This window comes from Rhodovulum euryhalinum, assembly GCF_004342445.1.
GTDB classification, from domain to species: domain Bacteria; phylum Pseudomonadota; class Alphaproteobacteria; order Rhodobacterales; family Rhodobacteraceae; genus Rhodovulum; species Rhodovulum euryhalinum.
Map to the genome: position 1 here is coordinate 1 of NZ_SLWW01000003.1, position 333,986 is coordinate 333,986.

328 protein-coding genes, 1 tRNA gene, 1 pseudogene and 1 riboswitch are annotated in these 333,986 nt (G+C 68.1%); of the genes and pseudogenes, 189 read left to right on the top strand and 141 right to left on the bottom strand.

The window, feature by feature from the left end; translation table 11 throughout:
• Positions 1–284: 284 nt before the first annotated feature.
• Positions 285–490, top strand: a pseudogene (locus EV655_RS04130) (IS481 family transposase); the annotation flags it as partial.
• Here the strand turns inward: EV655_RS04130 and EV655_RS04135 are convergent.
• Both EV655_RS04135 and glpK read right to left on the bottom strand, forming a co-directional pair.
• Complete coding sequence (locus tag EV655_RS04135; RefSeq protein WP_132542146.1) at positions 487–1,629, bottom strand: iron-containing alcohol dehydrogenase; 1,143 nt, start codon at positions 1,627–1,629, stop codon at positions 487–489. The pseudogene EV655_RS04130 and the gene EV655_RS04135 overlap by 4 nt on opposite strands.
• 4 nt (positions 1,630–1,633) lie before the next feature.
• Positions 1,634–3,118, bottom strand: a complete 1,485-nt coding sequence (gene glpK / locus EV655_RS04140) for a glycerol kinase GlpK (protein WP_132542148.1) — start codon at positions 3,116–3,118, stop codon at positions 1,634–1,636.
• 229 nt (positions 3,119–3,347) lie between these two features.
• On the opposite strand from glpK, the gene EV655_RS04145 reads away from it, so the two are divergent.
• Positions 3,348–4,328, top strand: coding sequence for a threonine dehydratase (locus tag EV655_RS04145; RefSeq protein ID WP_132542150.1), 981 nt, complete (start codon positions 3,348–3,350; stop codon positions 4,326–4,328).
• Between the two features lie 4 nt (positions 4,329–4,332).
• Here EV655_RS04145 and EV655_RS04150 read toward each other — a convergent pair whose 3' ends face one another.
• Both EV655_RS04150 and thpR read right to left on the bottom strand, forming a co-directional pair.
• Entirely contained in the window at positions 4,333–4,815 is a 483-nt protein-coding gene (locus tag EV655_RS04150) for a hypothetical protein (RefSeq protein ID WP_132542152.1), read from the bottom strand.
• Positions 4,816–4,843: 28 nt separating this feature from the next.
• Positions 4,844–5,410 (bottom strand): RNA 2',3'-cyclic phosphodiesterase, encoded by a 567-nt coding sequence (gene thpR / locus EV655_RS04155; RefSeq protein ID WP_132542154.1) that lies wholly within the window; start codon positions 5,408–5,410, stop codon positions 4,844–4,846.
• 535 nt (positions 5,411–5,945) lie between these two features.
• Here thpR and EV655_RS04160 point away from each other — a divergent pair.
• From EV655_RS04160 to nifA, 12 genes are all read left to right on the top strand, one after another.
• Positions 5,946–6,977, top strand: coding sequence for a substrate-binding domain-containing protein (locus tag EV655_RS04160; protein WP_132542156.1), 1,032 nt, complete (start codon positions 5,946–5,948; stop codon positions 6,975–6,977).
• A 64-nt stretch (positions 6,978–7,041) separates the two neighbouring features.
• Positions 7,042–8,502, top strand: coding sequence for a phosphate ABC transporter permease subunit PstC (gene pstC / locus EV655_RS04165; protein WP_132542158.1), 1,461 nt, complete (start codon positions 7,042–7,044; stop codon positions 8,500–8,502).
• Positions 8,499–9,860, top strand: coding sequence for a phosphate ABC transporter permease PstA (gene pstA, locus EV655_RS04170; protein ID WP_132542160.1), 1,362 nt, complete (start codon positions 8,499–8,501; stop codon positions 9,858–9,860). Before pstC ends, pstA begins: the two co-directional genes overlap by 4 nt.
• Before the next feature lie 39 nt (positions 9,861–9,899).
• Positions 9,900–10,679: a phosphate ABC transporter ATP-binding protein PstB gene (gene pstB, locus EV655_RS04175; protein WP_243644980.1), complete on the top strand. Its 780-nt coding sequence runs from the start codon at positions 9,900–9,902 to the stop codon at positions 10,677–10,679.
• 13 nt (positions 10,680–10,692) lie between these two features.
• A complete protein-coding gene (phoU, locus tag EV655_RS04180; protein WP_132542164.1) occupies positions 10,693–11,403 on the top strand; it encodes a phosphate signaling complex protein PhoU in 711 nt (236 codons plus the stop codon).
• Positions 11,404–11,406: 3 nt separating this feature from the next.
• On the top strand, positions 11,407–12,099 hold the full coding sequence (gene phoB, locus EV655_RS04185; RefSeq protein WP_132542166.1) for a phosphate regulon transcriptional regulator PhoB: 693 nt from the start codon (positions 11,407–11,409) through the stop codon (positions 12,097–12,099).
• 350 nt (positions 12,100–12,449) lie between these two features.
• Entirely contained in the window at positions 12,450–13,709 is a 1,260-nt protein-coding gene (locus EV655_RS04190) for a DEAD/DEAH box helicase (RefSeq protein ID WP_132542168.1), read from the top strand.
• 309 nt (positions 13,710–14,018) lie between these two features.
• Positions 14,019–14,255: a hypothetical protein gene (locus tag EV655_RS04195; RefSeq protein ID WP_132542170.1), complete on the top strand. Its 237-nt coding sequence runs from the start codon at positions 14,019–14,021 to the stop codon at positions 14,253–14,255.
• Between the two features lie 107 nt (positions 14,256–14,362).
• Entirely contained in the window at positions 14,363–15,253 is an 891-nt protein-coding gene (locus EV655_RS04200; protein ID WP_243644981.1) for a substrate-binding periplasmic protein, read from the top strand.
• A gap of 6 nt (positions 15,254–15,259) precedes the next feature.
• Positions 15,260–18,082 (top strand): putative bifunctional diguanylate cyclase/phosphodiesterase, encoded by a 2,823-nt coding sequence (locus tag EV655_RS04205; protein WP_132542172.1) that lies wholly within the window; start codon positions 15,260–15,262, stop codon positions 18,080–18,082.
• A gap of 179 nt (positions 18,083–18,261) precedes the next feature.
• The gene (locus EV655_RS04210; RefSeq protein WP_243644982.1) at positions 18,262–18,840 is read left to right on the top strand and encodes an exopolysaccharide biosynthesis protein; all 579 of its coding nucleotides are present in this window, start codon (positions 18,262–18,264) and stop codon (positions 18,838–18,840) included.
• Between the two features lie 273 nt (positions 18,841–19,113).
• Positions 19,114–20,883 carry a nif-specific transcriptional activator NifA gene (nifA, locus tag EV655_RS04215; RefSeq protein ID WP_243644983.1) on the top strand — a complete coding sequence of 590 codons (1,770 nt, stop codon included), beginning with the start codon at positions 19,114–19,116 and terminating at the stop codon, positions 20,881–20,883.
• A gap of 14 nt (positions 20,884–20,897) precedes the next feature.
• Here the strand turns inward: nifA and EV655_RS04220 are convergent, their stop codons facing one another.
• Complete coding sequence (locus EV655_RS04220; RefSeq protein ID WP_132542176.1) at positions 20,898–21,119, bottom strand: hypothetical protein; 222 nt, start codon at positions 21,117–21,119, stop codon at positions 20,898–20,900.
• Between the two features lie 262 nt (positions 21,120–21,381).
• Here EV655_RS04220 and nifB point away from each other — a divergent pair, with 262 nt between their 5' ends.
• From nifB to nifK, 9 genes are all read left to right on the top strand, one after another.
• Positions 21,382–22,848 (top strand): nitrogenase cofactor biosynthesis protein NifB, encoded by a 1,467-nt coding sequence (gene nifB / locus EV655_RS04225; RefSeq protein WP_132542178.1) that lies wholly within the window; start codon positions 21,382–21,384, stop codon positions 22,846–22,848.
• Between the two features lie 27 nt (positions 22,849–22,875).
• Positions 22,876–23,070 (top strand): 4Fe-4S binding protein, encoded by a 195-nt coding sequence (locus EV655_RS04230; RefSeq protein ID WP_132542180.1) that lies wholly within the window; start codon positions 22,876–22,878, stop codon positions 23,068–23,070.
• A gap of 4 nt (positions 23,071–23,074) precedes the next feature.
• The gene (locus EV655_RS04235) at positions 23,075–23,848 is read left to right on the top strand and encodes a 4Fe4S-binding leucine-rich repeat protein (protein WP_132542182.1); all 774 of its coding nucleotides are present in this window, start codon (positions 23,075–23,077) and stop codon (positions 23,846–23,848) included.
• Entirely contained in the window at positions 23,835–24,113 is a 279-nt protein-coding gene (locus EV655_RS04240) for a nitrogen fixation protein NifZ (RefSeq protein ID WP_132542184.1), read from the top strand. Before EV655_RS04235 ends, EV655_RS04240 begins: the two co-directional genes overlap by 14 nt.
• Complete coding sequence (gene nifT / locus EV655_RS04245) at positions 24,110–24,319, top strand: putative nitrogen fixation protein NifT (RefSeq protein ID WP_132542185.1); 210 nt, start codon at positions 24,110–24,112, stop codon at positions 24,317–24,319. The genes EV655_RS04240 and nifT overlap by 4 nt, the downstream gene beginning before the upstream one ends.
• Positions 24,320–24,324: 5 nt before the next feature.
• On the top strand, positions 24,325–25,158 hold the full coding sequence (locus EV655_RS04250) for an SIR2 family NAD-dependent protein deacylase (RefSeq protein WP_132542187.1): 834 nt from the start codon (positions 24,325–24,327) through the stop codon (positions 25,156–25,158).
• A gap of 312 nt (positions 25,159–25,470) precedes the next feature.
• Positions 25,471–26,346, top strand: a complete 876-nt coding sequence (gene nifH / locus EV655_RS04255; RefSeq protein WP_132542189.1) for a nitrogenase iron protein — start codon at positions 25,471–25,473, stop codon at positions 26,344–26,346.
• A 58-nt stretch (positions 26,347–26,404) separates the two neighbouring features.
• Positions 26,405–27,877 carry a nitrogenase molybdenum-iron protein alpha chain gene (gene nifD, locus EV655_RS04260; protein ID WP_132542190.1) on the top strand — a complete coding sequence of 491 codons (1,473 nt, stop codon included), beginning with the start codon at positions 26,405–26,407 and terminating at the stop codon, positions 27,875–27,877.
• Positions 27,878–27,970: 93 nt separating this feature from the next.
• Positions 27,971–29,509, top strand: a complete 1,539-nt coding sequence (gene nifK, locus EV655_RS04265) for a nitrogenase molybdenum-iron protein subunit beta (protein ID WP_132542192.1) — start codon at positions 27,971–27,973, stop codon at positions 29,507–29,509.
• Between the two features lie 374 nt (positions 29,510–29,883).
• On the opposite strand, the gene EV655_RS04270 is transcribed toward nifK, so the two are convergent.
• The 10 genes from EV655_RS04270 to EV655_RS04315 all read right to left on the bottom strand — a co-directional run bounded on the left by EV655_RS04270 (position 29,884) and on the right by EV655_RS04315 (position 39,384).
• Entirely contained in the window at positions 29,884–30,657 is a 774-nt protein-coding gene (locus EV655_RS04270; RefSeq protein WP_132542194.1) for a hypothetical protein, read from the bottom strand.
• A gap of 228 nt (positions 30,658–30,885) precedes the next feature.
• Positions 30,886–32,007: a Zn-dependent alcohol dehydrogenase gene (locus EV655_RS04275; protein WP_132542196.1), complete on the bottom strand. Its 1,122-nt coding sequence runs from the start codon at positions 32,005–32,007 to the stop codon at positions 30,886–30,888.
• Positions 32,008–32,024: 17 nt separating this feature from the next.
• Positions 32,025–33,245 (bottom strand): TCR/Tet family MFS transporter, encoded by a 1,221-nt coding sequence (locus tag EV655_RS04280; protein WP_132542198.1) that lies wholly within the window; start codon positions 33,243–33,245, stop codon positions 32,025–32,027.
• 74 nt (positions 33,246–33,319) lie between these two features.
• A complete protein-coding gene (locus EV655_RS04285) occupies positions 33,320–34,150 on the bottom strand; it encodes a 3-oxoadipate:acetyl-CoA acetyltransferase (protein ID WP_132542200.1) in 831 nt (276 codons plus the stop codon).
• Positions 34,147–34,854 (bottom strand): alpha/beta fold hydrolase, encoded by a 708-nt coding sequence (locus tag EV655_RS04290; RefSeq protein WP_132542201.1) that lies wholly within the window; start codon positions 34,852–34,854, stop codon positions 34,147–34,149. The genes EV655_RS04285 and EV655_RS04290 overlap by 4 nt, the downstream gene beginning before the upstream one ends.
• A 66-nt stretch (positions 34,855–34,920) precedes the next feature.
• Positions 34,921–35,709, bottom strand: coding sequence for a 3-oxoadipate enol-lactonase (pcaD, locus tag EV655_RS04295; protein WP_132542203.1), 789 nt, complete (start codon positions 35,707–35,709; stop codon positions 34,921–34,923).
• Between the two features lie 60 nt (positions 35,710–35,769).
• Complete coding sequence (locus tag EV655_RS04300; protein ID WP_132542205.1) at positions 35,770–36,888, bottom strand: endonuclease/exonuclease/phosphatase family protein; 1,119 nt, start codon at positions 36,886–36,888, stop codon at positions 35,770–35,772.
• Positions 36,885–37,871 carry a threonine ammonia-lyase gene (locus EV655_RS04305; RefSeq protein WP_132542207.1) on the bottom strand — a complete coding sequence of 329 codons (987 nt, stop codon included), beginning with the start codon at positions 37,869–37,871 and terminating at the stop codon, positions 36,885–36,887. The genes EV655_RS04300 and EV655_RS04305 overlap by 4 nt, the downstream gene beginning before the upstream one ends.
• Positions 37,862–38,695 (bottom strand): alpha/beta fold hydrolase, encoded by an 834-nt coding sequence (locus EV655_RS04310; protein WP_132542209.1) that lies wholly within the window; start codon positions 38,693–38,695, stop codon positions 37,862–37,864. Before EV655_RS04310 ends, EV655_RS04305 begins: the two co-directional genes overlap by 10 nt.
• Entirely contained in the window at positions 38,695–39,384 is a 690-nt protein-coding gene (locus EV655_RS04315) for a haloacid dehalogenase type II (RefSeq protein WP_132542211.1), read from the bottom strand. The genes EV655_RS04310 and EV655_RS04315 overlap by 1 nt, the downstream gene beginning before the upstream one ends.
• Before the next feature lie 123 nt (positions 39,385–39,507).
• On the opposite strand from EV655_RS04315, the gene EV655_RS04320 reads away from it, so the two are divergent.
• Together EV655_RS04320 and EV655_RS04325 are read left to right on the top strand one after the other, a co-directional pair.
• Positions 39,508–39,894: a VOC family protein gene (locus tag EV655_RS04320; RefSeq protein ID WP_132542213.1), complete on the top strand. Its 387-nt coding sequence runs from the start codon at positions 39,508–39,510 to the stop codon at positions 39,892–39,894.
• A gap of 140 nt (positions 39,895–40,034) precedes the next feature.
• The gene (locus EV655_RS04325; RefSeq protein WP_132542215.1) at positions 40,035–40,463 is read left to right on the top strand and encodes an FKBP-type peptidyl-prolyl cis-trans isomerase; all 429 of its coding nucleotides are present in this window, start codon (positions 40,035–40,037) and stop codon (positions 40,461–40,463) included.
• Between the two features lie 193 nt (positions 40,464–40,656).
• Here EV655_RS04325 and EV655_RS04330 read toward each other — a convergent pair whose 3' ends face one another.
• On the bottom strand, positions 40,657–40,959 hold the full coding sequence (locus tag EV655_RS04330; RefSeq protein WP_132542217.1) for a DUF6476 family protein: 303 nt from the start codon (positions 40,957–40,959) through the stop codon (positions 40,657–40,659).
• Between EV655_RS04330 and EV655_RS04335 the strand changes: the two genes are divergently transcribed.
• From EV655_RS04335 to EV655_RS04345, 3 genes are all read left to right on the top strand, one after another.
• Entirely contained in the window at positions 40,958–41,998 is a 1,041-nt protein-coding gene (locus EV655_RS04335; protein ID WP_243644984.1) for an RluA family pseudouridine synthase, read from the top strand. The genes EV655_RS04330 and EV655_RS04335 overlap by 2 nt on opposite strands.
• Positions 41,999–42,166: 168 nt before the next feature.
• On the top strand, positions 42,167–43,063 hold the full coding sequence (gene rpoH / locus EV655_RS04340; RefSeq protein WP_132542219.1) for an RNA polymerase sigma factor RpoH: 897 nt from the start codon (positions 42,167–42,169) through the stop codon (positions 43,061–43,063).
• A 152-nt stretch (positions 43,064–43,215) separates the two neighbouring features.
• Positions 43,216–44,250 carry an ankyrin repeat domain-containing protein gene (locus EV655_RS04345; protein ID WP_132542221.1) on the top strand — a complete coding sequence of 345 codons (1,035 nt, stop codon included), beginning with the start codon at positions 43,216–43,218 and terminating at the stop codon, positions 44,248–44,250.
• Positions 44,251–44,257: 7 nt separating this feature from the next.
• Here the strand turns inward: EV655_RS04345 and EV655_RS04350 are convergent, their stop codons facing one another.
• Genes EV655_RS04350 through EV655_RS04380 form a run of 7 tightly spaced genes read right to left on the bottom strand, consistent with a single transcriptional unit; the run spans position 44,258 to position 50,715 of the window.
• Complete coding sequence (locus tag EV655_RS04350; RefSeq protein WP_132542223.1) at positions 44,258–45,187, bottom strand: AEC family transporter; 930 nt, start codon at positions 45,185–45,187, stop codon at positions 44,258–44,260.
• Positions 45,187–45,987, bottom strand: coding sequence for an MBL fold metallo-hydrolase (locus EV655_RS04355; protein ID WP_132542225.1), 801 nt, complete (start codon positions 45,985–45,987; stop codon positions 45,187–45,189). Before EV655_RS04355 ends, EV655_RS04350 begins: the two co-directional genes overlap by 1 nt.
• Positions 45,984–46,793 (bottom strand): TatD family hydrolase, encoded by an 810-nt coding sequence (locus EV655_RS04360; protein ID WP_132542227.1) that lies wholly within the window; start codon positions 46,791–46,793, stop codon positions 45,984–45,986. Before EV655_RS04360 ends, EV655_RS04355 begins: the two co-directional genes overlap by 4 nt.
• A gap of 6 nt (positions 46,794–46,799) precedes the next feature.
• Entirely contained in the window at positions 46,800–47,930 is a 1,131-nt protein-coding gene (locus tag EV655_RS04365; protein WP_132542229.1) for a DNA polymerase III subunit delta', read from the bottom strand.
• Positions 47,927–48,553: a dTMP kinase gene (tmk, locus tag EV655_RS04370; RefSeq protein ID WP_132542231.1), complete on the bottom strand. Its 627-nt coding sequence runs from the start codon at positions 48,551–48,553 to the stop codon at positions 47,927–47,929. Before tmk ends, EV655_RS04365 begins: the two co-directional genes overlap by 4 nt.
• Before the next feature lies 1 nt (position 48,554).
• The gene (locus tag EV655_RS04375; RefSeq protein ID WP_132542233.1) at positions 48,555–49,724 is read right to left on the bottom strand and encodes a D-alanyl-D-alanine carboxypeptidase family protein; all 1,170 of its coding nucleotides are present in this window, start codon (positions 49,722–49,724) and stop codon (positions 48,555–48,557) included.
• 13 nt (positions 49,725–49,737) lie between these two features.
• Entirely contained in the window at positions 49,738–50,715 is a 978-nt protein-coding gene (locus EV655_RS04380; RefSeq protein WP_207901931.1) for an SPOR domain-containing protein, read from the bottom strand.
• 286 nt (positions 50,716–51,001) lie between these two features.
• Here EV655_RS04380 and EV655_RS04385 point away from each other — a divergent pair.
• The 3 genes from EV655_RS04385 to EV655_RS04395 all read left to right on the top strand — a co-directional run bounded on the left by EV655_RS04385 (position 51,002) and on the right by EV655_RS04395 (position 54,645).
• Positions 51,002–51,089: transfer RNA gene (locus tag EV655_RS04385), tRNA-Ser, on the top strand.
• A 1,011-nt stretch (positions 51,090–52,100) separates the two neighbouring features.
• Complete coding sequence (locus EV655_RS04390) at positions 52,101–53,276, top strand: BaiN/RdsA family NAD(P)/FAD-dependent oxidoreductase (protein WP_132542237.1); 1,176 nt, start codon at positions 52,101–52,103, stop codon at positions 53,274–53,276.
• A 115-nt stretch (positions 53,277–53,391) separates the two neighbouring features.
• Positions 53,392–54,645 (top strand): Hsp70 family protein, encoded by a 1,254-nt coding sequence (locus tag EV655_RS04395; protein ID WP_132542239.1) that lies wholly within the window; start codon positions 53,392–53,394, stop codon positions 54,643–54,645.
• Between the two features lie 45 nt (positions 54,646–54,690).
• Here EV655_RS04395 and EV655_RS04400 read toward each other — a convergent pair whose 3' ends face one another.
• The 8 genes from EV655_RS04400 to EV655_RS04435 form a co-directional block, all read right to left on the bottom strand.
• A complete protein-coding gene (locus EV655_RS04400) occupies positions 54,691–55,791 on the bottom strand; it encodes a CaiB/BaiF CoA transferase family protein (protein ID WP_132542241.1) in 1,101 nt (366 codons plus the stop codon).
• Positions 55,788–56,921, bottom strand: a complete 1,134-nt coding sequence (locus EV655_RS04405; protein ID WP_132542243.1) for an acyl-CoA dehydrogenase family protein — start codon at positions 56,919–56,921, stop codon at positions 55,788–55,790. The genes EV655_RS04400 and EV655_RS04405 overlap by 4 nt, the downstream gene beginning before the upstream one ends.
• A gap of 145 nt (positions 56,922–57,066) precedes the next feature.
• A complete protein-coding gene (locus EV655_RS04410) occupies positions 57,067–58,611 on the bottom strand; it encodes an alanine/glycine:cation symporter family protein (protein ID WP_132542245.1) in 1,545 nt (514 codons plus the stop codon).
• Between the two features lie 22 nt (positions 58,612–58,633).
• Complete coding sequence (locus EV655_RS04415; RefSeq protein WP_132542247.1) at positions 58,634–59,068, bottom strand: universal stress protein; 435 nt, start codon at positions 59,066–59,068, stop codon at positions 58,634–58,636.
• A 225-nt stretch (positions 59,069–59,293) separates the two neighbouring features.
• Entirely contained in the window at positions 59,294–60,751 is a 1,458-nt protein-coding gene (gene xylB / locus EV655_RS04420; RefSeq protein ID WP_132542249.1) for a xylulokinase, read from the bottom strand.
• Positions 60,752–60,761: 10 nt separating this feature from the next.
• Positions 60,762–61,661: an HAD-IIA family hydrolase gene (locus EV655_RS04425; RefSeq protein WP_132542251.1), complete on the bottom strand. Its 900-nt coding sequence runs from the start codon at positions 61,659–61,661 to the stop codon at positions 60,762–60,764.
• Entirely contained in the window at positions 61,661–62,914 is a 1,254-nt protein-coding gene (locus EV655_RS04430; protein ID WP_132542253.1) for an aminotransferase class V-fold PLP-dependent enzyme, read from the bottom strand. Before EV655_RS04430 ends, EV655_RS04425 begins: the two co-directional genes overlap by 1 nt.
• A 123-nt stretch (positions 62,915–63,037) precedes the next feature.
• Positions 63,038–63,724 (bottom strand): fumarylacetoacetate hydrolase family protein, encoded by a 687-nt coding sequence (locus tag EV655_RS04435; RefSeq protein WP_132542255.1) that lies wholly within the window; start codon positions 63,722–63,724, stop codon positions 63,038–63,040.
• Between the two features lie 286 nt (positions 63,725–64,010).
• On the opposite strand from EV655_RS04435, the gene EV655_RS04440 reads away from it, so the two are divergent.
• Together EV655_RS04440 and EV655_RS04445 are read left to right on the top strand one after the other, a co-directional pair.
• A complete protein-coding gene (locus EV655_RS04440) occupies positions 64,011–64,334 on the top strand; it encodes a 2Fe-2S iron-sulfur cluster-binding protein (RefSeq protein WP_132542257.1) in 324 nt (107 codons plus the stop codon).
• Positions 64,334–65,029: an FG-GAP repeat domain-containing protein gene (locus tag EV655_RS04445; RefSeq protein WP_132542259.1), complete on the top strand. Its 696-nt coding sequence runs from the start codon at positions 64,334–64,336 to the stop codon at positions 65,027–65,029. Before EV655_RS04440 ends, EV655_RS04445 begins: the two co-directional genes overlap by 1 nt.
• A gap of 107 nt (positions 65,030–65,136) precedes the next feature.
• On the opposite strand, the gene purD is transcribed toward EV655_RS04445, so the two are convergent.
• Positions 65,137–66,399, bottom strand: coding sequence for a phosphoribosylamine--glycine ligase (gene purD, locus EV655_RS04450; RefSeq protein WP_132542261.1), 1,263 nt, complete (start codon positions 66,397–66,399; stop codon positions 65,137–65,139).
• Between the two features lie 95 nt (positions 66,400–66,494).
• On the opposite strand from purD, the gene EV655_RS04455 reads away from it, so the two are divergent.
• Both EV655_RS04455 and xseA read left to right on the top strand, forming a co-directional pair.
• Entirely contained in the window at positions 66,495–66,980 is a 486-nt protein-coding gene (locus tag EV655_RS04455) for a hypothetical protein (protein ID WP_132542263.1), read from the top strand.
• Positions 66,980–68,554 carry an exodeoxyribonuclease VII large subunit gene (gene xseA / locus EV655_RS04460; protein WP_132542265.1) on the top strand — a complete coding sequence of 525 codons (1,575 nt, stop codon included), beginning with the start codon at positions 66,980–66,982 and terminating at the stop codon, positions 68,552–68,554. The genes EV655_RS04455 and xseA overlap by 1 nt, the downstream gene beginning before the upstream one ends.
• 16 nt (positions 68,555–68,570) lie before the next feature.
• Here xseA and EV655_RS04465 read toward each other — a convergent pair whose 3' ends face one another.
• The gene (locus EV655_RS04465) at positions 68,571–68,981 is read right to left on the bottom strand and encodes a hypothetical protein (RefSeq protein ID WP_132542267.1); all 411 of its coding nucleotides are present in this window, start codon (positions 68,979–68,981) and stop codon (positions 68,571–68,573) included.
• Positions 68,982–69,893: 912 nt separating this feature from the next.
• Here EV655_RS04465 and ftsY point away from each other — a divergent pair.
• Genes ftsY through EV655_RS04480 form a run of 3 tightly spaced genes read left to right on the top strand, consistent with a single transcriptional unit; the run spans position 69,894 to position 72,945 of the window.
• On the top strand, positions 69,894–71,387 hold the full coding sequence (gene ftsY / locus EV655_RS04470) for a signal recognition particle-docking protein FtsY (RefSeq protein WP_132542750.1): 1,494 nt from the start codon (positions 69,894–69,896) through the stop codon (positions 71,385–71,387).
• Between the two features lie 27 nt (positions 71,388–71,414).
• Entirely contained in the window at positions 71,415–72,320 is a 906-nt protein-coding gene (locus EV655_RS04475) for an EamA family transporter (RefSeq protein WP_132542269.1), read from the top strand.
• A 10-nt stretch (positions 72,321–72,330) separates the two neighbouring features.
• Positions 72,331–72,945: an inner membrane-spanning protein YciB gene (locus EV655_RS04480; RefSeq protein ID WP_132542271.1), complete on the top strand. Its 615-nt coding sequence runs from the start codon at positions 72,331–72,333 to the stop codon at positions 72,943–72,945.
• A 69-nt stretch (positions 72,946–73,014) separates the two neighbouring features.
• Here EV655_RS04480 and EV655_RS04485 read toward each other — a convergent pair whose 3' ends face one another.
• Positions 73,015–73,719, bottom strand: coding sequence for a glutathione S-transferase N-terminal domain-containing protein (locus EV655_RS04485; protein ID WP_132542273.1), 705 nt, complete (start codon positions 73,717–73,719; stop codon positions 73,015–73,017).
• A 28-nt stretch (positions 73,720–73,747) separates the two neighbouring features.
• Positions 73,748–74,695, bottom strand: coding sequence for an alpha/beta hydrolase (locus EV655_RS04490; RefSeq protein ID WP_165905263.1), 948 nt, complete (start codon positions 74,693–74,695; stop codon positions 73,748–73,750).
• 117 nt (positions 74,696–74,812) lie between these two features.
• Positions 74,813–74,891: riboswitch (SAM riboswitch) on the top strand.
• A 47-nt stretch (positions 74,892–74,938) separates the two neighbouring features.
• Between EV655_RS04490 and metZ the strand changes: the two genes are divergently transcribed.
• From metZ to EV655_RS04505, 3 genes are all read left to right on the top strand, one after another.
• Positions 74,939–76,108, top strand: a complete 1,170-nt coding sequence (metZ, locus tag EV655_RS04495; protein WP_132542277.1) for an O-succinylhomoserine sulfhydrylase — start codon at positions 74,939–74,941, stop codon at positions 76,106–76,108.
• Positions 76,109–76,210: 102 nt separating this feature from the next.
• Positions 76,211–77,314, top strand: a complete 1,104-nt coding sequence (gene folE2, locus EV655_RS04500) for a GTP cyclohydrolase FolE2 (RefSeq protein ID WP_132542279.1) — start codon at positions 76,211–76,213, stop codon at positions 77,312–77,314.
• Positions 77,315–77,359: 45 nt separating this feature from the next.
• Positions 77,360–78,808 (top strand): TrkH family potassium uptake protein, encoded by a 1,449-nt coding sequence (locus EV655_RS04505; protein ID WP_132542281.1) that lies wholly within the window; start codon positions 77,360–77,362, stop codon positions 78,806–78,808.
• A 38-nt stretch (positions 78,809–78,846) separates the two neighbouring features.
• Here the strand turns inward: EV655_RS04505 and EV655_RS04510 are convergent, their stop codons facing one another.
• A complete protein-coding gene (locus EV655_RS04510; protein WP_132542282.1) occupies positions 78,847–80,580 on the bottom strand; it encodes a serine protease in 1,734 nt (577 codons plus the stop codon).
• Positions 80,581–80,762: 182 nt separating this feature from the next.
• Between EV655_RS04510 and EV655_RS04515 the strand changes: the two genes are divergently transcribed.
• From EV655_RS04515 to EV655_RS18555, 8 genes are all read left to right on the top strand, one after another.
• The gene (locus tag EV655_RS04515) at positions 80,763–81,710 is read left to right on the top strand and encodes a glycine--tRNA ligase subunit alpha (protein WP_132542284.1); all 948 of its coding nucleotides are present in this window, start codon (positions 80,763–80,765) and stop codon (positions 81,708–81,710) included.
• Between the two features lie 3 nt (positions 81,711–81,713).
• Complete coding sequence (glyS, locus tag EV655_RS04520; protein ID WP_132542286.1) at positions 81,714–83,987, top strand: glycine--tRNA ligase subunit beta; 2,274 nt, start codon at positions 81,714–81,716, stop codon at positions 83,985–83,987.
• A gap of 72 nt (positions 83,988–84,059) precedes the next feature.
• On the top strand, positions 84,060–86,609 hold the full coding sequence (locus tag EV655_RS04525; protein WP_132542288.1) for a putative PEP-binding protein: 2,550 nt from the start codon (positions 84,060–84,062) through the stop codon (positions 86,607–86,609).
• A gap of 185 nt (positions 86,610–86,794) precedes the next feature.
• Positions 86,795–87,481 (top strand): cell wall hydrolase, encoded by a 687-nt coding sequence (locus tag EV655_RS04530; RefSeq protein ID WP_243644985.1) that lies wholly within the window; start codon positions 86,795–86,797, stop codon positions 87,479–87,481.
• A 98-nt stretch (positions 87,482–87,579) separates the two neighbouring features.
• The gene (locus EV655_RS04535) at positions 87,580–88,530 is read left to right on the top strand and encodes a dihydroneopterin aldolase (RefSeq protein WP_132542290.1); all 951 of its coding nucleotides are present in this window, start codon (positions 87,580–87,582) and stop codon (positions 88,528–88,530) included.
• Positions 88,531–88,569: 39 nt separating this feature from the next.
• The gene (gene folP, locus EV655_RS04540) at positions 88,570–89,586 is read left to right on the top strand and encodes a dihydropteroate synthase (protein ID WP_132542292.1); all 1,017 of its coding nucleotides are present in this window, start codon (positions 88,570–88,572) and stop codon (positions 89,584–89,586) included.
• Positions 89,583–90,956: a phosphoglucosamine mutase gene (gene glmM / locus EV655_RS04545; RefSeq protein ID WP_132542294.1), complete on the top strand. Its 1,374-nt coding sequence runs from the start codon at positions 89,583–89,585 to the stop codon at positions 90,954–90,956. The genes folP and glmM overlap by 4 nt, the downstream gene beginning before the upstream one ends.
• Before the next feature lie 115 nt (positions 90,957–91,071).
• Positions 91,072–91,248, top strand: a complete 177-nt coding sequence (locus EV655_RS18555) for a hypothetical protein (protein ID WP_165905264.1) — start codon at positions 91,072–91,074, stop codon at positions 91,246–91,248.
• Positions 91,249–91,312: 64 nt separating this feature from the next.
• Here the strand turns inward: EV655_RS18555 and ilvC are convergent, their stop codons facing one another.
• The 4 genes from ilvC to EV655_RS04565 all read right to left on the bottom strand — a co-directional run bounded on the left by ilvC (position 91,313) and on the right by EV655_RS04565 (position 94,665).
• The gene (gene ilvC / locus EV655_RS04550) at positions 91,313–92,335 is read right to left on the bottom strand and encodes a ketol-acid reductoisomerase (protein ID WP_132542296.1); all 1,023 of its coding nucleotides are present in this window, start codon (positions 92,333–92,335) and stop codon (positions 91,313–91,315) included.
• Positions 92,336–92,439: 104 nt separating this feature from the next.
• Complete coding sequence (locus EV655_RS04555; RefSeq protein ID WP_132542298.1) at positions 92,440–93,645, bottom strand: UbiH/UbiF family hydroxylase; 1,206 nt, start codon at positions 93,643–93,645, stop codon at positions 92,440–92,442.
• A gap of 61 nt (positions 93,646–93,706) precedes the next feature.
• Entirely contained in the window at positions 93,707–93,892 is a 186-nt protein-coding gene (locus tag EV655_RS04560; RefSeq protein ID WP_132542300.1) for a hypothetical protein, read from the bottom strand.
• Between the two features lie 122 nt (positions 93,893–94,014).
• Complete coding sequence (locus EV655_RS04565) at positions 94,015–94,665, bottom strand: pyrimidine 5'-nucleotidase (protein WP_132542302.1); 651 nt, start codon at positions 94,663–94,665, stop codon at positions 94,015–94,017.
• 105 nt (positions 94,666–94,770) lie between these two features.
• On the opposite strand from EV655_RS04565, the gene EV655_RS04570 reads away from it, so the two are divergent.
• Positions 94,771–95,424 (top strand): GntR family transcriptional regulator, encoded by a 654-nt coding sequence (locus EV655_RS04570; RefSeq protein WP_132542304.1) that lies wholly within the window; start codon positions 94,771–94,773, stop codon positions 95,422–95,424.
• On the opposite strand, the gene EV655_RS04575 is transcribed toward EV655_RS04570, so the two are convergent.
• The 3 genes from EV655_RS04575 to EV655_RS04585 all read right to left on the bottom strand — a co-directional run bounded on the left by EV655_RS04575 (position 95,358) and on the right by EV655_RS04585 (position 99,129).
• The gene (locus EV655_RS04575; RefSeq protein WP_132542306.1) at positions 95,358–97,397 is read right to left on the bottom strand and encodes a glycosyltransferase family 2 protein; all 2,040 of its coding nucleotides are present in this window, start codon (positions 97,395–97,397) and stop codon (positions 95,358–95,360) included. The genes EV655_RS04570 and EV655_RS04575 overlap by 67 nt on opposite strands.
• Before the next feature lie 104 nt (positions 97,398–97,501).
• Entirely contained in the window at positions 97,502–98,788 is a 1,287-nt protein-coding gene (locus tag EV655_RS04580; protein WP_132542308.1) for a homoserine dehydrogenase, read from the bottom strand.
• An 83-nt stretch (positions 98,789–98,871) separates the two neighbouring features.
• Complete coding sequence (locus EV655_RS04585; RefSeq protein WP_132542310.1) at positions 98,872–99,129, bottom strand: hypothetical protein; 258 nt, start codon at positions 99,127–99,129, stop codon at positions 98,872–98,874.
• A 129-nt stretch (positions 99,130–99,258) separates the two neighbouring features.
• On the opposite strand from EV655_RS04585, the gene EV655_RS04590 reads away from it, so the two are divergent.
• Positions 99,259–99,846 carry a TetR/AcrR family transcriptional regulator gene (locus EV655_RS04590; protein ID WP_132542312.1) on the top strand — a complete coding sequence of 196 codons (588 nt, stop codon included), beginning with the start codon at positions 99,259–99,261 and terminating at the stop codon, positions 99,844–99,846.
• An 81-nt stretch (positions 99,847–99,927) separates the two neighbouring features.
• On the opposite strand, the gene EV655_RS04595 is transcribed toward EV655_RS04590, so the two are convergent.
• Complete coding sequence (locus EV655_RS04595) at positions 99,928–100,302, bottom strand: hypothetical protein (protein ID WP_132542314.1); 375 nt, start codon at positions 100,300–100,302, stop codon at positions 99,928–99,930.
• A gap of 286 nt (positions 100,303–100,588) precedes the next feature.
• Here EV655_RS04595 and EV655_RS04600 point away from each other — a divergent pair, with 286 nt between their 5' ends.
• Positions 100,589–101,050, top strand: coding sequence for a hypothetical protein (locus EV655_RS04600; RefSeq protein ID WP_243644986.1), 462 nt, complete (start codon positions 100,589–100,591; stop codon positions 101,048–101,050).
• A 20-nt stretch (positions 101,051–101,070) separates the two neighbouring features.
• Here EV655_RS04600 and EV655_RS04605 read toward each other — a convergent pair whose 3' ends face one another.
• Genes EV655_RS04605 through EV655_RS04615 form a run of 3 tightly spaced genes read right to left on the bottom strand, consistent with a single transcriptional unit; the run spans position 101,071 to position 103,985 of the window.
• Entirely contained in the window at positions 101,071–101,682 is a 612-nt protein-coding gene (locus tag EV655_RS04605) for a TadE/TadG family type IV pilus assembly protein (RefSeq protein ID WP_132542318.1), read from the bottom strand.
• 3 nt (positions 101,683–101,685) lie between these two features.
• The gene (locus EV655_RS04610; protein WP_132542320.1) at positions 101,686–102,237 is read right to left on the bottom strand and encodes a TadE/TadG family type IV pilus assembly protein; all 552 of its coding nucleotides are present in this window, start codon (positions 102,235–102,237) and stop codon (positions 101,686–101,688) included.
• Positions 102,234–103,985, bottom strand: coding sequence for a TadE/TadG family type IV pilus assembly protein (locus EV655_RS04615; RefSeq protein ID WP_165905265.1), 1,752 nt, complete (start codon positions 103,983–103,985; stop codon positions 102,234–102,236). The genes EV655_RS04610 and EV655_RS04615 overlap by 4 nt, the downstream gene beginning before the upstream one ends.
• Positions 103,986–104,276: 291 nt before the next feature.
• On the opposite strand from EV655_RS04615, the gene dnaG reads away from it, so the two are divergent.
• The 6 genes from dnaG to ubiV all read left to right on the top strand — a co-directional run bounded on the left by dnaG (position 104,277) and on the right by ubiV (position 111,964).
• Positions 104,277–106,310 (top strand): DNA primase, encoded by a 2,034-nt coding sequence (dnaG, locus tag EV655_RS04620; protein ID WP_132542322.1) that lies wholly within the window; start codon positions 104,277–104,279, stop codon positions 106,308–106,310.
• A 49-nt stretch (positions 106,311–106,359) separates the two neighbouring features.
• The gene (gene rpoD / locus EV655_RS04625; RefSeq protein WP_132542323.1) at positions 106,360–108,345 is read left to right on the top strand and encodes an RNA polymerase sigma factor RpoD; all 1,986 of its coding nucleotides are present in this window, start codon (positions 106,360–106,362) and stop codon (positions 108,343–108,345) included.
• Between the two features lie 547 nt (positions 108,346–108,892).
• A complete protein-coding gene (locus EV655_RS04635; RefSeq protein WP_132542325.1) occupies positions 108,893–109,336 on the top strand; it encodes a hypothetical protein in 444 nt (147 codons plus the stop codon).
• 161 nt (positions 109,337–109,497) lie between these two features.
• Positions 109,498–110,034 (top strand): ubiquinone anaerobic biosynthesis accessory factor UbiT, encoded by a 537-nt coding sequence (gene ubiT, locus EV655_RS04640; RefSeq protein ID WP_243644987.1) that lies wholly within the window; start codon positions 109,498–109,500, stop codon positions 110,032–110,034.
• Positions 110,031–111,038 (top strand): ubiquinone anaerobic biosynthesis protein UbiU, encoded by a 1,008-nt coding sequence (ubiU, locus tag EV655_RS04645; protein WP_132542326.1) that lies wholly within the window; start codon positions 110,031–110,033, stop codon positions 111,036–111,038. Before ubiT ends, ubiU begins: the two co-directional genes overlap by 4 nt.
• A 5-nt stretch (positions 111,039–111,043) precedes the next feature.
• Positions 111,044–111,964 carry a ubiquinone anaerobic biosynthesis protein UbiV gene (gene ubiV, locus EV655_RS04650; protein WP_243644988.1) on the top strand — a complete coding sequence of 307 codons (921 nt, stop codon included), beginning with the start codon at positions 111,044–111,046 and terminating at the stop codon, positions 111,962–111,964.
• Positions 111,965–112,036: 72 nt separating this feature from the next.
• Here the strand turns inward: ubiV and yghX are convergent, their stop codons facing one another.
• Positions 112,037–112,924: a YghX family hydrolase gene (yghX, locus tag EV655_RS04655; RefSeq protein ID WP_132542330.1), complete on the bottom strand. Its 888-nt coding sequence runs from the start codon at positions 112,922–112,924 to the stop codon at positions 112,037–112,039.
• A gap of 414 nt (positions 112,925–113,338) precedes the next feature.
• On the opposite strand from yghX, the gene lepA reads away from it, so the two are divergent.
• From lepA to EV655_RS04670, 3 genes are all read left to right on the top strand, one after another.
• Entirely contained in the window at positions 113,339–115,141 is a 1,803-nt protein-coding gene (lepA, locus tag EV655_RS04660) for a translation elongation factor 4 (RefSeq protein WP_132542332.1), read from the top strand.
• Between the two features lie 2 nt (positions 115,142–115,143).
• Positions 115,144–116,574 carry a hypothetical protein gene (locus EV655_RS04665; RefSeq protein ID WP_132542334.1) on the top strand — a complete coding sequence of 477 codons (1,431 nt, stop codon included), beginning with the start codon at positions 115,144–115,146 and terminating at the stop codon, positions 116,572–116,574.
• A 169-nt stretch (positions 116,575–116,743) separates the two neighbouring features.
• Positions 116,744–116,998 carry a hypothetical protein gene (locus EV655_RS04670; protein ID WP_132542336.1) on the top strand — a complete coding sequence of 85 codons (255 nt, stop codon included), beginning with the start codon at positions 116,744–116,746 and terminating at the stop codon, positions 116,996–116,998.
• 3 nt (positions 116,999–117,001) lie between these two features.
• Here the strand turns inward: EV655_RS04670 and EV655_RS04675 are convergent, their stop codons facing one another.
• Entirely contained in the window at positions 117,002–117,280 is a 279-nt protein-coding gene (locus tag EV655_RS04675; RefSeq protein WP_132542338.1) for a hypothetical protein, read from the bottom strand.
• 184 nt (positions 117,281–117,464) lie between these two features.
• Between EV655_RS04675 and EV655_RS04680 the strand changes: the two genes are divergently transcribed.
• From EV655_RS04680 to EV655_RS04690, 3 genes are all read left to right on the top strand, one after another.
• The gene (locus EV655_RS04680) at positions 117,465–117,899 is read left to right on the top strand and encodes a DsrE family protein (protein ID WP_132542340.1); all 435 of its coding nucleotides are present in this window, start codon (positions 117,465–117,467) and stop codon (positions 117,897–117,899) included.
• An 81-nt stretch (positions 117,900–117,980) separates the two neighbouring features.
• Positions 117,981–118,157: a CTP synthetase gene (locus EV655_RS04685; protein ID WP_132542342.1), complete on the top strand. Its 177-nt coding sequence runs from the start codon at positions 117,981–117,983 to the stop codon at positions 118,155–118,157.
• Between the two features lie 79 nt (positions 118,158–118,236).
• Positions 118,237–118,701, top strand: coding sequence for a cytochrome b (locus EV655_RS04690; RefSeq protein WP_165905266.1), 465 nt, complete (start codon positions 118,237–118,239; stop codon positions 118,699–118,701).
• Here EV655_RS04690 and EV655_RS04695 read toward each other — a convergent pair.
• Positions 118,698–119,462, bottom strand: coding sequence for an alpha/beta fold hydrolase (locus EV655_RS04695; protein ID WP_132542346.1), 765 nt, complete (start codon positions 119,460–119,462; stop codon positions 118,698–118,700). The genes EV655_RS04690 and EV655_RS04695 overlap by 4 nt on opposite strands.
• A gap of 97 nt (positions 119,463–119,559) precedes the next feature.
• Positions 119,560–120,855 carry a serine hydroxymethyltransferase gene (glyA, locus tag EV655_RS04700; RefSeq protein ID WP_132542348.1) on the bottom strand — a complete coding sequence of 432 codons (1,296 nt, stop codon included), beginning with the start codon at positions 120,853–120,855 and terminating at the stop codon, positions 119,560–119,562.
• A 165-nt stretch (positions 120,856–121,020) separates the two neighbouring features.
• On the opposite strand from glyA, the gene EV655_RS04705 reads away from it, so the two are divergent.
• Positions 121,021–121,788 carry an NAD kinase gene (locus tag EV655_RS04705; protein ID WP_132542350.1) on the top strand — a complete coding sequence of 256 codons (768 nt, stop codon included), beginning with the start codon at positions 121,021–121,023 and terminating at the stop codon, positions 121,786–121,788.
• 42 nt (positions 121,789–121,830) lie between these two features.
• Here the strand turns inward: EV655_RS04705 and EV655_RS04710 are convergent, their stop codons facing one another.
• The 3 genes from EV655_RS04710 to prpE all read right to left on the bottom strand — a co-directional run bounded on the left by EV655_RS04710 (position 121,831) and on the right by prpE (position 126,847).
• Positions 121,831–123,183, bottom strand: coding sequence for a sigma-54-dependent transcriptional regulator (locus tag EV655_RS04710; protein WP_132542756.1), 1,353 nt, complete (start codon positions 123,181–123,183; stop codon positions 121,831–121,833).
• A gap of 44 nt (positions 123,184–123,227) precedes the next feature.
• Positions 123,228–124,691: a response regulator gene (locus EV655_RS04715; protein WP_165905267.1), complete on the bottom strand. Its 1,464-nt coding sequence runs from the start codon at positions 124,689–124,691 to the stop codon at positions 123,228–123,230.
• 260 nt (positions 124,692–124,951) lie between these two features.
• On the bottom strand, positions 124,952–126,847 hold the full coding sequence (prpE, locus tag EV655_RS04720; RefSeq protein ID WP_132542354.1) for a propionate-CoA ligase PrpE: 1,896 nt from the start codon (positions 126,845–126,847) through the stop codon (positions 124,952–124,954).
• Between the two features lie 187 nt (positions 126,848–127,034).
• Here prpE and EV655_RS04725 point away from each other — a divergent pair, with 187 nt between their 5' ends.
• From EV655_RS04725 to EV655_RS04750, 6 genes are all read left to right on the top strand, one after another.
• The gene (locus EV655_RS04725) at positions 127,035–127,427 is read left to right on the top strand and encodes a cytidine deaminase (RefSeq protein WP_132542356.1); all 393 of its coding nucleotides are present in this window, start codon (positions 127,035–127,037) and stop codon (positions 127,425–127,427) included.
• Position 127,428: 1 nt separating this feature from the next.
• Positions 127,429–128,739 carry a thymidine phosphorylase gene (locus EV655_RS04730; protein ID WP_132542358.1) on the top strand — a complete coding sequence of 437 codons (1,311 nt, stop codon included), beginning with the start codon at positions 127,429–127,431 and terminating at the stop codon, positions 128,737–128,739.
• A complete protein-coding gene (locus EV655_RS04735) occupies positions 128,736–129,947 on the top strand; it encodes a phosphopentomutase (RefSeq protein ID WP_132542360.1) in 1,212 nt (403 codons plus the stop codon). Before EV655_RS04730 ends, EV655_RS04735 begins: the two co-directional genes overlap by 4 nt.
• Positions 129,944–130,936, top strand: coding sequence for an adenosine deaminase (locus EV655_RS04740; RefSeq protein WP_132542362.1), 993 nt, complete (start codon positions 129,944–129,946; stop codon positions 130,934–130,936). The genes EV655_RS04735 and EV655_RS04740 overlap by 4 nt, the downstream gene beginning before the upstream one ends.
• Positions 130,929–131,561: a uracil phosphoribosyltransferase gene (gene upp / locus EV655_RS04745; protein WP_132542364.1), complete on the top strand. Its 633-nt coding sequence runs from the start codon at positions 130,929–130,931 to the stop codon at positions 131,559–131,561. Before EV655_RS04740 ends, upp begins: the two co-directional genes overlap by 8 nt.
• 66 nt (positions 131,562–131,627) lie before the next feature.
• Positions 131,628–132,410: an SPOR domain-containing protein gene (locus EV655_RS04750; protein WP_165905268.1), complete on the top strand. Its 783-nt coding sequence runs from the start codon at positions 131,628–131,630 to the stop codon at positions 132,408–132,410.
• Between the two features lie 73 nt (positions 132,411–132,483).
• On the opposite strand, the gene EV655_RS04755 is transcribed toward EV655_RS04750, so the two are convergent.
• Together EV655_RS04755 and EV655_RS04760 are read right to left on the bottom strand one after the other, a co-directional pair.
• Positions 132,484–133,500 carry a hypothetical protein gene (locus tag EV655_RS04755; protein WP_132542368.1) on the bottom strand — a complete coding sequence of 339 codons (1,017 nt, stop codon included), beginning with the start codon at positions 133,498–133,500 and terminating at the stop codon, positions 132,484–132,486.
• Positions 133,501–133,573: 73 nt separating this feature from the next.
• Complete coding sequence (locus EV655_RS04760) at positions 133,574–135,199, bottom strand: AMP-binding protein (protein WP_132542370.1); 1,626 nt, start codon at positions 135,197–135,199, stop codon at positions 133,574–133,576.
• 440 nt (positions 135,200–135,639) lie between these two features.
• On the opposite strand from EV655_RS04760, the gene EV655_RS04765 reads away from it, so the two are divergent.
• Positions 135,640–136,356: a Hint domain-containing protein gene (locus tag EV655_RS04765; protein ID WP_165905269.1), complete on the top strand. Its 717-nt coding sequence runs from the start codon at positions 135,640–135,642 to the stop codon at positions 136,354–136,356.
• Here the strand turns inward: EV655_RS04765 and EV655_RS04770 are convergent.
• The 8 genes from EV655_RS04770 to EV655_RS04805 form a co-directional block, all read right to left on the bottom strand.
• Positions 136,344–138,533: a 3-hydroxyacyl-CoA dehydrogenase NAD-binding domain-containing protein gene (locus EV655_RS04770; protein ID WP_132542374.1), complete on the bottom strand. Its 2,190-nt coding sequence runs from the start codon at positions 138,531–138,533 to the stop codon at positions 136,344–136,346. The two genes, EV655_RS04765 and EV655_RS04770, sit on opposite strands and share 13 nt — an antisense overlap.
• 11 nt (positions 138,534–138,544) lie before the next feature.
• Complete coding sequence (locus tag EV655_RS04775; RefSeq protein WP_132542376.1) at positions 138,545–139,756, bottom strand: acetyl-CoA C-acetyltransferase; 1,212 nt, start codon at positions 139,754–139,756, stop codon at positions 138,545–138,547.
• Between the two features lie 20 nt (positions 139,757–139,776).
• Positions 139,777–140,412 (bottom strand): glutathione S-transferase family protein, encoded by a 636-nt coding sequence (locus EV655_RS04780; protein ID WP_132542378.1) that lies wholly within the window; start codon positions 140,410–140,412, stop codon positions 139,777–139,779.
• 295 nt (positions 140,413–140,707) lie between these two features.
• Complete coding sequence (locus tag EV655_RS04785) at positions 140,708–140,920, bottom strand: hypothetical protein (RefSeq protein WP_132542380.1); 213 nt, start codon at positions 140,918–140,920, stop codon at positions 140,708–140,710.
• A 31-nt stretch (positions 140,921–140,951) separates the two neighbouring features.
• Positions 140,952–142,730: an acyl-CoA dehydrogenase C-terminal domain-containing protein gene (locus EV655_RS04790; RefSeq protein ID WP_132542382.1), complete on the bottom strand. Its 1,779-nt coding sequence runs from the start codon at positions 142,728–142,730 to the stop codon at positions 140,952–140,954.
• Between the two features lie 50 nt (positions 142,731–142,780).
• Positions 142,781–143,182, bottom strand: coding sequence for a MerR family transcriptional regulator (locus EV655_RS04795; RefSeq protein WP_132542384.1), 402 nt, complete (start codon positions 143,180–143,182; stop codon positions 142,781–142,783).
• Positions 143,183–143,298: 116 nt separating this feature from the next.
• On the bottom strand, positions 143,299–143,697 hold the full coding sequence (locus EV655_RS04800) for a MerR family transcriptional regulator (protein WP_132542386.1): 399 nt from the start codon (positions 143,695–143,697) through the stop codon (positions 143,299–143,301).
• Between the two features lie 52 nt (positions 143,698–143,749).
• On the bottom strand, positions 143,750–144,901 hold the full coding sequence (locus EV655_RS04805; protein WP_132542388.1) for a putative manganese transporter: 1,152 nt from the start codon (positions 144,899–144,901) through the stop codon (positions 143,750–143,752).
• A gap of 105 nt (positions 144,902–145,006) precedes the next feature.
• Here EV655_RS04805 and EV655_RS04810 point away from each other — a divergent pair, with 105 nt between their 5' ends.
• The 3 genes from EV655_RS04810 to EV655_RS04820 are packed head-to-tail and all read left to right on the top strand — an operon-like array spanning position 145,007 to position 147,307.
• The gene (locus EV655_RS04810) at positions 145,007–145,447 is read left to right on the top strand and encodes a PaaI family thioesterase (RefSeq protein WP_132542390.1); all 441 of its coding nucleotides are present in this window, start codon (positions 145,007–145,009) and stop codon (positions 145,445–145,447) included.
• Positions 145,444–145,953 carry a PaaI family thioesterase gene (locus tag EV655_RS04815; protein ID WP_132542392.1) on the top strand — a complete coding sequence of 170 codons (510 nt, stop codon included), beginning with the start codon at positions 145,444–145,446 and terminating at the stop codon, positions 145,951–145,953. Before EV655_RS04810 ends, EV655_RS04815 begins: the two co-directional genes overlap by 4 nt.
• Entirely contained in the window at positions 145,946–147,307 is a 1,362-nt protein-coding gene (locus EV655_RS04820; protein WP_132542394.1) for an MATE family efflux transporter, read from the top strand. The genes EV655_RS04815 and EV655_RS04820 overlap by 8 nt, the downstream gene beginning before the upstream one ends.
• On the opposite strand, the gene EV655_RS04825 is transcribed toward EV655_RS04820, so the two are convergent.
• The 3 genes from EV655_RS04825 to EV655_RS04835 form a co-directional block, all read right to left on the bottom strand.
• Positions 147,304–148,347, bottom strand: a complete 1,044-nt coding sequence (locus EV655_RS04825) for a succinylglutamate desuccinylase/aspartoacylase family protein (protein WP_132542396.1) — start codon at positions 148,345–148,347, stop codon at positions 147,304–147,306. The two genes, EV655_RS04820 and EV655_RS04825, sit on opposite strands and share 4 nt — an antisense overlap.
• 89 nt (positions 148,348–148,436) lie before the next feature.
• Positions 148,437–149,465 carry a M48 family metallopeptidase gene (locus EV655_RS04830; protein ID WP_132542398.1) on the bottom strand — a complete coding sequence of 343 codons (1,029 nt, stop codon included), beginning with the start codon at positions 149,463–149,465 and terminating at the stop codon, positions 148,437–148,439.
• On the bottom strand, positions 149,446–150,501 hold the full coding sequence (locus EV655_RS04835; protein WP_132542400.1) for a YjgN family protein: 1,056 nt from the start codon (positions 150,499–150,501) through the stop codon (positions 149,446–149,448). Before EV655_RS04835 ends, EV655_RS04830 begins: the two co-directional genes overlap by 20 nt.
• 97 nt (positions 150,502–150,598) lie before the next feature.
• Here EV655_RS04835 and EV655_RS04840 point away from each other — a divergent pair, with 97 nt between their 5' ends.
• Positions 150,599–150,934 carry a DMT family transporter gene (locus EV655_RS04840; protein WP_132542402.1) on the top strand — a complete coding sequence of 112 codons (336 nt, stop codon included), beginning with the start codon at positions 150,599–150,601 and terminating at the stop codon, positions 150,932–150,934.
• A gap of 67 nt (positions 150,935–151,001) precedes the next feature.
• On the top strand, positions 151,002–152,822 hold the full coding sequence (gene typA, locus EV655_RS04845) for a translational GTPase TypA (protein WP_132542404.1): 1,821 nt from the start codon (positions 151,002–151,004) through the stop codon (positions 152,820–152,822).
• 283 nt (positions 152,823–153,105) lie between these two features.
• On the opposite strand, the gene EV655_RS04850 is transcribed toward typA, so the two are convergent.
• Positions 153,106–154,680: a bifunctional metallophosphatase/5'-nucleotidase gene (locus tag EV655_RS04850; RefSeq protein WP_132542406.1), complete on the bottom strand. Its 1,575-nt coding sequence runs from the start codon at positions 154,678–154,680 to the stop codon at positions 153,106–153,108.
• A gap of 105 nt (positions 154,681–154,785) precedes the next feature.
• On the opposite strand from EV655_RS04850, the gene EV655_RS04855 reads away from it, so the two are divergent.
• The gene (locus tag EV655_RS04855; RefSeq protein WP_132542408.1) at positions 154,786–155,124 is read left to right on the top strand and encodes a DUF952 domain-containing protein; all 339 of its coding nucleotides are present in this window, start codon (positions 154,786–154,788) and stop codon (positions 155,122–155,124) included.
• On the top strand, positions 155,121–156,179 hold the full coding sequence (locus EV655_RS04860; protein ID WP_132542410.1) for a quinone-dependent dihydroorotate dehydrogenase: 1,059 nt from the start codon (positions 155,121–155,123) through the stop codon (positions 156,177–156,179). Before EV655_RS04855 ends, EV655_RS04860 begins: the two co-directional genes overlap by 4 nt.
• Positions 156,180–156,422: 243 nt before the next feature.
• On the opposite strand, the gene EV655_RS04865 is transcribed toward EV655_RS04860, so the two are convergent.
• Genes EV655_RS04865 through EV655_RS04875 form a run of 3 tightly spaced genes read right to left on the bottom strand, consistent with a single transcriptional unit; the run spans position 156,423 to position 159,455 of the window.
• Entirely contained in the window at positions 156,423–157,160 is a 738-nt protein-coding gene (locus EV655_RS04865) for an SDR family NAD(P)-dependent oxidoreductase (RefSeq protein ID WP_132542412.1), read from the bottom strand.
• The gene (locus tag EV655_RS04870; RefSeq protein ID WP_132542414.1) at positions 157,157–158,473 is read right to left on the bottom strand and encodes an FAD-binding protein; all 1,317 of its coding nucleotides are present in this window, start codon (positions 158,471–158,473) and stop codon (positions 157,157–157,159) included. The genes EV655_RS04865 and EV655_RS04870 overlap by 4 nt, the downstream gene beginning before the upstream one ends.
• A complete protein-coding gene (locus EV655_RS04875) occupies positions 158,454–159,455 on the bottom strand; it encodes a lysylphosphatidylglycerol synthase transmembrane domain-containing protein (protein ID WP_243644990.1) in 1,002 nt (333 codons plus the stop codon). The genes EV655_RS04870 and EV655_RS04875 overlap by 20 nt, the downstream gene beginning before the upstream one ends.
• 296 nt (positions 159,456–159,751) lie before the next feature.
• Between EV655_RS04875 and EV655_RS04880 the strand changes: the two genes are divergently transcribed.
• The gene (locus tag EV655_RS04880) at positions 159,752–160,141 is read left to right on the top strand and encodes a hypothetical protein (RefSeq protein WP_132542418.1); all 390 of its coding nucleotides are present in this window, start codon (positions 159,752–159,754) and stop codon (positions 160,139–160,141) included.
• Between the two features lie 56 nt (positions 160,142–160,197).
• Here the strand turns inward: EV655_RS04880 and EV655_RS04885 are convergent, their stop codons facing one another.
• The 5 genes from EV655_RS04885 to tldD all read right to left on the bottom strand — a co-directional run bounded on the left by EV655_RS04885 (position 160,198) and on the right by tldD (position 167,634).
• Positions 160,198–160,827: a 3-oxoacid CoA-transferase subunit B gene (locus tag EV655_RS04885; RefSeq protein ID WP_132542420.1), complete on the bottom strand. Its 630-nt coding sequence runs from the start codon at positions 160,825–160,827 to the stop codon at positions 160,198–160,200.
• Positions 160,828–161,025: 198 nt separating this feature from the next.
• A complete protein-coding gene (locus tag EV655_RS04890) occupies positions 161,026–161,721 on the bottom strand; it encodes a CoA transferase subunit A (RefSeq protein ID WP_132542422.1) in 696 nt (231 codons plus the stop codon).
• Between the two features lie 126 nt (positions 161,722–161,847).
• A complete protein-coding gene (gene topA, locus EV655_RS04895) occupies positions 161,848–164,466 on the bottom strand; it encodes a type I DNA topoisomerase (RefSeq protein WP_132542424.1) in 2,619 nt (872 codons plus the stop codon).
• A 137-nt stretch (positions 164,467–164,603) separates the two neighbouring features.
• Positions 164,604–165,776, bottom strand: coding sequence for a DNA-processing protein DprA (dprA, locus tag EV655_RS04900; protein WP_243644991.1), 1,173 nt, complete (start codon positions 165,774–165,776; stop codon positions 164,604–164,606).
• A 436-nt stretch (positions 165,777–166,212) separates the two neighbouring features.
• Positions 166,213–167,634, bottom strand: coding sequence for a metalloprotease TldD (gene tldD, locus EV655_RS04905; protein ID WP_132542426.1), 1,422 nt, complete (start codon positions 167,632–167,634; stop codon positions 166,213–166,215).
• 319 nt (positions 167,635–167,953) lie between these two features.
• Between tldD and thrC the strand changes: the two genes are divergently transcribed.
• The 18 genes from thrC to ftsA all read left to right on the top strand — a co-directional run bounded on the left by thrC (position 167,954) and on the right by ftsA (position 190,010).
• The gene (gene thrC, locus EV655_RS04910) at positions 167,954–169,345 is read left to right on the top strand and encodes a threonine synthase (protein ID WP_132542428.1); all 1,392 of its coding nucleotides are present in this window, start codon (positions 167,954–167,956) and stop codon (positions 169,343–169,345) included.
• Positions 169,342–170,604, top strand: a complete 1,263-nt coding sequence (locus tag EV655_RS04915) for a M16 family metallopeptidase (RefSeq protein WP_132542430.1) — start codon at positions 169,342–169,344, stop codon at positions 170,602–170,604. The genes thrC and EV655_RS04915 overlap by 4 nt, the downstream gene beginning before the upstream one ends.
• On the top strand, positions 170,604–171,194 hold the full coding sequence (locus tag EV655_RS04920) for a GNAT family N-acetyltransferase (protein WP_132542432.1): 591 nt from the start codon (positions 170,604–170,606) through the stop codon (positions 171,192–171,194). Before EV655_RS04915 ends, EV655_RS04920 begins: the two co-directional genes overlap by 1 nt.
• Positions 171,195–171,430: 236 nt before the next feature.
• Positions 171,431–172,603, top strand: a complete 1,173-nt coding sequence (locus EV655_RS04925) for a type III PLP-dependent enzyme (protein WP_243644992.1) — start codon at positions 171,431–171,433, stop codon at positions 172,601–172,603.
• 83 nt (positions 172,604–172,686) lie between these two features.
• Entirely contained in the window at positions 172,687–173,835 is a 1,149-nt protein-coding gene (dapE, locus tag EV655_RS04930) for a succinyl-diaminopimelate desuccinylase (protein WP_132542436.1), read from the top strand.
• Between the two features lie 54 nt (positions 173,836–173,889).
• Positions 173,890–176,145 (top strand): ribonuclease R, encoded by a 2,256-nt coding sequence (gene rnr, locus EV655_RS04935; RefSeq protein WP_132542438.1) that lies wholly within the window; start codon positions 173,890–173,892, stop codon positions 176,143–176,145.
• A gap of 122 nt (positions 176,146–176,267) precedes the next feature.
• Positions 176,268–177,521: a lytic murein transglycosylase gene (locus tag EV655_RS04940; protein WP_424511301.1), complete on the top strand. Its 1,254-nt coding sequence runs from the start codon at positions 176,268–176,270 to the stop codon at positions 177,519–177,521.
• A gap of 1,336 nt (positions 177,522–178,857) precedes the next feature.
• Complete coding sequence (locus EV655_RS04945) at positions 178,858–180,027, top strand: peptidoglycan glycosyltransferase FtsW (protein WP_132542442.1); 1,170 nt, start codon at positions 178,858–178,860, stop codon at positions 180,025–180,027.
• The gene (locus tag EV655_RS04950; RefSeq protein ID WP_132542444.1) at positions 180,024–181,115 is read left to right on the top strand and encodes a UDP-N-acetylglucosamine--N-acetylmuramyl-(pentapeptide) pyrophosphoryl-undecaprenol N-acetylglucosamine transferase; all 1,092 of its coding nucleotides are present in this window, start codon (positions 180,024–180,026) and stop codon (positions 181,113–181,115) included. The genes EV655_RS04945 and EV655_RS04950 overlap by 4 nt, the downstream gene beginning before the upstream one ends.
• A gap of 30 nt (positions 181,116–181,145) precedes the next feature.
• Positions 181,146–182,543 (top strand): UDP-N-acetylmuramate--L-alanine ligase, encoded by a 1,398-nt coding sequence (gene murC, locus EV655_RS04955; RefSeq protein ID WP_132542760.1) that lies wholly within the window; start codon positions 181,146–181,148, stop codon positions 182,541–182,543.
• Positions 182,544–182,555: 12 nt separating this feature from the next.
• Positions 182,556–184,142 carry a hypothetical protein gene (locus tag EV655_RS04965; protein WP_207901933.1) on the top strand — a complete coding sequence of 529 codons (1,587 nt, stop codon included), beginning with the start codon at positions 182,556–182,558 and terminating at the stop codon, positions 184,140–184,142.
• Complete coding sequence (locus EV655_RS04970; RefSeq protein WP_132542448.1) at positions 184,139–185,326, top strand: APC family permease; 1,188 nt, start codon at positions 184,139–184,141, stop codon at positions 185,324–185,326. The genes EV655_RS04965 and EV655_RS04970 overlap by 4 nt, the downstream gene beginning before the upstream one ends.
• 64 nt (positions 185,327–185,390) lie before the next feature.
• Positions 185,391–185,651 carry a DUF2484 family protein gene (locus EV655_RS04975; protein ID WP_132542450.1) on the top strand — a complete coding sequence of 87 codons (261 nt, stop codon included), beginning with the start codon at positions 185,391–185,393 and terminating at the stop codon, positions 185,649–185,651.
• Positions 185,648–185,926: a hypothetical protein gene (locus tag EV655_RS04980; RefSeq protein WP_132542452.1), complete on the top strand. Its 279-nt coding sequence runs from the start codon at positions 185,648–185,650 to the stop codon at positions 185,924–185,926. Before EV655_RS04975 ends, EV655_RS04980 begins: the two co-directional genes overlap by 4 nt.
• Positions 185,923–186,855 (top strand): UDP-N-acetylmuramate dehydrogenase, encoded by a 933-nt coding sequence (gene murB, locus EV655_RS04985; RefSeq protein ID WP_132542454.1) that lies wholly within the window; start codon positions 185,923–185,925, stop codon positions 186,853–186,855. Before EV655_RS04980 ends, murB begins: the two co-directional genes overlap by 4 nt.
• A gap of 67 nt (positions 186,856–186,922) precedes the next feature.
• The gene (locus EV655_RS04990) at positions 186,923–187,813 is read left to right on the top strand and encodes a D-alanine--D-alanine ligase (RefSeq protein ID WP_132542456.1); all 891 of its coding nucleotides are present in this window, start codon (positions 186,923–186,925) and stop codon (positions 187,811–187,813) included.
• Positions 187,801–188,676, top strand: coding sequence for a cell division protein FtsQ/DivIB (locus EV655_RS04995; protein WP_132542458.1), 876 nt, complete (start codon positions 187,801–187,803; stop codon positions 188,674–188,676). The genes EV655_RS04990 and EV655_RS04995 overlap by 13 nt, the downstream gene beginning before the upstream one ends.
• Positions 188,676–190,010 carry a cell division protein FtsA gene (ftsA, locus tag EV655_RS05000; protein WP_132542460.1) on the top strand — a complete coding sequence of 445 codons (1,335 nt, stop codon included), beginning with the start codon at positions 188,676–188,678 and terminating at the stop codon, positions 190,008–190,010. Before EV655_RS04995 ends, ftsA begins: the two co-directional genes overlap by 1 nt.
• Here the strand turns inward: ftsA and EV655_RS05005 are convergent.
• Positions 189,994–190,617: a hypothetical protein gene (locus tag EV655_RS05005; RefSeq protein ID WP_132542462.1), complete on the bottom strand. Its 624-nt coding sequence runs from the start codon at positions 190,615–190,617 to the stop codon at positions 189,994–189,996. The genes ftsA and EV655_RS05005 overlap by 17 nt on opposite strands.
• 445 nt (positions 190,618–191,062) lie before the next feature.
• On the opposite strand from EV655_RS05005, the gene ftsZ reads away from it, so the two are divergent.
• The 4 genes from ftsZ to recN all read left to right on the top strand — a co-directional run bounded on the left by ftsZ (position 191,063) and on the right by recN (position 196,519).
• Positions 191,063–192,652: a cell division protein FtsZ gene (gene ftsZ / locus EV655_RS05010; protein ID WP_132542464.1), complete on the top strand. Its 1,590-nt coding sequence runs from the start codon at positions 191,063–191,065 to the stop codon at positions 192,650–192,652.
• 305 nt (positions 192,653–192,957) lie between these two features.
• Positions 192,958–193,875 (top strand): UDP-3-O-acyl-N-acetylglucosamine deacetylase, encoded by a 918-nt coding sequence (gene lpxC, locus EV655_RS05015; protein WP_132542466.1) that lies wholly within the window; start codon positions 192,958–192,960, stop codon positions 193,873–193,875.
• A 127-nt stretch (positions 193,876–194,002) separates the two neighbouring features.
• A complete protein-coding gene (locus EV655_RS05020) occupies positions 194,003–194,848 on the top strand; it encodes an outer membrane protein assembly factor BamD (RefSeq protein WP_132542468.1) in 846 nt (281 codons plus the stop codon).
• 18 nt (positions 194,849–194,866) lie between these two features.
• Complete coding sequence (gene recN / locus EV655_RS05025; RefSeq protein WP_132542470.1) at positions 194,867–196,519, top strand: DNA repair protein RecN; 1,653 nt, start codon at positions 194,867–194,869, stop codon at positions 196,517–196,519.
• Between the two features lie 150 nt (positions 196,520–196,669).
• Here the strand turns inward: recN and EV655_RS05030 are convergent, their stop codons facing one another.
• The gene (locus tag EV655_RS05030) at positions 196,670–198,046 is read right to left on the bottom strand and encodes an FAD-binding oxidoreductase (RefSeq protein WP_132542472.1); all 1,377 of its coding nucleotides are present in this window, start codon (positions 198,044–198,046) and stop codon (positions 196,670–196,672) included.
• Between the two features lie 153 nt (positions 198,047–198,199).
• Here EV655_RS05030 and EV655_RS05035 point away from each other — a divergent pair, with 153 nt between their 5' ends.
• The 3 genes from EV655_RS05035 to cobT all read left to right on the top strand — a co-directional run bounded on the left by EV655_RS05035 (position 198,200) and on the right by cobT (position 203,233).
• Positions 198,200–199,837: a chloride channel protein gene (locus EV655_RS05035; protein WP_243644993.1), complete on the top strand. Its 1,638-nt coding sequence runs from the start codon at positions 198,200–198,202 to the stop codon at positions 199,835–199,837.
• A gap of 462 nt (positions 199,838–200,299) precedes the next feature.
• Positions 200,300–201,271 (top strand): cobaltochelatase subunit CobS, encoded by a 972-nt coding sequence (gene cobS / locus EV655_RS05040; RefSeq protein WP_132542474.1) that lies wholly within the window; start codon positions 200,300–200,302, stop codon positions 201,269–201,271.
• 87 nt (positions 201,272–201,358) lie between these two features.
• Positions 201,359–203,233 (top strand): cobaltochelatase subunit CobT, encoded by a 1,875-nt coding sequence (gene cobT / locus EV655_RS05045; RefSeq protein WP_132542475.1) that lies wholly within the window; start codon positions 201,359–201,361, stop codon positions 203,231–203,233.
• Between the two features lie 6 nt (positions 203,234–203,239).
• Here the strand turns inward: cobT and EV655_RS05050 are convergent, their stop codons facing one another.
• A complete protein-coding gene (locus EV655_RS05050; RefSeq protein WP_165905270.1) occupies positions 203,240–203,680 on the bottom strand; it encodes a BLUF domain-containing protein in 441 nt (146 codons plus the stop codon).
• A 170-nt stretch (positions 203,681–203,850) separates the two neighbouring features.
• Here EV655_RS05050 and EV655_RS05055 point away from each other — a divergent pair, with 170 nt between their 5' ends.
• The 4 genes from EV655_RS05055 to EV655_RS05070 all read left to right on the top strand — a co-directional run bounded on the left by EV655_RS05055 (position 203,851) and on the right by EV655_RS05070 (position 208,457).
• The gene (locus EV655_RS05055; RefSeq protein WP_132542478.1) at positions 203,851–205,656 is read left to right on the top strand and encodes an aminopeptidase P family protein; all 1,806 of its coding nucleotides are present in this window, start codon (positions 203,851–203,853) and stop codon (positions 205,654–205,656) included.
• 87 nt (positions 205,657–205,743) lie between these two features.
• On the top strand, positions 205,744–206,085 hold the full coding sequence (locus tag EV655_RS05060) for a DUF427 domain-containing protein (RefSeq protein ID WP_132542479.1): 342 nt from the start codon (positions 205,744–205,746) through the stop codon (positions 206,083–206,085).
• A 72-nt stretch (positions 206,086–206,157) separates the two neighbouring features.
• Positions 206,158–206,988 (top strand): MBL fold metallo-hydrolase, encoded by an 831-nt coding sequence (locus EV655_RS05065; protein ID WP_132542481.1) that lies wholly within the window; start codon positions 206,158–206,160, stop codon positions 206,986–206,988.
• A gap of 50 nt (positions 206,989–207,038) precedes the next feature.
• On the top strand, positions 207,039–208,457 hold the full coding sequence (locus EV655_RS05070; RefSeq protein ID WP_132542483.1) for an FAD-binding oxidoreductase: 1,419 nt from the start codon (positions 207,039–207,041) through the stop codon (positions 208,455–208,457).
• 75 nt (positions 208,458–208,532) lie between these two features.
• Here the strand turns inward: EV655_RS05070 and EV655_RS05075 are convergent, their stop codons facing one another.
• The gene (locus EV655_RS05075) at positions 208,533–209,072 is read right to left on the bottom strand and encodes an adenine phosphoribosyltransferase (RefSeq protein WP_132542485.1); all 540 of its coding nucleotides are present in this window, start codon (positions 209,070–209,072) and stop codon (positions 208,533–208,535) included.
• A 316-nt stretch (positions 209,073–209,388) separates the two neighbouring features.
• On the opposite strand from EV655_RS05075, the gene EV655_RS18570 reads away from it, so the two are divergent.
• The gene (locus EV655_RS18570) at positions 209,389–209,565 is read left to right on the top strand and encodes a hypothetical protein (protein WP_165905271.1); all 177 of its coding nucleotides are present in this window, start codon (positions 209,389–209,391) and stop codon (positions 209,563–209,565) included.
• A gap of 31 nt (positions 209,566–209,596) precedes the next feature.
• On the opposite strand, the gene EV655_RS05080 is transcribed toward EV655_RS18570, so the two are convergent.
• A complete protein-coding gene (locus EV655_RS05080) occupies positions 209,597–210,469 on the bottom strand; it encodes an S-methyl-5'-thioadenosine phosphorylase (protein WP_132542487.1) in 873 nt (290 codons plus the stop codon).
• 91 nt (positions 210,470–210,560) lie between these two features.
• Entirely contained in the window at positions 210,561–211,166 is a 606-nt protein-coding gene (locus EV655_RS05085; protein ID WP_132542489.1) for a flavin reductase family protein, read from the bottom strand.
• A 74-nt stretch (positions 211,167–211,240) separates the two neighbouring features.
• On the opposite strand from EV655_RS05085, the gene EV655_RS05090 reads away from it, so the two are divergent.
• The 5 genes from EV655_RS05090 (at position 211,241) to EV655_RS05110 (ending at position 214,357) form a co-directional block, all read left to right on the top strand.
• Positions 211,241–211,732, top strand: coding sequence for a GNAT family N-acetyltransferase (locus tag EV655_RS05090; RefSeq protein ID WP_132542491.1), 492 nt, complete (start codon positions 211,241–211,243; stop codon positions 211,730–211,732).
• Positions 211,733–211,813: 81 nt separating this feature from the next.
• Entirely contained in the window at positions 211,814–212,464 is a 651-nt protein-coding gene (gene msrA / locus EV655_RS05095) for a peptide-methionine (S)-S-oxide reductase MsrA (RefSeq protein WP_132542493.1), read from the top strand.
• Between the two features lie 13 nt (positions 212,465–212,477).
• Complete coding sequence (locus EV655_RS05100; RefSeq protein ID WP_132542495.1) at positions 212,478–213,035, top strand: AAA family ATPase; 558 nt, start codon at positions 212,478–212,480, stop codon at positions 213,033–213,035.
• Between the two features lie 33 nt (positions 213,036–213,068).
• Positions 213,069–213,944, top strand: a complete 876-nt coding sequence (locus EV655_RS05105; protein ID WP_132542496.1) for a 50S ribosomal protein L11 methyltransferase — start codon at positions 213,069–213,071, stop codon at positions 213,942–213,944.
• 44 nt (positions 213,945–213,988) lie between these two features.
• Positions 213,989–214,357, top strand: coding sequence for a hypothetical protein (locus EV655_RS05110; RefSeq protein ID WP_132542498.1), 369 nt, complete (start codon positions 213,989–213,991; stop codon positions 214,355–214,357).
• Positions 214,358–214,490: 133 nt separating this feature from the next.
• On the opposite strand, the gene EV655_RS05115 is transcribed toward EV655_RS05110, so the two are convergent.
• Positions 214,491–214,694, bottom strand: coding sequence for a DUF1127 domain-containing protein (locus tag EV655_RS05115; protein ID WP_132542500.1), 204 nt, complete (start codon positions 214,692–214,694; stop codon positions 214,491–214,493).
• 336 nt (positions 214,695–215,030) lie between these two features.
• Between EV655_RS05115 and ruvC the strand changes: the two genes are divergently transcribed.
• The 18 genes from ruvC (at position 215,031) to folD (ending at position 231,659) form a co-directional block, all read left to right on the top strand.
• Entirely contained in the window at positions 215,031–215,537 is a 507-nt protein-coding gene (gene ruvC, locus EV655_RS05120) for a crossover junction endodeoxyribonuclease RuvC (RefSeq protein WP_132542502.1), read from the top strand.
• The gene (ruvA, locus tag EV655_RS05125) at positions 215,534–216,193 is read left to right on the top strand and encodes a Holliday junction branch migration protein RuvA (protein ID WP_132542504.1); all 660 of its coding nucleotides are present in this window, start codon (positions 215,534–215,536) and stop codon (positions 216,191–216,193) included. Before ruvC ends, ruvA begins: the two co-directional genes overlap by 4 nt.
• 33 nt (positions 216,194–216,226) lie before the next feature.
• Entirely contained in the window at positions 216,227–217,084 is an 858-nt protein-coding gene (locus EV655_RS05130) for a GIY-YIG nuclease family protein (RefSeq protein ID WP_165905272.1), read from the top strand.
• Positions 217,081–218,112: a Holliday junction branch migration DNA helicase RuvB gene (ruvB, locus tag EV655_RS05135; RefSeq protein ID WP_132542508.1), complete on the top strand. Its 1,032-nt coding sequence runs from the start codon at positions 217,081–217,083 to the stop codon at positions 218,110–218,112. Before EV655_RS05130 ends, ruvB begins: the two co-directional genes overlap by 4 nt.
• 1 nt (position 218,113) lies before the next feature.
• The gene (locus EV655_RS18575; RefSeq protein ID WP_165905273.1) at positions 218,114–218,962 is read left to right on the top strand and encodes a hypothetical protein; all 849 of its coding nucleotides are present in this window, start codon (positions 218,114–218,116) and stop codon (positions 218,960–218,962) included.
• Positions 218,959–219,585 (top strand): hypothetical protein, encoded by a 627-nt coding sequence (locus tag EV655_RS05145; protein ID WP_132542510.1) that lies wholly within the window; start codon positions 218,959–218,961, stop codon positions 219,583–219,585. The genes EV655_RS18575 and EV655_RS05145 overlap by 4 nt, the downstream gene beginning before the upstream one ends.
• Positions 219,582–219,977 carry a tol-pal system-associated acyl-CoA thioesterase gene (gene ybgC / locus EV655_RS05150; RefSeq protein WP_132542512.1) on the top strand — a complete coding sequence of 132 codons (396 nt, stop codon included), beginning with the start codon at positions 219,582–219,584 and terminating at the stop codon, positions 219,975–219,977. The genes EV655_RS05145 and ybgC overlap by 4 nt, the downstream gene beginning before the upstream one ends.
• Positions 219,978–220,086: 109 nt before the next feature.
• Positions 220,087–220,782 carry a protein TolQ gene (tolQ, locus tag EV655_RS05155; RefSeq protein WP_132542514.1) on the top strand — a complete coding sequence of 232 codons (696 nt, stop codon included), beginning with the start codon at positions 220,087–220,089 and terminating at the stop codon, positions 220,780–220,782.
• A gap of 3 nt (positions 220,783–220,785) precedes the next feature.
• Positions 220,786–221,262, top strand: a complete 477-nt coding sequence (gene tolR / locus EV655_RS05160) for a protein TolR (protein WP_132542516.1) — start codon at positions 220,786–220,788, stop codon at positions 221,260–221,262.
• A gap of 9 nt (positions 221,263–221,271) precedes the next feature.
• Positions 221,272–222,453: an energy transducer TonB gene (locus tag EV655_RS05165; RefSeq protein WP_132542518.1), complete on the top strand. Its 1,182-nt coding sequence runs from the start codon at positions 221,272–221,274 to the stop codon at positions 222,451–222,453.
• Entirely contained in the window at positions 222,454–223,773 is a 1,320-nt protein-coding gene (gene tolB, locus EV655_RS05170) for a Tol-Pal system beta propeller repeat protein TolB (RefSeq protein WP_132542520.1), read from the top strand.
• 78 nt (positions 223,774–223,851) lie between these two features.
• Positions 223,852–224,364 (top strand): peptidoglycan-associated lipoprotein Pal, encoded by a 513-nt coding sequence (pal, locus tag EV655_RS05175; protein WP_132542522.1) that lies wholly within the window; start codon positions 223,852–223,854, stop codon positions 224,362–224,364.
• A 9-nt stretch (positions 224,365–224,373) separates the two neighbouring features.
• Positions 224,374–225,207: a tol-pal system protein YbgF gene (gene ybgF, locus EV655_RS05180; protein ID WP_132542524.1), complete on the top strand. Its 834-nt coding sequence runs from the start codon at positions 224,374–224,376 to the stop codon at positions 225,205–225,207.
• Positions 225,208–225,224: 17 nt separating this feature from the next.
• Positions 225,225–226,433, top strand: a complete 1,209-nt coding sequence (tilS, locus tag EV655_RS05185; protein ID WP_132542766.1) for a tRNA lysidine(34) synthetase TilS — start codon at positions 225,225–225,227, stop codon at positions 226,431–226,433.
• 80 nt (positions 226,434–226,513) lie between these two features.
• Positions 226,514–228,424: an ATP-dependent zinc metalloprotease FtsH gene (gene ftsH, locus EV655_RS05190; RefSeq protein ID WP_132542526.1), complete on the top strand. Its 1,911-nt coding sequence runs from the start codon at positions 226,514–226,516 to the stop codon at positions 228,422–228,424.
• A gap of 280 nt (positions 228,425–228,704) precedes the next feature.
• A complete protein-coding gene (locus EV655_RS05195; protein ID WP_132542528.1) occupies positions 228,705–230,381 on the top strand; it encodes a formate--tetrahydrofolate ligase in 1,677 nt (558 codons plus the stop codon).
• Positions 230,382–230,451: 70 nt separating this feature from the next.
• Positions 230,452–230,760, top strand: a complete 309-nt coding sequence (locus EV655_RS05200; protein ID WP_132542530.1) for a chorismate mutase — start codon at positions 230,452–230,454, stop codon at positions 230,758–230,760.
• The gene (gene folD / locus EV655_RS05205) at positions 230,757–231,659 is read left to right on the top strand and encodes a bifunctional methylenetetrahydrofolate dehydrogenase/methenyltetrahydrofolate cyclohydrolase FolD (protein ID WP_132542532.1); all 903 of its coding nucleotides are present in this window, start codon (positions 230,757–230,759) and stop codon (positions 231,657–231,659) included. Before EV655_RS05200 ends, folD begins: the two co-directional genes overlap by 4 nt.
• 6 nt (positions 231,660–231,665) lie before the next feature.
• Here folD and EV655_RS05210 read toward each other — a convergent pair whose 3' ends face one another.
• A complete protein-coding gene (locus EV655_RS05210; RefSeq protein WP_132542534.1) occupies positions 231,666–232,100 on the bottom strand; it encodes a PaaI family thioesterase in 435 nt (144 codons plus the stop codon).
• 345 nt (positions 232,101–232,445) lie between these two features.
• Between EV655_RS05210 and EV655_RS05215 the strand changes: the two genes are divergently transcribed.
• Positions 232,446–233,045: a LytTR family DNA-binding domain-containing protein gene (locus tag EV655_RS05215; RefSeq protein WP_132542536.1), complete on the top strand. Its 600-nt coding sequence runs from the start codon at positions 232,446–232,448 to the stop codon at positions 233,043–233,045.
• On the opposite strand, the gene pdeM is transcribed toward EV655_RS05215, so the two are convergent.
• From pdeM to EV655_RS05235, 4 genes are read right to left on the bottom strand one after another with little or no spacing between them, the layout of a single operon-like run.
• Entirely contained in the window at positions 232,963–233,667 is a 705-nt protein-coding gene (gene pdeM / locus EV655_RS05220) for a ligase-associated DNA damage response endonuclease PdeM (RefSeq protein WP_132542538.1), read from the bottom strand. The two genes, EV655_RS05215 and pdeM, sit on opposite strands and share 83 nt — an antisense overlap.
• 40 nt (positions 233,668–233,707) lie before the next feature.
• On the bottom strand, positions 233,708–236,110 hold the full coding sequence (locus EV655_RS05225; RefSeq protein WP_132542540.1) for a ligase-associated DNA damage response DEXH box helicase: 2,403 nt from the start codon (positions 236,108–236,110) through the stop codon (positions 233,708–233,710).
• Positions 236,111–236,162: 52 nt separating this feature from the next.
• Complete coding sequence (dtd, locus tag EV655_RS05230; RefSeq protein ID WP_132542542.1) at positions 236,163–236,600, bottom strand: D-aminoacyl-tRNA deacylase; 438 nt, start codon at positions 236,598–236,600, stop codon at positions 236,163–236,165.
• Complete coding sequence (locus tag EV655_RS05235; protein WP_132542544.1) at positions 236,597–237,520, bottom strand: carbohydrate kinase family protein; 924 nt, start codon at positions 237,518–237,520, stop codon at positions 236,597–236,599. The genes dtd and EV655_RS05235 overlap by 4 nt, the downstream gene beginning before the upstream one ends.
• A 159-nt stretch (positions 237,521–237,679) precedes the next feature.
• On the opposite strand from EV655_RS05235, the gene EV655_RS05240 reads away from it, so the two are divergent.
• A complete protein-coding gene (locus tag EV655_RS05240) occupies positions 237,680–238,099 on the top strand; it encodes an Hsp20/alpha crystallin family protein (protein WP_132542546.1) in 420 nt (139 codons plus the stop codon).
• 51 nt (positions 238,100–238,150) lie between these two features.
• Here EV655_RS05240 and EV655_RS19005 read toward each other — a convergent pair whose 3' ends face one another.
• The 4 genes from EV655_RS19005 to greA form a co-directional block, all read right to left on the bottom strand.
• Positions 238,151–238,276 (bottom strand): hypothetical protein, encoded by a 126-nt coding sequence (locus EV655_RS19005; RefSeq protein ID WP_279389329.1) that lies wholly within the window; start codon positions 238,274–238,276, stop codon positions 238,151–238,153.
• Positions 238,277–238,529: 253 nt separating this feature from the next.
• Positions 238,530–239,648 carry a TFIIB-type zinc finger domain-containing protein gene (locus tag EV655_RS05245; RefSeq protein WP_132542548.1) on the bottom strand — a complete coding sequence of 373 codons (1,119 nt, stop codon included), beginning with the start codon at positions 239,646–239,648 and terminating at the stop codon, positions 238,530–238,532.
• A gap of 216 nt (positions 239,649–239,864) precedes the next feature.
• Positions 239,865–240,896, bottom strand: coding sequence for a hypothetical protein (locus tag EV655_RS05250; RefSeq protein WP_132542550.1), 1,032 nt, complete (start codon positions 240,894–240,896; stop codon positions 239,865–239,867).
• Between the two features lie 23 nt (positions 240,897–240,919).
• Positions 240,920–241,390, bottom strand: a complete 471-nt coding sequence (greA, locus tag EV655_RS05255; RefSeq protein WP_132542552.1) for a transcription elongation factor GreA — start codon at positions 241,388–241,390, stop codon at positions 240,920–240,922.
• Between the two features lie 280 nt (positions 241,391–241,670).
• Here greA and EV655_RS05260 point away from each other — a divergent pair, with 280 nt between their 5' ends.
• The 3 genes from EV655_RS05260 (at position 241,671) to EV655_RS05270 (ending at position 245,964) form a co-directional block, all read left to right on the top strand.
• Complete coding sequence (locus EV655_RS05260) at positions 241,671–243,320, top strand: electron transfer flavoprotein-ubiquinone oxidoreductase (RefSeq protein ID WP_132542554.1); 1,650 nt, start codon at positions 241,671–241,673, stop codon at positions 243,318–243,320.
• A gap of 87 nt (positions 243,321–243,407) precedes the next feature.
• Positions 243,408–245,135, top strand: coding sequence for a tetratricopeptide repeat protein (locus tag EV655_RS05265; protein ID WP_132542556.1), 1,728 nt, complete (start codon positions 243,408–243,410; stop codon positions 245,133–245,135).
• On the top strand, positions 245,125–245,964 hold the full coding sequence (locus EV655_RS05270; RefSeq protein ID WP_132542558.1) for a 4-(cytidine 5'-diphospho)-2-C-methyl-D-erythritol kinase: 840 nt from the start codon (positions 245,125–245,127) through the stop codon (positions 245,962–245,964). The genes EV655_RS05265 and EV655_RS05270 overlap by 11 nt, the downstream gene beginning before the upstream one ends.
• A gap of 12 nt (positions 245,965–245,976) precedes the next feature.
• Here EV655_RS05270 and EV655_RS05275 read toward each other — a convergent pair whose 3' ends face one another.
• Positions 245,977–246,978: a polyprenyl synthetase family protein gene (locus EV655_RS05275; RefSeq protein ID WP_132542560.1), complete on the bottom strand. Its 1,002-nt coding sequence runs from the start codon at positions 246,976–246,978 to the stop codon at positions 245,977–245,979.
• Positions 246,979–247,033: 55 nt separating this feature from the next.
• Between EV655_RS05275 and EV655_RS05280 the strand changes: the two genes are divergently transcribed.
• The 3 genes from EV655_RS05280 to EV655_RS05290 all read left to right on the top strand — a co-directional run bounded on the left by EV655_RS05280 (position 247,034) and on the right by EV655_RS05290 (position 248,285).
• On the top strand, positions 247,034–247,255 hold the full coding sequence (locus EV655_RS05280) for a putative signal transducing protein (protein ID WP_132542562.1): 222 nt from the start codon (positions 247,034–247,036) through the stop codon (positions 247,253–247,255).
• Positions 247,252–248,013, top strand: a complete 762-nt coding sequence (locus tag EV655_RS05285; protein WP_132542564.1) for a tRNA1(Val) (adenine(37)-N6)-methyltransferase — start codon at positions 247,252–247,254, stop codon at positions 248,011–248,013. Before EV655_RS05280 ends, EV655_RS05285 begins: the two co-directional genes overlap by 4 nt.
• Positions 248,014–248,117: 104 nt before the next feature.
• Positions 248,118–248,285: a YdcH family protein gene (locus EV655_RS05290; RefSeq protein WP_132542566.1), complete on the top strand. Its 168-nt coding sequence runs from the start codon at positions 248,118–248,120 to the stop codon at positions 248,283–248,285.
• Here the strand turns inward: EV655_RS05290 and yddG are convergent.
• The 4 genes from yddG to EV655_RS05310 all read right to left on the bottom strand — a co-directional run bounded on the left by yddG (position 248,276) and on the right by EV655_RS05310 (position 252,249).
• Positions 248,276–249,148 carry an aromatic amino acid exporter YddG gene (gene yddG, locus EV655_RS05295; RefSeq protein WP_132542568.1) on the bottom strand — a complete coding sequence of 291 codons (873 nt, stop codon included), beginning with the start codon at positions 249,146–249,148 and terminating at the stop codon, positions 248,276–248,278. The genes EV655_RS05290 and yddG overlap by 10 nt on opposite strands.
• Before the next feature lie 127 nt (positions 249,149–249,275).
• Positions 249,276–249,998, bottom strand: coding sequence for an acetoacetyl-CoA reductase (gene phbB / locus EV655_RS05300; RefSeq protein WP_132542570.1), 723 nt, complete (start codon positions 249,996–249,998; stop codon positions 249,276–249,278).
• Positions 249,999–250,097: 99 nt separating this feature from the next.
• On the bottom strand, positions 250,098–251,273 hold the full coding sequence (locus EV655_RS05305) for an acetyl-CoA C-acetyltransferase (protein ID WP_132542572.1): 1,176 nt from the start codon (positions 251,271–251,273) through the stop codon (positions 250,098–250,100).
• A 136-nt stretch (positions 251,274–251,409) separates the two neighbouring features.
• Entirely contained in the window at positions 251,410–252,249 is an 840-nt protein-coding gene (locus tag EV655_RS05310; RefSeq protein ID WP_132542574.1) for an EAL domain-containing protein, read from the bottom strand.
• Between the two features lie 132 nt (positions 252,250–252,381).
• Between EV655_RS05310 and EV655_RS05315 the strand changes: the two genes are divergently transcribed.
• Entirely contained in the window at positions 252,382–252,951 is a 570-nt protein-coding gene (locus EV655_RS05315) for a DNA-3-methyladenine glycosylase I (RefSeq protein WP_132542576.1), read from the top strand.
• Positions 252,952–252,991: 40 nt separating this feature from the next.
• Here the strand turns inward: EV655_RS05315 and EV655_RS05320 are convergent, their stop codons facing one another.
• From EV655_RS05320 to EV655_RS05340, 5 genes are all read right to left on the bottom strand, one after another.
• Positions 252,992–254,092 carry an SPFH domain-containing protein gene (locus tag EV655_RS05320; RefSeq protein ID WP_132542578.1) on the bottom strand — a complete coding sequence of 367 codons (1,101 nt, stop codon included), beginning with the start codon at positions 254,090–254,092 and terminating at the stop codon, positions 252,992–252,994.
• An 86-nt stretch (positions 254,093–254,178) separates the two neighbouring features.
• Entirely contained in the window at positions 254,179–255,117 is a 939-nt protein-coding gene (locus EV655_RS05325) for a DUF2927 domain-containing protein (protein ID WP_132542580.1), read from the bottom strand.
• Positions 255,118–255,124: 7 nt separating this feature from the next.
• On the bottom strand, positions 255,125–256,303 hold the full coding sequence (locus EV655_RS05330; protein WP_132542582.1) for a toxic anion resistance protein: 1,179 nt from the start codon (positions 256,301–256,303) through the stop codon (positions 255,125–255,127).
• 5 nt (positions 256,304–256,308) lie between these two features.
• A complete protein-coding gene (locus EV655_RS05335; protein ID WP_132542584.1) occupies positions 256,309–257,217 on the bottom strand; it encodes a 5-bromo-4-chloroindolyl phosphate hydrolysis family protein in 909 nt (302 codons plus the stop codon).
• A gap of 159 nt (positions 257,218–257,376) precedes the next feature.
• Complete coding sequence (locus EV655_RS05340; protein WP_132542586.1) at positions 257,377–258,180, bottom strand: pseudouridine synthase; 804 nt, start codon at positions 258,178–258,180, stop codon at positions 257,377–257,379.
• Between the two features lie 75 nt (positions 258,181–258,255).
• Here EV655_RS05340 and EV655_RS05345 point away from each other — a divergent pair, with 75 nt between their 5' ends.
• A complete protein-coding gene (locus EV655_RS05345) occupies positions 258,256–258,708 on the top strand; it encodes a nucleoside deaminase (protein WP_165905274.1) in 453 nt (150 codons plus the stop codon).
• A gap of 5 nt (positions 258,709–258,713) precedes the next feature.
• Here EV655_RS05345 and EV655_RS05350 read toward each other — a convergent pair whose 3' ends face one another.
• The 5 genes from EV655_RS05350 to EV655_RS05370 are packed head-to-tail and all read right to left on the bottom strand — an operon-like array spanning position 258,714 to position 261,831.
• Positions 258,714–259,436, bottom strand: coding sequence for an acetyltransferase domain-containing protein (locus EV655_RS05350; RefSeq protein ID WP_132542588.1), 723 nt, complete (start codon positions 259,434–259,436; stop codon positions 258,714–258,716).
• A gap of 5 nt (positions 259,437–259,441) precedes the next feature.
• On the bottom strand, positions 259,442–260,488 hold the full coding sequence (locus EV655_RS05355; RefSeq protein WP_132542590.1) for a YeeE/YedE family protein: 1,047 nt from the start codon (positions 260,486–260,488) through the stop codon (positions 259,442–259,444).
• 43 nt (positions 260,489–260,531) lie between these two features.
• On the bottom strand, positions 260,532–260,921 hold the full coding sequence (locus EV655_RS05360) for an ArsR/SmtB family transcription factor (RefSeq protein WP_424511300.1): 390 nt from the start codon (positions 260,919–260,921) through the stop codon (positions 260,532–260,534).
• A gap of 20 nt (positions 260,922–260,941) precedes the next feature.
• The gene (locus EV655_RS05365) at positions 260,942–261,436 is read right to left on the bottom strand and encodes a GlcG/HbpS family heme-binding protein (protein WP_132542592.1); all 495 of its coding nucleotides are present in this window, start codon (positions 261,434–261,436) and stop codon (positions 260,942–260,944) included.
• A complete protein-coding gene (locus EV655_RS05370) occupies positions 261,433–261,831 on the bottom strand; it encodes a thioredoxin family protein (RefSeq protein WP_132542594.1) in 399 nt (132 codons plus the stop codon). The genes EV655_RS05365 and EV655_RS05370 overlap by 4 nt, the downstream gene beginning before the upstream one ends.
• A gap of 67 nt (positions 261,832–261,898) precedes the next feature.
• On the opposite strand from EV655_RS05370, the gene EV655_RS05375 reads away from it, so the two are divergent.
• From EV655_RS05375 to EV655_RS05430, 12 genes are all read left to right on the top strand, one after another.
• Positions 261,899–262,636 (top strand): cytochrome c biogenesis CcdA family protein, encoded by a 738-nt coding sequence (locus EV655_RS05375; protein WP_132542596.1) that lies wholly within the window; start codon positions 261,899–261,901, stop codon positions 262,634–262,636.
• A 23-nt stretch (positions 262,637–262,659) separates the two neighbouring features.
• Entirely contained in the window at positions 262,660–263,223 is a 564-nt protein-coding gene (locus EV655_RS05380) for a thioredoxin family protein (protein ID WP_132542598.1), read from the top strand.
• A gap of 144 nt (positions 263,224–263,367) precedes the next feature.
• Complete coding sequence (gene soxX / locus EV655_RS05385; protein ID WP_132542600.1) at positions 263,368–263,844, top strand: sulfur oxidation c-type cytochrome SoxX; 477 nt, start codon at positions 263,368–263,370, stop codon at positions 263,842–263,844.
• Positions 263,845–263,879: 35 nt separating this feature from the next.
• The gene (gene soxY / locus EV655_RS05390) at positions 263,880–264,299 is read left to right on the top strand and encodes a thiosulfate oxidation carrier protein SoxY (protein WP_132542602.1); all 420 of its coding nucleotides are present in this window, start codon (positions 263,880–263,882) and stop codon (positions 264,297–264,299) included.
• A 20-nt stretch (positions 264,300–264,319) separates the two neighbouring features.
• The gene (soxZ, locus tag EV655_RS05395) at positions 264,320–264,649 is read left to right on the top strand and encodes a thiosulfate oxidation carrier complex protein SoxZ (RefSeq protein WP_132542604.1); all 330 of its coding nucleotides are present in this window, start codon (positions 264,320–264,322) and stop codon (positions 264,647–264,649) included.
• Between the two features lie 32 nt (positions 264,650–264,681).
• Positions 264,682–265,542, top strand: a complete 861-nt coding sequence (gene soxA, locus EV655_RS05400) for a sulfur oxidation c-type cytochrome SoxA (RefSeq protein ID WP_132542606.1) — start codon at positions 264,682–264,684, stop codon at positions 265,540–265,542.
• A 107-nt stretch (positions 265,543–265,649) separates the two neighbouring features.
• Positions 265,650–267,341 (top strand): thiosulfohydrolase SoxB, encoded by a 1,692-nt coding sequence (soxB, locus tag EV655_RS05405; protein WP_132542608.1) that lies wholly within the window; start codon positions 265,650–265,652, stop codon positions 267,339–267,341.
• Between the two features lie 47 nt (positions 267,342–267,388).
• A complete protein-coding gene (gene soxC, locus EV655_RS05410) occupies positions 267,389–268,657 on the top strand; it encodes a sulfite dehydrogenase (protein WP_132542610.1) in 1,269 nt (422 codons plus the stop codon).
• Positions 268,641–269,675, top strand: coding sequence for a c-type cytochrome (locus EV655_RS05415; RefSeq protein ID WP_132542612.1), 1,035 nt, complete (start codon positions 268,641–268,643; stop codon positions 269,673–269,675). The genes soxC and EV655_RS05415 overlap by 17 nt, the downstream gene beginning before the upstream one ends.
• A gap of 206 nt (positions 269,676–269,881) precedes the next feature.
• On the top strand, positions 269,882–270,598 hold the full coding sequence (locus EV655_RS05420; RefSeq protein ID WP_132542614.1) for a c-type cytochrome: 717 nt from the start codon (positions 269,882–269,884) through the stop codon (positions 270,596–270,598).
• A gap of 58 nt (positions 270,599–270,656) precedes the next feature.
• The gene (locus EV655_RS05425; protein WP_132542616.1) at positions 270,657–271,922 is read left to right on the top strand and encodes an NAD(P)/FAD-dependent oxidoreductase; all 1,266 of its coding nucleotides are present in this window, start codon (positions 270,657–270,659) and stop codon (positions 271,920–271,922) included.
• 223 nt (positions 271,923–272,145) lie between these two features.
• A complete protein-coding gene (locus EV655_RS05430) occupies positions 272,146–272,370 on the top strand; it encodes an antitoxin Xre-like helix-turn-helix domain-containing protein (RefSeq protein WP_132542618.1) in 225 nt (74 codons plus the stop codon).
• Between the two features lie 181 nt (positions 272,371–272,551).
• On the opposite strand, the gene EV655_RS05435 is transcribed toward EV655_RS05430, so the two are convergent.
• From EV655_RS05435 to phnF, 3 genes are all read right to left on the bottom strand, one after another.
• Complete coding sequence (locus EV655_RS05435) at positions 272,552–273,049, bottom strand: flavin reductase family protein (protein WP_132542620.1); 498 nt, start codon at positions 273,047–273,049, stop codon at positions 272,552–272,554.
• Between the two features lie 388 nt (positions 273,050–273,437).
• Positions 273,438–274,619 carry an alpha-D-ribose 1-methylphosphonate 5-triphosphate diphosphatase gene (locus EV655_RS05440; protein WP_132542622.1) on the bottom strand — a complete coding sequence of 394 codons (1,182 nt, stop codon included), beginning with the start codon at positions 274,617–274,619 and terminating at the stop codon, positions 273,438–273,440.
• Positions 274,620–274,691: 72 nt separating this feature from the next.
• Positions 274,692–275,402, bottom strand: coding sequence for a phosphonate metabolism transcriptional regulator PhnF (gene phnF, locus EV655_RS05445; RefSeq protein ID WP_132542624.1), 711 nt, complete (start codon positions 275,400–275,402; stop codon positions 274,692–274,694).
• A gap of 92 nt (positions 275,403–275,494) precedes the next feature.
• Between phnF and phnG the strand changes: the two genes are divergently transcribed.
• From phnG to EV655_RS05460, 3 genes are read left to right on the top strand one after another with little or no spacing between them, the layout of a single operon-like run.
• On the top strand, positions 275,495–275,941 hold the full coding sequence (phnG, locus tag EV655_RS05450) for a phosphonate C-P lyase system protein PhnG (protein WP_132542626.1): 447 nt from the start codon (positions 275,495–275,497) through the stop codon (positions 275,939–275,941).
• 3 nt (positions 275,942–275,944) lie between these two features.
• On the top strand, positions 275,945–276,514 hold the full coding sequence (gene phnH, locus EV655_RS05455; RefSeq protein WP_132542628.1) for a phosphonate C-P lyase system protein PhnH: 570 nt from the start codon (positions 275,945–275,947) through the stop codon (positions 276,512–276,514).
• Positions 276,514–277,602, top strand: a complete 1,089-nt coding sequence (locus EV655_RS05460) for a carbon-phosphorus lyase complex subunit (protein WP_132542630.1) — start codon at positions 276,514–276,516, stop codon at positions 277,600–277,602. Before phnH ends, EV655_RS05460 begins: the two co-directional genes overlap by 1 nt.
• Positions 277,603–277,609: 7 nt before the next feature.
• On the opposite strand, the gene EV655_RS18580 is transcribed toward EV655_RS05460, so the two are convergent.
• A complete protein-coding gene (locus EV655_RS18580) occupies positions 277,610–277,768 on the bottom strand; it encodes a hypothetical protein (protein ID WP_165905275.1) in 159 nt (52 codons plus the stop codon).
• Positions 277,769–277,824: 56 nt separating this feature from the next.
• On the opposite strand from EV655_RS18580, the gene EV655_RS05465 reads away from it, so the two are divergent.
• From EV655_RS05465 to phnN, 4 genes are read left to right on the top strand one after another with little or no spacing between them, the layout of a single operon-like run.
• Entirely contained in the window at positions 277,825–278,679 is an 855-nt protein-coding gene (locus tag EV655_RS05465; protein WP_132542632.1) for an alpha-D-ribose 1-methylphosphonate 5-phosphate C-P-lyase PhnJ, read from the top strand.
• Entirely contained in the window at positions 278,676–279,497 is an 822-nt protein-coding gene (phnK, locus tag EV655_RS05470; RefSeq protein ID WP_132542634.1) for a phosphonate C-P lyase system protein PhnK, read from the top strand. The genes EV655_RS05465 and phnK overlap by 4 nt, the downstream gene beginning before the upstream one ends.
• A 57-nt stretch (positions 279,498–279,554) precedes the next feature.
• Positions 279,555–280,235, top strand: a complete 681-nt coding sequence (phnL, locus tag EV655_RS05475; RefSeq protein ID WP_132542636.1) for a phosphonate C-P lyase system protein PhnL — start codon at positions 279,555–279,557, stop codon at positions 280,233–280,235.
• Positions 280,235–280,777, top strand: coding sequence for a phosphonate metabolism protein/1,5-bisphosphokinase (PRPP-forming) PhnN (gene phnN / locus EV655_RS05480; protein WP_132542638.1), 543 nt, complete (start codon positions 280,235–280,237; stop codon positions 280,775–280,777). Before phnL ends, phnN begins: the two co-directional genes overlap by 1 nt.
• On the opposite strand, the gene EV655_RS05485 is transcribed toward phnN, so the two are convergent.
• Complete coding sequence (locus EV655_RS05485) at positions 280,759–281,448, bottom strand: DUF1045 domain-containing protein (RefSeq protein ID WP_132542640.1); 690 nt, start codon at positions 281,446–281,448, stop codon at positions 280,759–280,761. The genes phnN and EV655_RS05485 overlap by 19 nt on opposite strands.
• A gap of 79 nt (positions 281,449–281,527) precedes the next feature.
• On the opposite strand from EV655_RS05485, the gene EV655_RS05490 reads away from it, so the two are divergent.
• Together EV655_RS05490 and EV655_RS05495 are read left to right on the top strand one after the other, a co-directional pair.
• On the top strand, positions 281,528–282,667 hold the full coding sequence (locus tag EV655_RS05490; protein ID WP_132542642.1) for an alpha-D-ribose 1-methylphosphonate 5-triphosphate diphosphatase: 1,140 nt from the start codon (positions 281,528–281,530) through the stop codon (positions 282,665–282,667).
• A gap of 103 nt (positions 282,668–282,770) precedes the next feature.
• Positions 282,771–283,115 carry a hypothetical protein gene (locus tag EV655_RS05495; RefSeq protein ID WP_132542644.1) on the top strand — a complete coding sequence of 115 codons (345 nt, stop codon included), beginning with the start codon at positions 282,771–282,773 and terminating at the stop codon, positions 283,113–283,115.
• Between the two features lie 528 nt (positions 283,116–283,643).
• Here EV655_RS05495 and EV655_RS05500 read toward each other — a convergent pair.
• Together EV655_RS05500 and EV655_RS05505 are read right to left on the bottom strand one after the other, a co-directional pair.
• On the bottom strand, positions 283,644–283,844 hold the full coding sequence (locus EV655_RS05500) for a hypothetical protein (RefSeq protein ID WP_132542646.1): 201 nt from the start codon (positions 283,842–283,844) through the stop codon (positions 283,644–283,646).
• Positions 283,811–284,062 (bottom strand): transposase domain-containing protein, encoded by a 252-nt coding sequence (locus EV655_RS05505; RefSeq protein WP_132542648.1) that lies wholly within the window; start codon positions 284,060–284,062, stop codon positions 283,811–283,813. Before EV655_RS05505 ends, EV655_RS05500 begins: the two co-directional genes overlap by 34 nt.
• Positions 284,063–284,148: 86 nt before the next feature.
• Here EV655_RS05505 and EV655_RS18585 point away from each other — a divergent pair, with 86 nt between their 5' ends.
• Positions 284,149–284,298 (top strand): hypothetical protein, encoded by a 150-nt coding sequence (locus EV655_RS18585; protein WP_165905276.1) that lies wholly within the window; start codon positions 284,149–284,151, stop codon positions 284,296–284,298.
• Positions 284,299–284,596: 298 nt separating this feature from the next.
• Here the strand turns inward: EV655_RS18585 and EV655_RS05510 are convergent, their stop codons facing one another.
• Genes EV655_RS05510 through surE form a run of 3 tightly spaced genes read right to left on the bottom strand, consistent with a single transcriptional unit; the run spans position 284,597 to position 287,230 of the window.
• Positions 284,597–285,748 carry a M23 family metallopeptidase gene (locus EV655_RS05510; RefSeq protein ID WP_132542650.1) on the bottom strand — a complete coding sequence of 384 codons (1,152 nt, stop codon included), beginning with the start codon at positions 285,746–285,748 and terminating at the stop codon, positions 284,597–284,599.
• Between the two features lie 52 nt (positions 285,749–285,800).
• The gene (locus EV655_RS05515; RefSeq protein WP_132542652.1) at positions 285,801–286,448 is read right to left on the bottom strand and encodes a protein-L-isoaspartate(D-aspartate) O-methyltransferase; all 648 of its coding nucleotides are present in this window, start codon (positions 286,446–286,448) and stop codon (positions 285,801–285,803) included.
• Positions 286,445–287,230 (bottom strand): 5'/3'-nucleotidase SurE, encoded by a 786-nt coding sequence (surE, locus tag EV655_RS05520; protein WP_132542654.1) that lies wholly within the window; start codon positions 287,228–287,230, stop codon positions 286,445–286,447. The genes EV655_RS05515 and surE overlap by 4 nt, the downstream gene beginning before the upstream one ends.
• 158 nt (positions 287,231–287,388) lie before the next feature.
• On the opposite strand from surE, the gene EV655_RS05525 reads away from it, so the two are divergent.
• A complete protein-coding gene (locus EV655_RS05525; RefSeq protein WP_165905277.1) occupies positions 287,389–288,081 on the top strand; it encodes a hypothetical protein in 693 nt (230 codons plus the stop codon).
• A 72-nt stretch (positions 288,082–288,153) separates the two neighbouring features.
• Here EV655_RS05525 and EV655_RS05530 read toward each other — a convergent pair whose 3' ends face one another.
• From EV655_RS05530 to EV655_RS05550, 5 genes are all read right to left on the bottom strand, one after another.
• Complete coding sequence (locus EV655_RS05530; protein WP_132542658.1) at positions 288,154–288,816, bottom strand: SDR family NAD(P)-dependent oxidoreductase; 663 nt, start codon at positions 288,814–288,816, stop codon at positions 288,154–288,156.
• Positions 288,817–288,908: 92 nt separating this feature from the next.
• Positions 288,909–290,366: an amidophosphoribosyltransferase gene (gene purF, locus EV655_RS05535; RefSeq protein ID WP_132542772.1), complete on the bottom strand. Its 1,458-nt coding sequence runs from the start codon at positions 290,364–290,366 to the stop codon at positions 288,909–288,911.
• Positions 290,367–290,507: 141 nt separating this feature from the next.
• A complete protein-coding gene (locus EV655_RS05540) occupies positions 290,508–291,089 on the bottom strand; it encodes a CvpA family protein (protein WP_132542660.1) in 582 nt (193 codons plus the stop codon).
• 18 nt (positions 291,090–291,107) lie between these two features.
• Entirely contained in the window at positions 291,108–292,475 is a 1,368-nt protein-coding gene (gene radA, locus EV655_RS05545; RefSeq protein ID WP_132542662.1) for a DNA repair protein RadA, read from the bottom strand.
• A 301-nt stretch (positions 292,476–292,776) separates the two neighbouring features.
• Positions 292,777–293,289 (bottom strand): helix-turn-helix domain-containing protein, encoded by a 513-nt coding sequence (locus EV655_RS05550; RefSeq protein ID WP_132542664.1) that lies wholly within the window; start codon positions 293,287–293,289, stop codon positions 292,777–292,779.
• A 331-nt stretch (positions 293,290–293,620) separates the two neighbouring features.
• Between EV655_RS05550 and EV655_RS05555 the strand changes: the two genes are divergently transcribed.
• From EV655_RS05555 to EV655_RS05575, 5 genes are all read left to right on the top strand, one after another.
• Positions 293,621–295,498: a transposase domain-containing protein gene (locus tag EV655_RS05555; protein WP_165905278.1), complete on the top strand. Its 1,878-nt coding sequence runs from the start codon at positions 293,621–293,623 to the stop codon at positions 295,496–295,498.
• A 72-nt stretch (positions 295,499–295,570) separates the two neighbouring features.
• On the top strand, positions 295,571–296,338 hold the full coding sequence (locus tag EV655_RS05560; protein ID WP_132542668.1) for an AAA family ATPase: 768 nt from the start codon (positions 295,571–295,573) through the stop codon (positions 296,336–296,338).
• Between the two features lie 68 nt (positions 296,339–296,406).
• The gene (locus EV655_RS05565) at positions 296,407–298,290 is read left to right on the top strand and encodes a phage tail length tape measure family protein (protein ID WP_132542670.1); all 1,884 of its coding nucleotides are present in this window, start codon (positions 296,407–296,409) and stop codon (positions 298,288–298,290) included.
• Positions 298,291–298,495: 205 nt separating this feature from the next.
• Positions 298,496–298,858: a helix-turn-helix domain-containing protein gene (locus EV655_RS05570; protein ID WP_132542672.1), complete on the top strand. Its 363-nt coding sequence runs from the start codon at positions 298,496–298,498 to the stop codon at positions 298,856–298,858.
• Positions 298,855–299,229 carry a hypothetical protein gene (locus tag EV655_RS05575; RefSeq protein WP_132542674.1) on the top strand — a complete coding sequence of 125 codons (375 nt, stop codon included), beginning with the start codon at positions 298,855–298,857 and terminating at the stop codon, positions 299,227–299,229. The genes EV655_RS05570 and EV655_RS05575 overlap by 4 nt, the downstream gene beginning before the upstream one ends.
• A 149-nt stretch (positions 299,230–299,378) precedes the next feature.
• On the opposite strand, the gene EV655_RS05580 is transcribed toward EV655_RS05575, so the two are convergent.
• The 8 genes from EV655_RS05580 to pyrC form a co-directional block, all read right to left on the bottom strand.
• Positions 299,379–299,825, bottom strand: a complete 447-nt coding sequence (locus tag EV655_RS05580; RefSeq protein WP_132542676.1) for a paraquat-inducible protein A — start codon at positions 299,823–299,825, stop codon at positions 299,379–299,381.
• A 215-nt stretch (positions 299,826–300,040) separates the two neighbouring features.
• Positions 300,041–300,787 (bottom strand): ABC transporter ATP-binding protein, encoded by a 747-nt coding sequence (locus tag EV655_RS05585; protein ID WP_132542678.1) that lies wholly within the window; start codon positions 300,785–300,787, stop codon positions 300,041–300,043.
• A complete protein-coding gene (locus tag EV655_RS05590; protein WP_132542680.1) occupies positions 300,784–301,563 on the bottom strand; it encodes an MlaE family ABC transporter permease in 780 nt (259 codons plus the stop codon). The genes EV655_RS05585 and EV655_RS05590 overlap by 4 nt, the downstream gene beginning before the upstream one ends.
• Complete coding sequence (alr, locus tag EV655_RS05595) at positions 301,560–302,612, bottom strand: alanine racemase (RefSeq protein ID WP_132542682.1); 1,053 nt, start codon at positions 302,610–302,612, stop codon at positions 301,560–301,562. The genes EV655_RS05590 and alr overlap by 4 nt, the downstream gene beginning before the upstream one ends.
• Positions 302,613–302,670: 58 nt before the next feature.
• On the bottom strand, positions 302,671–303,792 hold the full coding sequence (locus EV655_RS05600) for a hypothetical protein (RefSeq protein WP_132542684.1): 1,122 nt from the start codon (positions 303,790–303,792) through the stop codon (positions 302,671–302,673).
• A 98-nt stretch (positions 303,793–303,890) separates the two neighbouring features.
• Complete coding sequence (locus tag EV655_RS05605; RefSeq protein WP_132542686.1) at positions 303,891–305,390, bottom strand: replicative DNA helicase; 1,500 nt, start codon at positions 305,388–305,390, stop codon at positions 303,891–303,893.
• A 223-nt stretch (positions 305,391–305,613) separates the two neighbouring features.
• Positions 305,614–306,291 carry an orotate phosphoribosyltransferase gene (locus tag EV655_RS05610; RefSeq protein WP_132542688.1) on the bottom strand — a complete coding sequence of 226 codons (678 nt, stop codon included), beginning with the start codon at positions 306,289–306,291 and terminating at the stop codon, positions 305,614–305,616.
• 73 nt (positions 306,292–306,364) lie between these two features.
• Positions 306,365–307,405 carry a dihydroorotase gene (pyrC, locus tag EV655_RS05615; RefSeq protein ID WP_132542690.1) on the bottom strand — a complete coding sequence of 347 codons (1,041 nt, stop codon included), beginning with the start codon at positions 307,403–307,405 and terminating at the stop codon, positions 306,365–306,367.
• A gap of 259 nt (positions 307,406–307,664) precedes the next feature.
• On the opposite strand from pyrC, the gene EV655_RS05620 reads away from it, so the two are divergent.
• Positions 307,665–307,871, top strand: coding sequence for a DUF1127 domain-containing protein (locus tag EV655_RS05620; RefSeq protein WP_132542692.1), 207 nt, complete (start codon positions 307,665–307,667; stop codon positions 307,869–307,871).
• Positions 307,872–307,949: 78 nt separating this feature from the next.
• On the opposite strand, the gene EV655_RS05625 is transcribed toward EV655_RS05620, so the two are convergent.
• The 3 genes from EV655_RS05625 to EV655_RS05635 all read right to left on the bottom strand — a co-directional run bounded on the left by EV655_RS05625 (position 307,950) and on the right by EV655_RS05635 (position 310,931).
• Entirely contained in the window at positions 307,950–308,882 is a 933-nt protein-coding gene (locus EV655_RS05625) for a phosphoadenosine phosphosulfate reductase (protein ID WP_132542694.1), read from the bottom strand.
• Positions 308,883–308,971: 89 nt separating this feature from the next.
• The gene (locus tag EV655_RS05630) at positions 308,972–309,592 is read right to left on the bottom strand and encodes a LysE family translocator (RefSeq protein ID WP_132542696.1); all 621 of its coding nucleotides are present in this window, start codon (positions 309,590–309,592) and stop codon (positions 308,972–308,974) included.
• A gap of 118 nt (positions 309,593–309,710) precedes the next feature.
• Positions 309,711–310,931, bottom strand: coding sequence for an acyl-CoA dehydrogenase (locus tag EV655_RS05635; RefSeq protein WP_132542698.1), 1,221 nt, complete (start codon positions 310,929–310,931; stop codon positions 309,711–309,713).
• 136 nt (positions 310,932–311,067) lie between these two features.
• Between EV655_RS05635 and EV655_RS05640 the strand changes: the two genes are divergently transcribed.
• The 9 genes from EV655_RS05640 to EV655_RS05680 all read left to right on the top strand — a co-directional run bounded on the left by EV655_RS05640 (position 311,068) and on the right by EV655_RS05680 (position 320,739).
• Positions 311,068–311,991 carry an AAA family ATPase gene (locus EV655_RS05640; RefSeq protein WP_132542700.1) on the top strand — a complete coding sequence of 308 codons (924 nt, stop codon included), beginning with the start codon at positions 311,068–311,070 and terminating at the stop codon, positions 311,989–311,991.
• Positions 311,992–312,074: 83 nt separating this feature from the next.
• Positions 312,075–313,334, top strand: coding sequence for a vWA domain-containing protein (locus tag EV655_RS05645; RefSeq protein ID WP_132542702.1), 1,260 nt, complete (start codon positions 312,075–312,077; stop codon positions 313,332–313,334).
• Between the two features lie 303 nt (positions 313,335–313,637).
• Positions 313,638–314,180 carry a YeeE/YedE thiosulfate transporter family protein gene (locus tag EV655_RS05650; RefSeq protein ID WP_132542704.1) on the top strand — a complete coding sequence of 181 codons (543 nt, stop codon included), beginning with the start codon at positions 313,638–313,640 and terminating at the stop codon, positions 314,178–314,180.
• A 1-nt stretch (position 314,181) separates the two neighbouring features.
• A complete protein-coding gene (locus tag EV655_RS05655) occupies positions 314,182–314,784 on the top strand; it encodes a DUF6691 family protein (RefSeq protein ID WP_132542706.1) in 603 nt (200 codons plus the stop codon).
• Between the two features lie 127 nt (positions 314,785–314,911).
• Positions 314,912–315,892, top strand: coding sequence for an XdhC family protein (locus EV655_RS05660; RefSeq protein WP_132542774.1), 981 nt, complete (start codon positions 314,912–314,914; stop codon positions 315,890–315,892).
• Complete coding sequence (locus EV655_RS05665) at positions 315,892–316,890, top strand: molybdopterin-binding protein (RefSeq protein WP_132542708.1); 999 nt, start codon at positions 315,892–315,894, stop codon at positions 316,888–316,890. Before EV655_RS05660 ends, EV655_RS05665 begins: the two co-directional genes overlap by 1 nt.
• Before the next feature lie 128 nt (positions 316,891–317,018).
• On the top strand, positions 317,019–317,519 hold the full coding sequence (locus EV655_RS05670) for a (2Fe-2S)-binding protein (protein WP_132542710.1): 501 nt from the start codon (positions 317,019–317,021) through the stop codon (positions 317,517–317,519).
• 49 nt (positions 317,520–317,568) lie between these two features.
• Positions 317,569–319,935: a xanthine dehydrogenase family protein molybdopterin-binding subunit gene (locus EV655_RS05675; protein ID WP_132542712.1), complete on the top strand. Its 2,367-nt coding sequence runs from the start codon at positions 317,569–317,571 to the stop codon at positions 319,933–319,935.
• Positions 319,936–319,947: 12 nt separating this feature from the next.
• On the top strand, positions 319,948–320,739 hold the full coding sequence (locus EV655_RS05680; RefSeq protein WP_132542714.1) for an FAD binding domain-containing protein: 792 nt from the start codon (positions 319,948–319,950) through the stop codon (positions 320,737–320,739).
• A 120-nt stretch (positions 320,740–320,859) separates the two neighbouring features.
• Here the strand turns inward: EV655_RS05680 and EV655_RS05685 are convergent, their stop codons facing one another.
• A complete protein-coding gene (locus tag EV655_RS05685; RefSeq protein WP_132542716.1) occupies positions 320,860–322,200 on the bottom strand; it encodes a globin-coupled sensor protein in 1,341 nt (446 codons plus the stop codon).
• 163 nt (positions 322,201–322,363) lie between these two features.
• Positions 322,364–322,855 carry a translation initiation factor IF-3 gene (infC, locus tag EV655_RS05690; protein ID WP_243644997.1) on the bottom strand — a complete coding sequence of 164 codons (492 nt, stop codon included), beginning with the start codon at positions 322,853–322,855 and terminating at the stop codon, positions 322,364–322,366.
• Positions 322,856–323,101: 246 nt separating this feature from the next.
• Between infC and EV655_RS05695 the strand changes: the two genes are divergently transcribed.
• A complete protein-coding gene (locus EV655_RS05695; RefSeq protein ID WP_165905279.1) occupies positions 323,102–323,746 on the top strand; it encodes a hypothetical protein in 645 nt (214 codons plus the stop codon).
• Positions 323,747–323,860: 114 nt separating this feature from the next.
• Here EV655_RS05695 and EV655_RS05700 read toward each other — a convergent pair whose 3' ends face one another.
• Complete coding sequence (locus tag EV655_RS05700) at positions 323,861–324,682, bottom strand: ferredoxin--NADP reductase (protein WP_132542720.1); 822 nt, start codon at positions 324,680–324,682, stop codon at positions 323,861–323,863.
• 456 nt (positions 324,683–325,138) lie between these two features.
• Between EV655_RS05700 and EV655_RS05705 the strand changes: the two genes are divergently transcribed.
• The 4 genes from EV655_RS05705 (at position 325,139) to EV655_RS05720 (ending at position 329,193) form a co-directional block, all read left to right on the top strand.
• A complete protein-coding gene (locus EV655_RS05705; protein WP_165905280.1) occupies positions 325,139–325,801 on the top strand; it encodes a Crp/Fnr family transcriptional regulator in 663 nt (220 codons plus the stop codon).
• 197 nt (positions 325,802–325,998) lie between these two features.
• Positions 325,999–327,003 (top strand): TRAP transporter substrate-binding protein, encoded by a 1,005-nt coding sequence (locus EV655_RS05710; protein ID WP_132542724.1) that lies wholly within the window; start codon positions 325,999–326,001, stop codon positions 327,001–327,003.
• A 90-nt stretch (positions 327,004–327,093) separates the two neighbouring features.
• Positions 327,094–327,792: a TRAP transporter small permease gene (locus EV655_RS05715; RefSeq protein WP_132542726.1), complete on the top strand. Its 699-nt coding sequence runs from the start codon at positions 327,094–327,096 to the stop codon at positions 327,790–327,792.
• Positions 327,793–327,795: 3 nt separating this feature from the next.
• The gene (locus EV655_RS05720) at positions 327,796–329,193 is read left to right on the top strand and encodes a TRAP transporter large permease (RefSeq protein WP_132542728.1); all 1,398 of its coding nucleotides are present in this window, start codon (positions 327,796–327,798) and stop codon (positions 329,191–329,193) included.
• Positions 329,194–329,269: 76 nt separating this feature from the next.
• Here EV655_RS05720 and EV655_RS05725 read toward each other — a convergent pair whose 3' ends face one another.
• A complete protein-coding gene (locus EV655_RS05725; protein WP_243644998.1) occupies positions 329,270–329,728 on the bottom strand; it encodes a MarR family winged helix-turn-helix transcriptional regulator in 459 nt (152 codons plus the stop codon).
• A gap of 75 nt (positions 329,729–329,803) precedes the next feature.
• Here EV655_RS05725 and EV655_RS05730 point away from each other — a divergent pair, with 75 nt between their 5' ends.
• On the top strand, positions 329,804–330,166 hold the full coding sequence (locus EV655_RS05730) for a DUF1428 domain-containing protein (protein WP_132542732.1): 363 nt from the start codon (positions 329,804–329,806) through the stop codon (positions 330,164–330,166).
• Between the two features lie 29 nt (positions 330,167–330,195).
• On the opposite strand, the gene tpiA is transcribed toward EV655_RS05730, so the two are convergent.
• From tpiA to EV655_RS05745, 3 genes are all read right to left on the bottom strand, one after another.
• Entirely contained in the window at positions 330,196–330,954 is a 759-nt protein-coding gene (tpiA, locus tag EV655_RS05735) for a triose-phosphate isomerase (protein ID WP_132542734.1), read from the bottom strand.
• A 105-nt stretch (positions 330,955–331,059) separates the two neighbouring features.
• Entirely contained in the window at positions 331,060–331,428 is a 369-nt protein-coding gene (locus EV655_RS05740; RefSeq protein ID WP_132542736.1) for a HesB/IscA family protein, read from the bottom strand.
• A gap of 25 nt (positions 331,429–331,453) precedes the next feature.
• Positions 331,454–331,810 (bottom strand): SUF system Fe-S cluster assembly protein, encoded by a 357-nt coding sequence (locus EV655_RS05745; protein WP_132542738.1) that lies wholly within the window; start codon positions 331,808–331,810, stop codon positions 331,454–331,456.
• Between the two features lie 149 nt (positions 331,811–331,959).
• On the opposite strand from EV655_RS05745, the gene EV655_RS05750 reads away from it, so the two are divergent.
• Entirely contained in the window at positions 331,960–332,334 is a 375-nt protein-coding gene (locus EV655_RS05750; protein ID WP_132542740.1) for a PAS domain-containing protein, read from the top strand.
• A gap of 8 nt (positions 332,335–332,342) precedes the next feature.
• On the opposite strand, the gene EV655_RS05755 is transcribed toward EV655_RS05750, so the two are convergent.
• Positions 332,343–332,978, bottom strand: coding sequence for an alternative oxidase (locus EV655_RS05755; RefSeq protein WP_132542742.1), 636 nt, complete (start codon positions 332,976–332,978; stop codon positions 332,343–332,345).
• Positions 332,979–333,648: 670 nt separating this feature from the next.
• Here EV655_RS05755 and EV655_RS18590 point away from each other — a divergent pair.
• Complete coding sequence (locus tag EV655_RS18590; protein ID WP_165905281.1) at positions 333,649–333,801, top strand: hypothetical protein; 153 nt, start codon at positions 333,649–333,651, stop codon at positions 333,799–333,801.
• Positions 333,802–333,986 lie beyond the last annotated feature (185 nt).

Below are 333,986 nucleotides of genomic sequence, written 5' to 3' on the forward strand. Positions count from 1 at the left end.
CGCGTCAGCGCCATGCACTTGAAACACATTCTTCGCCAGGTCGAGCCCGACCGTGATAATCTCCGACATGACCGCCCTCCTTTGTGGATCGTCGCAGACCCACCTTGGCACATTGATGCCGTCGGGGGGCGGTCACATCATCAGAGTCATTTCGAGATCATCTCCGGCATCGAGTTCGGGCCGATCGGGCAACCGAAGCGACTTTTCCTCATGTCGCCTGCTCCTTCGCGTGTGAGCAGACTCTACATCACGGTGAGGGAGTTCGCGGGGGGGGCAGGTCAAACGACGCGACGGTCAAGCGGTTCCATTATGACAATCACGATCAACTGCGGACCCACCTCGCCGACTTCATGGCCGCCGACAACTTCGCCCGCCGACCGAAGACGCTCGCAGGGTTCACGCCCTAGGAATCATCTGCAAGGTCTGGACCTCAGAGCCGGGTCGCTTCATCCTGAACCCGATCCACCAGATGCCGGGACTGAACACCTAGAGGGCCTCCGCGACGATCCGCGCCAGTGTTTCGGGCGGCAGGGCTGCCGGGTTCGCTTTCATCGACGAGGCGGCTTCGGCCTCGCGGGCCAGAGCGCCGGGGTCGGGCGCGCCCTGTGACATGGCCGCCAGGCGCGGCAAGCCCGCCGCGTCGATCCACCCCGCAAAGCGGTCGAGCGCCATTTCGGCCGGGCAGTCAAGCGCACCGGCAATCCAGTCCGTCACCTCGTCGAAACGGCCGACCGGGCGGCCTGCTTCGGCCAATGCGGCCCGGTTCGCCCGCAGCACCGGCACCAGCAGGCGGCCGCAGATCGCGCCGTGCGGCGCGCCGTGGCGCCCGCCGATCACGCCGGACAGCCCGTGCACCGCGCCGAGCCCGGCATTGGCCAGCGCGAGCCCGCCGGTCAGGCTGACATGGGCCATGGCATCGCGGGCGGCCTGGTCCTCGGCCTGCATCAGCCGGATTAACGCTGCCAGCCCGCGCGGAATCGCGTCGCGACACAAGGCGTCGGTAAAGGGCGTGGCGCGAGCCGAGAGGTAGGGCTCGATCACCTGGGTCACGGCGTCGAGTCCCGAGGCGAGCGTCACGCCCCGCGGGCAGTCATCGGTCAACGCCGGATCCACCAGCGCCAGTGCCGGGATCATCCGGTCATCGCGCAACGACACCTTGCGGCCTGCATCGGGCACGCCGATCACCGCGTTCCGGGTGGCCTCGGCGCCGGTCCCCGCCGTGGTGGGCATGGCCGCAAAGGGCAACGGCGCTGCGGGCAGCGGCAACCCCAGGCCGACCACCTCGAGATGGTCGAGCGGCGGGCGGGTCGAGGGCAGCAGTGCCGCAAGTGCCTTGCCAAGGTCGAGGACCGAACCGCCGCCGACCGCCGCCACCGCGTCGGGGGCAAAGCCGCGGGCCTCGGCCAGCGCAGCCTCGAGTCCGGGCAGATCGGGCTCGCCCCGCCCGCGCAGGTCCAGTACCGCGCAGCCTGCCTGCCGCAACTCGGCGCCCAGCCGGTCGGCAAAGGCCACCGCGCCCCCGCGGACCAGCAGGACGCGCCGTCCCATGGCGGCGAGCCGCGATGCCGCCTCGGCCGCGACGCCGCGGCCAAAGACGATCCGTCCGGGGGTCAGGACCTCGAAGCGCATGGGGTCAGAACGCCTGTGCCGCCGCGACCGCCCGTTTCCAGCGCGCATAGCGTGTCGCGCGGTCTTCGGCGGCCATTGCCGGGGCAAAACTCCGGTCGAGTGCCCAGGTGCGGGCGAATTCCTCCATCCCCGGGTAAAGTCCGGCGTGCTGGCCGGCCAGCCAGGCCGCGCCCATGGCGGTGGTTTCCAGCACCCGGGGGCGGTCGACCTGCGCCCCCAGGATGTCGGCGAGGAACTGCATCGTCCAGTCGGACGCGCTCATCCCCCCGTCGACGCGCAGCGCGGTGCCGCCGCCCCCCGACCAGTCGGCGGTCATCGCCTCCAGCAGGTCACGGGTCTGGTAGCCCACGCTTTCCAGAGCGGCGCGCGCGAATTCCTCGGGGCCCGAGTTGCGGGTCAGCCCGAACACCGCGCCGCGGCAGTCCGCGTTCCAGTAGGGCGCGCCAAGGCCGGTAAAGGCGGGCACCAGAACGACATGCTGGCCCGGATCGGCCGCCTTGGCCAGGGGCTGGGTTTCCGACGCGCTGCGGATCAGCCTCAGCCCGTCGCGCAGCCATTGCACCACTGCGCCCGCGATGAAGATCGAGCCTTCCAGTGCATAGGTGGGCTGGCCCTCCATCTGGTAGGCGATGGTGGTCAGCAGCCGGTTCCGCGAGGCGACCGGATCCGCCCCGGTGTTCAACAGCGCGAAGCAGCCCGTGCCATAGGTCGATTTCATCATGCCGGGGCGAAAGCAGGCCTGGCCGATGGTGGCCGCCTGCTGGTCGCCCGCGATGCCGAGGATCGGGATCTCCCGGCCGAACAGGTCGGGTCGCGTCACGCCGAAGTCGGCGGCGCAGTCGCGCACCTCGGGCAGGACCGCCATCGGTATGTCCAGCATGGCGCACATCTCGTCGGACCAGCGGCCGCGGCGGATGTCGTACAGCATCGTGCGGGCGGCATTGGTGGCGTCGGTGACATGGACGCGGCCCCCCGTCAGGTTCCAGACAAGCCATGTGTCGACCGTGCCGAAGGCAAGGTCCCCGCGCACGGCGCGCGCCCGCGCGCCCTCGACCGTGTCGAGAATCCATTTCAGCTTGGTCCCCGAGAAATAGGGGTCGAGCAGCAGCCCCGTGGTTTCCGTCACGGCGGCCTCGTGGCCGGCCGCCTTGAGCGCGCGGCATGTGTCGGCGGTGCGCCGGTCCTGCCAGACGATCGCGCGGTGAATGGGCTTGCCGGTGGCCCGGTCCCACACCAGCGTTGTTTCGCGCTGGTTGGTGATGCCGATCGCGGCGATGTCGGTGGCATGCAGCCCCGCCTTCTCGATTGCCGCCCGGCAGGTGGCTGCGGTGCTCGACCACAGATCGGCGGGATCGTGCTCGACCCAGCCGGAGGCGGGGAAAAGCTGGGGGAATTCCTCCTGCGCGACCGAGACCACGGTCAGGTCGGGGCCGAACAGGATCGCCCGGCTCGAGGTGGTGCCCTGGTCAATGGCGAGAACGTGGGTCATGGGGACCTCGTCTTGTCTCTGGTGAAGGCATCGCGGCGACGCCGGACCGCCTCGGCCTCCAGTCTTGCCGCAACAATCCGGACCTGACCAGCCCTCGCGGACAGGGGGCTGCGGTGCGCTTGTCTCTGGACGTGGGCTTGCGTAAGCCTTGGCCGACCGCCCCGGGGCCGGGACGCCCGGACTGCCTGCCCGGCGTTGCCCAGCCTTGCCACCGATCAGGAGACCGACCATGGCCGAGCCGTTGTTCACGCTGGACGAGTTGCAACAGGCGGCGGCGTTCGTCCACGCCCGGATGCCCGCGACCCCGCAATACGCCTGGCCGCTGCTCGGCCAGGAGATCGGCGCCGAGGTCTGGGTCAAGCACGAGAACCACACGCCCACCGGCGCCTTCAAGGTGCGCGGCGCCTTCACCTTCATCGACTGGCTGAAACGCACCCGGCCCGATTGCCCCGGCATCGTCACCGCCACGCGCGGCAATCACGGCCAGGGCCAGGCGCTGGCCGCCCGCGCCGCGGGGATGACCGCCAGGGTCTACGTGCCCGAGGGCAATTCGGTCGAGAAGAACGCCGCGATGCGCGCCTTCGGGGCCGAACTGATCGTCCATGGCACCGATTTCGACACGGCGCTCCAGGAGGCGCAGCGCGTGGCGGAGGCCGAGGGGCTGGCGTTCGTCCCGCCGTTCCACCGCGAACTGGTGCGGGGCGTGGCGACCTATGCGCTGGAGCTGTTCACGGCGGTTCCCGATCTCGACACGGTCTACGTGCCGATCGGCTGCGGCTCGGGCATCTGTGGCACGATCGCGGCCCGCGACGCGCTGGGGCTCGACACCCGGATCGTCGGCGTCGTCTCCGAGAACGCCGATTGCGTGCTGCGCTCGATGGCGGCGGGCGACTACGTCGAGACCGAGACCGCGCGCACCTTCGCCGACGGGATCGCGGTGCGGGTGCCGGTGCCCGAGGCGCTGGCGATCTATTCGGGCGGCGCCGAGCGGATCGTGGCGGTCTCGGACGCCGAGGTGGCCGAGGCGATCCGGCTTTACTTCCGCACCACCCACAACGTAGCCGAGGGCGCCGGCGCGGCGCCGCTCGCCGCGCTGATGGCCGAGCGCGGGATGATGGCGGGCAAGCACGTCGGCGTCATCCTCTGCGGCGGGAACATCGACACCGACTGGTTTCGTGCCGTGATGTCGGGTGGCGTGCCGCGCGTCTGAGCGGTCAGAGGAAACTCAACGTCTCGCCCGTCTCGCAGGATCCGGTGCAGGTGCCCGGACGGCATAACGTCACGCTACGCTCGTCGTGATATTCGATCTCGGGCTGGAAGAACCGCCGGTCGTGGGGCTCGTAGAACCCGCCGAGGATCAGGCCCGCGGCATGGAAGCAAAGCTGTTCCTGGCACAGCGTCACCGGGCCGAGATTCGATTCCAGGCGGCGGACGAACTCCACCGGGTCGTTGGCGAACGGATCCATCCCTTCGAGGTTGAGCCCCTCGACATGACGGCCCGCGACGATGCGCACCAGCGCATCATCCTGGTATTCGCAGATCGGCAGGGCGAGGCCGCGATATTCCATCTGCCGCCCGCCCGAGCCGCGATACACGTGCTGAGGTCTTCCCATGTCCGGCAGCGCCGCCACGTCACCTTGCGTCATGCCAAGACGCAAGGGACCACAGCCCTGCCCGGGCGCGATGCTCCAAGCCATGCCTACCTCCTCCTCGTTCCCTATTATACTATGGAACAGTAGAGCCGCGAAACGAAGCGGAAAGCGGATAGCGCGCAAGTTCGGTGTAGCGCGCGCCGCCATGGCCGCGATCCGAGCGGTAGAGGCCGAAACCGGTGACCGGGAACGGCCCGGCCCGGAACGCCGCGCCGCCGGCGACGGCCCGTTCCAGCCGGTCGCAGTCAATGCGTGCCGGATCGAGATAGGCCAGCGTGACATGGGGGATGAAGCGGCGGTGCTCGACCACGACGCCCGCGCCGCGCGCGGCTTGTTCCACCTTGGCTTGCAGGTGGCGCAGGTCCGCGCTCTCGGCAAGCCCCGCATGGACGAGCCGCGGTTTCCGGCCGCCGAACAGCCCGAGCCCGTCAAGTGTCAGATCGCACCCGGGTGCGTGCAGCGCCGAGAAGGCGACATGCACCTCTTCAAGCAGCGGCTCGGCAAGCTCGCCGAGAAAGACCAGCGTCAGGTGCAGGTTCTCTTCGGGGACCGGGCGCTTGACCGGCAGCGAGGCCTGCATGCGTACCAGTTCCGTACGGATCGCGTCGGGCAGGGCGATGGCGGCGAAGGCGCGGATCATGGCGAGGCCCTCCTGTGCTCTGGCTGCCGTCGCTGCCCGGTCCCCTCGGCACGCGGCGGCGCCGGCCGGGGCGCGTTGCGCGGGGGGCGGTTGACCTCCATCCTGCCTGCGGCCGGGGTCGCGCGCCGCGCTCCTTGTGCATGGTGTGCGGAAGGATGGCCGGAATGGCGAGAACGTTCAAGACGGCCCGGCCCCTGCTCCCGGCCCGCGGGACCGATCGGGAATCTATCCGTCTGTGCCCAGAACGGGCGTCAGCGGCGTAACGGCCGTTTGGCAAGGCCGCCTGATGCGGGGTTGGGTCAACCGCGCGATCAAGACCAACCCGCCAACGACCTCGCCGATGCGGACAGGTCATCCTGAAAACAACCTTAAAGCGACAAAAACAATCTGAAGAAGATGAGTGTCGGGTGGTTTCACCCGAAGGCGGCGACCGTCACAAAAATGTTACAAAACTATTACAAAAGGGTCGCCGACCGCCGATACCCAGCGCATGCAGGTGCGAATCTGCACCCGGAACAAATCTTCAGGAGCACCCATGTCCTACATCAAAGTGACCGCCTCGGCGCTGGCGATCGCGGCCGTCTCGGCCACCGCGGCCGCCGCGCGTGACAATGTGCAGATCGCCGGTTCCTCGACCGTGCTGCCCTATGCGTCGATCGTCGCCGAAGCGTTTGGCGAGAACTTCGATTTCCCGACCCCGGTGGTGGAATCGGGTGGTTCGGGCGCTGGCCGCAAGAAGCTGTGCGAAGGCGTGGGCGAGAACACCATCGACATCGCCAACTCGTCCTCGCGCATCAAGCAGTCGGACATCGACCTCTGCGCCCAGAACGGCGTGACCGAGATCCAGGAAGTCCGCATCGGGTATGACGGCATCGTCTTCGCCTCGGACATCAACGGCCCGGCCTTCGCCTTCACCCCGGCCGACTGGCACGCCGCGCTCGCCGCCAAGGTGGTCAAGGACGGCCAGCTCGTCGACAACCCGAACAAGCTGTGGTCGGACATCCGCGCCGACCTGCCGGCGCAGGACATCCTGGCCTTCATCCCCGGCACCAAGCACGGCACCCGTGAAGTGTTCGACGAGAAGGTGATCATCGCCGGCTGTGAAGAGAACGGCACCCTGGCCGCCCACGAGGCCGCCGGCGCCGAGGATGCCGAGGACGCCTGCATGCAGCTGCGCACCGACGGCGTGTCGATCGACATCGACGGCGACTACACCGAGACGCTGGCCCGCGTGGATGCCAACAAGAACGGCATCGGGGTGTTCGGCCTGTCGTTCTACCAGAACAACACCGACAAGCTGCAGGTCGCCACGATGAGCGGCGTGGTTCCCTCGGTCGAGTCGATCGCCTCGGGCGAATACCCGGTGTCGCGTCCGCTGTATTTCTACGTCAAGAACGCCCATCTCGACGTGATCCCGGGCCTTCAGGAATACATCGAGTTCTTCGTGTCCGATGACATGGCCGGTCCCGACGGCCCGCTGGCCGCCTATGGCCTGGTGTCCGACCCGGAACTGGCCAAGACGCAGGACATGGTCAAGAACCGCACCCCGATGGGGCCGCTGAACTGATCCATGCAATGGCGGGTGGCGCAATCTGTGCCACCCGTCTTTCTTCCTTTCGGGCGGACTTGATATGAGCGTTGGCATCCTGATCGCGATCGTGCTGGGCCTGGCGATCGCAGGTTTCTTCCTGGGCCGACGACGTGCCATTGCGAAGGCGGGCGGGGACAGCCGGCGGCTTCATTCGCTTCCGGGCTACTACGGTCAGTCCGTGGCGCTGTTCGCATCGGTGCCGGCGCTTATTCTGATGGCGGCATGGCTGTTCGTGCAGCCGATCCTGATCGACGACAAGGTGGCCGAGCTTATCCCCGACAGCGCGATCGCCGATGGCGGCAGCCGTGGCCTTGTGCTGTCCGACGTCCGCCGGATCGCGGACGGAATCGACCTTCTGGTGGTGCAGGATTTGCTGAACGAGGCCGACCTCCAGAACATGCGCGCCGACTTCACCAATGTCCGCAGTCGGCTTGGCGAAGTGGGCGTGGCGCTCGGGGCGAACGTGTCGCCCAGCGTTTTCGAGGCCGCCAAGGCCTATCGCGACGCGCAACGCACGGGCGCGACCCTGATGTCGGTATTCGTTCTGGCGCTGGCAGCGGCGATGTTCGCCTTTTCCCTGCTTCGCATCAAACCCGACCTGCGCGCCCGCAACATCAGCGAAAGCTTTGTGCTGTCGCTGCTGATCGGCTCGTCGCTGGTCGCCATCCTGACCACGGTCGGGATCGTCGGCTCGCTGGTGTTCGAGACGATCCATTTCTTCCAGATGTATCCGGCGTCCGAGTTCTTCTTCTCGACGACCTGGAACCCTCAGTTCCGCGGCGGGTCCGAACTGGGCATCCTGCCGCTCTTGTGGGGCACCCTCTATGTCTCGTTCGTCGCGCTGGTCGCCTCGGTGCCAATCGGCCTGATGATCGCGATCTACCTGTCGGAATATGCCAGCAAGACCCTGCGCAGCCTGGCGAAACCAGCGATCGAGGTTCTCGCGGGGATCCCGACCATCGTCTATGGCCTGTTCGCGCTGATCACGGTCGGTCCGTTCATCCGCGACTGGATCGCCGAACCCACGGGGCTGGGCTCGTCGTCGTCCTCGGTGCTGACCGCGGGCCTGGTGATGGGCATCATGCTGATCCCCTTCGTCAGTTCGCTGTCCGACGACATCATCAACGCCGTGCCGCAGTCGATGCGGGACGGGGCCTACGGGCTGGGCGCGACGCGGTCCGAGACGATCCGGCAGGTGATCCTGCCCGCCGCCCTGCCGGGCGTCGTGGGGGCAATCCTGCTGGCCGCGAGCCGCGCCATCGGCGAGACGATGATCGTGGTTCTGGGGGCAGGGGCCGCGGCCAGGCTGGGCCTGAACCCGTTCGAGGCGATGACGACCGTCACGGTCAAGATCGTCAGCCAGCTGACCGGCGACACCGAGTTCGCCAGCCCCGAGACGCTGGTCGCCTTCGCGCTGGGGCTGACGCTCTTCGTCTTCACGCTGGGGCTGAACGTCCTCGCCCTTTATATTGTACGCAAATATCGTGAGCAGTACGAATGACCGACGTCTCCGCCTCGCAGGCCCCGTCCGCCGCCGGACCCCGCCGCCGGACCTCGCTGCTCGAACTTGACGACCGCACGAGGCGCCGCAACGCCGCCGAGGCGAGGTTCCGCCTGATGGGGCTGCTGGCGGTGACGTTCGGGGTGCTGGCGGTGATCGGGCTGGTCGCCTCGATCCTGTTGAATGGCCTGTCCTCGTTTCGCCAGACCTATATCACGGTTGACGTCTACCTCGACCCCGTGAGGCTGGACAAGGCGGGCACCCGCGACCGCGAGGCAATCGCCAAGGTCACGACCTTCGGCTACGCGCCGCTTCTCGAAAAGGCGCTGGTGGACGCGATGGCCGCCAACGGCATCGCGCTGGAGGGTCTGAGCGCCAAACAGGCGGCAGAGCTGATCTCGAAGGAAGCGCCGGCCCAGTTGCGCCGTTACGTGATGGCCGATGTCTCGCGGATCGGCGAAACGGTCACCTTCGACGTGCTGGCCGCGGGCCGGATCGACGGCTACTACAAGGGTCGGGTGACGATGGAAAGCGCCGCGCTCGACCGCAACGTGTCGCCCGAACAGCTGATGCTGGCCGACCAGTTGAAGCAGGCCGGGTTGCTCGGGACCAAGTTCAACCCATCGTTCTTTTCCGCCCCTGACGCGTCCGACACCCGGCCCGAGGCGGCGGGGCTTGGCGTTGCGATCCTTGGCTCGGCCTACATGATGCTGGTCGTGCTGGCGCTGGCGCTGCCGCTCGGCGTGGCCGCCTCGATCTATCTTGAGGAGTTCGCGCCGCAGAACCGCTTTACCGACCTGATCGAGGTGAACATCTCGAACCTTGCGGCGGTACCCTCGATCGTGTTCGGTATTCTCGGCCTTGCGGTGTTCATCAACTTCGCCGGGCTGCCGCAATCGGCGCCCATCGTGGGCGGGCTGGTGCTGACGCTGATGACCCTGCCGACGATCATCATCGCCACCCGCGCCTCGCTGAAATCGGTACCGCCCTCGATCCGTGACGCGGCGCTTGGGGTCGGGGCGTCGAAGATGCAGTCGGTGTTCCACCACGTCCTGCCGCTGGCCATGCCGGGCATCCTGACCGGAACGATCATCGGCCTTGCACAGGCGCTGGGCGAGACCGCGCCGCTGTTGCTGATCGGCATGGTGGCCTTCGTGCGCGAGTATCCGTCCGCACCGCCCGAAGGGTTCTTCGAACCCGCCGCGGCGCTGCCCGTGCAGGTCTACAACTGGACCCAGCGCGGCGACCCGGCCTTCGTGGAACGGGCCTCGGGAGCGATCATCGTGCTGCTGGTCTTCCTCGTCATCATGAACGCGATCGCCATCATCCTGCGCCGGCGCTTCGAGCGCCGCTGGTAGGGCCGGGAAAGGACCCGTAACATGTACGACAATCCACTGATGAAGAGGGACGCAGTGACCAAAGAGGTGAAGATCTCGGCCCGCGGCTGCCAAGTGTTCTACGGCGACACCCACGCCATCAAGGACGTGGACGTGGACATCGAGGATAAGACGGTGACCGCCTTCATCGGCCCCTCTGGCTGCGGCAAGTCGACCTTCCTGCGTTGCCTGAACCGGATGAACGACACGATCGACATCTGCCGGGTCGAGGGCACGATCACGCTGGACGGCGAGGATATCTACGATCCCAAGGTCGATCCGGTGCAATTGCGTGCCAAGGTCGGCATGGTGTTCCAGAAGCCGAACCCGTTCCCCAAGTCGATCTACGACAACGTGGCCTATGGCCCCAAGATCCACGGAATGGCCCGCACCCGCGCCGAACTGGACGAGATCGTGGAACGCGCGCTGCGTCGCGGGGCCCTGTGGGACGAGGTCAAGGACCGGCTGGACGCGCCGGGCACCGGACTGTCGGGCGGCCAGCAACAGCGGCTGTGCATCGCGCGGGCCGTTGCCACCGAGCCCGAGGTGCTGCTGATGGACGAGCCCTGTTCCGCGCTCGACCCGATCGCCACGGCCCAGGTCGAGGAACTGATCGACGAGCTGCGCGAGCAGTATTCGGTGGTGATCGTCACCCACTCGATGCAGCAGGCCGCCCGCGTCAGCCAGAAGACCGCGTTCTTCCACCTCGGCAACCTGGTGGAGTTCGGCGAGACCGGTCAGATCTTCACCAACCCGCACGATCCGCGCACCGAAAGCTACATCACCGGCCGGATCGGCTGAGAAGGGAACCGCCATGTCCGACCGTCACATCGTCAAGTCCTACGACCGCGACCTCGAGGCGATTCAGGCGCTCATCATGAAGATGGGCGGTCTGGTCGAGGCCGCGATCCTTGAAGCCGCGCAATCGCTGGAAAACCGCGACGAGGAGCTGGCCGAGAAGGTGCGCAAGGGCGACAAGTCCATCGACGCGCTTGAAGAGCGCGTGAACGAAGAGGCCGCGCGCCTGCTGGCGCTGCGCCAGCCCTCGGCGGGCGACCTGCGCACGGTGCTGACCGTGATGAAGATCGGCGCCAACCTCGAACGGATCGGCGACTATGCCAAGAACATGGCCAAGCGGACCGGCGTGCTGGTGCAGATGACGCCGATCGAGGGCTCGGCCGGGGCGATCCGGCGCATGGCGATGGCGGTCGAGGCGATGCTGAAGGACGCGCTGGACGCGTATATCCAGCGCGATCCCGAACTGGCCCAGGACGTGCGCCTGCGCGATCACGAGGTCGACCAGATGTACAACGCACTGTTCCGCGAGTTCCTGACGTTCATGATGGAGGATCCGCGCAACATCACCGCCTGCATGCACTTGCATTTCATCGCCAAGAACATCGAGCGGATGGGCGACCACGTGACCTCGATCTCCGAGCAGGTCATCTATCTGGTGACCGGCGAGATGCCCGAGGACGACCGGCCCAAGGCCGACCGCACCGCCGTCGACGTGCCGGGGTTCTAGACCATGTCGCCTGCCGAGCAGCCCTGTGTCCTGATCGTCGAGGACGAGCCCGCCCAGCGCGAGGTGTTGGCCTACAATCTCGAGGCCGAAGGCTTTCGCGTCGCCAGCGCCAGCACCGGCGACGAGGCGCTGATGCTGGTGGACGAGGTCGCGCCCGACCTGGTGGTGCTGGACTGGATGCTGCCGTCCGTGTCGGGGATCGAGATCTGCCGCCAGCTCAAGACGCGGGCCGAGACGCGGGGCCTGCCGATCATCATGCTGTCGGCCCGCGCCGAAGAGGTCGACCGGGTGCGGGGGCTGGAAACCGGGGCAGACGACTACGTGGTGAAGCCCTATTCCGTGGTCGAACTGATGGCGCGGGTGCGCGCGCTGCTGCGCCGTACGCGGCCCGCCGCGGTCGGCCAGCGGCTGGAATTCGAGGGCATCGTGCTGGACCCCGAGACGCACAAGGTGTTTCGCGACGACAAGCCGTTGAAGCTGGGGCCGACCGAGTTCCGCCTGCTGTCGACCTTCATGGAAAAGCCCGGCCGTGTCTGGAGCCGCGAGCAACTGCTCGACCGGGTCTGGGGCCGCGACATCTACGTGGACACACGCACCGTCGATGTCCATATCGGACGGCTGAGGAAGGCGCTTTGCCAGCAGGGCGGCGAAGACCCGGTGCGCACGGTGCGCGGCGCTGGCTACGCGCTGGGCTGAGGTCGCGATCCACACCCGCTGCCGGCAACGGGCATGCAAGCTGTGAATCGGGTGAAGGGGCACCCGGCGCCCTCGCCAGGGAAAACGCTTGACTTGGAAACGCCGATAGCCCAATGGGTGAAGGTCGCTGCGCTGCCGCGTGAGCATGCCGTGCCCTGACCGGGGTGCATCAGCGCAACAAGACACCAGTTTCCCATCACGCAGGGTTCCTGATGCGACGGCCGGATGATGCGGGAAACGCCCGCCTGTCCAGAGGCCGCGCCGACCCTCCTGTGCCGCGCGGATTGCGCGGTGCTCGCCATACCTCCGCGTGGGCCAATGGGGCGTGCGCGGATCGCAAAGGATATGCCTTGACCGATTTCACGACCCTCGGCCTTGCGCCGGCCCTGACCGCCGCCGTTACCCGCGCCGGGTTTTCCCAACCGACCCCGATCCAGACGCAGGCGATCCCGCTGGCGCTGGCAGGGCATGACATCCTCGGCCTTGCCCAGACCGGTACCGGCAAGACGCTGGCCTTCGGCCTGCCGCTGATCGACCACCTGCTGGCGAAAGCGGGCAAGCCCACGCCGCGGATCGCCCGGTCGCTGATCCTTGCGCCCACGCGCGAGTTGGTGAACCAGATCTCCGACAGCCTGCGCGCCCTGGCCGAGGGCACGCGCCTGCGCGTCGCCACCGTGGTGGGTGGCCAGTCGATCAACCGCCAGATCGCAACGCTGGAACGGGGTACCGATATCCTGGTGGCCACGCCGGGCCGTCTGATCGACCTGATGGACCGTCGCGCGGTTGATCTGGGACAGGTGCGCCATCTGGTGCTGGACGAGGCCGACCAGATGCTGGACCTCGGCTTCATCCACGCGCTGCGCCGGATCGCCCCGAACCTGGGCAAGCCGCGCCAGACAATGCTGTTCTCTGCCACCATGCCGAAGCAGATGGAGGAATTGTCCCGCGCCTATCTGACCGATCCCCGCCGGGTCCAGGTGGCACCCCCGGGCAAGGCGGCCGACAAGGTCACCCAGTCGGTGCATTTCCTCGACAAGGCCCATAAACCTGCCCGGCTGCGGGAAATCCTGTCGCGGGATCTCGACGCGCTGACGCTGGTCTTCGCGCGCACCAAGCACGGCGCCGAAAAGCTGATGAAGGGGCTGGTGGCCGACGGCCACAACGCCGCCTCGATCCACGGCAACAAGAGCCAGGGTCAGCGCGACCGCGCGATCAAGGCATTCCGAGAGGGCAAGGTGACCACGCTGGTCGCCACCGATGTCGCCGCGCGCGGGATCGACATTCCGGGCGTGGCCTATGTCGTCAACTACGACCTGCCCGAGGTGCCTGACAACTACGTCCACCGCATCGGCCGTACCGCGCGGGCCGGGCGCGAGGGCGAGGCCATCGCGCTCTGCGCGCCCGAAGAGACCGACCTGCTGCACCAGATCGAGAAGCTGATGAAGATCGAGATCCCGGTCGGCAGCGGCAGCCGGCCCGCAGCGGCAGGCAAGCCTGCCGGCGGGGTGGGGCAGCAGCGGCGGCGCGGCGGCAATCCGGGCCAGCAGCCGCGAGGCGAGACCACTTCCCCGCAAAAGGGCCGGCGCCCCCGTCGGCGCCGCGCCGCCTGAGGCGGCAGCGCCCTGGTGCGCAAGGGAACCGCCGGGCGAAGCCGCGTCCCTTGCGCACAACTCCTGCCAGATGGTCGCCGGATCCGTATGGTCCTGTCCGGCCATTCGGACCGACCGTTCCGTAACGATGGCCGGTGACACCGGAGGACCGCCCGCGGCAAACCCGGAGCGGTTCGGACAGACGCTGGTGCCGCGGGGCACGGGCGTCGGCAGCTGTGCCGAACAGGGCGCGGTCCACCTGCGCTGGCGGCGCGCATCGTCCGGGATGTTGAAGTCCGTGCCCGCGAAACCCGCAGACTTACTTTGCCCTTGACTGGTCATTTCGGCCGGCGCCTTGCCGCGGCACCCGTTGCAGCCCGGGACGCACCGGCGGGCGAAGGCAGGGCGGAAACCGCGCCATTCGGCCTGTCGACCGGCAGCCTCGGTGCCGGGATCGCGTCAGGTGTCTCGCAAGGGAAATCCGGTGCACCGCGGGCCGATCAACAAGAATTCGCGCATGAAGGCGCGCTGTATCCGCAAAATCGAAAAAAATGCTTCGAAGATTGACGCCGCGCGGGGCGGTTTGACGGGGCAATTGTGACCCCAGGCCCAATCAGACGTTAAGACCCGTGCGCCAAGACTCCATCCGCAACCTGCCAATGCCCTTGGGGAGAATGCTCGTGAGTCTTTCCGCACCGATCCTTCGCTGCATGCTCGCCACGCTGTTGACGACGTCGTTGCTGTCACCGGCCCTTGCGGCCAGCCTGGAAGAGATCCGGGAAAGCGGAAAGATACGGCATCTCGGTATTCGGTATGCCAATTTCGTGACCGGGGCGGGTGATGGCTTCGATGTCGACCTGATGCGCGGGTTCGCGGACCAGATCGGTGTCGAATACGAACTGGTCTACTCGGATTTCTACTCGGTGATCCGCGACCTGCTGGGCAAGGACGTGGTAACGACGCCGGACGGCATCACGCTCGAGGGGGATTTCCCCGTGCGGGGCGACGTGATCTCGACGGGATTCACGGTTCTGCCCTGGCGGGAGGAGGTCCTGCTTTTCTCTGAACCCACATTTCCGTCGCAGGTCTTGCTTGTCGCACCGGCCGGGTCCGGGTTGTCGCCCATCCATCCGAGCGGGGATCTCGGCAGCGACATCGCGGCGACCAAGGCGCTGATCGGCTCGAACAGCCTTCTGGTCATGGAGAAGACCTGCCTCGACCCGTCCGGATACGGCTTGACCGGCAAGGGCATCGACCTTCGCAAATACACCGCAAGCACCAATCTGAACGAGATGGTGCCCGCGATGCTGAACGGCACCGCGGATGTCACGCTGCTTGACGTGCCGGACGTGATCCTGGACCTGGCCCAGTGGTCGGGGCAGATCAAGATTCTCGGCCCGATCTCCAGGCCGCAGGTGCTGGCCACGGCGTTTCCGAAGGATGCCGGCGATCTGCGCGATGCGTTCGACGACTACCTGCGCCAGATCCGGGAAAACGGAACCTACGATGCCCTGGTGGACAGGTACTACCCGGGAATTCGCACGTTCTTTCCCGTGTTCTTCTGATCCGCGATGCCACGGCGATCGGGCATAGGACGGATCCTGCGGCACTGGCCGAGCCTGGTCGCGTGCGCCCTTGCGGCCGTCCTGCTGATCGCCGCCTGGCAGGTGGAGAGTTCGGCCAGGAAGCTGGCCGCAGTGTCCCAGGAGCGTCTGCTTGATAGCGAGCGGTCCGTCGCGGTCGACGTTTCCCGGATGCATCGACGCTTCCGGGATGCGGCGAAGGGGCTGGCCCGCTCCAGGGAGATCGAGAACTATTTCGTCAACCTCGACCTCGGGATGTCCCGCCTCTACGGGTTGAACGCCAACCTGAAATTCATCGAGACCCTTCTGCGCTACCATGTCGCCACGACGGGTGATGGGGCAGATGTCGCGTTCCGGCATATCGCCCTGTTCGGCGCCGACGGTGAACTGCTTGCAGCCAGCGGTCCTGCGGAAGTCTGGGCCGGAGAGCGCGAGGGCGCGCCGATCTACGCGCCGGGGATCGACGTCGCGCGGGGGACCCAGCGGACCAGCGTCAACGTCGTGATCAAGGGCAAGTTGCGCGGCACGCTTGTGGCGATCGCCGATCTCAAGGGGCTTTCCCGGCCGATCCGCCCCCGCTCTTCCGAAGACCGGGATCTGAGGTTCATCCTGTTCGCGTCCGGGGACTATGTCCAGGACGGTGCGGGCAAGCAGGTGGAGAATGTCGACCTGCTCTCGCTGGTGTCGCAACTGCCGGACGAACGGCCCTCGATCGTCACGACGCTGCCCAGGGACGGTCCGTTCGGCAACAGGATCTCGATCGTCGTCGATGTTCCCGGCGCGCCGTTCACGCTGTTGACGCTCAAGCCCAGGACCGAGGCGTTCGCAGGCCTCTACAAGGATAACACCGGTCTCTTTCTGTTCGCGCTGGCCGCGGTGATCCTGGTGGCGACGCTTGTCGTGTCCAGGATGGGGTTGCGGGCCGAGCGGCTTCAGACGGTCTACGAGATGTCGCGCAAGCACCACGCCACCCTGCAGCGGAAGAATGCCGAGCTGTCGGACGAGATCTCGCGCAGACATATCATCGAACTCGACCTCAAGTCCAAATCTGAGGAACTCGACCGAACCAACGAGAGTCTCCGGATCGCGGCGACGGCCTTCGAATCCCAGGAAGGCATGGCCGTTCTGGACATGAGCGGGCGGATTCTGCAGGTCAATACGGCCTTGGCGCGGCTTGCGGGCTGCAACCCGGACAACCTGCTCGGGCTGCTGTTCTCGGAGATCGTGGACGACGAGGAAAACGAAAGCGTCGAGCTGTCCCGGGCGCTTCGCGAGGGTCATCCCTGGAAGGGCGATGTCTGCGTCTGCGCCGGGATGGGGGTTGGCGCCTCGCGCTGGCTTACGCTGTCGCCGGTGCTGGGCGACGAGGGCAGGGCAACCAACATGATCGGCACGTTCTATGATGTGTCCGACCGCAAGCAGGCCGAACGGCAGATCAAGAAACTGGCCTTCTACGACCAGTTGACCGGGCTGCCCAATCGTCCGCTGCTGACGGACCGGACGGTGCAGGCCATGCGCGCGAATGCTGTTTCGGGTGAATTCGGCGCTCTGCTGTTCATCGATCTGGATCAGTTCAAGCGGCTGAACGACACGCTTGGCCACGATGTCGGAGACAAGCTGCTGAAGGTGGTGGCCGAACGGATCTCCCTGCAGATCAGCGAGGATGCGACGGTCGCACGCTTCGGGGGCGACGAATTCGTCGTGCTGCTGCCGGGCCTGAAGACCGACGCGGACCGCGATGCGGTCTTTCTGGCCGAGGAAATGGCCGACCGGATCCTGGGGATCTTCGAAGAGCCCTTCCAACTTGACGGCTACGCGCACAGCTGTTCCGCCAGTATCGGCATTGCCTTCTTTTCCACGCCGCTGGAAAGCTTCGACGAGGTCCTGAAAAGGGCCGATATCGCCATGTACGAAGCCAAGGGCGCCGGCCGGAACCTTGTCCGTTTCTTCGATCCCGAGATGCAGCGTGTCGTGGCCGAGGAAGCCTCGCTAGAGGCGGACCTGCGCACGGCCGTCGATCATGGCGAGTTCGAGCTTCACTTCCAGCCGCAGGTCACCGCGTCCGGCCAGGTGATCGGGGCCGAGGTCCTGTTGCGCTGGCCGCACAAGGTGCGCGGGCTGGTGTCCCCCGCAGAGTTCGTTCCGATCGCGGAAAAGACCGGACTGATCGTTCCGATCGGCACCTGGGTGCTGCGGCGTGCAGTGGGAATTCTCGCCGACTGGGCCCGGAACGATGCCCTTGCCATGATGAAGCTGTCGATCAACGTCAGCGCGGCACAGCTTCACGGTGCCGGTTTCGTGGAAACCGTCCTGGGCGCGATCGACGCCTCTGGCGCCCGGCCGGAATGTCTTAAGCTGGAGATCACCGAAAGCCTCCTGGTCCGCAACATCGGCGACGCGATCCAGAAGATGTCCGCCCTGCAATCCCGCGGCATCCTGTTTTCGCTGGATGATTTCGGTACGGGCTATTCCTCGCTGTCCTACCTGAAGCTGTTGCCCCTCGACCAGCTCAAGATCGACCAGAGTTTCGTGCGCGACCTGCCCGAGGACGGCAACGATGCGGCAATTGCCGAAATGGTGGTTGCACTGGGACGTACCCTCGGTCTGAACGTCATCGCCGAAGGTGTCGAGACGATCGGTCAAAAGGAGTTCCTGCAAGAGATCGGCTGCGATCAGTATCAGGGGTACCTGTTCGGCAAGCCCATGCCGCTGGACCAGTTCGAGGCGTTCGCCCGTGCGAACGCCCACTCCGCGACGCACGGGCCGCAGGACGGGTTTGCGTCGGTCTCGCCCAGGCAGGGGACAGGGTAATCTGCGCGGCGACGTGTTCCGCCTGGTTGCGCGAAGCGCCGCCTCTCGGGCGCATCGTGATCCGCAGGCCCGGCGATGGCCATTGCATCGCCCAGCGTCAGCCGCGATATCTGCGGCACATCCAGGGGAGCCGAATGCCGCATCGCGAGACCAGCAAGAGACGCCGGCCGTCCCTGTCCATGCCGATCCTCAGGACCTCGCGCGCGCAGCACAAGGCGGGCAACCTGACGCTTGGAACCCTGCTGGCGGGGCTTGGCGAACGGTCCTTCGGCTGGGCCATCGTGGTCTTTTCGCTGCTGACGCTGCTGCCGCTGCCCCCCGGATCGTCGCTTGTGACCGCGCTGCCGGTGCTGTTCACCACGGCGCAGATGATGGTCGGGTTTCCCCATGTGCGCCTGCCCGGTCCGGTCGCGCGGGTGAAGATCGACCAGCAAAAGCTGCGCCGCACCCTTCTGGGGCTGCGCCCCGTGACCCGCCGGCTGGAAAACACGCTGCGTCCGCGGCTGGTCGCGATCTTCGCGCCGCGGCACGAACCGCTGCTGGGTCTTGCGCTGTTCATCATCGCCTTTGCCCTGTTCCTGCCGATCCCGGGCAGTGGCTGGTTCCCGGCGATCTCGCTTTTCGTCGTGGGGGTTGGTCTGGTGGAACGGGACGGTGTGGTAACGGTGCTCGGCCTGGCCTTCGGGGCCTTCTCGGTGTTTCTGACGGTGGCGATCCTGATGTCGCTTGCGAACGGTGCCGAGGCGATGATCGGTTAGGACCCGAAGCGCACGCCAGGGCGCCGCCGCCCAAGGGGGAAACCGCGCCCGGTGCCGCGTCCGCGATTCTCGGCCGCCGGCACGCGGCCCTGCGGACGTGCACCCCGCGACTGCCGAAAAATGCGGCAGCGCAGCATGGAATGTCGGAAAACTGACAAAAGCGTCGGCGCCCGGTACGGAAAACGGGGGATTCTGGTGCATCTCCCGCCGCATGCCATGGACAGGGACGCGGTGGCGGCGGATGATTTCCTTGGAAACGAGGATCACATGTCAATGTCCACCCTTGAGCACCGGACCGCCTTTGCCGCGGTGCGCCCGCAGATGGATCGGTTTCCGCTGGATACCGTCTGCGAGGCGGCGAAAATCCTGACCGGCGCCAGCGACCCGATCGCCGCGATGCCGTCTGTGCTGAACGTGCTGTCCTCGTTCATGGGGCTGCGGATGGGGGCGCTTGCGCTGCTGGACGACAAGGGCCGGTCGGGCGGGGACGGCAAGCCGGTGAACCCCTTCATCATTGCCGCGACCACCCACGGTTCGACCTGCGCGCCGCCCGAGACCCGGGCCCTGCCGATCCGGGCGACGCGGCAGGTGTTCCGCACCGGCGTCGCGCTGGTGTCGCGCAACGTGGTCGAGGAACTTGGCGAGGCGGCGATCCCGCCCGGCGCGCCGCACAACCGCTTCGCGCTGACCTCGGTGCCGATCCGCGAGCAGGTTCATTCGCCCTACGTGATCGGCGTGCTCGGCGCGTGGCGCGACCTCGACGAGGGGGGGATGCGCTTTCTCGAAGAGGATCAGCGAGTGCTGACCATGGTGGCCGCGATCCTGGAACAGTCGATCAAGTTCCGCCGCCTCGTCGCCCGCGACCGCGAGCGGCTGATGGAGGAGGCGCGCCAGGCCCTGCACGCCGCCAACGAGACCGCCGCCGACAACTGCACGCTGCGCGGCGAGCCGATCAAGGGCATCATCGGTGACAGCCCGGCGATCAAGGCGGTGACGGCGCAGATCCGCAAGGTCGCGCGCACCAACACCCCCGTCCTGCTGCGCGGCGAAAGCGGCACGGGCAAGGAACTCTTCGCCAAGGCCGTGCATGCGCTGTCGGACCGCCGCGACAAGCCCTTCGTCAAGGTCAACTGCGCCGCGCTCAGCCAGACGCTTCTGGAATCGGAACTTTTCGGCCATGAGAAGGGATCGTTCACCGGGGCGCTCGCGCAGAAGAAGGGGCGGTTCGAACTGGCGGACACCGGCACACTTTTTCTGGACGAGATCGGCGAGATCGGGCCCGAGTTCCAGGCGAAACTCCTGCGCATCCTGCAGGAGGGCGAGTTCGAGAGGGTCGGCGGGGCGAAGACGCTCAAGGTCGATGTGCGGCTGGTGACGGCGACGAACCGCGATCTCGAGGCGGCGGTGGCGCGTGGCGATTTCCGCGCCGATCTCTATTTCCGCATCTGCGTGGTGCCGATCGTGCTGCCGCCGCTGCGCGAGCGGGCCGAGGACGTGCCGACGCTGGCGCAGACCTTCCTTGACCGGTTCAACGCCCAGAACGGCATGGAAAAGCGGCTGACCCCCCAGGCGATGGCCCAACTTGCCCGCTGCCAGTTCCCGGGCAACGTGCGCGAACTGGAAAACTGCATCAGCCGCGTCGCCGCGCTGTCCTCGGGCAGCGAGATCGACGAACGCGAACTGGCCTGCATGCAGGGCACCTGCCTCTCGGCCGAACTGTGGCGGATGCAGTCGGGTGACCGCTCGCCGATCGGCGGGCTTGCGACGGTGCGCACGCCGCTGCCGGTGATCGACAGCGGCGCAGGCCAGCGCCCGCCGGTGCCGCCGCTGCCGCCGGGGTTCGGCGAACCACCGCCTGCCGCTTTTGCCCCGCCGGCCGCCGCCGAGACGGCCGAGGCCGACGCGGACGAGCGCGCCCGACTGATCGACGCCATGGAGCGTGCGGGATGGGTGCAGGCCAAGGCCGCGCGGCTTCTGGGCCTGACGCCGCGCCAGATCGGCTATGCGCTGAAGAAGCACGGGGTCGAGGTCCGCAAGTTCTGAGACACCCGCAGGCCTCAGGCCCCGCAGGATTCGCCCGAGGCGGGGCAGGCGGTCTGCCCATAGGACCAGGGTGCATCGCACCATGTCGCCCGGCAGGACTCGGCCCCGTCCGGCTGACGTTCGCCGGGCACATGCATGCAGATCGGCGCGGGTGTCCGGCGCCGGGGCGCGCCGTGGGCTGCCGCGGCGCTGGTTCGGCCCTGGTGCCGTTCGGCGAAGTGCTCTGCTCTGTCCATCCTTTTCCCTTTCCTGTTCGGTGTCGCCGGCTGCTGGGCTGCCGCTCGATATGGACCCTTGTAGCCGACCGTGCCTGACCGTGGCCTGACGCGGGTCGTCAGCCGGGCGACAGGGCGAATGTCGCGTTTCCGACGCTCTGTCGCCGCACCGACAGCCCCCCGCCGCCTGTGGTCCGCAATCGGCAGCCATGGGCGTTGCGAACGGCTTGGCACGCTTTCTGCTTGTCTGTTCGGCAAGCATCCAAGCCGAAGGAGTCTGTCCATGTCCTCGCCCCTGATCCCGCTGTCCGGCCTGAAGATCGCCACCAGAAAGGAGATGGGGCAGGGGGGGTGTTCGGCCTCGTCCTGCGGGTCCAAGGCCGGGCCGGACGACATGGACCCGGCCACCTGGGCCAAGGTCAAGGATCACCCCTGCTATTCCGAAGAGGCGCATCACTACTTTGCCCGGATGCACGTAGCGGTCGCGCCCGCCTGCAACATCCAGTGCAACTACTGCAACCGGAAATACGACTGCGCCAACGAAAGCCGCCCGGGCGTCGTGTCGGAGCGCCTGACGCCGGATCAGGCCGCGCGCAAGGTGCTGGCGGTGGCCGCCGAGGTGCCGCAATTGTCGGTTCTCGGGATCGCCGGGCCCGGCGACGCGGCCTATGACTGGAAGCGAACGAAATCCACCTTCGAACAGGTCGCAGAGCGGCTGCCCGACATCCGGCTGTGCCTGTCCTCGAACGGCCTCGCGCTGCCCGACCGGGTGGACGAGATCGTTTCGATGAACATCGACCACGTGACGATCACGATCAACGCCATCGATCCCGAGATCGGCCAGCACATCTATCCCTGGGTCTTCTTCCAGGGCGCGCGGCACACGGGGATCGAGGCCGCCACGATCCTGCGCGACCGCCAGCTTCTGGCGCTGGAAATGCTGACCGCGAGGGGCGTGCTGGTCAAGGTGAACTCGGTGCTGATCCCGGGCATCAACGACGAGCACCTGATCGAGGTGAACAAGGCGGTGAAAGCGCGGGGCGCCTTCCTGCACAACATCATGCCGCTGATCTCGGACCCGGCGCATGGCACGCATTTCGGCCTGACCGGCCAGCGCGGGCCGACCGGCGCCGAACTGAAAAAGGTGCAGGACGCCTGTGCGGGCGGCGCGAACCTGATGCGCCATTGCCGCCAGTGCCGGGCCGACGCGGTGGGCCTGCTGGGCGAGGATCGCGGGCAGGAGTTCACCCTCGACAAGCTGCCCGAGGTGATCGAGGACGCCCCCGAGGCGCGCGAAGCCTATCGCGTCTGGGTGGCCGAGGAACGCCGTGACCGCGCCGCCGCCGCTGCCGCCGCAGAGGCCGTGGTTCCCGCCGCCGAAACGCCCACCCTGTTTGCCGTCTGCACCCGGGGGTCGGGCCGGATCAACCTGCATTTCGGATACGCGACGGAATTCCAGATCTACGAGGCCGATGCCGACGGCATCCGCTTCGTCGGGCATCGCCGGGCGGACAATTACTGCCTTGGCGGCCATGGCGACAGCGAACGGATGGAGGAGATCCTGCGGGTGCTGGCGGACGTGCCCTATGTCCTGTGCGCCAAGATCGGCGACGGCCCCCGCAAGAGGCTGGCCGCGGCGGGCATCGAGGCGATCGACAGCCTTGGACAGGACTATATCGAGACGGCGATCGCCGCGGTTCTGGAGGCCAGGACGGCGCGGACGGGCCGGGATGCCGCACGGCGCGCCTGACCCCCGGTTCAAACCCAGGAGACTCCGATGGCCTTCAAGATCGTCACCTCGCAATGCACCGTCTGCGGCGCCTGTGAATTCGAATGTCCGAACGCGGCGATCCGGTTTCGCAAGGGCGCCTATGTGATTGACCCCGCGCTCTGCACCGAATGCGAGGGCCAGTTCGCGGCCCCGCAATGCGCCTCGATCTGCCCGGTGCCGAACACCTGCGTTCCGGCCTGATGCGATGCCGGGCGGTCCCGATCCGCTGGACTGGCAGGGCCGGCCGCTGGAGTGCGGCGCCTGCCGGTTCGCGGCACTGCTTGCCCGGCGCCAGTGTGGGCCGGGCTGGTCCTGCGCCTTCGATCGCTACGCGCCCCGGATCGCGCGGTTCTTCGTGATGAACCCCGAGGCCGCCGATCTCTGCCTCGATGCGCCTTATGCCGAGACTCGGGCTAACGCGGCGCGGGTCGCGAACCTGTTCCGGCTGCGCCCGCTGCTGGACGATCCCGACCCGGGGGTGCGCGCGGTTGCGGTGCTGCGCCTGCCCGCGGCGCAGGCCCGCGCCGCGCTGAACGATCCCGAACGCGAGGTGCGCCTCGCGCTGGCTTGGCGGTTGCCGTTTGCCGATGTCGTGCAGCTTCTGTCCGACGCGGATCCCCAGGTGCGGCTGGTTGCGGCGCGACGTGCCGATCCGGGCGTGCTGCCGCTTCTGGTGCATGACCCGGACCCGGAAATCCGCGCGCTGGTGGCCGGTCGCATCGGCCTGCGCTGGATCGACCCGCTGCTGGCCGATCCCGAACCGCTGGTCCGCCGCGCGGTCGCGGCCCGCCTGGCGCCCGAGCGACTGCCGGCTCTGGCCGACGACCCGGACCTGCGGGTGCGCCACGCCGTCGCCGAACGGGCCGGTGCCGCGCTTGCCGCGCGCCTGCTCGACGACCCCGAACCGCCCGTCCGCGAGGCCGCTGCCGCGCGGCTTGCCGAACTTTCCGCCGAAAGGGAAACCGATGTCGACCGATGACCGCGAAATCGAGATCTACGGCCCGCCCGCCTTCGAACCCGGAGAGAAGGTGCGCTGCCTGAAACACATCCGCAACGACGGCACCGTACCCGGCCGCGAGGTCGGCGAATTCGTCGTGCGCAAAGGTGAGGTGGGCTATGTCCGCGACATCGGCACCTTCCTGCAACAGTTTTACATCTACGCCGTCGAGTTCGTTGACAGCCGCAGCATCGTCGGCATGCGCCGCGATGAGCTTGTGAGCCTTGAAAAGGAGATCGCCCAATGAAGATCATGGTCCGGGAAACGCCCAAGGGCATGGAGGTCTACGTGCCCAAGAAGGATCTCGAGGAACTGGTCGTCGAATCCGAGAAACCGGGCGTCTGGGGCGGCTGGGCCAGGCTTTCGAATGGCTGGACCTTCGAGATGCCCGCTTTCGACGAGGCGCCGAAACTGCCGATCACGGTCGAGGCACGCCGGCTGTCGGTGGAGTAGGGGTGATGGGGGACGAAACCCGCCTCGCGCATCTGATCGAAGAGATCGCCCAGGGCAAGCGCGTGCCCTATCTGGGCCCGGGCGTCGCGGCGCTGTCACCGGGGGCGGCACCCGCCTCACCGTCGGATCTGTGCGCCGCGATCGAGGCGAAGGTGCGGGCGCCGAAACGGGCCACGGGCAACCTGTGGTCGGTCGCCCAGTTCGTCGAAAGCCGCCGGTTCCGCCGGACGCTGGAAGCGATCGTGCAGGAGGTCTTCACCGCGCGGCCCGTGCCGGGGTCCTTGCATCGCTGGATCGTCCGCGCGCGCCCGCCGCTGGTGATCGACGCCTGGTATGACGGCCAGATCCTGGATGCCGCGATGGCCGAGGGCATGGGCACCTGGGGCTGGGTGCAGGGCATCAGCCGCAATGGCGAAAGCCGCGACATCTGGACCCTGGCCTATGACTCGACCGGCGCGCTGCTTGGCGAGGCCCCCGATCCGGCCTGGGAGACGCTGGTCTACAAGCCGCACGGGTTGATCCGTCCGGGCCATTCCTTCCTGATCTCGGACAGCGACTATGTCGAGGTGCTGACCGAGATCGACATCCAGAGCCCGATCCCGGACGAGGTGCAGAACCGCCGCACCGGCCGCCCCTTCCTGTTTCTCGGCTGCCGCTTCGACGACCAGCTCTTGCGCACCTATGCCCGGCAGGTGGCGAAACGGGCGGGGCAGGGCCATGTCGCGGTGATCGAGGGGCCGCTGACCCGGATGGAAGAGAAGTTCTTCGACGAGATGGGGATCGAGCGGCTGGATCTGCCGCTGTCCGCGGTGGAGGCCGCGGTGTCGGTCCCGGCCTGAACACTCTGAAAACCGTGAGCTTGCGCCTTTCTGATGCGGCCCCCATCCGGGGGCCGTTTTCTTGAGCATTTTTTCCCGGAGGAAGATGCGCGCGGCGGTTAGCGGCGCAGGGGCGAAGGCGACAGCCGGTTGTGGCTTCTTTGTCGGGTTCTACACATCACAATACTGCGCGCGGGTATGATGCAGGTTATTGTTTTAAAATGATAAAAGTTTTTCGCCTGGCTTGGCACGCTTCCTGCTTCAAGAGGGCCGAGAGGGGCCGCGACGCCTTCTCGCGACACCGAACCTAGATAGCTGCAAAGGACGAACCCCATGAGCGCGCTGAGACAGATCGCCTTCTACGGCAAGGGTGGCATCGGCAAATCCACCACCTCGCAGAACACGCTGGCCGCCCTGGTCGAGATGGGCCAGAAAATCCTGATCGTCGGCTGCGACCCCAAGGCCGACTCGACCCGTCTGATCCTGAACACCAAGCTTCAGGACACCGTGCTGCACCTCGCCGCCGAGGCCGGCTCGGTCGAGGACCTCGAACTCGAGGACGTGATGAAGGTCGGCTATAAGGGCATCAAGTGCACCGAGGCCGGCGGGCCCGAGCCGGGGGTCGGCTGCGCCGGCCGCGGCGTGATCACCGCGATCAACTTCCTGGAAGAGAACGGCGCCTATGACGACGTGGACTACGTGTCCTACGACGTGCTGGGCGACGTGGTCTGCGGCGGCTTTGCCATGCCGATCCGCGAGAACAAGGCGCAGGAAATCTACATCGTCATGTCGGGCGAGATGATGGCGCTTTACGCCGCCAACAACATCGCCAAGGGCATCCTGAAATACGCCAACTCGGGCGGCGTGCGCCTGGGCGGCCTGATCTGCAACGAACGCCAGACCGACCGCGAACTGGAGCTGGCCGAGGCGCTGGCCGCCAAGCTGGGCTGCAAGATGATCCACTTCGTGCCGCGCAACAACATCGTGCAGCACGCCGAACTGCGCCGTGAAACGGTGATCCAGTATGCGCCCGAAAGCTCGCAGGCCAACGAATACCGCGAGCTGGCCCGCAAGATCCACGACAACTCGGGCAAGGGCGTGGTCCCGACCCCGATCACCATGGAAGAGCTGGAAGAGATGCTGATGGATTTCGGCATCATGCAGTCCGAGGAAGACCGCCTGGCGCAGATCGCCGCGATCGAGGCCTGAGACACGCGGGCCGGCCCGTGCGCCGGCCCACCCCATCCCGCCCGAAGGAGTCAGCCAGATGGCTAAAGACATTCCCGATCCGATCTCGCCCGAAAAGCTGATCGAAGAGGTTCTCTCCGCCTATCCCGCCAAAGCGGCCAAGAAACGCGCCAAGCACCTGGGCGTGGCCGAAGCGGTGCCCGAAGGGGAAACCGAGATCGTGTCGAAATGCGACACGGTGAAGTCCAACATCAAGTCCGTCCCCGGCGTGATGACCATCCGCGGCTGCGCCTATGCGGGGTCCAAGGGCGTGGTCTGGGGCCCGATCAAGGACATGGTCCATATCAGCCACGGCCCCGTCGGCTGCGGCCACTATTCCTGGTCGCAGCGCCGGAACTACTACACCGGTACCACCGGCGTGGACAGTTTCGTGACCTTCCAGTTCACGACCGACTTCCAGGAAAAGGACATCGTCTTCGGCGGTGACAAGAAACTGGAAAAGACGATCGACGAGATCAACGAGCTGTTCCCGCTGTCCAAGGGCATCACGGTGCAGTCGGAATGCCCGATCGGCCTGATCGGCGACGACATCGAGGCGGTCGCCCGCAAGAAGAACAAGGACATCGGCAAGACCATCGTGCCGGTCCGCTGCGAAGGTTTCCGCGGCGTGTCGCAATCGCTGGGCCACCACATCGCCAATGACTGCATCCGCGACTGGGTACTGGACAAGGGCGAGGGTGCCGCCTACGAGCCCGGCCCGCATGACGTCACCATCATCGGCGACTACAATATCGGCGGCGACGCCTGGTCGAGCCGCATCCTGCTGGAAGAGATCGGCCTGAACGTGGTCGGATCGTGGTCGGGCGACGCGACGCTGGCCGAGATCGAGAATGCGCCCAAGGCCCGGCTGAACCTGATCCACTGCTACCGGTCGATGAACTACATCTGCCGGCACATGGAAGAGACCCATGGCGTACCGTGGATGGAATACAACTTCTTCGGACCCAGCCAGATCGCCGCCAGCCTGCGCGCCATCGCCGCCAGGTTCGACAAGACCATCCAGGACAACGCCGAGAAGGTGATCGCCAAGTACCAGCCGCTGGTCGACGCCGTGCTGGCGAAATTCAAGCCGCGGCTCGAAGGCAAGAAGGTGATGCTGTACGTGGGCGGCCTGCGTCCGCGCCACGTGGTCACCGCCTATCACGATCTGGGCATGGAAATCGTCGGCACCGGCTATGAATTCGCCCATGGCGACGACTACAAGCGCACCGGCGAGTACATCAAGGAAGGCACGCTGATCTACGATGACGTGACCGGCTACGAGCTGGAGAAGTTCATCGAGACGATCCGCCCCGACCTCGTGGGCTCGGGCATCAAGGAAAAATACCCGACGCAGAAGATGGGGATCCCGTTCCGCCAGATGCACAGCTGGGACTATTCCGGCCCCTATCACGGCTACGACGGCTTCGCGATCTTCGCCCGCGACATGGACCTGGCCATCAACAACCCGGTCTGGGGCCTGTTCGACGCGCCGTGGAAGAAATCGGCCTGACGGCCCCTTGCGGGGGCTGGTGGCCCCCGCGTCCCCTCAACCCTTTCGGCCGGCGTCCCGGAATGCGGACGGGCCCGAAGAAGGATCGCACAGATGCCCCAATCGGCAGACAAGATACTGGACCACGCCAAGCTGTTCCACGAGCCCGAATACAAGGAGATGCTCAAGAACAAGCGGGCGAAGTACGAGAACGCCCCGCCCGCGCCGCAGGTGACGGAAATCCTGGACTGGACCAAGTCCTGGGACTACCGCGAAAAGAACCTCGCCCGCACCGCGCTGGTCATCAACCCCGCCAAGGCCTGCCAGCCGCTGGGGGCCGTGTTCGCCTCGGCAGGCTATGAAGGCACGATGAGCTTCGTGCACGGCAGCCAGGGCTGCGTGGCGTATTACCGCTCGCACCTTTCGCGCCACTTCAAGGAACCGTCCTCGGCGGTGTCGTCCTCGATGACCGAGGATGCGGCGGTGTTCGGCGGTCTGACCAACATGGTCGAGGGGCTGGCCAACACCTACGCGCTCTATTCGCCCAAGATGATCGCCGTCTCGACCACCTGTATGGCCGAGGTGATCGGCGACGACCTCAACTCGTTCATCATCCAGGCGAAGGAGAAGGAAAGCGTTCCGGCCGATTTCGACGTGCCCTTCGCCCATACGCCCGCCTTCGTCGGCAGCCATGTCGACGGCTACGACAACATGCAGAAGGGCATCCTGGGCCATTTCTGGAAGGATGCCGAGCGGGTCGAGACCGACGCGATCAACATCATCCCGGGCTTCGACGGCTTTGCGGTCGGCAACATCCGCGAACTGAACCGGATGCTGGACGCGATGGGCGTGACCTACACGATCCTGTCGGACGTGTCGGATGTCTTCGACACGCCGTCGGATGGCGAGTTCCGGATGTATGCGGGAGGCACCAGGCTTGAGGATGCCAAGGCAGCGGTCAACGCCAAGGCGACGATCTCGATGCAGGAATACTGCACCCGCAAGACGATGGAACTGTGCGCCGACAAGGGCCAGCAAACCGCCGCCTTCCACTACCCGATGGGCGTGGGCGGCACCGACGAGTTCCTGATGAAGGTCTCGGAACTGACCGGCAAGCCGGTTCCCGACAGCCTGACGCTGGAGCGCGGGCGGCTGGTCGACGCGATGGCCGACAGCCAGTCCTATCTGCACGGCAAGACCTACGCGATCTATGGCGACCCCGACTTCGTCTATTCGATGGCCCGCTTCGTGATGGAAACCGGCGGCGAGCCGCGCCATTGCCTGGCCACCAACGGCGGCAAGGACTGGGTCGAGAAGATGGAGGCGCTGCTGGCCTCGTCGCCCTTCGGCGCAGGCTGCCAGGTCTGGGCCGGCAAGGATCTGTGGCACATGCGCTCGATCCTGGCGACCGAGCCCACGGACATGCTGATCGGCAGCAGCTATGGCAAGTACCTGGAACGCGACCTGGGTATCCCGCTGATCCGGCTCACCTTCCCGATCTTCGACCGGCACCATCACCACCGCTTCCCCACCTGGGGCTATCAGGGCGGCCTGACCGTGCTGGTCAAGATCCTCGACACCGTGCTGGACAAGCTCGACACGGACTCCGGCACCCTGGGCGAGACCGACATTTCCTTCGATCTCACCCGCTGAACGTCAGCCCCGGCGCGTTTCCCTGTCCTGTCCCCGCGCCGGGGCCGTCGACGAAGCTCTCCCCGGGGCTTCGCAAGGCGCGGCCGGTGGTGTTTTCCACCGGCCGCGCCTTGGTCATCCCGGCGGGGTCAGTCCCCGGATCCGGATAACCGCCTTTGGGGCTACGCGGGCCCTTGACCGCAGGCTATGCATGGGGGCGCTGCCTCGCGTCCTTCGGACGTCCCCAAGCCAGTTCAGACCAGACAAAGCCCTGCCCGCACCCGCAAGTCGGCTGCGCCTCTCGGCCCCGGTGGAGCGGCGCAGGACGGATGCAGGCGGGTACCGCGGTGAGACCCGCAGCCAGTCCCCCCGGCAAGGCAGAACTGCGCGTCAGCCTAGTCGGTGCAAGGGAAGATCGAATTGTCAACAAAGCTGAGCCCGAAGCGGGCCTCGCGCGTCGGCGTTGCGACATGTTCCACGATCGGGCGGAAGAATGCCTCGAAATCCGCGCCCGGGTCGCGAAGGCCCCTGACGATGGGTGCCAGGTCGCGACAGCTGGCGGTCATCGCCGCATGGTCGTTCGTAATCCAGAAGCCGACCTCTGGGGCAACCGGAACCGCTTCGGCCGCGATCGGGAAGTAGCGCGGCGATGTCAGCGTCCGGATCGTCCAGTCCCGGCTTTCCTGGTTGCGCGCAGCGCTGGCCAGCAATTCGGCCAGCGCGCGGGAATAGCGGACTTCGTACCCGAGCAGTCGGCCCGGCGTGGCGCCGTGCACCACCGCCTGGGCCTCGATCCGGATTTCCAGCCGGGCCAGCGTCGGATGCCGCTGAAGCGTGAAGACGGCGGTCAGCATGTCCGGGTCGGCGCTGCCGATCGAGGTGATCGAGGCCGAGTCCGGCACCGAACCCCGGAGATAGTCCTCGACCTTCCGCTCGGTCTCCGTCACCAGCCGGTCGGTTCTGGTCTCGATATCGCGCATTACCGCGTTCTGCGAGACCGAGTTGTAGATCTGGATCCCGAGAAAGATGGCGACAATGAGCGAGGTCGACCAGCCGGTGGCCTTGATGAACGAGGCTTCCTTGCGGTTGGCTTCTTCCCGCGCCTTCCGGTCGGCATCGAATTCGGCACGGAGGCGGTGCAGTTCCAGGTCCGTCGTGGTCTGTTCCATGGGCATGCCTGCCGTGCGATCATCAGGATCGTACGCGTGAGCCCCGCGTTGCGCCATGCGACCCGGTGGCCAGAAGTGGTGGCCGCCAGCGTCGATCATGGGTCCTGGAACGTGCCGGCCGCTGCTTGCCGCCGGTCGACCGCGGCAATTTCCGGCATGGCTGCCCTGCGTCGTGCAGCCGGGCAGCCCCATGGCGGCATACCGACGCCGTCGGAGGCGGTCAGGTCATCAGGGCTGTCGGTCCGCTTGCAGGCCGGTGTCCGGATGGCCAACGACGATGACGTTCCGCAGGGCGGCGCCCGTTCTGGTGTCGGCGATGGCCTCGTTGATCTGGTCCAGCCTCCAGCGCCCCGAGACCAGGTCATCAAGCCTGAGGCGGCCCTGCCGGTAAAGATCGACGATCCACGGGATGTCGCGCGCCAGCACCGTGTCGCCCATCATCGAACCGCGCAGTTCCTGCCCCAGCAGCGCGATCGCCACCGGTTCATAGCGCGCGGTCTGGCCGGAATGGGGCATGCCCACCATCACCAGCCGTCCGCCGGGGGCGAGGTAGCGGGGCGCCGTGTCATAGGCCGCCGCCGACCCCACCGCGACCAGCACCGCGTCGGCGGCGCGGCCCGCGATCTGGCGCGCCTCGCGCCAGGGCTTGTCCCCTGTCGCCAGCACCCCATCGGTCGCGCCGAACGCACGCGCGGCCTCGATCTTGTCGGCCCGCATGTCCACCGCGATCACCCGCGCCGCCCCGGCAAGCCGCGCGCCCTGGATCGCGTTCAGTCCCACACCGCCCGCGCCGATCACCACCACCGTCTCGCCGGGCCGCACCCGCGCCGTGTTGACCGCCGCGCCCAGCCCGGTGATAACCCCGCAGGACATCAGGCAGGCCGCCTCCATCGCCATGTCGGGCGGGATCGGCGCCACCTGGCTGTGATGCACGACCACGGCCTCGGCGAAGGCGGCGGTATCCAGGCCCTGGTGCACCGGCTGGCCGTCCGGGGTGAAGAGCGGCGTGTCGCCGTCATTGGGTTTGGTCCGGCAGATGCTGGGGTGCCCCGAGGCGCAACTGGGGCAGCCGCCGCAGGCGCGGATCAGCGTGACCAGCACCGTGTCGCCCGGGGCGACCCCCGTGACCCCCGGCCCCACCGCGGCGATGCGGCCGGCGGCCTCGTGCCCGTAGACTGCGGGCAGGCTCTGGTTCCAGGCGCCGTCGGCCATCGAGATGTCGGACTGGCAGATCGCGACGGCCCCGATCTCCACCTCGACCTCGCCGGGGCCGGGCGGGCGCAGGTGCAGGGTCTCGATCGTCAGGGGCGCGCCGAAGGCGCGGCAGACGGCGGCACGGATCGGGCGCATGGGCTCCTCCCTCGGGGTCAGGCGGGGGCGCGGGTGTCGGCCCGCGCGACGAAGACAAGGGCGCAGGCGATCATCAGGCCGGCCGCCAGCAGGAACGGCGCCCCGGGCAGGACCAGCGGTGCGCCCTCGCGCGTGAAGGCAGCGAAGATCTGCGTCATCGCGATGGGCGACAGGATCATCGCCACCGAGCGGGTCGAACTGATCGCGCCCTGCAACTCGCCCTGTTGGTTGTCATCGGCCGCCTTGGACATCAGCCCCAGGATCGCGGGCGTGACCACCGCCCCCAGCGCCAGAAGCGGCGTCATCAGCAGGATCGCGGCCGAGTTGTCGACGAAACCGATGATGAGGAAGGCCAAGAAATTGTACGACAGCCCGTACCAGACCGTGCCGCGCTCGCCCAGCACCCGCAGGATCACCCGGATCAGCCCGCCCTGCACCGCGGCGATGCCGATACCGAACAGCGCCAGCGAAATGCCGATGGTGCCGGTCGACCAGCCAAAGCGATACTGGGTGAAATAGGCCCAGATCGCGGGGTAGATGAACATCGCACATTCGTAGAGGAAGAACAGCGTCAGCAGCGGCCGCACCCCCGGCAGGCGCCCCATCTCGCGGAACGCGCCGAGCGGGTTCGCGCGGCGCCAGTCGAACGGGCGGCGGATGCGGTCGGTCACGGTTTCGGGCAGCACGAAATACCCGAAGATCAGGTTGGCGGTGGCCAGCGCCGCGGCCGCCCAGAACGGCGCGCGGGGGCCCAACTCGCCCAGAAAGCCGCCGATCAGCGGGCCAAGCACGAAACCGATGCCGAAGGTCGCGCCGACAAGTCCGAAGCGCGCGGCCTTGCGTTCGGGCGGCGAGATATCGGCGATGAAGGCGCCCGCGGTCGCCTGCGTCGCGGCGGTGATGCCACCGACGATGCGCGCCGCGAACAGCAGCCAGATCGAGCCCGCCAGCGCCATCACGACATAGTCCAGCGCCATCGTGGCGAGCGAGATCAGCAGCACCGGCCGCCGCCCGTAGCGGTCGGACAGGTTGCCGACCAGCGGGCCGCAAAGGAACTGCATCACCGCAAACGAGGTGGCGAGGATGCCGCCCCAGATCGCGGCATCCGACAGCCCCACGCCCTCGATATCGCGGATCAGGTCGGGCATCACCGGCAGGATCAGCCCGATCCCGATGGCGTCGAGGATCAGGGTGATCAGGATGAAGATGATCGGCAGGCGGGTCTTGGGCTGGCTCATGGGGCGCGCGTCCTGACGTTGTATGACAAAGGCTTAGCCGTGAGGGGTGCGCGCGGCAAAGCGTTTCGCGCGCCTCAGCCCGGCCGCAGCCCCAGGATCGCGCGTGCCTCGGTCCAGGTGGCGACGGGGCGGTCGTATTTTTCACACAGCTCGACCGCCCGGCGCACCAGCGCCGCGTTCGAGGGCGCAAGCCGGTCGCGGTCCAGCCGCACGTTGTCCTCCAGCCCGGTGCGGGTGTGGCCCCCGGCGGCGATGGACCATTCGTTCACCTCGATCTGGTGCCGCCCGATGCCCGCGCCGCACCATTCGGCATCGGGGGCGATCCGCTTCAGGGTCTCGACGTAGAAATCGAAACTGGGCCGGTCCGCGGGCATGGCGTTCTTCACCCCCATCACGAACTGCACATAAAGCGGTTTCGCCAGCCGTCCGTCCCCGCTCATCTTCACGGCCTGGAAGATGTGGGACAGGTCGAAGGCCTCGATTTCCGGCTTCACATCGTATTTGTGCATTTCCGAGGCCAGCCAATCCACCAGATCGGGCGGGTTCTCGTAGACCCGTGTCGGAAAATTGTTCGACCCGACGGCCAGCGAGGCCATGTCGGGGCGCAGGGGCAGCATGCCGCCGCGCGCCGCCCCGGCCCCGGACCGGCCGCCGGTGGACAACTGCACGATCATGCCGGGGCAATGGGTCTGGATGCCCTCCATCAGGCGGGCGAACCGCTCGGGGTCCGAGGTCGGGGTCTGGTCGTCATTGCGCACGTGGCAATGTGCGATCGAGGCACCCGCCTCGAAACATTCCTGCACGCTTTCCACCTGTTCCGAGACGGTGATCGGGACGGCCGGGTTGTCCTCCTTGCGGGGAACGGATCCGGTGATGGCGACGCAGATGATGCAGGGCTTGGTCATGGGGTCTCGGCGATGTTGATCAGGATTTGGGCCAGTCTATCGGGCCCGGCGAAGAAGGGCGAGTGCCCGGCCTCAATGCGGTGGACTTGCGCGGCCGGCCAGTCGCGCACCATGTCCTGCTGCGCCTCGGGCGGGATGACCCGGTCCTCGGTGCAGATCACGTAGTGGCGCGGGATTCCTGCGGGCAGCGCGGCGGCCGGTTCGGTACCCGGCGCGGTCGGCTGCGGGGTCAGGCGGGCACGGGCGTAGTCCACCGTGCCGGGTGGGCAGTCATGGTAGAAGAGCGGCGCGAGGTTCTCGTCGGCGAAGACCGAGGTCTTGCGGTCCGCGCTCATCCGGATCGCCGACAGCAGGTTCTCGCAGCGGTATTGCGCCCGCAGGTCGCGGGCCGACTGGCCCGCGCGCGGCGCCCAGGCGGCGACGAAGACCAGGGCGGCGATCCTGTCCGGCGCGGCGGCGGCCGCGGCGGTGATGGTGATGCCGCCCAGCGAATGGCCCACGAGGATCGTGGGACCGTCAAGCGCGGCCAGCACCGCGTCGCGGCAATCGGCCAGCGTGACCTGTTCTGGCGGCGTCGGGTCCGCCCCGGCCGACGGCAGATCCAGCGCCTGCGCCTCGTGCCCCGCGGCCCGCAGCAGGGGCAGCACGTCACGCCAGCACCAGGCGCCGTGGTTCGAGCCGTGGATCAGCAGGAAGCGGGTCATCAGCGGCCCATGACCGGGGGCAGGCCCCGCCGCGGATGTTCGATCCGTGCAAGTCCGGGGCAGGGGTCAGACATGGCCGATCTCCTTCAGGAAGCCGGTCAGGACCTCGGTATAGTCCCCGGGCCGGTCGACGCAGGGCAGATGCCCCGCGCCGCGGATCAGGTGGAACCGCGATCCCTTGATCAGCGCCGCGGTCTCGCGCACCAGATCGGGCGGGGTCGAGCCGTCCTCGCTGCCCGCGATGGCCAGCGTCGGCAGCGTCAGCCCCGAGGTCGGAGTATAGAAATCGGTGCCCGAGATCGCCGCGCAGCAGCCCAGATAGCCCTCGACAGGCTGGCGTGTCAGCATGGCGCGCCAGAGCAGGCAGTCGGGGCTTTCGCGGAAGGGGCGCGCGAACCAGCGGTCCATCGTGGCATCCGCCAGCGCCGCGATCCCGCCCTTGCGCACCGCCTCGATGCGGTCGGCCCAGATCGCGGGGGTGCCGATCTTGGCGGCGGTGTTGGACAGCACCATCGCCCGCACCTGATCCAGCCGCTTGACCGCCAGCCCCTGCGCGATCATGCCCCCGACCGACAGCCCGACGAAGACGCAATCGGTCACGCCCAGGAAATCCAGCAGCCGCTCGGCATCGCGCACCAGCGCGCCCATGGAATAGGGCCCCGGCGGGCAGGACGACAGCCCGTGCCCCCGCTTGTCATAGCGGATCGCGCGCAGCCCCGGCGGCAGCAACGCCACCACCTCGTCCCAGATCCGCAGGTCGGTTCCCAGCGCGTTGGCCAAGACGACGGGCGCGCCATCCGGGTCGCCATCCTCGCGGTAATGCAACGCCACGTCGCCCAGATCGGCAATCCGCATGAACCCCTCCTGTCCTGCCCGGCCGCGGCGCAGCATGGCCCGCGCGCCGGGGGGCGTCAATCAGACCAGCCGGACATGGGCCATGATCTGGCCGTGGTCCGAGGCCCGCACATTGCCCGGTGCCTCGGGGTGGGTGCCGTCGGTGATGTGGTCGTTGTAGACGCCGAAATGGGTCATCTCGCCGATGCGGCCGGGCCAGTCCGGGTGGAAGTGGCGCGAGAACAGGATCGCGTCGAAGGATTCGAAGACGCCGCCGAAGGCATTGGTATAGGCCAAGTCGCGCAGGGATTTCCGGATGAACAGCCGTTCGGCCGAATGGAGCCGCACCCGCTCGACCGCCTCGCGGATCGTGGCATCCTCCGACCGCGTGTAGGTGTCGTCGGCGGATCTCGCGTCGTGGCGGCGCAGCCAGGTATGGTCGGGGAAGGGCGCTTCGCCCGCGATGATCTGTTGCGTCGCCGATTGCGGGGTGGCGTTCAGATCGCCCAGCACCGCCACGGGGTTGCCCGCCTCCAGTTCGTCCACCACCAGCTTGCGCAGCACCCAGGCCTCGGCCATGCGCCGCAGCGAGGCGCGCAAGAGGCCCAGCGCCCGCCCGGCAGCGTCATACTGCAACAGGTCGATCTCGGGCGAAAAGCGCGCGCCCTTGGGGCGGACGAACTCACCCATTCGGGATTTCAGATGCACGTTGAAGACGGTCAGGACGTGGCCGCCCACCGGCACGCGCACCTTGAGGATCGGGCGGGTCAGCCGGGTCAGCTGATAGTGGCCGGCATCGCCGCCGCCGAGGTGGTGGAACGGGATGTCGAGCGGCGGATCAAGAAGCTGGATGGATTGCGGATCGCCCTCGAAGCCAAGGCGCGACAGTACGGCAAGCCCCGGCCGCCGCTCGCCCGGGCCGGAGTCGGCGAAGTTGGGGGCAAAGGCGAGGTCCGCCCCGGCATAGGGGGGGCGGCCGGGGGCCAGCGCGTCGGCCCCGGCGATAACCTCGCGCAGTGGTTCGGGGTCGATGATCTCCTGAAAGCCGACGATATCGGGTTTCATGCGGTTCAACTGCCCCGCCATCCAGTCGCGTTTCGCCGCGTAATCCTCTGGGGAATATTGCTCGAACCGCTGATACTCCTGATCCGGGCCGATCAGGTTCTGGGCGTTGAATGTCGCGATTCTGAAAGACGTCACGGCGTGTCTCCGGCCCGGTCGAGGGCCATGCGGAAGGTGTCGGCGCCGACATTTCCACCCGAGGCGACCGCGATCACCGCGTTTCCCGTCATCGCCGGGGCGTGGAACAGCGCCGCGGCCAGGGCCACCGCGCCGCCCGGTTCCAGAACGATCCTGAGATGCGCGAAGGCGGCGGCCATTGCCCGCAGCGCCTCGTCCTCGGTCACCACGAGGCCGGGGCCGCACAGCCGCGCCATGATCGGAAAGGTGATCTCGCCCGGGCTGGGTGTCAGGATCGCATCGCAGAGCGAACCCGCCCGCGCCTCGTTCCGCACGATCCGCCCGGCGGCCAGCGAGCGGGCTGTGTCGTCGAACCCCTCGGGCTCGGCCGGGCGCACCTGCAGACCGGGCGCACGTGCCTCCAGCGCCAGTGCCACGCCCGCCGTCAGCCCGCCGCCGCCGCAGGGGACCAGCACGTCTGCCTGTGTCACGCCTTCGGCGGCGGCCTGCGCGGCCAGTTCCAGCCCCACCGTGCCTTGTCCGGCGATCACCTGCGCATCGTCGAAGGGTTTGACCAGCGTCAGCCCGCGGGCCTGCGCGATCTCGGCGCCGATCGCGTCGCGGTCGCCGGTCGCTCGGTCGTACAGCACCACCTCGGCCCCCAGCGCGCGGGTGTTCGCGATCTTGGGTTCGGGCGCGTCAGACGGCATCACGATGACCGCCGGCACCCCGAAGCTGGCCGCGGCCCGGGCCACCCCCTGCGCATGGTTGCCCGAGGAATAGGCGATCACGCCGCGGGCGCGGGCCGCTGCGTCCAGCGCCGAGACCGCCGCCCAGCCGCCGCGCGCCTTGAAGCTGCCGGTATGTTGCAGGCATTCCGCCTTGACCAGTACCCGCCGCCCCGCGATCCGGTCGAGAAACGGCGAGGACAGCAGCGGCGTTTGCCGCACATGGCCCGCCAGCCGCGCCGCCGCGGCCTCGATGATCTGCGGGGTCACGCGCATCTCTCCAGGAAGGCCGCGATCGCCGCCACGGATTCGGGTTCGTCGAGAAAGGGCACATGGCCGCGATCCGCGACCTCGGCATGGATCATGTCGGGGCGGCGGCGGCGCATCTCGGCCGCGGTGTCGGCTGACAGGATGTCGGAATTGGCGCCCCGGATCAGCGCCACCGGCAGCCCCGCGAGCGCGTCGAAAAGCGGCCAGAGATCGGGCATCGCCCCCGTGGCCGAGGCCTCGGCCACGGCGTGCCGCAGGCGCGGGTCGTAGCGCAGCGCCAGCCCGTCGGGCGCCTCGTCCCACAGCCGCCGGGCATAAACCCGCCACTGCGCGCGCGTGACGCCGGGAAACCGCCGGGCCATCGTCTGTTCCAGCCGCGCCGCGGCCGCGTCGTAATCCGCCAGTTCCGGCCGCTTGCCCAGGTAACTCATGATGTAGCCCATGCCCACCGGGTCGACCATCGGGCCGATATCGTTCAGGCAGACCCCGATCAGCCGGTCCTTGTGGCCAGCGGCCAGCACCATCGCGATCAGCCCACCCCGCGACGTGCCCAGGATCGCGGCCCGCGCCAGCCCCAGATGGTCGAGCAGGGCCAGCGCGTCGCGCCCCTCGCGGATCAGGTTGTAGTTCATGAAATCCGGGTCATGGTCCGACCCGCCCCGTCCGCGGGTGTCCAGCCGGATGATCCGTGCACGGTCGGCGAACTGTTCCACCACCGGTTCGAAATCGTCCATGTTGCGCGTCAGCCCCGCAAGGCACAGAAGCGGCGTTCCCGTGCCCTGGTCGTCATAGGCCAGCCACAGCCCGTCATCGGCGGCAAAGCGCTGCATCACGCCCCCTCCGCCAGCGCCGGGATGCCGGTCAGGTCGGCCAGCACATGTGCGGGCCGCCAGGGCATCCGGTCGACGGGTGCCCCCGACCGGTTGACCCAGGCGGTGACGAACCCGTAGCCCGAGGCCGCCGCCGCGTCCCAGCCGTTCGACGACACGAACAGCACCTGCGCAGGCGCACAGCCGAAGCGGCGCCCGACAAGGTCGTAGACCTGCGGCGCGGGCTTGAAGATGCCGACGCTTTCGACCGACAGCACGTCATCCAGCAGGCCGCCGATCCCCGCCGAACCGACCGCGTCGGCCAGCATCCCCGGCGACCCGTTCGACAGGATCGCCGTGGCCTTGCCCGCCTGTTTCAGCGCCGACAGCATGCCGGGAACCTCGGGATAGGCTGACAATTCGCGGTAAAGCGCCAGCAGCCGCGCCCGCAGCCCGGCCTCGCCCGCCAGCCCATGCGCCTCCATCGCCCAGTCCAGGCCGTCCTCGGTCACCTGCCAGAAATCCGCATGCGTCCCGGTGATCGCCCGCAGCCAGCTGTATTCCAGTTGCTTGCGGCGCCAGTCCTCGGCCAGCAGCGGCCACAGATCGGCCAGCCGCGCGCCGCCCGGTTCGGCTGCCGCCTCGCGCGCGGCGGCGGCGACGTCGAACAGCGTGCCATAGGCGTCGAAGATGCAGGTTGTGATCGCCATCGGGTTCTCCCTCGGCGCCGAGACTGGCACAGACCTGCCAAGGGGGGAAGGGTGCGGCGACGGGCATGACACCTCGTCACGCGAATCGGTTAGGCTGGCCCCGCACAGGGACAGGAGGCACCGATGTCGCAGAACCACGGCAAGGTCTGGTGGACCGAACTGATGACCCGGGACGTGCCCGGCGCGCTGGCCTATTACAGAACGGTCTGCGGCTGGCATTTCGAGCCGATGCCGATGGGGGCCGGTGTCTATCAGGTCGGCCATCGTGGCGACCAGCCGGTGGTCGGCGTCATGGACCTGGCCAGCATCGAGGGTAGCGAGGACCTGCCGCCCCACTGGTTCAGCTACTTCGCGGTGGACAACCTTGACCGTGCGCTGGACGAGACCCGCGCCCGGGGCGGCACGGTGATCCGCGAGCCCTTCGTCATCCAGGGCATCGGGCGAATCGCGATCGTGACCGACCCCACGGGCGCGGCGATGGGGCTGCTGACGCCCGCGCCGATGGGCTAGGCCGGGTCCGGGCCTCGGGTCCGTCCGGGGGTTTACATCGCCGTCCCGCCGGGTACGCTGGTCCCACACCCAGAGCACCTGCGCGGCGCATGCGCGGCCTCTGCAAACCCATTTCCCCCAGAAACGCGAAGGACAGACCCATGACCAAGGTCAAACCGGGCGACAAGGTTCGCATCCACTACACCGGCACGCTGGCCGATGGCACCACCTTCGACACGTCCGAAGGCCGCGCGCCTCTGGAATTCACCGTCGGTTCGGGCGAGATCATCCCCGGCCTCGACGCGGCCCTTCCGGGCATGGCGGCGGGCGAGAAAAAGACCGTCGAGATCCCCTGCGCCGAGGCCTATGGCGACCACAATCCCGAAGCGCGTCAGGCGATCCCGCGCGCCCAGGTGCCCGACGAGATCCCGCTCGAGATCGGCACTCGGCTGCAGTTGCAGACGCCGCAGGGCCAGGTGATGCCGGTCACCATCGCCGAGGTGACCGAAGACGAGGTTGTGCTGGACGCCAACCACCCGCTGGCCGGGCAGGACCTGACCTTCGCGATCGAACTGGTCGCGATCGACTGACCGGCACGCCGCCCGCAACGGCCGTTCCGCAGGCGCCGCTGGCACGAACGGGAAAACCCGTCCGGCCTTCTTCTTGGCGGAAATACTCCGGGGGCGTGCGGGGGGCAGCGCCCCCCGCGCGGGTCGTCCCGGCGTCAGCCGGGGCGAAACCCGAAGCGCGGCATCGGCCCCGCCTGCCGCCCCGGCGCTGCGCCTATCGCGTGATCTTGACCGTCTGCCGCAATGCGCCCGTCGCCGCGTCATAGATCAGGATGCGGTCGTCCTCGGTCACCACCGCGACCCAGTCGCGCCCGCGGGTGAAGGCGCTGGCCCTCGCCCCCTCGGGCAGGACCACGGCCTCGGGCAGGGGCAGCGTGCCGCCGCCCGGCATCCGGATGACAAACAGCGCGACGATCACTAGAAAGCCTGCGATCATCGTCACCATCAGCACGGTGACCAGCACGCGCAGCAGTTTCAGGTTCGGGGGCAGGGCCTCCGGTTGTGGGGTATCGTCCATGTCCACGCCCATGTCCTCGCCTCGGCGGCTGACGGTCCGGATCGGGCCGAACCCGCCCGACCGCCTTGATAAGGCGCTTGCCCGCGATGCGCCAGAGGCCGAGGGGCTGACGCGGTCGCGGCTGGCAAAGCTGATCGCAGCCGGCGGCGTGATGCGGGGCGGCGCGCCGCTGACCGGGCCGCGCGCCCGGGTGGCCGAGGGCGACGAGATCGAGATCGCCTTTGCCGAACCGGCCGAGGTCGCGGCCGCGCCGCAGGCGATTCCGCTGGTCGTGGTCCACGAGGATGCCGACCTGATCGTGATCGACAAGCCCGCCGGGATGGTGGTGCATCCGGCGCCGGGCTCGCCCTCGGGAACGCTGGTCAATGCGCTCCTGGCCCATTGCGGCGACAGCCTGTCGGGCATCGGCGGCGAGAAACGGCCGGGCATCGTCCACCGGATCGACAAGGAAACCAGCGGGTTGCTGGTGGTGGCGAAGACCGACAAGGCCCATGCCGTGCTGTCCGCGCAATTCGCCGCCCACAGTGTCGAGCGGCATTACCGTGCGCTGGTCTTCGGCCTGCCGGACCCGGCCGATCCCCGGCTCAGGGGCCTCGCGGGTGTCAGCTTCGAGCCGGGGGGCGTGATGCGGATCGCCACCCGCATCGGCCGCCATCCCTCGGACCGCCAGCGCCAGGCTGTGCTTGCCTCGGGCGGGCGGCATGCGGTCACGCGGGTTCGGGTCGTCGAAAGCTTCGGCACGCCCCCCGCGGCCGCGCTGGTCGAATGCTGGCTGGAAACCGGGCGCACCCACCAGATCCGCGTCCACCTGGCCCATGTGGGCCACGGGCTGATCGGCGATCCGGTCTATGGCGGGCGGCGGAAGCTGTCGGAAAAGGCGATGGGCGCCGAAGCCGCCCGGGCGGCCGATAGTTTCCCGCGGCAGGCGCTGCATGCCGCGACGCTGGGCTTTGTCCATCCGGGTACCGACGCGACGACGCGCTTCGACTCGCCCCTGCCGGCGGACATGGCCGCGCTTGCCGCGGCGCTTCGGGGATGAAACACAGGCACAAACCTGCGTGACTGGCTGACATCTTTACCGGAAATTAACCCGGTTTCGACGGAATCCGGTCCATTCTGCGTATATTGATGTGAAGTGCTGTAACTTGAACCCGCCGGTTCGGTTGTTAGGTTCACCGCCAAGCACGAGGGAGCGAAAGGGATTCAAATGAGCAACTATGTCGGTCTTCCCGCCCCGTCTCCGGAACAGGGACTGAACCGGTACCTGCAGGAGATCCGCAAGTTTCCGCTGCTGGAGCCGGAAGAGGAATACATGCTGGCCAAGCGCTGGGTCGACCACCAGGACACCGAGGCGGCGCATCGCATGGTCACCTCGCACCTGCGCCTCGCGGCCAAGATCGCCATGGGTTATCGCGGTTACGGGCTGCCCCAGGCCGAGGTGATTTCCGAGGCCAATGTGGGCCTGATGCAGGCGGTCAAGCGATTCGACCCCGAGAAGGGCTTTCGCCTGGCCACCTATGCGATGTGGTGGATCCGCGCCGCGATCCAGGAATACATCCTGCGGTCGTGGAGCCTGGTCAAGCTGGGCACGACAAGCGCCCAGAAGAAGCTGTTCTTCAACCTGCGCAAGGCCAAGGCCCGCATCGGCGCGCTGGAAGAGGGCGACCTGCGCCCCGAGAACCTGGCCCGGATCGCGCATGACCTGAACGTCACCGAGGACGAGGTCATCGCGATGAACCGCCGCCTGTCGGGGGGCGACGCCTCGCTGAACGCCATGGTGGGCAGCGACGGCGACACCTCGACCGAATGGCAGGACTGGCTCGAGGACGAGGATGCCGACCAGGCCGAGGCCTATGCCGAACGGGATGAACTGGAAAGCCGCCGGGCCCTTCTGGTCAAGGCGATGGACGTTCTGAACGAGCGCGAGAAGGACATTCTTCTGCAACGTCGGCTTCAGGACCAGCCGGTGACGCTGGAGGAATTGTCGGGCGTCTACGATGTCAGCCGCGAACGTATCCGCCAGATCGAGGTGCGCGCCTTCGAGAAGTTGCAGAAGCGGATGCAGGATCTGGCGCGTGAAAAGGGGATGCTGGCCCGCGCGTGAGCGGAAACGAGCCGTGCAGAACCCGCCCCGGTGCGGCATGACCGAAAAAGACAACTAAAATTTGTCTCATTTCGACGCAAAAATGGCCGGATTCGACAACTAGGGCGAGTGCGCTGGGAGTCGTGGGTTCCTTTTTGTGTGTGGTGAGTGAGATGAGTGTCGATCTGGCAGAATTGTTGTCGCGGCTCGATGGCGCGGCGCGGCGGGGGGCGTTCGACGAGTTCGAAACCCTTGTGGCGCAGGCCGTGGCGGTTCTGGCCGGGCTGCCGGCGGAGTCGCAGCACGAGGCCGTGCGCGCCCGCCGTGCCATTGCGGCCCTGCGGGGGGAACTGGTCCGCAGCGCGGGCTTCATCGCCGAGAACGAACGCCTGAGCGCGGAACTGGCCGCGGCCGAGACCATGGGCGAGACCGGCCGCGCGCGCCGCCTGTCCGAGGCGCTGTATCGGCGCGGCAAGGCGATCATGGCGACCCTGCGCACGCCCGGAGAAGAGACCGAGCCCCGCGACGAGCCCGTGCAGGCGCTGTTCGTGGCGATCGCGTCGGGCGATACAGACCGGGTGCGCGCCCGCCTTGCCGGTGCCGAGATCGACGCGCGGCATGGGCCCTTGCAGGAAACCGCGCTCTACCACGCGCTGTCGGTCGAGGGCCGGTCGGTCGAGATGGTCCGGTTGCTGCTGTCGCTCGGCGCCGACCCGAACGCGGGGATGGCCGAGGGGTATCGCCCTCTGCATGCCGTCGCGGCCTATCCATGGGGCTGGGAAACGGCCTCGGCCAAGGCGCTGCTGGCCGATCTGCTGGTCGAGGCCGGGGCCGATATCGAGGCGCGGACCGAAACCTGGGGCTGGACGCCGCTGCACCGGGCCGTGCTCGAGGGGACCGCGGACGAGGTCGAGGCGCTGCTGCGCGCGGGGGCCGATCCGAACATGCCGTTCGACGGCCGCTCGGAGCCCTGGTTCACCCCCGGCCGGCTGCCGCTGCAGATCGCGGGCCACGACACGGCCAAGGTCAGGCTGCTGCTGGACTATGGCGCCGATCCGAAGAAGACCGATGCGTTGGGTGATGATACCGCGACCTATCTGCGCTCTCTCATTGCCGAGCATATCGCCCGCCGCGCCGAGGAGGACGCCCACCGCGAGGGGCTGGAACGATCGCTGGCGATGGTGAGCGGTTGGCCGGCGCGGTCCTGAGCCCGCCTCAGGGCAGCACGGCAAGCCAGACCCATGCCGTCAGGATCGAGGCGGCCGTTCCGATCAGCACCGCCGACGCCGCCACCCGCCGCGCCGCGCCGTACATGTTGGCGAAGATGTAGGCGTTGACCCCGGGCGCCATCGCCGCGGTCAGCACCGCCGAGCGGAACGGTCCCGTCTCCAGCCCGAGCCCCGATCCCATGCCCCAGACGATCGCCGGATGCGCCACAAGCGAGATCGCGCAGGCATAGAGGATCACCCGCAGGTCGCCTTCGGGCCGATAGCGGTAGAGGATGCCGCCCAGCCCGAACAGCGCCGCGGGCAGCGCCGCACGCACCATCAGGTCCAGCGCGTCGGTCAGCACGGCCGGAAGGGGGATGCCGGTCAGGTTGACGGCAAGCCCCAGCGCGATGCCGATGACCAGCGCGTTGCGGAACATGGCCTTCAGGATCGCGCCCGCGGTGCCGAAAAGACCCGTGCCCTGGTTGCGCACGATCTCCATCGCGGTCAGGCCCAGCCCGTAGCAGAACGGCGAATGGACCGCGATGATCGCGTAGTTGGGCGCCAGCGCGTCCGCGCCATAGGCCCGTTCGGTGATCGGCAGGCCCAGCAGCAGCGAGTTGGAGAACAGGCAGACAAAGCCGATGGCGACGCTGTCCTCCCAACTGCGTCCGAACAGGACCCGCGCACCGACAAGCCCCAGGACGAAGCCGGCCGTCGCCCCGGCGTAGAAGCTCGACAACAGCCGCCAGTCGAACTCCTGGCCCAGATCCAGCGTCGAGACCGCGCGGAACAGCAGGCAGGGGATCGCGAAATGCTGGGTGAACTTCATCAGCCCGTCGACGCCCGCCTCGCTGAACAGCCCCCGCCAGACCGCCACATAGCCGAAGCCCAGCACCAGGAAGACCGGCAGGATGACGTCCAGCAGCGCCTGCATCAGGCGGGCAGGCTCAGCACCATCCCGTCATGGGCGGGGGTGATGTGGTCCGGCGTCTCGGCGGCCAGGGTCTCGTAGTCGAGGTCGATATGCATGTTGGTCAGCACCGCGCGTGCGGGGGCCAGCCGCGCGATCCAGTCCAGCGTGCGGTCGAGGTGGAAATGCGTCGGATGCGGTGTGCGCCGCAGCGCGTCGATCACCAGGATCTCCAGCCCCTCCAGCAGCGCGACGCTTTCCCCGTAGATCTCGGCCACATCGGGCAGGTAGGCCAGCCCGCCGATCCGGAACCCCAGCGCGTCGATCGCGCCATGGTTCACCCGGAACGGGACCAGCGTGATCCGCCCGCCCGCGCCGTCCACATGCACCGGCCCGTCGATCGTGTGCATGTCGAGGATCGGCGGGTAGGGCGAGCCCTCGGGCTGGGTAAAAGCATAGCCGAAGCGGGAGTAAAGCGCATCCTGCGTCGCGCCGTCGGCCCAGACGGCCAGCCTTTGCCGGGTGTTGAACACGATCTGGCGCAAGTCGTCGATACCGTGGACATGGTCGGCATGGGAATGGGTGTAGACCACCGCATCCAGCGTGCCGATCCCGGCCCGCAACAATTGCTCGCGCAGGTCGGGCGAGGTGTCGATCAGCACACGGGTTATCCCGCCGGGCGCCTCGCGTTCGACCATCAGGGAACAGCGCAGCCGGCGGTTTCTGGGGTTTGCGGGGTCACACTCCCCCCAATGCCCGCCCAGCCGCGGCACGCCGCCCGACGAGCCGCAGCCGAGGATGGTGAACCTGAGCGCGCCGGTCACGCGGCCTCCTGCCAGCTTGCGGCCTTGGCGAACAGCCGGTCGAAATTCGCCTGCGTCTGCGCGGCGAAGGCGGTGTAGTCGAGGCCGAACAGATCGGCGCCGACCCGCGCCGTATGGGCGGTATAGGCCGGTTCGTTGCGTCGCCCGCGATGGGGCGGCGGGGCCAGGTAGGGCGCGTCGGTTTCCAGGAGGATCCGGTCCAGCGGCGCGGCGGCAAAGATGTCGCGCAACTCCTTCGACTTCGGAAAGGCCGCGATCCCCGACATCGACAGGTAGAACCCCAGGTCCAGCGCGGCGCGCGCCAGCCCCGCGCCCGAGCTGAAACAGTGCATGACGCAGGCATAGGCGCGCTCGCGATAGCCCTCGGCCAGGATGCGCGCCATGTCCTCATCGGCATCGCGCGCATGAACGATCAGCGGCAGGCCGGTTTCCTGCGCCGCGGCGATGTGGACGCGCAGGCTTCGCTGCTGCACCTCGGCCGACTCGGCGGTGTAGTGATAATCCAGCCCGGTTTCACCGATGCCGACGAATTTCGGGTGCCGGGCCAGTGCGACCAGGTCGTCCACCGTGACCATCGGTTCCTCGGCCGCGCTCATCGGATGGGTGCCCGCGGCGTAGAACACGGGCGCATAGGCTTCGGCGATGCCACGTACCTGGGGTTCGTTCCTCAGCCGCGTGCAGATCGTCACCATCCGCGTCACGCCCGCCGCGACAGCCCGGGCCACGACAAGATCGAGCTCGTGCCCGAAATCGGGAAAGTCCAGGTGGCAGTGGCTGTCGGTGATCTGGGGGGTCGCTTGGGTCATCTCGCCTCAGGCGGCCAGCCGGCCGGCGGTCTCGTCCATTCTCAGAACCGTATCGAGGATGAGGGAGGCGGGGTCAAGGTTGACCGCCTTGCCGGTCCGGGCGCGGGCGGTCAGCGCCTGCGCGGCCTCGGCCCAGCCCCGCGCGGCGGTGGGGGTGGGCGCAAGCCGGGCCAGCATCGCCGCCTCGCCGGGCGCGGCTTCGGGGGGCGGGGTGCCGGTCGCGCCGGTGCGGGCGAGGCGGGCCAGCAAAAGCCCGATCAGCCGCAGCGTCAGATCGAACCGCGCCTCGGCCTCGCGCCCGGCCGCGGCTTGTGCCAGCCGGATCGCGCGGGCGCGGTCCAGCCGGGGATGGCCCGCGAACAGCGCGACCAGCTCGGCGTACAGCGCCAGCCCGTCCAGTTGCGCCAGCCGGATCGCCTCGCCCACCGAGCCGCCCGACAGTTCCGCCAGCGCGACCGGATCGGCTGGAACCTCCTGACCGGCGGCGGCCAGCGCCTCGGCAATGGCGCCGGGGGCCAGCGCCGAGAGGCGCAGCTCGCGGCAGCGCGAGCGGATCGTCGGCAACAGCCGCGCGGGCTGGTGGCTGACCAGCAGCAGCGTGGCGTTCGCTGGCGGCTCTTCCAGCAGCTTCAGAAGCGCGTTGGCGGCGCTGGGGTTCATCTCGTCGGCCGCGTCCACGATCACCACCCGCCGGCCGCCATCGGCCGCCGACATCCCGAAGAACCCGCGCAGGCGGCGCACCTCGTCCACGGTGATGACGGTTTCCAGCCGCTTCTTCTTGTCGTCCCAGGCCCGCCGGATCAGCAGCAGCCCCGGTTCCGACAGCGCCGCGATGCGGCGGGCGACCGGGTGATCGGGGGCGACCGCCAGCCCGCTGGGGGCCGGGGGCGCGTCGCCGAACAGGCCCCCGTCGCTGCCCGCGGGCTGCGCCAGCAGGAACCGCGCGATCGCCCAGGCCAGCGTCGCCTTGCCCACGCCGCGCGGCCCCGTCAGCAGCCAGCCATGGTGCATCCGTCCGCCCGTGAACGCATCGAGAAACCCCGCCTCGGCCGCCGCTTGCCCGATCACCCGCGCCGTCTCGCGCGGGTGGGGGGCGCCCTCGACGCGGTCGGGTTCGGGGATCGCCTCGTCGGTCATGCCAGCGCTGCCTCGGCCAGATCGGCGATCTCGGCGGCGATCGCGTCGGCGGCGCGATCGGCGTCGATCACCCGGCAGCGGGAGTCGAATTCCTGCGCTAGGTCCAGGAAACCCGCCCGCATCCTCGCCTGCATCGCCTCGCCGAAATCCTCGAACCGTTCTTCCGTGCCGTTCCGTCCCCTGGCCCGCGCCAGCCCCGTGCCGGGCGGCATGTCGAGGATGAAGGTCAGGTCCGGCTCACGCCTGATCATCAGCACATGTAGCTTGTCGACCACCCGGCGCAGGTCGCCCCGCGTTATGCCCTGGTAGACGCGGGTGGAATCGGCGAAGCGGTCGCAGATCACCACCCGGCCCGCGGCCAGCGCCGGGTTGATCGTCTTTTCCAGATGGTCGCGCCGCGCCGCGGTGAACAACAGGATTTCCGTCTCGGCCGACCATCGGTCGGGATCGCCCTCCAGCACCAGCCGGCGGATCTCCTCGGCGCCGGGGCTGCCGCCCGGCTCGCGCGTCAGCACCACGTCGCGGCCCTGCGCCCGCAGATGCTCGGCCAGCCGTCGCGCCTGGGTGGACTTGCCGGAGCCGTCGATGCCCTCGAAGGTGATGAACTGCGCGGCCCCTGCCATCTCAGAGGCCCGTGGCCTCCCGGCCAAGCCCGACCAGAACCTCTGTCGCGGTTCTCAGGCGCGGCACGAAGCCACCGCGCGCGACCGAGCGTTCCGCCACCAGCGGCACCCGCAACTCGCCCAGTTCAGGCCGCGAGATCACCAGTTCGCCCAGTTCCTGGCCCTCCTCGACGGGGGCAAGGATCGGGTCGCGAAAGATCACCTCGGCGCCGATCTGTTCGCGCACCGTCGCGGGCAACAGGATCTCGACATCCTCGGGTACGACAAGGCCCACCTGTTCGATCTCGCCCATCCAGATCCTGGCCTCGGCGACCCGTTCGCCCTGGCGCAGCACCTCGCGCTGGACGAACTGGCGGAACGCCCAGTTGACGATCCGCTCGCCCTCTTCGGCGCGCTGGGCCTCGGTCTCGAGCCCGGTGATGACGAAGGTCACCCGCCGCCCGCCCTGCAGCGCCGAGCCGACAAGCCCATAGCCCGCCTCCTCGGTGTGGCCGGTCTTGAGCCCGTCTGCCCCGATCCCCAGTTTCAAGAGCGGGTTCCGGTTGAACCGGTTCTGCGGCGCCCGCCCGTCGAACGGATACTCGGCCTCGGCGAAATAGCCGTAGTACTCGGGGAAATCCTCGATCAGCCGCTCGGCGATGATGCCGAGATCCTTCATGCTCATGCGCTGGTTCGGATGCGGCCAGCCGGTCGAATTGGCGAAGGTCGCGTTCTCCATCCCCAAGGCGCGGGCGCGTTCCGTCATCAGCCGCGCGAATGCCTCTTCGGTGCCCGCCAGCCCCTCGGCCACCACCACGCAGGCATCGTTGCCCGATTGCACGATGATGCCCTGGATCAGTTGCTCGACCGTGGGCCGGTCCTGGTCGTTCAGGAACATCGTCGACCCGCCCATCGCCATCGCGCGGGACGAGACCGAGAACTGCGTCTCAAGCGTCACCCTCCCGTCGCTGAGCGCCTCGAACAGCATGTTCAGCGTCATCAGCTTGGACATCGAGGCCGGCGGCAGGGGCTGGTCGGCGTTCTTGGACAGCAGAACCGTGTCGGTGGTCTGGTCCACCACATAGGCCGCGGTGGCGCGCGTCTCGAACGCGGCGCCCGCAGGCAGGGCCAGCGCGGTGGCCAGCGCGGCCAGCGCGATCAGGGTCTTGGGTCGGATGGATGTCTGTCCCATGGTCCGCGGTGCCTCAGTTCGTCACGTAATAGGCATCGGTGTAGCCGAGCCCCCGGACCTTCTCAAGCAGCGCCGCCTGTTCCGAGCGGGTGCTTGCCGGTCCGATCACGACGCGCCAGAACTGCGCCCCGCCGCTTTTCTGCGCATGGATCGTCGGCACGATGCCGCCCTTGCGCAGCGTCTCGCTGGCGTCCTCGGCATAGGCCTCGACGGTAAAGATGCCGACCTGGATGAAGGGCTTGGCCAGCCCGGACGCCCGCGGTGCGGGTGCGGCGGCGGCAGGGGCAGGGGCAGGGGCAGGGGGGGCGGTCGCCGCGGCGGTCTCGGCCGGGATCGTCACGGTGCCGGGGGGCGGGGCGGCCACGTCGCCGGGCGCCATCTGCGCGGGGCGGGCGGCCGGCGTGGCGGGGGCAAGGGACCGCGCCGGCCGCGACGGGGGCGGCGTGGCGCCCGGAACGGCCTGCCGCGCCTCGGCGTCGTCGATCGCGGCCGCTGCGGCGGTCAGCGGTTCGGCCCCGTCCTTCGCCCCGGAGGCGGGCGCGGGCACTGGAACCTCCTCGCGGCGGAGTGCGACGACGCTCAACTCGGTCGGCTTGCCCGCAAGCATCTCCAGCGCCGTGGCCGCGTCGGACGAAACCTGCAGCTTCGGCCCCGGCATTTCACGCTCGCGCCGAAACAGCGCGCCGACGACCGACTTGCCGTTCTCGGTGTTGCGGATCATCACCCGTTCCGGGGTGGTCGCGTCGGGATGCGCGATCCAGACACCCCCGAGCGAGGGGCGGCCGTCCCACAGCGCCGGTTCGGTTGCCGAGAAGACGTCCGGCGCCTCGACTTCGCGTTCTGCCATGGTGGGGGCGGTTCCGATCTGTGCGGGCGTATCCCCGTCGGCCCCGCGCCCGAGCCCCGCGAACGGCCCGCTGCCCTGGCACCCCGGCACAAGAAGCGCCGCGCCCAGAACCAGGGCCAGCCGCCCGATCCGGTTCGCCGTCATGCCTTGCCCCCTTTTCGCACGGGCGCCCCCGTGTCGCTTGTTTGTCTGCCCGTATCCGATGTGCTGCATCCGCCCCGGGCCCGGTCGCCAGAACGCGCCCTTCGGCCCGCACCGCCTGCACGCCGGATGATAGCGGCAGGCGGGAAGCAAGGAAAGGCTCGTGCCCTGGCAAAGGCGGATTTCGGCACGCGGGTGCTTTCAGAATCGAACCCGCCGCTCTAAGCCTCAGGACCGGATCGGAGGAGCGGCAGAGCGGTCGAGTGGACCGGTCTTGAAAACCGGCGACGGAAGGGTGGCAGAGTGGTCGATTGCAGCGGTCTTGAAAACCGCCGATGGGCAACCATCCGTGGGTTCGAATCCCACCCCTTCCGCCAATATTTTCAACAGGTTATCGTCGCTGATCTCCGCCCGTAAAACCCCGCTGCAAAGCTGCTACAAGCTGGCGATTTAGGGTTGCGGGAATCGGTCCGCGCAGGCTGCATGTAGCAGATTTGTAGCAGCCGTCAGCACGAAGGGGCAGATTTGCGAAAGATCTCGCCAAATGGGGTCAGAGATGACTTCCAAGGATAACCGACTGCTATCAGTGCGTTTTGTGGCGCGGGGCTTGCGGCATTTGGTGGAGATGAGCACGGATCGACGTTGACGGCGCAGAGTCTGCTGGCTGTCGCAGTAGCGTGGGATGGAACGCGCCCGAATGGGTGGCAGGGTCTCCAGTGCGCCCAGACGAAATCCTCGGTGGCGAAGAAGACGCGGTCGGTCTTGTCGAAGAACCCCATCGTCTCGGGCGCGTCCTGCTAGGGCGGCTTGCCCTGGTGCAGGCGCCGACCGCCGACCGCGAAGGCGTGGCGGCCGGACTGACCGTGGCCTTCGACGCGGGGCCGCACATGGCCCGTCTCCGCCAACGATCCGCCACGCCCTGCGGTTCCAGACCTGGGCGGTTCTGGAGCAGCCGGGACTCGACGAGGACCAGAAGGTTGCCCTGGTGTCTCATTGGCTCTGGTGCCCTGACACGTGATCCCGGATTGCGGATGACGCTGCGCGAGCGATCCGAGATGTTCGCACCCGCTGGCCATCGCGAACGGCCATGAGACCGCTGATCCGGCCTCCCATGAGCCCGAGATCGACGGGAATCCGGCCATGTCCGGAGTGGTCGTCAGGCGGCCCTGTCGGTGGACTCGTCGCTCGCCATGGTGTAGCTGCCCGACGCGGCTGCCGCGGGTTCCCGTCCCGCCTGCTGAAGCCGGGTCCAACCGCCACGCGGCTCTGGAAACGGACGCCATGGCCGCGTAGCTAGGATCAATCGGCCTCCGGCACATCCGGCGCGGTTCACGCATGTCGAAGCGCAGGGGCGGTGATGCGGATTTCCGGAACCTGGAAGGGCGGCAGTGGACTACGACGCGATCATCCTGGGCGCAGGCGGTGCGGGCCTGATGGCGGCCGCGACAGCAGGCCAGGCCGGTGCCCGGGTGCTTGTCATCGACCACGCGGACCGGCCGGGCAAGAAGATACTCATCTCGGGCGGGGGCCGTTGCAACTTTACCAATACCGGGGCCGGGCCCGCGAATTTCCTGTCCGGGAACCCGCATTTCTGCAAGTCCGCGCTGAGCCGGTATTCCCAGTGGGATTTCCTCGCCCTCGTCGAGCGCCATGGAATTGCGTGGCATGAAAAGACCCTTGGGCAGTTGTTCTGCGACGGCTCCGCGCGGCAGATCGTTGCCATGCTGCTTGAGGAATGTCGCAAGGGAGGGGTGGAAATCTGGCTTGGCACGCGCATCGGCGAGATCGAACATGCCGACGGGCGGTTCCGGGTGGCGGGCTGTGTCGCGCGCCAGCTTGTGATCGCCACCGGCGGGCCGTCGATCCCCAAGATGGGCGCCACCGGCATCGCCTACGACATCGCCCGGCGATTCGGCCTCGAGGTTGTCCCGCCGCGTCCGGCGCTGGTGCCGCTGACGCTCGGGCAGGAGGATGCACTCTTCACGTCGATCCCGGGCGTGTCCTGTCCGGTCGTGGCGCGGGTGGGCGATGTCGCGTTCGAGGAGGCGGCGCTGTTCACGCACCGGGGGCTGTCCGGTCCCGCAATCCTGCAGGCCTCGTCCTACTGGCGCCCGGGCGGGACGGTTTCGCTGAGTGTCCTGCCCGATGCGGCCGGGACGCTTCGGGCGGCACGGCGGCACATGCCGCGGTCGCATCTGAAGGCGGTGCTTGCGCAGCATCTCCCGACCCGTCTCGCCGAGGTGCTCGCGCTCCGCATCGGGTTGACCAGGGAGCTTGGCAACGTCACGGACGCCGATCTCGATGCCGCCACCGCGACGTTGACGCGCCTGACCTTCCGTCCGACCGGAACCGAGGGCTATGCCAAGGCCGAAGTGACGGCGGGCGGCATCTCGACCGCCGCACTGTCGTCCAAGACGATGGAGGCGCGCGACGTGCCCGGGCTTTACGCGATCGGCGAAGCGGTCGACGTGACGGGCTGGCTGGGCGGGTACAACTTCCAATGGGCCTGGTCGTCCGGCGTCGCCGCCGGCCTGGCCATCGCGGCGCGTCACGGGTGCCCCTGACCGGCCGCGGTCGCGACCCATCGGCGGGCCATCCTCTCCATGCAAAAGAGGATGGGCTTGCGACCGGCGGGCCGATCGGCTAGGCCCCGCGGCCTGCATCCATCGAGGATCTGCCGTGACCCATCCCACACTCGCCCTCGACTTCGGAACCTCGAATTCCGCCGCGGCGGTCCTGCGCGATGGCGTCGTGCGGCGCCTCGGGATCGAGGCGGGGGCGGACACCCTGCCCACGGCCGTCTTCCTGCCCGCCCGCGGCGGCAGCATGCGGATCGGCCGGGCCGCCGAGGCGGCGCTGGTCGAGGGCGAAGAGGGGCGCTACATGCGGGCGCTGAAAAGCATCCTCGGAACGCCGCTCTTCCATGAAGAGCGCCTGATCGCGGGCAGGCGGCGGACGCTTTGCAGCATCGTGACCGCCCTTCTGGCCGAGGTGAAGACGCGGGCCGAGGCCGCGGCGGGCACCCGCTTCACCCGCGTTCTCTCGGGACGCCCGGTCCATTTCCATTCCGGCGATGCCGACCGCGACGCCCGGGCCGAGGCGGACCTGCGCGCCTGTTATCTGGCCGCCGGGTTCGACGCGGTGGATTTCCTGTTCGAGCCCGAGGCCGCGGCCCTTGCCACAAGGCAGGCCGGAGGGCCGGAGGAAACCCGGCTGATCGTCGATATCGGCGGCGGCACGTCGGATTTCTCGGTCGTCCATACCCGCACCGACGGGATCGGGATCGTCGCAAGCCACGGCATCCGGCTTGGGGGGACGGATTTCGACCATGCGGTGTCGATGGCGCAGGCGATGCCGATGCTCGGCCTTGGCGGCGACCTGCGCCGCACCCTGGGCGAAGGGCTGCTGCCCGTGCCGCGGGCGATCTATGCCGATCTCTCGACCTGGGCGATGATCCCCTTCCTCTATTCCCGGGACACGGAACGCGCGGTCGCCGACCTTGTGCGCCACGCGGTCGACCCGGCCCCGATGCGTCGGCTGGCCGCCGTGATCGAACACCGGCTCGGTCACGACCTGGCCTTCGCGGTCGAGCGCGGCAAGATCGCGGCGAACGCGGCCGCGCCCGGCGCGCGCATCGACATGGGCTGCATCGAGCCCGGTCTCGCCGTGCCGGTCACCGCGGGCATGATGAACGCGGCGCTTTCGGACTGTCGCGACCGGCTTCGCACCGCGCTTTACGAAACCCTGGTCCTCGCCCGCGTGCCCCCGGCCGAGATCGGCTCGGTCGTTCTGGTCGGCGGGTCCAGCCTGATGTCGCTGGTCGAGGCCGAGGCGCGCGCGGTCTGCCCGGCCGCCCGCCTGGTCCGCGCGGACGCGTTCACCGCGGTGGTCGATGGCCTGGCCCTTGCGACCGGACCCGCGGGCGGACGATAGCGCGGGCCAGCCCGCACCCTGCCGGGGACCCGTGGCCCCGGGCGCTCAGCGCCCGCGCCAGCGGGCAAGGATCACCGCGGGGTCGCGGCGGTCGGTCTCGGGGGGCGACGGGCGCGGGGCCGGGGTGGCCGAGAAACGCGGCGCGGGCGCAGGCTGGGGCACGCCGCCCGCCTCGACAAAGGTGGCGCGGGCGGCATTGTGCGGGTGCGCCTGCGCCTCGTCCCAGTCGAGAACCGGGCCCAGGCAGGCGTCGACCCCCTCGAACCGCGCCAGCCATTCGGCCCGTGTCCGCGTCTGGAACGCCGCGGCGAGGCAGGCGCGCCAGGCGGGCCAGCGTGTGCGGTCGTCCTGCGGCTGGAACGCGGCAGGGTCCAGCCCCAGCCCCGTCAGAAGTGCCACCAGGAACTGCGGCTCGATCGCGCCCACCGCCACGAACCGGCCATCCGCGCAGGCGTAGACCCCGTAGTAGAACGCTCCGCCGTCCAGCATGTTGGCCGCGCGGCCCGGTCCCCAGGCGCCGCCCGCGCGAAAGCCGTGGATCATCGCCGACAACAGCGCCGCGCCATCGGTCATCGCCGCATCGACGACCTGGCCCTGGCCGGTGCGCGCGGCCGAGATCAGCCCCGCCAGCATGCCAAAGGCCATGAGCATGCCGCCGCCGCCGAAATCGCCCACCAGGTTCAGCGGCACCGCAGGCCGGTCCGCGGGGCCGATTGCGTCCAGCACGCCGGTCAGCGCGATATAGTTGATGTCATGCCCGGCGCGGGCGGCCAGCGGCCCGTCCTGGCCCCATCCCGTCATCCGCCCGTAGACGAGGCGCGGATTGCGCGACAGTCCCTCGGCCGGCCCCAGCCCCAGCCGCTCCATCACGCCGGGGCGAAAGCCCTCGATCAGCCCGTCGGCCTCGGCGATCAGGTCCAGCGCCATGGCCCGTCCCGCCCCGGATTTCAGGTCGAGCGACACGCAGGCGCGGCTGCGGGCCAGCACGTCGGCGGGGCTATCCATCGTGGCGATATCCGAACGCCGCGCGGGCGGGTGGATGCGCAGCACCTCGGCCCCGTGATCGGCCAGCATCATCGCGGCGAAGGGCGCGGGGCCAAGCCCGACGAACTCGACGATCCGAAGACCGTCCAGCGCCCCCGTCATGCGCTCAGCGCCCGGGCGATCACCAGGCGCTGGATATCGCTTGTCCCTTCGTAGATCTGGCAGACGCGGACATCGCGATAGATGCGCTCGACCGGGAAATCGCGGGTGTAGCCATAGCCGCCCAGCGTCTGGATCGCGTCGGAACAGACCGCCTCGGCCATCTCCGAGGCGAACAGCTTGGCCATCGACGCCTCTTTCAACGCCGGGCGGCCCGCGTCGCGCAGGGCGGCGGCGTGCAGCACCATCTGCCGCGCGGCCTCGATCCGCGTGGCCATGTCGGCAAGGCGAAAGGCGACGGCCTGGTGCTCGACGATCGGCTTGCCCATGCTGGTGCGCGCGCCCGCATAGGCCAGCGCCGCGGCAAAGGCGGCCCGCGCCATGCCGACCGATTGCGCGGCGATGCCGATCCGCCCGCCTTCCAGGTTCGACAGCGCGATGCGATAGCCTTGGCCCTCTTCTCCCAGCAGGTTCTCGGCCGGGATCTCGAGATCCTCGAACGCGATCTGCGCTGTGTCGGACAGCGTCTGGCCCAGCTTCTTCTCCAGCGACGCGACGCGATAGCCGGGGGTGTCGGTGGGCACGATGAAGGCCGATATGCCCTTCTTGCCCGCCTGCGCATCGGTCACGGCAAAGACGATGGCCACGTCCGCGTTCCGGCCCGAGGTGATGAACTGCTTGACCCCGTTCAGTACCCAGCCCGTGTTCGTCCGCCGCGCCCGCGTCTTCAGCGCCGCCGCGTCCGAGCCCGCCTGCGGCTCGGTCAGGCAGAAGGCGCCAAGCATCCGGCCCGCCGCCATCGGGCGCAGGAACCGATCCTTCTGGGCCGCGCTGCCAAAGCGCAGGATCGGCACGCACCCGACCGAGTTGTGCACCGACATGATGGTGGACACCGCCCCGTCGCCTGCCGCGATCTCTTCCAGCGCGACGGCATAGGCGACATGATCGACCATCGCCCCGCCCCAGTCCTCGGGCACCAGCATGCCCATCAGCCCCAGCCGCCCCATCTCGGCCAGGTCTTCCTTCGGGAATTCGCCCGTTTCGTCGCGTTCGGCGGCCCTGGGGGCCAGCCGGTCCTCGGCAAAGCGGCGCGCCATGTCACGCACCATCTCCTGGTCGTCGGTCAGCAGCATCGGTCGTCTCCTCCCGGGTCGGCATCGGCCCCTCCCTGCGCGTATAGCGCCGGGGGCGCGCCCGGGGCAATCCGCGGGGTGGCCGCAACCGGAACCGGACGGCCGGGGTCAGGCCCGGCCGCCCGGCGCCGAAGGGGACGGCCCGCTAGCGGAACTTGCGGATCTCGCCGGATTTCAGCCGCGCGAGATAGCTGTCGAGTTCGCGCCGGACGATCGGCATCAGCAGGTACAGGGCGAAGATGTTCACCACCGCCATCGCAAAGATCGCCGCGTCCGAGAAGTCGATCACCGGGCCGAGGCTGGCGGCCGCGCCGATCACCACGAAGACGCAGAAGATCACCTTGAAGACCAGCTCGGTCGCCTTGCCCTCGCCGAACAGGTAGGTCCAGGCCTTGAGCCCGTAATAGGACCAGCTGATCATCGTCGAAAAGGCGAACAGGATCACCGCGATCACCAGGATGTAGCGGAACCACCCGAAGGCCGACGAGAACGCCGCCGAGGTCAGCGCGACACCGGTGTTGCCGTCGACCGTGGCGATGGCGGTGCCCGCCTCGTTCAGCACGTAAAGCCCGGTCGCGGGGTCGGCGACCAGCTGCCCGGTGATGATGATGACCAGCGCCGTCATCGTGCAGATCACCACCGTGTCGATGAAGGGCTCCAGCAGCGACACGAAGCCCTCGGTCACCGGCTCCTTGGTGCGCACCGCCGAATGCGCGATGGCCGCCGAGCCCACGCCCGCCTCGTTCGAGAACGCGGCCCGGCGGAAGCCCTGGATCAGCGCGCCGATCATGCCGCCCGCGACCCCCAGCCCGGTGAAGGCGCCCGCGAGGATCTGGCCGAACGCCCAGCCGATCTTGTCGGCGTTCATCCCGAGGATGACCAGCGCGGTGGCGACGTAGAGGATGCCCATGAACGGCACCACCTTCTCGGTCACCCGCGCGATGGATTTCAGCCCGCCCACGATCACGGCAAAGACGACGCCCGCCAGCACGATCCCGGTGATCCAGCCCGGATAGTCACCCACCACGTTGGCGATCTGCGCATGCGCCTGGTTGGCCTGGAACATGTTACCGCCGCCCAGCGCGCCGAGGATGCAGAACACCGCGAAGAACACCGCGAGGATCCTGCCCCCCGGCAGGCCGCGCTCGGCGAAGCCCTTGCGCATGTAATACATCGGCCCGCCCGAGACGGTGCCATCGGGGTACTCGTTGCGGTATTTCACGCCCAGCGTGCACTCGGTGAACTTGGACGCCATGCCCAGAAGACCCGCGAGGATCATCCAGAACGTGGCGCCGGGGCCGCCGATGCCGACCGCTACCGCCACGCCCGCGATGTTGCCCAGGCCCACCGTGCCCGACAGCGCGGTGGCCAGCGCCTGAAAGTGGCTGACCTCGCCCGCGTCCTTCGGGTCGGAATAGTCGCCCCGGACCAGCGCGATCGAATGGCCGAAGCCGCGCAACTGGATCAGCCCGAAATAGATGGTAAAGACGGTTGCGGCGACGACCAGCCACAGCACGATCCAGGGAAAGGACGTGCCCGGCAGCGGCGCGAAGATGAAGTTGACGAACCAGCCTGTGGAACTGGCGAAGATCTCGTTGACCCTATCGTCGATGGATTGCGCCGTGGCCGGCGCGGCAAGGGCGCAAAGCGCCAGCGGCGCAGCCATCGCGCCCGCGAAAGACCTGGTCATGTCGGGTTCCTCCCTCTGCGTCTCAAGGCACGATGGTGACGGGGATCGGCGCGGCCTGGGCCAGCGTGCCCGCCACCGAGCCGAACAGCCGCGCGGCCAGCAGCGAATGGCCGGTGCGGCCGATGACGATCTGGCTTGCGCCGTGATCGGTGGCGATCCCGCACAGCGTCTCGGCGATATGGCCGTATTTCAGCTCGGTCTCGACCGGAACGCCGGTTCCCGAAAGACGCTCCAGCAGGGGGGCAAGCAGCGCGCTTTCGGCGCGCGCAAGCTCTTCGTTGCGCCGCTTGTGCCGTTCCGCCAGTTCCTCTGGTGTCAGGAATGAATAGGGCGACCATTCAAGGACATGGGCGATCACAAGGCCCGCGCCCTCGGCGGTGGCGTGGCCCAGGGCATAGTCGACCGCGCGGGCCGCGCTGTCGCTGCCATCAAAGCCGACAAGTATCTTTCCGGTCATTCTGTCCTCCCTCGTGCTGTCCGGCCTGTCCGACGAAGTTTATGCAAGATGGGACAAAAAGACGCGGATTATTTCCGGAGCGCCCGCAAAGGTCCGCAATTCGCCGGATTTTCCCGAAGGAAACCAGCAGTCTGCCGTACCTTGTCCGACGAAATGCGCGGTCTTGCGCAGGGGCCGCATCGGGCACCCCGCGCTGGGGCGGAAACGCCCCGGGGCTGGCCGGGGTCAGCCGCGCCGGGCCGACACCGCCTCGCGCAGGGCGCGGAACCGGGCAAAGGCCGCGTCATGGCTGGCCGCGTGGTCCGGGTCGGGGGCAAAGCTTCGGGCGACCGGCGGGGCGGTGCAGATCGCGGCCGGGTCGGCGCCCTCGGCCGCCATCAGCCCCAGCCGCGCTGCGCCGAAGGCCGCCCCCCGCTCGCCCGCCGCGGGCCGGTCGACCTGCAGGCCCAGAACCGTCGCGATGATCCCCAACCACAGGTCCGAACGGCTGCCGCCGCCCACCGCCATCAGCCGCGCGGGCCGGGTTCCGGCCGCCGCCAGCGCCATCAGGTTCTCGCGCAGCGCGAAGGCCACGCCGTCCAGCACCGCCCGCGTCATCTCGGCCCGCGTCGTCCCCGCCGACAGCCCGTGAAAGCCGGCGCGCAGCCCCGGGTCGTTATGCGGCGTCCGCTCGCCCGAGAGATAGGGCAGGAAGCTGACCGGCGACGGCCCGGCATCGGTCTGGTCCAGTTCCGCGATCAGCGCCGCAGGCGCGGCCCCGGCAATTCCGGCGAACCAGGCCAGCGCCGAGGCGGCGGACAGCATCACCCCCATCTGGTGCCACATCCCCGGCAGCGCGTGGCAGAAGGTGTGAACCGCCGTCTCGGGCCGGGGCGAATAGGCGTCGCAGGCCGCGAACAGCACCCCCGAGGTGCCCAGCGACACGAACCCGTCGCCGCGCCCGACGGTGCCCAACCCCACGGCCGAGGCCGCGTTGTCGCCCGCGCCGCCCGCGACCACGGTGTCCGCCCGCATCCCCCAGCGCCGCGCCAGATCGGCGCGCAGCCCGCCCGACGGTGCCGACCCCTCGACCAGGCGCGGCATCTGCGCGCGTTCCATCCCCGTCGCCGCCAGAAGCCGGTCCGACCAGTCCCGCGCGCCCGTGTCCAGCCAGGATGTGCCCGCGGCATCGGACATTTCCGAGACATGCTCGCCGGCAAGCCACAGCCGCAGGAAATCCTTGGGCAACAGCACCTTCGCCACCTGCCCGAACAGAGCCGGATCGGTCTCGCGCAGCCAGACCAGTTTCGGTGCGGTGAAGCCCGGAAAGACGATGCTGCCCGAGATCGCGCGGAAATCGGGATCGGCATCCAGCCGCGCGGCCTGCGCGGCGCTGCGCGTGTCGTTCCACAGGATGCAGGGCGCAAGCACCCGGTCGTCGGCCCCCAGCATCGTCGCCCCGTGCATCTGGCCCGACAGGCCGATGCCGCGGATCGCGGCCATCCGCTCGCCCAGCCCGGCCCGCAGCGCCTGCATCACCGTTTCGGCCGCCGCGATCCAGTCGGCGGGATCCTGTTCCGACCAGCCGGGGCGGGGGTGATGTGCCGTGATCGCCGCCTCGGCAGAGGCCACGACGCTTTGCGCCTCGTCGATCACCAGCGCCTTCAGCGCCGAGGTGCCGAGATCGAGTCCGAGATAGAGCATGGTCCCCCCGTCAGGTCGTCGCCACGATCACGTCGGGGCGGATGCCCGACCGCGCGACATACTCTGCCACGGCGCGGCCCGCGAACAACCCGTGATCGGCCACCAGCACCGTGCCCAGCCCGGCCGCCCGCCCGCCCAGGATATCGGTATGCAGCGTGTCGCCCACCATCGCGTGGCGCCCCGGTCCCAGCCGGTCCAGCGCCGCGGCAAAGGCCGCGCCATGGGGCTTGCCGAAGAAGGTCGGCATCCGCCCCGTGCGGTCGGCCATGTCGTGGCCCCACCAGCCGGGTTCGAGGCTCAGCCCCCCCTCGCGCGGGGCGACAAGGTCGGGATTGGCGATCACCACCGGGCGTGGCCGGGCCGTGATCGCCGCCACCAGCCGCTCCTGAAGCGCCCCGGTCCAGCGCGACGCGGACAGGAACAGGATCGCCTCGGCGCGTTCCAGCAGCGTGGGGTCGGCGATGGCATCGGCCATGCCCGCGGGCAGGTCCGCGAAATCGTCGCCCTCGGCGCAGATCGCGGCCCAGCCCGCGCCCGGCGCGATCGCCGCCAGATGCGCCGCCGCGATGTCGCGGCTGGACACCACCTCGTCGGCGGTGAAATCGAACCCCATCCGGCGATACTTGGCCACGGCCGCCGCGCGCGGCGTGCTGGCCGCGTTGGTCAGCACGCACAGCCGCTTGCCCATCGCCCGCAGCCGCGCCATGCGCGCCACCGCGCCCGGGATCGGCGTCTCGCCCACGTTCAGCACCCCGAACGCGTCCAGCACAAAGCCGTCAAAGCGCCCGGCCACGTCCTCCAGCGTGCCTGCGATCAGCGGCTCGGCTGCGAATTCCGCCACGGGCAGGCGGCCGCGCAGCGCCTCGTAGCGGGCAAAGGCGGTCTCGACATCGACGGACGGGTTGGACATCAGGCCGCCAGCGCCTGCATCACCGACAGGAACCGCGCGACCTCTGCCTCGGTGTTGTAGTGGCAGAACGACAGCCGCACGCAATCGGCCATCCCCAGCGGGACCAGCACATTGCCCGAGTAATGATCGGCCTTGCGGGTATGCACGCGAATCCCGTTGCGGCGCAGATGCTCGACCAGATCGGCCGAGTCCCAGCCCGCCAGCCGGAACGACACCACCCCTTCGCGCCCCTCGACCGCGCCGCCGCCGACCAGCGTGATGCCCGCCATCGCGCCCAGCCCCGGCAGGTTCCCCGTGCCCTTCAGCGCCGCCTTGGTCAGCCGCGCCTCGTGCGCCTTGATGGCGCGCCCCGCCGCCTCCAGCCGCGCGCGCCGGTCGGCGCTGTCGGTGAACTGCCCGCCCAGCCAGTCCAGATAGGCCACCACGTCGGAAAACGTGGCATAGGCGCCGGCATCCCGCGTGCCGAGTTCCCAATTGTCCGCGGGGCCGTCGGCCAGATTGTCCTTGCCACAGGCCGTCAGCCGGTCCGAGGCCCAGGCCACGCCATAGCCGTGGCGCGAAAACATCTTGTAGGGCGACACCGCGTAGCCATCGACGCCCAGCGCGGCGACATCCACCGCCCCGTGGCTGGCATGCTGGATGCCGTCCACCACGATCAGCGCCTCGGGCGCCACCTCGCGGATCGCCGCCGCGATGGCGCCCACCTCCACCGCCATCCCGGTCACGGGCGAGGTGTGCAGGATCGTTGCCACCCGGATATCGGGGGTCAGGTGCGCGCGGTAGGCCTCGGCGGTCACCGTGCCCGTCGCATCGTCATGGGGCACGCGGATCAGCTCCCGCCCGGTGATCCCCGCCCAGCGCGCCCTGGCGCTGGCGGTTGCCGGGTGTTCCAGGGTCGATCCGATCATCACCCCGCCCGGCGCCGCGCCCAGCGCCGCGGTGCGCACCAGCCGGAACAGCAGTTCCGTGCCGCTTTCGCCGACGAAGACCTGCCCGCCGGGGGCATTGAAGAACAGCGCCATGTCGGCCTTGCCGGTCTCGATCACCCGCTGCAACGCCTGCCCGGCCCCGTTCACCCGGCCCGGATTGTCCGGGAGGCTGGCATGAAAGGCCGAGGTCTCGGCCACCGATTTCAGGTGCAGCGCGCCGCCCGCGTTCTCGAAGAAGATGCGCGGCCCCTCGAAGGGGCAGCTTTCCACATGGGCGAACCGGGTGCGGATCTCGTCCATCAGGCCGGGCATGTCTGCGATCATTCTCGGGGCTCCATCGTTGCCGCAAAGCCCCCGGGGCGTGGCCCGGGGTCCGGGGCGCGCGCGGCCCGGTCCCCTTCCGATACGCCAGGACGCGCGCCTTGCCCAGCCGGGACTCGCGGGGGCTCAGACCACGGTCACGGCCAGCGTGCCCACGCCCTCGATCGCGGCCTCGATCCGGTCGCCGGGCCGCACCGGGCCGACCCCGGCGGGCGTGCCGGTCAGGATCACGTCGCCCGCGGCCAGGGTGAAATGCGCGGACAGATGCGCGATGATCTCGGGCAGCGTCCAGATCATCTGGCCCAGGTCGCCTTCCTGCCGCACCGTGCCGTTCACGCTCAGCATGATCCGGCCCCGGTCGGGATGGCCGATCGCGGCCGCCGGAACCAGCGGCCCGATCGGGGCCGAGCGTTCGAATGCCTTGCCGATCTCCCACGGCCGGCCCAGCCGCTTTGCCTCGCCCTGCAGGTCGCGCCGGGTCATGTCCAGCGCGACCGCATAGCCATGCACATGGTCCAGCGCCCGCCCGGCGGGAATATCCGCGCCCCCCGACTGCAGCGCCACCGCCAGTTCGACCTCGTGATGCACCTCGTTCGTGCCAGGCGGATAGGGAAAGACGCCCGAGGGATCCAGGTTGTCGGCGTTTTTCTGGAAGAAGAAGGGCGGCTCGCGGTCCGGGTCGTGGCCCATCTCCTGCGCGTGGGCGGCATAGTTCCGGCCGATGCAATAGACCCGGCGGACCGGGAACAGCGCCCCGTTGCCCGCGACCGGGATCGCAGCGGCCGGGAGCGGGTCGATGACGTAACGGGGCATGCACTGTCTCCGCGCGGGGGCCTCCTGTGCGTTCTGGACCGGTTCGCCGGGCCAAGGCAAGGGCAGGCGGGGCCCGGGCCTGCCCGGCAGACGCCCGACGAAAGCCCGACGAAAGTCCGATGGTTTTCCGATCCCGAGACGCCGCCGGTCCGGGGCAGGGCGCCCGGCCCGGGGCGGTCCGCGGCGCGGCAGCCCCGCGACCGCCACCCGTTCGCCTTTCGCTGGAAAACCCCGCCGCGCTCGAATATGTGGTTCGTCGATCCGAGGAACAGGAGGCAAGCCCGGCATGGCGAAGATCACCTATATCGAGTTCAACGGCACCGAGCATGTGGTCGAGGTCGCCAACGGCCTGACCGTGATGGAGGGCGCCCGCGACAACGCCATCCCCGGCATCGACGCCGATTGCGGCGGCGCCTGCGCCTGCTCGACCTGCCATGCCTATATCCATCCCGACTGGGTCGACCGGCTGCCGCCCATCGAGGAGATGGAGGCCGACATGCTGGATTTCGCGTACGAAACCGACCCGAAACGCTCGCGCCTGACCTGCCAGCTCAAGGTGACCGACAAGCTGGACGGTCTGATCGTGCAGATGCCCGAAAAGCAGATCTGATGCGCCGGGCGGCCCTCCTTGCGGCCGCCCTTCTCGCCGCGCCCGCAGCGGCCGAGATCGTCTCGGCCCGCTACGCCCTGCCGACCCCGCGCTATGACCATGGCGTTCTGGGCGATGCCATCGAATGGGGCGCGCTGGAGGTGCGACTCGCCGACGGCACGGGCCGCCGCATCGTGCTGCCCGACACCCGCGTCTTCGAGGATACCGCCCCGCGGCTGGCCGATCTCGACGGTGACGGCGCGCCCGAGGTGATCGCGGTCGAGACCGACCTCGAGCGTGGCGCGCGGTTGTCGGTCTACGGGGTGGACGGGCTGATCGCCGCCACCCCCTTCATCGGCACGCGCCACCGCTGGCTTGCCCCGGTCGGCGCGGCCGATCTCGACGGCGACGGGCAGATGGAGATTGCAATTGTCGACCGCCCGCACCTTGCGCGCATCCTGCGGGTCTGGCGCTTCGAGGCGGGCCGCCTGACCGAGATCGCCTCGGCCGAGGGCCTGACCAACCACCGGATCGGCGACCGAGCCATCTCGGGCGGCCTGCGCGATTGCGGCACAGGGCCCGAACTGGTGCTCGCCAGCCCCGACTGGTCCCGGATCATCCTCGCCCGCCTCCGCGATGGCCGGATCGACACCCGCGCCACAAGCCTGCCCGCCACGCCGGCCGGCTTCCGCACGGCGCTCGGCTGCCGGGACTGACGGCGCCGCGGTCCGGTTCCGTGCTTCTTCTGGCCGAAAATATCCTCGGGGGGTGAATTGGCCGCAGGCCAAGAGGGGGGCAGACAGCCCCCCTGACCCCGCCGGCCTCAGAGCGCGCGCCAGCCGATGTCGCGCCGGCAGAAGCCCCCGGGCCAGTCGATCCGGTCGACCATCCCGTAGGCCCGCGCGCGCGCCTCGGCCAGGCTCGCCCCCCGCGCGGTGACGTTCAGCACCCGCCCGCCCGCGGCCACCAGGCGGCCATCCCGCTCGGCGGTGCCGGCATGGAACACCATGTGCGCGCTGTCCTCGGGCAGCGCGTCGAGCCCGCCGATGACCGAGCCCTTCTCGTAGGCCCCCGGATAGCCCTTCGCGGCCATCACCACCGTCATCGCGTGGTCGTCCGCCCAGTTCACCCCCGCCTCGGCAAGCCGCCCCTCGGCGCAGGCCAGCATCAGGTCCAGCACCTGCCCGCCCAGCCGCATCATCAGGACCTGACATTCCGGGTCGCCGAAGCGGACATTGTATTCGACCAGCCGCGGCGCCCCGTCCTTCACCATCAGCCCGGCATAGAGCACGCCGCGGTAGGGCGTGCCGCGCCGGGCCATCTCGGCCACGGTCGGCCTGACGATCTCGTCCAGCGCGCGCGCGCAGACCGCCTCGGTCATCACCGGTGCGGGGGAATAGGCGCCCATGCCGCCGGTGTTGGGGCCGGTATCCCCTTCGCCCGCGCGCTTGTGGTCCTGCGCGGTGCCGATCGGCAAGACGTGCTCGCCGTCGCACAGCACGAAGAACGAGGCTTCCTCGCCCTCCATGAATTCCTCGATCACCACCTCGGCGCCCGCGCCGCCGAAGGCCCCGCCGAACATCTCGTCAATGGCCGCCTCGGCCTCTGCAACGGTTTCGGCCACGATCACGCCCTTGCCCGCCGCCAGCCCGTCTGCCTTGACCACAATGGGGGCGCCCTCGGCCCGCACATGGGCCTTGGCGGCGTCGGCATCGGTGAAATGGCCATAGGCGGCGGTCGGCGCGCCGCAGGTGTCGCAGATCGCCTTGGTGAAGGCCTTGGAGCTTTCCAGTTGCGCGGCGTCGCGGCTCGGCCCGAAGCACAGGATCCCCGCCGCCGCCAGCCGGTCGGCGACGCCTGCGGCCAGCGGCGCTTCGGGGCCGATCACCACGAAGTCGACCGCGTTCTCCTCGGCGAAGACCGCGACCGCGCCGCCATCCTCGATGTCCAGCGCGGCACATTCCGCGATCCGGGCGATCCCGGCATTGCCCGGCGCCACGATCAGCCGGTCGCATTTCGGGTTCTGCTGGATCGCCCAGGCGAGCGCATGTTCGCGCCCGCCGCCGCCGAGAATGAGGATGTTCATGGGGCTCTCCGCTTGGCCTTCGACCCCGGGCGTTCTAGGCTCGGCGCGAACCATAGGCAACTCGGTTTCCCACTGGGCAGAGGCACGGGCGACGCATGGCATGGGCAGAGCTTTTCGGACCGGCGTTCCTGCGGGATGCCCTGCTGGGGCTGGTGACGGTCGCGCTGGGCCTCTGGCTGCCCGGGTACTTTGCGTTCCGCCATTTCCGCACCGGGCAATGGTGGGAGAAGAAGGCCGGTTTCTACCAGGAGGTCGTGGCGACGCTCGGCAACCTCAAGCGGCTGGAGGATGGCGCGCTTCAGGACGAGATCGACGGGATGGAGCGCGACGAGGACGAACGGGCGCGCGCCGCCTGGGACCACGAGGAGACGCGCCAGCACCTGCGGCGCCTCACGAACGAGGGCGCCTTCCTGATGTCGGATGACAGCCACGAGGCGATCCGGCGCTATTTCCGCGCGATCGAGTTGGCGCGCGGCAAGCAGAGCCTCAGGGAGGTGCTGATCGAGCGGGCCTCGGTCACCAACGATGTGCTGATGGATGTGATCGCGGCGGCGAAGAAGGATCTGGGGGTGCGCAAGTGATGTCCGACCTGATCGAAGACGACGAATATGGCGGTGACGGGATGCAGGGTGGCAACGCGCCCGAATTCACCGTCTCGGAAATCTCGGGCGCGGTGAAGCGCACGATCGAGGGCGCGTTCACCCATATCCGCGTGCGTGGCGAGGTCGGCCGGGTCAGCCGGCCGCGTTCGGGGCACATCTATCTCGACCTCAAGGACGACCGGAACGTGCTGGCAAGCGTGATCTGGAAGGGGGCGGCGGTGCGTCTGGCGACCCAGCCCGAAGAGGGGATGGAGGTGATCGCTACGGGTCGGCTGACGACCTTCGGCGGGCAGTCGCGTTACCAGATGGTGATCGAGGACATCCAGCCCGCCGGGATGGGCGCGCTGATGGCGATGCTGGAAAAGCGCAAGGCGGCGCTGGCGGCCGAGGGGCTGTTCGCCGCCGAGCGCAAGCGCGCGCTGCCCTACCTGCCCGAGGTGATCGGGGTGGTGACCTCGCCCTCGGGCGCGGTGATCCGCGATATCCTGCACCGGCTGCGCGACCGCTTTCCGCGCCGGGTGCTGATCTGGCCGGTGGCGGTGCAGGGTGCGGCCTGCGCCCCCGAAGTGGCGCGCGCGATCCGCGGCTTCAACGCGCTTGCCCCGGGGGGCGCGATCCCGCGGCCCGACCTGCTGATCGTGGCCCGCGGCGGCGGCAGCCTCGAGGATCTGTGGGGCTTCAACGAGGAGATCGTGGTGCGGGCGGCCGCCGAGTCGGAGATCCCGCTGATCTCGGCGGTGGGTCACGAGACCGACACCACGCTGATCGACTTCGCCGCCGACCGGCGCGCGCCGACCCCCACGGCGGCGGCCGAGATGGCGGTGCCGGTGCGGTTGGACCTGATGGCCTGGGTCGACGGGCAGGAGGCGCGGCGCTCGCGCGCGATCGCGCGGGCGATGCAGCAGCGCCGCCAGCGGCTGGCGGACCTGTCCCGTGCGCTGCCACGGCCCGAAACGCTGGTGCAGGCCGCGGCGCAGCGGCTTGACCGCGCGTCCGAACGGTTGCCGATGGCGCTGCGCGCGCGGATCGACCGCGAGCGTCTGCGCCTGTCCGATGCCTCGGCCGCGCTGCGCCCGGCGGCACTGCGGCGCCGGATCGCCGAAGAGGAACGGCGCCTCGATGACCGGGCCGGACGGGTGCACCCGGCGCTTGCCCGCTTGATCCGCGCGCGCGGGCGCGATCTTGCCGCGCAGATGGCGCGGCTGCGGCCAGAGATGGTGACGCGCCGGATCGCGGCACAGCGCGAGGCGCTGACCGGGCTGGACCGCAGGTTTGCCGCGGCGCTCGCCGCCGGGTTCGACCGCCGCCGCACCCGGTTGGCGGCGCTGGAACGGATGCGCCAGGGGCTGAGCTACCAGGAGACGCTGAAGCGCGGTTTTGCGGTCGTCCGGGGCGACGGGCATGTGGTCACGACGAAAACGGCTGCCCACTCGGCCGGGGTGCTGGAGATCGAATTCCAGGATGGCCGCCTGACGCTGGACGGCGCGGGCGGCAAGATACCCCGCCGCGGCCGCAGGGAGGACAGCCCGCCGGATCAGGGCTCGCTGTTCTAGGCTGCGCGGTCCGTGGTCAGACGCCGACCTCGGGCCCGGTGCAGATCAGCGGCTCGCGGCTTTGCTCGACCTCGATCAGCTCGGTCTGGGCCGGATCGTTTTCGAACCGCGCCATCAGGCCCGTGGCCGAGCGGTAGAAGCTCCAGCATTGCGGGTCTTCGGGGCGGTGGTCGTAGCTGAAGCAGATCTGCCCGGCCGACTCGTACCACACCCCTTCGGTGCATTCCCCGTCGAGGAAGGTCCAGATCACCCGCCGGCCGCCGAGGTACTGTTCGGCCCCGTAGGGCGCGCCGCGGGTCGCGTAGAACAGCGTCTTGCCCGTCGAATATCGCTCGAACTCCTCCGCGTTCATCGGCTGGGGCTCGGCCGCGAGGCCGGGGGCGGCCAGCGCGGCCAGCAGGGGCAGGGCGGTCAGGAGCGGATGCATCGGGCAAGCCTTTCGAACGGTTGGCTGCGACTGTGCCAGAGCCGCGGCGGAATGGCCAGTACTCCGGGGGTGCGGCGGCGCGCGGCATGGCTCGGGCCTGCCTTCCCGGGGCAGGATGGGGCGCGCGGCCGACCGGCGCGGCGACCTTTCCGCAGGGGGGCCGGCGGGCCGGCCCTCTTCCAAATCGCGCCGAATGCGCATAGGTCATGGCAGGCGCCGGTGCAGGGCCCGGCAGGAGGCAACATGGCGTTCTTCAAGAAGCTCAGGGAAAGGCTGACAAAGTCATCCTCGAAGATCGAGGAGGGGCTTGAGGCCATTGTCCGCGAGGGTGGCCGCGAAGAGGAAGTCGAACTCGCCGATCCCGAGTTGCCCGAAGCTGAGTCGCCTGACCCGGAACTGCCCGAACCTGGTCCTTCCGCAGCCTTCTCGCCCGAACCGCCCGAGCCTGCGCCAAAGCCCGCGCCGCTGGTTCTGGGTGCGGCCCATGCGGTGAAGCCCGACGCCGACCGGATGCCGGGGCCGCCCGCGCCCCTGCCCGAGATCGCGCGCGAACCCGAACAACCCGAGCCGGACCAACGGGAGCAGACGCCATCCGAGCCCGCCGAGGCGGAGGCCGCCGAGGTGGTCGATGCCCCTCGGGACACGTGGCAGTCCGAGCCCGAGCACGCCGGGTCTCCTTCCGAGGAACCCGAGCCAGCGCTTGCGCCCCAACCGGACCTCGATTCGCGTCCCGAGCCCGAGCCCGAGCCCGAGAGCGTTGTAGAAGCCAGCCCCGCGCCCATCCCGACCTTGACCTCGGCGCCCGGCTGGCCAACCCCATTTTCCTGGGCGCCCGCGCCGGCGATGCCGCCCGATGCGGAGGCCGCATCCGACGACGCGCCCCCGCCCGCAGGGGCAGGCGATGCGCCGCTGATGGCGGACCTGCCCCAAGAGGATACCGAAGCAGAGGCAGCGCCGGTCTTCGGCGACGGTCTTCCGCGTTCCGCGGAAGATGCGGGCGCCCCTCCGCTGGAGGCCGCAGCGCTGTCTTTGCCGGAAGAGGAAAGCGCCAGCGCTTTCCCTCCCGCTGACGAACCCGAAGCGCCCGTGCTGGCGACGGCCGAACCCGCGGCCACGCCCTTGTCCGAGCCGTCCGAGCCCGAACCGATTCCGGAACCCGAGCCTGCGCCCGAACCCGCCCCCGAGCCTGCACCAGAACCGGAGCCCGAGCCCGAGTCCGAACCGGACCCTGTGCCCGAACCGGCGCCTCTGCCCGAGCCGGGCCCCTTCCCTTGGCCGGACCCGACCCCCGAGCCCGAGCCGTTGAACGTGCCCCCGGGCCCGCCGGAACTGCCGCCCGCGCCGCCCGCCGAGATGCCCGCGCCGCCCTCCGAGGTACCGGACTGGACGCCGGAGGAAATGCCGCCACCGGAGGGCCCTGTGGAAATGCCCTATGATCGCGGCGCCTCACCGCTCGACGCGTTGGCGCAGGGGGGCGTGGAAGAGACCTTCGAGGAGGAGGAAGAGGAGGCTCCGCGCCGGGGCTTCTTCGGGCGCGTTCTTGGCCGCACGATCCGCAAGAAGACGGTGATCCGGCGCGAGCTGGACGATGACATGCTCGAAAGCCTAGAGGAATTGCTGATCACCGCCGACATGGGCGTGGACACGGCGATGCGGGTGACCGCGAACATGGCCGAGGGGCGGTTCGGCAAGCGGCTGTCGGTGGACGAGATCAAGGAACTGCTGGCCCACGAGATCACGCAGATCATGGAACCCGTGGCCCGGCCGATGCCGCTTTACCCCAGAAAACCGCAGGTGGTTCTGGTGGTGGGCGTCAACGGCTCGGGCAAGACAACGACGATCGGCAAGCTGGCCAGCCAGTTCCGCGACGCGGGCAAGTCGGTGATCATTGCCGCGGGCGATACTTTCCGCGCGGCCGCGGTCGAGCAGTTGCAGGTCTGGGGCAAGCGCGCGGGCGTGCCGGTGATGACGGCGGCGCAGGGCGCCGATCCGGCATCCCTGGCCTTCGACGCGATGGCCAGGGCCGAGGCCGAGGGCACGGACCTACTGCTGATCGACACGGCGGGTCGGCTGCAGAACCGGCAGGACCTGATGGCCGAGCTGGAAAAGATCGTTCGCGTGATCCGCAAGCGCGACGAGACCGCGCCGCACAACACGCTGCTGGTGCTGGACGCGACCACCGGGCAGAACGCCCTGTCCCAGGTCGAGATCTTCCAGAAATTGGCGGATGTGTCCGGCCTTGTGATGACCAAGCTTGACGGCACCGCCAAGGGCGGCGTGCTGGTTGCGCTGGCCGACAGGTTCGGCCTGCCGATCCACGCGATCGGCGTGGGCGAGCAGATCGACGACCTTGCCCCGTTCGAGCCCGAGGACTTCGCCCGCGCGCTGGCGGGGCTTGATGCGTAAGGCGCGGCCGGCCGCGCGGGGCGGCCGATGACCGAGTGGCTGATCTCGATCGAGGGGACCGAGGCAGGGCACAGGCTGGCGCTGATCCTGGCGCTGTCGGCGGCGGTTCTGCATGCGGTCTTTGGCGCGTTGCAGAAAGGACGGCACGATCCCTGGCTGTCGCGGGGCGCGATCGACCTGGCCTATGGCGCGATGGCCGCGCCCTTTGCCCTGTTCGTCGTGCCCTGGCCCGAACCCCACATGTGGCCGATCTTTGCCGTCGTGTTCGTGATCCATCTCGGCTACAAGATCGCGCAGGGCTATACCTATACCAAGGGTGCCTACACGGTGGTCTATCCGGTGGTACGCGGCACCGGTCCGTTCTTTACCGTGATCGGGGCGTACCTGCTGTTCGGCGAGGTCTTTACCCTGACCCAGTGGCTGGGGGTGGGTGTTCTGCTGGCGGGGATCTTCGGGCTGGCCGCCTACAACCTGGTCCACTGGCAACTGGACCGCGACACGCTGAAACCCGCGCTGATGCTGGCCGTTCTGACAGGGGGCTTCGTCGCGCTTTACACCACCTATGATGCCTATGGTATCCGGGCGACCGCGGACCCCTTTACCTTTCTCGCGTGGTTCTTTTTCATCGACGGGCTGACGGTGATGCCCTGGCTGGCCGCCGCGCGCTGGGCGCGGATGGCGCATCGGCCGACGCTGGGGCCCCTGATGCTGAGGGGCCTTGCCGGGGGGCTGGTCGCCTTCATGAGCTTTGGCGCGGTGATGATGGCGACGCGGCTGGACAAGGTGGGCGAGGCGGCGGTCCTGCGCGAGACCTCGACGGTCTTTGCCGCGCTGATCGGCTGGCTGGTGCTGGGCGAAACGGTGGGGCCGCGGCGGATGGCGCTGATGGCGCTGATCGCGGCGGGCGCCGTGATCGTGGAAATGGGAGGCTGAGGACAGGCCGATGGCGGAAAAGAAACCGATCAATCCGATCCTGAAGATGGCGCTTGAACTGGGCCCGATCGCGGCCTTCTTCATCGCCTATGTCAAGCTGCGCGAGCAGGTCTTTACCATCGGCGGCACCGAATATGACGGGTTCGTTCTGGCGACCGCGGGCTTCATCCCGCTGATCCTGCTGACCACCGGGATCCTGTGGCGGCTGACCGGGCACATCTCGAAGATGCAGATTGCCACGGCCGTTCTGGTGGTGGTCTTCGGCGGGCTGACTGTATGGCTGAACGATGACCGCTTCTTCAAGATGAAGCCCACGATCATCTACGTGCTTTTCGCCGGCGTGCTGGGGGTCGGGCTGTTGCGCGGGCAGTCCTACCTGCAATTCGTGATGGAAGAGGTGGTGCCGATGCAGCGGGCGGGCTGGATGATCCTGACCCGCAGGCTGACCTTCTTCTTCATCGGGCTTGCCGTTCTGAACGAGGTGATCTGGCGCACGATGTCCACCGACATGTGGGTGAATTTCAAGACCTTCGGCCTGACCATCGCGGTCTTCGGCTTCTTCATGGCCCAGGGCAGAGTGTTCGGCAAATACGCCATCGAGGAAGAGAAGGACGGCGGCGATTGATTGGGGCAGGGACGTTCGAGACGTCTGGCCAAGGGTCGTCGAAGCCATTCAGGGCCCGATGGCGCCGGTTCAGCCCCGCCTGAACAGCATCGCCTGCGCCTTGCGGTCACCTGCGATGTCCTTGCGCCGGTCCGCGGCCAGCGCCCGGCCGCGCTGCACCGCGGGGCGGGCTGCCACGGAATCCAGCCAGCGCGCCATGTGGGGCTTGTCCTCCAGGCTCTGGCCCTGGCCTTCCCAGAGCGAGGCCCAGGGCCAGATCGCCATGTCGGCGATCGAATAGAAGTTGCCCGCGACGAATTCGTGCCCGGCAAGCCGCCGGTCAAGCACCCCGTAAAGCCGTCCCACCTCGGCGCGGTAGCGGTCCTTAGCATAGGGCAGGTCCTGCGGCGGGTCCATCGCGGGGGCGTATTTCAGGAAGTGGTGCGCCTGACCCGCCATCGGCCCAAGGCCGCCCATCTGCCACATCAGCCATTCCTCGACCGCGATCCGGTCGCGTTCCGTCCGGCCGTGGAACTGGCCGGTCTTGCGGGCGAGATACATCAGGATCGCGCCCGATTCGAACACCGGGACCGGCGCGCCGCCGGGGCCGTCCGGGTCAACGATCGCAGGCATCCGGTTGTTCGGCGCGATCTTCAGGAAGTCCGGGTCGAACTGATCCCCGGCGCCGATGTCCACCAGGTGTACGCGATAGGGCAGGCCCATCTCTTCCAGGGCGATGGCGATCTTCCAGCCGTTCGGCGTGGGCCAGTAGTAGAACTCGATCTCGGTTGCCATGGCGCGCTCCTGTCACGGTGATGCCGCCTCAGGATGGGGCGTTTCCGGCAAAGGGCAAGGGCAGGGTCAGCCTGGGCGGCGCAAGAAGCCTGGACCACCGCGGCGTCTGCGCCTGTGGAAGCCCCGCGCGCAGCATCTCGAAGGGCAGTTCGCCCCGGATCAGCGCGCGGTAAAGGCCCATCATGCCGGGGCGGACATAGGGGCTCCAGTGACAGACGCGGCGCGTGGGCGGGGCGATCCGGTGGCCCATCCGGGCGAGCGCGGTCATCGTTTCGGGATGGTCGATCTGCAGGTCGAGCCAGGAGACCGGCCCATCCTCAAGGCCGCGGCCCAGGGCGGCCCCGCCGCCCCGGACCGGACCGACCAGCGCCTCGAGCATCAGGTCGTAGGGGTCGTTCTCGCGGCTCGTGACGTTGAGGATGCGCGCCCGGCGGCCTGCCGGGCTGTCAAGGGCCGCCCGCGCGCCCGGGGCGAACTCGGCAGGCGCCATCAGCACGGCATGGCCGACCGCGCCCGCGGCCAGCCCCGTCATCGCCGCCAGCGCGACCCGGGCGCCCAGCGAATGGGCCACCAGATCGACCGCGCGGCCGGGCCGGTGGGCGCGAATTCCGGCGATCAGCCCGGCAAGCGCCGCGCCCGCCCGGGCCGCCTCGTCATAGGCCCCCCAGATCGTTCCATCCGACTCCCAGCCAAAGGCGATGCACAGGCCCTCGGCGTCGGACGCCCCGCTGAATCCCAGCGCGCGCGGCCAAGAGACGGCCTTCCATCCGCCGGTATCGGGGTCGAGTGCCAGGATATGGCGGTGCGGGGTCAACTCCGGCACCTTGGGGCTGAAGCGGAACCCGTGGATCAGCACCGTCACCGGCGCAGCGGCCGGTAGCGTGCCCAGGGCCGCCGCCAGCCGTTCGCCGAGCGGCGGCTCGCCCGGAAATGGCTGAAGGCGGTCGGCGTCGGCATTGACCCGGATGAGGGGCATCGGGCAGCTCCCACTACATCTTGTGGCGCTGGATAGGACATACATACGACACCGCCGTGAAGGCCCGGTTACAGCAGCGTGACGCGGCTTGACGGCTGCGGCGCAACGGCCTAGACGAAAATCCATCGTGGCGATTTGTTCACCGGATTGCGGGCCACGTTAAACAAGCCGCTAAAGAGGTCAGGGCGGAACCCCCGGCGTCTTTGACGGTGGGGGTTTTTCTTTGCGCGGAGGGCGCGGGCGATGACGGGCAAGTGGTCGAAACGGACGCAGGCGGTCCATGGCGGCGCGCGGCGCAGCCAGTATGGCGAGTTGTCCGAGGCGCTGTTCCTGACCCAGGGCTTCGACTATCCCAGCGCCGGGGCGGCCGAGGCGCGGTTCATCGAGGCCGGTCCCGACGAGTTCATCTATGCCCGATACGGCAACCCCACCGTGGCGATGTTCGAGGACCGCCTCGCCGTGATCGAGGGGGCCGAGGCCGGGTTCGCCACCGCCTCGGGCATGGCCGCGGTCAACGGCGCGCTGATGGCGGGGCTGAAATCCGGCGACCGGGTGGTGGCGGCCCGTGCGCTGTTCGGGTCATGCCTCTACATCCTCGAGGAGATCCTGCCCCGCTTCGGGGTCGAGGTGGCCTTCGTCGACGGCACCGATCTCGACCAGTGGCAGACGGCGGTGACGCCCGGCACGCGCGCGGTGTTCTTCGAGGCGGTCTCGAACCCCACGCTCGAGGTGATCGACACCGCCGCCGTTGCCGGGATCGCGCATGCGGCGGGCGCGACGGTGATTGTCGACAATGTCTTTACGACGCCGGTTTTTTCACGGGCCATCGAACAGGGGGCCGATCTGGTCGTCTACTCGACCACCAAGCATGTCGACGGGCAGGGGCGTTGCCTTGGCGGCGCGATCCTGGGGCCGCGCGCGGCGGTGCGTGGGCCGGTCGAGACCTACATGAAACACACCGGCGGCGCGATCAGCCCGTTCAACGCCTGGGTCATGCTGAAGGGGCTGGAGACGCTGGATCTGCGGGTGCGCGCGCAGGCCGCGGGCGCACGCGCGATCGCCGAGGCGCTGACCGGCGATGCGCGCCTTGCCCGCGTGATCTATCCCGGCCTTGAAAGCCATCCCCAGCATGCGCTGTTCCCCGAGGGCGGCACGGTGCTGTCGATCGACCTTGCCGGGGGAAAGGACGCGGCCTTCGCGCTGCTCGACCGGCTGGAGATCTGGAAGATCTCGAACAACCTCGGCGATGCGAAAAGCATCGCGACCCATCCCGCCACCACGACCCATAAACGACTGTCCGGTGACCGCAAGGCGGCGCTGCGGATCACCCCCGGCCTGGTGCGCCTGAGTGTCGGGCTGGAGGACCCCAACGATCTGATTTCAGACCTGAAATCGGCGCTGGCCGGGGCCTGATCCCGCGCTCTGCGCAAAAAACTGTCATTCCAAGTGGACATTCGGTACCGGGCGCCCATCTTTAGGGTCCGACGACCTGATGCGAGAGGGAGGGCGCAGCCGATGAACGTCCACAACCGCGAGATCGAACCGAGTCCCGGGCGCGAGGATGCCGAGCGCGCGCTTGAACTGCTGCGTCTCTGGGCGACCCGCGCCACCGAGGACGAACTCGCGACCGTCGACCCGGGCCTTGCTGCGCTCGTCCCCGGCCATCCGGCCAGTGCTTACCCTGTGTTCAGCCGCGCCTATCCGCATGGCTTCGAGGCCGATGCCGCCTACAAGGCGACCATGCCCGACCTGCAGAACGGCCCCGCAAGCCTGATCCGCGGGTCCATGCGCCCGATCCAGCATGTCGGCATCTCGAATTTTCGCCTGCCGATCCGGTTCCACAGCCGCGACAATGGGGATCTTACCCTTGAAACCTCGGTCACCGGCACCGTCAGCCTGGAGGCCGAGAAGAAGGGCATCAACATGTCCCGCATCATGCGCAGCTTTTACGCGCATGCGGAGCGCACCTTCAGCTTCGAGGTGATCGAGGCCGCGCTGGACAGCTACAAGGCCGATCTGGAAAGCTTCGACGCACGCATAATGATGCGCTTCTCGTTCCCGATGAAGGTGCGCTCACTGCGGTCGGGACTTGAAGGATTCCAATATTACGACTTTGCGCTGGAACTGGTGGAAACCCGCGGCGTGGCCCGGAAAATCATGCACATGGACTATGTGTATTCATCGACCTGCCCGTGCTCGCTTGAACTTTCCGAACATGCCCGGCGCGAGCGCGGGCAGCTTGCGACGCCCCATTCGCAACGGTCGGTCGCGCGTATTTCTGTTGTCCTCGATCCCGCGGCAGGGTGCCTCTGGTTCGAGGATCTGATCGAGATCTGCCAGTCTGCCGTGCCAACCGAGACCCAGGTCATGGTCAAGCGCGAGGACGAGCAGGCCTTTGCGGAGCTGAACGCCGCGCATCCGATCTTTGTCGAGGATGCGGCGCGGCTGTTCTGCGAGGCGCTGGAGCGTGACCCCCGGATCGGTGATTTCCGCGTGATCGCCAGCCACCAGGAAAGCCTGCACAGCCACGACGCCGTGAGCGTGCTGACCGAGGGGCCGACATTCGCCGCCGAAAGCCTGGACCCCAAGCTCTTTGCAACGCTGATCCACCACGGCTGAGCGGCCGCTTGACACGCGGTGCGCGCGCGGACAAGCCTGCGCGTCATGTTTGATCTGCGCCCCGTCGGTTACGTCATCGGCCTTCTGGTCGCCATTCTGGGCGCTACCATGCTGCTGCCGATGGCGATCGACCTGGCGGCTGGCGATCCGAACTGGTCGGCCTTCCTTGAATCGGCGTTGATCACCGCGCTGTCAGGCGGGCTTGTGGCGCTGGCCTGCGCCAATGGCGTTGACGACCGGCTGGAGCTGCAACAGATCTTCTTCCTGACCACGGGTGTCTGGATCGCCCTGCCGGTCTTCGGCGCGCTGCCCTTCGTACTGGGGGCGCCCGAGGCGCGGGCCGTGGATGCCTTTTTCGAGGCGATGTCGGGCATGACCACCACCGGCTCGACGGTCTTTGCAGGGCTCGACGGGATGCCCCGCGGCATGCTTCTCTGGCGGTCGATGCTGCAATGGTTCGGCGGCATCGGGATCATCGTCGTCGCCATGGTATTCCTGCCGGAACTGCGGGTGGGGGGGATGCAGATCTTCCGCTCCGAGGCGTTCGAGACCTCGGGCAAGGTATTGCCTCGCGCGGCCCAGATCGCGTCGCAGATATCGTGGATCTACCTCGCGCTGACCGTGGCCTGCGGCTTCAGCTATGCCGCGGCGGGACTGGCGCCGTTCGATGCGTTGAACCATGCGCTGACGACCCTGTCGACGGGCGGATTCTCGACCCGCGACGCCTCGTTCGGGGCGTTCCAGGGGACGCCGGAATACATTTCCTCTGTCTACATGATCCTGGCCAGCCTGCCCTTCGTGCGTTACGTCCAGTTCATGGCCGGGACCGCGCGGCCACTGTTCACCGACAGCCAGATCTGGACCTATCTTTCGGTGATCGCGATCTTCGTTCTGGTGATCGCGGCCTATCGGGTGCTGGCCAATGACGACCACTACGAACATGCCTTCCGTGAGGGCGTGTTCAACGTGACCTCGATCATCTCGGGCACGGGATATGCCAGCACCGACTACCAGCTCTGGGGCAACTTCCCGGTCATCCTGTTCTTCTTCATCGGGCTGATCGGCGGATGCTCGGCCTCGACCGCGTGCTCGGTCAAGATCTTCCGCTACCAGATCCTGTTCTCTGCGATCCGGGTGCAGATCAAGGCGATCCACGCGCCCCACGGCCTGTTCCACCCGCGTTTCAACGGGCAGAAGGTGGACGACGATGTGCTGTCCTCGGTCACCTCTTTCTTCGTCTTCTTCGTGGTCACGCTGGGCCTGACCGCGGTGCTGCTGAGCGCCACGGGGCTGGATGCGACCACAGCGCTGTCCGGGGCGGCAACGGCGCTTGCCAATATCGGGCCGGGTCTTGGCGAGCATATCGGGCCCGCGGGGAATTTCGCGGGGCTGAACGACGCGGCCAAGTGGATCCTCAGCGTTGCAATGCTGATCGGGCGGCTCGAACTGCTGGTCGTGTTTGCGATCCTGACCGCGCATTTCTGGCGTGCCTGAGGCCGGGCGCGGGCCCGGCCCCGGTTGCCGTCAGCCCGTCAGTTCCAGCAGGAGACCGGAACCGTCATGTCCGCCGCGCGACGGGTCAGGGTCGCGGGCGGCAGCGCGCCCTCGGCGTCCGCGGCGCGCATCTCGACGCCGGTCTCCGACAGGAAGACACCGATCGCGCTGACATTTGCCGCATAACGCACATTCGCCGGCAATTGCCGTGCGCCTTGCCCGACCGGCAACAGCACACCCAGCACCGCGCCCGCCGCGTCCAGCACCGGCCCGCCCGTGTCGCCCGGTAGCGCCTCGATCTCCAGCCGCGCGATGCTGTCCTCGCCGTCGAGTCCACGCAGGTCGGCCAGCGTGCCATAGGTCAGCACCGGCAGGTCCAGCACCTCGCCATACGAGAAGCCCGCGACTGCCACGTCCGATTTCAGCCGCGGCACCCCGGCCTGGAAGCGCGCGTATTCGATTGGCGCAAGCGCAACCGACGGCTTCAGCACCGCGAGCCCCAGCCCGGCATCGCTGGCGGCTAGGCTGACCTCGACATCATGGCCGATGGTGATCCGGTTGCAACTGGTCAGACCCGTGGTGGTGGTCAGCACCGTGCCCGCCCCATCGACGAAGAATCCCGAATGGGTCTCGTCGGGCTTGCGGATCTCGAGGCCCGAGAGCATGTCGGCGCGCTGCTCGGCGCTCGCCTCGCCCAGCGTTTCGTCAAGCGCCACGTTCGGCACCGAGTCGAGCGTCTCGCGCATGGTCATCGCCGCGCGCATCATCAGCCGTTCATCCTCGGACGGGCGCCAGACCAGGGTAAAGCCCTTGACGGTGCCGCCGATCAGCCGGGCATAAGTATAGGATTGTATCTGCGCGTTCCGGCCTGTCAGCGTGAACGAATCCCGGCCGCGCTCGCGCTCGCCGGACAGCGGCACCACCTCGAGCGTCTGCATGATGTCGTACAGGCCGTAGAGCGTCGCCTGATCGCCGCGCTGGCTGATTAGAAGCGCGCGCACCCCGCTGTCGCCGCGGGGGCGGAAATGCACGAAGGGCGGCTCGTAGCGGTCGAACTCGACAAGGCCAAGCGGCATCTCGATGCGGATACCGGCCTCTGCCTCCTCGATCGCCTGCATGCCCAGCCGCCCGATCTCGGCCCGGTAGGCGCCGATCAATTCCTCGCGCTGGCGCGTGGTCAGAACGCCCGTCGCCTCATAGCCCTTTGCCGATTGCCAGGCGGCCATCGCGTTGCGCGTGCCCGGGCCGAAGGAGGCATCTATCGCCTGGGTATACACGCCTTCCCATTGCAGCGCGGTCTGGATCAGCGCGCGGGCGTCGCGGTCGAGGATACTCTCGGAACGGCGCGCCTCGGCGGGGGTTTCGTCCGGCAGGGGGGCGGGCTCTGCCACCGGGGGCGCGTCTGCGGCCGGTGCAGGGGCGGGGGCCGCGGGCGTCGGCTGGGCAAGCGCGGCGCCCACCGGCCAGACCTGCTGGCGGAAATCGGCGCCGTCCGACAGGAAGCTGTCGCGCGGGATCGCGCCCTGGGCGCGGAACTGCCGCAGCGCGGCGTCGGCCTCGGGTTCGGCGTAAGGACCCAGCGCGATCGCGTACCACCCCGTCGCGATCTGGAAGGCGCCGACATTGGGGAATGACCCGGCATAGGTGCGGGCGCGCTCTTCGGCCTCGCGCAGCGTCGGATGCGCCTCGATCTGAAGCCAGACCCTGTCCTGGGCAAGGGCGGGCAGGGCGGTGGCGATCGCGAGGATCAGAATGGTTGCAAGTCTCTTCATAAGTCCCGGAATCCCTTAAGTCCTTAGCCTGCACCCGGCGGGCCGAATCCTTGGCCGACCCTATCAAAGCCGCTGCACATTGCACGCCAAACATGGGCCCGGTGCGCAGGTTCGATTGACCCTGTTGCACCTGTTGCCTATTGAAGCGGGGTTTCCACCGGCAAGAGGGGCGAGCGCGCGCCATGAGCGACGGCAAACCGCGGAGTTTCCAGGAGATCATCCTGCGCCTTCAGGCCTACTGGGCCGCGCAGGGCTGCGCCATCCTGCAACCCTATGACATGGAGGTGGGCGCGGGCACCTTCCACCCGGCGACGACCTTGCGCGCGCTGGGCAGCCGCCCCTGGGCCGCGGCCTATGTGCAGCCCTCGCGCCGGCCGACCGACGGGCGCTATGGCGAGAACCCCAACCGGTTGCAGCACTATTACCAGTACCAGGTTCTGATCAAACCCTCGCCGCCGGACCTTCAGGAACTCTATCTGGGCTCGCTGGCGGCCATCGGCATCGACTTCGACTACCACGACATCCGCTTTGTCGAGGACGACTGGGAAAGCCCGACGCTGGGTGCTTGGGGCCTGGGCTGGGAGGTGTGGTGCGACGGGATGGAGGTGAGCCAGTTCACCTATTTCCAGCAGGTCGGCGGGCACGACTGCCGACCGGTCTCGGGCGAACTGACCTACGGGCTGGAACGGCTGGCGATGTATGTGCTGGGCATCGACCACGTGATGGAGATGCCGTTCAACGACTCCGACGCGCCCATCCCGCTGAGCTATGGCGACGTGTTCCGCCAGACCGAGGAGGAATACTCGCGCTGGAACTTCGACGTGGCCGATACCGGGAAGCTGTTGCACTTCTTCGAGGCGGCCGAGGCGGAATGTGGGCGCATCCTCGATCATCCGCAGACCGACCCGCGCACCGGCAAGCGCATCATCATGGTGCATCCGGCCTATGACCAGTGCATCAAGGCAAGCCATTTCTTCAACCTGCTGGACGCGCGCGGCGTGATTTCCGTGACCGAGCGGCAGGCCTATATCGGGCGGGTGCGCGCGCTGGCCAAGCGCTGCGCCGACGCCTTCGTCGAGACCAATGCCGGCGGCTGGACCGAGTCCAAAGCCGAAATCGTCTGGGAATAAACCATGCCCGATCTGCTGATCGAACTCTTCTCCGAGGAAATTCCCGCGCGCATGCAGGCCGACGCCCGCGAGGCGCTGAAGACGCGCGTGACCGACGGGCTGGTCGAGGCGGGGCTGACCTATGCCGCCGCCCGCGCCTGGTCGACGCCGCGCCGTCTGGTACTGGCGGTCGAGGGGCTGACGGGCCGCAGCCCCGATCTGCGCGAGGAACGGAAAGGACCGCGCACCGACGCGCCCGAAAAGGCGCTGGAGGGGTTCCTGCGGTCCACGGGGTTGACCCGCGACCAGCTTGAGGCGCGCGACGACAAGAAGGGCCAGGTCTGGTTCGCGGTGATCGAGAGGCCGGGCCGCCCCGCCGCCGAGATCGTCGCCGAAGTGCTCGAAGCCACCATCCGCAGCTTCCCCTGGCCCAAGTCGATGCGCTGGGGCACGGGCAGCTTGCGCTGGGTGCGGCCGCTGCACGCGATCCTGTGCATCCTGACCGACGAGGCGGGCGCCGCCGAGATCGTGCCGCTGGAGGTCGACGGCATCCGCGCGGGCGATGTGACACGCGGCCACCGCTTCATGGCGTCCGATCCGTTCCGGGTGACGGGGGTCGAGGACTACCAGGCGAAGCTCAGGCGCGCGAAAGTGATGCTCGACCACGAGGAACGCGCCGAACATATCTGGCATGCGGCCACCAACGCGGCCTTTGCGCAGGGGCTTGAAGTGGTCGAGGATCGTGGCCTGCTGGCCGAGGTCGCGGGCCTGGTGGAATGGCCCGTGGTGCTGATGGGCGCGATCCGCGAGGACTTTCTCGATCTGCCGCCCGAGGTGCTGCAAACCTCGATGAAGGCGCATCAGAAGTTCTTTTCGGTGCGCGACCCCAAGAGCGGCCGGATCGTTCGATTCGTGACAGTCGCGAACCGCGAAACCCCCGATAACGGCGCAACCATCCTGCACGGGAACGGAAAAGTGCTGGCCGCGCGGCTGTCGGATGCGGCATTCTTCTGGAAGAACGACCTTGCCGTGGCGCGGGCGGGGATGGGCGAATGGCTCGAGTCGCTGTCCCACGTCACCTTCCAGAGCGAGCTTGGCAGTCAGGCCCAACGGATCGGCCGGATCGCAACCCTCGCCCGCGAGATCGCGCCGATGGTCGGCGCCGATCCCGCGATGGCCGAACAGGCGGCCCGCGTCGCCAAGGCGGACCTCGCCTCGGAAATGGTCTACGAATTCCCCGAGTTGCAGGGCACCATGGGCCGCTACTATGCCGAGGCCGCGGGCCTGCCCGCCGCGGCCGCCGAGGCCTGCGAGACCCATTACCGCCCGCTCGGCCCCGCCGACGCGCTGCCGGACCAGCCGGTCGCGATCGCCGTGGCGCTGGCCGACAAGATCGACACGCTGGCCGGCTTCTGGGCCATCAACGAAAAACCCACCGGGTCCAGGGATCCTTTCGCGTTGCGCCGCGCCGCGCTGGGCGTGATCCGGATCATACTGGGCCACGACCTGAGGATTGGTCTGCAAGCTGTTGTGAACAAGCAGCTTCTGGTTCATGTCATGGCGCTCAACCTCGATACCGCCGAAGAGCGCGAGATGTTCGTGCTGGAACAGATGGTGGACGAGATCGCCGATCACGGGGTGTTCGGCGCGGCCTTTCACGCGGTGCTCGACAGGCTGGCCCATCGCGGCGAGGCGCCCGAGGGCGAGTCGCCGGACATCGCCGAGGGAAGCTGGCTTGCCCGGATGCGCAAGCGGCTGCCTGCGCTCAGCGACGACCTGATGGCGTTCTTCCACGACCGGCTCAAGGTCCATCTCAGGGGCGAGGGGCTGCGCCACGACGTGATCGACGCCTGCCTGTCGATGCCGGGCAACGATGACCTGACGCTGCTGGTGCGCCGCGCGCAGGCGCTGAACGCGGTGCTGGCGACCGAGGATGGCGAGAACCTCGTGCTGGGCTTCAAGCGGGCCAACAACATCCTGACCCAGGCCGAGGAAAAGGATGGCGTGGAATATTCCTTTGGCGCCGATCCAAAATTCGCCGAGGCCCCGGCCGAGACCGCGCTGTTCGCCGCGCTCGATGCCGCAGAGGCGGCGATCGGCCCGGCACTTGCCCGCGAGGATTTCGCCGACGCGATGGCCGCGATGGCCGCCCTGCGCGGGCCGATCGACGCCTTCTTCGAGGCCGTGCAGATCAATACCGAGAACGAGATCGTCCGCCGGAACCGGTTGAATCTGCTCCACCGCATCCGGTCAACCTGCCTGAGGCTGGCCGATCTGACCCGGATCGAGGGCGCGTGAGCGCGCGCGCCCAAGCTTCGCTTGCCAGTCGGCGCCATGGGCGTATGCTGCAATGGGCGAAAGGGCGCTGCAGTGCAGAAAGACGCCGAGATCATTGACTTTACCGAGATAACGCCGCTGGCCGACATCGCTGCGAAGCGGCACGGCGCGCGCGCGAAATGCCTGCAGCGGCTGATCCGGATGGACTTGCCGGTGCCACGCACGGTGGCGTTGTCCTTCGACGCTGTTCACCGCATCGCCAAGGGCAACGTGCCCGACATCGCGGCCCTGCTGGCCCTGTTCGGAGACGGGCCGCTGGTGTCGGTGCGCCCCAGTTCCGAGAACCAGGAGTGGGGCGGGCCGGCCTCGATCCTGAACATCGGCCTGAATGACGCGCGCCACGCAGCCCTGTGCGAAACCCATGGCGAGGTGGCGGCGAACGCGCTTTACCTGCGGTTCATCCAGGCCTTTGCCGTCCATGTCGCCCGGCTGGACCCCGACATGTTCGAGGCCGAGGCGCCGTCGGCGCGCGCGCTGCGCGCCGCGCTGGACGCCTATGCCGAAGAGACCGACGAGCCCTTCCCCCAGGACCCGGGCCGGCAGCTGCTGGAGGTGCTGCGCTCGATGGCGCGGGCGTGGGAGGGCACGACGGCGCGGCTGTTGCGCCAGGCCAAGGGGGCGCCCGCCGAGGCGGGACTGGGGCTGGTGGTACAGGCGATGGCGCTGGGGATTGGCCCGGGGGAAAGCGGCTCGGGCGTGATCCAGTTCGTCGATGGCGTGACCGGGCTTCGCCGGATCGTCGGCCGCTATCTCGCCCATAGCCAGGGCCGCGACGCGATTGCCGTTCGTGAAGGCGCGCTGTTCATCATCCGCGACCCGCGCGGCGGATCACTCGAGGACCGCTGTCCCGAGGTCGTCGCGCAACTTCGCCGCTATGGGGACACCTGCCGGATCAACCTGCGCGAAGAGATGCAGATCGATTTCACCATCGAGGCGGGCCGGCTTTGGGTGTTGGACGCGATGCGGGTGCCGCGCAGTGCCCGGGCGGCGGTCCGCATCGCAGTGATGCTGGCCGACGAGGGGATCATTCCGCGCGAAGACGCGCTGTGCCGGATCGAGCCGCGTGCGGTCAGCGAACTGCTGCACAGCCAGGTCGACCCGGCGGGGCGGCGCCAGGCGATCGCCCATGGCATTGCGGCCAGTCCCGGCGCGGCCACCGGCCGGCTGGTCTTCGGCTCGGCCGCCGCGCAGGCCAGCGCCGCCCGCGGCGAGCCCTGCATCCTGGTGCGGCGCGAGACCACGCCCGAGGACATCCGCGGCATGCATGCCGCCGTCGGCGTGATGACCGAGAGGGGCGGGGTGACCAGCCATGCCGCGGTGATCGCCCGGGGCCTGGGCGTGCCCTGCGTCGTCGGCATCTCGGACATGCGGCTCAACCGCCGCGACGGGGTGCTGATCACCGCCGACGGTCGCAAGCTGCACGAGGGCGATATCGTGACGCTGGACGGCACCAGAGGGCAGGTGCTGCTGGGCGAGGTCAAGATGCTGGAGCCCGCGCTGGACGACGCCTTCCAGGCGCTGATGCGCTGGGCCGAGGAGGCCTGCGACATCGGCGTGCGGGCCAATGCCGACACGCCGGCCGACGCCCAGATGGCGCGCCGCTTCGGTGCCGACGGGATCGGGCTGTGCCGGACCGAGCACATGTTCTTCGAGGCCGACCGGCTGACCGTGATGCACGAGATGATCTTTGCCGACCGGCCCGAGGACCGCGCCTCGGTGCTGGCGCGGCTGTTGCCGATGCAGCGTGCCGATTTCAAGCGGCTGTTCGAGATCATGCAGGGTCTGCCGGTCTGCATCCGCCTGTTCGACCCGCCCCTGCATGAATTCCTGCCGCAATCGCGCGAGGGCGTGCGGGATCTTGCCGAGGCGATGGGGCTGCCGATCTCGGACGTTCAGCGCCGGGTTCAGGCCCTGTTCGAATTCAACCCGATGCTGGGAATGCGCGGCGTGCGGCTGGGGATCACCATCCCCGAGATCTACGACATGCAGGCCCGCGCGATCTTCGAGGCGACGATCGAGGCCAGCCGCAAGGGCGAGCCGGTGGTGCCCGAGATCATGATCCCGCTGGTCTCGGCGATGCGCGAGGTGGACCTTGTCAAGACCCGGATCGACTCGCTGGCCGCCGCGGTCCGCACCGAACGCGGCGTCGATTTCGCCTATCGGCTGGGTGTTATGGTCGAGACGCCGCGCGCCGCGCTTCGCGCCGGAGACATCGCCCAGCATGCGGCCTTCCTCAGCTTCGGCACGAACGACCTGACGCAGATGACCTATGGCCTGTCGCGCGACGATGCGGGGCGGTTCATGGGCTCCTATGTCAAGCAGGGCGTGTTTGCCGAGGACCCGTTCCACATCCTCGACGCCGAGGGTGTGGGCGAGCTTCTGCGGATCGGGGCCGAACGGGGCCGCGAGGCGCGGCCCGAGATCACGTTGTCGATCTGTGGCGAGCACGGGGGCAACGCGGAATCCATCGCGTTCTGCCGCGCGGCCGGGTTTGACTACGTGTCCTGTTCGCCGTTCCGCGTCCCCGTGGCGCGGCTTGCCGCGGCGCAACTGGCGCTTGGTAAGCAGGTTCATGCCGATTGAGGCTGGTCCAAAGTTCAGACCCTTGCCTTTTCTTTCTCAGGTAACGCATTAGAAGTGGCGTATAACATATTGAATCGCCTTGAGTACGATATGTTGCACAATTGCCACAAGGGTAGACTCCAAGGCTCTCTCGCGTTAACACTTTCGACCGGGGCTTTGTGAGCCACGCCACTTTTGGGGGAAAGATGGGTATCGTTACTGTCCGGGCAGCGGGCCTTGCGGTCGCGCTTGCGCTTACCGCTGGCGTCTCTCAGGCCGAGATGACCAGTTCTCAATCGAACGATCCGACCGCGATGCTGGGCGAGAACATTGCCCGGCTGCTTGGGGCCGAACGCAGCGCGTTGCAAAGCGTGGGCGAACGCCGGATCCGGAGGCTTGTTGCGCGTCCGGCCGAGCGCAGGGCGCGCGGGCCGGTTCGCTACGATGCGGCCTGGCTTGCTGCCCAGCCGAAGGCGCAGGGTGGCCAGGAATGGCAATGCCTGACCGAGGCGCTTTACTTCGAGGCGCGCGGCGAGACCGTCGCGGGCCAGTTCGCGGTGGCCGAGGTGATCCTGAACCGCGTCGCCTCGCAGGCCTATCCGGATTCGGTCTGCGGCGTCGTCCACCAGGGCACGGGCAAGCGCTATCAGTGCCAGTTCACCTATACCTGCGACGGCCATGCCGAGGTGATCCGCGAGCCGGCCGTCTATGACCGGATGGCCAAGATCGCGCGGATCATGCTGGATGGCGGCTCTCGCACGCTGACGAATGGCGCGACGCACTATCACACGACCGCCGTTCGCCCGCGCTGGGCCAGCCGCTTTCCGCGCACCGCGACGATCGGGGTTCATCATTTCTACCGCCGGCCAGGGATCCAGGTGGCGCAGAACTGACCGGCGCTGTCGCTTGCGGTCCGCGCCCTGCCGTCACGGGGCTGTCCGCGGCGCTGTTTCGGGGGTATCAGGGGGACAAGACCTGCCCGGAGGCCCCCATGAGTGACGACATCCGCCTTGCCTTCGCCCATCCCTCCGCGCGGGCCGAGGCGCTTGATCCCGCGCGAGCGATGCGCGATCGCATCTCGCTGCGCGACCATATCGTCGAGGTCGAGATCGGCGCCTTTCAGGCCGAGCGTGGCGCGACACAGCGGGTCCGCTTCAACGTGGTTGTCGAGGTGCGCCCGAATCCCGCGCCGATCGAGGATGATGTCGACCGCGTGCTGTCCTATGACACGATCACCGAGGCGATCACGGCCGAGCTGTCGTCGGAACGGCTGAACCTTCTGGAAACGCTTGCCGAACGGATCGCCGAGCGCATCCTCGCCGAACCCCAGGCGATGCGCGCCTTCGTCCGCATCGAAAAGCTGGACCGCGGTCCCGGCGCGCTGGGGGTCGAGATCGTGCGCGACCGCCGTCCCGATGCGCCGCGCCTCGTGCAGCCTGCCGATCCGGCCGTCGAGGCGCTGCATCACCCGCTGGTGGTTTTCCTGACCAATGCCGCGATCGCCGATCCCGCGTTGCCCCTGTGGCTTGACCGGATGGAGTCAGGGCCGCACCCGGTGGTGTTGTGCGTCGGGGCCGCCGACACGCAAGCGCCGTGCTCTGCCATCGCGCCCGCCCAGCGGCGGATCGACCTTCTGGCCATCGAGCAGAACGCCTGGGTGCTGGCGGGCCGCGATCCGCGCTGCGTCGTGCGCGGCAGCCGGACCGAGATCGACTGGGCGATGAAGCACCGGCAATTCAGTGTCTGGGCGCCGTCCAAGATCGTGCTCGATTCGGTCGAGCATCCCCCGGTCAGGCCCCGCGACGCGCTGGCGCTGGCGCTATGGTTTGCGCGCGCGCTTGAGGCGGCGCGTGTTGTGGTGATCGGCGAGGTCGCGCTGCCGCCCGCCGGGGGGCTTGATGTGACCGGCGTTCCGCCCGAGGCCGTGCTCGACGCCCTCTGAGGACTTGCCAAGCCGGGGCGCATCGCCCATTCACGGCCCATGCAGCGTTATTTTCGTCCCATCGTCCAGACCGACGCCGCCCGGCCAGCCGACGCGCTGCCGCTGGCCGGAGGCTGGGCGTGGTTCGCCATGGCCGAGGAACTGCGCCGCGACGCCCCGCCGCGTCTGGTCCCCGCGGGCACGTTGCCCGAGCCGGTGCGTGTGGCGCTGACCGCGCCGCGGCCGGCGATTGCCGGGTTGACCATGGACCAGCCGCGGCTGATGGGCATCCTGAACGTCACCCCCGACAGCTTTTCCGATGGCGGCCGGTTCGAGACGCCCGACGCCGCCCTGGCCCATGGCCGCGCCATGGCCGAGGCGGCCGACATCCTCGATATCGGCGGAGAATCCACCCGGCCGGGGTCGCGGGCGGTTTCCACGGACGAGGAAATCGCCCGCACCGCGCCGGTGATCGGGGCGCTCAGGGCTGCGGGGGTGACCTGCCCGATCTCGATAGACACCCGCAAGGCCGCGGTGGCCGAGGCAGCGCTGGCGGCGGGAGCCTGCATGGTCAACGATGTCGCCGCCCTTGCCTTCGACCCGGCGCTGGCGGGCGTGGCGGCAACTGCCGGGGTCCCGGTCTGCCTGATGCATGCGCAGGGTGACCCCGCGACCATGCAGGACGATCCGCGCTATGACGACGTGCTGCTCGACGTCTACGACATCCTGGCAAGCCGCGTTGCGGCGGCCGAGGCGGCGGGCATCCCGCGCGCCCGCATCGTCGTCGACCCCGGCATCGGTTTTGGCAAGACGGTTGCGCATAACCTTGCGCTGATCCGGGGGCTGGGCCTGTTCCACGGGCTGGGCTGTCCGATCCTGCTGGGTGCTTCGCGCAAGCGGTTTATCGGGGCGCTGGGCCGGGCCGAAACGGCCGACGCGCGGGGGCCGGGGTCTCTTGCGGTGGCGCTGGCCGGGATCGCGCAGGGGGTGCAGATCCTGCGGGTGCATGATGTGGCCGAGACGCGGCAGGCGCTGCGGCTGGACGGGGCGCTGAAAGGATACGGAGAGCCGGAATGACAAGGACGATCTTCGGCACGGATGGCGTGCGGGGCCGGGCGAACAGCTATCCCATGACCGCCGAGATGGCGTTGCGTCTGGGGGCGGCGGCGGGGCGGTATTTCCGGCGCGACCGGTCGGACAAGCACCGGGTGGTGATCGGCAAGGACACGCGCCGATCGGGCTACATGCTGGAAAACGCGCTGACCGCGGGGTTGACCTCGACGGGGATGAACGTGCTTTTGCTGGGGCCGGTGCCGACGCCAGCGGTGGGCTTTCTGACCCGGTCGATGCGGGCCGATCTGGGCATCATGATCTCGGCCAGCCACAACCCGCACGAGGATAACGGCATCAAGTTCTTCGGGCCCGAGGGGTTCAAGCTGTCCGACGAGGTCGAGGCCCAGATCGAGGCGATTCTGGCTGGCGAGATCAGGCTGGCCCAGCCCGAGAATATCGGCCGCGCCAAGCGGATCGACGACGGGCTGTGGCGCTATGCCGAATACGCCAAGACGACCTTTCCCGCGGGGCTCAGGCTCGACGGGCTCAAGGTGGTGGTCGATTGCGCGAACGGCGCGGCCTACCGCGTCGCGCCCGAGGTGTTGTGGGAACTGGGCGCCGAGGTCATCCCCGTGGGTGTCGTGCCCAACGGCTTGAACATCAATGACAGGTGTGGATCGACCCATACCGAAACCGCTGCTGCTGCCGTGGTGGCGCACGGCGCCGACCTCGGGATCTGCCTCGATGGTGACGCCGACCGGGTGATGATCATCGACGAGACCGGCACGGTGGCGGACGGCGACCAGATCATGGCACTGTTCGCCGAACGCTGGGCAGCCGAAGGACGGCTGAAGGAAGGCACGCTGGTCGCCACGGTGATGTCGAACCTCGGGCTGGAACGGCACCTGGGCGCGCGCGGCCTGCGGCTGGAGCGCACCGCCGTGGGCGACCGCTACGTGGTCGAGGCGATGCGGCGGGGGGGCTGGAACCTGGGCGGCGAGCAGTCGGGCCACATCGTGATGACCGACTATGGCACCACGGGCGACGGGCTGCTGGCGGGGCTGCAATTCCTGGCGGCGATGGTCGAGACCGGCCAGAAGGCGTCGACACTGTCCCGGCGGTTCGACCGGGTGCCGCAGATGCTGAAGAATGTGCGCTATGCCGCGGGTGCGGACCCGATGGCCGCTGCCCCGGTCAAGGCCGCCATCGCCGCGGCCGAGGCGCAGCTGACCGGCTGCGGTCGGCTGCTGATCCGTCGCTCGGGCACCGAGCCGCTGATCCGGGTGATGGCCGAATGTGAGGACGAGGCGCTGCTGGCCGAGGTGGTGGACAGTGTCGTTGCCGCCGTGGCCGAGGCCGCATCGCCCCGCGCCGATGCGCCGCCCGCCCGCTGATCGTCCTTCCTTTCGCACCGCTGGCGCGGGCGTGATCCGATCGTGAAGGTCCGCCGGTTTTCATCACCGCCGCGGACCCATAGGTGGAGGGTATCCCAACAAAAGGAGGGATATCATGACCACGATGAACCTGATCGTCATACTTGCCCTGCTTACGCTTGGCGGGGGCGCAATCTATGCGCTGATCGAAAAGCGCAAGACCGAACAACGCATGGCCGATCCACACGCGCCCAAGAGCACGCTTGCGGCGGATGCGCCCAGCACCACCCCGGACGGGCGTGGTCAGCCCTGACAGCGGATACCCGATAAAAAAAGGGCGCCCCTCGCGCGCCCTTTTCGCTGTTCGTCGTCGGAACTCAGTTCTTCGACTTGTCGACCATCTTGCCCGCGGTGATCCAGGGCATCATCGCGCGCAGCTTTTCGCCGACCTGTTCGATCTGATGGGCGTCGTTGATGCGGCGGGTGGCCTTGAAGAAGGGCTGGCCGACCGCGTTTTCCTGCATGAAGTCGCGCACGAAGCGGCCCTTCTGGATGTCGGTCAGCACCGCCTTCATGCGGGCCTTCGTTTCCTCGTAGGGCAGGATCCGCGGGCCGCTGACATATTCACCGTATTCGGCGGTGTTCGAGATCGAGTAGTTCATGTTGGCGATGCCGCCTTCGTAGATCAGGTCCACGATCAGCTTCACCTCGTGCAGGCACTCGAAATAGGCCATCTCGGGGGCATAGCCCGCCTCGACCAGCGTCTCGAAGCCCATGCGGATCAGTTCCACAAGGCCGCCGCACAGAACCGCCTGTTCGCCGAAGAGGTCGGTCTCGCACTCTTCGCGGAAATTGGTCTCGATGATGCCCGAGCGTCCGCCGCCGATCGCCGAGCAGTAGGACAGGCCGATTTCCAGCGCCTTGCCGCTGGCATCGTTGTGCACCGCGACCAGGCAGGGCACGCCGCCGCCCTTGGTGTATTCGCCGCGCACGGTGTGGCCGGGGCCCTTGGGGGCCATCATGATGACGTCGACGCCGGGCTTGGGCTCGATCAGGCCGAAATGCACGTTCAGGCCGTGGGCAAAGGCGATGGCGGCGCCGTCCTTCAGGTTGTCATGGACGTATTTGCGGTAGGTTTCGGCCTGCAGTTCGTCCGGCATGGTGAACATGATCAGGTCGCACCAGGCCGCGGCCTCGGCGATGCCCATCACCTGAAGACCCTCGCCTTCGGCCTTCTTTGCCGAGGGCGAGCCCTCGCGCAGCGCGACGACGACGTTCTTGGCCCCGGAGTCGCGCAGGTTCAGCGCGTGGGCGTGGCCCTGGCTGCCATAGCCCAGGATCGCCACCTTCTTGTCCTTGATCAGGTTGATGTCGCAGTCACGGTCGTAATAGACGCGCATGTCTTGTCCCTCGTTGCAGCGGTAGCGGCGCGCGGCGCGCCAATTCGATCCCGGGCTGAATACCGGAATCTGCGCCAGTTGCAACGCCAAGCGGGTGTTTGCGGCTACGACAGGCGCACGCCCATGCCCGCCCGCATCAGCGTCTTGCGGACCGGCGGCAGGCCGTAAAGCGCGGCGATGCCGGCCGCGCGCAGGTCGCGGATCGCAGGAGCGCCCTGCATCGAGACGCGGTTCAGGATGTCGATGCCGGTCACCCGCGCGGCGACCTCCGCGTAGCGGCGGCGGTGGTACAGCTCCAGCATGGGCGGTTCGCCGATCCGGGCGGGCGCGGCGCGGCAAAGCTCGAGCAGCACGCGCAGGTCGGCAAGGCTCATGTTCAGACCCTGCGCGCCGATGGGTGGGACGACATGGGCAGCCTCGGCCACCAGCGCCGTGCGTTCCGCCCAGAAGCGGTGCGCGATCTGGCTGATGATCGGCCAGACGGTGCGGCGCGTGACAAGGTTCAGCGGGCCGTAGATCGCGCCCGAGCGCGCCGTCATCTCGGCGTTGAACTCGGCCTCGGGCATGGACGCAAGGCGCAGCACCTCGGGGCCGCGCTCCATCCAGACGATGGCCGAGCAGGGCTTGCCGTCGCGGTCGGGCAGGGGGACCAGCGTGAACGGCCCGCCGGACCGGTGGATCTCGGTCGAGACGTTGTGATGCGGCTCGGGGTGGGTGACAGCGAAGGCCAGCGCCTTTTGTCCGTAGCGGATGGTGCGCGCGCCGATGCCCACCGCCTCGCGCACGGGCGAATTGCGCCCGTCGGCGGCGACCAGCAGTTTCGCGGAGACCCTGGTGCCATCGCTTAGCGTCACCAGCGCCTCGGCATCGCGGGTCAGCACGGATTTGGTGCCGACGCCGGGGCGGAAGGTCACCTTCGGCAATTCGCCAAGCCGCGCCACCATCTCGCGCCGGAGCAGCCAGTTCGGCAGGTTCCACCCGAAGGGCAGGGACGAGACATCGCGCGCATTGAAATCGCGGGTGACGCGGGGGGCGGGCGTCTTGCCGCCCGCATCGACAATCCGCATCACCTGAAGGTCGGTGGCATGGGGCGCCAGCCGGTCCCAGAGGCCCGCCTCTTGCAGGATTTTCAGCGAGGGCTGCAGGAAGGCGGTGGTCCGAAGGTCGGCGCCGTCCGCGGTTTCCTCGGTCACGGGCGGGGCGGGGTCCACGCAGATCACGCGGAACCCTGCCGCGCCGAACACGGCTGCGGCGCTCAGTCCGGCGACGCCGCCGCCGGAAACCAGGATGTCGGTGGTAATGCGCGTCATGGGTGCCTCCTGTCCCCGAGATAGCCCGCCCGGGCACGAGGTCCAAGAGGCGATCGCATGCCTAGCCGCGGCTGATCCAGACAAGGATGAGCAGGCAGATCGGAACTGCGATCACGGCCGGCATGTACAGCCCCAGAACGCCCCATTTCAGGATCGACAGGGCCCAGAGCCCGATCAGCGCCAGCACGACGGCCCATATTCCCGCTTCCGCCCAGAAGCTGTTCTTGCCCCCGTGATCGTCAGTCATATTCATCCCCATGAATGTTTCCCTGTTCGGACCTTAGGCGCAGCGTCACCACTTTGCAACCATCTGCATACCTATGCATGCAGAGATTCCGGATCTCCAGACAGACCTTCGGAGGGGGCGACTCAGGCGCCTGTCAGGCGTGCAAGAAATCCGCTCAGATCGTCGGTGTGATGGTGGATGTGCGAGGCGGTCTCAGGCGCGGGGGCGACATGGACGGTGCGCATGCCCATCGCGTGCGGCTCGGCCAGGTTGCGGGCGTCATCCTCGAACATCGCTGCCTCGACCGGCACGATCCCGCCCTGCGCGAACACAGCCTCGAAGGCCGCGCGCCGGGGTTTCGGCTGGAACCCGGCATGTTCGACCCCGTAGATCGCGTCGAAGACGCCGTCGAGCCCGCGCGCGGCCAGAACCCGTTCGGCATAGGGCGCGCAGGCATTGGTGTAGACGATCCGCCGGCCGGGCAGGGCGGCGATCCGTGCCCGCAGTTCCGGGTCGGGGGCGAGTTGGTCGAGCGAAATGTCATGGACCATGCTGAGATAGGGGCCGGGCTCGACCCCGTGCAGTTCCATCAGCCCCGCGAGCGTCGTGCCGTATTCGGCCCAGTACAGCTTGCGCAGCCGGTTCGCCTCGGCCCTGTCGACGCCCAGCGCCTCCATCACGAATCCGGCCATCCGGTACTCGATCTGGTCGAAAAGCCGCGCCTCGGGCGGGTAAAGCGTGTTGTCCAGGTCGAAGACCCAGCCCCGGACATGCAAGAAATCGTCGGACACCATGGGTTTGGCTTAACCGGCTGCGGCAAAAGGCACAATCACGAAGCCTTGATCTGGCGCACAGGCGTGCTTTATTGTGGACCATCGTATGCAGGAGCCATCCCCGAGATGAAGGACGTCCGCCCCGCGCACAAGGATGCGTATGAACTGATCCTAGAGGCGATCGATATTGGCGTCTACGGTCCCGGCGATCGGCTTGTGGAAAGCGAGTTGGCCGAACGCTTCGGCGTGTCGCGAACGCCGATCCGCGAGGCGTTGCAGCGGCTTGAAACGCAGTCCCTGCTGGCCCGCGACGGCCGCAGCCTGATCGTCGCCTCGCTGAGCCACGACCAGATGGCAGAACTTTACGTCGTGCGGGCCGAGCTGGAGGGCCTGGCCGCGCGGCTTGCAGCCCGCCATGCCACCGCCGAAGAGGTGCGGGTGCTGCGCGCGATGGTCGACGAAGACCGCAAGCTCTTGAACGACCCCTCGGCGATGTCGCGTGCGAACCGGCGGTTTCACAAGCAGATTCACCTGGCCTCGCACAATCGCTATCTGGTGCAGCAACTCGACCTCGTGCACCGGACCATGGCATTGATGGCGACCACGTCGCTTGCCATCGAGGGGCGGGGACAGGACGCCCTGTCCGAGCATCAGGCAATCGTGTCGGCGATCGAGGCCGGCGATGGCGATGCGGCCTATGCGGCGCTCAAGACTCACATCTCGATCGCGTTCGAGACCCGGCTGCGCCACGACGCCGAGGCGTTGATGGCCGGAGGCTGAGGCGCCGGCGCCGTGGCGTCGATCGCCCCGGCCCGCGCGATTGCGGCCGTGACGCGCGCCCGCGCCGCTGCCGCAGCGGCCGTCTCGCCGCCATCGGGTTCGCCAAGCCCATGCCGGGTCTTGTCCCAGTAGAACGGCCGCGCCGCGATTTCCCAGACCGCCTTGTAGGAGGCAAGCGCGGCCAGCGGAAAGTAAAGGTGCAGCGTCGGCAGCCAGGGAATCAGGCCCCGCTTTCCGGCTCGGGACAGGCCCATTGCGCCCACGCCCAGCGTGACCAGCTCCGAGCCGATGAACAGCACGAAAAGCGCTGTGAAGCCGTCCGCGGGGATGACCTGCGCAAGCGGGTGACCAAGTCCGAGGGGCAGTGCCCAGAACGACCAGATCAGCGGCATGAAGGTGAACTGGGTCAGCGTGCCGAGAAACAGCACCTGCATCCCGAAGAACCCCCAGGGCCCGAACTGGCGCAGCAGCCGGTCGGGGCGGCGCATGTGCGTTGCCCAGGTCATCGCATAGCCCTTTAGCCAGCGCGAGCGTTGCCGCACCCAGGGCCAGGCCCGGCAGTTGGCCTCTTCCTCGGTGACGCTGTCCAGAAACTCGGTCCGGTAGCCGTGGCGCGCAAGGCGCAGCCCCAGATCCGCGTCCTCGGTCACGTTGTGTGCGTCCCAGCCGCCCAGATCCTCCAGCACGCGGCGGCGGAAGAACAGCGTCGTGCCGCCCAGCGGCACCGGCACGCCCAGCCGCGCGAGCCCGGGCAGGACCACCCGGAACCAGGCCGCGTATTCAATGGCAAAGCAGCGCGCTAGCCAGTTGGCGCGCGCGTTGTAGAAATCGAGCACGCCCTGAAGCACGGCCACATCCGGCGCGCAGCGGTGGAAATGCTCGACCACGCGGCGCAACTGGTCGGGGGCGGGGGCATCCTCGGCGTCGTAGATGCCCACGATCGAGCCATGGCAGAAGTCGAGCGCATAGTTGAGCGCGCGCGGCTTGGTCTTGAGCGCGCCGTCCGGCACCGCAACCCGCCGCATCCAGGAAGGTAGCCGGGTTGCGTCCAGCATCGCGCGGGTTTCTGCGTCACCCGCCTCGGTCACGAGGCAGATGTCGAGAAGCGCGCGGGGGTAGTCGAGGCGCGACAGCCGCGCGATCAGGCGGGGGCCGATCTCGGATTCGCGAAACAGCGGCACGAGGATCGAGATGCGCGGCAGGCGCGCGATGGTGGCCACGGGGTGCGGTGGCGCGCGGCGGGCACGGTGCAGCGCAAGCGCCTGGGTCACGGCGGCGGCCGCCTTGACGAGGCTGCCAGCGATCATCCAGCCCACGGTCCAGAGGGTCAGCACCGTCAGCACGGATATCGGCGCCAGCGCCGCGAGCAGCACGAGGGCGGCCAGTGCGGCCACAAGTGCGGCGCGGGGGCCGCTGCGCAGCCAGAACCGGCAGCTCTCGGCCTCGGGCACGCGCGTTTCGGCGGCCCGGATCAGCACCTCGGCGCGGCAGCCGGCAATCGCATGCTGCAACTCGTCCTCGCGGCAGATCACCATGATCGCAGGGTTCAACTCGGCCGGGAGGGTCGCGGCGAGCTGTTCGAACCGGTCAGGCCGCGAGGTGGCGATCAGCGTCGCGCCGGCGAAGCGGCGCCAGGGCAGCAGGCCAAGCCGCAGGCAGATCTGCGCGCCGAGAACGTCGATCAACCGTGGATCGGGCGGGTAGGCGGCGAAATCCGCGCGGCCCGTGCCATAGTGCCGGCCCTGTGCCTCGGCCACCGCTTCGGCGCTTGTCTCGCCCTCGGCGATCAGGAATTCGCCTAGGCTGACATCCATCCGGGCCTGCTTTGCAAGCGACCGCTCCAGCGCCTCGGGATGCACCGCATCCGCGGCGAGCAGTTGCTCGCCCAGGCCCAGATCACTGCGGCGCCGGAGGGCGGATTCTGCGGTTTCGGCCTGCGCCTGCCGGACCGTCGCCAGGGAGATCACCGGCATGGCGGGTCTTTCGCTTGTTACCCGCGTTTAATGCCCGGTTAAGGTTAATGAACGGTAAAGGGCCACACCCCAAGGCTTTTCTGCGCCAGGGCCGTCCCGTGGCGTCAGACCTGCTCGATCCGGATCGCCACCGGCTCGCCGACCACGACGCCCGTTCCGGCAAAGCCCGCGCGCGCGTGGTCCAGCGCGTCGCGAGTGGTCTTGTGGGTAACCACCAGCACCGGCGCGGTGCTGGCCGAGTGGCGGTACTGGCGCATCCGGTCGATCGAGATCCCCGCCTCGCCCAGCACCGCGGCCACCTTGGCCAGGGCACCGGGTTTGTCGACCAGTTCCATCCGCAGGTAGTAGGGCGCCGCCGCGCTGGCCCGGGCGGCGCGCGCCTCTTCCAGCCCCGCAGCGGGCTGGCCGAAGGTCGAGATGCGAAAGCCGCGGGCAATGTCGATCACGTCGGCCATCACCGCGCTGGCCGTCGGGCCCTGTCCGGCGCCCGCGCCGCGCAGCACGATCTGACCCACCGCATCGCCCTCGAGCACGACCATGTTCGTCGGCCCTTCGAGCTGGCCCAGCGGTGAGGCTGCGGGCACGAGGCAGGGCGACATCCGCTGTTCCAGCCCCCGTCCGGTCATCTGCGCGACGCCCAGCAGCTTGATGCGAAAGCCCATGTCGGCCGCATGCCGGATGTCGTCGATCGAGATCCGCTCGATCCCCTCCAGCTCCATCGCCGCGAAATCGACCTGCGTGCCGAAGGCGATGGCCGCCAGCAGCGACAGCTTGTGGCCCGCATCTATCCCGCCCACGTCCAGCGTGGGATCTGCTTCGAGATACCCCAGCGCATGGGCCTCTTCGAACACCTTCGCGTAGGGCAGGCCCTCGCTTTCCATCCGGGTCAGGATGTAGTTGCAGGTGCCGTTCATCACGCCCATGACCCGGGTGATCTGGTTGCCCGCCAGCCCCTCGGTCAGGGCCTTGACCACGGGGATACCGCCCGCGACGGCGGCTTCGAACCGGATCACCCGGCCCGCCGCCTCGGCGGCTTCGGCCAGCGCCTGGCCATGGACAGCCAGCATCGCCTTGTTGGCGGTCACCACGTCCTTGCCTGCGGCGATCGCGGCCTCGGTCGCGGCCTTGGCCGGTCCGTCGGATCCGCCCATCAATTCCACGAACAGGTCGACATCGTCGCGCCGGGCCAGCGCCACCGGGTCGTCTTCCCAGGCATAGGCGGAGAGGTCCACGCCCCGGTCCTTGTCGCGGGTCCGGGCCGAGACGGCCGTGACGGTCACCGGCCGCCCGCCGCGCTGGGCGATCAGGTTCGCCCGTGACTGGACGATCTTGACGACACCGGCTCCGACGGTGCCAAGCCCGGCAATGCCGATGCGCAGGGGGGTGGTCATGGGGCGTGCTCCGGGGTGGGCTGGGCCAAGGGTTCGCCGGCGGTGTTAGCGCGAAGGCGCGGGGCTTGCAACGCGAGGCGGCGTCAGAATACCCGCGCGCGCAGCCCGGCGGCCTTGCGGCGCAGCGCCGCCGCCCGCGCGTCAAGCGCGGCGGCATCCTCGGGCGTGGCCCCGGGCGCGTCCGCGCGCGCAAGGATGGGTTCGACCGGCACGATGCGGGGAGCCTCGGTGGGCCCTTCATGCCGGGCCTCGGCGGCGTCGATTTCGGGGAACCGGGCGCAGCCGGCCAGCGCCGTCGCAAGCGCCGCTGCCGCCAGAGCCGTTGCGATCCGTACCGTCATTCCGCCGCCTCCGTTTGTCGCCCGACCTTAGCCGCGCGGCCACGTCACGGGCAAGACGCGCCGGCGCCGGTGGCGGGTCCGGATGGGGCGGGGATTGAAATGAACGATCGTTCAGATAACACTGGACCCATGGCACGCACGTCCGGTTCCCATTCCGAGATCACCGGTCCGCGGTTGCGCGAGGCGGCGCAGCGGCTGTTCGCACGGCACGGCTATGCCGCGGTCACGATGCGCCAGATCGCGGCCGAGGTCGGGGTGCAGGCCGGCGCGCTTTACAACTATATTCCCGACAAGCAGGGGCTTCTCGCGGATCTGATGCGCAGCCATCTTGAGGAGTTGCTGGCGGCCTGGGCCGAAGAACCGAGGGGCGCGGGGCCAGTCGCGGCGCTGGAGGCGTTCACGCGATTCCATATCCGCTTTCATCTCGAACGTCCCGACGCGGTGTTCATCGCCTATATGGAACTCAGGAATCTTGCGCCCCCTCATTTCGCCGAGATCGAGGCGCTGAGGAAGAGCTACGAGACCAGGCTCGAGGATATCTTGCGCGAGGGACGGGCCGCTGGGCTGTTCGACCTGCCCGACACCAAGCTCGCGACACTGGCGGTGATCGCGATGCTGACCGGCGTGACCACCTGGTATCGCGAAGACGGACGGCTAAGCCGCGACAAGGTCGCCGGGCTCTACTGGGACATGGTCCGCAAGACGGTCGGGGCCTGAGGCCATGCCCTGCGTCCTTGTCGAACGCGAACGCCCGGCGGGGTTGCCGCCGGGCGAAAGACCTGCAATCACGTCAGGCGATTACTTCTGCGGTTCGCCGCTGACGATCGAGCGGATGAACTTGTTGAAGCCGCTGTCGTTCCCGCTGGACGCACTGCCCGGCGTCGTCAGCTCGGAGTCGAACATGGTCGCTTTTTCGCTCAGCAGCGGCCATTTCATCGCCTTCGAGAAGGGCGTGGGATCGTCGGTCTTGAGTTCGACGGCCGATCCGCGGCTGCTGATGAGTGCCCACTTCATCATGTCGGACAGAGGCGTGGACCCGGTGCTGAGAACCGGGTTGGTGTAGAGCTTCGACTCGAGCACCGGGTTCGTGTAGGTCTTGGTCTCGACCTGCGGGTTCGTGTAGGTCTTGGTCTCGACCTGCGGGTTCGTGAAGGTCTTGGGAGTGTCAGTCATGATCCACCTGTCTTGATCCTGTCCACCAAACGAGTTGGCTTCCACACAAACATGGCGTGTTGTGCGCGGCGGGCAAGGTGATTTTTCGCCGCGTCTGGCGTTCGGGCACTTGACAGGCCCCGGTTTGCCCAATGCCTGGGCGGTCTGGGCGATTGTCAGCCGGGGGGCGAGTCACGCTTCGCCCTTGGCCGCGCGTGCCACGGCCGCTACAGGGGGCCGGTGGATCGCGAAAAGGGGATGTAACGGGCCGATGACCGAGGATCTTGCCGTTTTGCGCGTTTCTGTGGTGCGTCGGGCCGTTGGCCTCGGGGCGATGCTGATGCTGGCCGGGCTGATGCTGTCGGTGGCGCTGTTCCGGCCGCCCGCCGATCCGCTCTGGCGTGGATTCCTGCTGGCTCTGGGCGCGGGCGTGCTGGTGCTGGGTGAGGCAATGCGCCGCGCCACGGGGCGCCCGCTTCGGCTTACGCGCGAGGGGCTTTTCGACAGCGACGGCCGCGAACTGGCCCGGATCGACGAGATCGCCGGAATCGATCGCGGAATGTTCGCGTTGAAGCCGTCGAATGGCTTCACCCTGAGGTTGAATGTTCCCAAGCCGCGCGCCTGGGCGCCGGGGGTGTGGTGGCGGATCGGGCGCCGGATCGGCGTGGGCGGCGTCACGTCGGCGGCACAGGCCAAGGCGATGGCCGAGATCCTGACCCTTGTCATGGCCGAACGGCGCGAGGCGGGCGAGGGAGGCGGAGGGGCCTGACGGGCAGGGTGCGCGCCCGCTCAGGTCGAGCCGGTGCTGCAGACGCCCGCGGTGTCTTCGAATTCCAGCTTGGGCACGAAGCGCAGCCGTGTGACAACGAAACTGTCCATGGTGCTGGGAAAAACGCCGAACCAGACCGGCGGGCGGTACAGAACCTGGGTCTCGACGATGATCGCCCGCTCGGCAGGCGGCATCATCGGCACATTCTCGTCATAGATCGCCTCGAGCTGACCCAAGGTCATCGGGGCGATACCATCCGTGCCGCAGGACCAGTCTATGGCCAGGTCGCGACTCGATCCGCCGGACTTGCTGTTGTCGTAATAGGTCACCAGCGTGACGCGAAGACGCCCCATCTTGTCGGGGGTATTGGTCAGCAGATTGAAGACATCGTCCAGCCCCGCGATGTAGGTCGGCGTCACCGGAGTGTCGTCATCCATCTCGCGGCTCAGCAGGTCCGAGATCGTGTAGGCGCCCTTGAGGTTCAGCGTCTTCATCTGGAAACCGTAGAAATAGACGATGATTCCCAGGATCGCCCAGATGAAGAAGGGCATCACCAGCAGCAGTTCGATCACCATGTTGCCGCCTGTGTCGCGGGCAAAGCGGCGGAACGGAGAGGTCAGGGCGCGCAGCATCGTTCAGATCCCGGCTCCGGGTTCGTTGACAAAGGCAGAGGTCGCCACCAGCGCGTAGCCGTCGCGCGGATCCTCGTGCAGCCGGAGACCGAGGCCGACGCCGGGGAAGAACGGATCCACCACCACGCAGGCGCGCACCATCATCAGGCTGTTCTGGGGCCCTTGCGCGAAATTGGTCACAGGCTGGATCGGGGCGCTTCGGTCGACGCAGGTCGCCGCGGCATCGGGCAGGTTCCAGGTGGTCTTCGACACAGGCGTCAGTTCGACCCGGATCACGTTCGGGCAGTCGGGGAAGAGATGCGCCTGGCTGCAGATGATGTCCTTGAACATGTCGTGATCGAGCCCGGGATACTGGCCGAGGCGGATGCCGCGCATCGACTCGTCCAGCGCGTGGTCGAGAAGCATCTGGCGCGTCATCAGGATCGAGGATTCGAGGCTCATCAGGAACATCGAGAACACGATCGGGAACGTCAGCACGAACTCGATGCTGGCGGTTCCGTCCTCGCGGCGGATCGCCCGGATCAGCCGGGCCGTCAGGCGGAAGAGCGGGGTCATTCGGTCAACTTCAGTTGGTTGATCGACGATGCGATCGCGCCGAACACATCGGAAAGGTTCATGCCGTCGGCGAGGAAGAAGTGGTTGATCGTGCTCGCACAGTTGCGCATGACCGTCTCGGCCGCACTGCCCTTCCCGACCTCGAATCCGATGGTGTAGACCAGAATGTCCTTGTCCTTGGCGGCCCGGCACATGTTGGCCAGTCGGCTGTTCTTGGTCGAGTTGCCATGGGCGAGTTCCGCGTCCGGGAGCCACCAGAAGTCGTTGAACCAGTCGGTCGTGAACTTGGCCCAGACCTCGGGATAGGACATCTGGTAGGGCGTTCCCGGGTTGCTCGTGCCGCCGACATAGACCGCGTTCTGCCAACTGCTCTTGACGTCGTCGCCGTCCTCGTCGACCCAGCGGTACTGGTTCTTGTCTTCGTTGTAGACCGAGTACACGTCATTGCCGGGGGACCCGTCCGGTTTGGTGTAGTGCCAGACGACGGAGGGGCCGAAGCGGTAAGCCGCCTTCAGATAGTGCTGGTTGGTGTTCACCCCGTCGGTCATCAGGATGATCGCCTTGATGTTGTAGCTTTGCCCATACTCGTAGGGGCGGCCGTCGAACAACGGGTCGATCACCATCTCGGTCGATCCTGCGGAAACGGGGGTGTTCGCCAGGTTCGTGACAACGCTCTGCGTGTCGGGGTCAAGCAGCGCAGCCCCCCATTTCATGCCGATATCAATCGAGGTGTTGCCGCCTGCGGACAGGGCGTCGATCGCCGTGTAGACCTCGGACGGATCATCCAGCAGCGGCTTGATCGCGCGCCAACTCTCGGTCCGGCAGGTCCAGTCGCTGGGCGACTGGTAGGACTCCCGCCACGGGTCGAAGTGGCCCGTCCGCTGCAACTGGTCGAGTGGTGACAGGCTGACGCTCTCGTAGTCGGAGGCATCGAAATCGACGCAGAACGAGGCGTTGTGCTCGGTCGTGACATTGTATTGCGAGAGCAGCTGCGGACCCGCGCTGACCTGTTCGGAATAGGGCACGATCGAGATCGACACCTTGCCATGCTGCACCTCGCAGGGCTCGCCCGAACCGCGGTTTGTGTTCGGGTTGCACTGCATGTGATGCACGAAATCCTTGGCCGCCTTGCGCAGTTCGTAGATCTTCGACTTGCCGGTGGAAGAGGACGAGCCCATCGAGCCGGACACGTCGAGCACCAGCGAGATCTCGAGATCGCTGATCCCTTCCTCGGCGCTGCTGGTGGAGAGGACCGGAAGTTTCGTGAAATCGGTCGGGTTGCCCGTCAGGTTGGCGGCATCCTGCATCTGCCCCTCGCGGACGAACCATCGCCGGTTCTGGGCGACCCGTTCCATGATCGGCAGGAAGATCGGATCCATCGTGGCGCCGGCGATCACCCTGACCTTGCGGTAGGCAACGGTGTCCGAAGACGTTTCTTCCTCGACGCTGATATTGCCGACATGCTTTCCCAGCCCTGCCTTCTCGAAATAGTCGCGGACCACGGCCTCGGGATCCTGGGTCTGGCCCAGGCTCGTCGCGGCGAGCACCGCCCGGTCCGCCGTGTTCTGCATGCGCGTGCGCGTGTATTCGTACCGCATGAAGTCGATGGCGAGCCCCGCGGTGAACAGCATGGCCACCAGCAGCATCAGCGAGAAGATCACCAGGCTGCCGGTCTCGTCGTCGCGGAACCGTCGCAGCGGGGCGGCCTCGCGTGCCTTGCCGTCCCTGACAATGATATCAATGAACATCGGGATCATCCTCGGTTCCCGGGGCATGGCGCCACTTTCCGCGCGCAGTCCGGCACTGCAGTATTGAGCCCTGATCCTGTGGCGAAAATGAGGCGCGAATCGGCATTTTTAACTGGATTTCCGGGGGCTTCTCTCCATTTTCCCCGCGGTCCTGCGGTATTGTGGCAGACGCGGAAACAGTGCGCCGCGCGCGCCGGGAATCGGTCTTTGCCCGCTGTCAGGCCGACCGGCCGCAGGCGGCTCTGGTCCGGCCGACTGGACAGGACCGGCCCCGCGCCCGATATTGCAGGCATGAGCCTGCCCCCCGGATTCCTCGACGAGTTGCGCACCCGCGTGTCGCTGTCCCAGGTCGTGGGGCGCAAGGTCCTGTGGGACCAGCGCAAATCGAACCAGGCCAAGGGCGACCTGTGGGCGCCTTGTCCGTTCCACCAGGAAAAGACGGCCAGCTTCCACGTCGACGACCGCAAGGGATTCTACTACTGCTTCGGCTGCCACGCGAAGGGCGACGCGCTGTCCTTCGTCCAGGAAACCGAGAATGTCGGTTTCATGGAGGCGGTCGAGATCCTCGCCCGCGAGGCCGGCATGCAGATCCCCGCCCGCGACCCCCGCGCGCAGGAAAAGGCCGACCGTCGTTCACAACTGGCCGAGGTGATGGAACAGGCGGTGCGCCAGTACCGGATGCAGCTTCGGACCGGGGCGGCGGCAGAGGCGCGGGCCTATCTGGACCGGCGGGGGCTGACGGCGGCGGCGCTGGATCGCTGGGAGATCGGCTTTGCGTCGCCCGACTGGCGCGGGTTGTGGGCGCATCTGCGGGGCAGGGGTGTGGCCGAAGACCTGATCCTGGGCGCCGGGCTTGCCAGACGCTCGGACAAGGGCGGCGAACCCTATGACATCTTCCGCAACCGCATCCTGTTCCCGATCCGCGATGCGCGCGGGCGCGCCATCGCCTTCGGCGGGCGGGCGATGGACCCGGCGGACAGCGCGAAATACCTGAACTCGCCCCAGACGGACCTTTTTGACAAGGGGCTGAACCTGTTCAACTACGGTCCGGCGCGCGAGGCGGCAGGCAAGGGCCAGCCGCTGATCGTTGCCGAGGGCTACATGGACGTCATCGCGCTGTCCGAAGCCGGGTTCGGTGCGGCGGTGGCGCCGCTCGGCACCGCGATCACCGAGGCGCAGCTTCAGCTTCTGTGGCGCATCCACCCCGAGCCTGTCATCGCGCTCGATGGCGACAAGGCGGGGATCAATGCGGCCCGGCGCCTGATCGACCTTGCGTTGCCGATGCTTGAGGCGGGGCACGCGCTCCGCTTTGCCCTGATGCCGCCCGGACAGGACCCCGACGATGTGATCCGCGCGGGCGGGGCCGGTGCGATGGGCAAGCTGATCGAGGCCGCCCGGCCGATGGTGCAGCTCTTGTGGGAGCGCGAGACCGAAGGAAAGGTCTTCGACAGCCCCGAGCGGCGCGCCGCGCTCGACCGCGACCTGCGCCAGGCGCTGTCGCGGATCAAGGACCCCTCGCTGCGCCGCCACTACGGCGAAGAGATCAACCGCCTGCGCTGGGAGTTGTTCCGCCCCGCCCGGAGCCCTGCCCGGAAGGGGCCCTGGAAAGGACATGTGGCGCCTGCCGCGCCGCGCGCCTCGACCCGTGGTTCGGCGCTGGTCGCAGCACCTGAACGGTTTGACGAGGAACTGCGCGAGGCCGTGATCTTGGCGACGCTGGTCACGCATCCCGCGCTGATCCCCGACTTCGAGGGTCCGCTTGAGGCGCTGGACTGGACGACGCCGGACCATGCCCGCCTGCAGGCTGCGCTGCTGGCTGTGGCGCATGCGGCGCCCGAAACCGGGACCGTTCCCTTTCGCGCCGCACTTGAGGCCCATGTCGGCCTGGAGCCACTTGAAAAGCTGTTCGCCCCAAGCCATGTCCGCATTGCCCCTCCGATCCGCGATCCGGGCGACGCCGAAAAGGCAGCGCTTTGCTTGGCCGAGGAACTGGCCAAGCTGTCGGCGGCGCGGGGCGCCCGACGGGAAATCGAGGAAGCGATGCACGATCTTCAGGGTCTCGCCGACGAGGGGCTGACCTGGCGCCTGGGCCAGGCGGCCGAGGCGCGAAACCGTGCGGGCCGGAGCGACTCCGAGGATCGTGCCGATTACGAGATCGGGCCGAATGGCGCCCGGATCAGCCGGGACGAGAAGGATGCCTTCGCCGAACTTCTGGACCGAATCGACTATGGCCGCGGCAAGCGCCGCGATTCGGGCACAGGTGCCCGGGAAACGTCAGGAAAAACGGGGGAATCGGGTGGTCTTCCCGATGATTCGCGCTATTGAGTCGGTTTCAATAGCCGAGCGAATCAGCCTCCCCCGCTAGGAGCACTTCATGGCCGCAAAAGACACCGACGACAGCAAGACCGACGAGCAGGACGCCGAGATCTCGCTCGACATGAGCCAGGCGCAGGTCAAGAAGATGATCGCCGAGGCCAAGGAGCGCGGCTACATCACCTATGACCAGCTCAATCAGGCCTTGCCGCCGGATCAGGTCAGTTCCGAACAGATCGAGGACGTGATGTCGATGCTGTCCGAGATGGGCATCAACATCATCGACGCCGACGAGACCGAGGAGGGCGAGGAAAGCTCGACCGCCGTGGTCGAGGCCTCGACGTCGCGCGAGGTGGCGCTGGCCTCCAGCCAGTCGGAAACGCTCGACCGGACCGACGACCCGGTGCGGATGTATCTGCGCGAGATGGGCTCGGTGGAACTGCTGAGCCGCGAGGGCGAGATCGCCATCGCCAAGCGGATCGAGGCCGGCCGCAACACGATGATTGCCGGGCTCTGCGAAAGCCCGCTGACCTTTCAGGCGATCACGATCTGGCGCGACGAGCTTCTGAACGAGGACATCCTGCTGCGCGACGTGATCGACCTCGACGCCACCTTCGGCCGGTCGGTCGAGGGCGACGACGACGTGCCGGTGGTCGACGGGCTGGACGTCGAGACCGCGGCCAACACCAACACCCGCAAGGAAGCCGAGCCCGAGTTCGACGCCGACGGAAATCCGATCCGGCGCGAGGACGACGAGGACGACGACGAGCAGGCGAACATGAGCCTCGCGGCGATGGAGGCCGCGCTCAAACCCCGCGTGCTTGAAACCCTCGAGATGATCGCCCGCGACTATGCCAAGCTTTCGGACATCCAGGACAAGCGCATCCAGGCGACGCTGAACAAGAACCTGCGGTTCTCCGAGAAGGATGAGGCGGAATACCAGAAGCTGCGCGCCGAGATCGTCGAACTGGTGAACGAACTGCACCTGCACAACAACCGGATCGAGGCGCTGATCGACCAGCTTTACGGCATCAACCGCAAGATCATGCAGATCGACAGCCAGATGGTGAAGCTCGCTGACGAGGCGCGCATCAACCGGCGCGAGTTCATCGACGAATACCGCGGCCACGAGCTTGACCCCCACTGGATGGAGCGGATGGGCGACAAGGCGGGCCGGGGCTGGCAGGCCTTTGTCGAGCGGTCGTCGCCCAGGGTTGCCGAACTCAGGGCCGACATGGCGCAGGTTGGCCAGTATGTCGGCGTCGACATCCAGGAATTCCGCCGCATCGTGAACCAGGTGCAGAAGGGCGAGAAGGAGGCCCGCCAGGCCAAGAAAGAAATGGTCGAGGCGAACCTGCGCCTGGTGATTTCCATCGCCAAGAAATACACCAACCGCGGGCTGCAATTCCTTGATCTCATTCAGGAAGGCAATATCGGCCTGATGAAGGCCGTGGACAAGTTCGAGTACCGCCGCGGCTACAAGTTCTCGACCTACGCGACCTGGTGGATCCGTCAGGCGATCACCCGGTCGATTGCCGACCAGGCGCGCACGATCCGCATCCCGGTCCACATGATCGAGACGATCAACAAGCTGGTGCGCACCGGCCGCCAGATGCTGCACGAGATCGGCCGCGAACCCACGCCCGAGGAACTGGCCGAGAAACTCCAGATGCCGCTGGAGAAGGTCCGCAAGGTGATGAAGATCGCCAAGGAGCCGATTTCGCTGGAAACCCCCATCGGCGACGAGGAGGATTCGCAGCTTGGCGATTTCATCGAGGACAAGAACGCGGTCCTGCCGCTGGACTCGGCGATCCAGGAGAACCTGAAGGAAACCACGACCCGCGTTCTGGCCTCGCTGACGCCCCGCGAGGAACGCGTGCTGCGCATGCGCTTCGGCATCGGCATGAACACCGACCACACGCTGGAAGAGGTCGGCCAGCAGTTTTCCGTCACCCGCGAACGCATCCGCCAGATCGAGGCGAAGGCGCTTCGGAAGCTGAAGCATCCCTCGCGGTCGCGGAAGTTGCGGAGTTTCCTGGATCAATAGACATGTATGAGCGGGCTGTGGCCCGCTCATTTTTTCGATGCGCAAGCTTAGATACGTCGTTTACAAGATTACTTTCCCAAATGGAAAGATCTACGTGGGTAAGGACATAGGTGAGCCTGGCCACTCGATACGATATTTCGGGTCATGGAATGTGCTTGATGTCGAAGCCGATTTTTCTGTTAACGAATTGAAAAACTTTACGCTTCAAAAGGAAATTCTGTTCGAAAGCGACGATAAGGCGGAAGTCACGCGCAAAGAAACAGAATTAATTGTCAGCCTCAGGTCGAACGACCCCAGCATCGGCTACAACAAGACACATCGAAGCCGCTTACGCAGTCAGAATAGCTAAGTAACAGGCGTAGGGTGGGTGTAACCCACGATGAGGAGTGCCGACGAGGGTGCCAACCCACCATTCGCCTCCCAAGCCGCGGGCCATCGGTGGGTTTCACCCACCCTACGGCCCCATCGCTACCTCGTGACCTCCCAGCGCTTGCCGGATCGAACGGCCCGGATTATCCCGAAGGGACCGCGCCCCGGAGACCCGCCCATGCGCCTCGCCCTCACGCTCTGCACAGCCCTCGCCCTGACCGCCTGTGTTCCCCAAGGCCCCAATGACGCGCCCGGGGCCATCCGCACCTTCCGCGGCAACCTCGTGGTCCCCGACGCCCGCACCCCCGGCCAGTTCGAGGTCTTCGCCCGGGCGGGCGACTCGGGGTCCGACCTGTGGTGCGCGGCCGCGGAATTCGCCGAGGACGAACTGCGGGTGCCGGTCAACCGGCGCATCTACCTCGTCACCCCGCGCGGCCCCAGCCAGAGCCGCCCCGGCGCCACCAGCGCGGTCTTCACCGTGTCGCCCGATGCCGCCCTGCGGCAGGCCGCCGGCGCGCTGCCCGACAGCCTCTCGATGGAGGTGACCCGGCCCGGGCGGAACTTCCTGCCGATTCACGGCCGCACCGTCTGCCGGCCGATCTTCGATCTGCCCTTCGACTAGCCGCGAGCGGCCTCACGCGCATGTGAAGCGCCGCTGACCCGCCGGAAACATCAGGTTTCCCGCCCCCGGGTCCGGCCTGTGACAATTCGTGGCGCCGACGCCCCGGGCGGTTTGACGTAAGTCAAGTCCCTCGCACGGACATCCCTGTATCGACTGGCGCCATGACATCCGAACCCAAGTCTTCCCGCCTTCCCGGCGGCTCCGGCGGCTTTCCTTTCACGCCACCGCTGCCGCTGTTCCTGCTGAACCCCATCCTCAAGCGGATCGTGACCAGGATCGCGGCGCAGAACCCCGACATGTTCGACCGTCTGGGCCCGCACCGGCACGCCTATTTCCTGATCGACCCGGTGGACATCCCGTTCATGCTGTATCTGCGCCCCGACCCGGACGCGCTGGATTTCCGCGCGGTCGGCCGGCGCAACCTGCCGCCGCATGCCGCGCGGATTTCGGGCAAGTTCCTGGATCTGCTGACGCTGATGGACACCGAACAGGATGGCGATGCGCTGTTCTTCTCGCGCGACCTGATCGTGACGGGTGACACCGAGGCGGTGGTCTGCCTCAGGAACGCGCTGGATGACGTGGACGAACCGATCGCCGAAAGCGTGGCCGAGATGTTCGGCCCGCCCGGGCGCGGGGCGCTGAACGTCCTGCGCCGTGCCGCCGAGAATGCCCAGAAACGGAAAGGGGCCCGCACATGAACGCCAAGGTCAAGCCCGAGCTGATCTGTCCCGCCGGAACCCCTGCGGCGTTGCGCAGCGCGGTCGATGCCGGCGCCGATGCCGTCTATTGCGGCTATCAGAATGCCACCAACGCGCGCAACTTCACGGGGCTGAACTTCACCCCCGCCGAGATGGAGAAATCCATCCGCTACGCCCATGACGGCGGCACCAAGGTTCTGATCACGCTGAACACCTTTCCGCCCGCGGGCAAGGTCGAGCTGTGGAAGGAGGCGGTCGACCTGTCGGCAAAACTGGGCGCGGATGCCTGCATCGTCGCGGATATCGCCGTAGCTGCCTATATCCGCGACCACCACCCTGACATGCGGATTCACCTGTCGGTGCAGGCGGCGGCGTCGTCGCCCGAGGCGATCCAGTACTACGTCCGCGAATTCGGGGTAAAGCGCGTGGTGCTGCCGCGCATCATGACGATCGCCGAGATCAAGGGCCTCGTCGAGGAAATCCCCTGCGAGGTCGAGACCTTCATCTTCGGCAACCACGGCCTTATGGTCGAAGGGCGCTGTTCGCTGACCAACTACGTCACCGGCCAGTCCACCAACATGGACGGCGCCTGTTCGCCCGCGTCCTGCGTGAAGTACGAACGCGCCGATGACGGCAGCATGTCGACGATCCTGGGCGATTACATGATCGACCGCTTCGGCCCCGAGGAAACCGCGGGCTATCCCACGATCTGCAAGGGCCGCTACAAGTGTGACGCCCGCGACGGCGGCTATTACGCCTTCGAGGAACCGGTCAGCCTGAACGCCTCGGCCATGCTGCCGCAACTGATCGAGGCCGGTGTCCACGCCTTCAAGATCGAGGGCCGCCAGCGCAGCCGCGCCTATGTCAAGAAGGTGGTCGCCGCCTTCCGCGAGGCGGTCGATTCGATCATGGCCGGGCAGGAACCGAAACTCGCCGACCTCGTCGCGCTGACCGAGGGTCAGAAGCAGACCGAGGGCGCGCTCAAGACCAAGAAATGGAGGTGACGGCGATGAACCCGTCTCTGACCCTTGGGCCGAACCTGTTTCACTGGCCGGCCGAACAGCGGATCGACTTCTACAACCGGATCGCGGACGAAAGCCCGGTGGGCACCGTCTATCTGGGCGAGGTGATCTGTTCCAAGCGCACGCCCTTCTTCGACGACGTGCACCTGCCCGCCGTGGCCGAACGGCTGGAGCGCGCGGGCAAGACGGTGGTCTATTCCTCGTTCTCCGAGGTGGTCATCAAGCGCGAGCGCAACATCCTGATGGACTGGTCCCGGCAGGAGGGGCGCGATCTCGAGGTGAACAACACCGCCGCGCTGCTGCACCTGACGAACCGGCCGCACCGGATCGGCGGATTGCTGAACGTCTATAACGAGGACACCATGGCCTATCTGGCGGGCCAGGGTGCGACCCATTTCAGCCTGTTGCCGGAACTGCCGCGCGCCGCCATCGCCAACCTGGGTGCGAAGGCGCGCGACCTGGGCGTCGGCGTCGAGGTTCAGGTGTTCGGCCGCGCCTCGCTGGCGCTGTCGGCGCGCTGCTATCACGCCCGGGCGCATGCCCGCACCAAGGACAACTGCCAGTTCGTCTGCGGCGAGGATGCGGACGGGATGACGCTGATGACTATGGACGACAAGCCGTTCCTGACGGTCAACGGCATCCAGACGCTGAGCTATGGCTATCTCGACCTGATGGCCGATCTCGACGACATGCGGTCGATCGGGGTCACGCATTTCCGGGTCATGCCGCATACCTGCGACATGATCGCGGTTACGCGGGCTTTCGACGACGTTCTGGCAGGGCGGATCGACGTCGCGGAGGGCGAGGCCAAGCTGCGCGAACTCGGGATCGAGGCGCCCTTCGTCAACGGCTTCTACCGTGGCCGGGCCGGGCACGACTGGGTGCCGCGCGCGGCCGAACTGGCCTGACGCACGGGCGGGCCCGCCGGCCCGCAATTCCCGCGGAAATTGTGCCAGGGGTCTCGAAGAGGCCCTTGGCGCCTATCTCAGATGCTCTGCAAGGAACGCCAGCGTGCGCTCCCACGCCAGTTCTGCCGCCGCCTCGTCGTAGCGCGGGGTGGAATCGTTGTGGAACCCATGGTTCACGCCCTCGTAGACATGCGCGGTATAGGTCTTGCCGTGTTCCTTCAGCGCCGCCTCATAGGCAGGCCAGCCCGCGTTGACCCGTTCGTCGAGCCCGGCATAGTGCAGCAGCAAGGGTGCCTCGATCCGCGGCACGTCCTCGGCCGCCGCCTGCCGTCCGTAGAACGGCACCGAGGCGTCGAGTTCCGGGTAGGCCACCGCCAGCGCGTTGCACACGCCGCCGCCGTAGCAAAAGCCGACGCAGCCCACCTTGCCGGTGGCGTCCGTGCGCGCCTTGAGGTGTTCGAAGGCCGCGAACCAGTCGTTCATCAGCTTCTCGGGATCGACCTGTTGCTGCAAAGCACGGCCCGCGTCGTCGTTGCCCGGATAACCGCCCACGCTCGACAGCCCGTCCGGGGCCAGCGCCATGTAGCCCGCCTTGGCCAGACGGCGCGCGACGTCCTCGATATAGGGGTTCAGGCCGCGGTTCTCATGCACCACCAGCACGGCGGGCAGCGGCCCCTCGGCGGCCGACGGGCGCACGAGATAGGCGCGCACGTCTCCGTGGCCGTTCGGCGAGGGATAGGTGACATACCCGGCCCGGATCTCGGGGTCGTTGAACGAGACCTGCTCGGCCAGGGCGTAGTCGGGCTTCAGCATGTCCAGAAGGACGGCGGCTGTCAGCCCACCCACCGCAAACTTCGCCGCCCCGTCGAGGAAGTCGCGCTTGGAGATCCGGCCATGGGCGTAGAAGTCGTAGAGTTCCAGCAATTCGGGCGCGAAGTCCCTTGCGGTCAGTCGGGTCATGGCATCCTCCCTTGAAACGCCGGCCCGGCCGCCTTTGCCGGGGGCTTGGCTATGACATAGCGTTCCCGCGGCAAAGGTCAGGCGGGCGCCCGTGCAGACCGCCTTCACCATCGCGACGCGGGGGCAGGGCGACGGCCTGCCGACGCTTTCATGCGCCATACCTCCGGTTCGCGGCTGATCCGGGAAGACGCCGATCCCGATGTCAAACGTGACCTTGAGGCCACCTGCCCCGGCCAGTGCCCGCCTGCCGCCGCCGTTGCCCATCGCACGCGGCCTTTACCCCCCTCCGGGTCCGACAAAAGTCCGATAGGTTTCCGATCGCCGCGGCCCAGCAAAACAAGGCCGTTAACCGCCGACTCGGCCGCCCCCGCGGATCCGCTTGACCGGCCCCTGAAACCGCCGCATATCCCGCCCATGACCGAGCTTTCCCAGATCCGCAACTTCTCCATCGTGGCCCATATCGACCACGGAAAATCCACCCTCGCCGACCGGCTGATCCAGCTGACCGGCACCGTCGCCGAGCGCGACATGAAGGAGCAGTTGCTCGACTCGATGGATATCGAGCGCGAGCGGGGCATCACGATCAAGGCCAACACCGTCCGGATCGAATACCCCGCGAAGGACGGAAAGACCTATGTTCTCAATCTGATAGACACCCCCGGCCATGTCGACTTTGCCTACGAGGTGTCGCGGTCCATGCGCGCGGTCGAGGGATCCCTGCTGGTGGTCGACGCCACGCAAGGCGTCGAGGCGCAGACGCTGGCCAACGTCTACACCGCGCTCGATGCCGACCACGAGATCGTGCCGGTGCTGAACAAGATCGACCTTCCGGCCGCCGAACCCGCCCGCGTGGCCGAGCAGATCGAGGACGTGATCGGCATCGACGCCTCCAACGCCATCCAGATCAGCGCCAAGACCGGCCTCGGCATCCCCGATGTGCTCGAGGCGATCGTCACCCGTTTGCCTCCCCCGCACGAGGGCGACGCGACGAAACCCCTCAAGGCCTTGCTGGTCGACAGCTATTACGACCCATATCTTGGGGTTGTCGTCCTCGTCCGCATCATCGACGGCGTCCTGCGCAAGGGCGACCGCATCCGCATGATGCGCACCGGCGGCACCTATGGCGTCGACCGCATCGGCGTCTTCCGCCCCGCCATGCAGGACATCGCGGAACTGGGCCCGGGCGAGATCGGGTTCCTCACCGCCTCGATCAAGCTGGTCCGCGACACCCGCGTCGGCGACACCATCACCACGGAAAGAAAGGGCATCGAAACGCCCCTTCCGGGGTTCAAGCCGTCGATTCCCGTGGTGTTCTGCGGCCTCTTCCCGGTCGACGCGAACGAGTTCGAGGATCTGCGCGAGGCGATCGAGAAACTGGCGCTGAACGACGCCAGTTTCACCTACGAGATGGAGACCTCGGCCGCGCTCGGCTTTGGATTCCGCTGTGGATTCCTCGGCTTGCTGCATCTCGAGGTGGTGCGCGACCGGCTGGAACGGGAATACGGCATCGACCTCATCACCACCGCGCCCAGCGTGATCTACCACGTCTACATGCGCGACGGCACGATGATGGAGCTGCACAACCCCGCCGACATGCCCGACCTGACGCTGGTCGACCATATCGAGGAACCGCGCATCCGCGCGACCATCCTGGTGCCCGACGATTTCCTGGGCGACATCCTGAAACTCTGCCAGGACCGGCGCGGCGAACAGCTTGACCTGACCTATGCCGGTTCGCGCGCGATGGTGGTCTATGACCTGCCGCTGAACGAAGTGGTGTTCGATTTCTACGACCGCCTGAAATCGGTGACCAAGGGCTATGCGAGCTTCGATTACCAGATGGCGGGCTATCGCGAGGATTACCTGGTCAAGATGCAGATCCTGGTGAATGACGAACCCGTGGACGCATTGTCGACCATGGTTCACCGCGACCGGGCCGAGATGCGGGGCCGCGCGATGGTCGAGAAGCTCAAGGAACTGATCCCGCGCCACATGTTCAAGATCCCCGTCCAGGCCGCCATCGGCGGCCGCGTCATCGCCCGCGAGACCATCGCGGCGCTGCGCAAGGACGTGACCGCGAAATGCTATGGCGGCGACGCGACGCGCAAGCGGAAGTTGCTGGACAAGCAGAAGGCGGGCAAGAAGAAGATGCGCCAGTTCGGAAAGGTGGAGATCCCGCAGCAGGCGTTCATCAATGCGTTGAAGATGGATGGGTAAGGATGCCGGTGATCGAGTTCGAAACGTTCAATCACTTCGCCGTTCCGGTTAGTTTGTTTTTAGGCATTGGGATTCTTCTGGACAAGGTTGTGGGCTCACCACAAGTCGAGCTTGAGCGCAGGCGTATTCCGGAACTCTTTCCTGTACTCGAGGCAGTCTATAATATTGTGTTCCGGCGTTTATTTGGCGCGAATTTTTTTTCCGCCGAATATCTATTTCGCAGTTTCATTTTTTCAATTATTGCGTTCACGGCCATTTCCCTCTTTCTGATCGGCAGGTATGTTGACGACCCGAAAGAATTGTTCTCTTGGTTTCAGTCTTTCTTATTCATTTATTGTGCGATTGCCAACTTTTTATTTGATTCTGTTCTTATAAAGATGCTTGGTTTTTTCTTGGGTTGGGCGATTGAGCAAAAGGATCGACTCAGGTTCGTCCTTGTAAGCTTTTTGGGTTTGTTTGGGACGGTACAGCTTTTTGCAATTGCTGCACCTCTGCTCTTGTTGCCACTGATTATCTCCCTCAACGCTGTTTATAATTTTTCCATTTCCGGAGAATCTTTCGTCAAGGTCTATGAAATAGATAAGTATACAGACGATGGTCTGTCTAGATTCGAGATTTCAGTCAAGTCGAATGTCGAGCGGAGCCGTATAGGAGGGAGTTCAAGCTTTATCTATTTTGAGACTGAAGATGATTTGGTTTTCTTCGACGCCATTTCGCCTATTGACCACTATATTAACGATAGGACGCCTGTCAAGATTTCACTCTTTACAGATCGCTCGGCGGCAGAAGTGGTTCTACTTACGGAAAGTGGAGGCGGTCCGATCGCAGACTCCGAGTGGATGAAGATGCGTGAACTTGTTTCCGAGGAAATTGGCCAGGTGGATGAGGGTTCGTTTATTATTAGAGTGGATGGAGAACTGCGTCCATTGAGTGTGTTTCGAGTTCATGATATTCTTTTGGGCGCGATTCGGCAAACATCTTATGTAACTTCTAACATTACTCGATTATTTTATCCGCATTTTGGATTTCGGGTGGTGGGAGATTTCTTTGCCTTGCCGGGCTACAATCCCTACCTTTATGACAGAATCTGTTACGACGGTCATTATATTGTGGAGACAAAAAATTTAGGCGATCGTATTTGTAGGACGACAGCAGTTCAGGCGTTGGGTCGAAGCAATAACGTCTATAGTGAGCAATACCCATTCTCGCGGATTTCATCAGGAGTAATTCCTTTGTCGGTTATGCTTTTGACGTCGCTTCTCTTGGCATCGTTGTTGCTTATTGCAACGGCTACTAGGGCGTTTGCTAAAGTTTTGTTTGTGTTTTTAAAGAATTTTTCTCTTGTGGCGCTGAAGTACTTTTCCAGAGCTCCGTTTTCCATTTCCGGTTGTTTGCTTGGGTGTTTTTTTGGATTGAGTTTCGTCATTCGCTAGTCGACCACAGCAATCGTAGGGTGGGTGCCAACCCACCACCTTGCCACCTCCGGACCGCCCATGGTGGGTTGCACCCACCCTGCGGGCCTCACGCCCTCGTTATCCCGCCCGACTGATCCGCGGCATCCTGCCGCACGTATCCCCCGCTTAACACCCAAGGGAGGGATCCATGGACCGTCTGAGCATCATGCTGACCCCCGTCACCGGGGCCGTGATCACCGGGTTTATCGTCATCGTGCTGTTTTCGCTGGGCTTCTACAGCTGGGTCGCGGTCGCCATCGGCGCGGCCATCGGCTGCATCGGCGCCTGGCCCGCCGCCTATCTCGTCTCGCGCCGGATCAAGGACGAAGACCCGTTCTGGACACGCCGCGACCCCAAGGTGCAGCGCCGCATCGCCCCCCATGCCGGCCTGCCCGAGGTCTGAGCGCTACCCCTCCGACCCCCGGACCGACTCCGGGTGGTCGGAGACGAAGCGGTGCAGCACGGCGTAGAGCGCCCGCGCATGGGGCAGGTCGTCGGCGTGAAGCGCCTCGCGGATGTCCTCGCAGATCATCGCCTGCACCTTCTGCGCCCCGTGATGGGCATGCATCAGGTAATCCGCCAGCAGCGTGGCATCCGCCTCGGGGATATGCTCGTGCTCGGCAATGGCGGCGATTTCGGCGCGCGTCAGGTCGGTCATGTCCTCGATATCGTCCAGCGTGATCATCGGTTTCCCCCCTCGCGGCTGACGGGCCATCCTAGCACGCGCGCGGCCCCGCCCGCTTGACCCGCGTCAACCCGGCCGCGAAAGGCCCGGGGAATGTGCACAAGTCACAAAGCCCGCCGGGCACATGCGTTATGGCTGTCCCATCGAAACCGATCGAACGCGATCGAACAGAGGGGAGATCCAGATGATCCGGACATTCAAGGCCACCGCGCTGGTGCTGGCGCTGACCGCCACCGCCGCTGCGGCCGATGACGTGAGCAGGCTGGTCGCCGTGGTGACCGACGCCAATCCGCAGACCCAGCTGATGAGCATGGTGCTGACCAACCAGGCGATCGACCGCGGCGTGCCGACCCGCATCCTGCTGTGCGGTCCCGCTGCCGACATCGCGCTGAAGGACGCCCCCGAGACCGCCACCGCGCCGCAGCCGCCCCGCGGCGCCAGCCCGCAGGCACTGTTGCAGGCGGCGATGAAGAAGGGCGCCCGCGCCGAGGTCTGTGCGATCTACCTGCCGGGCAAGGGTCTGGCGGCGGACGCGCTGATCGAGGGCGTGGGTGTGGCCGAGCCGCCCGCCATGGCCAAGGCGATGGCCGACCGGCGCGCGCGCATCTGGTCATTCTGACGCAGCTTGCGCTGGATCAAGGTGGGTCCGGGGCAGGGGGGCTTTGCTGGGATTGGTCGAATTCCAGTCCGGGAGGCCCGCATGCTTCGGCTCGCCGCAGTCCTGTTCACGCTGATTTCCGCTACGATGATGGGGATCGGGGTCGTGGCCGTGCTTGTCGCCGGGTACGATACGCTGATCCCGATCGCCGCCGCTGCCATCATCGGTTTCGTTGTCGCGATGCCGGTGTCGTGGCAAGTGGCGCGCGCCATCTACTGACCGCCGGGCCTCTCTGGCGGCCGAGTCACGGGATTTGACCTTCGGAGGGCAAGGGATGTCTGTTTCAGGGTATTCGCGCATGCAGATCCGCCTGCACTGGGCGGTGGTGGGTCTGGTCGCGGTCCAGTTCCTGTTCCACGACGGAATGGTGCACGCGTTCCGCGAACTGATCGACACGCAGGTCCAGAACTTCAGCGCCGGGGTGATCGTGCATATCGCGGCGGGGCTTGTGATCCTCGTGCTGACCTTCTGGCGGATCGGCCTGAAGATGCTGCATGGCGGGCCCGTGCCCGACGCGTCGCATTCGCCGGCGCAGGTGATGGTGGCGCGTGTCACCTACGGGCTGTTCTACCTGCTGCTGGTTCTGTTGCCGGTCTCGGGGATGGTCGCCTGGTCGCAGGGCTCTGGGCTGGCGGGCAATGTCCACGGGGCGCTGCGGGTGGTCCTGTTCCTGCTGATCGTCGTGCACGTGGCTGCCGCGCTGATGGGCCAGTTCGTCCGGAAGGACGGCACCATGACCCGGATGGTCAAGCCCATCGACTAGGCCAGGAAGGCCCGTACCGCGGCTTCGAAGTCCCGCGGCTTCTCGGCGTGGAGCCAGTGGCCCGCGCCGGGGATTTTCGCGAACCGTGCACCGGGAAACAGCGCCTTGATCCGGTCGCGGTGCTCGGGGCGGACATAATCCGACGCCGCGCCCGACAGGAACAGGGTGGGACCGGCAAACTGTCCCGCGATGTCGTCGGGCCAGCCCACGATATGCGCCATCTCGGTTTCGAGACTGTCGAGGTTGAGACGCCAGACCGGCGGACTGGACTTGAGATCCAGCGATTGCAGAAGGAAGGCGCGGACGGACGCGTCGCCGATCTGCGCGGCCAGCGCCGCGTCGGCCTCGCCCCGGCGCGTCACATGGGCAAGGTCCAGTGCCCGCATGGCGGCGATCAGGTGGGCCTGGCTGTGGCCATAGGCGACCGGGGCAATGTCGGCGACGACAAGGCGGTTCACCGCCTCGGGGCGGGTCAGAGCCAGCACCATCGCCGCCTTCCCGCCCATCGAATGGCCCAGAACATCCGCCCGTCCGCCATGGGCGGCGATCACCTCGGCGAGGTCGTCGGCGAGATCAGGATAGCGGTGGCGGGCGGCCCAGGGGCTGGCGCCGTGGTTGCGCATGTCGACTGCGATCACCTGACGGCTGTCCGACAGCCGCTTTGCGATCACCCCCCAGTTCCGCGCCGAGCCGAACAGGCCATGCGCGATCAGCAGAGGCGGCGCGTCGGTGGGTGTGCCGTGGATCTGGGTCGCTAGCATACCGGTTCGGGGCGGGGCCTGCGGCCCCGTTCCTTGGGTCGTTGGGCCAGGAAGAAGGGGGGCCGAGCCCCCTTCGGCGCGCGGACCGTGCCCTGGATCAGAGCCCGGGATAGATCGGGAAGCGGGCGCAAAGCTCGGCCACCTCGGCCTTGACCTTGTCCTCGGCCGCGGCATTGCCCTCTTCGCCATTGGCGGCGAGGCCGTCCACCACCTCGGTGATCCAGCGGCCGATCTGGGCGAATTCCTGTTCGCCGAACCCCCGCGTCGTGCCGGCGGGCGAGCCGAGGCGGATGCCGCTGGTGATCGTGGGCTTTTCCGTGTCGAACGGGATGCCGTTCTTGTTGCAGGTGATATGGGCGCGGCCCAGCGCCTTTTCGGTGGCGTTGCCCTTGACGCCCTTGGGCCGCAGGTCGACCAGCAGCACATGGCTGTCGGTGCCGCCGGTGACGAGGTCGAGCCCGCCGTCCATCAGCGCGGCGCCCATCGCCTTGGCGTTCTTGATGACCTGTTCCTGGTAGGTCTTGAAGCCGGGTTCCAGCGCCTCGCCGAAGGCGACCGCCTTGCCCGCGATCACGTGCATCAGGGGGCCGCCCTGGATGCCCGGGAAGATCGCCGAGTTGAACTTCTTGGCCAGTGCCTCGTCATTCGTCAGGATCATGCCGCCGCGGGGGCCACGCAGCGTCTTGTGCGTGGTCGTGGTGGCGACATGGGCATGCGGGAAGGGCGAGGGGTAGAGGCCCGCCGCGACCAGCCCCGCGAAATGGGCCATGTCGACCAGCAGGTAGGCACCCACCATGTCCGCGATCGCGCGGAAGCGGGGAAAGTCGAGGATGCGCGGGATCGCCGAACCGCCCGCGATGATCATCTGCGGCTTGTGCTCTTTCGCCAGCGCCTCGATCTGGTCGTAATCGGGCAGCAGGTCGGATTCACGCACGCCGTATTGCACCGCGTTGAACCACTTGCCCGACTGGTTGGGGGCAGCGCCATGGGTCAGGTGGCCGCCCGCGTCGAGGCTCATCCCCAGGATGGTGTCGCCGGGTTTCAGCAGCGCGGTGAACACGCCCTGGTTGGCCTGCGAGCCGGAATTGGGCTGGACGTTGGCGAAGCCGCAATCGAACAGCTTGCACGCCCGCTCGATCGCCAGGCTTTCGGCGATGTCGACGTACTGGCAGCCGCCGTAATAGCGCCGCCCGGGATAGCCCTCGGCATATTTGTTGGTCATCACCGAGCCCTGCGCCTCCAGCACGGCGCGGCTGACGATGTTCTCGGACGCGATCAACTCGATCTCGTCGCGCTGGCGGCCGAGTTCCAGCCCGATGGCGCGGGCGATCTCGGGATCGCGGCTGGCAAGCGTCTCGGTGAAAAAGCCGTTGTCCTGGTGTGGTGCGTTCATCCTGGCGTCTCCCTTTGGCAGCGCGGGCAGCGTGGAGCGGTTTCTAGCCGAACCGGGCGCCCTGAGAAAGACTCAATACGCACCCCGGGGCGGTCCTTTCGTCGGTCTTGTGTTTCGGGGCAGGGCGCGCGATCACTGACGCCGAACTGCGCGAAAGGGGGCGAGATGGCGCCTGTACGCAAGATCGCCTTTCTGGCCAGCGAGACCGCGCGGGCCGAGGGCGCGCTCGAGGCGTTGGTGGCGCGCTACGGGCAGGTGCCGCCCGAAGAGGCGGACGTTATCGTGGCGCTTGGCGGGGACGGGTTCATGTTGCAGACGCTGCATGCCACGCAGGATCTGCGCGCGCCGGTCTACGGGATGAATTGCGGCACGATCGGCTTCATGATGAATGAATACCGCGAGGACGGGCTGATCGAACGGCTGGTGGCGGCCGAGCAAGAGGTCATCAACCCGTTGCGGATGCAGGCGACGCGGCCCGACGGCCGGGTGGTCGAGGCGCTGGCGATCAACGAGGTCAGCCTGCTGCGCGCCGGGCCCCAGGCGGCCAAGCTGAGGATCATCGTCGACGGCAAGCTGCGTCTCGAGGAACTGGTCTGCGACGGCGCGCTGGTGGCCACGCCCGCCGGGTCGACCGCCTACAACTATTCCGCCCATGGCCCGATCCTGCCGATCGGCTCGGACGTGCTGGCGCTGACGGCGGTCGCGCCGTTCCGGCCGCGGCGCTGGCGCGGTGCGCTGCTGCCCAAGACGGCAAATGTGCGGATCGAAGTGCTGGAACCGGAAAAGCGTCCGGTGATGGCCGAGGGCGACAGCCGCGGCGCGGGGATCGTGTCCGTGGTCGAAATCCGCTCGGAACCGGCGATCGCCCACCGCATCCTGTTCGATCCCGGCCATGGCCTGGAAGAACGCCTGATCCGCGAACAGTTCCTCTGAGGACTGGCGCAAAGGCGATCTGCCGCCGAAAGAGCCGGGGCGCTAGCCGGCTTCGTCCTTTCGGCCCCAGGCCTCGCGCTTGCGGTAGAGGGTCGAGGGCGAGACGTCGAGCACCCTGGCCGCCCGCGGCAGCGACCCGCCTTCGCGCGCGATGGTTTCCTCGATCACGATCTGCTCGATCTCGGCCAGCGTCCGGCCGATCAGGTCACCGGCCGCCAGTGGCGGCGGCGCCTGCTCGGAGGCGGCGATCCGGTGGCCCGGCCGGTCGCGTTCGTGCTGCAACGCGATCGGCAGCATGTCGAGCGTCACCTCGGGCCCGTCATGCAGCACCACCGCGTGGCGCAGCACGTTCAGCAACTGGCGCACGTTGCCGGGCCAGGGCAGGCGGCGGAACAGCGCCGCCACCTCGGGCGCGAGCCCGGTGAAGCGGCGCCCCTCTTCGGCTGCGAACCGGGCAAGCACGGCCTCGGCGATCTCGATCACGTCCGAACCCCGCTCGCGCAGCGGCGGCAGGTGGATCGGCACCACATAAAGCCGGTAGTACAGATCCTCGCGGAACCGGCCGCGGCGCACTTCCTCCAGCGGGTCGCGGTTGGTTGCGCAGACGATGCGCACGTTTACCTTGCGCGGATGGGCCGCCCCGATCGGCTGGATCGTCGAGGTTTGCAGAAAGCGCAGCAGCTTGGTCTGCAGGCCAAGATCCATCTCGCAGATCTCGTCCAGAAACAGCGTGCCCCGGTCGGCCACCGCGGCCGCGCCCGGCTTGTCGGCCAGCGCCCCGGTGAAGGCGCCCTTGAGATGGCCGAACACCTCGGATTCCAGCAGGTCGCGCGGAATCGCGGCGCAGTTCAGCGGCACGAAGGGGCCCGCCGCGCGCGTCGAGGCGGCATGCACCGCCTGGGCGCAGATCTCCTTTCCGGTGCCGCTTTCGCCGGTGATGAACACGGTCGCCATGGACCGCGCGACCGAGGCGATGCGCTGGTAGACGGCCTGCATCTGGGGCGAACTGCCGACAAAGCTTGCGGCCGGGCCGTCGCCGCCATCGCGCAGCGGCGCGCGGCTGCCGTTGCCGTTCGCGTGTTCGGCCAGCGCGGTATCCACGGCATGCAGAAAGCGTTGTTCGTTGAACGGTTTCAGCAGGAATTCGTAGGCGCCCGCGCGCATCGCGTCGACGGCCCGATTGATCGAGCCGTTGGCGGTGACGACGATCACGCGGGTTTCGGGCGCGATCTCGAGGATTTCCTGCAGCACCGCCTGTCCCGGCCGGTCGGGCAGCATCAGGTCGAGCAGCACCACCGAGGGGCGCAGCGCGCGGAACCGTTCCAGACCCTCGGCGGCCGTCGTGGCCGAGACCACCGTATGGCCCGCACCGCGCAGGACGGATTCATAGACCATCTGCAGCGAAGGCGTGTCCTCGATCAGCAAGAGAGGCGGCGCGCTCACCGGGCCGGCTCCAGCGCAAAACGGATGTCGAATTCCTGCGCGAGCGCGGTGCAGACGGCGTCCACGCGGTCCAGCACACGGGGCACGAGGCCGCCCATCGCGGCGCGATCGTCGGCCCGGGCTGCCGCGTTCAGCGCCTCGGCATCCGCCTGAAGCGCGGTATTGCCGACCGCGCCCGCCAGCGGGATCAGCACATGGGTCCGGGCGCGGATCAGCGCCATGTCGCCCGCTGCCGCCCCCTGGACGATCCCGATACGGACGGTGCCGAAATCCTCGCGCATCCGGGTCAGAAGCTCGCACCCGTCCTCGGGGCCGGCCAGCGCCAGCAATCGGTCGAGATGGACGCGGTCAAAGGGTCCGGCCGGAACCGCCGCGGTGCAGGGCGAGGGGCGCTTGCGGCGGACCCGCGCGATCGCCTCGCCAAAGGAATCGAGGCTCATGATCGGCTTGGCAAGGATGCCGTCGGCGCCTGCGGCATAGATCTGGTCGCGGTTCGAGGACAGCACGAAGGCGGTGATCGCCAGAACCGGGGTCGCGGGACCGTCGCCCTCGGCCGCCCGCAGCCGCCGGATAACGTCGATGCCCGACAGCCGCGGCATCTCGATGTCGATCAGCACAAGGTCGAAGCAGGCGGCGGCCAGCGCCTCGGCGGCCGCCTCGCCGTCCTCGACCAGGGTCGCGGTGGCCCCCAGCGTTTCCAGCATCTGCTGAACCAGAAGCTGGTTGGTCGGGTTGTCCTCGGCCACCAGAACGTTGCAGCCGACAAGATCGGGCAGGGCGCTCAGCGCGGCCGGTGCCTCGACCCCCGGCGCCCAGGACCGCCGCGGCAGGATCAGCGAGACCTCGGCGCCGGCCCCGGCAACATTCGCCACGTGAAGCTGTCCGCGGATGCGCTGTGCCAGGTCGCGGACGATGTGCAGCCCAAGCCCGGTGCCGGGCTGGCTGCTTTCCTCGGGGCGGCCGGCATAGTCGAACAGCCGCGCCATCGCCGCATCCGAGAATCCCGGACCGGTATCGCGCACCCTGAGGCACAGCGCCTCCTGCGGGCCCATCTGGACGCGCAGCCGCACCTCACCGGCGGGGCTGTACTTCATCGCGTTGCCGATCATGTTCGACAGGATCCGCTCCAGCGCCGCGGGGTCGGTGCCGATCCCGGCCGGCAGGTCGTCGGCGCGGTCCAGCACGAAGCCGAGCCCGCGTTCCTCGGCATGCGCCCGCCAGCGGGCGGCGATCCGGTCGAGGAACGGGCCGAGGCTGGTCAGCACCGGCGCCTCGGCGCGAGGGGAATCGTCCCCCACAACCAGCGCGAGCGTTTCCTCGGTCAGCCGGGCGAGCTGTTCGGCCGAGCTTTGCACACGTTGCAGCTGTAGCCGGGAGTGGGGATCAAGCGAGGACAGGTCGGCAAGCGCCAGCCCGCCGAGGATGTCCGCGATCGCCGCGCGCATGTCATGGCCCAGCATGGCCGCCCGATTGCGTGGGGATTGCGCGTCACCATCCCCGCGAACGGCGGGCCCGTCAGACTGCTCCCCCGGCATTTCGGTCACCTCGGGCGCAGTATCGGGGTCCGGACGGCAAACCATGGAGGCACTCGCAAAGGTTGCATTTGCTCCTTGTACCCGTCCCCAGCGGTTCAACCAACCTGTATTAAAGTCAGGTCGTGCCCGCGGGCGGTCTCCGTGCCTTGGACGTTGTCCCCGGCACGGAGGCGGCCATCGCGCGGTCAGGTGGCCTGGGGATAGCCCAGCGCCTTGAGCGCCACGGCGATCTCGTCGAGAATCGCCGGGTCGTCGATCGTCGCGGGCATCTTGAACTCTTCGCCGTCGGCGATCTTGCACATCGTGCCGCGCAGGATCTTGCCCGAGCGCGTCTTGGGCAGTCGGTCGACCACGCAGGCCAGTTTGAACGCCGCCACCGGGCCGATCTGGTCGCGCACCAGGTTGACACATTCCTTGACGATGGTGCCGTGGTCGCGGGTCACCCCCGAGGTGAGGCAGAGAAAGCCCATCGGCAATTGCCCCTTCAACTCGTCCGCCACGCCGATCACCGCACATTCGGCGACATCCGGGTGGCTGGCCAGCACCTCTTCCATCGCGCCGGTCGACAGGCGGTGACCCGCCACGTTGATCACGTCGTCGGTGCGCGCCATGATGTAGAGGTATCCGTCCTCGTCCTTGTAGCCCGCGTCGCCGGTTTCGTAATAGCCGGGGAAGTGGCTCAGGTAGGACTTGTGGAACCGCTCGGGCGCGTTCCACAGCGTTGGCAGCGTGCCGGGCGGCAGCGGCAGCTTGATCGCGATGGCGCCCAGCGTGCCCGGGCCGACCTCGTGCCCGCCCTCGTCGAGGATGTGAACGTCATAGCCGGGCATCGCCACCGACGGGCTGCCGATCTTGACCGGCAGCTTCTCGATCCCCAGCGGGTTCGCGGCGATGGCCCAGCCAGTTTCGGTCTGCCACCAGTGGTCGATCACCGGCACGCCCAGCATCCGCTGCGCCCACTTGATCGTGTCGGGGTCGGCCCGCTCGCCCGCCAGATACAGCGCCTTGAGATTCGTCAGGTCGTACTTGTTGACGAACTCGCCGTTCGGATCGTCCCGCTTGATCGCGCGGAAGGCGGTGGGCGCGGTGAAGAAACTCTTTACCTTGTGCTCGGAGATCACCCGCCAGAACGTGCCCGCATCCGGCGTGCCGATGGGCTTGCCCTCGAACACGATGGTGGCGTTGCCGTGGATCAGGGGTGCATAGCAGATATAGCTGTGGCCCACGACCCAGCCCACGTCGGACGCCGCCCAGAACACGTCGCCCGGATCGACGTTGTAGATGTTCTTCATCGTCCAGTTCAGTGCCACGAGGTGCCCCGCGGTGGGCCGCACCACGCCCTTGGGCTGGCCGGTGGTTCCTGAGGTGTAGAGGATATAGGCCGGGTGGTTGCCCTCGACGGGGACACATTCGGCGGGCTGAACGCCATACTGGAACCCGTGCCAGTTGACATCGCGGCCTTCTTTCAGTTGCGCCACCTCCTGCTCGCGCTGGAAGATCACGCAGAAATCGGGCTGGTGGGTGGACTGGTCCAGCGCGCCGTCCAGAAGCGGCTTGTAATGCACGATCCGGCCGGGTTCGATCCCGCAGCTTGCCGCGATGATGCATTTCGGTTTCGCGTCGTCGATCCGCACGGCCAGTTCATGCGCGGCGAACCCGCCGAAGACCACCGAATGGATCGCGCCGAGCCGGGAACAGGCCAGCATCGCTTCCAGCGCCTCGGGGATCATCGGCATGTAGATGATGACCCGGTCGCCCTTTTCCACGCCCTTGGCGCGCAGCGCCCCGGCCAGTTGGGCGACGCGGTTGCGCAGCATGACGTAAGAGATCGATTTCCGGGTTCCGGTCACCGGGCTGTCGTAGATGATCGCGACCTGATCGCCGCGCCCGGCCTCGACATGGCGGTCCACCGCGTTCCAGCAGGTGTTCACCATCCCGTCCACGAACCACTCGTATTCCGGCGCGTTCTCGTCGAACAGCGCCTTCGAGGGTTTCCTGACCCAGTCGATCGCTTCGGCGGCCTGCATCCAGAATGCGTCCGGATCGGCCTTCCAGCGGTCATAGAGATCGGCATAGCCCATGGTCTTGGTCCCTCCTCGTGGTCTGCGCAATTCTGTTACGCAGGGGAATTGCCGGACGCAAGATCGAAACCCGGACACCGTGTCGCTGTTAGCGCTAATCCCTGCCGGGGTGGCGGCAGGATGCCCGGCCATACGCTCTTGCATCCCCGGCGGGGGCGCCGCAGATTGGCGGCAAATGGAGAACCCCATGCCGCTGATATCCGCTGCCCGCGCGGTGCGCGAGAACGCCCACGCCCCCTATTCGCGATTCAAGGTGGGCGCGGCGGTCCGGGGGGCGGACGGCGCGATCTATGCGGGCTGCAACGTCGAAAACATCGCCTCGCCCGAGGGCACCTGCGCCGAGGCGGGCGCGATTGCGGCGATGGTGGCGGCGGGCTGCCGCGAGATCGCCGAGGTCGCGGTGATCGCGGACGGGCCTGCACCGGTGACCCCCTGCGGCGGCTGCCGCCAGAAACTGGCCGAGTTCGCCGCGCCCGATGTCAAGGTGACCATGGCGACGCTGTCCGGCGCAACGCTGGTGATGAGCGTGGGCGAGCTGTTGCCCGGTGCGTTCTCGGCCGCCCATATGCGGGAGCTCTGAGGTGGACGCGCGCGGCATCATCGCCCGGGTGCGCGACGGCGAGCCCCTGTCCGAGGCAGAGCTTTCGTGGTTTGCCAAGGGTCTGGCCAGCGGCGCCGTGACCGATGCGCAGGCTGGTGCGTTCGCGATGGCGGTGCTGCTGAACGGTGTCACCACGCCCGAACGGGTGGGGCTGACACGCGCGATGCGCGACAGCGGCAAGGTGCTGACATGGGACCTGCCCGGTCCGGTGCTGGACAAACATTCCTCGGGCGGGATCGGCGATTGCGTCTCGCTGGTGCTGGCGCCAGCATTGGCCGCCTGCGGCGCCTATGTGCCGATGATCTCGGGGCGGGGGCTCGGGCATACCGGCGGGACGCTCGACAAGCTGGAATCGATTCCCGGCTACCGTACCCAGGTGGGCATCTCGGAACTCAAGGCCATCACCGCGCAGATCGGTTGCGCCATCGTCGGCGCCTCGGCCGACATCGCGCCTGCCGACCGGCGGCTTTACGCGGTGCGCGACGTGTCGGGCACGGTGGAAAGCGTCGATCTCATCACCGCCTCGATCCTGTCCAAGAAACTGGCCGCCGGGCTCGAGGCGCTGGTGCTCGACGTCAAGGTGGGCTCGGGTGCGTTCATGAAGACGCTGGACGAGGCCGAGGATCTGGCCCGCGCGCTGGTGGAAACCGCGCAGGGGGCGGGCTGCATGACCACGGCGCTGATCACCGACATGTCGCAGCCTTTGGTGGGGGCGGCGGGCAACGCGCTGGAAGTGATCGAGGTGATGGAGACCCTGACCGGCACCGGTGTAACCCCCGCGCTGTGGGACATCACCTGCGCGCTGGGTGGCGAGGTGCTGGCGCTGGGCGGGCTTGCCGATGATGCGGGCGATGGTGCGCGGCGCATCGCGCGGGCGCTGGAACGGGGGGATGCGGCGCTGAAATTCGGCGAGATGCTGGCCGAGCTTGGCGGACCGCTGGATTTCGTCGAACGCTGGCCCGACCGTCTGCCCGCCGCCCCGGTGATCCAGGAGGTGGTGGACGACGAGGGCGGCATCGTGCAGGCGATCGACGGCGAGGCGCTGGGACTGGCGATCGTGGCGCTCGGTGGCGGGCGGCGGCGCGAGGGTGACCGGATCAACCCTTCGGTCGGGCTGTCCGAGATCGCGGGTCTGGGCGAGGATATCGGCGCGGGCCAGCCGCTGGCGCTGGTCCATGCCGCCAGCGAGGAGGACGCCGAGGCGGCCGCAGCGGCGGTTCTGGCAGCGTTCCGGCTGGGCGACAGCGTGCCCGAGATCCCGCCGCTGGTGCACCAGAGGATCCTGCGATGACGCGTGCCTTTCTGGTGGTGATCGACTCGGTCGGCTGCGGCGGGGCGCCCGATGCGGCCGGTTTCTTCAATGAGGGCGTGCCCGATACCGGGGCGAACACGCTTGCCCATATCGCGCAGGCCTGTGCCGGCGGACGCGCCGAGTCGGGCCGGTCGGGGCCCCTGAACCTGCCCAATCTCGACAATCTGGGCCTTGGCGCCGCGATCCGGCTGGCCTCGGGCGAGACCGCGCCGGGGCTGGGGGCCGCGCCGCAGGGCCTGTGGGGCGCGGCGACCGAAATCTCTCCCGGCAAGGACACGCCGTCCGGCCATTGGGAACTGGCGGGCGTGCCGGTGCCCTGGGACTGGACCTATTTTCCGCGCGAGGTGCCCGCCTTTCCCGAAGCCCTGCTCGCCGAGGTGCGCCGGCTGGCGGGAACCGGCGGCACGCTGGGCAATTGCCACGCCTCGGGCACCGAGATCGTGGACCGCCTGGGTGCCGAGCACCTGGCCACCGGCTGGCCGATCCTCTACACCTCGGCTGACAGCGTGTTCCAGATCGCCGCCCATGAAGAGGCGTTCGGGCTCGACCGCCTGCTTGCGCTGTGCGCGGGGATTGCACCGCTCCTGCACGCGATGAAGGTCGGCCGGGTGATCGCGCGCCCCTTTACCGGCAGCCCCGAAACCGGCTTCACCCGCACGCAGAACCGGCACGACTACGCCATCGCCCCGCCCGCCCCGACGCTGTGCGACCGGGTGCAGGGCGCGGGGCGCCGCGTGCAGGCCATCGGCAAGATCGGTGACATCTTTTCCATGCGCGGCATCGACGAGGTGCGCAAGGGGACGGATGCCGAGTTGATGGGCCATTGGCTGGACCTGATGGACGAGGCCCCCGAAGGCAGCCTGACCTTCGCCAATTTCGTCGAGTTCGACAGCCTTTACGGGCATCGCCGCGATGTCGCGGGCTATGCAGGCGCGCTGGAATGGTTCGATGCGCAGCTGCCCCGCGTGCTTGGCCGGATGCGGCCGGGCGATCTGATCCTGATCACCGCCGACCACGGCAACGACCCGACCTGGCCCGGCACCGACCACACGCGCGAACGGGTGCCGGTTCTGGGCGCGGGAGTTGGCACCCGGGCGGTCGGCCTGTGCGCCTTCGCCGACGTGGGCGCCAGCGTCGCAGCGCATCTTGGCGTGCCCGCCGAGGGCCCCGGAAGGAGTTTCCTGTGACCCTGAAGGCCCTTCCCAAGGTCGAGTTGCATCACCACCTGGAAGGCGCAGCGCCCCCGGCCTTGATCCGCGACATTGCGCGGGCCCGTCACGTCGACATCTCGGGTATCTTTGATCCGCAGGGCGGCTATGCCTACCGGGATTTCCCGCAGTTCCTGAACGTCTACGAGGCTGCGACCTCGGTGCTGCAAAGCCCCGGGGACTATGCCCGCCTGACCGCGGCCGTGCTGGAAGAGGCGGCGGCGGAGGGCGTGGTCTACCTGGAAAGCTTCCTGTCGCCGGATTTCTGCGGTGGCCGGGATCTCGCCGCCTGGCGCGAGTACCTGCATGCCATCGAGGAAGCCGCCGCCGCGGCCGAGGCCGCCCATGGCATCACGCTGCGCGGCACGATCACCTGCATCCGCCATTTCGGCCCCGACAAGGCGTGCGAAACTGCCCTGTGTGCGGCGGAAACGGCAGGCGATTTCATCGTCGGTTTCGGAATCGCGGGCGACGAGACCGCAGGCCGCCCGCGCGATTTCGCCTATGCCTTCGACATGGCGCGCGAGGCGCGGCTGGGGCTGACGGCGCATGCGGGCGAGTGGGGCGGGCCGCAATCGGTGCGCGACGCGCTGGCCGATCTGCGGGTGGACCGCATCGGCCACGGCGTCCGCGCGATCGAGGATCCGCGCCTTGTCGAGCACCTGGCCGAGACCGGCATCGTGCTCGAGGTCTGTCCGGGGTCGAACGTGGCGCTCGGGCTTTATCCCGACTGGCGCGCGCATCCGATCGAGCGGTTGCGCGCGGCGGGCGTGCGGGTAACCGTCTCGACCGACGATCCGCCATTCTTCCACACAAGCATGACCCGCGAATACGACCGCCTGGCCGATGCCTTCGGCTGGGACGAGGGCGTTTTCGCGGACCTCAACCGGGTGGCGCTGGACGCCGCCTTCTGCGACGCGGACACCCGCGCCGCGATCGCCAAGAGACTGGAGCCCGCCGATGTATGAACACCTGACCGTCGTCAAGCACCCGCTGGTGCAGCACAAGCTGACGCTGATGCGCGACAAGGACACGCCCACGGCGGTGTTCCGCCAGCTTCTGCGCGAGATAAGCCAGCTTCTGGCCTACGAGATCACCCGCGAACTGGAGATGACCACCCGGCGGATCGAGACGCCGCTCTGCGAGATGGACGCCCCCGTTCTGGCCGGCAAGAAACTGGCGCTGGTCTCGATCCTGCGGGCGGGCAATGGTCTGCTCGACGGCGTGCTAGAACTGGTGCCGTCCGCGCGCGTCGGCTATGTCGGGCTCTACCGCGACGAAAAGACCCTGCAGCCCGTGCAATACTATTACAAGGTGCCGCCCGATCTGGAGGACCGGCTGGTGATCGTGCTGGATCCGATGCTGGCCACCGGCAATTCCTCGGCCGCGGCGGTTGATCTGCTCAAGGCGTCGGGGGCGAACAACATCCGCTTCATGTGCCTGCTGGCCGCGCCCGAAGGGGTTCGGCGGATGGAAGAGGCTCACCCGGACGTGCCGATCGTCACAGCGGCGGTGGACGAATGTCTGAACGAGCATGGATATATCATGCCGGGCCTAGGGGATGCGGGCGACCGGATGTTCGGCACAAGATAACGGGATTCCGCCTTTACTCGTTGTATGCGATCGGGCATCCTCCACCAACATCTTGTGGGGGATGACATGGGACTCCGCGCTTGGCTCTGCACAGGGCTGGTGATCGCAGGATTGGGCGCGGGCGCGGCCCGGGCCCAGGGTCTGGTGGTCGAGGGGCCGTCGGAAACGCCGCCGCCGGGCTATGCCGGGGCGCAATATGTCGACAGCCGCGGCTGCGCCTTCATGCGGGCGGGGGTCGACGGGCAGGTGGCCTGGGTGCCGCGTCTCTCGCGCGATCGCACGGCGCATTGCGGGCTGGAGCCGACACTTCCCGGTGTCCGGCCGGCCGCCGCCCCGGCCGTGCCGAAGGCGGTCAGGCAAGCGCCCCGGTCCGGAACGGCCGCGGCGGCGCGGCAAGACGCGGCCGTGGCCCGCGCGGCAGGTCTGCATGCCGCCACCCCGGCCGGGGGGCTGCGTGCGATCCCGGTCCGGGTTCCCCGCGGATATCGCGCGATCTGGACGGATGACCGTCTGAACCCGCATCGCGGGCCGCGGACCGCGCTCGGCGATGCGCAGATGGCACTGATCTGGACGGATACCGTTCCCAGCCGGCTGGTTGACCCCGCGCCTGCCCGCGCCACCGCCCCGCACTACCTGAGGGTTGGAATCTACGATGCGCCCGAAGCGGCCCGCCCGACCGTTCACCGGATCAGGGCGCTGGGCCTGCCGGCCAGCCGCGCCACGGGCCAGCGCGGCACGCGGTCCGTCGAGGTGATCTATGCCGGGCCCTTCGCCGATGCCCGGGCGATGGCCCGCGCCGAAGTGCGGCTGGAGCGCGCCGGCTTTCGCGATGTCGTTCCGCGCAGGTAATCCGATCGAGCAGCAGCAAGACTGAAACGCCCCGTTCCCGGACGGGGCGTCTTTTTGTCCGCCGGGGCAGGGGTCAACTGCCGCAGATCGCCTGAAGCTGCACCCAGTCGCCATCGGACAGCAGCGGCACCGCACTCTGCCCGCGCATCGGGTCCGCCTCGATCAGCCCCAGGACGCCCTCGCCCGACACGTCGAGCGCATAGGCATAGGGCGTCGAGGGCACGCCCGCCGCGGCGAACCGGGCAAGCAGCGTTGGCTCGGGCAGCGGTGCGGCGGGGGCTGCCAGCACGGTGCGGGCATGGGCTTCGAGCGCCCGTTCGGGCAGGTGGCCGCTGGTCAACAGCTTGAACGTGGCCAGAACGCCCGCCGTGTCGAGCAGTACGGCCAGGGGGTCGGTCCGGTCCGCGCGGGCCGCCTCGGCCAGGATGAAGCCCGCGACGGCGCTGGCATCCTCGTGATCCTCGACCAGGGCGCGGTTCAACAGGATCAGCCCGCCCGGCAGATGCGCCGCCCGCGGCATCCCCGAGGGCAGCACGACAACCCGCGCGCCCTGGCCCGGCAACAGCCGCGCGGCCAGCCGGTCCAGCGCGCGGGCGCCCCCGGTCCGGGCGCAGGGCTGGCCCGCGACGCGCGTCACGCGGGCCAGCAGATCCTGTCCGATCTCGGCGCGGACCTGCGGTGGCACCACCGAGACCGTGTGCCGGACCAGCGCCCCCGGCAGCCAGAACACCCCGAGCGCCGCAACCCCGGCGGCGATGGCCGCGAACAGCGCGAGGCGCAACCGGCCGGGATTCGGGCGAATTTTCGCGACCGCATCGCGCACGGTCTCCAGCGCCTCGATCATCAGCGGATCGTCGACCTCGAGCACCTCGTCGCTGTCGGCATCGGGGGCGTAGAGCGCGGGCACCGCGCCCGGATTCAGCCTGTCAAGCGCGGCCAGCGACCAGTGGGTCAGAACCCGCTCGGCGGTGTCGGTGATCACCAGCGAAGCATCCCCGAAGGACAGGATCACGTTCTTGCGCTGGGCGTCCGCATGTTCGCGCCAGACGCCCGGGCTTTCCAGCCGTTGATACCGTTTGAGCGCCGTCATGGGCGGCCGACCGTGCCTGCTCTGTCGTTTTCCCGGGCGTCAACGATAGCCGAGCGTCCCGCCGCCCACAATCTCACAGCTCTTTCGCAAGCTTGCGCAGCTCGAACTTCTGGATCTTGCCGGTCGAGGTCTTGGGCAGGTCCTGGAACACCACCTTCTTGGGGGTCTTGAATCCGGCTAGCCGCTCGCGCGCAAAGGCGATCAGTGCGGCCTCGTCGACCGTGTGGCCGTCCTTGAGTTCGACGAAGGCACAGGGCACCTCGCCCCATTTCTCGTCCGGTTTCGCCACGACCGCGCAGAGCAGAACGTCGGGATGGCGCATCAGGATGCCCTCGACCTCGACCGAGCTGACATTCTCGCCGCCCGAGATGATGATGTCCTTGGCCCGGTCGGCGATCTGCAGGTAGCTGTCGGGGTGGTGCATCGCCAGGTCGCCCGAGTGGAAATAGCCGCCCTGGAACGCCTCGCGCGTGGCGCGCGGGTTCTTCAGATAGCCCTTCATCACACCGTTGCCGCGGAACACGATCTCGCCCTGCGTCTGGCCGTCCCTTTGCACCGGCTGGTGCTTTTCGTCCCAGACCTGCACCGGCTCCATGAAGGGCATGGCCACGCCCTGGCGTGCCTTGACCGCGGCGCGGTCGTCGCCCTGCAGGTGGTCCCATTTCGCGTCCCAAGTGCACTCGGTCGCGGGCCCGTAGGTTTCCGTCAGCCCGTAGACATGGGTGATGTTGAAGCCCATCGGCTCGATCCGGGCCAGCGTGACCGGGGCAGGGGGCGCGCCTGCGGTGAACACCTCGACGACATGGCCGAAGTCGCGCCGGTCCTCGTCCTTCGCGTTCACGATCATGTTCAGTACGATCGGCGCACCGCCGAAATGGGTCACGCCCTCGTCGGCGATGGCCTCGAAGATGGCGCGCGCGGTGATGTCGCGGCAGCACACGACCGTCCCGCCCACCAGCGGCATCATCCAAGTGTGGCACCAGCCGTTGCAGTGGAACAGCGGCACGATGGTGAGATACTTCGGGAACAGCGTCATCCGCCAGGAAATCACCTGCCCCATCGCGTTCAGGTATGCCCCGCGATGGTGATAGACCACGCCCTTGGGCCGCCCGGTGGTGCCCGAAGTGTAGTTCAGCGCAAGGCTTTCCCATTCGTCCTCGGGCAGGATCCAGTCGAAGGCCGGGTCCGCCTTGGCGAGGATGTCCTCGTATTCGGGATAGTCGCCGAAATCGTGCACGCCCGCTGCATCGTCGGCCACCTCGATGATGACGGGGGGCTCGCCCTCCATGTCCTCGATCGCGGCGGCGGCCAGCGGGATGAACTGCGGGTCGCATAGCAGCACCTTGGCGCCGCCGTGATCCAGGATGTAGCTGACCGTGTTGGCATCCAGCCGGATGTTGATCGCGTTCAGGATCGCCCCGCAGGCCGGCACGCCGAAATGCGCCTCGGCGTGCGCGGGCACGTTGGGCAGCAGCGTCGCCACCACGTCGCCCGGCTTGACCCCCATCGCCGCCAGCGCCGAGGCCAGCCGGGTGATGCGATCGTGATACTGCCGGTAGGTGTAGCGGCGGCCGCCGTAGACGACGGCCTCGCGGTCGGGCCAGACCTGCACAGCGCGGGCGAGAAACGACAGCGGCGTCAGCGGCACGTGGTTCGCCGCGCATTTTTCCAGACCCGTTTCGTCGGACATCCAGCCCATGGTTCGTTTCCCTCGCGGTGGTTCGTGGTCGGGGCAGAGTTTGGCCGCAGCGCGCGGCTTTGAAAAGGGGGGGGGCGGCGGTCGGCGTCCGGCGCGCGGGAAATCCGGGCGATGTGTCGCTCCGGTATCGGCGGCGAATCGGTCCGTCGGGGCGGTGCGCCTGCGGTCGCGGACAGTGCGCGCCGCCGGCCATCCCCGACCGGTACATGGTAAACTGTTCCTTGATGCGTCCCAGTCGCCGGTTTGCGGCCTGCATTGCGCGCGCTTGGGACCGGGCTGCCCCAAAGCGAGCGCGATCCGGCCGAACTGGCGTCCCCAGTCCGAAGGTATCCGGACGTCAGCGGATGTGCGGGGCCGGCCCAGGTCGCCTGTACGCCACCACGAACGACTGCGGTCCACGATCGGACAGGAGCCGCGGCAGCGTATTGGGGAACGAAGAGATGGATTTCAGGATCGACTTTGCGGGGTATGACGCCGCTTCGTGCTATGACGACGCCTCGGCCATCAGCGGCGACTGGTCCGCGCCGGGGATCGCAGGGCTTGCCTCCGGCTTTGCCGCCGGGACCGAGATTGCGACCACGACAGGCTGGCGGACGGTCGAGGCGCTTGCCCCCGGTGACCGGATCCTGACCTTCGACCACGGCTCGCAACCGGTGCGCGCGGTCCAGCGCGGGGTCCTGTGGCGCGGGCGTGCGCCCTGTCCCGAACCGCTCTGGCCCCTTCTGGTGCCCGAAGGCGTTCTGGGAAACTCGACCCCGCTGACCCTGCTGGCCGAGCAGAGCGTGCTGGTCGAATCCGACCTCGCCGAAGACATGTACGGGGATCCCTTCGTGCTGTTGCCTGCCCGCTATCTCGAGGGCGCGCTGGGCATCCGGCGCATCGCGCCGCCGCATGGCGCGCCCGTCGAGGTGATCGTGCCGCTGTTCGACCGGCCCGAAGTCGCCTTTGCGAACGGTGCTGCGCTGGTGTTCTGCCCGGCCCGGGGCGAGGGCGAGACGGTGCCGCTGAACCGTCTTGCCGAGCTGCAGATCCCGTCGGATTGCAACTATCTTCGCCCCTGCACCCCGCGCGAGGCGCGCCGCCTGGCCGAGGCGCTGGAGAACCAGCGCCCGTTGCAGGAGGACCGCGCCTGCGCCATCGGGCTTCAGGCCGCCTGAGCCGCCGGGCCGAAGCGGCCGTAGAAGGTTTCGCCTCGCGCGGCCATCTCCGTCAGCAGGCCGGGGGGGGCAAAGCGGTCGCCATGGCGCGCGGCCAGCCCCTTGCACAGGTCCACCGCCCGTGCCGCCCCGATCATGTCGAGCCACGAGAACGGCCCGCCCGACCAGGGCGCAAAGCCCCAGCCGAGAATCGCGCCCACATCGCCCTCGCGGATGTCGGTCAGCACGCCCCCCTCCAGCGCCCGCACCGCTTCCAGCACCTGCGCGAAAAGCAGGCGATGCTGTACCTCGGTCAACTCGGGCTGGTCCGCGGCGGGTGGGTATTCCGCCGCCAGCCCGTCCCACAGCCCGGTCCGCTTGCCTGCCGCGTCATAGGCGTAGAAGCCGGCGGCTGCCTTGCGGCCCAGCCGGCCCTGATCGGCCATCCAGAAGATGACGTCATCCACCGCGCCATCCGGGTAGGCATCGCCCATCGCGGCCTTCGTCGCCCGGGCGATCTTGACGCCCAGGTCGATCGAGGTCTCGTCCACCAGTTGCAGGGGCCCCAGCGGCATGCCCACCAGCTTGGCTGCGTTTTCCACCAGCGCGGGCGCCACGCCCTCGCCGACCATGCGGATCCCTTCGTTGATATAGGGGATGATGCAGCGGTTGGCGTAGAAGAAGCGGGCGTCGTTCACCACGATCGGCGTCTTGCGGATCTGGCGCACGAAATCCAGCGCCTTGGCCACGGCGCGGTCGCCGGTCTCGCGGCCCTTGATGATCTCGACCAGCATCATCTTCTCGACGGGGCTGAAGAAATGGATGCCGATGAAGTCGCCGGGCCGGTCGGCGGCGCGGGCCAGATCGGTGATCGGCAGGGTCGAGGTGTTTGTCGCGATGATGCACGTCTCGCCGACCGCCTGCTGCACCCGTTTCGTGACCTCGGCCTTGATGGCCGTATCCTCGAACACCGCCTCGATGACCAGGTCCGCGCCGGAAAGGGCGGAATAGTCGGTGGTTGCGGTGATCCGGGACAGCAGGTCCTGTTTCTTCTCCGCCGTCGCCTTGCCGCGCTTGATCCCCTTGTCCATGTAGGATTCCGTATAGGCGCGGCCCTTGTCTGCGGCCTCTTGCGCCTGGTCGATCAGCACCACCTCGATGCCCGCCTGCGCGGCCACCAGTGCGATGCCCGCGCCCATCATGCCTGCGCCGATCACGCCGAGTTTCCTGACGCTCTGGTCCGCCACCTCCGCAGGGCGCACCGCGCCCTTTTCCAGCGCCTCCTTGTTGATGAAGAGCGAGCGGATCATCGCCGTGGACGACGGGTTCATCAGCACATGGGTGAACCAGCGCGCCTCGATCCGGATCGCGGTGTCGAAGGGCACCAGCGCGCCCTCGTAGACCGCACTCAGCAATGCCTTCGCGGCCGGGTAGACGCCCTTGGTCTTGCCGTTCACCATCGCGCTGGCGCCCACGAAGGTCATGAAGCCCGCCGGGTGATAGGGCGCGCCGCCGGGCATCTTGTAGCCCTTCTCGTCCCAGGGTTTCACGATGCTGGGCCCCGACAGGACCCATGCCTTCGCGGCCGCCACCGGGTCTTCGGCCACCTCGTCGATGATCCCGGCCGCCTTGGCCTTTTTCGGATCGCTCAGCTTGCCCTCCAGCAGGAAGGGGGCCGCCGCCATCGCGCCCAGCTTGCGCACCAGCCGCGTGGTGCCGCCGCCGCCGGGGAAGATGCCGACCATGATCTCGGGCAGGCCGATCTTCGCCTTCGGATTGTCCGCGGCAAAGATCCGGTGGCAGGCCAGCGGCAGTTCCAGCCCGATCCCCAGCGCGGTGCCGGGCAGGGCAGCGGCGATCGGCTTGCCGCCCTTGTTCCGGTCATCCATCCCCGCGCGTTCGATCTTCCTGAGAACGCCGTGCATCCCCATCACGCCCTCGAAGAGGCCGCGCGCCGGGTCGTCACCGGCCTCGTCTTTCATGCGGGCGATGACGTTCAGGTCCATCCCCCCCGCGAAATCCTTCTTGCCAGAGGTGATGACCACGCCTTTCACCGCCGGGTCGGCCAGCGCCGTGTCGATATGGGCGTCAAGTTCCCCGAAGCCTTGCAGGCTCATCACGTTCATGCTGCGCCCCGGCACGTCCCAGGTGATGGTGGCGACGCCGTCCGCATCCACCGCGTAATGAAATTCGGCCATTCTTTCCTCCCTCACACGCGTTCGATGATCGTTGCGGCGCCCATGCCGCTGGCCACGCAAAGCGTCGCGAGGCCGGTTTCCCTGTCGGTGCGCTCCATCTCGTCCAGCAGCGTGCCGAGGATGATCGCCCCGGTCGCCCCCAGCGGATGGCCCAGCGCGATGGCCCCGCCGCAGGGGTTGACCCGCGCCGGGTCCACCTCGAACGCCTGGATGAAGCGCAGCACGACGGCCGCGAAGGCCTCGTTCACCTCGAAAAGGTCGATGTCGGAAATCGCCATGCCCGCGTCGCGCAGAACCTTTTCGGTCGCGGGCACGGGGCCGGTCAGCATGATCGTCGGATCGGTGCCGATCTTGCAGGTGCCCCGGATGCGCGCGCGCGGTTTCAGCCCATGCGCCTGCCCGAATTCTGCGCTGCCGACCAGCACGCCTGCCGCCCCGTCGACGATGCCCGAGGAATTGCCCGCGTGGTGAACATGGTCGATCCGCTCGAGATGGGGGTATTTCATCAAGGCCACCTGGTCGAAGCCCGGCATCACCTCGCCCATCTCCTTGAAGGACGGCTTCAGCGCCCCCAGCGTCTGCATGTCGGTCTCGGGGCGCATGTATTCGTCGCGGTCGAGGATCGTCAGGCCGTTGACATCCCGGACCGGCAGGATGGACTTCGCGAACCGGCCCTCCGCCCAGGCCCGGGCGGCACGGCGCTGGCTTTCCACGGCGAACGTGTCGGCCTGGTCGCGGCTAAAGCCATATTCGGTGGCGATGATGTCGGCGGAAATGCCCTGCGGCACGAAATAGGTCTTCATCGCCAGGCTGGGGTCCACCGCGATCGCCGCCCCATCGCTGCCCATCGCGACGCGGCCCATCATCTCGACACCGCCCGCGATATAGGCCGCGCCCGCGCCTGCGCGCACCTGGTTCGCGGCCAGGTTCACCGCCTCGAGCCCGCTTGCGCAGAACCGGTTGATGGAAAGGCCGGGGATGCGTTCGTCGAGGGACGAGGCCAGAACCGCGCTGCGCGCGAGGCAGCCGCCCTGTTCGCCCACCTGGGTAGCGTTGCCCCAGATCACGTCCTCGACCGCGTGGCCCGACAGGCCGTTTCTTTCGGCCAGGGCATCCAGCACAACCGCCGACAGGCGCAGCGACGTCACCTCGTGCAGGCTGCCATCCTTGCGGCCCTTGCCGCGGGGGGTGCGGATCGCGTCGTAGATATAGGCCTCGGTCATGTCTGCCTCTCGTTCAGGAATCAGGCCCGGTCGGCGGGCGAGCCGGGCATCAGGTCGTAGGGGTGTTTCCAGCCCGGCAGCGCCGCGATCCGGTCAAGCCAGGCGTCGATGTTCGGCCAGTCCGCGCGGTCAAAGCCGAAGGGTTCGGGGTAATAGAGATAGCCGCAGCAGGAGAAGTCGGCGGTGGTGGGCCCGTCGCCCACCAGCCAGGCGCGCCCGTCAAGCCCGCGCTCCAGCGTGGCCAGTGCCGCCTGCACCCGGCCCGAGAGCCAGCCAATGACCGGCTCCGGGCGTTTCTGCTCGGGCAGGAAGTTCATCAGGAACCGCAGCGCACCCGCCTGGCCCGACATCTTGTGGTTGTCCCAGAACATCCAGCGCAGCACTTCGCGGTCCTCGTCCGCATCGCGCCCGCCGAAGCGGCCGGTCCTCTCGGTGACATGGCGCTGGATCGCGCCCGACTGGCTGAGGATCAACCTGCCGTCCACCATCACCGGAACCTCGCCCATCGGGTTCAGCGCCAGAAACTCGGCGCTGCGGGCTGCGCCGTTGAAGAAATCGACATAGACCGGTGCCCAGTCCATCTCCGCCAGTTCCAATGCCAGCGCCGCCTTGTAGGCATTGCCGCTTTCGCCGAAGCAGTAGAGCCGGATGGTCATATCCCGTCCTCCATCCATGCGCTGCGCCCGGCCGATCGGGTGCGCCATGAGTATTTGGACCAAGAAGAAGACCGGAACCTCGTCCCGTAACCGTCCGTTAACGTTAACGCGCCAGTCTCCGACTCGCGGTACAGGCTGGAGAGCCGATGACCGCCCAAGGAGAAGGTCCCCCGCCCGGCGCCTCCACCCCGGTAACGACCGGGGGCGCCGTCCGGGTGGGGGGCTAACCCGTGGCCTTCTTCTTGGCAAAAATACTCATGGCTCTGTTGCCAGCCATGGCGCGCGCGGCCGGGGGTCATCGCTTGCGCTCCTCGAGTTCGGCGTTGAAGATCCGCAGACGGTGGGGCAGCACCTCGGCGTCGGTCACGCTGTCGAAATGCTCGAACAGGAAGGACAGCGCCTCGCCCTCGTCCAGTCCCGCCTCGCGGGCAAAGCGCCGCAGGCGGCGATAAGCGTCCTCGGTCATCGCGACCGGGAAGCGGCGGGTCAGGCGCAGGCGCTTGGGCATTCTCTCCTCCGCGGACGGGTTCCGCCCGAGCCTAGAAGCTCTCGTCCGGCAGCGCCATGACCGTGTCCGCCCCGCTGGTGATCCGCGCGAGGTGCAGCGCGGTCGCGGGCAACTGGCGCGCCATGTAATAGCGCCCGGTGGCCAGCCGCGCCGCGTGGCGCGCGGCGTCGCCGGTGCCCGCGTTCAGGCCCGCGCGGGCGGCCTTGGCGATCCGCGCCCACATCAGCCCCAGGCAGACATGGCCGAAGAGGTGCATGAAGTCGTAGGACCCCGCCAGCGCATTGGCCGGGTTCTTCATCCCCTGTTCGACGAAGTACATCGTTGCCGCCTGCAGGTCCTTTGACGCGGCCTTCAGCGGATCGAGGAAGCCCGCCTTCACCTCGGCATCGTCCTCGTTCTCGCGGATGACACCCTTCACGATCTCGAAGAAGGCCCGCATGGCCTTGCCACCGTCCTGCGGCAGCTTGCGGCCGACGAGGTCCAGCGACTGGATGCCGTTGGTGCCCTCGTAGATCATGGTGATGCGGGCGTCGCGGACGAACTGTTCCAGCCCCGCGGCGCGGGTGAACCCGGTGCCGCCCAGCGTCTGCTGCGCCAGAACCGTGGTCTCGAAGCCCTTGTCGGTCAGGAACCCCTTGATGACCGGGGTCAGCAGCGAGATCAGGGCCTCGGCCTCCGCATCGCCGCCCCGGTGCGACCGGTCGATCAGCTGCGCCCCCCAGAAGGTGAAGGCGCGCGCGCCCTCGACGAAGCTTTTCTGGTGCATCAGGTTGCGGCGCACATCGGGGTGGACCATGATCGGGTCTGCGGGGCCTTGCGGGTTGGCGGGCGCGCCGACGGCGCGGCCCTGCAGCCGGTCCCGCGCCCAGGCCAGCGCGTTCTGGTAGGCCACGACGCCTTGGGCATAGCCCTGCAGGCCCACGCCCAGGCGGGCCTCGTTCATCATGGTGAACATCGCGCGCATGCCCTTGTGTTCCTCGCCCACCAGGAACCCGGTCGCTCCCTCGTAGCTCATCACGCAGGTGGCGTTGGCGTGGATGCCCATCTTGTGTTCCAGCCCGACGCAGTGCAGCGCGTTGCGCGGACCCGGATTGCCGTCGGCATCGGGCAGGAATTTCGGCACGATGAACAGCGAGATGCCCTTGGTCCCCTCGGGGCCACCGGGGATCTTGGCCAGCACCAGATGGATGATGTTCTCGGTCAGGTCATGTTCGCCCGCCGAGATCCAGATCTTGGTGCCGGTGATCCGGTAGGTGCCGTCGCCCTGCGGCTCGGCGCGGGTCTTGATCAGGCCCAGATCGGTCCCGCATTGCGGTTCGGTCAGGTTCATCGTGCCCGACCATTCCCCCGAGATCATCTTCGGCAGGTAGAGCGCTTTCTGCGCCTCCGAGCCGTGGACATGGATTGCCGACATCGCGCCGTGGGTCAGGCCCCAGTACATGTTGAACGCCATGTTGGCCGAGACGAACATCTCGCCCACCGCGGTGTTCAGCAGATAGGGCATGCCCTGGCCACCATAGGCCGGGTCAGCGTCCAGCCCGATCCAGCCGCCCTCGCTGACCTGCCGGTAGGCGTCGCGATAGCCTTCGGGCGTGCGCACCACGCCGTTTTCCAGCCGGCAGCCCTCGGCGTCGCCCGTCGCGTTCAGGGGCGCCAGCACCTCGGCCGCGATCTTGCCCGCCTCGTCCAGGACGGCGGCGGTGAAATCGCGGTCAAGCTCGTCATAGCCGGGGATGTCGGCGGCGCTGGCCTCAAGCACGTCATGCAGGAGGAACTGGATCTCCTCGGTTGGCGGTATGTAGCTCGGCATCTCTCTCTCCCTGGAACGTCACCCTTCTGCGGGGCGTGGTCGGTTGCGGGCTATTGGCGGCCCTGGGCGGCGCTGGCGAACTGGGCCAGCTTTTCCTCGCACCAGGCCAGTTGCTGTTCCAGTTCGGCGATCGCCTCGTCGAGGTCGGCGCGCTGGCGGCGCATGTCGGCCAGCCGCTCGCGGCCGATCACATAGGCTTCGCGGTGCTGCTGTTCCTTGCCGTCATCGGTGTCGTAGAGCGACAGCAACTGGCGGATCTGTTCCAGGCTGAAGCCGAACCGCTTGGCGCGCAGGATCAGGGTCAGACGACCGCGGTCGCGGCGGGTGTAAAGCCGGCGCTGGCCCTCGCGCTTCGGGTCCAGCAATTCCTTGGATTCATAAAAGCGCAGGGTGCGCGGCGTGACCCCGAAGGCGTCGCACATCTGGCGGATTGTCAGCAGTTCGTCGTTCATGTTCCGTCTTCGTACCGTTTGCCTTCCCCAGCCCCTGAGATGAAGACTGCCGTGGCTCTAGACAATACGGATTGACGTTGACGTAAACATAACGCTGCGTCACAAGGCCGCTGCGGCTAACGGGCCTTGCTGCCCGCGGCGTCCTGTTGCGCCAGGCTCTCGGCCACCTCGTCGCGCAGCGCCTTCAGGTCGGCGATCGAGCGATCGAGATCCTCGCGCTGATCGCCCAGCGCCTTGAGCTGGCGGTCCGACATGTCGACCATCGCCTCGAGTTGCGCGCGGCTGCCCTGCTCGTCGTAGATCGACAGCCACTGCCGGATTTCCTCGAGGCTGAAGCCGAAGCGGCGGCCGCGCAGGATCAGGGTCATCCGGGCGACATCGCGCGGCGAATAGTACCGCGCGCGGCCCGACTTTTCGGGGCTCAGCAGCTCGATATACTCGTAATAGCGCAGCGTGCGCGGTGTCACGTCGAACCGCGCGCACATTTCCTTGAACGTCAGCCGGTCGTCGGACATCGGGTCTTTCGTTTTCCCTGCGTTCGCGCGGGCAACACGATGAACCATCAGTCTAGTTCATGAAGCCCGGTGCGAAAAGGTAAAACCCATAGGCGACGAGAAGGGCCGGAATCGCCGAATAGACCGTGGCGAGCAGGGCCGCGCGCGGGTTGATCGCGATGGCCGGGAACAGCGCGTCGCCATCGTTCGAGATCGCGTTGCCGATCAGCGCCGCGAAGGGCAGCGCGCCGTTGACGTAAAGCGTGGTCACCAGCACCTGCGGCCCGCAGCCGGGCACGAAGCCCACCGCAATGGCGATCAGCGGCAACAGCGGCGCAATGGTCTGGAACCAGGCGGCAAGGTCGAGCCCGCCGAACACTGCGGCATAGTCGTAGGCGAGGTAGGCGGCGATCACCCAGACCGAGATGAAGCTGGTTTCCTCGGCCACGCGGGTCAGCGGCGCGTCCTTGGCGTTGGTCATCGCGGTGACCGGCGAACTTGCCCAGATGAACAGCCCCAGTGCGGTGCCGGTCAGGGCGATGGCCGCCACGGGCAGCCCGATGACCGTCTCGATCTCGACCTGGCCGAGCTGTGCCACGCCGACGGCCAGACCCGGCAGGGCGGGCAGCACATAGGCGATGTCGCGCGGCCGCAGGCGCCCGATCCGCGGCGCAAGCTCGCACGAAGCGCCCTTAAGGCGGGGCAGGTCCGAGCGGTCGAACCGGTCGACCAGCCATCCGGTGGCCACGCCCACCGCGAAGGACAGCGGCAGAAGCACTGCCGCCGCGTCGGGCCGCGTCGCGATCAGCAGGAAGGCCGCATCGCCCATCGTCGCTGTCAGCGCCGCGACCACCGCGCCCATCCCGACATTGCCCGAGGTATAGGCCGCCACCACGATCACCGCACCGCCGCAGCCCGGCGTCGCGCCCAGAAGGGCGGCCATCGGCACCTGCCACCCGCGCGCGTGGCGCAGCACCGTGCCCATGTCGAACCGGAACAGCCGTTCCGACCCGTAGAACAGCAACAGCGTTGCCGCGACAAAGACGCTGACCTGGACATAGGCATCCGTCATCAGCTCGCGGGTCAGCGCGCCAAGCTCACCCGGCGCCAGAGCCAGCGCCAGAAGCGTCAGCGCCACCAGCAGCCGCCGCCCGCGCCACGGACCCAGGAAAGCGGTGCCCGGGCGGGGCAGGCCCTGCCGCCTGTCGAGTGTGTCGGTCGTCATGCCGGTTGTCCGATCCTGAAGATGCGAATGGTTCTCAATTGCAGAAGTTAGCACTTGCGGGGCATCTGGCAAGGGCCAATAACTCGGGCGGAAGAGGAGCGCCCGATGCAGGAAGACAACGCGCGGATCGCGCGGCAATTCATCGAGATGATTCCCCATTCGCGCGCGCTGAACATGCGCGTGGACGAGATCGGCAACGGCGTGGCCGAGATCTCGATGCCCTATGACCCGCGGCTGATCGGCGATCCGCAAAGCGGCGTGATCCATGGCGGCGCGGTCTCGGCGCTTCTGGACACCTGCGGCGGCGCGGCGGTGATGAGCCATCCCGACGCGCCCGCGGGCACCGCCACCATTGATCTGCGCATCGACTACATGCGGGCGGCCACGCCCGGCCAGCGGATCACCGCACGGGCCGAATGTTATCATGTCACCCGCTCGGTCGCCTTCGTGCGCGCCACCGCGACCGACGAGGACCACGAGAACCCGGTCGCCACCGCCTCGGGGGCCTTCACCGTGGAACGCGGCGGGGCAGGGGCAAAGCCATGACCCGCAAGGCCCCCGAGCCCGTCCAGGTCATCAAGCAGCGGCGCGATGCGGCGCTGTCGGCATTGGTCCATGGCGTGCCCTACATCAACTTTCTCGGCATCGAGTTCGAGCGCCGCGGCGACGAGTTGACCGCCATCCTGGCCTTCGACGACAAGCTGATCGGCAACCCGATGCTGCCCGCGCTGCATGGTGGTGTGACCGCGGCCTTTCTGGAAGTGACGGCGATCATCGGCCTGAGCTGGGCGATCATCTGGGAGGACATGGAATCGGGCGCGCTGGACCCGCTGGCGCTGACCCCCGACACCCTGCCGCGGCTGCCGAAGACCATCGACTTCACCGTCGACTACCTGCGGACCGGCCTGCCGCGCGACGCCTATGCGCGGGCGCGCGTCAACCGCTCGGGGCGGCGCTATGCCTCGGTCCATGTCGAGGCTTGGCAGGACAACCGCGCGCGGCTTTACGCGCAGGCTACCGGCCATTTCCTGATGCCGCCCCGCAATGGCTGACATTGCCGCCGGGGCCGCGGCCCCTGCCGCGCCGCCCCTGACCCACCGCCAAGTTCTGGCCATCGCGCTGCCCATCGTGCTGTCGAACGCGACCGTGCCGATCCTGGGCGCGGTCGATACAGCCGTCGTCGGCCAGATGGGCGAGGCCGCGCCGATCGGGGCGGTGGGCATCGGCGCGATCATCCTTGCCGCGATCTACTGGATCTTCGGCTTCCTGCGCATGGGCACGACCGGGTTGACCGCCCAGGCCTGGGGCGCCCGCGACCACGCCGAAGTCGACGCGATGCTGACCCGCGCGCTGCTGGTGGGCGTGGGTGCCGGCCTTGCGCTGATCGCGGGCCAGACGCTGCTTTTCGCCGGGGCCTTCCAGCTTGCACCTGCCTCGGCAGAGGTCGAGTCGATGGCGCGCGACTATCTGGAGATCCGCATCTGGGGGGCGCCGGCGGCGATCGGGTTGTTCGGGATCACCGGCTGGCTGATCGCGCAGGGGCGCACGCGGGCGGTGCTGGTGCTGCAACTGTGGATGAACGCGATCAACATCGTGCTCGATCTGTGGTTCGTGCTCGGGCTTGGCTGGGGCGTGCCGGGGGTGGCGGTCGCGACCCTGATCGCCGAAGGGTCGGGCGCCGCGATGGGGCTGTGGCTGTGCCGGGGCGCGTTCCGCGGTGCGGCCTGGCGCGACCGGGCGCGGGTGTTCGACCGGGTGCGCATCAGGCGCATGGCGGGCGTGAACGCCGATATCCTGATCCGGTCGCTCCTGTTACAGGGGATCTTCGTGTCGTTCCTGTTCGTGGCCGCGGGGTTCGGCGACGTGCCGCTTGCGGCCAACCAGGTGCTGCTGCAATTCCTGGAGATCACCGCCTATGCGCTGGATGGCTTTGCCTTTGCCGCCGAGGCGCTGGTGGGGCAGGCGATGGGCGCCCGCGCGCGGGCGGCGCTGCGGCGGGCGGCGTTGATGACCAGCCTCTGGGGGGTCGTGACCGTTGCGGGCCTGGCCGTGGTCTTCGGGCTGTTCGGAGGCGCGGTCATCGACCTGATGACCACCGCGCCCGAGGTGCGCGCCGCGGCGCGGGATTACCTGCCCTGGATGGTGGCGGCGCCGGTGTTCGGCCTTGCCTCCTACATGCTGGACGGCATCTTCATCGGCGCGACGCGCACGCGCGACATGCGCAACATGATGGGGATCACGGCGGCGGTCTATGCTGTGGCGGCTGCCCTGCTGGTGCCGGCTTTCGGCAATCACGGGCTCTGGGCGGCGTTGTTGATCTCGTTCGTGGTTCGGGCGGCGACTCTGGGGGCCCGCTATCCTGCGCTTGAGGCCGCGGCCGACAGCGCGGCGGGCGCCCATCGCTAGAGGATCTCGTCCTCGTCGAACAGCTTTTCGGCCCCGAGCTCGGCGGTCCACGCGCCCATCCGGTCGCCCGCGCGGTCCGAGGGCGTGATCGCCGCCAGGTGGAAGACCGCGTTGCCCTCGTTCACCACCGGGAGCACCGCGCGGCCCAGGATGATGCCGTGCTCGGGGGCGCGGATCTCGGCCTCGACCTCGCCGAACGGGTCCGAGACGACGGCCAGAACATCGCCCTTGTCCACCACCTCGCCCTCGGACCGGTAGGTGCGCAACAGCCCGCCCTGCGGCGCGCGCAACCAGCGCGAGGCGCGGCACACCAGGGGCGCGCGCCGCGCACGCGGCACGCCCTTGGCCCCGACCATGCCGCGGTCGTGCAGCACCCGAAGGATGCCCGCGACCCCCGCCCGGACGGCGGTCTCGTCAAAGCGCAGCCCCTCGCCCGCCTCGTACAGCAGCATCCCGACGCCAAGCGCGCGCGCGGTCTGCCGGAGCGAGCCCTCGCGCAGGTCCGAGCGCAGCACGACAGGCGCGGCAAAGACCCCGGCCAGGCGCATCAGCTCGTCATCGCCCGGTGCCACGCGGACCTGCGGCAGGTTGGTGCGGTGGATCGAGGCCGAGTGCAGGTCGATCCCCAGATCGGCGCGGGCCACGACCTCGCTGGTCAGCAGATGCGCAAGCCGCGCGGCCATCGAGCCCTCGGCGGTGCCCGGAAAGCAGCGGTTCAGGTCGCGCCGGTCGGGCAGGTAGCGCGACAGGTTGAGAAAGCCGAAGGCGTTGACGATGGGAATGGCGATCAGCGTTCCGGCAAGGCCGCCGAGCACGGGCAGGTTCAGCAGGCGCCGCACGATCTCGACCCCGATGACCTCGTCGCCGTGGATGCCGGCGGTCACGAAAACCACCGGGCCGGGGCGGCGGCCGTGGATCACATGGGCCGACATCGTGACGGGGGTGTGGTCGGACAGGACCGAGACCGGCAGGTCGACCGTCCGCCGGGTGCCTGCGGGCACCAGCGTATCGCCAAGCTCGAAGCCCGGGCGCGGGGTCATGGGGTGGGCAAGGCGTTGATCCGCATGAACAAGCGATACGACCGGCGGAACCGGCTGGCAAGGGGTGTGCCCGAACCCGCCGGCGCGGGTCAGTCCCGCTCCGAAAGCATCTCTTCGACCGCCCGGGCACGGTCTGCCGACAGGGGATGGGTGGACCGCCACGCCGGCCCTTGCGGGGCGGCGATCCGGTCCAAAGCCTCGAAGAAGGTGATGAGTGCGGCGGGGTCATAGCCCGCCCGCGCCGCGATCTCGATGCCCAGCGCGTCGGCATCGCGTTCATGGGCGCGCGAATAGGCCAGCGAAAGCAGCAGGTTGCCTTCGAGCAACACGTCCTCGAGGACCGGGCCCACGTCGCCTGCGATCAGCGCGACCAGCATGTAGATCGACAGCGACCGGTAAAGCTGGCGCAAGCTGTGGCGTTCGCTGACATGGGCGATCTCGTGGCCGAGCACCGCGGCGATCACGTCGTCGTCGGGGAACCGCTCGGCCAGGTCGTCGGTAAGTACCAGCGTGCCGCCCGGCAGCGCGAAGGCGTTGGGTCCAAGTCCCGGCACATCGCGCAGCACCAGGCGGTACTCGCCATAGGGCGGGGGCGGGGCGGCCGCCGCGATGGCATCAAAGATCGCGCGGATCCCGGCCTGCCGGTCCGGGGGCAGTCCGGTTTCCTCGGCGAACATCCGGTCGACCGCGGCGAGATTGCCGCGGTCGATCGCCTCGACCAGCGTGGGCGGGGTCAGCGCGATCGCCGCGGCCACCAGCAGGTCGAGCCCGTGGCGCCAGATCAGCCAAACACCCAGCAGGCAGCCCGCCACCACCGCGATCAGCCGTGGGTGCCACGCCTCGGCCCGGATCAGCCAGTCGCCGCGCGCGGGGCCAAGGGCGGCGTCCAGCGCGCCGTGGTCGCGACATTCGAACACCCACTCGCCTGGCAGCACGACGCGCGATGGCCCACCCGCGATCCGCGCCTCGCGCCGCGCGCGCCCCTCGGCCAGCGTCGCGCCGGTCTCGTCCACCAGCCGCGCGCTGTCCGCCGCGATGATCAACGCGGCGCGGTGGCGGCGGGACGATCCGGGGCCGTAGGCCTCTCCGGCCAGGCCGTCAAACGGGAAGACCGACATCAAACCCTTCGATATCCGTATAGGCCTGTCCGATGGCCCCCACCTTTTCCGCCTCGGCGGCGGTGAAGGTATCGAGACTGCCGTTCACCGTGACATGGGTATGGGCGGCCTGATAGGCAATCATCCGGATCCGCGCCCAAGGCAGCAAAAGCCCCAGCGAAAAGACCACCGCCACCGCGTTGCTGACCCCGATCCACACCAGCCGCAGCGGCGCGATGTCCGAGGTGAAGGCATGGCCGCCCTCCAGCGTGGTGGCCGCGAAGACCGCGTTGCGGATGAAGGCCTGGTAGATGAAGCCCGCCGGCAGGATCGCAAGGACGATGATGGCCGCCGGGACCAGCGCGGCAAGCACCTGGCGCGGGTCCGGGTCGCCGGTTCCGGTCCGGAAGGCCGAGGGGTCGAACCCCGCAAGGAGCGGCGCGAAAAGCGCCAGCAGCAGAAGCCCGGTGCCGACGGCCCAGAGCCCGGCCATGAGAAAGGCCTTGTAGAACGGGCCGATCCCGCTTTCGAAGCGGAACCGCGCCGTGCCGAAGCGGTGGCCGTTCACGACATGGCTGCGTACCGCGCGGGCGACGAAGGGGAAGGCAAGGTACAGCGTGAAGACCGCGAGGACCGGGTAGAGGATGTAGACCCGGAACGCCCGCCAGTAACTGCCGTCAAAGCCGAAGCGCAGCCCCGAGAAACTGGTCACCCGGGCGTTGAAGGCGAGGCTGCGGTTCAGAAGCCAAGGGATCAGGAAGATCAGCCCGATGGGAAGGACGACCGCGAACAGCGGAATCGCCGCGAGCAGCGAATAGGCGACGAAGGCCGCCACCACGATGATCCGCCCGATCAGGATTTGCAGCCCCGTCGCGTGATAGTCGAAGGCGCGCCCGTCGATCGTGAGGTTCTGGTTGAGGTAGCGCTGGGTCCGGACCTTGGCCCAGGCCGAGTAGATGCCGATGGTCAGGATCGACAGCAACAGGTTGACGATCCAGATGCCGAAATAGGTTCCGGCCCGCCCGGAGAATTCCACCCTGTGGGTCGTGAGGCTCATCCGCCCGTCCTTTCGTCCCGTCCGCCGCTTGCGCTGACCTGCACGCGGCGCGACTGTTGTCGGGAATTGTGTACTTTCCAAGACGGGAGCGCGACCAGTGCCGAAATCCTACCTTTTCCTGATCCTGGCGATCCTGGCCGAGACCATCGGCACCTCTGCCCTGCAGGCCAGCCAGCAATTCACCCGGCTGCTGCCCTCGGTCGTGGTGGTGGTCGCCTATGCGCTGTCCTTCTATCTGCTGGCGCTGGTGCTCAGGACCATCCCGGTGGGCATCGCCTATGCGATCTGGTCCGGGCTGGGGATCGTTTTCATCGCGCTCATCGGCTGGTGGGTGTTCGGCCAGCGGATCGACCTGCCCGCGGTTCTGGGAATGGGAATGATCGTTCTGGGCATCCTGGTGATCCACCTGTTCTCGAAAAGCGCCGCGCATTGAGCATTGGGACTCGCCTTTTCGCGGAAAAGCCTCTATCGGCAGCGCAACTCCCCCAGAGGCAAGACACATGGACATTCGCAACATTGCGATCATCGCCCACGTCGACCACGGCAAGACCACGCTCGTCGACCAGTTGCTGAGACAGTCGGGTTCCTTCCGCGAGAACCAGACGGTGGCCGAACGAGCGATGGATTCGAACGATATCGAACGCGAGCGGGGGATCACGATCCTCGCCAAGGCGACTTCAGTCGAATGGGACGGGCACCGGGTCAACATCGTCGACACCCCCGGCCACGCCGATTTCGGCGGCGAGGTGGAACGGATCCTGTCGATGGTGGATGGCGTCCTGCTGCTGGTGGACGCCGCCGAAGGGCCGATGCCGCAGACCAAGTTCGTCACCTCCAAGGCGCTGGCGCTGGGCCTGCGCCCCATCGTGGTGCTGAACAAGGTCGACAAGCCCGATGCCGAGCCCGAGCGCGCGCTGAACGAGGTCTTTGACCTCTTCGCGAACCTGGGCGCGACCGACGCGCAGCTCGACTTCCCGCACATGTATGCGTCGGGCCGGTCCGGCTGGGCCGATCACGAACTGGACGGGCCGCGCAAGGATCTGCACGCGCTGTTCGACCTGATCCTCGATCACGTTCCCGCGCCGAGGCAACTGGCCCACGTGGACGAACCGTTCCGCATGCTGGCCACCACCCTGTCGGCGGACCCGTTCATCGGGCGCATCCTGACGGGGCGGATCGAGTCGGGCCGCGTGCGTCCCGGCGAAACGATCAAGGCGCTGACGCGCAACGGCGAAGAGCTGGAGCGGTTCCGCGTGTCCAAGGTGCTGGCCTTCCGCGGCCTGTCGCAGACCGCGATCGACGTGGGCGAGGCGGGGGATATCGTGACGCTGGCGGGCATGTCCAAGGCAACGGTCGCCGATACGCTGTGCGCCACCTCGGTGGCCGAGGCCCTGCCGGCCCAGCCGATCGATCCGCCGACGATCTCTGTCACCTTCGGCATCAACGACAGCCCGATGGCGGGCCGCGACGGCAAGAAGGTGCAGTCCCGCGTGATCCGCGAGCGGCTGATGAAGGAAGCCGAACTGAACGTCGCGATCCGGGTGACCGACACGCCCGGCGGCGAGGCCTTCGAGGTGGCGGGCCGCGGCGAACTGCAGATGGGCGTGCTGATCGAGAACATGCGCCGCGAGGGGTTCGAACTGTCGATTTCCCGCCCGCAGGTCCTGACCCGCGAGGAGGACGGCCAGAAGCTGGAACCGATCGAGGAGGTGACAGTCGATGTCGATGACGAATATTCCGGCGTCGTCATCGAGAAGCTGACCGGCCCCCGCCGCGGCGAGGTGGCCGAGATGCGCCCGGCGGGCGCGGGCAAGACCCGGATCATCGCGCATGTGCCCTCGCGCGGGCTGATCGGCTATCACGGCGAGTTCCTGACCGATACCCGCGGCACGGGCGTTCTGAACCGCGTGTTCCATGAATGGGCGCCCTGGAAGGGGCCGATTCCCGGGCGGCGTGCGGGTGTGCTGATCTCGATGGAGAACGGGACCGCGGTCGCCTATGCGCTGTTCAACCTCGAGGATCGCGGACGGCTGTTCATCGGCGCGCAGGAACCGGTCTACGAGGGCATGATCATCGGCGAACATTCGCGCGACAACGATCTGGAAGTGAACCCGCTGAAGGGCAAGAAGCTGACCAACATCCGCGCCTCGGGCACCGACGAGGCGGTGCGTCTGACGACCCCGATACGGATGAGCCTGGAGGCGGCGATCGCCTATATCGACGATGACGAACTCGTCGAGGTGACACCCAGCGCGATCCGGTTGCGCAAGCGCTTCCTCGACCCGCACGAGCGCAAGCGGCAGTCGCGCGCGGCGGGCTGACGCCGCCCCGGACGGCAAAGGGTTTTGCCGTGGCGGGCGCCGGTGCGGCCGGTGTGCGGGCCACGTACCCCCATCCGTGTCGCGCGACGCAAAAGGCCCCTCTGGACAATCCGGTCCGGACGACAGGTGCTGTTCACATTCCAACGTCAAGTGGGGGCGCATGGCGCGTCTTGCGCCGCCATGCGCCCTTTCCGGCGGGGCCTGCGTCCGCGAAACGCGCCGTTGGGTCACGTCTCGCGGTGGTTCGGGCCGGGCGGCCTTTGCGGTCTCGGATGCCGCCGGCCTATTCGGCCTTGGCAATCCGCCCGTCGGTATAGGGTGTGTAGGGCGCGTTGGCGGCCAGGAACTCGGCGGTGACATCCGCGAGGTCAGGGCCGAAATCATAGACGTTGTCGGCGTTCTGGAACACCTTGTAGCCGTCGCCCCCGTTCCGGACATAGTTGTTTGACACCAGACCATAGGTCCGGGCCGGGTCGATCGGTGCCCAGGCGCCGTTTTCCGCCACCTCGACCGACGTCACCCGGGCCCCCGGTGCGGCTGCGGGATCCCAGGCAAAGCGCAGGCCCGCGACCTGCGGGAAGCGGCCCGCGCCCTCCTCGACCTGGGACAGACCGTTTTCCAGCGCGTCGATCACCGTCTGGCCGGAGACGAAGAAGGTGGACAGCGTGTTCTGGAACGGCAGCACGGTCAGCACCTCGCCCATCGTCACCGGGCCTGCGTCGATCGACGCGCGCAGCCCGCCACCGTTCTGGATCGCGATGCTGATCCCCTGGTCGCGGACCCGGTCAAGCATCGCGTCGGCGACAAGGTTGCCCATCGGACATTCCATCGCCCGGCAAACGCTGCGGTCCCCCTCGATCGCCGCGGTGGCCTCGGCGACGACCCGCTGGCGGATTTCCTCCAGTGGCTGGGCCAGTTCGGTGACCCGCGCCCTGGTGTCGGCGTCCTCGGCCACGGTTGCATCCAGCAGGATCGGCGCGCCCGCGGCCGCGGTCACCACGCCCGCGTCGTCGAAGGTGACGTTCAGTTCGCCCAGATACTTGCCATAGGCATAGGCGTGCACGATGGCAGTGTCGCCGACCATGGTCGGATAGGGACCTGCCGCGCCCTCGTCGGTGGAGGAGAGCAGCGTATGTGAATGGCCGCCCACGATCACGTCGACGCCGGTGGTCTGGGCCGCGATCGCCTTGTCGAGCTCATAGCCCGAATGGCTGAGCAGGATGATCTTGGTCACGCCCTCGGCGGTCAGCCGGTCCACCTCGGCCTGCACCGCGCCAACCGCTTCGGTAAAGACGATGTTGGGCCCGGGGCTGGCGAGGTCGGGGTTGTCTTCGGGCGTCAGGCCGATCAGGCCCAGCCTTTCGCCGCCGCGCTCGATCACCACCGATTTCCGGATGATGTCCTTGAGCAGGGGTTCGCCCGAGAGATCGGCATTCGCCATCAGCACCGGGAAATCCACTGCGCCGGCAAAGCGGGCCAGAACCTCGGGGCCGTCGTCGAATTCGTGGTTGCCCACGGCCATCGCGTCATAGCCCATCGCGGTCATCATCTCGGCCGCTGCCATGCCCTTGTAATGGGTGTAGAACAGCGTGCCCTGGAACGGGTCGCCCGCATCGACGAGGACGGCGTTGCCGGTCCGCGCCCTGGCCGCCGCCAGCGCGGTCACAAGCCGCGCCGAACCGCCAAAGCACGCGCCCGCCTGGTTGTCCTCTTCCGGACAGCTCGAGTCGTATTTCGAGATCGGTTCGAAGCGGGCGTGGAAATCGTTGGTGTGCAGGATGGTCAGCGAATACTCGGCCTCGGCCAGACTGGCCGAAAGCGCGAACACTGCCGCCGCGGACAGGAAGCGCGTTGTCATGGTGAATCCCCTGTTGGTCGATGACACGAGATTGGCCCGCCTGCCGAGGCCTGTCAAAGCCTCTCGCGCTTGACCGGCGCCGCGCCAGCGGGCATGTGGGCGGACATGCTGATCTACAAGATCTTCCGCAGGGCCGAATGGGACGCCTTCCGCGCGGCGGGCCGCAGCGCGGGCGCGCCTGTGGACCTTGCCGATGGATTCATCCACCTGTCCACGGCCGAACAGGTGACCGTCACCGCCGAACGCCACTTCGCCGGGGAAAGCGACCTGGTGCTGGTGGCGGTTGACGCTGCCCGGCTGGGCGCCGCGCTGAAATGGGAACCCTCGCGGGGCGGCGCGCTGTTTCCCCATCTCTACCGCGATCTGACCGCGGCCGACGTGGTCTGGGACAAGTCGCTGCCGCTGGGGGCCACCGGCCACATCTTTCCCGAGGGCGTGGTATGACGCCGCTCGAACGGGCGGGGCTGGCGCTGCTGCACCGGATGGACCCCGAGCGGGCGCATGGCCTGTCGCTGATCGCGCTCAAGGCGGGGCTGGTACCGCTGCCGGGGCCGATCACCTCGGCCCGGCTGGCGACCGAACTGGCGGGGCTGAGGCTGCCGAACCCGGTGGGTCTGGCGGCGGGCTATGACAAGAACGCCGAGGCGTTGGGGCCGCTGTCGCGCGCGGGCTTCGGCTTTGTCGAGGTGGGCGCTGCGACGCCCCGGCCGCAGCCGGGCAACCCGCGCCCGCGGCTGTTCCGGCTGAGCGAGGACCGCGCCGCGATCAACCGGTTCGGCTTCAACAACGAGGGTATGGTGGCGATCGGGGCGCGGCTGGCGGCGCGGCCCGCGGGCACGGTGATCGGGCTGAACCTCGGCGCGAACAAGGACAGCGCGGACCGCGCGGCCGATTTCGCCGCGGTGCTGGCCCATTGCGGGCGGCATGTGGATTTCGTCACCGTCAACGTCTCGTCGCCCAATACCGAGCGGCTGCGCGAGTTGCAGGGGCGCGAGGCGCTTTCGGCGCTTCTGGCGGGCGTGATGGCGGCGCGGGCTGGGCTGGCGCGGCCGATCCCGGTCTTTCTCAAGATCGCGCCGGACCTCACGGATGCCGAGATCGACGAGATTGCCGAGGTGGCGCTGGACAGCGGCCTGTCGGGCATTGTCGCGACCAACACGACGCTGGCGCGCGGCGAGTTGCGAAGCCGCCATGCGGCCGAGGCGGGCGGGTTGTCGGGCGCGCCGCTTTTCGTACGCTCGACCCGGGTTCTGGCGCGGCTGTCGGTGGCGACGGGGGGGCAGTTGCCGCTGATCGGGGTGGGGGGCATCGGTTCGGCCGAGGAGGCCTACGCCAAGATCCGCGCGGGCGCCTCGGTGGTGCAGATTTACACCGCGCTGGTCTATGGCGGCCTGAGCCTGGCGGCCGAGATCGTGCGGGGGCTCGACCGGTTGCTCGCCCGCGACGGGTTCGCCCATGTGGCGGACGCGGTCGGAACGGGCCGCGACGACTGGTGCTGACCAAACGGTGCGGCCGGGCGCGCAGGATCCTGGCGGCGGTACTGGCCGTGTCCGGCTTCTGCCAGGGCGGGGATGGGGCATGAACGCCACCTTTCCGACTGCGTGAGCGCGTTCGCCCTTTTGCTCGAACCGATGGCGCATCAAAGGCTCACGTCAGGCTGAACCGTTGCTGGTCTTGCAGGCCGGGGGGGCGGTCGATCCGCAAGACCCCCGGACCGGCGCGTGCGAGGTGCCCCCGGCGTGCTAGATCGACAGCTTCTTGAAGATCGGTTCCGGAATCGCCCGGATGATCGACATGATCGCCAGCCAGAAAATCGGTGTGTAGATCACGTTCCGCTTCTTTTCGACCGCCTTCAGGATGTCGGCGGCGACCTTGTCGGGCGGCGCGACGAGGAACATGCCCTCGATCCCCCAGGTCATCGCGGTGTCGGTGAAGCCGGGTTTCACGGTGACCACGTGGCCGCCCGCGCGCGTCAGCCGGTTCCTGAGCCCCGAGAGGTAGGTGGCGAAGCCCGCCTTGGCCGCGCCGTAGACATAGTTGCCGATCCGGCCCCGGTCACCCGCGACCGAACCCACGCCGACCACCGTGCCGCCGCCGCGCGCCTCCATCAGGGGGACAAGCATCTGCAGCAGCCGGGCGGGGCCGGTAAAATTGTCGATCACGACGGCGTCGATCAGCGCGGGGTCGGCGTCGATCTCGGTCTGGGACGGCATCGAGCCCACGAAGACCGCGGCCGAGACCGGCCCCTCGCAGGCGGCCATCCGCGCGACGATCGGGCCGAAGCTGGCCGCATCGCGCGCATCGAAGCGGATGGTTTCGGCCAGCGCCGCGCCGCGCACGCGGGCATCCGCGGCGTCCCGTTCCAGGTCGGCCGTGTCGCGCCCGGCGAGGATCACGCCGTCGCCGCGTTCGGCAAGCTTGCGGGCAAAGGCGCGGGCCATCGAGGAGGACGCGCCAAGGATGATCCAGGTTTCGGTCATGCGGCACTCCTGAGGTGAAGCCGACGCACGAGGTCGGTGGTCATTTGGCCATCGGGGTCGGCCTTGGCGATCTCGGCGCGCCAGGCGTCAAGCTCGGGATACATCGCGGCAACCGTCTCGGGCCCGGCAAGACCGTCCTTGGCAAGGTAGAGCCGCCCGCCCGCGTCGCGCACCATATCCTGCAGCCGGGCGTGCAGCGCGGGCAGTTTCCGTCGCTGCGCGGGAACGTCGACGGCCAGCGTGTAGCCCTCCATCGGGAAGGACAGGTGGCCTGCGCGACCCGGCCCCATGCGTTTCAGCACCGCCAGCGGCGAGGCGACCCCGGATTTCGCGATGGCGGCAAGGATCTCCTTCAGCGCCGGGGCCGCGTCCTTCGGCACGATGCACTGGAACTGGTGGAAGCCACGCTTGCCGTAGAGCCGGTTCCAGTCGTGGAGCGCGTCGAGCGGAAAGAAGAACTCTTCCAGCGGGCGGGTGCGCTTGCGCCCCGTATCGGGCACGCGCCAGCGGTACCAGCGGTTGAAAAGCTTGACCACCGGCGCTGACAGCAGCAGCCCGGGCGCGTCGAAGGGGATGGATTTCGCCCGACGTGCGGGGCCGGGGCGGCCGCCCTCGGCCAGCGTGCCTTCTTCGAGGATGCCGCGGCCCAGCCGCTTGCGTTTCGCGGTCGCGTCGACCCAGCCCACGGCGAATTCGGCCTCGGAGGCGTCGAGCGCGGCGATGAAGGCGTCGAAATGCGGGATCCGGGTCTCGACCACGCGCATCCGCTGGCCGGGGGTCGGCCTGAGTTGCAGCCGGGCCGACAGGATCGCCCCGGTCTGGCCGAGCCCGCCCATGGTGGCGCGGAACAGCGCCGGGTCGCGTTCGGGCGTCACCTCGCGCGGGCCGCTGTCGGTCATCAGGGTGACGGCCTGCACATGCTGGCCAAAGCTGCCCGCATTGTGGTGGTTCTTGCCATGGACATCGTTGGCGATGGCGCCGCCGACGGTGGCGAACCCGGTGCCGGGCAGCACCGCGGGCATCCAGCCGCGGGGCGCGAAGAGGCGCAGGATCTCGCCCAGCGTGGCGCCGGCTTCGACCTCTAGCCCGCCGGTGTCGGGGTCGAAGGACAACAGCCGGTCCATCCGCGTCATCTCGACCGCCGCGCCGCCCGAGTTGAGGGCCGCATCGCCATAGGAGCGGCGGTTGCCGATGGCGGGGCCGCGCGCCGTCAGCGCGTCGGCAAGCGCGGGCACGCGCTCGGGCCGGGCCAGGGTGCCGCGCGCCCTCAGCGCCCGGCCCCAGCCCGTGTAATCAGCGGTTTTCCACTGCATGCCTTTTCCTTTTCGAAAGACGTTCCGCGACCGGGAAGACCGCCGCGCCGATCCCGACGGCGAACCACAGCGTGGTCACCCGGATCACCGCGGTCGCCGCGATCGAGGTTTCAAGGGGAAGCCCCTCGAGGGTGAGAAGTGCGACCATCGCCGCCTCGGCGCCGCCCAGGCCCCCGGGCGCGCCGGTCAGCCCGCCCGCGAGCGTCGCGAAGACGAAGATCGCCATGGCGGTTGCGGCCGGCGTGTCGGCGCCGAGCCAGACGAGCAGCAGGTAGAACGCATAGCCTTCTGCCAGCCAGCCGATCAGCCCCAGCGCCACCGCCGCGGCCAGCACGCCGGAATGGGAGAAATGCGCCAGCGTCCGCGCCATGCCGCGCAGCCGCCCGAACAGGCGGGGCCAGCGGCCGAGCACCCGGTAGGTGCGCGTGATGACCGCCGACAACAGCCGCGAATGGGTCGCGACCACGGCCGTGCCCAGCGCCAGCGCGGCCAGTGGCACGGCGCCCGCGATGCCGCTGGTGGACAGCGCAAGCGCGGCCCCGAGGATCAGCGCCATCGCCACCAGATCGGCCGCCCGGTCCATCAGGAACAGCGGCGCGGTGCGTTCCAGTGTCATCCCCGTCTCGCGCCGGATCCAGCGCACGCGTACCAGTTCGCCAACCCGGCCGGGCGTCACGCTCATCAGGAAACCGCCCAGATAGTGGCGCATGTCCCGCAGGAAGCCGGGCGGCAGGCCGACCCTGCGGGCGAAGACATGCCAGCGCAGCCCCCGCATCAGGTAGTTGACCAGCGACAGGCCCAGCAGGGCCGCAAGCTGCCAGGGGCCCAGGCGCAGCAACTGGGCGCGCGTCTCGTCCCAGCCGGTGGCGGCGGCAAGCCCGGCAAGCCCTGCCACCACCAGCGCCAGAAGCCCCGCCATCAGCAGCGGGTCACGCCAGCCGCGGATCGGGCTGGCCTCGGTCGAGGGGGAAATGCGGCTCATCATGTCACCGCGCGCATAGCAACAGATTGGGGCGGATTTATGAAGCCGTTTCCGCATTGGCAACAGCGCGGCCGGGCGGGTTTCCGCAGGGCCGGGCGGCCGATCACGAACCGGTCGCGGGGGCTCTCGGAAAAGCGGAACAGGTTATGTGCGCCTGCGCACTCACGCAACCTTGAGCGCACGCATCTGTGCGTTGATGTGATGCCGAACCAAGCCCATTCTCGGGACAGGATGCGAGGCAGCGTCCGCGAGACCAGAAACCGGACCACGGTCCGACACCGACAATGGAGACCACGATGAAACGCCTTGCCCTGACCACCGCCCTGATCCTGTCCGCCGCCGCCCCCGCGCTGGCGCAGAGCCAGCTTGAACGCCAGCTCGGCGTCCCGGCCGGGGCGTATACGCTGCCGCAACTGGTGGAACTGAAATCGGCCGCCGAGCAGACCGGCAACGATGCCGCCGTCCGGCTCACCAAGGCGCCGGAGATGACCGCGTCGAGTTCGAACACCGTGAACGAGCGCGCCGCCGGGATCATCCGCGCTCAGGCACTGGCCAGCGATGACGGCAACACGCGGCTGTTCGCCGACAACCTTGGCAACGCGGTGGGGGGGCCGATCGTGAACGACCGCGCCCGCGCGATCATCACCGAGCTGACCGCCGCGGGCGACGAAAGCAGCGCGAACTGATCGCAGGCGGTAACGGCGCGGGAAACGGGGGCCGAGGGCCCCCGTTTTCATGCGCATCACCCGACGATGGTCGCTTCGGTCGCGGCGCGGATCTCGTCCTCGGTGACGCCATCGGCACATTCGACGATCTTCAATCCGCCCTCGACCACGTCCAGCACGCCCAGATTGGTGATGATCCGGTTCACCACGCCCGTGCCGGTCAGCGGCAGGGTGCAGTCCTTCAGCACCTTGGACTCGCCGTGCTTGTTGGTGTGGTCCATCACGACCACCACCCGCTTGACACCTGCCACCAGATCCATCGCGCCGCCCATTCCCTTGACCAGCTTGCCGGGGATCATCCAGTTCGCCAGGTCGCCGTTTTCGCTGACCTCCATCGCGCCCAGGATCGCCATGGCGATCTTGCCGCCGCGGATCATGCCAAAACTCTGCGCGCTGTCGAAATAGGCCGAATGGGGCAGTTCGGTGATCGTCTGCTTGCCGGCGTTGATGAGGTCGGGATCGACCTCGTCCTCGGTCGGGAAGGGGCCAAGCCCCAGCATCCCGTTTTCCGATTGCAGCGTGACCGTCACGCCCTCGGGGATGAAGTTGGCCACCAGCGTCGGGATGCCGATCCCGAGATTGACGTACATCCCGTCCTTGAGTTCCTTGGCTGCGCGCTGCGCGATCTGGTTGCGGTCCCAGGGCATGACTAACCTCCGAAAAGGGGACGGAGAACCAGCCAGTAGATGGGCCAGATTTCTCCGAGGAAGATGTTGATTGGAATGACAATTAGCCAATTCCAAGCGTTGTAGATGTAGCCATCGAAGAAGGTCAGATACACAAATGTTGCGATTGATCCGATCTGCCAGACAGCAAACAGCAACCACTGCATATCATTTTGACCCTTATGCCGCGCGGGTGGTGCGCTGTTCGATGCGCTTTTCGTGGCTGCCCTGGATCAGGCGGTGCACGTAGATGCCGGGCAGGTGGATCTTGTCGGGGTCGAGCGTGCCGGGTTCGACGATTTCCTCGACTTCCATCACGCAGACCTTGCCGCACATCGCCGCGGGCGGGTTGAAGTTGCGGGCGGTCTTGCGGAACACCGCGTTGCCGGTGGTGTCCGCCTTCCACGCCTTGACGATGGACAGGTCCGCCACGATCCCGCGTTCCAGGATGTAGGTCTGGCCGTCGAAGTCCTTGTGTTCCTTGCCCTCGGCGATGACGGTGCCGACGCCCGTCTTGGTGTAGAAGCCGGGGATGCCGCAGCCGCCCGCGCGCATGCGTTCGGCCAACGTGCCCTGCGGGTTGAATTCCAGCTCCAGTTCGCCCGACAGGTATTGCCGCATGAACTCGGCATTCTCGCCGACATAGGACGAGATCATCTTCTTTACCTGCCGGGTCTGCAGCAGGATGCCGATGCCGAAATCGTCCACGCCGGCATTGTTCGAGGCGAAGGTCAGGTCCTTCGTGCCCGCCGCCTTGATCGCGTCGATCAGCAGTTCCGGGATGCCGCAGAGGCCAAAGCCGCCCGCGGCGATGAACATGCCGTCGAACAGAAGCCCGTCGAGGGCCTCGGCGGCGCTGCCGTAAACCTTGTTCATGGATCACTCCCCGTCTGAACCTTCGCGCCCCGAGTAGTGGCGAAGCGTCCGGCCGGAGTCAACGCAAGGCGCGGGCCGATGCGGCACATCCGGCGCGATGTCCGGTCCGGGTGTGCCGCGGAGCGATCAGCCCGCGGCCTTCTTCGCGGGGGCCTTTTTCGCCGCGGGTTTCCTGGCGGCCGCCTTCTTCGGGTCGGCCTTGGGCTTGGCCGCGGGCTTTTTCGCCGGTTTCTTCGCCGCGGCTTTCTTGCTGCCGGTCTTGCCCGCCTTCTCGGTAATGATCTGCACCGCCATTTCCAGCGTCACATCGGCCGGGTCCATGTCCTTGGGCAGCGTCGCGTTCACCTTGTTCCACTTGACGTAGGGCCCGTAGCGGCCGGCCATCACGTTGACCGGTCCGCCCTGGTCGGGATGCTCGCCCAACTCGCGCAGCGGTGCGGCCGATGTTGCCGCGCCGCGGCCGCGGGTCTTCTTCTGCGCCAGAACCTCGACCGCGCGGTTCATGCCGACGGTGAAGACCTCGTCCACCTCGGGCAGGTTGGCGTAGACGCGGCCGTGCCGGACATAGGGGCCATAGCGGCCGATTCCGGCCTCGACCGGTTCGCCATCCTCGGGATGGGGGCCGATCGGGCGGGGCAGGGACAGCAGCATCAGCGCCTTTTCCAGATCCATCGCCTCGGGCGCCCAACCCTTGGGCAGGCTGGCGCGGGGCGGCTTGGGGATTTCCTCGGTCGCCTCGCCGCGCTGGACATAGGGACCGAAGCGGCCGTTTCTCAGCGTGATCTCGTCGCCCTCGTCAAGGCCCAGCACCTTGCCGTCCAGCTCGGCCGCGCCGTCCTCGCCATTGGGGGCGGAAATCGGGCGCGTATAGCGACATTCGGGGTAGTTGGCGCAGCCGATGAAGGCGCCGCCCGAGCGCGCGGTCTTGAGATTCAGCCGTCCCGTCCCGCATTTCGGGCAGATGCGCGGATCGGAGCCGTCCTCGCGCGGGGGGTAAAGGTGGGGGGCCAGAACCTCGTCGATCTTTTCCAGCACCTCGGAGATCCGCAGATCGGCGGTTTCGGCCAGCGCCGCAGAGAAATCGCGCCAGAACCGCGCCAGCACGTCGCGGTATTCGCGCGTGCCGGCCGAGACGTCGTCCAACTCGTCCTCGAGGTTGGCGGTGAACTCGTAGCCCACGTAGCGGCTGAAATAGTTCGACAGGAAGGCCGTCACCAGCCGCCCCTTGTCCTCGGGGATCAGGCGGTTCTTGTCCTTGGTGACATAACCTCGGTCCTGGATCGTGGTCACGATCGAGGCATAGGTGGACGGGCGCCCGATGCCCAGTTCCTCCATCCGCTTGACCAGCGTCGCCTCGGTATAGCGGGGCGGGGGCTGGGTGAAGTGCTGTTCGGGCGTGACGCTTTCCTTGCGGGCGGGCTCGTCCTGCATGATCTGGGGCAGGCGGCCGTCATCCTCGTCGTCCAGAACGACATCGTCGCGCCCTTCCTCGTAGATCCGCAAAAAGCCGTCGAACAGCACGACCTGGCCCGTGGCGCGCAGGCCCACCTGGGCATCGGCGCTTTCCACCTCGATCGTGGTGCGTTCGAGGCGGGCGGCCTCCATCTGGCTGGCGAGCGTGCGCTTCCAGATCAGGTCGTAAAGCTTGCGCTGGTCGTCATCGGTGAGTTTCAGCGCGGCGGGATCGCGGGTCATCTCGGTCGGCCGGATACATTCATGCGCCTCCTGCGCGTTCTTGGCCTTGTTCTTGTACATCCGCGGGCTTTTCGGGACGTAATCGGCGCCGAAGCGGTCCCTGATGGCATCGCGCGCGGCCATCACCGCCTCGGGTGCCATGTCGATGCCGTCGGTCCGCATGTAGGTGATGTGGCCCGCTTCATAGAGCCGCTGCGCCGCCTGCATTGTCTGGCGCGCGCCGAAGCCGAACTTGCGGCTGGCCTCTTGCTGAAGGGTCGAGGTCATGAAGGGCGGCGCGGGGTTGCGTTGGGCGGGCTTGGCCTCGACCGAGGAAACGGTGAAGTCGCGCGAATGGATCGCCTGCACGGCCAGTTCCGCCGCCGTCCCGTTGGCGATGTCGAACTTGTCGAGCTTCTTGCCGCCCAGCGTGACCAGGCGGGCCTCGTAGGTCTGGCCGCGGGGGGTGGAAAGGATGGCAGAGACGGTCCAGTATTCGCGGGCGCGGAACGCCTCGATCTCCATCTCGCGCTCGACGATCAGGCGCAGGCAGACCGATTGCACCCGGCCCGCGGATTTCGCGCCGGGCAGCTTGCGCCACAGCACGGGCGACAGGTTGAAGCCCACGAGGTAATCCAGCGCCCGGCGCGCGAGATAGGCATGCACCAGCGGCTCGTCCACCTGGCGGGGATTCTTCATCGCCTCGGTCACGGCGGACTTGGTGATCGCGTTGAACACGACGCGGCTGACCTTGGTGTCCTTGCCGATCGCCTTGCGGCCGCGCAGGGCCTCTTCGAGATGCCAGGAAATCGCCTCGCCTTCGCGGTCGGGGTCGGTGGCGAGGATCAGCGCATTGTCGTCTTTCAGCGCGTCGGCGATGGCCTTTATGTGCTTGCGGCTGTCGGCGGCGACCTCCCAGGTCATCTCGAACCCGTGGTCGGGATCGACCGAACCATCCTTTGGCGGCAGGTCGCGGACATGTCCGTAAGAGGCCAGAACCGTGTAGTCGGAGCCCAGATACTTGTTGATTGTCTTGGCCTTGGCCGGCGACTCGACGACAACGACGGGCATGAAATTCCTTTCGACTCGGGGCGCATGCGGGGGCGGACAGCCTTGGCGGCCTGCAATGTGGGCGGCAACGGGGGAATGTCAATGCGCGGGGCAGGTGCCCCGCGTCGCACCGCAGGGTGGATCGAGTTGTGGAAAATTCAATCCATGCGCGAAATCAGCCCGCCCGGCGCCCGCGCGATCCGCCCCTCCAGTTCCAGCATCAGCAGTTCGGGCGCGACGTGGCCGGCGGGCAGGTTCAGGTCGCGGATAAGCTGATCCTCGGCCAGCGGCGAGGGGCCCAGGCGCGACAGGATCTCGGCATGCAGCACGGCGCAATCCGCAGCGACGGGACGGCGGGCATGGGCCGGGGTATCGGGCACCTCGGTGATGCGCGGGCGGCGCGGCGCCTCGGCGGCGGCGGCCCGGGTGAGGGGCGGCGCGGGGGGCGCGGCCAGCGCGTCGAGCACGTCTTCGACGCCGCGTACCAGCGTCGCGCCGTCGCGCAGCAGCATGTTGCAGCCCGCCGCGCGGGCGTCGAACGGGTGGCCCGGCACCGCCAGTACGTCGCGGCCCTGGTCGAGCGCAGTGCGCGCGGTGATCAGGCTGCCCGAGCGCGCCGCCGCCTCGACCACCACCACGGCGCGGGCGAGGCCCGAGATGATGCGGTTGCGCTGGGGAAAGTGGCGCGCCTGGGGCTGAAGACCCGCGGGATGTTCCGACAGGCGCAGCCCCTGGCCGCCGATCGCGTTGAAAAGCGACTCGTTCTCGGTCGGGTAGACCACGTTGACGCCGCCCGCCATCACGGCGATGGTTCCGGTGTCCAGCGCGGCCAGATGGGCGGCGCGGTCGATGCCGCGGGCCAGCCCCGACACGACGACATGGCCCGCCTCGGCCAGCCCCTCGGCCAGTTTCCGCGCCATGCGCACGCCCAGCGACGAGGCGTTCCGCGCCCCCACCAGCGCCACCATCGGCCGGTTCAGCAGGTCGGTCCGGCCGACCGCCCAGAGCACCGGCGGCGCGTCGGGCAATTCGGCCAGTGCCTCGGGATAGCCGGACGTGCCATGGACCAGCGGCACAGCGCCAAGCGCGCGTGCCTTGGACAGTTCCGCCCGCGCGACGCCTTCGGGGCAGGCCTCGTAGCCGTCGACGCCCGCGGCGCGCGCCACGCCGGGCAGCGCGTCCAGCGCGGCCTCGGCGCTGCCATGTTCGTCGATCAGCCGGAAGAAGGTCGTGGCGCCCACCCGCCGCGAACGGATCAGCCGCAGACGCGCGACAAGCTCGGCCTCGGCGAGGGGGGCGGTGCGCGGGGAATCGGCGGCAAGGGTCGGCACGTCGGATACTCCGGTCGATGACCGGGGGACAGTGCCGCAGGCGAGGTTAACGGAAGGTGAACAGATCCATGGCCTGCCCGAATCCCATGCGGCGCTGCCACGCAAAGATGTACAGGCGGCTCCGGGCGCGGCGTTAGCCTTGGTGGAATGATCTGGATCGACGGGCTGAAAGGACCGGTCGCGCCCGAGGGGCGCGACCGGATGAGACGAAGCTACGATGCCTGGGAGTCTTCCCGGGTGGGTGGTGCGAGGGGGTGGTAGGAAGAGATAATCTCCACGTTCTCGCAACTTCGCTCATCCGTGAGGCCAGATTTGACCGGAGAGGGTTAACAGAAGGTGAACGGATTAAAAAAATTCGCGTTATGGATGAAATTTTCCCGGTATAAGTGTGTCAATATCGGCGGAAATCCGCCGATCTGCACCCGTGGCGTGCCGGTCAGGTGCCCGCGCCACCCACCGTCAGCCCGCCGATCATCAGGGTCGGCTGGCCCACGCCCACCGGCACCCACTGGCCCTGCTTGCCGCAGTTCCCGATGCCGGGGTCCAGCGCCATGTCGTTGCCGATGGCCCGGATCTTCTGCAGCGCGGTCGGTCCGTCGCCGATCAGCGTCGCGCCCTTGACCGGCGTGCCCACCTTGCCGTCCTTTACCCGGTAGGCCTCGGTGCAGGAAAAGACGAACTTGCCGTTGGTGATGTCGACCTGGCCGCCGCCGAAGCCCACGGCATAGATGCCGTCCTTGAGGTCGGCCACGATATCGGCTGGGTCGGCCGCGCCGGACAGCATGTAGGTGTTGGTCATCCGGGGCATCGGCGGGTGGGCAAAGCTTTCGCGCCGGCCGTTGCCGGTGGGGGCCACGCCCATCAGGCGGGCGTTCTGCCGGTCCTGCATGAGGCCCACCAGGATACCGTCCTCGATCAGGACCGTCCGGCCCGATTGCGTGCCCTCGTCATCGAAGGTGATCGAGCCGCGGCGGTCGGGGATCGTGCCGTCGTCGACCACCGTGACGCCGGGCGCGGCGATCCGCTGGCCCATCAGCCCGGCAAAGGCCGAACTGCCCTTTCGGTTGAAGTCGCCCTCAAGCCCGTGGCCCACGGCCTCGTGCAGCAGCACCCCCGGCCAGCCGGGGCCAAGGACCACGTCCATCACGCCCGCGGGGGCGGGTTCTGCGTTCAGGTTGACCAGCGCGATCCGCAACGCTTCGCTCGCGGTGGCTTCCCAGTCGGTGCGGTCGATCAGGCCCGCAAGGCCTCTGCGCCCGCCGCCGCCATGGCTGCCCGATTCGCGGCGGCCGTTCTCCTCGACGATCACGGCGACGTTCAGGCGCGTCATCGGGCGGATGTCGGACAGCAGCATCCCATCGGGGCGCAGGATGAACACCTCTTGCAGGGACGCAGCCAGCGTCGCGGTCACCTGCACCACGCGGGGGTCGAGCCCGCGGGCGAAGGCGTCGATCTCGCGCAGCGTGTCGAGCTTCACGCCGAACGTGGCCTCGGCCATCGGGTCGGCGTCAGTATAGAGGCGCCGGTTGGTCGCCTGCGGCGGATCGGCCAGCACTCCCCCGCCATCGGCGACGGCAAGCCGCGCCGTCTCGGCCGCGCGTTTCAGTGCCGCCTCGGAAATCTCGGTGGAATGGGCATAGCCCGCGGCCTCACCGCGGACCGCGCGCAGGCCGAATCCCTCGGAGGCGTCGTAACTGGCGGTGCGCACCCTTCCATCGTCGAAGCTGAGAACCTCGGAGCGGGTGCGTTCGAGGAACAGCTCGCCGTCATCGGCCCCCGCCGTCGCCTGTTGCAGCACCGCCAGTGCGCGATCACGGTCGATCAGCGTCTCGAAGGGACGGAAGGGGGCCTGGGTCATGCGCGTCCTCGGGATAAAGAAAGGCGGCAGAATGTCGCAGCTTTCGCTTGTGTCCTCCCGCTCAATATGTTTCCTTGGTCAAGCGATGCAACTGTCTCCGCAGATATCGCGAAGAATGGCGGTCAACGCCAGCCAAGGGAACCGGGGAACTGCGCTTGGCGCGAGGTCCGGGCTTCGACTGCCGGGCTTTCCCTGATTACGTCCGGTGCCGCGCGCTCCCGCGGCCCGGACGCACCCCCTCTGCCAATCTCAGTTCCGTCCGGGGTGACACCGCCCCGCGTCTGGCGTATCAGGCGGCAGACTGAGAGAAGGCTGCCAGATGCGCTATGTGTCCACGCGGGGTCAGGCCCCGGTCCTGACATTCGAAGAGGCGATGCTGACCGGGCTGGCGCGCGATGGCGGGCTTTATGTGCCCGAGACCGTGCCGGAAATGGCGCCCGCGGAGATTGCGGGGCTGGCCGGGCTGACCTATGAGGAGGCCGCATTCCGGGTGATGCGTCCCTTCATCGGCGACACCTTTGCCGATGCCGAGTTCGAGTCGATCATTGCGCGGGCCTATGCGGGCTTTGGCCATACGGCGCGCGCACCCTTGGTGCAGATCGGGGCCAACCATTTCCTGCTGGAGCTGTTCCACGGGCCGACGCTGGCCTTCAAGGATTTCGCGATGCAGCTGATCGGCCAGCTGTTCCAGGCGGCACTGGAACGGTCGGGCAACCGGGTGACCATCGTGGGGGCGACCAGCGGAGATACCGGGTCGGCGGCGATCGAGGCGTTCCGGGGGCTGGACAATGTCGATGTCTTCATCCTGTTCCCCGAGGGGCGCGTATCCGAGGTGCAGCGCCGGCAGATGACCACGCCCGCCGAGGCCAACGTGCACGCGCTGGCGGTGCGGGGCGATTTCGATGATTGCCAGGCCCGCGTGAAGGACATGTTCAACCATTTCGAGTTCCGCGACCGGGTGGCATTGGCCGGCGTCAACTCGATCAACTGGGCGCGGGTGCTGGCGCAGGTGGTGTATTACTTCACCTCGGCCATATCGCTGGGCGCGCCGCACCGGTCGGTGGGGTTCACCGTGCCCACGGGCAATTTCGGCGACATCTTCGCGGGCTACATCGCGCGGCGGATGGGGTTGCCGGTGGAAAGGCTGGTGATCGCGACCAACCAGAACGACATCCTGCACCGGGCTTTGAGCGGCGGGGCCTACGAAACCCACGGCGTGACCCCCTCGATCAGCCCGTCGATGGATATCCAGGTCAGCTCGAATTTCGAGCGCGCGCTGTTCGAGGCCTATGGCCGCGACGGCGCCGCGGTCGCCCAGCAGATGCAGGCGCTGAAGGAGCAGGGGGGCTTCACCATCAGCCAGGGCGCGTTGCAGGCCCTGCGCGAGGTCTTTGCCTCGGGCCGCGCGTCCGAGGAGGAGACATCGGCCACGATCCGGGCCACCCATGCGGCCACGGGCGAGATCCTTTGCCCCCATTCGGCGGTCGGCGTGAAGGTCGCGATGGACCAACCCGCAAGCGCCACGCCGATGATCACGCTGGCCACCGCGCATCCAGCGAAATTCCCCGACGCGGTCGAGGCCGCCACGGGGCTCAGGCCAGCCCTTCCCAATCGGATGGCGGACCTGTATGAGCGAGCCGAGCGTGTCACCGTCGTCGACAACGACCTTGGTGCCATCGAGTCCCTCATCGAAGAAAGGCGCGCGTCTTGAGCGTAGACCTGCACAGGCTGCCCAACGGGTTCCGCATCGTCACCGAGCGGATGCCGGGTCTGAAATCGGCCTCTATCGGCATCTGGATCATGGCCGGTGGACGTAACGAGCGCCCCGAGGAAAACGGCATCGCCCATTTCCTGGAACACATGGCGTTCAAGGGCACCGAAAAGCGCACGACCCTGCAGATCGCCGAGGCGATCGAGGATGTGGGCGGTTATATCAACGCCTATACGGGCCGCGAGATGACCGCCTATTACGCCCGGGTGCTGGAGGCCGACGTGCCGCTGGCGCTGGACGTGCTGGCCGACATCCTGCTGAACCCGCTGTTCGAGCCCGCCGAGATCGAGGTCGAGCGCGGCGTGATCCTGCAGGAGATCGGGCAGGTGCTGGACACCCCCGATGACGTGATCTTCGACTGGCTGCAGGAGGTATCCTATCCCGGCCAGGCGATCGGGCGTTCGCTGCTGGGCCCGGCCGAGCGGGTGAGCGCGTTTGCGCGGGACGATTTCTTTTCGTTCGTGGCGCGGCACTATACCCCCGACCGGATGATCCTGTCGGCGGCCGGTGCCGTCGACCATGACGAGATCGTGCGGCTGGCCGAGACGCTGTTCGGCCATCTTTCGTCCAGCCCGCACGAAGCGCCGCAACCCGCGCAGTTCACCGGGGGCGAGCGGCGCGAGGTCAAGCGGCTGGAACAGGCGCACATGGCGCTGGCCTTCGAAGGGCCGGGCTACCGCGATCCCGCGATCTACACCGCGCAGATCTTCTCGACCGCGCTGGGGGGCGGGATGTCGTCCCGGTTGTTCCAGGAACTGCGGGAAAAGCGCGGGTTGTGCTACACCGTCTTCGCCCAGACCGGCGCCTATGCCGATACCGGGCTCATCACCCTTTACGCGGGCACCAGCGCCGCGCAGATCGGCGAACTGGCGGATCTGACCATGGCCGAGATCGCGCGCTCGGCCCAGGACATGACGCCCGCCGAGGTGGCGCGGGCGCGCGTCCAGATGAAGGCGGGGCTGCTGATGGGGCTGGAAAGCCCGTCGAACCGGGCCGAGCGGCTGGCGCGGCTGGTGGCGATCTGGGATCGGGTGCCCGTCGTCGAAGAGACCATCGCCCATATCGACGCGGTGACCACGGGCGACGTGCGCGATTTTGCGGGCCATCTGGCCGAGGCTGGCCGCGCCGCGCTTGCGCTTTACGGACCCGTGGCCAAGGCGCCGGCGCTGGATGCGCTGCAGGGCAGGCTTGCCGCCTGATGCTGGGCCTGAGGCGCAAGGTCCGCATCGAGACCGAGCGGATGACCCTGCGCCCCCCCGCCCATTCCGACTGGCGCGACTGGGCGGCGTTGCGATCGGCCAGCGCCGGGTTCCTGATCCCCTGGGAACCCGCCTGGGCGCCCGACCACCTGAGCCGCAAGGCCTTTACCAACCGCGTCTACTGGGCGCAGCGGGCGCTGGGCACGGGATCGGCTATTCCGCTGTTCCTGGTCCGCCGCGCCGACGATGTGCTGCTGGGCGCGATCACGCTGGACAACATCCGGCGCGGGCCGTCGCAATCGGGCACGCTCGGCTACTGGATCGGCCAGCCCTTCGCCCGCCAGGGCTATATGCGCGAGGCGATCGAGGCGCTGGTCCACCATGCCTTTACCCTGCGCGATCTCAGCCGGATCGAGGCCGCCTGCCTGCCTGAAAACGTGGCCTCGCGCGGGGTGCTGGAAAAGAGCGGCTTCAAGTACGAGGGCGTGGCGCAAAGCTATCTGCAGATCAACAACCGCTGGCGCAACCACGTGCTTTACGCCAACCTCCGCAGCGACCGGCGCGGGCGCACCGAGACAGGGCTGGCCTGACCGGCAGCCTTCGCCGGATCGCTCCTTGGTTGCATTGCGATCACGATTTCACGTGAGAAGACCGAATTCTTTGGCGAGCCGGGAATTTCTGTTGCACCGACTCAGGCGAAACCCTATGTGCCCCCGCACGGACGCCAACGCACGCGCCTCTGTCCCGGCCCCCGGGGTACGTAGCGACGGTAACGTCTCCCTTGGAACTGAGCGGTCATAGCTGGCCGGGTCTATTGGAGATGACCATGTACGCTACGCAAACCGACTTCGTCGGCCGATCCCCTGTCGCTGCGCCCTCCCGCGCCGAAACCTTCATCCACGCGCATCGCTTCGAGCGGCCGACCCTGGTGCTTGACACCGAGGCGGTGGCCGAGCGCTATGCCGCGCTGTCCTCGGGGCTAGGCCGCGCGGCGATCCACTATGCCGTCAAGGCCAACCCCGCGCCCCAGATCGTGGCGCGCCTCGCCGCGCTGGGGTCGGGCTTCGACGCCGCCTCGCGCGCCGAGATCGAGTTGTGCCTGGCCCAGGGCGCGGCGCCGTCGGCGATTTCCTTCGGCAACACGGTCAAGCGCGCCGCGGACATCGCCTTTGCGCATGAGGCGGGGATCACGCTGTTCGCGGCGGACGCCGAGGAAGAGATCGACAAGATCGCCGAACACGCCCCCGGCGCGCAGGTCTATATCCGCGTGCTGGTCACCGCGACCGAGGCCGACTGGCCGCTGTCGCGCAAGTTCGGCTGTGCGCCGGGCAAGGTGCAGCCGCTGCTGGCGCGCGCCCTTGCGGCGGGGTTGCGGCCGGTGGGCCTCTCGTTCCATGTCGGCAGCCAGACGCGGGCGGCGCGGATGTGGCTGTCGGTGCTCGACGAGGTGGCAGGCGTCTGGCATGCCGCGCGCGGTGCCGGGTTCGATCTGGACCTGTTGAACATCGGCGGCGGCTTTCCGGCCTTCTACGGCGAGGAGGTCGAGGCGCCCGAAATCTATGCCGCGCAGGTGATGCGCCTTGTGACCGATCTGTTCGGGGCGGTGCCGCGCGTGATGGCGGAACCCGGCCGCGGCATGGTGGCCGAGGCGGGTGCGATCGCGGCCGAGGTGATGCTGGTCTCGCGCAAATGCGACACCGATGCCTATCGCTGGGTCTATCTCGACATCGGCAAGTTCTCGGGTCTGGCCGAGACCATGGACGAGGCGATCCGCTACCAGTTCGCGACCGACCGCGACCACGAGGCGATGGGACCCTGCATCCTGGCCGGGCCGTCCTGCGACAGCGCCGATGTGCTGTATGAAAAGCGCCCCGTGCTGCTGCCGCTGGGGCTGAAGGCCGGGGACCGGGTCATCATCCGCAACGCGGGCGCCTATACGTCGAGCTATGCCTCGGTCGGCTTCAATGGCTTTCCGCCGCTCGATGTCGTGGTGATCTGACGGGGCAGCCGCGCCGCGCCGCGGCATTGCGGCGGGGCGCGCGCCGGGCTATCGCTGGGCGCGCAGCTACAGGATCCGCGCCCATGACCCAGCCCACCGACCCCGTCGCCCTGACCGCAGATCTGATCCGGTGCCCCTCGGTCACGCCCAGCGAGGCCGGCGCGCTTCGGCTGCTGGAAACCCGGCTGGCCGCGGCGGGATTCGAGTGCAGGCGGGTGGACCGGGGGGGTGTTGCCAACCTCTTTGCCCGCTGGGGGGGCAAGGGGCACCGCCGGACCTTCGGTTTCAACGGCCATACCGACGTGGTGCCTGCGGGCGATACGGCGGCCTGGACCCATGACCCGTTCGGGGCCGAGTTGCGCGATGGCATCCTGTGGGGGCGTGGCGCGACCGACATGAAATCGGGCGTTGCGGCTTTCGTCGCCGCCGCCATCGACTTCGTGACCCAAACGCCGCCCGATGGCGCGATCGTGCTGATGATTACCGGGGACGAGGAGGGCGATGCCACCGACGGCACGGTCGCTCTGCTGGACTGGGTGGCGACCGAGGGCGAGCACATGGATGTCTGCCTGGTGGGCGAGCCGACCTCGCGCGAACGGCTGGGCGACATGATGAAGATCGGGCGGCGGGGGTCGATGACGGCGTGGTTTACGGCGCACGGTGTGCAGGGCCATTCGGCCTATCCGCAGCGCGCGCAGAACCCGATTCCGGCGCTGGCGCGGCTGATCGAGCGGCTCTCGGTCTATCCGCTGGACGAGGGCACGCGCCATTTCGATCCCTCGACGCTGGCGGTCACCACCTTCGATACCGGCAATCCCGCGACAAACGTGATCCCGGGCATCTGCCGGGCGACCGTCAACATCCGTTTCAACGAGGCGCACGGATCCGACAGCCTGACCGAGTGGCTGCGCGCCGAGGCTGACAAGGTGACCGACGAGACCGGCATCCGCTTCGACATGGAGGTGAAGGTCTCGGGCGAAAGCTTCCTGACGCCGCCGGGCGCCCTGTCCGATCTGGTGGCGGATGCGGTCGAGGCCGAAACCGGGCGTCGTCCCGAGCCGTCGACCTCGGGCGGCACATCGGACGCGCGCTTTGTCAAGGAGTTCTGCCCGGTGGTGGAATTCGGCCTTGTCGGCACGACCATGCACCAGGTGGACGAGCGGGTGGAGGCCGGCCAGATCGAGGCGCTGAAGCGCATCTATACCCGCATCCTTGCCGCCTATTTCGCCTGATCCGGCCCCGCTTTCCGGCTGACGGAGGCGGGCGCGCATGCTACCTCTGACCGCATGAGCCAGATCCCTTCCAAGACCCAGATCCTCGACTGGATCGCCGCGCATCCCGGCGAGACCTCGAAGCGCGACATTGCCAAGGCGTTCGGCATCAAGGGCGCCGACCGGATCGACCTCAAGCGCGTGCTCAAGGAACTGGAGGACGAGGGCCACCTGGAAAAGCGGCGCAAGACCTACCGCGACGCCGACCGGTTGCCGCCGGTGAGTGTGTTGCAGGTGCTGGCGCCGAACCGTGATGGCGATCTGTTCGCCAGACCGCTGGAATGGCATGGCGAGGGGCCCGAGCCGCGCGTGCTGTTCATCGCGCGCAAGTCGGAACCCGCGCTGGGCGAGGGCGACCGCATCCTCGCCCGCCTGCAGGAGGTGCGCGGCGAGGATCACCAGTACGAAGCGCGGCTGATCCGCAAGATCGGCGCCAACCCGAAACGGGTTCTCGGCATCTTCCGCAAGGGCGCCGAGGGCGGGCGGATCGTGCCGATCGACAAGGGCGCGGACCTCGAATGGATGGTGGCGCGCGACGCGACCCACGGGGCGAAGGACGGCGAACTGGTCGAGGCCGAGCAGATCGGCCCGCGCGCCCGGATGGGTCTGCCGCGGGCGCGGGTGGTGGACCGGCTGGGCGATCCCACCGCGCCCAGGGCCGTCAGCCTGATCGCGATCCACCAGCACGGCATCCCCGACGAGTTTCCCGACGACGCCATCTTCGAGGCCGACCGCGCGAAACCCGCGGGCCTGGGCAGCCGCGAGGATCTGCGCCACCTGCCGCTGGTCACCATCGACCCGCCCGACGCGCGCGACCGCGACGACGCGGTGCTGGCGATGCCCGACGACGACCCCAGGAACGAGGGCGGGCATATCCTGTGGGTCGCCATCGCCGACGTGGCGCATTACGTGACGCCCGGCTCGGCGCTCGACCGCGAGGCGCGCAGGCGCGGCAATTCCACCTATTTCCCCGACCGGGTGGTGCCGATGCTGCCCGACCGGCTGTCGGGCGATCTGTGTTCGCTGCACGAGGGCGTGCCGAGGGCCTGCATCGCGGTCGCGATGAAGATCGACGCCCATGGCACCAAGCTGTCGCACCGCTTTACCCGCGGGCTGATGGCGTCGGCCGGCGCGCTGAGCTATGCCGAGGTGCAGGAAGCGCAGGACGGCCGGCCGAGCGAAAAGACCGCGGCGCTGATGGGTGACGTGATCACCCCGCTTTACGCGGCCTACGCGGCGCTGACCCGGGCGCGGGCGGCGCGCCAGCCGCTGGACCTGGACCTGCCGGAACGGAGGATCGAGCTGTCCGAGGACGGCCACGTCACCTCGGTGAAATTCCGCGACCGGCTGGACGCGCACAGGCTGATCGAGGAGTTCATGGTGCTGGCCAATGTCGCCGCCGCCGAGGAACTGACCCGCCTGCGCCGCCCGCTGATCTTTCGCGTGCACGAGGAACCGAGCCCCGAGAAGCTGGATGCGCTGCGCGAGGTGGCGGCAGCCTCGGGCTTCACGCTGGCCAAGGGGCAGGTGCTGCAGACCCGCCACCTGAACGACCTGCTGGATCAGGCGATGGGCACCGAGTTTTCCGAACTCATCAACCTGTCCACTCTGCGCTCGATGACGCAAGCCTATTACACGCCGGAACATTTCGGCCATTTCGGGCTGGCGCTGCGATCCTATGCGCATTTCACCTCGCCGATCCGGCGCTATGCCGACCTGATCGTGCACCGCGCGCTGATCACCGCCCACGGCTGGGGCAAGGACGGCCTGTCGCCCGACGACATCGACACGCTGGAGGCCACGGCCCAGCACATCAGCGAGACCGAGCGCCGCTCGATGGATGCCGAGCGTGACACCACCGACCGTTACCTCGCCGCCTACCTGTCGGAACGGGTGGGCAACGAGTTCACGGGGCGCGTGTCGGGGATCGCGCGGTTCGGGGTGTTCGTGAAGCTGGACGAGACCGGCGCCGACGGCCTGATCCCGATCCGCGAGCTGGGGCAGGAGTATTTCCACCACGACCGCGAGGCGCAGACCCTGATGGGCGCCGATACCGGCCTGACCATCGGCATCGGCCAGCGGGTCACCGTGCGGCTGTCCGAAGCGGTGCCGGTGACCGGGGGCCTGACGCTGGACCTGTTGTCGATCGAGGGCAAGGCGATCGGGGCGGGCCCGCGCAAGATGCGCGGCAAGGCCCCGCAGCGGAACCTTGGCCGGTCCAGGGCCAAGGCCGCCAAGGTCGGGCGCAAGACGACACGCAAACGCCGCTAGGCGGAAACCGGCGGGAAACGGGGATTGGGCGCTTTGCGATCCCGGCGCAGAACGCTACACTCGTGCCAAAGCCGGAAAGGTACGAGCAGATGATTTCCAGACCCGCCAGCGCGGGGGCCGCCATGGCCCTTGCAGCCATTATAGCCAGTGTCGCGCCGCTGCAGGGGGCCGAGGTTCTTGAAAAATCGCCCCGTCCGGCGCCGCGGCCGGCAACCGGGATGGAGGCGCCCTTGAACGCCCTCCAGGTCTCGACCGCGAACCAGGGGTTCCAGCGCTGGATCGAGGACTTTCGCTCCCGCGCGCTGTCGCACGGCATCGCGGCCGGGGTCTTCGACACGGCCTTTCAGGGAGTGCGCTACAACGCCGACGTGATCGAGCGCGACCGCAACCAGTCGGAATTCACCAAGACGATCTGGGACTATCTCGACAGCGCGGCGTCCGAAACGCGGATCGGGAACGGGCGCGAGGCGCTGACGCGCCATCGCGGCCTGCTGGACCGGATCGAGGCGCGCTATGGCGTCGACAAGGAGGTCGTGGTCGCAATCTGGGGGCTGGAAAGCGCCTATGGCGAATATCGCGGCAGGACCCCGATCGTCGAGGCGCTGGCGACGCTGGCCTATGACGGGCGCCGCGGCGCCTTCTTCGAGGACCAGCTGATCGCGGCGCTGAAAATCGTGCAGTCGGGCGACACGGATGCGCGGCACATGACCGGCAGCTGGGCGGGTGCGATGGGGCACACGCAGTTCATCCCGACCTCGTACCTGGCCTATGCGGTCGATTTCACCGGCGACGGGCGGCGCGACATCTGGAGCGACGACCCGGCGGATGCGCTGGCCTCGACCGCGGCCTATCTGGCGCGGTTCGGCTGGAAGACCGGCCAGCCCTGGGGCGTCGAGGTGCAGCTCCCGCGCGCGTTCGATCACCGGCTGGCGGATCGAGGCGTGATGCGGATGCCCTCGGACTGGGCGGCGCTGGGCGTGCGCGACATGGATGGCCGTCCAGTGCCCGATCACGGCCGCGCCTCGATCCTGCTGCCCGCGGGGGCCCGCGGGGCGGCCTTCATGATCTTCGACAATTTCGCCGTGATCGAGCGCTACAACACGGCGGATGCCTATGTGATCGGGGTCGGCCACCTGTCGGATCGCATCAGGGGCGGCGGGCCAATCCGTGCCTCCTGGCCGCGGGGCGACCGGGCGCTGTTGTTTGCCGAGCGCAAGGAAATGCAGGAACGGCTGACGCATGCGGGATTCGACACCCGGGGCGTCGATGGCAAGATCGGGCCGAATACCATCGCCGCGGTGCGTGCGTTCCAGCGTTCGGTAGGCATGATCCCGGACGGCTATGCAAGCCTGGAGATCCTCAGGCGCCTGAGATAGCTTGCGCGGCATGGGCGTCGGCTGCCTTCGGCGAGGATATTTCGGGCCAGAAGAAGGACAAGCGGACCCCCTGTCCGGGCCTTCCTGGGGGAAGGGGGGACAGGGGGCCTTCTCCTGGCGCGGTCATCGGCGTCCCCGCCTGTACCGCTCCGTCAGGGTGACGCATCGAGGTTAATGGTCCGTTGCTTCTTCTGGCTTCAAGTATCCCCGCCGGAGGCAGCGGGCCTCATGGCACCGCGCCGGGGGTGGGCGGTGGTGCGGCGGGACAGGCCGGGCGCCGCGAAGGCATCCGCCTTTGCCTGCCCCCCGATCGGCGCGGGGCTGGCTCGCGCGCATCGCGCGGGCAGATATGGCCGGGGCGGCGCTTGAACAAGGCCGAGGCGTGAGCCAGCCGCGCGAACGGGCCGCTTGGCTTTCGGGCAAGTCCTGGATTTCCGTTGTCAGATCCGGCGTGCGGCCCAGGCGCAGGCCGGCGGGGTCAAGGCCGATCTCGGCGAGGCGGTGGTCCTCGATCCGGCCCAAGCCCCAGCCCCCGGCGTGGCTGGACATTGCCGCCAGCATATCCGCGGAAAGGCCCATGGTACGGCCCGCCTCGCGCAGCGCACGCTTGCCGCGACATCGGATGAATTTGGCGCAACGCCCGGCGCGGCGGCGGCAGCAACGGTTGGAGATCTACTGGATTCCCCCCTCGCGGCGCTTGCGCCCGAAATCGACGTCGATATCGGGAGGGGGGCTCGCCGCGGGCCTCGGAGACGAAGCGATCGAAGATCATGGCGCGGGGGCGGCCCTGATGATGCCGGGGCAGCAGCAGAGCGCCGAATTCGGTGCAGCGCCGCGGCCCCGGAAGAGGATGCCGCGGGCGCGCGGAGACATGGGAGCCTTTGGCGGACGGAGCGGGACTTCGAGACCATCACCTCATTTGAGGCAGTCGTCGTGCGTGATCGTGCAGGCTTCCCTTGCCGCCGGACGTTTGCCGATTGACTGCGTCCGGCAGAGCCGCCCCCGGACGGTTCGGGTGAGCCCATCGGTCAGCTCCAGCCGAGTGGCGGGGATCAAGACGCGGGGCGGGGTGCGGCTTCGGGCGGGTTTGTGCGGCGACGGAAGGTCGGATCGGCCCCGGTGCGACGGGTGGTGCGTTGGCAGATCCTGCCCGGGCGGATGCGCGCGCGATCCGCGGTCAAACGAGGGCGCGGCGCCGAGCGTGGCTTCGGCCATCGGCCATCGCGGGCGGCGGCGCGGTAACCTTTCCAGACTGGCGTCAGGCCCGCTTTGGCGCTACACTTCCTTTCAGACCCGGAAAACGGGCAAGGGCAGAGGCAATCGAGGCAGTGCGCCCATGACGGAAATGGTCTACGGGACCGCGCCGATCCGCGCGGGCGAGCCGGTCTTGCCGCGCTGGTGGCGGACGGTCGACAAATGGGCGATGTCCTGCATCCTGATGCTGTTCGGGGTGGGGTTGCTGCTGGGGCTGGCCGCCTCGCCGCCGCTGGCCGCCAAGAACGGGTTCGATGCCTTCCACTATGTCGAGCGGCAGGTGGTGTTCGGCACGATGGCGCTGGCCACCATGCTGGTGTTCTCGATGATGTCGCCCGACCTCGTGCGCCGGCTGGGGGTTCTGGGCTTCTTCGCGGCCTTTGCGGCGCTGGCGCTTCTGCCGGTTTTCGGGACCGATTTCGGCAAGGGCGCGGTCAGGTGGTATTCGCTGGGATTCGCCAGCGTGCAGCCCTCGGAATTCCTCAAGCCCGGCTTCATCGTGCTGGCCGCCTGGATGATGGCGGCCGCGCAGGAACTGAACGGGCCACCGGGGCGGGCGATGTCGCTGGGGGTGGCGCTGACGGTTGTGCTGTTTCTCGCGTTCCAGCCGGATTTCGGGCAGGCGGCGCTGATCCTGTTCGCCTGGGGCGTGATGTATTTCGTGGCGGGCGCACCGTTCCTGCTGCTGGTCGGCATGGCGGGTGCGGTCGTGGCCGGGGGGACGCTCGCCTACGAACATTCCGAGCATTTCGCCCGGCGGATCGACGGCTTCCTGACCCCCGAGATCGACCCGCGCACGCAGCTTGGCTATGCGGTGAACGCGATCCAGGAGGGCGGCTTCTTCGGCGTCGGTGTCGGCGAAGGCCAGGTGAAATGGTCGCTGCCCGATGCGCATACCGATTTCATCATCGCGGTGGCCGCCGAGGAATACGGCCTTGTGCTGGTCGCGGCCATCATCCTGCTTTACGCGGTGATCGTCATCCGCTCGCTGTTCCGGCTGCTGCGCGAGCGCGACACCTTCATCCGGCTGGCCGGCACCGGTCTGGCCTGCACCTTTGCCGTTCAGGCACTGATCAACATGGGCGTCGCAGTGAAACTCCTGCCCGCCAAGGGCATGACGCTGCCCTTCGTCAGCTATGGCGGCTCGTCGCTGATCGCGGGGGGGATCACCGTGGGGATGCTGCTGGCGCTGACCCGAACCCGGCCGCAGGGCGAGATCGGCGACATCCTGCGCCTTCGGGGGCGGGCATGAGCGCGCCGCTTCTGGTGATCGCCGCGGGCGGCACGGGGGGGCACATGTTCCCCGCCCAGGCGCTGGCCGAGACGATGCTGGCGCGCGGCTGGCGGGTGAAATTGTCGACCGACGCGCGGGGCGCGCGCTATGCGGGCGGTTTCCCCCGCGAGGTGGAGATCATGCGCGTCGCGGCCGACAGTCTGGCGCGCGGCGGGGCCGCCGAACGGATTGCCGCGCCCTTCCGTCTGGGTCTCGGGGTGCTGGCGACGCTGGTGAACATGCTGCGCGACCGGCCCAGCGTCGTGGCGGGCTTCGGCGGTTATCCATCCTTCCCGGCGCTGACCGCGGCCATCGCGCTGAAGCTGCCGCGGATGATCCACGAGCAGAACGGGGTGCTCGGCCGCGTCAACCAGCTTTATGCCAGACGCGTGCACGCGGTCGCCTGCGGCACCTGGCCCACCGACCTGCCGGACGGCGTCGAGGGCTGGCACACCGGCAACCCGGTGCGCGCGGCGGTGATGGACCGCGCGGGCGCCCCCTACATCCCGCCCGGCGATTACCCGATGAGCATCGTCGCGATCGGCGGCAGCCAGGGCGCGCGGGCGCTGTCGGACACTGTCCCCGCCGCCGTCGCCGCGCTGCCCGATGGGCTGCGCCGCCATGTCCGCGTCGCCCATCAGGCCCGCGAAGAAGACGTGGCGCGTGTCGTCGAGGCCTATGCGCGGGCGGGCGTCGAGGCCGAGGTGCGGCCCTTCTTCGACGATATCCCCAAGCGGCTGGCCGAGGCGCAGCTGGTGATTTCCCGCGCGGGCGCCTCGTCGATCGCGGATATCTCGGTGATCGGGCGGCCCGCGATCCTGATCCCGTACCCTTACGCGACGGGCGACCACCAGACTGCCAATGCCCGCGGGCTGGTCGAGGCGGGGGGCGCGATCCTTATCCCGGAATCGGCCCTTGACCCGGCCAGCCTGGCGGCGCAGATCGCCACGGTTCTAGACCAGCCCGAGGGGGCGTCGCAGATGTCGCGCGCCGCGCTGTCCTGCGGGCGGCCGGATGCGGCCGACCGGCTGGCCGAGATCGTCGAGGCGCTGGGCGGAAAGGGGTAAGGCATGACTCTGGCACGAAGGATCGAGTGGATGAACGCGGCGACCAAGCTTCCGACCGATGTCGGCCCGATCCATTTCGTGGGCATCGGCGGCATCGGCATGTCGGGGATCGCCGAGGTGCTGTTGAACCTCGGCTACCGGGTGCAGGGATCGGACCTTAAGGCGTCGAAGATCACCGACCGGCTCAAGGCCCTGGGCGCGACGATCTTCGAGGGGCAGCGCGCCGAGAACCTGGACGGCGCCGCGGTCGTGGTGATCTCCTCCGCGATCAAGTCCGGCAACCCGGAGCTTGACGCCGCCCGCCTGCGCGGTCTGCCGGTGGTGCGCCGGGCCGACATGCTGGCCGAGCTGATGCGGCTGAAATCGAATGTCGCGGTCGCGGGCACCCATGGCAAGACCACAACCACCACCATGGTCGCCACGCTGCTGGATGCGGGCGGGCTCGATCCGACCGTCATCAATGGCGGCATCATCCACGCCTATGGCTCGAACGCCCGGCTGGGCGCGGGCGAATGGATGGTGGTCGAGGCCGACGAATCCGACGGCACCTTCACCCGCCTGCCCGCCACCATCGCCATCGTCACCAACATCGACCCCGAGCACATGGAGCATTGGGGCGATTTCGACCGGCTGCGCCAGGGGTTCCTGGATTTCGTCTCGAACATCCCGTTCTACGGGCTCGCGGTCTGCTGCACCGACCATCCCGAGGTGCAGGCGCTGGTGGGCCGCGTCACCGACCGCAGGGTGGTGACCTTCGGCTTCAATTCGCAGGCGGATGTGCGCGCGGTGAACCTGACCTACAAGGCGGGCGTGGCGCAGTTCGACATCGCGCTGCAGGCCGAGGATATCCTGATCGAGGGCTGCACCCTGCCGATGCCGGGCGATCACAACGTGTCGAACGCGCTGGCGGCCGTTGCCGTGGCCCGCCACCTCGGCATGAAGGGCGACGAGATCCGCGCGGCGCTGGCGCAGTTCAAGGGCGTGAACCGGCGCTTCACCAGGGTCGGAGAGGTCGGCGGCGTCACCATCATCGACGATTACGGCCACCATCCGGTGGAGATCGCCGCCGTGCTGAGGGCCGCGCGGCAGGCCACCACGGGGCGCGTGATCGCGGTGCACCAGCCGCATCGCTACACCCGGCTTCATTCGCTGTTCGAGGAGTTCTGCACCTGTTTCAACGACGCCGACGTGGTCGGCATCGCCGAGGTCTATGCCGCGGGCGAGGACCCGATCCCCGGCATCAGCCGCGACGATCTGGTGGCGGGCCTGATCCGCCACGGCCACCGCCACGCCCACGCGATCCTGTGCGAGGACGATCTGGAACGCCTGGTGCGCGCCGAGGCCCGCCCGGGCGACATGGTGGTCTGCCTCGGCGCCGGCACGATCAGCGCCTGGGCCAACGCCCTGCCGAAACGGCTGGAGGGCTAGGGGCGGAGGTCGATGGTCGAGATCGCGGAGATTAGGGACGGAAAGACGTTCCGGGCCTGGCTCGACCAGGAAGATCTGCCGCGAGAGGCGATGGTGGCGCTGGCGCATCGCGCGGCGATGCGGGTTTTGCCGGTTTGGTGGTCCGAGGTTGAGACTGCGGACTGGGCGCGCAAACGTGAGTTGACAGCGCTTCCGGTCTGCCGCACGCTCTTGACATCGGGATCCTCTGCGTGCGCAGAGGATCCCGATGTCAAAGGTCGGCTCGCCGCCGCCTCCTCCTCCGCCGCCGCCGCCGCCTCCTCCGCCTTCGCCGACGCCTCCTCCTCCGCCGCCGCCGCCGCCTCCTCCTCCGCCGCCGCCGCCGCCTCCTCCGCCTTCGCCTTCGCCGACGCCGCCGACGCCGACGCCTTCGCCGCCGCCGCCGCCGCCTCCTCCTCCGCCGCCGACGCCGCCGACGCCGTCTGGGCTGCGCTGCGCGAGGATTGCGCCGCAGGTGCCGACGTTCCGCAGCTCGTGGCCGCCCCCCTGTGGCACGCGGCCGAACGGCCCTTCGACGCGCCATGGCAAAGCCTGCGCGCCACATACCCGCCCGACGGCGACCATCCCTGGGCCTTCTGGATCGACTGGTATCAACGCGCCCTCGACGGCACCGAGACCCGCTGGGACCTGCTGCGCCGCATCGCGCTGATCGACGACGCCATCTGGGAGGCCGGCCCCGACGCCGTCGCCGCCGAAATCGCGCGGTTGCAGGGACAGGAGCGGGCGCAGGAGATCATCGACCAGACGCCCTACGGCCTGCGCGTGGTGGCCCGGCCGCGCAAGGGCGTTCTGGTCTCGGAACCGGCCGAAGTGGTTGACCTGTCCGAGATCGTCGAGCGTATCCGGCAGGCGCTGAAGGATTTCACCGCCCGCTGCCGCCGCGACAAGTCGGCGAACCGGCTGGGTCCGCAGATGAAGACGGCGCTCGATCCCGCCATTTCGGATCTGCGCCGCGACCTGCGCCGCCATGCCACCGACCCGCACCAGTTGTTCGATGCCCTGCGCCACGCCCAGAACGAGCTTGCGCGCACCGCCCATCGCGAGGGCTTCCCGAACGAGGGCGCCGTCGAGCGGCTGACGGACGAGTTGCAGACCCTGCGCGAGGACATCGCCGTCGCCGCGCCCTCGGTGGTGGAGGTCGAACGCAAGCGGCTCGACGTCCGGCTCAGGCTGGTGTCGCAGGACCACAAGCTTGCCGCCCTTCGCCTGCTTGCCGGGCTGGGCGCGGACAGCGAAGGCTTCCTGCGCATCGCCACGCAACAGGCGCTTCTGACCGTTCTCGATGAGGGCGCCGATGACGAGGCGCGCCGCAACGCGTGGTATTTCATGCTGGCGATCGTGCCGCGCGGTGCCCGCGAGATGACCCGCGCCGAACTTGAGCCAGCCACCCCGAAGAAGGCGAAGGACTTTCTGGACGGGGTAGCACAGACCGGCGACAAGCTTGCGAAGATCGACAAGGGCGTCGACGCCTTGCAGGAGATGGTGCCCGAGGGGGTCGACTGGGTGACCGAGGCATGGACCCAGATCGGGTCCGGAAACCTCTGGGGGTTGCTCGGATGACCGAAACCCTCAAGCGGCGCATCGGCCTTCCGCTTCTGACCGCCTACGGGATCGGCGTCATCGTGGGCGCGGGCATTTATGTGCTGGTGGGGGCGGTCGCGGGCGTGGTGGGGGTGTGGACGCCGCTGGCCTTCCTGCTGGCGGGGCTTGTCGCGGCGCCCTCGGCCCTGTCCTACGCAGAGCTTTCCGCCCGCATCCCCGAGGCCGCGGGCGAGGCGGCCTATGTCGAGCAGGGGCTGGGGCTGCACGGGCTGGCGGTCTTTGCGGGACTGGCCATTGTCGTTGCGGGCACGGTCTCGGCCGCCGCGGTGCTGCGGGGCGGCACCGGGTATCTGGTCGCGGCCACGGGCCTGCCCTTTGCGCCGCTTCTGGTGGCGCTGGGGGCGGGGCTGGTGCTTGTCGCCGTTGTCGGCGTACTGGAAAGCATGGCCTTTGCGGCGGTGCTGACGGCGGTGGAACTGATCGGCCTTGGGCTTGTCCTCTACGCGGGCGTGCAGGCCGAGCCGGTGGCGGACTGGCCCGCGCCCGGGCCGCTGCCGCTTGCGGGGATGGGGCTGGCCACGGTGCTGGCCTTCTACGCCTTCATCGGCTTCGAGGACATGGTGAACATGGCCGAAGAGGTGGCCGACCCCGCCCGAACCGTGCCACGCGCGATCATGCTGGCGCTCGCCGTCACGACGCTGATCTATGTCGTGGTCTCCCTGGTCACCGTGCGCGCGGTGCCCGTGGCGGATCTGGCCGCAAGCGATCGTCCGCTGGCGCTGGTGTGGGAAAAGGGGGTCGGCGGGTCGGCGGTGTTCCTGTCGGTGATCGCGGGGCTGGCCGCGCTCAACGGCGTGCTGGCGCAGGTGGTGATGGCGGCGCGGGTCCTGTTCGGCCTGGGAAGGGGCGAGCCGCGCCTTGCCGCCTTTCACCACGCCCATCCGCGGTTCGGCACGCCGGTCCTGGGAACGCTGATGGTGGGCGGCGTCGTGGTCGCCACGGCGCTGGCGCTGCCGGTGGCGGCGCTGGCGGGCGCGACCTCGGTGGTGCTGTTGATGGTGTTCGCGCTGGTCAACCTGTCGCTGATCGCGCTGAAGCGCCGCGCGCCAGATGCGCCGTTCAGGGTGCCGGTCTGGGTGCCCTGGGCCGGGCTGGTCACCGCGCTTGCCGCGCTTGCGCTGTCGTTCGGGGGGATCGCATGACCGACAGGAAGGGTGCCGTCCGCGCCGCCAGTGCCGCGACGGGAACAGGTTCGGAGGGAAGGGAATGAACGCCTCGCTGGTTCTGGCCTGTCTCTGGGTCATCGTCGCGGCTGCGCTCGGCGGCCTGCCCGAGCGGTTCCACTGGCCCGCGGCCTACGGGCTCATCGCGGTCGGCATCCCGATCCTCGGCTTCGTCACCTACCAGAACGGCCCGTTCCTGGGGCTGGTCGCGCTGGCGGCGGGCTGTTCGGTGCTGCGCTGGCCGCTGCTCTATTTCGGCCGCTGGATGATGCGCCCCCTGCGCCGCCGGCAGCGGGAGGAATGACGGGCCTGTCCGTTCTTCTGGCCTATGCCGGTTGGGCCGCGGCGCCCCTGGTGGCCTATGCCGCGCTGTCGCATGGTCTGCGGCGGGCAGGGCGGGGGTTCCTTGTGCTGCTTGCTGGCTATTCCGCCCTCGTCTGGCTGACCTGGGCCGCGCTGAGGGCCGGGACCGCCGCCGCCAGCGTGGCGCCCGTGGCGGTTCTGGTTCCCTGGGCGGGCGTTGCGGTGCTGTCGCTGCTGCTTTATGCGCTCGGCGCATGGATCGGAGGCGGCGAATGACCGAGATGCCCGCGGTGCGCGGCACCCTGACCGAGAACCGGCCGCTGGCCGATCTGACATGGCTGCGCGTCGGCGGCCCGGCGGACTGGCTGTTCCAGCCTGCGGATGCCGAGGATCTGGCCGCGTTCCTGGCCGCTTTGCCCGCCGATGTGCCGGTGTTCCCGATGGGCGTGGGGTCGAACCTGATCGTGCGCGATGGCGGCATCCGCGGCGTGGTGATCCGGCTGGGGCGCGCGTTCAACGGCATTGCGGTCGAGGGCTGCCGCGTCACCGCCGGTGCGGCCGCGCTGGATGCCCATGTGGCGCGCCGGGCCGCCGAGGCGGGGGTTGACCTGACCTTCCTGCGCACGATCCCCGGCGCCGTGGGTGGCGCTGTGCGGATGAACGCGGGCTGCTATGGACGCTATGTGGCTGATATCTTCGTTTCGGCGCGGGCGGTGACGCGGGATGGGAAGATCGTGACGCTGGGTGCCGGGGATCTGGATTTTCGCTATCGCCAGACCGACCTGCCAGAGGGCTGGGTGCTGATCGAGGCCACCTTCGAGGGGCCGCCGGGCGATCCCGCGGCGCTTGCGGCGGCAATGGAAGACCAGCTTGCGAAGCGCGACGCGACCCAGCCGACGAAGGAGCGCAGCGCGGGGTCGACCTTCCGCAATCCCGCCGGGTTCAGCTCGACGGGGCGGGCCGACGATACCCATGACCTGAAGGCCTGGGCGGTGATCGACGCGGCGGGGATGCGGGGCGCGCGCCGGGGTGGGGCGCAGATGTCCGCGAAGCACTCGAACTTCCTGATAAATACCGGCGGCGCCTCTGCGGCCGACCTCGAGGGCCTTGGCGAGGAGGTCCGAAAAAGGGTTTTTCAAAACTGTGGAATACAGTTAGAGTGGGAAATCATGAGGGTCGGCGAACCGGCCCCGGAAAACGACTGAAGGGGCCGCAAGACGCCCCGGGAAAGAGGCAGAGTTGGCGGGCAAGTCGAGCGGGACAGCCCTCCGCGTGGCGGTATTGTTGGGCGGCCCCTCGGCCGAGCGAGAGGTGTCGCTGTCCTCCGGGCGCGAATGCGCCGCAGCCCTGCGCGGGGAAGGCTTTGACGTGGTCGAGATTGATGCGGGGCAGGATCTGCCTGCGCGTCTTGCCGCCTGTGCCCCCGACGTTGCCTTCAACGCGCTGCATGGCCGCTGGGGCGAGGATGGGTGCGTCCAGGGCCTGCTGGAATGGCTGCGGATCCCCTATACCCATTCGGGCGTGCTGGCCTCGGCGCTGGCGATGGACAAGCAGCGGTCCAAGGACGCGTTCCGCGCCGCGGGCCTGCCCGTGGTCGACAGCGTTCTGGCCACCCGCGACGAGGTGTCGGCGCGTCACGTGATGGCGCCGCCCTATGTGGTCAAGCCCAACAACGAGGGATCGTCGGTCGGCATCCACATCGTGCATGCCGACGCCAATACGCCGCCGCGGCTTGGCCCCGAGATGCCCGATGTGGTGATGGTCGAGACCTATGCCCCGGGGCGTGAACTGACCACCACCGTCATGGGCGACCGGGCGCTGACCGTCACCGACATCCTGACCGATGGCTGGTACGACTATCACGCCAAGTACGCGCAGGGCGGCTCGCGCCATGTCGTTCCGGCGGATCTGCCCGGCGACGTGTTCGACGCCTGCCTCGACTACGCGGTCCGCGCTCATCGGGCGCTGGGCTGCCGGGGCCTGAGCCGCACCGATTTCCGCTGGGACGAGGCCCGCGGCCTGGACGGGCTGATCCTGCTGGAAACCAACACCCAGCCCGGCATGACCCCCACCTCGCTGTCCCCCGAACAGGCCCGCCATTGCGGCATCCCGTTCGGCGCGCTCTGCCGCTGGATCGTGGAGGACGCATCATGTGCGCGGTGATCCTGCCCCCGCGCGATCCGGCGCCGTCGCGCTGGGCCTACCGGCTGCAACGCCTGTGGTTGACACCGCTGTTCCGGACCGCGGTGCTGAAGGGGCTGCCGCTGGCCGTCCTGCTGGCGATCCCGGCCGGATGGCTGGCCGATGCCGACCGGCGCGAGGCCCTGCGGGCCGAGGTGGCCGACATTCGCCGTCAGGTCGAGACGCGGCCCGAATTCATGGTCAAGCTGATGGCCATCGAGGGCGCCACGCCCTCGGTCGACGAGGATATCCGCGAGATCCTTCCGCTTGATTTCCCGGTCTCGTCCTTCGATCTCGATCTCAAGGAAATGCGCCGCACGGTCGAGGGCCTTGATGCGGTGCGATCGGCCGAGATGCGGGTCCGTCCGGGCGGCATCCTTGAACTCAGGGTGGTCGAACGGGTGCCTGCGCTTGTCTGGCGCAGTCCCGAGGGGCTGGCCCTGCTGGACGCGCAGGGAAACCGGGTCGCGCCGATCGAGGCGCGGGGCGCGCGCCCCGATCTGCCGCTGATCGCAGGCCGGGGGGCGGACAAGGCCGTTCCCGAGGCGCTGCATCTGATCGCGGCGGCCGGCCCCATCGGCAGCCGGTTGCGCGGCCTCGTGCGGGTCGGCGAACGGCGCTGGGACGTGGTGCTGGACCGCGACCAGCGGATCCTGCTGCCGACACGGAACGCGGTCGCGACGCTGGAACGGGTGATCGCGCTTGACGGGGTGTCGGACATGCTGGGGCGCGACATCGTCGTGGTGGATCTGCGCAATCCCGACCGGCCCACGGTGCGGCTGGCCCCCGAGGCGGTCGAGGAATTCAGGCGCATAAGAAGACTTCAGGCAGGAGCGACGAACTGATGACCGATCTCTACCAGGCGCAGCGGGCGATGCGGCGGATGCGCAAGCAGGCGATGGATCGCGGCGTGATCGCCATTCTCGACGTTGGCAGTTCCAAGACCGCCTGCCTCGTGCTGCGCTTTGACGGCATAAGGCCGGCGGGCGGCGTCGAGCAGATCGGCGCGCTGGCTGGCCAGTCGCGGTTCCGGGTGATCGGGGCGGCGACGACGCGCTCGCGGGGCGTGCGCTTCGGCGAGATCCACGGCATGCACGAGGCCGAGCGCGCGATCCGCACTGCCGTCCAGGCCGCGCAGAAGATGGCGCAGGTGCGCGTGGACCACGTGATCGCCTGCTTCTCGGGCGCGGGGCCCCGGTCCTACGGGCTGGACGGCCAGGTCGAACTGGCCGAGAGCATGGCGACCGAGGCCGATATCGCCCGCGTGCTGGCCGCCTGCGAGATGCCGCCGATCGGGCCGGGGCGCGAGGTGCTGCACGCCCAGCCGGTGAACTTTGCCCTCGACCACCGCTCGGGCCTCGTCGACCCGCGCGGCCAGATCGGCCACCGTCTGGCCTGCGACATGCACCTGTTGACGGTGGATGCGGGGGCGATCCAGAACCTCGTTCACTGCGTGAAGCGCTGCGACCTGGAACTGGCGGGCATCGCCTCGTCCGCCTATGCGTCGGGCATGTCGGCCCTGGTCGAGGACGAACAGGAACTGGGCGCGGCCTGCATCGACATGGGGGGCGGGGCCACGGGCCTGTCGATCTTCATCAAGAAGCACATGATCTACGCCGACAGCGTGCGGATGGGCGGCGAACATGTCACCGCCGACATTTCCAAGGGACTGCACGTGCCGATCGCCACCGCCGAACGGATCAAGACGCTGCATGGCGGCGTGGTGGCGACGGGCGTGGACGACCGCGAGATGATCGACCTTGGCGGCGACAGCGGCGATTACGAGCGCGACACGCGGCGGATCAGCCGGACCGAGCTGATCGGCATCATGCGACCCCGGGTCGAGGAAATCCTGGAAGAGGTGCGCGCGCGCCTGGACGCCGCCGGGTTCGAGCATCTGCCCAGCCAGCAGATCGTGCTGACCGGGGCAGGCAGCCAGATCCCCGGGCTCGATGGGCTGGCCAGCCGCATCCTCGGCCAGCAGGTGCGGCTTGGCCGACCGATGCGCGTGCAGGGCCTGCCGCAATCGGCCACCGGGCCCGGATTCGCTGCCGCCGTCGGACTGTGCCTCTTTGCATCCCATCCACAGGACGAATGGTGGGATTTCGACATTCCCGCGGAACGCCACCCGGCGCGGTCGTTGAAACGCGCCGTGCGCTGGTTCAAGGAGAACTGGTAGCGCCCCGGCCCGGATCCTTGCGGTCGGCCTCCTGGATCACGAACCCGGCGCGCGCCGCGCGGATATCGGCGAGCTGGCCATACATGTTGCTGCGGAAGGTACGCGCCATGGCGCCCGCCTTGGGGCTGACCAGTTCCGCGATGTTGCCGATCAGGTTGTCCAGCAGGTCGAGCATCGCCTCGATCGGCTCGGTGACGGGGGGCAGCTTGACCCGGTCCAGCACCAGGTGGATCGCCTTCTTGATGGCTTCGACGATGCCCAGCATCGCCCCGACCACAACATCCGCCGCCGCCGTTCCCGCGGTTTCCAGTGTATCGAGAACCTCCTCGAGCGCCCCCAGCAACTCGTCGATGCCCATCTCGACAAAGGCACCAACCTCGCCGGCGAGGTCGAACAGCCCGAACTGCTCGGCGAGCAACATGATCCGGCGCCACAATCGTGTGGTCAGGACAAGCAGCCTCCGGCGCAGCCTGTTGATCACCATCGCCTGGCCGGGCGCCCCCTGGGCCATCGCCGTGCGCTCGGCCTGCTGGCCCCAGCGTTCAAGCGCCGCGCCGAAGCGGTGCCCCGTCCGGTCCAGGGTCTCCAGTTCCTCCTTCGTCGGCATCTCCCGTTCCCCCATGCCTGCGGTCCCGCATCAGGATACATCCTCCCGCCGGTTTCACCAAACGAGTCCCGGGAGGGTGGGCGGGGCGCGCGGTTTTCCCCGTGACCTTGGGTCCTGACTCTGCTAGGATTTCCCAAAAGGCGAAAAGCCATCCGAGGCACGAGCAGTGCTCAGGAAAAACACCAGACGAGCCGCGCCATGGGCGTCGTCGGCCAATGCGCCCCTGTTCGGGGTCTTTCCCACGCATCTTGCATGGTGCGGCAGGAAGTCCCCGAGATGTGGTGCAGTCGGCGAAATCCCGCGGATCGGCTAGGAAAACGGTGCAGATTTTGTGTGTTAATGGCGTTTTTTTCGTGACGCAGCCAGAGCCCTTGCGTAGAATAACGCAAGATTTGGGGAAAAATGCCCGGCGGGGCACTAGAAACGACAGCAGGCGGACAAACCAATGGCTTTGAACCTTTCCATGCCCGAGCAAGACGACCTGAAGCCCCGGATCACGGTTTTCGGGGTCGGAGGCGCCGGCGGCAACGCCGTGAACAACATGATCGAGAAGCGCCTCGAAGGGGTCGAGTTCGTTGTGGCAAACACGGATGCCCAGGCGCTCAAGCAGTCGAACGCGCCGCAGCGCATCCAGATGGGTGTCAAGGTCACCGAGGGTTTGGGAGCGGGCGCCCGGCCGCAGGTGGGCGCCGCGGCGGCCGAGGAATCGATCGAACAGATCGTCGATCATCTGGCGGGTGCGCACATGTGCTTCATCACGGCGGGCATGGGCGGCGGCACCGGCACCGGGGCGGCGCCGATCATCGCCCAGGCCGCGCGCGAGCTGGGCGTCCTGACCGTGGGCGTTGTCACCAAGCCCTTCCAGTTCGAAGGCGCCAAGCGGATGCGCCAGGCCGAAGAGGGTGTCGAGGCGCTGCAGAAGGTTGTCGACACGCTGATCATCATCCCCAACCAGAACCTGTTCCGGCTGGCCAACGAGAAGACCACCTTTACCGATGCCTTCTCGATGGCCGATGACGTGCTGTACCAGGGTGTCAAGGGGGTGACCGACCTGATGGTGCGCCCGGGCCTCATCAACCTCGACTTCGCCGACGTGCGCGCGGTGATGGACGAGATGGGCAAGGCGATGATGGGCACCGGCGAGGCGACCGGCGAGGATCGCGCGATCCAGGCCGCCGAAAAGGCGATCGCGAACCCGCTGCTCGACGAGGTCAGCCTGAACGGCGCCAAGGGCGTGCTGATCAACATCACCGGCGGCTATGACCTGACCCTGTTCGAACTGGACGAGGCCGCGAACCGCATCCGCGACGTGGTCGACCCGGATGCCAACATCATCGTCGGCTCTACGCTCGATCCCGACATGGAAGGTGCGATGCGGGTTTCGGTCGTCGCCACGGGTATCGACGCGGCCGAAAAGACGCACGACATCCCGGTGCCGCGCCGCCCGATGAGCGAGCCGCTGCAGCGCGCCGCGGCCCCGGCCCCGGCCCCGGCCCCGGCGCCGAAAGCCGAGCCCGCGGTTGTGCGCGAGGTCGCGCAGGCGCCGGTCGAAGAGCCCACCTTGTTCGAGAGCTTCGATCCGGCAGTGGCCGCGGCGGCTGCCGCGGCGCCGGTCGATCTGGCCTATGACGAGGTGCCGCCGCCCGCCTACCAGCCCGAAGAAGAGTACGAGCCCGAGCCCCAGGCCGCCTTCGTGGCCCCGCGCCCCCGCGCGCCCGGTACGCCGACACCCGAGGCGCTGGAGCGGTTGCGCGCGGCCGTGAACAAGGCGCCGCGGCAGGCCGCCAGCCCCGCGATCCAGCCTGCCGCCGCGCCGCAGCACGCCGAGGAAGGCCGGGGCCGGTTCGGCATCGGCTCGTTGATCAATCGGATGTCGGGCCATGCCCACGACGCGCCCGAGCGCGCGTCGAACACCATGCGCCAGCAGCCGCCGGTCTATGGCCGCGGCCCGGCGCTGCACCGCGACGAAGAGGAGTTCGATCCCGAACAGGAGCGGATCGAGATCCCCGCCTTCCTGCGGCGCCAGGCGAACTGACCGGGTACCAGACCCGTCGAAAGGGGGCCGGGAGACCGGCCCCCTTGCCGTGTCCGTCCGGTCCGGAAAGCTGCGCCGACGTTACGAGTCTGTAACACGGTGCACCCGTCACGGCCGGGATGCGCGCCTGGTCTGTGTCGGAAAACCCCACATAAACAAGTCGCTAGTCCGTGCGCAGGATCTGGCCGATTCGGTCCGGCAGATGTTTCACACGGTTGCAAAGATTGAATTGAGTCCAAAAGGTCGCAGCCTTAAGTGAAAATTGCCGGATCGTGTGAAGTCCGGGCAAGATGAGCAGGTGAGCCGTGCAGACGACGCTGAAATCCCCGATCTCCTTTTCCGGAACCGGCCTGCATACCGGCCGCGCGGTGCGCATGACGGTGCACCCGGCCTCGGCAGAATATGGCATCTGGTTCCGCCGCACCGATCTCGATGGCCCGGACGCGATGATCCCTGCCCGCTGGGACGTGGTCGTACCCTCGCGGCTGTGCACCAAGCTGGCCAATGGCCGCGCCGAGGTCTCGACGGTCGAGCATCTGATGGCCGCGCTGGCCGGTTGCGGCATCCACAACGCGCTGATCGAGATCAACGGCCCCGAGGTTCCGGTGATGGATGGCTCGGCTCAGCCCTTCGTCGAGGGGTTCCTGTCGCGCGGTCTGCGCCGCCTCGCCGCGCCGACGCGCGCGCTGCGTATCCTGGAGCCTGTCGAGGTGACGGACGGCGACGCCATGGCCAGCCTCGCCCCCGCCGACACGCTGGAAATCGACTTCGAGATCGACTTTGCCGACCGTGCCATCGGGCATCAGGCCAAGCGGCTGAACATGGCCAACGGCGCCTTCGTGCGCGAACTCTGCGACAGCCGGACATTCTGCCGCAACACCGACGTGGCGGCGATGCGCGCGGCGGGGCTGGCGCTGGGGGGCACGTTCCGTAACGCGGTCGTGGTCGAGGGCGACAAGGTGCTGAGCCCCGGCGGGTTCCGCCACGCGGACGAGGCGGTGCGTCACAAGATGCTGGATGCGCTGGGCGACCTCGCGCTGGCCGGCGCGCCAATCCTGGGCCGTTACCGCGGCGAACGGGCAGGCCATGCGCTGACCAACCGGCTGCTCAGGGCGCTGTTCGCGCGGCCGGGCGCGTTCCGGCTGGTGACCTGCACGCCTGCCGAGGCCGCGCGCCTGCCGGGCAGCGGTGTCGATGTCCATGACCTGAAGGCCGTCGCCTGAGGGCCGCGATTTTGCGGCCCAAAGGCGTTTTGCCTCCCGAATATCTGTGCTAGGACGGCCGCATAATCGCGCGCGACGCAGGCACGCGAACAGTGGTCTGGTGATCCGAGGACGGGGTAGCGGGCAGATGGCGAAGCGCAGCATACGCATCCGGGCAGTGGGGGCGGTCGCGATCCTGGCACTGACCGCGTCATGCGGGGCGATCGGCTCGCGCCGCGAACAGCCGCTGGAAACCTTCTCGGCACAGCAGATCTACCAGAAGGCCGAGTACGAGCTGGAAACCAACCGCGATCCCGAGGAGGCCGCGCGCCTTTATGGCGAGGTCGAGAGGCTTTACCCCTATTCGGAATGGGCCAAGCGTGCGCTGATCATGCAGGCCTTCGCCTACCATCAGGACCGCGACTACGAAAACGCCCGGGTGGCCGCCCAGCGCTATATCGACTTCTACCCCGCCGACGAGGATGCGGCCTATGCGCAATACCTTCTGGCGCTCAGCTATTACGACCAGATCGACCTGGTCGGTCGCGACCAGGGCCTGACCTTCCAGGCGCTGCAGGCGCTCCGCACCGTGATCGAGCGCTATCCCGACAGCGAATATGCCCGCTCGGCGATCCTGAAATTCGACCTCGCCTTCGATCATCTGGCCGCCAAGGAGATGGAGGTTGGCCGCTATTATCTGAAACGCGGCCATTACACCGCCGCGATCAACCGCTTCCGCGTCGTGGTCGAGGATTTCCAGACCACGACCCACACGCCCGAGGCGCTGTACCGGCTGATCGAATCCTATCTTGCCCTCGGGCTGGACGACGAGGCGCAGACCGCCGGCGCGATCCTCGGCTACAACTTCCAGGGCACCGAGTGGTACAAGGACGGCTACAGCCTGCTCCGGGGGCAGGGGCTAGAGCCCGAGCCGCGCAGCACCGGCTGGCTGCGCACCGTCTATCGCCAGATGATCAAGGGCGAGTGGCTCTGACCTGAGCTTGGGGGGGCGATGCTGCGCAGTCTCGACATCCGGGACGTGCTGATCATTGATCGGCTGGAGCTTGCGTTCCAGCCGGGCCTGAACGTGCTGACCGGCGAGACCGGGGCGGGCAAGTCGATCCTGCTGGATGCGCTGGGATTCGTGCTGGGCTGGCGCGGGCGGGCGGAACTGGTGCGCGCGGGCGCAGCCCAGGGCGAGGTGGTCGCGGTCTTCGACCTGCCGGCAGGCCACGCGGCGCGCACCGTGCTGGACGAGGCCGGGCTCGACTCGGGCGACGAGCTGATCCTCAGGCGCGTGAACAGTGCCGACGGGCGCAAGACCGCCTGGGTCAACGACCGGCGCGTGTCGGGTGAGGTGCTGCGGGCGCTGTCGGACACGCTGGTGGAACTGCACGGACAGCAGGACGACCGGGGCCTTTTGAACCCCCGCGGGCACCGGGCAATGCTCGACGCCTTCGGCGGGCTTGACGCGGATCTTGCCGCCGTGCGCGCCGCCTGGGTCGCCCGCGCCCGCGCCGACCGGCTGCTGGCCGAGGCCGAGGGGCGTTATGCGGCGCTGAAGGCGGAAGAGGATTTCCTGCGCCACGCGGTCGCCGAACTGGACGCGCTGGCGCCAGTCCCGGGCGAAGAGGCCGACCTCGACACCCGGCGCCGGATGATGCAGGCGGCCGAGCGTATCCGCGAGGACATCGCCCGGGCCTATGCCGCCCTCGGCCCCGGCGAAGGCGCCGAGGGGCGGATGGGCGATGCGCTGCGCTGGCTCGAAGGCGCGGCCGACCGGGCCGATGGGCGGCTCGACGGGGCGATCGCGGCACTGTCGCGGGCGCTGGCGGATCTGGGCGAGGCGGTCCAGGAGGTGGAAACCGCGATCGAGGCGCTCGAGTTCGATCCCTCCGCCCTCGAGATGACGGAAGAGCGGCTCTTCGCGATCCGCGCGCTTGCGCGCAAGCACGGGGTGCTGCCCGACGATCTTGCAGGCTTTGCCGAGGAGTCGCGGGCACGCCTTGCCGCACTGGATGCAGGCGCGGGCGATCTCAGAGCACTGCAGCAGGCCCGCGACCAGGCGGATGCCAGCTATGACGCCGCGGCTGCAACCCTGGGCGCCGCCCGCCGATCCGCGGCCGAACGGCTCGATTCCGCGATGGCGGAGGAGCTTGCACCCCTGAAGCTGGAGCGTGCCGCCTTCCGGACCGACATCACCGCGGCCGAACCCAGCCCCGAGGGCCGGGATACCGTGGCCTTCACGGTGGCGACGAATCCCGGCGCGCCCGCCGGGCCGCTGAATCGCATCGCCTCGGGGGGCGAGTTGTCGCGCTTCCTTCTCGCGCTCAAGGTCTGCCTCGCGAAAGGCACAAGCCCGCTGACGCTGATCTTCGACGAGATCGACCGGGGCGTGGGCGGGGCCACTGCCGACGCGGTCGGCCGCCGCCTGGCCGGTCTCAGCCGGACCGCCCAGGTCCTGGTCGTCACCCATTCCCCCCAGGTCGCGGCCCGCGCGGCGCATCACTGGCGGGTGGAAAAGCGCGTCGAGGCGGGGGCGACGCTGTCCTCGGTCTTCGCCCTTGATCCCGGCGCGCGCGTCGACGAGATCGCCCGCATGCTCTCGGGCGATACGATCACCGACGAGGCGCGCGCGGCGGCCCGGTCCCTGCTCGCGGGATAGGGCGCGGCGATCGGGCCTTCTTCTTGGTCAAAATACTCACGCGCGGCCGCAAGGCCGCGCCACGCCCAACGCCGGACAAGCGGGGCGCACGCCCCGCGCGGGCCGGGGGCGGGAGCTTTCTTGAAGGAAAGGTGCCCGGCGGGGCGCGCGTCAGTCGCCGCGCACCAGCTTGCCCGGGTTCATCAGCCCCTGCGGGTCGAGCGCGCGCTTGATCTGGCCCATCACGTCCCACGCCTCGCCGTGCTCGGCCTCCATGTAGCCGAGCTTGCCCATTCCGATCCCGTGCTCGCCCGTCACCGTGCCCCCCAGCCGCAGCGCGCGTTCGACCATCCGGTGCGACAGGCGCTTCGCCTCGGCCAGTTCGACCGGGTTGCGCGGATCGACCAGCAGGATCGCGTGGAAATTGCCGTCGCCCACATGGCCCAGGATCGGCCCCGGAATATACGAGGCGGCGATGTCGGCCCGCGTCTCCTCGACCGCCTCGGCCAGCCGCGAGATCGGCACGCACAGGTCCGTGACCAGCGCCGTCGCGCCGGGCCGCGCGGCGAGGCAGGCGTAGTAGGCGTTGTGCCGCATGGTCCACAGCGCGGTGCGCTCCTCGGGGCGCGAGGACCACTCGAACCCCGCGCCGCTGTTGTCCGCGACGATCTCGCCGAACGCTTCGGCCTGTTCGGCCACGCCCGAGGGCGATCCGTGGAATTCGACCAGAAGGTGCGGCTTTTCGGGGAAACGCGCGCCCGCATAGGCGTTCACCGCGGCGGCGGTGGCGGCGTCGACGAACTCGATCCGCGCCATGGGGATGCCCATCTGGATCGTCTGGATCACCGTGTCGACCGCCGGACCGATCGCGTCGAAGGCGCAGACCGCGGCCGAGATCGCCTCGGGCTGGCCGTAAAGCTTCAGCGTCAGTTCCGTGATCAGGCCCAGCGTCCCCTCGGCCCCCACGAACAGCCCGGTCAGGTCGTAGCCAGCGGCCGACTTGCGCGCCCGCGTGCCGGTCCGGATCACCCGCCCGTCGGCCAGCACAACCTGCAGCCCCAGCACGTTGTCGCGCATCGTGCCGTAGCGCACCGCCGTCGTGCCCGAGGCCCGCGTCGACGCCATGCCCCCCAGCGTCGCGTTGGCGCCGGGATCGACCGGAAAGAACAACCCCGTCGCCCTGAGATCCGCGTTCAGGTCTTCCCGCGTCACCCCTGGCTGCACCACCACGTCCATGTCCTCGGGATGCACCGCCAGCACCCGGTTCATGCGGGAGAAATCGACGCAGATCCCGCCCCGCACCGCCAGCGCATGCCCTTCGAGCGAGGTGCCCACCCCCCAACCCACCATCGGACAGCCATGCGCGGCGCAGAGCCGGACGATGGCGGCCACCTCATCGGTCGTTCGGGGATAGGCCACCGCATCGGGCGGCGCGGCGGGAAACCAGGTTTCGCTCTGTCCGTGCAGGTCCAGATCGGACTTGGACCGGCTGAGCCGATCGCCTAGGATTTCTCCTAGCGCGGTCAGGGCTTCGGCGGGAACGGACATCCGAGATCTCCTTGCACATCAGGCACCGGCGGGCACCCTAGGCGAGACCGGCGGCGCGGGAAAGTGCGACGCGTGGCGCGCGACGGAAAGAGGCGGAAAAGCGTGATCTCGCACGCGAAATTGTGGAAAATCACAACCCTGGACCGAACTTTGGTGCGTCTGCGCAACGCATGGGGGCTCTTGCGGCAGGGCGGGCCGAGCCAGATCCAGTTCTGGTTCATCGCGCTGATCATCGGCATTGCCGCGGGATTCGCGGCGCTGGGCTTCCGGATGGCGATCGACCTGCTGCAGCGTACGATCTACCGCGTGGGCGACCCGCACCTGCTTCATTCGCATGCCGAGACGCTGCACTGGGGCTGGATTCTCGCGATTCCGGTGATCGGCGGGCTTGTCGTGGGGCTGATCCTCACTCGCTTTACCGATGACGGGCGCGTGCGCTCGGTTGCCGACGTGATCGAGGGGGCGGCGCTGAACGAGGGCCGGGTCGAACACAAGGCGGGCGTGGCCTCGGCGCTGGCCTCGCTGGTGACCCTGTCCACCGGCGGGTCGACGGGGCGCGAGGGGCCGGTGGTGCATCTGGCTGCGGTGATGTCGTCCTGGGTCTCGGCGCGTATCCAGGCCAACGGCATCACCGGGCGCGATCTTCTGGGCTGCGCGGTCGCGGGCGCGGTCTCGGCCTCGTTCAACGCGCCGATCGCGGGGGCGCTCTTCGCGCTCGAGGTGGTTCTCAGGCATTTCGCCGTCCACGCCTTCGCGCCGATCACCATCGCCGCGGTATCGGGCACGGTCATCAACCGGCTGGAGTTCGGCGGCGTCACCGAGTTCGTGCTGCCCCAGCATGGCGACCTGCAATTCTACTTCGAACTGCCGGCCTACCTGCTGCTGGGGCTGGTCTGCGGGCTGGTGGCGGTGGCGTTGATGCGGGGCATCTTCTGGGCCGAGGATGTCGGGAACCGGGTGGTGCGGGTGACGCGCATGCCGCGCTGGCTGCGCCCGGCGGTGGCGGGGCTGGGGCTGGGCGCGATGGCGATCTTTTTTCCGCACATCATCGGCGTCGGCTACGAGACGACCTCGCGTGCGCTGACAGGGCAGCTTTTCTTCCACGAGGCGGTGGTGTTCTGCATCCTCAAATGCATCGCAGTGGCGCTGACCATGGCGGGACGGATGGGTGGCGGGGTGTTCTCGCCCTCGCTGATGGTGGGGGCGCTGGCGGGCTTTGCCTTCGGGGTGGTGGCGACCTCTATCTTTCCGAACGTCTCGGGCGCCGAGACGCTTTATGCGATGGCGGGGATGGGCGCGGTGGCGGCGGCGGTTCTGGGGGCGCCGATCTCGACCACGATGATCGTGTTCGAGTTGACCGGCGACTGGCAGGCGGGGCTTGCGGTGATGGTGGCGGTCTCGATGTCGACGGCGCTGGCCAGCCGCCTTGTGGACCGGTCGTTCTTTCTGACCCAGCTCGAACGGCGCGGCACGCGCATCGCGGCCGGGCCGCAGGCCTATCTGATGTCGGTCTTCACCGCCGAAATGCTGATGCGCCCCAAGGACAGCCCCAACGCCGCCTCGACCGATGCCTGTCTCGACCTTGTCTCGCAGGGGGTGACGCTTGCGCCCAATGCCACGCTGCAGGTGGCGTTGCCCGAGTTCGAGACCTGGGGCCATGGCTTCATCCCGGTGGTGGTGCCCGGGGCCGAGGGGCGCGAGCCCGAGTTGCTGGGGGCGCTGTTCCATGTCGACGCGCTCAGGGCCTATTCGCGGGCGCTGGCAATGACGGCGGAAGAAGAACATTCCTGACCGCGCGGGGCAGGTGGCGGGCAGGGCGCGCGCCTGCCGCGGCGTGAAAGGGCCCGAGTCCTTGTGCCCGGCGGAACCGCAGGCATGAAAACACCCCGCCCGCCACCGGAATGGCGGGCGGGGCCCGCAGGCGCGTCCCACTCACGGGCGCACTTGCGGATATCGCCGATCCGAACTCGTTACGCGGACACTCGTTTCACGGCGATACATGCCGTCGGTTCGTCCTGTCGGTACGGGCCTTCGGGTGCTTTCCCGGCGTGCCGTCCGCATGGACGATACGATCCCGGTCCGGGATTTCGTGGCCGTGACCCGGTCAGGTCGCTTCGCCGGAGAGTCGCGCAGAAAGGTTGAGAAAGCGTTCCGATCGGCGGGGCCGGCGGCCGTGGCCGCCCCCCTTCCCCTTGCACGCCCGGGCGATATGTTTCACTACGGCGGCAGGAACGCGAGATGGACGGATCGAGCATGAGCAGCGTAGTCAAACCCACCGAAGAGATCTCGGTGCGCGAGGTTTTCGGGATCGATACCGATATGGTGGTCAAGGGGTTCGAGGAGCGCACCGACCGGGTGCCCGACCTTGACCTGACCTACAAGTTCGACCCCGACACGACGCTGGCGATCCTTGCAGGCTTTTCCCACAACCGACGGGTCATGATCCAGGGCTATCACGGCACCGGCAAGTCCACCCATATCGAGCAAGTGGCCGCAAGGCTCAACTGGCCCTGCGTGCGGGTGAACCTCGATTCGCATATTTCGCGGATCGACCTGATCGGCAAGGACGCGATCAAGCTGCGCGACGGCAAGCAGGTGACCGAGTTCCAGGAAGGCATCCTGCCCTGGGCGCTGCGCAACGCCTGCGCCATCGTGTTCGACGAATACGACGCGGGCCGGGCCGACGTGATGTTCGTGATCCAGCGGGTGCTGGAGGCGGACGGCAAGCTGACGCTTCTCGACCAGAACGAGGTGATCGCGCCGCATCCCTGTTTCCGGCTGTTCGCCACCGCGAACACGGTGGGCCTGGGCGACACCACGGGTCTCTATCACGGCACCCAGCAGATCAACCAGGGCCAGATGGACCGCTGGTCGCTGGTGGCCACGCTGAACTACCTGTCCCACGACGCGGAAACCGCGATCGTGCTGGCCAAGTGCCCGCACTACAACACCGACAAGGGCCGCAAGACCATCGGCCACATGGTGACGGTCGCGGACCTGACGCGGACGGCCTTCATGAACGGGGATCTCTCGACGGTGATGAGCCCAAGGACGGTGATCGCCTGGGCGCAGAACGCCGAGATCTTCCGCAACGTGGGCTATGCCTTCCGCCTGACCTTCCTGAACAAGTGCGACGAGTTGGAACGCTCGACCGTGGCCGAGTTCTACCAGCGGCTGTTCGACGAGGAACTGCCCGAAAGCGCGGCGAGCGTCGCCGTTGGGTAAGGGGACGCGCCCTTGCGGGCGGCGTGCCTCCGGCGGGGATATTTGAGGCCAGAAGAAGGGTGAGGGCGCGCGCGGCGCCGTGACGGGATGAGCAAGCCAACTGACAACCCCGCCGATCCGTTCAAGAAGGCGCTGGCCGAGGCGACCAAGGTGCTCGCCGACGACCCCGAACTTGGCGTTTCCTATTCGGTCGATCCGCCGGGGATGACGGCCGATGCCGTGCGCCTGCCGCAGGTCAGTCGTCGGATGACCCGCGCCGAGGTGCTGCTTGCCCGCGGGACTGCGGATGCCTTTGCGCTGCGCCGCAGGTATCACGACGCGCCGACCCATGCCCGCTATCTGCCCGCGGGACAGATGGCGCGCGACCTTTACGAGGCGATGGAAACCGCCCGCTGCGAGGCGGTGGGCGCGCGCGTCATGCCCGGCACGGCCAGCAACATCGACGCGATGATCGCCGCCGAGGCCGCCAAGCGCGGCTATGCCCAGGCGCGCGAGGCGGGCGAGGTGCCCCTGTCGGTCGCGGCGGGATACATGGTGCGCCATCTTGCGACCGGGCGGCCGCTGCCGAAGGGCGCGGACACCGTGATGGACCTGTGGCGCGGCTTCATCGAGGACCAGGCGGGCGGCACGCTGGACCGGCTGGACGACGTGCTGGCCGACCAGGCTGCGTTTGCCCGCCTCGCCCGGCAGGTCATCACCGATCTCGGCTATGGCGACCAGTTGGGCGACGACCCGGATCTCGAGAACGACGAGACCGAGGAGGAGGGCGCCGAGGCCGACTCCGAGGCGCCCGAGGAATACGGCGAGGAGCAGGGCCAGGACAGTGACGAGGCCGAGGCGAATCCCGAGCAGTCGCAGGACGACATGCAGGACGCCGCCCAGGCCCATGTCAGCCCCGACGACATGTCCGACATGGAGATGGGCGAGGAGACCGAACTGCCCGAGGGCGAGGCGCCGCTGGAACCCCCGCCGCCGGCCCCCCATTCCGAGGCCGACCCCGAGTACAAGGTCTTCTCGGCCGAGTTCGACGAGGAGATCAAGGCCGAGGATCTGGCCGAACCGGCCGAACTGGAACGCCTGCGCGCCTATCTCGACCAGCAGCTCGACCCGTTGAAGGGCGCGGTCGGGCGGCTGGCGAACAAGCTGCAACGCCGGTTGCAGGCGCAGCAGAGCCGCAGTTGGGAATTCGACCGCGAGGAAGGCATCCTGGACGCCGGGCGGCTGGCCCGCGTGGTGGCGAACCCCACGACGCCGCTCAGCTTCAAGATCGAGAAGGACACCGAGTTCCGCGATACGGTGGTCACCCTGCTGCTGGACAATTCGGGGAGTATGCGCGGGCGGCCGATTTCCATCGCGGCGATCTGTGCCGACGTGCTGGCGCGCACGCTGGAACGCTGCGATGTCAAGGTCGAGATCCTGGGCTTTACCACGCGCGCCTGGAAGGGCGGCCAGTCGCGCGAGAGATGGCTGGCCGAAGGGCGCGCACAGGCCCCGGGGCGGCTGAACGACCTGCGCCACATCATCTACAAATCCGCCGACGCACCCTGGCGGCGGGCGCGCGAGAACCTTGGCCTGATGATGAAAGAGGGCCTGCTGAAGGAAAACATCGACGGTGAGGCGCTGGAATGGGCGCATCGGCGGATGATGGTCCGTCCCGAGGCGCGCAAGATCCTGATGGTGATCTCGGACGGTGCGCCGGTGGACGATTCCACCCTGTCGGTGAACGCCGCGAACTACCTGGAAAAGCACCTGCGCGACGTGATCGCGATGGTCGAGCGGCGCAAGGCGGTGGAACTGATCGCCATCGGCATCGGCCATGACGTGACGCGCTATTACCAGCGCGCGGTGACGATCACCGACGTGGAACAACTGGCCGGCGCGATGACCGAGCAGCTTGCCAGCCTGTTCGACAAGGATCCGCGGGGCCGGGCGCGGATGGTCGGGATCCGCAGGGCTGTCTAGCGCGGATCACTCGATTTCCGAGATATCCAGTCCGGTAAGGTGATTTGCATGGCTCGCGAAGGCCTGGATCAGCGGCATGGGGTCGATCTCCGCGTCGGGGTTCAGCCAGGATCGTTCGGCAAGGATGCCGTCGCTCGGAAGGTTCTCGTCCGCGATCTGGCCCATGTCCCAGTCGGGAAAGAACCGCTCGTCGATCGTGCCTTCGGCGAGGATCACGAAATCCCTGTGGCGCCGGTCCTTGCTGATGCGGGTGGCCATGCGCATCAGCGGCACGCGCGGGCCTTCGAGATATTGAAGGAAGTGGTTCCGGTCCACATGCAGAAAGCCCGTCAACCCGTTGCCGGGGTTGTTTCGAAGGCTTTGGCTGAGGATGCCAATGACGGTGTCGCCGTCGAGCGTTCTGTGCGCAGAGCTTCGGTAGAGCAGGAAGAACAGATCCTGGGCCATGCGCGCGACCTCAAGCTGCGGGGCTTGGGGAGGATAGCCTGTTTGTCTTAAAGATTGGTAAAGGATGACCGGCGGGGCGGGCGCCATGCGCCCGGCTTGCCGTGGGCGCGCGGGCTGTTAGTCTGGCGCGGACGGCGCCTTGCGGGGTGCTTTTCCGCGCAAGGACAGCCATGTTCCAGAGTTTCGACAGCCCCACCCGCCCCGAGGATGGCCCGCCGCGCCTGGCCCACCTGCGCGAGGAGATGGCGCGCGCCGGGCTGGCCGGGTTCCTGGTGCCGCGCGCCGATGCGCATCAGGGCGAGTATGTCGCCCCGCGGGACGACCGGCTGGCCTGGCTGACCGGGTTCACCGGGTCGGCCGGGTTCGCCTGCGTGTTGATGGACCGGGCGGGGGTTTTCGTCGACGGGCGCTATCGGGTCCAGGTCAAGGCGCAGGTTGATCCGGACCATTTCACGCCGGTGAACTGGCCCGAAACGAAACTGGCCGACTGGCTGCGCGAGCACCTGCCGCAGGGCGGCGTCCTGGGGATCGACCCCTGGCTGCATACGCCCGAACAGGTGGAGAAGCTGACCGAGGCGTTGCAGGACAGCCGGATTTCGCTGCGCGAGGTCGAGAACCTGGTCGACCGGATCTGGTCCGACCAGCCCGGCCCCCCGCAGGGAACCATTGCCACCTATCCCGAGACGCTGGCGGGCGCGACCCATGGTGAAAAGCGCGCGCGCCTTGCCGAGGTTCTGCGCAAGGCCGGGCAGACGGCGGCGGTGCTGACCCTGCCCGACTCGATCGCATGGCTGTTGAACGTGCGCGGGTCGGACATTCCCCGCAACCCGGTACCGCACGCCTTCGCGGTGCTGCACGACGACGCGCGCGTGACCCTTTTCGCCGACCCGGCCAAGGTGTCGGACGCCCTGCGCAGCCATCTTGGCCCCGATGTCACCCAGCGCCCCGCCGCCGCCTTTGGCCCGGGGCTGCGCAGCCTTGTCGGGCCGGTGCGGCTTGACCCCGCCAGCGCGCCGCTCTGGGCGCTGCGCCAGTTGGAAGAGGCGGGGATCGAGGTTGCCCGGGACGACGATCCCTGCATCCTGCCCAAGGCGCGCAAGACCGGGGCCGAGCTTGCGGGTGCCCGCGCCGCGCATCTGCGCGATGCTGCCGCGATGGTGGAATTCCTCGCCTGGCTCGACGCCGAGGCACCGGCAGGCGAGTTGACCGAGATCGACGTGGTCAAGCGGCTGGAGGGGTTCCGGCGCGCCACGGGCTGCCTGCGCGACATCAGTTTCGACACCATCGCCGGGGCGGGGCCGCATGGCGCGATCGTGCATTACCGGGTCACCGAGGGCACGAACCGGCGGGTGAGACCGGGCGAACTTTTGCTGGTCGATTCCGGCGGCCAGTATCTCGACGGCACGACCGACATCACCCGCACATTGTCCGTGGGTCCGGTGCCCGACGAGGCCCGCGCGCCCTTTACCCGCGTGCTGAAGGGCATGATCGCGATCAGCCGGGCACGCTTTCCCAAGGGGGTCGCGGGGCGTGACCTGGATGCGCTGGCGCGCTATCCGCTGTGGCTGGCCGGTCAGGACTATGACCATGGCACCGGTCACGGGGTCGGCGCCTATCTTTCGGTCCACGAGGGGCCGCAGCGCCTCTCACGGCTGTCGGCCGTGCCGCTGGAGCACGGCATGATCCTGTCGAACGAGCCCGGCTATTACCGCGAGGGTGCGTTCGGCATCCGTATCGAGAACCTGATCGCGGTGCAGCCCGCCCCGCCGGTCGAGGGAGGCGACGACCGCGAGATGCTGGGCTTCGAGACGCTGACATGGGTGCCGATCGACCGCCGCCTGATCCTGCCCGGGCTGCTGACCGACGGGGAACGCATCTGGCTGAACGCCTATCACGCACGCGTTGCCGACCTTGTCGGCCCCGAGGTGTCGCAGCCCGCGCGGGACTGGCTGACGCAGGCGACCGCGCCGGTCTGATCCTGTGGCTGTCTGGACTTTCCCTGCCGGATCATGTCTCTGGGGATCGGCGCGCAGCGCCAAGGGGTTTGCGAGGGGAGTGATGCGATGGCCGACCATATCGGGATTCACAAGGCAGCGGGCGCCTGGGTGGTCCGGGCCGGGGGCGCCGTGATCGCCGAAAGCCGCAATGCGCTGGAACTGGTCGAGGGCGATCTCGCCCCGGTGATCTATTTCCCGCGCGAGGATGTGGCGATGGCCTTTCTGGAGCGGACCGACAGCCACACCACCTGCCCGCACAAGGGCGATGCGCGCTATTTCACGCTGCATGCGAAAAGCTATGACATCCCCGACGCGGCATGGTCCTACGAGACTCCGCGCCCCGGGATGGAGCGGATCGCAGGGCACCTGGCCTTCTGCAGCGACAGGGTGACGGTCGAGCAGCTCTGAGCCCCGGGGGCCGCCCGGTCCGTGACAGGCTGTCGCGCCGCGCTATCCTCTGACCCGAGGAGGTGCCCGCCCATGATCCGCCCTTGCCTGACCGCGCTTGCCGTCCTGGCCGCACTTCCCGCGGCCGCGCAGGACCGCCGCCCAAGCCATTGCATCGCCATCGCCGAGGCCGACCCGGCGATGTCCTACGTCCAGCTTGCCGCCTATGGCGCGCCCTTGCCCGACGACTACACCGTCAGGATCAACTATGTCGATCACGCCACCTTCGTGATCGAGACCGCGGGCGGGCTGCGGGTGGCGACGGATTACACCGGGTTTCTCGGTACCGCCGATCTGATCCCCGACGTGGTGACGATGAACAACGCCCATCAGACCCATTTCACGTCCTTTCCGGACCCCGCGATCCCGCATGTGCTGGAGGGCTGGGCCAGGGACGGGGTGGCGGCGGACCACTACCTTGACCTTGGCGAAATCCTGATCCGCAACGTGCCGACCGACGTGCGGGGATTTGACCGGGCGACGGTGCGCGAGAATGGCAACTCGATCTTCGTGTTCGAGGTGGGCGGGCTTTGCATCGGCCATCTGGGGCACCTGCACCACGAGCCCGACGAGATGCAATATGCCTCGCTCGGCCGGCTTGACGTGGTGATGGCCCCGGTCGACGGAGGGCTGACGCTGGATCTGCCGACGATGATCCGCGTGCTGGGGCGGTTGCGCAGTTCGGTCGTGATCCCGATGCACTGGTTTGGCGAGTATTCGCTGGACCGTTTCCTCGCCGGCATTTCCGAAGAGTTCGAGGTCCAGCGCCCGGGGGCGGGCCATCTGGAGGTATCGCTGCGCACGCTTCCCGACCGGCCCACCGTCATCGTTCTGGAACCCAGCCTGCTGCGCGACCCCGAGTGACTTGCGCGCGCGAGGGCCGCATGCTTCACCGGGGGGTGAAAGGACCGCCCATGCTGACCCCCGTGACCGAGGCCTTCGCGGCAGACCTGCGCGCGCGCCTGCCCGAGGCCTGTTTCCGCGAGTTGACCCCCGCCTATCTTGAGGAACCTCGCGGCCGCTACCGCGGGCAGGGCGGGCTGCTGCTGGCGCCCGGCGCCGCCGAGGAGGTGGCCGAGATCGTGCGCGCCTGCGCCGCGGCGCGGGTGGGGATCGTGCCCTATGGCGGCGGCACGGGGCTGGTGGGCGGGCAGGTGATGGCCGAGGGCCCCGCGCCGGTCATCCTGACGCTGGAACGGATGCGGGCGATCCGTGCGGTCCATCCCGCCGAGAACGTCCTGATCGCCGAGGCGGGCGCGATCCTGGCCGAGGTGCAGGCGGCCGCCGGGGCGGCGGGGCGGCTGTTCCCGCTGTCGCTGGCCTCGGAAGGCTCGGCCCGGATCGGGGGCGTGCTGGCGACCAACGCGGGCGGGGTCAACGTGCTGCGCTATGGCAATGCGCGCGACCTCTGCCTCGGGATCGAGGCGGTGCTGCCGGACGGGTCGGTGCTGCACGGGCTGAAGCGGCTGCGGAAGGACAACACCGGCTACGATTTGCGCCACCTGCTGATCGGGGCCGAGGGGACGCTGGGGGTGATCACGGCGGCCGCGCTGCGGCTGGCGCCGATCCCGGCGCGAACGGGCGCGGCGCTGATGGCGGTGGAGGGCCCGCAGGCGGCGCTGGAGCTGCTGGCGCTGGCGCAGGGGCGGATCGGCGAAGGGGTCTCGGCGTTCGAGCTGATGCACCGGCAGGGCTTCGATTTCCTGGCCGAGACCATGCCGGAGGTGCGCCTGCCCTGGGCCCGGGCGCCCGAGTGGTGCGTGCTGATCGACCTGGGCCTGGGGGCGGGGCAGGATCCGGCCCTGACGCTGGAGGGGCTGTTCGCCGAGGCGGCCGAGGCGGGGCTGGTCTCGGACGGGCTTATCGCGCAGTCCGAAGGCCAGCGGGCTGCCTTCTGGTCCGTGCGCGAAAGCCTGCCGCTGGCCAATCGCCGGATCGGTGCGATCTCGTCGCACGACATCTCGGTGCCGCTGTCGGCGATCCCCGAGTTCATCGCGCGGGCCGGCCCGGCGCTGGCCCGGATCGGGCAGTTCCGGATCAACTGCTTCGGTCATGTGGGCGACGGCAACCTGCACTACAACGTCTTCCCCCTGCCCGGCGAGACCCGCGCCGACCACGAGGGCCGGCGCGTCGCGATCAAGGCTTGCGTGCATGACCTGGTGGATGCGCTGGGCGGGTCGGTCAGTGCCGAGCACGGGGTGGGGCGGCTCAAGGTCGATGACCTGGAACGCTATGGCGATCCGGCCAAGCTGGCGGCGATGCGGGCGATCAAGGCGGCATTGGACCCCGCGGGGATCATGAACCCGGGCGTCATCCTGCGCGCGCCTGCCTGAGCGCGGCGCCCGGCCGCGGTGTCGGGCCGTGAGTATTTGGACCAAGAAGAAGCAGAGGGGGGCGGATAAGCCCGCTCAATGCCCCGAGAATTCGCACAGCGCGTGCACCTCGATCCCCATCGCCTCGAGCCGACGGCGGCCGCCCAGATCGGGCAGGTCAACGACGAAGACGCATCCTATCACCTGCGCGCCCAGCCGTTCGCACAGCTTGATCCCGGCCTCGGCGGTGCCGCCGGTGGCCAGCAGGTCGTCGACGATCAGCACCTTTTCACCGGCCGACAGCGCGTCGTCATGGATCTCGACCACCGCCGAGCCGTATTCCAGCTGGTATTCCTCGGCGATTGTGGCCGCCGGCAGCTTGCCCTTCTTGCGGACCGGCACGAAGCCCTTGGACAACTGGTGCGCGATCGCGCCGCCCAGGATGAAGCCCCGCGCCTCGAGACCGACGACCTTGTCGATCTGCGTCCCCGCATAGGGGTGCAGCATCTGGTCGATCGCCATGCGAAAGCCGCGCGGGTCGGCGAACAGCGTGGTCACGTCGCGAAACAGGATCCCTTCGTGGGGGAAGTCGACGATCGTGCGGATGTAGTCCTTGACGGAGTTGCTTGGCGGCATCGCGGGGGCCCTTTCCGGTCTGTCGTGACCGGTTTGGCCGATGGAGGCCGCGCGCGCAAGGGGCCCCTGTGCCGCGCGCGGTATGTCGCGGTCAGCGGCGCGAGTTGAAGAAGTATCTGTAATACCTGTCGGAAATCCAGTTCAGATGCGGTTTCCGCCAGTCCATCCGATCGCGCATCAACAGCGCCTGTGCCGATTGCAGCATCATTTTTCCCATTCCCTTCGCTTTTTGGTCTTGCCGCAGGATCATGCCCTGCGGTTAATATACTGTGTATATACATCGCATAGGCAAACTTTGCAACAGCGGGGGCCCGCCATGGGCAAGAAGGGCGGAAAGAAGGACAGCCAGCTTGTTCTCAGGCTCGACAAGGCCGAGCGGGATGCCTTCGTCGAGCTTTGCAAGGAACTGGACACAAGCGCCGCGCGCGAGATCCGCGCCTTTATCCGGCGCTTCACGGAAGAGCATGAAAAGGCGCAGGGCAAGGGGGAATAGCGGCGCATGCCGCCTGTCCCCGCCGGCCGCCTCAGCGGTTCAGGACGCGCCCCGCAACCGCGTCGAGTTTCGCCACCAGCGCCGGGTCGCGTTTCTCGGGCGCCGTGATCATGGCGTATTCCAGCGCTGTGTCGCAGCCCTTTTCGCAGGGCTTGTGGGCGCCAAGCAGGCCGGGCAGCCGGGTGACCATGGCGCGGGCCTTTTCGGCATTGCCCATCAGCGTCTTGACGATGTCGGCCACCTCGACCGCGTCGTGGTCGGGGTGCCAGCAATCGTAGTCGGTGACCATGGCGATCGAGGCATAGCAAAGCTCGGCCTCGCGGGCCAGTTTCGCCTCGGGCATGTTGGTCATGCCGATCACGTCGCAGCCCCAGTTCTCGCGGTAGAGTTTCGATTCCGCCAGCGTCGAGAATTGCGGGCCTTCCATCGCCAGATAGGTGCCGCCCTGGTGGATGGTGATGCCCTCGTCGCGGGAGGCCTGAAGGCAATGGGCCGACAGGCGCCCGCAAGTCGGGTGGGCGACGCTGACATGCGCCACGCAGCCCTGGCCGAAAAAGCTCTTCTCGCGCGCGAAGGTGCGGTCGATGAACTGGTCCACCACCACGAAATCGCCCGGCGCCAGTTCCTCGCGGAACGACCCGCAGGCCGAAACCGACACCACGTCGGTCGCGCCCAGCCGTTTCAGCGCGTCGATATTGGCGCGGTAGGGCACGGTCGAGGGCGAATGGACATGGCCGCGGCCGTGGCGCGGCAGGAAGGCCATCTTCACGCCGTCGAGCGTGCCGGTCAGGATCTCGTCGGACGGTTTACCCCATGGGCTGTCCACCGCCTGCCAGCGCGCATCCTCCAGCCCCTCGATGTCATAGACGCCCGAGCCGCCGATCACTGCGATCATCCGTTCCATGGTCCGTCCCTCTTTCCGGTTTCGTGAGTCGGCCCCTTTTAGGGGGCGGGCGGCCTGTCGGAAAGGCTTTGCTTGGCCGCAGGCGCGGGGGCTATTCGCCGGGGCGTTTCAGTTCGAACACCTCGCGGATCACCGCGTAGTCGCGATAGCCCATCCGCGCGAGCGGCTGGAACCGGGTCACGTCGAAGCGCCCGTCCACGAGGCAATCGTCGCGCAGGTGGATGCCGGTGACCTCGCCGAAGACGGCGAAATTGGCCTCGCCGGGCAGGTGCACGATCTGCGTGAGCCGACATTCGAGATTGGCGGGCGCGGCGGCCACACGGGCGCAGGCGATGGTCTGGCACGCGGCTTTCGCGATGCGGGCATGGGCGAACTCGTCCACCTCGCGCGGCCATGAACCAGAGGTCAGGTTCATCGCGTCCTTCATCGCGGCCTCGACGATGTTGACGCAGAAGACGCCGGTGTCGCGGATGTTGGCCACGCTGTCCTTGGTGCCGTCGCGGTCGGGCTTGGCCGAGGTCGAGGCGAACATCACCTGCGGCGGGACGTAGGCGACCGCGTTGAAGAAGGAATAGGGCGCGAGGTTGTCCGTCCCGTCCGTGCCGCGGGTGGAAATCCAGCCGATGGGGCGCGGCGTGACGATCGCGTTGAACGGGTTGTGGGGGAACGGGTGGCCGTCCTCGGGGCGATAGAACATGGCGGTCCTTTCACGCGTTTGCCCCCGTCATAGCCCCGTGCTAGGGGCGTTTCCAGCAGGAGGGAGGGACGCCTTTGTTCCGGGTGGCCGAGGAAACGGCAGAGGACTGGTGGGAGGTCGAGGCGCTTTACGACCTCTGTTTCGCGCCGGGGCGCTCGGCGCTGTCGTCCTATCGCCTGCGCGAGGGGGTGGACCCCGTGCCGGCGCTCTGCCTGACCGCGCGCGACGGCGACGGGATCCTGGCCGCCGCAATCCGCTACTGGCCGGTGCTGGTGGGCGATGCGCCCGCGCTGCTGCTGGGGCCAGTTGCGGTGCACCCGACCCGCCAAGGCGAGGGGCTGGGCGCGCTCTTGATCCGCGACTCGCTGGAGCGCGCGCGGCTGCTGGGCTTTGGCCGGGTGATGCTGGTGGGCGACGCGCCCTATTACGGGCGGTTCGGGTTCGAGAAACTCGAGGGCGTCGAGATGCCGCCGCCGACGAACCCCGACCGCGTGTTGGGGATCGCGCTGGTGCCCGGCGCCTGGGACGGGGTTGCAGGGCCGGTGACGCGGGCGGCCGAGGGCTGATGCGCAAGGGCCTCCGGGGCGGTCTGGGCGGCGCGGCCCGGCGCCCTATATCGAGCCACGACCAACGAGGGAGTCCGCCGCATGTTTTCCTTTCTCAGCCGCAAGACCGACATGGTCGCCGAGGCCGACGCCTGGCCCGGCCGCCCCGATCCGATCCCGACCGCCGAGACGCATTTCGTCTTCGGCCGCCCGCTCAAGGCGCCGGTGCCCGAGGGGATGGAGGAAGCGGTGTTCGGCATGGGCTGTTTCTGGGGCGTCGAGCGCAAGTTCTGGCAGTTGCCGGGCGTCTGGATGACGGCCGCCGGATACGCGGGCGGCTTCACGCCCAACCCGACCTACGAGGAGGTCTGCACCGGCCGCACCGGCCATACCGAGGTGGTGCGCGTGGTCCACGACCCGGCCGAGATCAGCTACGAGACGCTGCTGCGCACCTTCTGGGAGGGGCACGACCCGACGCAAGGCATGCGCCAGGGCAACGACCGCGGCACGCAGTACCGGTCGGCGATCTACACCTTCACCGCGGCGCAGGCCGCCGCCGCCGAGGCCAGCCGCGCCGCGTATCAGGAGCGTCTGCGCGCGGCGGGCCATGGCGCCATCACCACCGAGATCAGCGCCGCGCCACCGTTCTTTTATGCCGAGGGCTATCATCAGCAATACCTCGCCAAGAACCCCGGCGGCTATTGCGGGCTGGGCGGCACGGGGGTCAGTTGCCCGGTGGGCGTCGGCGCCTGAGCCGTCCGGGGCCATGGGCAGCCGCCTCCTGATCCTCGGCGCCGCGGGGTCGGGAACCTCGACGCTGGCGCGCGCGCTGGCGGATCGGCTGGCCTCGCAGGCCTTCGACGCCGACGATTTCCTGTGGGTGCCGAGTGACCCGCCTTTCCGCCAGACCCGCCCGCCCGCAGAGCGCCTGGCGCTGATGCAGGCGGTGTTCGCGCCGCGCTCGGACTGGGTGCTGGCGGGCGCGATCTGCGGCTGGGGCGACGCGCTGATCCCGCGGCTGACACATGTGCTGTTCCTCAGCGCGCCCACCGAGACCCGGATCATCCGCCTGCGCCGCCGCGAACGCCAGCGCCACGGGGCGGCTATCGCCCCGGGCGGGGCACGGGCGCAGGAATTCCGGGCGTTTCTCGACTATGCCTCGGCCTATGACGATCCCGCCTTTGCCGGGCGCTGCCGTCAGCAGCACGAGGCCTGGCTTGCCGGGCTCGCCTGCCCGGTGATCCGGCTTGACGGCGCCGATCCGCCCGCCTTGCTGGCAGACCGGGCGATTGCGGCGCTTGACCCTGCGCCGCCGTGCGCCTAGGCGCTGGGGCGGATGACCGCAGGAGACCCGCCCATGCCCACCTTCACCGCTCTGACCACCCTTTCCGGCAAGGACCAGGCCGAGGCGCTGGGCGAGGCGATGGAGGATCTCGACCCCGAACCCACCGGCGTGGGCGTGTTCGAGATCGAGGACGGCTCGGGCCTGTGGGAGGTCGGCGGCTATTTCACCGAGGCGCCCGATGCGGCGGGGCTGGCGCTGCTGGCCGCGATGCACGGGGCGCGCGACTTCGCGGTTTCGGAACTGCCCGAGACCGACTGGGTCGCCAAGGTGAAACGCGAGCTGTCGCCGGTCGAGGCGGGGCGGTTCTTCGTCTATGGCAGCCATGATGCCGACCGCGTGCCCGAGGGCCGGATCGCGCTGCTGATCGAGGCCGCGATGGCCTTCGGCACCGGCCACCACGGCACGACGCAGGGCTGCCTGCGGGCCCTTGACCGGCTGGCCGGCGCGGGTGTCATGCCGCGCACGGTCGCCGATATCGGCTGCGGGACGGCCGTGCTGGCGATGGCGGCGGCGCATCTGTGGGACGTGCCGGTGCTGGCCTCGGACATCGACCCGGTCGCCGTCGAGGTGGCCGGCGAGAACGTCGCCGCGAATGGCCTGACGGGCCGGGTGCGCTGCCTCGAGGCCGCGGGGTTCGAGCATCCCGAACTCGAGGCCGCGGCACCCTTCGGTCTGGTCTTCGCGAACATCCTCAAGGCGCCGCTTCTGGCGCTGGCCCCCGACATGGCGTGGCGAATCGCACCCGGGGGATACGCGATCCTGTCGGGGCTGCTGAACGAACAGGGCGCCGAGGTCGAGGCCTGCTACGCGGAAAACGGGTTCATTGTCCACAGTCGCGAGGCAATTGGCGACTGGACCACCCTTTGTCTTTGCAAAACAATCGCCTAAGCCACATTTTTGCCCAGTTTTCATCCCATTGTCGTCACAGTGGGGTGTCTGGGACCAGGGCGATGTACGATCCGCAATACGAGGAATTTCGCGGCCGCCTCGACCGGCTGGAGCGCATGCACCGGAAGGGCTACGGTTTCGAGGCACCGGGCACGCTTGGACGATCATATTCGAGGCGCCGCCTGCCAGGCCGGATTCCGCTGTGGCGGTCGCTGGGCACGATCGCGCTGGCCGTGGTCGTGGTCAAGGCGCTGATCCTCGCCCAGGTCGGGCAGATCAACTATACTCAGCGTCTCGAACGGGCCGCGGGCGACTCGGTGGTGCAGCAGGTGTCGATCTACATCATGCAGATCGATCCCATCACCGAATGGATGGCGGGCGAAATTCGCAGGCTGGCCGGCCTTCCCGGCTGAGGCGACACCGTTCCGCTACAACGCAAACGCCCCGGCCGTGTCTCCCGGCCGGGGCGTTTTCCTCTTCCGTGAGTGGCGAGGGCCTGCCCGGTTTTGCGCCGCGAAATGCCGGCCTGCGTCGGGCGGGTGGGGGTCAGCGGGTGATCCGGTCGATATCGCTGCGGGTAAGGCCGATATCATCCAGTTCGCGATCGCTCAGGCGCGACAGGGCGTTTCGTGTCACGCGGGTATCGTTCCAGGCGGCCAGGCGCCCCAGCACATCGGCGACAAGCCGGTGCATGAGGCCTGTGGCGGGCCGGGTGCCAGGATGCGGGCGGGTGTCGTTGTAAACAGCCATCTTGCGTCGTCCTCATGTGGCCACGCAGCGGATCTGCATTGGCCCGGGTCATCCGCAGCTAAATATGGCCGACGTCGCGCACAAGGCGGAAAAACCGCATGGGTATCATGCAGCAAGCGCATGGCAAGAGGCGGCGCTAACAGTCTGTTTCAAAATGAAAAATACGCCCGGTAAAATGTCGCTTCCGGTTGATGGAGTGACGGTTTCGAGCGTCTTTCCAATCGCTCGGGCCATCTGCCGGGACCGGCTCTTGACGGGTGGCCGGGCGAATGTCGCTGGCCGATGTTCGCTTTTCGTGCTAGTGCGTCCGAAAACACACAAAAGAACGGGGTGCGCATGCGTGTTCTCGGGGTGGATCCCGGCCTTCGCAGCACCGGTTGGGGCGTGATCGAGCAGGTGAACGGGCGACTCACCCATGTCGCCAACGGGATATGCTGTTCGGGCGCGGGCACGTTGGCCGACCGCCTGCTTTCTCTGCATGACCAGCTGGTCGAGATCGTCGCCCGCCATGCGCCCGAGGCCGCGGCGGTCGAGCAGACCTTCGTCAACCGCGACGGGGCCGGGACGCTCAAGCTTGGCCAGGCCCGCGGAATTGCCGTGCTCGTGCCCGCACGTGCGGGGATCGCGGTCGGGGAATATGCGCCCAACGCGGTGAAAAAGGCGGTGGTCGGCGTTGGCCATGCCGACAAGCGGCAGGTCGACCACATGGTGCGCCTGCAATTCCCCGGTATCGAGATCGCGGGGGCCGACGCGGCCGACGCGCTGGCGATCGCGCTTTGCCATGCCTATCACCTGTCCGCAGGCAGCCGTCTGGCCGCGGCGCTGGCGAAGGCGGGCGCATGATCGGGCGGATTGCCGGGCGGCTGATCCATCGCGGCCCCGACCATGTGATGATCGACGTGGGGGGGGTGGGCTACATCGTGCAGGTCTCGGACCGGACGCTGGCCGGTCTGCCCGGCCCGGGCGAGGCGGTGGCGCTTTATACCGACCTGCTGGTGCGCGAGGATCTGTTGCAGCTTTACGGGTTTCCCACGCTGCTGGAACGCGAATGGCACCGGCTGCTGATGGGCGTGCAGGGGATCGGCGCCAAGGCGTCGATGGCGATCCTGGGCACGCTGGGGCCCGAGGGCGTCGGGCGCGCCATCGCTCTGGGCGACTGGACGGCGATCAAGGCCGCGCCCGGCGTGGGGCCCAAGATTGCCCAGCGGGTCGTCAATGAACTCAAGGGAAAGGCGCCGGGGGTCATGGCGTTGGGCGGCACGCTGTCGGCGGTGGCCGGTGAAGCCGCCGCAAGCGGCGGCGTGATCGAGACCCTTGCGCCCATGCGTCCCGCGTCGTCCGCTTCCGCGCAGGCCGAAGCCCTGTCCGCGCTGGGCAACCTGGGCTATTCTCCATCCGAGGCCGCGCGCGCCGTGGCCGAGGCCGCCGGGGACGCCCCCGGTGCCGATACGCCCGCGCTGATCCGCGCCGCCCTGAAACTCCTGGCCCCCAAAGGCTAGCGCATGCCTGTGTTTTTCAATGACCTTTTGAGGTTGGCTGGACTTGATCCGAGCGATGTGTCGGTCATCCTGCACACCACCAACCTTCGCCCTCTGCGCAGGATGCTTCAATACCTCGCCGCTGAACGGCGCGATCTTTTCGATGCGTATCAGGCGGTTCATTCCGACCAGGCAACCTCGACACTTCGGGGGCGAGAGTTGGTTGCCACGTTTTTGCCGTTCGAAGAGGGTCGACTGCTTTTTGAAGGAGTTTATGGGATTGCCGCCGCCGAAGAACGGCCAACTGCGGAAATCTATGCGAACCCGGCCTATCGAGAACTCGAGGAAGTGTTCGGTGCCACCGATACGGGGCCGGATCGGAATGTCGCTCTTCGAGACAGGCAGGTTCATTTCACGCTGGAACCGCGCGATGAGCTTGCAGACCTTCGGGGAAGGATTGTCATCCCGGTGCCAGTTGGGCGAACGTATGTGCGCATAGCAACTCGGCTGGAAGCGCACGTACTGACCATTCTGGAGACGCCTGCCTTCGTTCCTCCTCCGCCAGCGTGGGACGAGTTTGTCATCGCCGGTGGTTTGATGCGTAGCCTTCCGCGGGACTGGTCGGAACGGTTACGTCAATGGCGCGGGGTTTATCTTATCGTAGATGAAACGGACGGCGCGCGGTATGTCGGGTCTGCCTATGGGGCGGATAACCTTTTGGGCAGGTGGAGCGACCATGTGCGGGGGGAACGCGGGGTCACCGTCGAGCTCGCTGCCCGCGATCCAGCGAATTTCCGGTTTTCCATTCTGCAATTGGTTTCACCGACGGAAACGGCGGAAAGTGTGATAGCGCTAGAAAACAATTGGAAACTCCGGCTGCACACGCGCGATCATGGTTTGAATCAGCGATGACCGACCCCGACCCGACCCTTCGCCCCGAGCCGCGCCCCGAGGATGCCGACCGGGCGATGCGTCCCGAGACGCTGGACGATTTTGTCGGCCAGGCCGAGGCGCGCGCCAACCTGCGGGTCTTCCTGCAAAGCGCCCGACAGCGCGGCGAGGCGATGGATCACGCGCTGTTTCACGGCCCGCCCGGGCTGGGCAAGACCACGCTCGCGCAGATCGTCGCCCGCGAACTGGGCGTGAATTTCCGGATGACCTCGGGCCCGGTACTGGCCAAGGCAGGCGATCTGGCTGCGATCCTGACCAACCTGGACAAGCGCGACGTTCTTTTCATCGACGAGATCCACAGGCTGAACCCGGCTGTCGAAGAGGTGCTTTACCCCGCGCTCGAGGATTTCGAACTGGATCTCGTGATCGGCGAGGGGCCGGCCGCGCGCACCGTCCGGATCGAGTTGCAGCCCTTCACGCTGGTCGGGGCGACCACGCGGCTGGGCCTGCTGACCACGCCGCTGCGGGACCGCTTTGGAATTCCCGTGCGGCTGCAATTCTACACGGTTGCGGAACTGGAACTGATCGTGGCCCGGGGCGCGCGTCTGATGGGGGTGCCCGCCGATGCCGACGGGCTGCGCGAGATCGCGCGGCGCGCCCGCGGTACGCCGCGGATCGCCGGGCGGCTGTTGCGCCGGGTGGTCGATTTCGCGCTGGTCGAGGGCGACGGGCGGATCACCCTGTCCGTGGCCGATCATGCGCTGACGCGGATGGAGGTGGACCACCTCGGCCTGGACGGGGCGGACCGGCGCTATCTGCGGCTGATCGCCGAGAACTATGCGGGCGGTCCGGTGGGGATCGAGACGCTCTCTGCCGCGCTGTCGGAATCCCGTGATGCCCTGGAAGAGGTGATCGAGCCTTTCCTGCTGCAACAGGGGCTGATCCAGCGCACCCCCCGCGGCCGGATGCTGGCGCCCAGGGCATGGACGCATCTTGGCCTTGCCGCGCCCCGCCCCCCCGGCCAGACCGACCTGTTCGAAGGAGCCTGACATGCGCCTTGCCGTCATTCTTGCCCTCGCCCTCGCCGCCCAGCCTGCACTGGCCCAGCCCGTCACGCTGGGTGAATATCCGGCGATCCAGACGCGCTTTGGCCTGGTTTCGGTCGGCCCGATCTCGGAATGGGAAAACGGTGTCTTCTTCGAAGGCATGACCGAACCGCTGGCGGCGGATCGCTGGGTCACGCTCAGGGGCGCCTTCGCGCGGGGCGACGAGGCGCATGACTGGGTGGTGATCGAGACCAACCATGGCGGCAACATGTGCCCGCTGTCGTTCAGGCTTTTCAAGGTGTCGCAAGGACGGGTCGACCGCAGCGACCCGTTCGGCGAGTGCCTCGGGCCGGTGCGCGAGGTGCGGCTCGAGGCGGGCCGGATCGAGATGGATATCGACGATCCCGACATCCAGGTCGACATTCGCCGCTTTGCCTATGACGGCGTCGCGCTGGCCGAGACCGCGATCGCGCCAGACCCCTCTCGGGCCGGTCCCGCCGGCGCCGGTCAGGACGTCACCCGATGGCTTGCCGAGCACGCGTCCGCAATCTTCAATGACCCCTCGGAACAGGCCCGCTTCGGCACGATCATGTCGCTGCCCGAGTTCGAGGAATTGCGCCGCCGCGTCAATGTCGGCGGTAATCCCGAGCGCCGCGGCGACTGGGTCTTCGGCGCGGGCTGCATGGCGCACCAGTGCAACGCGGTCGCGGGCATCTGGGGGCTACGGATCTCGGATGGCGCGCCGGCCGCGGTCTTCCTCGACGCGGGCCAGCCACCGCGCTTCTTCGGGCACCCGGACGTGCTGTCCGATCCTTCCGTCGCTGCCTTTGCCGCGGAAAGGGCGTTGCCATGAGCCCGGAGGCGGTCGAGGCGTTGTTCACCCGGGGCGACGGAGCCTATCTGTTTGCCCGCTGGGGCCGTCCGATCGCGCCTGTGGTTTTTGGCGTGGCCGACGAGACGCTGGCCACCCTCAAGGGCGCCTGCGAGGCTGTGGTGGCGCTTGCCGGACACCGGATGGCCGAGACCGACCCCGAGCTTGGTGCGAACCTGATGGTTTTCTTCTTCCGCGACTGGGCCGAGCTGCCGCAGGTGCCGAATCTGGCCCGGCTGGTGCCCGACCTGGGGCCGCTGGTCACCCGTCTTGCAGCGGCGGGGGCCAGCCAGTACCGATTCTTCCGCTTCGACCAAGCGGGCGGAATCAAGGCATCCTTCGTGTTCGTGCGGATGGACGACGCGCTTGCGCAACTGCCCGCCGAGGCGATCGCGCTGAACCAGGTGGTGCAGACGATCCTGCTGTGGTCCGACACGGCGTTCAGGGATCAGAGCCCGCTGGCGCGGACACCAAATGGCACGCTCGTGTTGCGTCCCGAGATCGCGGACGTGATCCGCGCGGCCTATGACCCGGTGCTGCCGGTGACGGCGCGCGATCCGGCCCACGCCTTGCGGCTGGCGGCACGGGCGGCGCGGCCGCAATGACCCACCGCTTCCCCGTCCGTGTCTATTACGAAGACACCGACCTTGCCGGCATCGTCTACTATGCCAACTACCTGAAATTCATAGAACGCGCCCGCAGCGAATGGGTGCGGGGGCTGGGGGTGGACCAGGTGCGGCTGAAGGCCGACCACGGCATCGTCTTCGCTGTCCGCCGGGTCGAGGCGGACTACCTGACCCCCGCCCGGTTCGATGACCTGCTGACCGTCGAGACCGCGCTGGCCGACCTGACGCCCGCGCGGCTGATCCTTGACCAGGCCGTGCTGCGGGGCGAGAGCGTTCTTTTCACCGCCCGCGTCACCCTCGTCGCGCTGGCCGCAAGTGGCCGGCCGACCCGGCTGCCGGCAGAGTTCCGCCAATCGCTGGCACGGGGATGAGCGGGGCCCCGCGTTGACACGGTTGTGTTGGCAATCCCCCTAAAAACCGCGTAGAATCGCGTGTAACGAAGGCCGAGACAAACACGGCCCCCAACGACGAGCAGGCATAATGGAAACCGAAACCCTGGCGATGGCGCAGGAGATTGACTTCTCCTTGCTGGCCCTCTTCGCGCGCGCGACCTTCACGGTGAAGATCGTGATGCTTCTGCTGATCCTGGCCTCGTTCTGGTCCTGGGCGATCATCATCCAGAAGTCGATCAACCTGCGCCGTGCCCGCGCCGAGGCGCTGGGCTTCGACGAGGCGTTCTGGTCGGGCGAGCCGCTGGACGAGTTGTTCGACAAGATCGGTCCCGACCCGCAGGCCGCGCCCGAGAAGATCTTTGCCGCGGGCATGATGGAATGGCGGCGCAGTCACCGGCAGGATGGCGGGCTGATCGCAGGCGCCGCGGCGCGGATCGACCGGTCGATGGACGTGGCCATCGCCAAGCAGGCCGAGGCGCTGAACAGCGGGCTCTCGTTCCTGGCGACCGTGGGCTCGACCGCGCCCTTCGTGGGGCTGTTCGGCACGGTCTGGGGCATCAAGCACGCCTTCGAACAGATCGCACTGCAGCAGAACACCAACCTTGCGGTCGTGGCGCCGGGCATCGCCGAGGCGCTGCTTGCCACTGCGCTGGGCCTGTTGGCGGCGATTCCGGCGGTGGTATTCTACAACAAGCTGTCGGCCGACAGCGACCGGATCGTGGGTGGCTACGAATCCTTCGCCGACGAATTCTCGACCATCCTCTCGCGCCAGCTGGACGCCTAGGCCATGGGCGCCACCCTCACCCCCCGCCAGAATTCGGGCGGCAAGCGCGTGCGGCGCCACCGCCGCCACCCGCCCGCAATGTCCGAGATCAACGTCACCCCCTTCGTCGACGTGATGCTGGTGCTGCTGATCATCTTCATGGTGGCGGCGCCCATGCTGACCGTGGGCGTGCCGGTGGAGCTGCCCAAGACGGCGGCCGATGCGTTGCCCGCGGCGCAGGAGGAACCGCTGGCGGTGACGCTGACCGCTGACGGGCGGCTCTTGCTGCAGGAAGCCGAGGTCGAGGCCGCGGCGCTGATCCCCAAGCTGCGCGCGGTGGCGGCGGAACGGCAGGACGACAAGGTCTATCTGCGCGCGGACGGGTCGATCACCTACGAACGGGTCGTGCAGGTCATGGGGGCGCTCAACGCCGCGGGTTTCCGCGACATCGGGCTGGTGACCGATACCGACGGGCCGCGCATGGACGGGTCGGGCGAATAGGGCAGGGCCATGAACACCGGCACCTATATCTCGGGGGCGGCGCACCTCTTGCTGATCGCATGGGTGCTGTTCGGCGGCCTGTTCTGGGTGCCGAAGCCGCGGCCGATGGAGGTGACGGACGTGACGATCCTGTCGGGCGAGGAGTTCGCGGCCCTGACCGCCCCGGCTGCGGCCCCGGTGCCGCCCGCGCAGCAGGTCGAGGCGCCCGAGGCCCCGGCGGTAACGCGCTCGCCCCGGCCGGCGCCTGCGCCGGAACGCCGCCCCGAACGCCCCGATCCGCCTGCGCCGCAGGAGACGTCCGAACCGGACGAGGCCCCGGACACCAGCGGCATCCAGCCCCCGCCCGAGGCCGAGGTGACCGAAACGCTGCCGCCGCTTGTCGCGCCGCCGCCCGTGACACCTGATGCCCCCGAGGCACCGGTCGTGGATACCGCCCCGCCGCGCCCTGCGCCCCGCGTCGCACCCGAGGCCGCGCCCGCCCCGCCCGAGGACGTGGCGATCGCCGAACAGCCCAGTCAGGCGATCCGCCCCGACGCGGCGGCGCCGACGCCCCCGCCCGAGGAAGTCGAGGAAACCGCTCCCGAAGAGGCGACGACCGAGATCGTCACCGAGGCCGAGGAACGTCCAGAGACCGGGCTGGCCATGGCCGCTTCGCCGCGCCCTCGCGCGCGTCCGGCCCGGCCCGGGCGCCCGTCTGTGACCGAACCTGCGACACAGCCCGCGCCCGCGCCCGAGACTGCCGCCGCGCCCGAACCCGCCCCGGCCGAGGATGCGCTGGCCGACGCGGTTGCCGGGGCCGTGGCCGATGCCCTTGCCGACAGCCCCGCCGAGCCGCCGCGCCCGGGCACGGGCACCGCCCGCACCGGCCCGCCGATGACCGCGGGCGAACGCGACGCGCTGCGGGTTTCGGTGGCGGCCTGCTGGAACGTGGGCTCGCTCTCGACCGAGGCGATGCGCACCAGCGTCGTGGTGGGCGTCGACATGGCCGAGAGCGGCAGGCCCGTGGTCGACTCGATCCGCCTGATCTCGTGGGAGGGCGGGTCCGAGGCCGCGGCGCGCCAGACCTACGAATCCGCACGCCGCGCGATCGTGCGATGTGGCGCCTCGGGCTTTCCGCTGCCGGTCGAGAAATACGACCAGTGGCGCGAGATCGAGATGACATTCAATCCCGAGAACATGAGGATCCGATAGATGCTGCGCATTCTGACCCTGGCCCTTGCGATGGCGCTGGGCACGCTCCCGGCGCTGGCCCAGACCGGACCACTCCGTATCGAGATCGACGAGGGCGTGATCGAGCCCTTGCCCTTTGCCATCCCCGATTTCGTGGCCGAGAACGCCGCAGCGGCGGACTACGCGCAGAACATCGCCCGCGTCGTGGCCTCGGATCTGGCCGGCACGGGGCTTTTCCGCGAGATCCCGGCCGAGGCGCATCTGGCAACCGTCACCAGCTTTGACAGCCCGGTGCAGTATTCCGACTGGAAGGCGATCAACGCCCAGGCGCTGATCACCGGCGCGGTGTCGGTCGACGGCAACGGCCGGCTCAACGTCAAGTTCCGCCTGCTCGACGTGTATTCCGAGGCGCCGCTGGGCGACGGGTTGCAGTTCGGCGGCCCGGCGGGCAGCTGGCGGCGCGTCGCGCACAAGGTGGCCGACCAGGTCTATGCCCGGATCACCGGCGAAGGTGGCTATTTCGACAGCCGACTGGTCTTCGTGTCGGAGGCCGGCCCCAAAAACGCCCGGCAGAAGCGGCTGGCGATCATGGATTACGACGGGGCGAACGCGCAGTTCCTGACGGATGCCTCGTCGATCGTGCTGGCGCCGCGCTTTTCGCCCACTGGTGACCGGGTGCTTTACACCAGCTACGAGACGGGATTCCCGCGCATCTACCTGCTGGACGTGGCGACCGCCGCGCGGCGCGCGCTGGATGAACAGCCCGGCACCATGACCTTCGCGCCGCGCTTTGCGCCCGACGGGCGGCGGGTGGTGTTCTCGCTGTCCCAGGGCGGCAATACCGACCTGTTCGAACTTGACCTTGCCAGCGGGCGGCGCACGCGGCTGACCTCGGCTCCGTCGATCGAGACCGCGCCGAGCTTTTCGCCCGACGGCAGCCAGATCGTGTTCGAAAGCGACCGCTCGGGCACGCCGCAGCTTTACATCATGGCCGCCAACGGTGGCGAGGCGCAGCGGATTTCCTTCGGGCAGGGCCGCTATGGCACGCCCGTCTGGTCGCCGCGCGGCGACTACATCGCGTTCACCAAGCAAAGCCAGGGCCGGTTCCATATCGGCGTGATGCGCACCGACGGGTCCGAGGAACGCCTGCTGACCGCGTCGTTCCTGGACGAGGGCCCGACCTGGTCGCCGAACGGCCGGGTCATCATGTTCACGCGCGAGACCTCGGGGGCGCAGGGGGCGCCTGCGCTCTATTCCGTCGACATCACCGGGCGGAACCTGCGCCGCGTGCCCTTTGACGGCTCGGCCTCGGACCCGGCCTGGTCGCCGCTTCTGCCCTGAGACCCCACGTTTTCAAACCCGGAACCGGCTGATAGGATGTCCGCATCCGCCCGGCTTCGACAACAAGGGAAGACCCGAATGACCCCGATTTCCAAGACCCTTCTCGTGGTGGCCGCGCTGGCCGTCGCCGGCTGTTCCAACCCCGACCGCTTTGGCGCGGGCAGCGGCGGTGCGGGCGCGGGGGCCGGTGCCTATGGCATGGACGGCTCGGCCTCGGACCCGCGCTCGGTCGCGTATTTCAACCAGACCGTGGGCGACCGCGTGCTGTTCGAGGTGGATCAGAGCTCGCTGACCGCCACCGCCCGCGCGACGCTCGAGGCGCAGGCGCGCTGGATGATCGACAACACCGAGTATTCCGCGACCATCGAAGGCCATGCCGACGAGCAGGGCACCCGCGAATACAACCTCGCCCTCGGCGCACGCCGGGCCAACGCGGTGCAGGAATACCTTGTTTCGCGCGGCGTCTCGCCGAACCGTCTGCGCACGGTCAGCTATGGCAAGGAACGCCCGATCGAGATCTGTTCCGAGGAATCCTGCTATGCCCAGAACCGCCGCGCGGTGACCGTGGTCGCGGCAGGCGCGGGGGTGTAAGGAGAAACCATGCGGATCGCCGCCGTTCTGTTGACCGTCTCGCTTGCGCTGGCGGTGCCCCCGCCCGCCGCCGCCCAGGCGCGCGACGAGACCCTGGCCGACATCCGTCAGGAGATGTCGGTGCTTTATGTCGAGATCCAGAGGTTGAAGCGCGAGCTTTCGACCACCGGAGCCCCCGGCGCGACGATCGCGGGCGGCTCGGCGCTGGAACGGATCGACGCGATCGAGCAGGAATTGCAGCGGTTGACCTCGAAGACCGAAGAACTGGAATTCCGCATCCAGAAGATCGTCGAGGACGGCACGCGGCGGATCGGCGATCTGGAATTCCGGCTGGTCGAGCTGGAAGGCGGCGATGTCAGCCAGCTGGGCGAGACGACGACGCTGGGCGGCGCGGGGATGGCGACGCCCGCGCCGGCGCTGATCTCTCCCGCCCCCGATACGCAGGGCGGGGCCCAACTCGCAGTGGGTGAAAAGGCGGATTTCGACGCGGCGAAGGCCGCGCTCGACGCGGGCGACGGCGCGGCTGCGGCCGACCGCTTTGCGGCCTTCACCGAGACCTATCCGGGCAGCCCGCTATCGGGCGAGGCGCATTTCCTGCGCGGCGAGGCGCTGAGCGCCGAGGGCGACACCTCGACCGCGGCGCGGGCCTATCTCGACAGCTTTTCCGGCAGTCCCGACGGACCCCGGGCGGCCGAGGCGCTGTTCAAGCTGGGGCTCGCGCTTGACGCCCTGGGCCAGCGGCGCGAGGCCTGCGTGACCCTGGGCGAGGTCGGCACCCGTTTTCCGGGCAGTGCCGAGGCGCAGGATGCGGACGCCGCGATGGATTCCATCGGGTGCAACTAGGCCCCGTCGCCCAGGCGCTGGAGGCGGCACTGGTCGCGTCCTGCCCGGGCGACGCGCCGCTCGGACTGGCGGTTTCCGGGGGCGGGGATTCCATGGCGCTGCTCTGCGCCGCGGCGGAACGGTCCGGGCCGCCGGTTCTTGCCGTCACCGTCGATCACGGCCTCCGGCCCGAGGCGCGGGACGAGGCGCGGTTCGTTGCCGACACCTGCGCGCGGCTCGGCGTGGCCCACACGACGCTCTGCTGGCAGGGCTGGGACGGTTCGGGCAACCTGCAGGATGCCGCGCGGCGGGCGCGCTACCGGCTGATCGCGGACTGGGCGGCCGGGCAGGGGATCGCCCATGTCGCGCTTGGCCATAACCGCGACGATCAGGCCGAGACGCTGCTGATGCGGCTGGCACGCGGGGCGGGGGTGGATGGGCTGTCGGCCATGGCGCCCGCGCGGCAAAGCCTGGGCGTGACGTGGTTGCGGCCCTTCCTTGGCCTTGGCCGCGCGGATCTGCGCGCGTTCCTTGACGAACGTGGCCAGCGCTGGATCGAGGATCCATCGAACGAGGATACGCGTTTCGGCCGGGTGCAGGCGCGCCGCGCGCTCGACGTGCTGGCGCCGCTTGGGATCACCGCCGAGGGGCTGGCGGCGGCTGCGGCGCGGATGGCCTCGGCCCGCGCCGCGCTTGACGTCGCGACGCGGGAGGCTGCGACCCGCCTCGCGTGCGAGGATCGTGGCGACGTGGTGATCGACCGCGCCGGACTTGCCGCATTGTCCGACGAGATCGCCCGGCGATTGCTTTTCGCGGCGCTCGCATGGGTGGCCACGGCCGAGTATCCGCCGCGGGCCGAGGCGCTGGCCGACACAATGGCCGCGCTGATCACTGCGCCCCGCGCCACCCTGCACGGCTGCCTGATCGCCCGCCACGGCGACCGCCTGCGCCTGTCGCGCGAGCCGGCGGCGGTGGCCGGGAAGACCGCGCCCGCGGGTGCGGCCTGGGACGGGCGCTGGCGGATGGACGGTCCCGCGGTGCCGGGGGACGAGATCCGCGCGCTGGGCGAGGCGGGGCTTGGTCTGTGCCCCGAGTGGCGCGCCAGCGGGCTGCCGCGCGCCTCGCTGATCGCCTCGCCGTCGGTCTGGCGGGGCGGGGCGCTGATCGCCGCGCCGCTTGCCGGGTTCGGCAACGGCTGGCAGGCGCGGGTCACGACATCGTTAAGGGCGCGGATAGTCTCGCATTGAACATGGTGGCGCGATCGCTATCTTAGGCGGACGGTGGCGCTCGGTCGGTGCGACCGTGCCGACAAATCAAGGAGAATGCCGTGGGCAACGCGCGACAAATCGCATTCTGGGTGGTCCTGTTCCTGCTGATCCTGGCGCTGTTCAACCTGTTCAGCGGCGGACAGGGAACAATGGCCTCGCGCACGATCAGCTATACGGAATTCCTGCAAAGCGTCGAAAGTGGCGCGGTGTCGAGCGTGACGATCGACGGCGAGCGCGCCGTGATCCGCGACACCGACGGCACCACGGTCACGACGATCCTGCCGAAGGGCGCCGACATCACCGACCGGCTGCTGGAAAAGAACGTCGACGTGCGCGCCGAACCGCAGGAACAGAACGGCATCCTGGCCTATATCGGCACCCTGCTACCCTTCATCATTCTGATCGGCATCTGGATCTTCCTGATGAACCGGATGCAGGGCGGCGGGCGCGGCGGCGCGATGGGCTTTGGCAAGTCCAAGGCGAAGCTGCTGACCGAAAAGCATGGCCGCGTCACGTTTGACGACGTGGCCGGCATCGACGAGGCCAAGGAAGAGCTGGAGGAAATCGTCGAGTTCCTGCGCAACCCGCAGAAGTTCTCGCGCCTCGGCGGCAAGATCCCGAAAGGCGCGCTGCTGGTCGGCCCGCCCGGCACCGGCAAGACGCTGCTCGCGCGGGCCATCGCCGGCGAGGCGGGCGTGCCGTTCTTCACCATCTCGGGCTCCGACTTCGTCGAGATGTTCGTCGGCGTCGGCGCCTCCCGCGTGCGCGACATGTTCGAACAGGCCAAGAAGAACGCCCCCTGCATCGTCTTCATCGACGAGATCGACGCGGTCGGCCGGTCGCGTGGTGTCGGCTATGGCGGCGGCAATGACGAGCGCGAACAGACGCTGAACCAGTTGCTGGTGGAGATGGACGGCTTCGAGGCCAACGAGGGTATCATCATCGTCGCCGCGACCAACCGCCCCGACGTTCTGGACCCCGCGCTGCTGCGCCCGGGGCGGTTCGACCGGCAGGTGCAGGTGCCGAACCCCGACATCAAGGGCCGCGAGAAGATCCTGGGCGTGCATGCCCGCAAGGTGCCGCTGGGCCCCGATGTGGACCTGCGCATCATCGCGCGCGGCACGCCGGGCTTCTCGGGTGCCGATCTCGCAAACCTCGTGAACGAGGCCGCGCTGATGGCCGCTCGCGTCGGCCGGCGCTTCGTCACGATGGAGGATTTCGAGAACGCCAAGGACAAGGTCATGATGGGCGCCGAGCGGCGGTCCATGGTCATGTCCGAGGACGAGAAGAAGCTGACCGCCTATCACGAGGCGGGCCATGCGATCGTCGGGCTGAACGTGCCCCAGCACGACCCGATCCACAAGGCGACGATCATCCCGCGCGGCCGGGCGCTGGGCCTTGTGCTGTCGCTGCCCGAACGCGACCAGCTTTCGGTCAGCTATACCAAGTACACCTCCAAGATCGCGATGGCGATGGGTGGGCGCGTGGCCGAGGAACTGGTGTTCGGCAAGGACAACGTGACCAGTGGCGCGGCCAGCGACATTCAGCAGGTGACGCGGATCGCCCGCGCGATGGTCACCCAGTTCGGCTTTGCCGAGGAACTGGGCTATGTCGACTACGCCAACGAACAGGACAGCTATCTCGGGACCTATGGCGGCGGGGCCAAACATTCGGCGGCGACGCAGAAGCTGATCGATGACAAGGTCAAGGAACTGGTGGATGAGGGTTATGCGACCGCCAAGCGCATCCTGACCGAGAAGCGCGACGATCTGGAGCGGCTCGCCCAGGGCCTGTTGGAGTACGAAACGCTGACCGGTTCGGAGATCACCAAGGTGATCGCGGGCGAGGCTCTGAATCGTGGCGATGATGACGATATGCCGCCCAAGGGGGGCGACGCGCCGTCGGTCACGGCGATCCCGAAGACCAAGCCGCGGCCGAAGCCGGGCTTCGAGCCCGAGCCGCTCGCCTGAGGCCGCTATTCCATGAAGGCCCGCCACGCGCATCCGCCGCGGCGGGCCTTTTCATGCGCGCCTGCGAGAACAGGCGCCTGCGGCGCATACCCTTGCCTGCGCGGCCCGTTCAGGGCGGCACCTGCGGAGTGCCGCCAAGACGACACGCAGGGACCGACACCTTGCAGATGCCGGGACGGGGGATGGACGCTGCGAAAAAGGCGCTTTGACGGCGGCGGAGAAACGCTATGTCAGGGGCGCAGGGACTGAAAGGTCCCGGGACCGAGGGAGGAGAACCGCAATGGCCCACAAGACCGACATAGAGATCGCCCGCGCGGCGACCAAGCGCCCGATCCGGGAGATCGGCGCAAAGCTGGGAATCCCCGAGGCGGACCTGCTGCCCTATGGCCATGACAAGGCCAAGGTCGGCGCCGACTTCATCGCCGGGCTGAAGGACCGCCCGAACGGCAAGCTGATCCTGGTGACCGCGATCAACCCCACGCCCGCGGGCGAGGGCAAGACCACGACGACGGTGGGCCTGGGCGACGGGCTGGCGCGGATCGGCAAGACATCCGCGATCTGCATCCGCGAGGCGTCGCTCGGCCCCTGTTTCGGGATGAAGGGGGGGGCTGCGGGCGGCGGCTATGCCCAGGTCGTGCCGATGGAGGACATGAACCTTCACTTCACCGGCGATTTTCACGCGATCACCAGCGCGCACAATCTGCTCTCCGCGATGATCGACAACCACATCTACTGGGGCAACGCGCTGGGAATCGACCAGCGCCGCGTGACCTGGCGCCGGGTGATGGACATGAACGACCGGGCGCTGCGCGACATCGTCTGCTCGCTGGGGGGCGTGGCGAACGGCTTTCCCCGCCAGACCGGGTTCGACATCACGGTCGCCTCCGAGGTCATGGCGATCCTTTGCCTTGCGACGGATATCCACGATCTTCAGCGGCGGCTGGGCGACATAATCGTGGGCTATACAAGCGACCGTAGCCCGGTCCATGCCCGCGATCTGAAGGCCGATGGCGCGATGACCGTGCTGCTGAAGGACGCGCTGCAGCCGAACCTGGTGCAGACGCTGGAGAACACGCCGGCTTTCGTCCATGGCGGGCCGTTTGCCAACATCGCCCATGGTTGCAACTCGGTGATGGCGACCACGACCGCGCTGAAGCTGGCGGATTACGTGGTGACCGAGGCGGGCTTCGGGGCCGATCTGGGCGCCGAGAAGTTCATGAACATCAAGTGCCGCAAGGCCGGTCTGGCGCCCGCCGCGGTGGTGATCGTGGCGACCGTGCGCGCGCTCAAGATGAATGGCGGCGTGGCCAAGGCCGATCTGGGGGCCGAGAACGTCGCGGCGGTCACGGCGGGCTGTGCGAACCTTGGCCGGCATATCGAGAACGTGAAATCCTTCGGGGTGCCCGCGGTCGTGGCGATCAACCATTTCGCCGGCGATACCGAGGCCGAGATCGCCGCGGTGCAGGAGTACGTCGCGCATCAGGGCAGCGAGGCGATCCTGTGCAGGCACTGGGCCGATGGCAGCGCGGGGATCGAGGCGCTGGCGCATCGGGTGGTCGCCCTGGCCGAGGCGGACCATCACGGCTTTGCGCCGCTCTATCCCGACGAGATGAGCCTGTTCCACAAGATCGAGACCATCGCGAACCGCATCTACCGCGCGGGCGAGGTGATCGCCGACAAGAAGATCCGCGACCAGTTGCACGCCTGGGAACAAGAGGGTTATGGCGACCTGCCGATCTGCATGGCCAAGACGCAGTATTCCTTCACCACCGACCCCAACGTCCGCGGGGCGCCCGAGGGCCATTCGGTCCCCGTCCGCGAGGTGCGGCTGGCGGCCGGGGCCGGTTTCGTCGTGGCGATCTGCGGCGAGATCATGACCATGCCGGGCCTGCCCAGCAAACCGGCGGCCGAGACGATCGGGCTGAACGACATGGGCCAGATCGAGGGGCTGTTCTGAGGGCTGCATTGCGAGCCGGCCGCGCCCGCGTTAACACGGGCCGGACTGACTGACGCGAAGAGGAGTGCCGATGATCCCGCCCGAAGACTGCCGGAACATGGCCGAATTGCGGGCCCAGATCGACGCCCTGGATGCCGATCTGGTTGCACGCCTCGCGGAACGCGCGCGCTATATCGACCGGGCGGCGGAGCTGAAACCCGCCGAAGGGTTGCCCGCCCGGATTGGCCCGCGGATCGACGATGTGATCCGCAAGGTCCGCGCGCGGGCGGGCGAAGAGGGGCTGGACCCCGAGCTGGCAGAGCGGCTCTGGCGCGAACTGATCGAATGGGCGATCCGCCGGGAAGAGGTGGCGATGGGACACAGGAAGGAACGGGCATGAGTGCCGAGATCATCGACGGCAAGGCCTTTGCGGCCACGATTCGCGGCAAGGTGGCCGAGCAGGTCCGCCACCTGCAGGACGGGCACGGGGTGACCCCGGGGCTTGCCGTGGTGCTGGTGGGCGAGGATCCGGCCAGCCAGGTCTATGTGCGCAACAAGGGCCAGCAGACCGAAGAGGCCGGAATGGCCTCTTTCGAGCACCGGTTGCCCGCCGATACCTCCGAAAAGGATCTGCTTGCGCTGATCGCCCGGCTGAACGCGGCCCCCGCGGTCCACGGAATTCTGGTTCAGTTGCCGCTGCCCGATCACATCGACTCGGCCAAGGTCATCAACGCGATCGACCCCGCCAAGGATGTCGACGGCTTTCACATCTCGAACGTCGGGCTGCTGGCGACGGGACAGAAGGCGCTGGTACCCTGCACGCCGCTGGGCTGCCTGATGTTGCTGCGCGACCGGCTGGGGTCACTGGCAGGGATGGATGCGGTTGTGGTCGGCCGGTCGAACATCGTGGGCAAGCCGATGGCGCAGCTTCTGCTGCGCGACAGCGCCACGGTGACCATCGCCCATTCGCGCACCCGCGATCTGGCCGAGACCTGCCGCCGGGCGGATATCCTGGTCGCCGCGGTCGGCCGGCCCGAGATGATCCCCGGCGACTGGGTGAAACCGGGTGCCACCGTGATCGACGTCGGCATCAACCGCATCCCCGCGCCCGAGCGGGGCGAGGGAAAGTCGCGGCTGGTGGGCGACGTTCATTTCGACAGCGCCGCGCAGGTCGCGGGCGCGATCACGCCGGTGCCGGGGGGCGTGGGGCCGATGACCATCGCCTGCCTGCTGGCCAATACCGTCACCGCCTGCTGCCGCGCCCATGGCCTGGCCGAGCCCGAGGGGCTGACGGCCTGACCGCGGTCAGGGTGCGACCGGCACCATCGTCCCCAGCAGCGTCGCCACATGGCGGCGCTCCGTGCCGTCCTCGGCATGGACATCGGCGCGCACCACCATCAGCCGCCGGCCGGCACGCACCACCTCGCCGCACGCGATCAGCCGTGTGCCGCGCGCGGGCGCGAGCAGGTGGATCGTCATTTCCGAGGTGACGACCTCGTGCTGCCCGGGCATCAGGCTCAGCGCCGCATAGCCGCCCGCGCTGTCGCCCAGTGCAAAGGTGAACCCGGCATGGGCCATGCCCTGCTGCTGGCCGAATTCCGCCCGGATCGGCGCGGCGATTTCGATCCTGCCGGGAGTCAGCAAGATGATCTCGGCCCCGAGGCTTTGCATCATGCCCTGACGTGCAAAGCTGGTTCTGACCGTTTCGGCAAAGTCGGGGTTGCGCGGGGCGTGAGACATGAGGACCGGGCCTTTCGTTCGGGTGCCGCTCAACGCTAGGACGGTTCGCCCCAACCATACAAGTCATTGAAAAGAAGGGGTTGCGTTAACCCTCCGGTTGAGGCACTTTTTCGGGTAGTTAATTTTATTTCGTGCTCGTTTGCCGAGTGCCGTTTCGTGAAACGGGTGTGTTGCAAGAGAGTATTCAAAGTGACCAGTGATCTCGTTCGGATTTTGTTTCTGCCCTCCACCCTTGTCGTCTGGGCCGCGCTGTCGGTGTGTCTGGCGCTGTCAGGCCCGTTCGGAACCTACGCTGCGCCGTTGCCCCAGCGTCTGGCAATCTGGCCCCTTGTTGTTGGTGCGGGCATGACGTCCGGCATCGCTCTGCAGCTTTCGATCCGCCGGCTCCGCCCCGGGATTCCGCGCTGGCAACGTTCGGTGCTGGGCGCAGGCGGGCTGTCGGCGGTCCTGGTCCTGCCAGCGCAGTACCTTGTCGGCGGGCTCGGTGCCGGGGCGGTGCTGCCCGGCGCCTTCGACATGGCGCTGGCGATCTTCGCCTTTGCCCTGGGCCTGTCCCTTCTTCACATCCGCGCGATCCCGCGGCCGGGGTCGAGCGTGGCGCCTGCGCTCTTGTCCCGGCTGCCCGAGGGTCAGCGCGGCGCGGTCATCCGGCTCAGTTCGTCCGACCATTACGTGCGGGTCGTTACCGACCTCGGGGCAAGCGAGGTGCTGATCCGCTTTGCCGATGCGATCGCGGAACTGGGCGGGGTCGAGGGGATGCGCGTGCACCGGTCGCATTGGGTGGCCCTCGCGGCGGTGACCGGGGCGCGGCGGGACAACGGGCGGCTGTTCCTGACCTTGCGGGACGGGTCCGAGGTGCCGGTCAGCCGGCGCTACCGGGACGCGGTCGAGGCAAGCGGGCATGTGCCGGGCGCATCGGAAGCGCGACCGCCCGCACTCCGGTAAGGATCGCGACTGCGCCTTGCGCCATCAGCGCATCCAGCACCGGCGCATCCATGGCAAGCCCCCCGGTATAGGCGCCGAAGGCGGGCAGGATCACCCGCGCCGTATCCACCAGGAAACAGGGGCGCGAGACCCGCCGCCCGCCGAGGCTGAGCCGCGCCTTGGGGTGGTAGTGGCCCGAGATCTCGCCGGTCTCGCCGGGGCGCGCGATGTGGCGAAAGGTCAACGGGCCCTCGCGCAGCTCGGCCAGATGGGTGCCGGGAAGGCTGGCGGGGCCGGGGTCGTGGTTGCCCGCGATCCACACCCAGCGCCGCCCGGCCATAAGCCGCAAGAGCCGCTCCTCGGCTCCCGGCGGCAGGTCGCGGGCGGCCGCGTTATCGTCGAAGCTGTCGCCGAGACAGATCACCGCGCGCGGGTCCGTCGCTGCGATGTCGGCCTCCAGCCGCGACAATGTCTCGGCCGTGTCATAGGGCGGCAGCAGCGTGCCCCCGCGTCGCGCCAACCGTTCCGACTTGCCGAGATGCAGGTCGGAAACCACCAGCAGCCCGGCGTCGGCCCAGTGCAGCGCGCCCGAGGGCAGGGCGGCGAGACGCGCGCCGGCAAGGGTAAAGGGGTGAGCGGTCATGCCGTCCTGTTCACCCGATACGGCGGCGGCTCGCAAGGGGTCAGACAAGCCCCGCCTCGGCCATCAGCCGGTCCGCCGCCGCGTCGATCAGGCGTTGTTCGGCTGCCCCCTGAACCGGGATGCGCCCGGCTTCCAGGAACAGCGGCGCGGCCAGGGGCGTCACGCGCGGACGGCGCACATGGTCGATCCGGCCCCGGACCCGGGCCAGCATGGCCTCGATCCGGCCGAAATCAACCAGCCCCTTCATCGCCTCTTCGCGGGTGATCTCCAGCATCAGGTGGCCGGGATCATATTTCATCAGCGTCTCGTACAGGATGTCCGAGGAAAAGCTCGCCTGCCGCCCGGTCTTGCGGCGGCCCGGGGTGTTGCGCTCGATCAGCCCGGCGATCACGGCCGAACTGCGGAATGTGCGCTTCATCACGGCGTTCCCGGCAAGCCAGGTCTCGAACGCGGCGCGCAGTCCTGTGGCGTCCAGCAACTCGGCGGGCGCGGTCACCGCGTCCAGCCCCCAGATCAGCGTCGCGTAGTCGGTCGAGACAAAGCCCAGTGGCGCCAGCCCCGCCGACTCCATGCGTTGCGTGACCAGCAGGCCCAGGGTCTGCTGCGCGTTCCGGCCCGCAAAGCCGTAGATGCACAGGTGCTCGCGGCCCTCGTGGGGGAAGGTCTCGACCAGCAGCCGGTCGCGTTCGGGCAGGCGCGAGACGGTTCGTTGCAGCGCCAGCCACTCGGCGGTGTGGGCGGGCAGGTCGGGCCAGTCGGGCTGGCGGAACATCTCAAGGATGCGCTCTGACAGCCGGGTGGAGGTGGCGAACTTGGTGCCCGCAAAGACCGCGATCTTCGGCTCGCGGCCGGGCGTGCGGCTGACCTCGACCACCATCTCGCGCAGGCCTTCATAGCGCACGACCTGCCCGCCGATCAGGAAGGTGTCGCCGGGCGTCAGCGTGGCCGCGAAGGCCTCTTCGATCTCGCCAAGGGCCATGCCGCCGCGCGCGGGCCGCATCCGGACCTTGAGCTTTTCCTCCTCGACGATGGTGCCGAGATTCATCCTGATCTGGCGTGCCGTTCGCGGGTCGCGCAGGTGCCAGCGGCCGTCGGGCGCCTGTTTCAGCCGCTGCCAGCGGTCATAGGCGCGCAGCGCATAGCCGCCTGTCGCCGCGAAATCGAGGCAGGCATCGAAGCGCGCGCGCGTGAGCCCGGCATAGGGACCGGCGGTCGTTATCTCCGAGAAAAGCGCATCGGCCTCGAACGGCCCGGCGGCCGCGGTGGCAAGGATGTGCTGGCATAGCACGTCGCCGGGGCCGGGGCCGCGGGGTTCGCCGTCGAGGTCGGCCTCGCGCACCGCCCCCAGTGCGGCGACACATTCCACCACCTCGAAGCGGTTCGCAGGCACCAGCAGCGCCTTTGACGGCGCGTTATAGCGGTGGTTCGCCCGCCCGATCCGCTGCACCAGCCGCTTGACGTTCTTTGGCGCGCCGACCTGGATCACCAGGTCGACATCGCCCCAGTCGATTCCGAGATCCAGCGAGCCGGTGCAGACCACGGCCCTGAGTGCCCCCGCGGCCATTGCCGCCTCGACCCTTTCGCGCGCCTCGCGCGACAGGCTGCCATGGTGGATCGCAATGGGCAGGCCAGACCCGTTGGCCAGCCACAGGTCGCGGAAGAACAGTTCCGCCTGCGCGCGGGTGTTGTGGAAGATCAGCGTCGTGCGGTGCCGTGCGATCTGGTTCAGCACGGCGGGGATGGCATGGCGTCCGCCGCCACCCGCCCATGGGGGGGCGGCACCGGTGTCCAGCATCGCGATATCGGGGGCGGGGCCGGGATCGGCGGTCAGGATCTCGCACGGGTCGGGATGGCGGGCGAGAAAGCGCGCCAGAGCGGGCGGATCCTCGACCGTCGCCGACAGCCCCACACGGCGCAGCCCGGGGCAAAGCGTGGAAAGCCGGGCAAGCCCCAGCATCAGCTGGTCGCCCCGCTTCGACTCGGCCAGCGCGTGGATCTCGTCGACGATCACGCGCCTCAGCCCGGCGAAAATGCGCGGGGCGTCCTCGTAGGACAGCATCAGCGCCAGGCTTTCGGGCGTTGTCAGCAGGATATGCGGCGGGTCCGCGCGCTGGCGGCGGCGCTGGGTCTGGGTCGTGTCGCCGGTGCGGTCCTCGACCCGGATGGGCAGGGCCATCTCCTCTATGGGCGTGCGCAGGTTGCGCCTGATATCAGCGGTCAGCGCCTTGAGCGGCGAGATGTAGAGCGTGTGCAGCCCCGGCGCGGGATCCGTGGCGATCTCGGCCAGCGACGGCAGGAAGCCGGCAAGCGTCTTGCCGCCCCCGGTCGGCGCGATCAGCAAGAGCGCAGGCGCATCGGCGCGCGCCAGCATCGCGCGCTGGTGGGGGTGAACCGTCCAGCCACGCGCGGCGAACCAGGTCTCGAAGGCGTCGGGCATCCGCATGCGCGGGATGTAGCGCAAGCCGTGACGCATTTCATGCCGCAATCGCGGGGGACTATGCCTCGATCCAGATGGTCACGGGCCCGTCATTGACCAGCGCCACCTTCATGTCCGCGCCGAACCGCCCGGTCGCAACGGCGACGCCCTGCGCGGCCAACGCCCCGGCGAAATGCGTGTAAAGCCCTTCGCCCCGGTCGGGCGGGGCGGCGGCGGAAAATCCGGGCCGGTTGCCGCGCGAGGTATCGGCGGCCAGCGTGAACTGGCTGATGACCAGCGCGGCACCGCCGGTGTCCAGCAGCGACAGGTTCATCTTGCCCGCCGAGTCGCGAAAGATGCGCATCCGTGCGATGCGGGCGGCCAGCTTTTCGGCCTCGGCCTCGGTGTCGTTCGCCATGGCGCAGACCAGGATCATCAGCCCCGGTCCGATCTGGCCCAGCACCTCGCCATCTACCCGCACCGCGGCCTCGCTGACCCGCTGGACAAGCGCCCTCATGCCAGTTCCTCTTTCCAGGGCGGGTTTGCGCCCGCCCGGCTGACGGTGATCGCCGCTGCCCGCGCGGCGAGGTCAAGCGCGCCGACAAGTGCGGCGTGCGACAGGCACCCCAGCCCCGCCCGCGACAGGTGTCCGCCCGCCCGCAGCGCGGCCAGGAGCCCCGCATTGAACGTGTCGCCCGCGCCGACCGTGTCGACCACCGTGGCGGGGCGGGCCGGTACCGCGGCCTCGGCGGTGCGGGTGATGGCGCGGGCGCCCTGTGCCCCCCGGGTCAGCACGACGAGGGCCGGGCCGCGGTCAAGCACGTCGCGGGCCAGCGCCGCCGTGTCGCCGGGGCCGAGCAGCCAGTGCAGGTCCTCGTCCGACAGCTTGACGATGTCGGCGGCTGCGATCAGGCGCGCCAGCCTGGCGCGATAGGTGGCTTCATCCGCGACGAAGCCCGGGCGGACGTTCGGATCGAGCATGGTCACACGCGCCCCGGCCTCGCGCAGCATGAGCGCCTCGTAGGTTGCCCCGCAGGGCTCGACCGCCAGCGAGATGCCGCCCAGAAACAGCGCCTCGACCGTGTCGGGCAGCGCGGGCAGGTCGGCCGGGCCCAGCATCCGGCCCGCCGTGTTCTCGTCGTAGAAGGCGTAGGACGCGTGCCCGTCGGCCAGGGTGACGAAGGCCAGCGTCGTGGGCCGGGCCGAACGCGCGGCAAGCCGCGCATCGACCCCCGAGGCGGTGAGGGCCCGTTCCAGCACCTGGCCGAAAAGGTCGGTGGACAGGCCCGTGAAGAACCCGGTCGGCACGCCCAGACGGCCCAGCGCGATCGCGGTGTTGAATACCGCGCCACCCGCATGCGGTGCGAAGGCCGCTTCGCCCTCGGCCGTGTGCCGGGGCAGCATGTCGATCAGGGCTTCGCCCGCGCAGAGGATCATGGTGGTCGCCTCCTGTCCCGTATAGCCGAGCCATACCCGGCCAGGGGGACCGCTGCCAAGCCTCTCTGGCGCCGGGGGCCTTGACGGCGATCAACGACAGGCGCTCGCCTGCCGTGGATGATCCGGGCATTGCAGCTTTCCTGTCGAAAGGAGGTCGACATGGTCGAGAAATCCCACATGGCGGGCTTCTGGCCCTCGCTCTACGAACCGTTCCGCGGCTTGGGCGCGCGTATGGCAGACTGGTTCGCGCCGGCGTCCGAGGCATCGGCCGGTGATGGCGGCTACCGCATCCGGATGGAACTTCCGGGCGTGGAGGAAAAGGACATCAAGGTGTCGCTTGACGACGGCGTGGTGACCGTCAGGGGCGAGAAGCAGTCCAGTCGCGAGGAGACCGGCGAGACCTGGTATTTCAGCGAGCGCGAATATGGCTCGTTCTCGCGCAGCTTCCGCCTGCCGCCGGATGCAGACGCCAAGGCGGTGAACGCCGAGTTGAAGGACGGCGTGCTGACGGTCAGTGTTGGCAAGAATGCCCCGTCCGAGGCCGGCAGCGGCACCGAGATCCCGATCGCCAAGGGCTGACGTGCCGCCGTGCAGGGCCGCGGGTCATCGCGCCCGCGGCCCCCGCCGGGTTCAGGCGGCGTGTTTCTCGCGGAAGCCGAGTTCCCGCATCAAGGCCTTGGCGGCCAGTGTCATGCCGGATGCCTGAAGTTCCTCGATCCGCTGCTTAAGTTCCTCGTCGCTCAGGTCGGGACGCATGCTGTTCTCCTTTTCGGTTCCAGGTCTGATGTCAGGAAAGGATCCGCACGGCCGGAACCGGAGTTCTGACGCAAGGCGCGGACAGGCCTGACAAGCGAAACCGGGGCCGCGCACGTGGCGCAGATCAGGGGCCCCGGGACCGGAGTATGGCCCGTGCGGGCACGTCCGGTCGGACTTCTGACATATCGCCCGTCCGGCGCCGGGATTCAACCCCTGGGCATCCTCCGCGCGGGGTCACCCCGGGGGTGGGGGCTTAGCGCAGGTCCAGAACGATACCGCCGTCCTGCTGGCCCAGTGCCGCCAGATAGCCGATCACCGCCGCCAGGATCAGCCCGAGCAGGACAGCAAACGCGATCTTCCAGGCCGACCAGGGCCGTTCGCCCTGCACCCGGCCCGTGCGGCCGTTCACCACGAAGCGGTAGGTGCGCCCGCGATACTTGTAGGCCGCCAGCCAGACCGGCAGCAGGACATGCTTGAAGGTCACGTCCGAGATCCGGGTGTCCAGCGTGTTGATCTGCTGGCGGTCGCCGCCGATGTCGAAGCGCACGTCGCGCCGGATCACCCGGTCCATCGCCGCGCGGGCTTCGGCAAAGCCCTCGTCCAGCGGGACGGTATAGCCCTCGGCGCGGAACCCGGCCAGGTATTCAGGCTGGTAGGGTTCCAGGTCCGCCAGGTCCCAGGGCTGCAGCCCGTCGGTATACTGCTTGGGCAGGCTTTTCGAGGCCAGCACCAGGACATCGTCGAAAAAGCGTGCCACCCCGCCCGAGACCGGTGTCCAGCGCACCTTCTGCACCTGCACGCGCTGGCGCTGACCGTTGCGGATCACGGTCTGCGACTCGTAATAGACGGTGCCGCGTGCGCCTGTGTAGGTCGATCGGGTGTCGGCGTCGAAGGTCCAGTAAGGGACGTAGATGCCATCCATCCTGCGGCCCTTGCGGGCGTAGTCGCGCAGGCCGTTCGGCGCGAACCACAACCGGCCCAGCCAGTCGGTCATCGCCTTGTGGGCGTCGCGTTCCTCGAGCGCGAAGGGCAGGACGCCGCGCGGCTTGATCCGGCGCTGGGGGCCGGTGCCGGTGACCACGGGCGTCGCACAGAACGGACATTCGCCCGCATGGCTGTTGCCGCCGATCTCGATCTCGGCGCCGCAATTGGGGCATTTGAGGCGGCGCACCTCCTCCATCTCGGTCTCGGGAAGGGCCGCGGCCAGCCCGGCGCGGAAATCGAGTTCCTCAAGGGGCCGATCCCGGGGGCTTGCGCCTTCGATCGGGACGGAATGTCCGCAATGGTCGCAGACCAGCGCCCCCGCCGCGGGGGCAAAGCGCAGATCCGCGCCGCACTGGTCGCAGGGAAAGCGGTGATCGGTGTCGTCCATCCACTCCATCCGGTCCGGGACACGCACGGCAAGACGCGCCCCGGGTCAGTTGTGCCCGGCGTCCTTCCGCAAGGCAATGCTCCCGCAGCATAGGTCGGCCGCCGGCCCGATCCTAGATGAGTCTGCATCGGCGTGCGCGGGGGCGGGGGCGGGTCGTTCGACGACCGGGTCGCGGAGGCATCCGGACCGGTGGACCGGCCCCGGCGGTGCCGGATCCTAGCCGAACATCCCCGTCACGCGGCCAAGCAGCATGAAGGCGCGCGCGGTGCGGGTTTCGGCGAGATCGTTCAACTCCTGGTCCGTCGCGCCCGGTTCGAACTCTGTCAGTACCCGGTCGAACTGGCGCAGGAAGTGATGGGCAACGTCGCGGAAGATCGGGTCCTGCTTCATCCGCGCCGCGGTCAGGGCAAGACAGGACCGGTCGCGAACGCCGCCCAGCGCCGAGACGCCCGCGCCCCGCTCGCCCTGCGCGAAGCGGCGCCAGATTTCGGGCCGCGCGCGGTCAGGCGCCAGGTCGTCCATGTAGATGCCTTCCTGGCTGAGCAGGGTCAGCACGTCCTGGGCCGAGCGCACCAGCCTGGAGGTCGTCCGGTCCTCGAGCGCGCGGCGCAGCGCCCGGAACCCGTCGCGGTCGCCGGTGGTCTGGGGAAAGTTCAACGCGCGGATGAATTCATGCGCCTCGATCGGCGGCTGCAACGCGTCGGCGGGCGTGCCGAGCGCGAGTGAGGGCTGTGCCTCGGGAGCAGGCCGTGGGGCGGGCGCCGGGGCAGGGCGCGCCACCGGCTCGGCCGCCGCGTCGCGGGCCCGGGCCGAGGCGAAGGTGGCGATAACGGTTTCGGTCTGCCGCTGTGCCGCGGCAAGTTCGTCGAGCCGCTTTTCGAGGGCGGGACGGATGTCCATGCCTGCGCCCTGCTGCTGCTGGATGTGGCTGTGGCGCAGCACGTCGATCGCGGCCTGAAGCCGGGCCGACTCTTCGCGCAGGATCCGCGCGCTTCGGACCGTTGCCGCGGCAACCCAGATCAGCGCGACCGGCGTGACCACCGCCAGAAGCAACAGCGCAAAGCCGATTGGGTCGCCCCCGGGATCGCCCGCACCGGACCGGATGTAGAAGACAAAGCCAGCCGCGATCGCCAGCCAGATCACGCTGAGGATCAGCGCCACGATGTCGTTTGCGGTGATCCGCCCCTCGCGTCCCGAGGGCGCGAAGAAGCCCAGATCAAACGCCTTGTCCTTGTTGTCCCCGGCCATGGCACGGTTCCCCGCGTCCTGCCTCAGATGTAACGGATCGTCAGAACCTCGTAGCTGCGCTCGCCGCCCGGCGTGCGCACCTCGACGCTGTCACCTTCGTCCTTGCCGATCAGCGCGCGGGCCAGCGGCGAGCGCACGTTCAGCAGGCCCTTCTCGATGTCGGCCTCGGCCTCGCCGACGATCTGATAGGTCTTTTCCTCGTCGGTATCCTCGTCGACCAGCGTCACCGTCGCGCCGAACTTGATCGGCCCGGACAGTTTCGCCGGGTCGATCACGTCGGCCCGCGACAAGAGGCTTTCAAGTTCCTTGATGCGGCCCTCGATGAAACTCTGCTTCTCGCGCGCGGCGTGGTACTCGGCGTTCTCGGACAGATCGCCATGCTCGCGCGCCTCGGCGATCGCCCGGATCACGGCGGGACGCTCGGTGGACTTGAGCTTTTTCAGTTCCTCGTCGAGCGCGGCATGGCCCGCGCGGGTCATCGGTATCTTTTCCATGGCACTCTTCAGGACATAAGGAAAACGGCGCGGGCACGAAGCTCGGCCCGCCGCCGATGGGGTTCGCGATCACCTGACCCGAGAGCGGGGCGGATTGCAAGGGGGCTCGGGCCCGGGCGGGCGTGGTTCCGCCAAGGGCGGGTGCGGCGTTCCGTTGCGCAATGCCGCTCTGCAGCGAAATCATGTTGCGTCGCAATTGAATTGACCTGCCGCCTGCGATAACGGTTCTCCGGATGCATCACGTGGGGCGGCGCCCGCGCCGTTCGAGAGGGGAAAGCAAATGGCCGATATCGAACGGGAATCGATGGAGTATGACGTCGTGATCGTGGGGGCCGGCCCGGCGGGGCTGTCGGCCGCGATCCGGCTCAAGGAACTCGATGCCGATCTTTCGGTCGTGGTGCTTGAGAAGGGGTCCGAGGTCGGGGCCCATATCCTTTCGGGCGCGGTGCTGGACCCGATCGGGCTGAACGCTCTCTTTCCCGACTGGAAGAGCCGGGGCGCCCCGGTGACCGTGCCCGTGAAGGAGGACAACTTTCTTTTCCTCGGGCAGAACGGCAAGGTGCGCTTTCCCGGCTGGCTGATGCCGCCCCTGATGTCGAACCACGGCAACTACATCGTTTCCATGGGCAATGTCTGCCGCTGGCTGGCCGAACAGGCCGAGGCGCTGGGCGTCGAGATCTTCCCCGGCATGGCCTGCTCGGAAATCGTCTGGGGCGAGGATGGCCGGGTCAAGGGCGTCGTCGCGGGCGAGTTCGGGCGCCAGGCGGACGGCACGCCGGGGCCGAGTTACGAGCCCGGGATGGAACTGCACGGCAAGTATGTCTTCTTCGCCGAGGGGGTCCGGGGGTCGCTGTCCAAGCAGGTGATCGCGAAATTCGGCCTGTCCGAGGGCCGCGACCCGCAGAAATTCGGCCTCGGCATGAAAGAGGTCTGGGAAATCGACCCTGCCAAGCACCGCGAGGGCACCGTCACCCACACCATGGGCTGGCCGCTCGACGGCAATGCGGGCGGGGGGTCGTTCATCTACCACGCCGAGAACAACCAATTGTTCATCGGCTTCGTGGTGCACCTGAACTACGAGAACCCGCACCTTTACCCCTATATGGAGTTCCAGCGGTTCAAGCATCATCCGATCGTGGCCGACCTGCTGAAGGGCGGCAAGCGCGTGGCCTATGGCGCGCGGGCGATTTCCGAGGGCGGTTATCAGTCGATTCCGCAGGCGGCGTTCCCTGGCGGCGTGCTGCTGGGCTGTTCCGCGGGGCTGGTGAACGTGCCGCGGATCAAGGGCAACCATAACGCGATGATGTCGGGGATCGAGGCCGCCAAGGCCGCGGTCGCCGCGATTCATGCCGGCCGCGCGGGGGATACGCTTGAGGATTACGATGTCGCGCTGCACGCGGGTGCCATCGCCAAGGACCTGAAGCGCGTGCGCAACGTCAAGCCGCTCTGGTCACATTACGGCAACCTTCTGGCGACCGTGCTGGGCGGGTTCGACATGTGGGTGGCGAACCTGACGGGCTGGAACCCGCTGGGCATGTTGCATCACGCCAGGACGGACGCGGCGCATACCGGCAAGGCCAAGGATCACCCGAAGATCGAGTATCCCAAGCCCGACGGCAAGCTCAGCTTCGACCGGCTGACCAACGTGGCCTTCTCGTTCACCAATCACGAGGAAAGCCAGCCCAGCCATCTGCGGCTGACCGACCCGGACGTGCCGGTCAGGGTGAACCTGCCCGACTATGCCGAACCGGCCCAGCGCTATTGCCCGGCGGGTGTCTACGAGGTGGTCGAGAAGGACGGCAAGCCGGAATTCGTCGTCAACTTCCAGAACTGCGTCCACTGCAAGACCTGCGATATCAAGGACCCCAGCCAGAACATCACCTGGGTCACGCCGCAGGGTGGTGACGGGCCGAACTATCCGAACATGTAACATCCGCGCGACGGGGCCCTTGTTTCCTGACCCTGCCCCGGGTGGCGGATTGCCTTGCGCGGCGCCGGGCTCTACGTTGCTGCGACAATGAACCGGAGTTTTTCGTTGGGTTTCCGTCTGCCGCGCCTCGTCCCCCGTGCCGCCATTGGCCTTGCCGCCCTGGCGCTTGCCACGCCATCGCCTGCGCAGGATGGCCTTGCCGGCGCCTATCTCGCGGCGCGCCAGGCCAGCATGTACAGCGACTATACCGAGGCGGCGCGCTACTACGCGCTGGCGCTGGCCGAGGATCCGGGGAACCCGGCATTGCTCGAAAACGCGATGATGGCCTATCTGGGCCTTGGCGATGTCGAGCGCGCGATCCCGATCGCGCGGCGGCTGGAAAGCGGCGCGAACGGCAGCCAGGTCGCCAATCTGGTGATCATCGCCGACCAGATGAAGCGCGGCGCCTGGGACGAGGCGATGGCCGATCTCGAGGCCGGGCGCAGTGCCGCGCCGCTGGTCGATTCGCTGATCCGGGCTTGGGCGCGGTTCGGGCAGGGGCGCATGTCCGAGGCGCTGGATGCCTTCGATGCGGCCTCGGAACAGACCGGGCTCAAGGCGTTCGGGCTGTATCACAAGGCGCTGGCACTGGCGGCTGCCGGCGATTTCGAGGGGGCCGATCATATCCTGTCGGGCGAGGCCGAAGGCCCCCTGCGCGCCACGCGGCGCGGCGTGATCGCCCATGCCGAGGTTCTGAGCCAGCTTGAACGGCACGCGGACGCGATCGAACTGATCGATTCCGCCTTCGGGCTGGAGGTCGATCCGGGCATTTCCGACTTGCGTGCGCGGCTCGCCGCGGGCAAGGCCCTGCCCTTCGACGTGGTAGAGGACGCGACCCAGGGTGCGGCCGAGGTATTCTATACCGTCGCGGGCGCACTGAACGGGGATGCGATGGACAGCTACACGCTGATCTATGCCCGCCTCGCAGAATATCTTGCCCCCGGAAATTCCGACGCGGTGCTCCTCTCCGCCAGCCTGCTCGAGTCCCAGGAGCGCTATGCGCTTGCCATCGACACCTATGCCCGCGTGCCCCGCGATGATCCCGCCTTCTACGCCGCCGAGATCGGCCGGGCCGAAGCGATGCGCAAGGCGGGCGATGTCGACGGATCGATCGCGGTGCTTCAGGCACTGTCCCGGGACTTCGCCGATGTCGCGATCATCCACGTCACGCTGGGCGATACCTTGCGCGGGCAGGAACGGCATGACGAGGCGCGCCAGGCCTATGACCGGGCGATCGCCCTGTTCGACGCGCCCGCCCGCGCCCAGTGGATCGTCTACTACGCCCGGGGCGTGGCGCATGAACGTCTGGGCCTCTGGGACAAGGCCGAGGCCGATTTCCGCCAGGCCCTGGAACTGGAACCCGACCAGCCGCAGGTGCTGAACTACCTTGGCTATTCCTTCGTCGAGTTGAAGACCAATCTCGACGAGGCGCTGGACATGATCGAGCGTGCGGTTGCCGCCCGTCCAGACGACGGATACATCACCGACAGTCTCGGCTGGGTGCTGTACCGTCTGGGCCGCTATGACGAGGCGGTGCCGCACATGGAAAAAGCGGCTGCGCTGATGCCGATTGATCCTATCGTCAACGATCACCTTGGCGATGTCTACTGGGCCGTCGGCCGAAAGAACGAGGCGCGGTTCCAGTGGCACCGCGCGCTGTCCTTCGATCCCGAGGAGAAAGAGGCCGACCGCATCCGCCGCAAGCTCGAGATCGGGCTGGACCGGGTGCTGCAGGAAGAGGGCGCACCGCCCCTGCAATCCGCCAATGACGGTTGAGGCGTTTGCGCCCGCCAAGATCAACCTGACCCTGCATGTCACCGGACAGCGGGAAGATGGCTATCATCTGCTCGACAGCCTTGTGGTCTTTGCGGATGCGGGCGACCGGCTGGGCTTCGCGCCAGCCGGGAATTTGACGCTGACCGTCACCGGGCCGCGTGCGGCTGGCGTGCCCTCGGACGGGCGGAACCTGGTGCTGAAGGCGGCGGCGCTGTTCGGGGCGGGACGGGGTGCGGCGATCACGCTGGACAAGCACCTGCCCGCCGCGGCCGGGATCGGCGGCGGTTCGTCCGATGCCGCCGCGGCGCTCAGGGGGCTATCGCAGCTTTGGGGCCTACCGCTGCCCGACGCGGCGGCTGTGCTGTCGCTCGGCGCTGACGTGCCTGTTTGCCTGGCGCCCCGGGCACTGCGCATGCGCGGCGTCGGCGAAGAGATCGCCGAAGGTCCGCGGCTTCCCTCGATGGGGCTTGTGCTCGTCAACCCGGGCGTCGAGGTGCCCACGCCCGCAGTGTTCAAGGCGCTGGCGCGCAAGGACAATCCGCCGATGCCGCACCCGCCCGGCTGGGCCACGGCCGCGGTGATGGCGCATTGGCTGCGGGACCAGCGCAACGACCTGGAGGCACCGGCGCGGGCGTTGGCCCCGGTGATCGGTGAGGTTCTGGCGGCGATCGCTGCCACGCCTGGCTGCCTGCTGGCGCGGATGTCGGGATCGGGGGCAACCTGCTTCGGGATCTACGATAACCGCACCGAGGCCGAGGCTGCCGCCGCCGCGCTGCGCGCGCAGGCGCAGGGCTGGTGGGTCGCGGCCGCCGAACCCTTCACGCTGTAACGGCAGACGGGTCTAGTTGATCCGGGCGACCACGTAATCGGCCAGATCCGTCAGCATGTCGCGGATCTCGTGGTCGGGCAGGTGGGTCAGCGCCTCTTTCGCACGCGCCGACCAGGCCAGCGCCTCGGCCCGCGTCGCCTCGATGGCGCCGTGCTTGTCCATGAGCATGAGCGCGTGGTCCAGATCGCCGTCGCGCTGGTCGCCCTTCTCGATGGTCCGCTTCCAGAAGGCGCGTTCCTCGTCATCCGCCGCGGCCACGGTCTTGATGATCGGCAACGTCAGCTTGCGTTCGCGGAAATCGTCTCCGATGTTCTTGCCCGTCGATTTCGCATCGCCCGCCACATCCAGCAGGTCATCCACGATCTGGAAGCCGACTCCCAGCGCGTCGCCATAGGTGTAAAGCGCCCGCACCTGGTCCTCGGGCATGCCCGCGATCACGCCGCCCACCTCGGTCGCGGCGGCAAACAGCGCCGCGGTCTTGCCGCGGATCACCTTGAGGTAGATGTCCTCTGTCGTCGCCAGGTCGCGCGCGGCGGTCAGTTGCAGCACCTCGCCTTCGGCGATCACGGCGGCCGCGTTCGACAGGATGTCCAGCACCTGCAGGTTGCCCGGCGCCACCATCAGCTGGAACGATCGCGCGAACAGGTAGTCGCCCACCAGCACGCTCGACTTGTTGTCCCACAAGAGGTTCGCCGTGGGCCGCCCGCGGCGCTGGCCGCTTTCGTCCACCACGTCGTCATGCAGCAGGGTCGCGGTATGGATGAACTCGACCGTGGCGGCCAGATAGACGTGATAGGGCCCGTCATAGCCGCACATCCGTGCCGCCGCGATCGTCAGCATCGGCCGCAGCCGCTTGCCGCCCGCTCTCACGATATGGGCCGCGACATCGTCGATCCGGGGGGCATAGGCCGACCGCATCCGCTCGCGGATCAGTTGGTCGACGGCTGCCATCTCCTCGGACAGGAGCGCAGCCAGACGTTCATGCGGTTTGGTGACTGCGTCGTCCAAGCCCATCACGGCCTCGTCAGGTTTCTCGACAAGCAGGGCGCTCTGCCCTTAACTCGCTGTCATGAAAGAACTCATTCGCACCAACGACCCGACGGTCATCGCCTTCGTCTCGGCGCTCCTACAGGGCGAGGAGATAGACTGCTTTCCCATGGATGTCCACATGAGCGTACTTGAAGGATCGATAGGCGTTTTGCCGCGCCGGATCATGGTCGCAGACCGCGATCTGTTCCTCGCGCGGGCGATCCTGCGCGACAACGGTATCGACCTGCCCGAGGGGGGCTGAGGGCTGTGAACGGTCTGACCTGCGACGCGCTTCTTGGCGGACGGCTGGCGATCCGGCAGCCTGAAAAAGGCTATCGCGCCGGAATCGACCCGGTTCTGCTGGCCGCTGCGGTGCCCGCCGGGGCGGGGCAAACGGTGCTGGAACTGGGATGCGGCGTCGGGGCGGCGAGCCTGTGCCTGGGGGCCCGGGTGCCGGACCTGCGGCTGACCGGGGTCGAGCTACAGCCTGCCTATGCCGAGTTGGCCCGCGAAAATGCGCGCGCGAACGGGATCGCTCTCGACATTGTGACCGCGGATCTGGTGGCGCTTCCGGCCCCCCTTCGGGCGCAGGGCTTCGACCATGTGATCGCCAACCCGCCCTACCACCTGCGCGAGCGCGGCAGCGCAGCGCCCGACCCTGGGCGGGAAACCGCGCTGGGCGAGGCGACACCGCTTGCGGCCTGGATCGACACGGCTGCGCGCCGGCTGGTGCCGGGCGGCCGGTTGACGCTGATCCAGCGCGCCGAGCGCCTGCCCGAGCTTCTCGCAGCGATTGACACACGTTTAGGTAGTATTGAAATCCTGCCGCTTGCCCCCAGGGTCGACCGCCCCGCCAAGCTGGTTCTTCTGCGCGCGCGAAAGGGGGGGCGAGGACCGTTCAGGTTGCATAGCCCTTTGATTCTGCACGAGGGTTTCCGCCATGAACGCGACGGCGACAGCTATACGATGGCGATTTCGGCGGTGCTGCGGCAGGGCGCCGCGCTTCCTTGGCCCAAGTGACGAAACCCGTTAAGCGCGAATCCTTGATTTTCAAGGGCGTGACACGACTCGGATTTCGTGCTGCACTGTGACTGTTGGATGACACGAGGAAAGGATCATCGACCATGAATCTGGGTTCGCATCTGCAGGAACTCCGCCGGAAGCATCAGGCGCTTTCGCAACAGGTCGAAGAGGCGCAGCGAACGCCCGCAATGGATGGTCTTCAAGTCGCTGAACTCAAGAAGCAGAAGCTCAAACTGAAGGAACAGATCGAACGCCTGTCTCAGGTCTGAGGCAGCCGTGCGCTGGCCCGCGCGGCCAGCGCCGCCCCGCCGGTGATCAGAACAGCAGCGGCGGCAAGGGTTGGTGTAGGGGTGGCAATCCCCGCGGCCACCAGCGCGAGCGTCGAGAGAAGCGGTGCGGCATAGCTGGCAACCCCCAGCATCTGGATGTCGCCCCGCTTTACACCGATATCCCACACATAGAACGCAAGCCCGACAGGCCCGAGCCCGAGCGCCAGAACGTTGAACCAGCCGGCGGTGCCGATGGGCCAGACCGTCTCTTCCAGCGCAAGGTGCAGCGGTAGCGACATCGCCGCGGTGGCCAGGCAGAACACCGCCACGCTGGCCGTCGGGATGGCGCCCAGCCGACGCGACAGCACCGAATAGCTTGACCAGGTCAGCGCGCACAGCAGCGCAAGGCCATAACCCGGCAGCGCCGTGCCGTCGAACCCGACTGCCCCCCGCGCCACGATCAGTGCGGCCCCGGCAAAACCCGCCAGCGCGCCGATCACATGGCCCGCGCGCAACCGCTCGCCCGGCAAGAGCCCCGAGAACAGCACGATCAACAGCGGCCAGAGATAGGCGATGAGACCCGCCTCGGCCGCGGGCGCCAGTCGGAGTGCCGAGAAATAGAGCGCATGATACCCGAACAGACCCGCCGTGCCGAAGGCATAGACCCGCAGCGGGACGCGCATGAGCATCCGTGCCTCGCCGGTCGCCGCTACCCATAGCAGCCCGATCGCCCCGCCGATCGCGAAACAGATCGCGTTCAGTTGCAGGGGCGGTACCGGGGCCGAGCCCACCGTGAACAGCGCCAGAAGCGCCCAGAGCAGGACGGCGAGAAATCCGATGGATGTGGCGCGGGCGCGGGACATGTCGCCACCTCTAGACTGGCCGCGCCGCTCTGCCCAGAGCGATTTGCGCGCCGCTTTCTTGTGGTACGCGGGCACGGAAAAGGGGCGGCCCGGCCGGGCCGCCCCCTGCCTCTTTGGTGTCCCGGGATCAGACGAAGAACTGCGCGCCGTTGGCCGAGATGGTCGAGCCGTTCAGGAACGCGGCCTCGTCCGCGGCGAGGAAGGCCACGCAGCGGGCGATCTCTTCGGGTTCGCCCAGGCGGCCGGTCGGGATCTGGGCGATGATCGACTCGCGCACCTTTTCAGGAACCGCCATCACCATCTCGGTGGCGATGTAGCCCGGGCAGATCGCGTTGGCGGTGATGCCGAAGCGTGCGCCTTCCTGGGCCAGCGACTTGACGATGCCCAGATCGCCCGCCTTGGTCGCGGCATAGTTCACCTGGCCGAACTGGCCCTTCTGCCCGTTGATCGAGGAAATCACGATCACCCGGCCGAACTTGCGCTCGCGCATGCCAGGCCAGATCGGGTGGACGGTGTTGAACACGCCGGTCAGGTTGGTGTCGATAACCTCCTGCCACTGGTCGCGGGTCATCTTGTGGAACGGCGCGTCGCGGGTGATGCCCGCGTTGGCCACCACCACGTCGATGGGGCCAAGGTCGGCCTCGACCTGCTGGGCGCCCGCCGCGCAGGCGTCGTAGTCGGCGACCGACCACTTGTAGGTCTTGATGCCGGTCTCGTCGGTGAATTTCTTCGCGGCGTCGTCGTTGCCGGCATAGTTCGCCGCGACGGTATAGCCCGCCGCCTTGAGCGCCTTCGAGATCGCCGCGCCGATGCCGCGGCTGCCGCCGGTGACGAGTGCAACTCTTGCCATGATTCCTCCAGGATGGGGTCTGTTTGCGTCGGCAATGTTGTTACGGAAGAAAGAAAGGGTGCGCAACAATATTGCGCACCCGATTTTCCGCGATTGCGATTACGGGCGCTCGAGGCACATGGCCACGCCCATGCCACCGCCGATGCAGAGCGTTGCGAGGCCCTTCTTCGCACCGCGGCGCTGCATCTCGAACAGCAGCGTGTTGAGGATGCGCGCGCCCGAGGCGCCGATCGGGTGACCGATGGCAATGGCGCCGCCGTTCACATTCACGACCTCGGGGTTCCAGCCCATGTCCTTGTTCACCGCGCAGGCCTGGGCGGCGAAGGCCTCGTTGGCCTCGACCAGGTCGAGATCCTCGGGTTTCCAGCCCGCCTTTTCCAGCGCCTTGCGGCTGGCATGGATCGGGCCCACGCCCATGATCGAGGGGTCAAGCCCGGCGGTGGCGTAGGAGGCGATCCGCGCGAGCGGTTGAAGGCCGCGGCGTTCGGCCTCTTCTGCCGACATGACCAGGACGCCCGCTGCGCCGTCATTGATGCCGCTTGCATTACCGGCGGTCACGCTGCCGTCCTTGGTGAAGGCGGGGCGCAGCTTCTGCATGCTTTCCAGCGTCGCGCCGTGGCGGATGTATTCGTCGTTCTCGACGATCGTGTCGCCCTTGCGGCTGGACACGGTCACCGGCACGATCTCGTCCTTGAACTTTCCGGCCTTCTGGGCGGCCTCGGCCTTGTTCTGGCTGGCCAGCGCGAATTCATCCTGCATGTCGCGGCTGATCTGCCATTGCTGCGCCACGTTCTCGGCGGTCTGGCCCATGTGATAGCCGTTGAAGGCGTCCCACAGCCCGTCCTTGATCATCGAGTCGATGAAGCTCATGTCGCCCATCTTGTGGCCCGCGCGCAGGTGGGCGACGTGGGGGGAAAGGCTCATGTTCTCCTGCCCGCCGGCGGCGACGATCGCGGCATCGCCCAGCTGGATGTGCTGGGCGGCCAGCGCCACGGCACGCAGGCCCGAGCCGCAGACCTGATTGATCGACCAGGCCGCCGATTCGATGGGGAGTCCAGCCTTGATATGGGCCTGGCGGGCGGGGTTCTGGCCCTGTCCGGCGGTCAGCACCTGGCCGAGAATGGTTTCGGAGACCTCCGCCTTGTCGATTCCGGCGCGCGCGACCAGCGCTTCCAGCATGATGCGGCCAAGCTCGTGGGCCGGCACCGTTGCGAAAGCTCCGTTGAAACTGCCGACCGGCGTGCGCGCGGCCGAGACGATGACGACATTGGTCATGGAATGGGTCCTTCTCCCCTGGGATGGTTCGCCGCGCACTATAGGGGATGCGGATGCAGAACGGCACCCCCCATAACCGACAGGGGATGCCGCAATGGCAAGGGGTTGCCGTTCTTGCTGCGGCGCAGCGGGGTGGTCAGGCGCGGCGCTTTTCCCGCCCCTCGCGCCACGGCGGCACGAGCGAGGGCGCACCGAAGGCGAAGCCCTGCATGCAGTCGACCCCGGCGGCGGCAAGCCAGGCTGCGTCGCGCGCGGTTTCCACGTTCTCGGCCACGGTGAACATGTCGAAATGCTGCGCGATGGCGATCAGCGCCGAGGCCAGAACCTGGTTGTCAGGACTGTCGGCGATGCCGCGGATGAACTGGCCGTCGATCTTGAGGATGTCGAAATAGAACTCGCGCAGATAGCGGAAGGCGGTGTAGCCCGCGCCGAAATCGTCCAGTGCGAAGGCGATGCCCTTGGCCTGCAATTCGCGCATGAAGACCGAGACGAGGTCGGGCATGACCATGGCCGAGCTTTCGGTGATCTCGAGGATCAGCCGCTCGGCCAACGTCGCATTCCGGGCAAGCCCGTCCTCCAGCGTCTTCTTCCAGCGGGGATAGCCGATCGAACGGGCCGACATGTTGATCGACAGGCGCAGGTCGGGCGCCTCGGCCAGCGCGACCAGCCCCATTTCCAGGGAAAGGCAGTCGATCACCCGGCCAAGCTCGGTCGTTTCGACGGTCTCGATGAACTCGCGCGCGGGGATCACCCGTCCGGTATGGTCCAGGATGCGGATGAGCCCCTCGTAAAAGGCGACCTGGCCGTGCTCGACGGCCTGCACCACCGGCTGGAAGGCCAGCAGGACATCGCGCCGCTTCAGCGCATTGTGGACCGTTTCGATGATGTTCCGGTCCCGCTGCGAGATGGCCGCAGAGAGCGGGCTGTCCTGTCCCGGTTCCACGATGATGCTGGGGTCGATTTTTGCGCTCGGCATGCTGTCCCTCCGCTGCGACACGATCCAATTGCTGCAAAAGCCGTTAAGGGCGAATGAATGTTCGTATTTGGTTCCAATTTTTCGTAACCTGTAGCGAGACACTCAAGTAACTGGCGGAAAACGGAGATCCTGATGGACGGGCGGTGTGGCTGGTGCGGGACGGACCCGCTTTACGTAACGTACCATGACACCGAGTGGGGCGTTCCCGAGCGTGACGGCCGGGCGCTGTTCGAGAAGCTGATTCTCGACGGGTTCCAGGCGGGGCTGGCCTGGATCACCATCCTGAAGAAGCGCGAAGCGTTTCGCGCGGCCTTTGCGGGGTTCGATCCGGGGGTGATCGCGGGGTGGGGCGACCCCGAGGTTGCGCGGCTCTTGTCCGACCCGGGGATCGTGCGTCACCGGGGCAAGATCGAGGCGGCTATCGGCAATGCCCGGGCCTGGCAGCGGATCGAGGCGGGCGAGGGGTTTTCGGCCTTTCTGTGGCGCTACGTCGATGGACGGCCGCTGCAGAACCGGTTTGCCACGCTGAAGGATGTTCCCGCAGAGACGCCGTTGTCGCTCCGGATATCCAGGGATCTGCGGGCCGAGGGGTTCCGGTTCTGCGGTCCGACGATCACATATGCCTTCATGCAGGCTGTGGGAATGGTCAACGATCACCTTGTGGCGTGCCCGCGTCACGCGGAAGTCGCGGCGCTGGCCTAGGGCCTCACCTCGCGGCGACCCGGACCAAGGGGGGCACCCGTCAGGATTCGGGCGGTGGCGGGGGCGGGGCGACGGTGAAGAGCTGGGCGAGTTCGGTCACCTCTTCGGCGCGTTTCCAGCCGTCCTGGCCTGCGGTCCAGACGAAGGTTTCGCGCCGCAGCGTCCCGTCGGCGGCCATCCGGCCGAGATCGGCCCTGGAGAACGGCCCGCGGGTCTCGCCCTTTTCGGCGATGTGCCAGACATGCTCGACGGGTGGCGGGGGCGGCGCGGCAGGGGCGGCCCCCCAGGGGCCGGGCTGTGCCATCTGCGCCCCCATCGCCATGCCCATGCCGGCACCCAGACCGGCGGCCATGCCGCCGCCCGCCGGATTCTGCGCCGCCTCGGTCATCGCCTCGGCCGCCGAATACTGGGTGAACCGGCCCAGATCGCCCACGATCCCCATCGAGGTCCGCTTGTCGAGCGCCTTTTCAACGGCGGGGGGCAGCGAGATGTTCTCGATGTAGAATTCGGGCATGGTCAGCCCGTAGGCCGCCAGCGCCTTCGATACCTCGGTCGCGACAAGCTTGCCCAGATCGTCGGTATTCGCGGCCATGTCCAGAACCGGAATACCCGAGCGCGCGATCACCCGGCTGAATTCCTGCACGATGATGTTGCGGATCTGGAACGCGATCTCGTCGCGGGTGAATTCGCCATCCGTGCCCACGATCTCGACCAGGAACTTCGCGGGGTCCGTCACCCGGATCGCAAAGGTGCCGAAGGCGCGCAGACGCAGCGGCCCGAATTCCGGGTCGCGCAGCATTACCGGGTTCTTGGTGCCCCATTTCAGATCGGTGAACCGCGTCGTGTTGACGAAGTAGATTTCCGACTTGAAGGGCGAGCGGAAGCCGTGGTCCCAGTGCTGGAGCGTGGTCAGCACCGGCATGTTGTTGGTTTCCAGCATGTAGAGGCCGGGGGTGAACACGTCGGCCAACTGCCCCTCGTGGACGAAGACGGCGGCCTGGCCCTCGCGCACGGTCAGCTTGGCGCCGTACTTGATCTCGTGGCCCTCGCGCTCGAACCGCCAGACCATCGTGTCGCGGGTGTCGTCGGTCCAGTGGATGACGTCGATGAATTCGCCGGACAGGAAGTCGAAAATGCCCATGGGTCGGTTCCTCTGGATCGCGTGCCACCAAGTATAGCCTGTGCCTGCCGGTCAGACCACGCGGAAGGTGCCGCGCGACCGCGCCGTCAGCTTTCGCCCCCCATCAGTTCGGCCGCGATCGTCTCGACGATCGGCCGTGCCTCGGCTTCGGTCATTCCCGGGCGCAGGCGGCGATCATAGAGGATCTTCAGCAAGAGCGCGTCATGGCGGGTGAGGAGGGCGAATTCCTCGTCATCGTTGAAGATCGAGGGCCGCGCCGCGGGGCTGTCATTGGCCAGCCCCATGCCTTGTGCCAGTTCCTCGTGGATGCAGGACTGGCGCAGGCGTTCGGGATGCTCGGCCCGGATCACCGCGACCGCCCGGGAATAGACGCTGGAGTCCCCGCGTGAGAAGGCCAGCACCAGACAGAAGGTCGATCGCGGGATCGTCTCGATCGTGTTGATCGCGGTGGCGTCGATGCCCGGCACCAGCGCGCGCAGCCGCGGGCCGATCGTGCGCCGGTCGTCCTCGTTCAGGATCAGCACCTGGAAGTTTGCCTGGCCTGGGTCGACGATGCGGATCGGCAGCCGGGCCAGCCCCGACAGCCGCCGCGAATAGGCCGACACTTCGGCGCGGTCGCGTGCCCGCTGCGCCTCGGGCACCGTGTCGCCGAACACCAGCCCCAGCCGGATCGGCTGCTCCCAGCGGCGCAGCCGGCTCGGCGTTTCGCGCGCGACGAGCTGGCCCGACCGCGTCACGTATTCATCGTAAAGCGCGATCTTGACGAAATTCTCGACCAGCGCCCGGCGCGAGAACGTCACGTCGGCGGCGTCGCCATCGGTACGCAAGAGCCCGCGCGACGCGAGGTCGGCCTCGACCCGGGCAAAATGGCGGGCAATCGCCGCGCTCTCGGGCGAGGGCAGGGGCGTCGCGGCCTCCGGCCGCGGCACGGGCCGGGTGGCGGGGCCCTGCGGCGCGACCTGGCAGCCCGCCAGCGCGCTGAGAACAAGACCCGGTAGAACCAAGGCGCGAAGACGGGCGGTCACGGACGTTTCAGACCCCCGGAACTGCGCCCGCACCCTCGGCGCGGGACTTGGCAGAGGCGAGCGTGTCGCGCAGCTCGGCCTCCATCTTCTTCAGGTCTTCCTCGGCGGCGGCACGGCGCGCCTTGCCCTCGTCGGCGATGGACAGGCTTTCCTGGATGGTTGCGATGAGTTCGGCATTGGCCTTCTTGACGGCCTCGATATCGAACACGCCGCGCTCCATCTCCTGGCGGACGATCTTGTTCGCCGCCCGCAGGTTCTCGGCATTGGCCGTCAGCAGTTCATTGGTCAGATCAGTGGCTTCGCGCACCGCCTGTGCGGCCTCCTTCGAGCGCTGGATCGTCACTGCCTGGGCAAGCTGGGTTTCCCAAAGCGGCACGGTGTTGACGAGTGTCGAGTTGATCTTGGTGACCAGCGACTTGTCGTTCTCCTGAACCAGCCGGATCGAGGGCAGCGACTGCATCGTGACCTGGCGGGTCAGTTTCAGGTCGTGGACACGGCGTTCCAGATCGTCGCGTGCGGCGCGCAGGTCGCGCAGTTCCTGCGCCTTGATCACTTGATCGTTCTCGGGTGCGGCGCCCACCGCTGCCTCGAGCGCCGGGATGTCCTTCCCGTCCAGTTCGCGCAACTTGGCCTCGCCCGCGGCGATATAGAGCGCAAGTTCGTCGTAGAAGGTCAGCGTCTTTTCATACAGCTTGTCCAGCGACTTGATGTCCTTGAGCAGCGTGTGCTCGTGGGTCAGCAGGTTGTCGGTGATCTTGTCGATCTGTGCCTGAACCGTTTCGAACCGCGCCACGAAATTGGCAAAGGGCGCCGCGCGGCCCAGCAGCTTTTCCCACCAGCTGCGTTCGCGCCGCACGTCCAGTTCCGAAACCGAAAAGCCACGGATCGTGGTGACGATCTGGCGCAGGTTATCGCCCGCGGGACCCACGTCCTTGTTGCGCACATCGGCCAGCATCGCTTGGCTGATCTGCTGCAGTTCCGCCTGCGCGGACGACCCGAAGGAGATGATCGAATTGGTGTCGCCCATGTCGATCTCGTCCATCCGGGTGCGGATGCCGAGCGCCTGCTTGTCGTCGGCAGCCTCCAGCGGCACGATCTCGCCCACGGGTTCGGGCAGGATCACGGCGGTCAGTTGTTCCACCTCTGTCAGCGTGGCCTGAGCCTTCTGGCGAACGGTATCGGACATGGCAATTAATCTCCCGAATTTGGTGCGGCCGGGTCGGGGCGCACGCCTTCACGCTGCAGCCTGTCGCGCAGCACTTCAATTTCCACTTCCAGATCGGCGCGGTCGTCCAGCAGCAATGCGCGGGTTCTCGCCGAGAAATTCTGTTCGAGATCGGACAGCAGGGTCTCGTAATCCGCCCGTGCCTTGGCGTCGCGGGTGCGGCCGTAGAGTTCGGCGAACTTGACCGTCGCATCGCGCGCGCCCAGCAGGTAGACGACCAGATACTTGCGCGCGGCCGTCAGGTCGCGGGGGTCGTCCTCGACGGTGCGGAACATTTCGCGCACGGTGGACTGGAACCGTTCGACATGGGCCTCCAGCGGGCGGTCGCCCGCCCGGCGGATCGCATCGGCCATGGTCTTGAGATGCTTTTCCGCCTCGACGATGACACGGGCCACGCGATCCTGCTGGAAGGTGTCGACACCTTCCATCCCCTTGTCCTTCATCGGGTCGGTTCCGAAGGCCGCGCTGTGCAGCACGATGCCGAGCACGGCAAGGATGGCGGGCGGCAGGAACCCCGCCTCGGGCGACATGCCGGCCAGGAACAGGCCCGCGCCGGTCAGTGCCGAGCCGAATATCTTGCGCGGGATGGCGGGTCGGCGGGCGATCTTGCGTGCGGCCCAGGCATCCTCGGCCTTCAGCCCCTCGCGCGTCAGCCATGCCGCAAGGATCAGGACGCCGAACGCTGTCAGCGTCAGCGCAAGCCCGGTCGGGTCCGAAAAGAAGGCGCGCGGCACCAGCGGCAGCGGCGCGAAGAACATCACGTTTGCCCGCCCGCCCGCGCGCGATGCGCGCTTGTCGTGGAACGGGTGCCGGGGGGCGGGCGCGTCCCCGGGGCGTGGGTCGGGGCTGAATTTCCCGCCATAGCGCTGGGCCATCACGCGCCCCCCATGAACGAGACATAGAGGACCAGCGCGACCAGCAGGAAGAACGCCAGTTTCTGAAGGCCAGACTCGGACATGGACCCTCTCTTGTCTCGGTTTCCGCCGTATACATGGGATGCGACGGAGCGGTGAAAAGCAAGCCCGTCGATGACGTCAGCGCCCCTTGGGCGGGGTGCGGCCGCGCGGGACGCGCTTGGGGCGCGGCGGCGCCGCCGGGCGGCCCTCGCGGTCGAGCCCGAGCTGGTCGCGCAGCACGCGGCCGCGCACCTCCTCGACCTCGCCGGCCTTGAGCTCGCCCAGCCGGAACGGTCCGTAACTGACGCGGATCAGCCGGTTGACGGCCAGTCCCACCGCCTCCATCGCGCGGCGAACCTCGCGGTTCTTGCCCTCGCGGATGCCGACCGTCAGCCAGGCATTCGCCCCCTGCTGGCGATCGAGCGTCACTTCCATCGGCAGGAACCGTTCGCCCTCGATGGTGATGCCCCGGCGCAGGGGGGCAAGCGCCTCGTCGCTGGGCGCGCCCTTGACCCGGACGCGGTATTTCCGAAGCCAGCCGGTCGAAGGCAGTTCCAGCCGCCGCTTGATCTCGCCATCATTGGTGAGCAGCAAGAGCCCCTCGGAGTTGATGTCGAGCCGGCCGATGGACATCACCCGCGGCATGTCCTCGGGCAGCTTGTCGAATACCGTCTCGCGGCCCTTTTCGTCTTTGGCACTGGTCACCAGCCCGCTGGGCTTGTGGTAAAGCCACAGCCGCGGCGGCTCGGCCTCTGCCAGCGGGGTGCCGTCGACCTCGATCCGGTCCTTGGGCGTGACGTTCAGCGCGGGGCTGTCGATGATGCGCCCGTTCACGGCGACGCGGCCGGCCTCGATCATCCGCTCGGCCTCGCGGCGCGAGGCGACGCCGGCGCGGGCCAGCACCTTGGCGATCCGCTCGCCCTCTGGGGTGTTCTGTTCCATGCGCCCCGTTTACGCGGGATTCGGCCGGTGGGAAAGCGGCTTGCGCGGGGCAGGGGGGCTGGGCCATGAGGGGGCATGAGTCCGTTTCGCAGCCATATGGACACCGCCCTGGACGAGGCCCGCGCCGCCGCGCTCCGCGGCGAGGTGCCGGTTGGCGCGGTGGTCGTTTCGCCCGAGGGCCGGGTCGTGGCGCGGGCCGGCAACCGGACGCGCGAGTTGTGCGATCCGACGGCACATGCCGAGATTCTGGCGTTGCGCGCCGCCTGCGCGGCGGCCGGGTCGGAACGGCTGCCGGGCCATGACCTTTACGTGACGCTGGAACCCTGCCCGATGTGCGCCTCGGCGATCAGCCAGGCCCGGATCGCGCGGCTCTACTACGGGGCGGCGGACCCGAAATCGGGCGGCGTGGCGCATGGGCCCCGCGTGTTCGACCACCCGCAAAGCCACCATGTCCCCGAGGTCTATGACGGCATCAGCGCGGCCGAGGCCGAGCGGCTGTTGAAGGTGTTCTTTGCCGACCGGCGCTGAGGCCGCTAGCGCAGCAGCGCCGTCCCCGCCCAGACCAGCCCGATCAGCACCGGCTGGTGCAGCAGGTAGACCGCCAGGCTGTGGCGCCCCGGCCAGGTCAGCGCGCGCATCGACGGCGCAGGGGAAACGGTGCTGCGCATCCTGTCCCACAGGCCCGCGCGCGCCGCGATTCGCGCCAGGGCGAGCCCGGCAAGAAAGGGGGCGAGCCAGGGGAAGACCGGCTCGAAATCGACGCTGGGCCGGTTGGTCGCGGTCAGGCCCGTCCAGTCCAGCCAGGGCCAGTCGGGGCCAAGCGGGCGGGGCATCAGAAGGACGGCGAGGGCTGCGCCAAGCGTCAGCCCCGCGGGCAGGCGCAGGAAGACCAGGCCGATCACGCTGGCCACCGCGATGGAATGGAGGATGCCGAAATAGACCAGGCGTTCGGGGAACACCGCCCAGGTGGCCAGCGTCACCATCCCCGCCGCGCCGCCGATCACCGCGAGGCGCCGGGCGAACGCCCGCCTGCGGATCCCCTGCCCATGGGCAAGGTACAGGCTGACGCCCGCAAGGAACAGGAACGACCCGGCCACCGTCACGGACAGCACGCGCCATCCGCCCGAGATCGCGGTGCCGGTGGCCAGGTGGCCGAACATCTCGAGGTCGAAGACGAAGTGAAAGAGCGCCATCCCCAGAAGCGCTACCCCGCGGGCGAGGTCAACCGCGTGAATCCGCCCCTTTGGTGCGTGCATCCCGCTCAATCGGGCTGGAATCCGGCGATCAGCCGCCTGAGGCCCAGAAAGGCACCCGCATAGATCGCCAGCAGCGTCACCGGCGCGGAATAGGCCAGCGTTGAGAAGGCCGTCGCGCCCTGTCCGATGGAGCAGCCCATCGCCACCACGCCGCCGATCCCCATCAGCGCCGCCCCGCCCACCTGGCGGCCCAGCTCGCGCGGATCCTCGCAGGCCTCCCAGCGAAAGCTGCCCTTGCGCCACGACCCGATCCAGGCGCCAAGCAGGACGCCCAGCACCGAGCCGACCGAGAACGAAAGCCCGCCCGCCGACGAGGTCATCAGCCACATCAGCGTGCGCCCGAGCGGCGCGGTGAAGGTGTGCCCCTCGACATCGACCGCGCCGAGGGTCGCCTCGTTCAGGACACTCATCCCCCACAGCGCGCCCGCGATGGCCAGCCCCACCGCGACGCCCCAGCCGATCCGGCGCGGTTCGGCCCGCAGGGGGGCATGCGACAGCCCCCAGGCAAGGAACCCAGCGGCCACCATCAGCGCCACCAGCAGCGCGGGCAGGCCAAGCGTCGCCTCGACCAGATGCGCCAGACCCTGCATGCCCGACGAGGGCTCCTGCGGGAAGGCCCAGTCGCGCAGGGGGGACAGCGGCCCCGACAGCGTGACGAAGCCGAAGATCGAGATCACGACGACGACCACCAGCGACCGCAGGTCGCCGCCGCCGAACCGCGCCAGAGCGCCAAAGCCGCAATTGCCCGCCAGCGCCATGCCATAGCCGAACAGCGCCCCGCCCAGCACGCTGGCCAGCGGGTTCCAGGCAATGGCGTGGTAGGGGGTTCTGTCGAGGGCGATCTGGCCGGACGCGGCCAGCAGGTAGGTGGCCGCGATCCCGGTGCCCAGCACCACGCCCCACATCCGCAGCCGCCTGTGATCATCGCCATAGACCGCGCTTTCGATGGCGCCCAGCGTGCAGAATTCGCCCAGCCGCGCGGCAAGGCCCAGAACGCAGCCGGTGACAAGGCCGATCAGCGCCGCCCAGGTGCCCACGGGTATGCTGTCCATCCGTCCTCCCCGGCCCGGGCCGCGGCACCCGCGGCCCGGGGCCTCAGTCGATTTCCTTTCCGCCGGCGAACCGCGGCGGCGGGTTCTGTGCGTTGCAGAACATGTCGTGCATCAGTTCAAGAATACGCCGTGCGCGCTCGTCGGCCAGCGAATAGTAGATCGCCTTGCCCTCGCGCCGGTAGTTCACCAGCCCCTCCAGCCGCAGCCGGGCCAGTTGCTGGCTGACCGCGGCCTGGCGCGAGGCCAGCAGCGTTTCAAGCTCGGTCACCGATTTCTCGCCAGTGGTCAGGTGGCACAGGATCATCAGCCGCCCCTCGTGCGAGAGCGCCTTGAGAAAGCTCGACGCGGTTTCGGCATGCTGGACCATGTCCTCGGCCTGGATGCCGCCCTCGTCGGGATCGTGCGTGTCGCTATGGGCGATGTCTGCTGCCATGCCGGCTGTCCTGGGCTTCGTCAGAAGCCCATCTCCTCCTCGATCGCGGCGATGCCTTGCCTGGCGCAGTCATTGTCCAGATCGGGCCCGGGCGCGCCCGAGACACCGATCGCGCCGACGATCGAGCCCGCATGTTCGATCGTCACGCCGCCGCCGAGCGCCAGCGCCTCGTTCAGGTCGCGGATGCCCGAGAACATCGTCCCGGGCGCGGTCAATTCGGCCAGCTCCAGCGTGCTGGTGCGAAAGCTCGCCGCCGTCCAGGCCTTGCGCCGCGCCGTCTCCTCGACATGGGCGCCGGCAAAGCGGTCGCGGACGAAGGCCTGCATCACGCCGAAACGGTCCGTGACGGCCACACCGACCTGATAGCCCTCGGCCCGGCAATACTCCATCGCCGCCACCGCGGCGGCCAGCGCCAGTTCCGGCTTCAGTGCCTTGTAGTCCACGAAGGCGTCCTGCGCGGCCGCCCCGCCTGCGGGCAACGCCAGCGCCGCCGCGAAAACCAGGTTCCTTGTCATCCCTCGGCTCCTCCCTTTTCGCCGTGTTCCGCCCATTCGGGCTGTTTCCTGAGCATTTCCCCGATCAGGCCCCAGAAGAAATCCTCGCCCGGATAGCCTTCGAGCCGCGCCACTTCCACTCCGTCGCGCAACAGCACGAAGGTGGGGGTAAAGACCGGCTTGCGGTCCAGCACGATATCCCCGGGCAGCCGCGCATCCAGGTCGATCGGGCGCAGCGGCGCGACCGCTCCCTCGGTCGTCCTGGGCCAGATCGGTCCGATCTCGTTTTTCCACCGGATGCAATAGGAGCAGCCCGCGCGTTCGAACATTGCCAGCACAAGCTCGGCGCGCGCAACGCCAATGGGCGCGGCCGCCAAAAGGCCCGCGCAAAGCAATGCGGCAAATATTCGTTTCATTTCCGGCGGTCCCGTTACATATAAAAATCGTAATGTGTTTTTGCATCCACGGCAAGGGAGGGCCTCGATGCTGGAGATTTCCTATGGCGGCGCTGCCCTTGCGGGCATCCTGTCGTTCCTGTCGCCCTGTATCCTGCCGATCGTTCCCTTCTACCTCTGCTACATGGCCGGCATCTCGATGAACGAGCTGCGCGGCGAGGACCAGATTTCGTCCGGCGCCGTGCGCAGGCTGGTGATTTCGGCGGTTTTCTTCGCGCTGGGCGTGACCTCGATCTTCGTGTTGCTGGGGATGGGGGCGACGGCCCTGGGCAAGGGGTTCGCCGCGTGGCGGGAAGAGCTGTCCTATGCGGCGGCGGCGCTTCTGTTCGTGTTCGGGCTGCACTTCCTGGGCGTGTTGCGCATCCCCTTCCTCTATCGCGAGGCGCGAATCGAATCCAAGGCGGAACCCACGACGATCCTGGGCGCCTACCTCATGGGGCTTGCCTTCGGGTTCGGCTGGACGCCCTGCGTGGGGCCGGCACTGGCCGCGATCCTGATGGTGGCGTCGGGCATGGGCGACATCGGGCGCGGCGCCCTTCTGCTGCTGGTCTACGGGCTGGCGATGACGCTGCCCTTCGTGATTGCGGCGGCCTTTGCGCGGCCGTTCCTGAAATGGATGCAGAGAAACCGCAAGTATCTTGGCCATGTCGAGAAGGCGATGGGGGTGATGCTGATCCTTTTCGCCGTGCTGATCGCGACCAACTCGATCAGCTACATCGCACAATTCATGATCGACCACGTGCCGTGGTTCACGAGAATCGGCTAGGGTCGCAGAAAGGGAGGATGAAGATGAGACTGACCACGATTCTGGCTGCCGGTGTCCTGGCGTTCGCCATGCCCGCGTCCGCCGCCGAACTGGGCGACGACGGGCTGCACAAGGCGGAATGGATGCGCGACACCTTCAGGGACATGCGCGAGGACCTGGCCGAGGCCGGGGCCGAGGGCAAGCGCATGCTGGTGATCTGGGAGCAGCGGGGCTGCATCTACTGCACCAGGATGCATGCAGAGGTCTATCCCGATCCCCGGATCGATGCGCTGCTGAAGGACAAGTACTTCGTCGTGCAGATGAACCTGTTCGGGGATGTCGAGGTCACCGATTTCGACGGCAAGGTGTTGCCCGAAAAGGAGATGGCGGCGCGCTGGGGGGTCTTTTTCACGCCGACCCTGATGTTCATGCCCGAAGAGGTGCCCGAGGGCGGCACCGCGGCCGAAGCGGCCGTCGCCACGATGCCCGGCGCGTTCGAAAAGGGGACGACGCGGGCGTTGCTGCAATGGGTGCTGGAAAAGGGCTACGAGGGCGACGAGCATTTCCAGAAATACGTCGCGCGGGTTCTTGCCGACGGCGATAACTGACATGTGGAATACGGGTTTTGCGGATCAAGTGCCTGAAATACTGGAACAGTTCTCGTATGCAAAAAATTATATTTGTTGTTGCATGCGAAGGTGCACATCCGCTACCTTTCGATCCAGGGAGAAGACACGGGAGGATTCTTGACGATGAAGAAGGTGGCAATAACCGCCCTCTGCCTGGCTGCGGGTCTGACCGTGGCCCATGCGGCTGAGGTGGCCCCGGCGGACGTGAAATTCGACGATTACGGGTTCGTTCCCGCGCCGCTGACCGATACGCCCGGTGACCCCGAGGCAGGCCGCAAGCTGATGTCGAGCCGGTCCAACGCGAACTGCATCGCTTGCCATACGGCGACCGATCTGGCGGATATTCCATTCCATGGCGAGGTCGGCCCGTCCTTCGATGGTGTGGCCATGCGTTACCCCGAGGCGATGATCCGCGGCATCCTCATCAATCCCAAGAACGTGTTCGAGGGGACGGTGATGCCGGCCTTCTACAAGGTCGAGGGGTTCAACCGCCCGGGCGAGGCGTTCACCTCGAAGCCGATCGAGGGCGAGATCAAGCCGCTTCTGACGGCCCAGCAGATCGAGGATGCGGTCGCCTATCTGATGACGCTTAAGAATTGAGCCCCGGACAGGGCCCATCTCGAAAGGAGAAAGACATGGAATTCACGAGACGAGGAGCGATCGCGATCAGCGCCGGCTTCGTGGCCGTGCTGATGCTGCCGGCGCGGATGGCAAAGGCGGCCGTGGATGAAAAGATCGCCGCGTTCACCGGTGGTGCGTCGGTCGGTTCGGGCGGGATCACCCTGACCACCCCCGAGATCGCCGAGAACGGCAACACGGTGCCGATCGAAGTCAACGCCCCCGGCGCGACCGAGATACTGGTGCTGGCCTCGGGCAACCCGACGCCGGACGTTTGCTCGGTCAAGTTCGGCCCGCTGGCGGGCAGCCAGAGCCTCTCGACGCGGATCCGGCTTGCCGGCACGCAGGATGTCGTGGCCATCGCCAAGATGGCCGATGGCAGCTTCGTGCAGGCGGCCAACACCGTGAAAGTCACCATCGGCGGCTGCGGCGGCTGAGCGTACAGGAGGACAAGGACATGGCAGAAGGTGTCAAGCCCCGCGTGAAGGCCCCGAAATCGGCGGCAGCGGGCGAATCCGTGGTCATCAAGACCCTGATCAGCCACAAGATGGAGTCAGGCCAGCGCAAGGACAGCGACGGCAACCTCATTCCGCGCTCGATCATCAATCGCTTCACCGTCGAGTTCAACGGCCAGAGCGTTGTCGATGTCGAACTGGCGCCGGCGATCTCGACCAACCCCTATTTCGAATTCGCGGCGGTCATCCCCGAGGCGGGCGACATGAAGTTCACCTGGTACGATGACGACGGCTCGGTCTACGAGGACGTCCAGTCGATCGCCATCGCCTGAGCGGACGGCGACGTTTCAAGGGAGGGAAACGAATGAAATCCAAGCCGCTCAACATGATGACGGCACTGGCTGCGGGCCTGGCGATGTCTGCCGGGGCCGTGGCCGCAGACCCGGATGCCACCCTGGTCATCAACGGCGAAATTCCGATCGTCACGAGGACCGAGGCGCCCGCGCATCTTGAAGGGGCCCTTGACGAGATCCGGTCGGGCTGGACGTTCCGCACCAAGGAAACCCAGGCGCTCCAGATGGACGATTTCGAGAACCCGGGCATGGGACCCGCCGAAGAGGCGATGACCGTGTGGGAAACCGCCGATGGCACCGAGGGCAAGTCCTGTGCCGATTGCCACGGCGCGGTCGAGGACGGCATGAAGGGCGTGCGCGCGGTCTATCCGAAATGGGTGGAGAGCGCGGGCGAGGTGCGCTCCATCGAACAGATGATCAACGAGTGCCGCACCACCCGGATGGGCGCCGAGGAATGGCAATACATCGGCTCCGAAATGGTCAACATGACGGCGCTGATTTCTTCCGTCTCGCGCGGCATGCCGATGAACGTGGCGATCGACGGGCCCGCGGCCGAGACCTGGGCCAAGGGCAAGGAGATCTACTACACCCGCTTCGGCCAGCTCGACTTGTCCTGCGCGAATTGCCACGAAGAGAACTTCGACAACTACATCCGGGCCGATCACCTCAGCATGGGGATGACCAACGGCTTTCCGACCTACCGGCTGAAGAACACCAAGCTCAATGCGGTGCATGACCGGTTCAAGGGCTGCATCCGCGATACCCGCGGCGTGCCGTTCGGTGTCGGCTCGCCCGAGTTTGTCGCGCTGGAGCTCTACGTTGCCTCGCGCGGCAACGGCCTGTCGGTCGAGGGCCCCTCGGTCCGCAACTGATCGCGGAACCCGCGCCGGCGCGGTCGGTGCGGGTTTTTTCTGCCCGGAAATATTCAGTTTCGCGCATGTGACAATGCGCGGGACGTGCCAGAAAGGACGCTGAGACGATGATTTCGCGGAGGGATTTCCTGCAGGCCGCGGTGGCCGCATCCGCCGTCTACGGGGCTTCGGGCATCGGCAACTGGGCGCGTCTCGCCGCGCAGCAGGCGCTGACGCAGGACCAGTTGCTGAACTTCGACACCTTCGGCAACGTCACGCTGATCCACGTCACCGACATCCACGGCCAGCTTAAGCCGATCTGGTTCCGCGAGCCGGAGATCAACCTGGGCGTCGGCGACGTGAACGGCAAGCCGCCGCATGTCACGGGCGAGGATTTCCTCAGGATGTTCGACATAAAGCCGGGCACGCCCGAGGCCTATGCGCTGACCCATGTCGATTTCGTCTCGCTCGCCCGCGGCTACGGCAAGATGGGCGGGCTGGACCGGGTGGCGACCGTGATCAACGCGATCCGCGCCGACCGGCCCGACGCGCTGCTGCTGGACGGCGGCGACACGTGGCACGGCTCCTACACCTGCTTCAAGACCGCCGGGCAGGACATGGTCAACGCGATGAACGCGCTGAAGCCCGACGCGATGACCAGCCACTGGGAATTCACCCTCGGCATCGACCGGGTGACCGAGATCGTCGAAAGCCTGCCCTTCCCGTTCCTCGGCGCCAACATTTTCGACGCCGAATGGGACGAACCCGCCTACGAGCCCTACAAGATGTTCGACCGCGGCGGCGCGCAGATCGCCGTGATCGGCCAGGCCTTCCCCTACATGCCGATCGCCAATCCGGGCTGGATGTTCCCGGGCCTTTCGTTTGGTGTGCGCGAGGAACGCATGGCCGCGGTCGTGGCCGAGGTGCGTGACGCGGGCGCCGACCTGGTGGTGGTGCTGTCCCACAACGGTTTCGACACTGACCGCAGGATGGCCGCTCAGGTGCCCGGCATCGACGTCATCCTGACCGGCCACACCCATGATGCGTTGCCCGAGCCGGTGATGGTGGGCAAGACGATGCTGATCGCCTCGGGATCGAACGGCAAGTTCGTGACGCGCCTTGATCTCGATGTGCAGGGGGGGCAGCTTCTGGGCTTCCGCCACAAGCTGATCCCGATCTTCTCGGACGTGATCGCGCCCGATGCCGACATGGCCGCGCTGATCGACGAGCAGCGCGCGCCCTACACGGCGGACCTCGAAAAGGTGCTGGGCACCACTGACAGCCTGCTCTACCGCCGGGGCAACTTCAACGGCACCTGGGACGACCTGATCTGCAACGCCCTGATCGAGGAGCGCGAGGCCGACATCGCGCTGTCGCCCGGTTTCCGCTGGGGGCCGAGCCTGCTGCCGGGCGAGCCGATCACCCGAGAGGACGTGTTCAACGCGACCTCGATGAGCTACCCGAACGCCTACCGCTCGGAAATGACCGGCGAAATGCTGCACATCATCCTGGAAGACGTGGCCGACAACCTGTTCAACCCCGACCCCTACTACCAGCAGGGCGGCGACATGGTCCGCGTTGGCGGCATGGGCTACCACATCGACGTATCGAAACCGCAGGGCAGCCGCATCACCAACATGACGCTGCTGAAGACCGGCGAGGCGATCGACCCGGGCAGGAGTTACGTCGTCTCGGGCTGGGCCAGCGTGAACGAGGGCACCGAGGGACCGCCGATCTGGCAGGTGGTCGAGGATTACATCACCCGCAAGGGCACCGTTTCGGTCGATCCGAACAAATCGGTGCAGGTCAGCGGGGCATAAGCGAGATGAGCGAGATTTCCAGACGAGACGAGGAGGAGGTTGCAGACATGACCGATCGGTCCCAACCCTCGACGACGCGGCGCGGGTTTCTCAAGGCGGGGCTGGCCACGGGCGGGGCGATGGCTGCCGGCGGGGCGGCGCTTGCGGCGGAACCCGATCCGCTGATCACCGAGGTCCAGCCCTGGGCCCAGGGTCTGGGCGAGGGTGTCGACGCCACGCCCTACGGGCTGCCCATCGAGTACGAATCTGACGTGATCCGCCGGAACGTGCCCTGGCTGACGGCCGATCCGATCTCGTCGATCAACTTTACCCCGATCCATGCCCTCGATGGCACGATCACGCCACAGGGCTGTGCCTTCGAGCGGCACCATTCCGGCGCGATAGAACTGCGCAAGGAAGACTACCGGCTGATGATCAACGGGCTGGTGGATACGCCGCTGGTCTTCACCTACGAGGATCTGGAACGCTTTCCGCGCGTGAACCACGTCTATTTCTGCGAATGTGCGGCGAATACCGGCATGGAATGGGCGGGCGCGCAGCTGAACGGCGCCCAGTTCACGCATGGCATGATCCACAACATGGAATATACCGGCGTGCCGCTGCGCACCCTGCTGAACGAGGCCGGTATCAAGCCCGAGGGCAAGTGGGTCTATGTCGAAGGGGCGGATGCCTCGTCGAATGGCCGTTCGATCCCGTTGGAAAAGGCACTTGACGACGTTCTGGTGGCCTTCAAGGCTAATGGCGAGGCGCTGCGCAAGGAACATGGCTATCCGGTGCGGCTGTGCGTGCCGGGCTGGGAGGGCAACCTCTGGATCAAGTGGCTGCGCCGCATCGAGGTGACCAGCCAGGCCATCGAAAGCCGTGAAGAGACGTCGAAATACACCGACACGCTGGCCGACGGCACCTCGCGCAAATGGACCTGGGTCATGGACGCGAAATCGGTCATCACCTCGCCCAGCCCGCAATCGCCGATCAAGCACGGCCCCGGTCCGCTGGTCGTCACCGGGCTTGCCTGGTCGGGCCGCGGCGCGATCGAGCGGGTGGATGTCTCGCTCGACGGCGGCAAGACCTGGCAGACCGCGCGGCTGGCCCAGCCCGGACAGGCGATGGCACTGTCGCGCTTCTACCTCGATATCGACTGGGACGGGTCCGAAATGCTGCTTCAGTCGCGGGCAATGGACAGCACCGGTTACGTGCAGCCCACCAAGGCGCAGTTGCGCGACGTGCGCGGGCTGAACTCGATCTATCACAACAACTGCATCCAGACCTGGTGGGTCCGGGAAACCGGGGAGGCCGAGAATGTCGAAGTTTCGTGATCTGGTGATCGGCACGGCGCTGGCCACGACCCTGGCCGCGGCGCCGGCACTGGCCGAGAAACTGGGCCTGGGCCGCGCCGCGCTGCCCGAGGAAATCGCCGCCTGGGACATGGATGTCGCCCCCGACGGCACCGGCCTTCCGGTGGGCTCGGGCTCGGTCGAGGATGGCGAGATGCTGTTCTCGGAGAATTGTGCGGTCTGCCACGGCGAGTTTGCCGAAGGCGTCGACAACTGGCCCAAGCTGGCGGGCGGCGACGGCACGCTGGACGACGCCGATCCGCTCAAGACCGTGGGCTCCTACTGGCCCTACCTCTCGACCGTCTGGGATTATGTCCACCGCTCGATGCCGTTCGGTGGCGCGCAGACGCTGGCGCCTGACGAGGTTTATGCGATCACGGCCTACATTCTTTACTCGAACTACCTGGTCGAGGACGATTTCGTTCTGTCGAACGAGAATTTCCTCGATGTCGCGATGCCCAACGCGGACGGCTTCATCGTGGATGATCGCGACCAGGTCGAACTGCCGCTGTTCTCGCAAGAGCCGTGCATGAGCGATTGCAAGGACAGCGTCGAGATCACCATGCGCGCCGCCGTGCTGGACGTGACGCCCGACGAACTGACCGAGGATGTTGCGCGCGAGCAGGAGGCGATCAAGGCTGCGGCTGCGGCGCAGCAGGCGGCACCGATCAAGCTGCCCGACCCCAAGCTGGTCGCGGCGGGTGAGAAGGTGTTCGCCGAATGCAAGGCCTGCCATCAGGTTGGCGAAAGCGCCAAGCACCGCGTCGGCCCCGTGCTGAACGGGGTGGTGGGGCGCCAGGTCGGACAGGCCGAGGGCTTCAACTATTCGCCGGCGATCAGGAAGGCGGCCGAGCAGGGCATGATCTGGGACCATGCGACGCTGGACGCCTATCTCGCAAGCCCGCGCTCGGTGATCGAGAAGGGCCGGATGTCCTTCCAGGGGCTTCGGTCCGAAGACGATCGCGAGGCGGTGATCGCCTATCTGCGCACCTTCAATTGATATCGGTTTCTGCTCCCGCACCATCCTGCGGCCCCCACCGGGGCCGCTTTTTTTCCGCATTTCGCCGTTGCCGGGACGGCACCGCCCCGGGTGGGATTAAAGAATTGGAAAAATTTGACTTTTTCGCAACGACGCCAATGCGGGAATCCGCTTTCGGCCCGCAGGATTCGCTTGATTGGCCGGGTTCTCCATCGCATCCTTTGAATATGAGGGAGGCATTTTTCCTGGCTCTCGCGCTCGCCACGGGAGGGGCGGGTGCGGGGTGGGCCGAGACCGCGGTCTCGGCCATCGGCGACGCCGAGCGTGGCGCCGATATCTGGATATTCTGCAGTGGCTGCCACCAGATCGGTCCCGATGCCGAAATCGGGATCGGGCCGCCGCTGACCGGAATCTTCGGCCGCCGGGCAGCCTCGGTCGACGGGTTTCCCTATTCGAGGTCGATGACCCGGGCAGGCCGCGACGGGCTGACATGGACACTTGAAACGCTCGACGCCTATATCGAGAATCCGCGGGTTCTGGTCAGCGGCACGAGGATGAGCTTTGACGGGCTCGAAGATGCGGGAGAACGGGCGGATCTGCTGGCCTTCCTGCGCGTATACTCGGACAAGCCGTCGAACATCCCCGAGGCCGCGCCGACCGCACGGGCGGATGTGCCCACGCTGCCGCCCGAAACGCTGGCCATCGTTGGCGACCGCGCCTATGGCGAGTATCTTTCCAGCGAATGTACCACCTGCCACCAGCGCGACGGGTCGGACAAGGGCATCCCTTCGATCGTGCTCTGGCCCGAAGAGAATTTCGTCCTCGCGATGCATGCCTATCGGCAAAAGCTCAGGCCCCATCCGGTGATGCAGATGATGGCCGGGCGGCTCACCGACGAGGAGATTGCGGCGCTGGCCGCTTATTTCGGTTCGCTGACCCCATAGCGGGCCCCACGATCGCGACATTGGAAACGCGCGACTTAGTCCCAGGGAGGAGACAAGGATGACACTGAACAGACGGAGCTTTCTCGGCGCGAGTCTCGCGGCCGGGGCCGCGTTGTCGGCACCGAGGGCCATCGGTCAGGCCCGCCCGCGGGTGGTGATCGTCGGCGGCGGTGCGGGCGGCGCGACGGCCGCGCGCTATATAGCCAAGGACAGCCAGGGCGCGATCGACGTGACGCTGATCGAACCCACGCGCACCTACTACACCTGCTTCTTCTCGAATCTCTATCTCGGCGGTTTCCGCGACTTTGCCTCGATCGGCCACAGCTATGGCGCGCTCGCCTCGGGCTACGGCATAAACGTGCTCCATGACTGGGTGATCGGTGTGGATCGCGACGCCAGGACGGTCACGACGGCGGCGGGTCATACGCTGCCCTATGACCGGCTGATCGTCTCGCCGGGGATCGACTTTGTCGAGGGCTCGGTGCCTGGCTGGGACATCTCGGCCCAGAACAGGATGCCCCATTCCTGGAAGGCGGGCAGCCAGACCCAGCTGCTCAAGGCGCAGATCGAGGCGATGCCCGAGGGCGGGGTCTTTGCCATGGTCGCCCCCCCCGATCCGTTCCGTTGCCCGCCCGGCCCCTACGAGCGCGTCTCGATGGTGGCCCATGTCCTGAAGGCGACCAACCCGACCGCCAAGATCCTCATCCTCGATCCCAAGGCCAGCTTCTCGAAACAGGCGCTGTTCGAGGAGGGATGGCAGCGGCATTATGCCGGCATGGTCGATCGCATCGGTCCCGATTTCGGGGGCGCTAACGTCTCGGTCAATCCCGAGGCAATGGAGGTCGATATCGACGGTACCGTCGAAAAGGTGGATGTCTGCAACGTGATCCCCGCGCAGAAGGCGGGGCGTATCGCCGAGATCGCCGGGCTGACGGACGACAGCGGCTTCTGTCCCATCGTCCCCGCCACGATGCAAAGCCGGATGGACGAGACTGTCTTTGTCCTTGGCGACGCGACCATTGCGGGCGACATGCCGAAATCGGGCTTCTCGGCCAACAGCCACGCCAAGGTGGCGGCAATGCAGGTGCGCGCGGCGCTGACCGGGTCCACCGCCTTCCCGGCGAAATATTCCAACACCTGCTGGTCGCTGATCGACACCGATGACGGGGTCAAGGTCGGCGCTTCCTACGCGCCGACCGACGAGAAGATCGCCAAGGTGGACGGCTTCGTCAGCCAGACCGGCGAGGACGCGGCGCTGCGGAAGGCGACCTACGAGGAAAGCGTCGGCTGGTATGCGGGGATCACGGCCGACATGTTCGGCTGACCGCCCGCAAGGTGGCAGAGATCGACCCCGCCCGGGCATGTGCTGCGGGCGGGGTTTTCGTCCGGTCGGCGGCTTGTCGCCACCGGACCGCCCGCCCGTTCCGTCGAAGCGGCAGGCCGGGGCGGCATGTGGTATGATCCCTGGAGCCGGAATCCGGATAGTGCCGGGCGAGAATCATGGTACAACTGGGCGGCGAGGGACTGGTTCGGGAGGAGCCAGGAACGTGAGTACCATACGCGACAAACGGCCAGGCCAGATGTGCCGGGCCTGCCTTGACGATCACGAACTGATCCTTGGCAAGCTGGGGCCCATGCCCGATGCCGCGCTGCGCGCAATGGCGGGCTATGGTCTCAGCGATCAGGAGATGGCGCGCTATTTCGGTGTCACCCCGTCCTCGCTGCGTCGGCTCAAGCGCAGCCTGAACGTATCGGCGACGCTGATCGACTGAGCCCGCCAGAGCCAAAGGGCGCGGCGATATCGCCGGTTCGGCGGATCAAGGGCAATGGTCTGGCTTGGGCCGCGCCAACCGCACAACCGGACAGGAGCAGGTGCGCTCCGGCAGGGCAGGGCCCGTGACAACCGGCCCCATTCTGCCGCGGGAACGATTGGCCGGGCGGCGCGCGGCGCCCTTATCCCGCCGGACTGAAATCCCCATAGGCGCCGCCGGCGAAGACCAGCGGCGGCCCCTCACGGCGCGCCACCTCGTCGACGCGGCCCACCACGATGGCGTGGTCGCCCGCCTCGTGCAGTGCGACGCGGGTGCACAGGAACCGTGCGATCCAGCCTTCGTCCAGCAGCGGCGGCCCGGTCTCGGTCCATTCCAGCGCCAGCCCCTCGAACGCGCCGCCCGAACTGGCAAAGCGATGCGCCAGCGCATCTTCGCCCGCGCCCAGCACGTGAACGGCAAACCGCTCTGCCCCGGACATCGCCGGGAACCGGCGCGAGGCGCGGGCGGGCGACCACAGCACCAGCGGCGGATCCAGCGAGACCGAGGAAAAGCTGTTCGCCGTCATACCCACCGGGCCGGCGCCGCTGTCGACCGTGACCACCGTGACGCCGGTCGCAAAGCAGCCCAGCGCGTCGCGGTACTGCCGCTCGGTCGCGGGGCCGGGGGTGAATCGTTGCATGGCCGGGCATCCTCTCGCTGGCGTCGGAGGGCGAGAATGCGCGATCGTCCGGGCGGCGGCAACCGTCCAGCGCCGCTACCCCGCGCGGTTCACGGAGCATCTGCATGCGCCGGGCGCGTGGCAACCGGGCGGTGTCGCAGTTGTTCCGGCCAAGCGCGGCGGCCGACGCCACCCTTCGCCGAAGTGTCAGGCCAGGAAAAAGGGGGCGGCCTGAGCGGCTGCCCCCTGCACTCGTTCAAAGACTGTTTGAAATGTGCGGCCGCCCGCAGGCGTAAAGATGTAACCGATGTCCCCACCGGCACCCTTGAATGATTCCAATTATACACATGTTGTGCGACGCTACGGCAACCAATATGTGAAAGCACGGTGAACAAACCTATCCTGATGCCTATTCTGCCGCCATGTCGAGCGCATGAAGCCTGTTGGCAAGGCGCCGCGCGGCCTCGCCCGCGAGGTAGGTAAGCCGCCCGCCGGCCACCGTCATCTCGATGGCGCGGGTCCGCTCGTCGACCACGCACAGATCCGCCCGGCGCCCGAAATCCAGCCGTCCGCGGTCGGGCAGGCGCAGGATCGCGGCCGGCCGTTCCGAGATCATCGCCCAGGCCCGCGGCAGATCCATCAGCCCGCTGTCGACCAGCCGCCAGGCGCCATGGGCCAGCGCGGGATAGTAATAGTCCGACACCAGCGCGTCGCACAGCCGCTGCGCCACCAGGTCAAGCGCCGAGACATTGCCGGATTGCGATCCGCCCCGCACCACGTTTGGCGCGCCCAGAAGGACGGGATCGTTCATCGCCTTGGCCGCTGCCGCCGCGCGCCGGGTCAGCGGGAATTCGGCGATCCGCGCGCCGATCATCGAGAACCGCTCGCGCGTCTCGCCATCGGGGTCGTCATGCGAACCGTAAAGCACGCCCATCTCGTCGAAAGCGTCGGCCAGCCGGCAAAGATGGCGCGGCACCTCGGGGGCCTGGTCCAGCGCCGCCGCGATCCGCGACCGCAGATCGCCGGGGCTGCACCCGGCCCCAGACGCCCACTGCGCCAGACCGTCGGGCCGAATTTCCGCCAGTTCGGCCGCCTCTTCGAGGTGGTTGTTGAAGACGACATAGCCGATCCGGTGGCGCCGTACCGCATCCAGCAGGCGCTGGGCGCTGTCGACCATGTGGGTTTCGCAGCGGACCTGCAGGCGCAGGTCGGTCAGCATCCGTGGACGATAGGCGTCGAGCGCGGCCATCAGCGCCTCGGCCTGGTCCGGGCCGCGATGCCCGCCTTCCCAGGACCACCCCTGCGCCAGCCAAGCGGTGGTCACCCCGTTTGCCGCCGCCTCGCGGTCGGTCGCGGCAAGCCCGATCCCGTGCGCGAAGGGGGCGCCGGGGCGGGGGGTGATGTGGCGTTCGAAGCTGTCGCCATGCAGGTCGACGATGCCGGGCAGGATCAGATAGCCGGAAAGATCCACCTCGGGCAGCGGGCCCCTGGTGATCCGGCCCTCCGCGATGGCGAGCGACCGGCGTTGCATCTCGCCGTCGCGGAGGATGGCGGCACCGGTGAAACGCAAGGGAGGCAGGATCTGATACATCATTCGGCTCGGAACAGGGTCGGGCCTTGTGGATAAACCGGTTCTGTATCGCCGGTATGACAGGCGCAGGGGTCAGTCGGGCGTCACGACAAGGGTGACCCGGTCACCGGCGAACCATGTGTGGCCGTATTCGACGGGCCGGCCCGCGTCATCGACATTGATCGCGACCGCCCGCAGGATCGGCGCGCCCTCGCGCAGTGCCAGGTGCAGCGCCTGGGTGGGCGAGGCAAGCTTGGCGGTGAGCCGGGTCGAGGCGCGGGTGTAGTCGGGAACCCCGCCGCGGGCCAGCGCGGCGGTGACCGAGCGCGTCTCGGTCAGCGCGTCCAGCAGGCCCGGAAAGCGGTCCGCCGGAAACACGCTGCGAAACAGCGCGATGGGCGCGCCGTCGGCAAGCGAGACGCCTTCATAGACATGGACGGCCGCGCCCGGGGGCCGCGCCAGTGCCTCGGCCTCGCGCGCATCGGCGTTGCGGGTTTCGGTCAGAAGCAGCTTTTTCTCAGGCGTCTGGCCTGCGGCTCTCAGGTTCTGGTGGAACCGGACCCGGCGGCCGATCGGATAATCCGTGGGCCGCGCGGCGACATAGACGCCGGCGCCGCGGCGGGTATGGATCAACCCGTCCCCGGCAAGTGCGGCCAGCGCCCGGCGCAAGGTGTGCCGGTTCACGCCAAACCGGCGGGCAAGCTCTGCCTCGGTCGGCAGCTTGTCGCCCGGCCGGTAGCGGCCCGCGCCGATCTCGCCGGTCAGCGTTGCGGCGATCGAGGTCCAGACTGCGTTGCGACCCATCCGTTCGGACCTTTGCCCTTGCACGACTCGGGTGCCGCGCGTAACGATTTGTCTAGTTGTATATATATCTAGACAAATCTGCAAGTTGTCCAATGACCGGAATCGATACGCGGCAGGGATGGATGGGGCTTCTGGCCCGGGCGCCGGCTATGGCGCTGGCCGAGCTTTGGGCGGGGTTTGGGGCAGAGCCGGGCTTTTCCTGGCTGCGCCCGCCCGAAACCGGGGCAGTGATGGTGCGCGGCCGGATGGGCGGCACGGGCGCGGCCTTCAACCTGGGCGAGATGACGGTGACGCGCTGTGTGCTGAAACTCGACGAGGGCGGAGCGGTCGGCCATGCCTGCGTTCAGGGCCGCGACAGGGACAAGGCGCGGCGGGCCGCGCTGATCGACGCGCTGATGCAGACAGGCCGGGCGGAAGACTGCCGTTCGAAGGTTCTTGGCCCACTCGCCGCGCGGATGGAGGAGGCGGGCCGGGCGCGGGCCGCGCGGGCGGCGGCCACGAAGGTCGAGTTCTTCACCATGGTTCGCGGGGAGGATTGAGCGATGCAGATGCAGGCGCTGACCGGCGGTTTCACCGATACCCCCCGCGAGGCGGCCATCGCCTTCCGCGCGATGCTGGAGGCAATGGCCCGGCCGGGCCGGATCTTCGACATCGCCGGCGCCACGCCGCCCATGCCGCTGTCAATTGCGGCGGGCACGGCGCTTCTGGTCTTGGCCGATGGCACGACGCCGGTGCATCTGGCCGGTGCCCATGACGCGCCCGGCGTCCGCGACTGGATCACCTTCCACACCGGCGCGCCTCTGGCCGCACGGGGGGAGGCCGCCCTCGCGGTAGGCGACTGGGCGGGGCTCCTGCCGCTCGATGCCTACCGCATCGGCGTGCCGGAATATCCCGACCGCTCGGCCACGCTGATCGTCGAGATGGCGGCGCTGACCTCCTCGGGCGCACGGCTGACGGGGCCGGGGATCGAGACCGAGCACCGGCTGTCGCTACCCGAGATCGCCGCGTTCCGCACCAACCGGGCACTGTTCCCGCTGGGGATCGACTTCTTCTTCACCGCGGATGCGCGCATCGCCGCGCTGCCCCGCACGACCCATGTGGAGGAAGGCTGATGTATGTCGCGGTCAAGGGCGGCGAGCGCGCCATCGAGAATGCCCATGCCTGGCTGGCCGAGGAACGCCGGGGCGATCCGTCCGTCGCCGAGCTGTCCGTCGCGCAGATCCGCGAACAACTGGCGCTGGCGGTCAACCGGGTGATGGCCGAGGGCTCGCTTTACGATCCCGACCTCGCCGCGCTGGCGATCAAGCAGGCGCGCGGCGACCTGATCGAGGCGATCTTCCTGATCCGCGCCTATCGCACCACGCTGCCGCGGCTGGGCACGTCGGTGCCGGTGGATACCGGCGCGATGGCCTGCGACCGGCGCATCTCGGCCACGTTCAAGGATGCGCCGGGCGGGCAGGTGCTGGGGCCGACCTTCGACTATACCCACCGCCTGCTGGATTTCATGCTGGCTGCCGAAGGCAAGATGACCCCCGCGCCGCAGGCCGAGCCGCGCGACGAACCCATGCCGCGGATCACCGGGTTCCTGAACCGCGACGGGCTGATCGAGGAGGAGGCGCCCTCGGACGAGACCCCGCCCGACCTGACCCGCGAGCCGCTCGAATTTCCCGCGAACCGGGCGCTTCGCCTTCAGGCACTGACCCGCGGCGACGAGGGGTTCGTCCTCGGGATGGCCTATTCCACCCAGCGCGGCTATGGCCGCAACCATCCCTTCGTGGGCGAACTGCGCGTCGGCACGGTTTCGGTCGAGATGGAGATCCCCGAACTGGGCTTCGCGGTCGCGATCGGCGAGATCGCCCTGACCGAATGCGAGACGGTGAACCAGTTCAAGGGTTCCAAGACCGAGCCCGCGCAGTTCACACGTGGCTATGGCCTTGCCTTCGGCCATTCGGAACGCAAGGCGATTTCCATGGCGCTGGTCGACCGGGCGCTGCGGTGGGAAGAGCTTGGCGAGGACAATGCGGGGGTTCCCGCACAGGATGCCGAGTTCGTCCTCAGCCATGCCGACAATATCCAGGCCTCGGGGTTCCTCGAACACATCAAGCTGCCGCACTATGTCGATTTCCAGTCCGAGCTGGAGCTTGTCCGCCGGATCAGGGCGGGCGCGGCTGCGGACCCTGTTCGGGGAGCAGCGGAATGAGCGGCGGCTATTCCTCGCCCCGGTCCGTGGCGGTGTCGATCAGCCAGCCGCCGGGCCCGGCCACGCTGTCGGGCAGGGCGAAGACCATGATCTCGCGCAACAGGGCGAGCGTCACCAGGCTGAGTGCGATCTGGTCGAAGGTGATCGTGGCGATCCGGTCGAACACGGGCGGGCCTCCATGGTCAAAGTCCCGCCCGTATCGCGGGTAAATGAGGCGTGAACATGGCCGAGGCTGAACAATACAATTTCGCCTATCTCGACGAGCAGACAAAGCGGATGATCCGCCGGACCGTGTTGAAGGCGCTCGCCATCCCCGGCTACCAGGTGCCGTTTGCCAGCCGCGAGATGCCGATGCCCTATGGCTGGGGGACGGGGGGCGTGCAGGTCACGGCCGCCGTCCTGACGCCGTCCGACACATTGAAGGTGATCGACCAGGGCGCCGACGACACGACGAACGCGGTGTCGATCCGCAAGTTCTTCGAGAAGACGGCCCAAGTGGCGACGACCACGCGGACCCCCGCGGCCAGCGTGATCCAGACCCGTCACCGGATTCCCGAGACGCCGCTGGCCGAGGGCCAGATCCTTGTCTACCAGGTGCCGATCCCCGAACCGCTGCGCTTTTTGGAACCGCGTGAGACCGAGACGCGCAAGATGCACGCGCACGAGGAATACGGGCTGATGCATGTGAAGCTCTACGAGGACATCGCGCGGCACGGGGCGATCGTGACGGCCTATGCCTATCCGGTGCGGGTCGAGGGGCGCTACGTGATGGACCCCTCGCCGATCCCGAAATTCGACAACCCCAGGATGAACATGGCGGCGATCCAGCTGTTTGGCGCGGGGCGCGAACAACGCATCTACGCCGTGCCGCCCCATACAGGCGTCGTCAGCCTGGATTTCGAGGACTACCCGTTCGAGGCGACGAAGGCCGCGGCGGTTTGCGCGCTTTGCGGGTCGGCCGAAAGCTATCTCGACGAGGTGATCGTGGACGACACGGGCGGGCGTATGTTCGTCTGCTCGGACACCGATTTCTGCGCCGGGCGGCGGGGGGCCATGGACGCGGAGGCAGTGGCATGAGCACGCAGAATCCCTGCCGGGACGTGTCGGGAAAGCCCCGGATCCCGGAGACGCCCCTGCTGAGCGTTCGGGCGTTGTCGAAATCCTACGGTGCACGGATTGGATGCACCGATGTGTCCTTCGACCTTTTTCCCGGCGAGGTGATGGGGATCGTCGGCGAGAGCGGGTCGGGCAAGTCGACGCTGCTGGCCTGCCTTGCCGGGCATCTGGCACCCGACGCGGGCGAGATCCGGTTCGAGACGCGGGACAAGGGGCCCGTGGACACGATCGGTCTGGGCGAGCCCGCGCGGCGGATGCTGGCGCGCACCGACTGGGCCTTCGTTCACCAGAACCCGCGGGACGGGCTGCGGATGGGCGTGTCGGCGGGCGGCAATGTCGGCGAGCGGTTGATGGCGGTGGGCGCGCGGCACTACGGAAGGATCCGCGGTCAGGCGCTGGACTGGCTGGGCCGGGTCGAGATCGACGCCGACCGGGTGGACGACCGGCCATCGGCCTTTTCGGGTGGCATGCAGCAACGGTTGCAGATCGCCCGCAACCTCGTGACCGGGCCGCGGCTGGTGTTCATGGACGAGCCCACCGGCGGGCTGGATGTCAGCGTTCAGGCGCGGCTGCTGGACCTGATGCGCGGGCTGGTGCGCGAGATGGGGCTGAGCGCGATCATCGTGACCCACGACCTGGCGGTGGTGCGTCTGCTGGCCGACCGTCTGATGGTGATGAAATCGGGCCGGGTGGTCGAGGCCGGTCTGACCGACCAGGTGCTGGACGATCCGCAGCACCCCTATACGCAGCTTCTGGTCAGTTCGGTGCTGCAGGTCTGACCGGGTGCCTGTGGGGCGGGTGGGATCGAGTATTTTTGCCAAGAAGAAGGACCGGGGATGATCGAGATCGAAGGGGCGGCGAAGACCTTCACGCTGCACAACCAGGGCGGCGCGGTGATCGAGGTTCTCAGCGGGGCCTCGCTGTCGGTGGTGCCGGGGGAATGCGTTGCGCTGACCGGCGCCTCGGGGGCGGGCAAGTCGACGCTGATGCGGATGGTCTACGGCAATTACCGGGCCTCGTCGGGCCGGATCGTCGTGGGGGACGTCGACATCGCCTGCGCCGCCCCGCGCGAGATCCTGGCGCTGAGGCGCCGCACGCTTGGCCATGTCAGCCAGTTCCTGCGGGTCGTGCCCCGGGTGCCCACGCGCGATGTGGTGGCAGAACCGTTGCTGGCGGTCGGCTGGCCCGCCGGCCGGGCGCGGGCGCGGGCCGAGGCGCTGTTGGCGCAACTGAACGTTCCCGAGCCGCTCTGGAACCTGAGCCCCACAACCTTCTCGGGCGGCGAGCAGCAGCGGGTGAACATCGCGCGGGGCTTTGCGCATGATTACCCGGCGTTGCTGCTGGACGAGCCGACCGCAAGCCTCGACCCGGCGAACCGCGAGGTGGTGCTGGGGCTGATCGCGGCGGCCAAGGCGCGCGGCGCGGCGATCCTGGGGATCTTTCACGACGCCGAGGCGCGCGCCCGGGTCTGCGACCGCGAAGTGGATGTTGCGGTCTTCGCCCCGGGGATGGCCTGATGCCGGGGCGGTTTTTCGCGTTGGTCGGCCCGTCCGGCGTGGGCAAGGATACGTTGCTGGCAGCGGTTCAGGCGCGGCGGCCCGATCTGCACATCGCAAGGCGGGTGATCACGCGGCCGCCCGGGGCAGGCGGCGAGCGGTTCGATGCCGTCACAGAGGCCGCGTTCGAGCAACTGCTGGAGGCGGGCGGCTTCGCGTTGCACTGGCGGGCGCACGGGCTGTGCTACGGGATTCCGGCGATGATCGACGGGGTTTTGGCGGAGGGGCGGGATGTCGTCTTCAACGGCTCGCGCGCGGTTCTGGCCGAGGCGGCGGCGCGTTATCCGGGGATCAGGGTGCTGCATGTCACCGCCTGTCCCGAGACGCTGGCCCGGCGGCTGGCGGGACGGGGACGCGAGAGCGATGCGGACATCGCCGCGCGGCTGGGGCGGGCGGACTACGTGCTGCCCGAGGGGCTGCCGGTCACGGCCATCGCCAATGATGGTCCGCTGGACGAGGCCGTTGCGGCCCTGCTTGCCGCGCTTCAGCCGGAAAGGGTGTAACGATGCAGATTGTGGAACCGGCCATCCTCGGCCTCGCCGAACAGGCACAGGCTTGCGATCCTGAGCGGCCGGTCGATCAGCGGTTGCAGCACCGGCGACAGAACGGCGCGGGTGCGCTCGGCCTCGGGGTCCTTGAGGGGTCCGGTCAGGGTCATGTGAAAGCGGAACTCCTCCATCACGCAGGGGTAGCCCCAGCGGTCCAGAAGCCGGCGCTGGCGCGCGCTCAGCCGGTCGGGGTCACGCCGGGCGATGTCCTCGGGGGCAGGCGGGGCCCGAAACCCGTCCAGCGCCTCGACCACGCTGCCCGCGAGTGCCCCCAGCGCCCGGGTATCGCCGCGGGCGGTGAGCGCGAGAAAGCCCGAAAGCCGCGAGATTTGCAGCCCGTCCAGCAGAACCGGCTTCAACTGACCGGCAAGCGCCGCAGCCGAGCGGTGCAAGAGCGCGATGTCGCTGCCCTCGACCAGCCGGAAGGGCGGCTTGATCGTCGCGTGAAACCCGTAGCGGCGGGGCGTCTCGGTCAGTTCCGCGATCTTGCATGGCAGGCCCTGAAGCCGCAGATGCGCCCGCGTCGTCCCGGCCGTCGGATCCCAGCCAAGCCAGGCCGCACCGAACTCGGCCAGGGGGCCCGGTTCCGGCGCATAGTAGATCGCGTAGCGCTTGTAGCCTTCCATCCCTCGCTCCGGGGCCCGTTAACGACTATGTGCGCCATCACTCCTGCCCCAATCCGTCCCGTCCATCAAGGATCGAGCCATGTCTGAGATCGTTCTGGCCAACGCCATCCTGGTCCTGCCGGGCGAGACGCTGCGGGGCGCGGTGCGCGTGGCAGACGGCCGGATCGCCGCGATCGACGCCGGCCCGGCCGTGCCGAGGGGCGCCGTGGATTGCGGCGGCGACATGGTGATGCCGGGGCTGATCGAACTGCACACCGACAACCTGGAACGTCACATCCAGCCGCGCCCCGCCGTCGACTGGCCCCACGCCAGCGCCATCGTCGCCCATGATGCGGAGCTGGCGGGCGTCGGCATCACCACGGTGTTCGACGCGATGCGGGTGGGATCGATTCCAACGGGCAAGGCGCGCTACCGGGCCTATGCCCGGCGGCTGGCCAGCGAGTTGCTGGACCTTCGGGCGCACGGGGCGCTCCGGATCAGCCATTTCCTGCACCTGCGTGCCGAGGTCTGTTCCGAGACCCTGGCCGACGAGATGGCCGAGTTTGGCCCCGAGGACCGGGTGGGCATCGTCAGCCTGATGGACCACACCCCCGGCCAGCGCCAGTTCCGCGATCTCTCCAAGCTCAAGACCTATGTGATGGCCAAGAACAACTTCTCCGAAGCCGAGTTCATCGAGCATGTGGCGAACCTGCGCGATCTGCGTGCCCGCCATGGCGCGGCGCATGAACGGATCGCGGTGGCCGAGGCGCGGCGTCTGGGCGCGATCCTGGCCAGCCACGACGATACCACACCCGACCATGTGGCGGTGTCCGCCGCAAATGGCATCGGGCTGGCCGAGTTCCCCACCACTCTCGAGGCGGCGCGGGCCTGCCGCGAGAACGGCATTGCGGTGATGATGGGGGCGCCGAACCTGATCCGCGGGGCGTCGCATTCGGGCAATGTCGCGGCAACGGAACTGGCCGAATTTGACCTGCTTGACATCGTGTCGTCCGACTACGTGCCGGGTGCGCTGTTGATGGCGGGGTTGATGCTGGGTGATTTCTGGGGTGACATGGCGCGCGGGATCGCCACCGTGACGCGTGCGCCGGCCGATGCCGCGCATCTGCCCGATCGCGGCCGGATCGAGCCCGGGGCAAGGGGCGACCTGATCCGGGTTGCGCGGATCGACGGGGCGCCGGTGGTCCGGGGCAACTGGGTGCAAGGCGCCCGCGTGGCCTGAGCGCGATATTCTGTCGCAATAACGGCATGTTGGGCTTTGACGAGCGGCGCTTGCGCGCCTATGTTTCGCACCATCCGATATCCCCGACCGGGAGACCCGTATGATGCCGACCCATGCCGTCACCCGATCCGCCGCGCCCTTCCATGCAGTCCTCAAGGCGCAGGCCGAGGGATTGGGCCTGATGGCCTGGGTGGGCGCGGCCATGCTCGACCACGCGGTGCGCACCGCGAGCGAGTTCGCGAGCTTTGCCCGGGACGAGGCGCGCCGCGATGCCCGGGCGTTGGGCCGGATCGCCGCCTGCCGTGATCCCGAACGCGCGGCCGCGCTTCGCGGGGCCTATCTCGGTGAGAAGATCGCGGCCTGCACCGACGAGGCCGAAAGGCTCGCGAGGATGACCGCCGAGGTCTGTGAGGTGACGCGGCGGCGCATGACCGGCGAGCGCGGCTGATCGATCGCGGCGGGGTGCCCGTGCCCGGACACGCCATCGGGTCAGTCGACCCAGTCGCACCTGCCCCGGCGAAAAGCCCCGGGTCTCGGCGTTCCGCGCCACCTGACAGTCCGTTCGGCGCGATCCACCCGATCCTTCTTCTTGGTGAAAATACTCCGGGGGTCCGGGGGCAGAGCCCCCGGCGGGTTGTTAGTGTTCAGTCGGTTTGATCCCTGTGGTTCAGTCGGTTTGATACCGGAAGCGGCCCCAAGTGTCCGGACTGCCTCGGATGGTTTTTCCGCCACCAGTCGTTGATTGCGGACCGGCCGACGCGTCGGTCTGGTGGGAATGCCTTGGCGACTTCCTCGGCCAGGTCAATGAACGTCATCCGGTCGATCCGGGCGCGGATGAAGGCGCGCAGCTCGGGGTCGATGTCGAGCTTGGCGGGGTAGCCGGTGCGATGGGCGCGGATGTGGTCGTTCGGTTCAGGTCGGCGACGGCGTCACGTTCCTCGCGCGCAGCGGCGGCCCCGCCTGTCGGTCGCGGTGTTCAGGTCATGGATCGCTTCGGCCAGTCCGGCTTGCGCGTCTGTTTCGTGCGGTAGGCCGGTGTAAGCCCGCCCGCGATCCGGCGGCTATTGAACGCGCTGCCATTGTCGAAGCCGACCTTCTGCGGGCGGTAATGCGTCTCGCACATGTGCAGGATCGCCGCCTCGGTCACATCGGAGTTTTCCGACTTGCCCACGGCCATCCCACGGTCTTGCGCGTGCGGCGATCCGCGAACGCGACAACCCAGGGGCAGCCGGCCGTGTCATCCGGCCAGCGCACGAGCATCTTGAATTCGCGCCCGTCGCCGTCGACCATGTCCATTGCGGCCATGCCCTCGGCCGTCTGCGGCAGGCGAAGGGTCAGGAGCGCGGCCGCCCGCTCTTCCCCCACCTCGGCCACAAGCCGCGCGATGGGGTCCATATCGTTCCAGCGCCGCAGGATCGTGTGATACGGGGGCCACCTAAAATCGGCGCATTCCAGGATATGAGCTACACGAACTAGCGACCGTGGCCATGCTCGATTTCATGACGATCGTTGATCTGCAAAGTAATGACCCAGATCGCCCAAAGGGCTACTTCAAGCGCAACTTTGGGACACTTTCGCGATGGGCAGCGGTGGTGAAAGTTGAACCCCGAGAAGACGAAGCCAACGAGTGACCGCCGGTTGTCGGCAAGGTCGTGCGGTCGTGCGCATATCTGCGCAGGGTGAAATCACCCATACGCTGATTTCATAGTATTTTCCCTGACCGCCAGCCCCGACAACGGCCTGCTCTGCCCCTGAAAAGCCCAGAAACTGTCAAAACCCCTACAACTCGCCACCCGCTAACCCGTTGATTTCAAATGCTGCGAAAATCCGATGGTGTCTAAACCTCCTGTCGCCGCTCAGGCAGCGCCCCCCGCGCGCGTCGCCCTGGCATGAGCCAGGGCGAAACCCGAAGACCGGCCACGCTCTTGCTCAGGGCGTGAGGTAGGGCATCGGGTCGACGCTTTCAAAGCCCTTGCGCAATTCGAAATGCAGGAAGGCGGGGCTGCCCGGACGCACCTTGGCGACGGCCTGGCCGCGCTTGACACTGGCGCCCTTCTCGACCGCGATCCCGTCGATATTGGCATAGACCGACAACATGTTGTCGGCGTGGCGCACCACCAGGATCGGCACCTGTTCGGTGTCGCGGGTGATCGCGGCCACGGTGCCGTCGGCGGCGGCCTTCACCGGGCTGCCGGCGCTGGCCGCGATGTCGATCCCGTCGTTCTTGCCCTTCTGGTAGCCGCGGATGATGCTGCCTTGGGCAGGCATCGCAAAGGCGGCGCGGGCCGTGCTCTCGCTTTTCATCTGCGGCGAGGCGGGGGCGGCAGGCTTGGCGGCGGGGGCGGCTTCTTCGCGCGGCAGGGGTTTCGAGGCGCTGGGCGGCACCGGGGCGGCAGAGCCGGCGCCGGGGCGGGGCGTTGTTTTGGGGGCGGCGGCGGCCACTGTCCGCGCCGGGACCGGGATTAGCAGGAACTGCCCCTCGCGCACCGCGAGATCGGCGCCAAGCCCGTTCCAGTCGGCCAGCGCCCGCGGGGTCACGTCGTAGAGCCGGGCGATGGAATAGGCGGTCTCGCCCCGCACCACCTTGTGGCGCACGGGTTCCGCGCCCGCCGGGGCGGCCTGCGCGGGCCGCGCGCCCGGTTCGGTGCGCTGGATCGCGTCGCCGGCCAGCGTCGTGATGTCGATCTGGCCCTCGGGCGTGATCGCGCCCGCCGTGGCGCCGGATCCGGCCACCCGGCGGGGCAGGGCGACGATCTCGCCCTCGCGCAGTTGCGCTTCGCCGGGGATGCCGTTGAAGCGGGCCAGCTCGTCGGCGGGCAGGCCCACCCGGGTCGCGACCGTGCCCACGGTGTCGCCGCGGCGCGCGACCGCCACCTGGTAGTTCGGGTACGAGATCACGCCGCGCGCGTCCGGTTGCGGGCGCGGTGCGGTTTCGACGCGGACGGGCTGGTTGGGCGCGGCCCCGCCGATCGTGCGGAAATCGTAGTCCCAGCCGCTTTCGCAACCGGCGACAAGGGTCAGGCCCAGTCCCAGGGCAAGGGCGTGGGCGGGCAAACGGGCAGGGCGGTCGCTTGTGGACATCGCTCGATCCTCACTGTTGCGGGGCCCGTTTGCCCGGACCCTCGGGGTTGTCCTAGTCGTTCCCGAGCCCCTCCACCAGCGGCACGAAACGCACCTCGCGAAGCTCGTCATAGTCCAGGCCGGTCTCGGTGCGGGTGACCTTTATCAGGCGCTGCACCGTGTCCGACTGCCCGACGGGCACGATCATGATACCGCCAACGCGCAATTGCGCCAAGAGCGGCCCGGGGGGATCCTCGGCGGCGGCGGTCACGAGGATGCGGTCGAAGGGCGCCTGTTCGGGCAGGCCAAAGGACCCGTCCGCGGCGATCGCCGTGACATTGGTCAGCGCCAGCGCCTCGAACCGCGCCTGTGCCTCGGCCGCCAGGCGGCGGTGGCGTTCCACGGTATAGACCCGGCGCGCCAGCCGCGACAGGATCGCCGCCTGATAGCCCGAACCGGTGCCGATCTCGAGAACCTTGTCGCGCGGCTGCACGTCCAGCGCCTGGGTCATGATCGCCACCACCGAGGGCTGGCTTATGGTCTGGCCGCAGGCGATGGGCAGCGGCATGTCCTCGTAGGCGCGGGGGGCGAAATGGCCCTTGATGAAGACGCCGCGGTCGATCTTCTCCATCGCGCCCAGCACGCGGGCGTCTGTCACGCCCTTGGACCGCAGCGCGAAAAGGAACTGCATCTTGCGTTCCGCGGCGCTGTCCCCGGTCATTCCAGCCTCGCCTTCAGCGCGTCCAGCGCGTCATGGGCGGTCAGGTCGGCCCGCATCGGCGTCACCGCGATATAGCCGTCGAGGTTCAGCGCCGCGTCCGAGCCGGGTGCGGTCGGCAGGTGCTGTGCGCCGCCCTTGATCCACAGGAACCGCCGCCCCGAGGGCGAGCGGTGCGGTTCCACCCCGAAGGACGCGTCGCGGCGATAGCCCTGGGGGCCGACGCGCAGCCCCTTGACCTTGCCGGCCGGGACGGGCGGGAAATTCACGTTGTAGAAGATCCGGTAATCGGCGCTGTCCCAATGGCCCTGGTCGAGCAGCGCGCGCACCGTGGCTGCGCCATGGGCCGCCGACGCCTCGAATTGCAGCTCCTCGTCGAAATTGAGCGGGCCCAGATATTGCGACAGCGCGATCGCGGGCAGGCCCTGCAACGCGGCTTCCATCGCGCCGCCCAGCGTGCCCGAGTAAAGCGCGTTCTCGGCCGCGTTGTTGCCCCGGTTCACGCCCGACAGCACGAGGTCCGGTTTCGCCTCGGTCATCACGTCGTAAAGCCCGGCCAGAACGCAATCCGCGGGCGAGCCTTCGGCGGCGAAGCGGCGCGGGCCCAGTTCGGCGATCATCATCGGGTGGGTGTAGGAAATCTTGTGCGCCACGCCCGACTGTTCGAAGGCGGGGGCGACCACCCAGACCTCGCCCGTGGGCCCTGCGATCTCGGCTGCGATGGCCTCTAGCACCTTGAGCCCCGGGGCGTTGATGCCGTCGTCGTTGGTGATGAGAATACGCATGCGTCCTGCCCGAACCGTTTGCCCTTCAATAGTGGACCGCCGGTTGGGCGTAAAGCGCCGCGGCGGGCGGTGTGCAAGGCAAACATGGTTAAGATTCCGTTGACTCGGGCCCGGAAATCCGCAAACCAAGAATGTTGATAAGTGTGTCCCGTGTATGGTTGTTGCAATTGGTGGGTGAAATGTCGGTTTACAATTTGCTGAAATCCGGGGCGGTGCTCGTGGGGCTCGCGACGGGCTCGGCTGCGATCGCGGCCGGGATAAATGGCATTGGCAGTTATTTCAGCGGCGACCCATGGGCAGAGGCGGCCGGCGCTGTCAGGCCGCTGCCGAAGGACGCCCGCATCGTCCGGGTGGCCGAGGGCGGCACCGTTTCGGGGGTGGATTTCTCCCTGTTCGAGGGTGGGAGTGCAGTCCAGTACGTGGCCAGCGCGCATGGCAGGTTCGTCGTGCCTGCGGCCCTGGCCGCAGGGGCGGGGGTGTATGACTATTCCTTCGACGATCCCGTGGCCGGGCGCGGCGCGCCGTTCATGTTCCGTACCGGGCTTGGCGCGTTGGCGTCCGCGAATGAACGCGCGCAAGGTTCTGCCACGCAAGCCGCGGCATCGGATCTCCCGGCCGCCATGCCGGCGCTTTTTGCCGGTGGCTTCGGGCGTGCTCTGGGCGGGCCGCAAGGTGGGGCTGATCTGGAGCGCACCGCTCTGGAGGGTGCGCCCGCGGATGATGCCAGCGTCCCGGCGCAGGATCCGCTTGTGACCGCGCGGATTGCCCCGGTGCCGCTGCCCGCGGGCGCGGCGCTGTTGCTGACCTCGCTTCTTGGTCTGGGCAGCCTGCGCCGCGCGCGCCGCGGCTGAACGGTTCCCTCCAGCCTGAACAAACACGCCCGCGGTTACCCGCGGGCGTTTCGCATTTTCCGCAGCGTTCGTTCAGCCAAGCGCCAGATCCGCCACCATCCGCCGCGCCTCGTCGGCCGGGCGGGCCAGGCCGGTGGTGTCCTCGCCCGGAAACAGGCGGTTGCGGTGGTTGGTCGGCATCGGTGCGGGGACGAAGCGGCGCACATGCACGTCCTGCAACCGCGCCTGTTCGGCCTCCCACGCGGTGAAGAGCGCGCGTTGGGCGGCCTTGCAGGCGGTATAGGCGCCCGCGAACGGGCCCGCGGCTTCGTCGTCGACCAGAACCGCGGTGCCGCCGCCCGGCGCCGCGCGCAACAGCGGCGCGACAAAGCCCATCAGCACCGCCATGGCCTCGACATTGGCGGCGATGGCCTTGGGCCAGAATTTCAGGTCGATCTGTTCGGCCGGGCTGAAGGGCGGGCTCTGGATCGCGGTGTGCACCCAAAGGTCGACATGGCCCCAGCGGTCGAAGATGCCCCGGCACAGCGTGCGCATGGCATCCGTCTGGGTGATGTCCATCGGCGCGAGCGTGGCATGCCCGCCCGCCGCCTGGATGCGGTCGTCCAGATCCTCCAGCCCGCCGGTGGTGCGGGCGACGGCGACGACGTGATAGCCCAGCCGGGCCAGTTCCTCGGCCACCGCCGCGCCGAAGCCGCGGGAGGCGCCTGTCACAAGGGCAATTTTCTGATCGGTCATGGGCGGTGTTTGGAATACCCGAGCGTTGTGGTCAAGATGCGGTCCGGAGCCTGCGCCCGCTGCACCGCGCGACATCGGCGCGCAGGGCGCGCCTATTCCGCCGCCCTGGTCTGGAAGCCCTTTTCGATCATGTCCGACGGCGCCACCGGGTAGTCGCCCGAGAAGCAGGCATCGCAATATTGCGGGCATTGCGCGTTGCGCCCCCGGGCCTCGCCCACCGCGCGGTAAAGCCCGTCGAGCGAGACGAAGCGCAGCGAGTCGACGCCGAGATAGACGCGCATCTCGTCCTCGGTCATGTGGCTGGCCAGCAGCTTGTCGCGCTCGGGCGTGTCGACGCCGTAGAAGCAGGGCCAGGCCGTGGGCGGCGAGGCGATGCGGAAATGCACCTCGCGGGCACCGGCGTCCAGGATCATCTCCTTGATCTTGCGGGAGGTGGTGCCGCGCACCACGCTGTCGTCCACCAGCACGACCCGCTTGCCCTCGATCAACGCGCGGTTGACGTTCAGCTTCAGCCGGACGCCCATGTTGCGGATCTGTTCGGTCGGCTCGATGAAGGTGCGGCCCATATACTGGTTGCGGATGATCCCCATGCCGTAGGGGATGCCGCTTTCGAAGGAATAGCCGATGGCCGCTGGCGTCCCCGAGTCGGGCACCGGGCAGACCAGATCGGCCTCGACCGGCGCCTCGCGGGCGAGTTCCACGCCGATCTGGTGGCGCGTTTCATAGACCGACCGGCCGCCGAGGATCGAGTCGGGGCGCGAAAAGTAGACATGCTCGAAGATGCAGAAGCGCGGTTGCGTGCGCTCGAACGGAAAGTAGCTTTCCACGCCCTTCTCGGGCGAGATCTGCACCATCTCGCCGGGCGCGATCTCGCGCACGAATTCGGCGCCGATGATGTCCAGCGCGCAGGTTTCGGACGACAATACCCAGCCGCCGCCGAACCGGCCCAGAACCAGCGGGCGCACGCCCAGCGGATCGCGCACGCCGATCAGTTTCGTGCGCGTCATCGCGACCACCGAGAACGCGCCCTCGACGCGGCGCAGCGCATCCTTCATCCGTTCGGGAATGGTCTTTTGCAGCGACCGCGCCATCAGGTGGATGATGCATTCGCTGTCCGACGAGCTTTGGAAGATCGAGCCGCGGTCGATCAGTTCGCGGCGCAGCGCCTCGGCGTTTACGATGTTGCCGTTATGCGCGATCGCCGCGCCGCCCATCGAGAATTCGCCAAAGAAGGGCTGCACGTCGCGGATCGCGGTGTGGCCCTTGGTGCCGGCGGTGGAGTAGCGCACGTGACCGATCGCCAGCGTGCCCGGCAGCGTCTCCATCAGGCCCGCCTTGGTGAAATTGTCGCGCACATAGCCGAAGCGGTGGGCCGAGTTGAACCCGGTCTCGGCGTCATAGCTGACGATACCGCCGGCTTCCTGGCCGCGGTGCTGCAATGCATGCAGCCCCAGCGCCACGAAGTTGGCGGCATCGACAAGTCCGATCACGCCATAGATACCACATTCCTCGCGCAGCTTGTCGGCGTCGAAAGGATGGGCGGGCGGCATGATGCCTTGGGGGATATCATGCGGGGGCGTCGGGCGCATGGGCAGCGAGGCTCCGAATCCGTCTTGGGGAATTGGCCCCTCTCTACGCGCTTGAGGCCGGACTGTCACGAAAGGATCACATGACGATCGCGTGCGCGGACATCACTGCGCCGGGCTGGCATCCTGTGCCGGTGCGCCGCAGCCGCCGATCAGCGCCTCGTAGCGGTTCGTCAGCCAGCCAAGCGCCTGATCGGGATCCGTCTCGGCGATCTTGTCGGTCAGTCCGGCGAAGATCTCGAACGAACGGCTGTTGTCGACCATCGGGTAATCCTGGGTCGTGACCACCATGCCGTAGACGAAGAACGCCACCGCAACCAGCAGGGCGCCGCGCGCCACCCCGAACAGGAAGCCAAGCCCCTGGTCGATCCCGCCCAGCGCCGAGCCCTGGATCATCGAGGACAGAAGCGGCGTGAACAGCGACACCGCGATCAGCGCCACCATGAAGACGACGGCAAAGGCGGCAAGGATCGCCAGTTCGCACGACCCGCCGATCAGGTTGCCGAGAACGGGGATTTCGTACATCAGCGGCTCGACCTGCGGGGCGAACACAAAGCCCACGACCGCGGCCACGACCCAGCCCGCGATGGCCATCGTCTCGCGCACCAGGCCGCGCGAATAGGCCAGGATCGCGGAAAGCAGGATCACGACGGCAACGCCCCCGTCGACGGCTGTGAACCCTTCCATGGCTGTCCCTCCTCGGCCTCAGCCGGCGCCGAACATGTCCCCGACGAAGGCGGCAAGATCCGGCATCTGCCGTACCGCCATCCCCGTAGGCGCGCCCAGCTTGCTGTTCGCGGGCGCGATCGCTGTGGAAAAACCAAGTTTCCGCGCCTCTTTCAACCTGTTTTCCGTCTGACCCACGGGGCGCAGCGCCCCCGAGAGGGATATTTCCCCGAAGACGACGCAATCCTTGGGCAGCGCGACATCTTCGCGCGCGCTGAGAAGCGCGGCCGCCACGGCCAGATCGGCGGCCGGTTCGGTCACCCGAAGTCCGCCCGCGACGTTCAGGAACACGTCGAGCCCGGCGAAGGGAATACCGCACCGCGCCTCGAGCACCGCGAGCGTGGTCGAAAGCCGGCCGGCATCCAGCCCGACAACGGTGCGCCGCGGCGTGCCGAGCGGCGAGGGCGCGACCAGCGCCTGGATCTCGGTCAGCACCGGGCGCGTGCCCTCGATCCCGGCGAAGACCGCGGTGCCGGGCGCGGGCTCGCCGCGCTGTGACAGGAACAGCGCCGAGGGATTCGTCACCTCGGCCAGCCCCGCGCCCGTCATCTCGAACACGCCGATCTCGTCGGCGGGTCCGAAGCGGTTCTTGACAGCGCGCAGGATGCGGAACGGGTGGCCGCGCTCGCCCTCGAAGTAGAGCACAGTGTCGACCATGTGCTCGACCACGCGGGGGCCGGCGATCTGGCCCTCCTTGGTGACGTGGCCGACAAGGATGACGGCGCTGCCGCGCCGCTTGGCGAAGGCGGTCAGCTCATGCGCGGCGGCGCGGACCTGCGCGACGGAGCCGGGCGCGCTGTCGACCATGTCGGCCCACATCGTCTGGATCGAGTCGACGATGGCGAGGGCGGGGCGCTCGGCATCCAGCGTCGTCAGGATGTCGCGCAGGTTGGTTTCGGTGGCAAGCTTCACCGGTGCCTCGGCAAGCCCGAGACGGCGCGCGCGCATGCGGATCTGGGCGCCGGCCTCCTCGCCGGAAATGTAGATGCAGCTCAGGCCGGTGCGGGCGAAACTTGCGGCCGCCTGCAAGAGCAGCGTGGACTTGCCGATGCCCGGATCGCCGCCGACCAGGATCGCCGAGGCCGGCACCAGCCCGCCGCCCAGCACCCGGTCAAGCTCGGCCATGCCACTGGCCGCGCGGGGCGGCTCGGGTTCGGTGGAGGACAGATCGGACAGCGGCAGGGCCCGGCCGCGCGCGGCGCCCAGCGATTTCCCCGCAGGCGCCGCGGAAAGGGGCGCCTCTTCCCGGATGGTATTCCATGCCCCGCAGGCGTCGCAGCGGCCAGCCCATTTCTGGTGCGCGGCGCCACAGGCGGTGCAGGTGAAGGTGGTTGGGGCTTTTGCCATGGCCCTTCTTGGCGGATGGGCGGCGCGGGATCAAGCCGGGTCACTCCCGCCCCCGGCCCGCGCGGGGCCTTGCTCCGCTTGTCCGGCGTTGGGCGTGGCGCGGCCTCCGGCTGAGCGGCGACAGGAGGTTTTGACACCCTCGGATTTTAGCGCCGTTTGAAACCAATGGGTTAGCGGGTGGCGAGTTGCAGGTGTTTTGACAGTTTCGGGGCTTCTCAGGGGCCGAACGGGCCGTTACCGCGGCTGGCGGTCAGGAAAAACCCAATGAAATCAGAGGCGGCGCGCCCCACTCGGAAACTAGTCAGTTTCCGGTTTCCGATTGGGCAACCGACTGCTCGATGAGCTTCTGGAAGTCGCTCCGATGTGGTGCATCGCGCTCGTTTGACGCGAACTCCCTCATGCCCTCCATGAATGCCGCCATTGCGTTCGCGGCTATCTCAGGACGCGTAAGACCAGCGATGCGGTCACCGGCTAGGATTGGGCCCTCGCTCTTCGACTGCTGTGCCCACAACCATGCAAGCAGACTGTCGACGACACGGAAGCATTGAAGGGCATAGTCGCGCTGGCTCAGCTTGGGCGAAAAGCTGTCGGCCGACCTCCCTACGAGCCAGTCGATAGAAACATCCATCCCATTGGCGATTGCGATGAGCGCATCTACGCCGGGCCGCTTCGCGCCTTTCACCCGCATGTAGCCTTCCATAGAACTCTTCGGGATGCCGCACCGCTCGGCCATTTCCCTAATGCTCAGCCCGCGCGTGAAGGCCAGATGCGCCAAGCGCCCCACAAGAATATCGGGCTCGTCAGTGTCAACCATTGACAACTTCCTAAAGGGTGCATAACGTCCCCTATGGGAGACGACTTCGTTTGGACTACGTTCCTATGTCAGGTTCTAACATACCAGAGGATGCCGAGAAAGCCCGTTACAGGCGTGTTCGCGCCGCGTTCGTGGCTCAAGGCACGACCTTGAATGCTTGGTGCTCAGACAACGGGACGCGCATTCAGAACGTGCGGGATGCCTTCTTTGGGAACTGGAAGGGTCCGAAAGCGCGGGCCTTGGTGGATCGTGTGAACGAAGCCGCCGGGATACGTCGATGAGCCTTTGCGTTACCGACATAACAGGGCTTCCCGGCCGTCCCAAGACCCCGATGGGCGTCCGCAAGATGCTGAAGCGGTTGGGCGTCCCTGTTCGCCAAGTTGGTAAGAGGTTCGAATTCGAACTCGCCGACCTTCCCAAGGACTTGCAGAACGAATGGCGTCGGCTGACGTGCGAAGAGCATCACCTCGACCCCGGCGAGTACGACGACGCGGCGCATGTCGCGCTTGAGCGTGCCCCGGTTTCGGTGCGCGAACGGGCGCATGACAATGCCCTGAAGCTGATGTTCGTGGCGAAGATGGAGGCCGCGGGCGCGACCTGGCCGGAGATCGCGAAGGAAGGGAAGGCCAAGTTTGGCCGCTTTCCATCATCGCGGAACACCGTCAAGGGCTGGAAGGACAAGACGGACGGCGTGGCACCTGCGAACTGGGCGCCCGCGCTGGCCCCGGCCTGGAAGGGCGGGGAGCGCGACGAGCCGACACCGGAAGCCTGGGCCTCCCTGATCAACCGCATGAACCTGTCGGGCAAGAACGGGACAGGCTTCCCGCTGAAGCACGCCCATAAGCAGGTCGCGAAGGAAGCCGCGGCCAAGGGTTGGGATTGGCCGAAGTATCACACGATCCTGCGTCGCTGGAACGATATGGACCCCATTGCGCGCCTCGTGGCCGAGGTGGGGGAAGAGCGGGCGACCGCGCTCCTGACCCTTCGCTTGCCGCAGACGGCCGAGGGCATGGCCGCAATGGACATGGTGGACGGCGACGGGCGCGAATTCAAGGTGCGGGTGCGCTGGCCGGATGGCACGGTCGGCTGCCCGTGGGTTGTCGCCTTCGCGGATCGCCGCACGCGCAAGACCGTGGGCTGGGCCGTGGGCAAGTCGGAAAACTCCGATGTGACCGAGGCGGCTATCGTGCATATGTGCGAGACGCACGGCCGCCCGCAGAGGGTCGGTTTCGACAACGGCAGCGCGTTCAACAGCCGCCGGATCGCGGGCGGGCTTACACCGGCTTACCGCACGAAACAGACCCGCAATCCCGACTGGGCCGTGCCCGGCGTGCTGAAGATTATCGGGGCCGAGCTGCACAACAAGGGCGTCGGCGCGAAGACCAGCAACCTTCAGGAAAACGTCTGGTCGCATCTGCGCCACGTGGACAACGACCCGCGCTTTCACGGGGCGCAGCGGCCGGGGCCGAACGATCCGACCCCGCCCAAGGGCGAGCCGGTCCCGCTCGAAGTCTTCGAAGCCGTCCTGGCCGAAGCCATCCATGACCTGAACACCGCGACCGACAACCGGGTGAAGGGGCTGAAGAAGGGCGAGAGCCGGGCGCAAGCGTTTGAACGGCTGTTGCAAGGCAATTCGAAGCGGGTTCTGACCCCCTTCATGCGCCGCCGCCTGGCCATGACCTGGAAGATCAAGACGGTGCGCGCGGATGGCCGGATCGCCTTCGACGGCGGCCTGTTCGGCGACCACACGACCCAGCGCGAGCTGCTGCGGCACGTGGGCAAGGAAGTCCTGATCGGCTTCAACCCCAGGGACTTCGACGCCCCCGCGATGGTGTGCCATTGGGAGGACGAGACCCGGCGCGGGAGCCTCTTCCTCGAAGAGCTGCCGCCCGTCACGCCCACCCGGCACGGCAGCACCGAAGGCCGCCGCGCCGCCGCCACCGAAAAGCAGCGGGTGCGCCAGCTTGTCCGCAAGTTCCGTGCGGCGCACCCCGAGGCGGACGTGGCCAAGCTGCGCGAAGCTGCGATGGACGCCATCGGCTCGGCCGATGCGATCCGGCGGCCGGAAGCCGGGGTTGTCGAGCTTCACACCGATAGCGGCTTCAAGGCCGCTGAGCCCGGCGAGGGCGCCGCCGAGGTGTCTTACCTGACCGAGGAACGATTGAGGAACTTCATCGAGGCCACGGAACGCCAGTTGGCTTCGAGATGAAGCGGCCGGGCGGTGTAGCCGCACCGTCCCGACCGAACGCAGCGGGCGAAAGCCCACAACCAGGAGAAACCCATGACAGCAAATGTCCACATGATCAAGCCCGAGGCACCGCCGGTGCAATGGGGCTTTATCGAGACCAGGAGCGCGCAGGCGATGGCCCTGGCGCTGCGCCGCGCCCGGGCGAAGGGGAAGATCGTCGCGATTTCCGCGGCCTCCGGTGTCGGCAAGACCGCGACCGTCTTCCACCTCAAGCAGGACGCGCCGGGAACGCTTGTGTTCACGGCGAAGTCGGGCGAAGGCGGGGTTTGGAACCTCGCCTGCGGCCTCTGCAATCTGTTGGGCCTTGAGCCCCCGAATGGCCGCGACCTGGCGGCCGCGCGGGCCGAGATCGCCGACAAGATCGGGCCTGATGGCTTCCTGGTGATCGACGAGGCCCAGTACCTGATCAAGCGGAACCCGCGCGGCCCCGATGATCGGGACGCCCTGGAATGGGCGCGCCAACTGGCCGAAGAGGGCTTCTTCGCCCTGGCGCTGGTGGGCGATCTGCGTCTCGACAAGGCGATCAACGACCTGCCCCAGCTCAAGCGGCGCACCCATCCGCGGGTGACCATCAGCCACGCCACCGAAGCGGACGTGGATCTGTATTGCCGGGCACGCGGGCTGCATGACGATGCCACCATCCGCAAGCTGGCCGACATCGCGCGGCGGAATGGCGGGTTGGGCGACGTGGAGGACATCTTCGCGACCGCACGCGACCTGGGCAAGACCGGGGTTCCTACCGTCGAAGACATCCTCGCCGCGCTCGAATACCTCGAATTCACCACCAGGAGGGCGAAGTGATGACCGACAAGACCGAAGACCGCGACGTGTTGCTCTGGGTGAGCGGGCTGAGCGGAAAGGGCTGAGCCGTGAGCTTCGTCGTCCAGGGTTATCTGAATGTCAATCCAGACGGCGCCGTCACGGGCGTGCGGATCCTCAAGGAGGACCTTGAGAAGCTGCGCCTCGCTGGCGTCAATGTCAGCAAGAGCCTGAGCGCGAGCAAGGAACTGCTCGGCGGCATCGGCCAGCGGTCGCATGTCGCGGCGGGCAGCGTCGCGAACCTCGGCGCGCAGTTCAACGACATCGGCATGATGATGGCGGCGGGGCAGTCGCCGTTGATGCTGGCCATCCAGCAGGGCACCCAGATCAGCCAGGTGCTGGGCCCGATGGGCGCGCAGGGCGCAGTGGCGGCGCTGGGGGGCGCATTCCGGTCGATGATCAGCCCGGTCAGCCTGGCGACCATCGCCATTGTCGCGGGCGTGGCGGCCGTGGGGCAATGGGCCATCGCAGCGGCCAGGGGCGGCGAGGAGGCACGCGACTTCGCGGATAGCCTGGACGACCTCGTCGCCTCCATGGACGAGTTGAACGCGATCACGAGCGTCTATTCGGCCAGCGGCCTGGTGGAGCTGAAGCAGAAATACGGCGAGGTGACCGACCAGGTGCTCGCCCTGGTCGAGGCGCAGCGCCAGCAGGCCCTGGCAGAGGCCGACAGCGCGGCCCGCGGGGCCATCGAGGCGCTGGCCGACGAGTTCCGCATCGTTGCGCTTGCGGCGGGCGAGACCGGCCGCACGGCCGAGCAGTCCTTCACGATCATGGCGAACCGGCTGGGCATCTCGAAGGACAGCGCGCGCGAGCTTGCCGCGGCGTTCCACGATCTGCGCGCGGCTGGCGACTTTTCCGACCGCTCCGCGGCGATGGCCCGCATTCGGGACGTTCTCAAGGGCAGCGCCGTTGCGGGCTCCGAGCTCTACGCCGCCCTTCTGGACGCCGAGAGCACGATGCGCCAGCTCGCCGCGGCCGCCCCGAAGGCCGGGTGGCTGGCGGGCATGATTTCCGAGGCCCGCACGCTTGCCAGCGAACTGTGGGACGCGGCCAGGGCGCGGGCGGCGGCGATGGCCGAGGCCACCACAGACGCGGCGGGCAACCCGACCGAATTCGGGCCGGGATCGCGCGCGCGCAGCCGCCCGGAGCGAATGGGGTTCGAAGCATCGGAAGAGGCGATCTATGGCCCGGCCGTCCGGACGCGGCAAGGCGGGGCCGCCGCTGCGCGCGAGGAACGTGACGCCGTTGCCGACCTGATCCTGTCGCTGCAAGGCGAGGTGGACATTCTCCGCGAGGCGGACCCGGTGCAGCAGGAGCTTATCCGGCTGCGCGAACACATGGTGGACGCAACCGACGCCGAGCGGGCGAAGATCGAAGATCTCATTCGCGCCAAGGAGCGCGAGATCAACCTTGGCCAGACCCAGAAGCAGACCTGGCAATCGCTCGGGCAGATCGCGCTGACCGCGCTGAACGACATGGACTCGGCCCTGGACATGCTCTTGCGGTCGCTTCAGGAAGGGGCCTTCCTGGGCAGCGGGCCGCTGGGCGGTCTCTTCGGCGGTCAGAACGCAAGTGGCCTCGGCGGGCTCTTCGGCATGATCGTCGGCGGGTTCGGCGGCTTCCGCGCCTCGGGCGGATCGGTGCAGCCGGGCATGTATTACGAGGTGGGCGAGCGCGGGCGCGAACGGTTCTACCCCGGCGTGGCGGGCACCATCGTTCCGACCCCGGCGATGACGCGCGCGAACACCGGGGGCGCGGCGCAGTTCTCCATCACGGTGAACGTCAACGGCGCGACGGGCGACCGCGACCTGGAAGCGCGCGCCTATGCGGGCACGTCGCGCGCCATCGAGGCGGCCTTCGCGCAGTACGATGCCGAGCGCCTGCCGCTGCGCATCCGCGAGATCAACGACCAACCCGAGAGGATCGGATGAAGCGCTGAAGGATTGAATTGCGCGGGGGTCTCCATCCCTCGCGCATGGCCGCCGGGCACCAGGGCTGGCGGCAACGGGCCGGTTGCCTTTCCCCAGGGGGCGACCGGCCTACCCCGCCGCGCCAACGGCGGGCATGGGCGGGCCGGTCGCGCTCTCTCGGCCGGTCCGCCCTCCATCCACCCCGCCGCGTGACGGAGTGAGCGACGTGACCGACAGCTATCCGAAACCCCCGGCCCACGCCGCACCCTATGTCGATATCCTCGGCTCCGCTCTGGCCGTGCGGTTCCTGATGGCCTTCGGCGGGGCTGAACTCTACTGGGCCGAGAACCCGGGCGAGCGCTCGCGCGTGGTGCAGATCGTTGGCGTTGACCTTGCCAGTGCGCTGGCAAGGGCGGACCTTCCCCCCCGCGTGCCGCTCGCCAAGCCCTGGCTGGCCGCCTGCCTGGCGCATGAGGGGCTGAGCGTGGCCGAGATCGCCCGCACGCTGCACGCCAGCGACGTGGCGGTGCGCGGCTGGCTGCGCAAGAACCCTTACCGGCCGTCTCCTGCCATGTGGGGGGACGCATGAGCCGCGCCCAGTCGCATATCCTGGCGGCGCGGGCCGCCCTGGCCGAGGCCCGCAAGCTGCTCGACAACGTCTCGGCCGAGCTCGACCGCCTCCAGGTCGCCGTCCGGGCCGAGCTTGCAGAGGGTGTTCCAACGCCCCTTCAAACGCCCCTCGAAGACCTGCCAGAACCGAGCGAGCACCGCCGCGCCCATCGCACCGGCTTCCCCTCGAAGATCGACACCGACCCCGAGTTGCGCGCCTTCATCCTGGCCAGAATCGACCGGATGGGCTTCGTCCCCCTGGCGGCCGAAGTCGCCCAAGCCTTCCCGCCCAAGCGCCGCGTCGGCAAGAGTGGGATCTACGACTGGTGGCGGAAAAACCATCCGAGGTAGTCCGGACTCTTGGGTCCACTTCCGGTATCAAAACCCCTGTAATCCCCCTGTCAGAACCACCTGTAACTACACACCGGCCGCGTGGGGGCGCTGCCCCCGTCGCCCGTTCCGGGCGACTCCCCCCGGAGTATTTTCGCCAAGAAGAAGGGTCAGGGCGTTCGGGTCAGGCGGCGTTTCGTCAGGATCGAGAGGGCGAGGGAGGCAAGGATGCAAACGGTGAAGAGGTAGAGGCCCCAGGCGGTCTCGATCCGGGCGAGACCAACGCCTTTGGCGATGACGATGTAGAGGGCGACAAGGAAGATGTCGGCCATCGCGAGCTTGCCCATCAGCTGGATCGCGGGCAGCAGGCGCGGGGAGGCGAGGTTGAAGTGGATGAGCGCAAGGCCGACGGTTTTCAGGTAGGGGGCAACGAGGGCGAAGAAGGTGACGAGGAACGCCAGCGGGATGTCGGTTTCCCAAAGCGCGACAAGACCGGACAGGACGGAGATTTCGTTGAGGCCGAAGAGAGGCAGGAGGCCCGCGCGCATCAGCGGCGCGGCCCAGGCGACGGGGAAAAGGATCAGGAGGGTGAGGTTGGCGAGTTTCAGGGCGCTCATCTTCGTACCTTTCAGAGCCTCGGTCCGCGCGCCGATATACGTTATGCCGACAGGGCCCCGCTGTCTCGGTGCCGCGGCCTTCTTCTTGGCACAAATACTCCGGGGGTCCGGGGGCAGAGCCCCCGGCGGGTCGGCTTGGCAAACGCCCAGCCGAAACCAGGGCACCGAAAGACCCGTGGCCTTGTGTCCGGTGCCCGCCGCACGCCCTTGCTGCCTTACCGTACCGCCTCGATCGGCCCCTCGGCGCGGCCGTGGATGAACTGTTGCAGGTAGGGATCTGGTGCCGCGTCCATGTTGGCGACCGGTCCCGTCCACTGGATCACCCCGTCATGCAGCATCGCCACGTCGTCGGCTATGGCGCGGACGGACGTCATGTCGTGGGTGATGGTCATCGCCGTCGCGCCCATTTCCACCACGATCTCGCGGATCAGCTCGTTGATGACGCCGGCCATGATCGGGTCGAGGCCGGTGGTGGGTTCGTCGAAGAAGATGATCTCGGGCTCGGCGGCGATGGCGCGGGCCAGCCCGACACGCTTCTGCATGCCGCCCGACAGCTCGGCGGGGTAGAGGTCGGCCACCTCGGGTTTCAGGCCGACGCGGCGCAGTTTCTCGATCGCGATCTCGCGGGCCTCCGCCTTCGGGCGCTTCTGCGCGCCGCGCAGCAGGCGGAAGGCGACGTTCTGCCAGACGGTGAGTGAATCGAACAGCGCGCCGCCCTGGAACAGCATGCCGAAGCGGGCGAGGAAGGCGTCGCGGTCAAGCCCGGTTGCGTCCTCGCCCTGGATCAGGATCCGGCCCGCATCGGGTTTCACCAGCCCGAGGATGCATTTCAGCAGCACCGACTTGCCGGTGCCGGACCCGCCGATGATGACCATGCTTTCGCCCCGGGGCACGCTAAGGTCCACCCCGCGCAGGACGCGGTTCGGGCCGAACGCCTTGTGGATGCCCCGAAGCTCGATCATGCGGAGAAGAACAGTTCGGTCAGCAGGTAGTTGGCGGCCAGGATCAGGATCGAGGCGGTCACCACGGCCGATTTGGTGGCGCGGCCCACCCCTTGCGCGCCGCGTTCAGAATTCATCCCGAAATAGCAGCCGACCAGCGCCACGATGAATCCGAAGACCGCGCCCTTGATCAGGCCCGAGGTGATGTCCCAGAGTTCAAGGTAATCGGCGGTGTTCTTCAGGTAGGCCGCCGCGTTCAGGTCCAGCCGGCCGGTGCCGATCACGTAACCGCCGAAGATGCCGATGGAATCGCCCACCGCCACCAGCACCGGCACGGCGAAGGTCGCGGCCAGCACGCGGGGCACGGTGAGATAGCGCATCGGATCTGTCGACAGCGTCACCAGCGCGTCAAGCTGCTCGGTCACTTTCATGGTGCCGATCTCGGCGGCGATCGAACTGGCCACGCGGGCAGCGACCATCAGCCCGCCGAGGACGGGGCCCAGTTCGCGCACCATGCCGATGGCGACGATCGAGGGCACCACCTGTTCGGCGTTGAAGCGCGAGCCGCCTTCGTAGATTTGCAGGGCCAGCGCGCCACCGGTGAAGAACGCCGTCAGCCCGACAACCGGCAGCGAGTTGTAGCCGATGACCCAGAGGGCGTGGACGAATTCGCGGAAATAGAAGGGGGGACGCAGCGCGGCTGAAAGCGTGGCCACAAGGAACAGGCCGATCCGGCCGAGCGCGGCCAGCCCGCCAAGCGTCGAGCGGCCGATGGCGGCGACCGGTGCGAGGATCATGGGCCGGTTCCGCCGGTGTAGTGGCGCGCGTAGCGGGCCCCGAGGCTGGTCAGCACCTCGTAGCCGATGGTCTGGGCGATGTCGGCGACGTCGTCCACGCTCTGGTCCGGGCCGATCAGGTCCAGCGCGTCGGGCATCCGGGGCAGGCCGGTGATGTCGGCGGTGATCAGGTCCATCGAGACGCGGCCGAGGATCGGGCAGGGGTGCCCGTCGGCCCAGAGTGTGCCGCGGTTGGTCAGGTAGCGAAGGATGCCGTCGGCATAGCCGCCCGCGACGGTGGCGACCCGGCGGCGGTCCCCGGCGACCCAGGTGCAGCCATAGCCGACGGCCTCGCCCGGTTCGACCTCGCGGGCCTGGATCACCGGCAGCGACAGCGTCACCACCGGGGCGGCATCGGCAAAGGGCCGCGCGCCGTACAGGCCGATGCCGGGCCGGGTCACGTCGAAATGATACTCGGGGCCCAGCAGGATGCCGCCCGTGGCCGACAGCGAGCGCGGCACGCCGCAGCCCTCGGTCATCTCGCGGAATGTGGCGAGCTGTTTGCCGTTGAAGCCTGTCGTGTCCTCGTCGGCGCAGGCGAGGTGGCTCATCAGCAGGCGGGGCCCCGCGGCCAGCGCGATGTCGCGGACGGCGGCCCATTCGGCGGGCTCCATCCCCAGCCGGTTCATGCCGGTGTCAAGCTGGATGCCGAACGGGTGGCCCGGCAGCGCCTCGAAGTGGCGGGTGAGTTGTTCGACCGAGTTCAGCATCGGGATCAGGTCCAGATCGCCGATCATGTCGGTGTCGCCTGCCATGTGCCCGCCGAAGACGCAGATCTCGGGGCCGCGGCCCAGCGCCTCGCGGATCGCCGCGCCCTCTTCGGCGACGGCGACGAAGAATCGGCGGGCGCCGGCACGGGCCAGCGTGCGGGCGACGTGCGCCGCGCCCAGGCCATAGCCGTCGGCCTTGACCACGGCGCCGGTTTCAACGCCCGGGCCGCTGGCGCGGTCAAGGGCGGTCCAGTTGCGCGCGAGCGCGTCGAGATCGATGGTGAGGGAACCTGTGGCCATGGCCGCTGTTTTCGGCAGGCGTAGGGCTGACGTCAAGGCCGGATTCCGGTCCGGGCGGTCAGCGGCGTTCGTAGCCCGCGCCGGTCCAGGCCCAGGTCTCGCCGGTTTCGAGGACGAGCGCGGGCCAACCGTCCCGGGCCGCCGCCTCGTCAAGGGACAATCCCGTCGAGGAAAACAGATCGCCATCGCCAAAGACCGGCCGGGCGCTCTCGCCCGCGATGGTGAAGATCACCCCGCTGCACCCGGTGGGGCCGAAATAGGCGCCGCCGCAGAGCCGGGTGAGCAGCAGCGCCTGTTCGGGGGCAAGTTCGACCAGCCGGGCGCGCAGCGTGGGCGCCTTGCCCTCGATGGACCGGACCGCCTCGATGATCGGCCCGACGATCTGTTGGGCCAGTGCCATGGCGGCCTTGTCCTCGGTGCCGGGGGTCACGGGAACCAGGGGGCGGGGTGGTTCGGGGGCGGGCGTGTCCGCCGCAGGCGCGGCTTCGGGGTCGGGCAGGGGTAGGGGCGGTTCGGGGGCCGCCTCCGGGACGTCTGGCACGTCCGGGAGGACCGCCTGCTCGGTCGCTGCGGGGGGGCTTGGGTCCAGCGGCGGCCTGTCGGGCAACTCGCCGACCGGCTGGTGGTCGGCCAGGACCGGGTCGGCCAGTGGAACGTCCGGGTCCTGCCGGGCGAGTGTCGCGCAGCGTCCGTCAAGCATCCGGTTGATCGCCCGCCCCGATCCGCCGAGCGAAAACCCCGCGCCGGTCGTCCGTCCGTCCCCGGGCCGGATCCAGACCGTCAGCCGCACACCCCGGCGCAGCCGTTCGATAAGCCCCCGGTGCTGGGCCGGGTGATAGGGCAGGGCAAGCCCGCTGCGATTTCCGGGCTCCACCACGGCAAAGGTGTAGGCCAGCGGCGCGGTCGCGTCGACCAGCAGCGTCACCCCGGTGGACCGGTCGGCAAGCGGCCAATCGGGGGTTGACACCAGCGCGAATTCCAGCGGACTGTCCGCCCGGCACCGGATCTGAAAGCACAGCGATCCGCCCGCGCCGGTTGCGCAGGTTTCCGCGCCCTCGATGCCGGCGGTCCCGGGGATTTCGCGCCACGCCTGTGCGCCCGCGCTACCGGCCAGCGCTGCCGCGGCCAGCATCGCACCCGCGCCCACAAGCGCCGACAGACGGCCCGTGATCCCTGGCATGCGTCCGGCCCCTCGCGATTCCACCTCGTTCGAGCCTAGAGCCTGGTCCCGCTGCACCGCAACCGGCGCTTCGCTGTCGCGCCGGATCACAGCCGGTCTCAGCCGAAGCCTTCGGTCTCGTCCCGTTGCCACGGTTTCACCAGATTGCCGAACCGGGTAAAGCGGCCCTCGAAGCTGAGTTCGACGGTGCCGATCGGGCCGTGGCGCTGCTTGCCGATCACGACCTCGGCCTTGCCGTGGCAGCGCTCCATCACCTCCTGCCACTTGGCCATGGCCTCAAGATTGTCCTCGCCGGGTTTCTCGCGTTCCTTGTAGTACTCGTCGCGGTAGACGAACATCACGACGTCGGCGTCCTGCTCGATCGAGCCGGATTCCCGAAGGTCGGACAGTTGCGGGCGCTTGTCCTCGCGGCTTTCCACCTGGCGTGACAACTGCGACAGGGCGATCACCGGGATATCCAGTTCCTTGGCGATGGCCTTCAGGCCTTGCGTGATCTCGCTGACCTCGTTCACCCGGCTGTCCTTGGCGGTCGCCGGGCGGACAAGCTGCAGGTAGTCGACGAACAGCGCGTCCAGCCCGTGCGTGCGCTTCAGCCGCCGCGCCCGGGCGGCAAGCTGGCTGATCGGCAGGGCGGGCGTGTCGTCGATGAACAGCGGGCAGGCTTCCAGCGCCTTGGCGGCCTCGACGAAGCGGCGGAACTCGGCTTCGGTCATGTCGCCGCGGCGGATCTGTTCGCTGGGCACCTCCGAGGCCTCGGACAGGATGCGCGCGGCCAGCTGCTCGGCGCTCATCTCGAGGCTGAAGAAGCCGACGACACCGCCTTCGACCGCCCCTTCCGAGCCGTCCGGCAACCTGCCGCGGCGATAGGATTTCGCGACGTTGAAGGCAATGTTGGTGGCCAGCGACGTCTTGCCCATCGACGGCCGCCCGGCAAGGATCAGCAGGTCGGACCGGTGCAGCCCTCCCAGCTTGCGGTCGAGGTCGATCAGCCCGGTCGAGACACCCGAAAGCTGCCCGTCGCGCTGATAGGCGGCATTGGCGACGTTCACCGCGTCGGTCACGGCCTTGAGGAAGGACTGGAACCCGCTTTCCGACTGGCCCTGTTCGCCCAGCTTGTAGAGCGCCTGTTCGGCCTCGACGATCTGGGCACGCGGTTCGGACGCGATGTCGACCTTGGCCGCCTTGTCCGAGATGTCCCGGCCCAGCCGGATCAGTTCGCGGCGGATCGCGAAATCGTAGATCATCTGCGCATAGTCGCGCGCCGCGAAAGTCGAGATCGCCGCGCCCGCAAGGCGCGCCAGATAGGCCGGGCCGCCCAGTTCCTTGAGCCCCTCGTCATCCTCGAGAAACGCCTTGAGCGTGACCGGCGAGGCCAGCGCGTTCTTCTGGATGCGCGCCGCAGCGATCTCGTAGATGCGCTGGTGGACGGGTTCGTAGAAATGATGCGACTGGATGATCGACGCGATCCGGTCGAAGACATCGTTGTTGGTCAGGATCGCGCCCAGCAATTGCTGCTCGGCCTCGATGTTGTGGGGCAGGGTGCCGGCCTCGTCCTCGGCCGCCTTGCCGCCCGGTTGGATCGTTCTGATCTCGTTCATCGCCCGCCCCTGGATTTCGGTCCGGCCTGCCTAGCGCAAGCGGCCGCCGCGCGACATGGCAAGAACATGGTGGAGAACGCGGCGCGACACCTGTGCGTGGCCTGTGGACAACTCGCGTCAATCCCACCTGTTGTGTCTCAAGGTAGTGTAGCCGCAAAATCTGGACCGTGCGAGCGATTCTCTCGGCGAGTTGTCCCCAACATGTCCACAGCGCCGTCCCCGGCTATTTTTGCCGCGCCGCCTGCCACTCCCGCGGCGCAGTCAGGAAGGCCTCGACCTCGGCCAGCGTGGCCGCATCGAACGCGCCCTGGGCGCGGGCCTCGGCCAGCACATCCCACCAGGTGCACAGGTGATGCAGCCTGACCCCATGGGCGGCCAGCGTCGTCTCGGTCTCGGGGAAGATGCCGTAGTAGAAGATCACCGCGGTGTGGCCGCAGACCGCCCCGGTCTCGCGGATCGCGTCGACGAAGCTGAGCTTCGAGCCGCCATCGGTGGTCAGATCCTCGACCAGCAGCACCCGGTCGCCCGCGCCCATCACGCCCTCGATGCGGGCGTTGCGGCCATAGCCCTTGGGCTTTTTCCGGACATAGGTCATCGGCAGCGCCAGCCGTTCGGCCACCAGCGCTGCAAAGGGGATGCCCGCGGTCTCGCCGCCCGCGACATTGTCGAACGCCTCGAACCCCGCGTCCCGCAGGACCGTGACGGTCAGGAAATCCATCAGCGTCGACCGGATGCGCGGGAACGAGATCAGCTTGCGGCAATCGATATAGGTGGGCGAGGGCAGGCCCGAGGCCAGGGTAAAGGGGGTCTCGGCGTTGAAATGGACCGCGCCCACCTCCAGCAGCATGCGGGCCGTGAGCCGGGCGATCTCGGCCTGGTCGGGGAAAGAGGTGGGGATCATGGCGCGGACCTCTCGATCGGGCGGCGGGAGGTTTCGAACCGTCCCGGCAAATTGGCTTCAGGATACTCGCGGTTTACCGCTCCACCCGCCAGTGCAGGGGGAAACCGGGGTCGAAGACCGTGACCGGACCGGCGCCCGTCGCGATCTTGGCGGGGTAGGCGACGGCGGCGCCCTTCACCAGCGTGATGGTCCCGGCGTTCGGGGGCAGGCGGTAGAAGGCCGGGCCGTTGAGCGAGGCAAAGGCCTCCAGCCGGTCCAGCGCGCCTTCGCGGTCGAACACCTCGGCGAGGCAGGACAGCGTGTTGGTGGCCGAGAAGATGCCCGCGCAACCGCAGGCGCACTCCTTGGTCGGGTCCGTGTGCGGTGCGCTGTCGGTCCCGAGGAAGAACCGCGCGTCCCCCGACGTGGCGGCAGCCACCAGGGCGTCGCGGTGGCGCGCGCGCTTGGCCACCGGCAGGCAGTAGTAATGCGGCTTGATGCCCCCCACCAGGATGTGGTTGCGGGTGATGATCAGGTGATGCGTCGTGATCGTCGCGCCAAGGTCGTTCTCATGCGCCTTGACATAGTCCACCCCGTTGGCCGTGGTCAGGTGTTCCATCACCACGCGCAGGCCCGGCGTGGTCCGGCGGATCGGGTCCAGCACGCGGTCGATGAACGCCGCCTCTCGGTCGAAGATGTCCACCTCCGGGTCCACCACCTCGCCATGCACGCAAAGCGGGCAGCCGATCTCGGCCATCCTTTCCAGCACACCGCGCACCTTGTCGAAATCCGTGACCCCCGAGGCCGAGTTCGTCGTCGCGCCCGCGGGGTAGAGCTTGACCGCGGTGACAAGGCCGCTGGCATGGGCGGCGGCCACGTCCTCGGGGTCGGTCTCCTCGGTCAGGTAAAGCGTCATCAGCGGGGTGAAATCCGCCCCTTCGGGCAGGGCGGCCAGGATGCGGTCGCGATAGGCGGCGGCGTCAAGCGCGGTCACCACGGGCGGGACCAGGTTGGGCATGATGATCGCGCGGGCGAAATCGCGCGCGGTCTCGGGCAGGACACCTGCCATCATGGCGCCGTCGCGCAGGTGCAGGTGCCAGTCATCGGGGCGGCGGATCGTGAGGCGGTTTGTCATGGGGTGCGCGATACACAATCGGCGGCGGGCTTTCCAGTGGAGATCGAGAAGCCCGGCCGGGGACGCATGCGGCCTTGCGCGGCAGGTGTGGCTGCGGCACCAGACGGAAAGTCTGAAAATCCCGTAAAGAAACCCGGGTTTCGCTACGCGCTGGGCGCAAGGCGGGCCTTCCGATCGGGCATTGGAAATGGCAGCGCGCCTGACTTATCTTGCAGCCCATGGGAGGAAACAACTGTGAACCGGCAGGAGTTTCCAAAAGATGGCAGTTGCACATACCGATGTCTCGGGCCGCAAGGGGTCGATCCTTCTTGCCGTGCTCGACATGCTGATCCGGGTGATGGAAAACCATCCCCACACCCGCCAGATCGAACGGTTGAACGCCCTCAGCGACGAGGATCTGGCCGCCAGGGGCCTGACCCGGCAGGACGTGATCCGCCATATCTTCCGCGATCGCTACTACCTCTGACGTACCGCGCGGGCCACGACATCCGGGCGCCTTTCCCCGGGAAAGGCGCCTTCGTCCCGAATGGCCGAGCGCGATGTCTCAGGGGGCGATGACGCCCATCGGCGGCCTGTCGCTGCGTTCGTCGAGTTCGGCCAGACGGCGGAGGAAATGCGGCCGGTTGCGGCTTTGCAGCACATGCCGGCAGAGCAGGGCGCCAAGCCGCGGCCGGTTCCCTGCCGCAACCCGGTCGAGCAGCGCGTCGAGATAGGGGGCATGATCCCGCCGCGCCCGGAACAGCCGGTGAAAGACCCGCGCCGAAAGCTGGCCCTCGCCCGCCGCGTCGATCAGTTCGGGAAGGATCCCCATCGCCATCAGCCGGTCCTCGAGCCCGCCGCCGCACAGCGGCGTGCGCAGGTGAACCACGTTCGTGCCGCGGAACATCGCGGCATGCATCGCGTCCAGCGGCCGCGTCGGATCGTAGAGGATCATCGCCAGTTCCGCCGCCTCGACCATGTCGGGGGCGAAACCGAAGCGCGAGGTGAAGTCCAGCCGGCGCGCCGCGGGATAGCGGCGGTCCCATCCGGCCAGCGCCGGATCCAGCGTCGCCTGCGGTTCCAGCGCGATCACCGTGGCGCCCGGCGCGGCGACCGAAAAGGCCGCGGCGGCATGGCCGCACGGCCCGGCGCCATAGAACACCACGCGGTCGAAGCGGTCGAAATAGCCCTCGTCGATCAGCCGGTCGAAATACGCATGGACCGCGGGGTCGCGGAACCAGGTGTCGCCGCGCGCGGCCAGCGTCAGCCGCGACCAGCCCGCGGGTTCTGCCAGGTCCGCGGCCAGCGGCCGGCCCGCGCGTCCGCGGGCGAAGAGATCCCCGGCCTGTTCGAAGGTGACCAGCAGGACCGCGTCATCCTCGGCACGGATCGCCGCATGGTCCGGCCCCAGCGGCTGGACCACCGCACGATCCCCGGCGCCGAGCAGCCTGTCCTGCCAGATGAAGGTCTGATCCACGTTGCCGATTCTGTCCTTCATGGCGCCCCCTCATAGAGGGGCATGATAGCAACATATGGGCGATCGAGAAAGGTCCGACACCATATTTGCCATAGGCCGGGGGCAGGTGGTCAGCCGCGCGCAGCACTTGCGGTCAACGCGCCCATGCCGATCAGCGCGCCGCCACCTGCCCGGGTCATCCAGCGCAGGACCGCGGGGCGCCGGATTCGGGCGCGCAGCCGGTCGGCGAGCAACGCATAGGCCAGCGCGTTCAGCGCCGCGAGCCCCACGAAGGTCGCGATCAGCACCGCGAATTGCGGGGCCAGCGCCGCGTCGGGCCGCAGGAACTGGGGCACGAACGCGATGAAGAAGGCGATGGACTTGGGGTTCAGCGCGGTGACAGTCGCGGCATGGGCAAAGATCGCGCGCGCCGGGCGCGGCTCGGGCGCGATCTCGGCCGCCAGCACAGGCCGTGACCGGATCAGCCTGACCCCCAGCCAGATCAGGTAGGCCGCGCCGATCCATTTCAGCAGGGTGAACAGCGTGGCCGAGGCCAGCACCAGTGCGCCCAGCCCCGCCAGCGACGCGCTCATCGCGACCAGATCCCCCAGCGCCACCCCCAGCGCCATCGCGACCGCAACCCGCCGCCCCTGGCTGAGGGCATAGGACAGCACCAGCAGGATCGTCGGGCCGGGGATGACCAGCAGCACCGCCGAGGCCGCGGCGAAGGCCAGCCAGAGATCGAGGGGCATGGTCGGGACTCCCTTTCCCGCCAGTTCAGCCACGCCCGGTCCGACGAGGCAACTGCAAATGCACGGCCACCCGCGGGCGCGGATGTCGCACGGCCCCGCGCGGCCGCCCGCTGGCCTCTCAGAAGAACGCCTGAAGCCCCGTCTGGGCCCGCCCCAGGATCAGCGCGTGGATGTCATGCGTGCCCTCGTAGGTGTTCACGGTCTCCAGGTTGATCATATGCCGCATCACCGGGAAGGCGTCGGAAATCCCGTTGCCGCCATGCATGTCACGGGCGGCGCGCGCGATCTCCAGCGCCTTGCCGCAATTGTTGCGCTTGATCAGGCTGATCATCTCGGGCGCGGCGCGCCCCTCGTCCATCAGCCGTCCGACCTGCAGGCAGGCGTGCAGCCCCAGCGAAATCTCGGTCTGCATGTCCGCCAGCTTCTTCTGGTAAAGCTGCGTGCCCGCCAGCGGCTTGCCGAACTGCGTGCGGTCAAGCCCGTAGGCGCGCGCCGCATGCCAGCAGGCCTCGGCCGCCCCCATCACCCCCCAGGCGATGCCATAGCGCGCCCGGTTCAGGCAGCCGAACGGCCCCTTCAGCCCCTCGACGCCCGGCAGCAGGGCGTCCTCGCCGACCTCGACCCCGTCCATCACGATCTCGCCCGTGGGCGAGGCGCGCAAGGACAGCTTGCCCTCGATCTTCGGCGCCGACAGTCCCTTCAGGCCCTTGTCCAGGACGAAGCCCCTGATCTTGCCGCCATGGGCCTCGGACCTGGCCCAGACCACGAAGACATCGGCGAAGGGGCTGTTGGAAATCCAGGTCTTGGTCCCGGTCAGCCGGTAGCCGCCCGCGATCCTTTCGGCCCGCGTCTTCATCCCCGCGGGATCCGAGCCCGCATCGGGTTCGGTCAGCCCGAAACAGCCGATCAGTTCGCCCTTCGCCAGCCCCGGCAGGTATTTCCGCCGCTGCGCGTCCGTCCCGTAGGCCTGGATCGGGTACATCACGAGGCTGGACTGCACGCTCATCATCGACCGGTACCCCGAATCCACCCGCTCGATCTCGCGCGCGATCAGGCCATAGGTCACATAGGACGCGCCCAGCCCGCCATGGTCCTCGGGCACCGTCACCCCCAGAAGCCCCGCCGCCCCCATCTCGGCGAACAGCCCGGGCTCCACCCGGTCCTCGCGATAGGCCGCCGTCACCCGCGGCGCCAGCCGCTCCTGCGCGAAGGTGCGCGCCGCATCCCGCAGCATCCGCTCGTCCTCATCCAGCCGGTCCTCCAGCCGCAGCGCATCCTCCCAGTCGAACCGCGCGAGATCGGGGGCGTCCTTGGGCTTGGGCGGCACGGCGCTGTCCATCTGATGTCCTCCTTTTGGCCTATGGACGAGCCATAGCGCGACCGGGCAGGGTGGGGCAATCGCCGCCGCCGGCCCGCCCCGCTTGACCGGGCGCGCCCGCCGGGGCAGCAAGGGAACGGGAACGGGAGGAACGCGCATGGGCGGGACGGTCGGCTCGATCGACGAGGTGCAGCAACTGCTGTCGGGGCAGAATTACGTCTGCGGGCGGGCGCTGGCGACGGTGACCTTCCTGTCGCTCCGCCTCGGCAAGCCGCTTTTCCTGGAAGGCGAGCCCGGCACCGGCAAGACCGAGATCGCCAAGGCCATCGCCGCGGCGCTGGGCCGCCGGCTGATCCGGCTGCAATGCTACGAGGGGCTGGACGCGGCCAGCGCGGTCTACGAATGGAACTTCGCCGAGCAGATGATCGCGATCCGCACCGCCGAGGCCGTGGGCTTCGAAGGCGCGGGCGCGGACCGCACCGCGCTCAAGGACGAACTCTTCTCGCCCGAATACCTCATCGAACGCCCGCTGCTGCAGGCCATGCGCCCCCAGGTCGAGGGCCCGCCGGTGCTGCTGATCGACGAGCTTGACCGCACCGACGAACCCTTCGAGGCCTTCCTGCTCGAGGCGCTCAGCGACTTCCAGGTGACGATCCCCGAACTCGGCACGATCCGCGCCGAGGCGCCCCCCATCGTCGTCATCACCTCGAACCGCACGCGCGAGGTGCACGACGCGCTCAAGCGCCGCTGCCTCTACCACTGGGTGGATTACCCCAGCTTCGACCGGGAACTCGACATCCTGCATGCCCGCGCCCCCGAGGCCGCCGAGACGCTGAGCCGCGAGATCGTCGCCTTCGTCCAGAAGCTCCGCGCGCAGGACCTGTTCAAGAAACCGGGCGTCGCCGAGACCATCGACTGGGCCAAATGCCTGCTCGCCCTCGACGTGATCGACCTCAGCCCGCAGGTGATCGCCGACACGATCGGCGCGCTTCTGAAATACCAGGACGACATCCAGAGGATCGAGGGCTCCGAGGCCAAGCGCCTGCTCGACGAGGTCCGCGCGGAACTCGCGCCGGCCTGAATCTTCTTCTGGCCGGAAATATCCTCGGGGGGTCCGGGGGGCAGACAGCCCCCCGGCCTCTCCACCAAAGCCCGAGGCCCAAGATGGCATCCCTCCCCCCGCTCGACATCCCCGACGACGGCAAGCTTTCCCACAACATCCTCCATTTCGCCCGCGCGCTCCGCAAGGCCGGGCTGCCCGTAGGCCCCGGCCGGGTGATCGACGCGATCCGCGCGGTCGAGGCGGCGGGGTTCTCGGAACGGGGCGATTTCTACCACACGCTGGCGGCATGCTTTCTCTCGCGCCCCGAGCACCGGCAGGTCTACGATCAGGTGTTCCGGCTCTACTGGCGCGATCCGCGGTTCCTCGAACACATGATGAGCCTGATGCTGCCCTCGGTGCGCGGTGTCGCCGAGGAACGCGCCGCCAGGGCCGCCGAGAAACGCGCCGCCGAGGCGCTGCTCGAAGGGGTCGAGCGGGACGTGCCCGACCTGCCCCGCGAGGAGGGCGGCGAAGAGATCGAGATCGACGCCGCCCAGACCCATTCCGGCCGCGAACGGCTCAAGACGCTCGACTTCGAGCAGATGAGCACCGCCGAGGTGGCCGAGGCGAAACGGATGCTTGCGCGGCTCAGCCTGCCGGTCAAGCCGCTGGCCTCGCGCCGCACCCGCGCCGACCGGTACGGGCGAAGCCCCGACTGGCGCGGCACGATGCGCGCGGCGCTGCGCCAGGGCGGCGAGATCCGCGACTTTGCCCGCAAGCGGCGGCGCACCCGCTGGCCCAATCTCGTCGTGCTCTGCGACATCTCGGGCTCGATGTCGCAATATTCGCGCATGGTGCTGCATTTCCTGCATGCGGTCGCCAACGAGAAGGGGGCGGGCTGGGCGCGCGTGCATGCCTTCACCTTCGGTACGCGGCTGACCAACATCACCCGGCAACTCGCCAACCGCGATGTCGACGCGGCGCTGGCCGCCGCGGGCGCCGAGGCGCAGGACTGGGAGGGTGGCACCCGAATCGCCTCTGCGTTGCATGCCTTCAACCGCGACTGGTCCCGCCGGGTGCTGGGCAGCGGTGCCGTCGTGCTGCTGATCACCGACGGGCTGGACCGCGACGAGGCGGACACCTTGTCGCAGGAGATGGAGCGGCTGCACCTGTCGGCCCGCCGCCTCATCTGGATCAATCCGCTGCTGCGCTGGGACGGCTTCGCGCCCAGGGCCCGCGGAATAAGGGCGATGCTGCCCCATGTGGACTGTTTCCGCGCGGGCCATTCGATCGCCTCGCTCGAGGCGCTGGCCGAGGCGATCTCGCGTGCCGACGATACCGGCGAGCGTGACCGGATGCTGCGGCGGATGCGACATTCCTGACAGGCTTGATCTGGATCAAGGTCGCCGCCCGGCAAAACATACATTCAGCATGCGTCGTTTGTGACGATGCGCGCAAGTTCCCGGCATGCATCGGAAAAAATCGCAGATGATGCCCGTGTTCTTTCCCGACGCGGGGTCCCGGGCGCCCGAGGGCCCTCCCTCCCTCGACGCCACTTTCAGAAACGCCGTGGGCCCTCCCTCCCACGGCGTTTTTCTTTGGCGCGGCATGATTGATCTGGATCGGCACCGTCCGCCGTGCCAGAGTTTCATTCGAAATAACGAATGTTACGAGGGGGACAACCCATGGTTCTGAACTGGAAGATCGGCGGGCCATTGCTCGGTCTCGTCTTTTTCCTCGCCGTGCTGCTGGTCAAGCCGATCGGCGTGTCCACGCAGTTCGTCGTGGCCGACGGCATCCTCTGGGACCGCCAGGTGCCGGACATCATCACCCAGGCGGCGGATGGCGGCTGGACCTCGTCCAACGCCTATCTGGCGAAATACGCCGACGAGATCGCCAATCCGGTGAACTACAACTTCATCTTCGTCGCCGCGATGATGGGTGGCGCGTTGCTGTCCTCGCTGGTCTTCGGCCGCATTTCCCTGCGCGAGCGGATGCTGCCGGATCTGTGGCGTGCGAATTTCAGTGCCGGCTGGATCGGCCGCTGGGTCATCGCCTTTTTCGGCGGCATGCTGGTGCTGTACGGCGCGCGGATGGCGGGGGGCTGCACCTCGGGGCACATGATGTCGGGGATGATGCAGACCGCGGTGTCGGGCTACATCTTCGCCTTCGGGGCGTTCCTGACGGCGTTTCCGACCGCCCGTGTCCTGCTGAAGAAGGAGGGCTGAGATGGAGATCGTTCTTGCCATCGTGATCGGCGGCCTGTTCGGCGCCGTTCTGGAACGCATCGGCGCGACCGATCCGAACTGGATTGGCCGGATGCTGAACCTGACCAACATCCACCTGATGAAGACGATCCTGGTGGCCATCGGCACCGCCTCGATCCTGATGTTCGGCGGCCAGATGCTGGGCTTGGTCGAGGTCGGGAACATGTCGGTCAAGGCGATTCATGTGGGCGTGCTGCTGGGCGGCGCGATCCTGGGGATCGGCTGGGCGGTGTCGGGGTTCTGCCCCGGCACCGGGGTCTGTGCGGCGGCCACGGGGCGGCTGGACGCGTGGTTCTTCGTGGCCGGCGGCCTGGTCGGGGCGGGGGCCTATGCGCTGACCTACCCGTTCTGGGAACAGATCGGCTTTCTCAAGGGCGACAAGTGGACCATCGGGGCGATCCCCGGGGCCGACTACCCGGCGGCGCTGCCGAACCTGCCCTTCACCGGCGACATGCTGGGGATCGGGATCGGCGCGGCCTTCATCCTGATCGCGATCATCCTGCCTCGCCGGCTTGTGGGACACAAGGCGCCCGCGGGCGAGCGTGGGGCCGAACCGGCCGAGTAAGCCGTTCCCGTCCGGCAGTCCGGGGCGCCGCGGGGTCTTCCGCGGCGCCCTTTTCGTTGGTGATTCCCTCTGGCGAAGCCGCCCCGCGGCCCCCATTATCGCCCGAGGGAGGACGGTATTCATGCAGATCGGCGATCACGACGCGATTGTGGAAACCGCGCTGGACTGGCACCGGCAAGGCACGGGCGCCGTGCTGGCCACCGTGGTCGAGACCTGGGGCAGCGCGCCGCGGCCGGTGGGCAGCCAGTTGGCGATCTCGGGCGAGGGCGGCATGGCAGGCTCGGTCTCGGGCGGCTGCGTCGAGGGCGCGGTGATCGCCGAGGCGCTGGACGCGCTGGCCGACGGCCGCCCGCGGATGCTGGAGTTCGGCGTCAGCGACGAGGATGCCTTTGCCGTCGGGCTGGCCTGCGGCGGGCGCATCCGGGTGCTGGTCGAACCGGTGGGCGCAGCCCTGCCCGCGCCGCTGCTGGCCGATCTGGTGGCGGCACGCGCCGCCCGCCGCGCGGTGGCCTATGTGGTCGATACCGCGATCTGGGACCGGCGGCTGGCGGGGCCCGGCGATGCGGCGCTGGGCGCGGCGATCGGCGAACGGATGCGCGCGGACAGGTCGGGCTTTGAGGGCGCGGCCTTCATCGGCATCCACAACCCGCCCCTGCGCCTGGCGATCGTGGGGGCCGTGCATATCGCGCAGCCGCTGGTGCAGATGGCGCGCCTTGCCGGGTTTGCGCCCACGCTGATCGACCCGCGCCCGGCCTTCGGCGCGCTGGAGCGGTTCCCCGGCGAGGTGATCCTGGACGACTGGCCCGATGCCGCGCTGGCCCATCACGGGCTGGATGCGCGCACGGCGGTCGTCACGCTGACCCATGACCCCAAGCTGGACGATCCCGCGATCCTGGCGGCGCTGAACTCGGACGCCTTCTATCTGGGGTGCCTCGGCTCGACCCGGACGCATGCGAAACGGGTCGAGCGGCTGGCGGCGCAGGGGGTCACCGCCGAGCGGATCTCCCGCATCCACGCCCCCGTGGGCCTGGATATCGGCGCGAAAAGTCCGGCCGAGATCGCGGTCTCGATCCTTGCCCAGATCGTCGAGACACTGAGGAAGGGCTGATGCGCTTCGGATCCGTACCACCCGACCGGGCCGAGGGCGCCGTGCTGGCCCATTCGCTGCATGTCGAGGGGCGAACCTTCCGGAAGGGTCTGGTGCTGGGCCCGCCCGAGGTCGCGGCCCTGATGGCGGGAGGCGTGACCGAGATCACCGTCGCCCGGCCCGAGCCCGGCGACGTGGCCGAGGATGCGGCAGCCGGGCGCCTTGCCCGCGCGCTGGTGCCCGATCCGGGCGCGGCGGGGCTGCGGATCGGCAAGGCGGCGCGCGGACGGGTGAACCTGCATGCAGGCCATCCGGGGGTCGTGGGGCTCGATGCCGGGGCGATCCACGCGCTGAACCGGATCGACCCGGGCGTGACGCTGGCCACGCTGGCGCCGTTCACCCGGGTGACGCCCGGGCTGCTGGTCGGCACGGTCAAGATCATCCCCTATGCCGTGCCGGGCGCAGCGCTCGCGGCCGCCTGCGCCGCCGCGCCGGGGGCGATCCGGGTGCATCCGGTGACGCGACGGACGGCCGGCCTGATCCTGACCGAGGTGCCGGGGCAGAAGCCGGGACTGGGCGACAAGGGCCGCAGTGCCGTCGAGACCCGTCTCAAGGCGCTGGGCATGACCCTTGCGGCGGTCCGGACCGTGCCCCACGCGGTCGGGCCGATGGCCGCGGCGCTGAGGGAACTGGCGGGCGAGATCGCGCTGATCCTGACCGGCTCGGCCACCTCGGACATCTGTGACACGGGGCCCGAGGCGGTACGCGCCGCGGGCGGGCGGGTGGACCGCTTCGGCATGCCGGTCGATCCCGGCAACCTGCTGTTCATCGGCGAGGCGGCCGGCCGGCCGGTGATCGGCCTGCCGGGCTGTGCCCGGAGCCCGGCGCTGAACGGGGCGGACTGGGTGCTGGAGCGGGTGGCCTGCGGGCTGGACGTGGGGCCGGACGAGATTGCCGCGATGGGGGTGGGGGGGCTGCTGAAGGAGATCCCTTCGCGGCCGCAACCCCGCGAGGGCTGAGGCCCGGACCCGCCCGATTCCGGCCCCCGGAATCGGCGGCCGAACCTAGACCAAAGCATGTGTAAATCAACGGTTCTCAAACCTTGTTCCCCATGCTTTACTCGCGCCGAGGATAGGGAGGAAAATCGATGACGAAGGTCACGATGACCGTGAACGGCAAGGCCGTTTCCGGAGAGGTTGAGGGACGCACCCTGCTGTCCCAGTTTCTGCGCGACGGGCTTGGACTGACCGGTACCCATGTCGGCTGCGACACCAGCCAGTGCGGTGCCTGCGTCGTTCATGTGAACGGGCAGGACGTGAAATCCTGCACCACGCTTGCACTGGAATGCGAGGGGGCCGAGGTGCGCACGATCGAGGGCATGGCGAACCCCGACGGGTCGCTGTCGGTGATCCAGCAGGCGTTCCAGGACCATCACGGTCTGCAATGCGGATTCTGCACGCCGGGGATGGTGATGACGGCCTCGGCGCTGCTGGCGCAGAATCCGACCCCCAGCGAGGCCGAGATCCGGCACTACCTGGAGGGAAACATCTGCCGCTGCACGGGCTACCACAACATCGTCAAGGCGATCATGGCGGCCTCGGGACAGGATGTCAGCCATCTCGGCAGCGACGCGATCGCCGCCGAATAGGGCGAGACCGCGAATTTTCGCAGAAAATTCGTTATCCAGGGAGGATATCATGCCGAAAGATCACGGCATTGGCGCCAGCAGCAAGCGGCGCGAGGACGTGCGGTTCCTGACGGGACGGGGCCGCTATACCGACGACATCAACCTGCCGGGTCAGGCCCATGCCTGCTTTGTGCGCAGCCAGGTCGCGCATGGCCGCCTGAACGGGGTGAATACCGCCGATGCCGCGGCCATGCCTGGCGTCATCCGCATCTTCACCGCGGCCGATTTCGAGGGCGTGGGCGGGCTGCCCTGCGGCTGGCAGGTGACAGACCGGCACGGGGCCCCGATGCAGGAGCCCGGCCATCCGGTTCTGGCCACCGGCAAGGTGCGCCATGTGGGCGACCCGATCGCGCTGGTGGTGGCCGAGACCTACGACCAGGCCCGCGACGCGGCCGAGGCGGTGGTCGTCGACATCGAGGAACTGGAACCGGTGCTCGACATGAAGGCGGCGCTGGCGGATGGCGCCCCCAAGGTGCATGACGACCTGACCTCGAACCTCTGCTACGACTGGGGCTTCGTCGAAGAGAACCGCGAGGCGGTGAACAAGGCATTCGAGGCCGCCCACCACGTCACCACACTGGACCTGGTGAACCAGCGGCTGATCCCGAATGCGATGGAGCCGCGGGTCGCGATCGGCGACTACAACTTCGCCACCGACGATTCGACGCTGTACACCACCAGCCAGAACCCGCACGTGATCCGCCTGCTGATGGGGGCGTTCGTGCTGGGGATCCCCGAGCACAAGCTGCGTGTGGTCGCGCCCGACGTGGGCGGTGGCTTCGGGTCCAAGATCTTCCACTATGCCGAAGAGGCGGCCGTCACCTTCGCCGCGCGGCAACTGCGCCGTCCGGTCAAATGGACCTGCACCCGGTCGGAAAGCTTCATCACCGACGCCCAGGGCCGCGACCATGTCACGAAAATCGAACTGGCGCTGGACGCCGAGGGCCATTTCCAGGCGCTGCGCACCGAGACCTACGCCAACATGGGCGCGTATCTGTCGACCTTCGCGCCCTCGATCCCGACCTGGCTGCACGGCACGCTGATGGCGGGCAACTACAAGACCCCCCTGATCTATGTGAACGTCAAGGCGGTGTTCACCAACACGGTGCCGGTGGATGCCTATCGCGGGGCCGGGCGCCCCGAGGCGACCTTCCAGCTTGAACGCGTGATCGACAAGGCGGCGCGCGAGATCGGGATGGACCCGGTCGAGTTGCGCCGCAAGAACTTCATCACCCAGTTCCCCTATGCCACGCCTGTCGCGGTGGAATACGACACCGGCGACTACAACGCGACGATGGACAAGCTGCTTGAAATCGCCGACGTCGCGGGCTTCGAGGCGCGGCTGGCCGAAAGCAAGGCCCGCGGCAAGCTGCGCGGCCTCGGGGTGAACTGCTATATCGAGGCCTGCGGGATCGCCCCCAGCCATCTGGTGGGTCAGTTGGGCGCGCGCGCGGGGCTTTACGAAAGCGCCACGGTGCGGGTGAACGCCACGGGCGGGCTGGTGGTGATGACCGGCAGCCATTCCCACGGCCAGGGGCACGAGACGACCTTTGCCCAGGTCGTGGCCGACATGATCGGCCTTCCCGAGAACATGGTCGAGATCGTGCATGGCGACACCGCCAACACGCCGATGGGGATGGGCACCTACGGCTCGCGCAGCCTTGCGGTGGGGGGATCGGCGATGGTCAAGGCGACCAACAAGATCATCGCCAAGGCCAGGAAGATCGCGGCGCACCTGATGGAGGCCAGTCCCGACGACATCGAGCTGAAGGACGGCCGCTTCACCGTGGCGGGCACCGACAAGTCGGTCGCCTGGGGCGATGTCACGCTGGCGGCTTACGTGCCGCACAACTATCCGCTGGAGGATCTGGAGCCGGGGCTGGAGGAAACCGCCTTCTACGACCCGAACAACTTTACCTACCCGGCAGGCGCCTATGCCTGCGAGGTCGAGGTCGATCCCGAGACCGGCCGCGTTACCGTCGAGCGGTTCGCCGCGGCTGACGATTTCGGCAATGTCGTCAATCCGATGATCGTCGACGGGCAGGTGCATGGCGGGATCGCGCAGGGGATCGGCCAGGCCCTGCTGGAGTCGGCGGCCTATGACGAATACGGCCAGCTGCTGACGGGATCCTACATGGATTACGCGATGCCGCGCGCCGACGATGTGCCGTTCTACACTGTCGACCATTCCTGCCAGACGCCCTGCACGCACAACCCGCTGGGGGTGAAGGGCTGCGGCGAGGCGGGGGCGATCGGCAGCCCGCCCGCGGTGGTCAACGCGGTGGTCGATGCGCTGCAACGCGCGGGCCACACGGGCGTCACCCATATCGACATGCCCCTGACGCCCTCGCGCGTCTGGGCCGCCATGCAGGGCTGAGGAGGATCACCCATGTACGCATTCGATTTCGTGCGACCCGCGACACTGGACGAGGCCGTTGCCGCGCTTGGCGGCGAAGAGGCGCAGGCGCTGGGCGGCGGGCAGACGCTGATCCCCGCGCTCAAGCAGCGGCTGGCCGCACCCGCGACGCTGGTCAGCCTGACCGGCCTGCCGGAACTCAGGGGGGTGTGTGCCGCCGATGACGGCACGCTTTGCGTGGGCGGGGCGACGACGCATGCCGTGGTCGCGGCCGAGGCGGCAGCGCATTACCCGGCGCTTGCCGCGCTTGCGGGCAATATCGGCGATCCGGCGGTCCGCAACCGCGGCACGATCGGCGGCAGCGTCGCCAACAACGACCCCTCGGCCTGCTATCCGGCCGCGGCGCTGGGGTCGGGGGCGACGATCCGCACCAATACCCGGGACATCGCTGCCGACGACTACTTCCAGGGCATGTTCACCACCGCGCTGGAACCGGGCGAGATCATCACCGAGATCCGCTTCCCCGTGCCTGAAAAGGCCGCCTATGTGAAGTTCGAGCAGCCGGCCTCGCGCTTTGCGCTGGTGGGGGTGTTCGTCGCGAAATACGCCGACGGCGTGCGCGTCGCGGTGACCGGCGCCTCGGAAGAGGGCGTGTTCCGCTGGACCGAGGCCGAGGCGGCCCTGTCCTCGGATTTCGGTGCGGGTGCGGTCTCGGGGCTGTCGGTCGAGGCCGACATGATGATCGGCGACCTGCATGGCTCGCCCGAGTACCGCGCCCATCTCGTCAAGGTGCTGACCGGACGGGCGGTGATCGCCGCAGGCTGACCGAGGCCGGGACGAGAACCGGACGCCCCCGCCGTGGAACGGCGGGGGCGTTTCCGTGTCATGGCCCCTCCCGCCGTGCGGCGGGGGGCAGGCCGGGCTCTGATGCGGGGCCCCGGGCCGTCAGGCGGCCCGAATCGCGCCGAGAAAGCCGCGGACCCGGTCCGAGAGCGTCACCGTCTCGTCCGAGACCGTGGCCACGGCCTGTTTCAGCGTGGACGAGGTCGTGCCCGTCCGTTCCACGCGGTTCGACACGTCATGGATCATGTCGGCCATCTCGTTGCTGCTGGCCGCGGTCGATTCCGCGTGCTGTGCGATGTGCTGGGCGGCCTGTTTCTGTTCGTCGACGGCGAGACGGATGCTTTCGGTGACGCTGCGCATGCGTTGCACGCTGTCGCCGATCCCGGTCATCCGATGCGCCATCGAGCCGCTTTCGGACTGGATGCGCTGGATGCGGCCGCTGATCGACTCGGTCGCCTCGGTGATCCGCTGGGCCAGCGCCTTGACCTCGAAGGCGACGACCGCGAATCCCTTGCCCGAATCGCCCGCGCGCGCGGCCTCTACGGTCGCGTTGACCGCCAGCAGGTTGGTCTGGCGCGCGATCGACGAGATCAGGCTGACCACTTCGCCGATCTCTTCGGCCGCACCGTGCAGGGCGGCCACCTGGGCCGAAGAGGCCTCGGCCTCGGTGGCGGCGATGGCCGAGGCCGAGGCCGCCTCGCCGACATCCTGGGTGATCGAGGCGATCGAGGCCGACAACTGGTCGATGGCGGCGGCGACAGACTGGGCGCTGGTGGCGATCTGGGTGGCGTTCGCCGAGACGGATCCCGCGCCCTGCCGCGCCCCGATGATTTCGGCGTCGAGCCCGTTGGCCGTGCTGTAAAGCCGCCCCATAGAGTCATTCAGCACGTCCACCACCCGGGTGACCTCGGACTCGAAGCTTTCGCCGAGGCGGGCCATGCGGCCTGCGAAATCCTCGGTCTGGGCCTCGTGGAAGGCCGAGATGGCAAGTTCCATGTCCAGCATCAGGGCGCGGGTCAGCACGTCGGCATGGCTGATGGACGGCGGCCGCGACAGAAACCACAGGCGCCGGGGCTGCTCGGCCGCGATGATCCGCTGCAACATGGCCGCGACACGGGCATAGGCGCCGACATAGTCGCGCAGGGGCAGGCCGATCCGGTAGTGCACGCGCCCGATGACGTTGGCCTGGGCGAAATAGTCCTGCGTGTAGTCGCAGGTGAACATCCGCGCCCAGTGCGCCTTCTGCTTGGACCTGGCATGGGCCAGCAGGCGTTTGTCGGCGAAGAACTTCGACCATTCGGGGGTCGCGTCGACATCCGTGTAGAAATCCCTCAGAACCTCGTCGAGATGGGGAACGACGATTTCCCCGACCTCGCGCAGTACGCCGCGTGTTTCCTTGTCGAGCCCGTAGGCCCAGAGGCGGGCGGGGGGACGTTGTTCCATGGATATGTTCCGGTCTGATGGCGAGAGGGCGTTTGTTGTCAGGGGTAAGACCCAAAGATTTCCGACCGGTTACCCGCCCCCGGATCCGGCCTTCGATATCCATAAACTGCAACGAAAAAGGCCGCCCCGAGGGACGGCCCTGCACGCGATCGGGGCTGGCGCCCTATTTGATCGGGCCGATCATCATCACCATCTGGCGGCCTTCGAGCCTGGGCATGTTCTCGATCTTGCCGATCTCCTTGACGTCCTCGGCCACCCGCTCCAGCAGGTCGCGCCCGAGATTCTGGTGCGCCATCTCGCGGCCGCGGAACCTCAGCGTGATCTTCACCTTGTCGCCGCTTTCGAGGAAGCGCATCACGTTGCGCATCTTGACCTCGTAGTCGTGGGTGTCGGTGTTCGGCCGGAACTTGACCTCCTTGATCTCGATGATCTTCTGATTCTTGCGCGCCTCGGCCTCGCGTTTCTGGGTTTCGTACTTGAACTTGCCGAAATCCATGATCTTGCAGACCGGCGGCGTGGCGTTGGGAGAGATCTCGACCAGATCGAGCCCGGCGGCCTCGGCCAGTTCGATCCCTCGTTCCGGGGAAACCACCCCGATATTCTCGCCATCGGCACCGATGAGGCGTATTTCAGAAGCACGGATGCGGTCGTTCACGCGCGGGCCGGTATCACGTGACGGCGGCGCGTTATGAGGTCTGCGGGCTATGGTGGCGTTCCTTATTCTGCCTAGGTTGACCGGCAACAAATTAACCGCCGGGCCGCCTTGCTTCAAGGCGCTTTTCCGGGGTGTTCTTGGCAGATAAGTGCCAGTGCGGCGAAGCGCGGGTTTGCCTCGGACGTGGTTCGTGCGACAACTGGCACGGGTGGGACCGTGCGATCCCGGGACATGAGGACAAGAGCAATGAAAAAAGCGCTGATGACAATCATCATTCTCGCTGCCATCGGTGTTGGCGGCTATATCTGGTATCTCGGCAACATGACCGGTGAAGGGACTGCGCCCGAGGCCGCCGAGACGCCGGCCGAGGCTGTCGAAGAGGCCGTCGAGGCGACCGAAGGGGCGGCCGAAGAGGCGGTTGACGCCGCCGGTGAGGCCGTTGAAGCCGCCGGAGATGCGGCCGGCGAAGCGGTCGAGGCAACCGAAGAGGCAGCAGGCGAGGCGGCCGAGGCCGCCGAAGAGACGACCGAGGACGCCGCCGCGGCCGGGGAAGAGGCCACCGAGGCTGCGGGCGAAGCCGCGGAAGAGGCCGAGGCCGTTGCCGAAGAGGCGGTCGAGGAGACCGAAGCCGCCGCCGAAGAGGCCGCCGATGCGGTCGAGGACGCCACGGAGCCTGCAGCCGAGGCCGTCGAGGAGGCCGTGACGGGTGCGCCCACCGACGTGCTGAGCCCCGAGGGCTTCGACGCCGATGCGGTGATCGCGATGATCGACGACTCGTCGCTGGGCGAGGGCGAGAAGGAAGTCCTCAAATCTGCCGTCGAGACGGCCCGCAACGTCCCCGACATGGTCGGGCCGGTGCTTGAACAGGTCCGCAGCGCGCTGGGCATGTAGGCGTATACACGGCCCGGGACGCAGACCGGCGTCCCGCGGCCTGTCCCGAAAAGAAGAACGCCCCGCAAGAACGTGTCCTGCGGGGCGTTTTTCATTTCGGGGTCGGGGCTTGGCCTAGCCGACGAAGGCCTTTTCGACCACGTATTCCGCGGGTTCGGAATTGGCGCCCTCGCGCAGGTTCCAGCCGTCGAGGATCGCCATGATGTCCTTGTTGAAATCGAGCGAACCGCACACCATCGCCCGGTCGATGGCCGGGTCCATCCGGTCGGTGCCGAGGCCGAGATCGGCGAAGACCTTGCCCGAGGCAAGGTTGTCGGTCACGCGGCCCATGGTGTGGAAATCCTCGCGGGTCGTCGTGGGATAGTATTTCAGCTTGTCGCCCACGAACTCGCCGATCAGCGGGTCTTCGGGCAGGCTTTCGACCAGTTGGCGCCCGAATTCCAGTTCCGCCACCTCGCGGCAGGTATGCATCATGATGACCTCGTCATACCGTTCATAGGTGTCGGGGTCGCGCATCAGGCTGGCGAAGGGGGCGATGCCGGTGCCGGTGGCCAGGAACCACAGCCGCTTGCCGGGCAAGAGCGCATCAAGGACCAAGGTGCCCACGGGCTTGGGCCGCAGGATGATCTCGTCGCCGGGCTGGATGTGTTGCAGCCGGCTGGTCAGCGGGCCGTCCTGCACCTTGATCGAATAGAAATCGAGGCCTTCGTCCCACGACGGCGAGGCGATCGAGTAGGCGCGCATGATCGGCTTGCCGTCGTCGCCGGGCAGCCCGATCATCACGAACTCGCCCGAGCGAAAGCGCAGCGACTGGGGCCGGGTGGTCCGGAAATAGAACAGATCGTCGGTATAGTGACGCACCTCGGTCACGGTCTGCGCATCGGGCAGGGTCTTCTTGGCGGCGGTTGCGTCGGTCACGGAGGTCTGCTGATTCATGTCAATACGATCAACGGGGCCGTTGGCCCCGCCCTTTCCTTCTAGGTGTCCTCGCCTTTCGGGGAAACCCCCAACCTTCCGGTCCTGGCGCGAAGGCTTGGTCCGGAACCTCCGGCCGGGTATTCCCGACCAGTCCGGCGGGGACCATGACTCAGATCAAGCCGGAAGGCCACACGCCATGCCCCGATTCCTGCCCAACCTTGCCGCTGCGCCCCCGCCTGCGGGGCGGCAGAGGCTGAAAATGGCCGGCGGGCGGATATTTGCCCGCGCTGGCAAGGCCGACCAAAGAAGGGCTTTCCGGCCGCCCGGCGTTGATGTAGCGTAATTTTTGTCCGCAGGGTCAAATCACAATGCACCCCGGCGGGCAAACAGGGAAATCAAATAGAGTTATTATACATTTACATGGAACTGAATCACGCCAGACGCAGAATCCGGGAGGTCGGTTGGCTCCGACAGTTGCCGGGACCGTTCTGCACAGCCTTTCTTGCAGGATCGCATCTGCGCCGCTGCGCGGCCGGTCAGCCCCTGTTTCACCGCAATGATCCGGCGCCGGATTTCCTGGGGCTCGTCGACGGCCTTCTCTACATCTATTCCGAGGCAGGGGACGAAGGCTCGCGGCTGATCTTCGTGGCCCATCCGGGCTGGTGGGCGGGCAGCATCGCCATTGTCGGCGGCACGGAACGGCGGTGCACGGTGGTTGCGCAGGCGCCCTCGATCCTGCTGTCGGTGCCGCGCATGCATGTCGAGGCGCTGGCCCGGCGCGACACCTCGGCCTGGCGCCATGTCGCTGCGAACGTCGCGCAGCAATATGACAGTCTTTCGCTTCTGCTGCTGGCGCACAGCCATCCCGACCCCCGGGTGCGGCTGCTGATCTCGCTGGTGCGGCTGCACCGTTTCAACGATGGCGCAACCGTCTTTCAGGTGACCCAGTCCGAGCTGGCCGAGATGGCGGGCCTGTCGCGGAACTCGGCGAACCGGGCGATGCGGCAGTTCGCCGCTGACGGGCTGATCGAGACCGGCTATGGCTGGCTCAGGATCGTCGACCCCGTCGCCATGACCGCCGCGCTGGGTCAGTTGCGCGCCCTTGAGTCCGGGAGCGAGCGCCGCCGGGTCGGCTGAGGCGCCTGTGCGGTCCGGCGCTTGCGGCAAACGCCTGCCGGCTGCACCGGGTGCAGCCCACTCGCGCCATGGATGCCCGCCCATGCCGGGAGGGGGCGGTTTTTCTTGAGACACGGGCGATCATCGGTGATAGTCGGGCGCCGCCCCCCCCGGGGGGCGTTCCTGACAAGCAACCAGTCGATCTGGGAGGATACCGCATGAAGACCCTGACTGCCGCCGCTGCCGCCGTGGCGCTGACCGTATCGGCCGGCGCTGCGCTGGCGCAGTGCGACGATGGCGAGATGGTCATCAAGTTCAGCCACGTGACCAACGCCGACAAGCATCCCAAGGGCATCGCCGCGGCGCTGTTCGCCGAGCGGGTGAACACCGAGATGAACGGCGTGGCCTGCATGGAGGTCTATCCGAACACCACGCTCTATAACGATGACCAGGTGCTTGAGGCGATGCTGAACGGCGACGTCCAGTTCGCCGCGCCCTCGCTGTCGAAATTCGAGAAATACACCAAGGTCTTCCGCATCTTCGACCTGCCCTTCCTGTTCGAGGACATCGCGGCCGTCGACGCCTTCCAGGTTTCCGAAGCCGGCGAGGCGATGAAGCAGTCGATGGCACGCCGCGGCCTTCTGGGGCTGGAGTTCTGGCACAACGGGATGAAGCAGCTGTCGGCGAACAAGCCGCTGCTGGTGCCCGAGGATGCCCAGGGGCTGAAGTTCCGGGTGCAGACCTCGGACGTGCTGGTGGCGCAGATGGAGGCGCTGGGGGCAAGCCCCCAGCCGATGGCCTTCTCCGAGGTCTACGGCGCGCTGCAGACCGGCGTGGTCGACGGGCAGGAGAACACCTGGTCGAACATCTACGGCCAGAAGTTCTTCGAGGTGCAGGACGGCACCACCGAAACCAACCACGGCGCGCTGGACTATCTGGTGGTGACCTCGGTCGAATGGTGGGAAGGCCTCGACGCGGGCGTCCGCGACCAGATCGCGACGATCCTTCGCGAGGTGACCGTCGATCGCAACGCCGCGGTCGATCAGGTCGATACCGAGGCGCGGCAGGCGATCCTGGATGCGGGCGGCGTGATCCGCGAACTGACGCCCGAACAGCGCCAGGCCTGGGTCGACGCGATGAAGCCCGTCTGGGCCAAGTTCGAGGCCGATATCGGCGCCGAGAACATCGAGGCCGCGCAGAGCTTCAACAAGAGCGGCAGCTGACGCGCCGTCTTCCGTGACACCCGCGGTGGCCCCTTCACGGGGCCGCCGTCCGGTGCCGGACCGTTCACGACAATCGGGGAGCCGCAGGGGATGAGTGCATCTTACCGGCCGAAATCCGCGCTGGGGCGCGCGGTGCATGCCTTCGAGGAAACGGCAATCGCCGCGCTTCTCGGCCTGATGACGCTGGTGACCTTCGTCAACGTGGTGCTGCGCTATGTCTTCAATACCGGGCTGATCTGGGGGCTGGAAGTCACACTGGTCCTGTTCGCCTGGCTGGTGCTGTTCGGCATCGCCTACGGGTTCAAGATCACCATGCATCTGGGCGTGGACGCGCTGCTGAACATGGCCACGCGCGGAACGCGGCGGGTGCTGTCGCTGGTGGCGCTGGGCATCTGCCTTGCCTATGCGGCCTTGCTGATGAAGGGAGCGTGGGACTACTGGGCGCCCTTCGCCAACCTTGCGCCGACCACCGGGCGCTGGTTCCCGACGGGCTTCGAGGACATGAAGCCCTGGGATTACCGCGGCTACGTCCCGACCGAGCGCATCCCGATCCCGGAAGTCCTGCGCGGCCCGCTGGAATACCTGTTCCTGCCCGAGGGCGAGGATCCCTATGAGAAACTGCCCGTCGCCGTGCCCTATGCCATGGTGCCGCTGGCCGCGGCGCTGATCCTGTTCCGCCTGGTCCAGGCGGGTTGGCGGATCGTGACGGGTCGCCAGGAATGGTTGATCGTCAGCCACGAGGCCGAGGATGCGGTCGCCGAGGCCGCAGCCGCACGCAAGGAGTCCTGAGCCATGGAAGTCGCGCTTCTCTTCGCGATGGTGATCGGCTTCCTGCTGATCGGCGTGCCGATCGCGGTCTCGCTGGGCATGGCGTCGATCCTGTTCCTGCTGGCCTTTTCCGAGACCTCGCTGGCCTCGATCGCGCAGTCGATGTACCAGGCGATGGCCGGGCACTACACGCTGCTGGCGATCCCGTTCTTCATCCTCGCCTCCAGCTTCATGTCGACGGGCGGCGTGGCGCGGCGGATCATCCGGTTCTCCATCGCCTGCGTCGGGCACCTGCGGGGCGGGCTGGCCATTGCCGGCGTCTTTGCCTGCATGCTGTTCGCGGCGCTGTCGGGATCGTCGCCCGCCACCGTGGTCGCCATCGGTTCGATCGTCATCGCGGCGATGCGCAAGGTGGGCTATACCCGCGATTTCGCCGCCGGGGTGATCTGCAACGCGGGCACGCTGGGGATCCTGATCCCGCCCTCGATCGTGATGGTGGTCTATGCCTCGGCCACCGACGTCTCGGTCGGACGGATGTTCCTTGCGGGCGTGATCCCCGGCCTGCTGGCGGGCACGATGCTGATGCTGGCGATCTATGTCATGGCGGTGATCCGCAACATGCCCAAGGGAGACTGGCAGGGCTGGGGCGAGATCTTCGCCAGCTTCCGCGACGCGTTCTGGGGGCTGATGCTGATCGGCATCATCATGGGCGGGATCTACGGTATTCCGGGCGTGACGGGGGCGATCTTTACCCCCACCGAGGCGGCGGCCGTCGCCGCGGTCTATGCCTTCCTGATCGCGGTCTTTGTCTATCGCGACATGGGGCCGCTGAAGCCGCGCGAAGAGGGCGGGCGGCCTGTGCCGCTCTGGCAGCGGCCGCAGGCGCTGGTCACGGGGTTCGTCCACCGCGATACGCGGAACACGCTGCTTGATGCCGCCAAGCTGACCATCATGCTGATGTTCATCATCGCCAACGCGCTGATCCTGAAACACGTGCTGACCGACGAGCAGATCCCGCAGAAGATCGCGGGCGCGATGCTGGATGCAGGCTTCGGGCCGGTGATGTTCCTGGTACTGGTCAACGTGATCCTGCTGATCGGCGGTCAGTTCATGGAGCCCTCGGGGTTGATCGTGATCGTGGCGCCGCTGGTGTTCCCGATCGCGATAGAACTGGGGATCGACCCGATTCACCTGGGCATCATCATGGTGGTGAACATGGAGATCGGGATGATCACGCCGCCGGTGGGTCTGAACCTGTTCGTGACCTCGGGCGTTGCGGGGATGCCGATGATGCGGGTGGTCTGGGCGGCGCTGCCCTTCCTTGCGGTGCTGTTCGTGTTCCTGATCATCGTGACCTACATCCCCTGGCTGTCGACCTGGCTGCCGACCTCAGTGATGGGCCCCGAGATCATCATCAAGTGAGCCGAGCGCCGGTCCTTCGGGACCGGCGCAAGCGATGCGTTCGCGGCCGCGCCGGGGCGGCGCCTTACCCGTGTCCTCAACCCGTTGCAGCGATCCGCAGCAAACCCGCACGCAGCCCCGCCTGATCGGGCAGGTCGGCATCCAGCGCGTCATGCGCCGCGCGCCAGGCCGGCAGCGCCCGCGCAAGGAGATCCGCGCCCGTTTCCGTCAGCCGCAGCCGCCGCCCGCGCCGATCCTGCGCATCGGCGGCCGCCGCGACCAGTCCGCGCCGTTCGAGCGGTTTCAACGCCGCGGTCAGCGTCGTGCGGTCCATGCCGAGGAACGGCGCCAGGTCGCCGATCAGCGGCGGGACAGGCCGGTTCAGCGCCATCATCAGCGAGAACTGCCCGCTGGTCAGCCCGAACGGCCTGAGCGCGCGGTCGAAGCGCCGCGCCAGCACCCGGGCCGCGCGCTGGACGTGAAGGCACAGACAGCGCTCGCCGACCGCATGGGCGACGGATTGGGGCAGATGGTCTCGCATCGCGGGGTCGATCATGTTATGTTGATATCAACATAAAGCCGTGCGAGTCGGGATGCCACCGAAATCGACGGGACAGGAAGGGAGGAAATCATGGCCTATGTCGACGGATTCGTGCTTGCGGTGCCCGAGGCGAACAAGTCCGCCTATCGTGCCCACGCCGAGAAAGCCTGGCCGTTGTTCCAGGAGTTCGGCGCGCTTTCGATGTGGGAATGTTGGGGCGACGATGTGCCCGACGGCAAGCTCACCTCGTTTGCGATGGCGGTCAAGGCCGAGCCGGGCGAGGCGGTGGTGTTCTCGTGGATGCTCTGGCCGGACAAGGCGGCGCGCGATGCGGGCTGGAAGCGGATGATGGAAGACCCGCGCATGGCCGAGATGCAGGAGATGCCCTTCGACGGCAAGCGGATGATCTACGGGGGCTTCGCGCCCCTCGTGCAGGCGGGCGCCATGGCCTGAGGCCGCGCGCCCGCTCGCCTTTGCGCGGTTCAGGCCGCTGGGGCCGCCTCGAGCGCGGCGATGATCGCCGAGAAATCGGCCGCCGTCAGCGAGGCCCCGCCCACCAGTGCGCCGTCGACATTCGAGGTGGCGAAGATCTCGGCGGCGTTCGACGGCTTGACCGAGCCGCCATAAAGCAGCCGGATGCCATGGGCTGCGTCGCCGAACCGGGCGACCAGTTCGGCGCGCATGAAATCGTGGACCTCGGCGATCTGATCCAGCGTCGGCACGCGCCCCGTGCCGATCGCCCACACGGGTTCGTAGGCGACCACGACGCTTTGGCCGGTCACGCCCGCATCGGGCAGCGAGCCCTTGATCTGCGCGCCGACCACGGCCAGCGTCTGGCCCGCGTCGCGCTGGGCGTCGGTCTCGCCGACGCAGACCACGGCGACCAGCCCCTCGGCCAGAACCGCCTCTGCCTTGGCGCGCACTGCGGCGTCGGTCTCGGCATGGTCGGTGCGCCGTTCGGAATGGCCGAGGATCACGTAGGAGGCGCCCGCATCCGCAAGCATTGCGGCCGAGATGTCGCCGGTATGTGCCCCCGATGCCGCCGCGTGGCAATCCTGGCCGCCGACCGCCAGCCTGGAGCCATGCACCGCGTCGGCCATGCGGTCGATCAGCGTGGCGGGCGGGCAAAGCAGGATGTCGACCTGCGGATCTGGATGGGCCGCTGCCAGTGCCATCGCCTCGCTCAGCGACGCCCCCGTCCCGTTCATCTTCCAGTTCCCGGCCGCCAGTTTCCGCCGCATGCGCTCACTCCCTCGTTACGGATTCCGAGGGTCTTCCTAGGGCATTTGCGGGGCGAGCGGAACGCCCCTTTTGCGCGCAGCGGGGCAGGGGGGATCACGGCCGGGTCAGTTCCCCGCGGTCTCGTCGACCTCGCGGAACTTGATCGATTCGCCGCAGCCGCAGGACTCGGTGACGTTGGGGTTGCGGAACTTGAACCCCGAGTCCAGCAGGCCCACCTCGTAGTCGATCTCGGTACCGAACAGGAACATCTGCGCCATCGGTGCAATGGCGACGCGCGCGCCGTCCTGTTCTACCACCTCGTCCATCGGGTCGAGCGTGGCGACGTAATCCATCGTGTATTCCATCCCCGCGCAGCCGCCCTTCTTCACCCCGATCCGAAGGCCGGCGGCGTTCTGTCTTGCCATCAGCCGGACCACCTGCGCCGCCGCGGCGGGCGTCAGGACGACAGCCTGCTTGCCGGGAATTCCGAACATCCCAAAATCTCCCTCTTGCCGGGCGTCACATGAAGCCCAGTTCCAGCCGCGCCTCGTCGGACATCATGTCCATGCCCCAGGGCGGATCCCAAGTGATCTCGACATCGACCTGCTTGACGCCGGGCAACGGTTCCACCGCCTCGGCCAGCCAGCCCGGCATCTCGCCCGCCACGGGGCAGCCCGGCGCGGTCAGCGTCATGGTGATCGCCACCGCGTTCTCGGCGTCGATCTCGATCGTGTAGATCAGGCCAAGGTCGTAGATGTTCACCGGGATCTCCGGATCGAAAACCGACCGGCAGGCCTCGACGACCTGCGGGTAAAGGGGATGGTCGGTGGAAGACGGCCGGATAAGCGGCGTCCCCTCTAGCTTTTCCTGCTGCATCGCTGTCGCGGTCCCTGAAAATCCTACTAAACATATAAGGAATTGGCGGCGCGGCGTCCAGAGCCCGATTGCCCCGCCGCGCGCCCTTGCCCGGTGGATGCGGGCGGGCTAGGCAGAAGCGGCAAACAAGAAACCATGGGGGCATGGGGATGCGCAGGGATCTGACGGACGACGAGGCACGGGCGCTGCTGGAGCGCGACGAGCGCGAGATGAGCGTGGTGATCTCGGATCCGTCGCTGCCGGATAACCCGATGATCTATGTCAGCGAGGAATTCGAGCGGCAGACCGGCTATTCCGCCGAAGAGGCGGTGGGGCGCAACTGCCGCTTTCTGCAGGGGCCGGACACCGATCCCCACGCGGTCGAGGCGATCCGCCATGCGCTGCGCGCGCAGACGCCCTTTACCATCGACCTGCTGAACTACCGCAAGGACGGCACGCCTTTCGTCAACCGGTTGCGCATCCGGCCGATCTTTGACGAGGATGGACGGCTGATGTATTTCGCGGGCGCCCAGAACCCGGTCTGACCCGGCCACTACACGCCCGCCAGGCTGTCGGCCATCGCGTGGTTGCGGTCGCGGTGCCCGGCCTCGTCGGCGCGGACGGCAACGATCACCTCGCGCAGCCGCGCCTCTGGGGCGAGGCCCCAGTAGTCGATGGCAAGTTGCGGCGCGGGGACATTCTCGGCCTCGCCCGCGTCGACCTGCGCCAGGTACTGGGTATAGCTGATCACCGCCTCTTCCTCGAGATAGCCGACCACCCGGTGGGCGATCCGCGGCGCGAAGAGGTAGAGAAAGAAGTAGGCGTTGAAGAACAGCGCCTGCCCGACAAGGATGATCCCGCGTTCCAGCGCCGTGGGCCGGGCGATCTTGATGAAGGTCATCAGGTGCATCCGCTCGTTGTCGGCCTCGTCCAGCAACTCGCGGATCCAGCCCTGATCGTCGCGGATATGGCGGATCGCCTTGAGGTGCTGAAGCATGCCGCCCACCATTCCGGGGACGGCTGCGACGGTCTCCAGCACCACGGCGCGGTGGCCATAGCGTTTTGCAAAGAACGCGTCGGCGAAGACGCGCATCAGCTTGACGATCCGCAACGCCACGCGGTCGCGGATATCCGCGGGGGGCTTGTGGGCGGTCAGGTCGGGGGCCGTGCGGTCGGAGGAATCGAACATGGGTGTCTCCAGGTTTTCCGGAACAGCTTGGCCGCGCCGGGCAGGGGTCAACGCCGGTGTGGCATTGCGCACCGGTGCCGCACGCAACTGTGACCGCACCGTCAGCACAGTGTGACCCGTCTTGCCCGGCCCCCCGCCGCGGGCCGAACCGGCCTCTGCGCCCAGGAGCGGTGCGGCACCTTTGCTGCGCCATTTTGTGGCGCCGCCAAGGTCATTCGGTCGCGGTTGGCGGAGAACTATCAGGGGTTGTCAGAGTAATGGAAAAACAACTATGAAATGCCCCGAGCAAAGCCCGCTCTGCCTGTGGCTTGGGACGAATCACTGGTCGTGAATGTCGTCCCCCGTAAGTCGCAGGGCTGTGGATAACCATGTGAACAGCCGCCCCGGCATAGTGTCCCGGGAAGGCGTCTTTTGGCGTTTCGGCGCGTGGCGTTGTGCGGCGTGGCATGGTCCCAAACCCTTGTGAAAAAGGGCTTTCAGGTGGCCCCCTGGCCATCTGTGGTGCTGCGGCACGCGGCTGGAATCGTCATCTCCCCCCACAGATCGCCTGTGCACAAAACGGCGCCCGTGTCGCTGCGTCATGCTTGATCGCGATCATGGACGATTCTATCTGAACCGATTAGTTCAGTTTCTGCGGGGGATCGAGCCCGCACAGCCGATGGAGGTGCAGATGATCACCATCAAGTCTTTCGGGAAGGCGGTCCTGGGGCTGTCGCTCATGGTCGCGCTGGCGGCCTGTGTGGCCCAGCCGGTGCAGGAATGTGAGCCCGGCGTTGGCGAGATCAGCGAGATGGGGACCGTGATGACCTATCCGGGCTGCTAGGCCCGGGCGCGGTCTGATGCCGATGCGAAACGGAACGGGCCGGCGCCATCGCGCGCCGGCCCTGTCCTTTCCTGCGCCCTGCGGGGCGTCAGCCCCTGTTCATCCTGTTTTCGATGAGTGTCTCGACGACGGATGGGTCGGCGAGGGTTGAGGTGTCGCCGAGGGCTCCGAAGTCGTTTTCTGCG

Bases quoted from the DNA above. Each gene is read 5' to 3' on its own strand.
- EV655_RS04135 (WP_132542146.1), bottom strand. From the start codon at position 1,629: ATGCGCTTCGAGGTCCTGACCCCCGGACGGATCGTCTTTGGCCGCGGC.
- glpK (WP_132542148.1), bottom strand. From the start codon at position 3,118: ATGACCCACGTTCTCGCCATTGACCAGGGCACCACCTCGAGCCGGGCG.
- EV655_RS04145 (WP_132542150.1), top strand. From the start codon at position 3,348: ATGGCCGAGCCGTTGTTCACGCTGGACGAGTTGCAACAGGCGGCGGCG.
- EV655_RS04150 (WP_132542152.1), bottom strand. From the start codon at position 4,815: ATGGCTTGGAGCATCGCGCCCGGGCAGGGCTGTGGTCCCTTGCGTCTT.
- thpR (WP_132542154.1), bottom strand. From the start codon at position 5,410: ATGATCCGCGCCTTCGCCGCCATCGCCCTGCCCGACGCGATCCGTACG.
- EV655_RS04160 (WP_132542156.1), top strand. From the start codon at position 5,946: ATGTCCTACATCAAAGTGACCGCCTCGGCGCTGGCGATCGCGGCCGTC.
- pstC (WP_132542158.1), top strand. From the start codon at position 7,042: ATGAGCGTTGGCATCCTGATCGCGATCGTGCTGGGCCTGGCGATCGCA.
- pstA (WP_132542160.1), top strand. From the start codon at position 8,499: ATGACCGACGTCTCCGCCTCGCAGGCCCCGTCCGCCGCCGGACCCCGC.
- pstB (WP_243644980.1), top strand. From the start codon at position 9,900: ATGAAGAGGGACGCAGTGACCAAAGAGGTGAAGATCTCGGCCCGCGGC.
- phoU (WP_132542164.1), top strand. From the start codon at position 10,693: ATGTCCGACCGTCACATCGTCAAGTCCTACGACCGCGACCTCGAGGCG.
- phoB (WP_132542166.1), top strand. From the start codon at position 11,407: ATGTCGCCTGCCGAGCAGCCCTGTGTCCTGATCGTCGAGGACGAGCCC.
- EV655_RS04200 (WP_243644981.1), top strand. From the start codon at position 14,363: ATGCTCGTGAGTCTTTCCGCACCGATCCTTCGCTGCATGCTCGCCACG.
- EV655_RS04205 (WP_132542172.1), top strand. From the start codon at position 15,260: ATGCCACGGCGATCGGGCATAGGACGGATCCTGCGGCACTGGCCGAGC.
- EV655_RS04210 (WP_243644982.1), top strand. From the start codon at position 18,262: ATGCCGATCCTCAGGACCTCGCGCGCGCAGCACAAGGCGGGCAACCTG.
- nifA (WP_243644983.1), top strand. From the start codon at position 19,114: ATGTCCACCCTTGAGCACCGGACCGCCTTTGCCGCGGTGCGCCCGCAG.
- EV655_RS04220 (WP_132542176.1), bottom strand. From the start codon at position 21,119: ATGGACAGAGCAGAGCACTTCGCCGAACGGCACCAGGGCCGAACCAGC.
- nifB (WP_132542178.1), top strand. From the start codon at position 21,382: ATGTCCTCGCCCCTGATCCCGCTGTCCGGCCTGAAGATCGCCACCAGA.
- EV655_RS04230 (WP_132542180.1), top strand. From the start codon at position 22,876: ATGGCCTTCAAGATCGTCACCTCGCAATGCACCGTCTGCGGCGCCTGT.
- EV655_RS04235 (WP_132542182.1), top strand. From the start codon at position 23,075: ATGCCGGGCGGTCCCGATCCGCTGGACTGGCAGGGCCGGCCGCTGGAG.
- EV655_RS04240 (WP_132542184.1), top strand. From the start codon at position 23,835: ATGTCGACCGATGACCGCGAAATCGAGATCTACGGCCCGCCCGCCTTC.
- nifT (WP_132542185.1), top strand. From the start codon at position 24,110: ATGAAGATCATGGTCCGGGAAACGCCCAAGGGCATGGAGGTCTACGTG.
- EV655_RS04250 (WP_132542187.1), top strand. From the start codon at position 24,325: ATGGGGGACGAAACCCGCCTCGCGCATCTGATCGAAGAGATCGCCCAG.
- nifH (WP_132542189.1), top strand. From the start codon at position 25,471: ATGAGCGCGCTGAGACAGATCGCCTTCTACGGCAAGGGTGGCATCGGC.
- nifD (WP_132542190.1), top strand. From the start codon at position 26,405: ATGGCTAAAGACATTCCCGATCCGATCTCGCCCGAAAAGCTGATCGAA.
- nifK (WP_132542192.1), top strand. From the start codon at position 27,971: ATGCCCCAATCGGCAGACAAGATACTGGACCACGCCAAGCTGTTCCAC.
- EV655_RS04270 (WP_132542194.1), bottom strand. From the start codon at position 30,657: ATGGAACAGACCACGACGGACCTGGAACTGCACCGCCTCCGTGCCGAA.
- EV655_RS04275 (WP_132542196.1), bottom strand. From the start codon at position 32,007: ATGCGCCCGATCCGTGCCGCCGTCTGCCGCGCCTTCGGCGCGCCCCTG.
- EV655_RS04280 (WP_132542198.1), bottom strand. From the start codon at position 33,245: ATGAGCCAGCCCAAGACCCGCCTGCCGATCATCTTCATCCTGATCACC.
- EV655_RS04285 (WP_132542200.1), bottom strand. From the start codon at position 34,150: ATGACCAAGCCCTGCATCATCTGCGTCGCCATCACCGGATCCGTTCCC.
- EV655_RS04290 (WP_132542201.1), bottom strand. From the start codon at position 34,854: ATGACCCGCTTCCTGCTGATCCACGGCTCGAACCACGGCGCCTGGTGC.
- pcaD (WP_132542203.1), bottom strand. From the start codon at position 35,709: ATGCGGATTGCCGATCTGGGCGACGTGGCGTTGCATTACCGCGAGGAT.
- EV655_RS04305 (WP_132542207.1), bottom strand. From the start codon at position 37,871: ATGCGCGTGACCCCGCAGATCATCGAGGCCGCGGCGGCGCGGCTGGCG.
- EV655_RS04310 (WP_132542209.1), bottom strand. From the start codon at position 38,695: ATGCAGCGCTTTGCCGCCGATGACGGGCTGTGGCTGGCCTATGACGAC.
- EV655_RS04315 (WP_132542211.1), bottom strand. From the start codon at position 39,384: ATGGCGATCACAACCTGCATCTTCGACGCCTATGGCACGCTGTTCGAC.
- EV655_RS04320 (WP_132542213.1), top strand. From the start codon at position 39,508: ATGTCGCAGAACCACGGCAAGGTCTGGTGGACCGAACTGATGACCCGG.
- EV655_RS04325 (WP_132542215.1), top strand. From the start codon at position 40,035: ATGACCAAGGTCAAACCGGGCGACAAGGTTCGCATCCACTACACCGGC.
- EV655_RS04335 (WP_243644984.1), top strand. From the start codon at position 40,958: ATGTCCACGCCCATGTCCTCGCCTCGGCGGCTGACGGTCCGGATCGGG.
- EV655_RS04330 (WP_132542217.1), bottom strand. From the start codon at position 40,959: ATGGACGATACCCCACAACCGGAGGCCCTGCCCCCGAACCTGAAACTG.
- rpoH (WP_132542219.1), top strand. From the start codon at position 42,167: ATGAGCAACTATGTCGGTCTTCCCGCCCCGTCTCCGGAACAGGGACTG.
- EV655_RS04345 (WP_132542221.1), top strand. From the start codon at position 43,216: ATGAGTGTCGATCTGGCAGAATTGTTGTCGCGGCTCGATGGCGCGGCG.
- EV655_RS04350 (WP_132542223.1), bottom strand. From the start codon at position 45,187: ATGCAGGCGCTGCTGGACGTCATCCTGCCGGTCTTCCTGGTGCTGGGC.
- EV655_RS04360 (WP_132542227.1), bottom strand. From the start codon at position 46,793: ATGACCCAAGCGACCCCCCAGATCACCGACAGCCACTGCCACCTGGAC.
- EV655_RS04365 (WP_132542229.1), bottom strand. From the start codon at position 47,930: ATGACCGACGAGGCGATCCCCGAACCCGACCGCGTCGAGGGCGCCCCC.
- tmk (WP_132542231.1), bottom strand. From the start codon at position 48,553: ATGGCAGGGGCCGCGCAGTTCATCACCTTCGAGGGCATCGACGGCTCC.
- EV655_RS04375 (WP_132542233.1), bottom strand. From the start codon at position 49,724: ATGGGACAGACATCCATCCGACCCAAGACCCTGATCGCGCTGGCCGCG.
- EV655_RS04380 (WP_207901931.1), bottom strand. From the start codon at position 50,715: ATGACGGCGAACCGGATCGGGCGGCTGGCCCTGGTTCTGGGCGCGGCG.
- EV655_RS04400 (WP_132542241.1), bottom strand. From the start codon at position 55,791: ATGACGGGGGCGCTGGACGGTCTTCGGATCGTCGAGTTCGTCGGGCTT.
- EV655_RS04405 (WP_132542243.1), bottom strand. From the start codon at position 56,921: ATGCTGCTGACCGACGACCAGGAGATGGTGCGTGACATGGCGCGCCGC.
- EV655_RS04410 (WP_132542245.1), bottom strand. From the start codon at position 58,611: ATGACCAGGTCTTTCGCGGGCGCGATGGCTGCGCCGCTGGCGCTTTGC.
- EV655_RS04415 (WP_132542247.1), bottom strand. From the start codon at position 59,068: ATGACCGGAAAGATACTTGTCGGCTTTGATGGCAGCGACAGCGCGGCC.
- xylB (WP_132542249.1), bottom strand. From the start codon at position 60,751: ATGCTCTATCTCGGACTCGATCTCGGCACCTCGGCGCTGAAGGCGCTG.
- EV655_RS04425 (WP_132542251.1), bottom strand. From the start codon at position 61,661: ATGTCCAACCCGTCCGTCGATGTCGAGACCGCCTTTGCCCGCTACGAG.
- EV655_RS04430 (WP_132542253.1), bottom strand. From the start codon at position 62,914: ATGATCGCAGACATGCCCGGCCTGATGGACGAGATCCGCACCCGGTTC.
- EV655_RS04435 (WP_132542255.1), bottom strand. From the start codon at position 63,724: ATGCCCCGTTACGTCATCGACCCGCTCCCGGCCGCTGCGATCCCGGTC.
- EV655_RS04440 (WP_132542257.1), top strand. From the start codon at position 64,011: ATGGCGAAGATCACCTATATCGAGTTCAACGGCACCGAGCATGTGGTC.
- EV655_RS04445 (WP_132542259.1), top strand. From the start codon at position 64,334: ATGCGCCGGGCGGCCCTCCTTGCGGCCGCCCTTCTCGCCGCGCCCGCA.
- purD (WP_132542261.1), bottom strand. From the start codon at position 66,399: ATGAACATCCTCATTCTCGGCGGCGGCGGGCGCGAACATGCGCTCGCC.
- EV655_RS04455 (WP_132542263.1), top strand. From the start codon at position 66,495: ATGGCATGGGCAGAGCTTTTCGGACCGGCGTTCCTGCGGGATGCCCTG.
- xseA (WP_132542265.1), top strand. From the start codon at position 66,980: ATGTCCGACCTGATCGAAGACGACGAATATGGCGGTGACGGGATGCAG.
- EV655_RS04465 (WP_132542267.1), bottom strand. From the start codon at position 68,981: ATGCATCCGCTCCTGACCGCCCTGCCCCTGCTGGCCGCGCTGGCCGCC.
- ftsY (WP_132542750.1), top strand. From the start codon at position 69,894: ATGGCGGACCTGCCCCAAGAGGATACCGAAGCAGAGGCAGCGCCGGTC.
- EV655_RS04475 (WP_132542269.1), top strand. From the start codon at position 71,415: ATGACCGAGTGGCTGATCTCGATCGAGGGGACCGAGGCAGGGCACAGG.
- EV655_RS04480 (WP_132542271.1), top strand. From the start codon at position 72,331: ATGGCGGAAAAGAAACCGATCAATCCGATCCTGAAGATGGCGCTTGAA.
- EV655_RS04485 (WP_132542273.1), bottom strand. From the start codon at position 73,719: ATGGCAACCGAGATCGAGTTCTACTACTGGCCCACGCCGAACGGCTGG.
- EV655_RS04490 (WP_165905263.1), bottom strand. From the start codon at position 74,695: ATGCCCCTCATCCGGGTCAATGCCGACGCCGACCGCCTTCAGCCATTT.
- metZ (WP_132542277.1), top strand. From the start codon at position 74,939: ATGACGGGCAAGTGGTCGAAACGGACGCAGGCGGTCCATGGCGGCGCG.
- folE2 (WP_132542279.1), top strand. From the start codon at position 76,211: ATGAACGTCCACAACCGCGAGATCGAACCGAGTCCCGGGCGCGAGGAT.
- EV655_RS04505 (WP_132542281.1), top strand. From the start codon at position 77,360: ATGTTTGATCTGCGCCCCGTCGGTTACGTCATCGGCCTTCTGGTCGCC.
- EV655_RS04510 (WP_132542282.1), bottom strand. From the start codon at position 80,580: ATGAAGAGACTTGCAACCATTCTGATCCTCGCGATCGCCACCGCCCTG.
- EV655_RS04515 (WP_132542284.1), top strand. From the start codon at position 80,763: ATGAGCGACGGCAAACCGCGGAGTTTCCAGGAGATCATCCTGCGCCTT.
- glyS (WP_132542286.1), top strand. From the start codon at position 81,714: ATGCCCGATCTGCTGATCGAACTCTTCTCCGAGGAAATTCCCGCGCGC.
- EV655_RS04530 (WP_243644985.1), top strand. From the start codon at position 86,795: ATGGGTATCGTTACTGTCCGGGCAGCGGGCCTTGCGGTCGCGCTTGCG.
- EV655_RS04535 (WP_132542290.1), top strand. From the start codon at position 87,580: ATGAGTGACGACATCCGCCTTGCCTTCGCCCATCCCTCCGCGCGGGCC.
- folP (WP_132542292.1), top strand. From the start codon at position 88,570: ATGCAGCGTTATTTTCGTCCCATCGTCCAGACCGACGCCGCCCGGCCA.
- glmM (WP_132542294.1), top strand. From the start codon at position 89,583: ATGACAAGGACGATCTTCGGCACGGATGGCGTGCGGGGCCGGGCGAAC.
- EV655_RS18555 (WP_165905264.1), top strand. From the start codon at position 91,072: ATGACCACGATGAACCTGATCGTCATACTTGCCCTGCTTACGCTTGGC.
- ilvC (WP_132542296.1), bottom strand. From the start codon at position 92,335: ATGCGCGTCTATTACGACCGTGACTGCGACATCAACCTGATCAAGGAC.
- EV655_RS04555 (WP_132542298.1), bottom strand. From the start codon at position 93,645: ATGACGCGCATTACCACCGACATCCTGGTTTCCGGCGGCGGCGTCGCC.
- EV655_RS04560 (WP_132542300.1), bottom strand. From the start codon at position 93,892: ATGACTGACGATCACGGGGGCAAGAACAGCTTCTGGGCGGAAGCGGGA.
- EV655_RS04565 (WP_132542302.1), bottom strand. From the start codon at position 94,665: ATGGTGTCCGACGATTTCTTGCATGTCCGGGGCTGGGTCTTCGACCTG.
- EV655_RS04570 (WP_132542304.1), top strand. From the start codon at position 94,771: ATGAAGGACGTCCGCCCCGCGCACAAGGATGCGTATGAACTGATCCTA.
- EV655_RS04575 (WP_132542306.1), bottom strand. From the start codon at position 97,397: ATGCCGGTGATCTCCCTGGCGACGGTCCGGCAGGCGCAGGCCGAAACC.
- EV655_RS04580 (WP_132542308.1), bottom strand. From the start codon at position 98,788: ATGACCACCCCCCTGCGCATCGGCATTGCCGGGCTTGGCACCGTCGGA.
- EV655_RS04585 (WP_132542310.1), bottom strand. From the start codon at position 99,129: ATGACGGTACGGATCGCAACGGCTCTGGCGGCAGCGGCGCTTGCGACG.
- EV655_RS04590 (WP_132542312.1), top strand. From the start codon at position 99,259: ATGGCACGCACGTCCGGTTCCCATTCCGAGATCACCGGTCCGCGGTTG.
- EV655_RS04595 (WP_132542314.1), bottom strand. From the start codon at position 100,302: ATGACTGACACTCCCAAGACCTTCACGAACCCGCAGGTCGAGACCAAG.
- EV655_RS04605 (WP_132542318.1), bottom strand. From the start codon at position 101,682: ATGCTGCGCGCCCTGACCTCTCCGTTCCGCCGCTTTGCCCGCGACACA.
- EV655_RS04610 (WP_132542320.1), bottom strand. From the start codon at position 102,237: ATGACCCCGCTCTTCCGCCTGACGGCCCGGCTGATCCGGGCGATCCGC.
- EV655_RS04615 (WP_165905265.1), bottom strand. From the start codon at position 103,985: ATGTTCATTGATATCATTGTCAGGGACGGCAAGGCACGCGAGGCCGCC.
- dnaG (WP_132542322.1), top strand. From the start codon at position 104,277: ATGAGCCTGCCCCCCGGATTCCTCGACGAGTTGCGCACCCGCGTGTCG.
- rpoD (WP_132542323.1), top strand. From the start codon at position 106,360: ATGGCCGCAAAAGACACCGACGACAGCAAGACCGACGAGCAGGACGCC.
- EV655_RS04635 (WP_132542325.1), top strand. From the start codon at position 108,893: ATGCGCCTCGCCCTCACGCTCTGCACAGCCCTCGCCCTGACCGCCTGT.
- ubiT (WP_243644987.1), top strand. From the start codon at position 109,498: ATGACATCCGAACCCAAGTCTTCCCGCCTTCCCGGCGGCTCCGGCGGC.
- ubiU (WP_132542326.1), top strand. From the start codon at position 110,031: ATGAACGCCAAGGTCAAGCCCGAGCTGATCTGTCCCGCCGGAACCCCT.
- ubiV (WP_243644988.1), top strand. From the start codon at position 111,044: ATGAACCCGTCTCTGACCCTTGGGCCGAACCTGTTTCACTGGCCGGCC.
- yghX (WP_132542330.1), bottom strand. From the start codon at position 112,924: ATGACCCGACTGACCGCAAGGGACTTCGCGCCCGAATTGCTGGAACTC.
- lepA (WP_132542332.1), top strand. From the start codon at position 113,339: ATGACCGAGCTTTCCCAGATCCGCAACTTCTCCATCGTGGCCCATATC.
- EV655_RS04665 (WP_132542334.1), top strand. From the start codon at position 115,144: ATGCCGGTGATCGAGTTCGAAACGTTCAATCACTTCGCCGTTCCGGTT.
- EV655_RS04670 (WP_132542336.1), top strand. From the start codon at position 116,744: ATGGACCGTCTGAGCATCATGCTGACCCCCGTCACCGGGGCCGTGATC.
- EV655_RS04675 (WP_132542338.1), bottom strand. From the start codon at position 117,280: ATGATCACGCTGGACGATATCGAGGACATGACCGACCTGACGCGCGCC.
- EV655_RS04680 (WP_132542340.1), top strand. From the start codon at position 117,465: ATGATCCGGACATTCAAGGCCACCGCGCTGGTGCTGGCGCTGACCGCC.
- EV655_RS04685 (WP_132542342.1), top strand. From the start codon at position 117,981: ATGCTTCGGCTCGCCGCAGTCCTGTTCACGCTGATTTCCGCTACGATG.
- EV655_RS04690 (WP_165905266.1), top strand. From the start codon at position 118,237: ATGCAGATCCGCCTGCACTGGGCGGTGGTGGGTCTGGTCGCGGTCCAG.
- EV655_RS04695 (WP_132542346.1), bottom strand. From the start codon at position 119,462: ATGCTAGCGACCCAGATCCACGGCACACCCACCGACGCGCCGCCTCTG.
- glyA (WP_132542348.1), bottom strand. From the start codon at position 120,855: ATGAACGCACCACACCAGGACAACGGCTTTTTCACCGAGACGCTTGCC.
- EV655_RS04705 (WP_132542350.1), top strand. From the start codon at position 121,021: ATGGCGCCTGTACGCAAGATCGCCTTTCTGGCCAGCGAGACCGCGCGG.
- EV655_RS04710 (WP_132542756.1), bottom strand. From the start codon at position 123,183: ATGGTCTATGAATCCGTCCTGCGCGGTGCGGGCCATACGGTGGTCTCG.
- EV655_RS04715 (WP_165905267.1), bottom strand. From the start codon at position 124,691: ATGCTGGGCCATGACATGCGCGCGGCGATCGCGGACATCCTCGGCGGG.
- prpE (WP_132542354.1), bottom strand. From the start codon at position 126,847: ATGGGCTATGCCGATCTCTATGACCGCTGGAAGGCCGATCCGGACGCA.
- EV655_RS04725 (WP_132542356.1), top strand. From the start codon at position 127,035: ATGCCGCTGATATCCGCTGCCCGCGCGGTGCGCGAGAACGCCCACGCC.
- EV655_RS04735 (WP_132542360.1), top strand. From the start codon at position 128,736: ATGACGCGTGCCTTTCTGGTGGTGATCGACTCGGTCGGCTGCGGCGGG.
- upp (WP_132542364.1), top strand. From the start codon at position 130,929: ATGTATGAACACCTGACCGTCGTCAAGCACCCGCTGGTGCAGCACAAG.
- EV655_RS04750 (WP_165905268.1), top strand. From the start codon at position 131,628: ATGGGACTCCGCGCTTGGCTCTGCACAGGGCTGGTGATCGCAGGATTG.
- EV655_RS04755 (WP_132542368.1), bottom strand. From the start codon at position 133,500: ATGACGGCGCTCAAACGGTATCAACGGCTGGAAAGCCCGGGCGTCTGG.
- EV655_RS04760 (WP_132542370.1), bottom strand. From the start codon at position 135,199: ATGGGCTGGATGTCCGACGAAACGGGTCTGGAAAAATGCGCGGCGAAC.
- EV655_RS04765 (WP_165905269.1), top strand. From the start codon at position 135,640: ATGGATTTCAGGATCGACTTTGCGGGGTATGACGCCGCTTCGTGCTAT.
- EV655_RS04770 (WP_132542374.1), bottom strand. From the start codon at position 138,533: ATGGCCGAATTTCATTACGCGGTGGATGCGGACGGCGTCGCCACCATC.
- EV655_RS04775 (WP_132542376.1), bottom strand. From the start codon at position 139,756: ATGACCGAGGCCTATATCTACGACGCGATCCGCACCCCCCGCGGCAAG.
- EV655_RS04780 (WP_132542378.1), bottom strand. From the start codon at position 140,412: ATGACCATCCGGCTCTACTGCTTCGGCGAAAGCGGCAATGCCTACAAG.
- EV655_RS04785 (WP_132542380.1), bottom strand. From the start codon at position 140,920: ATGCCCAAGCGCCTGCGCCTGACCCGCCGCTTCCCGGTCGCGATGACC.
- EV655_RS04790 (WP_132542382.1), bottom strand. From the start codon at position 142,730: ATGCCGAGCTACATACCGCCAACCGAGGAGATCCAGTTCCTCCTGCAT.
- EV655_RS04795 (WP_132542384.1), bottom strand. From the start codon at position 143,182: ATGAACGACGAACTGCTGACAATCCGCCAGATGTGCGACGCCTTCGGG.
- EV655_RS04800 (WP_132542386.1), bottom strand. From the start codon at position 143,697: ATGTCCGACGACCGGCTGACGTTCAAGGAAATGTGCGCGCGGTTCGAC.
- EV655_RS04805 (WP_132542388.1), bottom strand. From the start codon at position 144,901: ATGACGACCGACACACTCGACAGGCGGCAGGGCCTGCCCCGCCCGGGC.
- EV655_RS04810 (WP_132542390.1), top strand. From the start codon at position 145,007: ATGCAGGAAGACAACGCGCGGATCGCGCGGCAATTCATCGAGATGATT.
- EV655_RS04815 (WP_132542392.1), top strand. From the start codon at position 145,444: ATGACCCGCAAGGCCCCCGAGCCCGTCCAGGTCATCAAGCAGCGGCGC.
- EV655_RS04820 (WP_132542394.1), top strand. From the start codon at position 145,946: ATGGCTGACATTGCCGCCGGGGCCGCGGCCCCTGCCGCGCCGCCCCTG.
- EV655_RS04825 (WP_132542396.1), bottom strand. From the start codon at position 148,347: ATGACCCCGCGCCCGGGCTTCGAGCTTGGCGATACGCTGGTGCCCGCA.
- EV655_RS04830 (WP_132542398.1), bottom strand. From the start codon at position 149,465: ATGTCGGTCTTCCCGTTTGACGGCCTGGCCGGAGAGGCCTACGGCCCC.
- EV655_RS04835 (WP_132542400.1), bottom strand. From the start codon at position 150,501: ATGAGCCTCACGACCCACAGGGTGGAATTCTCCGGGCGGGCCGGAACC.
- typA (WP_132542404.1), top strand. From the start codon at position 151,002: ATGGACATTCGCAACATTGCGATCATCGCCCACGTCGACCACGGCAAG.
- EV655_RS04850 (WP_132542406.1), bottom strand. From the start codon at position 154,680: ATGACAACGCGCTTCCTGTCCGCGGCGGCAGTGTTCGCGCTTTCGGCC.
- EV655_RS04855 (WP_132542408.1), top strand. From the start codon at position 154,786: ATGCTGATCTACAAGATCTTCCGCAGGGCCGAATGGGACGCCTTCCGC.
- EV655_RS04860 (WP_132542410.1), top strand. From the start codon at position 155,121: ATGACGCCGCTCGAACGGGCGGGGCTGGCGCTGCTGCACCGGATGGAC.
- EV655_RS04865 (WP_132542412.1), bottom strand. From the start codon at position 157,160: ATGACCGAAACCTGGATCATCCTTGGCGCGTCCTCCTCGATGGCCCGC.
- EV655_RS04870 (WP_132542414.1), bottom strand. From the start codon at position 158,473: ATGCAGTGGAAAACCGCTGATTACACGGGCTGGGGCCGGGCGCTGAGG.
- EV655_RS04875 (WP_243644990.1), bottom strand. From the start codon at position 159,455: ATGAGCCGCATTTCCCCCTCGACCGAGGCCAGCCCGATCCGCGGCTGG.
- EV655_RS04880 (WP_132542418.1), top strand. From the start codon at position 159,752: ATGAAACGCCTTGCCCTGACCACCGCCCTGATCCTGTCCGCCGCCGCC.
- EV655_RS04885 (WP_132542420.1), bottom strand. From the start codon at position 160,827: ATGCCCTGGGACCGCAACCAGATCGCGCAGCGCGCAGCCAAGGAACTC.
- EV655_RS04890 (WP_132542422.1), bottom strand. From the start codon at position 161,721: ATGAACAAGGTTTACGGCAGCGCCGCCGAGGCCCTCGACGGGCTTCTG.
- topA (WP_132542424.1), bottom strand. From the start codon at position 164,466: ATGCCCGTCGTTGTCGTCGAGTCGCCGGCCAAGGCCAAGACAATCAAC.
- tldD (WP_132542426.1), bottom strand. From the start codon at position 167,634: ATGACCCAGGCCCCCTTCCGTCCCTTCGAGACGCTGATCGACCGTGAT.
- thrC (WP_132542428.1), top strand. From the start codon at position 167,954: ATGCGCTATGTGTCCACGCGGGGTCAGGCCCCGGTCCTGACATTCGAA.
- EV655_RS04920 (WP_132542432.1), top strand. From the start codon at position 170,604: ATGCTGGGCCTGAGGCGCAAGGTCCGCATCGAGACCGAGCGGATGACC.
- EV655_RS04925 (WP_243644992.1), top strand. From the start codon at position 171,431: ATGTACGCTACGCAAACCGACTTCGTCGGCCGATCCCCTGTCGCTGCG.
- dapE (WP_132542436.1), top strand. From the start codon at position 172,687: ATGACCCAGCCCACCGACCCCGTCGCCCTGACCGCAGATCTGATCCGG.
- rnr (WP_132542438.1), top strand. From the start codon at position 173,890: ATGAGCCAGATCCCTTCCAAGACCCAGATCCTCGACTGGATCGCCGCG.
- EV655_RS04940 (WP_424511301.1), top strand. From the start codon at position 176,268: ATGGCCCTTGCAGCCATTATAGCCAGTGTCGCGCCGCTGCAGGGGGCC.
- EV655_RS04945 (WP_132542442.1), top strand. From the start codon at position 178,858: ATGACGGAAATGGTCTACGGGACCGCGCCGATCCGCGCGGGCGAGCCG.
- EV655_RS04950 (WP_132542444.1), top strand. From the start codon at position 180,024: ATGAGCGCGCCGCTTCTGGTGATCGCCGCGGGCGGCACGGGGGGGCAC.
- murC (WP_132542760.1), top strand. From the start codon at position 181,146: ATGAACGCGGCGACCAAGCTTCCGACCGATGTCGGCCCGATCCATTTC.
- EV655_RS04965 (WP_207901933.1), top strand. From the start codon at position 182,556: ATGGTCGAGATCGCGGAGATTAGGGACGGAAAGACGTTCCGGGCCTGG.
- EV655_RS04970 (WP_132542448.1), top strand. From the start codon at position 184,139: ATGACCGAAACCCTCAAGCGGCGCATCGGCCTTCCGCTTCTGACCGCC.
- EV655_RS04975 (WP_132542450.1), top strand. From the start codon at position 185,391: ATGAACGCCTCGCTGGTTCTGGCCTGTCTCTGGGTCATCGTCGCGGCT.
- EV655_RS04980 (WP_132542452.1), top strand. From the start codon at position 185,648: ATGACGGGCCTGTCCGTTCTTCTGGCCTATGCCGGTTGGGCCGCGGCG.
- murB (WP_132542454.1), top strand. From the start codon at position 185,923: ATGACCGAGATGCCCGCGGTGCGCGGCACCCTGACCGAGAACCGGCCG.
- EV655_RS04995 (WP_132542458.1), top strand. From the start codon at position 187,801: ATGTGCGCGGTGATCCTGCCCCCGCGCGATCCGGCGCCGTCGCGCTGG.
- ftsA (WP_132542460.1), top strand. From the start codon at position 188,676: ATGACCGATCTCTACCAGGCGCAGCGGGCGATGCGGCGGATGCGCAAG.
- EV655_RS05005 (WP_132542462.1), bottom strand. From the start codon at position 190,617: ATGCCGACGAAGGAGGAACTGGAGACCCTGGACCGGACGGGGCACCGC.
- ftsZ (WP_132542464.1), top strand. From the start codon at position 191,063: ATGGCTTTGAACCTTTCCATGCCCGAGCAAGACGACCTGAAGCCCCGG.
- EV655_RS05020 (WP_132542468.1), top strand. From the start codon at position 194,003: ATGGCGAAGCGCAGCATACGCATCCGGGCAGTGGGGGCGGTCGCGATC.
- recN (WP_132542470.1), top strand. From the start codon at position 194,867: ATGCTGCGCAGTCTCGACATCCGGGACGTGCTGATCATTGATCGGCTG.
- EV655_RS05030 (WP_132542472.1), bottom strand. From the start codon at position 198,046: ATGTCCGTTCCCGCCGAAGCCCTGACCGCGCTAGGAGAAATCCTAGGC.
- cobS (WP_132542474.1), top strand. From the start codon at position 200,300: ATGAGCAGCGTAGTCAAACCCACCGAAGAGATCTCGGTGCGCGAGGTT.
- cobT (WP_132542475.1), top strand. From the start codon at position 201,359: ATGAGCAAGCCAACTGACAACCCCGCCGATCCGTTCAAGAAGGCGCTG.
- EV655_RS05050 (WP_165905270.1), bottom strand. From the start codon at position 203,680: ATGGCCCAGGATCTGTTCTTCCTGCTCTACCGAAGCTCTGCGCACAGA.
- EV655_RS05055 (WP_132542478.1), top strand. From the start codon at position 203,851: ATGTTCCAGAGTTTCGACAGCCCCACCCGCCCCGAGGATGGCCCGCCG.
- EV655_RS05060 (WP_132542479.1), top strand. From the start codon at position 205,744: ATGGCCGACCATATCGGGATTCACAAGGCAGCGGGCGCCTGGGTGGTC.
- EV655_RS05065 (WP_132542481.1), top strand. From the start codon at position 206,158: ATGATCCGCCCTTGCCTGACCGCGCTTGCCGTCCTGGCCGCACTTCCC.
- EV655_RS05070 (WP_132542483.1), top strand. From the start codon at position 207,039: ATGCTGACCCCCGTGACCGAGGCCTTCGCGGCAGACCTGCGCGCGCGC.
- EV655_RS05075 (WP_132542485.1), bottom strand. From the start codon at position 209,072: ATGCCGCCAAGCAACTCCGTCAAGGACTACATCCGCACGATCGTCGAC.
- EV655_RS18570 (WP_165905271.1), top strand. From the start codon at position 209,389: ATGGGCAAGAAGGGCGGAAAGAAGGACAGCCAGCTTGTTCTCAGGCTC.
- EV655_RS05080 (WP_132542487.1), bottom strand. From the start codon at position 210,469: ATGGAACGGATGATCGCAGTGATCGGCGGCTCGGGCGTCTATGACATC.
- EV655_RS05085 (WP_132542489.1), bottom strand. From the start codon at position 211,166: ATGTTCTATCGCCCCGAGGACGGCCACCCGTTCCCCCACAACCCGTTC.
- msrA (WP_132542493.1), top strand. From the start codon at position 211,814: ATGTTTTCCTTTCTCAGCCGCAAGACCGACATGGTCGCCGAGGCCGAC.
- EV655_RS05100 (WP_132542495.1), top strand. From the start codon at position 212,478: ATGGGCAGCCGCCTCCTGATCCTCGGCGCCGCGGGGTCGGGAACCTCG.
- EV655_RS05105 (WP_132542496.1), top strand. From the start codon at position 213,069: ATGCCCACCTTCACCGCTCTGACCACCCTTTCCGGCAAGGACCAGGCC.
- EV655_RS05115 (WP_132542500.1), bottom strand. From the start codon at position 214,694: ATGGCTGTTTACAACGACACCCGCCCGCATCCTGGCACCCGGCCCGCC.
- ruvC (WP_132542502.1), top strand. From the start codon at position 215,031: ATGCGTGTTCTCGGGGTGGATCCCGGCCTTCGCAGCACCGGTTGGGGC.
- ruvA (WP_132542504.1), top strand. From the start codon at position 215,534: ATGATCGGGCGGATTGCCGGGCGGCTGATCCATCGCGGCCCCGACCAT.
- ruvB (WP_132542508.1), top strand. From the start codon at position 217,081: ATGACCGACCCCGACCCGACCCTTCGCCCCGAGCCGCGCCCCGAGGAT.
- EV655_RS18575 (WP_165905273.1), top strand. From the start codon at position 218,114: ATGCGCCTTGCCGTCATTCTTGCCCTCGCCCTCGCCGCCCAGCCTGCA.
- EV655_RS05145 (WP_132542510.1), top strand. From the start codon at position 218,959: ATGAGCCCGGAGGCGGTCGAGGCGTTGTTCACCCGGGGCGACGGAGCC.
- ybgC (WP_132542512.1), top strand. From the start codon at position 219,582: ATGACCCACCGCTTCCCCGTCCGTGTCTATTACGAAGACACCGACCTT.
- tolQ (WP_132542514.1), top strand. From the start codon at position 220,087: ATGGAAACCGAAACCCTGGCGATGGCGCAGGAGATTGACTTCTCCTTG.
- tolR (WP_132542516.1), top strand. From the start codon at position 220,786: ATGGGCGCCACCCTCACCCCCCGCCAGAATTCGGGCGGCAAGCGCGTG.
- EV655_RS05165 (WP_132542518.1), top strand. From the start codon at position 221,272: ATGAACACCGGCACCTATATCTCGGGGGCGGCGCACCTCTTGCTGATC.
- tolB (WP_132542520.1), top strand. From the start codon at position 222,454: ATGCTGCGCATTCTGACCCTGGCCCTTGCGATGGCGCTGGGCACGCTC.
- pal (WP_132542522.1), top strand. From the start codon at position 223,852: ATGACCCCGATTTCCAAGACCCTTCTCGTGGTGGCCGCGCTGGCCGTC.
- ybgF (WP_132542524.1), top strand. From the start codon at position 224,374: ATGCGGATCGCCGCCGTTCTGTTGACCGTCTCGCTTGCGCTGGCGGTG.
- EV655_RS05195 (WP_132542528.1), top strand. From the start codon at position 228,705: ATGGCCCACAAGACCGACATAGAGATCGCCCGCGCGGCGACCAAGCGC.
- EV655_RS05200 (WP_132542530.1), top strand. From the start codon at position 230,452: ATGATCCCGCCCGAAGACTGCCGGAACATGGCCGAATTGCGGGCCCAG.
- folD (WP_132542532.1), top strand. From the start codon at position 230,757: ATGAGTGCCGAGATCATCGACGGCAAGGCCTTTGCGGCCACGATTCGC.
- EV655_RS05210 (WP_132542534.1), bottom strand. From the start codon at position 232,100: ATGTCTCACGCCCCGCGCAACCCCGACTTTGCCGAAACGGTCAGAACC.
- EV655_RS05215 (WP_132542536.1), top strand. From the start codon at position 232,446: ATGACGTCCGGCATCGCTCTGCAGCTTTCGATCCGCCGGCTCCGCCCC.
- pdeM (WP_132542538.1), bottom strand. From the start codon at position 233,667: ATGACCGCTCACCCCTTTACCCTTGCCGGCGCGCGTCTCGCCGCCCTG.
- EV655_RS05225 (WP_132542540.1), bottom strand. From the start codon at position 236,110: ATGCGGATGCCCGACGCCTTCGAGACCTGGTTCGCCGCGCGTGGCTGG.
- dtd (WP_132542542.1), bottom strand. From the start codon at position 236,600: ATGAGGGCGCTTGTCCAGCGGGTCAGCGAGGCCGCGGTGCGGGTAGAT.
- EV655_RS05235 (WP_132542544.1), bottom strand. From the start codon at position 237,520: ATGATCCTCTGCGCGGGCGAAGCCCTGATCGACATGCTGCCCCGGCAC.
- EV655_RS05240 (WP_132542546.1), top strand. From the start codon at position 237,680: ATGGTCGAGAAATCCCACATGGCGGGCTTCTGGCCCTCGCTCTACGAA.
- EV655_RS19005 (WP_279389329.1), bottom strand. From the start codon at position 238,276: ATGCGTCCCGACCTGAGCGACGAGGAACTTAAGCAGCGGATCGAGGAA.
- EV655_RS05245 (WP_132542548.1), bottom strand. From the start codon at position 239,648: ATGGACGACACCGATCACCGCTTTCCCTGCGACCAGTGCGGCGCGGAT.
- EV655_RS05250 (WP_132542550.1), bottom strand. From the start codon at position 240,896: ATGGCCGGGGACAACAAGGACAAGGCGTTTGATCTGGGCTTCTTCGCG.
- greA (WP_132542552.1), bottom strand. From the start codon at position 241,390: ATGGAAAAGATACCGATGACCCGCGCGGGCCATGCCGCGCTCGACGAG.
- EV655_RS05260 (WP_132542554.1), top strand. From the start codon at position 241,671: ATGGCCGATATCGAACGGGAATCGATGGAGTATGACGTCGTGATCGTG.
- EV655_RS05265 (WP_132542556.1), top strand. From the start codon at position 243,408: ATGAACCGGAGTTTTTCGTTGGGTTTCCGTCTGCCGCGCCTCGTCCCC.
- EV655_RS05270 (WP_132542558.1), top strand. From the start codon at position 245,125: ATGACGGTTGAGGCGTTTGCGCCCGCCAAGATCAACCTGACCCTGCAT.
- EV655_RS05275 (WP_132542560.1), bottom strand. From the start codon at position 246,978: ATGGGCTTGGACGACGCAGTCACCAAACCGCATGAACGTCTGGCTGCG.
- EV655_RS05280 (WP_132542562.1), top strand. From the start codon at position 247,034: ATGAAAGAACTCATTCGCACCAACGACCCGACGGTCATCGCCTTCGTC.
- EV655_RS05290 (WP_132542566.1), top strand. From the start codon at position 248,118: ATGAATCTGGGTTCGCATCTGCAGGAACTCCGCCGGAAGCATCAGGCG.
- yddG (WP_132542568.1), bottom strand. From the start codon at position 249,148: ATGTCCCGCGCCCGCGCCACATCCATCGGATTTCTCGCCGTCCTGCTC.
- phbB (WP_132542570.1), bottom strand. From the start codon at position 249,998: ATGGCAAGAGTTGCACTCGTCACCGGCGGCAGCCGCGGCATCGGCGCG.
- EV655_RS05305 (WP_132542572.1), bottom strand. From the start codon at position 251,273: ATGACCAATGTCGTCATCGTCTCGGCCGCGCGCACGCCGGTCGGCAGT.
- EV655_RS05310 (WP_132542574.1), bottom strand. From the start codon at position 252,249: ATGCCGAGCGCAAAAATCGACCCCAGCATCATCGTGGAACCGGGACAG.
- EV655_RS05315 (WP_132542576.1), top strand. From the start codon at position 252,382: ATGGACGGGCGGTGTGGCTGGTGCGGGACGGACCCGCTTTACGTAACG.
- EV655_RS05320 (WP_132542578.1), bottom strand. From the start codon at position 254,092: ATGGGCATTTTCGACTTCCTGTCCGGCGAATTCATCGACGTCATCCAC.
- EV655_RS05330 (WP_132542582.1), bottom strand. From the start codon at position 256,303: ATGTCCGATACCGTTCGCCAGAAGGCTCAGGCCACGCTGACAGAGGTG.
- EV655_RS05335 (WP_132542584.1), bottom strand. From the start codon at position 257,217: ATGGCCCAGCGCTATGGCGGGAAATTCAGCCCCGACCCACGCCCCGGG.
- EV655_RS05340 (WP_132542586.1), bottom strand. From the start codon at position 258,180: ATGGAACAGAACACCCCAGAGGGCGAGCGGATCGCCAAGGTGCTGGCC.
- EV655_RS05345 (WP_165905274.1), top strand. From the start codon at position 258,256: ATGAGTCCGTTTCGCAGCCATATGGACACCGCCCTGGACGAGGCCCGC.
- EV655_RS05350 (WP_132542588.1), bottom strand. From the start codon at position 259,436: ATGCACGCACCAAAGGGGCGGATTCACGCGGTTGACCTCGCCCGCGGG.
- EV655_RS05355 (WP_132542590.1), bottom strand. From the start codon at position 260,488: ATGGACAGCATACCCGTGGGCACCTGGGCGGCGCTGATCGGCCTTGTC.
- EV655_RS05360 (WP_424511300.1), bottom strand. From the start codon at position 260,921: ATGGCAGCAGACATCGCCCATAGCGACACGCACGATCCCGACGAGGGC.
- EV655_RS05365 (WP_132542592.1), bottom strand. From the start codon at position 261,436: ATGACAAGGAACCTGGTTTTCGCGGCGGCGCTGGCGTTGCCCGCAGGC.
- EV655_RS05370 (WP_132542594.1), bottom strand. From the start codon at position 261,831: ATGAAACGAATATTTGCCGCATTGCTTTGCGCGGGCCTTTTGGCGGCC.
- EV655_RS05375 (WP_132542596.1), top strand. From the start codon at position 261,899: ATGCTGGAGATTTCCTATGGCGGCGCTGCCCTTGCGGGCATCCTGTCG.
- EV655_RS05380 (WP_132542598.1), top strand. From the start codon at position 262,660: ATGAGACTGACCACGATTCTGGCTGCCGGTGTCCTGGCGTTCGCCATG.
- soxX (WP_132542600.1), top strand. From the start codon at position 263,368: ATGAAGAAGGTGGCAATAACCGCCCTCTGCCTGGCTGCGGGTCTGACC.
- soxY (WP_132542602.1), top strand. From the start codon at position 263,880: ATGGAATTCACGAGACGAGGAGCGATCGCGATCAGCGCCGGCTTCGTG.
- soxZ (WP_132542604.1), top strand. From the start codon at position 264,320: ATGGCAGAAGGTGTCAAGCCCCGCGTGAAGGCCCCGAAATCGGCGGCA.
- soxA (WP_132542606.1), top strand. From the start codon at position 264,682: ATGAAATCCAAGCCGCTCAACATGATGACGGCACTGGCTGCGGGCCTG.
- soxB (WP_132542608.1), top strand. From the start codon at position 265,650: ATGATTTCGCGGAGGGATTTCCTGCAGGCCGCGGTGGCCGCATCCGCC.
- soxC (WP_132542610.1), top strand. From the start codon at position 267,389: ATGACCGATCGGTCCCAACCCTCGACGACGCGGCGCGGGTTTCTCAAG.
- EV655_RS05415 (WP_132542612.1), top strand. From the start codon at position 268,641: ATGTCGAAGTTTCGTGATCTGGTGATCGGCACGGCGCTGGCCACGACC.
- EV655_RS05420 (WP_132542614.1), top strand. From the start codon at position 269,882: ATGAGGGAGGCATTTTTCCTGGCTCTCGCGCTCGCCACGGGAGGGGCG.
- EV655_RS05425 (WP_132542616.1), top strand. From the start codon at position 270,657: ATGACACTGAACAGACGGAGCTTTCTCGGCGCGAGTCTCGCGGCCGGG.
- EV655_RS05435 (WP_132542620.1), bottom strand. From the start codon at position 273,049: ATGCAACGATTCACCCCCGGCCCCGCGACCGAGCGGCAGTACCGCGAC.
- EV655_RS05440 (WP_132542622.1), bottom strand. From the start codon at position 274,619: ATGTATCAGATCCTGCCTCCCTTGCGTTTCACCGGTGCCGCCATCCTC.
- phnF (WP_132542624.1), bottom strand. From the start codon at position 275,402: ATGGGTCGCAACGCAGTCTGGACCTCGATCGCCGCAACGCTGACCGGC.
- phnG (WP_132542626.1), top strand. From the start codon at position 275,495: ATGACCGGAATCGATACGCGGCAGGGATGGATGGGGCTTCTGGCCCGG.
- phnH (WP_132542628.1), top strand. From the start codon at position 275,945: ATGCAGATGCAGGCGCTGACCGGCGGTTTCACCGATACCCCCCGCGAG.
- EV655_RS05460 (WP_132542630.1), top strand. From the start codon at position 276,514: ATGTATGTCGCGGTCAAGGGCGGCGAGCGCGCCATCGAGAATGCCCAT.
- EV655_RS05465 (WP_132542632.1), top strand. From the start codon at position 277,825: ATGGCCGAGGCTGAACAATACAATTTCGCCTATCTCGACGAGCAGACA.
- phnK (WP_132542634.1), top strand. From the start codon at position 278,676: ATGAGCACGCAGAATCCCTGCCGGGACGTGTCGGGAAAGCCCCGGATC.
- phnL (WP_132542636.1), top strand. From the start codon at position 279,555: ATGATCGAGATCGAAGGGGCGGCGAAGACCTTCACGCTGCACAACCAG.
- phnN (WP_132542638.1), top strand. From the start codon at position 280,235: ATGCCGGGGCGGTTTTTCGCGTTGGTCGGCCCGTCCGGCGTGGGCAAG.
- EV655_RS05485 (WP_132542640.1), bottom strand. From the start codon at position 281,448: ATGGAAGGCTACAAGCGCTACGCGATCTACTATGCGCCGGAACCGGGC.
- EV655_RS05490 (WP_132542642.1), top strand. From the start codon at position 281,528: ATGTCTGAGATCGTTCTGGCCAACGCCATCCTGGTCCTGCCGGGCGAG.
- EV655_RS05495 (WP_132542644.1), top strand. From the start codon at position 282,771: ATGCCGACCCATGCCGTCACCCGATCCGCCGCGCCCTTCCATGCAGTC.
- EV655_RS05500 (WP_132542646.1), bottom strand. From the start codon at position 283,844: ATGGCCGTGGGCAAGTCGGAAAACTCCGATGTGACCGAGGCGGCGATC.
- EV655_RS05505 (WP_132542648.1), bottom strand. From the start codon at position 284,062: ATGGACCCCATCGCGCGGCTTGTGGCCGAGGTGGGGGAAGAGCGGGCG.
- EV655_RS05510 (WP_132542650.1), bottom strand. From the start codon at position 285,748: ATGTCCACAAGCGACCGCCCTGCCCGTTTGCCCGCCCACGCCCTTGCC.
- EV655_RS05515 (WP_132542652.1), bottom strand. From the start codon at position 286,448: ATGACCGGGGACAGCGCCGCGGAACGCAAGATGCAGTTCCTTTTCGCG.
- surE (WP_132542654.1), bottom strand. From the start codon at position 287,230: ATGCGTATTCTCATCACCAACGACGACGGCATCAACGCCCCGGGGCTC.
- EV655_RS05530 (WP_132542658.1), bottom strand. From the start codon at position 288,816: ATGACCGATCAGAAAATTGCCCTTGTGACAGGCGCCTCCCGCGGCTTC.
- purF (WP_132542772.1), bottom strand. From the start codon at position 290,366: ATGCCGCCCGCCCATCCTTTCGACGCCGACAAGCTGCGCGAGGAATGT.
- EV655_RS05540 (WP_132542660.1), bottom strand. From the start codon at position 291,089: ATGGAAGGGTTCACAGCCGTCGACGGGGGCGTTGCCGTCGTGATCCTG.
- radA (WP_132542662.1), bottom strand. From the start codon at position 292,475: ATGGCAAAAGCCCCAACCACCTTCACCTGCACCGCCTGTGGCGCCGCG.
- EV655_RS05550 (WP_132542664.1), bottom strand. From the start codon at position 293,289: ATGGTTGACACTGACGAGCCCGATATTCTTGTGGGGCGCTTGGCGCAT.
- EV655_RS05555 (WP_165905278.1), top strand. From the start codon at position 293,621: ATGGGCGTCCGCAAGATGCTGAAGCGGTTGGGCGTCCCTGTTCGCCAA.
- EV655_RS05560 (WP_132542668.1), top strand. From the start codon at position 295,571: ATGACAGCAAATGTCCACATGATCAAGCCCGAGGCACCGCCGGTGCAA.
- EV655_RS05575 (WP_132542674.1), top strand. From the start codon at position 298,855: ATGAGCCGCGCCCAGTCGCATATCCTGGCGGCGCGGGCCGCCCTGGCC.
- EV655_RS05580 (WP_132542676.1), bottom strand. From the start codon at position 299,825: ATGAGCGCCCTGAAACTCGCCAACCTCACCCTCCTGATCCTTTTCCCC.
- EV655_RS05585 (WP_132542678.1), bottom strand. From the start codon at position 300,787: ATGATCGAGCTTCGGGGCATCCACAAGGCGTTCGGCCCGAACCGCGTC.
- EV655_RS05590 (WP_132542680.1), bottom strand. From the start codon at position 301,563: ATGATCCTCGCACCGGTCGCCGCCATCGGCCGCTCGACGCTTGGCGGG.
- alr (WP_132542682.1), bottom strand. From the start codon at position 302,612: ATGGCCACAGGTTCCCTCACCATCGATCTCGACGCGCTCGCGCGCAAC.
- EV655_RS05600 (WP_132542684.1), bottom strand. From the start codon at position 303,792: ATGCCAGGGATCACGGGCCGTCTGTCGGCGCTTGTGGGCGCGGGTGCG.
- EV655_RS05605 (WP_132542686.1), bottom strand. From the start codon at position 305,390: ATGAACGAGATCAGAACGATCCAACCGGGCGGCAAGGCGGCCGAGGAC.
- EV655_RS05610 (WP_132542688.1), bottom strand. From the start codon at position 306,291: ATGATCCCCACCTCTTTCCCCGACCAGGCCGAGATCGCCCGGCTCACG.
- pyrC (WP_132542690.1), bottom strand. From the start codon at position 307,405: ATGACAAACCGCCTCACGATCCGCCGCCCCGATGACTGGCACCTGCAC.
- EV655_RS05620 (WP_132542692.1), top strand. From the start codon at position 307,665: ATGGCAGTTGCACATACCGATGTCTCGGGCCGCAAGGGGTCGATCCTT.
- EV655_RS05625 (WP_132542694.1), bottom strand. From the start codon at position 308,882: ATGAAGGACAGAATCGGCAACGTGGATCAGACCTTCATCTGGCAGGAC.
- EV655_RS05630 (WP_132542696.1), bottom strand. From the start codon at position 309,592: ATGCCCCTCGATCTCTGGCTGGCCTTCGCCGCGGCCTCGGCGGTGCTG.
- EV655_RS05635 (WP_132542698.1), bottom strand. From the start codon at position 310,931: ATGGACAGCGCCGTGCCGCCCAAGCCCAAGGACGCCCCCGATCTCGCG.
- EV655_RS05640 (WP_132542700.1), top strand. From the start codon at position 311,068: ATGGGCGGGACGGTCGGCTCGATCGACGAGGTGCAGCAACTGCTGTCG.
- EV655_RS05645 (WP_132542702.1), top strand. From the start codon at position 312,075: ATGGCATCCCTCCCCCCGCTCGACATCCCCGACGACGGCAAGCTTTCC.
- EV655_RS05650 (WP_132542704.1), top strand. From the start codon at position 313,638: ATGGTTCTGAACTGGAAGATCGGCGGGCCATTGCTCGGTCTCGTCTTT.
- EV655_RS05655 (WP_132542706.1), top strand. From the start codon at position 314,182: ATGGAGATCGTTCTTGCCATCGTGATCGGCGGCCTGTTCGGCGCCGTT.
- EV655_RS05665 (WP_132542708.1), top strand. From the start codon at position 315,892: ATGCGCTTCGGATCCGTACCACCCGACCGGGCCGAGGGCGCCGTGCTG.
- EV655_RS05670 (WP_132542710.1), top strand. From the start codon at position 317,019: ATGACGAAGGTCACGATGACCGTGAACGGCAAGGCCGTTTCCGGAGAG.
- EV655_RS05675 (WP_132542712.1), top strand. From the start codon at position 317,569: ATGCCGAAAGATCACGGCATTGGCGCCAGCAGCAAGCGGCGCGAGGAC.
- EV655_RS05680 (WP_132542714.1), top strand. From the start codon at position 319,948: ATGTACGCATTCGATTTCGTGCGACCCGCGACACTGGACGAGGCCGTT.
- EV655_RS05685 (WP_132542716.1), bottom strand. From the start codon at position 322,200: ATGGAACAACGTCCCCCCGCCCGCCTCTGGGCCTACGGGCTCGACAAG.
- EV655_RS05695 (WP_165905279.1), top strand. From the start codon at position 323,102: ATGAAAAAAGCGCTGATGACAATCATCATTCTCGCTGCCATCGGTGTT.
- EV655_RS05700 (WP_132542720.1), bottom strand. From the start codon at position 324,682: ATGAATCAGCAGACCTCCGTGACCGACGCAACCGCCGCCAAGAAGACC.
- EV655_RS05710 (WP_132542724.1), top strand. From the start codon at position 325,999: ATGAAGACCCTGACTGCCGCCGCTGCCGCCGTGGCGCTGACCGTATCG.
- EV655_RS05715 (WP_132542726.1), top strand. From the start codon at position 327,094: ATGAGTGCATCTTACCGGCCGAAATCCGCGCTGGGGCGCGCGGTGCAT.
- EV655_RS05720 (WP_132542728.1), top strand. From the start codon at position 327,796: ATGGAAGTCGCGCTTCTCTTCGCGATGGTGATCGGCTTCCTGCTGATC.
- EV655_RS05725 (WP_243644998.1), bottom strand. From the start codon at position 329,728: ATGATCGACCCCGCGATGCGAGACCATCTGCCCCAATCCGTCGCCCAT.
- EV655_RS05730 (WP_132542732.1), top strand. From the start codon at position 329,804: ATGGCCTATGTCGACGGATTCGTGCTTGCGGTGCCCGAGGCGAACAAG.
- tpiA (WP_132542734.1), bottom strand. From the start codon at position 330,954: ATGCGGCGGAAACTGGCGGCCGGGAACTGGAAGATGAACGGGACGGGG.
- EV655_RS05740 (WP_132542736.1), bottom strand. From the start codon at position 331,428: ATGTTCGGAATTCCCGGCAAGCAGGCTGTCGTCCTGACGCCCGCCGCG.
- EV655_RS05745 (WP_132542738.1), bottom strand. From the start codon at position 331,810: ATGCAGCAGGAAAAGCTAGAGGGGACGCCGCTTATCCGGCCGTCTTCC.
- EV655_RS05750 (WP_132542740.1), top strand. From the start codon at position 331,960: ATGCGCAGGGATCTGACGGACGACGAGGCACGGGCGCTGCTGGAGCGC.
- EV655_RS05755 (WP_132542742.1), bottom strand. From the start codon at position 332,978: ATGTTCGATTCCTCCGACCGCACGGCCCCCGACCTGACCGCCCACAAG.
- EV655_RS18590 (WP_165905281.1), top strand. From the start codon at position 333,649: ATGATCACCATCAAGTCTTTCGGGAAGGCGGTCCTGGGGCTGTCGCTC.